Raw genomic sequence first — 461,373 nt, 5'->3', positions numbered from 1 at the left:
AATTTCGGGGCTATTTTTTTCGTTGTCGCTGTCACCCATTGGGCATTTGTACCATACGATACGATATATGATTGAGCAGTAAGGAGGGGAGACGTTGGCTGTTATTAATGTCAACTCAGAGGATGTAAGGACACTGGCCCGGCTTATGCGAGCAGAGGCCGAAGGAGAAGGGGAGCAGGGAATGCTCATGGTCGGCAATGTCGGTGTTAATCGGATTTTGGCCAATTGTCTGGATTTTCAGGGAATTCGCCTCATGAATGACATGGTGTTTCAAAGTCCCGGCGGATTTGAAGCTACCCAAAAGGGGTACTTTTACCAAAGAGCCCGTGACCGTGACATTCGTCTTGCCCGGCGTGTCATTAATGGGGAAAAGATTCGCCCGGCTTCGAATGCATTGTGGTTTTTCAGACCTTCCGGGGACTGTCCGGATACCTGGTATAACCAGACTAACACCGGCCGTTACAAGGCCCATTGCTTCTTTAGTCCAACTGCACAGGATTGCCCTGCCGTCTATTAACGCGTAACAACATGAGTGTGGATGATTTAAAACCATTTTAGGAGGAATTAAAATGATTTCACAGCAAGCTTACCGTCCTGTCTCTTATCCTGCTGGCGGCGGGTTTCCCGAATGGCCTAGGTTGGCCCCAATGGGAACCATGCAGCCCATGAGCGGCTTTCCCCCTCAAGTCAATAGTGGTAGCGCAATGACACCGACTGGCACAGTGGTACAGACTCAGACTCCACAATATGAGCAATCTTATATTGAAAATATTTTGCGTCTGAATCTGGGCAAAACGGGTACTTTTTATATGACCTATGAAAATAACCGGGAATGGAACGCGAAAATTTTCAAGGGCATTTTGGAAGCGGCGGGTCGTGACCACATTATTATCAGTGATCCTTCTACTGGAAGACGCACCATTCTGTTGATGGTGAATCTGGACTATGCGACTTTTGATGAGCCGCTGTTGTACCAATATCCTGGCGTCATGGGTAATCCGGGCTCGTCCCCGGTTCGCTGATGTCTTCATATATATAGTTTATCCCCCAATCCTCTGCCTTACGGCGGGGGATTTATTTTATTTATATTCTTTCTCAAATATAGTAGCTTCCCTTGTGGTAAGAGGCGGAAAATGGCGATTTTCGGTCATAATGACCGCGTTAGCCGATTTTTCTGACATACCTTGCGGATTGACTGTGTAGTGTATAGCTATATAATTGAATATAAGCTGATGAATGGCTTCGTCATTCATGCGAAAATATGGCTTGTAAAAGCCGGAAGGAGTGAATGTGTTGGGAAGTTGACGCTGCTTATGATGTGTTATCGTTCTGTCTATGATGAAACTATCCGAAGGAGGTGCGCCTGTCTGCCGTAATGACGGCTGACGGGGAGCATATTGAGTGACCCTTTACCGAGTATGTTCAACTTATTTATTGTTTTTGCATTAGTATTATTAAACGGTTTTTTTGTATCTGCAGAATTTGCAATGGTGAAAGTCAGAAGCAGCCGTATTGAAGCATTGGTAGAGGCGGGTAACAAAAAAGCCGTATATGCCGCGAATATGTTACACAATTTGGACGCTTATCTGTCTGCCTGCCAGTTGGGCATTACACTGGCTTCGCTGGGACTGGGGTGGATCGGAGAGCCGGCCATTGCACATTTGATCGAACCTGTATTTACCGCCGCCGGGCTAGGACCGGTATATGTACACGGTACTGCCGTGGTCATTGCATTTATTGTGATTACGATTCTGCATATTGTGCTGGGGGAATTGGCGCCCAAAACGATAGCCATTCGTAAATCTGAAACCATTACGCTGTATTCGGCCATGCTGATGACTTGGTTTTACAAGCTGATGTATCCATTCATATGGGCGTTGAATGGCATGGCGAACAGCCTGCTGCGTTTATTCCGTCTGGAGCCGGTATCTGAATATGACGATTCCGCGCATACGGGGGATGAAATACGCATTCTGATGAAAGAAAGCAATAAGAGCGGACTAATTGATAATACGGAATTGGCGCTTGTTGATAATATATTTGATTTTACCGACACGACCGCCAGGGAAATCATGATTCCGCGTACCGAGATGATCTGTTTGTACAGCAATGAGTCCACAGAGGAAAATCTCGCGATTGCGACGGAAAGCATGAGAACGCGTTATCCAATCTGTGCCGAGGACAAGGACCATATTATCGGCTTTATCCATATTAAGGATCTTCTGCGGGCAAACAAACTGGATACCCGTATGATGATCCGCCCGATTCTTGCCGTTCCTGAATCTACGCAAATTAGCGATTTGCTCAAACGCATGCAGCGTAGCAAGACACAAATTGCGATTCTGATTGATGAATACGGTGGTACCTCGGGTATGGTGACGCTGGAGGATATTATGGAAGAGATCGTTGGTGAAATTCAGGATGAGTTCGATCAGGAGCGTCCGGGTTATGAGCAGATTAATGACGAGGAATTTTCCATTGACGGTATGCTGTTAATTGATGAAGTGAATGATCGCTTTGGACTGAATCTGGATCATGAGGATTATGATACAGTAGGGGGCTGGCTGTACTCGCATGTTGAGGTCATCCCGCCACAGCCGGGTCAGTCTGTAGAATTTGAAGGTTGTCAGTTCGTTGTAGAAGAAATCGAGAACAAGCGGATTTCACGTATTCGGCTGTTGAAGCAGCCAATCCTTATGGAGGAAGCCGGAGTCTCGTAAATCAGGATTCACCAGACAAAAGAGTAGACATTCTATAATTGAATAATCCTTGAAGCGACCCTTGAACGATAAAGGGTCGCTTTTTTTGATTTTAGCTTCTTTACACATAGAACATGAATTGATATGATGTCTGTACAATTGTAAACCTATTATAAATTTATATGGTTGACAATTAAGAAGGTAATTTATCCTGAGAAACTTATCTGTTTACATGCTCATTTAAATTAGGGAGGTACAAAGTATGAAATGGTCCAATGAGGTTACGGATTGGTACTCGCTGGCAGAAAAAGCGATCCACGGCAGCAATTTGACGCTGGTAGAAGGATTGGCGGTGCTGGAAGCGGACAATGAGGAAATCTTACCGATTATGCAAGCTGCATTTCATGTGCGTCATCATTTTTACGGTAAAAAGGTAAAGCTCAACATGATTATGAATGCCAAAAGCGGCCTGTGTCCGGAGGATTGCGGCTATTGTTCACAATCTATCGTATCCACGGCACCTGTCAGCAAATACAGTATGCTGGACAAGGAGTCTCTGCTGGCCGGAGCCCGTGAAGCGTTAGCAAGGAAAGCAGGTACATATTGTATCGTGGCTTCCGGCAAGGGCCCAACGAATCGAGAGCTGGATCAGGTAATTGAGGCGGTACAGGAAATTACCAGTACGATGCCACTTAAAATTTGTGCGTGCCTGGGGATTCTCAAAGGAGATCAGGCACGCCGGTTGGCAGAGGCGGGAGTCCATCGTTACAATCACAATTTAAATACGAGCAAGGCCAACTATCCGTCCATTACAACCACACATACATACGACCAACGTGTCGAAACGGTTAAAATGGCTCAATCTCACGGGATGTCACCCTGCTCTGGCGTGATTATCGGAATGGGGGAAACGAATGAGGAAATTGTCCAAATGGGTTATGCTTTACGAGAACTTGGTGCCGACTCCATTCCGGTTAACTTCCTGAATCCGATCCCCGGAACCTCGCTGGAAGGAACAAAGCGCACATCTCCGATCAGAGCATTAAAGGTACTGGCGCTGTTGCGGTTCATTTGTCCATCCAAGGAAATTCGTGTCGCAGGCGGTCGGGAGCTGAATTTGGGGACACTGCAACCCTTATCCCTGTATGCAGCCAATTCGATTTTCGTAGGAGATTATTTAACGACAGATGGACAAGAAGTCACAGCCGATCATCAAATGATTGAAGATCTGGGGTTTGAAATTGAGATGTGTGCCCTTTCAGCCGTATAATAGGAATTGTACAAACTTGGAAGGGAGAGTTGAACGATGAGTGAAAAGGTATTTGTTAGTCCGGGTAAATATGTGCAAGGGAAAAATGTGATTGATAAAACGGGTGAATATGTCAAGCCATTAGGTCATACTGCTCTGGTTATTGCCGACAAGCTGGTATGGGGTATCGCAGCCGACCGGGTAGTGAAAAGTCTGGAACAAGCGGGGCTTGCTTCGGTAAAGGTGGAGTTTCAAGGAGAAGCGTCCAAAAATGAAGTGAACCGTATTGCTGATCAGGGACGAAGCGGGCATGTCGATATTGTCATTGGTGTAGGCGGCGGCAAGACGCTGGATACCGCCAAGGCGGTTAATGAGGTGCTAGGTTCCTCGGTTGTGATTATTCCAACGACAGCCTCTACGGATGCTCCGACCAGTGCGCTATCTGTCTTGTACACGGATGAGGGTGCATTTGATACGTATTCTTTTTTCAGTAAAAATCCAAGCTTGATCCTGGTCGACACGAAGGTTATTTCCCAAGCACCGCCATTGTTCCTCTCTTCTGGCATTGCGGATGCGATGGCAACATGGATTGAAGCTCGTGCGGTTATCGAGGCTCGGGCTACAACGATGGCTGGTGGCTTGCCAACCTTGGCAGCCGAAGCGATTGCGGCCAAGTGCGAAGAGGTTCTATTCGATTACGGACTGCAAGCTTATGAATCCGTGAAGCGCAAAGTGGTTACACCTGCGCTTGAAGCAGTGGTGGAAGCTAATACGCTGCTGAGTGGCCTGGGATTCGAAAGTGGTGGCTTGGCAGGCGCACATGCGATACACAACGGTTTTACCGTGCTGGAAGGGGATATTCATCATCTGACGCATGGTCAGAAGGTCGCTTTTGGTACCTTGGTACAGCTTGCGTTGGAAAAAAGATCTTTGGCTGAGGTGGAACGGTATATCGATTTTTATCTGAAGCTGGATCTGCCCGTCACACTGGAGGACGTAAAGCTCCAGGAAGCCTCCCGCGAGGATTTGTACCGGGTAGCTCAGGCAGCGACGAAAGAAGGAGAAACCGCTCACAACCTGCCATTTGCAGTAACGGCGGACGATGTGCTGGATGCGATTTTGGCAGCTGACCAGTATTCCCTTGCTTACAAAGCTAAAATTGGGCATAAGAATTAACACCAATACAATATGAAATACACGAAGAGGTCGCTAATAAGCGGCCTTTTTCCATTATTTAACTTGCAGCCTATGTTATGATTTTTACAGTACATAAATGAGCATTTTGCAACAATCCCAAGAGCGATTTCAAATCAGCAATATATAGATCGAAACGGTTTAGTTCGTCTATTATTGTACTTTCAAGCGTTGGGAATCGAATGATGCAAAATGCTGAATTAGGAAATGTCGAAAGTATATCTACGGCTAGCCTAAAACTTGAGAGGAGTAGAGCAATGGCAAAATGGAATGTAGAAGATAATGGGACTCAGTATGAAATTGAGTACAAGCGTAGCCTCGGCGGCGGGAAAATTATTGTGAATGGAAGCGTACAGAAGGTTAAAAGCCAGAATGCTTTTTTGAATTTGGTCGATTTCCCCATCAGATTGACGAATAAAGCTGTAAATGTTGTCGTCATTGGCAACAAAGCGGATCTGGCCGTGGATGGCGTATATCTGGGTTCCAATCAGCCTTACGTGCCTGTGGCTAAAGTTCCCGGCTGGAGTTGGGCTTTTGTAGTGGTGAGCTTGGTCATAGGCTGGCTGTTTGCAGGTATCTTTGGTTTGTGTTTTGGGATATTGGGCAGCATGTTTTATGTAAAATCTTCATTATCCATGCACCAATCCACGAATAGAAGAATCGTAAGCTGCCTTATTGTCTTTTTAATCATCAGCGTGGTACAAATTATTTTTGGAATTACAGTAAATCAGTGGCTTCGTAATTTGTAAAATATCTGTGACATAACCCGTGAATGAAGAAAAAAGGCTCCTCCGCATGAAAGCGGCGAGAGCCTTTTTTGTCATTTAGATCGCCCAATTTCCTTTGCGGAAGATGGGCTCCTCAGTACCGTCCTCGGTGACGCCGTTAATGTCCATTTCACCTGAGCCGATCATAAAATCGACGTGCGTCAGACTGGAATTCAGGCCGTTGGCAGCCAACTGCTCCTGAGTCATGTCCTTGCCGCCTTTGAGGTTAAATGCATAGGCATTACCGATGGCCAGATGATTGGAGGCATTTTCATCAAACAATGTATTATAGAACAAAATGTTTTTATCCGAAATCGGGGACTGGTGAGGCACAAGAGCGACTTCACCCAAGTAGTGGGAGCCTTCATCCATTTCAACGAGATGCTGAAGAGTCTCCAAGCCTGTTTCAGCCTGCACATCTACAATGCGCCCGTTTTCAAAGGTCAATGTAAAGTTGTCGATAATATTTCCGCTGTAGCTGAGCGGCTTGGTGCTGCTTACTTTGCCGTTCACTCCGGTTTTGAGCGGGGCAGTAAACACTTCCTCGGTAGGCATATTGGCTACGAAAGAATGTCCCTGCTGATTGACGCTTTCGGCTGCAACCCACAGGTGTTCTTTTGCCAATTCGATGGTCAGATCGGTGCCTGGAGCCAGATAATGCAGCTTTTTATAACGTTTGCCATTCAAAATGTCTGATTTGCTGGAGAGTGTCTTCAAATGCTCTTTCCATGCTTCTACCGGGTTGTCGAGATCCACACGTACGGTGTTGAAAATGGCCTCCCACAGCTTATCCATTTGTTCAGAAGCTGGCAGATTCGGGAATACTTTGGCAGCCCACTCTTCAGAAGGGTAAGCAATCAGAGCCCAACTGAATTTGTCGGCCATTTGAAGTTCACGGTATTGGAGTAATTCATGTGAACGCACACGCTGAGCCGCAGTAATGCGACTGGACGGGATACCTTGAAGCAAATCCGGATTTTCTGCTAAGATATGCAGTACTGCTGCGCCGTTCTCGACCTCTTCGGTCATTTCGGCCGCATACCATTTGGGAGGAATATTAAAAGTCTCATCAGGAGCCAGTTCATACTGTAGGCGAGTAATGGTTTCGTCGCTCCATTTTACCTTAACCAGCTTGGCTCCGACGGTATACGCGGATTTGACAATTAGCCGCACAAGTTCAGCGGACAGGATGGGAGCATGAATGATGAGTGTTTGCCCGGGCTGGACATTAGCCCCCACCCGAACGGCTAAATCGGCATATTTTTGCAATTTTTGTTGAAAATCTGACATGTAACTTTCCTCCATTTCACGAAAAGGCCCTTTACAGGGCTTGGGGTTGCCTGCGCAGTTTTCTTGCAAATTCCACACACGGCTTATATATTGTACAATGTAACGAAGAGGTTCACAAATTAGTTTTGGTACATTTTGGCGAAAATGAAAGGGCGGATAGATATATGACTGATCAAAATGCATCTCAGGATGTAAAGGAAGTACATATTCAACAGGCACAAATGACTAGAGATGAGAATGGTGCATACTTGGGTCAGGTCGTGTTTGGAGTAGATGGACAGACTTCTGTATACGAAATTACGTTCCATAGCAAAAGGGGCAAGGAGTGGGATTACAGTCTTCATTTTGCAGGCGAGCCACGCGTAGAGGAAGAGATGCTGCGTATGGATGCCTGGATTGAAGAGAATGATGATTTGTTTGATTATTTGCTTGATGCGGCATGGAGTAAATTACCCGAGTAATGTAAACATGGTCTATTTTCGTGACAAGCGGATTATATTTAGCAGTGTCCGCATAATGCATAATCTGCCGACATGGGGGAAGCCTATAGGTCGATAATGACAGAAAATTCCATGTGAATGGGGAGGATGACAGTTTGGCAAATCATCTGTTCACCGAAGGAATGACGGCAAATGAAGAGGCTGCTCCCGATCTTCTGAGCTTACGGACGCTGTTTGTAAATGTGTGTTTTATCGGGGAGCCGGGAAGTCGATCCTGGGTACTGGTGGATACGGGGATGGCGGGGTTTACAGACTCGATTATTCGCTTGGCTGAGGAACGGTTCGCTGGCCCTCCCGTTGCTATTGTGCTCACTCATGGGCATTTTGATCATGTGGGATCGGTCATTGAGCTGGTTCAGCATTGGGGTACCCCTGTGTATGCGCACCCGCTGGAGCTTCCTTACTTGACAGGGATGAAGGATTACCAACAACCTGATCCCAGTGTGGGTGGAGGTCTGCTGTCGAGCGTTTCCTTTTTATATCCCAATGATGCCATTGATCTGGATGATCGCATCACCCGTCTGCCAGAGGATGGCAGTGTGCCCGGTGCGCCTGGTTGGAAGTGGCTGCATACACCTGGACATACGCCGGGTCATATATCGCTTTTTCATGAACGCAGACGGTTGCTGGTAGCCGGAGATGCTTTTATTACCGTAAAACAGGAATCGGCGCTGGCGGTTATTTTACAGGAAAAAGAAATACACGGTCCGCCTGCATATTTTACGACAGATTGGCAGGCTGCGCAGCGGTCAGTAGAACTGCTGTCCGGTTTAAAGCCGGAGATCGCCGTTACGGGACACGGTCACTACATGCAGGGAAATGAGCTGACGAGCCAGTTGGAACGACTTGTGGAGGATTTTGAGCACACGGCTGTACCCAATCAGGGGCGCTATGTGTAGCGATCTGGAAAGGACGATGCCTTACGGGGTATCGTTTTTTTGTGTTGGCATGGAATTTTTTTGCTCAGCATGGTATAGTCAAGCCAAAAGCTAAACGCTTTCATTTATCATCGTCATTCATCAAGGAGGATTTTTGATGACACATCAGCATGCTGCAATTGGTGACCTTTATTATGGAATACCAGCGATTCGCCTTAAATTCGGGCGTTATGAAGCGGTAGCCCTGCCGGGAAACGGCGCAAATCTGATTTCTTTTCGTGACAATGAGACGGGATATTCTTTTCTTCGTGAGCCGGAAGCTGACAGCATAGAGGCTTTTAAACAAAGTCCGTCAGTCTATGGGATTCCTTTCCTGTATCCTCCGAATCGGTATGAGGATGGCAAATTCCTGTGGAATGGAGTTACATATGAACTGCCCATCAATGAAACGGCCACCCACAACCATTTGCACGGTTTTTTACACACCGTCCGGTGGGAGGTTGAGGACTACGGATCTGGAGAACAGGGCAGCTATGTAGTAATGAATCAGCATGTGAGGGAAGGACATCCCATGTTCCGCTATTTGCCGTTCACCTTTACCATCAAGCTGACGTACAGCCTGGACGAATTTGGACTGCATCAGCGTTATGTGATCCACAACGAGGGTGATCAGCCGATTCCAAACCTGTTTGCCTTTCACACGGCTATTCGGGTTCCGTTCGTACCGGATAGTTCGCCGGAAGACTACAAAATTAAGGTTACTATCGGTGAGCGTAGGGAGCTGACAGAGCGGTTGTTAGCCACAGGACAGTTCCAGCCATTGTCGCCGGAAGAGGAACTGCTGAAGACAACGGGAGTAAGTCCTTATTTTGCCTCCATGGATAATCATTACACGGCAGCTCCGCAAAATGGACGCAACTATATGGAGCTGACACACAGTAAGACAGGCGCTACTCTCGTATACGATGTAGGCACGGCCTATAAGCATTGGATGATCTGGAATAACAAAGCGAACAAGGAATTCATCTGTCCTGAGCCGCAAATGAACATGATCAATGCACCGAATCGTCCGGACTTGCCTGCAGAGGAGATCGGGTTGATTGCACTTGCTCCAGGCCATATTTTTGAAGCAACCAGCCGTTTATATTGTGTCATACCTGCACAATCGAAATCCTAGTCTTAGTCTATATTTTATCGGAATAAGCCTGTATCGTGTCCAACGGTGCGGGCTTTATTTTGTTGATAGGAGAGGTGGAGAAGACAAGTATTACAGGCAGAAGCCTAATGAGGTGAGGAAGGGAACATATGAAAAACAGGTTGCAGGATGGCAAGCCGCTATAGTATGATACGAAACAGGAGATGATCAGATGAATCAGGAAATGGTGCCTTTTCAAGCCGTCAAACGCAAGCAAATCGCCGATGAAGTGGCTGAACAGCTGCAACGAAAAATAGCTACTAATGAATGGGATGTGGGTACAAAAATTCCGACAGAGCCTGAGCTGATGAAGCTTTTTGGAGTAGGGCGTTCCACGGTGCGTGAAGCGGTCAGCGTTCTCGTACATGCCGGTCTATTAGAGAAAAAACAAGGACACGGAACCTTTGTCTGCCAACCGACGACTTCCCAGGAGCCTCTGGATTACCGACTGAGTCGCGCTGAAATAATTGAAGTCTATGAGGTGCGGAGTGTGTTGGAGCTGGAAATTGCCAGACTGGCTGCTTTACGACGTAAGGATGAAGATTTACGCTTGATGCGCGAGGCACTGGACCGTCGTGCCGTGACATTGGCCGCTGGAGATTTGAACGGGTATCTGGATGCGGATATCACTTTTCACTTGGCTGTTGCAGGGGCTACACGTAATAAAGTGCTTACAGATGTGTATCGCAGCTTTGTAGAGGCGATTCGGAAGGCGCTGAAAAATCTCGTAACCGACCCGGCGATGCAAAATCCTTTTACACTTCAGCATGAGAAAATATATGAAGCGATCCGGGATCAGGATGCCAAAGCTGCCGAGCTGTACAGTATTCAGCATTTGGATGGCACCAAGCTGGAGCTGCAAAAGCACATGGGAAATTCATAATTTTTTTTAATCTTAAACATCAGATGATCATATGAATAAAATGATTCGTAAATCTTTTATATCGAGCATCTCCTAAAATAAAACCAAAGGTGGGTTCTGTATGCGCAAAATATGGGTGTTGGACACAACGTTAAGAGATGGAGAACAAGCACCAGGAGTAAGCCTGACCAGCACAGAAAAGGTGGAAATTGCCCTTCAACTGCAAAAATTGGGCGTAGATCGGATTGAAACTGGTTTTCCGGCTACCTCGCCAGGTGAGATATTCAGCATGCAGGAGATTGCCAAACAGGTTACTAATTCAACCTTGGTTGGTTTTGCTCGGTCGAAAGAGCAGGATATAGATGCGGTTAGAGATGCGCTGAGGGGAGCGGAGGACGCTTGTCTTCATCTTTTTCTGGCTACCTCACCCATTCACCGCCAGCACAAGCTGCGAATGGACAAGACGAAGGTACTGGAGACCGCAGCCGCAGCTATTCGTTATGGGCGCAAGTATTTTGACAAGGTAGAATTTTCGGCAGAGGATGCCAGCCGTACCGAGCTGGACTTTATTTGCGAGGTCGTGGATATGGCGATCCGCGCTGGAGCAACAGTCGTCAATCTGCCGGACACAGTGGGTTATGCTTCGCCGGATCAGTTCGGTGAAATGTTCAGAATCGTAAAAGCCCAAGTGCCCGGCATCGAAAAAATACAGCTCAGCACCCACTGTCATGATGATCTCGGCATGGCAACAGCTAACACACTCGCGGCCATCCGTAATGGTGTAGACCAATTTGAAGGCACAATCAATGGCATCGGGGAACGTGCCGGAAATACACCAGTGGAGGAGGTCGCGTTGGCTCTTGATACCAGAACCGAGCTTTATGATGCGCAAACCAGTCTGGTTCTGGAGGAATTGTATGCTACCAGTCGCTTGGTGAGCAAACGCACAGGGATGCCAGTACCGGGGAACAAGGCTATAGTTGGAGCCAATGCTTTTGCCCACGAGTCCGGTATACACCAGGACGGGATGCTAAAGGAGCGTACAACGTATGAGATCGTGCTCCCCGAGCGCATCGGCTTGAAGACAAGTAAGCTTGTACTTGGCAAGCATTCGGGTCGGCATGCGTTCAAGGAAAAGCTGGCGGACATGGGGTTTGATGCTTTGACAGAGGAGCAGCTTCAGGAGGCGTTCCGAAAATTCAAAGCCTTGACGGACAAGAAAAAACAGGTGCTGGATGAAGATCTGCTCGTCCTGATGGATGAGAGTCGCAGTGCCTTGCCTCAAATTTACACGCTGGATTCCATCCAGGTATCCTATGGCAATCAGTCGGTTCCGGTAGCGTCTATTCGACTGATTAAACAGGATGGAACAGCTATTGATGAAGTGGCGATGGGAAACGGCTCCATCGATGCAATTTTTCATGCTATAGACAAGGCCAGTAGTGAAGAAGTGGAATTGGAGGATTATTCGATCCAATCTGTAACGTACGGTAAGGATGCACTGGGTGAAGTGCATGCTGTTCTGAGACAAGGAGAGTACACCGCCCGCGGAAGAGGCGCGAGTACAGATATTTTGGAAGCCAGCGCCAAAGCTTACATCGACGCGCTGAATAAACTACTCGGCAGAAAAGAAGTTCGCACTAAAGGCAATATCACCATTAGCTGAACCGACCTCCCCGGTTTGTAGCTGACGATACATTCCTCCTCCGGCCTAATCGTAAAAAAGCGCTTGCAATATATATGATAACCTTTGAAATTTAATGTATAATAGGCAAGGAAGTCACCATATTTTGTCTGAATTACATAGGCCAAGAGGAGGAAATGAATTGAACTACCGCATCGAAAAAGATACGTTGGGTGAAATCAAAGTACCGGCAGATCGTCTGTGGGGAGCGCAAACACAGCGCAGCAAGGAAAATTTCCCTATTGGCTCGGAGAAAATGCCATTAGAGGTTATTCAGGCTTTCGCCGTGCTCAAGAAGAGTGCAGCGATCAGCAATTATAAGTTGGGCAAGCTGTCACAGGAGAAGCAGGACGCCATTATTTATGCGGCGGACGAAATTCTTGCTGGACGGGTCGATGACCATTTCCCATTGGTCGTATGGCAGACAGGAAGCGGTACGCAATCCAATATGAATGTGAACGAAGTGATTGCTCATCTCGGAAGTCAATGGCTGCAAGAGCAGGGACAGGATGCAAAGCTGCATCCCAATGACGATGTGAACATGTCGCAAAGCTCGAATGATACATTTCCGACGGCGCTTCATGTAGCGGGTGTCATTGCAGTGGAGGATCACTTGCTGCCTGCTATTGATAAGCTGAAAGAAACCTTCCAGCAGAAGTCAGAGCAATTTAAGGATATTATTAAAATTGGACGTACCCACTTACAGGATGCCACGCCGCTTACACTGGGTCAGGAAATCAGCGGCTGGTATGCCATGCTGGATAAAAGCAAGCGAATCATCATCGACACGGTGCAATATATGAAGGAGCTTGCGATTGGCGGTACAGCCGTGGGTACGGGTATTAACGCTCATCCGGAGTTCGGTGACCGAACCTCTGCGGAAATTTCCAACTTCACTGATAAAACGTTCACGTCCGCACCAAACAAATTCCATGCGCTGACGAGTCATGATGAAGTGGTTGCCGTACACGGAGCCGTTAAAGCGCTTGCTGCTGATTTGATGAAAATCGCCAATGATGTTCGCTGGCTGGCAAGTGGCCCGCGTAGCGGCTTGGGTGAAATCACGATTCCTGCTAACGAGCCGGGCAGCTCGATCATGCCGGGTAAGGTCAACCCGACCCAGAGCGAGGCACTTACAATGGTCGTTACGCAGGTCATGGGTAATGATGCAGCTATCGGCTTTGCTGCGAGCCAGGGCAATTTTGAGTTGAACGTGTTCAAGCCGGTCATTATTTATAATTTCCTGCAATCCGTGAATCTGCTAGCGGATTCAATTGTAGCCTTTAATGACAACTGTGCGGTTGGCATTGAGCCGGATCTCACTAAAATTGAGCATAATTTGAACAATTCGCTGATGCTGGTGACAGCATTAAATCCGTATATCGGATATGAAAATGCGGCTAAAATCGCCAAACTTGCGCATGCGGAAGGGCTGTCTCTCAAAGAAGCGGCTCTGCGTAGTGGATTGTTGACCGAGGAACAGTTCGATCAGTATGTCGTACCAGCGAATATGATTCAGCCCAAAGCATAAAGCGCGACACTTTTCGTAGTTTAAGCCTATAGAAAAAACCAGCTGATAATTTAAAACAAAGTTTGACAAAGATCTGTTAATGTAAAATTAAGGAAAAAAGGAGGAGGAATTTAAATGGACTATCATCCCATTAATCTAAACGAAAAGTTGTCGAAATTTACTGAGCATTGGTCTCCCAAAGTCATTGGTGAAATGAATGACTATCAGTTTAAGCTAGTCAAGATTCAAGGGGATTTTGTATGGCATAAACATAACGAGACTGATGAGGTATGTATAGTACTTGACGGGGAGATGGCCATTGAATTTCGTGATGGAGAGGTCAAACTATCAAAAGGAGAAATGTATGTGATACCAAAAGGTGTGGAGCATAAGACCTATGCTGAAAAGGAATCCCATATAATGCTGGTGGAACCAAGAGGTGTTGTCAATACTGGTGAAACAGAAGGCGAATTGACTGCTGAAAACGATGTATGGATTTAAACCGATAAGTTAGTAGTTTTCGAAAAGATTTGGGACCCCGCAAAATTGATCTTTAAGAAAAGGCACAATTTGTGGTGCAACACAGGTAGAAAGAATCAATCTTTTGATCAAAATTTATTCAAAAGCAACACCAGCTCATGAAGTGCTATTCTAGCACAGACCGTGAGCTGTTTTTTTTAATTTTTTTTATCTAAGATTAGTATTCTGTGTGATTTGAGGGTATATAGATAAAAGGCGAAAAAATGAACATCTATTTTCAAGATAGGAGAAGCCGTCGTATGGAACAGACAACTGTTATTAATTTTATTGTGCTTTTGCTGTCTGGCTTGCTACTGGTTGGCGTACTGACTACCAAATTTTCCAGTCGTTTCGGCATGCCTGCGCTCGTATTGTTTATTGCCGTCGGCATGGTGCTCAGTCAGTTTATTTATTTTGATAATGCGTTTATTACGCAGTTGGTGGGCATTCTCGCGCTCATCGTTATTTTGTTTGAAGGCGGGATGCAAACGAAATTTGCAGATGTTAAGCCTGTCATTCGGCCTGCGATGTCACTATCGACGCTTGGCGTCATTATTACAACTGTGGTCATTGGCGTTTGCGCCAAGTTTATTTTAGGCGTGAGTTGGATGGAATCCATGCTGTTCGGAGCTATTGTAGGATCGACGGATGCGGCAGCAGTGTTTTCCGTTTTAGGTGGTAAAAATATCAAGAAACGAATTACGTCCACGCTGGAAGCGGAATCTGGAAGTAATGATCCGATGGCCGTTTTTCTCACGGTAACGTTGATTGAGCTGATACATCATCCTGAGCAATCCATTTGGGTACATATTTTGCTTTTTTTATGGGAAATGGGTTTTGGTCTGGTCGTTGGTTTTGTGCTCGGACGCATAGCTGTATTTGCCATTAATAAAATGAATTTTGATTCATCCGGTCTGTATCCTGTGATGGCGCTGGCATTTGCGGTCTTAACGTATGCGGCCGCATCCTTACTGGAGGCAAGCGGCTTGCTGGCGGTATATGTCATGGCCATCGTGCTGGGTAATTCGGACCTGACCTACAAGCGGTCTATTATTCATTTTAACAACGGCTTCGCCTGGATGGTGCAGATCATGATGTTCGTCCTGCTCGGACTGTTGGTTTTTCCCGATCAGCTGCTCGGCATTGTGTGGCAAAGCTTGGCGCTTTCCTTCATCCTGATGCTCGTAGCCCGTCCGATTGGCGTGTTCCTGAGCCTGCTTTTTTCCAGGTACTCTATACGCGAAAAGACACTGTTATCCTGGGCAGGATTAAGGGGAGCGGTACCGATTGTACTGGCTACCTATCCACTGCTGGATGAAATGGATGTGGGGCCGCTGTTTTTCAATGTCGTATTCTTCGTCGTGCTTACCTCGGCCATTATACAAGGTACGACCATTTCGTGGCTGGCGGTGAAACTCGGCTTAATGGACCCTAACGAAACGTCATCACCCTCGCTTTTGGAATTGGTATCTCTAGGGAAAACCACCTCGGAGATCAATCACATTCAGGTGCAGGAGGGGATGTCTATTGTGGACAAAGCGATTCAGGATATGCAGCTTCCCGATGACATTTTGTTCACCGCTATTATTCGAGAGGAGCAGATTATAGCTCCGAGAGGCACGACGGTGATTAAGCCGGGGGATACCTTGTATGTGCTTAGTCCGAAGCTCAAGCGCCAGCAAATGAAAGAACTGTTCATGCTGCTTGAACCGGAGGCCGCACCGTAAAAGGGATTGCAACGGCAACTAAACGGGTTCCGAGCAAGCGTGAAATTTAACGTAATTTTCCAAGCAGTCCTTCACATTAATGTGGAGGGCTGTTTTATTGTGTTCTTTTTCGGTATGATGAATCTGTTAAAAAATTGACACTATCATTCTACAAAATTAGTTTATGATATTGTCGTTAGATGTCGCTGCCGATATGTTACCCTCTGAGGATCAGAATCAGCAGCATGGCTGTCCTGAACAACAAACCCTATCAGCCTCATAGAGAACGGGGTTATATTCAAGACAGAAGTCAGCATACAGGAGAGATGACGAATGAAACCGGAAGTCTTGCCACAGCGTGCAACAGCCCGCAGGCAGAATAACAAAAAAAAGAAACGAAAAGGAAAATTCGGTCGCTTTATGGCGCGGCTTTTTATTGTACTACTGCTAGCAGGAGTCGGGGGCGGTGCGTGGCTGTTTTTAACGCCATCTGGCAAGGACTTGCGCTACTTGGCGGCGGATACGCTGATCACAACACAACATCGTCACTGGGCAAAATATTTTATTGGTGAGGCGGAGGCGCAGAAGCGAGTGGCCGAATATTCGGCCCGTTTCGAGCAGATGGGCGAGGAGAAGGACAGACATACGATCAAGCTGCCTGATCTGACACCGACCAAGGTGCAGCAAACGCCGCTGGTTGAGGTAGAAGAGGTATCCGGTCGTAATTATCACGGCTATGTGATGACGGTGCATGACCCAACTAAAATCAGACTCGGTATTCCTGCCAAGGTAGGCAAAGGAGAAAGAGTATCCAGTATGGTAGAGCGTCTGGGAGCTGTTGCAGGCGTAAATGGCGGCGGCTTTGCCGATCCCAACTGGAATGGGAATGGATTTAAGCCGATCGGCGTTGTTATTTCACAGGGTCAGCTCTACTACAATGATATGGGAAAAAACGCTTCTGCCCAAATCGTAGGGATTGATAAGCAAGGCAAAATGGTGGCCGGGCATTATTCGCTGTCCGAGCTGTCCAAAATGAATGTGCAAGAAGCGGTTACCTTCCAGCCACGCTTGATCGTGAATGGTAAAGGTCTCATTCGCAATGCAAGCGAAGGATGGGGAATTGCTCCCCGTACGGCAATGGGGCAAAGAGCAGACGGCGCGATTATTTTTGTGACCATCGACGGTCGTCAGCCGGGTTACAGCATCGGTGCCAATTTGTATGATATGCAAAACATTTTACTTAAACACGGAGCGGTTATCGGTGCTAATCTGGATGGTGGGTCATCGACCGTGCTCGTCAAGGATCATGCCATTGTAAATAAACCTTCTTCTGAATACGGCGAGCGGTATTTACCGACAGCATTCCTCGTATTTGAGCATCCAGAGAACATAAGTATCCCTAACATTTGGGAAGGTATGAATCCTGGAGACATTGACGCAGCCAAGAAAAGATAGAGTGGGAATATAAAAAGCGCGTACCGCGGAAGTGAAAAATGACTTCCCGGTACGCGCTTTTTTTGATTCTATTAAGCGTCATTCTCTGCTTCGAGAAATACGGAGATCAGAATACGTGCGTTGTTTTCTCCAATGTTTTTGGCATAATGCGGAATGGCTGCTCTCCAGCTAAAGGAATCTCCTGCTTCGAGGGTAGCCGAATCCTCGCCTTGCTCCACATATACCGTGCCTTCCATAACAAAATGAATCTCATCGCCCGCATGAGCATGCTCTTCTTCCGTGGATGAGCCTGGCGGCATGTCCACCAGCATCATTTTGACGTTACCCTGGCCCCCCAAATGGTCAACCTGAAGCTTATTTTTGCCATAGACCGTTTTGCGTCGTTCGTCCTTGCGAATCACCTGCATCCGTTCCTCTTCTTTGAGCAGCAGAAAAGCGAGGGGCACCTTAAGTGCATTAGCGATGCTGTCCAATGTAGCAATGGAAGGGGATGTTTTATTGTTTTCGACTTGACTCATAAAACCTTGAGATAATCCGGTTCGTTCGCATATTTGCTGGATGGATAAATTTTTACGTTTACGCGCGGCGCGTATGTTGCATCCTATACCCATGGAGTGTTCCTCCTTCAAGGAAATATAATGTATACTAATTTATTATTTATTATACCAAATATTTTGTTGACAGACTATAGTTTCTTATGATAAATTCACATTACAAAATAATTATTCCTATTACTAATAATTTGAGTTTGACTCATACTTATATAAGTTACAGTTTAGTGCAAGATCATTTTATTTTTTTAACCAAATTATTAGTAATATAAAATAATTATTAATATGTGCTCATACGGGTACGAAAAAAATATTCAGAATGGAGAGATAAATATGAGTTCAGCAAGCAGAAACATTTCTACAATTATGCGGGTGGCGTTGGGTATCTTGTTTTTGGCGCACGGAATTGCTAAATTTCAAATGGGGCTGGGTAATGTAGCTGGCTGGTTTTCCAGTATTGGTGTTCCGGGATTTTTAGGTTATGCCGTTGCAGTAATTGAGTTAGTCGGAGGAATTGCTTTAATTCTTGGATTGCTTACCCGTTATGTATCTGGACTTTTTGTAATTGTATTAATCGGTGCGATTTTCACAGCAAAATTGTCCGGCGGTCTGATGGGTAATGGTCAGGGAGCAGGTTATGAGCTGGATATTTCCTTTATTCTGGTAGCTCTGCATTTGGTATTTGCGCCGCCGACTCGTTTGTCTCTGGATTCTTTGTTCAGCCGTCGTACTTCAACAGAACAGTAATTTATAATTAACGTAGTCCTCCAATCCATGTAGAAAGAGGGAAATCTCATGACAGCACATATCCATGACAACACCAGAATCGGGCAGGTTTCATTAAAGGTTAGTAACATGGAGCGCTCTATTCAATTTTATACCGAGGTCGTTGGTTTTCAACTGCTGCGTCAAACGGCGGATACCGCTGAATTGACAGTCGATGGAAAGCAACCGCTGCTAACCCTTAAGTTTATTGAAAATGCAGTTATTCTCCCGCGCCAATCCGCAGCCGGATTGTATCACTTTGCTATTCTTGTACCGAACCGCGTTGCTCTGGGCCTGTCTCTACGTAATCTGCTTGTTCATGAGATTGAAATCGGACAGGGGGACCATGATGTAAGTGAAGCTCTGTATATCCATGATCCGGATAATAACGGGATTGAGATCTATGCGGATCGTCCTCGTGATCAGTGGAAGAAAGATGCAAATGGGTATTACATTATGGGTACAGATCCTGTGGATGCAGAAGGCTTGGTCGCAATTTCCGAAAATTCACCTTGGCAGGGGCTGCCCGAAGGAACGGTAATTGGACACGTTCACTTCCATGTGTCTAATTTGCTCAAGGCACAGCAATTTTATTGCGATGTGCTCGGTTTTGATATTACATGCCGCTATGGCTCGTCTGCTTTGTTCGTATCCGCAGGTGGTTACCATCACCACATGGGCTTGAATATATGGGCAGGGGAAGGAGCGCTCCCAGCTCCCGAGCATGCTGCAGGCCTGGATTATTTTGAACTGATTGTGCCGAATCAAAAGGAACTGGAGGCCGTTGTCGTCCGTTTGACTGCGGCAGGATATGGAGTGGAGGAACGCGATGGTGCCAAATACGTAGCTGATCCGTTCCGCATTCATATCAAACTGGTTACCGACGGCCAAACCGTTTAACATATCAGGAAAGTAAAATAAGAGGGTATTCCCGTAAGCCACATAGGCTGGGAATACCCTCTTATTCGTGAACTAAAACAAGCTCCAATCCAAATCCCGCGACATGGTCTCCAGCAAGTGTACACCCGCTGTACTGTTGCCCATGCGGTTTAGAGAAGGTCCGACCAGTCCAATGCCATATCGTCCGGGCACCATCGTCATAATGCTGCCAGACACGCCACTCTTGGCGGGCAGCCCGACCTGAATGGCAAATTCTCCGGATGCGTCATACATGCCGCATGTGGTCATAAAGGTTTTGGCAATCTGCACATAACGGCGGGGAATCAGTGGTACACCCGTGACCGGATCACGTCCATTATAGGCTAATACGAGCCCCATACGCGCCAAATCCGTACAGTTCAATTTTACAGCGCAATGCCTGAAGTAAACCTCTAGCACATCCTCAACATGTCCGCGCAGAATTCCCTTTTCCATCAAGAAATAGGCAAGGGAACGGTTCAAATGGCCTGTTGCAGATTCCGAATCGTAGACATCCTGATCATATTCCAGCTTGTCATTACGGGTAAGCAGACGGAAAAATTGCAGGACACGGGCGAACTTCTCTTCAGGACTGTTTCCGCGAATCAAAGAGGACACGGCGATGGCTCCGGCATTAATAAGCGGGTTAAACGGGATGCCCGGCTCGACCAGCTCCAGCTTCAGCATGGAATTAAAACGGTCTCCGGTAGGCTCCATACCGACCTTGGAGAAGACAACATCCTCACCATTATCCATCAAGGCCAAAATAAGCGTGAATACCTTCGAGATGCTTTGCATCGTAAAGCTTATTTCGGTATCTCCGGCTACCACGGTCTCGCCGGTTCCGTTCATCACAACAACACCCAGCGCGTCGGCAGGGGCTTTGGACAATTCGGGAATATACGCTGCCACCTTGCCATGGATATACTGATGACGGCTTTGTTCCACCCATTCCGGCAGTTTGGTCTGTATTCTCTGCCACTCCGATGTCATTTCTTTTCCTCCAGTCGAGTAACCATCCTGTGGTATTGTTATTGTGGAGCAAGATGTGATAGCTATACGCCTATTCTAAAGATATTTCTGGTCGAAAGACAAGATATTATTGACACAGTGAAAGGAGGCAGTTGACTTGTCATCTAACAATGTACACCTGCTGTTCTCTCAGTCCGCTGCTGGCTCGATGAAGGTAGGCCTTTCGGGAGCAGGATTGCGTTATGAGAGTGAAGTACTGTCTTTTAATGACCTATTTTCCATAGGGCCGTTGTGGAAGCTGGAAACACCAGAAGGACAAGAGAACCGTCACAACTGGTTGGCTGAACGGATCGTGGATTATGAATTTTTCCATTACGCAAATTGGGAGCACCGCATTGAACAGATGACGGCTACTCTTACTGCAATTTCTGATGATAAGTCGATCACGATCTGGTGCGGCTCTAATGCTCACGAGCAGATCGGATTACGTTTTGCATTATACCTTTTGCGGAACAGAACTGCTCCTATCGGGGTCGTAAATGTAACAGATTCCATGGAACGGGAACCGAGTGATCCTCTATTCATGGAAAGTAAGTTTCCTCTATCCATGAACGTGGTGTATTCGAAAGAAATTGCACGGTTCATAACGCAAAATAAAGATAAAATTCATGCTTTAAGCATGGAAGATCGACAGCGACATGAACAAGATTGGCTGGAGCTTAGTGAACAGGAAAGTGTGCTGAGATTATGGGAAAATGACCATATCGATCATGTGCCAGAAGATTACTTTGATCAGGCTTTGCTGGATTTGATCGGTCAACTGAGGGTAGAGGATAATCGGCAATATGTACACGCGGGAAAAATAATAGGTGAGGCTTTAACACAATGGCCACAGCTGAGAAGCGACACCTTTTTAGAGTATCGGATTCAATATTTAATTGCTCATGACAGACTTGAATTTCTGGAAATGCCGGAAATATCGGGAATGCAATATCGCTATGCTGTGAAACTAAAGGCGTAAAATGAAGGGAAAAGTATACTATTCTGTAATCTGATGTCATTTATTCATCTCCAGATAAATTCCCATTTTAATGTAAAGTTGTGATTATAGTTTATCCATAAACGACTTCTACGTTCCATACATACTCTTTTTTTGGTATAAGCTTATACAAAATCTTCTAATTTTTCGCTGCATTCCCTATCAGGTAGCTTCGAAAAAGATGCTTGTAGAGCAAACCTTAAATCGTATGAACGTTAATGGGAGAAGGAGATGAGGCAGAGCATGTTAAACAGTACGTTAGCGGATTACCCGCGGGATACAACGATTCATCAGTTGTTTGAGGGGGAGGCTGAGCGCACACCGGAGCAAGTGGCCGTTGTATTGGGAGACAAGCACTTGACGTATGCTGATCTGAACAAACAGGCTAATCAGCTTGCCCGGGTTCTGCGGAACAAAGGCGTAAATAAAGGCGACCCCGTCGGGATTATGGCCGAATGCTCATTGGAAATGATCGTCGGTATTTTCGGGATTTTAAAAGCCGGGGGAGCCTATGTGCCGATTGACCCGGAATACCCCAAGGAACGTATACGCTATATGCTGAAAGATTCTGGCGCAAAGCTCCTGCTAACCCAGTTACCAATTGAGCAACAAGTGGAGCTCAACGTTCCTGTACTGGATTTGTCGGACAAGCGAAATAACAGGGAAGAAACAGGGAATCTCACCTCCATTCATGGCTCAGATGCACTAGCCTGCATTATGTATACGTCAGGCTCTACGGGCGAACCGAAGGGAAACCTGACGATGCACTACAATATTACACGTGTTGTCAAAGAGACAAATTACATCCGATTCGCGGCAAAAGATCGAATCTTGCAATTGGCCAGTTTTTCGTTCGATGGTTCTACATTTGGCATTTACGGGGCACTGCTCAACGGAGCCACCCTCGTTTTGACCCCACAAGCCCAAATCATGAATGCACGTGAGCTATCGAGTGTACTGCGCACACAACAGATTACAAAATGCTTCATCACGACAGCACTTTTTAATGCATTGGTGGATATTGATCCGGATTGCTTTGCCACACTTGAAACCTTGCTATTCGGTGGTGAAAAGGTGTCGGTCAGCCATGTGCGCAAAGCATTTGCCCGTCTGGGCTCTGGCCGTTTAATTCATGTCTACGGACCGACAGAGAGTACGGTATTTGCAACGTTTTACCGGATTGATCATTTGGATGAAGCTGCAAATACCGTACCGATCGGTAAACCCATCAGCAATACGTCGGTTTACATCATGGATCATGACCAGCATCCTTTGCCACAAGGAGTTGCAGGTGAACTGTACATCGCCGGCGATGGATTAGTGAAAGGTTATTTGAACCGTCCAGAGCTGACAGAGGAAAGGTTTATTCCGTTTCCAGGGGTACCGGGGGGCAGGTTGTACCGAACCGGAGATTGGGTAAAAGAGCAAGCGGACGGAAACATTGAATATATCGGCCGGATTGACGATCAAGTGAAAATACGGGGCTACCGAATTGAGCCAGGGGAAATTGAGGCACAGCTATTGAAAATAAAGGATATACAAGCAGCCGTTGTTATCGTGCGTGAAGCTGGGAACGGACAGAAGCAGCTGGGAGCGTACTTTAGGGCAAGCCAAAGGCTGACGACAGATGAAATTAAAAACACGCTTTCTGCAAAGCTGCCGAATTACATGATTCCCTCTTTTTTTATGCAATTAGAGCAGATGCCACTGACACGGAATGGAAAGCTGGATCGCAAGATACTGTTGTCCTTTGAAGACAATGGACATACCGTGGCAGCAGCATACGTATCCCCTGAGTCAGGGCTGGAAGCCAGGCTGATGGAAATCTGGCAGGATGTATTAGGGATTCAGCAGTTCAGTGTTGTAGACAGCTTCTTCGACCTTGGCGGACATTCTATTCATGCGCTTACGTTAATGTCACGGATGGAGGTGGCTGGATATCATACCACTTTGACAGATATTTACCACTATAAGACGATCCGTGCGCTCGCTGCTTATCTTCAATCGGCTCAAGATAGTGAAAGAGCCTTGAAGCAGCAGGGCACCATAGAAACCAAGCAAGAGTTGATTTCCTGGCTGCACCAAGAAACAGATGGTGTGTATGAGCTGGTGAAGTATCAAGTGCGGGATTTTCTTCACGAAGTGAGAGATACTCGAGTACTTTACTTCAACTCTGTGGACGACGTTAATCCTGTCATGCGGATCATGAACGGGAAAGTCGCTAAAGAACTGCAGCCGCATTATATTGTACCACTGCATCAAAAAGTAAAAATGGATAATCAATACCAGGTCATCGATGAAGAGGAGTTTGTCCAGCGTCTGGGCTTGAAAACTATGGACACGGATCAGGCGGCGAGGTTACGCGAGCAACTGGAAGACGATTATTTAAAAAGAGATCAGTGGGTTAAAACGGGGCAAGTGGCACAAGAATATCCGCTAAGTGGAATTCAACAAATGCAAATTTCATTTCATACACCGCCGAGTATTGGCCTATTTAGGCTGGACGAGTATGTGAATTATGATTTCTTGAATCAGGCTTATGCTCAATTTGTACAAAGTCAAGGATTACTGAGAAGCATTCCTGTGCAAAGAGATGAATGGACGTATTGGAGGGAATACGTACTTCCCGACGCCGATTTGCCAACACTCACCATCCTCGACGTAACGGACTGCAATCCATATGGCCCCTTTATGGAAATGATAAACGATTACATGACAAATACCCGATACACGGGAGAGCGTACTTTGTTTCAGATGTTTGTGCTAAAACGAAATCTGCGCGAGCATGTTGTTATAACGCTTTACCATCATGCGATATGCGATCGGGTGACCTCTGAAGTGGCAGAACGACAGGTGCTTGCTTCCTATAGAAATCTGCTTCAAAACCAATCCCTTCCTACGGATAAAGTGAAGCCCTATATGGATTATGTAGAACAAATCCAAAGCGGACCCAGCGGAATCACTGAACAGGCATTGATATCCGACTTTCATCTGGAAGCGTTCCAGCAAAGCAAGCAGGACCTGTTACAAACTCCGAAGCTAAGAACGAGCACAGAAGCCTATCTGTTTAGCGTGAGCATCCCGGCTGAAAACCCATCCTTGGAATTTGCGCTCTCTGTCTTTACAAGGGGCTTGCAAATCTATTTAGGTATGGACCAGTTGCCATTGTTATTTTTATATGATGGAAGAAGGTACGATGAGGCGACGTATTATAACACGGTCGGTGAGTTTATTGATTTTGTGCCTATGCTGATGGATATGAAGCAGAACCCGGATGAAATGCTGCTGTCTGTCAGAAGCAGGCTAGATTTATTAAAACGCCACACGATTAATTTTATGAACCTGCTTACAGGACCTGCCTACAAAAACAGGTGGGAACGCGCCAGAACACTTGTACAGTTTGGGAAGCAGTATGAGCAGCTAGATGTATTCATGTTTAACTATTTGGCCAATAGCGCAAAGGAAGGGTTGAAGTGTAGCCAATTTTACGATGATACTGTCATAAAGCAACCGAATCCGCTGCCGATCTATTCGCTGTTCAACAGCATCGCTTCCTCCTACACAGACGGTCTTATTTTTTCAATGCGGTGCAGTTACGAGATTGGGGTTGAGGAAGTCAGGGCTGCTTTTTATCAGGCTGCCAGTATAGCATCTCAGAAAGGGGAGGTTCAATAAGTGATCCAACCTTACTTGCCTTTATTTTCCCATCGCAGAGGGGATGCCGGACAGACTGAAGACAAAGATCAAGTCCTTTACCATATTCGTTTGGAAACAAGACAGGTCAAAACGATCATGGAGTTTGTACAGCAGCATCAGTTGGGTATGCCTTCTTTTATCGCAGCCATATGGTCTGTGCTTTTATCCCATTACGCCAATCAATATACAGTACCTGTTTTATATTCCATGTTATCAGACAGAGAGGGGACACAACGTCGTCAGGACTATCCGCTTTTTATCCATATTCAGAAGGAAGATCATCTTCTCTCCTTGATGCAAAGAATAAAGGCAAAATGGGATAAGCGAGATAGCAGCATGAAGTGGAGTGAGGATCTTTCGCAGCACATGAAAGTGGATTCCCCATCAGAAAAAGATGAGGATTTTTTCAATGTGGGCATCGTAGAGACTTGTGGTGATCTCTCGCATTCAAGTTCGAGCACAAAAGCATTAGCTTCTCTATGCGGTATAAATCAGCCTGAGATTGCGCTCTGCTACCGTCATGGTTCGGAAAGATTAGAGTGCGCAATACACTATGATAGCAGGCATTTTGGTAAAAAGCAGATCGCTAATCTCGCAGGCCACTTTCAGATACTGCTGGCTAATGCACTCCATCTTCCGGAGAAAGCGGTACTCCTTCACCCCATACTGACAACGAAAGAATACGAGCAGATACAACAATGGAATGATACGGAACAAGCATATCCTTTGGATAAAACCGTGGTTCAATTGATTGAGGAGCAGGCTGCCAGAACTCCCGATGCAATCGCATTGGAGTTTGAAGGGCAGAAGCTGACCTATTCGCAGTTAAATCAGCGGGCTAATCAAATCGGCCGCGTGATTCTAGAGTCGGTTTCCACAGGAGAGGATGGCGCTTTACAACCCGGCACGCTGATTGCCATCTTTATGGACAGAAGCGCAGATGTAATCCCGGCAATGCTAGGAGTTATGAAGGCAGGGGCCGCTTATCTTCCGGTCGATCCCCAATATCCTGGAGAACGGGTTCGATTTATTTTAGAAGATGCTCAGGCCAAAATGATTATCACGCACAGCCAACTGGTAAATAAGCTAAATCCATCTATGAATCAAATGAATATGAAAGCGCATTCGCTTATTTGTGTAGATGAATGCCTGGTGCAGCAGTATGATCATCCCGACGAGAATTTGAATATTCAGGTTAAACAGAACGACCTGGCCTATGTCATCTACACATCCGGCTCCACTGGAAATCCGAAGGGGACGCTTATTGAGCACGCCGGACTGGTTACGTTAATCCCTTACCTTGTTGAAAAGTTTCGTATTACCCCTGACTCCAGAGTTATGCAATTCGCTTCCATCAGTTTCGACGCTTCGGTCTACGAATGGATCGGAACGTTAACAGTAGGCGGGACACTTGTTGTGCTGTCGAATGAAGAACTGCCTCCTTATGCGGATATTTCAGATGTACTCGAAGAGAAAAATATCCACATTGCCATGCTGACGCCGTCTGTGCTGCGAACCATGAAACCAAGAGAACTGTCTGAACTGCATACAATCGTATCCGCGGGAGAACCCTGTACGCCTGATATTGTAAATTATTGGGGAAGAGGACGACTGTTTGTGAACGCTTACGGACCGACCGAAGTGACGATTTTATGTTCCACCTCGGTATGCAAACCAGAGGCAGAAATCACGATTGGCAAACCCGCCTATAACAAACGATTGTTTGTATTCAATCCATTTGGTAATTCTGTGCCGGTCGGTGTTCCCGGTGAATTATGGGTGGGTGGCGTAGGGCTTGCCAGAGGATACCTGAATCGTGAGGAGCTGACCCAGGAGCGTTTCGTTCACAAAGAGATGATCATCGGACAGCGAGAGCGGTTATATCGAACCGGAGACGTCGTGAAATGGACGCCAGATGGTGAACTGGTATTTATCGGCCGTAGTGATGAACAGATTAAAATCAGAGGCTACCGTATCGAACTGGGTGAAATAGAGCATCAGCTTCGCCAGCACCCTGACATCCGTCAATGTGTCGTTCGAGCCTGGAAGGATGAGTCCTTCCATAAACTGGTGGCTTACTATACTGCCTTAAAAAGGCTGACTGAGGCTGAATTGGCCCAGTATGCAGGCTCTATTTTACCTGCTTATATGGTTCCTGCTTATTTTTGTCAGTTGGATTCAATCCCCGTAAATACAAACGGGAAAGTTGATCGTCAAGCTCTTCCCGATCCGACCACATTATTTGTCTCTGCTGACAATGCTGCGGAAGCAGGGGAGGGCAGTTTCGAAAAGCGACTGCTTTGCATTTGGCGACAAATTTTAAAAAGAGGCGATATCGGTGTAAACGATCATTTTTACGCGGCCGGGGGAGATTCAATCCTGGCCATTCAGGTCGTCTCTATGGCCAGAGATCACGGTATGATGCTGACCCCAAGACAAGTTGCAGAGCATCCAACTATCAAGGAATTAGCTGCTGTGGTTACTTGGACAGAACGTGAGAAGAAGGAAGATAGTATGGTTGATTTGACAGGCGAATTTGGTCTGACGCCGATCCAGCACTGGTTTTTCGAGCAGCAGTTCAAAGAACCGCATTATTTCAATCAATCCCAGCTGTTTCTACTCCGTGATTGTGATCCCGTAAAGCTGGAAACGGCCATCCAACAATTGATCAGACTTCATCCAGAGCTTTCAATGGAGATTGTAGCTGGCAAGCATGGATATACGCAGCGCTACCGAACGGGTACCACCATTCAACTTGCCAGTCACACCATTCAGCAAATCGCTGATCCCGAATCTGAAATTTCAAGCATATGTGATGCATGGAACAGACAACTGAATTACGCGACAGGCCAGATGGTTTATGCAGGCGTAATCCAGGGTCACCCTGACGGTCAAGTCCGCTTATTTATAACGATTCATCATTTGGTTATTGATGGCGTGTCCTGGAGAATATTGGTTCAGGAATTGGATCAATTGTATCAAGGTACCGAGTTGTCTCCTGTTTCAAATCCGTACAAAAAGTGGCAGTCCGTAATGATGAATTATGCCAAAAATGAAGTTACTTTAAGTCATATAGATTACTGGAAAAAAGTGCAGCTCCAAAATGCAGCATTTGTGCTGCCGGTAGACCATTACGCGGATTATAAAATGAGCAGTGAGTCTTCGGAATTGGTTACAATGCTTACTACCAACGATACGCAGCTACTCTTGTACCATTGCTCCCAGGCATATCATACCGAGATCAACGACCTGCTGCTTACGGCCTGGTCGCTGGCGCTCTCCGTTTGGTCCGGACAGGAGACGGTTGTGTTTCGGCTGGAGGGGCATGGACGTGAACACTCTGTATCCGATATGGATCTGACAAGAACCATCGGTTGGTTCACCTCGATGTTTCCGGTATGCATCCGGGTTACGGACACTCACTCCTTGGGAGTTACGATCAAATCCGTTAAAGAGCAGTTACGTTCTATTCCTCATCGCGGCATGTCATACGGTGCTTTGAGATACTGCCATCCGAACGAAGAAGTCCGTTCCGAGCTAACAACTTCCGAGCCTCAGGCTCTATTCAATTATTTGGGTCAATTCGATCAGACAAATACGAGCGGGCTAGACCAGTGGTTAAGTTTTACACGTGACGCAGCACAGGACCATAGCTCACCGCTTAATCATGGAACAAGCCTGTTGGAACTTAACTGTTCCATCGTTCATGGACAACTGCATTTGTTCATGAAATATAGCAAACGCCACTATGAAGAAACGACCATTACTCAGTTGATAAATACTTTCATATCACGTTTGCTTTCTATCATCGAGCATTGCAGCCAAGCTAATTACGAAGAGTTTACACCAAGTGATTTTCAATCGGTGTCACTGGAGCAGCATTCGCTGGATCAGATCGTAAAGACCTATTCTAAGCAATATGGTCTCAATAAAATGATGCATTTAAGTCCGTTGCAGGAAGGTCTGCTATTCCATTATTTAGATCATCCATCTTCCGATCAATACTTCGTACAGGTTAGCTGGAAATATCACGGCAGGCTGGAGGTAAATCGTTACCAGGAAGCATGGAGCCACGTCATTGCTGAAAATGATTGCTTGCGGACATGTTACGTTTGGGATGAATTGGACAAGCCCATACAATGTGTCCTTCGAAAAGTAGAATTGGATTGGACTTTTTTGGATTTTAGAACAGAGTCTCCAGATCGGCAACAGAAGTATATCGAACAATGGGCAACGTCGGATCGTAATCGGCGTTTCGATCTGCATCAGCCTGCGTACCGTATAACACTGATTCAGACTACCCCAGAGGAATGGACAATGATCTGGAGTTACCACCATATTTTGCTGGACGGTTGGAGCCTGCCGCTGCTGCTGAATCGGGTTCATGAAATCTATGCTTGCAGCTTAAAAGGCATGGTGCCGCAGCATAGCCTGTCCCGCTCTTTTGAGACTTACATTCGTTGGCTGAACAATAAAGATCGAACAGAAGCTGAGTCATTCTGGAAAGATTATTTGTCCGACCTAACGGAGCCGACCCTCCTGCCGATGGGGAAGAGAGGCATGCTTTCTGATGTGCATCAACCGATTGAGAAGCAACAGATTGAGACCATTCATATCGATTCAAGCATGACCAAGCGCATGGCGGCATTTGTACAACAAGCGCAAATTTCACTAAACACCTTGGTGCAGTTCGCTTGGGGGAAAGTGCTGCAAGTCTATCATGATGCAGATGTAACCGTATTCGGCATGATCGTGTCCGGTAGAGGATCCGATCTGTCAAAAGCGGACCACATCACGGGCCTGTTGATCAATACGCTTCCTCTGGTTATGCATTGGAATGTGGAACAGACCATTACCGAATATGTTAAGGAGCTTCACCAAACGATTCAAAAGCTGAACGATTACTGCTATGTGAGCCTGCACGAACTGAAGGGCTGGAGTGCCATCCAAGGACATACATTTTTTCACAGCATCGTGGCCTTCGAGAATTATATGAACGACTACCGTCAGCCTGAACATGGGTTGGAGATGTCAGCTATGAAGGAACGAGAGAAAACCAATTACCCGATGACTATCACCATTGCCAATGACGGGGAACAGATCACTCTCAAGTTGATTTACGATGCAGATCGCTTGAAGCAAGCAACGGTTTGTCGCCTAGCTGAGCATCTGCTAAATACATTGCAATATGCACTGCAATATCCGGATCGCGCGGTTGGAGACGTTTGTTTAATAGATAAGAACGAATATGATCGAGTCGTCTACGATTGGAACAATACGTATACAGAGTACCCTAGGGAGAGTTCCATTGTTGACTTGTTCCATGAACAAGCGAAGCTACGGCCTTCACAGCCCGCTGTAATTGAGCACAACCAGGTAATGTCTTACCACGCCCTCAACCAAATGTCCCAGTACATGGCCAATAAGCTAACGGATGATACCGACAGTCATGGGAAGTTTATCGGGGTTTACTTGCCGCGCTCTCTCGAATTCATTGTCTCCATCCTGGCGATCATGAAAGCGGGATGTGCCTATGTTCCCATAGATCTCGATTTTCCGGCAGAAAGAACGCGCGAATTGATCAAGGATGCCAGACTGGACACCATCATCACCTCACAGAAAGGGGCAGAAAGTATCTCGGAAGCCTGTAAGGGAATCCGTTTAAAACTGATTTATACGGAGCATATTGACCAGTCTGGAGTTGTACCACAAGAAGAGAAGGAGAACATGAATGCTCCAAGCGACCTTGCTTACCTGATGTATACATCAGGCTCGACGGGAAAACCCAAAGGCGTGATGGTAGAACATCGCAATGTCGTCCGCTTGGTCAAAAACACCAGCTACTTCCCGTTTTCCTCTGACATCAGGTTGCTCTATACGGGTTCGCCTGTTTTTGACGCTTCTACGTTTGAAATTTGGGGAACATTGCTGAATGGAGGCCATCTGTATGTAGTTTCAAAAGATGATCTTCTAAATATCTATATGCTGGAGCATCGAATGAAGGAGTGGAAAATTAATACACTATGGCTAAGTTCCGCATTGTGCAATCAATGGATTGAAGAAAATGAAAAGATGTTTGCTGGGCTCAAATGGCTGGCTGTAGGTGGGGAAGCTTTATCGGTTAAACATATAAACCGTATCCGGCTTGCCTATCCAGAGCTTTCGATTCTCAATGTATATGGTCCAACGGAGAACACCACGTTTTCGACGAGCTACCGGATCGAAGAGCCTTTTGAGCAGGATATACCCATTGGCAGGCCCATTAGTAATTCAACTTGTTATATTCTGGACAAACGGGGCTGTGTCCAGCCTGTCGGAGCAGTCGGGGAATTATATGTGGGAGGAGACGGGGTTGCAAGGGGATATTGGCTGCAAAACCAGCTGACACAGCAAGCGTTTACTCCAAATCCATATACTTCTGCCAAAGATCGCGAAAGAGGAGTAAATCCAGTTCTCTACCGCACAGGAGATCGGGCGAGATGGTTGCCGGACGGTAATATCGAATATATTGGACGGGTTGACGATCAGGTGAAGCTTCGCGGCTATCGAATCGAACCCGGAGAAGTCGAGTTCCGTCTTGGCGGCTACCCTGTCGTAAAAGATTGTCTGGTCGTTGCCCGCGAGATTTACGGGGATATGCGGCTGATCGCTTACTATACAGCGGAAGAGGAAGAGCGGGAGGAACAGCTTCATACTTTTATGGCTGACGGTCTTCCATCTTATATGCTACCCTCTCGTTACGTTTGGCTGAAGACGTTCCCATTAACGGTCAACGGGAAAATCGATCGTAAAAAGCTTCCTTTGCCAGAAATCCATAGGGGCGATAAAAAATCAAATTCTGGACCAAAAACTGAATTGGAACAAATAATAGAAGAGATTTGGGGCAGGGTTCTGAAGCTTGATTACATCCGCAAGGATGAAGACTTTCACGCGTTGGGAGGACATTCGCTTTCTGCGCTGCGTATAGCGAGTCTACTGCAAAAAAATGGCTATCCGGTTACAGTCAACCGGATATTTCGCGAGCAGACCATCGAACGCTTGGCCCTTTCATTGAGCAGGGGAGTGACGGATACAGCCACTGTTCTTAGTCCGAATATGGATATCCCAACTATTCAGTCTACAACAAAAGTATACCCGGATGATGGATTTCCGCTGTCTGCCGTACAAAAACGTTTTTTTCAAAGAGATCTGGCGAATCGCAACATGTTTAATGTGCCTTACCTGGCTCTGCTCAAGAAATATATTCCCAGAGAATTGCTGAATGCTTCGCTGGAGGTACTATTGAACAAACATGCGGCCCTACGGCTGTCATTTGCTCAACTGGATCATGATGAATGGTACCAGTATGAGCAAAAAATGAGTGTGGAACAGGTTGTTTCTTACGTGCAGCTGCAAGCGATCCCAGGGTCACATGATACCTACATTTCGGAATACTGCGCGAAGGTTCAGCATGAATTTGATATCGAGGAGGGCCCTTTATGGAAGGTCGTGCTGTTTGATCACTATTGCGAAGAGAGACGGCAGGTGATATTGCTCCTGTTCCATCATTTAATTTTTGACGGCATATCCATAAACATTTTTTTAGAGGATTTGAAGCATCTTCTCTTGCCGGGAATGGGGAGTGATTTGGCGTTACATGGTGAGGAGGAAAGCAGTTATCGGGATTGGTGCATGGCGTTGACACAATATGCGGCGAAAGACGTTTCTTCTAAAGCATCAATCTACTGGAGAAAGGTTGTAGAAGGTGGTGAGTCTTTTCAGGTCGACAGGGATTCGGAGATCCAGCCTCTCCACCGCCACATGACAACAATAACGCAAGATTTGCTTGAAGGAGAGGAACATATTAGTCTTTTAAAAGAATTGGCTGTGAAGCAGCATACTACACCGCTTAGCATGATACTAACAGCATTGTCACAGGCTTGCTACCAATTGAAAAAGCAATCCGATTTGCTGCTGCATGTGATGTCTTATCAACGCGAGTCTTTTTTATCGGGGGTTGTGATTGATCGTACGATTGGTTTTTTTGCCGGAGCTTATCCCATTCTAATCCAGATTCCCGAAGAGGAGTCGTCAAAGAATTGGGAAATACTTCCTGAACATGTCAAACACACGTTGCAGCATATTCCATCTGAAGGACTGGATTACTTTATTTTACGATATATGATACAGGATACTTATCCCAATATGGAGCCACTAAAAGACGAAACACACATGCTTTTCCATTACCAATCAGAGGAAATAAATGGGCTAGCCGACGATTTTTATGAGCCTTTGGCTATTCCCTTCGGAAATACCAATGCGGCCGACAATCCCTCCGCCTACTGGTTAAATATGACGGCAAGCTTAAAACACGACAGATTAAGTTTAACCTGCTATTACAGTTCACTGCACTATGAAGACCAGACCATCGCCGAGCTTGTACGTTTAATTTCCGGGCATCTTTGTCGCAGCATCAATGTTCATCCGTACACTACGATAGTAGAGGGGAGCTTCCGGTTATGAAAATATACGAATTTTGTCCTTTTTTTAATGAAAATCGGATTGCAGATATTAAAATAAGAGAAAATGACCGCTGGATTGACGAGCTGCATGTGGTCGAAGCTAACAAGACTTTCAGTTATTTAGATAAGCCACGCAACTTCAATTCAAATTATCTTGGCCCGAAGGTGATTCATCATCCATTTCATGCTGATGATCTGTTTCGTGAACCGGTGAAGCATCAATTGTATTTTGATGTGACTACCTGTGGTGCGGATCACTTTGACCGTTGGTATTGGCGTCTGCTCAGCTACAACAGCGCATTTCATAACGAAGCTTGCCAAAGAAACCAAAGTGCCTCTATTTTGCGGGATAAGGTTGAGGACGATGATATAATCATTTTGGCTGATTTCGATGAGATCATTGATAGCCGGATGGCCGATCGTTTGGTTTCAGAAGTGAAGAAGCATGAGATTATTACGATAAAAATGCACTACTCTGTATTCTTTCTGAACCTTTTTTGCCAATCTAATCACGGTGCTCCTCATTGGAGCTATCGCGTGTTCGCGATGACGGGTCGTTACTTCAAAAGTATGCCTTTCTCATCGGACTATCTCAGGAAGAAGGGGATTGCCGAAGCGTTGTATCATGACATCTATTGCTTGGAAGAACCAGCCGGATTCCATCATTCATGGCTTGAATATCGGAAAACCGCGCTTCCCAAGTTGCAGGCATTCGCCGCCAATGTAGAGGATAAAAGTATATTGAATGCAGATTATATTGATCAATGCTTAAACGATAAAAAACTGTACTATATCGATACCGAACTTTATGTTGACAACTCAAAATCGTTTTTGAGCAGTCTTCAAGAAGTTGAAACGAATGATCTTTGGTATGAATAAAGAAGGCTTTACTTAGCTTGTCGAGAAACCCAGTCTATACAAGACCAGGGTTTCTCTTTTTGTTTTTTGAGACATAGGATTGCTGTTGACGAAGCTGGAATTATATATTACTGTATTGATATTAACATTTTGTTTTTATCATTGAGTTAAAATAAAAGAATGCTACATAGGCTGTTTTCGCTGCTTGATTTAGAAAGCAACTATTACCTAAATATGAACAGGTAGGTGACGCAAGTGACAAATACATCGAAGCACAATCATAACGGTTTGACGGAGGAACAATTTTTGGCTGCATATGATGCCAATCAGTATGAGCGTCCATCAGTAACGGTGGATATGCTGCTTTTTACCGTGATGGATCAACTCCAGCACAATTACCGCAAGCTGCCGGAGAAGACACTCCAGCTACTTCTGATCCAGAGGGGAGAGCATCCGTTTCTGGGTCAATGGGCGTTGCCAGGCGGCTTTGTAGGGATGGATGAAAGCCTGGAGGAGGCTGCACGACGTGAGCTTAAGACTGAAACGAATGTAGACCGGATTTATATGGAGCAGCTATATACATGGGGAGATGTAGCACGTGATCCACGCACGCGGGTCATCAGCTGCGCTTACATGGCATTGGTAGACCACGATTCATTGGAGGTACAAGCTGGAGATGATGCTGCGGATGCCCAATGGTTTGAGCTGGACTACAGTGTGGCTCAGGAGACACGGACGAATCAGCCGGAAGGTTACAGATGGGAACAAAACATTGACATTACATTGAAGCATGGGGACATTCACCTGTCAGCCAAAGTAAAAGTGACTGAAATTCTCAAGGGAAAGACCATTGAGGTCAAGCGAGAAGTGCTGGAATCACAGGGGATTGCTTTTGACCATGCCCAAATTATTGTGTACGGCATCGAGCGTTTGCGCAGCAAAATAGAATATACAGATATTGCTTTTCACCTGATGCCATCCCTGTTTACATTGAGTGAGCTTCAACAGGTATATGAAATAATTCTGGGTAAGGAACTGTTGGCTGCAGCCTTCCGACGCAAAATAGCTGAACTTGTGGAAGAGACGAATGAATATAGAAAGGCGGCCGGACATCGTCCGTCCAAGTTATACCGCTTCAAGCCACGGTCGCGTTTTATGTAGCATGAAGTAATATGAAATGAGGAATTAACGTGGAAAAGTTTACATTTTTTTATCGCAGTCAGTCGCCATTTTCGCAATGGTATCCCTCTGTGTTTACCGTAAATGAATTGGAATTCAACTGCGCGGAGCAATTTATGATGTTTAAAAAAGCACAGCTTTTTGGGGATGAAGAGGCGGGCAGTAAAATTATGCAAGCCCCTACCCCTCGGGAGCAAAAAGCACGCGGCCGTAGTGTGCGCGGATTTGATCAATCCTTGTGGGAGGCGAATTGCCGACAATTTGTGTATGACGGTAACTACGCCAAATTTACACAAAATCCGAATTTACTTAAGCATCTGCTCAAAACGAAAGGAACTACACTGGTTGAGGCCAGTCCGACGGACACGATTTGGGGGGTAGGATTGGCTGAAAATGATGCCCGCATACGGAACCGCAAATCATGGCGAGGCACGAATTGGCTTGGGGAAATACTGACGAAACTACGTGAGGATGTACAGAAAAAGGAGGAATATCCATCATGAAACATACCATGAACACCCGGAGCAACCGGGATACTCGATCACATATGGCGCAGGAAACGTTATCTATTTTGGAGAATGGATATTATACGAATACCAAACAGGCACAAGTGAATATTGCACAAGAGGTAAGCAACGCCATCACAGGTTCGAAGCTATATGCACCGTCTCAGCTTGTGGTTGTAAAACAGGAGGCGGAGGAAAAGATTCTTCTATTAAAAGGAGTATCAGAGTCTTCTCAGCTGGCGCAACAGATGATTAATGAGAAGATGGAAGTTACGGGAGAAAGCACATTGGAAGCGGCTTACAGGCTTCAGGTGACGGAGAAGATGGATCACGTGGCGTGTCTGAATTTTGCATCAGCCAAAAATCCGGGTGGCGGATTTCTCGGAGGCAGTCAGGCACAGGAGGAAAGCCTGGCTCGTTCGTCTGCATTGTATCCTTGTATTTCACAAATGGAAGAGATGTATCAGCACAATCGGAAGCTGCGAAGCTGTTTTTATTCGGATTATATGATTTATTCGCCTGATGTCCCGATATTTCGGGATGATCAGGGAATGCTGCTGGAGAAGCCGTACCTAGTCGCTTTTCTGACCGCACCTGCTGTTAATGCTGGAGTCGTGCGAGAACGGGAGCCAGAGCTGGTAAATCGGATTGGCGAAGTGATGCTGGAGCGAATCCGTTACATACTCAGTTTGGCTGCGCAAAACGGGGTAGAGCGCCTTGTGCTGGGAGCCTATGGCTGTGGGGTATTCCGCAATAAGCCGGAAGAGGTTGCCGTCTGGTTCAAGCAAGTGCTTGTAGATGAAGGATATGGATTGTTGTTTGATCGAATTGTTTTTGCGGTACTGGATCACACAGCAGGGCAGCGTACCTTGAACGCCTTTAAACACGGTCTTTCCTAAAGCTGGGGGACGTGTTTCAAAAACCATATACAGTGATAAGTTATGAAAAAGGAGAGTGCTGAATGAATCCAAATCCAAACATCACCTGGCATGCGTCAGACGTTGACAAGCAAGCGCGCCAGCTTCTGAATGGGCATAAAAGCCCGGTACTTTGGTTTACGGGGCTGTCTGGCTCGGGAAAATCAACGGTATCCTCCACACTGGAAAAAGCATTATTTGCACGAGGCATACACACGTTTATTTTGGATGGGGATAATGTTCGGCATGGTTTAAATCGCAATCTGGGTTTCCTGCCCGCTGATCGCAAAGAAAACATCCGTCGTATTGCTGAAGTAGCGAAGCTGATGTCACATGCAGGAGTGCTGACGATTTGTGCTACGATCTCTCCTTATCGTGAGGATCGTGAAATGGTGAAGGACATTTTACAGCAGGAAGGCTGTTATGAAATCTATATCCAGTGCAGTCTGGAGGAATGCGAGCGACGTGATCCCAAAGGAATGTACAAGAAGGCGAGAGCCGGAGAAATACGTCATTTTACTGGTATTGATGCGCCTTATGAGGCACCTTTGGAGCCTGAGCTCATCGTACCCACTGAAGGCCGGGAGATTGGCCAGTCGGTTCAGGATATACTGGATTTTCTCGATAGGGAATCATTGTTGCTCTAATCTTCGTCAAACCTTTTTCAAATCTTCCTGAAATCTTCATTATCAAAAATGGAATTCATGTTTAAATAGAATAGACCTCTCGATCTTGAAGCCGTCTGAAATTTCCCCCTAGTTTTTTCAGATGTTCGGCGCCAGAGGCGGGAGGTTTTTTGTTTACAGCACATAGCCAACCAATTCATTCAAGAGGTGATTTTAATGATGAATAAACAACCAACCAACCTGACTACCAGCTGGGGCGCTCCTGTCGGTGATAATCAAAATTCTATAACGGCTGGATCACGCGGACCTATATTGATTCAGGATGTGCATCTGCTGGAAAAGCTTGCGCATTTTAACCGGGAACGTGTGCCGGAGCGTGTGGTTCATGCCAAGGGCGCAGGAGCGCACGGCTATTTTGAAGTCACTAAGGATTTATCTGCCTATACAAAAGCAAGCTTTTTATCTGAGGTAGGCAAGCGCACACCGATGTTTATCCGTTTTTCTACGGTTGCCGGTGAGCAAGGCTCGTCTGATACGGTACGCGACCCGCGTGGTTTTGCGGTGAAGTTTTATACCGAGGAAGGCAACTACGATCTCGTAGGTAACAACACACCCGTATTTTTCATCCGGGATGCTATCAAATTTCCGGACTTTATTCATACGCAAAAACGTCACCCCCAAACTCATCTGAAAAACCCTAATGCCGTTTGGGATTTCTGGTCCTTATCTCCTGAATCGCTGCATCAAGTAAGTATTCTGATGTCCGATCGCGGCATTCCCGCTACACTCAGACATATGCATGGATTCGGTAGCCACACGTTCAAGTGGGTCAACGCCGAAGGGCAGGCGGTATGGGTGAAATATCATTTTAAAACAGAGCAAGGCGTTCAAAATCTCGATGTAGAACTGGCTGCCAAAATTGCCGGTGAACACCCGGATTATCATACCGAAGATCTGTTTAATGCCATTGACAAGGGTGATTTCCCTGCATGGAGGCTTCATGTGCAAATTATGCCTGTGGAGGATGCGGACACATACCGCTTTGATCCATTTGATGTGACGAAAGTATGGTCGCAAAAGGATTACCCGCTGATCGAGCTGGGACGCATGGTATTAAATCGCAATCCTGAGAACTATTTTGCAGAAGTAGAGCAAGCAACGTTCTCTCCGGGTTCGTTCGTTCCAGGTATTGAAGCATCTCCGGATAAAATGCTGCAAGGACGCCTGTTTGCCTACGGAGACGCACATCGCTACCGCGTAGGTGCAAATCACAATTCATTACCGATCAATCGACCACATGCGGAAGTACACAACTATCAACGTGATGGTGCATTGCGTAGTGACGACAATGGTGGCAGATCGGTCTATTATGAGCCTAATAGCCTCGGTGGGCCGAAAGAGTCTCCAGCGCACAACATCGCTCCTTTTGAAGTGAGTGGAGAAGCACAAAGTGTGGGTTATGATCATCATGATCACTATACTCAACCGGGCGATCTGTACCGCTTACTCAGCGAAGAAGAACGGGCGCGTCTGGTACAAAACATCGTGGGTGCGATGAAGCCGGTGGAAAGTGATGAAATCAAGCTGCGTCAGATTGGACATTTCTACAAGGCTGATCCTGAGTACGGACGCCGTGTAGCCGAAGGTTTGGGCTTGACCGTTCCTCAAGGCGAGTAGAGGTGTCCGCAACTCCCACACACAAATAACCTTAATTAATTAAAAAGGATGTCCCAACGCCATCATATAGATGGTTGATGGGACATCCTTTGCTTTTGAGTACGATGAAAAGCGGGTGTTTGTGGTGGACGCTCCGCGAACGGAACGTTGCTCCAAACGCTGTTGTCTCCAGATTTATTGAATTACACTCAGCGGTGTAAATCTGGAGACAAAGGCGACCGCTGCCGCTTTTCCGCAATCGTTCCATCCTCTCCGCTGCTTTTAGTGTGGCCAGTTTATAAGCCGAAGGACAAGAATCAAAAATCAGAAAAGTCGCAAGCCTTCAATAATCACGAGGTTTTGTGACTTATTTAGGTGTGTTTTGTGTTTGAAAATATAATTGATGCAAGCAGCATAAAGCCAGCGGAGAGGACGGAATCGTTCTGTAGAAGCGCCAGCGATCGTAAGAATGATCCGTTCTCGTAGCGGTCATAGATCCACGAATGTACACATCCTCCAGCACTATAAATTGCTATATCTTCTGCAACCGAGGCAAATAGATCACAAGAAACAGCGACCGCCCTAAAGCAAATACGATGAACGAGAGCCAAAGCCCATGATTCCCATAGTGGGGAACGCACCAAAACAGCGCAATCAAAAAGAAGACCAGTGAAATGAGCATTGAATTACGGATTGGGTACGTCACCGTCATGCCTGTAAATACACCGTAGAAGACCAGACCCAGTCCAGCGGCCAGTGGAAAGGCGACTAGCCAAGCGTTATATGGATCCGTAAGGCTGATCACGGTAGCGTTATCGGTAAACAGACGGATAAGCGGCTCCTTCAGTGCAAAATACAGCCCACCCGTCAGCACGCTGGTTACAATCGTCCAGAACCAGGATAAATGAATAACTCTTTGCAGCATTTTTGGATCCCTTGCACCTCGGGCTTGACCCGTCATGATACTGCTGGCGTTGGCAAAACCGTCAAAAAAGTAAGCCATAAGGTAGTGGATTTGCAGCAAAATAGCGTTTGCTGCCAGTTGATCGGTTCCAAAACTCGCGCTGTTCGATGTAAACAGATTAAACATCGTCAGCAGACAGGCTGTCCGAATCATAAGGTCAAGGTTCGTTGCCATGACGCTTTTCAGCTCCGCAGCTCCAAACCATCCCCGCCAATCCCTCGGTCCACTGCGCTTCCATTCCCTCCAGACCGACGAACGAAGCACTAGCACAAAACCAAGCACACATGCGAGGACCTCAGCAATCAGAGTAGCGCCAGCCACACCAGCTACATCCCATTGCATGATTTGTGTGAATACAATAGCCAGCACCATATTGATAACATTCATGGAAATTTGCAAAAACAATGTAGCCTTTACGCGAGACAATCCCATTAGCCAGCCGAGCAGTACATAGTTCACCAGCGTGAGGGGAGCTCCCCAAATACGAATGTTAAAATAAATCGATGCCTGCGCCGCCACATCCTCAGCAGGATGGATAAGCTGGAGGGAGGCTAGCAGGATCGGCTTTTGCAGCAGAATGAACAACGCACCGATCACCAAAGCAATCCCCATCGGACGCATGAGGGCGGCTATACCCTGGTCGTTATTTTTAGCCCCGGCCGCCTGTGCCGTAAAAGCCGATGTGCTGACTCGCAGAAAGCCGAACAGCCAATATAAAGTATTAAAAATAAGAGTGCCTACTGCCACACCGCCCAAATAGGCAGAGTGGCTCAAATGACCGATTACCGCTGTATCCACCGCACCGAGTAGCGGGGTTGTAATCGTCGAGATAATTAAAGGAATGGCTAAAGCAAGATAGGCTCGGTGGGAAGGCAACATGTTGAAAAAACCTCCAGTAGCGATTGTGTATAGGAATGGCGATCTGAGTGAAATAAAGCTTCCTTGGAAAAATGCTCAAGGACACTGCCATCTTTCATAACCATGATCCGATCACTCATAAAGTGAACGGCTGCCAGGTCATGGGAAATAAATAGATATGCCAATCCCAGTTTATCCTGCAAATCCTTTAGCAGATTTAAAACGGTGGCCTGTGTGGTCACATCCAGACTGGCCGTCGGCTCATCCAGCACGATAAAATCCGGCTCGGTGCTGATGGCACGCGCAATGGTTACGCGTTGCTTTTCCCCGCCGCTGAGCTGATGGGGATACTTATCCAGATAGCTGGAGGGAAGCTTCACCATACCGAGCAAGTGCTCGGCAATGTCCCTACGTCCCGAAGGCATACCCGTCATATAGGAGGGAACATAGCCTTTGAGCTGATCCAGCGGTTCCATCAACGATTGCAGGATGGTCAGTCTGGAGTTCAAAGCCGCAGCGGGATGCTGAAACACGGCGCCAAGTCTGCTACGAATACGCTTTAATTCACTTCGCTTTAATCCCCGGACTGCACGCCCATCTAGCACCAGCTCGCCTTGATCCAACGGGTCCAGCGTCAAAATACAGCGAGCGAGCGTACTTTTTCCGCTGCCGCTTTCCCCGACGACACCCAGACATTCTCCGGTGGAAATCGACAGAGAGATATCTTGCAGCACAGTTTTGCCCCCTGCGTAAGCCTTCGTCAAACCAGAAACAGTGACAACAGGCTTGGAAATGCCAAGCCGCTGAGGAGGTAATGCTTCATTATCCAAGTGATCCGCTCCTATCTGGTGTGGTCTGTTCTTCGGTGCTGTAGGGCAAACGTGCGGGAGCGCCTGGAGACAATGGCGGAATGGCCGCCAGCAACCGACGTGTATACGGATGCGAAGGATGATCCAGCACGGCTTGCGTCTCTCCAGTCTCCACCAGTGAACCTGTACGCATCACCGCGATTCGGTCTGCATACTTGCGGACATGCCGTAGATCGTGAGTGATCCACAATACGGAAATCCCTGTTTCCATCCGTATCCGGTTGATGAGTTGGAGCACCCGGTGGGCTGTCAGTGTATCGAGCGCGGTTGTTGGCTCGTCGGCAATGAGCAGCTTTGGTTCCAGCAGCAGTGCAGCAGCAATAGCGGCTCGTTGCAACTGTCCGCCGCTGAGCTGGAACGGATAACTGCGATACACACGCTCCGCAGGAAGCTGTACCCGCTCCAGCACCTCCATACAGCGTTGTTTGCGCGCTTTACGATCCTGTCTGCCATGGGCACGTATCAGCTCGTCCAACTGGCTTCCAATACGAAGGAAGGGGGTGAATGCCCCGTGATAGTCTTGAAAAATATAAGAGATTTCATTGCCTAGCAAGGAACGCATTTGTTTGGCCGATAGGGCAAGTAAATTATTCTCCTTCCACGCAATGATCCCTTTGGCTGTAACGGAAGAGGGAAGAAGACCGCCGATGGCATACGCGGTCATGCTTTTTCCGCTACCACTTTCTCCGGCGAGAGCAAACCATTCCCCCGGACGAACGGTAAGCTCCAGCCGGTTTACGATCGTTTTTGCTTTGGTCTGAATCATTAGGTCTTTAATAGACAGCATAACTGGTTCACACCTCCGTCCGGGTTTTGACATCATATTGGTCACGAAGCTTGTCTCCCAGGACATTCGCCAGGAGTACCGTAAGTGAGACAGCAACCCCGGGAACTAGCATCAGGTGGGGAGCTATTTGAAAATATGCTCGCCCTTCATTCAGCATTGCGCCCCATTCGGGAATCGGTGGCTGTGGACCCAAGCCCAAAAAGGACAGAGAGGCAATCATCAAAATGATTTTGCCAATATCCAGCGTAGCCAGTACCAGTACATTCCCGATCGCGTGGGGCAGAATATGTCGCATGACAATTCGCAGGGAGGATGTACCCGCCAGTATGGATAATGAAATGTAATCCTTTTGCTTCTCAGCCAGAACGATACTGCGAACGAGCCGTGCATAACTAACCCATTTTACTGCGGTCACAGCGAAAATAAGATTCAATAAGCCCGGCCCGAGCAGGCCGCTCAGTACAATGGCAAAGATATAATCAGGTAATGTCATACAAGCATCAACCACCCGCTTGAACACGCGATCAATCCAGCCTCCAACAAACCCGGAGAGTAGTCCGAGTGGAACCCCAACAACCAGTGAAACGGTCAATATTAATAAACTGGTTCCGACAGTCGTCCGAAGTCCTGACATCACCCTTGACAGCATATCTCTGCCTAAATGGTCAGTTCCCAGCCAATGCATAGCACTGATCGGTTGGAGTCGATTCCCCATCTGGACACGGTACGGATCTTGCGGGGCAAGAAGGGGAAGCACTACAATTGCTGCAAGAATGAACAGGATGGAGAGCGTTACGCTCCACGGTTTGGACAGTCGCATCTTGATGAGCTGCCTGTTTTCGGCATGTATGGATTTTATCATGATAATCGTTTCTCCTTCAAAGCAATTTCAGGATTAACCCAACGGTAGGACAGTTCTACCAAAATATTGATGCATACGATAAACACAGCCATAAATAGCGTATAGCCCTGAATAATCGGGTAATCCCTCGCAGCAATGGCATCGACAATCCATTTGCCCAGCCCCGGATAGGCAAACAGCACCTCAATCACCACAGTACCTCCCATTAGGCTGCCTATGCTCTCACTGAACACCGTAATGAGTGGCACAAGACTGTGACGGAACATATGCCTGAAAAAGATGCGCACCGGACCGATTCCACGTGCTTGTGCCGCCTTAATAAAGTCCTGTCCCGAGCTTTCGATCAGACTAGCACGAATCATCCGTACATAGACAGCAGACATTGCCAACCCCAAGGTAAGGGAAGGGAGCACCAGATGAAAAACGGTTCCCTCTCCCATGGACGGTAAAATTCGCAGTTTAACCGCAAACCACTCCATAAACAAGAGACCCATCCAGAAGCTGGGGATCGAGGAGCCGATTAAGGCAAATACGCGACTGACGCTGTCAAACCAGCGATTTCGATACAACGCTGACAGGGTTCCCAATGGAAGAGCAATCAGCAGCATGATGAACAGGGAGGCTCCGGTAAGGAGGAGTGTATAAGGCAGCTTTTCCATGAACTCTGTGAATACCGGACGATGGGTTAAATAAGACTGTCCAAAATCAAACTGAAGTAATTGAATCAGCCACTTGCCATATTGCACAGGTAACGGTTGATCCAGTCCCAGTTGACTGCGCATATCCGCAATTTGCTGATTGGACACCGCGACATCATCTACCCGGAGAATGCTCCGGACGGGATCGCCCGGAACAAGCTTGAGCAGACAGAAGCTGACAAAGGAGAGAATAAGAAAGAACAATACAAGTTCGAAAAGCTTTTTGCCAATGGATTTGAGCATCTTAGTTCACATCCAGATCCTGAGTCAGCAGATAGTATTCACTTTGACTTGTCACCCAGTTATGTACGTAATTTCGATAGGCCACTACGTTATTCGGATGAACAAGGAAGGATTGCAGGTTTTCTTGATCAATTAGTATAACGGCTTCCAGCGCTAGCTTGTTACGTTGTTCCTCGTTCACTGTCATGTTCAGCTTCGTGATCAGAGCTTCCATTTCCGGTAAATGCACACGTCCATAATTCAACGCGCCCTCAGGCATGTAAGTCGCATTCAGGAAGTAACTTGCATCGCCACGCGGGGCTGTAATACTGCTATAAGTCGCCAAATCCCAATCCTGATTAGCCGCAAGGTATTCGTCGATATTATCAACCTGGCGGATATCAATCGTTATGCCCAGCTCCTTGGCGTTAGCCTGAATCAGCTGTGAAATGAGTGGGAGTTCTGCTCTCGACTGGTAAGTCAGTAATGTAAGATGAAGCGACTTGCCCTCGGGCGTTGTAACTTTACCATCCTGCACTTTGTATCCAGCCTGCTTGAAGCCTTCTCGCGCAGCAGTCAAATCAAACTTTTTCTTAGTATACTTTGGTGAAAAAGGAAAGTCAGACAAGAATGGACCTTGAGCAGGGGTTCCTTGACTGGACATAATACCGCTGGCAATCTCATCCCGATTAATCAGGCTATCGAATGCTTTACGCACCGCCGTTTTTTTCAGATCGTTGTTATTCATATTGTAAATGAGCTGATGCGTCCGCAGGCTGGGAAGAGAGTCAACCTTAACGGTGGGATCGGCTTTCAGCAAATCAAGACTTTCAATCGGCGGGCGGTACACAATATCGGCATCCTTGGCTTGAAAGGCAAGCTGACGTGCATTGGCGTCTTCGTTAAACATGAATTTGGCATGCTTCAGCTTCACTTCGCCATTCCAGTATTGCTCATTACGATCCAGATTCAGTTCACTTCCGGCGCGGAAGCTGGCGGCCTTGAACGGGCCTGTCCCTGATGGAAGATCACCTGTAGAAGTGGTATCTATCACCGCCGTATTCGGATGAACCAGCTCAGATACAAATTCCGGAAAAGGCTTGTTTGTCGTGATGTTTAAAATCTGACCATCTGCTTGAATATCACGGATATGCAGCGCATTTTTAACCGATGGATTGAGTTTTTGTGCTCTTTCCAGAGAGTCTTTGACAGCAGCGGCATCGACAGCTTTACCGCTATGGAAGGTCACGCCTGAACGGATGTTGAAGGTCCAGTGTTGTCCGTCCTTACTGTCCCATTTCTCTGCAAGCCAAGCCTCCAGCTTGAGATCCTTGCTCACCTTGACAAGCGTTTCACTCACTCCCGCACGAACGGCTGTGTAATTCACATCCGTATGAGGATCTACAGAAGGGCTTTGCACATTGAACAATAGGGTAACACTTTTATCTACTGGTGCATTTGCAACAGATGAAGAGAGTGAAGCTGATGGTGCTGAAGAGCACGCTGCCATCATCCCTGCCAGTACTGACAGTATGAAGAGTTTAAAATACTGATTCTTAAACAACAGATATTCCTCCTTGATCGTAATCGTAATTTTTACACTTTAGCTCATGAAGCATATCGTAACCAAATGAGGAAGGTTTGTAAATATGTAATTATATAAATATGTATATAGGATTATAAAGAAAAAGCTGCTTGACCATGGAGATAGGTCAGCAGCCTTTTCACTTTTAGGATATTTTTGAACATAGATAGCTATAAAATTATCTATTAATGCATGGGAGCTTGAGCAGCCCCTTTTTCTACATGAACTCTGCGAATGAAGAACGCAAGAATTAATCCAATTACACTGACGATCATGGCAAAGAAGAAAGAATTCTGTGATCCAAACGCCATAGCATTCGCCAATTCTTCTACAGATTTCGGCATGCTGGATTGACTCAAATAGCTTTCCATGCCCTTGGAGAGAATGCTGACCGCCACGGCTGTACCGATTGCACCGGCAACTTGCTGGAGCGTACTCATAATGGCTGTACCATCCGGGTACAGATCCATCGGCAACTGATTCAGACCGTTCGTCTGAGCAGGCATCATGATCATGGAAATGCCGATCATCAGGCAGCTATGCAGCACAATAATGAGTACGATAGCTGATGTCGTCGTAATGCCGGATAGGAAAAACAAGACAGCGGCAACGATCACAAGTCCCGGAATAACGAGCCATTTTGGACCGAATTTATCGAACAGGGAACCCATGATGGGTGACAACAGACCATTGATAATTCCGCCGGGCAGAAGCACCAATCCTGCGGACAGCGCGGACAGGGCCAGCCCTTTTTGCAAAAAGAGTGGGAGAATCAGCATTGTAGAAAGGATCGTCATCATACACAGGAAGACCATCACAACTCCGATAACAAACATCGGATATTTAAAGACGCGCAAATTCAACATAGGCTGCTTCATTTTTAACTGGCGTACAGAGAACAGAATCAAAGATACCAATCCGATGATCAGAGGGAGCAAAACAACCGGGCTAGCCCAGCCTTCGCCGCCTTCTCCGGATTTACTGAAACCGAACACAACACCACCGAAGCCAATGGAAGATAACAGGATAGATGGAATGTCAATTTTCGGCTTTGTAATCTCCGAAACATTTTGCATAAACAGGATACCGCAAATCAGCGAAAGAATCAGAAACGGAAGGGAAATCCAGAAAATCCAGTGCCAGGACAGATTTTGCAGCACCAGACCCGCAATCGTAGGTCCCACCGCAGGAGCAAACATAATAACCAATCCGATGATCCCCATAGCTGCGCCTCTCTTTTCAGCCGGGAAGATGATCAAGATGGTGTTAAACATCAACGGTAATAACAGCGCCGTACCGACGGCTTGAAGAATGCGTGCGATCAATAGCACTGAAAAGGTTGGTGCTAACGCAGCAACGAGACAGCCTGCAATAGAGAACAGCAGTGATGTGACGAAAAGCTGTCTTGTCGTAAAGGTTTGAAGCAGCAAACCCGATACAGGTACCAAAATACCGAGTGTCAGCAGAAAGGCCGTGGTCAGCCATTGGGCTGTTGCTGTTGTAATGTGCAAAATCTGCATCAAATCATTCAGCGCAATGTTCAACGCCGTTTCACTGAACATTCCGATAAAGCCGCTAAGCAGCAGGGCAATCATAATAGGCAGCACCTTGAACGTCTTGGGATCAGACGGAGGGCTTGTTTGACTCATTGTACTCATGTTGTTTTTGTTCCTCCAATAAAATTGATGGGTATTGAATTATAGTGATCGGTCTATATATAATAAACGTGAAGTTATTTTTTTGTCAAAAAAATTTAAATATTATAAGGATGCTGTATATGGCTGCTAAACCCGAATCATATGAAAATATTGTACAAACCGCTTCTAAGCTCTTTTTTCATCAGGGCTACCATGCTACCGGACTCAATCAGATTCTTGCGGAGAGTGGCTCACCGAAGGGCTCGCTTTATTATTATTTTCCGCGTGGCAAAGAGGAATTGGCTTTGGAGTGCATCAGAAGAGGGAATGAGTTTATTAAGAAAAAGTTGAAAGAAACGCTATCAGGGAAAGAGGACCCTGTGCTCGCCATACAGGATTTCATCCGCAATGCAGCTGAGGAAGCGGACCAAACGAACTTTAATGGCTTTATGCCTATGGGATTTTGGGCTGCTGCGGAAACTTCCTGCATCAGCGAATCTTTGCGGCGTGCCTGCGTGAATACGTTTACAGATTGGCAACATATCTATATGGAACGTCTTCAGACAGCGGGATGGACAGAGGAAAAGGCACATAGTCTGGCGGTACTTATTATTTCAATGCTGGAAGGTGCCTTAATTCTAGCTCTTACTCAGCAGAGCAGCGCACCTATTTATAATGTAGCGGATTACATTCCACAGCTGATCAAATAAAAAAGGATATGGAATTGCTTCCTGGCTGACCAGCTTTGAGAGCCGATTATCTTGTTCGTGAGAAATCGGCTCTTTTTTTATACGCAAGTGCCACGAATTAACTCAGATTACCAGCACCAAATGATGAAAAGTATGGTAAAATGGAATGAATTTGATTTTGCAGTAAAGGAAGGGTGAAAGCAAGTGGCAAAGGCGAAGGTGGCCAAACGGCCTACCCGGGATGAATTTGTGCTGGAGGAAATTGGGAACCAGCTTGCAGAAGCGCAGCAAGAGCAATCCGAAGTTGTGTTGACCGTATGGGGGCGCCAGGAGACAACCCGCGGGCAGATCGTTAAAATGGACCCGAGAACGGGCAGGGTGCATGTAGAGAGTAATGGTGAAACGGACAAAGTTCCTTTTATGGATATCATGAGTGTGAATTACCCAAGAGATTAAGCAGGGTTTATATACCATTTTACATAATAGGAAGCAATGAAATTGTCTGAAGCGATATATTATTGGCGCTGCTTCTTTGTTTGTTAACGTGAGCAAAAACACGGCCGTTCCGGGGTTATGTAACCTCGAAAAAGCCGTGTTTTTTGTGCTATAGAATCCTTATGTCAACAGAGTCTTTTCTTTGACTTCCCTATGTAGCTTTTACCGGAGTAGCACCATTATCGCGCGCTTCGGCTTTCTTCAGTACCTTACGGTCAAAAATGAAAGGCCCGAATGGCAGCAATGAGGCAATCAGGGCCACAAGCCCTTGCAGTACCGAAAGCTTTCGCAAAATCAGCATGACCACAATCGCAACTACATAAATCACGAACAGTATACCATGGATCATACCGACCCATCTTACCATTTGCGGCATCCCGGCTGCGTATTTAAGCGGCATAGCGATACATACGAGCAACAGATATGAAATCGCTTCAATATTACCAATGACGCCAAATGTCTTAAAAACATTTTTGAACATGAATAAACCTCCCTTGTTACTATTACTTAAAATTTAATATAGCCTATAAAATGATTTTGTTAAACGGTAGAAAGTTACGATTTATTGAATATTTACAGCTTTTTCTTCGTTTTTAAGGAAAAGGACTTGATCAAATGTGCAAGCTGTTCGACAGGGATGTGAGCGAAGGACGGATTGAGCGTGTACACTTCGGCTTCAAAAGAACAGGCCGGGAGGCAGGCACTGGAATAAAAACATGACTCGATCCATAGAATGAAACTATGATTCAGAACATAAAATAGCATTAGAATTTATAGATCAGATGATATAAAATCAAGTCATAAGGAACGGTCGTACTCAAAAGTACCTCCACATTCCTAAAAGTGAAAAAAATCACATATGAGAATGCTTTGATGAAAACTTGAACATGAAATCTGCAAACTCGCAAGGAGGAAGAACAATGAACCACTATCCTGCTATTTTTGAACCTCTGACAATACGTCGTATGACGTTAAAAAACCGGATTGTTATGCCGCCGATGGGCACTAACTTTGCGGCTATGGATGGAAGCTTCGTTCAGGATCATATTGACTATTACGTGCAACGGGCCAAAGGTGGTACCGGCCTGATAACCGTAGAAAATGTTTGTCTGGATTTCCCAATGGGTACGAACGGAACGACCCAGTTGCGTATGGATAATGATCAGTTTATTCCCGGATTGTTTAGATTAACAGAAGCCCTGCACTCTTATGGAGCTTGCGTCTCTGTCCAAATTAACCACGCAGGTGCTTCCGCTTATGCTGGGAGATTGAATGGAGTTCAGCCTGTATCTTCTTCAAATATTCCTTCTAAAAAGGGTGGAGCGATTCCAAGACCTTTGCAAAAAGAAGAAATTTACGCCATTGTACGCAAATACGGAGAGGCAGCGGGAAGAGCGCAACGGGCCGGCTTTGACTGCGTGGAAATACATGCGGGTCATTCCTACTTGCTGAGTCAGTTCCTGTCCCCTATGTATAATAAACGTACGGATGAATTTGGTGGCAGCGCAGAAAACCGCACACGCTTTGCCAGATTGGTGATTGATGAAATTCGTTCGGTGGTTGGCCCATTCTTCCCGATCTGCTTACGCTTTAGTGCGGAAGAGTTCACAGAAGGCGGCAACACACTGGAAGATACCTTGGTATTGCTGGAGTATTTGAATGATGAGGTAGATATTCTGAACGTGTCTGCTGCTCTGAATGATTCCATCCAGTTCCAGATTGATGGAATGAACCTGCCGGATGGCTGGCGCTCTTATATGGCCAAAGCGGTAAAAGACAAATTCGGTAAGGTCACCATGACCTCAGGTAATATTCGGAGTCCGCAAGCTGCGCAGGATATTTTGGAGAGAGGCGACGCTGATCTTCTGGCTATGGGAAGAGGACTGATCGCAGAACCGAACTGGGTACTTAAAGTGCAGAATGGCCATGAAGAATTGCTTAGAAAATGTATTTCTTGCAACATCGGCTGTGCCGATCACCGTATTTCCAAGAGCAAACCAATTTGCTGTACGGTAAATCCTGACCTGTTCAGAGAAGCTGAATACCGGAAACAACACGTTAAGAATAACGTTCAAGTTGTTGTGATTGGTGGGGGTACCGCAGGGCTAGAAGCGGCATGTACAGCGGCAGAAGTAGGCTGCAAAGTAACCCTTTTTGAAGAAAAACCAGAATTGGGTGGCTTGGCTCGTGATATTGCACGATTGCCGGACAAAACGCGTATTAATGATTTCCCCGATTATCTGATTCAACGCACCAAACAACTGACCAATCTGGATATTATCACAGGAACCCAAGCGGATCTGCCGATGATTACGGCTTTAAATCCCGATATTATTGTAAATGCAACAGGTGCCAAACCACTGCTTCCGCCGATTGCGGGATTGCATGATCAATTGGGTAAACCGGGTGCCAAAGTATTCTCTATCTTTGATCTTTTGCACAATATGGAGAACTTCCAAGAGTTTGAAGGCAAACGTATTGCTGTAGTAGGTGGCGGAGCCGTGGGATTGGACGTTGTCGAATATTACGCAGAACGTGGTGCTCAAGAAGTTTCCATTATTGAAATGATGCCGTTACTGGGCAAAGACCTGGATATGATTACTCGTATTTCCATGATGAAAATGGTTGAGGAACGGGAAGTGAACGTTCATACGGAAACTGCTTTGACAGAAGTATGCAGCGACCGTTTCAAAGTAAAACACGGAGAACAGGAGTTTGAGATTCCTTTTGATCTCGGTTTCGTATGCTTGGGAATGCGCTCATTCAGTCCGCTTATGGACAGCTTGCTCGAATACGGTAAGGAACATCAAGTGGAAGTCGTGAATATCGGGGACAGTAAACAAGCTCGTCGTATTATTGATGGTACCCGCGAAGGCCGGAATATTCTGCATATCATCCAACGGGTGGATGAATTCAAAAATGAGTTTTCTTATTCTTACTAAGTATTGACCTCCTTTGCTACTGACTTGGGCTTGAAATAAGCCTATCAGCGTAGCAGAGGGGGATTTTCTTTTTTTAGTGGCATTATCAGGGAAAGATTAGTAAACTATAAGGGCAAAATCATACATACTATAACCCTATTGCTTCAAGAGCCTATTGTCCCACAGGAGGTGTAACGAAATGATTAACATGTTTAGCGAAATACCGGATGCCTATACATGGAATACAGTAGAAGAAGTCCATAAAGGCTGGTCCAAAGATAAAAAATACGATATCAAAACAAAAGATAACAGGGAGCTACTACTTCGAGTGTCGGATGTATCCCAATATGAAAAGAAAAAATGGGAGTATGAATCTGTTAAAAAACTGGACTATCTAAAGGGCATTTTAATGTCCCGACCGCTTGATTTCGGGATTTGCAATCATGGCGAGTCTGTATATTCCTTATTTACCTGGATTGAGGGAGAAGATGCAGAGAAGATTATTCCCGCCTTAAATGCTAACGATCAGTATCAATTCGGTGTCCAGGCAGGTGAAATCCATTCACTGGGCCATTCCATTTGGTCAGGAAGAGGTTGACGATATGGTGCATCGCGCTGAGGTGGTGTTGGATGCCTATGATGAATTTCAAACGTACATACCCAAATGGTACTTTTCCAGCTACCCCCAATGACTTAAAGAAGCTATTGATATAAAATCCCTTATCCATAAGACAGATTGAAGAACATTACGGCCTGACTGAATAAAGTTATGCGTTGACTAATAAAGATTACAGGTTCTTTGTAAAAGCTAAGACCGCCGCTCTTAGAGTGACGGTCTGTTTTTAATTCTATTATTGCTTTTTGATCTTGTACGTGAATTCCCAAACCGCCTGATTACCCGAATAGCGTCCGCGGTTTTCGGTTACGATGACTCTTAGTCTGACAGTAGAACCTTTGGCGGAAATGGTGGAGACTTTTACATTTTTGCTGGCTTCGCCTTCGTCAGGGATTTTATCCGGCTCATCGGCATAAGCGTACAGCTTAATGCTGCCGCTCGGGCTGACCTTAACCTTCACGCTGCTGCCTTCATCAACTGATTTGCCCCCTACCTCGGCTGCAATGGCCCAATCGTTGCCTACATGGTCATTCGATACCAAGGTTGCTTGCTGGAACGTAACTACATAAGTTGATGCTGAAGCTGCGAGCGCGTACGTTCCGTTGAATAACAGGGATACCACTACCAATAGAATAGCCGATGCTTTCGTCCATACTCTATTCAATCTCCTGTTCCAAACTATTTTTCAGGAGCTTCCTCGTCTGTTTCTTCACTTTCACAATTCAACTGCCACTCAATTCCGAATTTGTCTTTAAGACTGCCATAGCATTTACTCCAAAATGTTTCTTGAAGTTCCATGCCTACTTCTCCACCTTCTTTCAGTTTATCAAATAGTGATTTAATTTTATCAATGTCCTTATTGACGAAGGAGAGGCTTATATTGTTCCCGACAACAAAAGGCATGCCAGGAAAAACATCAGAAAACATAACATTACTCCCATCGATATCAAGGCGTGTATGCATGACTAAATCTTTTGCTTCTTCTGGCAGCTGATATTCAGGGTTAGGCGGCGTTTGACCAAAGGTCATGATTTCTGGTTTATCCGTTTCAAATACTTCTGCGTAAAATTCCGCTGCTTCACGGCAGTTCCCATTAAAATTAAGGTAAACATCAATGGACATACGAATCACTCCTTCGGGTTAATTAGTTGAACAGACTGTGGTTTCAACATTTATTATTTACCTGTACATAAACAAAAATACTAACTTCGATAATAAGGAACAACATCTAAAATATACGAAAAGTATCCGAATGGAATTGGTATCTATCATGGATAATGCGTTTCGTGAGATCGGCGGTATCTATCCATCGATTTTCGATATATGACGTATCTGACCTGGGTAGATATTGCTACGAATAAATTATTCATTGTATATCCGTTCGAAGGACAGTGCATCGGCATAGAGGGAAGAATCACGCTGACCCAAAAAAAAGGGTACTTAGAAAACACGTTGCCCTTAAAAGGTAGCCTGTTTTGTTCTGCTTTACGTTCAAATGTTGAGCAAACTTATGCAAGAAACGGCAGATATGTTTATTGGATGATCAAAAACAGGACATATGTATTTTGTGATACAAAAGTAACAAATTCGAAGAAAGGGTTGACAAGTAGCAAGGAGAAATTTACAATTTTATATTAGTGATAATGATTATCAATATCACTAATTTTAAGTAAAGCTACAATGACTATATACTAAAGGGGTTTTAAAGAATGAATAGCAAGATGAACAAGAGGTTTTACATGTTTTTATGTGTATTTACTGTTTGGATCTTGGTTCTTTCGGGCTGCGGCAACGTTGGAGGTACCTCCGAGTCCTCTACCAAGCAGTCTGCGACCGACACGAAAAAGGAGGCAAGCACGGACTCTGGTACCCGTACCGTATCCACAGTCATGGGAGATGTTGAGGTACCTGCCAATCCTCAACGTGTGGTGGTCAACTGGTATATTGGGGACGTATTTACAGTGGGCCTGACACCGGCTGCGGTATCAGGCTGGTCGCAAAAAACCATGCCTTTTTTCGATAAGCTAAATGGAGTTCCAAATATTGAAAAGTGGGAATCCGAGGAAATCATGAAGTATGATCCTGACTTGATCATTACATATGACACAAAGGATTATGACAAGCTGTCCAAAATTGCGCCCGTCTTGGTGATGCCTGAAAATAAAATGACAGCACTTGAACGGGGCAAATTTTTGGGACAGGCCACAGGTCATGAGGCAGAAGCTGACAAGGCGATTGCTACCTTTGAAAGCAAGCTCAATGACGCTAAGGAAAAATTAAAATCCGACATTTTCAAAGACAAAACCTTTAGTATATTCGAGGATTGGGGTAGCGACTCCTACGGAGTATATTATGAAACAGGCTCACGCGGCGGAACGTTGCTGTATGACTATATCGGACTTCACAAACCGAAAAAACTCGAAAAGTTAGTAAAAGATTCAGGAGAGAGCAGAGGATCTTTATCCTATGAAGTGGCTGCTGAATATTTTGGCGACTATGTCCTCTGGTTCAAGCAGGAAGGCAAGGAATCTCAGTTTGCAAAAACGAAAATATGGAGCAGTATCCCGGCCGTAAAAAATGGGAATATCATCGAGATTCCAGCGGATTATGCAGGCCTGTTTTACTACTCTGACGTTTTGAGCATGACGGGGCAATTGGACTATATCACAAACAGATTGCTGGAAAAGACGAAGTAAGCAGAGCATAATTGACCCATTAAGGATGTAATGTATGTCTACTCACAAAGAGCAAAACAAAAAAGGAACACTTCATTTTATAGGATACATGATCTTAGGTCTGATCCTACTGCTGCTGGTAACCGCAGCTTCTATTACCTTTGGAGCCGCGGAAATGAGCCTGAAATTAGCATGGGGCGCTGTGTTTCAGTTTGATCCTGGTATTACAGAGCATCAGATTATTCACACTCTGCGTTTCCCGCGTACGGTGGCTGACATCATTGTAGGGTGCAGTCTGGCGGTTTGCGGGGCCATTATGCAGGGAACTACCCGTAACCCGCTGGCAGACTCTGGGCTCATTGGTATTAGCTCAGGATCGACATTTGCTATCGCGTTATGTATGGCCTTTTTACCCGGTCGCACCTATGCAGAAACGATGCTGTATTCCTGTCTGGGTGCGGCAGTGACTACTGGAATTACGTATTATATTGCATCTATAGGTAAACGGGGGATGACCCCTCAGCGTCTGGTGTTAGCTGGAATGTCCATCTCCATGCTTTTTGGTGCGTTTAGTTCTTTTATTGCTATTAAATATAAGATCGGCCAAGCACTTGATTATTGGACGGCAGGTGGTACAGCCAGCGCCCAGTGGAACGAATTGGCTATCATTGCGCCCTTATTCATATTGGGTGTGATCTGTGCCATTATTCTTTCTCCCTCCATCACGATCTTAAGCTTCGGAGAGGATGTAGCATCAGGCTTGGGTATTCATGCCAATAGAATCAAAGGCTTTTCGACCTTAATTGTCTTGGTGCTCACAGGGCTTTCTGTCATTGTGGTGGGTCCCATTGGTTTTGTGGGTCTGATTGTACCGCACATCATGCGTCATCTGATCGGAACGGATTATCGGTATATCATTCCGGCTTCAGCACTGTACGGTGGAGTTTTTTTAGTAGCAGCGGATTTGCTGGGAAGACTTATTAACCGCCCCCATGAAACACCGCTGGGTATTATCTTTGCATTGGTGGGTGTACCTTATTTTCTCTACCTTGTGCGTAAGCAAAGGAGGGAGTTTAGTTGAACCAGCCTCGCAATGCAACTGCCAGAAGTATAGGGATTATTGTATTGTTAGTTGTGCTGACGATCCTGGTGGCGGTACTCAGTATGAATGTGGGCAAGATGAATCTGTCCCCTATGGAAGTATTCAAGGTTATCATTGGTGAAGGGACTCGCAAGCAGAATCTGATTGTATTTGATTTTCGCCTGCCGCGTATCGTTCTAGGTATATTGGTCGGCATTGGTATGGCTATTTCGGGTTGTATTATGCAAAGCTTACTTAAAAACGACATGGCCAGTCCTGGTACGCTGGGAATCAGTTCCGGCTCTGGCTTGTTCGTACTTTTGTATGTTACTGTATTCGCCAGTGAGGGATTGTTTTCGCCCATCGTCCTGCCGGGACTGGCCTTTGCAGGGGGCATTGTAGCCGCGATTCTTATTTTCTTGTTCGCCTATAGGCGGAGGAAAGAAATTTCACCAACCGGCTTGATTTTAACAGGCGTTGCTATGGGCAGTGGTTACTCCGCATTGTCATTAATGATTACACTGAAGCTGGACGAGAAGCAATATGATTTTGCTTTGCGCTGGCAGGCTGGAAGCCTGTGGGGAGATGACTGGAGCTACATTATGGTACTGCTTCCTTGGGTGCTCATCATTAGTTTTTACGTCTTTTATAAGTCGTACACTCTTAATGCGTTGAACTTGGGGAACCAGACAGCATCGGGACTCGGTGTAGCGATCAAAGGGGAATTTATTGGTCTTACTATTGCTGCGGTGGCACTCGCCTCTGGTAGCGTAGCCCTTGGCGGGAACTTCTTTTTTGTAGGGATGGTTAGTCCACATCTGGCGCGCAAGCTGGTAGGGCCTAATCATAAGCTATTGCTGCCTACCACGGCATTAATAGGGGCGCTGGTCATTCTGATCGCGGATACGATCACCCGCACGATCAGTTTTGGAGCAGATATCCCGACAGGCATCATTATCACGATCCTGGTGACGCCTTATTTCCTTTATTTGTTGTCGAAGGCCAGCTGATCCATATATAACCCAAAGGGCGTTAACCGATATGAGCTGTGAGCTTGCTTCGAGTTAACGCCTTTTTAATTTGAATGATAGAATAGTGAAATATCGGGAATACATATGCTGCTAAGATGACATATTTATTTGAGCATTTTGCAACAATCCCAAGAGCGATTTCAAATCAGCAATATAGAGATCGAAAAGGTTTAGCTCGTCTATCTATTGTACTTCCAAGCGTTGGGAATCGAATGATGCAACATGCTGATATTATTAACGCCGGTTTTGCTAGAACTTTTTTGATTCACAGAGATATATTTTAAAAACAAGCAGGCATTATATCCGAAGTAATGGTATGATGGCTTAGTTAAATCTGAACGACTACTATTGGAGTGATCACATGGGTGCAAAAAGTAAGGGCGGCGGAACCGGCAGAGGTACAGGTAGTAAGGGCTGGACACGTTGGAACAAAACAGCGAAGCCCACAAGGGTCAAAAACGCTTCTACAGGTGCGCCGGGAAGTAAAGCCGCAGGCAGCGCAAAAGGCGGCAGTACCAAACCAAGTGGTAATAAAAGCGGCGGCAGAAGTAAGTAAGCCGGGCAAGTATATCGTAGTTCAAAAAGGTGAACACCTGATTTGGCAAAAGCAATCAGGTGTTTTTAATTCGAAGTAAGCAGGTGAATAGTGCGAATTAATAAGTACATAAGCGAAACGGGGTTCTGCTCACGCAGGGAAACGAATAGATTGATTGCAGCCGGGCGAATCACGATTAATGGCACGGTTTGCGAAGCTGGAGCGAATGTAGAGCCGCAGGATTCCGTACTGATTGATGGGGAAACGATTCCGGTTAATAATAGCGAGCCTGTATATTTGGCCCTGAATAAGCCCATCGGCATTGTGTGTACGGCGGCGGAACAGGTTGCTGGCAATATTATTAGTTATGTAAACTTCCCTTCACGGATTTTTGCCATTGGCAGGCTGGATAAGGCATCGGAGGGGTTGATTTTACTAACGAATGACGGAGATATCGTTAATAAAATGATGCGTTCTGAGCATGGTCATGAGAAAGAATATGTGGTGACCGTGGACAAACCTGTTACAAGCGAGTTTACGCAGGCTATGTCCCGCGGTGTTGAAATATTAAACGTCATCACTAAACCATGTGACGTTTACCAGCAAGGTGAATATGAGTTTCGCATTATTTTGACCCAGGGCCTGAATCTGCAAATCCGCAGAATGTGCAAGGCTTTGGGGTTCAGGGTGCTGAAGCTGGAGCGTATCCGGATCATGAATATTTCCTTGAACGAGCTGGAACGGGGAGAATGGAGACATCTGGATGGGGAGGAGCTAAAGGTGCTTCTTTCTACGTTGAGATAACAATCAATGCTGTGGAAGGAATATCAGGAGAAGTTTGCGTTTCAATTTATTGGTGAGGCTATGCAACTCCCTGAAAATTTTGACCGATTATTTACAAAGGGACTAAAGCCGCTGATTGGAATGAGGAACCGCCCAAACTTGAGGTACTACTTGAGATACTCGTAGAGCAACCCAAACACATTCAGGGTTCTTTGCAAAATCGCCTGGATCAATCCAGAAAAGCCTACAAAATCACATGTGAGTGGTTTTGTAGGCTCTTCTTATTTCAAAATTCAACACGGTCTGTCTCATTTGTATTTGTAAGGTACGGCACATATGTTTTCCCATTTTCCCAATAAACAAAAAGAGGAGTTTTGCAGCTTACTGCAGTTGAACAGAACATTCTTCCTAATTGTCTACATGACGTCATATTGTACTTGGCGATGATGTAGAACATAGTACAGAATAAGAGAAACGATCGCAATACCAGCAGCAGACATATACATTAAACTGTAGCTTGAGTAAGAAGCGATGATCCCCATAACATAGGTGCCCACGCCATACCCAAGATCAAATAGCAAAAAGAATGTACCGTTTGCAACCCCTGTGCGATCAGATGGAGATAGCTTTAGTATAGTAGCTTGTAGGCAAGAAAACAGCGCTCCATATCCTATACCGGAGAAAACACTTGCAATCATGACCCAAGAGCCCGTATGGGCCTGACTTAACAGAAATAATCCAAGTGCAAAGAAGATCATGCCCGGATAAAATAAAATATGCTCATTATACCTCTTACGAATGGAGAGTCCAACTTGACCTATCTGTTTACAGCCAAGGATGACGCTAAACAGGAGAAAGTTCAAAGTTCTATTACAGACATTTGATTAAAATACGGATTTTGTGCATATGTCTAAGAAAAACCGCGTAGTACCGCGGGTTTATCGATCCATGTTATTTACAGCATTACGCATCTCTTCGTCTGTTAAGTGAGTATAAATCATTGTTGTTTGAATAGATGAATGTCCTAATTGATTCTTTAATCTTGGTACATCGTTATTTTCGAGATGATATCGAGTTGCAAAGGAGTGTCTAAGCGAATGCACTGTTAAAGAGGGTTTTCCAAACCCAGTCGCATATTTTTCAATCAGCTTTTCAATTGAGCGTTGTGTTAAACGCCGGCTTTTTCCTTTACGGCCTACAGGAGCTGCAATGAATAAATAGTTTTCGTGTTTTTCTGGTATATATCTTGATTCTCTGACCTGCAAATAACTTTCCAGATCCATTAAAGCTTGTTTGCTAAAGTACACGTATTGTTCTTTATCACCTTTGCGTATCACTCGGACTAAAGCTTTATTCATATCTAGGTCATCCATATTAATGCCTGCAACCTCGGATAATCTAAGCCCAGAACCCAATATCAACGAAACAATCGCAGTGTCACGTTCACGGTTAAATTGATGAAACGTAAAGATCCGTTTATTGTCTTTATGCTTTTCGCCAAAATCATAGGCTACAAATTGTCTGAACAATTCAAAATCATCATCTCTAAGGATCTTTCCTTCAATACGGTTTGCAATGGTTTCTTGGCTTTCTTTTACGGCATTCAAATCCATTTTGGCCATAACATTTCGTTGAATATAAGGCTTCAGGTCACTGGTTTCAGCCTTGTTCTGAAGGTAATCAAACAAAGATTTTAGCGAGGATAATTTACGATTAATCGTAAGCTTCTTGTTTCCAAGCTGATAATCCAGGAATGACAAAAAGTTTTCCGCTTCACGAATGGTTAATCGCTCCAGTGTTTCTAAGTGTATTTCTTTCCGAATTGATGAAGTTATATTCTCAGCGATAAGCCAATCAAAAAAGATAATGTAATCATGGCAATAATTAAGAAGTGTCGTTGGAGATAATTTGCGTTTTTTGCTATCTATATATTCTGTAACATACCAAGGTAAATCAGACAGTTTCTCATCAATTCGTTGCATGTAGTGAATTTTCATCTGTTTATCCATATATGTACGAACCTCCGTGAATCCAATATATCTCATTATTATTTATTCGTCAAATTATTATTTTACGTAATTATTATATCCAATTTCGTAGGATAACAGGAATATGTTCTTACAATAAAAACATTTCTCAATCAGGTAGAATAGATCATCTCAGTGCTTACAGAAAGAACATCGTCAACAATGACATATACGCGCTCTTAGATCAGTGGAAGCAACAAAAAGGAGATCCTCTTCTCTTTGGTTACGATTAACTCTGTTTGGACTAAAACTTAAGTATGCCTTGATGCCAGCCAAATAAAATTCCTGGAGTGCTAATTTCTCTGACTCACTTAGTCTGTTCCATTTAAGATTGGCTACCTTTGCTGATTTTTTATATCGTACTGTTTGGTTGCAATGAATTTGCCAACAATATTTTGCTCTATCCATTCAAGTCGTTGAAGTCCAATGGCCACCTGAAAATTTCTTTTCCGTTCACAACTGCCTTTTTTGGTCTATCCACAGCTGGATATTCATTTCTGATGTCTCATATTTCACGGATTTCTCCTGCTGCAGCCACTGAACGTCAGCTCCCAACTGGGTTCCAATAAACCGGAGCGGTACGTAAATACTGTTGCCTATTGATTTAGGTGCTGTAGCCAGCACGATTTCTGTGCCATTGATCTTAACCGAAGGATCGCCAGCCCGCAGAACGATCTCCTTCTGGTCAGCACCCTCTGCTTCCACATGATTCCATCCGAAGGTTAATGGAGAAGCCAGCAATAGAATTGTAACTACATAAGGTCTCCAATTTTCACGCATCATCTATCCCGCCTTTCGATTATTATTTACCGGAGTGCTCCGGATTAGTTCACACATCCATCCCGATTTCACGCAGCCACGCGGATACAGCTTCTTCTGCGTTTGAGACTTCAGTGCGCTCTATATCAAAGCCATCAAGAACAGTTGCCCCAGGAACAAGCGCTCTTATGGCTGAAACAGTCTGCCCCGGCCCATACCCCGCATGCGTGCAAAAGGGGATGATGGTTTTGCCCGAAAAATCATATTCCGATAAGAAAGAAACAATTGGCGCAGGGAGGCTCATTCCCCAGATGGGATGTCCCAGGTACACGACATCGTAGTCATCCATATTTTCCACTTTGGTTTTTAGCGGCGGCTTGTACCCTGCCGTTCTTTCTTCTGTCGCCTGCTTCACCGTTGCTTCATAATCTTCTGGATAAGGCGTTACTGTCTCAATCCGGAAAAGATCGCCGTCCACTGCTGCCTGCACCATACCAGCAATCACTTCTGTAGTTCCAGCTGTACTTGAATCACCGACTCTCAGACTTGCCGAGGATACCGCATCTGCATCTTCAGTTGAGGAGATAGTTCCTACTTTAGTGAAATAAACTACGAGAGCTTTACCGTGTCCACTGTCAGCCTGTCCCTCAGCAAACTTGCTTTCTGTTGGAACAGGGAGTGGCTTTGGCTGGATGCAATATTCGGCAGTTCTTCGGCGCTGTTGTCAGTACATGCTGCAAGCAGTGTCATCGATAACGCAAGAACCAAAAGTAAGGAAATCGTTCTGCATTTTGTCAAATCGGTCGCTTCCTTCACTGTTTTCTCTTTGGGAAATTATCCTTGCGATTTTACAAATGAACGGCCCCGGCTTAGCGATAGAACTGCGATAGCGGCAGCAATTACTACCGAAATGGCACTGATCCAAGGGATATTCAATATTGAAAAGCTTCCAATTGCTATACCGCCTATTCCCGCTCCTGCAGCAAAGCCCAGCTGTACGAACGAGCTGTTTAAACTTAGAACAATACTGGAAGCCTCAGGAGCAAGCAATACGAGATTGAAATTCTGGGTTGGGCCGAACGTCCAGACGGCGATTTCCCAAACCATAAGGAACACTATGGTTGCGATTATCCATCCAGAGAAGGCGGATTGCAGCACCAAGGCAAGAGCCTGTACCGCCATCGAACAGAAAAGCGTACGAATAATGCCAATGCGATCCGCCAGGAAGCCGCCTAATCTGGATCCCATTAAGCTTCCTATCCCTAAGGTTAGCAGGATGACACTCATCTTACTTTCCATCGTTGGCATCACTGCAGCGAGAAAAGGTGTAATATAGGTATCTACCACTGAAAAGCCAACAAATACAAAGAAAGTCACACCCAGTGTGATGGCAATCCGCGGCTGCTTCAGGAAAGAGAGCCTCCGCGATAACGGCACAGAAGCTTCTCCTTCCATCGCCGGAATAAATTTTGCCACTAAAAAGACCGCCACCAGGCATAATAAGCCTATGCCCCAGAATATGGTCTTCCAATCAAAGGAGGCTGCGATGATACGGCGATTGGAACTCCAAACACAAGTGAGGAGCTGAATCCCATAGCCACATTGGACATCGCAGAGCCCTGTTGTCCGGGAGAAGCCAGCTTTGAGGCCAGCGAATACGCTGTAACTACGAAAATTCCGGTCCCGAGTCCAAGGACAACACGAGATGCTATCAATAAAAAAAAACCTGAAAGAGAAAGGGTTGAAGCGATTCCGAGCAAGATGATTATAAGCGCCATTAATAATTGCTTGCGCTGGTTCATCTTCGCTGTAGCTATCATTACGATAGGTGTTCCTATTGCATTCCCGAGCGCGAATACAGTGATCAGCTGACCTGCAGTCGATACGGATACTCCGGCTGATGACGCTATTTTATCAAGAATGGTCTGCTTTCCTCTTCATTCAGCGACCATGGAGCGATTCCGCGTTCGGGTACCCCATAACTCATACAGCCAAGGCATAATCTTGAAACTTCCAAGCCGGTACGTCCAAGTTTGACATAGTCCATTATTCAACGCACTCCTTTTTTGTTAGTGGTCGGTACCTTTTACCGGTTACCGAAAGTCATAGTTCACAAATACAAATCGTTACCTATAATTCTGCTTTTCCAACCTAGCGAATTTTATCATGCTTCTCCACGTTAACTATAATTAAACATTAATACGCTATTGAACATTTGTTTATAATTATAAGTGAAAACAGGATACATGCAATTGTTAAAAGGATGAGATATGTTCATTAGTAAACCAATTATTTTAAAGTGTTAATTATTTTTCTGAAAATTTTGGTGTTCTTTACAATGTCTAATCGGACATACCTGTGGATTTTAGGTTCATGTATGAAACTCTTTGATTTTAATTTGACATCATATCTTATCCAATCATAAGTTAATTATTAGGAACAGGTAGTTTATATTTAAGATTATCTTATAGATGGAGTCAGATGTAATATCTCAATTGTGCTAATTTATTGCCTATTTCTCTTAAGCACGTTGCATTTGATCGTTAATGTCCCATACTGGCACTTGTCTGCCCTATTTTTGCATTTTGCTTGAAGTCCACATTATTCAGACCTAATGCTTCAAATCGGCATAGTACTATGTTCATGTCCTTTGCAACAAAGGGCTCAAGTTCTTTTCCTCAATTCGGGATAAGAACTTGAGCCCTTACAACATAAAAGCCGCTAAATTTATAAATCAGTACAAATTAAGCTCGCTTGCGATCTTGTCTCGAAGTATTTATTAAGGTCTAATTAATACTTTGAGTGCTTCACGGTTGTTCATGGCGCGATAACCCTCCGGAACACCGTCCAGATCAACCGTTACGTCAAATACACGGCCAGGTTTAACTGCTCCGTCAAGAATGTCCGGTAATAATTCTTCCATATATGCACGTGTTGGCGCAGGACCTCCCGTAAGCGTAATATTACGCCCGAAAAGACTTTCAAAACCAACGGCAGCTTCATCATACTGCGGAACCCCAACACGACTGATAACTCCGCCGGCCCGGACAATGCCAACACTCATATCATAAGCAGGCTTTAGCCCGACACATTCAAGAACGACATGTGTTCCTTCACCATTTGTCAGGTCTCGGACTTTCGTTACGCCTTCTTCTCCGCGTTCAGAAATAACATCTGTGGCGCCGAATTCAATACCTAGATCTGTCCGCTCTTTATGACGGCCCATAAGAATGATTTTCTTCGCGCCGAGTTTCTTTGCTGACAGAATAGCAAGAAGGCCAACAGCTCCATCACCAATAACTGTTACAGTCGTATTCTCATTCACGCGACCCATTACCGCCGCATGATAACCAGTGCCGTAGACGTCAGATAATGTTAACAGGGATGGCAATAAAGGGGAGTCTTCATCAATTTCGTCAGGCAACTTGAACATGCTTCCTTGTGCTTGAGGAACTCGAACAAATTCCGCTTGGCAGCCAGTCATAAAGCCCCCATGCTCACAAGAAGTCATCAATCCTTCTTGACAAAACGGACATGTGTTATCTCCATAAGCAAAAGGAACGACGACCAAATCGCCTTTCTTGAAACCAGAAACGTCTGAACCCATTTCTTCAATTTTTCCAATCACTTCATGCCCCATTGCTTCACCTTCGCCATGCTCATGAGGATGCATGCTGCGATAAGGATGCAGATCGCTTCCGCAAACGCAGGCAGCGACCACCTTCAAAATGACATCCGTTTGTTCTTGCAATCTCGGAACGGGCAATTCTTCTACGCGCACATCACCTGCAGCGTACATAATATTTGCTTTCATACCAATTCTCCACCTTTTATTAAAAAATTGCTTTACAGCGATCTTTTCTATTTCGTAATAGCTTGTTTATTTAGTGCGCCCGCCAAGGTATTCACCAGTTATCGTGAGTTGAGATAATGCCCCATTTATTCTGTTTAATTCCTCTGCAGAAAGGACGACTTCCGCTGCACCCGCGTTCTCGACCAAGCGTTCCGGTTTTCGGGTCCCTGGAATCGGCACAAGGTACGGCTTTTGAGCAAGCATCCATGCTAGCGAGATTTGTGCTGCGGTTGCTTCCTTTTCCTTCGCAAAGCGATTAATCAAATCGATCAGAGCTTGATTTGCATCCATGTTCTCTGGTTTAAACTGCGGTAAGAAACTTCTATAGTCGAGCCCTTTCTCTTCGCTGCTTTCAAAACGAGAGTTCTTATCATATTTTCCGGACAAATAACCGTTTGCCAATGGGCTAAAAGCAACAAAGCCAATTCCCAGTTCTTCTACCGTCGGGAAAGTATCCTCTTCCTTCTGGCGGCTCATCATGGAATATCTGCTTTGAACAGCGGTTACCGGGCATACAGCATGGGCTTTTCTAATTTCATCGGAATTCGCCTCCGACATTCCCCAATGTGTAATTTTTCCTTCCTTAATGAGCTCATCCATTATACCTGAAACTTCCTCCACAGGTACTTTTTTATCAACACGATGCTGGTAGTACAGATCAATATGATCTGTTCTCAACCGTCTGAGGGAACCTTCCACTGCTTTGCGGATGGTAGCTGGTCTGCTGTCCGTTAAGAGTGCACCACTCTGGCCATGTTCAAAGTGAACTCCAAACTTGGTGGCAATCAATACTTCATTCTGAACCTCTTTTAATGCTTCACCCACCAGTTCCTCATTTTCATAGGGACCATACACTTCTGCGGTATCGAAAAATGTGATACCGAGATCCAAAGCTTGGTGAATCAGTTTGATCATTTCGGTTTTATCAGCTGCCGGACCGTAAGCGTGACTCATACCCATGCAGCCGAGGCCGATGGCTGAAACCTCCAAGTCTTTACCAAGAATTCTTTTTTTCATGCCAAGTTCCTCCTCTCTTCCTGAAACAGCCTTCTTTCGGTTATGAAACCTTATACTTATTCCAAACCTTTTTTTCCGTAATCGGTTAAAAACTCTACAGTTTGCGGATCATAGTGGGAGAAAAATGCACTTTCTCCTGTATCCAGTACAGCTATTTTTTCCATATCCTCTGCCGTCAGTTTAAAATCAAATACGTTGAAGTTTTCTTCCATTCTATTTTTATTCACCGTTTTTGGAATCACCACCACGCCTCTCTGAATCAAGAAACGTAAAGCAACTTGGGCAATAGATTTGTTATATTGATCGCCCACTTCCTGTAAGGTTGCGTTGGAAAACAAATCGTTTTTTCCTTCTGCAAATGGACCCCAGGATTCGATCTGCGTGTTATATTTCTGCATAATTTCATGTGCTTTTACCTGCTGGTTGAAGACATGTGTTTCCACTTGGTTGACAGCCGGAACCACTTCACTAAACTGAACAAGGTCGATATATCTGTCCGGGTAGAAGTTGCTTACCCCGATCGCTTTGATTTTACCTACCTTATAGAGTTCTTCCATTGCACGATACGTACCATAATAATCATTAAATGGCTGATGGATGAGAAGTAAATCCAGATAATCCAGTTGAAGTTTTCTCAGTGATTCCTCAATAGAGGCTTTGGCTTTTTCATATCCTGCATTGGAAATCCAAACTTTAGTAGTGATGAATAACTCTTCTCTGGCTACTCCACTTTTCTTGATGGCACGACCTACAGCTTCTTCATTTTGGTAAGCCTGTGCAGTATCGATGGAACGATAGCCTGTATTTATAGCATCAAGTACGCATCTTTCGCATTCATCTTGATCGGAAATTTGGTAAACGCCATAGCCTAAAATAGGCATCTTTACTCCGTTATTTAAAGTTACATATTCCATTTCAATTCCTCCTCATTTTTAACTGCAGCAGATCTCCAATATTGGAAAGATGCCACCTCTATTCATCAAAAGTCAAAATTAATGGATTTCATTCCATTAATATTCCACTGATAAAAATTATATCCTAATTCATAAAATATGAAATTGTCAAAAATACATAATTTGTATAATAATGAACAAACTCAGATGAATATTCTATTATTCATCCCTTACTCAAAAAACAAACAGTCCGTTGTTAGGGACATTTGCAGTCAAAACTGCGTTTGAGAAAAATGGAAAAATTAATACCGAATTCAAGCACTCTTTAAATGATTAGGGATTCAATGGTTAATTAAGATTGATTTGTTTTGTATAGTAATCATCATCGACCGCTTCAAACCATTCGGTTTCTCCTGGAGTCATGGCCAGATGTACAAACCAACTGTCTTTAGTCGCACCATGCCAATGTTTCACGTTAGGTGGAATATTGACCACATCACCCGTTTTGAGTAATCGGGCAAGTTTGCCTTCTTCCTGATACCAGCCTTTGCCGCCGGTAACTAACAGAACTTGCCCAACCTGATGAGCGTGCCAGTTATTGCGGGCCCCTGGAGCAAAGGTAACATTTCCGATCGCCGTATTAAGAGGCGCCGGATCTGTAAACACCATTTGCAGGTAGGCGTCACCCATAAAGTTTGCTTGTACCTTTTCTCCTAACGGAAAAATGGTACTGTTGCTAAGTTGTCTATTTTCCATCATCGATTCCTTCTTTCTGTTCAAAGAGTCTAGAACCTTTTATTCTCCCACAGGAAAATCAGTAGAAGCTGCCAGTTCAGTCTGCGTCTCGTAGTCGGCAACGCGGGCTTTAAGGGTCGAAATGGTATTTGTCAGCGCTTGAGAGCCGAGTACCATTCGCATCGGCGCTGGTTCTTGTTCGACACTCTCTATGATTCGGGACGCCATACGTACAGGGTCACCTGGAGCTAGTCCATTAGAAGCGTCCAGCATTTTCAAAAAGCCATGCGCCGGATTACCGTCGTACTCTGACATTAGATTCGCTACCTGTGCACTGCCATAGCGGAACTCGGTACGAGCACCGCCCGGCTCCACCAATGTAATACCGATGTTAAAAGGTGCGACCTCCTGAGCGACCGACTCACAAAATCCCTCCATGCCAAACTTGGTGGCATGGTACTAGGAGGATATCTGAATAATGCGGCCACCACCCTGCTTTCGCAGATGCGGCAGAGATGACCGGATAAGCTGGATAGATCCTGTTAGATTCGTAGCGATGATGTGACCAACCTCGGCGTCAGAGAGTTCCTCGGCGGCCCCAAAAAGGCCATAGCCAGCGTTGCTTACAATAACGTCGATCCGTCCAAATTGCTCAAAAGAGCCGTCAACCAGCTTATGAATAGCGGGAACATCAGTTACATCCAGAATTTCGCAAATGAAGGTAACTGGATACTTCTCAAGGAGCTCGGCGACTTTGTTTTTGTTACGTACTGTGCCGATAACCTTGTCCCCCTTCTCAAGTAGCTGTTTGGTCATCTCATAACCAAAGCCACTACTGACACCTGTAATAAGCCATGTACGATTACTCATCATAAATTCCTCCAAAAAGTATATTGGTTTAATGTGCAGGAGCGCGTTGTTCGCGTATTCGCGTATAAGAATAATTAGATCGCTTTTTTATTCCGATTTGGCCGCGGCTTCATTCACACACCGGAGAGCATTCAGGCTGCGCGGATAACCTATGAAAGGCAGGCATTGAGAGATAACCTTAATCAGAAACAACTTATCATTTCCAAGCCTCATATTGGCGGAAGCATGGCTGGTCAACTGAGGTTCACATCCACCCTGGGCCAAAAGAAAACAGAAGGTAATCATCTCTCTTTGTTTGTAGTCGAGCCCTTTTCGGGTATAGTAATCCCCAAAGCAGTTATCTGCCAGCCAGTGATTGATGTGCCGGCTCTCTTCCGGTCCTGATTTCCAAAAATCCCGCATGCTTTCTCCAAAAATGTTCACCTGCGCTTGAATCCCTGCTTCCAAACGGGTATCCGTGGTTGTAGTTGCCTGGCTCGGTAAAGGTAGTTCAACACCTCGTGAAGTCAATACTTCATTCACTGCATGCAGAAAAGGAAATACCCTTCCAATGCCAAGATAAGGTACGGACTGATAGACAATTTCCTTTGCTTCCACAGGCGTAACGCCAAAATTCAGTGCTGCTGGAAGCATTGCTTTAAACTCGTCAATTCCTTGACATCCAATTAAAACGGACAAAATCGCCATCATACGTGTCCGATCATCCAAATCGTCCTGATTCACTACTTCATCAAACGCAAAGTTATCGAATAATTCAATAAACTCCGGATCTGTTTCCAAAAACTTAGATTCATAGCCTGGAAACATTCTTTCATGATACTTTTGTGCTGCTTCCGTAATTCTCATGGTTTACTCCTCCTATTGCATCTAATAAAAAGCTGGTTTATCGCGTGCTGTATTTGGTTTGCTAACCCCCCAACTGCGACGAATCCCCCACTCTTTTGATTCCGCTAATTTAACAACCAAGGCAGCAATACTTTTCCGAGAAATCTCCGTACCTTTCAAAGGTTCCCCCTTTTCGGTTAACTCGTAGTCAACTTCATTTTTGTTGGTGAACCAGGTACATCTTAATATCGTATAATCAAGATCGGATTCTTCAATCAATCTTGCTGATTTCCGCCAAGCATCCATGCCGCTACCCACCATCCGCTTATTCCATTCTCCAAATTTTCCAGGCACTTCATCATAAATTCCTAGAATATTGATAAATATTCCTCTTTTAACCTTCAAGGCGTTCATCGCCTCGATCATGTTCTGAGTTTTCTGAACAATATCAGAGCCACCCAAGTTAGCATATACAACATCTTGATCCTGACGGTAATGATTATGCAAAAGGAGCACTTTTAAAAATGGTTAAATAACACCATAAGTGCTAAAGAGTATCTAAGTAGATGTATTCCTTCATCAAAATAAACGATTACAATGTTGACATATCGATGACAAACCGATAACGCACATCACTGCTGAGGACACGTTCATATGCCTCGTCAACTTGGTCAGCCCGAATGACCTCGATCATAGGAGCGATACTGTGCTCAGCCGAAAAGTCGAGCATCTCTTGTGTTTCTCTGATACCGCCAACGTTGGATGCCGTAATACTCCGACGCCCAGCAAATAAGGAGAAAACATTATATTGATCTGGCTTGTTTGGCAGACCAAGATTTACTAGTGCCCCGTCCACATTAAGGATGGATAGAAAGGCATCAACGTCGATATTTGCAGACACTGTGTTTAAAATCAGATCAAATTGACCAGCCAACTCAGTGAACGTGGTGGGATCAGTGGTTACATAGTAGTGATTCGCGCCAAACGCAAGAGCTTCATCTTTTTTGTTCATACTTTGGCTCAGGACAGTTACTTCAGCACCCATCGTATGGGCAAACTGAACAGCCAGATGACCAAGTCCCCCCATTCCCAAAATAGCTACCTTCTTACCTGGTCCGGCGTTCCAGTGTTTCAGAGGCGAGTATGTCGTAATACCTGCACACAACAGCGGGCTTGCTACATCCAGTTCCAAGCCGTCCGGAATACGTACAACAAACTTATCCTTTACAACGATTTTCTGGCTATATCCACCGTATGTTAGGTCCCCGTCGTAACCAATTGAGTTAAATACGACGACCACACCTTTCCGACAAAACTGCTCTTCACCTCTACGGCAGAAGTCACATTCACCGCATGAGTCAACAAAGCAGCCTACGCCGACACGATCACCAACAGCGAATGTTGTCACATCCCTGCCTACAGCGGTAACAACACCTGCAATTTCATGCCCTGGAACCATCGGAAAAACTCCGCTGCCAAAATCATTATGAGCATTGTGAATATCAGAATGGCAGATACCGCAATATTTAATGTCGATTAAGACATCATCTGGCCGCAAATCTCTCCGTTCTATGGTAGTTTGTTCAAATGGTGCTTTCGCACTTGGAACACTTAGCACTTGAGTAGTTATGTTTTTATGATGGTTACACATGTTATACAACATCCCTTTCCTATAGAGTGAATGATTCGGATACGATTTTAGTCTCATCCTATTTGAAAATTAATATGCACAATTACTTTATTGTGCATATGTCTATTATTATAATCTTCTTAAAATTATTTCCTATTGTTAATTTGAAGCGATTTGTACATTAATGAATAGAAATATAAAAAACGTTCATTATCTATTGCGTTTTCCGGATATTAGCCTCTAGTTAAGTCGGTTTGACTCCATTTCGTTTATACATTGTGTTGATAAAATAATAAACATCTGTTTATAATTAAAAAAAAGTTCAGAAAATAAATCGTTATCCGTTGTTATGAGCGTGTTAATTTACGAACCCTTATTATATTTAGATAATAAAAGAAAGTTCGGTGAGCCAAATGTCTAAAGTCGATAGAAGAATCCTTAAAACACAGGAAGCATTAAAAACAGCAGTAATTGAACTAATGACTGAGAAAAATTTTGATGATATTACCATTCAAGATCTCTCAGATCAAGCAAATGTCAGCCGCGGAACGATTTATCTTCACTACATGGATAAATACGATTTGCTGGATAAACTAATTGAAACTCATATTAATGAACTCCGGGAAAGATGTGAAGCAGCTGCCGATTTGGATTTTGTTACAGGGTCCGTGATTTGGACAGAATATTTTGAGCGTAATTACGCATTTTTCTCCATGATGCTGGCAAGTAAAGGAGCACCTTTTTTCCGCAATCGATTCTTGAAATTTCTTATTGAAGAGTTTCAGGATGAAGTGGATAATACTAAGGGAATAAACGAAGGGTTAAATAAAGATCTTGTTGTTTATTTTTTGGCTTCTTCGTATGTTGGAGTAGTCGAATGGTGGTTTACGAACGACCGACCTGTAACCCATCTAGAATTAGCAGAACAGTTGGGAGCTTTGTTGGAAAGAGTTTGTGAGTAGGGATTAAACTTATAACTTCAATTTTTATAATGAAAAGCCACCTTTACTAGGTGGCTTCAGATTGCAGACAAACCTCCTTTGTTCCGAACGGAACTCCGGGGTTTGTCTTGTTATTTGGGCTATGAAATGCTGTAAAATGGAAAATCCTTGCTTTGAACCACCTGGGCGCCATAGCCAGGTGGCTAGTTTTTTGAGATTCATGCAAGCGAAAACGAGCATCGCCTGCATGGTCACCTTCTCTAGCCCTCGCAAGGTGGCCCACCGCATGCCATGCTTTTCTTTCATATCTGCAAACATCCCTAACAGTTCGGCTTGGAATTTCTCCATCTCATCGTTAAACATCCGGTTTTCCGTCGGGTTCACGTTAATATTGATGGATAAGGAATCATCGGTGAAAATAAGCTTGGTCCGACGCTCAAAAGGATATTTCATTGAGGCAAAGGACTCCGGCATTTCTACAAAAGACGAAGGAATACGAAGGCTTACGTTCTCGGGAATGACCTCCGTTTCGGTAAATACCAATTCTTCATGAGCAATTGTCCAGTTACACTATAATTAGATGATTATCTAATCATATGTGAATACAAGTTCTTGTCCTTCGACATCTTCACATGTCAGGTCCCGTTAAAACAAAAAAGCTGAGAATATCGCTGCTTTTCATGCGTATACTTCATTGTCCTGCGGCAGATCCCAAAATAGACGTTATCATGATTTATGACAAAGTCTTATGAGAGGATAACTTATATGTCCCTCCTTCTCCAGATGAGTTGTTTGCCGTTGGACTTCATACTCAATCTTACACGGCTCGCAGAATCTACGAAACGCAGATGTTTCCGTCGAGACCCTGTCGCCTATCTGAAACAGGTAGAAAATAAATTTGTTAGTTGATTAGACATCTGTAGAAAAAAAGCCGGAGCCCTCCCTAAGGAAGATCCCAGCCTTGAGTTACCAGTTGTGCAAATCTGCACCGTTGCTTTCAATAATCTGTTTGTACCAATAAAAGCTGTCTTTTGGATAACGATTTAGTGTTCCTTTGCCCTCATCATCTTTGTCCACATAAATAAAACCGTATCGTTTGGACATTTCGGAAGTCCCGGATGAAATAATATCCAGAGCAGACCAAGGCGTATATCCAATTAGCTCCACACCATCGATAATAGCTTCTTTCATTTGCTTGATGTGCTCTTTCAAGTAGCTTATGCGGTACGCATCATGAATCTTGTGATCATCTTCCAGAATATCCTCGGCACCCAACCCATTCTCTACAATAAACAATGGCTTCTGATAACGATCATAGATCGTATTTAAAGAATATCTAAGCCCTACAGGGTCAATCTGCCATCCCCAATCAGAAGCTATCAGATAAGGATTTTTTAATCCTCTGGTCAGATTCCCCTCTGTTTGCTGCAAGCTCTTCAATCTTTCCTTATCATTCGTAGTAATCGATGATACATAATAGCTCAAGCTGATGAAATCCACGATATTATTTCTTAGAATCGCATCATCTTCTTCGCCTTTAATAATCTCAATACTGTTCTCCAGGAAATAACGGTTCATATATGAAGGATAATAACCTCTAACCATCACATCCATATAGAAGAAGTTTCCATATTGGTCATCCAAGGTAGCCTGCATAATATCGTCGGGATGACAGGTGGCAGGATATGTCGTCAGACGGGCAATCATACAGCCAATCTTGCTCTCCGGAGCAATGTCATGACATAACTTTACCGCCAGAGCACTCGCTACAAATTGATGGTGAACGGCCTGATAGATATCCTGTAAGTAATTCTCCGTTCGATCCTCCACGATTCCGGTGGATTTAAAGGTAGCAAATCTGCCCGCATTAATCTCATTAAATGTTATCCAGTAGCGAACCCGATGTTTGTAACGGTTAAAAAGAACAGCAGCAAAGTTGGTGAACATCTCAATGACTTTACGATCCTTCCAGCCTCCATACTGATTGACAATATGAAGCGGAAGCTCAAAATGGGAGAGTGTAACCAGCGGCTCTATATGATGCTTCTCCAGCTCATCGAACACCCGGTCATAGAACTCTAGCCCTTTCAGATTCGGCTCTTGTTCATCTCCGTTAGGGAAGATCCGACTCCAAGCAATGGAGAAGCGGAACACTTTAAAGCCCATTTCCGCACATAAAGCAATATCTTCTGCATACCGATGATAGAAATCTACACCGTCTCTTTTAGGATAACCTTTCGTACTGTCAGCATTAAGCGCCTGTTCTATCAATTCCGAAGTGATATTGCTGTGCTTTGACAAATCTACACGGTCGGAGTGAGGATCATAAAATGATATATCGGATACAGACATGCCTTTATGATCCTCACCAAAACCACCCTCGGCCTGACAAGCTGCAATTGCCCCTCCCCACAAAAAATTCACCGGAAATCCTTGATGCCCTGAATTATACTGTGACATTGTCAGCCCCCTGAGTAATCGCGTTTTGTTCGTCTTCAATTGATTTTTTGTCGATAATTCTGAAGAAAGGATAGTAAATGATCACCTGCAATGCAATACACATTAATTGAAGTACAACTAACCTAATACCGCCATTGACAAATGAATTCAAGATAATCGGCGTTCCAGCCGGGAAATGAGTCCCGTTCGCTATTGGGAAAATACCTAAGTTCATCGACCAGTAAGCAAAGCTTGATACGATAATTGGTCCAAACACAAACGGTATGAACATGAATGGGTTGAGTACCAGCGGAATCCCGAAAATTATAGGTTCATTAATACTAAAGATGGATGCCGGAAAAGCAAGCCGCCCCAGAGTCTTGTATCTTTTGCTTTTCGCAAAGAAGGCCAGTAAAATGGCTAATCCAAGCGTAGCACCTGATCCGCCGATGACTACAAACGAGTTGTAAAAACCTCCGCTAAGAATATTGGTATGTGCTTCTCCTCTACTGATCGCATCAAGGTTGGCCAATCCCAACGGCAACCATACACTGTAAAATATCGGGCTGACAACCATAAATCCATGAATCCCGAAAAACCACAATAGCTGAACAACAAATACAAAGATCACAAGCGACCAGTAACCTCCGCCAATATTCTGCAGTGGTGCCTGTATGGAAGTGTAAATCATCTGATGTAAACTCCCAAAATCCGTTAAGGAAGACAGATAGCTGATCATTGTAAAAACAATAACTATTATCGTACCTGGAATGAGGTTGGCGAACGTTTTGGCTACAGTCGGTGGTACCCCTTTAGGCATTTTAATAATCAAGTTTCTATTGATAATCATGACATATAATTTACCTACAACAAGTCCTACTATAATTGCTACAAATAAGCCTTGTGCTCCCAAATAATTGAAGGTGAACGCATTGACCTCATCTACTTTAGTAATCGGTGTCAAAATGAAAAAGGACATCAACCCGATGAGACCTGCACCTGCATTATCCGCCTTGGGATTCAAATTACTGACCAACCGATAAGCGATAAAAAACACTGCATAAATGGACAAAAGCGTGATTAATACACTGCCAGGGATTTGAAAAACCTGTTTCAGACCTGTACGTTGAATAAAGTTTTGGTAACTATCAATATTAAGATTAGCAAATAACGTAGCAAACGAGCCCAGCATCAAAACGGGCATGACAGAGGTTAATGCTTCGGATATTGAAGAAAGATATTTATTTTTACTTATTTTACTTGCTGTTGAAATGACCTTCTTTTTTATCACTTCTACGTTTAAGCCCACAGAGTAAGCCTCCTTATTTAAATATTACTCAAGGCCGTATTTAACACTTTTTCTCCATCCATCATGCCGTAATCCATCATATTAATGGTCAGTACCGGCATCGGAAGAATTGCTCTTAACTCATCCTCCATATGCCCGATTTGTGGTCCTAATAGGACGATATCCACATCACCAAATTTCTCTACCTCACTTTCAGCCGTTGCATCAATGAGAACCTCTATGCCTTGGGAGATCGCTGACTCCTTCATCTTTTCAACCAGCATACTTGTAGACATACCCGACGAACATACCAGCAATATTTTTTTCAACATTAGCTCACCGATCCTTTCAATTGTTGTTCCAATGCTTTACGCTCCTTAATCTCTTCAATCAGTTCGACAATTAATTCTCTGACTGTCAGAGCATTCATCAAATGATCCTGAGCGTGAATCAAAAGAATCGTAATTTCCGTTTTCTCTCCCCGGCCCTCCGCCTGAATCAACTGAGTTTGGACCTTATGCGCCTTGGTCAGACTTTCCTTCGCTTGCTTGATCAGATCACTTGCTTCGTCCAGCTTTCCTTGTCTGGCGGTTCTCACTGCTTTTAAGCTAAGGCTTCTCGCCTCTCCACTGCTGGCAATAATTTGCATAATGGTTTGTTCGTAATCCATATTGATTCTCCGCTCCTATAATAGATTCTCTATTTCTTTTATAAATTGGTTGTAGCTGTTGACCGCGAGCAGTCTGCTGCGGCTGTCGTCTCTCTCCATCAGGGTCAGCAGAAGCTTGCTTATTTCTTTATGAAGAAATAACTGGCCTGCACGCAAGTTGATAATAAAAATGAGCTGCACCGGTTTTCCTGTATACACAGTTGGTTTCTTTAATAATGTAATGCTGATGCAGTCTTTCAGAGCACTCATTCTCATGGGATGCGGACCGGCAACGCCATTTTTATAGATGGTCGTAAATTTAGCTTCTCGTAGCAGGACCTGTTCCGGAAAATCCTCCAGCGCATACCCTTTGCGCACAACTTCGCGGCAGCGCTCTTTCAGCAGTTCGGTGTAATCCTCAGGTCCGCTCAGGTGAAAGAGCTCCTCATGAAATAATTCCTTGAAATCCATAAGCTTATAAGAGGGCCGGAAGTGATCCATTTGCAAGGAGATCGACTCCCTGATCCGCTGCACTTCCTGGTCATCCAGCAGCTTCTTGATGTGTATAACCGGCTTATCCTGTATTTCGATCCCGAGCGGTACGGTAGTTAGGATTAAATCTACCGGCCTTGTGCTGATCTCTTCAAGCTCGGAGATGGAGGCGGTAATAACCGAGGCTTTAGGAAATACGGCTTCCAATTTAAGTCGAATCAGATGGGCGCTTCCCGCTCCGGTGGAACAAATGACGGCAATCCGCTTGAATTGCTCCAGATTATGCTGCCTCTTCCGTTCCAGATGTGTCGCAAAATGGAGCGCTACATAACCGGCTTCATCCCGGGACATTTTAAACCCATACTGCTCTTCTATAATCTCGGCAAAGCGGAAAGAAATCACGAACACGTTGGCATACTCGCTGTAGACATCCTCCACTAACGGATTATCGAGCTGAAGATTGTAATAGAGACGATTGAGCAGAGGAAACATATGCAGCAGGAGCGATTCCCGCAATTCCTCATCCTGATTAAAGCTGGTTAGGAATTCCTTATCCAGACGCTGCAATATCGCGCTTATTCCTTCACGCAATTGTGATTTCATTTCTGTAGTGATATTCTCGACAATTGTTTTCCCTGAAATATGAAGCGCCAGGTAATCAACCTCATCGGGAGGCAGCGAGATTTGGTAATGCTCTTCGACCCATTCAGCAATCCTCCATGCAATGTCATAGTATAATGGCTCCGGTGTCTTTAACATCGCTTGGCCACTTACAATGAAATTGCTTTTGGATATCCGGTACAGAAGGATGAATAAATGCGTGACAATGTTGTCTAAAAAGACATCCGAGATCTTGAGCTCCTTCTCTTTGAGCACCTGCAGCAGATAAGCCTTCAGCTTCCCGGCATCCAGCTCGCGCCGGAAGGTATTGAAATCCTTGCTATGCTCAACAACCTGACTGTTCTGTAAAATGTAGTGGGAGAAGGCCTGGCGGATATTTTTCTCGTCACCTTCAATCTTCACCCCATAGTGGGAGCGGCGCTGTAATTTGAGCTGGAACGCTTTAAATTGCAACTCCACTTCCTTCATATCAGAAATCAGAGTCGAGCGGCTGATCCCTAGTTCATCCGCTAGCTCATCTATAGGCCGGAACGTATCGCTTTGCAGCAAATAGTAAATGAGATGTTGCTGTCTGGCAGCTATATTATCCGAACCTACAATATCCCGTTTCAAAGATAAATGTTCCATATAGGCCAAAAATCGTGATTCATCTTCGGTTTCAAGCAGATATCCTTGATTACGGATCATCCGGATACAGAAGCCTTGCTTCTCCCCCGCTTTCTCCAAAGAGCGAACAACTCCCCTTACGGTTCTTTCGGACAACTCAACTTCAGCAACTAATTCACTCATTTTTACAGGAAGCTTCTTGGTGAATAAAATATTTAGAATTGTGTATTCTCGCATGCGATCCCTCATTTTTGATACTAGTATCGGTCAAGCAACTCAGCTGGTTATGAATACATGATACTTGGAAGCGCTATCTAAAGAACAGGTTATATTTTGCTATTTGAAACGGCAAAAAGAAACAGGTGCCCACTGATGATCTCCCCTTCTATATAGTTAAAATAATTTTAATTGTGATATTATCACTTCATCGGGAACGTCTGGAATACAGGTGAGCTCGGATGAAATTAAATCGGCAGTACAATTAACCTGTGAGAAATTTAACCCAGGTAAAACCAAACGAACAGATACGGAATCGCTATCCCCAGAAGATGTAGCAAAGGCGGCTGTTTCCACTTTTAGTTGATAGGGTATTTTTTGTTTTATAGAAAACTCAAAATCGACAATAGTTGCTGATTCACAATCTTTTTGCTCTAAAATAGTTGGAACTACTCTCAAAAAAAGTTATATTAGGATATATATATTATCTTTAGTATGAGAAAAAAAGGAGGAATATCCTAGATGGATGTACGAAGCTGTTTGCAACAAGGATGGAAGGCGGGCTTATGTATGTTGTTGTTGTGGGTATGGATGATGGGTGCTGTAACAGTTGGTCAAGCCGAAGCCCAAGCGGTGTTCCCGGGAGCCGTGGGATACGGGACTGACACTCCAGCAGGCCGGGGCGGAAAGGTAATCAAGGTGACCAATCTGAACAATGACGGCCCAGGCTCATTTCGTGCGGCATTAGAAACCAAGGGACCGCGGATTATTGTATTTGAAGTCGGTGGTGTCATAAATCTAGAAAAGGAGCGTCTTGAGCTGAGAGAGCCCTACGTGACCATCGCAGGTCAGACAGCCCCCTCCCCTGGCATTACATTCATCCGGGGAGGTTTGCAGATCAGAACGCATGATGTGTTAATGCAGCATGTCCGGTTTCGGATGGGCAACGGTGACAGCACTAAAGGTGCAGGATTTGAACCAGATGTATCCACTTACGGAGCCTCCGCTTATAACATTGTCATTGACCATTGCTCCTTTTCTTGGGGAGTGGATGAGAACATGTCCTTCTCAGGCCCTCGTACCAGTGGAACCAAGGCGACTACTCACCGTGTAACACTCAGCAATAGTATTATCGCCGAGGGCCTGTATAATTCCGTTCATGAGAAGGGTCCTCATTCCATGGGTACGCTCGTTCATGATTACGTGCAGGACGTGGCAGTCATCGGAAACCTTTATGCCCATAACATGGAACGTAATCCGTGGTTCAAAGCATTCTCGACGGGCGTAATTGTTAACAATGCCATTTATAATCCGGGAAAATGGGCTATTCGGCTCGGATTTGTGGAGAATGAATGGGCGGATACGGGGATCAAACCGGAAGGCCCTAGAGTCAGTATCGTCGGTAATTACATGCGGCATGGAGTAGATACGATTAAAGGGCTAGGAATTGTCGGAACGAACAGTAAAAGCGGCTGGGCTTATCTCAAAGATAATCTTGCTTATGACCGTAATGGCAAGTCAGTCCCACTGACTTTTGGCGGAATTAAGGAACTTGACAATCCACCTGTTTGGGTTGAAGGACTTGAAGCACTAGCAGCCTCGGCAGTAGTAAAGGAGGTCACTGAGCATGCAGGAGCAAGACCGGAGGACCGGGATGCTACAGATCAACGAATTATCTCCGATTTTCTGACTGGTCGAGGAAAGATAATTGATAGTCAGGAAGACGTAGGGGGATACCCGGATGTTCCAGCTACCTACCGTGCTTTAAATGTACCTGACAACAGCATTGATGAATGGTTGTATCAATTTTCAGTTGAGTTGGAGTAGTCCTTAATGCTGCTATTTTAAGACATTTCGTAAAAGTAATTAAGACATAACTCTGATGTCAATCGATTTATCACCCAGTTCTAGTTTAGTGTTGACAATCCACTCTTTCGGCAATAACGACTTGCATGACTACACTTTTAAATAAAAAAAGCACACGGATGCTATACCTACATCCGTGTGCTTCTCTGAAAATTTCATTTTCGTTTAGTTCAGTTGATCATATTATGGCTGAATCAAAAAAATAGTATGTTTTTATTCCCACAGTTTTATGTTTATAAGCACTATGGCCTGTACTACTTCTTTCTGCCCATAAACGATTTTGGTCTTGTTCTTTCACGCCTTTTCAACTTTATCTACTATTCCCGTGCTACCCTTCCTTTAAGCAGTATTTACAAATATCATCTTGGCCGTCGTGATCTTCCAAGCCTCGATACATACTTTTATTCATTCACTTATTTTAGATATATTAGAAGATTATTTCCTAATGTCTCTAAAACTTTCCATCAAGCATCCCAACTCCAAAAGCCTATTAAATCGTGTGATCGCCCTGCTGCTACCGACAGTCCGCAAAGTTGAAAATGTCCCCTAGTAGGTCCTCCAATCCTCCTTATTTATTTCTTCTAATACAGCAAGAAGATCTTCATCGGTGTAATCAGATATAACGAGACATAGAGTGTTTAGAGCCAGCGATAACAGTACTTGAATATTGCTGTCTGGTTCTTCTCCTGACAAACTAGAGTCTGCTTGTTCCACATCCGAATCTTTGGCAAAACCTGACTTAATCGCGCCCTCAATAAAACGTGGTTGAATTTCCTCCCAGTATGCAGCACCCTTTGGTGTCGCTATTAATTCTCCAATCGTAGATAGTTCGGTCAGCTTTCCAGAAAATAATTTCACGCCATTTACGACTGTAGTTTGTTTGAGTACTTCGTCACGCGCATTTTTGCCTATTACGATATCATACTTTCCACTTTCGACATGCCATCCGTTTAATTGGATATTCCAATATGCAAAAGAACGTTTATCCAGAACAAAGGTAGTGGTTTTAGTCTCCCCTGGGTTTAAGCTTATTTTGGCAAACCCCTTAAGCTCTTTCACCGGGCGGATGATGACCCCCTTGTGAGGCGCAACATATAGCTGTACAACTTCCTTGCCTTCAACTTTACCTGTGTTGGTCACGTCCACACTAACAGTAAGTGTCTCCGTTTCGGAATCCAGTGTAGTATGACTCAGCTTAAGATTGGAGTACTCAAATGTGGTATAGGACAATCCGTAACCGAACGGGAACAGCACATCGCACTTTTTGGTCTCATAATAACGGTATCCAACAAACACACCTTCACGATATTCTACATTATCATTTTCACCGAAATAGAACAGAAAGGACGGATTATCTTCCAGCTTCTTAGGAAACGTCTCTGCTAATCTACCTGAAGGATTGACTTTACCATATAAGATATTAACTGTAGCGGCACCTACAGCATCGCCGCCAAGATAGGTTTCCACGATTCCCTTCACTTGATCTGCCCATGGCATTTCTACAGGTGATCCGTTTTGAAGAACTACAATGGTATTGGGATTAACCGCCGCAACCGCTTCGATGAGCTCATTTTGACAAGTCGGCATTCTCATATGATTACGATCATAGCCTTCTGATTCAAAGGATTCTGGGAGGCCTGCAAACACAACTGCTATGTCAGCACTTTTCGCCGCTTCAACAGCTTCCGCTTGAAGGACTTCGTTTGTCCGTTCCTGATTATCTTCATAACCTTGGGCATAGGTGACCTCTGTTATTTCTGTAACAGCATCAAGTGCCGATATGATTTTGTATGAATTGATATGTGAAGAACCTCCCCCTTGATAGCGAGGGAATTTAGAAAATTTCCCAATAAATGCAACCTTGCTTTCTTTGGAAATAGGTAGTACACCTTCATTTTTCAACAGTACAATAGACTGCTCCGCTGCTTTTTGAGCTCGGGCAAGACTTGTTTCCAAGTCGCGTTCTTGCTTCACTTTCCCCTCTTTAGCACGGTACGTGACCTCAATAATACGCTCACAGAGATTATCAAGCTGCTTTTCATCGAGATCGCCAGACTTGACTGCTTCTACTAGCTTATAATCATTTTTGGAGTCTGCGGGCATCGTAAGTGCAGTTCCTCCCTTGGCTGCTTCAATCCGGTTGTGAACAGCCCCCCAATCCGAAACAACAAAACCATTAAATTCCCATTCCTTATATAGCATATCCTCAATATACTTGGTATGCTCTGCAGCAAAAGTACCGTTAATTTTGTTGAATGAAGTCATGACGGTCCAAGGCTGAGACTTTTTAATGGCGATTTCAAAATTAGTTAGGTATAACTCTCGTAGAGTGCGTTCATCAACGTTCGAGGACGAGGTCACACGTCTGTGTTCCTGTGAATTAGCGAAAAAGTGTTTTACGCTCGTTCCTACTCCCTTACTTTGAACGCCGTTTATATAAGCTGCTCCCATCTCTCCGGCCAGTAGCGGGTCCTCTGACATGTATTCAAAATTCCTACCGCAAAGCGGAGACCTTTTGGTATTAAGCGAAGGACCGAGAATAATGTCAACGTCTTCTGCCAGACACTCATCTGCAAGTCCTTCCCCTACCTCTTCAGCTAATGTAGTGTCAAAACTTGAAGCGAGAAGGGAACCTGTTGGAAAGCAAATTGCGGGTTTAGAGTTAAATAGATTCGTATCCTCACTCTTTATAGGCTCGATCCTTAAACCATGAGGACCGTCGGCTAATTGAAGTTTCGGTACGCCGAGACGGTCAACTCCTTTCGTGAACCAATTGTCCAAGCCCGAAGTAAGTGCCGCTTTTTCCTCAAGCGTCATTCGGGATACGATCTCTTTTATTTTTTTCTTTTCCAAGATAAATCCTCCTCTTACAAATCATACGTTGCGAGCCTATCTCCCTTATTCACATCCATCAGCTCCGCTGTTGATGCGAACAGTATGCGGAGTACAGCCTTCAGCAGTGATCGTTACGGTGATTGTACCTTTTGCGGTCGGACGCACAACTGCTAATACCTTGCCGTCAAAAGTTGTATGCTCATCATCGAAAAAATCTTCCTCAGAAGCTGGGTTTGCGCTGCCCAATCCCTGAAGCAAGCCTGGTCCGTTAACCTTGACCTTAACCTTGCGATCGGCGGTGTTATACAGGTTCCCATAGTCGTCTACAAGGCTGATCATCACGAAAGCCAGATCGCTGTCGGAAGCTGTAATTTCCGTTCGGTCAGCGTCTGCTTCCAACATGACGCCACCACTTGCCGAATGAAGCGTCATCCGCCCAATTTCTTGTCCACCAATGTAGGCTACCGCTGTAACGTCTCCCGGCTCATAGACGGTATCAAATTCTGCTTTGAAGCGGTTCGCTTCACCTGTAACAGCTTTCCCTACCGATTTGCCATTGACCAGCAGTTCGACTTCTTCGGCATCGGCATACACTTCCACTTTGATCGGTTTACCCTCGTATCCGTTCCACGACCAGCTAGAAATGGAATCACTCCAGCCCCAACTCGACAGAGTAGCCTTTTTGAAATAATGCTGAGGTCTCTGAACTGCGATGTATGGGGCCTTACGAAGACCAAACACGATTTCGCGGTAATACGATACCGATCTCCGATTACCGATAATATCAATGTCACCGACCCAAGCTGTAATCCAAGGATACGTGCTTTGAATATAGTGTGTAACTTCTTCCATATCATACTGAACTCTTCCGACGCCGGCTTCACCCAAGTAATCCCATCCCGCCCAGGCAAAGTCGCCGATCAGATGGTTATTCTTCTTTATAAGATTCCAGCTCTTATCAATCCTGTTTGAAAAAGTTTCACTTCCAACGATAATACGATTAGGGAATAAATCCTTATCCATTAGATATCTTGCATCTCCATAATTGTAGCCTGCAATATCCACGCTGGCGAAAGCCTCGGCTGTTTTCGTTGTACATAATTCACTGGCTACGATATTCGCCATAAGATCACCTAAATCATTCATCATCGTGTTAATGCCACCAGCTTCGTCGGCTTCGGGTTCCATTAATTCCTTCTGCTGAGCCAAATCGCTCATTACAGCAAGCATAAAATTCACAGAATTCGTTACAAATCGCGTAGAGTCCAAGGATCGAATTTTCTCCGACAGCTTACGGCCCCATATCGAACCGATCGGGCTACCGATCTCCGGAATTTCGTTACCAATCGAATACATGATGACGCTTGGGTGATTATAGTCCTTATTAACCATGGCTTCGATGTCTTTTTCCCACCAAACAGGGAAATGCAATGCGTAATCGTTCTCGGATTTGGAACTGGTCCACATATCGAAGCTCTCGTCCATAACCAGCATACCAAGACGGTCACATGCATAAAGAAGGGATTTACTCATGGGATGATGCGAACTGCGCAGTGCATTAAAGCCTGCTTTTTTCAGAATTTCGACCCGTCTCTCTTCCGCCCTGTCGATCGTCACTGCACCGATTACACCGTTATCATGATGGATGCAAGCTCCGCGCAGCTTGATGGTATCTCCGTTGATGCATAGCCCTCGCTCAGAATCCAGTGTAAGCGAACGAATCCCGAAGGACGTCGTCTCTTCATCCAACAACTCATCTCCGGCTGTTACTGTTGTTCTGCACATATACAAATTCGGTTGATCCACGCTCCAGAGCTTTGCATCCCTCACAAGCATACGCTGATGGAGTGTGGCCGATTCTCCTGCAAAAGTCGTAATTGGCGACCGATCGGACGCAACTACAGTGCCATTCGCATCGACAATTTCGCTTAATATATGCGTAGTTACGGTGTGTAAACCTTCATTTTCAATTACGGTTGCTACGCTTACTACAGCACGATCATCATGGATATCAGGTGTATCAATTTTCACACCGTCAAAGGCAATGTGAACCAGATTACCAACAATCAGCTTGGTATTGCGATAGATGCCGGCACCCGAGTACCAGCGGGAATCTTTATGTGTCGTGGCAATAACCTTGATTTCATTCTCTGTCCCGTACTTGAGGAAACGGTCGGCCTTTACATAAAAATGGCTATAACCAAACGGTTGCTGGCAAGCAAAGTCCCCGTTAATGTACACCATCGCTTGGTTGTATACGCCTTCAAATTCAATCGCAACCCGTTTGCTACGATACTCGGAGGGAACGAAAAAACGTTTCTTGTATTCGTATTCCCCGTCAGGATAACAAGCAATATTGCTACTACCGTCTTTCAATCTTTCATTTCCCCACATGGCATCATGTGGAAGCGTAACCAATTTTGTGGATGATTGGTCTTTGGCAAGCTCGGAAAAATAAGTCGTTCTCGGTCCAACCGTCCAGTCGGCATTAAATGATGTTCTAATCATAAAGTGTGTCACCATCTTTTCTTAAAAATTTTTAATTGTATGTCCTTTATGAAATAATAGTATCACCGAACCGCATAAGTACCTGGAACGTGCACGTATTGACGTTCGTCGTACTGAATAAGCCTAAGGTTCATATGAATACTTTGGTTCGTTGTATCATCGGTAAAACTATCAATTCTAAGCCCATTTTATTGGATCTGCCACTATATCCTCTACCATTTCACCGACTTCCGATTAGCACTTTGCCGACCATTCTATTAAAAAAACGGGCACGCAATTGCATGCCCGAATAAGATACAATATAAATGTTATTTACGTGCCTTTGCCCATTCGTTGAGTTGTCTTTGCTTCTCTGCGATGACTTTGTCCATTCCCGCCGATTTCAACTTTGCAATAAACTCCGGCAGAACTCTATCAGGTTCAACGCTCCCTGTTTCAAGTGGAACAGCATATTGGGAGATAACATTCCCCACAGATGCAAACTCGGTCTTAACAGGAGTAGAGTCGAAGGAGAAACCAAGCGCTTTGGATTTATATGCCGACTTGTTAAATTCTTTGATTTTTTCCCATGAGTCAGGGTCTTGCCCATTAAAAACATAAGATAAAAATTGGTTACCGAACAACCATCCTGTATTTAAATAATAACCTGAATTTTGACTGTTTACACCTTTGGGAAAATCAATGACCTTTTCGGATTTGACTACATAATGTCTTCCCTCAATTCCCCAAATCAACAAGTTTGCAATCTCTTTATCTGTGTACATTAGATTAAGGAATTCCATTGCTTTCTCAGGAGTTTTCGAGTTAACCGGGATTCCCCACATTACATTGGTTATCGTTGATGTTGTGGATACTGGATGTGAGAATGCTACGACTTCCATAGGAACGCTGCTGGTTTGCGTTTCACCTTCATATGTTTGAGGTTGGACACGGAGCAAGTATGCAAAAGCCTGTTTTGATCTGATTAAATCATATTTGGGCGTTCTATTAGTTGCGGCATCCTTAAGGATTAATCCTTCTTCATACCATTTTCTAACCATTTGAAGCTGACTGGCATATTCTTCTGTTTCGTAAAGATTAACCAGCTTCAAATTATTATCATAACCAGGCAAAACACCAATTTGGTCAGCAAGAGAGTCATACGTCTGATAGGTTGCGAGTATAGAAGCACCTATAGCTCCCGGAACCAATGGAGCAATATCCGGTTCACCAGCTTTAACCGTTTTTAATACACTCTCTATATCCTGTATAGTCCGAATTCCTGCACCATCAATTTTATACTTATCAACTAAGTCCTTTCGCATCGCAATACCATAAGTGGTGACCATGTCACGTAAGGTAGGAACGCCATAAATAGAGCCCTTAACTTTTGTAGCATCCAAATAGATTGGATCCAACACTTGGGTAATTCCTTTTCCCTGTTTTGTCAGAAGTTCATCTAGAGGAATAAGTTGACCTTTTGATACTAATGAACTGTAGTTGTAAATTGTGGGAATTAAATCAAGCTTTTCATTACTGGAAAACATCAAATTCGTTTGCTGCTGCCAATCCCCAAAGCCGATCGGCAATAGTTTAACCGTAACATTAATTTTCTTCTGGGCGATTTTGTTGATGGCATCTTGAACGAGAGAGATATCCTTCGGTGCAGCACCGAAAATTGGAAATGCGACAGTTAACTCCACTGTTCCATCTGCCTTAGTATCGGCTGATTTTGCCTTTTCAACATCATTACCGCTACAAGCGGATAATATCAGCATTAAGACAAGAAGAGCACTTACTAAGCTCATTCTTTTTTTCATTGTTATCCCCCACAATGTTTTTTTCCACTTCATGAAAGCGCCATCTTAACATGCGGTATTCAATGTAGGTATGTACAGTTTACATTGGTTTTATTCTTAATTTTTTGTCATATTTTTACTCATGTGGACACCTAGAATGAATCCGATTTTGTTCTCGTATTCTTTCTAGGTGTCCACTTTTTAGTCTAGCATCACTTACACATCATAACTAACTAAAAGTTTTTATCACTCCACTGTTTTGTTTACTGTTACCTTTGATGAAAACACCTTTCTTTTTATAATCATTTTCTCACCAACAATACAAAAGTCACCTTTTAATCGAATATCCTGAGATGAAGCTCCAATAAACACTTCTATCTTCCCGGGTTCCACGATCTGATCCATGTTTAAATCATGGAAGGCCAGTTGTTTCATATTTACCTTAAAAGTAACTTCTTTTGTTTCTTGAACATCCAGGCTAACACGAGTAAACCCGACAAGTTGCTTAACAGGCCTTACAACACTGCTGACAGAATCCCTCATATACACCTGTACAACTTCATCACCACTAAATGTTCCTACATTTTTCACCTTAAATCTCAGGCTCAATTCTCCATCGGACTGAACCGTACTGTCCAGACTCAAATCACTATATTCAAACTGTGTGTAGCTTAATCCATGACCAAATGGGTATAGCGGTGTGTTTTTGCTGTGATCAATAAATTCAGCCCAGTCATCTATTTCGACATAGAACGGCAATCTGCTGTTATACATCGGAATTTGACTTGTTTCTTTTACAATAGTTACGGGCAACTTTCCGCTAGGATTGCTTTTTCCTGTCAGAATGTTGATGATTGCTTCTGCCCCGGACTGTGAAGGAAGCCATGAATACAATACTGCTTTACTTTGTTCGCTTATAGAAGGGGTTGCTAATGGTCTGCCATCAATAATAATGGATATAACCGGTTTATTTAGCTTGAATACTTCTTTCATCATTTCCAACTGTGGTTTCTCAAGATGAATATTGCTATTATCTTTATTTTCTCCACAGGTCGCCTCAGGATCAATCATACTTTCTTTTCCACCTAATACAGCAATCACAATATCCGCCTGTAGGACAGCTTCTTTAACTTTATTTATCCCACCATCAATAGGTTGGAGAATATTACACCCTTGTGCATGTAGTACATTATCTTTTCCAAACTCTTCTTCCAAAAAGTCTTTAACGGATTTACAATTCGGATAGAATATTTGCGTGAATTCTTCCGTCGTTTCATACACTTTATTGGATGGAGTATGCTCTCTTCGACCTTGCTTTATTAAATTCATGATAATTTCTTTTTGTTCCGGTGTGGGTTGATCTTCAAATTCGATTCCCAACGGTTTGAACGCATCTTTATGTTCAGTAATGGCGCCAGCATAAGCTATTTTTAAATAGTGATCTTCTTCGGATTTATCGAAATCACTACTTTGGGTACTTGCAGAACCCACCGACGAATATCCTCCGAAAAAGTTTGTTTTGTTGTCTGAAGACGGGCCAATAACTGCGATTTTCAATTCCTTTTTTAATGGCAAAATATGATCTTCATTTTTGACCATTACAATGGATTTCTTCGCTATTTCTTGAGATAAAGCCTCATTCTCTACCTTGTTAATCTCTTCAAAGAAGTCTCCAACTGCATAAGGATTTTCGAAAAGGCCTAGCTTAAATTTGGTTTCAAGAACCCTTCTTACGGAACGATCAACATAAGACTCTTCAATTTCTCCTGAGTTCACCGCTTCAACTAAGTGCTTATAACAATAGTTATTAGGCTGTTCCACGTCCATTCCAGCCTGAAGCGCCAGAATAGCTGTATCTTTCGGGCTTTGTGCCACCCGATACCGTGAATTAGCATGACTGATACTGCCATAATCCGCAACAACTAGTCCATTAAATCCTAATTTATCTCTGAGGACGTCTGTCAGCAACCATTTTGACGTAGACACTGCTTGGTCATTCAAGATGCCATAACTATTCATGACACCCATCAGATTGGATTCATGTATTGCCGCTTCAAACGGGAAACAATACGTGTCCAGCAGTCTTCTTTCTGCGATTTGCTGTTCTCCACCGTTCCTGCCACCTTCGGCATTTCCATAACCGACAAAGTGTTTGGCTGCAGACATCACTTCATTGTCTCCTTGGATGCCGCTAACAAAGCCCACCCCCATTTGAGCAACTAGATAAGGATCTTCTCCATAGGTTTCGCCGATTCTTCCCCACCTTGGATCTCTACCCAAGTCAAAAAGAGGAGAGTGTACGGCCCTAAAACCATAGGACAGCAGCTGCCTTTTTACGACCTCACCCATTTTCCGAGCCAATTCAGGCTCCCAAGTTGAAGCCAGATTAAGAGATTGCGGAAAAGTCGTCGCTCCCGGTATCTGGGCTCCTGCTATCCCCTCATTATGAATGAGCACTGGAATGCCTAATCTTGTTTCTTCCATAAGATATTTTTGTATGCTTCTTAGTTTATTAATATCTTTCTTATTATCGCCAGTTAAGGAGACGTTAAGACAGCTTAGAGTGCCGATTCCGTCCTTCATACTTTCTTTCAGCTTAGCCAGACTGTCCTCTCCATCTTCTACAGTTGCACAAAATAACTGGGCTACTTTTTCCTCTAATGTCATCCTTTCAAGTAAGTTGGTGACCCTGTCATGAATCGACTTACTTGCATCTTTATAGATCATTTAAAAGCCTCCTACTATATTCTAACATTCGATTGATGTACATTCGTTAATTCAGCAACACCATAATTACTCTATTGGACTCCGTCTTTTGGATAAATCATCTAATATTCGCGTATATTGCTTCTCCAAGGAATAAAAGCAAAGCAAAACGGCCATAATTATATACAATACAAGCGGAACATAGATACCCATAACTATAATTATAGAATTTGCTGACTCCGTTTGCACAGCTGCTCCTTCTTGAAAATGTCCCCAGGCTAGAAGCCAGCCGATAAGCGCAGTTCCAAGGGCCGTACCTACCTTATTGCCCAGAGAATTAATACTATTGGTTAATCCAACGATCCGTTGACCATGCTTCCATTCTCCATATTCAATCGTACTGGTTATAAGCGGCATCATGACGACCATCAAGGGAATCATGGCGAACGATTGCAACGCAGATCCAATGACACCAATCGTAATGCTGTGTGGATCAATGATACGAACTACGCTACCTACAATACCTACAATTAATCCGACGACAGCTGTATTCCGTTGACCCCAACGTTTAATAATAGGGACGGAAATGGCAAACACAAAAAGATTTAGGAGAAGCGTTATTGCACCCAGGATTCCCACTAAATTCACATTACCCCAGATGTATTTGGCATAGTACATACCAGATGAGCTAGCCATGCCAAATGAGATATTAGTGAAGAATCCTACCAAAAAAGTGACCAGCCAATATTTGTTTGAAAAAAGTAATTTTGCACCTGTCAGTAGAGAAAGGGTCTTCTTGATCTCCCCTTCTTCCTTTAATTGTTCCGTGTTATATTTTTCCCTCGTAGATTTATAGGCAATAAAAATTCCGACAGATGAAATTAATGCTATTACCGAAGCTAAAAAGATCCATTCTTTTTGCCCTCCACCTAACATATTAACTACAGGAATAAAGGCAATTGTGACAACACCACCCGAAACAAATGAGGCGACGGCCCGAAATAAGCCCATTATAGAGCGATCCTCATTGCTTCTCGTTGTTAATGCCATTAAACTTGCATAAGGGATTGAAGTCGGAGTAATCACACAAATATAGAATAATAGATTCGTTATAACGATGTATGCTATTTTCCCGCCGTCGCTTATATTAGGTACAATGAACACCAGTACAGTCAATACGAACATCGGAATGGTCATCCATAATAGCCAAGGACGTGCTTGACCATGCTTGGAGCGAGTTCTGTCCACGATGTAACCCATACCGATATCGGCTGCGGAGTCAATGACCTTGGTTAATAACAGTATTGTCCCGATAAGACCTGCCGAAACACCTACAACTTCCGTGTAAAAGAACATCAATAATGACATCAACATCGTCACAGCATTTAATGAAAATTGTCCTAAAGCATCTCCAATCAACTGTCTGGTTGTTAGCTCTCGTTCCATTTGTTATTCAGCCTTTCTGCTTAGATGCCTGGTTTATTGTAAAAGCCTTGAGATCAAGAGAGTTCAAAATCGGCTTGTTTCACGTCACGGGAATTCGATCCGATATAAACCTTGAAATCCCCTGGTTCAGCTGCAAGCTCCTTGTCCACGTTCCAATACGCCAAATCTGCTTCAGTAATATGGAAGTGAATTTCTTGTGTTTCCCCTGCTGCTAAGGTCACCTTCTTAAACCCCTTGAGTTCTTTTACAGGACGAACCACGCTACCGTATACATCCTGAATGTACATCTGGACGATTTCCTCACCTGATACCGCTCCAGTATTTGTGACCTTAACACTGGCGACAATCGTCTCCAAAGTAGTCATCTGCTTTTGGGATAAGCGAATCTCAGAATACTCAAATGTTGTATAGCTTAGACCATAGCCAAAAGGGTAAAGAGGTTCATTGGAACCATCAATATATCTTGAAAAAAACTTGTCACTTTTATTTTTTTCTGTGACAGGTCTTCCTGTACTAAAATGGTTGTAGTACATCGGGACTTGCCCTAAATGAGTTGGAAAGCTCATCGTCAATTTGCCGGATGGATTGTATTTCCCAAAGAGTACATCGGCGATTGCATGCCCGGCTTGAGAACCCAGGAACCAAGTTTCGACAATGGCATCCATATGACGCTCGAACCAATCCAGCACAAGGGGACGCCCGTTAGTCAACACAAGTACGGTGGGCTTACCTATCCGCACAATAGCCTCTGCCAGCTCTTGCTGCACCTTCGGCAATGATATGTCCATGCGAGACGCGGCTTCACCGGACATTTCACTACTCTCGCCAAGTGCAAGGATAACGATGTCTGCTTGTTCTGCGGCTGTAATGGCCCGCTCCAATCCTCCATCCATCGCTTCTTCTACATAGCATCCTGCTTCAATCAGCAGATTAGACCCGGAGATTCCTTGTTGTTCGATTCCTTGACGAAGTGTAACAGTCTCTTCTGTGTAGCGTGAATACTGCCACGGTCCAAGCAGGTCTGAAGTATCACCGAAAGGACCAATTATGGCTACCTTCTGATCTGTGCTTGCAATCGGGAGAACATCGTTATTTTTTAACAATACGATGGATTGCTCTGCCAAACGCCGACTTTCTTCCAAATGCTTCGCACTAAAGTGATATTCCTGTTCCTTCTCTGGACGAATGTAGCCAAACGGGTTATCCATAATTCCAATCTTATACTTCAAGGTCAGGATACGTCGTACCGCCTCATTCAATTGTTCTTCTAAAACGACATTCTGTTCAATTAAATCCGCCAACTGGTCATAAGAACGAGTTACCATCTCAATATCCAATGAAGCATCAAGAGCTTTCTTCGCCGCTTCTTTACTGTCCTTAGCGTTACCATGTGCGACAATCTCGTCAATGGCACCATAGTCGGAAAGTAATACGCCTTCAAAACCAAGCTCTTTGCGAAGCAGATCATTAAGGAGGTAGCGGTTTCCAGCTACGGGAACGCCTTGATAAATATTAAAGGAATTCATCACTGATCCGGCTCCGGCTTCTATCCCTGCTTGGAACGGAGGTAAATAGACGTTACGCAAGGTTCCTTCCGAAATGTCTACCGTATTGTAATCCCGTCCTGCCTCAGCAGCTCCGTAAGCGATGAAATGCTTTAAACAAGCGATAATTGTGTCTGGATCAGATAAATCGTTCCCTTGATAGCCTTCAACTTGTGCTTGTGCAATCAATTTCCCCAGGTAAGGGTCCTCCCCTGCGCCTTCTACGACCCGACCCCATCGTGGGTCTCTCGTAACGTCCACCATAGGACCGTGATTGTAGTTAATACCACTGGCACTAGCTTCTTTGGCACTGATGGCACAGGCTCCTCTTATAGCTTCCATATTCCAACTGCAAGACCAGGCAAGTGGCACTGGAAAGATAGTCTGAAACCCGTGTATTACATCAAAGTTAAAAAACAATGGTATCCCATTCGGGGATTGCTCTACGGCGATTTTTTGCAGATCAAACGCACGACTGCTTCCCAGAGCTCCAAGCACAGAGCCAACTCGACCATCTGTAATCAATTTTTCCGGTGGATCGGATTCAATCTCAGACCCCAAGGAAATATTGGAGGCCATACATTGGCTCATCTGACCGATTTTTTCAGTGACAGACATTTTGCCAAGAAGCTCCTCTACAGCCTGACGTATCTCGGCATCATTCCGTTGCTTCACACCCTGCTTACGATAAGTAGCCAACTCGGCAATTAGATCGTCCGCAAGGGAGGGACCCGGTCCTTTAGCTCCTTTTATGGAGAATGCCTCCTGATAGGGAAGTTTGATTTTGCCGTAGAACTCCTGATCTTCGAAGGTAAGTTCAAATTCAATGGGTTCATCAGGTACAAGAGGGGAAGTACCATTAGCTGTTAGAACGTTTTCTTTGACTGTAATTGTATTAATTTCAATCGGCAGTGGAACAGGCTCCACTACTACAGATAATTTATAGGTCGGCTGCTTCTCAATAATAAACTGCATTTTCAATTTTGCTTCTGGTGTTTTGAGTAAAAAATGCCAAGTACCAATCATGTCAATCATCCTTTTTTTACGAATTAGCTTTTAATCAAGCCGAGTGTTGTACCTTAACGAAATACACAGCTTTGTGTAAGCGTTATCAAAATATACATAAATTAAACGGAACATCTCGCCACATCTCACTAAAACACAATTCAGGTTTGCCAGAGAATTATAAATATTCCCCTTCCACCTCTAGCCATGTAAATCATAATATAATCTTATTTTAGTAGTATGGAGTTGTTGCCTCTACTGTTTCGCCGACTTTGGAGTTGCACATTACCGACCACATCTTCTCCTTTGCCAATTATAAAACCGGTCCAATTATCTTGACCGGTTTTATACATCAGCTATAGACTTTTTCGCTCATTTCAGCTAGTTGTTTTGCTCAGCACAAAGATGAAGTTTTAAGCTTTCTTTAATTTTCACACATTATTGGCTATTCATTTAATGGCTTGGCTTATTCCGAGGTTTGATGATACAAATGACGAAATTCATTGGGATTTAAATTCGTATGTTTTTTGAACATTCGCGAGAAATGGGAAAAATTAGAGTAACCGATATGGGATGCAACGACGCTTATAGGCATATCGGTCTTTGTGAGAAGCTTTTGAGCAAGACTCATCCGTTCTTGAAACATATATTCCGATACGGACATTCCAGTTTCCTTTTTAAAAACTCGGGTCAAATAATCAGGATTTAGAAAAACATGATTGGCAATCTCTTCACGGGAGAGATCCTCTGAGATATGAAGCTTGATGAATTGAATTACTTTTTGCACCACGCTCTGGCTCTGCTCAAGAGAACGTACATATTCCTTTGCCATATTTACTATATGTTTCAACCATTCAAGCAAATTGGTCACGGAGCGGGATGCATTTGTAGCTAACTCCTGAGAGTGGGAATCTACAAAAAGTTGATGCGCTTGGATTCCTTTTGAATGAAGGACAAAATGCAACATCTGTTGAAAATCCAAATATAATCGATTCAAAAGATCAGCATTTAAACTTTCCTTCTCGAATCCGTTTATATACTGCAATGCTTCAATCAGCACTTCATCAAACGCGCCCTCCATTAACATAACCGACCACAGATCTATATTGGCAGACTTATAAATGGAGGGATGGGCTTGAGGGCTTGAGAGCAAGAAAACTTTATTGTTGTATGCAACATTGTTTTTTTCCATTTCATTGAGTTTATTTACCATTTCTAACATCTCATGACCATAAACTTTATCTCCAACATAACAGGAAATATCACAATAAAAATATTGCCTGCATTCCTCAATATAATGCTGGCCTGCTTCTTCCACATCCAATAAATGATTTGGCTTGGCTTCCGCTGATAATATGGCAAGCATCCTTCTGTTATTCAACTCAATGATCAAACCATCATGGCTAGGTCCAAGCAGGATTTCTTCCGCAGAATTTCTGAGTCCATACTCCAGTATTTTTTCCTCTCGCTGACTTAAAGGCTTGTGCCATCTTTGAATGCTTATAAGAATCGGTATAAGAAGCTTCTCTTCAATATAAGGAATATTTCGATCTGTCGCAGCGCTTCTTACGGATTTCGAATTTGATGGAACTGTTTGATTCAGTATATCCTGCCAGAAACGTTCGATTAGCATCGGTTGATGCTGAAACCAAACTCGTCCGAACTGGCTGTATTGAGCAATTTCTGACTCCTTATTGATCTTACTTTTCGCTTTTTCTATCACTTTTTCAAGCTCCTCAAAAGGCACTGGCTTTAGAATATAATCTAGACTTCCTAACTGAAGGGCTTGCTTAGCGTATTTAAAATCGGCATGACAAGTCAGGAAAATCGTTTCTGTTTTCGGATATCGTTCTCTTACCCACTCTGTCAACTCAAGTCCTGATGCCTGTGGCATTTCAATATCACAGAGCATAATATCAATGTGCTCTCTCTCAAACAGTTCCTTTGCTTGTTTGACGGTATAAGCAGTGAAGACAGCTGTAATTCCTAATTTATCCCAATCAATGCCTGAACGAATTCCTTCTACTGCATGGATTTCATCATCCACAATTAATATTTGATACATAAGTCACTTGACCCACTTTCTAACCTTCCTCCTCATAAGGAAGCTTGATTTCCACTACTGCTCCGTTCGGGTATCCGTTATAACACGATATTGAAGCTTCCTCACCGTATAAAAGTAACAATCTCTTCTTAACATTCCAGATCCCGATATGTTCTCCTTTCTCGTCTATCACTCGATTTCCCGAGCGAATCTCAGCTAATACATCATTTGAAAATCCTTTCCCTGTATCGCGAATAATGATTTCGACATAAGGACTTAAACCCGTTTCCTTTAAGTCCAGACTTACAGATAAATGCAAAGGTTCCTCTAATGTAACACTATGTTTAATCGAATTTTCAAGAAAGGTTTGAATCAACAACGGAGGGATCTGTAAACTTTTCAAAAAGTCTGGACAATCTATTCTACATGTCAACTGATCAGGAAATCGCATTTCCTGAATCCGAATGTAATTTATCACATGCTGTAATTCTTCCTGCAAAGTAACAAAGGAAAGGTTGCTGCGAAACATGAAACGGAAATAATTAACTAAACACAAAGTCATTTCTTGAATAAGCTCATAATTCCTCACTTGTGCCAGGTTAAACAATATGTTTAATGAATTCATAAAAAAATGAGGATTAACCTGAAGTTGAAGGTGCTGCAGCTCCGCCTTCTGCTTGCTCAATTGTTCTTCATAGACATTGATTTTCAATTCCTCTATTTGCGATATCATTTTATCAAAGGTTTGATTTACCATGACAAACTCATCTGCAGCATTGTAGTCATCTATTCTAACATTAACATGCCCTTTATTAATTTTGTTCATGACTGAAACCAAACGTTTAAGTGGCACTAATAATTCACGATGCAGAAATAATAAACTAAGTGGTAATAAAGCTATGGATGCAAATGATATCCATTCTATCAATTGAGTTATCTTTGGCAAGTTTTGCAGAATCTGCTCATTTGGAATAATGGCGACCAGACTAAATTTACCCACCTGAGAAGGTTTACCCACAACCAACCAATTATTCTTGCTTCCGGTTAAATAATATTGTTGAAATCCTCTTGAAAGGTCAACCTGATTATTCTGAAGGAAATTGGCATTAACCAAAGGGTTCCCTTGAGAATCAACGAGCAGTGCATGACCATCAGCTCCTAAATTAATCAAATTCATAGGACCTAGGAGGGTCTGCGCATTTACCCAAGTTCCTATATAGAGGTTACCTGATTTTATGGTACGAAGAATATAGTTCGTGTTCCCAATTTTTTTAACATACCAATCATGAGATGCCTGCTCAGATGAATTTGCAAGCTGATTTAAATGCTGAACGAGATTTTTTTCAACCTGCATTCTTTCTGAGTAGGCAACAGAAGACTGGAAGACATCAAGCAAATCTTGGCGATCATGATTAAATACAAAAAAAGCATCAATTGATTTATTAAAAAGAATATTGTTTGATAAATACAATGAAACATTGTATTTCGCAAGCTGATACTCATCTTCAGAGTTAGGCATACCCATGGACTGAATATCATAATTGGTTGTAGCCAGACCGAGTATATTTTTCTCCACAACTTCCAATCGAGTGTCAATCTCCCCCATATACAAAGAAATCAAGTTTTTATTGGAAATTGCCACTTGGTTATGCACAACATTTATACTGTAATGATGGTTGTATATAAGCAGTGCTAGAAGTGGTACTGTAACGACAAATAATCCTACAACCAGCTTTAAACGAATAGAGTTCCAAGAAATATGTGGGAATCGTACGCCCATATGAAGTCCTCCTGTAATGTGAAAAACGCCAGTCAATTCTATTTATTATAGTTATTATTTTTTTTATATGACGGAATGTCAAGCCAAGTGCGACAGTTCTTCTGAAAAAGATTCGTGAGCAGTCTTCCATCCCAAACATTTTCGTGGTCTGTGGTTGATGTACAATCCGTCACATAAAAAAAACCAGAGGCACATCGCTTGCTGCGATGTGCCTCTGCTGAAGCCTTACAACCGACATAAATCCACTCAAGTGTGAAACATGCGACATCTATTTTATTTTGTTGCTATCTCGAATCAGAGCGTAAGACCGCCGTCGGCCACTATGATGGACCCCGTCATATAACTTGAGCCATCCGAGGCCATGAAAGCAACCAGTTCAGCCAGTTCTTCAGGCTCTGCATAACGCCCAATCCGCATATTCGGGAATTCTTCTGGTACATAACCGCTTTCTTGCAGTGATTGAGGAACAGCCGCTGTTAAGGTTGTAGCCACTCCCCCAGGACAGATGGCATTTATGCGAATTCCTTTTCTCACATACTCGATTGCAGCTGCTTTTGTTAAACCTGCAACTCCGTGCTTGCTTGCAGTGTAGGCAGCCAAACTGTGCTCGGCACGTATTGCAGTCGTAGATGCGGTATTGATGATATGACCGTAGCCTTGTTTCTCCATCACTTGCAGGGCATACTTCATTCCAAAGAATATCCCTTTCAGATTAACACCAATCACCCGCGAAAATTCTTCTTCTGAGATTTCATGAAAGGGTTGGAATTTTTGCAAAATACCAGCATTGTTAAATGCCACATCAATTTTTCCATAAGTTTCAATTGCTTTCTGTATATAGTTCTGAACATCCTCACTTCGGGATACGTCAGCTTGAACAAAAACGGCCTCCCCACCATTTTTACGAACAAGCTCCAGCGTTTCTTCTCCTGTAGCAGTATTGAAGTCAACCAGCACCAGCTTGGCCTTTCTTGATGCCATCAGCACTGCGCTTGCCCGGCCAATTCCGCTTCCTGCACCTGTGATGGTGATGACTTTACCCTCAAGCGTAGCATCGTTTTTTCTGGAAGAAGGAGCAGCGTGGGTTTGTGGAGTTTCTTCTGCTACAAACACAATTGGAGCCAAATCATTCTTAATTGCTTCTAGTGTAGAAAGGGGAATGTTCACTTGAGGAAGGGCCACCAGCTGATCCAAAGTGAAATTGGAAGCCATCTTAAATGTTGGTTCTTTTACAAATTCAGGCAAATGTTTTTGCAGTACAGCAAACGCTTCCTCATGGTTTAATAAATTACCAATTTTAATATTTTCATTGTATGCCATTGGGCTCATCCTCCAGTAAAGTTAATATGTTTTTTTAAATGATATTATAGCTATCATCATGATAGTAATGATATCATTTTGAGAATGTGGGTGCAACTATACCCAAAGTTATGGCCACGCAGAACACTTCCATATTGAAGAGATACTTAGATTGGAAAAGCTTCGTATCTTGCTGCAGGTCCAACTTTGCTTCGTGAGCCAGGTAAAAGTTAATCTGTGTGCTTCGCTATGTTTAACAAGCATGTTCATTGACAAGCAAGAGGCATCTTTGCTAGCATAATTGAAGCTGAATCCTGTAAGGAGGTCTTCCTCATTCAACCTAGTCAAAGACTTGAACATGAGCGCAGCAATCTGAGATTAACGCGACGCAGAAATATTATTGAAGCAGCCCAGATCGTTTTTACCAATAAAGGGTTTGAACAAGCTACGATGCAGGAAATCGCCAAGGAGGCGAGTTTGGGCGTAGCTACCATCTTCCGTTATTTCCCTAAAAAGGAGCAATTGATTGTGTCCGTAGCTTCCAGGATTGTCCAATCCGAATTTGAGGTGTTATCGGAAATTGTTAGGGGCAAAGGCAACTGTTACGACAAGCTGGACAGAATTTTCGGTGTGCTCATCTTTTTTCAGAACACAGAGCATCAACGAAACTCTAAACTTATTGAAGCATTTGAATGTTACGTTGCGATGTCAAAAGAACCTCTGGAAGATATAGAAATCTATCAGGCACAATACAACAAACTGATCGCGCTTTTCAGCGAGCTTGCCTTACTTGGAGAGCAAGACGGCTCCGTAAGGACGGACCATATGACTACCGATACCATCATTACCATGATGAACGTTTTTGGAAATTTTTCCAAGAAAATGGCTATGCTGAATGGCATTGCGGCATTTCATACCCAGGTAGAAGAGGCAAAACAGTTCAAGATCCTGAAGAAATTGTTCCTGGACCAATTAAGAGCGTAAACATCGCCTTTGGGCTTTAGATTGGCTTCAGGATATCGCGGATTCCCAGATTATGAGGACCGATGTGAGCACATATTGAACAGGACAAGTGTACTTTCTCCTTTTGAGTTCATTTTTGTGCGACCGAGCTGCTGATCGGCCTCATTTGTCTGATGGTGTATTGATCGCTCCAGGTCCTTCCCAACTCATGCGAAAAAGGCCAGCCAGTATTCATACTAGCTAACCTCATGAAGTAAAATTAAATTTTTTCCTCACGCCTATTAAGAGAGCATAGTAGTTCCGCCATCAACGCCAATGGTTTGTCCTGTAACAAACTGTGCATCGTCAGATACCAAGAACATGACTACAGGAGCAATATCTTTTTTGGGATCACCTAATCGTTTAATCGGTTGAGGTGCCACTGCTGCGGCATATTCATCAGGGAAAGCCTCTTTCCACATCTTGGATGCCTCAGTTAAATGCACCTGGACAGATCACATTACACGTTATTCCAAATGCCCCTAGTTCAGTGGCACATACACGTGTCAATCCACGAATAGCTTCTTTTTGAGAACCATAAGCAGCAAAAGTCTCCATACCTTTAACGCCGGTTGCACTCGCAGTATTTACGATCCTGCCATATTTTTGTTTCTTCATGTAGGGACTATGTATTTTGTACAGAAGAAAGTGCCTAGCGCCCCAGTAGTCCAACACAATTTCATTAGTTCAACAGTAGTATCTTCAACCAATGTCGGTAATGCACTTTTATCTGTTGCTTGAGCGTTATTGATTAATATATCAATTGTCCCATACTTTGAGACGGTTTCTTCAACCATAGACTTAACGCTTTTTTCATCCGCTACATTCGTTTTGATAAAAGTTACATCATAAAAAGCTATAGTGAAAAAATGATAGTCAAAGAATGGATAGTAAATGCTTTGCTGAATTTGATGAAGAACGCTTCGGATCAAGAAATAACGATTACCCAGATCACAATAAAAGCAGGTTTCTCCAGAACGACATATTATAGATAGCTTTATAATAAGGATGACATATTGGAAAGCTATACGGAATATTCGACAGAGGAATTTGCCTCGCTATTAAGACTGCACAAGAAGACTGATAGTAAGCAGTATTTCAACGTTTGTAAACATTTATTACAATAAATACTATGCAGATGCTATTTTTAATATCTTGATCAATTGGTTGCAAAGCGGTGCAATAGAATCCAGCCATGAGATGGGAGAAATATTGGAGAGGGTATTAAACAATAATGCAATCGAACCAACCATTTCTTCATTCGGTGTCTACTCAAACCTTCCACGTGTTCATATGGTCATGCTGGGAGCTGACAAATCTCTCCAGCATGACTTTGCAGTAGCATCTTTGCTTTGTGCTACCAATGCTTTTACTCCAATTTCCATTGCTCCTTTTCTCGCCTAAATCGCCCGTGCAATTTCGTTTGCCTCGGCTACGGCATTCAGCGCTCTGCGAGCTTGAACCGCATCTCCGATAACATGACATGGAATGTGATGCTCTCTGCAAAACGCATTTATATTCTCAAAATTTCGTGATTTGGCACCAATAGCAACCACAACCGAATCACATGGATATTCTTGAAGCTGTCCCTTGCTTTCAATTACAACTGCGTTGTCCTTAATTTCCACACATTTGGCATCCGTTAAGGTTTTCACTCCAGAAGCATAAAGATTTTCCATGACGCATATCGAACGCAGCTGCCCCAAATCCTTGGCTACTTGATCCATCATTTCTACCACTGTTATTTCGGAGGCTTGATCGTGTAAATATTCAGCCACCTCTAAGCCCACCAGGCCGCCCCCGACAACGACAACCTTGCCGGAAATCGTCAGCTTGCCAGCAAGAACATCATGAGAGTTTGTTACCAATGGCAAGTGGCTGCCGGGAACTTTCAATTCCATCGGAGTAGAACCAACGGCAATGATCACTTCGTCGGGCTGAAGCTCCGCAATAAGAGAAGCGGTAACAGGCGTTCCAAGCTTCACATCTACACCTTCTCTGATGGCCTGCTCCCCCATAGCCAAAGCTGCTGTCTTCATCTCTTCTTTTCTCGGTGCTTCGCCGGCAAGTGCAAACTGTCCGCCTAACGCGTCAGAAGCTTCGCATACTATCGGATGATGGCCTCTGCGCTTCAAAATTATAGCTGCCTCAAGACCTGCTATCCCGCCGCCCGCAACCAAAACTTTTTTGGGGTACTCGGTAGTCGTTAACTTGTATTCGATTTCTCTGCCCAGTGCCGGATTTCTCAAGCAAGTGATAAATGGTATTTCCGTTGAGACAAATCCGTCATAGCAACCTTGATTGCATCCGACACACCGGACAATACCCTCTGCTTTTCCCGCTTGTGCCTTATTGCAGAATTCAGGATCGGCAAGCTGAGCACGCCCAATTACAACCATATCCGCCTTATCACTTGAAAGAATCTCATCCGCCTGAGCAGGATCATTAATTCGGCCTACAGCTACAGTAATCATGCCAGTATCCTTCCTGATTCTGGCCGCATTATCGACGTTGAAGCCTCTGGGCAGATCGATGGGAGGAACCTCGTAAATAATGCCCGAAGAGGAAAAGTTGCCTCTGGATACATCCAATATGTCTACTCCGGCTTGCTTGGCCAGCTTGCAAAATTGGATAACCTCTTCAATGGTCAGGCCGTCTTCCAAATAATCGTCATGCGCGTCAATTCGCATGAACAGCGGCATGTCAGCGGGCATATTCTGACGAATAGCCTCAATGCATTCAATCAGGAACCTTGCCCGATGATCCAAATCCCCACCGTATTCATCCGTTCTCCGATTAAAATGGGAGCTGAGAAAGGAATGAGGAGTGTAATTATGACCAGCGTGAAATTCGATGGTGTCGAAGCCAGCTTCTACTGCCCTTTTGGAAGCTTCTCCAAATGCTTTGACCACTTCTTGAATAGTCTCTAGGCTTGCTCCGGGGATGGTGTGCTCTGTTCCCGGCACCAGTATGGGACTTGGAATGATGATCATTTGCTCAGGATCGCTTCCGACAGCCAGGCCTCCGAGCCAGAGTTGAGCTCCTGCCTTCCCCCCCCCCGCTTCGTGAATCGCATCCGTAAGTTTCTTCAAACCAGGAATGTATTTGTCCTCCGAAATCGCAAGATATTTCTTCGGGGAAGCAAGCTTGTAGACAGAGCATACTTCTGTAATATTTAAACCGCAGCCACCTTCAACCCTTGCTACATGATAATCAATCAACTGCTGCGTTACAAAACGGTCCTCGCTTGCCATCTTTGTTCCCATTGCCGGAAACATAACCCGATTCTTTAGTTCCAACCCTTTAATTTTGATAGGACTAAAAAGAGTGTCGTATACCATATAAATTCTCCTCCTCGATACTACTAAAACCTTTAGTTTGTGATGTTTTTCACAACTTTGTTTATAAACATACCAACTTGTAATTCACAATTTAAATATAAGCTGAACAGATAATTAAATCAATGCGTTTAGAACATTTTGTTTGAATTTTTTTCATAAAAAATAGACTATCCCAGCATAGTCTATTGGTCTCACGCTTCCTGCACTCCTTAAGTTGATATCAGAGTCCTGATCAGCAGCTTGAGATATGTCATTCTATCCTTTCTTTCGACTAATAGCGTTCCTCCCAAGTCCTCATTGCCATCATACTCAGTCGGATAATTAATAGAAGCGGTAAAAATTAAGTATTTATAATTCAAGTATGTTTCATCACCCAGAATAAGCTGGCGAATTAGCTCTTTCAACCGTTTCTCTATTTCCGCAGATATGTCGATAATTTTTCTTGAGACCTCGTCGATGTCGGCACGCTTTTTTGAATCTCTCAAAATTACCATATTTCCTGGGAATCTCAACGAATATTCCATGATTTCATTGGCCGTCAACACCAACATTTCTTCTACCTTATAATTCTTGTTGTTCAATATAGCTAAAACGGTCAAGGTGTTCTCAATGTAAAACTCCTTGACCAACCTCAGCATTTCTTCTTTTGACCGAAAATAATAGTTAATCGCACTGACGTTTACATTAGCTTCCTTAGCTATAGTCCTAATGGGTATATCGCAGGTTTTGTTAATTCCCATTAGGTATAGAGCCCGATCGAGAATCCGTTCTTCTATGCTCTTAAGCTTTCTCATTTGCCACCTCTGTAAATTGTTAATCTTTAACGTATTATATCAAATCAGCTAATATTAACAATGGAACAACAAAATTAAAGCGAAGTATTAATGATGCTATCCAAAAACATTTCCTCTCCGTTTCAAACAAAAAAGCTGCTGATTGATCAGCAGTTTAAGATATTCATTTTTTGCAGCATCTTCTTCTCTACAATTCATATTTGAAGTAAGCTTTCAGCATGAAGCTGTGTGCAAATGTCGCTAGATTTTCGAATGCTACATCTTTTAAACCGAATTCAGTCGCCTTTTCTTCTCTCACGGTCCAATAGCGGTCGACAGTTAAATTAACGTAAATATATTTTAAGTAAACTTTGGGAGATTCATGAGATAAGTAGAGTAAGATTATCCTCATATGAAGGTTGTTCAAAGTATGTAAAAGTTCTTTCATTTTCTGGTGTTTTTGGAGTAGCAAAGGACTACCTTTAACTGCATCTAACCCAGATGTTCGATATTGCGGTGACGGCGATATCGTCATCACCGCACTGCTCCCCGGCTGAGGCAAAGAATGCAGTCCGCGAAGATCCGACGATTATTTCGCGGAATAGCCGCCGTCGATTGGCAGTTCCACGCCTGTAATGTAGGAAAACTCGTCCGACGCCAAGAATAGGACGCCGTTGGCGATATCCTCCGGCTTACCCAAACGTGGAAGCGGCGTCTGCGATAGGAACCATTGATTCATATTCTCGTCCTTGAACAAATCGACCATCATCGGCTTTTCAATATATCCGGGATGGATGGAGTTTTTAGTATACTCGTCAACATTTTGTATTGCAAATCCGTTCCGTGTATCTTTGCAAATGATATTAATTCACTATAATAGAAAAAGTATCTACTAGACATCGTAGTTAAGAGCTGTATCGAAGCGGAATCAACCTGTAAAACGTGTTCAATATGAATGTAAATAGTTGTTATACCTTTATCATTTGTCTTTGTAGTAATAGATCGTACGCCCCATCAGCTAGAGTTTATTTCAAATTAACTTTAAAGAACTCAAGACCAGCAGCCATAACCTCTTCTCTCTTATGGAAATTATAATTGCGGATGTTTGAACTGGGCATGCACGGGCAGATTCTTACGCCTTTCAACACTGCAAAGCAATAGCTCTTACTCACTTTTAATGAGATTGCTCCGTGGTCGTCTTTTGAGTTCCACTAATTTTCCAATGATACGAAAACACCCGATACGGTTGTGAACCGATCGGGTGTTATGTGTCTTGGTAGAAAAATGCTACTCAACGAGTTCTGTCGTGAGATAATTTTAATTTGAATGATAACGGTAACTAAAGTCTAAACAGTCTCATTTCCCCAAATGCTTACTAGATCATTGATTTGAAGCGATACGACCCTTAGGTCTCCGTCAATGGTATAGAGCTCTAGCCCTCTACTTTCCGAATCAGGGAAAATCATGTCTGAAATGATTGTTTTTCCATGATTTCCGAAGACCTCGACACTTGACCAATCCACATAAATGCTCAACTGTATCCGTTCATGCTCTGGCTTCATAGGGGCCTTGTGTATCGCTGTGAAATCGGAATGAAAATCAATGGCGCTCGACTTCGTCCGATCGACGGACAACTCCCCATTCGAGATATTATATCCGATGATCGTCTCCTGATTGGAAGACTTCCGCACTTTGAACCCGAATTCCACGGCCGTACTGATTTCAAATTCTGCAATAATTTCTGCCTTTGCAGCAGAAATATCAGACAACACGTTCATACCTGGCTTAATCGTCAAGTCTTGCAGAGACAAAATCGGTTCTCTTAGCTGACTTAATTCACTTATGGGTGCTTGGATTAAGTGAAGTCCTTCCGGACAAGTCCTAAGCTGTAGCTCACGGGGAATTGACATCTTGCCACGCCATTCCTCTGAAGGTAGCGTGGTAGCATAACGCCAATTGTTCATCCAGCCGACCCAAATCTTTCGTCCGTCCTCGTTTGGAATGCCATTCCAGGTCACGGCCGCGTAAAAGTCTGATCCGTAGTCTACCCATTTAATAGCATCGAAAGTTTCCAGCGCTTCATCCAGAGTAAATGTCTTACCGTCAAAGTTGCCAATGAAATACATCATGCCAGAACCCCCTGCCGGTGGTTCCGGATCGTCTGGATTCACACCATTTCTATCCCCCACACTTAGCATTAGTATCCACTTCGTGGTATTCTCATCCCCATCTACTCGGATTCGAAATACATCAGGACATTCAAATATCCCTCGGTGTATACACGGAATGTCGGAACCGAACTCGCTTGCAAACGACCATTCTTTGAGGTTTGGAGATGTGTAAAATTCTACACGTTCTCTTACGGCAAGAACCATGATCCACATTGACGATTCATCATGCCAAAACACCTTCGGGTCACGAAAGTCTAGCGTTTCCGTTGGGAATAAAACCGGGTTACCTTCATATTTTATCCAGGTTCGACCTTTGTCCTTGCTGTAAGCAATGCTTTGCACCTGCGGCTTGCCGGGCTGAGCCTTGTTGCCCTCATTCGTATAAATGGCAATCAAGCCTGATCCTTCCTCGTCGAAAAATCCGCTGGTATTGTTCTTATCCACCACCGCACTTCCCGAGAAGATCGCTCCGTCCTCTCCAGGCGGAATTGCCGGTGGGAGTTCTTCCCAATTCACCAGATCCTTGCTTACCGCATGTCCCCAATGCATGCGACCAAAGTCAGGACGCGTATCATGGGGCGTATGCTGGTAGAACAGGTGGTACTCTCCCTCATAGTAAACCAAGCCGTTGGGATCGTTCATCCAATTTTTCTCCGGTGAATAATGAAATTGAGGCCTGTATGTCTCCTTATAATTACTGTTTCGTGATCCTTTTCTGCTGCTACTGTCGTCCGTTAGGTGCATGTCTTTAATGGTATCCACTCTCCTATTGATTGTTGATAAGGTGTTAACAGCCCCAACCACCTTTTATATGTTTCAGCCTTGATCTTTAAGATATCTGTCATAGCCTTTCTGTTTGATTTCCAGCCATTTGTCCAGTCCCAGTCTGGAAAGCTCGGCTTTATAATCCGCCCATTCTTCTTCCACTTTGCCTGTTTTGATCCATTCCGCCCGTTTGCGGTTAACGTAGGCAAATAAGTCTGTTTCCAAGGTAGAGATCTGCTTCTGATCCTCCAGCGAGAAGAAGACTTTCGGGAAATTGTGGTCAGCCTTCATATAAGGAACAAGTCTTTCTTTCATGAGCTTGAGCCGCCCTACTGCATCATCGGGCTTGGTCGTTACTTTTCCGTAATACTCGTCAAGAATTGCCAATGGACCACCGATATTCGTTTTTTGCCGCAGCTCGACAGGAGCCGTTCCCTTAAGCGGAAGATGCTTCAGCATATGACTCGCTTCATCGTATTCAAAAATGTTCTGCTGAGTTTTGTCGCCGTAGGTGCCCCAGTTGTCCTGTACGGACTGGATAGGATCATACAGTTGGTCAATCCATTTTGCCGTAAGCTCAAGATTTTTGTTGTCACTGGTAATCACCATTCTCCCCCGGTCAAAGCCGAGATTGTTCGTGCGGGTCACATTGACTTTACCGCTTGGCCCCGCGAGCGGATTCATCAATTCATATTTATCGTTGTCTCCTGAAATATTCGCCTTATCCCATTGAAAGTAGAGACCGTATTTTTCATTCTGGCCTTTGGCCAGATACGTATTGTAATCCTGCTCGAATGACTCTTCGTCGATCAGGTTCAGCTTATACAGCTCATTAAGATATTTGATCCCCTCTTTATAACCGTCCTGATCGGCAGTGAAGACCACTTTCCCCTCATTGGTCACTACAGTATGATCACCATTGTCCCCAAGACCGAATGATCCGAACAGAAAATTCAGGTCCTCATTGCCGTTATTGAGTATAAAAGACAGCGGGATTTCATCCGCTTGGCCATTTCCGTTAGGGTCGCCATTTTTAAATGCGAGCAGCACATTTTTTAAATCCTCAGTAGTTTTCGGCATTTTAAGACCCAGTTTTTTCAGCCACTCCACATTGATCCATGGCATGTCGTTTACAGAATGAATGCTCTCCTTCCCGGCCCCCAGCTCCTCAATCCAGGGAAAAGCATAAATATGCCCGTCCTGTGCGGTTATCATGGATTTGTACTCAGGTGCTTCCTTCAATACCTTTTGCAGATTTGGCATATATTTTTGAATCAAATCCTCCAGAGGGATAATGGTTTCATCCTGTCCGAGGTTCAACAAATCATAGTCGGAATATCCGGCATCCAGTATGGCATCTGGAAGATCTCCACTGGCAACAGCCAGGTTTCTTTTTTCAATGAAGGAATCAGAGGTGAAGTTGGTAAAATCGATATGCACACCTGTTTTTTCTTCCAGCCTTTTATAAATCAGCTTTTCATTTGGATCGGAAGGTGCCAGTGGCGAGCTTTGAGTCATAAAATGCAAGGTAACTTTCTCTTTAAGCGGCAGAGTGACATTTTCCAGCTTGTAATCTTCGGATGCCGCAGAATTATTGCCTGAACCGCCACATCCGGCAAGCAGTGAAGTGGAAAGTACCAGCACAGACAAGGTTAGTAATGTTTTGTTCATCTCTATTCCCCCGGTTTGTTATTTGATCGAACCTACCATGACACCTTTTTCAAAATACTTCTGGAAGAATGGATACATGACAATCAAAGGCAAACTTGATATGACAATGGCAGAGTATTTAATCATTTCGGACAATTTCTTAAGCTCCGCTTGCGCCAGCGCATCGGCAATCATACCGGGCTGAACCTGATTCTGTATCAAAATGGAGCGCAACACCAGTTGAAGCGGAAACAGCTTCGGATCATCCAGATAAATCATGGCGTCGAAATAAGAATTCCATTGTCCGACAAAAGCGTATAAAGCTAGAACAAAAATAATAGGCTTCGACAACGGCAGGACGATTTTAAAGAAAATACTGAGCTCGGAAGCTCCGTCTATGCTCGCCGCCTGAAACAGCTCTTTGGGAAGCCCTTGGAAATAAGTCTTTGCCAGAATAATATTGAATACGCTGATCGAGCCGGGCAGAATAATGGCCCACACCGTATTTAACATGCCTAAATCCTTAATCACCAGATAGGTTGGAATCAGACCGCCACCGAAAAACATCGTTATCAGGAAAAAGATCATAATGGACCGTTTCCCTGCCAGCCCTTCAATCGCAAGCGGGTAAGCCGCGAAGACGGAAAACAATACGGTTGCGAACGCAAAGGCTGCTGAATAAAAAATGGCATTAAAAAAACCGCGGATCATGGCACCGTTGCTTAGGATTTTGGCATATCCCGTGAGTGTCCAGTCGGATGATGTAATGGCAAACCCTTTGCTAATCAGGGTATTGGGAGTCAAAAAGGACGAAAGCACCACATAAACCAGCGGTAACAGAATAGCGAGAACAAACAAACCAAGCAGAATATAATTGATGATGATCAGAATCCGGTCCTTCCCGGTGTAATGAATATCCATAAATACCTCCTTCTTTAATACAGCCCTTCCCCTTCGTTCAGCTTCTTGACGACGGTATTTACGAAAATCAGCAGGACCACATTAATCACGGAATTGAATAACCCGATTGCCGTAGAATAAGCATAATCGCCAGATTGCAACCCCACCTTGTATACATAAGTCGCGATGATTTCCGAGGTTGGCGTGTTCAGAGCCGTCTGCATCAGGTAAGCCTTTTCATAGCCGATCGACATGATGCCTCCTGCAGCGAGAATGAATAGGACGGCCATGACGGGTTTGAGAGCTGGCAGATCAATGTGGAAGATTCTCTTCATCAAAGAAGCGCCATCAATTGTTGCAGCGTCATGTAGCTGCGGGTCCACGTTAGCTAAGGTGGCCACATAAATGATAGAGGACCAGCCCGCTGTTTGCCATATACCGGACAATATATATACCGTTCGGAAATAGGCGGGATCAGTCATAAAAGAAATCGGCTTGCCGGTGAAGGTTGTTACCAAAGCGTTCACTATTCCAGTCGGCGATAGAAAAACAAACAGCATACCGGCAACAACAACAACCGAGATGAAGTTAGGTGCGTAAACAATAAGCTGAATATTCTTCTTGAGCTTCGCTCCTCTGATCAGATTTAGCATTAAGGCCAGAATGATGGGTACTGGGAAACCGAGAATAAGACCGTAAGCGCTTAATTTAAGCGTATTCATTAAAATGTCATAAAAATTTGGTGATGAAAGAAACCGCTGAAAATGTTCAAATCCAACCCATTCGCTGCCCATGATGCCTTTTCTTGGACTGAAATTTTTAAACGCAATGATCGAGCCGTACATGGGAACATACTTGAAAATGACGGTAAGAACTATGGACGGAAGCAGAAACAAATACAATATATAATTTCGAACCATGTAACTTAGCCAATGGTTTCTTTTTTTTGTTTCTGAAGCCTTAACTCCCCTTTTTTGAGCGATCGAGTTTGCCAATCTTTTCCCCCCTACTGTTCACGGCTTGTTATTAAAGACAGTTCTAAGCCATGTTACGTCATCTCTCTGACATAATTACGCAAGATGTTTTGCAAATGCCTTACTGGTAATTCACCCACCTCCAACATGACTAGAAATTTACACTTCCCCAAGATGAATGGGTTTACATTTTACATTTGAACATTTTTTCTATTACAATTTAACAGGTGCACATTGAATAAGTCAATACATTTCGGCAACTAAATTCATTAAAAACACATGATTCAAGAGGAATATAATATTTTTAGCACCAATTCCCTTAAAAATGCATCAAATAAACATACAAATGTAAACTTATTTTGTTCATTTGAATAATTTCATTGTTAAAAGCATGAAAATACTATATATTTAGAAATATGAAGAATCTTAATTCGGGAGAATAAGGTGGAACAATATGACGAGAAAGTCAAAGGTTACTATTCAAGACATCGCTGATGCCCTGGGAATTTCCAGAAACACTGCATCCAAGGCGCTTAATGGAGTAGAGAATATTCCTGCCGTAACGAGGGACAAGGTGATCAAAAAAGCAGTGGAGCTTAAATACAAACAATTTTCTTATATGGAAACAGCCTCTGAAAAACAGGGCAATATCGCACTTTTGACCTGTAATCTTCCCAATAGCTCACACTTTGGATCGCAGCTGATCAGCGGGCTGGAGAAGGAAATCAGCAACCAGGGCTATACTTTATCCATTTATTTTGTCCGTGAGAACGATATCAATACGATGACCCTACCCGGTAATTTCGAGCCTTCGAATGTGGCTGGCATCTTCTGCATCGAAATGTTCAGCAAGGAATACAGCAAGCTGATCACGGATCTTGGCATCCCAACCATTTTTATTGATTGTGCTGCAGATATGGTGTATCCGGAATTGAAGGCAGATCTGGTATTGATGGAAAATGAGCACAGCACATACTGTGTTACCCGGAAATTAATAGATCATGGCTACGAAAGCTTCGGTTTTGTAGGCGATTACAATCACTGCAAAAGCTTCAATGAACGCTGGACGGGATTCAATAAGGCCCTGGCAGAAGCCGGAATCACCTTGGACCCTGCCCATAGCATTGTAGCGCCGGACCGCAATTTCTTTATAGAGGAGAACTGGATGGAGCAGCAATTGGATGCCCTGAGGGAGTGCCCCTCCGTCTTTATTTGCGCCAATGATTTTATTGCCATCAGCGTGATAAAATCTTTGAAAAACAAGGGGATTAAAGTCCCGGAAGATGTTGCTGTCTGCGGGTTCGATGATGCTTCAGAATCCCGGGTAGTCGAGCCCCATCTGACTACCGTACATATTTACAGTAGTCAGATGGGTATTATTTCAGCCGAAATGTTATTATCCAGAATCAAAGATAATACCATGCCGTACCGAGTAACCCATGTTGCAACGGATATCGTATACCGGGACTCGACGCCTGTTTTAAACTAAATCTGCCAAGAGGTGAATCAAAGTGAAAAATGTCGGAACAGTTCTATGTGTGGGCGAGCTGCTCATTGATTTTTTCTGTACGGATATTGATGTCAATCTTGCCAAGGGTCAGCATTTCTCCAAGCAGGCCGGCGGTGCTCCGGCAAATGTGAGCGCAGCCGTAGCCAAGCTCGGAGGAAAAGCGTCATTCTTGGGAAAAGTCGGAGCCGATCCGTTCGGCATGTACCTGAAGCAAACTCTGGATGAGCAGCACGTGGATACATCCATGCTCCTTTTTGATCCGGCAACGCCGACTACACTGGCCTTTGTTTCCCTTGCCGCTAACGGCGAACGGGATTTCGTGTTCAACCGTGGAGCTGACCGTCAGTTGTCTCTGCAGGACATTGATAGGGAATGGACCCGACAGGCTGCCATTCTGCATTTTGGCTCGGCAACGGCCTTGCTCGCCGATCCTTTCCGGGAAGCGTATTTATCTTTATTGGACGAGGCGAAGGCCAATGGGCAATTCACCTCCTTTGATCCCAATTACCGGGGGGACCTCTGGAAAGACAGGCTGGAGGAATTTATCGCACTGTCCAGAAGAGGAATACACAATGCGGATTTGGTAAAGGTAAGCGAAGAGGAATTAAACATCATTACAGGGCTGGCTGACCGCAATGCTTCATTGGATCTTTTGCATGGGTTCGGAGCCAAGACGGTGGCAGTTACCTTGGGGAAAGAAGGAACCCTCATCTCAAGCGGTGTCTCCCGTTCGCTAATCGGCAGTATTGCTGTCAAATCAATCGACTCTACCGGTGCCGGCGATGCCTTCGTCGGAGCTATGCTGTATCAAATCAGTCAGCTGAGTCAGCCTAAGGCATTTACCACCAACCGGAAGCAGCAGCAGGAATTTGTAACACTTGCCAATCAAGTCGGCGCCATCGTGTGCACCAAAGTTGGAGCGATTGCAGCCTTGCCGTCGATGGAAGAAGTTAAGCGTTTCGTAGAGCAGGGTGAATCAAGGATTGAAGCGTAAGAACAGCAAAAGGTGTCCGACGATCCTAAGGTCGCTGGACACCTTTTTATGTAGAGATCCATTGCTGTTGTACAACGTTCAAACGGAAGGAATAACGGGAATTATTAAGTAAGAGTCGTATTCCTCCCCAGTATATATGGTGTGCGTTCCCTGATTAATATAGGGGCCACTTGACATTTCAGGAAATTCGGGGCGCTTTAAAAGTTCGACTCCGGTGATAAGCAATTCTAGTTGTTCCCCGGCATGCCATTTCATCCCCATTGGCCAGAACCCAATTTCTACAGGAATAATCTCTCTGGGTTTAAGTTTTTCTTGCGTTTTAAAGCTTTGTACTGGCTTTTCCAGTGTTGATTTCGTTGCATCAAGTTGGCGAAGAGATACTCTCATCCGCCCGCTAGCACCGGCATAATAACTGTCGTTAACCATTTTGATTGGGAGTTCCTTACTACTTGCATCTAGCTTCCTTACAAAAGCGAACACATCCATATCATTAGAATCTTCTGTGGATACCCATAAATGCAGCTTCATGTACCCAACAATTTCTATATCCTGTTCAAAGAATACCTTAAACGATACTCCTTTCTCATCAGGAGTATATTTTATTTTGGACTTTTTCCCTGCAATATCTTGGCTTAACGTACCGGAACTAGCATCCAAGTATAGTTTCATTAATTGTTGTCGTTCTAGTGGGAAGTCCTCCTCCACCCGATTCAAAATATCTTGGTGACCTGGATTGAGCACAGCTAAACGGACCTTGGGGGTGTTGTTCCAGCCATTCTGCTCACCCTTGAGATAATAATCAAAGAATTTTCTTAGATCTTCGACATGTTGTGGATTGTAGTAATCGGGCCATTCGAAAGTGTTATGAATCCGAAGCCACTTTTCCTTAGATGATATTCGTTGCCAGCCCTCGAAGGTACCATAAGTGTGTAGAAGGTTCGTATAGCTAGCAACAATATAGGCAGGCACCTCTATGTTTTCCAAGGTTGGTGCTTTATCTTCCCAGTATTCACTCATTAGCGGATATTTCCGCATCATGGCAGGGATATCTTCATAACTTGTATTTCCGGTAAAGGAGCTAAAAATCGTTTCAGTAAAAGAGAAGTCGGGTACCCCGCCTTTGAAGCAGGTCTCCCTAAATATATCACAAGCGCCTTCCCAGGGGGCAATAGCCGAAAGATGAGGCGGACAGTAAGAAGCAACATTCCATTGTGAAATGGCTAGCCACGAATTTCCCGTTAATCCTACCTTACCATTGCTCCACTCACGTTCTGCAACCCACTCGATTAAATCGTATTCATCCTCAGCCTCCTGTTTGCCCCAAGCATGAATGTTCCCTTCTGAGTTAAATACGCCACGTGGATCAGGATGAACGATGGCATATCCATGGTTTACCCAATATCCCGGATTAGGACCTTCAAATTTATTAAGACCATCTTCCTCTTCGGGAGCAACATCCATACGCCCCGGAAATAAATCGAGGGATAAGACACTGCCTCTCTTCCCATAAGGGCTCCATACGACAAGCGTCGGTACATTCTTTTCATCTACAGGACGAAATATATCAGTATAAATAGTCGTACCATCCCTTAATTTCACCGCAACATCACGTTCACAGAGAATATCGCATGGAATAGGCTGTCCATCTGTACGATGCACGGTTCCTTTCTTTATAATACTAGCGCTTGGTTCAAACCCGGGATATTCTGACTGTGAAACTGGTTTTGATTGCCGATATATAATTTCGACATTACTATTCTCTTTGTAAAACATTTCATAAACCTCCATTTATACGTGTGATTTCTTTTAGCATTACTAATTTTAATCTTAAAAATAGATGTATAAATTGAATGTGGTTTTGTAGAATTACTAATCATGAGCTCCTTTTCCACTGTCAATATATATCGTATAAGGCGATGATTAATCTGTCGACCTTTTATTTACATTTTCAAGATAAGTATGATCTTCTAGACAAGCTCGGGAATCGCATAATAGATGAGTTTTCCAGTTGTATTGTTGATCAATCAGTGTTTTGAACAGGGAATGAATAATTCGTTTCGAATATAGAAATGGTTTACCGCTATATTATTTGTTTCATAGCTTTTAGAAAAATTAAGGCAACCGTCCCCTACAGAATTCTGAGGAACGATTGCTAATTAATAGATTCTTTTTAGTTTTGTCTAGGTGACAATGGTATGACCATGTCGTCTGGTTTTATAGTTAAGATAGTGTAATTTCATTAACTTCTGTTTCTAAATTTCACCTTTGAATTTAAATATATAAACATCAAACTTCAAACTTAGTTATCTTAGATATTGTTTCATAGTATCCTTCTAATACATCATTTATAATATCTTTTACACTCTTAATCTCGGTTATTAATGGTACTATTTGTCCGACCATAATAGCGCCCTTCTCTTTAACATCACCTTCGATCATTGCCCTTTTTAAAGAATTCTCGGAAACTTCTTTTAGTTTTTCTGCTGCCTCTTTTTTGCTGTAATTGTTTTCAATTTGAGTCATTTCCTCTGAAAGCTTGTTCTTCAATTGTCTGCATGGCTCATCAGTAGAATATCCTGTTATCACTGTCTCCATATCACCAGCTTTTAACATGGCATCTTTTACATTTGCATGTACTACTGTTTCATCTGCGCACATAAATATGGTTCCCATTTCAATACCATCAGCACCAAGGGCAATAGCAGCTGCCATTCCTCTTCCATCTGCAATTCCACCAGACGCTACAACAGGTATAGATAAGCAGTCTGCTGCTTGTGGAACAAGAACCGTTGTTGCTTCATAGGTAGTATGTCCGCCACCTTCCCAACCTTTTACAATAACTGCATCTGCACCAGCTTTCTCCGCAGTAATTGCATCTTGAATTGTACTTGCTTTTACGATTACTTTTATTCCTAATTCATGCCATATAGAAAAGTATTTTTGGGATAACTCTAGATCAAGGTCCAATAGTGTATCAGCATAAATCACTGGCGGTTTTTCCTCTGATGCAACTTTTGTTACATGATCTAATAATTCAGAAGTCATAATTACATTGATACCAAAGGGTTTACTCGTCATATTTCTTGTAGCAATAATCTGTTCCTTTATAAAATCTAAAGGAGCAAATCCCACTCCTAATACACCAAGACCTCCACTTTCAGAAACCGCTGCAACTAATGGTGCTGTTGAAACCCAAGCCATAGGTCCTTGGATAATTGGTTTTTCAATCCCCAAAACTTCACATAACCGATTGTTAGACATAAAAAATTCTCCTTTTTCATACTTATGTTTTCTTTTATGGGGTTAGAATGTCGATAGTACCTTGTAATTAGAATTGATACATACAAAAAAACTCAATGTCAGTCGCTAAATAAGGTATCAGTCTTGCCCCAACACTCCAACCGTTTTATGATTTTAAACAAATATTTGTTTATATTAAGATTATAATAAAGAAAAAAGATCCAGAATATCAGTAAGTTTCCCCCTAACTGTTGCTTAAACAACAGTTTTGATAGCTTGTGTTGTTTTTTAAAAAAATCAAATTAATACTATGTAAAGTTATGAATTGGAGAGTGACATATATTGAATGAGATAACGGATTTACGTGTTGTGAAAACACTTGAAAATATAAAACATGGGTTTGCTAAATGCATTAGTCAAAAAACCTTTTCATCTATTTCCATAAAAGATATTACTACAGCGGCAAGAATTAATCGTTCTACATTCTACAAATATTATGAGAATAAATACCAGCTAAGAGAATCACTAGTCAAATCAACATTAGAAGAACTTTCAAATAATATCAATCTAGCATCTTTTAATTTTGAGAAGAATAGAATGAATGAATCTTTGGATGCTTTAAGAAAACAACTCCAATTTATGTATGATAATAAAGATTGGTACCTTATATTGTGGAATAAAAATGGCTCTACACAAAACATAGTGCTTGAAAAAACATAGAAATTATGCTGGAAAAATAGAAAAACATCTGAACATTCCGTAAGATGGTTGTGCGACCAATCCAACTTCGAGGAATGACAGATGCACAATCAGTATACCGATCTTTTGCTTGACTTGCCAGAGGTGAAAACAGAAAAAGTCTTGGAAGTGGGTGAGCAAACGCTTCATGTGGAGGTCTCTCCAGTTGCTCATAAGCAAGCTTGTCCACAATGCCGATCACTTGATTTTGTGATTCGGAAAGGGAGCAATCCAGCGCGTACCATTCGCCATGGTGAGGCTTTTGGTAAATCCATTTATGTACGGGTTCCTGCGATCCGACTGTTTTGTAAGCAGTGTCAGTGTGGATTCGTCTGGCAATACACCTTCGTCGATTCGGGGAAACGTTACAGCCACGCCTTTGAAAAGCAAGCGATTCGTACGGCAACCGCAGCTACGGTTAAGCACAGTGCCGATCTGCATGCCATGCCCGCCAGTACGCTCCAAACGAAGTACCAACACTGGTTAGCGTTGGCAAGCGAACGCCTTCAGGAACGCGTGTGGCAAGACGCTGCTTGTACTTCCAAGCTTGTGCTGGGTGTAGACGATTTTGCCATCCGAAAAGGCCATACCTACAACACGGGCATTCATAACTTGAGGGGCGAAGCGTTACTAGATATTCTTCCTGGCCGAAAATTGGAGGAACTTCGAGCCTATGCGAAGCAGCATTCATTCTTTTTGGAGCTTCGTCCCATTGCGGTGGTGATGGATCTGGCTCCGTATTACCATACCTGGATTCAGGAATGCTTTCCGAAGGCGATTCGTATTGCGGATCGCTTTCATGTTCATCGGTATGTGATCGAGGCGCTTCAAGCCGTCCGAAAAACGACCCAAACGACGCTTTCTTCTCGAGCGAAAGCGAATTTGAAAGCCAAGCATCGGTTGCTAAACCCCAAAGAGGAGTCCTTGTCCGTTGAAAGGCATAAAGAACTGAAAGAGATTTTAGATTACTCGTCCTTGCTTGGGCAAGCCCATGCCTGGAAAGAATCGTTCAATGAATGGTACGACTGTTCGCCGGATGTCAACACCGCGAATCGTTGGCTTGAGACCTGGTTTGTTCAAGGGGAGCAAATGCAGCATCCGGCTATTGACGCCTGCGTAAAGACCATTCGAAACTGGCGGACAGAGGTCGTCAACTACCACCGTTGCCGATGGACGAATGCAGCGGTTGAGGGCAGAAACAACCGAATGAAGGCTTTTCAACGGCGGCATTATTTCACTCGCAACAGAAAACGTTACGTACAAGGACTTCTTGTTGAATGTAACCAATCTCGCTATGGTTAGTGTAAGTCAAGCACTAACTTTAGTGTAGAGCCATAAAAATATTGAGTTATATATCTTTGAAGATATGGCACACACATTTGAAAGGAGAACCAGGGAATGTCTTCGTAAAAATAGCAATGGAACAGAAATTACGAAGAAGGAACTTTCAGAAAAGCAGGAGTTATTAACTCGCTTGTTTGCATCATCTGCAATGACAACGGTTAAATGGTGGTTTGAATATTCGCCCAATATGACTCCAAAGGATGTAGCAAATATTATTATGGATAATATCAAATTTGGAATGCATCATACTTTTTTTCAAGTTCCATGAACTGTTAATAATCGTTAGCCGAACTTCCTCGCTTTCTACATAACAAAAATTGACATTTTACATGAAAATAAGTAGTATAATTAGAAACATTTATACTGTAAAAGAGGCTTTTCTCATTCCCATCTATTCAAATTCCTGATCCTACCTAATTTAAGGAGTGAAAATGCTATGTGCGCACGAACGCTAAAAGCGACTACAAGGAATGTAATCGGTAACTATTGCAAATGGATCGCAGTTGGTATGATTTTAACTTTCACGGGATGCCCGCTTGCATCCGCCGCTCCTTCACCCTCATCCTCAAGTAAAGCTAGTGAACCCGCCTCCTCCCTAGTTACATTTCAATTGCAAGAGGCTACGATTGCTCAAATGCAGGAAGCGATGAAGTCAGGCGCACTGTCAAGTGTCGAGCTCACCGCCCTGTACCTTAACCGTGTATATGCCTATGATTCTAGTGGCATTCGGCTGAATTCCATCCCTGTTCTGAACCCCGATGTACTAAAAGAAGCCACTCAGGCTGATCAACTAAGGGCACAGGGTATTAAAACCGGGCCTCTGCAAGGCATCCCCTACACGGTTAAAGACAGCTACAAGGTTAAGGGACTCACTGTCGCTTCTGGATCTCCGGCTTTCAAAAACCTGATGGCAAAGGACGATGCCTTTACAGTAGAGAAGATACGCAAATCCGGTGGGGTGCTCATTGGTAAAACCAACATGCCGCCAATGGCAGCAGGGGGAATGCAAAGAGGCATTTATGGCCGTGCTGAAAGTCCGTACAATCCAGATTATTTGGCTGCAGCCTGGTACTCTGGCTCCTCTAACGGATCTGGCGTATCAACAGCCGCCAACCTCGCTGCCTTCGGTATGGGGGAAGAAACGGTATCCTCTGGAAGATCACCAGCATCTAACAATGGTTTAATTGCCTATACGCCATCGCGGGGCCTAATCTCCATTCGAGGGAATTGGCCGCTCTTCCCTATACGGGATGTCGTTGTCCCACATACGAGGACTGTTGAGGACATGCTCCGCTTGCTTGACGTGATCGTTGTAGAGGATAAGATCACCAAGGGCGATTTCTGGCGAGAACAGAAAGCCGTTCGGCTCCCTTCTGTCAACAGTGTCCGTCCCAAATCCTATTTAGAGCTGCGAGACATTCAAGCTTTGAAAGGCAAACGCATTGGCGTTCCGAAAATCTATATCGGTAAGGACCATGAAACCTCAACTCCGATCAAATTCAGACCTTCGATACAGGCATTATGGGAAAAAGCTGTAAAGGATTTCACTGCTCTTGGAGCAGAGGTTGTGGAAGTTGACTTCCCCTTGCAGGCGAACAGCGAGAAGGACCGGGCAACAGCGAAAACACCTGAAGAACGTGGTTTGATGCCGGCAAAGTGGGTTGAAAAGGAATTCGGGCTGCTTAATCCTTATGCAGCTGAGGAATTCCTTAAAAGTGTGGGCGATCCGAATTTCCCGTCATGGGCTAATATCGACCCTGCAACCGTCTTCCCGAATCCGCCCGGTTCGGTAGATGCCAAACGTGGCAGAGACCTTGGCCACTATGACGTATTCATTGAAACCATAAAGAAAGGCGTCACCCCTTACGAACAAATTCCTCAGTTTCATGAAGGGCTACGGGGGCTTGAAAATGTACGAAAGATTGATTTTGAAAATTGGATGAAGCAAAACAACCTTGATTTTATTGCATTCCCGGCAAATTCGAATATCGGCAAAGCTGACTCCGATGTGAATGAAACGTCCTATGAGGAGGCTTGGGAGAATGGCAACTATTTCTCCAATACGAACTTCATTCTACGCGAGTACGGGATCCCAAGTGTGTCTGTGAGTATGGGTGCTATGAAGGATACCGGTATGCCCGTTAATCTGACGATGGCAGGTGCCGCATACAGCGATAATGACCTGCTTCGTTACGCTTATTCCTATGAGCAGGCGACCAAAAACCGTCCTATTGCAGCACGCACGCCAGCGCTTGAGGATGAAACCTTTTCCTATAATCCGCAAACTGCTCTCCCACCCTCTAAACGCAAGGAAACAGGAGCCCCTGCACTTAAGTTGAGTGCTTCGATCAAGGACGATGTTCTCTTTTTGGAAGGTTCAGTCACAGATCAAAGCGATATTGCGCAGCTTAAAGTTTATGTCAATGGCATTCGTGTTGTTATTACAGAAGATAAATCCAATTGGTCAGCAACGCTTCCAACTACTAAATACAAACAGGGTGGTGCCTCCCAAGCCGATACGCTGCATATTCTCGTGCTGGCCAAGGATATTTACGGAAATACCTCTGCTCAAGTCAAGTCTGTCACTTTATCCCAATGACAAAGGACATCATAGAACTCACTATAATTGTGGGTTCCCTGACCGTGAGGTTCTCATTAGGGAAGCTATCGCTGCAGCTGGTCTGAGCGACGGGATAGTTGAGCTTGGCGGGCTGGAGGTCGGTCAGATGAAGCTGTAACTTCCAGCTCTTTAAATTCTAATGCAACTTGGCATGCTGTAGCCTTGCTGTCTTGTTCATCGAACTATCGTTTCTCGATAGCTCAATCACTATTTGGATATTTTTAATCAAAAAGAATATTCATGTATTAGTGACTAACTTCATACAGCCTTGCATTTACCGCAAATATCGTAGGAAATACGCTTCTCTCTCAAGAAAAGGGGCGTAACGACAGATTAACGATTAACGGCCGCATCCAATCTCATAATCAGGGAAATAAAGGAGTGACCCAATGTATCATGCAGTTCCTTGGACATACGGCTGCGTTCCTCCATTAATGTCATCTTTTCGACCTGCGCAGCGTAGTGAGTCAGCAGCTTATTTTGATGTTCAACCTCGACCGCCAAAGCGTTTTTCTGATGATAGGCATTCGCTACGAAGCTTACCCATATCCCGATAAAACAAAATAACAGGTTGTCCATCCCCATACTCAAGCTCTGTTTCATGGCGTATCCTTCGTAGGCTTGGAAGATGAGCGGCATCAAAGACACCACGGGAATAATCCAAAATGTCTGCCTGGTCAATAAATAACCCATCATAAGACTGGGAAGCAAGTAATCGGCTTGGACATGAGTTCGGGATGGATAACCAAATTCACATAATATGACCCGCCGAGTAAAATCTCAGCAATACAAAACCACGTTTTGTTCATCTGCCATTGCGGAAACCAAAAAAACATAGGAACAAGAAAGGCTGCCGACAGCCAGATGACCTCCCATTGAACTTGGCCCAAATCTCTAGGTACAGTCAAGATTTGAAAGACCAGTAACAGATAATGATAAGAACATTTTCCACACCCAGCATACGAAATTTAATGAGCTGTCTCCCGCCACAAGAAAATTTTAAGACATTTTGAAACGAAAATATAGGCCTGTTTTGTACGGGAAAATAGGCTTCCAATCCTTCCTATGCAGCTTTGTTGATGGCTCTCCTTATTAAATCAATAGTCCGACTGAGTTTATTAATGATGACATAGCATTGGCTACTGGCCAAGGAAACTGATTAATTCATAGACTTTACTATCATCTAACTCCGAACGCCATCAAAGTTTTGCCTGGATTATATTTTTTCTTGGCTGAAACTCGCGAGGAAGCGCATGAATTACATAAGTCAGCACATGCGCATTTGAGTATGGAGCGCAGACATGCACTGCTCAAGTCAGTGCTTAGCCTTGATTTAAGCAGCTTTGCTTTGGATCATCGCGTAACTGCCGATATGCTTCCCGATCCGAATCAGCCAGTCCGCAGCCGGACACATGCTGAGCTTTTGCGCCAGTATATTATAAACCATCAGCCTACAGTGGAAGATGTGTTGGCAAGGCCCGAGGTCGTCGGATCTGCTCATTGGGTTTCCGTTGGAACGGTTGAGGACGTATTGAACGATATTATTGAGCGGTTTGAGGCTGGGGCTATTGACCGATTTATAGCTCTTCCGGGCGGTTCAGAAGCGAATATGCAGGTTCGACTCTGAGGGCACATTTGGGTATTTAACACCTGATACTGTCGAGGGACAAGAACTTGTACCTATTGCCGTAAAGGACAAGAGATTTAGATCGGATCAGCTATGTATAAATCATTGTGTTGTTTTGAGAATAATATTATTATGCTTCAATGAACAACATAGAATCGCAGCAAGGGAAACCGTCGAATAGTAATTAAAGAGTCCATCAAAGGATCAAACCCAGAATACATTCCATAACCGTTAATCTTCCTTTCATAACTCCTAAAGGCTCCTGATTATTGTTACACATTAAATAATGTGTTTTTTCGATCATCAAATAAATAAGTTCTTAAAGTACACCCCCAAAATTAAAATCATTTGATTTTTTTGGGGTGCTTTGTGTCATAATTGCTTTCGACGTGGTGGTCTGCGTCATTGAACTAACACCTCCATTACTGCAATAGATTTACTGCCAATTACCCAACTAAGATGGGTAGATAAAAGGACGAACAGGGTAACCGCCCTTTTATCCATGACAGGTTGCATTTAATGCCGTCCATTATGACAGAGGCTATTACTTGACGTATTCAGCCATTACAATATTTCGATATACCCTTCTGTTCCATGCACGCGAATTCGTTGCCCATCTTTTATCAGTTTGGTAGCATTCTCCACTCCGACAACTGCTGGTAAGCCATATTCACGTGCGATAACGGCTCCATGGGTCATCAGTCCACCAACTTCGGTGACTAGGCCTTTTATGGATACAAACAATGTTGTCCAGCTAGGGTCAGTAAAGGAGGTGACTAAGATATCTCCATCTTCCAGATCAGCATCTTCCATGTTTAAGATGACACGTGCTCGTCCCTCTATAACTCCGGAAGAAACAGGTAGACCTACAATAGCTTCGACTGGGAGATTTTCTCGTTTGTACTCACCTGTAATGATTTCACCATCTGACGTGATAACACGTGGTGGAGTTAGTTTTTCATAAAACTTGTATTCGTCTTTTCGTTTGCTGATGATCTGGTAATCCAGTTTATTTGTGCGTACGACTTCGCGAAGTTCTTCAAAAGTGAGATAGTATATATCTTCTTTTTCATGAATAATGTCCGCTTGTACGAGTTGTCCAGCTTCTTTCAGTAAAGCCTGCTTATAAACAAAGTAGCGATTAATCATGCCGTATTTTGGATATTCCCGATAACCGCTGAAATTCCGGATTAAGTCGATCATTCGTTTGGTTTCTTTGGTTTTTTGTTCACCATCCGGTAATTGCTTCAATCGATCTAATAATTCTTGTTCTTTTTTCATGGCTTCCTGTCGCCCTTGCTCAAATTTCCGATGGCTGGCATTAGGCTCAAAGTTTTTGATATTACTGAGAATCATGGGGACCAGTGTAGTTAGCTTTTCACTCCAGCGGGTTTTAGTAAGATCGATTTCTCCGCTGCATCGCATTCCGTATTTATTGAGATAAGCATAGATAGCGTCTTGAGTTTCCTGTCCACCATCAAACTTAACCAGTTCATCCAAAAAGTTACCATCTTTTACATGTTGTAAATAATCAATCACTTCTGGATAAGGACGAATCACATCTGCGACATCCAATAGCGCCAGACCCATTTCCGAAGTAATATTGTTTGGTACAGATTGAGAAAGCGTGTCTGCTACGTTTTTTTCACCTAACCACATGTTCATCTTTTCATTGATCCATGTTGAAGCATCCATAGCAGCCATAGTCACACCCAAACTCTGAGGGTCAAATAAAATCTTCTTTAATTGCTGGATATCCTCTAGAATAAAATCAAATAAATCTGATCCTGATTTCGTTTGGATGTTTTGTTTTAACTCTGCTATCGATGTTTGACTACTCTTAATCAAATCAGAAACGATTGTCGTATTGTTTTCGGTTTGTGCTTGAAAACCCGCAGACGGCAACCCTTTATTGCTTTTACTGGTACTCAGTTCTTTTTTGTTATGTGGTAACGTCTTTATAAAATCTCCTCGCTCTATTATGGTCATGAGTGCGTCTTTTATGAGCGGATCGGATTTCCCCAAGGAATCTATTACCATTTTTCTGCTGACAGGCGAAGCCAGATTTTGTGTAACATCAACAAACAACCTCCCGCCAGCTTTTCGCATGGGTGCTGGGGTCGTTAACAGGTAAAAAGACAATCCTAGTGGTTTCATGGGATCCGTCATCATTTGTTGGTGACCGACAGATACGTAAACGTGATTTTCTTGATCTTTCGCTTCAGGGATCGGGTATAAAGTCGTGATTGGACGACTCTGGACAATATAAAAAGTATCATCAACCAAACACCATTCGATATCTTGTAGGCAACCAAAATAAGCTTCGATCTGTCTTCCGATGCGTGCCAGTTGTAAAATTTGTTGTTCAGTAAGTGTTTGAGTCTTTTGCTGATCAGGATCGATCTGTTGTGTCTCTGTTCCGCCCTCTTTCCGTCCATAGATAGCCAATTTTTTGGTTGCTATCCTCTTATCGACGATTTCCCCTTCCTGTACTTTATAACAATCGGCAGATACCAAGCCAGAGACCAGTGCTTCTCCAAGTCCAAAACTGGCATCGATTGATAGCAGCTTCCGGTTGGATGTAATCGGATCAGCGGTAAATAAAATTCCTGAAGCCTGTGAGAAAACCATCCTTTGAACGATAACGGATAAATAAACTTGACTGTGGTCAAATCCATTTTGCATACGGTAGATAACCGCGCGATCCGTAAATAGGGAAGCCCAACATTTGCTGATATGCTGCAAGATTGCTTCTTTGCCGATGATATTTAAATAGGTGTCTTGTTGACCAGCAAAAGAGGCATGTGGCAAATCTTCAGCAGTCGCACTTGAACGCACTGCATAAGCATGTTCCTCGCCAAACTGGGAGAGATAGTGAGTAACTGCTTTCACAACATCGGAAGAAATTTCCACTTTCATAATGATTTGTCGAATCTTCCTACTGATTTCACCAATTTGATCTCGATCTTCTACTTTTAGTATTGTTAGTCGATCCAACAAAGCATGATATGTTTCGTTTTGTTCAATGGCTTTTTGATAACCCACTGTTGTAATACAAAAACCTTCTGGTACTTGTACTCCTTCAATTTTTGATAACTCCCCTAAATTTAACCCTTTTCCGCCAACGAGAAAAAGCTGCGTTTTTTCCATTTCTTGAAAACCGAGAACCAAAGAACTCATTCAGCATTTCTCCTAACCATTAAATTGAGAAAAATCATTTGACAAGAGTTTACCGGCATGGTAAAGTTGAAATATAAGATGTATTAATTATGTCTATGAAAATTATAAAAGTCGTAATCCGATTATATCATCGTGTCTGTTTTATATGCAATATAAAAGAACCTGATAAAACTATCCAGGTTCTTTTTTGGTTTCCTGCTATCATTAGTCACATCAAAAACCATGGTTCGAGCCGAACTCAGTCACTGCATAGTTCCCTAGCGGTCCTATGCAACCTAAGGAAATCCTGAAGTTGCGTCGGGTTCTTATTGAGCTAACCTGCCCGTTAGTTCAGCGAACGAAGCGCGGCTACCTCACTGAATTTTTCTCCTACAGTTCTTCATTTATTGGAACTTTTCAAACTCATCCTGAGCACCTACGATTTCTTATATCTCCATTTTCACTTCATAAAAATCCGTCGGGAATGAGATAATGTTCTTATCACCCGACAACTCTTGGACTTCGGGAAACAAGCAGGATATCGGCCTACTGGATGCTCCTGCTTGGTCACGAGTCCGCTGCTCTTTCGCGAGTTTCTTATAACATTATAAAGACACTAAAAAAGTGTCCCCTTACGGAGGCACCACAACTAAGCCCGAAATACTCGGATCTTTGTTTTTCCGATGGCATAATAAATTTATTGAACCATCCTTAGCAGTCTTATAGTCATTAATCCTATTTCCAATGCTTCTAGTAAATATCATATTATTGTTATAGCATAACAGCGACGTTAACTTTAATGGTTTTCTAAAACCTTAGAGTACAAGATTCTGGCTAACCTGATAATACGAAAAGCCGCCATCGTGGCGACTTCTATGCGATATACCAGATAAAGAAATCTCCATCGATGGTTACAGTGCTTTCAGCTCCTTTTACTGTCAAAACCTGCGAGTACATAAAATCGGGTTTGGATGCGAAGTAACGTTTACATTCTTCCAAGGGTATCGCTCGGATTGGCGGCTTAGAAATTTAATTTTTTACATATTCCTCAACATGCTTTTGAATCAGTTTTTATTCAGTAGTTGGATTATAAAGTACGAACATCGCTATCCTCTGAGATGCGAATGAAATGCTATAGTTAGCGTCGTCCATTTGCACTGACTTATTATAGAATTCAATACGTTACTGAAGCTTATCTAGCAATTCATTCATAATGCGTTGTCTGCCTAAAGGTGTCCAGCTCATCACGAACCAATTGGGAATACGCTGTACTTTTTCATGCCTCACCGCCGGAATCTGTGGCCACACGGACGTTCTCGTCAACTCGTGATAGAGTTTTTCGCTGCCAGCAAGAACATGATGTTGATGGATAAAAAGATGCTCTGTCTCCAATACAGGCATAGATTTCGGTTGCAGCTCCATTCGCCACAGTTCTGCAGGAGCCTGGTTGCCTGGGCGCAGGCCGAGTTCCCCGTATACCAGCTCATTCAGCGGGTGGTTTACCCTCCCCTGAATTCCAATCGTCCGGTGGCTGACTTGCATAATAGTGATGCGCTCCTGGCCCAAAACACGGCGCAGCGTCTGTCCTGTTGTCTCAATCTGCACATCCAGACGTGTCAGCATCTCAGAGGCCTCCCGTTCCCGGTTGACCAACTCAACAATTTTCTCGAAGTTACGTTTCCAGTCCCATACAGAGAAATCCAGAAATACTGGTGCAGCCGTTTGTTTGAACTGCTCCCTGAACTCTGTGTGGTAATGGTCGGCAATGATCATATCTGGATTGGACTGCTCCAATTCCAGCAGCTGGCTATGCAATCGTTCTGCATACTGTTCATTGCTCTGACCTGGATACTGGAAGAGATCCACCACACAGACAGGCTCTATTCCAACCGATTTCAGATGGTCGTCGAATCCCAGCGAGGAAGCTACAGCAACCTTTAATCTGCCCCGCTTCATATATAATGTTGGTGACACTCCCACCATGCGCTGAAACATGCGACTGAAATAAAATTCACTACGAAAACCGACCGCAGCCGCCACTTCCTTCACCCGACTGTTCTTCACATTAAGCATCTGCTTCGCCCGGGTCATACGCACATTGCTCAGATACTCGACTGGGGGCAATCCTGTTTCGTTTCGGAACAAACGTGAAAAAGCAACCCGCGGCATACCACCTGCTGCTTTAGCCAGCTGTTCAATGCTTACTTTGTCCGTATAGTGCTGCTCCATATAAAGGATGCTCCGTTCAACCCGTTCATCCATTAAAGTAGCAAGCTGTTCCGGTTCATTCTGCACGATATCTTGGATCAATTCCTCCAACTGAATCCTCTGCCCCAAGGAATCCCGGCTTCGTTCCTGCCTGCTGTGTTGATACAGCTGAACGATCTGCTGAAGGATCTGTTGAGGGTGATGCACTGCAATATACCCTGGCGAGAGTGCACCGGATAATGATAAGGAAGGTATGGCATCATATCTTCCTTTGGTCTTCGTAAGCCTGATTGGTTCAAACCAAATTCCATAATATTCATACGTACTGCCTTGTTCAGGGAATTCCACGATCATGCCTGGTACGAGCAAGTATAACTGAAGGGGACGAACCTTCTGTAGTGTACCATCAAGCACAATAACACCTTCGCCCTCTGTAATGAAGCATAATATGAATACAGAAACCCGAACATGTTTGGCTTTTCGGGTCATTGGAAACTTCCTTTTACGTACTGAAGATAAAAGATAGATTAGATTGGCTTCGTTCACATAGGACGGCATTAAAAGATGCACCAGCCTTTCTTACATTCTGAATCCTTTTCTTCATTATATAGCTCTGCGCCGTAACAGCAAATAGATCATATAAGGTGCTCCGATGAAAGCAGTAATTAATCCGGCTGGAATCTCATACGGAGCGAACAATTTTCGTCCTGCGAGATCTGCAAGCATTACGATCAGCCCGCCCAGCAACGCTGCTACCGGCAAGCGGATCAAACTACGGCTGCCTACCATATGCTTCGCCATGTGTGGTGCCATTAATCCAACAAATCCAATGGTTCCTGCCATCGACACCGCAGATCCGGCCAGTCCTACACTTATTAGAATGAATAGAACTCGCATCATTTCCACCCGAAGACCCAACCCTGCGGCCGACTGCACATCCAGCAGAAACATATCCAGAACTCTGCACATCCATATTAATAGAAGTAACAGAATGAGTAACCAGGGTAACAAAGGCCAGAAGTGTTCCCACGTTCGTCCATATAGACTGCCTGCCATCCACACAGAGGCCTGGGAGACCCGAAATATTTTGCCCACGGTCAGCAAATAAGTGATTAACGCACCCGCCATCGCGGATATGCCTACACCAATTAGCAGCATGCGAACAGTAGAACTCGCCTCTCCTTTTCTCCATGACAATCCGTAGATTACAGCGGCAGCAAGAAAGGCTCCAGTGAAGGCGATCCAAGGCATATCACGCATCGGAAAAGAAGGAACCAGTACCATGATGGCAACTACCGCCGCTGCTGCACCCGAATTCAGTCCGATAACTCCCGGTGAAGCGAGCGGGTTCCTCGTAATCACCTGCAAGATCGTTCCCGCCATTGCGAGACTGCACCCAACCAGGAAACCAGTGAGCACCCGGGGGAGTCTTAACTGATGAATAGTGAAGTGATATTCCTGATCTCCCCTACCCATCAAGCTCCGCAATACTTCTCCCGAAGGGATAGAACGATCTCCTAAAATAACATTAAGAACAAGTGTTCCTGCATTCAACAGAATCAGAATCAGAATGATTGCGATTGCGCGTCGCTTTATAATAGAAGAAATCACATCGATCTTTCCTTTCTTTGGGCTAGATAAATGAGGAAAGGAGCACCGAAGAAGGCTGTGACCACTCCAACGGGAATTTCCTGCCCAGGCAGTACAAATCGCGCCCCAATATCAGCCGTGAGCAGCAACAACGCCCCCAGAACAGCGGAGTAAGGCATTACCCAACGATAGTTACTGCCCGTTATCAGCCTTGCAATGTGTGGAACGGCCAACCCAACAAATCCAATCGGTCCTGCAAGTGCCACTGCACTTCCAGCCAGCAGAACAATGGCGATAATACAGATCATTCTGATCATCATCATCTGCTGCCCCAATCCTTGGGCAACTTCATCTCCCAGACCCAAAATGTTCAACTGGCTGCTTAGTGCAAACGCACAGATCATTCCAATGATCAGATAAGGCAGTACCTGAATGAATAGATCCAGACCCCTGCCTGTCAACGAACCTGCCAACCAAAATCGCATCGTATCCAGGGATTGCTCATTCAGTATGAGAATACCCTGGGTCAATGAAGCAAAAAGTAAATTCAACGTAGCTCCCGCCAGTACCAGCTTTACTGAAGTTAAGGGTTGTCTGCCCGTGGAACTGAGAAGGAATACCAGTATTCCTGCAACCGCTGCTCCCAACAGAGCAGACCATGCAAATAATTGCAGGGATGTGGTTCCCAGCCAAAAGGAAGCAAGTACCGCGGTAAGTGCTGCGCCATAATTGATACCGAACAGTTCAGGTCCTGCCAGGGCGTTGCGGCTGATCGCCTGCATTAAACATCCAGCTACAGCCAGTGAGCTGCCAACCCCTGCAGCGATAATTGCTCTTGGCAGCCTAACGGTTCGAATGATTAGGTGTTCACGGGAACCATCGAACGAATAGAATGCATCAACGACAGCACGCAATGGAATCTGTACGATGCCGAACATGATGCTGAATAGAAACGTGAGAAGTGTTAACAAGATTATAGTCGCTAAACCAGTGAATTTAATACCGGTGTTCGTGTTCATTGTTCGGCCTCCACCCTGCTTGTTGCTTGATTATGTAGTTATAAAAAAACGGATACGTAAATTTTTTCCCTCTATTATAATAGGAGATGAGTATAATGAGAGACGAGCAGTATGCAGAAAAATTGGATCGTCACATTCGACGACCCAATTCTACGGTTAACCTATGACCATGTTAAAGCATGAGCGAAGGGATAACGTGCTGCTTCAGAAATTCATTTTTAAGAAGTGTCTCAGAACGCTTAGCTCTTAATTGGCCACAAACGTATTCAAGTCATCGACTACTTTGTTCACGGCTTGAATACCCAGTCCGCTCATCCAGTACTCCCAGTCAACAGGGTGCACAGCTTGATTCTGAACCCCTTTCAATGTTGCCCACAGCGGACTTTTCTCCAGCTTGGCGAAGGCATCAGGCTCACGGTTGAACCAGAAGATGACGTCACCATCAAGATCGGCAATCTGTTCTTCAGTGATATCTTTGGAGAAGCCTGCATCCTGCTGTACTGCGGGACGAACAATTCCGACGTCTTCCATAATTGTACCTGCAAAGGTTTCTTTCAGATAGACCTGAATTTTGTCTTCACGTGGACGGAACAACGATACTTCCTTGACATCCTTGCCCGCAAGTGCGGACTTCAATTCCTTAATGCGATGCTGATATGTATCCAACAGTTTCTTACCGTCCTCCAGCTTGTTTACAGCATCGGCATGAAGCTGCAGATTTTCCTTCCACGTTACACCCAATGTCTCAACAAACACGGTAGGGGCGATTTGTTTTAACTGGTCATGGATGGCATCATGTGTATCTTTATTACCAATGATCAAATCTGGCTTCAGTGCATCAATGGCTTCCAGGTTCGGTTCATTCACAGATCCGATGTTCTCGATGCCATCAGTACCTTTTAGATATACCGGGTAAGGATCTCCTGCCGTCAAGATTGAAGGTGCGCCTACAGGCTTGATGCCCATTTCCAGCAGATTATCCAGAGCTCCAATGTCCAGTACAACAATTCGACTGGCTTTCGCAGGGACCTGAACATCCCCATAAGCATCCTTAATCGTACGTGTATCACCAGTATTGGCTACTGTTTCTTCCTGTTTGGTGTCCGTCGGTGCCGTTTCCGCCGCAGTACCCGAACCGAAATTTCCGCAGCCCGCGAGTAGCAGCATAAGTACAGCCAGCATAACCGAATGGACCCACGGTTTAATCCCCATTTCCTGTCTCTCTGCTTGCATTGCAATTCAACCCCTTGATTCTATTTAATAACCCAATTAATAATGATTATCATTATTAAAACAATATCTCATAATTCCAGTTTCTGTCCATGCAATATTCTTTTGATCTCATATACTATTTTTTAAATTCATCCTTATTCAATCCATATTTATACATAAACGTATGTACTAATGGATTCGGAATCTGATGAATGCGCAATTCATCATCTGGAAACAAACGGCGCTTCGTCAATTGCTCTACCCCGATCTTTGGATCAAACAAGGAATACAGCTCGTACCGTTCGTTATATTCAAGGAATCGCAGCTGATAGTCACCAATGATCCCGCGAACCCTGTTCCAGAAGTGATGTTCTGTGACCTGATAATGCTCTTGCATCATGTATAAAATCTTGTACTTCTACCGGTTTATCCGTCTCAAGGAATGAATTGCGGTTCAAACGACGGTGATATTCCAGTACTTCAACAAGGATTGGACAAGAATCCGGATCCGCAAGTGACTTTTTCATAAACCGGATGTCATCGTGAAAATCCTTGAGGGCAATGCGTGAGGGCTTGCCTTTCCTGTGAATGAGCAGCATATTTTGTGCATGCGACTCCAGTGCAATACCTTGAGCGAACAACCAGTGAATCAGCGGTTGTACAGAGGTCTGTAGCAGATCAGACAGCCATTCATCAGTTCCATACTTTTTCACCCAAGGATCAATCACCACCGGGTGTCCATCATGGTCCAGCGTAACCAGCGCATTGAAAGGAATCGCCGACTCGTCAGGTTCAAGCAGAGGATACATACTTTTCCTCTAGATACAGGAAAACACACCATGCGAGAGATGTTTTAAAACACCGGGTATATGGCTAATAAAGATAACCAACCGAAGCTACTTTATAAAGGTTACGAGCATGGCACTTTCGCTTATACGAGTTTTGAGTTCTAAGTGTTACGTAACAGTAAAGCCATCAAGAATTTATTGATGGCTTTTGTTATAACTCACCTACAGCATGTCTTCAAACTCAAGCAAGCCACACCACGATGATGCGATTCTAAAAGGGTTCCTAGCGACAAGTCTACTCTTCTGAACTATCTGGAGCTTCCTGAGATTCCGTTATAAATAAATCGATATTTTCAAATAGCTTTATAACCTTGAATATCGCTTTTCATCACATTTATGAAATAGTAATTTTTCGTTCCCTCTTTTACAACTTCAATCATGTTTGCATCTTTCAAAACCTTTACATGGTGAGATACAACTGGACGAGATAAGTTGGTTTTTTGTAAGTTCGCCAGGTTTTAAGTTCACCTGATAACTTCATCTGCCCATATATTTAATCTGATCTCCACGTAAAGCGGTATGCCAGCCTGTATCAATTAGAACAAGCCCTTTGGGATGTTCAATCAAATAGCAAGAAACTGGAAGTGTGATTTGGTGTTTTTTTAAGCGGAAAATGCCTGTGGCTGCGAGAGGGTTCCATGGTTTCTGCCTGAATGGAACCGCGATATCAACCTGTACTTGTCCGCAATGTAATATGTGAACCTTAATCGAATCGGACATCTTGCGTCTCTCCTTTAAGGCAATAGAGATGGATTGACGTGTTTCACTCCCAATGCTGTTAGGCTTTCGTACAATCGCTAAATTTTTCTACCATGCGTTTAGAGCCTTCTGATTTGTGTATATTGTTCCTTAAGGTTTTTGTCCCTCTACTGCTCCTTTCGAACTCATCTCCAAATGAAGTGTTTTTTATTGCGTATGCTGTACTATTCCTCTTACCTGACGTTATGTGGTGATATTTATGTCAATAACTCATGATGTAGGAACATTTGTTCATTTTTTACGTGACAAAAATTTACCTACATTGAAAAATAAAAAGCCTGCTATTAAGGGCTTTTGGTGTTAAAGATATGTAGGGGATTTTGAGTCATTCGACCTTAATCCCCATATTCCCCCATCTAATTATTAATATTACTTTTATCCCAAAGTGACTTAATATAACCGTTAGCTCCTTTTCAGTACTGTGCAGCCGGCTTTGCTAATATAATCTAAAGACATAATATCACGATGGCTTCTTTATTTTCAGGAAAGGAAGATAAGTATATGCCGATACGTCCGCCAATATTGCAGAGAGGTGATACCGTTGGAATCGTTACCTTGGGTAGCCCGCTGGATGCAAATATAATTAATGCACGGATCGAATCTTTGAGAGGAATGGAGTTCAATGTCGTATTGGGTCAATATGTATATACGCAAAACGGGTTTCTAGCCGGCACAGACGAGCAGCGGGCATCCGATTTGATGATGATGTTTCAAAACAAGCAGGTTAAAATGATACTTCCCACCAGAGGCGGTACAGGAGTGGCAGGAATTCTTCCATATCTTGATTATAATGTGATCCGGAATAATCCAAAAATTGTTACAGGCTACAGTGACATAACGGTAATGTTAAACGTACTGCATCAATATGTGGATTTAATAACATTCCATAGTCTGCTGCTTATTGACTTCAAATCCGAAACGCCCGCCTATAATTTCGACCAGTTTTTTTCCGCTACAACCTTATATTCATTAACCCGGCCGATCCTGAATCCTCCGGGAATTCCGCTGATAAGCCGGGTTCCGGGCAACGTTACGGGTCCGCTTGTGGGCGGTAATCTGACATCGTTTGTCGATACGTTGGGTACGCCTTTCGAAATCGATACACGGGGTAAAATTCTGGTTCTTGAAGAAACACATGAACCTACCAATACCGTCTACAGGTACTTGAATGATTTGAAGCTGGCCGGAAAATTTCGTGACTGCATCGGCATTATTATGGGGGAATGCACAGGTTGTCAGGCGGCATACGGCACATCCTATGAGGATTTAATAAAAGAATTCGTTATACCTCTTGGTAAGCCCCTGATAACGAACCTTGCAACAGGTCATGGTCTTTATAAAGCGGCTTTGCCGATTGGCGCAACGGTTAATCTCAATACAGTCAATAATTCAATAACTGTGGTTGGACCCACCGTCAGTGTATAACCATCGATTCATAGGGGCAGACGAACTGCTTCACAATACGTTAATATTGCCAATATTAGCAACTGTACTAACGAGATAACAGCAAAAGAAATAGTCTATTAACGGCGTTAAAATTGTATTTGAATTCGGGAGACCAATCATTCGAAAAGGTCTTCAATCAAACCCGCAGATACATTCTTTTACCCGTTTTTACATAAACCTCTGAATTGAGCTTTACCTGTTTGTTTGCCGTTCATTTGCAATCAAGCAATGCACTGCAGCCCCCGATTTTCCGACGTCATCCCGCCTTCCGGCAAACTTGCAATCTCCGGGGAAAACAGCATGATCCCCTGAAGAAAGGCTTCTTTATCTTAATAGAACCACTAAGGGGCTAACCATCGCTTCTTGCCATCCCATTTCAATCGCTCAGTGGATGAAAAAGGTAATTGACAAGAAGGTAATCCGTGTTAAATGTAGGGATAGCGAAGTTGTTTGTTCCCCTTTGCCAACATGGCAAGGGATATGGCGGACTCTGCTTCAATTCGTGAAAGAACGCAGCCCAGGAACAAAACTAGGGCTGGTGGTACCTGTTAGACCGGTAGCTCTAGTTCGACCGCCGCTTCGGTCCAACTAGAGAAATGGGAGTCACTAACGTATATTCTCTGTGTCATCTGAATCACCAACTTACGTTGCTTACAAGTCTCTTTGTACATTTTTTTCGTATTCCTTAACACGTCATTAGAACGTAGGCTATTCATTTCGATTCCTGATTTTCTGTGTGGATCACTTTTTCGTTATTGGTTATCGCCAAACCAAATGTTTTCAGTTCCTGTCCGTGTGTCTGTCCAAACGGTAACAAGACGGCCTGTTTGAGGGACAATGGCATTACCAATGTAGTCTCCGATTAGGGGAAGGCCTGCGACGCTAAACGAAGTCGTCGTGATACGGATATTTGTAAACGTTATTCCACCGTCCCTCGATGTAGCAAGAAAAACGTCAATATCAGGCGGATTTAATCGATTGGTATAATAGGAAACGAACACCGCTCCATCCGTTGGGGAGACGGTGATGGCCGGGAAAAAGCTCTGGGACCCTACCGGACTGTTTGTAATAGGCGTCGGCGCACCCCAATCTACGCCAAAGTTTGTGGAAGTTGTTATAAATATATCGGAATAACCTTGCCGAAAGTCTTGCCACACTGCATAAACATTTCCTTGGGACGTTGGTGCGTTTGAAATGTCCGCTGACAAGGAGGGATACGTTAAGCACCTGAATTGGTATCCCGGTAGTGGCGAAGGTGGAACAACCACCGGAGCAACCATGGTTTCCGTCTTGAATGTTGTTCCTCCGTCTAGTGATGTACGCGTATTAAATTCGGAATTGCCTGGAGGTTGGGTAATCCAACCTACGATAAGAATTCCATCTAATGTGATTGCGATTCCCGGAAATTCTTCAAACTCGGTAATTGAAGATATGAGGCTTGGGCTAGAGTAAGTGTTTCCCCCATCTAGGGAACGATTGAAGAATATTGTATTTCCCGGTATAAATTGCGTGTTGTAATCGTGAGTATAACCCGTGTAAATATTTCCGAAAAACGGGCTGGACCCTGCCTTATCGGCGATAACAACCACCTGATCGTCATTGACAAACTGTCCAAATCCCTGGTTCACAATAACTGGCGGTCCGAACGAAGTTGCATTGTCGTTAGAGGCATAGGACACAATCGTTCCACTGAGACCGTCCGAATCAAAGGCGTGAGCTGCCACTACGAACGAATTGGGGAAAAAATAATCAATATGAGGCGCCTCTATGCCAGCAAACCCGGTCGGTAAAGGGAGTAACGTCGTGCTCCATGTTGCGCCTGCATCAATTGACTTGTATAAGCCAATATTCGGCGGTCCTGCACTGAGATCTACAGCCACCGCCACCATAACGGAGGGATTTAGCCAGTTTACCGCGATGGTTGGCTCAAACTGTGCGCTAGTACTTGGCGAGATTTGGACGTTTACCATAGTTACTCTCCCCTTCTATATTAATGAAACTGCGGTTACTTTAATTTATGGGTTAAGTTGGGCAATTTGAGTGAGTTCTTCTTGCAGCACTTTTTGATGAGGAATTACGTTTCCGGATGAATCCGTTCCGAATACAGTGATGACAGTATCTGTTGGAACAGTGCCTGTAACAAGAAATTGAACTTCGTAAGAAGTATTACCTGCGATGTTGAAACTAAGAATTTGATTAGTATTCGCATTGATCGTCAGGGAATTGGAATAAACCAGTGATTTACTCACCAAGCTATTCCATACGTAGATGTGATAAACAACGTTAGATGAAAAACTAAGATTATCATTACTAATGTTGATTACAAGGTTCGATGCAGGGGTCGTTCCCGTATTTGTAATTATTCCAGTTGTTAAAGCCATGAAATCACTACCTTTCAATCCGTTTTTATTACCATATGAACTCCGGGTCCAAGTGTGTGGACAATGTTACAGGGCTTTCTACCTTTTTTATCTGTTAAGGTTTCCATTGATGCTACGAGCAATCCATTTACAAAAGCTATATTGAGCAGATACACTACTCTAATTGAGTCTTGAACTTTAGCCGAGTCATACAACCAAAATCTGTACCTGTACAATTGAATAGAAGGCTGGAAATGTTGCTTGCTCAAGTATACTTTTCCACTTCTGGTCTGGATGAAATAGGGAATATAGTTAATGAACTGAAAGTTTTGTCACACTCCTGGGCGAAGCGCTGGCGGACCGGTTCGGCCGTCAGAAGTTCATCTGGTTCTCGATTCTGCACACCTCCCCATCCTCCCTTCTGCTGCTTTATGTCGGACCAGTCGGCTCGGTAGTCGTGTGTGGCAATCGGATTAATGAAGGGATAGCAATTTTATGATACACTAGTGTTAATTTCGACTTGGATTAGAATCTCCTGAGAAGTGGTAAGAAAGGCGGAATTCGTCAATGACATATACATTTATAATTGAACCGAAGACATATACAGCATTTCACAACGAGGATGTGCTAATTGAGCAGTGCAGGACATGGGGCCTTCTATCGGAGAAGGCGACCAAGATCAAGACTTTTTATTATAAAGGCAACGACCTGAACGTCCCCTGCACCATAGTGGGGTGTGTTGATTACATGACTACGGTTATTGAGTTCGACAACGGCCAGAAGCACTGCATTCATCCCTCCTATCTGAAAGAGATGCAGGCTTCCAGCTTCGGGGTACGCAATACCAGCGCTGCCGGAACAGACAAGAGCGACGATTCAGTATTCCTATCCACGGCAGCTGCGACGAATACAAGCGAAGCTGGCACTGCCTCCCCTGCAGATGCTGGTTCCATGGACAAGGCGGGAATGGATACATATTCGGCAGCTATGGATGGAGAAGCACCCGAATTGGACCAGCAAGTTGCGAGTGAAACCGACGGCGTGGACCCGTTCTTGGGCGCAAACGCAGGTGACATGGAAGACAGTATGGATGACGGCATAGAGACTGGTGCCGAGCGTTCTGGTTCCGGTTTCAAGGGTGACCCAGATGGTCTGGTGGAAGAATATGTCGGCCCTAGCAGCAAGCCGCTTCTGGAAGCCGCACCTCCAGCCAAAACCACCCGGGCCAAGGCGGCCAAGCTGGAGCTGCCGGAAGGCAAGGTGAAAATGACTGCTGTTGTGAAAGAGTTCACGACAGTACCGAACCATTTTGCAGATAGTGATGACGAAGTGATTATCTATGAAGCGGTATCCATCTTGGAACCGGATGTGCTGGTGGTAGGCGAGGCCTGGTCAAGCCACAGCACCACAATGAAGAAGCAGGAGCTGGAAATAGGCGACACCCTCACTTTCGAGGCTAAAATGATCAAGAAAAAACTTGCCAAGCACCCAGTCGCTATTAAGATTAACAACCCTTCGAAGATCCAGAAAAATGCTTGATCAAGTTCCTGCCATCTGAACATGGCTATGAAGATAGGAAAAGTCAGCACCTTAAGGGTCAATGCCAAAGTGGACTCAGTAGGCGTACTAAAGGATGAACGGCTATTCACAGCCTGAAGCCGATAATTTTCTGATTACGGAATAACATGAGAAAACCTCCAGCCGGTAAAGGGTTTGGAGGTTTTGACGTGTATCCACAGTTGGTATGGAACATGACACCGAATTTATCGGTTAACATGCCTTGGACCGGCTCCAGAAGGTCTTCTGCTGAGGCCCTATAATTAAATATATGTATTTTTATTTAATCATCCAAACGCGTACCAACAAAGCGATGAACATCAAGTCATCCGTGCTCTATCACTTATACCAAAGTTTAAATTTTTCCTCTGCTCGTTTTTGAACTCTCTGTTTAACGTGTTACAAAAAAACACTGATCTGAATGAGCTTTCCATCAGATCAGTGCATAAAAAAATACGAATGATATTCAAGAAATCCAGAAAGTATTATTTATCAGGTCCGAATACAAGATTTGCGGATTGCTTGGCCATCTCAATAACGTTCATAACCTTCTCGCTATGCTCAAGCATGACTGCGACTTTTTCCAAATCATGTTCTTTGATGATACGGTCAAATTCAACGAATTCGTCATACATGCGATGCGGATGCTCTTTCAGATCTACCCGAATTGACTTTTCCTTATTGAGGACATAATCAAAGCATTCGATGACATTCGCTGAACTTGCCATGTGTATATATCCTTTATTGCCTTGAATGTTCACTGCATTGGGGGCTGTACTGTCCTTGGAACCTATGCAGACACACTTAAAATCACCGTAATCCAGCAGCAACATACCTGAAGTATCAATACCACGTTCCATATTTGCCCAATACTCCACCTTCTCAGGGCTCCCGAAGAAACCAACAACCAAATGAATATTATATAAATTAATATCCATCAAGGCTCCACCAGACATTTCCGGGTTAAAGGCAGGTAGGATTTCTCCCGCTTTGAAAGCTGCATATCGTGATGAATATTGGGAATAATTACATTCCACTATTTTGATCTCACCCAACTTAGGCAGATACTCCTTCATGGACAAATAGTTTTTTAGATATTGAGTTGTAATGGCTTCCACTAATACCAGTTCTTTTTGTTGAGCAATCTCTTTAAGCTCTATGAATTCTTGTAAATTGGAAGTGAACGGCTTCTCACAAATGACATGCTTTCCGCTCATTAATGCTTCTTTGGCATATGAATAATGAAGATGATTTGGCAGCCCGATGTAGATTGTATCTACATCATCATTCTCAAACATTTTGTTGTAATCCGAATAGATCTGGGAAATCCCATACTTTTTCTGCAGAGACAGCAATTTTTCCTGGTCACTAGGTCTTGAGCTGATTGCCTGTAAGGTAATTGTAGGGATTTCCTGAATAAAGCTTAATAAATCTCCCACAATCATTCCTGCTCCAACGATTCCCAATTTCATTTTAGCTGCACTCCTCTATGCCTTTTTCAAGTATTTCCATAGCAGTTATTGTTTCTTCGTCTTTAATCACTTTTTCTTTGCCATGTACGATTGCTTGATAGATATCGTCATACACTCGAGCATAATCGCCCTTTTCAGAGACCACTTTTTCTTCATGATACTTGCCTTCATCATCCAGGTACGTTAGAATTCCATAATGCTGAGGTAAATCAATACCAAAATCGGCGTGCCCCTTGGGAAGGTAAAATAATTTTAGGTGTTCCTCCTGGCGGTCCTCGGTTTGTTTCACGAAAACACCCTTTTTACCATATACAACAAAACTTGGCCGCGCTTTTAAGCGGAAAAAGCTCGATTTGATGGATACTTTGAGTGAAGGATAATAAAAGTCTAGATCAAAGTAATCATTCATTCTCCCGGAGCCCAGCAATTGACGAACATCGTAATGAATCGTGTCAGGCTTCCCGAAATAGGATAGCACTTGGTCAATGGTGTGAACTCCATGCCCATATAAATAACTGTTATATTTGGAAAAATGGGAGGTGGCGTTCGGGATCTCCGGTCGATAATAATCGTAATGCATTTCCATCTCCAGCAGATCTCCAAGTTTTCCTGATTCAATCACTTTCTTTGTAGTGAGGAAATCCGAATCATATCGTCTGTTCTGATAGCATTGGATGACCAAATTTTTCTCTTTGGCGTATTGGAAGATGGACACCGCTTCATCTTTTGTTAACATGAAAGGTTTCTCAACAAGCACATTCTTTCCGTGGTCGAGCGCCATTTTCGCATAAGAATAATGGGACTCTGTATGTGTACAGACAACAATCAACTGAATCTCCTTATCATTCATTAAGGCTGCAATATCATCTGTGTAAAGAACGCCAGGCGTTTTCTCCCACTCCGCTTTATCTGGATTACGGGCGTATATCGTCTTTACTTTCAAGTGATCTCGGTTCAATGAAAAAGGAAGATGATAACGGTTGGTGCTTTTGCCATTCCCAATGTATCCGATGGTCAACATATTCATTCCCCCTCAGGCTCTTTTTCATTTATTATAGAAGAAGAAAGTCGTGCGTAAAGGATTTGCCGCCATAACGGTACATTCGACCAATGATTTGTATCAATGACGGTTTATTTTTAAACAAAATGTTTATTTGATGTTCTTGATCCACGTTATTTCAATTAAGCTGGGGTGAACCTGTTGAAAATACTGACGCAATTATCAGACATGCATAACTTTACACCAAATGAAAAAAGCATCGCTTCCTATATTTTGACTCATAAGGAACGTATCCTTCACTTAACTGTTCAAGAACTTGCGAAAGTTACGTATACCTCGCATTCCGCGATTAACCGTTTAACTCATAAACTTGGACTATCTGGCTTCAAGGAGTTCATTATCAAACTTGCTCTGGAATTCCAGCAAAACACCCAGAACATTTCCAATGTGGACCCCAATTACCCTTTCAGTTTGGGTGAGTCTTCACTTCAGGTGGCAAAAGAGATTGCGGAATTAATGAAGGAAACCATTGAAAAAAACTTTGCATTTATGGATGATGACTTGCTGTCACAAACAGCTCAGTTGCTGGATCGAGCAGAAAGAATTTTCATCTATGCCTTAGGCGATTCACAAATCCGAGCGAAAAGTTTTCAGAATAAATTGTTTAAAATCAACAAATATGTAGTCATTGCCACCGAGCTATCCGAATGGGCTCACCATACCATCAATCTTACACCACGAGATTGCGCCATTTTCTTAACCTACCATGGAAAGTCGCCGAGTTATATAAAAGTTGCTCAACATTTCAGACGCGAGAACATCCCTTTTATAACGATCACAGCGACCAATCAAAGTGAATTGGCAAATCTCAGTACGATCTGTATACAGGTTCCTAATGACGAAGTGAAACTTGCCAAGATTGGTACATTTTCTTCGCAAATCGCCTTTGACTACGTGTTAAACGTTATATACTCCTGTATCTATAAAATCGACTACTTGAAAAACATGCAAACCGCAACAGAATCGTTTAAAAAGTTCTATGCCAATGACATGATGAATGATGTATAGAATGAATTGAATCCTCTCCTTCGTCTTCATAGATAAAGAAGTGGCTAAAAGGAGGCTGACGTAACCATTAGAACGGATCCTAAGACTGCAGAGGTTTTCACGCGAAGGCTACTACAAATGGCATAAAAAGATATCTGCTAACGATGTAATTTTGAATGAGCGATGATCACCAGTGTTTTCATGCAAAAACCGAGAACCTTAAAACAAGAAAGCCGCCAATGTGGCGACTGTGTGTATCAATGGTTAAATCCATTGTCAATATAATGCCCGTACTAGCGTTACGTTTAGGGCGTGTATTCAAACCTAAGCAAGCCAGATCATAATCGAAGCCAACGTCAAAAAAGCCTTGAAGGTACATGTCAATTTATCAAAGCGATTAGCATTTCGTAGCCCATGACGGAGTCGTGACGCTGTCCCGCCGTCAACTCTAAGCGCAGCGGATTACCTAAAGCATCCACAACGGCGTGAATTTTAGTGATCAGTCCGCCTCGGGACCTTCCTATAGCCTGAAAATACGGCCCCCTTTTGCTCCGGCTCCGTGCTGATGGACACGAACAATGGTCGCATCAATCCTTACACTTTCGAAGTCGGGTAACAAATTTGTTAGAATACACTCTTATTGAATTCTAAAATTTAACTAATATTTGCTCAGACCTCTTTATTTCTAAGGAATTTGAACGCTTAGATGCCACTATGATAACTCTTTGGGCCTTCTCCATATCGTGACAGAACATACCATCCCTTCTTGTCCCTTGTCTTCTTAGCTTAAGGCCGAGTGACATTAGTGGTTAAATATAATTTCCGGCATTCAAATTTTTTACGAAAGACGAAAATGTAACTTCCTATAAACCGCTTAAGCCATTTGCAGCCCTCTCCCCATTTTCTTGGCCAAGGATGCAAATATGGATAACTTTTTGACGTATCGGATATCTCCCCGTAAGTAACCTGCACCTTTATCCAGTAGAATGAGCAGGCCATCGGTACTTGAAGTGTTTTGCTATCTCTTCTTTAAACCTCTTTGTCTGCGATCGAACGGTAATGATCCGTTATCACTACCAATCGGCTCCCTTCTATATAAAAATCGTCTCCCGCTCTCCACGTATGGCTCTTTTTGTTCTGTCTCCGCTGGTATACATAATTGAAAGGAGATGTAGCATACGTTTTGAATCCCTTTTTTCTGCATTGCCTCAAAAAGGTTACATCCTCCCCGATTGAGCGGTCGGTGAAACGAACCTTTTTTAATACTTCCTTTTTAAATAGAATGGTACCACCTTGTACAAATTCTACATGTTTATTCGCTTCTTTAGGTGATCTGATCAAAAGCTTCTTGGAAGCACTCAAATAAACAAGACAAGAATGCTTGCCCACAATATCACTCTTGGTGCGCTTCAGCTCTTTAACCTGCTCTTTCAAGTAAAACGGCGAGTAGTAGTCATCATCATCAAATTTAGCGACCAACGAGAGTCGGGCCCTCGTCATTCCAGCATTTAAACATTGCCCTAATGATATGTTTTCAGGAACTTGATATACGGTAACATGGGCAGAGCCCCTAACGCGGTTTCGGTATAACTGCAGGTTCATGCTGTCATTATTCAGAATGATAATAAGCTCTTTACTTTTATAACGCTGTCTTCTGTAATTTTGCAGAATGTTGTCAAAAAATTGCGGACGATTGGTACATGCAATAATGGAAACACCATTTCTGATCTCTTTTTTATTCAAGGGTCGCCCTCTTTTCTACTTGTTTGTCTTTCATCATATGAACAAGAATAGAATAGGGTGTAGGCTAATAGAGAAGTATAAAAAAACGACACCTATACAATTCTCTCCTTTGGTACCATCTAAAATCTGTTTATACTGCTTTTGATGAATAAGACTACTCTTACTATTCGTTGTATCGTTATTTGTTTACATTTCCTTCTTATGCTTCCGTTTCAGCTTCAGATTAGCTACAACCATATAAAAGAGTAGGTACCACAAAAAGTGTTAGAATGGTTGAAAAGATCAGGCCGAATATAATAGTCGCTGCCCAACAGTTTGAATAGAATTTCTCCCATCGTAGCAATGGGGGATCATCCCGACAATCGCAGTTCGAGGTAAGCAAAATCGGACGGAAACGGGCAGAGCTGCTGCTAAGTTCGCAACAGTATAGATGGCTTCTTACGGTATGCTGAGAGACCTTAAGAGGAATATTGAAAGGATATCATTTGAAAATATAAATATTATTGTTATTATAGATATAGAGATTCAGTGAAAACTGCGGTCTCTAACGATGCGTAAAGGAGTGATGATGAATGCTACACATATTAATGGTTAACTTTCCGGCAGAAGGACATGTGAACCCTACGATAGGGATTACGCAGGCCTTTGCAGCACGGGGAGATCAGGTACATTACATTACAACTGAGAAATACAAGGACAGACTCGAAGCAGTTGGAGCAACGGTTCACCTGCACCCCGATCTGATCAGGACTGCTTCCATCAACACTGCATCTCCGGCCGGATTGAACGCATTTTTGAACATTCATATTCAGACTTCGCTGGACATATTGGCAATTACTCAGAAGTTATCCGAAAATATTGATTTTGACTTTGTATTCTATGATAGATTCGGAGCTGGTGAGTTAGTTAGAGATTATTTGAATATCCCAGGTATTGCTTCATCACCATCCTTTTTAATTTCAAATAATCGGATGGCTAGCAATCTCTTTAGCTCTGAAGCAAAAGTGCCATTTCAGCTTGATGAACATGCCACGGCTTCACTGCATCTCATGAAAGAAAGATTCGGGGTTGCTCCTGAGGATATGGTTCAGTTTATGAACAATTCAGGGGAGCTGAATGTGGTATATACCAGCCGATATTTCCAACCGGACGGTGACCGTTTTGGTGAGGAGAACCTTTTTATCGGTCCGAGCTTCCCTGAGCGCAAAGGGGAACATTCTTTTCCTTTGGATGTATTACAAAATAACAAGGTTCTGTATATTTCGATGGGAACAGTTTTGGATCATGTTGAAGACTTTTTTAACACCTGTATTGAAGCTTTTTCCGATTTTGAAGGCATGGTTGTGATTGCAGCTGGTGAGAAGGCTGACTTTACGAAAATCAATCCGGCCCCTGAGCACTTTATTATTTCTCCTTATGTTCCCCAATTGGAGGTATTACGTCATGCAGATGTATTTATTACTCATGGTGGAATGAACAGCGTGAATGAAGGGATTCACTTCAATGTTCCCTTGGTCGTACTGCCCCAGGACAAGGATCAGCCGATGGTCGCGCAGCGGTTAACGGAACTTCAAGCTGGCTATCGAATAACCAAAGAGCATATCAATGCACATTCGTTAAGAGAGGCTGTACATGAAGTGATATCGAACGCAGCGTATAAAAAAGGAATACAAAAAATAAATGATAGCTTCCAGCAATCCGGCGGGACAGAAAAAGCCCTCGCAAAAATTGATGCTTATCTTGAAAAAGAACTCGCGTAAATCGCGGGCTTTCATACAAAAAAAGAGAAACCCTACGTCATGGAAATGACCGGGTTTCTCGACAAGCTGAGTTCCAAACTATTACTTTGAAATTGTTTTTACAGAAGCAGTTATTTTGTAATCGTGATTTGTTTGGATACAGCGTTATAGTTCACCTGATAGCCCGAAAGCTCACTAATGACTCGTAATGGAACCAGCGTGTGCCCGTTAATAATAACCGGAGCTGTGATGTTCGTCGAGTAATTCCGAGAATTGTTTAACTCGTACACTGCAAGGGTCGAATTCTTGACTTGAAGCACCACTTGTTTGCCATCGGTAAGGCGATTCATGATAATCTTTTTGGTCGCTTTATCATAGTTCACTTGGTAGCCCACACGTTCACCGATAAAGCGCAGCGGGACCATCGTTACCCCATTTATCACTCGTGGTGCCTGAGCCATCGTCGTAGTACGCCCATCGACATAAGCTGATGTAGATCCTGGTGTCAGGGTGAATGAAGTTGAATATGAGGAAAACGCATTGTTAGAGTATGAAGACGCTGTGCCAGAAGTCGATGTAGCTGAGCTTGTCCCGGTCGATGAGCTACTGGTACCAATCGCTCTATTGCGAATAGCTTCCAGCCGATCCAGAAGGTCGCTTTTACGTGTCCCGCTCGGCAGATCACTGATTGCGTCTCTGGCAGACCGCCAGTCGGAGGCGTTCAAACTGTTTTCCGCAATTCGCATCAAATCTCTTGCTTTCTCATAGTTGGATGAACTAGATGAAGACGAGGAATAGCTATAACTATCTGCACGTTCTGAGATCTTTACACCGCTAGATTCCCTTCCACTGCTATTTACGCTTGTGACCTTAATCTCATACCAGCGTCCTTCACGTAAATCCGTAATTTTGTAGGATTCAGAGGATGTAGTGCCCCTATAATCACCATCAACATATATTTTCACTTTTTCGGCCTGACTCGGCATATCGTAAGTAATTTTGATCCAGGTATCACTCTTGCTATCTACTTCAAGATTGGATACTTCCGACGAATTGGAGGACGTGCTGTTCGTTGTGGCAGTCAGCCTCACACCGGAGGACAATGCACCTGTGCTTCGCTTGGACCTGATCATAAACGTGTATGTCTGGCTTGCCGACAGATTGTTGAATGTATAGGATGTTCCTGTTGAATCGGTTACCAGTTGTCCGTCCTTATACAGACTGACCGTACTAATTCCGCTGGGCCTCGTCCAGGAAACAGTAACGCTATAGTTATTAACTGATGTCACTGAAGCTCCTGTTACTTCTGGCACTGTATCGACGGTGAGCGCTGTTGTCGTAACCGGAATATTGACCCCTCCAGATATGTTGCCGGATTTGTCCACTGTCTTAACTGTTACCTTATAGTTTGTCGAAGCAATCAATCCACTGAACGTATAGGACGTCCCTGTAGTTCGCTGCACCTCTTTGTCATTTAAATAGATAATGGCTTGGTTCAGGTCAGCATCCTTCGGCAATATATAATTCACAGTAAAAGCGTTGTAACCCACATTCGTCGCTGTCAGCCCGCTTACCTCTCCTGGTGGTGTCTTATCTACAGGAGCATCAACGGAAGCTGTTTTAGTCTGTACTGTAGTACCTTGAGATTCATTACCACTCTTACCCACCGTCTTCACTCGGAAGGTATATGTCGTATTCGGCTGTAAGCCGCTCAGCGTATAAGAGTTACTTAGGATGTTATCTACATACACGTCGGTGCTGACACCGATCACCTTTACATGGTCAAAATTGATGTCCGACGGGTTGGTCCAAGACAAATTCACCCTTGTTGTATCTAACGGAACCGCTGTCAGATTGCTCACCTCTGCTGGTGCAATACTCAGAGCAGCGGATTGGCTCGCCACCGCATCCGTCCCTCCCCAGATACCATATCCCGTATTTAAAATCAGTGTAGCCGTTGCGAACGGAGCCATCCATTGGCGCAAGCGCTTCTTATTCATGATCTATGCTCTCCTTGATAACAATATGTATTTGTCTAACCAGTAAGCAAGCTTACAAAAATCCACTGCTGCAATACATAATTGGCAATATTTGGCATGAGCAGTAGGTGCCCATTTAATAGTTATCGGAATATTTATAGGAAATGTTTAGACTGATCGACTCCATTGAGTTGTACTTCCGTTCCCAGACTATCAGTACAAGCTCTTGCCCCAATAGAAGAACAAGGACTTGCATACATAAAAAACCGCGCCCAGCGCGGATACCAAAGATAATCGTATGATTTATGCTTGATTTCAGAATATCCGATCTAGCGGGCGCACCCTACCGTACTGGCGTACATCGTCCGGCGTTATAGCGAACAGCATATTAAGCAGCTCGATCTGAAAGCTTCCTGGTCCTTCCGTGCCTTTTCGTTCCGCTGCCATTTCAGCAGCAACACCATATACAGCAAGCGCTGCCATACCAGCAGTAAGCCTGTCGTTTTCGACAGCAGTGAAAGCGCCCAGTACCGAAGTTAATAGGCAACCAGCCCCGGTAACTTTGGTAAGCAGGCTATGGCCATTTTCAATGATCCACCCTATACGGCCGTCGGTAATGACGTCTTCTTTGCCGGTGATTGCAACAATGGTATTCAGTTGATGGGCTGCTTTGACTGCAAGTTGTGAAATATTCAAATCACCTGTTTCTCCAGCATCGACACCTTTAATCTGCATGTCTTCGCCAATGATTTGTGCAACTTCAGCAGCGTTACCACGAACAATATCCACCTTGACCCGATCCAGAATACGGAGGGAGGAGGCTGTGCGGAATGGAGTCGCTCCCGCACCCACGGGATCTAACAGCACGGGTACCCCATGTTCATTAGCCGATAAACCAGCCACAATCATAGACTCTACGAGTTCTTCATTTAACGTACCGATGTTAAGTACAAGCGCCCCTGCAATTCGGGCCATATCTGCGACTTCCTCTTTGGCGTATGCCATAACTGGTGAAGCGCCGAGCGCGAGCAGTCCGTTCGCCGTGAAATTGGTGACGACCACATTGGTTATATTGTGAATGAGCGGATTCGTATCCCGCATATTTTGTAGCAACAAAGCCATATTATCTAACACAAAAAACAACCTTCTTTCTTCAGGAACCTGTGAAAGGCTGTTGGCTTATACATATGTATACACTTATATCCCTACGCTGGCATTATCCAACAGGTTCACACGGTCTACGACGGCTTAGTCGTACTCTCAGCTTGCTTCCACAGGCTCCCGTTATATTTTTTTCTAATGTTACGGGTTCGTCGTACAAAAATCAACAGGTAATTGCCATAAAGACATGGATCGCAATATGTAGAAAACGTTTGGAGGTTTACTTTTTGGACAAATCTATCGCCTCCTCCCCGTCTGCTGTTGTAGCCGCTGATGGATCGGGTGACTACCTTTCTCTAATTGAAGCCTTAGCATCCAATGAAACAAATATTTTTGTGAAAAACGGTATTTACAATGTTTCTTCTACTGTGCTGATTCAAAATCATGCTACAAAAATACAGGGTGAATCCGTTGAACATACGATACTCCGTCAAACCGATCCTTCAAAGGACTTAATTACAATTAACGCCAATGATGTTTCAATTACCCGTTTAACCCTAGATTCATTAACTCACTCTGCTCAAGCAGCTCTTGTTATTGCATCCTCTAACCGTACCCGCATTGAAGGAAATAAAATTTTAGGTACTGCAAGTATTTTTGCCGTATACTTTGCGGGTCCAAAGGTGGCAGCAGGCGCAGAAACGATTGCAGCAGTAGAAGAAAATCATCTCGATAATGAAAATGTGTTTGAAAATAACACCGTATATTCTGATTTTATAGGGGATGGCATATCCTTTTCTCTTCAGAAAAATGGTAAAGTGCGCTATAACAATGTATTTGGCTCCTCGATCTCTTTTTATATGTGCCGTGATTCCGAAGTATTGGGCAATCTCATTAAGGATTCTCCTCTCTCCGGTATCTCTTACTCATTGCCCGCTTATAACAATCGCATTGAAAGGAACATCATCCTTCGTTCGATCAATTCAGGTATTCGTGTTTCCCGCAATTTAGAGCACCCTATTTCATTAAGCAGTCGATACCATGGATTAGAGATTGTTTATAATATTATCTTGGACACTCGCTTTTTTGGCATTGAACTGGATCAGCTCTCTGGCGGTATTAACGTGATGTTCAACACGATTGATCATCCTGATTTCTCGGGCATCCAGGTTTTGCGATGTTCTAAAATCAATATTTCCAGTAATAACATTTCTAATTTTGGAGCATGGAAAGGGCGTGGTAAAATTCGTGATTGGACGAGTGATTCGAACGGTATTTATCTGGAAACGGATGTTCAACAATCCAGCATTCATTTAAATGAAATCATATCCAATGGAAATGGGGATTTTGGCATTCGGGTTACGAAGGAAACTTCTCAAAATCGTGTTTATTTCAATCAAAATTTAGGCACTTATGTTCAGTATTCCTTATGTATAGAGGGCAATAATTTTTTGAAATAATATTGCCCTAAGAAAAATTTTATGCTTATACCGTTGTATCTGTCCACTCATTCATGCCACCGATCATATTAACCGCATGAAAACCTTTTTCGCCAAGTAATTCACATGCCAGCCCGCTGCGGTTTCCGCTTCTGCATACCATAATCTTTTCTTACTTCGGATCAAGCTCGTGTTGTCTTTCCAGCAATTGACCGAAAATGACCTCCTTAACGGCTTTTTACTAGAAGCTGAATCGCTTCCTTAACAAGTTTATCTGTATCTCCACCAGCTTCTTGCTCTTCCAATATACAACGTTGCAGATTCTCTGCTACGATTTGGGCAATCGCTTTATCTGATGCGTTGCGTACGGCAGATAACTGGCTTACTACGTCCTTGCAGGACTGTCCTTCATCCATTAAACGAAGTACCCCACGCACCTGACCCTCAATTCTTCTCAGGCGCGTTTTCAGTTCATCACTATAATTGTAATCCATAAGGTATAGACTCCTTTTTGATTTAATCATATACATGTATAGGTATATTATAAACCAAAAAAATAATTAGGACACCCTAAATGAATAGATTTACCTTGCCCTGCGAAGCATCCCCCAGGTAGGCAGCTACTCCGGCATATTCCAAACCGTCCATCATCTCTTCCTGTTGAAGCCCTAGCAGATCCATGGTCATGGTGCAGGCCACCAGCTTGATTCCCTGCTCTTGTGCCAGCTCAATAAGCTGCGGAAGGGAAAGCGCATTATGCTTTTTCATGACATGCTTGATCATCTGCGGGCCGAGTCCTGCAAAATTCATTTTGGACAATGCAAGCTTTTGGGGTCCACGCGGCATCATCCAGCCAAAGGCTTTTTCGAGTAGCCCCTTATTTGTGCGTACGAGTTCCTCCTTACGCAGCGTGTTTAGCCCCCAAAACGTAAAGAAGATGGTCACTTCATGGTCGTAAGCTGCCGCACCATTCGCGATAATAAATGCAGCGATAGCCTTATCCAGCTCCCCGCTAAATAATACGATGGTTGTTTTTTGCTGAGTATATTCCTGATTCATCCTGTAAGCTCCTTTTTCACTACAACTTTCTTATTTAAACTCCTAATATGGAACTCCAAATTTTAATGGCAGTAAGAAGGATCAATACCACTAAACTGTATCGCAAAATAACTGGATTGATTTTCGCACTCCATTTGGATCCCAGAGATGCGCCGATCAAACTCCCCAATATCGTAAAAGCAGTTACGATAATCGGAATATGGCCCGTTGATATTTTACCAATCACACCGCCAATGGCGGAAATGAACACAATAGCGAGTGAGGATGCAATGGTCGTTCGGGTAGGAATCTTGAGCACGGTTAACATAATGGGAATAAAATGAATGCCCCTCCTGCACCTACGACGCCTGATATGATACCGACCAAAAAGGCAGACCCCACCGCAATCCATTTGTTAAACGTAATTTCGCTTGTGGATTGTTCGAGTTTCCCTTTATTTGGTATAAACATCAGCACGACGGCGATCATCGCCAGCATCCCGTAAATGATATTGATCACTTGTTCGTCCAGAAAATGAGATACCATTCCGCCGATCAGACCCAGGAGCACCATAATTCCATACAGAAGAATATCCATCATGCACCCACTTTAGTTGTCATGTATGGCACAGCGGTTAGGTCCTATTTCCATGTCTCGCTGTTCTTCTTCCGTTGGTGCTTTTTTTCCCATGTTGGTCTGCCGAATTTCTTGATAGGCATTAGGGTGTTCTGGTAAGTTAGCAGTCACTCTATTTCTAAATTCAGTCTCACTTTGCAGGCTTAAACCCGGATTCGTCTGGTAAATGTCTGCTAATCGTGCCGAAACTTTACCCCCTTTACCCAGCTTCGTGATGCTGCCAAAATGCGCAGGAAGTACGATCAATCTTCCGGCAAATCCTTGTAACGGGTATAAAGTGTGGTGTGCAGGTCGCCAACCCAATCCTCCACTTTCACCGCCAAATCTGGACGGCCAATGGATTGAATGAACAAAATGTCTCCGGTCAGCAGATATTGCTGATCCACAATTAGGGATGTGCTGCCGATGGTGTGACCAGGAGAGTAAATCGGCTGGATGTTAATCGTTGTGTTACCAACCGTAATGGCATGACCATCTTCCAGCTTGGCATAATCAAAGGTCAGCTCTTCAGCGTCTTTGGATGGCAGCCAATAGGTTGCCCCTACGCTCTCCGCCAGCTTTTCATCCCTCCTTGAAGGTAAAATAGTTGGGCCCGCCCAGCTGCAACCAACTGTTCCGCGACAAATATAGAAGACCCTTCCTTGGCGCAGATGACTAACACGGGTTCATTATCGGGAATTTGCTCCAGTACATGGCCAACGCCATCCAGCAAATCGAAATACGGAAGGTTGATAATCTCAATCTGTTCGCCTTCCACCTTCCAATTGTTAAAATCACTCTCGTTGCGGACATCTACAATAAAGAGACGTTCTTGATTCAAAATAATTTTGGTCAATTCCTGCGCTGTCATGGCGTTGATTTTTGTTGTGGTATTCATAAGGATTCGCTCCCCTCAGTCGCACCTGTCCAGGCGGATATGCCTAAAGGTACATTTTTGACGTTTTGGGCGCCTTTGGCTGCTAATTGCTGGCAGGCCAGGTCACTACGGACTCCGGTGCGGCAAATCACTACGATTTCTTCATCTACATTTAGCTCATCGAGTCTGCTTTCCAGCTCTCCGAGAGGAATAGATTTTGAGCCGGGGATGCGTTTGAAAGCAAATTCTGCGGGCTCACGGACATCGAGCAACGTTATTTTCTCGTTTGCGGATAGTTTCGTCTGTAATTCTTCATGGCTTATCGTCCATGGAAAGGTCTGTTCTTCCTTCGTTTCATCGGGATTGGATTTACGTAAATAATGCTGCATCACATCTCCCGATTGAAGAGTGCCTAAATATTGATGTCCGGTGTTTTGGGCCCAGCTCTGTAAATCGGCTAGTGAACCTTTGTCCGTGGCTTGAATTTCGATAACCTGCCCGGCATTGAGTTCATTCATGGCTTTTTTCGTTTTGACAATGGGCATGGGACAAGCAAGTCCTATGCAATCCAGAATTTGATCTGCTTGGATGTTAGTTGATGACATTGTACATACCTCCGCTTATTTTTTGAGGGGAATGTAATCTAAAATTTTCATTATACATATACCCCTATGGGTATAAAAATAACGAATCGCACTCTCTTTGTCAACCTATTTGGCAGTTGGCGTTCACAGTTGCACGAATGAGTCCCCTTGATATAGCCTCATCATAGATATTATTGACATTTTTTCAATGCGAGTATGGTATCCGTTATACCTGTTTCAAAAGGTGTCTTGGGTATAGCCCCTACAACACGCTCGTATTTGCTACCATCCAGCACTACAGGTGTTTGGGTCAGATATAGCATCTCTACGATTTCACGAATCACCGGATTAAATAATCCGATCAGACGAAGTGCGGTTTTTCGCAGCGGAAAGACAGGTTTAATTTTACCACTCGCTTTTTGTGCAATCTGAACAAGCTTTTTGCCGGAAATCACACCCGCTCCCGGTATGTTCCAATTTTGACCGTAAGCTTCTTCCAGGCTGGCTAATTCCACGATCATCACTGCTGCATCGGGCAGATACACATATTCGCGTGGGACATTTAAGCCTCCTATGAAAATAGCCGGTTTTCCAGCAGCCACAGCCTCTATAGTCAATCCTAAATAAGAGGATTTGTTGGCGGTAGGTCCGTAATAATCAGGCAATCTTGCAATCATAGGCCGTGCATGATCCCAGCGGGAACTGAATATAAGATTTTCAAATTCCAGCTTGACTTTTCCCTTGCGGGTATGAGGGTTTTTGGGATGTTCCTCATTCACTAAAGGGGTCAATGCCTTGCCGTACGGATAAATTCCGTCTATGATGACTATTTTCTTCCCTAAACGGTTGACTGCCTCCATGACGGATTCCCCCAAAGGAAGCTGGCGTGCCTCCATTTCGTGGTATGGAACAGCCGCACATTGGAAAATGACATCTGCATCCTTAACCGCAGCACTAACCTGATGCGGATCGAATACATCGCCTTTATAAACAGACAGATGCTTTGGCTGACCTAATGATGCTTGTAATTGCTGGAGCCTGTCGGAAGAACGTCCGAAGGCGATGGTTTCAATGCCTCTGTTGAGAAGTTCATGTAGAATTGCCAACCCAGTTCCTCCGGTTGCACCTAATACGATTGCTTTTTTCATTGTGAACACTCCTTAAATAGAATAATTATTTAGTGATTGATCAATTACATAACATTAAAATAAACGAGGTTAATCGTTTATTTTCATCAGCTCCGGCAAATCCAGCGACATTGAGATATTACAAAGCATGCCTCTAGCCAGAAAAAGCATCGTTCTTTCCAATGCCTGTTCAATACCTGCCTGGCGGAAGGCATCATATACCGCCGCATGAATTTCACGAAATCCCTGCTGCATCACGTTCACAACCACGTCCTCGTGGATTGTCTGCGCCTGCATTTGCAAAAGAATCTCATTGCGGTATTCCACCATAATTTGCGAATATGCTGCAATAAGCTCCTGCTCTAGCCGTTCAGACGAAACCGAATGAATAACTCGGTGAAAAGAGTCGATGATGCGTGCAAATGAAACCTTCAGCGCTTCAATCAGCAAAGCTTCCTTGGTAGCGAAAAAACGGAAAACATACGGCTGAGAAATGTTGGCCCGTTCAGCCACTTTGGCTGTTGTCGCACGATAGTAGCCCATCTCTGCAAATACTTCAATGGCGGCGGATATGATTTCCTTTTGGCGATTTATTGATGTTGACGTAGCTTTGGTCATGAAATCTCCATCCTTTTGTTCAACACAGATTCAGATTAGTGATTGATCAATTACTAAATCCAATATAAATGACACTACACGAAAATGCAATAGCAATCGCTCAGAAAAAATAAGTCGCCTCCGGGATGGCTACGGAAGCGACTCTTTTATTGTGTCTCAGATTATGGAGTCATGGAGTTAAAATACAATCTGACATAGTTGACCTTTTGTGTTTTTGTCTGATAGGAAAATACTAAATACTGATCAAGCCCGGAAGTATTTTTGATGGTATAACTGACTTCTGCTGTATCCGGTACGTCTTTGGAGGTGTCGTTCCTTTCGGTCGGCTTACCCAGTTCCTTAATGACTTCGTTGATAACCAGCTTTTTATAAGATGGATCGGATGATGTAATCTCTGTAACTTTATCGCTTCCATCCAGTACGATATCCGTATGATGCTTGGCGTAGCTCCGCAGATGACCGGTAGAGCCTGACTCGGATTTTCCCCACAGCTCGAACAAAAGATCGCTGCCCGTTCCCAAACCAAGACCCTTGGGCAAATTCGGAAGTGTCCCCTGCTTGGCTGCGCTGAGTATGCTTGCTGGATAACCGTGTGTGTTATTAGATGGCGCTGCACTGCTGGCAGGTGACTGACGGGCCGAGGTTGAGCCTTGCTCAGACACCTTTCCGGTATCCTGGGAACCTGCTGGACTCGGACTTTGCTGGTCTGTGTCCGAACCTTGCTTGTTCGCATCTGCACTCTTACTATTGTTGCCCGTTTGCTGAACCGTAGAATCGGTAGATGGTGCAACCGCGCCTTCCGTAATTGGAGCAGTTGATTTTGCTTCTCCGCTATTGCCGCATCCGGTGATGACAACGAAACTGATAGCCATCAAAGCAGTAGCCGTTATTAGCTTATAGGGTAGCTTTTTTGATTCATGTGGTTGATGTGAATGTTTTATCATGAGATCACTCTTTCCTTGTTTCAATGAGGTACAAACCAAGTGTAACCTAACCACATTTCCAGAATACCTCTACTTGTTTCCAACTTGTAAACAAGGACATTGAAGATCATCCAACATACACTATTTACGATAGTACGATCCTAACTGTTGTTGAGAAAAAGGATAGGGAGAATTGCTGTTTTTCAACCACATATTCCCTTTTATGATGAAGATATATACAGCAAAAGCAAAGTAGATTGTCCCCCAGATCCAGTCTGTTAGGGCCGGTGCATTGTACTCCACAATATCATGAATGTACCAGATTCCGACCGGAACATGCACGAGCACTGCCGTCAATAAACCAGGATTATATAAGGTTTTTGCTTTTATATTCACAACAATGCCATGCCAGACTACCTGGAAGAAGCCCATAAAAACAGGTGCGAGTCCAAGCCATACCACGCGTGGAAATAATATCGGGAGTAAATAAAACACATAGGCAATCAACACATTAATAATCATGGCTGATTGGGTGTTTAAGGGGTAGCGATCCGGGGTTTCACTTTTAAACATGACGTTGTTAAATAGACCGGCAAAATATCCAGGCCAGCGATACTCCTCAAATTGATGAAAAAGGATGGCTACAAAGCTTAACCATAAAATTCCCGTTATATCCGAAAAGATGGCCCTGTTCATAAGTAAACCAATACATACGATCACACCAATGATAGCCCCTGCGTCCTGCCAGTATTTTCTCAGAAAATTCATAGTATTCACTCCAGTCATTTATGATTTCAGCATTTTGCATCATTCGATTCCCAACGCTTAAAATTAGAATATATAGACAAACTAGACCGTTTTGATCTATATATTGCTAATTTGAAATCGCTCTTGGGATTGTTGCAAAATGCTCATTTATCAAAATATCTATCAAACAACAGGTTTAATTGTTCCTCGATTGAAGGCATTTCCACAGCCGCTCCGGATTCAAGAATCGGGCTCATCAATGCGGGAAGAAAAATAGCCCCAAATATTTGCAGCATCATTGCTAACAATCGCTCTGGCCGTTGCTCACCTGTCAGCTCCTTGATCGTACTTTGCACTTTGGGGAATCCCATCATGTTTAAAAACCTTCCGTATTCCTGTTGGGATGTGAAGGGCGTGCTGCCCATGACAATGACTCGTGAGAGCAGCTCCGGGTATTGCCGAATGACCTGTAAATAATCAAACAAAAATTGTTTCAGTCGATCTTGGGGTGGGATTGCTGTATCGTCCAAAATAGAAAAAGTGTGCTGAAAGCCAGTCAATATCACTTCAATGGCTTCACTGAGCAGATTTTCCTTAGAGCCAAAATAGTAATTAACCAGAGAAATATTGGTGGTCGACAGGTCGGCAATTTTCCTGATTGTAACGGCCTCGAAACCTTCCTTTTTAATGAATTCAAGCGCAGCGTGTAATATTTTTTCTTTGGTTTGCTGTTTTTTGTCTACGTGATTCATACTTCTCCTCCTCTTACCTGGTCCAATCAGAGCGGATTGAATAGACCAGAATTCTATAAATCAAACATAATTTAAAACAATGTTTAAATTTATGTTTGAACTCAGTTTAGCACTTTATATTTCGCAATACAAGCACAGTTTGATATTTAGCATATACAAAAACCCGCAAACGAATAAGATCGCTTGCGGGTTGCTTTAATCGAGATTGAGAAAAGGTTTAAATCGCCCAATTTCCTTTGCGGAACACAGCCTCTGTACTTCCGTCCTGCAGCTCGCCGTCAATATCCAGCTCAGCCGAGCCGATCATAAAGTCAACATGGGTCAGGCTGACATTGGCACCGTTCTGGAGCAGCTCTTCCCGGTTCATTTGTGTTCCTTTTTCGAGGTTAAACGGATACGCACTGCCGAGCGCCAAGTGACAGGAGGCATTTTCATCAATCCCTGTATTGTAAAAGATGCGATTGAGATTGGAAATCGGCGAATCGTGCGGCACCAGCGCGACTTCACCCAAATAGCTGGCCCCTTCATCCGTAGCCAGCAAATGAGTCAGATGTTGCTCGCCGGATTCCGCTGTATATTTGGTAACTTTGCCATCCTTAAAGGTAAATGTGATGCGATCCACCAGCTGTCCGTTCAAATTTAACGGCATCGTGCTGGTGACATAACCATTTACACCTGTACGTTTAGGCATTGTGAATACTTCTTCTGTCGGCATATTCGCCACAAAGTAGTCTCCACGCTCGTTTTCAGCACCACCGCTGCGCCAAATATGTCCGTCGGCCAGTTCGATTTTTAAATCTGTTCCGGGCGCGCGGTAGTGCAGGCTTTTATACTTTTTATGATTCAGCTTGTCTTGCAGCTGTTCGAGGTTTTTCAGATGATTCTGCCAATTCTGAACGGGATCGGAGCCATCCACACGGTTCATTTGGAAAATCGTTTCCCACATGACACGAATACGGTCCTCTTCCGCCACATCAGCAAACACTTTATCCGCCCAAGCCTTCGTGGGTGCTTTGATCAGACACCAGCTGATTTTATGATTTCGGGTATATTGGGAAAAGCCTTCTCTCGCCGTTACCGCCGCCTTCGTTGCACGCGATACTTTTTGCGGATCAATGCCTTGATACAGATCCGGGTTCGGCACCTTGATTGTTAGCGTGGCTCCACCCTCCTCGGCGAGTTTTTCCAGCATTTCTGCCTTCCAGGCCGGGTAGTAATCAAAGCTGGCTTCGTCACCATGCTCAAAACGGCTGCGCGTAATCTGATCGTCCTCGAACTCCACCTGCACATATTTGGCTCCTGCTTCATAGGCTTTGTTAACAATCAGCCGCGTAAATTCCACGGTTTCCAGTGGTGCAGTGACCAAAAACACCTGTCCGGGCTGGATGTTGACACCTACTTTTACGACCAGTTCTGCATATTGCTCCAGCAATGCTTCAAATGAACTCATTTCCCCACGCTCCTGTTCCGCATTTCATGATATTTACAATCTACAATTACAGTACAGACTGCTTCTCCAGTTCACGCAGCTCCACTCTTCTTATTTTACCCGAACTGGTTTTGGGAAGCTCCTGAATAAACTCTATTTTTCTTGGATACTTGTAAGGTGCTGTCGATGCTTTCACATGATGTTGCAGTTCCTTCACCAACTCAGGTGATCCTTCTACTCCGGCTTTGAGTACAACGTAGGCTTTTACAATATGTCCCCGGATTTCGTCAGGACTGGCTACGGCAGCACACTCCTGTACAGAGTCATGCTTCATGAGCGCTTCCTCCACTTCGAAGGGACCGATGGTATAACCGGAGCTAATAATGATATCGTCACCGCGTCCTTCAAACCAGAAGTATCCATCCTCGTCCTTGCGCGCCCGGTCTCCTGTAACAAAATAGTCTCCATGGACACTGACACCTTTGCGCTCTGGATCAAGGTAATACGTATGGAATAATGCCGGCAGATCAGCACGCACTGCAATATCGCCCACTTGACCCGGAGCCAGTGGAACACCGTCCTCGTCTACGATCTCAACCAGTCCCGGCGCAATAGATTTCCCCATTGAACCTGTGCGCAATGGCGCGTCCTTCAAATTACCGATAATCAAAGTGCTTTCCGTCTGGCCATAACCGTCACGAATCTTAATGTTGAACTGCTCCTGAAACTTGTTAATGACCTCCTGATTAAGAGGCTCTCCCGCAGAAACTGCGCTACGCAATTGGGACAGATCATATTGATCCAGACCATCCGTCTTCGCCATAATCCGGTATTCCGTTGGGGTACAGCATAACACTTGAATCCGGTATTGCTGTAAGAACTGCAAATAGCGACCCGGACGAAAAGAACCATTATATACGAATCCGGTGGCTCCATTTCCCAATACGGATAGAAACGGACTCCAAATCCATTTTTGCCATCCTGGCGCAGCTGTAGCCCATACCGTATCCGAGGCCTGGATATCCAGCCAAGGGGATGTAATCCGAAGATGGGCATATCCCCAGCCGTGGCTATGTACGACACCTTTAGGATTTCCCGTGGTACCGGAGGTATAGGCCAGAATTGCCATGTCATCCCGGTGCGTTTTCACAGCTTCAAAGGTATCTTCCTGTCCTGCCATCAGCTCATTCAGCGCCAGCCAGCCGGGTTCAGCTACCGTGTCGTCGCTGGAAACCGCGATACGGTAATCCAGGGAAGGCAAATCCCCGTCTACTTTGTTCACCTCACCTATTACTCCGGTCCAGGCAATCACCCCGCGCGCTTCCGAATGGCGAAGTCGATAGGCAATATCCTTGGCCCGAAGCATTTCGGAAGAAGGAATAACGGCAAGTCCCAGCTTTAAGCATGCCAGGTAAATCACATACGCAATAATTCGACGTGGTACTACGACCAGAACCCTGTCTCCTTTGTTAAATCCCAGTCCTGCGAGTCCTCCAGCGAGTCGATTAGCTTTTTTCAGCAGCTCCCCATAGGGGATTTCCTCGTAGTCTCCTGTTTCGCTTAACCACTTGAGTGCTGTTTTGCTAGCGTCATGATGCTCCATTTCCGAAGTCATATTGTAATATTCAGGCGCAAGCCATTGCTGTTGATTTGTCAAATTGTACATTCCCCTTTATACATAAGATGAGAGCCACGATCTAATCTTATTATAACACGTCTTAGTACCAGGTTCTAATACCAGACTCATTTTTTTGAAAAAAATAAAGTCCATAGAAGCGAACGACAAAAAGAAAGAGCCAGGTTTCAGACTCTTTCTCTCTGCTGCTATAAAGCTTTTAAAACTGGAGTTCCACTTCCGAAGATGCAGCTTCCTGTCCGTTCACAAGCAGTGTAATACGGTGTGCGCCTGGATAATGGCGGCGGGTCGTCAGGTCTGCGAAACGGTGTGTTCGCGTACCTGTAAGACGGGTTCCTCCGGGTACGTTTTTGTCGGAAAGCAAAAATAATTTACGCGAGACTTGTCCTCTTGCCTTCACAAAGTCGATGCCGTATTCGATGCGAACTCGCACTGGTTCACCTTCCCTAAGTTGAAGCGCATAGCTTAGCTCACAGCTATCACCGAGCTTTAACACAGCCGGATCGGCGGTAAAAGACGCTTCCGTAACTAACGGGGATCCGTTCGTTTCTTCGGCATAACCAAACAGCGCCATCGCCTCGGGGCTGGACTTGCGAATCAGGGTGCGGCAGCCGTGGCGTACAATCCAGTCGGTGTCGGGATGCGTACCTTTCCATCGTTGAGCTGTTGCAATGACTGCTTCGGGATGGTCCTTAGCGATGTCGTTCAGGTTGTTGGCTACACTTTTACGTACATACAGTGAGGGATCGGCTTTCAACAGTTCCAGCAAGGCCAATACAGGAGCGGGATCGCGCTTAAATATGGGCAACGCCTGCCCCCACGGCAGCCGTGGACGACAGCCTTCGCTGGAAAGACGGCGGACGTGCTCGCTCGGATGAACCGCCCAGACCGTCATCTGGCGCATCATCCGTTCCGGTTCGCGCAGCAGGAAGGGTCTCACGGCAAACTCCGCAGATGACTTCTGTGTGAAACGCTCCAGCGCTTCCATAGAGAGCGTCCAATGCTCCTCTCCCTGCCCATACACCTCCACAAAGTCAGGAAAAAATAAGTACGGGAAACCACTGCAATGCTCGTCTATAGCAAAAAGGACAGCCAAGGCTTCTTCATAACGACTGGGCAAGAACGTCCCCAATGTTAGTGAAATTCGCCGCATCCGTGCTTTTAGCTCCAGCTCATTCCACGATTCGTCCATGACCTGATGGATAAATCCCTGGGTATCAAACGAGCTATACGCCGTTTGTACTCTTTCACCGAAAAGGCGAAGAAAATCCTCTGTGTATATATTTTTTAAAGGTTCAGCCATCTTGTATCTCCTTTTGTATCCGAATGTAAACGATAGATTCATACCTTCGTCTATGATAACCATAAACAGCGCTCCAACACCAGCACCAAAATGATCTGTCTCGACGTGGAGAAGCCAGACATACTAAAAATGCCAGGCCCCGTGATGAGGACCTGACATTTTGTATGCGTGGCTTATAAATTGCGGGGAAGCACTCCCAGGGTGAAAAGTTTCTCATTCAGTTCTTTGGTGATCTTATTCAATGAGAGTCACTTCGTTCCGAGACAGAGGCAAACCAGAGCTGCTTTTGATCCGGAGTCAGCGCAATAACGGTTTCTGGAACGCCCACTGCTTCAGCCTCTGGAGGTACGGTTACAGGTAAAGGTTGCTTGCCCGGACCCGGGCCGTTTCCATTCGGGGGTGGGTCCGGTAAAAATCCCCCTTTGCGCAGCTCGTTCACGCTATCCTTGACCGCTTGTACGATTTGCGCAATATCTTCCTCCGTATGGGCAGTGGACAAGAAACAGTTTCGTCCCTCCCAGATATAGATGCCTTTTTCCAGCATGTGATAAAAGAACAATTCCAGATCGCCTTTGAGCACAAAGCGGAACAGGGAGCCAAAGTGAACGACCTTCATAGGTACGTGTTCGTCCGTGAAATAGCTGTTTAGCTCCGCTGCTAACGCCGAGGTGCGGCTGTTCAGGCGATTTTGCAGCTGCTCGCCGTTGCTCTCCAAATGATCCAGCACCGCTAAGGATGCAGCCATTGCCAGCGGATGATGGCAGAAGGTTCCCGCGACAAAGGTTCGCTGTTGCTCATGTTGTGGATAGGAATCGTCCCCGAAGCTCCACGTACCTCCGTCGATCCCGTTCATAAAGGCGGCTTTCCCGGCTACGATGCCGATCGGCATCCCTCCGCCAATGATTTTACCGTATGTCACAAGGTCGGCTTGCACACCAAACCAGGCTTGTGCCCCTCCCGGCTGAATCCGGAAGCCTGTAATTACCTCATCAAAAATGAAGGCAGTACCTGACTGCTCCGTCATCTGGCGAATGTCCTGCAAAAAGGCTTGAGGCTGAAAATCTGGCCGGCGGCTTTGCACCGGCTCCACGACAACCGCTGCCAGCTCATGCACATGGGTGCGGATGTAATCCAGGGATTCGTCCGCTCCATAATGAAGCACGACGATATCGTCCACCATATGCTGCAGGATACCTGGAGCGAGAGGTGTCGAATGCTCCTTGTTGTCACTCGCGCTCCCCAGCGCCAGCACCCCGTCAAATGTACCGTGATACGAGCCAGCAAAAATGACGACTTTAGCCCGTCCCGTGGCAGCACGTGCCAAACGGAGCGCGACCATGACAGCCTCCGTGCCGGAATTGTACAGCGCAATCCGTTCCACGCCGGTCATCTTGCAAATTTTCTCGGCGACCTGTCCAGCCATGTTGGACATCGGGCCGACACACATGCCGTTCTTCAGCTCTTCCTCCATTTTTTCACGAATAAAGGCTGGATTGTGTCCGAACAGATTCACGCCAAAGCCCATCGTCAAATCGACATATTCATTACCATCCAGATCCCAAATTTTAGACCCGTCTGCATGCTGAGATACGATTTGATACACCATTTCCTTCAAAACAGGCCGGAAACCAGCCACATTACGGTTATTGGCGTAAACGGAGCGATACTGCTGGGTGTACTGTTTAGTGCTACGCGTACGGGCCGTGTAGCGTTCAATCAGCTCTTGCAGATGTTGTTCCTGACGGAGCGAAAGCAATTCACGTGCTTTGACATCCAGCTTTTTATAAGGCACAAACGGCTTGGCTTCATTGCATGTCTTCTTGGGAATAGCCTGTACTGATGGAGCGGGTGCTAATGTGGCCGCGACTTCCTGCTTGGATTCGGTACGGATAATCTCCGTGCCTCCTCTACTTGCTGATGGCAAAACGCCGGATTCCGGGCTAAATGGCTCGGAAGCTATTACGGATGCAGATGGCTGATGCCGGAGAACATCAAGCTGCTGTGACATCAGATGTAGCTGTTGCTCCAAAATTCGCTCTACACCCGCAGGAGCTGTAGCGATTGGGAAACTTTGAGCCCGTGTTTGCCCAGCCGTATCTATACCATAAACGGATGCGGCAGCCGGAACGCCGGATTCATGAGACAGTTGGGTTAACGGGGAAGCTGCATGAACAGCCTGATTCAGAGTTGTTTCCGAATGATTTTCCACAGACTGAATCGGGGCTTCAGCAGAAGTGGAAATGCTCACCCGTTCGGCTACGTAGCTGGCTAACAGCTCCAGCGTGGTCAACGATTCGAAAAATTCGTTCATCGGAACGTCCAGTCCGAAGGTATCCTTGATGCTATGGCGAACCTGGGACAAATTAATGGAATCCAGCCCAAGCTCCAGAAAATGTGTTTGTGGCTCCAGTTCCTCCAGACTGAGCTGGGACACGTTACCGATCATTTTCGCTAACTTTTGAAGGATAGATGATTTGTACTGATCGGTAGCCGATGCTGACACCGAATACTCGTTCCCCATAATTCCAGTCTCCCTTACTGTTGAGTTTTCATGAATGGGTGCCTTCTGTTCCGTTCGAACCTGTTCGGGCACGTTAATCCAGCATCTTTTCCGTTCGAATGGATACGTAGGCAGAGAAACCTTTTTGTAGTGCTTACCTGCATATAGGGCACTCCAATTGATCTGCGCTCCTTGCACATACTTGGCAGCCAGTTGCTCCAGTGATTGCAACGTGTCCAAGCTTCCAGTGACCGTCTCTGCGCCACCTGTGCTATCCGCTTTCCCGGTGTATACACCTTCGACGGCTCTGCCTTGTTCGTGCAACTGAAGCACCTTTGCTTTCAGCGCATCCGCTCCTGCGGCAGTCACCGCAATCCGGTGATTCAGGTGGCTTCTGCCAGTGTTAGCCGTATAGCATACATCCTTCATCACGAGTTCTTCCGGCCGTCTGAACCGTTCTGCGTACCGCCCGACTAGCTCGCGCAAAGCGGATTCACTCCGCGCTGACAGGGTCAGCAGCAGCGGTGATGATCCATTGTTGCTGGCAATGGAGGATTTATCCGATTCCGTCTTTGCTATATATTCCTCCAGCACCACATGGCAGTTTGTCCCGCTGAATCCAAAGGAACTCAGCCCGCTTCTTCTCGGGAAGCCGTCCGTCTTCCATTCCCTCAGCTTCGTATTGGCATATACCGGAGATTCCTCGAAATGGATCTTCTGGTTTGGCGTGCGAAAATGAACGAGCGGCGCAATCTGTTGATGCTTCATGGACAGTACGGATTTGATCAAGCCCGCAATTCCGGCGGCTTCGTATAAATGGCCAATATTCGTTTTGACTGTGCTGATCGCCACAAATTGCTTGCGCTGTGTACGCTTGCGGAAAGCCTTGGTAATGCCGTCAATCTCGACCGGATCACCCAGCTTGGTCCCGGTGCCATGCGCTTCGATATAGCTCACCGTTTCGGGATCAATCTGTGCATCACGCCACGCCTGCGAAATCACTTCCGCTTGAGCCAGCGCATTCGGCGCTGAAATACCAATCGTACTGCCATCCTGATTGATTGCACTTCCCTTGATCACGGCTAAAATGTTGTCGCCATCTTGCTCCGCTTTGCGCAGAGACTTCAGGAAAACGGCTCCAACTCCTTCTCCCCAGCCCGTTCCGTCCGACTGGTCATCGAAGGCTCGTGCCCGATCATCGGAGGATTCCATGCCTATACCCGCTTTCAGCGGCAGCAAAATCGTCTTCACTCCACCTGCCAGTGCCATATCGCAGTCTCCATTGAGGATGGACTTGCAGGCCAGATGCACCGCCACGAGTGAGGAAGAGCATGCTGTATCAATCGTTAGCGCCGGGCCTTTTAGATCGAGCAAATATGCAATCCGACTGGAAATAATGGACGATAAATTACCAATGGCAAAGTTCGGCAGCGCGCCCGGTTCCACCTCGGACAACAAACGCTCATATTCGAAGCTGGTTTTGGAGAAGCCAACATACACGCCAACCTTTTGGCCTGCCAGCTGCTTGCCACCATACCCCGCATCCTCAATCGTGCTCCAGGCGGTTTGTAGAAATAACCGTTGATTCGGGTCCATTAGCGAGGCTTCCCGTGGTGTCAGCTTAAAGAAGGAGTAATCGAACTTGTCTACTTCGTCCAAATAGCCACCTTCTGCGATTTGCATATTCCGTCCTTCCGTATTCAGACGGGAAATGAAAGCTTCGGCATCTTTTCTTCTTTCATCGTTGTACGGACCGATATTGTCTGCCCCTGATGACACATTCGCCCAAAACTGCTCTAGTGTATCCGCTTGAGGAAACTTGCCGGACATGCCGATGATGGCGATATCCCGGTCATTCGCTTCCTCCTTGGCCTCGGGCTGTGTTGTTGCAGTCGCGTCGCTGCTTAGGCTTTGACTGGAGATATACGAAGCCAGCTTGGCGATGGTCGGATAGGAAAAGAAGTCCGTCACCTCAATATGAATCCCTAATTGGTCCTCCAACTGGTCCACAATTTGAACGAGCTGCAAGGAAGTCACTCCGATATCAAAGTAGCTGTCATCCGTTCCAATCGACTTTACATTTAAAATATCCTGGCAGATTCCAATCAGCTTTTGTTCTATTTCGCCTTGAGGCAGGACTATACGCTCAGCTGCTTGCGCGATTTGAGTAGCCTCGGCCAGTGATGTCAATATTTCATCAAATTCACCCTGTTCATAATTCTGGGCTAATATGAAGCGCTGAACCTTCCCGCTGGTTGTTTTAGGGATACGTCGAATCGGAACTACATCCTGAATATGCCAGCCTCCCCGGTAATTCAGATGGCTTTTCAGCTTTTGAACTAGCGGCACAAAATGCTCTATCTTTTTCGTGTGCATCACAAAAACAACAATACGATCCTGCCTGGTTTGCGCATCATGGACACCACACACCGCTACTTTTCCGAGATCCACGCCATCCAGCTCCTCGGCAGTTCTCTCGATGTCATGAGGATAAACGTTCTGTCCGTTCACGAAAATGATATCCTTGGCTCTACCAGTAATAACCAGGCGGCCATTTCTCATAAACCCTAAATCTCCGGTGATGAGCCAGCCATCCTCTGTTTTAACCTTCGCGGTAGCCTCGGGATTGTTGTAGTATCCAGCTGTCACATTTTTGCCGCGGATCTGTGTGTGTCCAATCACACCATCTTCCAACGCCCGATTTTGTTCATCGCAAATGCGGACAGAGGTACTGGCCATCGGATACCCTAAATCCACAAAAGTAAGACACCGCTTGTCGGACTTGTCTACTTCTTCAATGGGTTCACCTACGTGTAACTGCTGCCGATTCAAATAAAGCGGAATAAAGGTATCTTTGTCCAGAGGGGGAGTGGAAACACCCACGCTCGCCTCTGCCAATCCATAGACAGGAAACATCGCATTTTTATTCAAGCCGTGAACACTCATCGCATCCATAAACACATGGCAAAGCTCTACAGATATCGGCTCAGCCCCATTTAAAATCATACGTACACTTGACAAATCCCAGTTATCCGCTGTTTCAGGTTTGTACTGATCGAGAAAAAATTTATATCCGAAATTGGGAGAGCATATTTGAGTCACCTTATGCTCCGATACTTTTTTTAGCCATAAAGACGGGCGTCGGATAAAAAGTGCCGTCGGCATAATCAGCTGCTTGGCATTAGCGACCACACAGGTTAAATGAAAGGCGATCAATCCCAGATCATGCGTAAGCGGCATCCAACCCAAATAAGCATCCTTGGAGCTCATGCCCGTTTGATTTGCGACATCCCGAATATTGTAAACCAGATTTTCATGTGTCAGCATGACCCCTTTAGGATCACCTGTAGAGCCTGAGGAAAATTGGATAAAAGCCAAATCCTCCGGTTTGGATACATGAACTACACCTTTATTCAGACCGGAATAGTCGAATGTATGGCTTGAAAAAGTTGCTTTTTTAACAGGCTCAAAGGAATCCAGCAGTTCGTGCTGATGCGCGTACTTTTCCAGTTGTTCCAAAACCTTATCATCTGCAACCATATAAGGGCGGGAGAGCGTATTCCAGATTTTAAACAGTTTCATTTTATGTTCATCATTATTCCCGATACTTACAGGAACCGGAACGATTCCACCGAGCAGGCAGCCCCAAAATACATTCACAAAGGTATGATTGTCGTCGATCTGCATGATCAGCTCATCGCCAGGTTGTATCCCTTTTTCCTGTAATGCATGAAGCACCTGCGATGCTTGCTCCAGAAGTTTACTGTAGGACACATATTCCTCTTGCTTATCACCGGAAATAAAGGTGATCCCGTTCTCATCCCGGCTTGCACGGTCTTGAATGATTTCAATTAAAGTTTGAAACTGCTCCATCCTGATCCCTCCTTAATTGCTCTAGCATTACTTTCTGCTCTCCTTCGGAGACCCGTTTGGTTTGCAACACCAGGCGAATACACCCCAGTATTTCCTGTCTTTGCTCAGAAGCAGGTGGTGGACTGCTGCCTGATTCTGAGTTTCGCAATAATTCTTCCAGTCTCCGAACAGGTAAAATAACACCCTTTAGATACTCATCTTCATTCCAATTGGCATTGGGGGTAGACACCGCCAGTGACAGGGAACGGGCAACCCAATCACGGATCGAGAAACGGCGTTCCAGTTCAACGCGATCCAAGTCTCTGTCCAGAGACAGCACTTCGATGGTAGTGTTTATTTCCTTCGCTAAATTTTTCAACACCGTTCGCGGACCTAACTCGATGTTCTGCTTCACGCCATGATTCGCCATATACTGCATGGTTTGTATCCATCGAACCGGATGAGTCATTTGCAAAATCAATCCTTGACGGATGCTGTCTACATCAGGGTATGGCTGAGCGGTCACATTGGAGATCACGGGCCACTGCGGTTCATGGAAAGTGTATTTTTGCAGCTCGATGGTCAGCCTGTCCGCAGCATGCTGCATAAGCAGACTATGAAAAGGACCGCTGACCTGCAAGCGAGTAATTTGGGCCCCCCGCTGTTCTAACTTGCCAGCTACCACAGCTACCGACGTATGATGACCAGAGACGACATACTGATTGGGCGAATTGTAACAGGCAATGACAGCAGGCTGATCGACTGTGGAGTGCAGACGACAGAATTCTTCCACGACGTTCAATTCAGCTCCGCGAATGGCAATCATGCTGCCCAGACCGGCCTCTGCGGCTGCTTCCATGAAGCGTCCCCGCTCTTGTACCAGTCGTAAAGCGTCGCCAAAGGATAGAACACCGCTACTTACCAGAGCTGAATATTCACCCAGGCTATGACCTGCTGAAAATTTCGGAATAATCCCGATTTCGTGCATATAACGTCGGAATGCAATGACGCTGATTGTAAGAAGTGCGGGCTGAGTATAGAATGTCTTGGATAATTGGGTGATCGGACCTGCCATGCATAAAGCTTTCAGATCATATCCCAAAATATCAGCAGCCTCTTCAAACAAGTGATCCGCTTCTGTAAAATCGCTATGCCATGCGGCTCCCATTCCTGCATACTGAGATCCTTGTCCTGGAAAAACTAAAGCCATTCGATTCAAATTCATACCAAACCCCTTTCCTCCCCACAAAGATGTGGCAAAACAAAAATGTTTTTACGATTCAGGTGTTAATGTATATATGTATGGAGATATGAAAATATGGAGATGGATACAGCAAACCATAACAAAGCAAAGTTGTAAGGTTGACAAAAAAAGCAATAAGCGACAATTTAAGATTTAATTTGGTGATTGAATTGCCAATCGTGGTATTATTGGAAATAAATTCAGGTGTGTGTGAAAAGCTTGGAAGTGTGAAAAGCTCGGAGTGGACTAAAGACTTAGGTTGGGACCTAAGAATCTAGTATCATAGATGAATGTGTCGAAAAAATACCGAAAACAACGCAATTTCATTCCAAAAGCAAGTATTAATTGTGAAATATTTTAATTATATAATAAATATGGACTCGAAAAAAGTCAATATTTTTTCAAATTCCTTTAATGGAAAAAAATAAATAAACAGAGATTAATATGGTTTTATAAACACAAAAGTAAATTAAAGTATGAATTTATAATGTGTAAGTATATTATACATACAAACAATACCCTCTTTTGTATGAAAATCAGGCATTGTTTGTAATTTTTTGATGAATTTTCGTAAAAATTTCTGTGTCGTAAGTGCAAGAAACAGATGACGTGTTATATCTGGTGCTTGACAAACCAATTTGTAATGCGTTGCAGTCGTTCCACACGAAGCTGCGGATGCCCTTTTCGTGAAAGCTCATGGCTTGAGCCTGGAAAACGAACAAATTGCGTGGATTTACCCAATCGCCGTAGTGCTGTAAATAGCTGCTCTCCCTGCTCAATGGGACAACGAAGATCCTGCTCCCCGTGCAAAATAAGCAGTGGTGTATTTATTTGCTTAACATATGCCAGTGGAGATTGTCTCCATAAGACCTCGAAATCGTCCCAAGGATTGCCGCCGACCTCGTCTTCTGTAAATGAGTAGCCAATGTCGCTCACGCCATACATGGATAGCCAGTTGGATATGGAGCGCTGGGTCACGGCTGCACGGAAACGGTCTGTGTGACCGACAATCCAGTTAGTCATAAAGCCTCCGTAGCTCCCCCCCGTAACACCTAGTCGTTCTGGATGAATGAATGGAAACTGTCGAATGGCCTCATCGACCGCACTCAGCAAGTCCGTGTAATCTCGTCCGCCGTACTCGCCAAGAACGACATTGGTAAAAGACTGGCCATACCCTCTGCTTCCCCCCGGATTTGTGTAAATGACCGCATATCCCTGCGCTGCTAGCAACTGAAACTCATGAAAAAAAGAGTGGGAATACATCGCATGGGGACCGCCATGGATTTCCAAAATGGCGGGATAGGTAACTCCCTTCGCAAAACCGACTGGCTTCATCACCCATCCCTGGACCCTCCGACCATCCTCGACCTCAGTCCAGAAGCTCTCAGGCACACTTAACCTGATCTCTTCCAGCAGCAAGTCATTCACCTGCGTCAGTCGTTCCTCTGTCCCGGAAGAGATCGCAATTCGAAACAAATCGCCTGGCAATGTCACGTGAGTTGAAGCTGCAATGATATGCTGCTCATCCGGGGTGAGCGTGAACTGATAAATTTCTCTGTCTCCCTGCGTCAAAACTGTAAAGCTTCCATCAAGTGCAAACTGATATACATGCACATTTCCTTCACGGGTTACAAGCGTATACAGGGATTGACCGTCCATACTAAAACGTGGTGGCCCTACATGAAGGTGTGAGCGCATATCGCTCATACCCGCGTTACCGAGGTGTGCGTCCAGCGTTTCACTAATGCATACTGCCGAGCCACCACTCGAAGGGAGGATGTATAATCGGGTCTGGGTCGCGCCTTTAGCATGTCGATCATGTCCGTAAAAGGCAATCGTTGAACCATCGGGAGAGTATTCAGCACTCTCGATTTGCAGCTCGGAGCAGGTTAGCTTCCGCGGTGCTTCCGCATTTCCTTTTGAAATAGCAGGAGCTATCGTAAACAAATCATTTTGCTTGCGTAAATCCGTATCCTCTTCTGAATGCTCCGCTATTCTGGCCACGAATAAAATAAGTTTGCCATCCGGCGACCAGACAGGTTCCGCGACGTCATACGCGCCGAACGTCAGTTGGACGGTGTCCCCTGAATTTACATCAGTCACATATAAGTGATTACGTGTATCATCCCATAGCCCGTAGCCATCTGACTTGGCTTTTGTTCGGTTAACGACCTGTCCTTTCGGCTGCACTGATGTCGGGGATGACAGACTCTCTGTGGTTTTTGCGACAAAGGATATGTAGGATCCGTCCGGTGACCAAGCCAATGAATGAACGCCTTTCTCTGCCCATGTAAGCTGCCGAGCCTCTCCTCCGCTAGCTGGAATGATCCATACCTGACGCTTACCTTCCAGCGTACGGAGAAAAGCAAGCTGTGATCCGTCAGGTGACCAGACAGGTGATTCGTCTTTCGGCCCATATGTGAAGGGCAACGGCTCGGAGTTTTCTGATGGCAAAAGCCAAATGTCAGAATTATAGTCTATCCGATCTTCATTAATATACTGCTCTACGTAAGCGACTGCACCGTTACCTGGATGGACAGCAGGATCGCTGACCCACCGAAGTTGATATAAATCCTCTGCTGTTATATGGCGTTTAGCTATACTGGATTGCGGGTCGCTCAAAACAATTCCTCCTCCAATCATCAGATCTCTATAAGATTCGAAATATATTAATCCGATGAAATTTGTAAGTTTTAAATGGTATTAAAATCACGTTACTCTTTCTACTTGTCTCTGTCAATTTACTTTTTCATGTATTTCCAATACAAAAACCCTATCTCTCTGGTCGCCACAGACCTGAAAGCCTCCTAAATCGGAGGCTTTTTATGAGATAAGGTGATTGAACAGTCACATCTATAGTTGAAAAATAGGAGATATGGGTGGCGCATCATTTTTTACAGGGATAATCGACCTGCTTCCGTCATCCAGATTCGGCCCATGCTGCCAAATCGTGCTCGGAATTTCCTGCCGCAGCACCGGTATGATATTCTCGCTAAACCGATGTAGCTGTTCGAGCTGCTCCTGCTCACCCAGCCCGTCCACGCTGATGCTGAGTACCTGGTGACCAAACGCGGTATGATAGTTCCGTATTTTTTCAAGAACGCTCTCCGCAGAGCCGATCAGAACAGGACCGTTACGAATATTATCCTCCAGACTCGTGAAGGGCGACTGATTGTGCTGAGCTGCCGCTGTCGAGTGGTAGGCATCATAATAAGGACGATACCGTCGAATCGCTTCCTCATCCGTATCTGCCAGATACAGACTCCCTGCTCCGGCACCAATCACAGCCTGAGACGGATCATGCCCGTAATAAGCCAGCCGTTCCCGGTAATGATCAATGAGCGCTTTATACTTGGCCTGCGGGTGGAAAGAATTCGAGGAAAATATCGGCTCCCCGTATTGCGCAGCCAGCTCGGTCGATCGTGTACTGGAAGCACTGCCATGCCAGATGGGAATCTGCTGCTGATACGGCCGTGGCTGTGTCGTGACTTGATGCAACCGTGGACGATAGCTTCCTTCCCACGTCACCTCTTCTTCGCTCCACAGTCGTTTGAGCAGACGATAGCGCTCAGCAAGCGAGTCCCACTGTTCTTCCTCTGTAATTCCAAATAACGGATAATGGCGCGGATCATTGCCTTTCCCAATAATAATCTCTAATCTTCCACCCGATAAATGATCCAACGTCCCATAGTCTTCTGCCACGCGCACCGGGTCCAGCACGCTAAGCACCGTCACCATAGTCAGCAGACGAATCCGTTCGGTTCTCGCCGCAATAGCGGTCAGCACGAGCGGGGGTGAGGATGACAGAAAAGGCGCACCGTGCCGCTCCCCCACACCGTATGCATCAAAACCAAGCTCCTCTGCGAGAACAGCCTGATTGATTACATTTTGGAATTTTTGCTGCGAGCTCCAGGTTTCCCCGGTAATCGCATTAGGCAGATTAGCCATCAGACTGAATAACACAAACTTCATTTCAAGAAAGCCCCTTTCGGAGAATGAGTCGGCTTCGTCCTTTCCCAGGTATCGGCCCTAATTGCGGTTAGCGGTCTCGGCTTCGTTTTTTTCACGAATATACGTTTCAAATAATTCGGGATTCACAACTTTACGCAGCACATGCATCGTTCCATCTCCTGTTCCATGGTCAAACGCATGAATACGCTCATATCCCCAACGCTCATACATAGACAGCAGATAGGGATGCTTTTCGGCTGTTGCCAGCGTAACGGCAGGAGCTCCCACCTGATCACGGATTATAGTCTGCTCTACCCAGTTCAGCAGCTTGCGACCGTAACCTTTGCCCTGAGCAGCCGGATTGACGGCAAACCACATGACAAATGGTAGATCCGTTATAAAATTAAGAGCTCTATTTTTGAGATGACTAACTGTAGCCTGAATTACACCATCGACTTCCAGCACGTAGCAGTCATTATTTTTAATGTTTTCCTGAATGATAGGAATATCTGCCTGAGCGGCAGGCCATTTAAGCTCCAACTGCCGAATTGTTTCGTACGCCTCATAAGTCACGTACTGCAATCTCTCCGCATCTTCCCGTTGTGCCAAACGATAGATTTCGCTCATGTTAACCCGCCTCTCCTTTATAAAAATTATTAATCCTATCTACTTAATCAGGAATAAAAGATAAAATAACTGTAGCATGCTCACAATCCAGCGACAAATTAATTTTTTCTATAAGCATATTTAAAATAACGATAACCTAGCGAAAGTGACCCCGAATTGCAAAATCCTCCTCCGTCAAATCCATGTTAACGCACATACCGGTTCGGCTGCCGTCGGCTGCGGCAAAAATCAATTGGGAAGGCATGAAGTATGAAGAATCTCCGGCGGCGTATACCCCAGGTATAGAGGTTCTTCCTGATTCATCCGTCTTGATCCCGCCCGACTCCAGCTTTTCACAGCCCAAACGTTCTCCAAACGGTGTACTTTGCACAAATTTGGGAGCGATGAAACCACCAGCCCTCGAGACTTGAGTTCCATCCGTAAAGCGAACATGCTCAAGCTGTCCATTGTGGCCGATGAAAGCCGCAACAGGCTGCTCCATCACAACAATTCCCTTTGATTGAAGCCATTTTTTTTGCTCGTCTGACAGGGTATCGTGGCCGTTCGTGCAGACGACCACATCCTTGCTCCAATTAAGGAGTAATTTGGCCGTATGATAGATGCCCGGAGATTCGGACACAACGACAAGCGGTTGATCCCGTAGCTCCCAGCCGTCGCAATAGGGGCAATTAAACAAGCTTTTTCCGTATAGTGGATAAAAGCCTTCGATCTCGGGAAATATCTCCTTTACGCCCGTCGCCAAAATCAGTTTTCGCGTTTGAACACGAAGGCCTGACGAATCAAGCACCTCAAATCCGGATTCAGTTTTTTCAATCGAAACAACCTCGGTTTGCAGATGATCGACAGACGGATAGCGCAGTACTTCCTTATAAGCAACGCGACGGAACTCGGCCGGCGTTACGCCGTCTCTTGTAATAAAGCCGTGCGATGTATGCGTAACGGCATTTCTGGGCTGGTTGTTGTCGATCAAAGCCACACTTCGTCTTGCCCGGCCAAGCACAAGGGCTGCATTCAATCCGGCGGGTCCTCCGCCAATAATAGCACAATCGTAAATCATGATGCTCATCTCCTTTAAATAGATATTAAAGACTTATTATATCTATAATATCCTCGAATTCGCTAATGTGTCAAGCTGCACCTGATCATAAAAAACGAAAAAAAAGCCCGAAAACCGGGCTTTTCTAATTCCTCGTCTCATACCATGCCAGCCATATCCTTAGCATTCAGACGAAATGTGCATGTTGCTTTATTCCGCAGGGGCTGTAAAGCTGCGTTGGGCAAATTCACTGTCCAGCATATAAAAAGCGTTGCTATCTCTTTCAATACGCTTGAGCTTCTGGATCACATTGTCGAACAGAGCTTCCTCTTCGACTTGTTCATCAATAAACCATTTCAGGAAATGGATCGTCGCATGCTCACGTCCGTCCAGAGCCAAGTCAGCCAAATGATAAAATTTCTGCGTATTTTGCTGCTCATGCTTGTAGCCGTGCTCAAATACGTCCAACATGGAATCGTAGCTATTTTTAGGCTCCGGTAATGCTGCCAAAGTAGCTCGCCCTCTGCGGTCATTAATATATTTGTATAGCTTCATCGCATGAAAACGTTCCTCTTCAGCTTGTACCAGGAAAAAGTTTGCGAACCCATCCAGACTTTCGCCAGAGCAATAAGCAGCCATCGCCAGATATACGTGAGCGGAGTAAAACTCAAAATTCATTTGCTCATTTAGAGCCTGTGCCAAATTGTCTTTCATGTATCAGGTCACCTCGGTCATGTATGTAATGATGTAGCGATCTTAGTGTACCACGAAACCAATCATAAAAACGAGCGCAATGTGAGTTTTAAACACCCTCGCATTGCGCCCGCATCATCCAAGATTATTTTACATTCAAGGCTCCAGCCCCCATACACGCTGGTCGTTCACATACAGAGGCGTTTTGTTCCAATCTGCATAAGACGTCTTGGTCGCATCATAGGAAAAATCATCACTTTCGTTATAATTGCTCCAGTCCGTCTTGTTCAAGCGAACCTGAATATCCCCCGTGTTGGCTCCTGCTGCCAGACTTCCCGCACCAGCTCCAAAGGAGATTTCCAGATAGTAATCTGCGCCCGTAACCGCCTTATCCAGTTTCACAAAGCGTCCCTGAACGTTGCCGCTGCCGAGCTGTGCATAGTCACAATGGAATTCCTGCGGTTTATCGCCATCCACTGTAAAGTAATACCGCAGCTTGACAGTCTTTAGATCAACAGCCTCTTTCCCCTTGTTTACAACACGGAAAAGCGGACGAATCTGATTATCTCCCGGGTTCGTGTCGCCCACGCGGTATTGGGCAATTACATCTCCCGTTGCCGGAATCGGCGCTGCTGTCGGCTTGGCGCTGACCTCGGCAGAATCCGGGCTGGTTCCTAAAGAATTAGTTGCACTTGCTACATAATAATAAGTGGTTTCATTCACCACTCCTGTATCCTTGTAAGTGCTATCCGTTACCGTTGCTACCGTGGTATAAGGTCCCCCACTGGTTGTGGAGCGCTTGACGGTATAGCTGTCGGCCCCCGTCGCTTTGCTCCAGCTCAGTGTAACCTGAGCATCCCCGGCACTTGCTTTCACATTTGCCGGAGCTTTGGGAGCTGTCGGCTCAGTTGTTCCACTATTGTTGATGAGACGGTCATATTCGGCATAAGCTGTCGCCATATCGACTTGGGACCAAAAACGGTGATACGTAAATTCCGGAGCGCCTTTATCCCATTTTTTCGTTTGATTATTCCATGAAGTTGTGTATTTGTCCTTGAGATAAGACCACTGAGGATCTTTGGTGATGTTAGGCCGGATATCGGTGTAGCTGGAATACGTACCATTACCACCCTTGGACGGATCAGAGGCGGTAGCGTCTGCGCCAGGAATGGTGTTGCCTTGCCCCGTTTTACCACTCCATCCGTTCGGGATATACGCTTCTTTCGTAAAATAACGATAATAATCCTCACGTGCTTCCTTCGTGGTAATGCCCACGCCGTCGTTGTAACCCCATGCAGCATCGAGCAAAGCTTTGGACAGATCCTTGGCTTCCTTGCCTAATGCGGTGTAATCTCCTTTTTCGGCCTTCGTTCCGGCAGCAAAAAAAGTAAGCGCTTTAACATAACTGCCCAGCACTCCCGCATCTTGCCCTGGATTCTTCGTTACTACATGCAGATTGGCATTCCCCTTATGATTGGCAAATCCGGTCCAGGTTTCTGGCTTCCCGCTCCATTCCAGATTACCTGGCACCCAGAACTCGCCTTTAGCTGCTGTAGTGGCAACCTTCGGATTTTTACCACCCAGAATGCGCTTGCCTTGAGCGTCCAAATAGTATCCCTGCGCGTCTGTCACAGGACGTTCGTTGGCAAATGCATAGCTCTTGGACCATGCTACCCAGTTTTCCGTCACTTGCTTAGCCATTTTAAACTGCTCGGAAGAAGTATCACCCTTCTTGGCTAAAATGTAGTACAGCTCGGCAACCCGCTCGACAGGCCAAGCCTGCATTCCGAACCAATTGTTGGACGGTGGATCTTGGTATACAGGAGCGCCTGTATAAGCCATTCCATAGAAGGTGCTTGTGCCAGACGGATACGCCTTGTAGGCACCATCCCAGCTATTCGTTGCTCCACCTGCAATGGCTCCCTCATCGGATTGCAGCCACGTATAAAATTCCAGTTGGCGCTTCAGCGAGGTAGCCCAATCCTGTCCCGCCGTTGGTGAATTTGGTATTAATCCGCCATCCTGATCGGATAACGCGTAAGCAGCAACGACATTTTGGTAGCCCTGATGCGCGTGGCTGGCGCCAATCCGCCAAGCCCAGTTGCCGCTTTGACCCAGTCCGCCACCCCATGCCGTATACCATGCCATCAGATAGTGGCTGGCATCCTTGCCGGAACCAGCGGTCGGAGTCCCATTGGAAGCGCTTCCTATTTTTTGGAAGTATTTATCGTACATACCGTAACGTAAGTAGTCTCCCATCTTTTTCGCTTTATCCAAATATACCGAGTTGTCATATCCCAGTTCTTTCGCCCAGTACATGGCTTGAACCGCCCGTGCGTCCGCATCGGTGGCATTCGTGTAGCGCCATTGCTGTGCAGGAGCATTATTTTCCTTGGTAAACAGGCTCATAAAGCCTTCATTTGCTTTACCAAATTTTTGATTATCCTGCGATGGATGCGGGACGGCTTCCCAAACCGATTCCTGCTCCCCGCGTTGGAAGGTGTTCACATAGGCCGCTGTATGAGACGGATTCAGCAGATTGCCAAAACCGTACCAATTATCCACGTCCAGCAGCCAATGCATCAGATAGGTCTGATTATTGCCATAGGTTGCTTTCAGCTCTGCATCCAGCGGGTCCTTGCCACCACTATACTGACCACTCAGACGGCTTGGATATTGATCCGGCTGCGGATACTCTGCTGCATAGGTGGCTGGGCTGTTGGGGTTGTAGTTACTCATAGTAGGCTGTTCTTCCTTGCCATCTCCTTCATTAACAGGAATGATGTATTTCTCCATGTTGTCCCAAGCGGATTCCAGCTTCCCCCAATCCCCGGTATAATGACCATACAGCACTTCCAGCCACATCCAGTAGCTATAGGCTTCCGAGGTCGTTAAGTGTCCGTAGTCCGGGGCCTCGCTCATCAGGGTTTCAACCGAATGGTAAGGTATACCTTCCTTGGAAAAATATCCACTGGCCGGGTCCTTCAGTTGTTTGTACAATTGAAGAAAGCGTGTGGATTCCGGTGTTGCGGCTGAAGCACGGTCGGGTTCGGCTTGAAATATGCCCAAAGTTAGCGGAAGCACCAAAATGGCTGACATGACCATAGAGACAGATTTCCTGAACACGGATTTTCTGCTGATCACTTTTGCATTCATCCTCTCCATTATCAATTTTGGCTTTACACAAGATTTTATTTTGAAAAACAACAGCACAAAAAGACAGCACCATCACCTCACTTTCCCATAAAAAAGGTGGAGGACACGCTGTCCAATAGCTCCAAATGCTTCACATTGGCCCTGGAAAAAATATACCACACCCGCCGCGAAATGAGAGTCGAAAAAATCAATATGTTTAGAGTTTAATAATGAAAATTGACGAAATTGCATGAAATCGCTACGATTTCACAAGGAGGCGTTACAAAATGAAAATTTTACTGGTACTTGGTTGTACGATGATGTTTTTAGCCGTAGCCCTGGGAGCGTTCGGGGCACATGCTTTGAAAAAAAGACTTTCCGCAGACATGATGAGTATATTCCAGACGGGCATCCAATATCATATTGCCCACGGCTTGGGCCTGGTTCTGCTCGGAGCAGTTGCAGGAAATCTGGTCCATTCTTCTCTGGTCGTAACCGCAGGCTGGATTATGCTTATCGGTATTCTCCTGTTCTCCGGCAGTCTGTATGCTCTTAGCTTGTCCGGCGTGAAAAAGCTCGGAGCGATTACCCCGATTGGCGGGGTGGCTTTTTTGGTGAGCTGGGTGCTTGTGATTGTGGCGGTTGTACAAGATTAAACATAGCTAAAGAAAAGAGACTTGGAAAAGTAGACGCTTCCAAGTCTCCTGAGCAATTCCCGAATATGAAAGAATATTATTATTTCGTCTGTACTCCTTGCACCTTCTGAGCCGCTAAGCGATGACCCTCGATGTAACGTCTGGATTCAGCCATCTGGTGTTCCTGCGCGGCTTCCATAATGATGTGAACCCCCGGCTTGTACTGTTCCAGCAGTTCCATGTATAGGCCGTAATTCATGTCACCAAAACCCGGCGGCACGGTCTCGATCTCACCTGTCGATGACAAACGCCGGTCTTTGGCATGTGCCGCGATAATTCGAGGTCCTAGTAATTGGAACGCTTCGCGGATAACCTCATCCTGCCGTGCCAGATTTTCCGTTTTCAGCAAATTGCCCGGATCAATCACTACACCGATCTGGGATGACGGTACTTCCTCCAGCAAGGTAGCCAGTTCTACCGCCGTTCCGACCAAATGATCGTTAGCGGCCTCCAATCCTACGAATACGCCCCATTTTCCCGCCTCATCGGCTAATTCACGCACGACTTCCTTTACAACCTTCCAGTCTCGTTCCGTATATGCGCTGCCATCTTCATTACGTCCGACTTCGGCAGCCACCATCGGTGCCCCTAACAGGCTCGCATATCGGATCAGCTCTTTAAAGCGTTCTACATTTTCACGCAGCAGCTCCTCATCCTGTTCAAAAAAATGCAAATAGCATCCAAGAACCGATATGGATACTCCGTGCTTGCGGAATTCCTCCGCGATAGACAGCGCCAATCCCGGGCTGAACTTGCCCGGTTTGTTAAAGTCCACATCACTGATCGCTCTCCACGGAGCCAGTTGAACATGAGTAAAGCCCGCTGCGCCTACCTTTGCAGCCAACTCGCGATAAGGCAACTTGCCAAACAAATGCGCCAATACGCCTACTGTCACTGAAATCACCTCTTCTTTTTAATGTTGCGTCCTGCTTGTCACAGCACTGCTTTCCAAAGTCTCATTAATGATTTGCGTAATCCCTTCCACCTCATCATGAATAAAAAAGTGCCCCCCGTCAAAGGTGAAAATTTGAAAATTCTGATTCGTATGCTGCTCCCACGCTTCCGCATCCTGCAAGGTCATCGTGTTATCGGCCAGCCCTGTCAAGGCAGTGACCGAACAATTCAAAGGTACCGTTCGGGGCGTATACTTATACGTCTCAACGGCTTTGAAGTCCGCTCTTAGCACCGGGATAAAATAGTCGTACAATTCGCGATTGTCAAAAATGGCCTCCGAAAGCTGACCATATCGCTGCAAATGCGTTCTGAACTGCTCTGCGGGCAGATCATGGGCCCACGGGAAATCTCTCGGGACATGCGGTGCCCGTCCCCCAGATACGAACAGATGAGCTGGCTTGCCATAACCACCAGCCACCAGCTTGTAATACAGCTCGAATGCGATCATCGTTCCCATGCTGTGACCGTATATAGCATAAGGATCGCCGGGGGCTATCTCTTGACTGATCTTGAGCAGTAAATCCTCGCTCATTTCCTCGATGCTGTCTTTTAACGGCTCTCCGGAACGAATACCTCTGCCCGCCAGCTCCAGCGGGACAAGCTTAATCTGCGGAAGCAGCAGCTTTTTCCATTTGAAGCTGACCGATGCCGATCCACCTGCATATGGAATGAAAAACAATGTGATGGGTGCCATCCTTGCAACCTCCTGCCATGTTGAGTCTTAACTCTTTCATTTTAGCATAAAAAGGTATATTTACCCATTTCAAATATTTTGCAAATTCAAGAAACAAGGTCGGGGAAATCAAGCATCTTTTGCATCAGGCAGGAAACCGCTTCTTTTAGGAAGAACAGCTTCATGTTTGAATATAATAATGTGTTTGGTTTTATTTCTTTAAATTCGAGAGGAGTTCTACGCCATGAAGTACGGTTTCTTCGATGATGCTAAACAAGAATATGTCATACACACCCCTCAAACCCCATATCCCTGGATCAATTATTTAGGCAACGAACGATTTTTTGGACTGATCTCCAATACAGGCGGCGGCTATGCATTTTACCGGGATGCGCGCTTACGTCGCCTAACACGATACCGATACAACAATATTCCTGTCGATAACGGCGGCCGCTATTTTTATATTCATGATGACGGGGATTACTGGACACCGGGCTGGATGCCAGTCAAACGGGAGCTGGATCGGTATGAGTGCCGACATGGGCTTGGCTATACTTCAATTATGGGTGAACGTAACGGTATCCGGGCGACGCAGTTGGCTTTTGTACCGCTGTCCTTTGATGGCGAGGTACATCAGGTCAAGCTTCAGAATACTTCTGCTCAGACTAAAAAGATCAAGCTCTTTTCTTTTGTGGAATTTTGTCTGTGGAACGCCTATGACGATATGACCAATTTTCAACGCAACCTGAACACGGGCGAGGTCGAAATACAGGACTCCGTCATCTATCACAAAACGGAATATCGTGAGCGTCGCAACCACTATGCATTCTTCTCTGTCAATCGCCCGCTGGCAGGATTCGATACAGACCGTGAAGCTTTTCTGGGACTATACAACGGGCTGGATCAGCCGCAAACCGTCACCGCCGGGCAAGCCTCGAACTCTGTGGCCAGCGGGTGGTCGCCTGTAGGGTCGCATTGCATCGAAGTAACCTTGGAGCCAGGTGAAGATACGAGTCTTAACTTTGTACTTGGTTATGTGGAAAATCCGGAGAATGAAAAATGGGAATCTCCCGGTGTGATTAATAAAAAGCAGGCTCATGCCATGATTGCTCAATTCGCGGATGAAGCCGATGTTGAACGAGCCTTGAGTGAGCTGCGGGCCTATTGGAACACTCTGCTCTCCAAGTACACCATTCAGAGCCACGACGATAAGCTGAACCGGATGGTGAATATATGGAACCCGTATCAATGTATGGTTACGTTCAATATGTCGCGTTCCGCTTCGTATTTCGAATCCGGCATCGGGCGTGGAATGGGTTTCCGGGATTCGAATCAGGATTTGCTTGGTTTTGTCCACCAAATACCGGAGCGGGCGCGGGAACGGATTATCGACATCGCCTCCACACAATTTGATAACGGCGGGGCTTATCATCAGTACCAGCCTTTAACCAAAAAAGGAAACCACGAGGTCGGTGGCGGTTTCAACGATGATCCGCTGTGGCTAATTGTCGGCACCGCTGCGTATATCAAAGAAACGGGAGACTTCGCCATATTGGACGAACAGGTGCCTTTCGACGGAAATGCAGAGCACACCGCTACCCTTTTTGAGCATTTGAAGCGATCCTTTTATCATGTGGTTAACAATCTCGGCCCGCACGGTCTTCCACTGATTGGCCGGGCAGATTGGAACGACTGTTTGAATCTGAACTGTTTTTCCGCCACACCAGATGAGTCCTATCAGACCACACAAAATTTGGAGGGCCGCACAGCGGAATCGGTATTCATCGCCGGACTCTTCGTATATACAGGACCAGATTTTATCGAGCTGTGCAAGCGCAGAGGATTAGATGAGGAAGCAGCTACGGCCCAAGCCCATGTGGATCGGATGCGGACAGCCACGCTAGAGCATGGCTTCGATGGCGAATGGTTTCTGCGTGCCTACGACCACTATGGGAACAAAGTCGGCAGCAAGGATTGTGAGGAAGGCCAAATTTTCATTGAGCCGCAGGGTTTTTGCGTGATGGCCAGGATCGGAGTTGAGGAAGGTCAGGCTCAAAAAGCTCTCGACTCTACACGGGATCGGCTGGAAACCCCCTATGGCATTGTGCTACAAAATCCGCCTTATTCCCGCTATTACATCAATCTGGGTGAAATATCCTCTTATCCTCCAGGGTACAAGGAAAATGCGGGCATCTTCTGTCACAATAACCCGTGGATTATGATGGCGGAGGCCGTGATTGGCCGTGGAGATCGTGCATTTGAACTGTATAGCAAAATTGCTCCAGCCTATCTGGAGGACATCAGCGACATCCACCGCACCGAGCCTTATGTATATGCGCAAATGATTGCGGGTAAGGATGCCGTTCGTGAAGGCGAAGCCAAAAATTCCTGGTTGACCGGCACAGCGGCGTGGAACTTTGTAGCCATTACCCAGTCTATTCTTGGTATTCAGCCGGAATGGGATGGTCTGCGTATTGATCCGTGTATCCCTGCCGCTTGGGACGAATTTACAATCACTCGCGTCTTCCGTGGCGATACCTACGTGATCCAAATCACGAATCCACAACATATATCCAAGGGTGTAGCAACAGTCACACTAGATGGTACTATCCTCACGGACAATGTTCTGCCAGTTGCAGGAGATGGTGCAATCCATCAGGTTAAAGTGTTACTGGGCTGACAAGTACATTAACCCCTAAATCGACCCCTAAAAAATTAGCTTCAACTTCGTCACATAGTATCTTATAATACGAGAATGGCTAAAGATACATTAAGTGTGGTGACATCATGAATAAGACAACACGACTTACTCAAACAACCGATTATAAATTAAAGGAAGCTCGCTGGGTACGGAGAATGTTTTTATTATACTGGATGATTATAGCCGTACATTTTATTGCGCAGCTTGGTTGTTATTTATTTCTCGAATACCACGCTTCGTCTTATGAATTTTACGTTGGAGTTCTCATTGTTCCGACACTGATTATGTGTGGTTCCAATCTGCTTGCAGAGCTGGTTCATTATAAATACAACAGATATTCATTTGTGATCCTATTTGTGGCAAGCACGGTCATCTGCTGGACCATCATTCGTTTAAACTACGATATTGGGATTATCCCGGCGTTGTGCTTGTTGCCTATTTTCTCATCCATCCTGTTCTTCAATCGTCGCCTAATATGGTTTTCCTTTGTCTTGCAAGTTGGAGTCTTTTTACTTTTGCTGGCAGTGGATGGTTCTTTCCGTACCTACTTGTCGGTCTTTGATATTGTAGCGATTCTGATCTTTTTGATTATGTCCACTTTTATTGCCATTATTATTCAGGCAAGCGGCCGTGACCTGCTGTTGGATTTGTATAAAACACAGCGTGCTCACCAGGAATTAATGATTAGTAATGCGATTATAAGCAAAATGTCGATGACCGACGGGTTAACCAAGCTCTATAATCATTTGTCCTTTCAGAACTTCTATGAAAAAGCACTCGAATATGCTGAACAAGGCGCCATTATCCATCTCGCATTACTTGATATTGATAATTTCAAGAAAATTAACGACAATTACGGGCACCAGTTCGGAGATAAAATTTTGGAGAGCATTTCGCTAATCATTACAGAACAGATTACAGCTAATGATATTGCGGCCCGCTATGGTGGTGAGGAATTCGCCATCCTGATGTTCGAGCATACTTTTGAAGAAGCTTATCAAATCGCCGAAAACATCCGACATGCAGTGGAAAAGATGATCTTTCATGAAAAAAAGCAGAACATTTCCGTGACCGTAAGCATTGGACTGAAAAGCTATACAGAAGAAATGAACAAAGATTCGTTCTTTCAGGAAGCGGACGACTACCTATATCAAGCCAAGCGTTCTGGCAAGAATAAGATAGTTTCGCTCAATCATATCGCTTAATTCGACAGAGAATACTTCGCAGGATGAATTCTCCGGCACTCGCTTGCCGGGGATTTCTTTTTTAAGAGACAATCCATTTGACAAGAATATGAGTTGAAACTATAATAGTTACAAGTTATAACGTAATTTACTTACATAAAATAAGTTAAAGGAGATGTTTTTCATATGTCAACACTTGTTATTGTAACCCACCCTAATCTTGCGGAGTCCCGCGTTAACAAAAGATGGGTCCAGGAGCTCAAACAGCAATCGGGTGTAACCGTTCATAACCTGTATGAAGTATACCCGGATGAGAAAATCAATGTAGCTCAAGAGCAGGAACTGCTGGAGCAGCATGACCGTATTGTACTGCAATTTCCTTTTTACTGGTATAGCACCCCTTCCCTGCTGAAAAAATGGCAAGATGTGGTTCTGACTTACGGTTGGGCTTATGGAAGCGAAGGTGGCAAATTGGAGGGCAAAGAGTTACTGATTGCTCTGTCTGCCGCTAGTGTAGAGGAAAACTATCAACATGACGGACGGAACAGATACACAATCGAAGAACTGTTGAGACCTCTCGAAGCTACAAGCCACTTGATTGGTGTCAAATTGCTCCCTTATTTCGTACAATATGGTGCTGGGGTTCTGACCGACGAGCAGCTTGAGCAATCCGCACAAAAATACGCGCAAGCCGTTACTTCTTAATTGAATTGCAAGAATCCCCTTGGTTGGAGCTGCCACCTGCTGTGAAGCAGAGCGTGGCAGTCTACCGACTAAGGGGATTTTTTGATTTTGATTTTTCAAATCAGGAATGATAAAGAACTGCGTTCTTTTGCTGGTTTGCAGGAATGGGTTAATTAGCTGAATAAACGATTTCGGACGAGTGTACCCGGATTGCAGCCGTATTTTTTACGGAACGCCTCTGCAAAGTAGCTTGGATTGGAATAGCCCACCGCAAAAGAAACTTCCGTAACACTATTTCCTCCGACTTGCAGCAAATGAAGTGCCTGCTCCAGCCGTTGTTCGCGCAGATCTCCAAAGACGGTTGTTCCGTACATTTCCTTGTAGCCCATTTTTAATTTGTAATCGTTCATGCCGATCATACGTGAAAGCTGCAAGAGAGACGGCGGCTCCGCCATGTGCTCCAGCATAATTTGACGCGCCCTCTTAATTTTGGAGATTTCATCCCGGTTCAAGGAGACGGATGGATCATGCCCATTCTCGAAAAAGGTGCGTAAAGCCAGCATCCACAAATCCAATACGGCACATTCCATTTCTATATTGCGCATCGAGCCGGATTGAATTCCCTGCATTAGCTGAGTCCATTTGGAGACGGCAACTGGACTCATACGAGCCTGAAAAGCGCGAAATGAATGGGGTCCGAGTAAATCCGCAAAATCAACACTCCTTCTTCCGTCCGCCTCTTCCATAAAATAATGAAACGTCGATACCGGAATCCCGATGCCCAGCATCGTAAATTGCTCATTCGCCGTAAATTCAAAGCGAGCTTCGCCCGGCTTCAGGAGCTGTAACGAAAAATGCCCCGGCACAATTTCATGCCGTACTCCCGACGCCTGAACCTCCCGTCCGCCGCGGAAACAGCAGGTAAGCTCCACCATAGGCACAGAAGCCACAAAATCAATCGTTCGGCTTTGATGAAAGGTATAATCGGAAACCACAAGCTCCATATCCAGACGCGGGGAGCAACGGCAAATAGTACCCTTCCCTACGGTTTGTATAAGTTCCAACGGAGCTTTATCGCCTGTAACGTCAAAATTCAGCTCCAATTTTTCAAGAAACAGATTAAAATTATGATGAAAAGTAGCTTCCTGCACAGCGTTTCACTCCAGTATTGTTCATTGATAATTATTCTCATCATACCGGATTAATGGTGATTTGACAAAGAACCTCCTGCCGCTAGAAAATAGCAGCGATGGAGGTTCCCGTCAATCTGTTAAAATATGAAGATTTACAAAGTAACCAGTGTGCTGGACACCTGAACCATGCTCTCTTTAATGATGTTGCAGCCTTCACGCAGGTTTTCCAAGCTGATCGTTAGCGCAGGCATAATTTTAATCACCGTATCGTTACGTCCGGCCCGCTCAATAATGAGGCCCCTGCTAAAGCAAAGAGCAGCTACTTCTTTGGCAAAGGCTTCTCCCAGAGGAGACACATCAATTCCCCAGATCAGTCCCAAGCCGCGAATGTCAATGAGAGGGTCAATCGTTTGAATATGTTCATACAAAAATTGCTGAACAAAAGCTTCTTTCTCTTTTACCTGTGCTTCCAGCCCTACCGTATCCCTGAACTCCAGCGCAGCCTTGGCGGCTACAAAAGCAAGCTGGTTCCCCCGGAAGGTACCATTGTGCTCGCCAGGGCTCCAAATATCCAACTCCGGCTTGAGCAGTAGCAGTGACATCGGCAAACCATAACCACTGATCGACTTAGACAAAACGACCATATCAGGAACGATACCCGCGCGCTCAAACGAGAAGAACGAACCGACCCGACCGCAGCCGACCTGAATATCGTCAACAATCAGCAAAATATCATGATCATCGCACAGTTGCCGCAAATCACGCAGCCATTCAGTATCGGCAATGTTAATACCACCTTCAGCCTGTACCGTTTCCAGAATGATAGCCGCTGGCTTTTCCACCCCGGAATGGGTATCTGTTAAAAGCTGCTCCATATACAAAATGGTATCCAAGCCGTTAAACGTACTGTTAAAGGGGATGAAGGTAACGTTATTCAGGGATACACCAGCACTCTCTCTCATGGAGTTGTTACTGGTAACGGACAAACTTCCTAGAGACATGCCGTGAAATGCGCCCATAAAAGCAAAAATCCCATTTCTTTTTTTGACTTTGCGTGCAAGCTTCAGCGCTGCCTCTACCGCATTGGTTCCCGTTGGTCCGCAAAATTGCAGCTTATAATTCAAGCCCTTGGGCTGGAGAATACGCTCGGAGAAAGACTCAATAAACTCCTGTTTCGCCGTTGTGTACATATCCAGACCGTGCATGATCCGATCAGAGGTTAAGTAATCCAAAATCCGATTTTTCATAAAATCGTTGTTATGTCCGTAGTTCAAGGCCCCTGCTCCGGCAAAAAAGTCGATATATCCCTCTCCTGCCTCCGTATACAGCACATCGTTTTTCGCTTTGTTGAAAACAACCGGAAAGTTTCTGCAATAGGATCTTACATTGGACTCCAGTGCTTCGAATGTGTTCATTGATTTCTCGTCCTCCCGCTGACCTGATTTGGAAAAAATACAAGCATGGAAAGCAAAAAAAGTGTAAATATGTAAGCTAAAAAGAGAAGACAGTCCGAATCTCAATGGGGTAGCCACACCAAAAAATCATGAGTACGATCACAGGAACGATTAGAGTACAGAAAATAAATGCAAAATAGTCTATGGAGTGTAAATTAAATTCCAGAAGATTAAATGGTGGGGGGTTCTAAGGGGCCTATCAGTGGATGTCACTCCTATGTAATAAAATACCATAATTTTTTTTAAAGTCAATGCATGCTTCTGATGTGTTTTGTTAAATTTTTGTAATCGAGTGTTGAGGACTTGTTGCATTTTGTTAATTCTCCACGAAAAATGTCGGAATAGAGCTGAAAATCTTATAAATAGAGCATTTCCATATCAAAAAAGTATAAATCCGTTCTGCCCGGCTATTGGTTTGCCCGATCCCCCTGATCTTTTGACAGACTGTCCAAAGGGGGTTACTCTATCAAAAGAACTTGCCAAAAACTTTTTGAATGCATTGAACCTATCCTAACCATTTGACTCGAATTTGATAGAAAGATAAGGAAATATCATTATGTCTAATGTTTTGATTATTGAAGATGACAATATGCTGGGAGATACCCTTTCCTTGTATTTGACTGGAGAAGGCTACAACGTTACCCGGGTGGAACAGGCGGCTGAGGGAATTGCCCGGCTGGGTATGGTGCAGCCTGATATTATTTTGCTAGATCTACTGCTTCCAGATTTGGATGGTGTCAATCCCTGCCCACTGGTACGCAAGCATACGGATGTGCCAATCATCGTGATTTCTTCAGAAAACAATATCTCAGAGCGCATCCGTACACTTACGTTGGGAGCAGACGATTATATTTGCAAGCCTTTCAGTATGCAGGAGCTAAAGGCGCGAATCGAGGCTCTTTTCCGTCGTATTGAAATCACACGGTTACAGGCAAGAGGCCTTGCGCCTGAAGCCGAGCCTGAAACAGACATTGTTTTGGATCTGGCGCGAAGAATGATTACCGTTGATGGGCAGATTGTGGAGACGACATTTTCGGAATTTGAGCTTATGAAGCTTTTTTATTTGAACCGGGGAATTGTATTCAGCCGATATGCCTTGATTCAAGCTCTTCGTGGCACAGACTCCTTTATTAATGAGAGGGCTGTAGACGTACATATCAACCATTTGCGCAGGAAAATCGAAAAAGACCCTAAAAAGCCGAAATTAATCAGGACCATCTGGGGAATTGGTTATAAATTTGTGCAATAGCACGATCAGCTCCAGGGAACCGATGACTTGATTTGGTTAATCTCCTTTTGAACCAAGCTCAATTGCTCTCGCCAGTCTGGATACATCTTCCCTGGTGAGGTTTCATGGCTACGTTTCAATCCCTTTTCCAGCTCTATGACTTTTGCCAGCAGCCCGGACGCAAACAGGTTTCCTGCCCCTCCCTTAAGCGAGTGGATTAATCGGAGAGCGGCAGATAACTGTCCGTTGTCCATTTTCCTCGTCAATCTTTTATCGAGATGCTGGTATTCCTGAATCCATTTGTAAAGGGCAAATTGAAAAATATATACCTTTCCATCCATGCCGGCTATCGCCTGTTCCGCGTGAACACCATGTAATTCTTGCAGCCATGCTAAATGAATCCAGCTGTTTAACACTCTTACAGCATTCAGTTCATGGACAGGCTTGAGCAGCACAGCATTAATGCCTGAACGAAGGCAAACCTCCTGTTCATGCTGCGCAGCATCGGCCGTAAAGGCGATAATTGGAAGTCTGTTAAAAGCTTTCTTGCTGCGAATATGTCTGGCCGTCTCAAAGCCATCCATCTCTGGCATATGCAGATCAAGCATTACCATATCCCAGGAACGCAGTTCCAGTGACTCTAACAGTTCTCTTCCATTTGCAACCATGGTTACTTCAAAACCGCGCTCTGCCAGGAACTCGGTAATTACCACCTGGTTAATCTCATTGTCCTCCGCTATGAGAATTTGATACTTCTGTGTTGTAATCTCTCTTTCATAACGAGGGCTCATTATCGTATATGTATCCAGAGTATTAACATCTACAGACACTGTCTTTTCCTTTTCCAGCCTCCAGCGAATAACCTCCAATACAGCGTTTCGAGTCACGGGCTTGGACAAAAAGGCATCCACCCTGCTATCCTCGTCCCCAACTGCTATCCCTTCCATCTGGAACACTGTTGTAAGTCCAATGACCTGAGTCATCTGTCTATTTAGCAATTGAAGCCATTGTCTCCGTGTATCCAGCTCTCTAAAGCCATTCATCCCCATGTCGACCATAACCAAATCAAAATATTCGCCATTTTGAAAAGCTTCCACACATTCCTGAAAGGATGAAATGGTGTATGTTTCTAATCCTATGCTTTGTAGTAATTCGTTCAGACTAAATCTCAACAGCTCATGCCGCACAACAATTAAGGCTTTGCCGCTTATTTGTTTTTCTATCTGTGCGCCTTCCGGATGTAGATCCCCGATATTCAGTTCGACATTAAAGTAAAACCGACTGTATTCTCCCAATCGGCTTTCAACCTCTACATTCCCGCCCATGGCTTCAGCCAAATGCTTGCTAATGGCCAAACCCAGCCCGGAGCCCCCATATCGGCGGCTGGTTGATGTATTCGCTTGGGTAAAAGGGACAAACAGCTTGTTCACACCCACCTCGGAAATACCTATACCCGTATCCTCCACCATAAAGGACAACACTACCCGTCCGTTCTGCTGGCTTAGCATTTTCACCTCTAACAATACATGTCCCTGATCCGTAAATTTGACGGCATTAGTCAGAAGGTTTAAAAGCACCTGTTCCATCCGCAATGGATCACCTTTAACACTTTTGGGTAATTTGGGGTCCGTTATAAAAATGATCTCTATTTCTTTGTGTTCCAGCAAAGTACCCACCGTATCTGCAAGATGCCTAAGCATTTTTTCCAGCTCAAACTCCTGTCTTTCCAATTCCAAACTGCCTGCTTCCATCTTGGAAAAGTCCAGTACGTTATTGAGCATGGACGAGAGGGTACCCGAGGAGGCGAGCAGCTTGTCAAGGTAGTCTTTTTGGACAGCAGTCAGTTCCGTCTTGTTCAACAGCTTGGACAGACCGATGATCCCATTCAGCGGCGTGCGAATTTCGTGGCTCATATGAGCCAAAAAAACGCTTTTGGCATGGTTAGCCTCGTCTACCTCCTTTCTTTTCTGCTCGGAAGCTTTATACTCCGTAATATCCATTACGTGACCGATGACATGCTTGGTGATCCCGTCCTCCCTGACCGGATGTAAGGTAATTAAAGCCGAGTATTCCCAAAACTCCAGCTCAAATACCGTCCGGTCACCGAACCATGCCTGTTTGTAGTACTCGCTAAGCTGCTCCAGCGTTTCAGAGGAAAGCTCGAAAATATCCCCGAGTCGCTTAACATGCTCCCTTCGATTATAGCTGACTTGCAGATCCATACCCATGCGCTCCAGCAAGCCTCCTTCGAGCAGCCTATAATAAAATTCGTCGCCGCTTTTCTCCAGCCTGAAGGTAAAACCGGGTTGAACCCGAAGCACATTTAGGAGATCACGGTTTTGGCCCAGTAAACGTTGTTCATATGTATGTTTAATGATCCAAACGCGTACAAACAAAGCGATGAACATCAGACCAATCCCTAGCTCCAGCACACAAGTCATCAGATCTCTATCACTTATGCCAAAATATAAGAATAGAATTCCTGTCACTCCATAAAAAACACGCGTGATCGTCTGCCGAATGAGCTGAGAAATCAGATTGCGGCGCGCAAATGTAATAGGCGGCTGAAAAGTCAAAACAATTAATAATATCACGATAACATAAAGCACCAAGTCTCGAACCAAGTGTTCTCCCTCCTGTAATCTCCCTACTTTGTAAGCTATATTGGAAATATAAAAAAACTCAGGACAGATTCCTTATGCCATAAGGCTTAAAGAACTGTCCCGAGCATTCATTGTACTATAGATTCCATAGGGTTCAAGTTCGTTTTAATACTTGAAACGACCAATCATAGACCTCAACTCAGCAGCCATTGTTGATAGCAGCTGAGCAGAGGCTGATATTTCCTCCATGGAAGCCAGCTGCTCTTCTGAGGAAGCGGCAACTTCCTCAGAAGTAGCAGCATTACCGGTTGCAATCGTCGCCAGCTCGTTGGCTGTCGCTGCAATCTCTTGTACACTCGCTGATATCTGTTGTGCAATCGCAGCAACCTCCTCCACCTGAGGTGTGGTCTCCCGAATGCCTTCCATCGCGTCTCCCAGCTTGACAATGGTTTCTTTAGAAATCTGCAGCCCATTCTGAACCTCAGTCGTAACACGGTTCATCGTCTGAACCGTGGTTTCCGTTTCATGCTGAATTTCGGCAATCAATGTGGCAATCTGTGTTGCAGATGCCTGCGATTGCTCTGCCAGCTTGCGCACCTCATCTGCAACGATGGCAAAGCCCTTGCCATGATCACCTGCTCTAGCCGCCTCAATCGCTGCATTCAAGGCCAGTAGGTTCGTCTGATTGGATAGTTCACCAATAACCTTGGTAATTTCACCGATTTCCTGTGAGCGGGCTTGCAAGGCTTGAATCATTCGGTTAGATTGCTCTACCGAATGGTGAATCGAATTCATTTGTTCGCCTGTTTGCTCAACGGATTTCCGTCCTTCCTCTGCTTGTAAAGAGGATCGTCTGGCCAAATCGGCTACCGAGATTGAGCGTTCCGCAATTTGTGTGACTCCCTGTGCAATTTCATCAAGGGCTACTGAGTTATTTTCCAGGCCTGTAGTCTGCTTCTCTGCTCCACTGGCAATTTCCTGAACAGCCTGTGATACCTGCTCACTTGCAGCACTGGTTTGTTCTGCGCTTACCGTTAGCTCGTTCGAGGATCTAGCGACATGATCTGCACTTTCCCCTACGTTCTGAATGACAGATCGCAAGTTATCCTGCATGTTTCGGAAAGCCAGTCCCAATTGACCAATCTCATCCTCGCTCTTCACTTGAATGTCCTGCGTCAGATCCCCTGCGCTCACATTAACCGCTTGTTCCTTCAATTTTAAAATAGGTTTGATGATGGAACGAATCAGGAAATAGACAATGATTATACCCACCACAAGACACCCGACGACCGTAAGCAAGGTGCTGATCAAAATCGGCTGTGCTGCTTCATCCACTTCAGATAAATACAGCGTTCCGCCTATCTTCCAGCCTGTCAGCTTGTTGGTCGCATAGTTCATATATTTGGACTGACCTTCATACTGATACTCGTATTCACCAGCGTCGCTCTCATACATGCGTGATTCAATATCTGCTATTTTGGTGCCTGGTGCCTTCGTCGGATGAACAATGTAAGTGCGCTCGCTGTCCAGCAATATGGCATAACCTTCACGACCTACTTTAATATTGTTCAGTGTCTCCTTAATACCGCTAACTTTCAGATCGATGCCAATAACACCCGAACCATCCGTCGTGGCTCTGGACACCGTAACCGTCATTTGCTTGGAGGATGCGGAGAGATAGGGCGCACTAATCGCTGTTTTTGCTTGTTCCTTTATGGACTGCTCATACCAGGATCTGACTCGGGGATCATAATTATCCGGTAATTCCTTCTGTGGATAGGTTGTAAATTTACCACCTTTCGTTCCATAATAAATGGATTCTGTTTCAGGATGAAGTGCAATATATTGCTTAAAGAATTCTTCCAAATTCGCCGCTTGTTCCTCCGTCTCCACCAGGTTGCCTTTTAGCCTTTCAGCGAAATATTCTGCATCATGCACCTTGGGTGAAATGGCGCTATCAATAATAAAATTAGTGCGGGTGATGACCTGCTCGGCGCTATCTTCAATCTGGTTTAGAATCTCCTGTCTGGCGCTCACAAATGATAGAGCCCCAACAATCATAGATGGTATGATCAAAAAAGCAATAAAAGCGACCATCAGCTTCGTTTTAAAATTATTGCTGAGCATCCTTCCCACGTGCCATGGTTTTCCTGCAAACTTCTTCATTAGTCAACATCTCCAATTCATCATCTGGATTGCTTGCATATTGTGAACCGCTTCGCTTTGCCAATGATTATTCACTCGACAAATTCACTTTCTCTTTTCCGTTCTTCATCATCTCCCTCTAAAACACTTCGACACAAAAAAGATATAAACACGACAACGAATAGGTATATGTACTTATTTTTGAATGAAGCAAGGCTCCTTGGAACCGATTCCTTAATATAATATACCTAAAAACTATTAAAAAAAATGCACTGAACATGTTAAGGAAATGTTAGTTTTAACTCACTATACCTACCTCTAAACATGAAATAATCCCCTTGAGGTTGGCATACATAAGGTCATTTTTCGAAAATCACCATATGCTTGTTACCCCAAGGGGATCAAATTTGTTTTTTATTTTAGGTTAATCAATTCAGTAAAGCCTTAAGATCATCGAGACGGGTGACAGGTGCCTGGCAGGCGAAATGCTCGCACACATACACAGCCGGTTTGCCATCGACGAGCGTGTAATCACGGATATAATGGACGATGTCTGCGATTGCGGACTGCCCTTCATCCTTCAAAATAACAACTGTATTCGGCCTGAATCCGGCTTGAACCGCTCGAATAAACTGGTCGGTCTGCGGATCATCCCTATGCCCCACAATAACAATTTCCTTCGTCGTTCCCGACGCATACAATAGCGAGCTAAGCAGCGCCGAGTAACCCGTTGGGTATTGAACAACCAAGCCACCAAAAACCTTGAATTGCTTGGCTGAATAGTCCTCCAACCGAGATTCCCCCGTCAACCGTGCCAGTCGCACCCAATTATGGGCCGCAATGCTGTTACCGGATGGAATCGCTCCATCATATACCTCTTTGGGCTTGGCGATCAATTGCTCACCATCTGATCCGTAAAAGAACAGTCCGCCCCGTTCCTCATCCCAGAACAAGTCGATCATATCCTGATTAAGCGTTAACGCCCGTTGCAGATATTGTACATCAAAGCTCGCCTGGTACAGCTCAATCAAGCCCCACACATAAAAAGCATAGTCATCTACATAGCCGGGATAAGCTGCATCCCTGTCCCGATAACGCGCCAACAGCCGTCCGTCGTCCCGTCTCAGATGGTTCCACAAGAACGTCTCTGCCCTCTGTGCCAGTTCGGTATATTTAGCCTCTCCAAATGCCTGTCCCGCCTTCGCTAAAGCAGCGATCATCAACCCGTTCCACGAGGTCAAAATCTTGTCATCCTTGTGAGGATGAACCCGTTGCTCTCTGGCAGTAAACAGCTTAGCTCGCAGCTCACTGGCCCGTTGCTCCAATTCCTGTTCGGTCAAGTCATGCTTGATCCCGTAGGCTTCCAGATTTATATCAATCAGGTTCGGAATGTTATGTCCTTCGAAATTGCCGTAAGGTGTAATCCCGTACAAATCGTTAAAAAAGGCGGCATCCTTAGCGCCCAGTATAGCCCTTACCTCAGACTCGTCCCAAACATAGAATTTGCCCTCTTCTCCTTCGGAATCCGCATCCTCCGCTGAATAAAAGGCTCCTCCAACATCTGTCATGTCCCTTGCGATATATGTAAAGATTTGTTCCGCAATCCGTCGATACAGCTCCTTGCCAGTGACTTGCCAAGCCTCCGTATAAGCAATGGCCAGCAGAGCGTTATCATATAGCATTTTTTCAAAATGAGGCACCAGCCACTTCTCATCCACCGCATAGCGTGAAAATCCCATGCCCACATGGTCGTAAATTCCACCCCGATACATCGCATCCAGCGTCTTCTCTGCCATTTCCAGTGCCTGCTGATTTCCAGTGTGCTGTGCATATCGCAGCAAAAAAGACAAGTTATGCGGAGAAGGAAACTTGGGAGTTTCCCCAAAGCCGCCATAGTCCTTATCAAAGGCATAGCTGAATTGATGAAAGGCTTTGTTCAGACTATGCTCGTCCAGTTCGCCCCGATAACTGGCAAGCTTGTCGTGGCGTTCATGCTCGGTAAGCACCTGTTCGCCCAGTTCCACCAATTCGTCAGGTTGTTCCTTCCAACGGGCAGCCACCTTGTCCAACAGCTCCATTAGACCCACACGGCCAAATTTCTGCTCTTTGGGCAAATACGTTCCCGCAAAAAAAGGCTTGTGATCCGGCGTCATCAAAATCGTAAGCGGCCAGCCCCCATGCCCCGTCATCGTTTGACAGATGGACATATAAATATGATCCACATCCGGACGTTCCTCCCGATCCACCTTAATGGATACGTAGTCCCGGTTTAACAAATCCGCAACCTCTTCATCCTCGAACGACTCTCTCTCCATAACATGACACCAATGACAAGTGGAATAGCCGACAGATAAGAAAATAGGTTTATTTTCTCGTCTCGCTGTATCAAACGCTTCTTCACTCCACGCATACCAGTTCACTGGATTATGAGCGTGTTGGAGCAAATAAGGCGATTTCTCAGCGATTAATCTATTGGGCTTGCTGTTCGTTGTCATGGGGCATCACCTCTTTTCGGTTGGATTTGGGTAAAGATATGCTTAGTGTTAGTTTACCCAAATGAGTCGCAATCATCAATTTCGGATTACCTTAACAGTTCTCCTCATATCTTTTATCTTTAGTTTCAGCGCATACTCAATCTCTGAGTTAGCTCACGAGCTTCAAACTATATAATCACTCACTTTGCAAAACCAAACCATGTGAACAGAATCAGGTCCCCAGTAGTTCTTTTACTGCCTTATAGGGCTCTCCAAAGATCGTAATATCTTTAAAATCATTTTGTTGGAGTAATTCAATGAAAGCTCGCTCAATAGCGATTTTTGTTTTATAAATTCTGATATCTTCATTCGTTTAACCACTTGCTCCTTATGTGTAAGTTTTCGAACACTTCATATATAACATGTAAGATATCTTACAGATTATGCGATACTAATTATTTTTTATGTAGTAACTATACTCTATAGTAAGCACATACCCAAATTGAAGGAGGAAAATATATGTTTAAGCAATATGTAAATAACGAACAATTTAATCTCCAAATTAATCGTTTTATCAATGATTATTATCAAGAAGATGATCGCACAGAAGCAGATTTGGAAAAAATGATTCCGAAATTAAACGATACCCATAGCTGGTATGAAGCTTGGCTGGATTCAGCAAAGAAACGCGAAGATAGCAAGGACTATGACTTAGCCTCAGTCTACTATCAAGCAGCAGAATTTTATCTTGCACCCACAGATCCCAATAAAGAAAAAATGTATCAAAAATATACAGAAACCTTCTATAAAGGCTTTCATGATTTTGAGTATGAATCCTACAAGATTCCTTATGAAGACTCCTATCTTCCTGCTGTCAAATTAATGACACCTGGAGCTACGAAAACATTACTTGTCTTTGGTGGGTATGATTCTTACATGGAAGAGATGCTTAAAATGATGAAATTTATGAAGGGAATTCATTACAATATTATTGTATTTGATGGTCCAGGCCAAGGAACTGCATTAAAAAACGGTCTAAAATTCATTCATAACTGGGAAAAGCCCATATCAACGGTGATTGATTATTTCAAATTAGATCGTGTAAGCCTCGTAGGCGCTTCTTGGGGAGGATATTTGGCAATGCGGGCAGCAGCTTTCGAAAAGAGAATCGATAAAGTAGTTGCTTTTAACATTTTCTATTGTGGTTTAGATGCCTTAAAAATGGGTATGCCAGAAGAAACGTATCAGAGTATGATGCAGCTAGTCGATCATAATGAAGTAGATCAAGTGGATTCTTTACTTGAAAAGATGATGACTCACAATATTGATTTACATTGGAAGATTACCAAAGGGATGGAAAACACCGGTGAATCAACTCCTTTTGGTCTCATTAAAAATTTCGAAAAACACACGATGCAAGGCATTGGAGCATTCATTAATCAAGATGTTCTTTTATTAGCTGGAGAAGATGATCAATATGTACCTATTAGCCGACTACCACAAATTCAACAAGAATTAATAAATGCGGCTTCCATTACAACCAAAGTATTTACTAAAGAAACGGGGGGTGAGCAACACTGCCAAGCAGGTCACAGGGAGTTAGCATTTAATGAAATGAAGAAGTTCCTATAACACAGAGAGATAAATACCCAATCACAATTTCTCACATAAAAAATTCAGAGTATGGTTAATGCGGATATTTCATAAATATTTAAAGGAATTATGTATAACGTATGGTTTCCCCAAAAGGGGGAACCGTCTTTTTAGCGTAAGTATTGCCCTAAACATGCCTAGTCTTAATTTACCCAATGGAGAGATATCAATTTGTTACTTCTCCTTGTACCTTTTATATATTTATCTATGGTTTTTCTCTTTTAATTTCATTTACAATCACTTTCTATATAAACCGCAATTAAGATTATAACCTGACAAGCAGGCGATCTATCGTTTCCATCAGATGCTTCTAGAAGAATGACCGCACCGAAGGAATGGCCAATCAAATGCGCACCATTAGTAGCTTCCCCCAATAACTTTTTCAGTATATTCAAATACAGATTGAGAAGATTTTCCTCTCGTTTAAAAGGGGAACGTCCTAATCCTGGAAGATCCAGGATCTATACAGGTTGACCAGTTTTTTCATAAAGCTCTTGTCCGAAAGGAAACAAACCCTCTCCATCACTCAACAAACCATGTAATAAAATAAACGGTTTCCCTTCTCCTTGTAATTGATAAATGGTAGTGCTATCGATTAATGTTCGTTCAAATATATGATTAATGTTGGTCATTTTGATACATCATGCGATAATCCAGATCCGCTACTACGGCTGGGAAAAATTTCATTACACTCGTCTCCTTAAACCAATCTTCTCCCATAATTTTTTTGATGAAATATTTGAAAACTTTCGATTTGTAATAAAGTTCAGTCCATCAGAAGGAATTTGTGTAATTTTACTTACTCCACTATTCATAAGTGCTGTCGCATCAAAGATATGTATGAAGAAGGTGATTACGACAAAGAAGAATACTTGGACAGACTAAATAAAAGAAAAGCAGATATCAATAAGCTAGAAGCGGAAATTGACGATTATCAATTATTACTTCGAAAACAATCCGATCTTACTAATGACCAAAAAGCCAAAAAGTTTGAGGATGTAATATCTATACTTGATAGCACTTCTGTTGAAATAGAAACCAAAAATGGTCTGCTAAAAGAAATCATTGAGAAGGTTATATATATTAAGAATAACAATTGTCAAACTGACGATGCTTCATTAAGCTAACTGGCAGATTAGTTACATATATGTCAGAATTTTGCATAGAAGTGTAGTCCACCATCCAATACTAATTGTATGGAAAAGAGTCTAGATAAACAGTATACTAGCTATAATTGTTTTTTGTTGAGGTGAATATCAAATGGATGAAATCGATGAATCAAAACAAATTGTATTACAAATCGGCGGTGTCTTGAAAAAGTACAGAAAAGAAAAAAACATGAGCTTAGACGACTTAGCGGAATTAACGGGTGTAAGCAAACTTACTCTGGGGAATATCGAACGTGGCGATACAAATCCAACCTTGGCGATTATATGGAAAATTTCAAAAGGCATATCTTTACCGCTATTGGCTTTGTTGAAATCAGAAGACCCTGTTAGTTTGTATCGAGCAGGCGAAGGACTGCGGTTTTCTAATGATCAAAAAAATTGGATCATTGAACCAGTCTTTAAAAACGCAAGCAACGATATTGAAATGTGTCGGGCTTACTTACAGCCGAATAGCTCGTATCACCCTGAAGGTCATCATGTGAATACAACTGAAATTGCGACAGTAATGACTGGTTCCATTGAAATTCAAGTCAATGGAGAGATTTACACATTGAATCAATATGATACGATCAGTTTTCGTGCAGATTTTCCTCACTCTTATACCAATCATACGAATAGCGAAACAGTGCTCCATATATCCTTAAAGTATGGTTTCTAAAAGTCGAAAATTCCACTTATTAAATACAACTCCGAATTCCATGACGGGAATTCAGAGTTGTATTTTTGTTTTTAGATGAGTTCAGGTGTGTTATAAAATACTTCTTGTTAAAAATAATATACTATACTATACTTTTATTGTTCGCGCGGATGTTATTTCATAGTTTTTCAATCAGCAGGAAACAAATTTTACGTATGAATTCAGTAAGGAGAAATGAAGAATGTCGAACAAACAACATAAAAAAGCCGTACCATCCTCTATAGGACTGATAATTCTCGGCATTATTGTTATTGCAGCTAATTTACGTGCTCCTCTAACCTCAGTCGGTCCTTTAGTGAGTCTCATAAGGGATGACGTTCGTATTTCAAATACATTAGCAGGCCTGATAACAACGGTACCTTTGCTCGCCTTTGCTTTATTATCGCCTCTAGTACCAAAATTAGGACGAAGGTATGGGGTTGAACGTATCATTTTGATTGCCCTAATCTTTCTGACTGTTGGCATTGTAATACGTTCTTTATCTGGCGCAGCTAATCTGTATATTGGGACAGCAATTCTTGGATTCGCAATTGCCGTATGTAATGTATTATTGCCAAGTTTAATCAAAAGGGATTTCCCAAATAAAATTGGCTCCATGACAGGTGTTTACTCAATTTCAATGAGTTTATTTGGAGCAATCGCATCGGGAATCAGTGTACCGCTAGCCGTGAACGCAGGTCTAAAATGGCAGGGAGCATTAGGAATATGGGGGATTCTAAGCTTTGTATCGATTCTCTGTTGGTTACCCCAATTAAGAAATCAAACGAAGCAAACAACCACGACGAGTCAACAGATGGCCAGCAACGATGTGAATGTTTGGCGATCCCCTCTTGCCTGGCAAGTAACCTTGTTTATGGGTATACAGTCCATGGTTTTCTATGTGTTGATCGCATGGTTGCCTGAAATTTTAAAGCAGCAAGGAATTGACTCAAACCAATCAGGATGGTACCTCTCGATAATGCAGTTAGCTCTGCTTCCATTTACCTTTATTGTCCCCGTTATTGCTGGGCGCATGTCTAGCCAACGTTTGTTAGTGGTCATCACAATCATTTTGCTTTTGACGGGAACGCTCGGACTTTTATACGGAAGCTCCAATATCATTCTGTTGTGGATTATAATACTCGGAATTGGTGGAGGCTGCGCCTTTAGTTTGTCCATGATGTTTTTCGGTTTACGTACTGAAAATGCGCATCAAGCAGCGGAACTGTCTGGCATGGCGCAATCGATCGGATATCTTCTTGCCGCAATCGGTCCTGCCCTTATAGGATTTCTGCATGATGCGACAAATAGTTGGAATCTGCCACTTTTCATTCTCCTTGGCGCTTCGGTCTTACTCTTTTTAGTCGGTATAGGAGCAGCAAGAAACCGTTTTGTAGGTAGCCGAAATAGTTACGAGCTGCCACGGAAAGGACGATAAATATGTTTGACAAAATTATTGTGGCAATTGATAAAGCTGAAATAACGAACAAACTCCTCGATGCAACTGTTGAAATAGCCCGAAACAAACAAACTCAAGTTACCTTGGTTAATGTCAGCCAGGGATATGTATCGAATGGCATGACATATTTACCAGAGAATTTCTTGGAAGAAATATTGAACGAAATGGAGAAAGCGAGTTTGGAACAGTTGCAACAAGCCAAATCCAAATTAGAATCTGCGGGGATTAACCCGGAAACACTTCATCTTAAGGGAGATCCTGCACATGAAATATTAAATTATGCAAGAGATTCCGAGCAGCAACTCATTATTATTGGAAGCCGTGGGCTAAGTGGCATAAAAGAAATGATGCTTGGAAGTGTCAGCCACAAGGTTTCACAGCTATCAAGTTGCCCAGTCCTCATTGTGCATTAACTCCTTCGGGAACTGCAGAGATGATGCATTGTTATACTAACGGAGAACTTTAGTTCAATAAAACAGCGACAGTCTAGGACTTTATTTACTCGTCCACGGCTGCCGCTGTTTTTATAGCTGGGGCCAGTCTAGTACTTTATTTTTTTTCTACAACAATGGCGATGTTCCGCAAGTAGAAGCCTTGTTTAAGTAGGTGTATTTTGGGGACATGACACCAATGACAAGTTGATTAAAGCCACACTACGAATACCCAACAGATAAGAAAATAGGTTTATTTTCTCGTCTCGCTGTATCAAACGCTTCTTCACTCCACGCATACCAGTTCACTGGATTATGAGCGTGTTGGAGCAAATAAGGCGATTTCTCAGCGATTAATCTATTGGGCTTGCTGTTCGTTGTCATGGGGCATCACCTCTTTTCGGTTGGATTTGGGTAAAGATATGCTTGGTCAATCTCTGAGTTAGCTCACGAGCTTCAAACTATATAATCACTCACTATATAATCACTCACTTTGCAAAACCAAACCATGTGAACAGAATCAGGTCCCCAGTAGTTCTTTACTGCCTTATAGGGCTCTCATGGAAGTATGTATCCGAATTCGCCGGGTTCAGAGAAGCATTAACCACTTGTTTTTTATTTTCAACTTCTATTTGAATATCATCTTGAAAATGACCCAGTCCTTCGTTTTCAAAGGCATCTGAGATTGAACATGTGTACAGTTGGCTGAATGGGAAGAATCAAGGTCAAAAATGGATGGAGGAGATGGCCCTATCGCCTTTAAATTCTTCGAGTTCTCGATACCCTTTAAAAATACCCAAAAGAAAAAAGGGCTTAAGTACATGCCCTTTTAAAGTTTCCAAATCAGGTACCGCAAAAGGTTCGATAAGGAAGGGTGGATACCTCAGGCAGTGTTGAGTAATCAGCCTGTTCGGGAGAGTACGCGTAAGGATTCGCAAGAACTCCAAGAAGCCGCTCCATCACACTGTAGTCTTCTTGTTTAACCGCCGCTTCCAGTGCTTCTTCTACCCGGTGGTTGCGTGGGATTAACGCAGGATTACTGCTGCGCATCAGTTGTTGCGAAGAGGCTTTCGTTTCCTGCTGTCTACCCAGTCTTGCCTGCCACTGTTCATGCCACTGGGCAAATTCCTCAGTGCCATACAGGACTGCATCTTCAAGCTTGTCCAAAGTTAAGGCACGGAAGGTATTGGTGTAGTCCGCACGATACTTTTGCATGATACTGAGAAGGCCTTCAATAATAGATAGATCCTGCAACTCTTCATTAAAAATACCCAGCTTCGCCCTCATTCCCATGAGCCAATTACGGTGATACATCTCGGTAAAATCTGCAATTGCATCCTCGGCCAGTTTTATAGCCTGCGCCTCGTTGTCATGCAGCAGCGGCAGGAGGGTCTCAGCAAATCTCGCCAGATTCCAAGCGGCAATACTGGGCTGATTGCCATAGGCATAACGGCCCTGAACGTCAATGGAACTGAATACCGTCTCAGGATCATAGGTATCCAGGAAGGCGCAAGGACCATAATCAATCGTTTCTCCGCTGAGGGCCATATTGTCGGTGTTCATCACCCCGTGAATAAAGCCGACGAGCTGCCATTTGGCAATCAGCCCTGCCTGACGTTTGATCACTTCTTGTAGCAAGAAAAGATAACGGTTCTCATCACCGTAAGCCTCCGGATAATGTCTTTGCAATGTGTAATCTGCCAGGGCCCGGAGATCCTGGGTATTGCCCAATGCTGCGACGTATTGAAAGGTTCCGACGCGCAGATGACTGGCCGCCACACGAGTCAGAACGGCACCCGGCTGCTCGGTTTCCCGGATTAATGACTCACCGGTTGTAACCACCGCCAAGCTGCGGGTGGTAGCAATGCCAAGCGCATGCATAGCTTCACTGATGATATATTCGCGCAGCATCGGCCCAAGTCCCGCCCGGCCATCGCCCCTGCGGGAGTATGGAGTTCTGCCTGAACCCTTAAGCTGAATATCCACCCGCTCGCCCAGGGGAGTAATCTGTTCGCCAAGCAGCACTGCCCGGCCGTCTCCTAACATGTTAAAATGCCCGAATTGATGTCCTGCATAAGCTTGAGCAAGAGGTACTGCACCTTCGGAAACCTCGTTGCCTGCAAGAACCGCAGCGCTATCATTGCTTCGCAGCGCTGCGCCGTTCAACCCAAGAGATTTTGCCAATGGGTCATTAAGAATGACCCGTTTCGGTAAGCGTACAGGAGTTGGCTTGAGCCTTGTATACAATGTTTCCGGCAGATGAATATAACTGTTGTCGAAGTTCCACCCTGTATCTTCTATTTCTTTTTTCTCCGTCATAATATCTCCTTTTACTTTTATCGTATCTTAGTTGTCCTTCTAGTGTATACTTCTGCCCATTTATTATCGCCTATCCATTCTGGGTTTATAAATAACCCATTCCGAATTTCCCAGTAATTGAATAATTCCATTTAATAGGGCTTCATATTCCAAGTCTTCTGCATTTGCTGGCTTAATTGCCTCCACAAGATCTGCCCCCGTTGATCCGGGTGTAACTATATCAACACCGGATTCAATCATTCCTCTGCGGCATAGGTCTACATTTGAACCATCCTTTTTATACAAACGAATAACATGTACAATTGGAACCTGATTCGTTCTGCAAGACCTCCAAGATTGTCTTCACCCGAGGAATTACTTCATGGGTTCCTTTTATTTCGGCGATGGCACCGGGCAAGCTAAAGTCATTTTGAGTATCAATTGTTATAACAGCACACCTTGTGAAGTTTGGGTTTGTATACTTATCCATCACTGGTCCACCTTCAATTGGAATAAACACCCATATTCCCACATTGGTAATTTTAGTGAAGTGTATATAATTGATCTCGCCCCCTTCTTACATTCGAAAGGCATAACGTTCTTATAGTGCAGACTCGCCAGACTTAGCCTTGCAAGTTTGTCTGCCTGCCACTTACTTCTTATAGATTTACCTCAAACCTATTCTTGTTCTTATTCCAAAAAGCTAACGCTCTAATGAACTTATCCATTTCTTGTAAAGGTTGATTTGTATTTCTTATTAATTCATGAATCTTAGGTAAAGTTTTATTAAATGCTTCTCCAATAGTACATGAATTGGAATCACTGAACTTGACATAGTAATTAGGATCGTAACTGGTTAAAAATATATTCCTGCATTTGATCTAAAAAAAGAATGATGTTAGCATCTTTGCCATTTTTCAAAACCCAATGAATAGACATCATGGAGTTAGCAGCATATAGTTCAGCTAAATACTCCAATGCGATCGAACTTGAAGACATCTGTTGCTTTAAATAAGCTAAGCAAGTCCTAAACAAAATTTGTTCAAATTCCTTACGTAGATCAGCTGTTACCTCATGAACGGCCAATAATGTTGAAATCTCGAGCTTATTTTTAATCATTTTATCGGTTACAAGTTCTATGGCATTGGCCACTTTGCCATCTTCCATTGAAACAAAACGCTGTTCAATCTCAATTTTAAAATCAGAAGCATACTGTTTAACTATTTTTTCTAGCAAGTCGTACTTATCCAAAAAATGACTATAAAAAGTAGAACGTCCGATAAGAGATTGATCACAAATTTTTTTGATCGTAATATCTTTAAAATCATTTTGTTGGAGTAATTCAATGAGAGCTCGTTCAATAGCGATTTTTGTTTTGTAAATTCTGATATCTTCATTCATTTAACCACTTGCTCCTTTTGTGTAAGTTTTCGAACACTTCATGTATAACATGTAAGATATCCTACAGATGATACGATATTAATTATGTTTTAAGTAGTAACTATGCTCTATAGTAAGCACATACCCCAATCGAAGGAGGAAAATATATGTTTAAGCAATATGTAAATAACGAACAATTTAATCTTCAAATCAATCGTTTTATCAATGATTATTACCAAGAAGATGATCGAGCCGGAGCTGATTTAGAAATAATCATTCCGAAATTAATCGATACCCACAGCTGGTATGAAGCCTGGCTGGATTTTGCAAAGAAACGTGAAGATAGCAAGGACTATGATTTAGCCTCAGTCTACTATCAAGCTGCAGAATTTTATCTTGCACCCATAGATCCCAATAAAGAAAAAATGTATCACAAATATAGAGAAACCTTCTATAAAGGCTTTCATGATTTTGATTATGAATCCTACAAAATTCCTTATGAGGACTCCTATCTCCCTGCTGTCAAATTAATGACACCTGGAGCTAAAAAAACATTACTTGTCTTTGGTGGTTATGACTCTTACATGGAAGAGTTGCTTAAAATGATGAAATTCATGAAAGGAATTGATTACAATATTATTGTATTCGATGGTCCAGGCCAAGGAACTGCATTAAAAAACGGTCTAAAATTCATTCATAACTGGGAAAAGCCCATATCAACGGTGATTGATTATTTCAAATTAGATCGTGTAAGCCTCATAGGTGCTTCTTGGGGAGGGTATCTGGCTATGCGTGCTGCAGCTTTCGAAAAGAGAATCGATAAAGTAGTTGCCTTTAACATCTTCTATTGTGGTTTAGATGCCTTAAAAATGGGTATGCCAGAAGAAACGTATCAGAGTATGATGCAGCTAGTCGATCATAATGAAGTAGATCAAGTGAATTCTTTACTTGAAAAGATGATGACTCACAATATTGATTTACATTGGAAGATTACCAAAGGGATGGAAAACACCGGTGAATCAACTCCTTTTGGTCTCATTAAAAATTTCGAAAAACACACGATGCAAGGCATTGGAGCATTCATTAATCAAGATGTTCTCTTATTAGCTGGAGAAGATGATCAATATGTACCTATTAGCCGACTACCACAAATTCAACAAGAATTAATAAATGCGGCTTCCATTACAACCAAAGTATTTACTAAAGAAACGGGGGGTGAGCAACACTGCCAAGCAGGTCACAGGGAGTTAGCATTTAATGAAATAAAAAATTCCTATAACAACTGTAAATATATATTTTTCATACGCAACATACCCATCAAAATCGTAGTTCCATAGCTTCAATCGTTGTTATCCAATCGGCAAGTAAAAACCGACTCCAACTATGGGGTCGGTTTAATCATGCGGCTCAAATTGCTTTAGATACGCTAAGTGTTCTATGGACAGTTCATTCTTTTTATTTTCTAGTTTCTGGCTCTCATTAATGCCCGATCCTTTTCTTTTAATCGCGGACATGCGTAACAGTAACCAAATTCACGATCCAAGCAATAAGCCAGGCAACAAGCTGTTTTCACTAGCATTTTTTGATCAGGGATATTTGGGTGTTCAATGAAGAACGCACTAGCATCGACATCGTGTGTGAGCAATTTGAAAAAAGAAATGATCCTGATGAATGTGACGGTTGACAGCGCGAACCTGGCTGTTGAGTAGTGAGCGCAAAGCGAGCGCCACCTCCACATTCTGCAACGGCTTCGTCAAAGGGCCAGCTCAGAAATTTGCCTCTTGCCTTCCGGACCTGAACAACGCACAAAGAAAAAGCCATCTCTCCACTGCAACAGTGGAAGGATGCTTTGAATTAGCGGTGCGCTTACTTACCCAAAGAAAGAATTGCAAGCAATCAAAATAATGATAACTCCGCTTAAGACCGTGCTGAACTGACCTAATGTGAAAGAACCGATGCGAATCGCCGACAATTTTTGTCCCAGGATCAGACCTAGCCAGACCGTGATATAACTGCCAATTGCCGCAGTCAGAGAGATCGCGAGCGGTGACAGTCCTATCAGACCTGCACCGATCCCATTGGTAACGGCATTAGCGGCAAGTGCAACCCCCAGCACCGCTGCCTCAAGGTATCCAATAGATCCTGATTTGTCTTTATCCACGGTTTCGGGATTTTGCAGAATTCCTTTGAGTGATCCGCCTGACACAGCCTCCCCAGCTTCTTCACTGTCCTGACTGGATTCCTGCTTCTTACGCGGTACAGCCAGCAGAATGATGCGGGCACCGACAATGAACAGCAATAACGCTCCAATCAGGACGGGGAATATGCCCGGAAGAACCTTAGCCAGCCACTGACCGGATATGATCCCTGTCATGCTAAGGATGAAACAGATGACCGCAATGATTAAATTTGATAAATAGTTAATACGGATCCCCCGAATCCCATAAGATATTCCAACACCCAAATTATCCAGACTGGATGATATGGCAAAGCCAAAAATTAAAAGCCAAGCAACCATCGGGTTCTCACTCCTTGTTGTCAATTTACAGTCATACTATTGAGCATATTGCAAAAAGGTGCTCATCATTTCTAAAAATGTTGAGATCCCCTCAACATTTGATCAACACCAACACAAGGTGAGGTGAACTGCAAATGTCCGATGAGAAGAGAAATGTCACACTGGGCGAGACACTGGTCTCCTTGCTGAAGGAACGTTCTTTGTCTATGCGCAAGCTAAGCGCCGCTACCGGCATTGACACGGCCACGATATCGCGGATCGTTAACGGGAAGCAAAGAGCCAAGCCTGAACATCTGGAAGCTTTTGCCCTTCATCTTGATGTTCCTTCCGCTCCACTCTTCCAAGCTGCTGGTTATGGTGCCCCCGCCCCCCCTACTCATCAGAACCAGCCGAACGATATCTACTCCTCCATCAACAGCATTAAAGAAATTCTTCAAGCCTCCAACCTCATTGACCACCAGTTTAATGCCGAGCTGGTTCAGAAAGAACTGAGCAAATACGAACCCTATGTCCTAACCGAAGAAGGGGCGCGGATTATCCACAATGACTTTCACGGTAAAGTAAAAAGTGTCAACGGCGCGGGACCGTTCATTGAGGAGCTCAAGAGAATGTATCAGCTCTACAGTAGCGATAACATCACCCTGGAGGAGCGCTCGATCCTCGGCAGCGGCTTATTGTACTTCGTCTCCGCCACAGATATCATCCCCGATTATGTATTTCCACTAGGTTATCTGGATGATGCGATTGCCGTGCAAATCGTACTGGATCGCCTCCAGGATATGAGGAACAACAAGCCCCAGCCGTGACCTTTGATTGCTAGAATGTTTGATAGTGCAAGAGCTTATGTTGTCATGGCTCGGCAAAAAGAAGCTGTCTCCCTGTGCAGAAAGAACTCTGCACAGGGGACAGCCTCTTTTTCTTTGTGTTCCTCTTTGTAGCCGACTAGCACAAATTCAACAAGAATTAATCAATGCGACTTCCATTACAACCACAGTATTTACCAAAGAAACGGGCGGTGAACAACACTGTCAAGCAGGTCTTTTGCTACCTCCAATGTAAACGAACAAGTGGTTGTAAAAGTTACACCATTTACGCAAATAGTTTTTTCATTGAAACCTCCGTATCTTTTTACGGTCTCAGTACGTTTACAAGGAGAAATGAACTGAAAACAGGAAAGTAGGGGTATAAAAAAATGGTTTAGGAATCGAATGATGCAAAATGCTGTATGTATAAATTTCATTTTACGGAGGCTCGATATTATGGAAATTTCAAAGGGAGTAGAAATGCTTCATCTAGATTTTCATGGGAATATTATTCACCCCATTCTTTTATGGGATCGAGAAATGGCTGTTTTAATAGACACAGGATTCCCAGGGCAAATTGAAGATTTACGCGTGGCCATGGAAAAGGTAGGCGTGTCGTTAGACAAACTAAAAGCTGTGATTTTGACACATCAGGATGTGGATCACATAGGCAGTCTTCCCGAGATTTTGCAGGAGTGTGGCCATAATATTAAAGTATATGCACACGAACTGGATAAGCCGTATATTCAGGGGGAGATACCTCTTTTAAAAGATAGTCACCTTGAGAATCCCCCGAAGGGCAAAGTGGACGATACCTTAATAGATGGTCAGGAACTGCCGTTTTGCGGCAGGATTTGCGTCATCCATACTCCTGGGCATACTCCTGGTCATATCAGCCTTTATTTAAGGCAAAGTAAGACTCTCATTGCCGGGGATTCGATGTACAGTGTAAACGGGATTCTCGGGGGAATTCATGTCCCGACCACACCGGATATGAATGTAGCTCGTCTCTCATTGAAAAAGTATTTAGATCTCGACATTGCATCCGTGGTTTGTTATCACGGGGGGTTAAGTAATGTAAATGTTAATGATCAGATATTAGAACTTAGCCAGGAATTATAAAGTTCAGGTTTCAAGCGTTGGTTATCCAATCAGCAAGTAAAAACCGACTCCAATTATGGTGTCGGTTTAGTTCATTCGTTTTACCCGTTACTCAATGGAGAAGTCTATAATAACGTTTATAACTGTTGATCCATTCTTCTTTTGAAAAGTCTTTAAAATCATGTGGCTCGCATTGCTTTAGATATTCTAATACTTCTATGGACATTTCACTCTTTATATCTTCTAGATATTCCATTCTACTCTTAACTCCTGCTCCACACAGAAGTTGGACATCAATGTAAGAACTAGCGTCGTAGATTTTTTTTGCTTTCCAAATTAATAAAGTGTCATTAACGATTCCTTACGAGAACAACATAATGCAAAGTGTTTTTAAGTATTCATTGCCCTGAGCATATTCATTTGCTATTTCTTCCTGTAAGAGAATTCGAATACTGCTCCTATACTTTATTTCTGGATCTAATCCATATCGTTCTAGAATCGCATCTTCTTTATTTAAATCATCCACTCGCTTTTATGATTTTATTCACGCAAACATCCCACCAATGACAGGTACGTGTGGGTCAATAACTACCTATATCCAATAGATAGGAACTCCCTCTTTGGCTTTTTCAAAAGCTTCTTCGGACCATAGGAACCATTTCAGCGGATTATACGCATGTTGCAGCAAATACGGCGACTTTTCCTTGGCTAATTTATTGGGTACTTTTGAGTTGTCATTGTCATGGGGCAATACCTAATTTCGGTTGGATGTGAGTAAAGTTATGCTTGTGTTAGTTTACCCAAATGGGTGGGAAAATCGAAAAGGTATGAAAAAGTAATTCTCAAAAGAATTGATATGATGGGCTAAATTACTAGTTCAAATCAAATTAGCTTTATTTAGTACAAGATAATTTGATTTCTATGGTATAGATTCCCCTTTATATTCAAATACCTAATCTTTTTTGTTTCATCCCCATCCTGAAAAGTGAGTACCTTAGATTCACTTACCTGAAATTTAGAATACACAGCTACTTTTGTTTGTTTTATATCTGACTGAATATAATCTAACACTTTGTCACTGCGTATTATTAATTCGACGACAGGTCTATTAATTACTCCGTTTTTATCAGGCTCTACCCAGGGCGACGTCAATTTCAGCACTGAAAATTTGAATTTTTCAGTCGGATCTGAAAATTCTTTAATAACTCCATCTATGCACATGGGGTGAGTTACCTCATTTCTTTTTATATAAGTGTAGCATTTTTGTAAATCATCTGACTCATAATAGAATTTATTCCATTTAACTTCTTGCTTACCGTACTGTAAGACTAATAGTTCTCTCAGCTCTTCATTAGATTCTGCTAATGACCGTAGTCTCATAATTTTCTGCATAGTAGACAAATAAGAATCCAACTTACCTTGATTAATATAAGTTTTAGACGGTTTATTGGCACCAGCACATTGCCCATCGTTTTTCGTCTGTTCTTTATTCAAGTTAATTAAGTCTTTCAGTGCTTCATCAATAACGTTTAATCGAAAACTATATCTATTATCTTCAATAGCTTTTATGATGTTATCGTCAGAATCCTGAGCGATAACTTTTATTTGTCCTATCGTATTATATCTGCATTCTACATAATGTTTTTTTTCATTTGAAGTGAGACGAAAGTATGGATTTACAACAACAGTTTTATCTGCAAGTTTCTTCTTGTGGGCATCCACAAATGTCACAGGAACACGGCATATAGCAACTTCGCAGAATAATGAACCATTCATTTTAATATTAGCGTCATTTATATTGAGAATTTTCTCCTCCTGAGCATAATATGCTTTTGGCATTTTTGTTCCCAATTGAAGCCCTCCTTCTTAACCATAAATCGATGTCTTGCGTTTTCTTGGAAAAACAAGTTTGGGTATACCTGCTTCCTTACATATTGCTGAAAAGAGATATATTATTTGAGCTCTAGTCTCATCAAACCATTTCGCTACCTCATAATTATGAAAAACATAATACTGTTTCCCTTTATTCTCTCCACCTATACTAATCTGTCCCAATTGAATTGCTAAATGGTATCTTGAACGTATGGCTCTAAGCATATCAACTATGCTGTCCATTTTTTCTCTCCAGTCGGTATTTGATAGATATGATTTACCCAAACATTGAAATAAGATATTCCCATTTCTATCTTTTAAGCAACCAACGTTTATTGCTGTTATCGTATCTTCAATAGCCCTATCAAAAGCTTCAATAGAACCTTCTTGTACAAATTCATCTTGAAAAGCAGGTCTATCAAAACATTGGGAAAAAAATCTTATTATTCTTTTGTCTTCACCAGTTTCAGCAGTTGGCAAATGAGTATAACATTCAATATCTAACAGTGCAGCTTTTTCGGAAATTGCTCGCCATTCTTTTATTATTTCAACAGTGTATCTCATTTCATCACTATCTATTAATTTAGCATCAACTTGGCACAACCAAATTCCATTTTCAACAGACTTCCGTTCTTCAGAAGTCATATTAGGGTCATATCTTGGTCCACCAATTTCTGCTGCAGTGATGTGAGCAGCTACCCCAATATTGATTGATTTGTTAATATCTGTATGAGGAGCGAATGTTGATTTTCTACAATTAGGATTTGAACAGCGAGCACCTGCTCTTTTAGATAATATTTCTTTCGTTTTTGAAGTAAATTCATCTCTCACTCTAAACCGATCCCCTTAACCATATAGTTCACAAACCACGGTAATAATGAATTAATGGTGGATATTCATCTTCGTCCGGAGTCATGTGTCTAACAATAAAGTTTTCATCATCTATAAAGTATTCTTTGTTTTTTGTTTGTTCAGGGTCGAAATATTCTTTATCAACTATAACCAACTGTCTATCTTTAAGTTCAGTAGCAAATAATTTATATATAAAATGATAAAAACCCTCAAAAATCTCCTTGTTCTCACGTTCGCTTATATTTTTCATAGGTGTATCTAACATTAAAAACGAAGGAATTTCTATTTCCTTTTTTGCTGCAAGTCGATGAACTGCTAAAGCGAAGCAACATTTGAAAATAGTTTTCTTTCCCCCGCTGCTCAAATTGGAAAAATTCATTACAAATAGATCATCATATCCTATTCTTGCAACATGCGGAATAAAATCAGTTGTATTAATTTCTATTAAATCATCTTGATGGATACCTGGAAAACCTACTTGTTGAAGGTTATCCAAGAAAAACTCTTTGAGTTCCTCTAAGTTTGTCGCATCTTTTTCCGCCTTAGCTCTCGCTTCCTTAAGTTCTCTTTTTAATCTTTCTTCCTCTACATTAAGTTCATCTACTTCTTTATATAGCTGTTCAACCTTTGCTGGTAATGGTAACAGTTTAGCAACGGATTGTATTTTTTCTTCTATAGCACCTACTGCTCGCTCAAGCTTTCTAGCAAGTGCTAAAAATGCTGAATCATATTCGTTTTCAAGTTCAACTAAGTCCTGGTCGATTCTCGATTTTTCCTTTGAAGTGCGCCTTTGCTCAATTTCCATAGCACTTTTTTGTCGTTCAAGTCGTATTAAAGATTCCTGAAGCTCAAGTTGCCGAGTTTTTAAATCAATTTGGAGCAATTCAGTTTCTTCATATTTTTTTTCTTCATTCACTTCTTGGGTACAAAGTTTACAATGGCTAGTTGGTATTTCTCTATCTAACTCTTGTCCGCACTCTGGACATGTGCAGAAAGAAACCCCTTTTAATGAATTCCTTGCAATAGAAGATCGATTCACTTTCATTGAAGTAATATTATATTCATTCTGTAATCTTTTTCTTGTTCGTATTTGTTCCTCAACATCCAGAATAGTACTAGAGAGTTCATGCAAACTTCTCGATAAGGTTATTGCCTTGTTCTTATACTCATCTATTAGATGAACATTATTTTTAGTTACAATGGATTTAATTTCAAGCAAATTAAGCTTTTTCTGTTCTAACTCTATATTTAGCTGTTCTAATTCGGCTAACATCTCGGCCTTTTCTCCGATGTTACTTTCTTTTAGAAAAATATTAATCTGATTAGCAGCCTCATTTTTAGATGACTTGTTTCTTCTTGTTTCATAAAGTTCTCCTTCTAAAAATGCCACATTTTCTTGATGAAACCCGAGTACTAATCTCATTATATCGCGACTTTTATATCGTTTATAATCATGCTCTTCTCTACCTAAATAAAAAAATGAACTATCAATTTCATCTTGACTAAGATAACAGTACCACATAATATCTCTGAAACTTAAACGAATTAACTCAGTGTCCTCTCTTAACTTACTTTTACGTACCTTTGGTGGTTGAATACCACATAAATAAAAAATTAGATCAGATAAATTGTAAACCAAGCTATTCGGAAATAGTGGAAGTGCATCTTTTTTTTGTGATATAGGTACAAGTATGTTCCAGCTTTCTTCTGAATCTGAATCAATCCATGTGACATTTACTTGATTTGAACCTTTATCCCTGTGAAACAATACTTGTCTAAAATTATTAATCATTACTTCTAACTCTGCCCCATTAAATTCTTGTTGTAAAGCGGGTGTCTCAATAAGCTCATTGCCTAAACAAAAGTCAATAAGCTGTAAAATAGTTGATTTACCTGCTCCCATCTTGCCATAAAAATATGTGATTCCCTTAGCAAAAGGAATATTAATTACAGCTTTACGACAATTTAATGAGAGATTTAGTAACTGTATCTTCACAATTAAAACTCCTCAAAAGTTGATGGCTGCTTCAGTTACAGCAATATTCATTAATTCATTCAATTTAGATGCAGATAATTTTACTATATTTGTTTTTATTAATTTACTTTGCCGAATCATCTCGCCAAATATATCTTGCCCTGATAGTTCCAAAACAATTTTTGTTCCCTTATCAGTCATACTGAATTCAATTTTTTTACCATTTAGTTTCCACTTAATCAAACATTTAGATTCCAATATTACAAGTAATCGACGAAAAGTAGAACTCCACGGACTATATCTAAACAAAATCATTTTAGTCTCAATATTATTTTTCTCCGCTTCCGATAATTGAATTGTTTTATTATTGGGAAGATGAGCCAGTGCACGTTCCAGCGCCGCAGGATATCTTAGTAAAAAGTCTAATTTTGAAAGTGTAGATATTTCCAAAAGGGCTGTTGATTTTTTTCCAATTAGTATGTGAATTAAAATCATTAATCTCACTAAATGTAAATCTTCTTGCTCATCAATAGATATCACATATTCAATTAATGATTTACTCACGATTCTTCCATCCTCCGATCGGCTCTTTACTGAACGCAATCTTACATTCGTTTGTTAGTACACCAACTAATCCTTTAAGTATCTCATACGGAGAATGAAAAACATCTTCTTTGCGGTTTTTCGAAATGTCATCAAGTCGATCTTCAATACTTTGTAACATATTAGTACCATAAGGAGCATCAGTCTTCCTGCACCTTGACTTAGCTTCAACAGATTGATTTGTTACTATTTTCCGGATTTGATGATACTCATTTAAATATTTCACTTTATTTTCTGCCCTATGGCTATTTTCAATAAAATAATCTTCAGCAGAAGCTCTCAAATCATCCATAATATCAATATCTTCAACGTCTACAAGGCCACAAGCTAATTTATATCTCATTAGCTGACTGGATTCAGAAGGAGTAATACCTTCCATCGAGCCACGGGTACTAAGAAATACATTACCCTTTACATTATCCTCAACAAGTAATGCTACAGTATGCTTAGTAATCCTTTTAGTATTTATTTCTTCTGCATTCACAATTGTATTTCCACCAATTAATGAAGAATAGTCCTTTACTGCATTTTCAACACGCTTCGAAGAAGCACCATAAATTTTTTCACAAAGAAGGCGATGAATCAATCTCAGTCTTTCAATAGCAAGACCTTCACAAGCTTTTGATTTTCCTATATGATCATTTATCACTTTAGCATCTATATCATCCATTCCCGGACCAGTTTGAACTTCAGTAATTGCTAAAGTACTTAATACTTCAACCATTGACGCTTCAGATTTAAGAATTAAAGATTGAACATGTTTGTTTAAATCTCGGGGAGTAAAGTTCTCACTTTTCCCCTTCTTCACTTGATTCAATAAATTAACAAGACTTTTTCCTGAATCATCATTACGAAAAGGACAATTTGACACAATAATAAACTTTGAAAACCTTTTCGGAAACTTCTTTAACAGCCTTACAAATCTAGTAAGGCTGTTAATAACAGCACTATCACCAATTTCAAAAGCGCCATCTGTTATTTGCCTTGTTTTTATTTGAATTCCATGATAAGTACCATCTTCTTTAACAGCCAAAATGTCTTCATGATGTTCGCAAAATAGTTCTTTATATGGTAAGTTTCCATTATACATTTGAAATGCAACTAGAGCAGTATATGTGTGCTGATACCTAAATCTCTTCTGAGTCTCATCACCAGGATCAGTCTCTGACAAAACTTCGTGCGGAAAACTTTCATGAAAAGAGATTGAATCAATACTTTCACTCAAAAAGCTTCCCTCCTTTTGACTAACCCATTTGCCAAATAGATCTTTTTAAATTAACCACATGCATTATTCTATATATTATATTATTTCCTTTTATTTTACTTTATTTCGATTAATAGGTAGGTTGATTGTAACTTGCACTTAATTAGTATATATCTTCATTAGGGGTTAATTTAATGACGATATTATCATCGTAAAAATGATAAAGAAACTCCTTTTTGATATTTGGCTAATGAGATTAAAACTTTAAGGTGTTACTGAGTTACTCCTCTTAAGCAACAACCCAAGCTTTGGTAGATTTACTGCAAACTATTTTGATTCAAAAAATATAACGCCTTCTCTCCCTTCGTGATAGTAGGAAATATAAGTTCCGTTAATACCTTCTGTAGAATCTTTCATGATAGCCCAGAGTGGTTGAACAACCACTTTGTCAGCCAGTAACATTAATCCAATACTTGCAGATGTCACCTTTACAAGTAACGGTATTTCACCTAGAGAAAGAAGTTTAGTATTAAATTGTTTTGCGAACTGTGAAGCACTCTATTTGAATCCACTTGATGAAACCATAATAGCTACACAATTATCTAAATCCTGTAATGAACGTACCTTTAGCAATAGTTGTTTTATGGTATTTATATTTATTTCATATTATTTTATATTTTTTGACTCTATTATAGCTGTCTTTAATTTCTGTAAGTAACTGGTTATCTAATGTTTTTATGATCCTATCAAAAATTCCACTTTTCAACTCTTGTTTCATCAAGGTATTAGAAAAGTCTTCGACATTCACATATTTCTTTGCTATATCAAATATTTTTTCAAACAATTCACCTGTTTTCTTGATATCTGCCCCTCGGTTATCTAGTTCAATTGTTATTTTTTTAGACTTATTAAAATTTCCCCGTTCATACTCCATTAAAATTAATCTGGGATTATATGTGTACTCAAGGTCAAAGTCAACTTCAAGTTTTTCTAAGAAATCCATGTATTTCTCTTCATTGAAATAATATTTCTTATCTTTAATTTTTATAATCTGCTGATTATTATAAAAATCCTCTTGAAAATAGCCTGGCAGGTAAAAGTTGATATATTTATCAGACTTGTAGTTAAATCTATTTATATAATTGAGAATGTATTCTCTACTTAGTTGTTGGCGATAATCAGCAATAAGTAATCCAAAAGTTATTGGTATATCAGTGTTTTCTCTTTTTTTAATCTCATGTACTAATCTACCGTATTCACCTAATGGCCACATATTACTCATCTCCAGTTTTATTTTAATCAAATAATAATTTTAGGTATATTCTACCACATAAAAAGAGACTTTTGGAGCATTTACCTGAAATCTCTAATGACTATTTTTATTTAAAAACAAACTAAAAATCACTAACTCTAATCCAATTCCTTTCATAGACATAAGCAATTCATTATTTGTTAGGCAATGTGTCTTGTATAGACCGAGCTTTTGATTGGAATTTCTCGACCTTTTCAGCATAGATGGGATTTACCCGATCCCTTAGTCACATTTTTATGTAAATTACTAGATTTTGAAGTGTGTTTTCTGACGTGACCTTAATTAAGTTTTTAAAATCGGCCTTTGAATCGAGATTTGATCTTAAAACCTTTATTCTACCAGATTATCAATTTACTTATGACTATTTCTCTTTGCCCTAGATTTGAAGCAAGCTGTATACAATTTGCATACTTCCCTACTACGCAAAAAACTCACTCCGCATAGTTGAGGAGTAAGCTTAGTAAAGTATTAATCATATTTAATGTACACGTTACTTTTACATTCAACGCACGCTCTAATAATACAACGATATCATTTTTAAGAACTGTAATTACAGGTAATAAATTAGTCAAACCTCTCGTTTCTTCCTCGGTTAAATTGTTAACATCAAATGAATCAAACATTTGTAAGGTTTCTTTAATATTTTTCACTTCCCACGGACTTTCCTATTGCCAGCATATTATTCACTTAATATGTCTCAACCATTAGAAACTACATTCGATTTCACTCCGCCTAGACCAAGTGTGCATAATGTTGTGTAAAATGATTCGTAAAATTAGAAAGGAGTAAATATTAACCGACTGTCTTTCATTTCTTTACAGCTATTAGCTAATAAAATTATTTCTTCAATATGTTTGATTGCATTCACATTGGACAACTGATCTTTTAAACGGTGAAGCTCGGATAATAAATTTTCCATGTCTCGACTCGAAAAAACATCATAACTACTTGTAGAAAGTTCTCCTAAAAAATCGAAATTAAGTTCATCCTGTTGTAAATATTCGTCATTGTGAGTTTCGAATACCTTAGCAAGTTGTTCACCACTAGCTGATTCTAATATGATTTTAAACATTTGATTACCCTCCAAAGTCTAATCCGCCAGGAAATGTATTAACAAGATTACCTTTTTTATCAGAAATAATAGTTATAACATTTGTGGGAGTTCCACCTCTATTAACAGGTAGATTGCCTACCTGATAGCCAACATCAACCTGACGAACATAATTACCTGACGTTTCTGAAACTAAAACAGGTGATTTAACAACATCCTTTGACTGCAACAGCTTTTTAATTTCATCAGGAGAAATAGAAAATTGTGATTTGTTTGATCTATCAACTCCACCATGCTTACTTAAGGCATAATTTAAACCAGAACCTTTCACATTAGCAACACCATTACGCACATTAATTCTCGACTGGACAAGACCTGCAGGTGCAGCCTTATCCATCTTTTTTTGTGGTTTATCAGGTGCTGAGGGTACGGGTTCTGATACAATCTTACCCGAATTTTTAAAATGTTCCTTTGGAATTCTAAACGATCCAGAAGGTAGCTTTAAATTCCTGTTTAACTTAACACCGTGAGAGCTTCTAATGCCTTGAAAATTGTAAGCTATACCACCGATAACAATAAAAGCCGCTTGCCATTTAGGTATGGGCTTTCCTGTCCACAGATTATAACCTTCCATAGCAGCTTTTGTCTGCTCCTGAATATAATCCACTTCTTCGGGTTCAGGAGTTTCTTGGATTTCTCCATTTTTTACAGCTTCTTTATAAGCTTCGGTAGCTTTGGCGGTTTCCTGAGTAATGTAACCTCTTTCGTCGGTGAAATACCATGTATTCCCAAGTGTTATTTTTCCGTACTGGCTATAATCATAAGCTGGCTTATCCTGCGCTGCTCCCTTAGTATTCATCATCCCTATGGAAGCCGCAAGTACAGGAAAACTACCAGCAACTCCGATCATATTTCCCTGTTCAGCGTCTGCTAATCTAAATTTATCCGCATGATGACGAAGTTCTTTCGCAATGGAGTCTGTAAGTGTAACAAAGTCATCCATATTCTTTTGTGAAATGTGAAAGCTGTAGTAGAATTGCTCCTTCGTTATGCCATCCCAAAATCGTTCCATAAACGAAACTTGCCGTAATAACTGACCATTCATTGTAATAGCCGTTTGCTGCGCAAGCTCAAATTGCTTAGATACGGATATAAGTTGTTCAGGTGTCACTTTAATTGTTGTCATAATTTACCTCGGATTAGGTTCGTTAAGACATAATAACATTATTCAAATTTATGGAAAACCTTCTCTGCTCCTAATTGTTATAAGAATAAGACGACTTAATCCCTATGACCTATGACTTATATTTATCAAATACAGTTTCTTCTTAATTATAAAAAGTACCTCTTTAGCTCCTCATCTTCTGCTGAATATTCGTGAAAAATCTATCTTATTTCAGTCAATTCATAATCAAGGTAATCTCCCGTAAATATATTGAGTCTCAAAATCATTACTTCAAACAATAAATGGATACGCTCACGTCTGCGTCCCTTCTCCCTCTCATCTAAATAAAAAACCTCCCGAATAAATAGCGAAATAATCGCTAAAAATAAATAGCGATTATTTCGCTGGGATATTCTTGGTTTGGAGGTGAGTAAGATGTACCAAAGAATCCGAGATTTGCGTGAAGATAGAGATTTGACTCAAACTCAAATAGCTGAATATTTGAATTGTAGTCAGCGAATATATAGCAATTACGAACGCGGTGACGTTGACATTCCCACGAGGATTCTAATCAAACTAGCTGATTTCCATAACACAAGCATAGACTACTTGTTAAACAGAACGAAGCAAAAAAAGCCTTATCCGGCAGAATAGCCCTTTTAGCAATGAAAAAGGTAACTCCACATGAAGGAGCTACCTTTCAAAAATTTTTCTAGTTTATTCATTCTTCTGTATTGTGCCTATATTAAGTCTTCTTTCCCGTCAAATACTTCAATCATCATTAGTGCTCCCATTTTATAACCCTCAATATAAGCTGAAGCGGACAATAAGGAAATTAAAACATCATGTAAATCCGAAAGTTCTTCAATTAATTTGTAATCCTGTTCTGGCAATTTTGTTTTGAGGACTTCCTCAGCATCGGCTATTCTCTGAGAGACCAGTTCGAACTCAGTGTCTTTCGATTTAATTCGTTCACTTGGGTTACATTTTCCGTAATAAAAGTTCTCCAAGATACTCATGATCTACTCCTTCTTGATATGTATTATTAATCCTCTGACTAATTTTAGCGAAATATTCGCTAAAAATCAATAGCGATTATTTCGCTAAGATATTCTTGTTTAGAGGTGAACAAGATGTATCAACGGATTCGAGATTTGCGCGAAGATAAAGATTTAACTCAAACTCAAATGGCCGAGTATCTGAATTGTAGCCAGCGGATATACAGCAACTATGAACGCGGTGATATAGACATTCCAACGGAGATTTTAATTAGACTGGCCAATTTCCACCAAACAAGCACAGACTATTTACTAAATAGAACAAACCAAAAAAAGCCCTACCCCTCAGGATAGAGTTCTAAAATCATCATGACATCTCACATATGAGCATTTTCCGCTACAAAATTATCTGATCCTATTGTTCGGTCGGCATCTTCCGTTCAAGCAATAATTTCATCTTGATATCCAATGGGTAAGGGAACCTCCATAAATGGGGCTCCCTTTTTTTAATAAAATAACATAAATATTTAAAATAGCTCATTTATTAAGCAATTTTTTTGTTACCCAAGTTATAGCTGCATTATTGACATCTTCACCCTGGCCTCCGTGAGGAGCTTTAGAGTTAGACATAAAAATATTTTCTACTCCAGCATGGTTAAGAGCATCTCTAAGTCTCCAACTTTGTTGAATAGATACTAAACTGTCACGTCCTCCATGTGCAATAAACATTGGTGGATCATCTGAAGATACATAATTTATAGGACTTGCCAATTCTGCCAACTTTACTTTTTCCCAATAAGGAGAATCGGTTTGTTTTTTATCCCGAATATCTCTCAGGACTGCCACACCTTGTCCTTCTTTATCAAATCCAAGAAGTTTGGCTTCAGCTGCTCGTGGAGAGTCATGTGTTTCGGCTGCCTCCTCAGGTGATTGCAGGGTTGGGTCCATCTCAGGCCCCATGGTAAACATATCTGTTGGACCGTAAAAATCAACTGTAGCCATTACTTTGCTTGAATACTCAAGATTGCCCCCAACATCACCTTCAAGCTCTTTTATATCACTAGTAACAGCGAGTTCCGTAGCCAGATGTCCACCTGCAGAATTTCCTGCTACTGCAATTTTTTCTGGATCAATACCGTATTCCTTGACATGTGCACGCAGATATCTGATACTGCCCTTAACATCATAAATTGGAGCCGGGAAAATAGCTTCGCTACTTAGCCGATAATCTATGGAAACGAAAGTAATTTTATCCTCTAATACTTTTTTGAAGACTTGGTATGCTGAATCTGTAGCCACTTGATCTGTAGCTCTACCTGTCATTTGTACTGGTCGATTCGGTAGTGCTGCTGTTTCCTTTTTTGCATCTTTAGGAGCATCATCGCCCTGATAGTCCCCTATAAGCCATCCTCCTCCATGAACATACACCAAGACAGGAGTTGCTTCGGTTACACCCTCCGGCTTGAAGATGTTCATTTTTAACTCTCTTTTCTTTCCATCGTCATTAGTTACGGTTGCATACACCACATCTTTATAGGTAGGAGCCATACTAATAACATCTGTAGGAGGACTTTCAGCTGCTACGAAACTTTCCTTTTGTGTGGCAAAAGCCAATGTTGCTAAAAGTGCGAAGGATACCATTCTTAGTTTTTTATTCATACTCTCTCTCCTTGAATAGATTCTCATTTTTTTTCATTCTCGCATTCTATCAGGTTATCTAAAGTTCTTATTAGGAAACTTTGATACAATGCTATTTCATCCTCGCTAAATCCCTTGTAAAAAATCTCTCCGACTTCATCAATAATCTTTTTGTTCAATTCCACTAGATTTTCATTTCTATTCACTACTTTAACTATTGTTTTCCGTTTGTCTGTTTGGCAAGGCATAAAACTGATATGTCCTGCTTTTTCCAACTTAGTTAATATACTCGTTAAAGTTGATTTTTGAAGATTGGTAATCCTTGAGATTTCATGTATAGGTATTTCGTCTTTTGTCCAAAGATAAAACAAAATCCTTGCTTGTGTTGCTGTTAAAGTATCAACCTCAGATTCCCTGTGTTTTCTTGAAACTATTCTAGCCAGCAATGCATCTATTGATGCTGATAAAAAAACAGATCTTCCTTTTATAATTCCCATTTGCACCTCCATTTTCTCAAAAATAGTACCATATCGTACTAAAATTATAGTACGATATGGTACTATTTTCAACATTTATTTTTGAATGTTTGCATTCATTATCTCTTGCGACCTGTAGCTCACCCCAATTAATAGTAGTAAGTACGGCTGGCAAAGGGAGGTCGGCAGTCGATGGAGCCTTAAGGGAGCTTGAGTAAATTCTTCCGCTCCAGCAACAATTTCATCTGAATATCCAATTGGTAGGGCATCGAAATGGGGTCCGTCACAGCAAACTCAGAGTAGTCGGTAATGTAAACCTGATTTTGCTTCGCCGCAGACATTTCCTGCCACCAGCTCATACTGCATAGACGCTCATAACGCTCGGGATCAACTACCGTCACGAACAGATGATTCCCTGCGTAGGATGGTATTTGCTCCTCGGTAATAAGTCGGTAAGCCTGTCGATCAATCAATTCCTTCTGAATGATATCCGGTGCCTGTAACCCAAGCCCGTCATACAGATTATAAGCTCCCCTGCACCAGTAATTACCGAATACATAGATCGAGTCGTCTCGAATTTCCATCGTCGCAAATGTATCCGTGCTCTGAACAATACCGTTTAATTTGGACCTTAGGCGCTGTACCTTACGATTGTATGATCGAATAACCCGTTCCGCTTCGGGACCTTTGCCGAAAGTCTCTGCCAGCTTGCGAAGCAATTCGAACGGCTTATGATCATTTTGCGAAAAAATCTGAGTGGGCGCAATCGTCGACAATGCGTCGTATTCCTCCTGACTCCCGACCAGAATAAACTCCGGCTGCAAATAAGCAATTTCCTGCGGGTCCAGCGGCACGCTGTTAACCTTGTGAATATCCGCACTCAATTTCCGTAGGTAATGATCATTCGATAAATTTTTAGCAACCGCAGCCGGACGTATACCAAGCGCGAGCAAATGACCCAGACAGCTCATCGCACAAATATTGATCGGCTTCTTTCTATGGTTCAGAATGAACTGTCCCGGGGAGACGCCCTCCATCTGCTTAAACCGCCGATTGAAATAGAACTCGTCCCCGTAGCCGACCAGCGCCGCCACCTCCTTCATGCGCTCTCCGCGCAGCAGCATACGCTTGGCATGCTCCATCCTCAAGGTTGTCATGTAACCGGACAGATTTGTTCCCGTCAGCTGCCTAAACCAGTGGGTGAACCTCCGCTTGCTGATCCGCGCCTGGGCCGCAAGCTCATCCACGGTAATCTCTTCGGCATAGCGTCTCTGCAACTGGGCAATAATCTCCAATACATTCGCTTTGGTATTGTGGCTTGCGGTATCCTGCTCAAGAGCGCTTGTTTCTTCTGCAATCATCCCCATCAGTTTTTGGAATTGAATGTGTACCACAATCTGTTCCTTCGTGGCCTGCGCATGGCGGCGTTTTTCGATGGCTTTTATTTTTTGCAGTATGGATCTGTAATCTGGTACGCTCTGCTCCCGTGTTTCCATAAGGGGTTCAAGCGAGCTTCCCGTAGGGCCATGCGGAGAAAAAGCAATCAGCCACAATGACAATACTGTATCGTCGTTTGCTGTGATTTTCACCGTGTATCCCGAATTTATGGCATATGGAACTCCATAGTGCAATGGGTGCTCACTGCCATTGCAGTCGAGTGTCCCTTCCCCTTCTTCAACAACGACTAGCAAACCCGTATCTATATTTTGAAGCGGAATTCTATCCCTACCGGAAAATGTTCTGTGAACTAGTCCATGAAGCTCGAAATAGGTACTGGGAATAGAATAATCGGCTCTGATGTGATTTAGATCCAAAACTTAACGCTCCTTATTTGAGAATGATTATCATTTGGATTCATCATACCTAATACACCTATGAATTTCAATGACTGCTTCTGTTCTTAACAGCCTGATCCTACAAAAAAAACGTCCCATTCTTCCATTGATTACAGCCCTGTCCGGTATTACACTTGGTTTATTGATAATGATTATCAATGACTGCATTTACATACAGGGGGATTGCAATGTTTCGCAACACAGGCAAGTCGACAACCTTTTTCATCTTATGCCTACTTATTTTAGTCACAACAGCTTGCAGCAGTCCGTCTGCACCGTCAGAGAAGAAAAGCGCTACAGCAGGCCAAACGGAGGAAACAGGAACCCATATCGTAACCGACGCTTACGGCAAACAGGTAGAAATTCCGAAATCGCCCAAGCGGATCGTTTACACGGATAATACGGTTGGTGACCTGCTGCTGTTCGGCATCAAGCCTGTCGGTTTGGTTCAGGGGGGTCTGCAATATTCCGTGTATAAGGATGAAGTGAAGGATATCGCAGATATCAGTTGGCCACCCAACATGGAAAAGCTCATTGAGCTGAAGCCGGATCTAATCATCACCTCTACCACGGACGAGAAGTATAACGCGACGTTATCCAAGATCGCTCCCGTCATCCTGACGAATGAATGGGACCCGATGCCCGTCCGTATTAAGCGGATTGGCGACTGGTTCGGCTATGAAAAGCAAGCTGAAGATTTCCTCACCCGTCATAACGCGGATATTGTCAAGATGTGGAAAGCGATGCAGCTGGATGGAACGATCAAGAAAGGCGAAACGGCTTCCGTGTACCAGTATATGGTCGGCCAGAAAAGACTGAGCGTCTACACCACCAGCTATCTGACGACTTTTGTCTACCACAAGGAAGGCTTCCAGCCTACTCCTGCCATTCAGAAAATGATCGAAAACCCGGATGATTACGGCTATGCCAATATTTCTGCCGAGCTGCTTCCCAAGATTTCCGGTGACCGAATCTTTATTGTGTACTTTGATGATGCCGAGCTGGCGGAAGTCAAAAATATGATTAAAGGACCTATTTGGAGCAGTCTGCCCGCAATCAAAGCCGATAAAGTGTATTTCATCCATGGCGGACTAGGCATTACAACAGACCCGCTTGCAAGGGAAGAGCTGATTAAAGAGCTTCCCGTCATTTTAAAGAAGTAATTTTATAACGATCCGATTCAGTTTGGAGGCTAACGATGACAGAATCTCTTGAATTATTTGATGTAACCATTATTGGCGGCGGACCCGCCGGACTATATACTGCTTTTTACAGCGGAATGCGAGAACTGAAAACGAAGATTATAGAAGCTCAGCCAGAGCTGGGCGGACGGGTTCTGACCTATCCGGAGAAAATGATATGGGATGTCGGGGCCATGCCGCCCATTCGCGGCGAGCAACTCATTGCGCAGCTCATCGGACAGGCACGTACGTTTGATCCTGTGATTGTGCTTGGTCAGCGTGTGACGGGCTTTGATCCACAGGTGAATGGCACCATCCTCCTCACGACTCAGAGCGGTGAACAACATCTGACCAGAACGGTCATTCTCGCCATCGGCTATGGCGCTCGCCAAACGGTCAAGCTGGAGCTGGATGGTGCCGACCGCTACGAAGTAACCAACCTGTACTACACTGTGCAGGAGCTGGAACATTTCCGCGGACAACGGGTACTGATTTCGGGCGGGGGCGATTCTGCGGTGGATTGGGCCAATGAGCTGGAGCCAATAGCCGAGAGCGTGACCATCGTGCACCGACGAGATAGCTTCGGCGGTTTGGAACGAAGTGTCACGACGATGAAAAATTCCTCCGTTCGGGTCTGCACGCCTTATACGGTTGAAGCGCTCCATAGCAGCAACGGGACCAGCATTGACAGCGTAACCCTGTCTCATACGGAGACCAATGAGCGTGAGCAGCTAGAGGTCGACGCTGTGATCGTCAATCATGGGATGAAATGCGATTACGGTTCGATACGGGAATGGGGCCTGGACCTTGGTGAATGGAACTTGCAGGTTGGAGAGGGAATGACGACGAACATCCCTGGGGTCTTCGCCGCAGGAGACTTTGTAGCTTACGACAACAAGGTTGAACTGATCGCAGGCACCTTCACCAGTGGCATTCTGGCCCTGAACAGTGCCAAGCTGTATATGGACCCGGAAGCGCCTATTATGGCGTATGTATCCTCCCACAATGAGCGATTTAAAGAGAAGAACCGCGCTTTGGGAGTCATTGAGGAAGAAGCGTAAAACAACCAGGCCCGACATTCGAAAATAAAGTCTTAATCACTACTACTATCAATTGTATTTTGGTTTACTTATCAGCTATTTGATAGAATTCATTAACTCGAAGAAGTATTTTGGTTCATGAGTCTGATAAAGATTGAACCATGAATGTAATGTTTCTGGTGCAAATACATCTAGCACCTTCAATACATGCATCGCAAATTCCAACGGAGCTATTCCTGATGCAGTAACTAAATTCCCATCAGTTACTGCTGGCTCCATTTCATAATATTTGTCTCCAATATAATTAGGACAAATCATTTTCATATATTCCAGATTGTTGCTTGTATGCCTTCTTGAGTCTAGCAATCCCATCTTTGCAAGTCCCACTGTTGCACCACAAATCGCCGCAACAACAGTACCTTCTTTTAAAGATTTAGAAACTTTTTTCAATATAGGTTCGTGAATTGCTTCTATCCAAGTATTACCGCCTGGAAGAACTAAAACATCAGTACTTTCCAAAATACACTCATCAATAGAAATACTAGGTAGTATTTTCAATCCTCCCATTGTAGTAACAGGATTTTTATCAACGCCTACTGCAACCACCTCTAAAGGCGCTAATTCTTTTTTAAAATACCTTCCCGAGTTTAGTTCAGCAATTAAATAACCTACCTCCCAGTCTGACATCGTATCAAATACATAAAGATATACTTTTTTTGTATGCATAATACACACTCCTTTTGTAATTAATTAATCGATATACCCTATTATAAAAAAACTTTACTGACATCTTCCGTCAGTAAAGTTTTTAAACTTGAAAATAATTAATTAACTCATCATGTAAAAACAAATCACTTGATGGGCATATAGATACCATTAAGTGATCTGTTTTATGATGTTGGGCTATTTCACTATCGTACCCATTAATTTAGCATTGGGGAAGGAGATGTTTTAGTACCCAATGCGATTATTGTTCCAACACCTTTTCAAACTCGCCGAACCAATTACTCCAACCATACTTAGCACCTGCGAGTGCTTGATCATTTGAGATTCCGGTTTGTTCGAGATGAAGGTTAACCTTTCCGTCCCCTAAATCCTGTAGCTTCCAGGTAACCGTGTGCTTCTCTCCGCTTTCCCAAGTATAGGACAACCGGTTTGGTGCGTCCACGATAAGCACTTCGCCGTCAATAATTCCATTCCACCATTCGGTCGGCTGCGTGCGAAACTGAAAACGGTGTCCAACGAAGGGCTTAAAATCATTTTCCATGACCCACTTGGCAAGCTTGCTTGAATCGGTTAAGGCGGACCAAACTTTCTTGATCGATGTCGTGAACTGAAAATCCAAGGATAATGTTAAACTCATTCTGCTTCCTCCTCTAATAGTTGGTTCAAGCGCAACATATTCGTACTCCAGAACTTGCTGTAGACAGCCACTCAATCTTGAATTTCTCTGAGTGGAGAGGCGTTTAGCCTGAATCTCGTTTCTATGCCTCTGCTAACAGACGAATCAGTCGGCGCCTAGTTGGATCTGCAATCGCGTCAAACACATCCCGCAACTGGTTGTTCTCGCTCACAACACACTCTCCTAAATATTATTACCAAGGGACAGCCGTTAATTCACACTTCCTTTAAAGGATGTGGCCCTTCGTACGTAGCGCCCACGAGTCGAGAACTCCTTAAATACTCCCCGTCCAAATGGCCCTTGTTGTAGCGGCCAAGGTTGGTGATATAGGCTTCAATCACGCTCATTGGCTCCCGACCTCCCTGCGTCTCTATCCCTGGTCAAAGCTCAACCATCTTTGTTGCGACATTGTTGCAGAACTCGCTGTCATGTTCCACAAAAAGTATCGTTGGCGAATACTCCAGTAGCAGTTCTTCAATTTGCATACGGGAAATGACATCGATGAAATTCAGCGGCTCATCCCAGATATGCAGATGAACCTGCTCGCTCAGGCTTTTGGCAATCAGTACCTTCTTCTTCTGGCCGCCGCTATAAGCGGATAGATCCTTCTCGAATTGCACTCTGGAGAAATCAAGCTTTCTCAGAATAGATTTGAAAAGGCTCTCGTCAATCCCGTTGTCCCGGGCGTAATCTGTCAGACTGCCCTGCAAATGCGAGGTATCTTGGGACACGTAGGATATTTTTAGCTGACTGTCCCTTGTGAAGCTGCCAGTGTAGTCTATATCCACGCCGCAGATGAGTTTGAGGATACTTGATTTTCCGGAGCCATTTTTACCCGAAAGCGCGATTCGCTCCCCCTGTTCAATCGTAAAACTCACGTCTGCACAAACCTGCTTTTCTCCATAAAATATAGTGACCTGTTCAAGCTCAGCAAGCACATTTTTATGATAAGCAAGCTGTGAGATTTCCAGGGTGTCCGAGCTTTCTATATTTTTCAGCAGTTTGGACTTTTCGGTAATCGCCGATTGCTGTCTTTGCTCAATGGATTTAGAACGTTTCATCATCTTGGCAGCCTTATGGCCAATATAGCCTTTATCTACCTTGGAGCCGGAATTTCTGGTTCCGTTTTTGGTTTTTTCCACTTCGTGAGACCAGTTCCCCGTACGCTTGGAAGAATCCGATAGGCGCTTAATGTCTTTTCTAAGCTTCTCGTTCTGTGCAAATTCAAAGTTATCCTGTCTCTTCTTATTCTCCCACCAGCTGGAAAAATCACCTTTTTGAATCTCAATGTTGGTTTTGTTGATGGACAGGATGTGATCCACACAGTTATCCAGAAAGGATCTGTCGTGAGATACCAGAATATATCCGCTTTTGGTATTCAGATAATTACTGACCCATTTTCTAGCATTCATGTCCAGATGATTCGTAGGCTCATCGATCAACAGAAAACTGTTTTCCTTAATAAACAAGGCGGCCAGGAGCACTTTCGTCTGCTCACCGTTTGACAAAGAAGCAAATGGACGATATAGAACGTCTTCATCAACCTTCAGCAACGAGAGCTCACGCATGAATTGCCAGTGAACATAGTCCGGAAAGATTTCGTTGATTACATCCAGCGTATGATCATTCTTGTTTGGCACAGGATACGGAAAGTATTCAAAATTGACATTAGCAGAGATAGCTCCACTGTATTCATGTTTGCCGAGCAGTAACTGAAGAAATGTGGTCTTCCCTCTTCCGTTCCTTCCCGTAAACCCCAGCTTCCAATCGGTGTCGATCTGAAAATTCACGTTTTCGAATATGTTATCGTAGCTGCCCTCATAGGCAAACGTCAGGTTGGTAACATTAATTAATGACATCAAGTTGTCCTCCTGTATAAAAAAAATAAAAGCCGCAAGAAAGTTAATTTCTCGCAGCTCAAATAGATACAGAAAAACCAGCCTCCCAATGGAAGGCAGATGATTAAGGACCTAATGTTTGAGTGAAAAGAAAATGTAACTTTCTTGCTTATAAAGCATAAAACATGCGAAACCAATCGCACTAAATGTTTTATTAGTTTATAGATCAGCAAGAAAATCCTACATTATTCTTCTCAACCCCAATCATTAAAGTAAATGTATATTATCATACCGTTTTATTAAACACAACTCCTCAACATGATACCATGTGGACTTTTTTGAGTGTCTACTTGAAGGGGATATTACCAAAGGACGGTTTTTATATCACTTATACATTTGTACAAAATAGTGAAGGTGCCTTTTTCATCGCACTTATTTTATTCCTTCCATAAATCCCCTGAAGTTTTCAGCGATTTCCTTTGACCTGGTATGGTGCAAATAATGTCCTCCTTCAAATGTCATCACTTTTCCATGTACAGAATTTTTGACTTGCTCTTCATGCAGTGGTAACCATCCTTTAATATCTGTATTATTCGCTTGTAAAAAGAATATAACGGGAAGATTTTTTGGGAATGTTAAATTTTCAGCTGCTTTAAAATTAGAAGAAATATGCTCCATTTCATTCAAGGTCGTGGCATTATTGCCGTTTTTATTCGAAATCATTCTCATTTGTTCTTTGGTTTGATCATCAAATGATAATGAAGCATATGGATCACCACTTAGATTCTTGATCATTCTTAAGAGACCTGATTTTTTAAGAAATTCAAACGTTTTTATTGGGAATTTAACATCCATCCCACCTTGTGTTGGAACACTGCTATCGATTCCGACAAATGCACTCACTTCGTTTGGATATTTGTTCACATAATCCAGTCCGTAAATGCCCGCAATGGAATGGCCCATTAGCGTGTAACGGTCAATATTAAGCTGCTGTAAAGCTTCATGAATTTCACTTACAATATTCTCAGTGCTTCGCTCTTTTTCGGTTTCATCACTTAATCCATAACCGAAAGGCTCAATCACGACAACTTTGTAAAATGGAGATAGTTCATCTACTAGCAGCTTAAAATCAAGAGCTGGTGCTGCTGTTCCATAACCAGGCAGGAGCACGACTGTTTCTTCGCCCTCTCCTTGAATGGTAACATTCATATGTTTCCCATCTACAGGTACTAACTGGCCATAGGGTTCTATTTTTCCTTGCTCCGATTTGTTCGAGATCATATTAACGATAAAAACAATGGCTAGAAAAAGCACTATGGCTATTGCTATAACTCCTATGGATTTAAGTATAATGGTAAGTATTTTTTTCATCATTTATGCACGAGGGGTTTGAGCGACCTTTGAAGCTCGTTATCTACCTGTACTCGTGCCTACCCTCCTTTTTATGGCCTCTCTGTGTTCCACTCTCATCTTCTCCTGACCTCATCTGTTTATTCGGCTACTTTAATATGTGCTGTTAAGGATAGCTTATACGACGAAGATGTACTCCCTATGACGACAATATGAACGGAGTATGAACAAGCAAAAAATGCTGCGACGTCACATGCAAGGAAGCTTACACATGATGCCGTAGCATGGAGAATGCAGTTTAGACCATCCGAATGGTGCCATATGAATCTAACTAATCTGTCGGCGCTATGATTGGCAAGGTGACAATGACGGTCGTTCCTCGGCCGGGCTCGCTTTCCACTCGGATGTCGCCTTGATGAAGCGATACGATCTGTTTAACGATGGCAAGTCCCATACCGCTACCGCCATACTTGCGACTGTGGGAACGATCGGCCTTAAAAAACCGTTCGAATATACGCTTCTGGTCCTCGGGGGAAATACCAATGCCCGTATCGGATATTCGGACTGTCACATTTTTGATATCTTGTTTGATGCTGACGTTAATAATGCCGCCATCCATGGAAAATTTGATGCTATTGCCAATGATGTTCGTCCATACCTGGTTTAATAGATCGTGATCAGCCATTAATTGAACGGCTTTCAAATTGAGGTCGAAACGGATGTTGCGAGCCGACCATTGCGGCTGGATCGCCACGATGACTCGTCTGATCTGTTCATCAAGGCTGAAGGTGATGAGCCGCAGTTGCCGGGACTGTGATTCAAGCAAACTTAGCTTGAGCAGGCTATCGCTCATCTTGGACATTCGACCTGCTTCAGCGATGATAATATCGAGATAACGGCTTCGCTCGTGATCTGCAATATCCACTTGTTTGAGCGCCAAAGCATAACCGGATATCGAGGTGAGCGGCGACTGAACTTCGTGCGACACGTTCGATACAAATTCCTTACGCATCTGTTCAAGTTGCTGCAGATCGTGCATCATTTCTTCGAAGCTGCGAGCCAAGGTACCTAGCTCACCCTTTTGCTTAATATTCAGCTTTACGTTGAAATCTCCCGCTGCTATTCGCTTGGTCGCTGTTGTCAGCTTTTTGATCGGCCTGATCAGGAATATGGCGGCAACCAGGATCAATAAGCTTCCTGCGATCAACGAATAGGTCAAAAAAGTAAGTAACCATTTTACGGCAAAAGTGGAGGAAGGAGACGTGAGCGGCTCCACAAACATCGCTTTCGTTCCCATTTCCGTTTTTAATGGCAGTCCCAAGAGGTTCGTTGCAACAGTACTCGGATTGACTTGAACAACTTCTCCACCCAATACCTTCTTTACTTGATCCATCGTCACAGTCGCAGGATTTTGTCCGTTAAGCGTTCCGTAAGACTGGAACTGACCCGTTTCATCGAAAATTCGAATATGATAGGAATCGAGTTGTTTCATTCCACTTACGAACAAGTTCGCTTCACGTAACGGAATGGTTTCGTAAACCCGGACGATGTCCTGACCAAAGTTAAGTAAGGTGGTTTGCAAATTTTCGTTCAATTTTTCCTCAAACACCCAAAATGTAATTAAAAAAGCAATGATTATGCCCACGATGACGGAGACCAGAAATGTTAGGACAACACGTATATATAAGGATCTGATCATTCGTAAACCTCAAGCCGGTAGCCAAGCCCGCGCACTGTTTCGATCCGAAAATCGGTTGTAGTGGCGAAACGTTCTCGCAGGCGTTTAATATGTACGTCTATCGTTCGATCATCTCCAGCGTAATCAATCCCCCAGATTTGATCAATCAACTGCTCACGCGTATAGACTTGTCCGGGTGTTCCAGCGAGCTTATACAGCAATTCGAACTCCTTGAGCGGCAACGTGAGCGACTCCGTCCCTCTCATCACCTTATAGGTCTGCCGATCAAGGATGACGTTGCCGAACTGAATCGTCTGTGTGGAGCCAATCCGGTATCGTTTCAATAATGCCCTGACACGAGCCGTCAACTCCAACGGATCGAATGGTTTCGTCAAATAATCGTCCGTTCCAAGTTCGAACCCTTTCACTTTCTCCCATGTTTCGCCTCTCGCAGTCAGCATAAGTAACGGAAGATCAGGATTGGCTCTTCTGAGTTCCTTGCATAACGTCCAACCATCCATAATCGGCATCATAATATCGAGCACGACGAGATCGACATGCGTTGAGGCGTAGACGGTCAGTGCTTGCTTGCCGTCCGCGGCTTCGGCTGTTTCGAATCCGTCGTTGCGTAGAAATAAACAGACGAGTTCGCGAATGTTCGCATCATCGTCAGCAACCAGTATAGTAGGCATCCGTTCCCTCTTTCCCTGTTTTCCATCCCATATTGAAGTAACCATTATACTATAAATAAAATTGAATTCCCCCTATTCTTCCTATAATCTTACAGTGTTATTCCTCCTGGTATCCGCGGGCCTCAGGCGGCAAAGTGACAGCAAAAAACACCCTGATGAAGGAAAGAAAACAGTTCCTCCCCGATCAGGGTGTTTTTAATGTGTACTGTTAGGGCCATGCCCCGTTCCTGGATCACCAGCCGATGGCCGCTCCATCGCAGCGGGGGTCCGTGCCGCCGATCCGAAAGCCGCTGTCATCAATCAAAATGGCATGCGCGTGCCCCATGGCTCCGGAAAAATCCTCAACCGGTCCAGGTTCTCAAAATATAGGATCCTATATATCTCACTTATGGCGAATGGAAAATAGAGCTGATTTAAATCGTTCTTCGAATCACGCTTTTGGTTGCTGCCGCCTCAAAAATCGTCTCAATCAGTACCAGCACACGATGCACTTCTTCGCTTTTGATCGCAAGCTCCGCTTTTCCTTCGATGGCAGAGACAAAATTTTCATAAAAGCTTTCTGCTACCGCAGGTATTTTTTCAATTGGAAAATTCAGGGTGGATTCCTCTGACGGTGGCGCCATCGTTTTCGTCAATCCTTGGCCTGCTTGAATCGGTTTTGGTTCCACATGAGCAACATCCGGATTTCGGGTGACGATCTCTCCGCTCAAGTCCCAATCCCGGATCACTGCGGTACCCTCGGTTCCTTTAATATACCAACGCGGCAGCTTTACATAATTGGTCGTACCCACTTCAATGACCGCTGTCAGGCCGTCCTTGAACTCAATAAAGCTGGTAAAGCCGTCATCCACTTCAGTTCCCAAAATATAGCTTAACTTAGCAGCTACGCTTTCTATTTGGCTGTCCGTAATCTGAAGCAGCTGGTCCAACAGATGCACTCCCCAATCCAGTAGCATTCCTCCACCGTACGCCTTCAGTTGCCGCCAGTCACCCGGAATGCCGTTAGCCCCCTGAACCCGCGATTCCACTTGGAAAAGCTCGCCCACGGTCTTCTTGCCGATCATATCTTTGATAATTCGGAAGTCTTCATCCCATCGGCGGTTCTGATGTACCGTAAATACGCGGTTTTCTTTCTTCGCCACCTCGACAATATCCAAGAAATCCGTGCTCGTTATCGTAACCGGCTTTTCGCAAATGACATGTTTTCCGGCTTGCAGTGCCTGGATCGCTATTTCTTTATGAACGTCATTAGGCGTTGCTATCAAAACAATATCCACGGCCTGATCGGCCAGAACGGCCTCCAGACTTTCGTAGGTTTTATAGCCGCCAGCGGCAGCCAGTTCCATTCGGTAATCGACAATATCATATACACCGCCAATGGCAAGCTGCTGAATAGGTTCGATTAATTGAACATGGTAGCTTCCCATGCCTCCATAACCGATAATGACTACATTATATATCCGATTGCCCATTTTCATTTTCCTTTCACTCCTGATTTAAGCCCACCACATATCAAGCGGTTGCTCACGGGTCAAAATCGATTGCAGATTGGTTACTACACGATTAAACCCTTCTTCGACGGACATCAAAGGATCTTCGTGTTTGAGGCTTATTACATATTATACACATAAATCCGCAAAACGCTGATTATGTCGGACCATTTCTACAACCAATAATCCCAATTCATAATGTCATCGTAACTCTCCTTGCGGACTTGTTCAATGCATTTTACTTCCAGACCTGACTTTAAGAATTGACGAGCTTTTCTTTACTGACAAAATAATGATACAGCGCCCCGTACAGGTTGGCGTCGTTGCGGAATTGGCAGGCTACCACCTTGGGATTTGCGATATGCAAAGGATTGGCCTCTTTCACGTCGGCGATCGCCCGCTGAATCCGTTCAATCAGAACGGGCTGCGCGCTGATTCCGCCCCCGATCGCGATAACTTCGGGGTCCAAAATGTACTGCAGATTTAATATTTGAATGGCCAGGTACAGGCAGTATTCATCAAAAATCGCATTGGCCTCTGCGTCCCCTTGCATAATATATTCAAATATCACTTCTCCGTCAGAGGAATCGACTTTCTTGATTTCGGCAATACGGCGGATCATGTTGACCGCAGAGCAATCCAGTCCAAAGTACTGTCCCGTCTTAGTTTCGGGATTGAATTGATGCATGATATAGCTGACTTCTCCGGCGGAGAGATTGACCCCGCGGTGAAGCTTACCGTCAATGATAATACCGCCGCCGATCCCGCTTCCGAGAATTAACACCACGGAATCTTTGGCGTTTTTTACGCTTCCAAGCCAGAGTTCGGCCAGAGCCGCGCTCTTTCCGTCATTTTCGACGAAAGCGTCTATTCCGTATCTTCGTTCGATTTCCTGTTTTAAATTGACCTCGTGCAGAAAAGGCAGAGAACCGCCATGGTAGATGACGCCCCGATCCGCATCGACCGTTCCAGGGCAGCTAAGGGCGATTCCCTTAACCGCAGACAAATCATGCCCATCTATAATGGAACACAATTTATCCATAAATCCTGCTAAATGTACTCTAGGTGTTGATTGTCTGCCTTTAGTCACGATCGTTCCAGCTGAATCCATCAGCGCATATTTTATAAAGGTGCCTCCTATATCGATTGCAAGATACATAAGCATTCTCCTATCCTGTTGTTGTTACAAGAGATGGGACCTCTCCCTCCGGGGAGCAACTCCATCTCTTATACCAGTATTTTTACACTTGAGCTCTTCTAGCCTCCAATTCGGCCACAATTTCATCATGAGGCTTATCCCACCTGTAGATAAAGACCATGATCAGAATCGACAATACACTGAAGACAATCGGCAGCCAAATGTAGTTAAGCGTAATCATCTGCAATGCAGAATCGGTTTGCTTTTGTTTGGCGCCATTCCGGAGCCAAGCTTGATCCCGATACCGGCAGCCGAGACAAGAATACCTTGGGCGCGGATACCCGATTTCCATTCGCCGTAATCAACCGTATCTGCCATAAGGGCAAACAGCAATCCGCCTGGGAGTCCCAAACCGATACCGCCGACGATCGTTCCCAAGATGATCATGGCGACATTGTGTCCACCCACATAGATAATGAGCTGCCCGATAATATTGATGCCAATACCTGTGATAATCAGCGATTTTTTACTGAACCGTTTGGACAAGAAAGGAACCGCCAGCATTCCGAGCACCGTTACCATCGACAGCGTGTTTACCAAGGAAACGATTTCAGGTTTCTCTAAGGTGTATGTCATGTAATAAATGCCTGCGGAGAGCTTCATGATATACATCAGGAAAAAGACGATACCGAGCAGAGAAACGGCCATCCACGGACGATTTCCTTTGATCGCTTTCAGACTTTCCTTCACAGAAAGGCTTTGGTCCTGTCCGGCGATGTTCTGCACACGCTCTCTGGTGTTCAGGAATGTGACGATGAACAGGATCAATCCCACAATAGCGAAGAGCGTCATCGTATAGAAGAAGCCTTTTTGCTGATTCCCAGCACCCAAGTAGGCGACCAGAGGCAGCAGCGTGAGGTTAACGATCAAGCCGCCAACCTGTCCACCAATCATACGGAACGTATTGGCCACGGTTCTCTCCTGGACATCGCTCGACATGCTTGGCAACATCGTCGTCAGTGGATTATTGACAGCCGCATACAGCACGTTCGCCGCGATGTAAAAAATGTAAGCGTATGCAAGTTTGCCGGAAGCGCTTAATTCTGGCCCCATAAAGAGCAGTATGGAAACGATTGCAAAAGGAAAGCTGGACCAGAGAATCCAGGGTCTTGATTTCCCCCATTTTGTATTGGTCCTGTCAATCAGTACCCCGAAGATCGGGCTGTCGATCATGTCGACGAATCTGGCGATCAGCATCAGCGTACCGACCGCAGCCGCCCCGAGTCCATACACGTCCGTAAAGTAAAAGGTCAAGTAGGTCGTAATAACTGTGTAAATCAAGTTGGAACCCGCATCCCCTAAACCGTAACTTACTTTCTCCAACAAAGACAATTTCTGATTTGAGCTTACAGCCTGCTTACCCTTCTTCAGGTCTGCTTCTACCACTGCCATTTTACATCCCCCCTAAAAGCGTTTTCAAATCTTCTTAACATTAGAGCTTGATTAAAACCTTGCCCCAACTCGGAAAGCGTTTTATTTGTTTACAGTTTAAATATATTTGTTCATGATTTATGGTATTATTTAAGGAGAAGTTGTAATTTTATATTTTTTTTATGGAGAGGAACACCATGAACCCATCTCAAAGAGACCTAGAAACCCTCTGCAAGCTCGTCTATAACGCGACCCATATTCCGATCTTCTTTATAAAAAAAGGCTGGGAAAGATCCCAGACCTTCAGCAATAATTATTCTTCTCTGATGGTCCGGGAGACGCTGCCTCAGACATTGATTGACCACTTATTCTCCCTGAATTTGAGCAAGCCGGTACAGATGGTTTATATCAATAACCGTGAGGACATTATTGCCATGCTCCCCCATCCAGAGCATGAGAATGAACGGATCATTCTGTGGCCGCATGCCGAAAAATATGTCTCGACAAACACTTTGATTGAGCCATTCGAACAGCAGGATGCTTTTGATACGAACCAGCTGTTTAATACCGCGATCCTGCTGCATCATCTGTTCTACAACGAAACCTTGTCCTTAAATAAGGTCAAACAGGATAACGAGAACCTGAATCCTTCCCTAATCTCTGAATTGATTGAACTCAAAATTATCGAGCAGCGGGAGAACAGCGATTACCACAGCTCCTTTCTGGCCGAGAGGAAGATCTGGGAGCATCTTAAAACCGGAAATATTGAAAAAATGCTGTATTACATGAAGCTGCATTCCCAGGAAGGCAGCTACGGAACCTTGTCCAAAAAAGACTCCTTGCGGAACAAGAAAAATCTTCTGATTACAGCAGTGACCCTGGCGACCCGAGCGGCCATCGAGGGCGGACTCTACCCGGAAATCGCCTATAACCTGAGCGATGCCTATATCCAGCATATCGAAGAGCTAAAGAAGATCGATTCCATCACCAAGATGCTGGAAGAGATTTTGCCCGATTTTGCCGAACGGGTCACCAAAGCCAACCGCTCCAGCTTCTCGAAGACGATCCTGCTATGTCAGGACTATATCTTCAACCACCTGCATGAACACTTGACGCTGGAATCCTTGGCCAAGCAGCTGCGGATCAGCCCCTCCTATCTGTCCAACAAGTTTAAGGAAGAGACGGGGGAGACCCTAAAAGCCTATATCCAGCGCCAAAAAATCGAAGAGGCCAAGAATCTCATCGTCTACTCTGACCTATCGATTAGCGAAATCTATTCCCTGCTCAACTTTCACGATCAAAGCTATTTCACTAAGGTATTCAAAAAAATCACGGGCCTGACTCCCAAGCAGTATAAGAATAATTTGATTATTCAGCAGAGTTGAATAAAAGAGAACGAAACCGCACAAAAGCTGACAACCGATATTACACCCGTTCTTCATACAGAATTCCGGTTTTAATCGACCGTATCTTACATTGACACAAAGTTCCCTACTTTAGCTTATGATTTAAAGCATTATAATCTGATCTCAATAACACAAGAACGTATTTCGCCAAAATATAAGATCATTTATACATTGTTATCTGCTGTGTTTTTCATTTTTCAGACGTATAGACCTTTTTGTTCCCTTAAGTCCTCCGCATACTTTGTAATTTATCGGATTCCACTTTATTTGGACTGAAGTTGATTCAAGTACTCCAGATACATCTCTTTAAAAGTAGCATCTTTTTCCAAATCGATGAGCACTTCCAGCCTTTTAATCAGGCTTTTTTCATACCACTGGATTAATTTTTCCATCGTATTCAACTCCGATGCTAAAGGGTTTTGTTCACATATTTTCAATCAGCCATTTTAATAAAAATGATTTTTCATCCACTATGTTCAGGTTTATTCATTACCAGGCTGTGGTGAACTTTCGTCTATAATTATATAAAGAAATACACCGTTTATATATTGCATTCCTTTTTATTTTAATAGGGTGTAAACTCATTATGCAGCAATGGCAGAGCAAACCGTTATCACATTTATCTTGAATAATTGCCTGATTCTCTTACGGCTATTTTTATAATAAATACTGATGGCTTATAATGAACATGATCAACGAATAAGGAGGTACTTCATGTCTCAGGTAATAAGTAGGCAGCAAAATGAACTTGCCGGGCTGATTCAGCGTCACTGCCTTGGGGAGGGAGTTCAGAAGACGGCGATCCCTTCTTTATTTTTTATCCGCTATTCCAACACGACTGAACCAGACTACGGAGTCTACAAGCCGAGCTTCTGTTTTATAACTAAAGGTTCGAAAGAAATATTTCTGGCACAGGAACGTTTTACATATAACCCTGCTAATTACCTGATTGCATCCATGAATCTGCCGGTGGTTGGCCAGGTGATTAAAGCTTCGCCTGATGACCCTTACTTAAGTTTTAAGCTTGAATTTACACAGAACCAGATTTTAGAGATTTTAAACGACTTGGAAATTCAGCCAATGCCTAAGGAAAATTTGAAGCGGGCTTTATTTGTCGGCCAGATGGAGTCGGATCTGATGGATGCAATCCTTAGATTAGCCCGTCTGCTGGACAATCCGAAGCATATACCGTTTTTAGCTCCTATGTTTATCAGAGAAATACTATATCGGCTCCTACAGGGCCAATATGGGGTTACACTGGGACAGATTGCAATGGAGGGAAGCAGCTCGTACCGAATCAGGGAGGCTATTGAACAAATTATTCATCATTATGATAAGTCTTTGCGGGTCGAGGAGCTTGCCGAATTAGCCAGTATGAGCGTTTCCTCATTTCACCGGAACTTTAAAGAAGTAACCGCTATGAGCCCTCTTCAATTTCAAAAACAACTGCGTTTGCAAGAGGCCCGCCGTCTCCTATTATCTGAGTCAGCAGATGCCGCTGATGTCGCTTTTCGAGTGGGATATGAAAGCGCGTCTCAATTTAGCCGTGAATATTCTCGAATGTTTGGTTCTCCTCCTAGGGCAGACATCAAATATCTTAAGGAAAAATATTATAGATACTGAACGCTTAATTCTCTTTGTTGAGGCTTCAAAATGTCGAGAAACCCACGTCTCAAAAAGACGGGGATTCTCGACATTTTGAGAAAAAGTATACTTCTTCTCTTCTTCAGGTGAAGCGTATTGAATGCACTTCGTGTTATAGAGATGAAGCTACTAATCCTCAAATCTTCTGTTTCCAAGCGCTTTGACCATTTCTGGATCATTATGCGAGAAGAAGCTGCTTTGTTTTGTATCTAACGTTGCCATCTTCTCCATATCTTCCTGACTTAATTCAAAGTCAAAGATATTGAAGTTTTCAATAATTCTTTCTTTGTGAACCGATTTTGGAATTACCACAACTTCTCTTTGCGTCAACCAGCGTAAAATGACCTGCGCAACAGATTTGTTGTACTTTTGAGCCAGTGATGTTAAAACGTCATTCTGAAACATATTGTTTCTTCCTTCGGCAAAGGGTCCCCAGGACTCAATCTGAACATTGTACTCTTGCATAAGTTCAGCACTATGGATTTGCTGACAGAAAGGATGCGTTTCGACCTGGTTTACTGCAGGCGTGACTTCATTATGGACAATCAAGTCAACCAGACGGTCCATCTGGAAGTTACTCACGCCAATGGCTTTGATTTTTCCCTCACGATACAATTCCTCCATAGCACGCCAGGAACCATACACATCTCCGAATGGTTGTATCGATCAGACGGTAGCCTGCCATAATAGCATCGTAAACGGATTGTTCACACTCATTCGCATCTTTAATTTGATAAACACCAAAACCAAGTATTGGCATTTCAACACCATTGTTCAGAATTACTTTGTTCATATGAAATCCTCCTGTCGTTGAGTACTCAGAGGCCTGTTCTTCTTTCCAATTCCTCTGGATATCGGTCACCCATCAGTATGATTTTTGATGCAACAGAATCGATTTTCATCAAATCTTCCGAGGTAAGTTCTATATTAGCCGCTCCCAAGTTTTCTTCCAGGCGGCTTAATTTACGTGTACCCGGAATCGGAACAATCCACGGTTTTTGAGAGAGCAGCCAGGCCAGTGCAATTTGGGCAGGTGTCGCATTTTTCTGCTCCGCTACTTCTTTTAGCAGATCTACGAGTGCCTGGTTGGCCTCAAGCGCCTCCGGCGTAAAGCGCGGAAGAGTATTGCGAAAATCTCCCTTCGAAAAGGAGGTACTGGCATCGAAGCTCCCCGTTAAGTATCCCTTACCTAGAGGACTGAACGGAACAAAACCTATACCCAGCTCCTCCAGAGTTGGCAAAAGCTCTTCTTCAGGACGTCTCCACCACAGAGAGTATTCGCTCTGCACTGCAGTGAGCGGCTGAACTGCATGTGCCCGGCGGATCGTCTTCACACCAGCCTCGGATAGACCCCAGTGCTTAACTTTTCCTTCCCGGATCAGATCCTGCACTGCTCCTGCTACTTCCTCGATTGGCACATCGGGATCAACACGATGTTGATAGTAGAGATCAATCACGTCGGTATTGAGACGTTTTAAGGATTCCTCGGCAACCTTCTTAATATGCTCAGGCCGGCTGTTCATCCCTGCCTGTTTGCCATCCTGAATGTTAAAGCCAAACTTGGTTGCAATGACTATCTGATTCCGAACAGGAAGTAGTGCTTCCCCGACAAGCTCCTCATTGGTATATGGTCCGTATACTTCAGCGGTATCAAAAAAAGTAACACCACGTTCAACGGCATCTCGAATAACGGAGATCATTTCCTGCTTATCCAGAGCAGGTCCATAGCCATAGCTCATTCCCATACAGCCGAGACCGATTGCGGATACGTTCAGACCGCTTTTCCCAAGTATTCGTTTTTGCATTATTCCTCTTCCTTTCCAATGAACGAATTGACCAACTTAGTTTCAAGCCAATGCCATATATCGGTTAATTTGATAGGGTGTAAACCAATTATGCAGTAACTGTACTGTAGATCGTTATATCATTTGTCTTAAATGATTGCCTAATTCTCTTAAAACTTCAGGAATCAGGGAAATTCACGCTATTATTAGCGGTTATATTCTTCATTTGATACGGGTTCCAACCGTTCGATGTCCCCCTTTTGGACATTCGTACTTATGCAATATGTAGGGGGGGGCGAATGGTGGTTTACTAACGGAAAGCCTTTCCCCCATCATATCTTGGCGGAACAGTTGGGGCTATTGTTAGATCGAAATGTTTAATCAATTTCTGATAATCGATTCATTTTTATTTATACAAAATAAATAAATAATGTAGATGCCCTATTCCTGGATCATTGTGTCCTCATACGTACAAGGAAGCAATCGGACACGCGATCCGTCAGCAAAACTCATATAAAAATGGGGTGCTCTAAACACTCCAACACGAATTCATCGGTATATATCCCGCTTCATTTGAACGGTTAGTTTACGTATGTTCAGCTTTTCTGTCTTCTTTGGTAATCAGAGAACTGTAGGCTGGAATCACGACCGTTCCTTTCTTCGCCTTCATATCCTTCGAGGTGGAGAAGACCACTTTCCACTTGCCCTTATCCCAATCTTTGATCTGCAGGGTAACCGGCTCTCCGGACAGGTTATGATATACATACAATGTTTCTTTGCCTGAAGTGCGTTTAAATGCAGTTACGCTGGCAGAACCTGATTGGATCGGTTCCAAACTGTCGCTGCGGAGGGCTTCATGTTCTTCCCTCAGACGGATGAGCGAGCGGTAGCTTTCCAGCAGGGAATCATTGTCCCTTAGCTGCGCTTCGACCGATATTTCGCCTGTGTTGTATTGGGATTCCTCCCACGTCGTTTGACCGGGGCCATCTCCTTTGTACCAGCGCATAGGCTCCCGTAGATACTCATCGGGCTTCTCTCCCTTCATACCGATTTCTTCCCCGTAATAAAGGAACGGCTGCCCTGGCAACGTCAAAAGAATCGAAGCGGCCAGCTTGGCTTTTCGCACATCCCCGCCCAGCTCACTCATGACACGGGTCTGGTCATGGTTGCTCAGGAATGGAGCATCGAGTGCCGCCTTATTGTACGCTTTATACAATTTCAGTGTTTTCTCAGCGAATGTCGCAATACCCTGATCCTGACCATTTTTTATAGAGTTCAAAATCGTTCCGCCCATGTCAAAATTAAACAGGGAGTGAAGTGGTCCGTAGTAAGGAGCTATTGTCTCCGGTTTGTCCCATACCTCCCCCGCTAGATATACATTTGGATTTACCTTCTCCATCTCGGAACGGAACTCATTCCACCAGGTGATGTTTTTTTCGGCACCCTCCTTCGTCTGTCCTTTAAAAATGTGCATCGCCGCGTCAAGCCGGAACCCGTCTGCACCTTGCTGTAGCCAATACTTCCCGACCTTGATCATTTCTTTGCGAACTTCGGGATTGTCGAAGTTCAAATCCGGCATTCCCGACCAGAACGTGCCGTAGAAATACCCTTCACCATTCGGATTCTTATGCCATACCTGTTGTCCCCACGAGCCTTTTTCATCCAGATCTGTGTTCTTATCCGCCCATACGTAATAGTCGTGGTATTTGCTTTGCGGGTTGACGCTGCCCTCTTTGAACCAAGGGTGCTCACTGCTCGAATGATTAATAACAAGGTCCATAATCACCTTGATGCCCTTTCGGTCCGCTTCTTTCATCAAGGTGCGGAAATCATTCAGATTCCCATATTGCGGATCGACCTGATAATAGTCGGTTACATCGTATTTATGGTAGCTTGGAGACGGATTTAGGGGCATGAGCCAGAGGCCGTTGATCTGCAGATCCTTGCCCGAACGGGGGTTGCCGTCGTTTAAGTAATCAAGCTTTTGTGTAATTCCTTTCAAATCACCGTGTCCGTCTCCATTCGAATCATAAAAAGAATTAATATAAATTTCATAAAACACGCCGCTTCCAGTAGAAACCGGAGACTTATGTCCGTTCATTTCCTGCTCGGCCATTGCACCTGAAGCAAACATCGTGAGCATAGGCACCGTTAACATGGCGGTGGACAATCTTCTTAAGCGTTTGTTACGTGTCAAAACATATCAACTCCTTTGATTGTTATGGATGCGTCTTCATTATAAAGATAAAAAATCCAAGAAAGGGGGTATATTATTATCTATTTTGGTGGAAAATATCGCTCTTCTTGTTTTATCTCTGTATTCAACTGCAAATGATGAGGTGGCATTTCGGAGCCATACAAGGAGATATCCTTCACAGAATGCTACTTTTAGACTACTTATCGTCATAATCAGAATCACTATAGAGTGCTATGAGAAGACTGAGTTGGCGATAAAGCATAAAAAACACCCCCACAGCATTCGGAACAGTAAGCGGTGCCTTCCACTGCATGAATGATGTGCAGAAAAGAAATATCCACTTTCTGCCCTTCAACCGATACCTCCGTTGGCACCCGAATCCGACTCGACCAGTTCAGTTTTCACCAGCAACGTGAGTATTTTCGATAGTTATGTGGGAGATAGACCCTGATTGACGGCAATCAATTAAAGATAGGTTCCTCGTCGCTTGTAATCAGCAGTTCGATCATTTGCTTCTTACTACTAAAAGTAGCTTATTCTAGTCTGTATTTATTTCCCGGACTGGAAACAGCAGAAGAGACCCACATCACGTAGATCTCTTCTGAGTTTCTTGCTAATGATGTTCAATATGACACGGGATTCCCGGTCTATCAATCTGTATTGTAATATGCTTGATCTCGTATCGTTCTTTCAACAACCTCTGTGCCCGCTCCAGCACAACACTGCTGTACTTTGGATCTTGAATGAGGATATGGCAACTCAGCAACGGAACATCTGATGATAACGCCCATACATGAAGGTCGTGCACTTCTACAACATACTCAAGATCAAGCAGGGATTGCTTAATTTGATCTGTGTTCATATTCAGTGGCGTACCTTCCATCAGAATATGAATAGAATCCCGAGTTACCCGATAAGCACTGATAATCACCAGAACCGCCACCAAAATACTGGCGATCGGATCAGCCAAATTCCAGCCGAAGAACATAATCAGCAATGCCGCCACAATCGCACCTACAGAACCTAACAAATCCCCTATTACATGTAGAAAGGCACTGCGAATATTGAGATTTTCAGATGTATCTCCCCTCGTAAGGATAAAGGCAGCAGCTATATTGACGAGCAAGCCAAGCACTGCGATGATCAGCATTCCTGAAGTCATGATTCCAGGCGGGTCAGAAAGCCGTTTGAAAGCTTCCCAGAAAATATAAATCGATATCAGGGCAAGCGCTAAGCCATTTATAAAAGCGGCCAGTACTTCAAATCGTTTGTATCCAAACGTCTTTGACATACTCGCTTGCCGTTGTCCCCAGGTCATCGCCAAATAACTTAACCCCAATGCACCTGCATCACTCAACATATGCCCCGCATCAGATAATAGTGCCAGGCTGTTCGTCAGTAATCCACCAATAAATTCAATGATCATATAACCAGCAATTAAAAAGAATGATAACTTTAGAGCATTTTTGTTCGCTCCATGTCCATGAGAATGCCCGTGGCTATGGGAATGCCCCTGCCCGTGAGCATGTGAATGCTCACTGCCTTTAGAATGATTATGTTGATGATGTTGGTTGCAGTCATGTTCGCATGCCGTATTATGGTCGTGTGTGTGACTTTTCTTACTCATCTACCTGCCCTCTCCTCTATAAAATTCTGATGATTCACAATCGAATTAATATATGAGCACTTATTCATATATTATAAATAATACAAATGTAATCTGCAAGAATAATATGAAATGTGAATAGTTGTATTTTTTGATTTCCATGTCTCGTTTTATTATTGAACTCACGGGCTTGTCTTTGTTAAAGCGCCGCTTGAGTCAAGCTCTGTTGATTCGGTTTTTAATTAGTGTGACGGCTACGATCAATAGTAGAGGAAGAACGTATGCCAGATTATTGAATAAGGTCCAAACCACGTATCCGTCTTCGTTAAAGGACGCTTGATCGTGGTACATGGTAACCGAGAGAAGTAAGCAGATACATGCTATGGGAAAGGTTAAAATACAGTAATTTTTCACTTTAAAAAATCGCGAAAATAAATTTGTCAATATAAATATCATGATGATTGTTTGCTGATAGTAGTCCTCACTGGACGCGAGGAATTCAAAAAAAATTCCCGGACATATCAATATTGTTGGAGTTCCATTTACCATTACGATAATCTTTCCATCCAGCAGAGCAGCCACAGCGGTATCTGGCCGTTCGGTGTAGCGCACCTGAGGAAAAGGAGGATACTAAAAAAGCTTGAGGACAAGTCCTCAAGCTTCATGGAACAAAATATGCGCTTAATTCCTAATTCACTTGTCTGTCTCCCAATTCATTATGTTTTTGATCATAGGCTAACTCCTCCTTTTTATGAAGGGTCTGATCGACATACACCAAATATTACATTATATTCTATATTTTGATTGTACATAAATGACTATCAATTATGGAGTATAGGCGCCTGTCCATATCCCAAATTTGCATAATCTTCGCTTGCAAAGAGGCAAACACGGTTATTATTCAAATATCAAACCGAATTTTACAAAGCTTTTATACAATCCATCTTCCTCAACGTTGTCAGTAATATCATCTGCAATTTCCATCAAACCCGGCTTTGCATTACCCATAGCAATGCCTAGGGCGCAATATTCGAGCATCTCAGCATCGTTCATCCCATCTCCAATGGCAATCGTCTGTTCCTGGGACAGGCCCAAATGATTCAGCAAATCAGCAATGGCGATTGCCTTGTGAATACCAGGAATCATCATTTCCCCACTGTCCTTACCAAAGATCGGAACAGTGCACTGGATGACCTCAAATTTCCCCTGGAATTCTTCCTTGATGCGTTCAAAGGGTACATCACTTTCCAGAAAGCAAACCTTATTGACATCGTCTTTATACAAATCAGTCTCTCCATATGTCAAACCCGCGATAAATGGGTGGGGGGAACACTCCATTTTTTCTCTGGCCACAGGGTCGTTCTCAACATCTCCATAGATCCGCCTCTCCAGATGAGGTCTTAATTTCTGGCTAGCATAGAGCGCCGAATTGGACTCCAGATAAAAATCAATTCCATGTGTATTAAAGAAATCCACCATTTGCCGAACATCCTCAGGCGTGACTTTTTTATGATAAAGAATCTCATCTCCGGATTCTACATATCCCCCTCCTGCTCCAATGAGACCATCAAATCCGATATTCCAAATAGCGTCGTAGATTTCAGCTTTCGAACGACCTGTACACAGATAAAGCAGATGACCATTCTCGCGTGCTATTTTGCAGGCTTTTTGTGCCGATTCAGGCACTATACCGTCATCACCGACAAGTGTCCCATCAATGTCGATAAATACAATTTTTTGAGTATTTCTATCCATTAGTATGCTGTCTCCCTTGTTTAAACGAATGATGTTTTATGAGATGATTGTCGTTATGTTCTACAATTACACTGTAATTTGTGTAACGCATTACATGTCAAATCTTTTTTTGATCTCCGAACAGGATCATCATTATGTTCTTTGGTACTTTAAACCTGGCTGCTCGACAACTTCTAGTAAATGAAGCTCTTTCCTGAGACTCGGAGAAGAAACTTATATCGTTAAAACAAAAAAAGCCGCCAAAATGGCGACTTCTTTTATGCCTAAAACCTGCTATCCTCATTGGGAATCGTTAAGTTTAAATATTTAAAATTGACCCTGCAACCTGATCCCATCGGTGACTGGGCCAGTGCACCTGCTATAAACTGATCAGAAATTTCCATTCCAAAGTAGCGGACTAATTTCCAATCCTCACCATCGGTCGAATAGTAAAAAGAAATAATGCTCCCAATTTTCGTGATTCTTAAATGTGGGTTATCAACCACAACGCGCTCAGAATTACAATCATCGGAGGAGCCATTCTTTGTTACAACAGACACAATCGTAGCATAATCACCGTTAAATTCATAACATAGTTTAGCCCAATTGTTCTCGTCCGCCATCAACATTAAGCACCCTGAATCATAAAGATGACGCATGTCTACCTGAAGCTGTGTCGTAAGCTGAAATGACGTATCAACCTGGAGATGTAGGAAAGGAGCCGAATGGGCTACATGCTTTCCTCCAGGATCCTTGAAAAAATCAACTTTAGCCGGTGCATCAATGATCAATCCATCTTCTTTGGTGTATTCCCAGTGCTCGGGTTCATTCATCCACTTCAAATTTTCTCTTATCTCAGGTTGAAACAAATTATAACTCATATGAATACATTCCCCCATTTGAATTAATCTGTATAAATATAATGTCATTATACTTACATCCATTTCGCTTATAAATATAATATAAGTGCTGGCTCATATAATAATAAGGAAATGAAGGGACGATTTATTAGTTCGTAATAACTTAATTATACAGATTGGACTCGCTGCTATTGATAAAAGCCGAGATTGTATAAATACTTGTTGCTGCACTCGCTGTATTTGGGCTTAGAATGCCGCACAGAATCATTTCTGTAAGAAATACGATGAATACTGACTCGCATGTTTTCAATAACCATGTGCGTTCTTTCATAACAGTTAACATAGAGCTCTCTCCTTTACGCTAGATGATGGCCAGCTTTGGTATTCCAAAGCTTCACTTCCTGGGGTTCTAACATGTGATCATATGACATACCCTCCTTTTACAGAACGGATGTTTATAAAATGTAAGCGATTGCATTAATAAACAACACTTGTGCGATTTCAACACAGTATCGACGCGACTCCGTACAGCCTGAGTATTACTATGACTGTCGTTATGTTTTACATTTTTAGATTGCATAAATGCATAGGCTTCTTCTATATTATGAGTATCTATGATTCTCAGCATAGATTATGCTGTCCAGCACAATACGTGTTCCATTCATCGGAACGATGTACAAATGTCCAAATAAAATCCCTCCATCGGAAGGCAACCCCAATATCTCACAGTACCAATTTGATTTAAAATGGGATTCATGCAATTCCCTCCTTTTCGATAAACTCGTCTTTGGTTGCGCTTATGATAGCCAATATTGTGGAATTTGCAAAAGTTTGTTTTCGAACATCGTAACTAAAAATAGCCCCGGCAAAATTATCCTGCCGGAGGCTATCATCTATTTTATAACATCATATCATGACTAATCATTCTGGGTATTGAGGTTTGGTCACGTTATTGGGAACAGATTCGTCATAAACGTCCTGGCCGGGATAATCCCGAACTTCCTCCTCATGCAACTCATGATTTTCATAATCAAAACGATGCGCGGTTCTCTGATCTACTCGCCACGGCGAGCTTTTTCCAAGAGATTCAGACGTCAGAGCTGAACCGTAAGGACCTTCAGGGAACTCTTCGAGAACCAGATCATTTCGCTGAGACTCCACCGTAGATACATCGGTATACTCTTGCCTTTCTTCCTGCAAAAATTTATCCTTCATCGTTGCCCCTCCCTATCCGCTTTGAGATGATCAAAGCAGGCTTATTTTGAGCGAAAACGAATTCATGTATGCATGATGTTTGAAAAGCACTGCGTTTCAGGCTCTGATTCAGGTTTGGTTCTGTTGCAATAATTTTCTACTTTAGAGGTTCCGAATTGATATAAATAATGCAAAAACAATAAGGCCTATGATACAGATCATTGTATCCCGCTTGGACCATACCAGCAAGACGGAACGTGCTCCAAGCAGGGAATGCTCTCTAACTTTCCGCATTTCCATCGCGATCGTCATGTCCTCCGCACGCTGAAACAGCGACATCAGCAAGGGAATCACCATCGGTCCAAGATCCCGCACCCGCACCGTGTTCGGTCGTAGCGCAGCTTTGCCGCGTGCCCGGACAATCAGCGAGAATCGCTGCCATTCATTCCAGATCATCGGGATGAACCGAAAGATTAACGATACGGCAAGTGCAAACGAGGTAACGGGAAGCCTCAATTTTTTGCCAACACCAAGCACCCAATTCAATCCTTCCACCATGCGTCCATAAGGCGTAGTCAGCGAAAACCAGAGACTGGCCAAGGTGACAATTAACAAACGATACACATTCAGCAATGTAGCCTCCGCCTGCATCAGGGAGAAACCGAACTGGAGACCGCCCCTTTCTGTTGAAAGGGTTGTTCCTGACAAAGCCGTAGATATGAGAAAAAACAACAATAGCGGCTTCATTAACTTCACGCAGCCAGCCAGAGCTTGTCGAGGCAGAGCAGCTAGTGCCAGCGCTACCGGCACCAATGTGAGTGACAGTCCCAGCCAGCGATGTTGAAGCATCGACGCAGTCACGAGCAAAATATACAAAATCCATTTAAGACGCGGGTCCATGGCACCGTACAATCCGATGCTTGAAACTGCCTGGCTGTCCGCTGATGCCAGATTAGTAATTTCTGCGGCTTCATTACCTTGAGCCAGTGCAGAAGTTGCCGATTCATTGGTGTGCACCTTTTCCCGTTCAATCTTTTCTGCTGCACGCAGCTCATCATCCGGCTTGAGCTCCTGCACCACATCCCATCCATGTAACCTGGAAAAAACGATATGCTCAGCCATCTCCTCCGGCGTCAATGCGGTAAAAGGCAGCTCAATACCTGCCACAGCGAATTGCTGTGCCAGTCGCATGGAAGGTGGCAGCCCAAGCCCAGCCTGCTCCAGCAGGTCTGGCCGTGAATGGATTTCTTTGGGTGTCAGATCAGCAATCAAACACCCTTCCCGAAGCAAAAGAACCCGATCCGCACGCGGCAAAAACGTATCCAAGTCGTGCGTAGCCACAACGGCTCCCCCACCTGCATGCCGATGCTGATCCAGCGCTTTGAGCAGAAGCACTACACTTTGCGCTTCCAATCCGGCGCTGGGTTCATCCAGAAGCAGCCAATACGGCTCGACAGCGGTTCCCAATGCAAGGCCAAGTCTTCTCCGTTCTCCTCCGCTTAGTGCAAATGGCGATCTGTCCAGAGTGAACCGCCGCTCCGACTCTTTGCCTGCTGGCGGATCCCACTGTTCAAGGGTACTGGAAATTTGGCGTTTCTTTTGCTCCTCGGTAATTCGATATGGACGCAGAGAATACGCGAATTCACGCTGAACGTTGCGGGCAAACAGTTGTTGCTCCGGGAATTGAAATACCAGCCCCATCCGCAAAAGAATAGACTGCGGCACTTTTCCGTTTTGCCAGAAGGGCTCATCATCCAGCAGAATACTCCCTGCATTTGGTGGTTTTAGGCCAGCTATCGTTTGCAGCAGCGTAGTTTTTCCCGACCCTGTGCAACCCACCAGCAGAGTGATTTCCCCACTGTTCATTGTAACGGACACATCTTGAAGCAGTGCACGTTTATGGGGTTCCGGCGCTGCTACACTTAAATGATTCAATTCGATATGCAACAGGCTACCTCCTTAACCAGCTGCTCAGGTCGCAGTGGGGTGGCATGACGGAGCATGCCTTGCTGCTTCAGCAGGAGCGCCGTTTGCACAGTGAAAGGTGGATCAAGCCCAAGTCGCTCACAAGGTGATCGCTGCTCATCTTCTTTGGCAGCGGTCACCTCCTTTTCACGTCCATAAAAGAAGAACGAAGGCACTCCGTCATACACACAACGTCCTCGTTCCATAGCCATGATTCGATCACACAAGGTGGCTTCTTCCAGATGATGCGTAATCCAGATTACCGCCGTCCCCTCGCGGACAACGGCATGCACAATGGCTTCCATTCGTTCTCTCGCTCCGGGATCCAGCATGGCTGTTGGTTCGTCCAGAATGAGTACGTCCGGTTTGGCAGCCAGCGCTACCGCAATGTTGAGCAATTGTTTTTGCCCTCCAGAAAGCTGTGAGATTGCCGCTCCCGGCGGGAAGTCAAGCCCTACGGTATGTAATGCGTGTTCTCTACGCCGTAATTGTTCGTCTACGGTTCCAAGCAATGGCGATAAGGCGAAATGAAATTCCTCTTCAATGGTGTCACCGAGCACCTGCGCATCAGGCTGCTGCAGGACTCCACGAACGACAAGTGCTGAAGAAGCCTGCCTTGCTCCACCGGATAACGGAGTGAACCCAATCAACAGCCCGACCAGCGTACTTTTGCCACTTCCATTGGCTCCTACAACACTGATCCATTCTCCTGCATGCAGTTTCAGGGAAACTCCATCAACCGCCTTACGAACACGTCCAGACTCTGATTCATAATGAACACGAGCATTCTCCAGCGTGATTAATGGCATAACGTCTTGCATCGCAAATTGGTCCTTTCCCTTTTGATTCATTTGTGGTACGATCCAAATCGTTAACCTAATTATATTTATTTGGTTAACAATAAGACTACCAAAATCGAAAGGAATGTTCAAACATGAAATTATCTTTGCGAGGTATTGTATTTAGCGCACTCATGGCAGCCATACTTGTCCTTTTCGGTTACATAAGCATTCCGATCGGTTTCTCACCTGTCCCGATTACATTGCAAACTCTTGCCGTGATGCTGGCTGGAGGATTGCTGGGCCCATTGTACGGTTTTCTAAGTATTGCCCTGGTCGTTATTTTGACTGCACTTGGCTTCCCTCTTCTGCATGGAACCGGAGGGCTGGCCGTTCTTCTGGGTCCTACAGGAGGATACGTCATGATGTGGCCCATATCCGCTCTCCTGATTGGATGGCTGCTCGCTCGAATCAAACTGAAAGGCTTCTTCGGTTACTTCCTGGCATTTATCGCATTTGAGCTGTTCGGTTCAATGCTGATCTATGTTTCAGGTGTGCCCTGGCTTGCCTATGCCTATAAAATGTCATTCTCCGAAGCCATGATTCAGGGTTTCTATCCTTACATTATCGGGGATCTGGTCAAAGTCTTGTTCGCTGCTATTATCATTGCACCAGTGCGAACGGTTTTCCCTCCACAACGACTGACAGGCCACATGAATTCGTCGGTTGTACAAGCAGATTCCTAAGGGCTTTCAACCTGATCCCGCGTCTTGGTCAGCATACGAACGGCGTCTTTGCTTGCGCAGTATGGGCCGGATCCGCTTCCGCTTAGGTCTGCTCATTGGTGGATGTGCTAAAGACCAAGCAACAAGTGTTTGGTCTTTAGCACATCCATGATTCTTTTTTTAGTTAATCCTTCTAATGGGCTATGAATACATGTTCTTGTCCTTTTCCGCTAATGATATAATTTTTTATCAATCGCCCACGATCACATGTATATTTTCATCATAATCTTTTTCTGATCCTCAAGCCCAGGCAGTCTGCGCACAAATTCCTTTTATCCTTTCACGGCGGAACCTACTGTCATCGCCCGCTCCACTTGTTCGCTCAAGAATAGATAGACAAGTACCATCGGCAGGGAAGCTATAGTCATAACAGCCCCCATGGCCCCCCAATCCGTGCTGTAGGAGCCCTGAAACAAAAGCAAGCCTAGCGGCAAGGTCTTCATGTTCTCATCAGAAATCAGAATATAGGCCAAAGTGAACTCATTCCAGTTGTTCAAGAACTGAAAAATGGCTACAGTCGCAATTGCAGGCAAGGCAAGCGGCAAAATGATCTTCAGGAACAGGCTATAAATACTAGCTCCATCTATGCATGCCGCCTCTTCGATTTCCTTAGGGATTCCTACAAGAAAACCAAAGAAAACCATTGACGAGAAAGGTAGTCCAATTGCGATATAGGGAAGAATAAGAGCTCCATACGTATTCGTAAGGTGAAAATCGCGAACCAGAATGGCCAGTGGTATCATGATAACCTGCAGCGGCATAAACATTCCTATGATCATATAAGTCCGTACGGCAGAACGAAACCTCCACCTCATACGAGCAACTGCAAAGGCAAACATCAGAGCCAGCAAAAGGATGAACAGAGTCGAGATCATCGATACGACAAGACTGTTCAGAAAGTAACGGGGAACATTAAATTGCGTCCAGGCATTGATATAATTTTCGTAGCGAAAATGCATTGGTAGTCCGAATGGGTTGGTGACGAAAATCTCATCATTGTTCTTCAATGAGTAGGAAACCATCCAGAACAACGGATAGACGGAAACAATCAGATACAGCCACAGCGGTATCTGCAGGACAGCTTGTCTGAACTTGCCCAAAGCGGTTTTACTCATTTCGTTCTCCTTTTCAATACACGCCTTATCAGGCGGTTTGTCCGCGGTTGAACACCTTATTGATAACTACAGTTGCCAGCAGCGAGATCAGCACAAGCAACACGGATACCGCACATGCATAGCCATAGTTGCTCTCCATAAAGGCATAGCGGTAAATCATGAAAGTCAATGTATAGTTTGTAGTACCAGGTCCTCCGTTTGTCATAATTAGCATCTGTACAAAGGCCCCTATTCCGGAGGTAATCGCAATAATAAAGCAGAATTTGTACGTTTCCCTCATCAAAGGAAGGGTGACATGGAGGTGCGCCCTCCATTTACTGCAACCGTCAATCGTCGCGGCTTCAAAGTAGTCCTCAGGTACTGATTTTACCCCTGCATATAGCAGGGAGAATTGATACCCCATAAACTGCCAGGCGTTAACGAAGGCGATGGCAATGATCGATGCTGTCGGAGAGCTCAGCCAATTTTGCTGATACGGGATATTCAAGAGATCGAACAGCCGGTTGATCAGACCGTGGGTCGGGTCGTAGATTGCGATCCACAGCTGGCATACCACGGTTACAGATAGAACCACCGGGATAAAATAAGCCGTTTTCAGTATTTTCCGCCCGCGCGTACGCGGGTCCGCACAGATCAGCGCCAATAGAGTTCCCAATCCGATCTGAAAGACCGCCAGCACAATTGCAAAGATCAATCCGTTCTTAAGCGAATTGGCAAGTAGAGGATCGGAGAACAGCTCCCGGTAATTACTCAATCCCGAAAAGGTCGGCGTACTAAGGCCATCCCAATCATAAAAGCTACGAAGAACGGTCTGCAGAACCGGATAAATCAGGATCACACTGTACAGGATCAAAGCAGGGAGCAGAAACAGTGCCAGCGCCGGTTTGTTCCCCAAATATTTATTCATGTCTTGCTTCCACCCCTTATCTTCGGAACAGCCCCCTAGCGACTTATGCCGCCAAGGGTTGCTTGTCCCTGGATTATCAGTTTTCTTTCTCCAATGTACTGTTCAAATTGTTCACAAAATCCTCTGCCGAGAAGTCGTTCACTAACAGATTCTGGGTATTGTCATTGATTACGTTCTGAATTTTAGTATTACTCAGAAGCTGAGCATATTTCTGGGCGTTTGGCAGCAACTCTTTGGCGACCCGCTGCATCATTGCTGGAACATTGGAGGCGATTTGCTTATCGACCTTAGGCGAAATGATGGGACTTCCGAGTTGGGTATATCTGTACTCGGCTGATTTTGTTGCAAGGAATGCTGCTACCTTTACGGCCGTTTCCTTACTCTTGCTACTCGGCGATACTGCATAACCCTGCGGCGCCCCCGCGCCATCGATGAAGTATTTGGACTTCTCGTAGGTTTCTTCATCCTTTGCAGGCCAATACATCCAGTCAACCTGGTCGCCCAGCTTTTCCTGTGAGCTGTAAATTTCCCATTGTCCGTTCACGAACATGGCAGCTTTGCCCTGATAGAACAGGGACGATGCCTGGTCATAATTGGTATTCGTGGCGTTCGCGTCGAACAATCCGGCTTCCTGCAATTGCTTCATCTGTTGTGCCGCTGTTACGTACGCTTCCGGCAAGGCTTTTACACCTTCCTGATCAAGTGCTCCGAATCCTTGTGGCTGCTCTCTTGTGACCAACCCATTATAAAAAGCGGTCGTAATCCACTTCTCCTTGGCAAAGATCGACATGGGCACATAACCAGCAGCTTCCAACTTTTTCGATGCTTCGGCCATCTGCTCTATCGTCTTAATTGGCGTTTTGATTCCGACCTTCTCGAAAATCGACTTATTGTAATAGAGAAGCTGGAATTCAATGCCGGTATCCGGATAAGCATACACATGATTGTCTGGAGCTACTAAACGCGATTCAACACCTGGGTTAAGATTCTCCTTGAATCGGGCCGTTGTGTCATAGTTGTCCAGCACCTCGACATTTTTCGATTTCGCCAAAGTTTGCAGGGTCGGCCAATCCGTGAAATAGATATCCGGCATGTTTCCCGTCGCCGCATAAGTCTTCAGCTTCTGGTATCCGTCCTGAACAGCAGAATCCAGTTCAATCTCGACGTTTGGCATTTCCTTTTTGAGTTCTTCCACTGCATAATCGAACGGCTTTGCGGTATCGTCATCGAAATGCTGCGCATATACCTTCAATTTGATCGTTCCGTCTCCCGCCTTCGCCTCAGAGGAGTTTGAGTTATCCCCGCCACAAGCGGCCAATCCAACGGACATGGTAAGCACTAGCAATGCTGCACTCCAACGTTTGTAAGTTTTTTTCATTTGTTTATATCCCCCTCATGTGTTTCTTGTTGATTGCGCTTTCATTCGCATGGCTAAAGTATACTCCTGCCTCTTTTCTTCTTTAAGGAATAAAACGGGCCTTATCAGTAAAAAACGGGACAAAAGAGCGATCGGCCCTCCCATAAGGAGAACCGATTGTCTGTAAATTGGATTGTCCTGCCTCGTGGGGCAGCTACCTTTTTTTGAGTTGTTCATATTCAGTCGGCGTCATGCCAAAGCGTTTTTTGAAACACTTGCTGAAATAATTGGGGTCGCTGTATCCGACACTTTCAGCGATTTCCGACAGCTTCCTATTTCCGTTCAGCAAGAGTTCCTTGGCCTTCTTCATCCGTATGTGTGTGATATGATCCACTATGGAGAAGCCGGACTCTTTGCGGAAGATGCGCCGCAAATAGCTGGGATCGACGAATACCCCGCCCGAAACCTGCTCAGCGGACAGTTCTGTGCCTGCATAATGTTCCTCGATATAGGCGATCGCCGCAGCAAAGAGATTGGAAGCCTTCGTAGGGCGCATATCCTCCATCAACTGGATCAGCCTGCGGTAGAGGGTGAGCATCCACCCTTCAGCAGCCTCCCAGGAATCTAACTCCCGCAGTCGGTCGTAAGGAGATTTGTCTCCTCCGTTCTCCCATAATCGATCATAAGAAATGCCGCGTTCACTTGCAAAGGAAAGTGCAAGAGATACAATCCCCATAAGCATGGCATCGGCGTACTCATCTCCCCACTTGCATACGCTTAGCTGACGGATTGCCTTGCGGACCTCCTCTAACGTTTCACTGTCTTTCATACGGAGGTCAAGCACGACCGCATCGCGCAGGTGGCCCAAATCAGGCATACATGCTCTACTATGCAACGCTTCACCACTATGATCCCTCCACTCTCCGGTTTCGCTTTCCCGCGGAAGCTCCGGTAATTTCGGCTTGATACGATCCAGCATCAAGATCATTTCTTCTGCATTGAACGGCTTCAGCAAATAATCCTGCACTCCGGTTCGAACCGCCTTCTGTAGATATTCAAATTCGTTATGTCCGGAAATGAATACAATAACGATGCGTTCGAACTTGACTTTCAACCTCTCGGCTAACTCTATTCCGTCAATGAAGGGCATATTGATATCAACGAGGGCGAGATGAGGCTGGTGCCGCTCGGCTTCCTGAAGCGCTTCCCGCCCATTCCTTGCCTCACAGCAAACCCGAAATCCGTGACTTTTCCAGTCTATCTTAATTCGCAGAAAGTCCCGGAACAGCGGCTCATCATCGACAATCATCACTTTATACATCTTTGTGCTCACTCCCCTTTTGGCAGCGTCGGCAGCGAAAGGTCAACAATGGTTCCTTCTCCGGGAACACTCTGCACCGATATCCCATACTCCTCACCGAAGTACAGACTCAGTCGCTGCTGAACGCTGTAGGTGCCAATTGACCGTATTCCTTCTTCCGGTAAATGTCTGGACATAATGGTCTGAACCTGGATTTCGTCCATCCCCACACCGTTATCCTCCACTCGAACGACCACTTTATCGCCCTGTTTAAAGGCATAAATGCGGATAAAACCTTTGGTTTCTTTCTTCTTAAGACCATGGTAAATCGAATTCTCGACAAGCGGCTGGAGCGAGAGCTTCGGAATCGGTGTACCCGCAAGTTCTGGTGGAATATCCACCTCATAGCGAAACACATCGGGATAACGGATTTGCAGAATCGTCAGGTAATCATCAGTAATCTGAGCTTCCTTCTCTAGAATAATGAGCTCCCGTCCCTTATTCAGCACCATACGATAAAAATCTGCCAGCGCCTTTGTAGTATCTCTAGCCTCATCATTACGGTCCAACTCATTGAGCGCGTAAATGGTATCCAAAGTGTTGTACAGAAAATGCGGTTTAATTTGGGCGCTCATCAGTGCAAGCTCATATTCACGCTTACGGTTCTGTTCCTGCCTCACCTCATCCAGTAGCTCCCGGACCCGTCTTACCATAAAGTTAAACGCTTCAGCAATGGTACCGATTTCATCCTCAGTGCGGACTGTCGCAACCGGTTGCAAATCACCGGTTACTACTTTTCGCATTGCCTTAGTCAGTTGTTCGAGAGGACTAACAACCATTCTGGACAGAAAGCTGGCGCCCAGCCAGGAAAAAACAAGGCATAATACGCCGATTAAAAGCGACAGCCTAACATTTTGCCGGACATCAGCCGTAAGCAGGCTGAGAGATACAATATTGACCAGCTTCCAATCCATCCGGTCATAATCAATGACCGTTACCAGATTGCCCTCATCCTCAAAAGAGCACGTTTCTTGGGACATATCAGGCGTGCAACGTTGAATGGCCTCAGCCAGATGTGGATTCACCGGATTCATCAGCCTCTCATTGTCTTTTGCCACGACCACGCGAGTTCCGTTATTCAAAAAATAATAGGATTTGGGCACATCCGGATCACTGGAACGAAAAAAAGCGGACAGACCTTCTTCCTTCACTAGCAGAAAAAGCGTTCCATACGGTTCGCCGGTGTCTATATTAATGACCGTCTTCCCCAGCGTCAAAACCGGGAGGTTCGGATCTGGTGTTAGGAAATCTCTCCTCTCCATATCAAACCAGAGTGCCTGTCCATAACTTTTGGATTCCCTTACCTGCTTAATCATGCTATAAGCTTTGCTCTCATCCCCACTCTGGGTGTAAGAGGCGAAAATTGTCCCTTTATTATCAATGAATACAGCGGCATCCACCTCACGAAAGATTGACAAGTCAATGGATAGGCGGCTCTGCATCAGGTTTCCAAACTGAATACGCTCCATGGCAGTATCAGGTTTGGCACCGTATGAATCATACATCCGGTTAATATTCGTAACCATAATATTGGCCGCCGTTTCCACACTGCTGAATATGTAATCGGTCCGAGACAGGATAAGCTGAGACTCGTCCACCACGTTGCTGGTGGTTCGGTCTATCAAAGAACGACTGAAGAGTTGGTTAGATAACAGTCCAAGAATGAGGAGAGAAACAATGATTAGCGGAAGAAATACCGTAATAACCTTGCTTTTGAATCGAAGCCGACCAAACCATTTTCGAGCTAGTGACAGAATATTCAATTTGAAACCCCTCCGTCATCAAGAGAATATTCATCATGTTAACACAACTAATCTGCACAGTAGTAGATTAAAAGTAAATTCAACAGCCATCTTGAAAGTATAAAGGGGATGTGTTAGGATGAAGTTGATTTTTAGTAAAATTATTAACTAAAAAGGTGTGAGCTCTTTGGCAACAATAAAAGACATTGCCCACGAAGCGGGAGTGTCTGCCGCAACAGTTTCAAGGGTTTTAAATAACGATCAGTCTCTGGCTGTGAGCCCGGACACCAGAAACAGAATTTTTTCGATTGCCAAACAGCTTGGATATAAACCTTCCCGGCTGAGACAATTAAAACAGAACACGGAACGTGCTGGAAAGACGGTCTCCCTCCTGTTGTGGTGTTCCATTGAAGAAGAACGGGACGATCCGTATTACACCTCGATCCGTCGTGGAATCGAGCTGCGCTGTGAAGAGCTTGGCCTGACGTTGGGACAGACTCTGCGGGGCCGCTCTTCCATCTCCACCTTGCAGAAGACAGACGGTCTGATTGTTGTGGGCGGCGTCGATCCAGAAGAGGTGATCAAGCTGCATCCCGACAAGAACTCCATTGTCCTTGTGGACCAGTATCATGAACAGCTGGAGTACGATTCTGTACGCCTCCACTTCCGTCAAGCTGTTGATCAGGCACTCGGACATCTAATCGAGCTTGGCCACCAACAAATCGGGTTTATCGGCGGCAAAAGCGACGGAGAGCGACGTGCGCATTATTTTGAACGGTTCATGCGGGAACAGGGATTGTACAATCCTCAATTCGTCCGTGTAGGCGCATGGAGTACCGCGGATGGATATCTGATGATGAACAATCTCCTTACCGAACAGGAAAGACCGACGGCTTGCTTCGTTGCAAGCGACCCGCTGGCCATTGGAGCCCTTCGCGCCCTGCATGGACATGGAATACGGGTGCCCGAGGATATGGCTGTCGTCGGCTTCGACGACATTGAGATGGCGGCCTTCGTACAGCCTCCGCTCACCACCGTACGTGTCTACCCCGAAGAGATGGGAAAGGCTGCCGTTCAACTGCTCTCTGAACGATTTGAGGGACGTGAACCACCTTCGCACAGCGTAATCGGGACTAGGCTTGTCATACGGGAGAGCTCGTGCAGAAACGGCTAAAATCAGCAAGTGAAATTCTCAATGTTTTTGATAAAATCCTTACGTGAAAACAAATTAATATGATGAACCCTCAAGGAGTGAATACCATGAACATTCATGTAGACGAGACGCTTGGTTTGTTCCATCTGCAGTCCAAGGATTGCAGCTATATTATCCAGCTTGTAGAAGGATATCCCGCACATGTTTATTGGGGAGCCCGACTTCATCATGACAAAAGTCTGGCAAGTATACTGGAGCTTAGGGAGCGGTGCTCCTTTTCTCCCAATCCTGTTCCTTCCAATCGTACAATTTCCCTGGATACGCTTCCCCAGGAATATCCTCAGTATGGAACAAGCGACTTTCGTCAGCCTGCTTACCAGGCTGCACTTGCGGACGGAACCCGGATTACGGAGCTAAAATATAGTGGTTACCGTATTGTAGCGGGTAAACCACAGCTCGAAGGACTTCCTGCCGTCTATACCGAATCGGATGATGAAGCGGCAACCCTCTTTCTAACCCTTGAGGACAAATACTCGGGTCTTAAGACTACACTGCTCTATACCGTATTTGCGAATCACAGCGCTATTGCCCGGTCTACTCTTTTTGAGCATAAGGGAAGCGCTGTCATGAATATTGAGCATGCAATGAGCGCCTCTGTCGATTTCGCCGATTCCAACTACCAGGCTCTCTACCTGTCCGGAGCGTGGGTGCGGGAAAGACATATCCAGCGCCGCGACCTCGGACCCGGTGCCATTCGGTTAGAGAGCCGTCGGGGCTCCAGCAGCCATCAGATGAATCCCTTTCTGGCACTGCTTCGTCCTGATGCAACTGAAGATCACGGAGATGTATACGGCTTCAGTCTGGTCTACAGCAGCAACTTCGTTGCACAGGCAGAAGTAGAGCAATTCAACCAGACCCGTGTAAGTATCGGAATCAATCCCTTTGACTTCTCCTGGCGACTTGAACCGGGTCAGTCATTCCAGACCCCTGAAGCCGTTCTGGTCTTTTCCGAAGAAGGTCTTGGAGGCATGTCGCGCACCTATCATCGTCTCTACCGCACTCGTCTGTGCCGGGGGGCTTACCGTGACAAAGAGCGCCCTATTCTCGTAAACAATTGGGAAGCTACTTATTTCAACTTCGACGCCGATAAAATCGAAGCGATTGCTAAGGAAGCCGGGCCCCTCGGTATTGAGCTCTTTGTTCTGGATGACGGTTGGTTTGGCAAACGCGACAACGACGATAGTTCGCTTGGAGACTGGTTTGAGGATCACCGTAAGCTGCCTGGCGGTCTTGCCGACCTAGCCAAAAGGGTTAATGAACAAGGTTTACAGTTTGGCTTGTGGGTAGAGCCGGAAATGGTGTCTCCTGATAGTGAATTGTACCGCAAGCATCCCGACTGGTGCCTGCATGCTGAGGGTCGGCGGCGGACGGAAGGCCGATCCCAGTTAGTGCTTGATCTCTCCCGCAAGGAAGTATGCGATTATTTATACGATACGCTCAGCTCCGTTTTTTCGATCGCTCCGATTACTTATGTCAAGTGGGACATGAACCGTAATATGACGGAGATTGCTTCGGCTACAGCTTCTAGCGAACGGCAAAAGGAAACCGCACACCGTTATATGCTTGGACTTTACGATCTGCTGGAACGCCTGACCTCCCGGTTCCCTGACATCTTGTTCGAAAGCTGCTCTGGAGGAGGTGGACGGTTTGATCCCGGAATGCTCTACTATATGCCGCAAACATGGACCAGCGACGATACCGATGCGATTGAAAGATTGGCTATCCAGTACGGAACAAGCATCGTGTATCCAGCCAGCACCATGGGAGCACACGTATCGAGCGTACCGAACCACCAGGTGGGACGAATGACCTCCCTCGCCATACGCGGTGACGTGGCAATGAGTGGCAACTTTGGCTACGAGCTTGACCTTACTGCATTTACGAAGGAAGAAAAAGAGCTCGCTGCCAAACAAATCGCCCAGTATAAGGAAATTCGCTCCCTTGTACAGCAGGGGAATATGTATCGGCTTCTTAGCCCGTTTGAAGGCCGAGGCGATACGGCCTGGATGTTCGTTAGCGAGGACCAGTCGGAAGCGTTTGTTGCTTATTTCCGCGTACTGGCTGAGCCCAATGGGCCAATCCTGCGATTAACTTTAAAAGGACTTGATCCAGAGAAAAAGTATAAGATCGAAACCGGTGCAGCAGATACGGGTAATACCTTGGCGGAAGACGGTGGTTCCCCCTTCCGCGAAGCGTTCGGCGGCGAAATCTTTGGAGGTGACCGCTTAATGAAAATTGGGCTTGTTGTCTCGGATCTGACAGGAGATTTTGTCAGCTCTACCTTCCGCCTTAAAGCTATCCCCCGCGGATAATGGATGTATCCAGTGACGATAATAGGACGATAAAAAAATTAAAACAAGGCAGGCCGATTTTCCGGTCTGCCTTGTTTAATCATTAATCCGATAATTTAGGTATCTTCACTTTCGTTTGCTTCAAACCCTGTCTGCCACAGTGCGTGGAACCATCTCATCACTTGCCAACTTCTCGATGTATTTCGGAACGACCATTGGCTCTTTCACTTCGGGGGATTCTGTATGCGAGCAACTCCCTCCACCTTGACGTTCACCACGACCGCAGATAATCCTGTCATAGTATTTATATCCTCCATAACATTTTTCTGTAACTCTCGGGCCACCTCATGAATGGAGCATCCGTAATCGACGACTACTCTGAGATCAATAATCGTTTCATCCGGGCATACTGTCACTGAAATTCCTTTTTTGAAATTTTTTCTATTCGAACGTTTGATTGCTTCTTTTGAAATCCCTCCGTAGATTGCTGATATTCCGGGAGTTTTCAATGCCGCCAAACCAGTAATTTGGGATACAACATCATCTGATATTTGAATGTGACCATGCTGCTTGTTTTCAGTCATACAATGTTCTCCTTTGGTACCATCATTCAAGCATAATTATGACCTATCTATCTTTTGTATCAACTACAAAGACAATGAGCTATCGTTATTTGTATGCATTTCCTTCTTATGCTTCCGTTTCAGCTTCAGTTTAGCTACGACCATATAAAGAGTCGGAACTACAAACAATGTTAAAATGGTTGAAAAGATCAGTCCGAATATAATGGTCGTTGCCAACGGTTTGAACAAGATCTCCCCTATTGTGGCAATGGGGATCATGCCGACAATCGCAGTTAGCGAAGTAAGCAAGATCGGACGGAAACGGGCAGAGCATGCCATTAGAATCGCGTCTGTTAAATCGACTCCTTCACGCCTCGCATCTTCAATAAACTCTATCAATACGATACCGTTACGTACAACGATACCGGCAAGTGAAATGATACCCATAATACTCATAAATCCAATTGGCATACCTGAAATAAAGCTTCCAAGGATTCCCCCTGCCGCTGCCAGATAAACAGTGGTCATAATAATCAGTGGTGTGGAGACCGAATAAAACTGCATTGTGATTAAGAGGAGAATAAGAAAAATAACAATAACAGCTAATTTGCCCAAATCCTTAAATATATCGGACTGCGCGGATGTTTCCCCTCCCATCTCCCAAGTATAGCCTGGTTCAAATTGTGTATTTGTAAGTTTGCTACGGATGTCCTGGGTAAGCTCCGTAGCCGTACGTCCATTTGCATTGGCTGAAATCGTTACCGTCCGTTCCAAATCATAACGGTGGATTTGCTGAATGGAAAAGTCCGGTTTCATCGTGACTAACTGGGATAAGGGAATTTGCCCTTTTGCCGCATTGGTCACACTTAATTGTTGGAACAATACCTCAGGATCATTGTTTGGTTTGTCCATGTATACATTTATATCCAGCAATTCCTTACCCGTATCAAAATCCGTTACATTCACCCCGTCACCCATTAATAGCAAAGTACGCGTTAAATTGGAATAGCTAACCCGATATTTATCCAAGGCTTGTTGATTGACTTGGAAATTCAGATTATAGCTTTGCATACCCATATTATCGGTCACATCTACAGCTCCGCTGGTCCCCGCAACGATTTCTTTTACTTTAGCTGTCATGTTTTGCAGTTTTCCGATGTCTTCTCCCTTAATACGGATAGACACCGCGCTGCCGACCGGGATACCTAATTGAGGAACCCGAATGCTTATCAATGCAGATGGATATTTAGCTTGTAGCGTATGGCTCCAATTATCCACTGTTTTTTTGAGATCAAATAGCCCCTCTTTTCCAACGACAGCAAGTTGGCCGTTTACCGCTCCCCCGGAGCCGTGACCACCTGCAACATCACTATACATTTGAGGCGCTCCTCCACCTGCCGTTGCCGACAACCTCTCTGTTTCCGGCTGTTTTTTGACCCAATTCCCAATCTCGTTTACAATCTGATTGGTTGCCTGCAATGACGTTCCTTCTGGCATCGTTACGCTGATCGTGGCATCCGCTTGATCGGATTCCGGAAATAATTCAATGGGAACAATAACAAGCAGTCCGTAGGCTGCTGTACCAATCATAAGACCTATAATTGCTGTGAAAAGCGGACGTCGCAATATTCTCGGCATCCAGTTTTTAGAGTACACATTGGAGAGAGACTGTATTTGAGTACCAAGAAGCCCCGGAGGCTTGGTCGTTTTGCTACGTTCTTTACCCTTACGGCGGCTATCGTACCATTGACGGAAAATAGGAATGATCGTTAGCGACATAATCATGGAGGCCAACATCGTTAACGAAATAACGATAGGTATCGGCTTAATAAAGTCTCCAATATTGCCCGGCAGAAATAAGAGCGGGGCAAATGCTGCAATCGTAGCCAGCGTGGCTGTAATGATCGATAAGGAGACTTCTTTCGTTCCTTTAATTGCCGCCTGAGTAGCATCTTCTCCAAATTCAGAGCGTCGGCGTTCAATGTTATCATTGACCACAACGGCATCATCCACCAATATCCCTAGTACGATAATTAATCCGATAACTGATATTTGATTCAGCGTTGTCCCTGTCATCGGCAAGACAATAAAGCTGATAGCAATAGAAACAGGAATAGCCAAGGCAACAAACGCAGAAGTCAGCAAATTTAATCCTAAGGTACAAATAACAATGACCGATATAATAGCGATGATCATCTCTTTGGTGAGATTACCAAACATTTCACTTACTCGATCATTTTGCGCAAAGAGCTTTTCAAAATGTACATCCTTAGGCAAGCTACTTGCAAGTTCATTGATTTTGGCTGTTGCCGCTTTGGATACCGTTGGCACGTCTGTGCCTGTATCTCCGCTCACACTGATCGAAATAGCAGGCTTGGTATTCACATACGTATAACTAGCCGCTTTTTTAAAAACAAGCGAGGCTGTACCTACATCCTTCAAAGATATCGGAAACCCATCTTCGTTGCTTGAAATCTGAACGTTATTTAGGACAGATGGATCAGTTGAGGCATTTACCGTCATCTGATAAGTACGCTGATTGAAATCTAAGCTTCCTGTAGGAACTCTATCATTCTCATCTTTGATTGCTTGAACAACCTGTTCCCAGGAAATATTATATTGCTGCATTTTTTGTGTGTTTAAACTGATACGTATTTCTTGATCTGGTATTCCTTGAATATTAACTTGTGAAATACCTGAAACCGTTTTTAATTGATCCTTCCATTTGTTCATCAATTCATTTAACGAGTATAAATTCTCAACTTTATCAGAAGTAATCGCATATGAACCAATGAAAGAGCTTGTCATGCTATCATTTATAATGGGCTGCTTGGCATCTGCTGGAAGCTCAGACTGTGAATCCTGCACCTTTGTACGAAGATCAGCCCACACTTTTGTCGGGTCCGCATCATTTAAAGCTTCTATACTTATACTGGATTGGCCTTTAGAGGAAGTGGAAGAAATCGTTTTGACACCTTGCACTTCTTTAATTTTCTGTTCCAATATCTTAGTAATGGTTTGCTCAATTCTTTCAGGCGAGGCGCCCGGATAGACGGTTGTAACACTGGCTGACATGGGAATAACATCAGGCTGCTCCTGTTTAGGTAACGATGTAAAATTGTAGAGCCCTAGCACAATACACATACCAAAGAAAATAAGTGTAATTTTCTGTTTTTTAACGATGTATTTAATCATTTGGACGATTCCTCCGATTTCCCAAGTACATCATTCCCGAGTAAATCGCCATTAAATAAAGTTCCTGCTCCTTGCGTAACGATTTGATCGCCTGCTTGTAGTCCAGAGACAACTTCGAACTGATTGTTAGTCACTTTTCCAACTTTAATCGCTGTTTTAACGGCCTTGCCATTTACAACTTTAAAGACATAAGGATCATCGCCGGTGCTAATTACAGCCTCTACGGGCACTAAAAGTGCTTCATTTTGATTCACACTTTTCGATGCGCTGATGACTTGACCGGGCTTCCAATTCAGTTCAGGATTGGGAATGGTAACTTCCACATTGATGCTTCCCGTTTTGGAATTAGTCGATGGATAGATCTGAGTGACAGTTCCTGTTCTAATTTCATTATAGAGAGATATATTTACTTTTTGATCTTTCTTCCACGATAAGATTTCACTGTCCGGTACGGGCAGGAGCACTTTTAAAGTACTAATATTTCCGACAATAAACGCTTCACTCCCGCTGGAGCCCAGTTGACCATCAGATACCTTTTTCTCAATCACAACACCAGCTATGGGGGATGTTAAAGTGGCTTTCTTAAGAGCTAAAGCCGTTTGTTCATAAGCAGCTACCGCATCCTCGTAGGAAGCCTGTGCCTGGGCTTTACTGGCCTGCCCTTGTTGCTGAGTAGCCATTGCCGACTCCAGCCCAGCCCTCGCCTGATCTACGCCAGCCGACGCTTGTACACGCTGTTCCTGGGAAGCCCCTGCAAGCAAAAGGGACAATTGCTCTTGCGCATCACTTAAATTTTTTTGTGCGTTCGTTACTTCCAACTGCGCATTTTCATTTTCCGTTAATGATACTGCACCTGCCTGGAATAGACTTTGGGTCCGGGCGGCATCTGCCTTTTTCTTGTTGTACATATTGGTTGCCGCAGTAACCGCATTTTGAGACTGTGCAATTTCCTGTTTTTTGGCTCCATTGTTCAATTCCTGCAATTTGGATTGGGCTGAATTAATCTGGGATTGTGCATTATGAATGCTTGCCTGTGCCGATTGAACAGAAGCGTCCGCTTGGCTGACACCGGCTTTGGCCTTTTCCAAAGTTGCCTTGGCCTGTGCAAGCTGCAGCTGATAAGTGGTTGTGTCCAATTTCGCGAGGACTGCCCCTTTCTGTACCTGATCTCCCACTTCAACCGTCGTATTTAAAATACGTCCATTCGCTTCAAGGGAAACTGCGGTTTGATTGCTGGCCTGCAATGTTCCCGCCAGATTAAATTCATTAGTTAAAGGCTTCATCGCTACTTTTTGAATGTGTACCGGTTGACCGGATTTTACAGCGGTATCCTCCGAAGCACTTGAGCAACCGGAAACCACCATAGCGAAAGTTATTCCCGTGACTAGCATTTTGATTCGTGTCCTATTCAACAATTTCATCCTCCTCGACTTCCTCTAAGCAGTTTCAGCAATCCATAATATTAAACTGCATTTATTCTCTTTTAAGAGTACAACGGTTTATAAACAAAAAAATCGTACATAAGGGCAAGCACCTCATGTACGATAGGGCAAATTCAAAATGAATATATGTTTTTATTACCAATTTTAAAGATGCAGAATGCCTCGTTCCAGAGACACGGCTACCGCTTCAGATCGGGAATCTACACCGAGTTTATTGTAAATGTTTGTTAAATGCGCTTTCACGGTCCGCTCCGAAATCCCCATGTCGAACGCAATTTCTTTGCTCCTAAGCCCCCGTGCAACGGACTGTAATATAATCCTTTCTTTCTCGGTCAAGATAGAAGTATCTTCATGCTGCTCGCTCTTGACCTCTCTCTCACTTGTTTTAGCAAAAACTCTTGCTGTAATTTCCGGCTGAAGAAGTGTCTCTCCCCTTAATGCTGATTCAATAGTCCGAAATAGATTCTCTCGACTGGTATCCTTTAATAAATATCCTTTCGCTCCCAAGGACAGTCCCTGTATCATTAAATCATCCTCGTTATAGGTAGTCAGGATAATAACCGGTGTTTCATTTTGTCGCTCTTTTAAAGCTTTCATCGTTTCCAAGCCGCTCATTTGGGGCATATATAGATCCATTAGTATGACATCCGGCTGAAGTTCCTCAATCAGGGTAAGAGCTGTTGCCCCTTCTTCCGCTTCACCAACCACTTCGTAGCTGTCATTTGTCTCTAGAACAAGCTTTAGCCCTTCTCTAACCACCCAATGATCATCAACAATTAATATTTTAAATTTCATGATACGTCTCCTTTAGTAAGGGGGGCCTCTACTTTTATAGACGTCCCTTCTCTCACTGTGCTGTTGATATTTATTGTTCCGCCCAGCAGACGCACACGCTCATGAATGCCTATTAATCCATAGTGTCCTGCTTGTCTGGCAATGATATCTGGGTTAAATCCTTTCCCATCATCACGGACCTCTATAGAAATTATACCTTGACTATCCAAAATATTGATCCATACGTTCTTGGCATGCGAATGCTTGGCTATGTTCGTTAGACATTCACTTATGATGTGCAGCCCATGTTCAATCAACAGCCTGGATACTGAGGATTTGATCTTGATGTCCAGCGCTGTTCGGATTCCGGTAGCCATCGTAAAGCGCTGCGCTTCTTCCCGGACTGCATCAGCAAAGTCGACTTCCGAGGCCGATTTTGAACGCAGGTTGTCTATAGCCCGGCGTGAGTCAGCCAACGCTTTGCGTGCCTGGGACATGGACTGCTGAACGATCTCATGTGCTCTCTGTGAGCTGCCTTTTGTCAGATGGGCATCTATGGCTTCCAACTGCATAATAAGCCCAGCAAGACCTTGAGCCAGTGTATCATGCAAATCCCGTGCCATACGTTGCCGTTCATTGGCTAGCGTAAGCTCTTCCACTTTTTGATGTGCAAGCTCCAGCTCAGCAAGAAAGTTTTGGGTACGAATCCGAGCATTAACCTGCCTGTAGAAAAGATTAGCGTAGGCAGCTACGATAATGGTTAGCAGAATGAGCATTGAAATAAATAACACGGAGCTATCGCTATCGTAGCTCCATATAAAGTAAGAACAAAAAAGAAGATAGAAACTAAAAAACACCAATACAACTTTTTTCGCTTGATAATAAACACCTAGGCTTTGACCGAGTAATACCGGGATTAATCCAACCAGCACAATTGAAAAGCTTTTAGGCAGAAGAAAAGCGCTTGAAAAGATGAGGGCTCCTTGAATAATAAAATAAAACCATGAACAGTAGTGTAGAACTTTACGAACATGCCAGTACAAAAGTACATGCACAATCAGGGCCAAGGAGAACAAAAAACTCTGAAACGGCAGTAGTGTATATTTATTCTGAAAAATAAGCCCTTCACTATGAATCAAAATGACCCATATTATAATAGGAACTCTGGATGTACTAATTCGATCACTTTCTCCATCGTTTATTTTTAAGTCTACATTTTGTCCTTGTTCCTTGGATTCGTTGCCCATAATCCACCTCTTTATTCCTTTGGTCCAACTAAAATAACTGAAATGAAAAGTCATACAACTAACTTATATGCTTACAAAAAAACATTATATTTATATTTTATCACTTTGTAGCTTAGTTAAAAGTAAGTCAGACTTTCTCAAGCTATTTTACAAAATAATGGAGTTAACCCTTCATATCATAAAAAGAAAATTCGCATCATTAACATCCTGCTAATTTACTTTGATTTCTCATATTTATCTTAAATCGAATACCAAATAAAAAAATCGTACTTAAGGGTATAAATCTCATGTACGATAGGGCAAATTATTTTTTTGTAACTTTGCAAAGTGCTCGGAGAATCTTTATTTTATCTTTAGTCATATTCGTTCAAGCATTCAAAAAATCCCCTTCCCGAAAAGCCGGGCGAATCCGAATGTGGGGAACGCCTAGGCTTATCAGCAAGGGGAACTTTGTCTATATTCGTATAAAGGCTATACTTTTAAATCACCATCATAGGTAGCAATCATTTTATATAGTTCCGGGCGGCGGTCACGGAAAATGCCCCATTCAATCCGCCCCACTTCCAGCTCATCCAGATCAAATTCGGCAGTAAGCACTTCCTGATCCGTACGACCAGCTTCTGCAATTTTGTTACCCTGTGGCCCAGCAATAAAGGATGAACCGTAGAATGTGATACTGGAGTCCTCATCTGTCTCCATTCCAATGCGATTAGAAGCAACAACTGGCATCAGATTGGAAGCAGCATGACCGAGCATGCAAGTCTGCCAGTGATCCTTGGAGTCAATGGAAGAATCCTGCGGTTCCGAACCAATCGCTGTCGGATAGAACAAAATTTCTGCACCCATCAGCGCCATACAACGGGCAGCTTCAGGATACCACTGATCCCAACATACGCCTATTCCAATTTTGGCATATCGTGTATTCCACACTTTAAAACCGGTATCGCCCGGATTAAAATAAAACTTTTCCTCATACCCGGGACCGTCCGGGATGTGGCTCTTGCGGTATTTACCCAGCACTTCACCGTCCGCATCAATCACAGCAAGGCTGTTGTAGCGGGCGTAGTTTTTTTTCTCATAAAAGCTGATTGGCAGCACAACCTGCAATTCCTTGGCAATCTTCTTAAAATGGTTAACCGCCTTGTTATGCTCCAGTTCGGTTGCATATGCAAAATAATCGGACTTTTCCTTCTGGCAGAAGTACGGAGTCTCGAACAATTCCTGAAGTAAAATAATCTGCGCGCCTTGCGCAGCCGCTTCACGTACCAGCTTCTCAGCTTTGCTTATATTTTCATCAATGTTGGTAGAGCAGCTCATTTGGGTTGCTGCCACTTTTACTTTTCTCACGTCAGTCCTCCTCTTGGATTTATATAGATCAATTATTTACAGCGGGCATCTGCTGGGTAGTGCAGTGTACGTTACCGCCTTCACGGATGACCGCCATGCCGTCCACGGTACGAATGGTACGTTCAGGAAATACATTTGCCAGCACCTGCTCGGCTGCGCGGTCGCTTTCAGTAGCAGTGCCGCCAAACACGGGCAAAATAATGCCGCCGTTCACAAAATAGAAGTTGATATAGCTCAGCGTCAACCGACTGTCGTCAAAATCCACGCGCGGAGGTTGCCCGATTTGGATCACTTCCAGCTTGCGGCCTTTTGCATCCGTTGCCTGCTCCAGAATGCGCAGATTTTCCTGCGTGATTTGGTAATTTTCATCCATAGGATCATCGCATACTTGCATAATGACCTTGCCAGGAGCAGCAAAGCAAGCAATATTGTCCACATGCCCATCCGTTTCGTCGCCACTAAGTCCACGTTTCAGCCAGATAATCTTCTCAACGCCTGTATATTCGCACACATACCGTTCGATTTCTTCCCTGCTTAATTCCGGGTTGCGGTTCGGATTCAGCAAACACTCTTCTGTTGTAATTAATGTGCCTTCGCCGTCTACGTGCAGCGAGCCGCCTTCCATCACAAGCGGTGCATCAAGCCTCGGTAATCCAAGCTTGTCCAAAATTTGCGGCGCTACCTGATCATCCAGGTCCCACGGAGCGTATTTGCCGCCCCAGGCATTAAACTTCCAGTTCACACCTGCCAACTGTCCATGCTCATTCGTTAGAAAAGTAGGACCGTTGTCGCGCAGCCACGCATCACTATGCTCTATTGGAAGCAGCTCCACCCGTTCCCCGAGCTCAAGTGCCTGGACGCTCTCCAGATCATCTGGATTTACGACCACGGTAACTGGTTCAAACTCAGCCATGGCACGTACAATTCCAGCGTAGCCCATGCATACATCTGCATGCATATCCGGGTAAACCATGGAAGACTGTACAGGCCAGGAAATATACGTACGTTCATGCGGCGCCCATTCAGGCGGCATTTTATACTGTGAATCCTTAATTTGCATGTGTTGAAGCTCTCTTTCTTCATCATAATGTTGAGTCTTTTCTGTAGCTGGAAAACGTTGTCTACATAAACAAGACGGACGGACTCCGTTCCTATCATACAATAATATGATCTTTGTCTCAATCAGATCGAAAAAGTTTTGAATGAATCCCATTCAAGCTAAAATGGATTACATTGAAAATGTGATCGTTTTAATCGTGTCGCCATCAAAATCCTTAACCGTGAATTGCACTCCCTCCAATAGCCCATAGGATGGAGGATAGTTTTCCTTCGGCAACGCTATCGAACCGGGGTTCAGCACAAAGACGCCCTTTTCCACATCCGCTACCGGAATATGGGTATGTCCCTGGATGAACACATCCCCCTTTTCCAGTGGTGGTAAGTTCCCAATGCTGAAGCCATGTCCGTGCGTGACATAGATGCGCCGACCTTCATGGTACAATAAAGCATAATCGCCCATCATCGGGAACTCCAGCAGCATCTGATCCACTTCTGCATCGCAGTTACCGCGTACAGCCACTGCAATATGAGACTTGTACTGATTCAGCACAGCGGCCACTTCCGCCGGATTGTACCCTTCCGGTAGCCGATTACGCGGTCCATGGTACATATAGTCTCCAAGCAGGACAAGACGGTCTGCTTTTTCCTCCCTGAACTTTTCCAGTGCCAGCTGCAACCAGTGCAGCGAGCCGTGAATATCCGATACAAACATAAGCTTCATAATGGTTCATTCCTTTCTGGATATGCTTCTCACCGTATCATAGCCTTTCTGACAATCGCTCGTCAGTAATAAAATTATCAGCTAAGTGCCTGATCGTGATGCAAACAAAACTAAGCGACCGCTTCCCTGTACAATAGCAGGAAGCGGTCGCTGTATAAAATCCTTTTTCGTTGAATTGCTGCCTTGATCAAGCAAGCAGCATCTTATTTCCGTCGCAAGCTTGCACCATTGGTCGAAATAATATCTTTGTACCAATGGAACGATTTCTTCCGATATCTTTCAAGTGTGCCGCTTCCATCATCATGACGATCTACATAAATGTATCCATAACGTTTTTTAAGCTGAGCTGTCGATGCACTAACAACGTCGATGCAACCCCAAGACGTATAGCCCATAATTTCTACTCCGTCGTCAATAGCTTCGCCAACTTGAACCAGATGATCATTCAGATAGTTGATCCGATAGTCATCTTCAACGGTTTTTTCGCCTTTTTCATTGGTGATAAGCTCGTCAACGGCGCCCAAACCATTTTCAACTATGAATAGTGGTTTTTGGAAGCGGTCATAGAATGTGTTCAGTACATAACGCAAGCCTTGCGGATCAATTTGCCAGCCCCACTCGCTTGCCTCAAGATGCGGATTGCTGACACCACCGAGGATGTTGCCTTCACCTTTCGCTTTCTTGGCTTCGTCAGCCGTTTCACAAGTGCTCATGTAATAGCTGAACGAGATAAAATCAACGGTATGCTTCAAATCTTCGGCATCTCCTGGTTCAAAATGAATAGAGATTCCGTTTTCTCTAAAGAAACGTTTCATGTAACCTGGGTATTGACCTCTGGCATGAATATCTGCAAAGGCCATATTTCTGTGATCAAACTCCATCGCAGCGATCACATCGTCTGGATTAGGTGTCAGCGGATAAGTAGGCATACTCAGCACCATACATCCGATTTTGAAATCAGGATTGATCTGGTGACCGATTTTTACCGCTCTTGCACTCGCAACAAGCTCATGGTGAATGGCTTGATAAAGATCTTGCTTAGTAAGCTGATCTTTTGGTGTGCTAATCCCGCCACTCATGAATGGAGCTTCAAGAATGGAGTTGATTTCATTAAATGTCAACCAGTATTTTACTTTATTTTTGTAACGGTTAAATACCGTTGTAGCATAGCGCTCATAAAAATCAACAAGCTTGCGGTTTACCCAACCATCGTATTCTCTGGACAAATGTAGCGGTGTTTCATAATGAGATAATGTAACGAGCGGTTCAATTCCATATTTATGAAGTTCATCAAACAAATTATCATAAAATTGCAGTCCTTTTTCGTTAGGCTCCAGCTCGTCCCCTTTAGGAAAAATACGCGACCATGCGATAGAGGTCCGGAACACCTTGAAACCCATTTCTGCAAAAAGTTTAATATCTTCTTTATAATGGTGATAAAAATCAATACCAATCAACTTCATATTATCTTCTGTTGGCACATCCGTAATGGGTCCCCAACCACCACGAGGGGTTACATCCTGAATAGACCAGCCTTTTCCATCTTCTTGATAAGCGCCTTCCAGCTGATTAGCAGCAACTGCGCCGCCCCACAGGAAATCTTTTGGAAATTGTATACTCATTGTTCTCTCCGCCTTTACTTATGTTTTTTCATTAACCAGGGGAGGACCTTGTCCCCTTATGCTAATGTGTTATAAAGTGTTTCTATCTTAGATTCTAAGTTTTGTAACGCGTTTCATGTCAAGTGTTTTTTTAAACAGGGTTTCTGGATAGATCCGACTTTTTCTCTTCCCCGTGAGCACGTCTGGCAAAGTTGACAAATTGGAATTTGTCCAGCCGATGCCTTGACTCGGTGTACTGGAACAAGGTGGTATCTTCCAGATAGACATAATTACGCACTACTACCACGTGAATATAGTCGTTGAGATCCATCAACTTATGATCCTCTTCACTTGCATCTTCTACGGATACTACTTTTTTAGCATAACTGATTTGAAGATGAAGCTCATTCTCCAGATATTCATAAATGGATCCGCTACTAATCTCCTTGGTAAGCACAGGCACAATGTCTGATCGAAAATAATCTTTATCCAGAATAACGGATTCGTCTTCAATCTCACGCGCACGAATCACTTCCCAGACAAGATGCCTATGCTTGTCGAGCTCAAGATGACCGGCTATCTCGTCTGAAGCCGGAATCAGGCGATTCTCATGCACAATCGTACGTGATTTACGCCCGATTCGTTCGGACATCTCTTTGAAGCTGACCAATCCGCCAACTGGAAAATCCATACGCCCGATATCCAGTACAAAGGAGCCTTTAGCTTTTATTTTATGGATATACCCATTTTGCGCAAGCAAGTGAAGTGCCTTACGTACGGTCTCACGGGAAGTATTATATTCCCTGGCCAGCTCATTTTCAGAGGGCATCTTCGTGCCTGAGGCTAATTCACCTGCCCGGATTTGTTCCAAATAATCCTGATAAATTTGCAGAAAAATATTCGTTGTCAATTATCATCACCACGTTTATTGTAGCATTCTTTCACTTCAATTTGGCGACCTGTGTGCTTTTTAAGTTTGTGGTTTATTCTTGTCTACAGATAAAGGCTTTAAGTGAATTTTCATAGAGATATATTGCAAAGTGTTCGCCTCACCTGGCAGTTCTTCAACGGACTCAATCATTTCCTGACCATCCGGAACAATTACTGGTGTAATAACCGGGTATCCGGATTCCTGGATTAGATCACGGTCGAATTCCATCAGCAATTGTCCCTGTTCAACTGTTTGGCCTGTCTTCACATGCATAGTGAAACCTTCGCCCTTCAGTGACACGGTATTAACGCCCACATGCACCAGAATCTGTACACCTGACGCATGTTCCAGAATCAGGGCATGCTTGCTCTTCATCATAATATGGATGACCTTTCCGCTGAAAGGGGCAAAAATTTTACCCTCCTCCGGTTGCACCGCAATTCCCTGTCCCATCTGACGATCGGCAAAAGCCGGATCAGGAACCTGTTCCAGAGGCACAATACGTCCCCGAACCGGAGTCATGACTTCAAGTACATCGAGCGCGGAAGTCTTATGGTCAGTTCCTTTTGTCTCGGCAGGTATGTTAGCTGGACTGTTCTGATTTGTGAATGAAGAAGTTGAATGATTAGCATTTGGCAACTCTTCCTTAGTAAGATCTGATTGTTGCTGGCGCTTATTTAATAATTTTCCATACGCTAAAGTTAAGCTGAACGGCAGAATTAACACGATCGCCATTCCAATGAAGAACACGCCCCAGTTCATAGGGAAAATAGACAGGAAGCCTGGAATACCCCCAACACCGATTGAAGAAGCCATAACATGATTCACCGTTAGCAAGACACCCGCAATACCTGAACCAATCATTCCGAACACAAATGGATATTTATAACGGATGTTTACCCCAAAGATCGCCGGTTCCGTGACACCCAGAAAAGCAGACACGGATGAAGTAAAGGCCAGCCCTTTGCCCTTCTGATCCTTTAATACCAGCATCATAGCCAATGCACCAGCACCTTGAGCAATGTTGGAAAGCGCCAGCATTGGCCATAGAAATGTCCCGCCCTGTGTTCCAATTAATTGTACGTCTACGGCCAAGAAAGTATGGTGCATTCCCGTAATGACGAGCAGCGCGTAAAGACCTCCATAAATCAGCCCTCCCAGCGCAGGAGCCAGAGAGAAAACGTATACAAGACCGCCCGTAATCGCATTGCCGATCATAAAAGTAACCGGTCCGATAACCGTAAATGCAAGAAATCCCGTAATTAATAATGTAATCGGCGCGACCAATAACAGCTTAAATGAATCAGCTATTCTGTTGTTCAAGAATTTTTCAATTTGTGCCAACACGTAAGCGGATACAAGAACCGGCAGAACCTGTCCTTGATAGCCAATCTTGTTCACTTCCCAGCCAAACAGATTCCATACCGGAACCGTTCCCTTAGTCACTGCATCTGCATAATTGTAAGCACTCAGCAGGTCTGGATGAACCAGAATCAGACCAAGTACAATCCCGAGTAATGGGCTGCCACCAAATCGGATAACTGCCGACCATCCGATCAAGGCGGGCAAGAACGTAAAAGCTGTGCTGGCGATGGTATTAATAATAGCAGCAAAATCAGTCCATTGAGGATAGACCTGAACCAGAGACATTCCCTCGAAGAAAATTCCCTGACCCGTCAGAATATTGTTAATTCCAAGCAGCAGGCCTGCGGTCACAATCGCGGGCAAGATAGGAATAAAAATATCTGCCAGTGTCTTGATGGCACGCTGAATCGGATTCTGTTTCTTGCTGGCCGCATTTTTAACATCATCTTTGGAAGCCCGGTTGCCGCCTGTAATTGCAATCATTTCGTCATACACCTTATCAACCAGACCTGGCCCAATGACGACCTGATACTGTCCTTGTGAAGAAAATTGGCCTTTGACCAAATCATTTTGATCCAATGCATTTTTATCGACCAGTTTGTCATCATAGAGGGCAAACCTCAGACGGGTTACACAATGGGTAGCAGCCTCAATATTATCTTTGCCGCCAACGGCTTCTATAATTCGTTCCACCTGTGCTCTTTCAATCGGCATTTAACTCACTCCCTTAATTTTAATGAAGTAGCAGCCCCGGTCGCCATGACAGTAAGGAACCCGGGGCTATTGGTTGTTGCCACACTATAAACTGCGTCTAACGAAGTAGCCACATATAGGAAGCATATGGGGACAATGTGATAGACTGCTTTAATTCCGGCACTTGCTCGGTATTGCCAATTAACAGTTCAGCAGAAACCAATGCCTGATCTTTTAGTTGTAAGTAGCATGAATCAGGTATATGGAATTTGGCCTCCTGCCCGCTAAAATTAGAGATGACGATCATAGTCTCCTTTTCATTGCTGCGTTGGTAGGCATATATCTGAGGATGGGCCTCGTCCAGTCGCTGATAATTCCCATCAGTAATGACTTGCACCGTCTTGCGCAGTCTGATCAGCTTTTGGTAATGATGGTAGATGGAGTTCGGATCCTTTAACTGGGCCTGCACATTAATTTGTGGATAACGCTCATCTACCTTGATCCAAGGAGTACCTGAAGTGAACCCCGCATTTGGACTATCATCCCATTGCATCGGCGTCCTCGAATTATCACGGGATCGCTCCCGGATCATATTTAATGCTTCTTCAGCACTCTTACCCTGTTCTTGCAGAATACGATACATATTTAGAGATTCTACATCTCGAAATTCTTCGATATCTGACCATTTCGGATTGGCCATACCAATTTCTTCGCCTTGGAATATATAGGGCGTTCCTTGAAGTCCGTGTAGTGTGGTCGCCAGTAGCTTAGCGCTTTCGGCATGGTATACGCCATCATCTAGAAAACGGGAGATCGCTCGTGGCTGATCATGGTTGTTAAAGAATAATGCACTCCAGCCGCCACCCTGTTGGATGCCAATCTGCCATTCCGAGAATAGGCTTTTCAGCATTTCAAAATCATAGGGCATCAGTTCCCACTTTTGACCCTTCGGATAATCTACTTTCAAATGATGAAAATTGAAGGTCATAGACAATTCTTTTTTCTCTGGATTGGAGTAACGGATGCAGTGCTCCAGTGACGTAGAGGACATCTCACCCACCGTCACGTTATTATACTTTTGAAATACTTTTTCATATAGCTCGTGAATGTAGTCATGTACGCGTGGACCGTCCGTATAGTACTTGCGTCCGTCGCCTGGAGCCGTGCTGCGATCATCATTCAGGAATCGCTGATCTTTGGAAATTAAATTAATCACATCCAGCCGAAATCCGCTGACTCCCTTTTCAGCCCAAAACTCCAGTAGATTTACGACTTCCTGACGTACTTTCGGATTTTCCCAGTTTAGATCTGCCTGAGTCTTGTCAAACAGGGTTAGAAAATATTGATCTGTTGTTAGATCATACTGCCAAGCGGGTCCACCGAATTTAGACTTCCAGTTGTTAGGGGGCCCGCCATCGGGTGCAGGATCACGCCAAATGTAATAGTCCCTGTATGCATTATCCCTTGATTGTCGTGCCTCCTGAAACCAGACATGTTCTGTCGAAGAATGATTTACTACAATATCTATCATCAGACGCATTCCACGCGCTTGGATCTCCTGACTCAATTCCTCAAAGTCCTTCATAGTCCCAAAATCGGGGTTGATCCTGCAATAATCGGCTACATCATACCCGTTATCACGCTGCGGGGAGACATAAACCGGCTGTAACCAGATAATATCAACACCCAGTTCATATAAATAATCCAGCTTTTGTGTTAATCCTCGTATATCACCTGTTCCATTACCCGTTGTATCACTAAAGCTTTTGGGATAAACCTGATAGACCACCGATTTGCGCCACCAGTCCGTATCTTGATGAATCAAAGCTTTGTTTATCGCTTGCATCATACTCGTTCCTTTCTCCCTAAATTAAACATTATAACGCTTTCATCTTTCTTGTATATACAAGAATATATCATGTATATACAAGTTGTCAACAGATTTAAAATCGCATTCTGATTTGTAATGAGGACGATATTTTTCAATAACTTGTTGTCGGATAACAAAAAAACAAAGGTTGATCATCATAAACCTGAAGATCAACCTTTGTCTGAGAGTTTGAATTTTTTTGAAATTACTCGGCTGTTATTGTCTCTCCCTGCACAGGAGCAATGCGATTCTTCCAATTGATGTTGATCGAACGAGACTTGAATAAATCTGCACCGTCTGACACCTGAAAATGAAGATGGGCTTCGCTGGAATTGCCTGAATTACCAAGTAGCCCGATTTCATCGCCACTCTTCACCTTATCCCCTACCTTCACTTTAACAGAACCTTTCTTCATATGAGCTAGCACGCTATATTCCCCGCCATGGTCAATCACAACTTCATTCCCGGCAGGCACCTTCTCGTTCATCACGCCGACAGGTTCGTTATCAGGAATGTTATTTACAACCGAGACCACGGTTCCGCTTGTCGGCGCAAGAATCGGTTGGCCGAAAGCATAATAGCTTGTATTTTTCAGCGGATCACCTTTATAGGAATAGCCATCTTTTTTCTGTATAAGGTCATAGGCATATCGCTGGCTTTCATATTCATAGTGGTAATTCACAAGCGCATTGGTTCCACCCCAGGTAACAAACCATTCCCCCTTCAATGGCCAATCGTATTTGATTTTGGTCAGGCGATTGTCTGTTTCCGGCGAAGGGGAAAGTTTCTTGGCCTGAAGCCCCAATATAGTTCCCTTCTCATCAAAAACAGTGATCAGGCCTATTTTCCCTGAGTCGCTTATCCATGAACGTTGTTCGCTGCCATTGAGTTTCATGACTGACGCCTGCTTAAATGAATCAACACCTTTTAGAGAATCAGGAGCCATTTTTACAAAATCGGCTTCGCTCAGTTGTTGTTTAAACTCATCGCTGAATTGGTCATAAACCTCCGCATACTTGCCCTCAAGCAGTTTTTCCGGTACCTCCTCTGGCTTCACCGTTTGGTCCTTTGTATTTGTTGTTTCATTCGGTATATCTTTGGCCACTTCCGAGTTCCCCCCTCCTCCTCCGCATGCCGTTATAAAAGCAGCAAACGCACTTGCCACCAGTACCATTTTGCCATAGTGGAAGATTTCTATCCTGTTCTTTCTAGTTGCCTTCTTCACTGCTGCACCCCCGTTTTTGTGTATATTATTATTTTATCTAACCCATTCTAACAAGACGGTCTTAGATCCCGTGTAACATCACTTTAACTAAGCCTTAACTCTTTTTCAGATCTGCAGAGCACAATTAAGCTTCCGTTAAGACAACGCTTCGTTCATCCCTGAGGAATCATGATATTATGGAAGGAATAAAGATAGAGAAGAAAGGAATGAAAGCATGAACAATGCGGCAATTTTACTTGTCGACGACGAGCAATCCATTCTTGAACTCATGCTGACCGTCCTATATAAGGAAGGCTACACGAATGTCGATACAGTGATGACAGGTGAAGCGGCCATTACTGCCTGTGAAGGAAAAATCTACGATTTGATCATATTAGATGTCATGTTGCCAGGACGCAGTGGAATCGAAATATGTCCGTTTCTCCGTCAAACGACGGATGCTCCCATCTTATTTTTAACCGCTCGGGAATCTGATTTTGATAAGCTGACTGGGTTCGCTGTTGGCGGCGATGATTACATTACCAAACCGTTTAATCCGTTAGAGGTTGTCGCACGCATACGTTCACAACTACGGCGTTACTTGACCGTTAATAATACAACCAAAGAATCTGGATCTGCACAGCCCTCCAGCAAAATGAACGCCATTTATGACTATGGACATTTTCAGATCGATGAAACAGCCGGTGAGCTTCGTGTTGAGCAAACAGTCGTAGCCTGTCCTGCGCTAGTCTTCCAATTATTGCTTTTCTTATGCAAAAACCCCAATCGAATTTTCAGCAAAAGCGAGCTATATGAAGCCGTCTGGGGAGAAGAAGCATTAAGCGATGACAATACCGTCATGGTACATATTCATCGCATCCGGGAACGAATTGAACCTGATCCTGCCAATCCAAGCTTTATCGTAAATGTTAGAGGACTTGGCTATAAGCTCGTACAAGCGAAAATAGGGAGTTCCCAACGATTATGAATATTAAACGCAAGCTAATGATGCGATTCGTGCTACAGTTGGCTACCGCTGAAGCTTTTGCGTTCCTGATTGCTGCTGTTACGTTCTTTTGGGCGTATCAACGCTTAGTCGATATCCGCCTCTCCAATGATTTTGCCTCTACTGGATTAGAACAGCTTGTAGCGTCCTCCGAAATAGGCAAGGACGGCATACACTTTGATCCACTTTTGCTAGAGCAGGTCAAGAAAAACGGCGGCTGGCTGCAAAGTCTTGACGAAAACGGGCAGGTGAATCAGTCCTACAATACACCGCAAGATGTACCGAAGAAATATGCACCCGGCGAGTTCGTCTCTTATTGGACAGGTACCCGCTCCTTCCCCTATGGGCTTTCTCTTTGGGTTCAGGAGAAAGATGGTCGAACTTTCACACTGCTATATGGTCAGCCTAATCCTATGGGAACCCTATTAAAAACAGTAAGCAGTCAGGGAACATTGTCTTCGAATGGAAAGCTGATATTGCCCCATGAAGTCACTGCCCGTCTCAAGCAGCTTGGTGGCTACATACAGTTACTGGATGCAACCGGGTCGGAGCTTGCTTCCTACAATCGTCCAACATCTGCACCGACAGCCTATACTCTTCAGGAGCTTTCCCTTCGCACCATGTACAGTGAAAGATACGGCTTCCACCTTTCCTCCGAATATATGGAAGAAACGGGTCGTACATGGGTCATTAGTCTTCCAAATGCTGGCGGTGTTGCTACAGGCAATAGCTGGCTTCCTCCTGAGGAAGAAAGAACGATACTAAAGTCCATAGTCGCCATGTTCTCAGCTATTTTTCTCTTATTCCTGCTTCTCTCACTGTGGCAGGCGCATCGCTTCGGAGTCCCGTTACTTCATATGCTCTCCTGGCTCGATGCACTCGGTAAATCCGTATATCAAGAGCCTGTTGATCATAGAGGCATTCAACGCAGCCGGTTGGGTTCAGGCAAATGGAAGCGACGTTACCTCATTTTTGCGGATGTGATGGATTCTATTGATAAGCTCTCAGGTACGCTGCAAAGAGATCAGGTACTGCGTCAGCAAACCGATAGTCTCAGAGAGGAATGGATTGCCGGGATCACCCATGATCTGAAAACACCGCTCGTTTCCATCAAAGGTTACGCTCACTTACTGGCTGAGCCGCAATATGATTGGACCGCAGAAGAAGTTCGTAAATTTTCGGGTACAATGCTGGAAAAATCCGCGCACATGGATATGTTGATTAATGATCTTGCCATGAGTTATCGCTTAAAAAGCGGTGCCCGTCCCCCGGAATCTGAGGAAATTGAGTTGAATAGCTGGCTACGGGAAACGTTAGAGCGGGTGGGTACCGACCCTTTTTATAAGGAAGAAGCCATTTTGTTCCGGCCTGCTCCTGTCGACATCTTCGTTAAGCTATATACGCCTTGGCTAGAAAGGGTCATTAACAATTTGACTGCCAATGCTCTGCTTCATAATCCGCCTGAAACGACACTTACCGTCTCGGTTATATCCAGCGAAGGTGGTAAAGGGTTCACGATTGAATTTGCTGATAACGGGAGAGGAATGGATGAAAATACGGTAAGCCGATTATTTGAGCGTTATTACCGGGGAACCAATACCTCTACTACGCCGAATGGGACAGGTCTTGGTATGGCTGTATCCAAAGGGCTGATTGAAGCCATGGGAGGGCAAATTACGGTCGACACGGCTTTAGGGAAAGGCACGGTCATTCGCCTTATTTGGCATGACGTTATGGCTAACAGTGAAAGTTGACTGGGCAGGAAATGAAGAACTATTTATGATGTACACGTATAAAGGCCGCCCTCGATCGATTTGAGGACGGCTCTTTTCATGGATACGATTTTATCGTTTCTATGGGGATCGAATATTTTGGAATGATCCATACATATCTATATATTAATAAGGAATTAGGTGAGATTAAGTATTAATGGATTTTCAGTTAGCACCTTGCATATTCTTCTTAGTCCCTCTTCCAGCGTGGACCTCGGACAAGCCAGATTCAGACGAATGTATCCCTCAGCGTTGGCAACAAACATCTTCCCGTCTTCCAACAAAACTCCGGCATGATTGGCAAAAAACAAAGGTAAATTCTCTTCTTTTGGTACATAGGCGCTGATATCAACCCATGCCAGATAAGTCGCCTCTGGAATATGGAATATAGCTTCTGGCAAGTAACGGTTCAAATATTGCTTGGTAAATATAAAATTCTCGTCCAAATAATTTTTTAATTGCCGCAGCCACTCATCTCCATGCAGGTATGCAGCTTGTGTTGCGACAATACTAAGCGGATTTTTAAAGCCGTAATGACGCGCTTTCCAGGTTCCCCTGAGCGTTTCATTGGGAATGATGACATTCGAAAACATCAGCCCGGCCATATTAAAGGTTTTACTAGGAGCCATACAAGTGATAATCCGATCTGAGTCCGGGAAAAGTTTGGCCATCGGGGTGTGAACTTGCCCGTTCCTCAACAAATCGCAGTGTATTTCATCCGATATAATCCAGACCTCATTTTCAAGACAAATCTTCCCTACTCTCTGTAACTCTTCCTTGGTCCATACACGGCCAGATGGATTATGCGGATTACAGAAAATGCATACAGACACCTTTTCATCTCTAGCTTTCGCTTCCAGGTCTTCATAATTAATCGTATAATGCCCCTCTTGATTGATTAGTTCTGAACACACCAGTTCCAAGCCGTTATAATCCGCCGCAGCCTTGAAGAAGGCATAGGATGGGGTAAGGATCAGTACTTTTTCATCCGACTTGCAAATGTATTCAGCCAGCTCATAGAGAGCAGGAATGATCCCTGGTGAAGTAACCAGCTGCTCCTCTGAAAAAGTCCAGTTATAATACCGCTGCGTCCAGCCGACCACAGCAAGGTAATAGTTAGGATCAAACACCTGGCTATAGCCAAAAATTCGTTTATCCAGCCGTTCCTTGATGGCTTCAATAATCTCAGGAGGTGTGGCAAACTCCATGTCAGCGATCCACATGCGAATAAATTCATCATCCTTATAAGGAAAGACCATATCACCCTCCGCCTTAAAAATATACTCCCGGAAGCCGTCAGTGTTCATGGCGTTGGTTCCTCTACGGTCAATAACCTCATCAAAATCATACTTCACGCTTTTTGTTCCCCTTCCTGTTTCCGTCCCTGCTTCTCATGAATGGATTCATTATGGCATACAGCTCTCCATTGACTCAAACACAATAAAATCTATTCATATGAAACAAATCATCATTTTTGTTTCGTCAGAATACTAAAATTGCTTATGAAATGGTATAATTATTATGAATATAGCGAAACGTATACAAAATCATCATTTGTAATATTCTCAGGAAACATATTGGGAGAGTGAACAATGCATACTATCAATCAAGAAGTGGGTAAAAAAATCAGAAGCTTCCGCAAAATTAAGGGATTGACCGTTCAACAACTGGCAGACATGATTTACAAAAGTAAAGCTACGTTATCCAAATATGAGAGTGGCGATATTACCATTGACCTCGTCATCTTGTACAGCATTGCAAAAGCGTTAAACGTTCAGGTAGAGCAGCTTCTCTATATCGAACCGAGACAGCCCTCCACGTTGATTAACACACTTCCCTCCACTTTTTTCAAGAATTCCACCCGGTTTTATTCTTATTTTTATGATGGACGAATTAATAAGCTGGTAAGATGTGTAGTGGACATGCTGGCGCAGCCGGATGACAATCGTTATAAGACGATGTTATATATGAATGTTAAAAATTTTGAACATTATCAGGAATGCGAAAATACATATTGGGGGCATACGGAGCACTATGACACACTGACCACCCTTATGCTCAAAAATCAGGCTACCCCTCTCGAAAATCTGACCATCAATATTCTGGCTTCTTTCCTGGAATCTGAGCAGAAGTGGGGTCTCATGTCCGGCGTTTCCTTCCGTCCCTTTATGCCGATTGCTTTAAAAATGCTTTTTTCGAGAACACCCATACCAGAAACTCCCGAGCTAATTCATGAGCTTAAAATTTCCAAAGATGATGTGCGAACCATGAAAATATACAATATGCTCGCTGTGACCTGATTGCAAAATCCTGAAATATAAAAAAAGGCTATCCCAAAGGCCACAAAAATGGCGAACGGGACAGCCTCCTTTAGGTGAGCTGATAGTTGTTATGAAATCTAGTTGTAGTCCAAATGAGCAAATTGCTTCTCTGATTTTTCATCATAAGAATGTTCCTTTACATAGGTGGATCTATATGAAGATCGGCATCCGGCATTGTAGTTACCCAGCGTGTAAAGGTAACCTCAAAGCCGACACGAGTTGGCGAACATAAAAAAGGACCAGCTTGTTTTGCAGATTTATAAGGAAAAGGCGCCACACGCACTGTGCGCCAGCCGTGGGCTTCTGTCCGGGCACGGATAATCACTGCATCGTTCATCCGCGAAGCGCGCAAGGTCACTTCCTCACCGACCCAATCCGGCACAGCGGACAATGACCAATCTGAATAACCGTTAGTTACCACGACAGCCAATTGGGGAATATTGTCATTGATTTCAATCCCCGCTTTAATCCACTGCTCAGGTCCTTGATACAGCATAATTCCAGCCTGGTCATAGAGTTCATTAAAGGATGCAAGCTGAAATGTGACCTCTATGGCCTCAGAATCTTCCCAATTTGCCAATAAAGCATGTCCGCTGCTGCGATCAAATCCGTATAATGTGTTTTTCCAGTAGTCACTTCCCTCTTTGGCTGTCACCTTGAGGGTGTCGCCATCTTGACAAGTTGACAATGGAGCATTGGTCCATGTTCCCGTTTCCCATAATAATGTTTTTTTCATAATAGATATCATCCTCTCCGGAATTATAGATGTATATCATCTCTCTATTTTCTTTTTTCTACCAATTGCAAATTGTATGTCAGACTTTCAAGAGTCACCGAAATCAACCCGTTCATGTATTCATCATACGTATCGTTTTTCACAAAAATCTCAGGCATATGCTCTGCTGGTATATCCTTAAGACAGCCAGTATAAATATCGTTCAATACAGCAGGCTTGGATAATTCTCCGGTCAAAGCGATAGCTACAGGATCAATAACAGCAATAATGGAAGTGATCGTCTTTATAGCCAGTGGAACGAATCCCTGAGCACTTTTTATCTGCTTGAGCTGTTCTTCTCTTGTCATATCAAAGGGTAAAAAGGAAACTTCGCCTGCAAATTTAGTATTTCCTTTTAATAAGTGTCCATCGACAATAAAGCCGGCTCCCGGAAAGTTATCCTTGGGAAAAGCAACAATGGCAAAGGTTTTGTCCTCATCATAATTTTGCATTTTATAAAATCCATAGACTGTTAAATGCATATCATTTTCAATGGTGATTTCCAGTCCGTATTTATTGTGAAGCTGCGGACCCAGAGGAATTCCTATGAGCGGATCGATATCACACACACCGATAACCCCTTGATGTACAACCCCGGGAATACCAATGCCAACCGCTTTGACATTTCCATAGATGTTAATGAGTTCTCCAATTTGGTTCTCTATGACCTCATAATCAATATAAGGCACAATCGAGGTCTTCTCTACAATGATTTCGCCCAGCAAATTGGCAACCGCATAAGTAAGAGAATCCACTCCGCCTTCCGTTTTCACATATAAACAGAGAATATAGGAATAATCGGCGTTATATTTATACCGCCTTGCCGGGCGTCCACCGTTGGATTCCTCCAGCTCTGTCTCTAACACTTCCCCCGTTTGAAGAAGCTCTTTCAGAATATTACCGCAGGTAGCCACACTGAGTCCTGTTATGCTCGCTATGGACGATTTGGTGGCATATTCAAGAGACTTCAATGTATTTTTGACTAACTCCACATTAATTTGTTTGACTCGGATTGCATTATTGGAGACTGGCAGTATTTGAATCCTCTCCTTTTCCGGCACTTATTAAAAGCATTACAATAAGCTGTAATATAACGCTCTGTCTGTAAAAAGTCAATTCGTAGCCTTCCATGGATTGGGAGTAGCAACGGGTTCAAGAATATTCCCCACTCCGTACTCACGTAAATTCAGCGATTCCAGATAATATAACGTAAATCATCATGCTATACTATTTATATTGAGCAGATTCCAGTGTGGCATCTCTGGGATAAAATCAAGTGAAAAAGGGGGAACTTTAGTGGAAACTATGGAATTTATAGCATTGATCGCGCTGATCATCTCCGTCATACTTTTGATCAAAGTCTATAGCTTGCAAGCTCGGCTTAATGACTTGAAATCCGATGTAGAGCGTCTTGAGAATCGTTCTGGAATGTCGGGAATATCGCTGTCAGGCACAACCGCTACCGCGCCACCACATGTGCTAAACACAGCAGTTTCGGAGGATATCAATGAAAGGCTGCTCCTGCTGATTAGAGAAGGCAAAAAGATTCAGGCGATAAAAGAGCTAAGAGTAGCTAGAGACCTCTCTTTAAAGGAAGCAAAGGACTATGTAGATGACCTGGAACGGCTCTAAGTGAGAGTAGAATGATTCCGCCGAGGTATATTTGCAACAAATGCGATGCGAATATTGGATGGACAGAATGTAAACTACAAAATCCTGAGTTATGATCATCAGGATGTAAAAATAGATGGTATGAACGTAGTCGGGAAAATTGGAACCCAACTGGAATTAAGTCCGCAGGATTTAGCTCAGCTCATGGATACCCAGTTTACGAATCTGACTCAGAAAGCATAAAACCCTCCAAGAGTTCATAAAATCTTTATGCGGATTTTCTCTTATTCTAAGATTGATGAAGCTTCAACTTGGAGAGGAAGATCAAATGATGCATAATGATTGCTCGAAAAATGCCAGAGTGCCCCAGCCCATCAGAAGTGACGGTGCTGGAGGCATCGACAAGGGTCCCCGGGATGTGATGAGGGATTTGCAAAATCCCGACATGCTGGTTCCACCCGTAACAGATAATGGACTCATTCCGAACATGAGGTTTTCTTTTTCAGATGCCCATATGCAGTTGAATCACGGTGGATGGTCAAGAGAAGTTACCGCAAGGGAGCTCCCCATTGCCACAACCCTTGCCGGCGTGAACATGAGTTTGACACCGGGCGGCGTACGCGAACTTCATTGGCACCAGCAGGCGGAATGGTCTTATATGCTGTTGGGGAGTGCCCGTATTACAGCCGTCGACCAAAATGGTCGGAATTTTATTGCTGATGTGGGTCCTGGTGATCTCTGGTATTTCCCACCCGGCATTCCACACTCTATACAAGGTCTTGAGGAAGGCTGCGAATTTTTGCTGGTTTTTGATGACGGCAGCTTTTCTGATCTGAACACGTTATCCATCTCCGATTGGTTTGCACATACTCCAAAAGATGTACTGTCTGCCAATTTCGGCGTTCCTGAAGCTGATTTTTCGCCCATTCCTCAAGAACAAGTATACATTTATCAGGATGCCGTTCCCGGCTCTCTTCAAAGCCAAGCGGTTTCCTCTCCCTATGGTACGATACCTCAATCCTTTAAGCATGAATTACTCGCTCAGCCCCCCATCAAAACGCCGGGTGGAAGCGTACGAATCGTCGATTCTTCCAATTTTCCGATATCCCAAACGATCGCAGCTGCTCTGGTTGAGATTGAGCCTGGAGCCATGCGGGAAATGCACTGGCATCCCAATAATGACGAATGGCAATACTATCTTACCGGGCAAGGCCGAATGACTGTTTTTGGCGGAAATGGCGCGGCGCGTACATTTGATTTCAGAGCCGGGGATGTTGGATATGTGCCTTTTGCTTACGGTCATTACATCCAAAATACAGGCTCGAGCACGCTATGGTTTCTTGAAATGTTTAAAAGTGACCGTTTCGCTGATGTTTCCCTGAACCAATGGATGGCTCTTACCCCCACAGAGCTCATTCAGAGCAATTTAAATGTTGGTGCCGATGTGACCTCTAAATTGCGGAAGGTAAAATGGCCTGTCGTCAAGTATCCCGGTTATTCTTTTTATCCAAAGGATGAACTCTGAAGAATCCGGTGAACGTGCATCTTGTCTGTGCTCTCAGAAAAAAAGCATATCCTCATGCATTTCTTACTGCTATCTGATGTGAATATAATCCCTGTACCGTTATTCGTTATCCATAGCTATTTAGCATACAAAGATATAGGCTCCGACTTTAGCCGGCAGCCTATATCTTTGTAGCATTATGACTGGGGCTGACTAATCCCTCCCCTAATCATATACTGTATAAAATCAAACTCATCCCGTGTTTATCTACTTTACAATTCCGTTACGAATGGCAAATACAACCGCTTGCGTGCGGTCTTCGACCGCGCATTTTTGAAGAATTCGATGAACATGTGTCTTAACCGTGCTCTCACCGATATAAAGCCTGGCGGCGATCTCTTCGTTACGTAATCCGTAAGCCATCTGTTGCAAAACTTCCAGTTCCCTATCTGTAAAAGGTTCAGGCGGCATAGTAACTGATATCTGATCTGGTGCCCGAACCGCATCTACAAGTTCATCAGGTGCCGCGTCCTTTAGTAAATACCCGATTGCTCCCGCACGGATGCCATCATACACATAATCCTCCTGATCGAATATGGTCAGAATGACAACCTTGCAATCCGGTATAGCGTCTATGATGTCACGGGTTGCTTCAATTCCTCCCCCTAGATGGAGCATTGAATACATTGAAATTCCTCATTCCTAATCAGTTTCTAATCTAAGCTTAAATGTTCTATGTTTTTTCACATGTAATTCTCACTATCGTTTCATGTTCTTTATGTACATTGTTCAGGAGGGACAAGTATCTAAATAGGTTCCCCAGAACATGAGGAGGATTATGAATGAAAAAAGAGGAACAGGATCAGAACATGAAAATCGAAAGTCTCTCCATTTCCACGGAGGAGACGACGAACATATCCATAATCCGGAAAATGCTAAACAAGGTGCCGGAGGTCACCATTTTCTTTTGGATTATTAAGATTATGACGACGACCGTGGGAGAAACCGCTGCCGACTTTCTTAACTTTAATTTGCATTGGGGCTTGACTCGTACAACTGTGGTCATGGTTGTTCTCTTACTCGTCACACTTCTATTTCAGTTTAGGTCGCGCAAATATATACCTGGAATCTACTGGCTCGTGGTGACTCTCATCAGTGTTGTGGGCACGCTTGTCTCAGATAACCTTGTGGACCACATAGGGATCTCGCTGCAAGTTACCACGACTGTCTTTGCCCTTGCTCTCCTGGTGACTTTTACACTTTGGTATGGGAGCGAGAAAACATTATCCATTCATTCTATTTACACGACCAAGCGTGAAATATTCTACTGGGCAACGATATTCTTTACCTTTGCCTTGGGTACAGCAGCTGGTGATCTTATATCAGAAGGCCTTGACTTAGGTTACTGGAGGTCAGCGCTTATGTTTGCTTCACTGATTGGTATCGTAACGATTGCCCGCTATCGGTTTAAATTCAATGCCGTGTGGTCCTTCTGGATGGCGTACATTGTGACCCGGCCTCTCGGCGCCTCTCTTGGGGATTATCTGTCACAATCTCACACCGATGGCGGACTCGGCCTGGGTACGGCCGGAACCAGCGTGATTTTTCTCGTAACTATTTTAACCTTGGTGATCTACCTGACGAAATCCGGAATAGATCAAACCCAACCATCATCATAATCAGCTAAAAAGCATAGAAGAAAACGTACCCGGGACATAGCCGGAATAATCCCGGGTAGATTGCATCTTGACTCTAATGCTATATTTTCACAATGAAAATATAGTAAAAATATTGAAATTAATAACCAAATGCCTTATAATTACAACAAATAATATCTCCTAACAATTATAATCCGCAAGTCTCAGCCAGATTTATGTTCAGGTTTTTCTTTTTCTCACATCGCTAAATTTATACTATTTTTGCGTTATTATTCCATTATCAGGAGAGTGGCTGTAATTATGTTTAAAAATGAGATTTTAACAGGCTCACTACAGGAGCGCAAACAGATCGTAATCGACGATGTAGCAGCATTGGGCTACCCTTACAGTGAGTATGATCAGGGCCGAAAGGTCGGTGGTTATGCGGCTATGGCGCAATTTTCCAAAGGAGATATCAGCACTGGACTTGCCTACGTCAACATTCATTTGGATCGGAATAAAGACATGTTCTGGGGAATTAACGTAATGGAAGCTTATATGAAGTATAAAGAGTATTACACACCCGCATTAAAGGATAAAGTAAAAGCAAAAATGCTCAGTTTTAACATTTTGAATGCCGATGGGACGGCTCTGTCGGGAAATACAGAAAATCAACGGCTCATGTATGCGGCAGTCGGGGTTGTCGGAGCGGAAGAATGGCCAGATTATCCGGTGAATTATGCTACCATCGCCAGAAGTTATCTGCTGTCCGAACTTTCCACAATTACAAAACAGGGGTACTTTGAATACGACTCCCCAACATATTTTATCCATCATGTAGGACCGCTATTGTTCATTACCGAACACTTGACAGATGCGACATTGCGGAATATGGCCAAACTGACGTTGGAGTGGTATTTTGCCAGTATTGTAGGGGAGTGGCTGCATGGGTACTGGGTGACCAGTCAGGCCAGAACATATAATGCGCAGCAAGAGCCGGGATATACACTTGATGAGAGTGCAGTGCTACTGTGGATGTTGTTTGGAGACAGTCGTAAGCCGATATATCTCGGCAATGAAACCAATCTGAAATTTACCACGATTCCATTTACGGTTGCGAACTACGAGTTACCAGACATTTTCAAGAGTATAGCGACAGCCCGTTCTACAACTTACACACATAAGGAACGGATGCCTAGAAACAGTAACAAACCGTATAAGACAAGCTACATCACCCCGGATTACGCCGTATTCAGTCAAAAGGACAATCGGCTCGCACAAAACCAGCTTCATCGTTGGGGCATCAAATGGGTGGGAGATACATACAGTGACGAACCAAATACGTTCTTCATGAAGCAACACTTCAGTGAGTCGATTAACTTGAATCCGTCCAACTCGGAATATTGGATTGGCGGAACGAATATGGAGGAAGTGCTTCAGGACGACGGTGCACTCATTGCGGTATACAATATCACAAATTCAAATACATGGATCGACGGCCCTGTTTCATATAACGGAATCAAAGCAACGATCGAACAGGACCCATTCAATAGGAACGGCTGGATATTCTTCCATACAGGTAAAATGCTGATGGCTGTCAGGACGGCACAACCTTACGATTGGCCTTATGACACGGAATCGTGGAAATACGGAGGTTATCAGAGAGCGTTGCGGAGTGACGGGGCAAAAAATGCGGTCATCGTTGAAACAGCACCTCTTATGGACTACGCAGGCGGTTCTTGCATTAGAGAGCTTGACTGCTTTGCTGAGGCTGTGCTGACGAAAACCGTAGTGGATTTCAGCGGTGTTAACGATACCAATCCCCGGGTCTATTACAAAGGATTAACAGGTAAAGAGATGGAAATCGTATATGCCACCTCACGTAAAATTCAGGGTGCAGAAGTCAATTATGCTAATTGGCCTCTGCTGGATGATCCGTGGATGCATCAGAATTATAATGGAAATAAACTCGATTTGGTTCATGATAGAGAGAGGCGGACCTATGATTTCAATAACTGGAAGGTAACATCTTGAGACAATCATGCCAACTTTCAGTTCTTCGTCAGACAGCGAGATATGCTGAATCGTTTTTCCTATAACATGGCTGATCAACTGGGCAACTTCACCATATGTCAACGAATGAGGCCCAGTGATCACATGAGCTGTGTTATGAGGCTTATCGTCAATCAGGGCTCTTACCCCCACTTCTGCAATGTCATCTGCGCTGACGAAACCCACTCTCCCATCCCCTGTCGCACTATAAATCGTACCGATGTTTTTGATGGTGCTTACATGCTGACCTTCGGTAAAGTTCTGCATAAAATAGGATGGCTGTAATACTGTTCACTCAGGAGCTAAATTGCTGAGGGCTTGATGCACTGGCCCGAATACCGGGTCATCCGCAGGAACAGATGCGCTGCCCAGAAGCACGAACCTTTTCACGCCTTCATGAATGGCTTTTTCAATAAAAGGAATCATGACCTTGGCAGGATTTATGTCCATTACAGGCACAACCAAATAAACTTTATCTACATTTCTCCTTATCGAAAACGAATTTTTCAGACTAAACAGTCTAGAATATTCAAAAAAATTTTGACTAATCAGTCTAAAATGATTAAAAAATAAACGCTATAAAGCGTTCATAAAAATCAATCCAAAATCGACAGCGTCGTACGCACGACATCTTTAAGCACCTCAGGGCTTGCGGCTGTCTTGGCGGTAAATGTCAACGATAGCCGGGCATGATTTAGAAATCTGGCGATTGACAATAGCTCAGACTCCGTAGAATGAAGCTCTCCCTCTTTTTGAGCGCGGACCAAGGCGTTGTAGAAAGCAAGCTCAAGCCTTTCTGTATTCGCAGATATAAAAACTTTGATTTCATGATGATGCGGAACCTGTTCAATAGCACTGTTCATAATAAAGCATTCCTTGGATAGCTTGGGATCCGTCAAAACCCTGACAGATTCATTAAAAATCATCGTTATGGCTTCCTTAATGCTCCCTGGTTGACTTAGAAGATGAACTACGGCTTCGGTTTTGTCACCTATATAGAGCTGAATAGCCGAAAAGAACAAATCATATTTCGTTCCGTAGGTGCCTATGATCATATTTTTATCAGACTAATCAGTCAAGAAAAAATATTTTTTTATCCAAACATAGGCCCGTTGCCCAATTACACAGAAATAGCTGTATTTACGCAAAAAACACCGTATCGGAATACGATGTTTATGTTACTTATAAGTGAGGATTTTGCAAAATCCTGAAGTAATTATTCCTCAGAGTCTACGTTGTGGTAAACCTGCTGAACATCCTCCAAATCTTCTAATGCATCAATCAATTTGTCAAATTGAAGCTGTGCATCTTCTGGAAGTGTAATATCATTTTGGGCAAGCATGGTAAGTTCGGCCACTGTAAATTCTGTAACTCCCGCCTGCTTGAAAGCTTCCTGTACAGCATGGAATTGGTCAGGCTCTGCGTATACGATAACTGCTTCATCTTCTTCGATGATGTCACGTACCTCTACATCTGCCTCCATCAACAGCTCCAACACTTCATCTGCGGTTTTACCTACCAGACCAATAACCGCCGTTGAATCAAACATATAGGCTACAGATCCGCTTACACCCAGACTGCCGCCATTTTTAGTAAAAGCAGAGCGCACATCAGATGCCGTACGGTTTACGTTATTGGTGAGTGCATCTACAATGACCATGGAACCATTCGGTCCGAAGCCTTCATAGCGAAGCTCAACATAGTTTTCATCCCCAGCACCTTTTGCTTTTTCAATAGCCCGGTCAATGATGGCTTTCGGTACATTGTACGTTTTTGCACGTTCTAGTACGACTCTTAAAACCCGATTGGATTCAGGATCAGGCTCGCCCTGTTTGGCTGCTACATAGATTTCTACGCCAAATTTAGCATATATACGACTCGTATTAGCATCCTTGGATGCCTTTTTTTCTTTAATATTGTTCCACTTACGTCCCATAATATCCCGCTCTCTTTCTATATGAATATACACAACGGTATTCATTATATCCTTGAGCATTTTGCATAAATCCCAAGAGCGATTTTAGATCAGCAATATATAGATCGAAACGGTTTAGTTCGTCTATATATTGTACTTTCAAGCGTTGGGAATCGAATTATGCAAAATGCTGCCTTGTATATTATATCTCCTAAAGGACGCTTGAACAAGTTCAAAGGATTTAGTGATAAAAATATCTCCTTTTCTCATGAGATTCTAATTTTCATCTAAAGGTGCTCCCATGTTCAAGAGTTATGATCATATTACTTTCAACTTTTGAATCATATAAGAAAAGGAGTAATCTCTAATATGTTATCTAACCTGGACTATCAGATTTTCCACTTCATTAATGAACAAGCGAATAGCTTTTCTGTTTTGAATGGGCTGATGCGTTTTTTCGCCGAAGATGCCCAATATGTATTCGCCTTGGGCTTGCTCCTGTACTGGTTTTCAAGAAATAAACTCAACCGGAAAATGATCATATCGGCTGTGGTATCCGTATGTCTAGGCATGGGGATCAGCTTTATTATCGGACATCTTGTGTACCGGGATCGTCCCTTCGTCGCCCACGCCGTCATTCAGCTAATCAAGCACCCGGCCAATGCCTCCTTCCCGAGCGACCATGCCATTGGAGCTTTTGCGCTGGCGGCCACGTTTTGGCTGTACGGTAAGAGGTTTAGATTGTTGTGGCTCGCCGCAGCTTTACTTATCGGTTTTTCCCGTATCTGGGCTGGCGTTCATTACCCGTCAGATATTGCGGCTGGTGCACTGATTGGCACCTTGTGTGCAGTTAGTACCCAATATCTGCTCCTGCGTTTCAAACGTCCTCAGCAACTGGCAGACTCGTGCCTGAAACTGTACGAAAAAATAGAATATAAAATTTGGAACAAAACGACAAAACCTCAATCTGAGGATGCTTGAGTGTGATTAAGCCCATAAACCATCGATATGGTTTATGGGCTTCTTTAATTTATCCAATATGTTCAGACCCTGTACGCCCGAAAACAAAGCGTTACAGCTGCCCCTATATGTTCAATACTGCTTACTCTGATGTCACCGTTATATCGCTTGACCAGCTGCTTGGCTATCGCAAGGCCCAAACCTGTCCCGCCCTGCTCGCGGCTTCTGGCCTTATCCACCCGATAAAATCGGTCGAATAAATATGGCAAGTCCTCCGCCGGAATTCCGATTCCGTAATCGGTAATATGAATATAAACCTCATTTCGTTCCAGCGTCCCCGTTACAAGGATTTCTTTCGAAGAGCCAGAATATTTAACGGCGTTATCCAGCACGATCAGTAACAGTTGTTCCAGATGCTGAGGCGTGATGTGAATCTGCACCTTTTCGAGGGGAGTCAGTTCCTCTCGGAATATCATATCAGGATGCAGCATGGCAAAATTGGTGAGCGTATACTGAACGGTCTGACGGATATCTATTGCAGGCACATTCTGTTCAGAAGTTCCCGATTCGGCCCGCGTCAACTCCAGAAGATCGTTTACAATCCCTTTCAAACGTTCAAGCTCCTGAACGGACACACTGAGCGACTCATCCAATATAGCCGGATCGTGTTTGCCCCAACGGTTTAATAAGGAGATATGGCCTTCAATAATCGAAATGGGTGTACGTAATTCATGGGAGGCATCCTCAACAAACTGCTTTTGCTGTAGGAAAGAACGCTCCAACTGATCAATCAGCCCATTAAACACTCTTCCCAGATTTGACAGCTCGTCATTGTTATCGGATACTTGGACACGTTCCTCATGCAGCCCTTTTTTCCGTATTCTTGTCATCGTATCCGTCATGGACTGAATCGGCCGAATTAACTGGCGTGAAAGAAAAATTCCTCCTAGGGCGCTTAAAACAATAGCACCTATACCGCCCACAATCATGACACCTTTTATTTTGTCACTCACCTTCTCTAAATTTTCCATATTATTGATAATTTCAATTGTTCCCGTAAAACCACCTGAATTCAGCGGACTTCGCATGATCAAAACCTGATCCTCCAGATGCCAAGCAGTCATAATACGGGTGCTTTGCGCCGTTTGCGGCGGAAACCAATCCTCAGGCATCTCGTCGCTGACGCTCAATAGCGGGGTTCCTTGCTCGTTCAAAATACGAATCATTTGATGCGGATCATTCATATCCTCAATAAATCGTCGACTGTTCACGATTTCCTGTGCGGACATTTGTTTTACCTGAAAAAAACTTTGGATTTCATTCATACTCTTGCGGATGCTCACTTCTCCCTCACTGACCATCCATTGGTTAATCGTAAAGTATTGGACACCGTTGTACAAAACAAACAAAATACATAGCAGCAACGAAGACCACACCGCCATTTTCCAACGAATGGGCAGCCGGGAGAATATGGATTTTAACGTTGTCATTTTCGGATCACATACCCCAATCCGCGTAGTGTCTGAATAAAGCTCGGTTCCCCAGGCTCGTCGATTTTGCTTCGCAGGTAACGAATATACACATCTACGACATTCGTTTCCACCTCTGAATCATAGCCCCATATGAGTTCCATTAGCCTCTCCCGGGTCATGACGCGCCCAATATTCTGCATTAATATGGACAGCAGATCAAATTCACGCTTCGTCAATTCAATAATCTGCTGGTCTTTGGTCAAAATGCGGGCCTCGCTGTCCAGTACCAGTCCATTGTAGATAATTTGATTGGTATCTTCCACAGAGCCACTGCGTCGCAGCAAAGAACGCATCCGTGCCAGCAACTCTTCAATAGCAAAAGGCTTAGGGATATAATCATCTGCCCCGCTGTCCAGCCCCATCACTTTGTCCATCACACCGTCTCTGGCGGTCAGCATAATGATTGGAGTTTGTTTCGTTTTGCGAATCCGTCGGCATACTTCGATTCCGTTGAGGCCTGGGAGCATTAAATCCAGCAGGATGATATCCCATTCCTCGCTTAATGCAGACTCCAGCCCCTTCCGCCCTTCATAATTAACAGTTACCTCGTAAGATTCATGCTTTAGTTCCAGTTCAATGAAACGGGCCAAATTTTTCTCATCCTCGATCAGCAGTATCTTCTTCATAGCTATCCTTTCTATGCTCGGGGCGACTTCTCCTAGTATGCTTGTTTTAGAAACCAGTTTACTCTATGTACATTAAAAAATAATGATCTTTTCACTTTATTTTTCTCATGATATTTTAATGTGTCCTGAGTAAGTTTAATCATGAATCTATGAACACAGCTCTGTGCTCATCCGCCCCCTTTATGAATTACCTGATGAAAAACGGTGTCTCTCTGTTCCCAACCTGAACCACGATATGCACGACGGCACGATCCGGGAAGCAGATCAATGGCTGCAAGCCCATTTATCTGCTTATGCCCGCTGGGCACCGCAGCATAACAGTCTTTTAATCGTAACATGGGACGAAGATGACATGAGCAGTAACAACAAAATCCCGACTATGATTATAGGTCCTCATTTGAAAAACGGCCCTTACAACGGGAAAAGCACTCATTTCTCCGTGCTGCGCATGATCGAACAATTATATGGATTGGAGCTGCTCGGCAAGAGCAGAACGGCACCGCCGCTTAATATATGGACAACAGGCTCATAAATGTCTAATATGATGGTGGAGTATGACTTGAAGGGGATAGATCATTTGGAGGTACTATACAAAAAGCTGAGCAATAATCATGAAATAACGATATACGACACCACAGAGCTGTATGGTGAAAAGGGATTATTCCGGGTGATGCAGTTTTCAAATGCAGCCGTACAAGGCGCGGTGGATTTGAATCATCCGCAACGCATTCTGTTCGAATATCCGAGAGCCATCATCCATCTGATGGAGCTGAACGATCCGTCATTTGAAGACGTGTTTGTGATTGGGCATGGCATAGGTACGATTGCGGGTCATTTTACAGATAAACGCTTTAAGATTGCCGAGCTGGATGCACAAGTCGTGGAGTTCAGTCGAACATTCTTTGGATACGATAAGGACAATGTGACCGTTGGTGATGGACGTCGCATGTTGGAGAAGGAAGCGCCGGATGCATATGATTATATTATTTTGGACGCCTTCACAGATCAGGGAACGCCGCCGCATTTAATATCCCTGGAATTTTTCAGGATGGCCAAAGAAAAGCTAGATTCCGAAGGCTCCATGATTATGAATGTAATGGGCAAAAGTGAGCACGATCATCTGATGAATGCCATTCATACAACGTTGCGTGAGGTATTCGCTTATGTCACAGCTTTCTCCCTCCCCTCGGAAGGAGCTGCCGACATTCAAAATATTATTGTGATAGGCCGGGACAAGCCAATCCGGTTTCAGGCACGCCATATGGCAGGCTTTAATGAGATTGCACTTGGAGAAGGTCACATTCTACAGGACACAGATACGTAATGCTTGTACAGTAATTGTTGGTAAAGATACGCCCAAACGATTGTAGTCCGGGCGTATTGGATTGTAGAACCGGATATGGTACAGGCTTGTAAATTAATAAGCTGTGTGGCTATTGTTGAATAAGTTCCAATATCCGTCGCTCTACATCTTGGATATGAATCGTCTCTTTGCTGCTGGATCTTCGCTCCACTAACTCTATTTTCCCGTGTTCAGCATCTTTGCCAACAACAATGCGCACGGGAATACCCACTAAAGTCCAATCTCAATCCCACGATGGAGCTTCAATTTCCCTTTGTCACAGTGAGGACATGGGTCCCCTTCCACGAGGGGGTTCCAGTCGCCTTTGACACGGCATCTGAACTTGCTATTTCGAATTTTTCACTACCTAAAATATGTTTAACTTTTACTTCGTTGACCTCATGATCTCCCCTGACGACTACAGCAATGGGTTGATCGTCAGCCATATAAATCAATGTTTTGATCATATCTTGTGGCTGTATTTGCAGCGATTCAACCAGTTGATCTATCGTGCGCAGACCTGGAGTATGAAACTTTTCCATTTTGTCTGTATTGAGAGAAGGGTTGGTGTCTGATTTTTCCATTCTCCGTGGCTCAGCTTTTTCAAGATTAGCAGCATAGTCACAGCAGGTACAAGCGGCTATCGTATCCTCTCCAATGTCAGCCAGCGCCATAAATTCATGTGTTCCGCCTTTGCCGCCAATAGCACCCGCATCTGCTTCAACTGCGCGAAAGTTCAGACCACAACGGGTAAAAATACGATGATAGGCCTTAAACATGGTCCGATAAGCTTGATCCAGCCCTTCCCAGCTCGCATCAAACGAATAGGCATCCTTCATCAAAAATTCTCTGCTGCGGAGCAAGCCAAATCGTGGACGTCGTTCATCCCGAAACTTGGTTTGAATTTGATACAGCATTACAGGTAATTTTCCATATGAATTCACCTCATTCCGTACTAATGACGTAATGACCTCTTCATGGGTAGGACCCAAAGCAAACTCCCGATCATGTCGGTCTTGAATACGCATCAGCTCTGGACCGTACACCTCGTATCTCCCTGACTCTTGCCACAGCTCAGCAGGCTGCAATGCAGGCATTAACAACTCCCCAGCCCCTGCACGGTCCATTTCATCCCGTACGATTTGCTCCACTTTTCGGAGAACACGTCTGCCGAGTGGCATGTAGGTATACATTCCAGCTGCAAGTTGCCGGATAAACCCTGCACGCAGCATAAGCTGATGGCTGACCACTTCGGCTTCTGCGGGCGATTCACGTAATGTTGTCAGTAATAATCGACTTTGGCGCATGTGTGACTGCCTCCTTGTATGAACGATAAAATATACGCAAAAAAGACACATCCGTCAGGGACGAATGTGTCTGGTACCACCCTTAATTTGACCATATCCATAGCATGGAACAGCCCTTCATCAGATAACGGCGTCTAGCCGGTAACGCTCTAAAATACACTCCGCTACAGCTCGCAAGGCAGGGAAACGTTCATTCGCGGCGGAGAAACCTTTCAGCCCATGGATTTCTTCTCTGTACGGCGATTGTTGAACCTTTGATCCTTGGTCTACACTATTCCTGTATATTACAATTTTCATTACCTTACACGAAACGGAAACCGTGGTCAAGGAGATAATTATCTATCTGGAATTCATCCAGAGACATGAACGATATTTTGATTTCAAAATAATTAAACTTCGTTGTTTTCCATATTGCATAAGGAATGGCCAAATTTTAGGACGTATACGCCTGCGAAAACCCAAAACAAAGCGGACAAACCGAGGCGAAATGTCCCAAATACGAATCGCTTCCTGCTTTACTCCTTTGGGCAACTCATTGGAGAAAAGAAAGCGGTTAAGCGATCGTGTAATAACTCCTGTTATCGCTTCAATCGTGCTGACATCCATCACAATGATCGTATCAGAGCGCTGGAGCCGCTCCGTAAAATAATAATCATGATAATTCCCTTCGATGATCCATTCTTCCTTTTCGAGCACTTCGCCCAGCTGTTTGAAAAATTGTTTATCCGTGCTCCGCTTCCACTCGGGTCCCCAATACAAATCATCCAGAGAGATGTACGGCAAATGAGTCCACTTGGATAGACGTTTGGCAAAAAAGGTTTTGCCGCTCCCCGGCGAACCGATCACGATAATACGTTTGGCGTGCTGCACAGCAAAAATTTCGTCATTCACCCTCCGATGTAAGGGCAGCATTGCATAAATCAGTCGATAAAGCGAACCTACCACGAAAGAACCTCCCTTTAAAAACATATACAGGAGGAACAGCGGCAAAAAAACGATAGCGTATTTTACACTGTTCATCAAGCGACCTGCTCCTTTTACAATTTCAGCAACAAAAAGTAGGTTAGATTCTCTTCTTTATTTATGTATCTTTCTCCTTAAAATACATACCCTTAAAAAACACAAAATTTTGCGGATGCATGCCGTACAGCTCCTTGAACATGGAATGAAGATTATTTAGAGAAATGGTCTCTGAAACCGTCCGATCCGTTTGAATGGTCAAGGCCACACAGCTGATTCCGAATTGACACACTTGCTCCATAGGGTATCCTTGGATAATTCCATATATCATTCCGGCAATAAATGCATCATCTGCGCCCGTGACATCCATAACTTCCGGAACTGGGTGCATAAAAATTTGTCCATGAGATCCATCCTGCGAGGCAAACAAAACACTGTCTGCTCCCCGAATAAGAATTACATTTTGAACCCCGAGTTGATGAAAAATCCGGGTTGCATCCAGCATTTGCTGATCATCCTTAAGTTCTATTCCCAAATAGGATTCAGCTTCTACCTGGTTACATACCAGCCAACCCACCCCATTCAAATTTCGAGGAAGCCTTCTCATTTTGGAGGCGGACACTGAAGAAACGACGAGCGGAATCCGATGTTCATGGCATAGCCGTATGGTGGATGCAATTACGTTCATAGAGAAATTCGTGTCCAACAGCACAAGTCGGGACGAGGCGATCAAAGGAGTATTTTCAAAGATTACTGAAGGACGGATCTGATCATAAATCTCCATTTCTGCTGTCGCTACAATCAGCTCCCCACGTTCGTCCAGCAAAGCAGTGTAAACCCCGGTTGACGGTTCACCTTTGACTTGCAGAGGAACCACTTTCATATAATGTCTAGACTGCTCGACTATAAATTCACCTTCCGCATCATCCCCAACTGCGGTTAACAGGCTGACCTGTTGGCTTAGCCTCCCCAAATTTTCGGCAACATTGCGAGCCACCCCACCGCAAGATTGCTGCCTGGTGCTGCTCGGGTTGGAGGTGTGAAGCTGAAATGTACCTTTAAGCATAATTTTACGGTCAAGATTGGCCCCCCCGATACATAGTATTTTTTGTCTAGAAGGCCAAGGCTCGTCCAGTTCATTTTTGTGAATCTGTTTTAATTTCATCATTTGACTCCTTTCGCAAGTCTATTGGCATTGGATGTTTTAAATTTGTACAGAAATAGGCACTATATAAAATTAACATGTTCCAAATGTCAAATTCTCAAGAATAATGTCGATTGCATTAAAAAATCACCTATTCGTAAAAATACCAGCCATTTTACGAATAGGTGATTTGATTAAAAATACAGCCTAAATCCTTCGTTACGATATGCTATTTCAAAATAAATAGAGCAGCTCCATGAGGAGGTACCTCTGCGGACAGCTCTTGCTCTAAAGTGCCCAGATTCACACGATTCCATAAGTCTCTGCCACTTGTCTGTCCTTCAATGTCCAGGTCTTGCAGCGATACACAGACCCGCGAAGCTTCGTCTCCAGCATTAAACAAAGCCGCATATACATGACCTTCCACGTTATGTGAAGTCCAGACGATATGTTCATCCTTTCTGTACACCTGCCGGGCATCCAAACCGTTGCGGTGAGCATCCAGCACCTCTTCATTGGTCAGCAGAGAAAGCGTCCACGCATCGTTATCCCGCAGTTCTCCCCCAAACATTAGAGGGGATCGGAAAATACTCCACAAGGTCATCATCGTCAGTTGTTCATCCTTCGTAAAGCGTGTCCAGCGGTCATGGCTACCGGAATCTACAGAATCGACCGAGCGAATACCCAAATGACCCAGTGGCAGCATGTCGCAATCCGGCCAATGGCCCGGGCCCACGTGCTCTGCCCACTTCTCGCAGCGCTCAAACATGCCGTGCAGCAAAGGCCATACATCCCAGAAATCGTCGGTCATGCGCCACATATTGGCGTTGGCGATTAATTCGGATGCATGCTCCAGCGGTGCCGGACCTGGCGACAGACTCAAAACCATCGGACGTCCGCATTGGGCGATGGCCTGCCTAATCAGTTCAATTTCCGCCAAATGAGTATCATAGAGTCGTGAAGCTGCGATGTCATCCACCTTTACAAAATCAACACCCCATTCCGCATAGAGGTCAAACAGCGAATTATAATATTCCTGTGCGCCTTCCTTGGTAGCATCTACCCCATACATATCTGTATTCCAGGGACAAATGGAGTTGGGATGTGCAATCTGTCTCGCAGTTGCCTGGGTTCCCAAAATCGGCGTATCCTGATGTACCGCCTGTCTCGGAATGCCTCTCATAATATGTATACCGAATTTCAAGCCCAGACTGTGTACATATTCCGCAAGAGCCTGGAAGCCACGTCCATCCGCTGCGGAAGGAAAACGATTTACCGCTGGAATGAGACGTGAAAATGAATCCATTTCCAGCGGAACAAATGAGCGATATTGTGAAGAAACAGCTCCCGGCTCATACCACTGAATATCTACCACGACATATTCCCAACCGTATTCCTTCAAGTGCTCTGCCATATACTGCGCATTTCCCCGTACTTCTTCCTCACGCACCGCTGCGCCGTAGCAATCCCAGCTATTCCACCCCATAGGTGATGTATGCGCTACCAAATGATGCTTCATTCCAATTCATCCTTTCATCATAAGAATACTCATCCTGCTGCCAAAATCCACCTCGTCACTACGGTATTATTATAATGTAAACCCTTACTTTTGTCGCTCGTCACCTGCCTCTTTATTTTCCAGTCCCCCTTTTCATACAAATTAGTTGACTAACTTAAAGAATGTGGTACATTTAAAATTGGTTGTAAAAAAACTTTGACTTGAATCAGAGGGTGATTTTACGTGTGCGAGCATGCTTACAGAATTTTGTTGTTTTACAAATATGTCAATATTGAAGATCCTGCCACCTTTACAGCAGAGCATCTGGCTTACTGCAAGGAGCTGGGCGTCAAGGGAAGAATTTTGATTGCTCAGGAAGGAATTAACGGAACACTGTCTGGTACGGTAGAGCAAACCGAGCAATACATCCGTGATTTGCGCGCCAATCCGAAATTCCACGATATGGTTATTAAAATAGATGAGTCTGACGGTCATGCGTTCAAGAAAATATTTGTACGCCATCGTCAGGAGTTGGTTACGCTACGTCATGAGGATGAGCTGGACCCTAACGAAATCAGTGGCAAGCGTTTGTCACCGAAGGAGTTTTATGAGCAGCTTCAAGGTGAAGATGTGGTTGTGCTGGACGGACGTAACGACTATGAATATGACATCGGTCATTTCCGTGGCGCCATTCGTCCGGAAGTCGAATCTTTCCGTGAGTTTCCACAGTGGATTCGCGACAATATGAGTCAGTTCAAGGACAAGAAAATACTGACGTATTGTACTGGCGGAATCCGGTGCGAAAAGCTGTCCGGTCTTCTGATCAAAGAAGGCTTTGATGATGTGGGCCAGCTGGATGGCGGCATTGTAACCTACAGCAAGGACCCGGAGGTCCAAGGTCGTTTGTTTGACGGTAAATGTTATGTGTTTGATGAACGCATCTCGATCCCGATCAACCATACCGACGAGGACGTTATTGTCGGCACGTGCTTCCATTGTGAATCACCAAACGATCACTATATCAACTGTCCGGTGTGCAATCTCCAGCATATCGTATGTCCGGACTGTGAAGAGCAGCATCAACATTATTGCTCTGATGAGTGCCGGACCAAAGCGGAAACCGTTGCTTCTGCATAAATCAGCAAGATAATTGCTTTTATTGTAAAAAAGGGATGTTCCTATTAGCCTTTCAACATGGCTGTGGACATCCCTTTTGTTGTACACCTCGGTGCATTACATAGAATAACTACCACAAGCTTCATAGTATTTGCCTATGACCTTGATCGTATTTTCATCTTGGACGGGCTCAAAAGCTGCGCCTTATAATGAAAAATGTCATTACAAGAAAGGATTGGTGGATTTCATGATTCAAATCGTACTTTCAACCCTTCTATCCGTTATCGTTCCACTGTCCATTCCGGTGATCGCCGGGTTTTTACTCGGCAAATTCATGAAGCTGGAAACGAAACCGCTCTCGACTTTATACTTATATTTTTTAAGTCCCGCGATGATTCTGGACACGCTGCTCAAGGCACAGCTTTCTTTGCATGATGTGGCGCAAACTGCCGCCTTTTCGATCTTGAATCTGCTGCTGTTATGGGGAATTGCGCAGATTGCAGGGAAAATGTTTAAGCTAAGCGCCCCTGAAACGGCCGGACTCACCTTAATCTCCACGCTGACCAATAGCGCAAATTATGGCCTGCCCCTTATTTTACTTGCCTTTGGGCAGCTTGGATTGGATAAAGCCTCTGTATATGTTGTCATCCAGATAATTCTGGTCAATACCCTTGGAGTTTACTTTGCAGCCCGCTCTGAGTTTTCCGTTCAAAGCGCCGTTAAGTCAGTATTCTCGCTGCCTGCGATCTATGCAGCTTTACTCGCCCTGGGGCTTCGAATGCTAGATTGGCATCTGCCCTCAGGCATACAAGCGGGCGTTTCGATGATTGCTGCCGCCTATTCACCAGTCGTGCTGGCAATCCTTGGAACCCAGATGGCTTATGTAAAAATATTCAAGCTGGAGCCGTCTATTAAAAAAGCCAGCTACGCAGGACTCATCATCCGGCTTCTGCTCTCTCCGCTTGCGGCCTGTCTTGCCATGCTGATACTGGGGATATCAGGCCTTTTGTTCTCCGTGCTCTTTATTCTGGCTTCCATGCCTGTTGCCGTGAATGCTGTCATCTTGGCAGAAAAATTCAATGCATCGCCCAAACTCGTGTCCACCTGTATCCTGTGGAGCACTTTAGCCTCATTCCTGATTTTGCCTATCCTCATTATGATCGTAGCATGATAACTAGAAAAAAAGACTCTCTAGGGTGTAGTAAATCCAGTATGCAGCCTGCTGTCGACTTAGGCTGCATACAATTGATTAGCGTATTCGTGGAAAACTGATCCAGCCCAGCAGATTTAATCTTGATTTTTTTCCCTTTTCCCGGATTTGTCCCATAAATTCTCCAAGAAATCGTTCCCACTTTAAACCTATTTCTTTTTTCGCGCTATCGTTTTCAAGCACGCATCTTACACTCTGGTTTAAGGCAGATTCCAAGTGCGATAAGGCTTCGCGTAAATGATTATCTATACTTTGTTCGTTCATTTATCCGTTCTCCTCAATTTTGGGTATTGTCAAGCAATGAGATTTCTTGGTCAAGCTGCTTTTTCATTCTTTCAAATTGGGCTTCGGCAACGATATCTTCCACTTCTTGCCGGGCTAATTCAATGAAAGATTTGCTCCGATTGATCAAGTTGGCTCCACCTTGCATACCAGCTTCGGCAAGAGGGCGGAAAGTAGTTTTAGCAATAGGAAGCAAAGCAGAAGCGGCAAAAGCGAGCGCAGTGCCAATTACAATTTTATCCATGTTATTTTGCAGCATTGTGATCCTCCTGGTAATTAAGTATTACTGCGGCCGTTAAGCCGCAGCATAGGTTTGGTTTGCAGGCAAAGCGCTGATTGCTTGCTTTTTTGAAATTAGAGCCAAAATCGGTTTGGACAAAAGAGATACCGATCCGGCTACGCCAAGGATGGGAATCCAATATTTCAGCGGCAGACTGGCGGTATGGAAAAATCCGGCCAATGGCGGGATATACAGTGCTCCTAGCAAAGCCAGCCAAGAAACGCAGAGAGCCCCGATCAAAAAGCGATCTTTCGTCCAATCGCGCACTGTTTCTTCAGAGCCTTCCTGTCGCCACGAAAAGGTTTGGATCAACTGCCCTGCGACCAATGTTGCAAAAGCAACGCTCTGAGCGATAGGCATTGGCGTACCGACTGCAAGGCTTGCAGCAAATAAGCCGAGCGATCCCAATCCCAGCAAAACCCCTCTTGTAATCACTTTCTGGTACAGGTCTTTATCGATGAAATCGGTTCGTTTCTGCTGCTTCGTTTTCTGCCCTGGATTTACAGCTAGAACCATTGCTGGCAAAGCATCGGTCAACAAATTCATCAGCAGAATTTGAATAGGAACCAGAGGGATCGGCAATCCAACCATCACGGCAACGCTGGTGACGATAATCTCGGCCAGATTTCCGGTTAACAGACAGCCGAGTGCCTTACGAATATTGCCGATAATGGTTCGGCCTTCTTTGACCCCCTCTAGAATCGTGCCAAAATGATCTTCCGTTAGCACCATATCCGCAGTTTCCTTCGTTACTTCCGTTCCTGTTCTTCCCATTGCGATACCAACGTTGGCTTGTTTGATAGCAGGCGTATCGTTGACACCATCGCCAGTCATGGCAACGATTTGTCCTCCTTTTTGCAGCGCTGTTACAATGCGAAGCTTATGCTCAGGCGTGACCCGGGCAAAAATGGATACCTGGTCCACAATTTGGCTCAACTCTTCGTCTGATAAACGGTCAAGCTCATGCCCAGTTACAACACTCTGCGCATCACTGTAAATTCCGAGTTGCTTCGCGATGGCAATGGCGGTAATCGGGTGGTCACCAGTAATCATCACAGGTTTTAGCCCAAGTGCAAAAGCTTCCTGAATATTTTGTTCTACTTCAGGTTTGGGAGGATCCATCATGCCGGTCATGCCGACATAAATTAATTCACGTTCGTCATCAATGGACTCGTTATCGATACTCTCATCCAAAGGTCGATACGCGAAAGCAAGCACACGCAACGCTGCCGCTGAAAACTTTTCATTTTGCTGTATAATGTGCTGCTTCTGTTCTTCAGATAGAGGCAATATTTCTCCGTTCTTTTGATATCGATTGCAATGGCGGAGAATCGTCTCAACAGCCCCTTTGGAAAAGAGATAGCATTCCTGTTCCGCCTGAACATCCTTGCAAACCACGCTCATTTTCGCGGTTTTAGAATCAAATGGAATTTCATGCCCGCGATGCCAATGGGTCATATCGTTAAGCCACAGTCCGTTTTTGGCTGCAAGGGTCAAAAGCGCGCCCTCAGTCGGATCCCCTTTGGTCATCCACTGTCCTTCCTGCTGCTCAAGCTTGCTGTTGTTGCATAGCAAGCAGATTTGCAGCAAGCGAGTCAAATCAGGATGGGCTGAAGGGTTTTCGTAACTTCCTACATTTTTGAGCCCTGCCGCTGCAGCGGCAGCCTCTGGAGCAAGCTCCTCCAATGCTCCCGTCGGTTCGTAACCATCGCCTGTTACAGTCCACGCGCGATCCGCGGTAGAGAGCGCTTTTACCGTCATTTCATTTTTAGTTAACGTGCCTGTCTTGTCTGTGCAAATAACCGTAGTCCTTCCTAATGTTTCCAGTGAGGAGAGCTTTCGGATCAGCGCGTTTTTCTTCGCCATACGGAAGATGCCTGCGCTGAGGGCAATAGTGATGGTAACCGGAAGCCCTTCAGGGATGGCAGAAGCCGCCAGTGTGATCGAAGTCGAAATCATTTGTGGAAAAGGGATGCCACGGAGCATACCAATTGCGAATACGATCCCTCCAACGATAAGAGCGCCTTTCACAAATTTTTTGCTAATTGACGTTACTTTTTCCTGTAAAGGGGTTACTTCTTTTTCCTGCTGCTTCAAAAGCGACATTAAATGCCCCATCTCGGTACTCATCCCGGTTTGTACAACAATACCAATTCCCTTGCCTCCGCACACGTCGGTTCCCATGAAGAGCATGTTGGTTCTCTCAGATAAAGCACAATCCTCTGGCAAAGAGGACTCATTCTTTTCGACGGGAAGAGATTCCCCGGTGAGGGTCGACTCGTTGGCTCGCATGTTCCATGAGTTAATTAACCGGATATCCGCTGGAACGCGGTCCCCTGCTTCCAGGGAAACGATATCGCCGGGCACCAATTCCACAGCATTTAGCTCTACGTGCTGGCCTTGTCTGATGGCCTTACATACTGGGGGTTGAAATTGATTCAGCTTGTCCACAACTTTTTCCGCTTTGCGTTCCTGAATCGTTCCAATAGCAGCATTCGCGAGCAGGATTGCCCCCATTGCGAGTCCATCGAATACTCCCCCCGTAAGAAAGGCCAATGCACTTGTACCAAGGAGGATCAGCGTTGTGAATTCCTTGAATTGGCCTAAATATGAAATGAGCCAAGGAGTAGGTTTTTTACTCTCAAGCCGATTTGAACCATATTGGTTTCTTATAGAAAGAACCTGATCAGAGGTCAACCCGCTTTGCAGGTTGGTTTGTAACTTCGCGATGATTTGTTCGTTAGGTAGTTGATACCAGGCAAAAGCTTCGGAGGCGACCGCAGCCTCGTTCTTATACGCCATTTCCGGTGGAGATGGCAAGGCTTCACTCCTGTTTTTCGTTCTGGATATAAACACAAGCGATAAAGCATCTCCGATCAAATTGATCACTGGAGCACTGATCATGCCTAATGTAGCAAAAACGGACCCTATAATATTCCATTTTTTAGCAATTGAAGCATGCTCGTTTACGATTTGCTCTGTTTTCTCGGCGTACATAGCACTTTCCTGTATATGTTGCAGCTCATGAATGGAAATCGTCTGGATTCCTGCTTTTTTATAAAACTCATTGAGCGGATTTTGCTCCAGACCGGTGACAAATAAAACCTCTTCGCCATGCTGCTTGAGCTCAGCAATCCGTTCAATCACTTCGCCTTGTTCAAAAGATGACCAGCTTGTATCCATTCGGTATTGGGAAAGCTCGTCAGTACTGATATGAAGGCTGTTATGCAACAGACCAAGCCGCCAGCCTTTTTCGCTGAGTGAAAAGGCGGCAGAGCCATATTCATTGACCGGTGATAGCCGATGTCTGGCAATTAACCCAAGACATTCGCCTTTGGCATCCCCCTGGCTTCCGACCAAAAGAACGTCGTATTCTTTTCTGGCAAGCCTCTTTGATTTAAGCTCATAGAAACTGCAATCAATACCGTGTTCCTCCATGTATTTGTAGCTGCCAATGATAACCTGTCTATCATTGACTTTTCCTTTTATACCCTGTGGCTCTTCTTTCACATGAAAAGCTGTGCGGATCGTCCGGCAAGTCCGTTTCGCCTTGCTGAACACCTCTTCTTTCCAAGGATGTTCTGTTTTCTCCATTAATGAAGCTGCCAAACAAATCGCTTTATCCGCATCTTGCTCCTTCTCCACCATGCATTGAATTTCTTCAATCTCTGTACGGTTAAACAGGAGTGATGCATCTTCGAATAAAATCGTTTTCGTTCGAGCGAGTTGGGATAATGATCCTTTTTCCGGAATCACGTATTTTCTTTCTCCTGAAACAAGCTCGGCCTGTTTCCAGGCATGCTCAGCAGGTACGGTCATCACCCGCGGATTTGCTGCCAGAAGCACAGCGATTGCACGAAGCGGATTCCGGGTAACGGCCCACGTCATTCCGGCTGCAATAAAACCTAATCTGCCTGCTTTATCGCTATATGTTTGAATTTCCGGTGACAAAGAAACCTCTTGCTGTCCATTTAATGCAGAGCAGTTTCGCTTCCAGTTCACATATTGCAAAATGCTGAGTCCGGCAAGCACTACAAGATTTTCGCGCATAAGCGCGAGAGCGAGAGCGCTTGTACCTAAAATGAGATCCGAGTTTATTTTTTTCTTTTCCGAATAGGTCTGAATTCCTCTTTTGAGAAAAGGGTAGCCGGTTACGACAGATACGAGCGCCGATAAAAAGAACGGCGCCGGGCTTCTTGCCAGGGCTGAACGTCCGAAAAAGACCTGCTTGATTCCCAGCACGGCTAAACCGCTCATGGAAATAGCCAATGCAATGGGGATTTTTCCTCTTGGCTCGCCCGTATTGGTCTTAGGTGTCGTAGGGATCATCGGCAGATCACAAGGAATATCCAATTCAATCTGGGTAGCGGCAGCTTCCCGCTCCGCTTCCTTCGACCCGGTAGCCTCGTTTTGGATATCCGGGCGGGCTGTTAGATTGGCCGAACAAATCCGATCTTCTGTTTCACGGAGTATATGGAAAATGTGCTGCTCAGAAACAAGCTTTACATCGTAAAGAAGCAGCACTCTGCCCGTCACAGTACAAGGTTCCGCTCTGGAAATTCCACTACAAGCGGACAGACTTTTGGATAAAAGCTCTGCGCCAGCTTTGCTTCCCTGCAAACCGTAAATTTCCATCCGTATCCTGCCAGGAAGGACATGAAGAAACCTGTTTTTGTTTCGCAGCAATACCATATTTAACCCCTCTTCCATATCAAAAGCCAAAATCAACTTTACTTATGGTTAACAATAGTTAGCAAAATATGCATTTTATTTTCTAAATGTAATCTAGTATAAAATTCTTATTTAAAGGAATTATTTTACTAACAACTTTTTAAGGAGAGTGTATTGTGGTTAAATCACCGCTCGGTATTATTTTCGCTGCTGCGGCCGTAGCACTTGCTGTGTCCCCCGAAGCCCGAAAAGCCGCACGCAAACTTGCCGTTAAAGGAGCTGGAATTGTGCTTGAGCTCGCGGATCAAGTCAAAGACAGCACTAGAGACCTACAGTCCGCAGAAGCAGTACAAATTGAAGAAAAGAATACAAATGTAAAATAATTAAAAAAACGCATAATGGGGAACTAATATTCGGGAGTAACAAAAAATCAAATAAAGGAGTGATCAGCATGCTTCAAGGCGGTTCATTATGGGGAGGTCTTATCTCCGGAGGTATAACCCAACTGCAGAATACCATTAGCTTGACGAAAGGACAAATGGATAACAAAGATTATATGGTTCATACGTCGGGGAATTTGACAGGAGCACTCGGCGTCATGGCCGGTATTGAGTATGGGGCTATCCTTGGAACTTCGTTGCTGCCAGGAGTAGGGACAGTCCTTGGTTCCGTTGTTGGTGGGTTGTTAGGGAACAGTATGGGCCAAACAGTTGGAATGCAAGCAGGCAATGTGCTTCTTAACAATCGTTTGGTCAGCAACATGACACAGTACGCATCGAAAGTAACCGAGTCCATAACGAGCCCGGTCGTGGATGCAATGCAGACGACAGCATCTCACGAATAAATAACAAAATATCCATATAACTCGCTAACTTCGTTTAGCGAGTTTTCCCCATTTTAAAAACGAGAGGAACCTAACAATTATGACTAAAAACGAACATGAGAATATTCCCGACACGATCACGATTCGCCTTAGCGCCACATGGCAATTGTTCCAAAAAATACGGTATTTATTATTTAGAAAAAAAGAATAAGCAGATGGAGGCATACGCTGTGAACTATATTAATCGTGAAATAAGCTGGCTTCGATTTAACAGACGTGTTCTTGAGGAAGCGCAAGACGAAAGCACTCCTCTGCTGGAGCGAACAAAGTTCATATCGATTGTTTCCACCAATCTGGATGAGTTTGTCAGTGTCAGGGTCGCAGGACTCATGGATAAAATTAGAGCGGGCAATCAAGAGATCGATTTCACTGGCTTTACCCCGCAACAGTTACAAAATAAAGTAATCGCCATGATTGAGCAATTAGTAGCAGATCAGTATGCAACCCATGCACGGATTATTCAACTGCTAAAGGCAGAGCGCCTTGTTTTTACTGCTTATTGCGAGCTTAATCCTGCTCAGCAGAAAGAAATGGAAACCTATTATCTTGAAAAAGTATTTCCCGTGCTAACTCCTCTAGCTATCGATAAAAGCCGCCCTTTTCCTCTGATTCGTTCGAAAAGTGTATATATGGCCGTCGGTTTGAAGCCGCCTTCCGATGCATCGGGCAAGGACTGTTATATTGCCTTGGTTGAAATTCCGTCCAATCTGCCTCGCTATATTAAAGTTCCGTCTCTATCAGATCATGATGATTGGCAGTTTATTTTGCTCGAAGATTTGATTAAGCAGCATATTCACACTTTGTTTACTACGTATACGCCTGTTACTTTCCATACATTCCGTTTAACTCGAAATGCAGACCTTGATCTAAACGAGGAAGAGGCTGAAGATATCCTTGATGAAGTGGAGAAAGTATTGCGCGCAAGAAAATGGGGCACTCCGATTCGTTTGGAAATAGAAAAGGGATTTGATCCATTTGCACTGGAATTACTAGAAAAAGAACTGGAAATTGAAAGCCAGTTTTTAATTACGAATGATGGACCTATTGACTTAAGCTACTTCATGTCATTCGCCAATTCGATCGAGGGTTATGAGCATCTCAAGCATTCGAGATTTGATCCTCTTTATCCGCGAGAGTTTACGAAGACAGACGATTTTTTTTCAGTGCTGCGGAAAAGAGATGTTCTCTTATTTCATCCGTATGAATCGTTTGACGTTGTTAACGATTTTGTCGAACATTCTGCTGCCGATCCATCCGTTATGGCTATTAAAATGACCTTGTATCGCGTAAACGGTAATTCACGTATTATCCGATCTTTGAATCGAGCTGCCGAAGCAGGAAAGCAGGTCACTGTAGTCGTCGAATTGAAAGCACGGTTCGATGAAGCCCGAAATATCGAATGGGCAAAAGAATTAGAAAAAGCAGGTTGCCATGTCGTTTACGGCCTGCCCGGGTTAAAAATTCATGCCAAAATGATTTTGGTTGTACGTAAGGAAGCGGATTCTCTTAGACGTTACATTCATGTTGCCACCGGAAATTACAATGAAGTATCGGCGCAAATATTTACAGATATCGGACTGTTCTCTTCCTATCCGGAGATCGGCGAAGATGTCTCCAGCTTATTCAACAAAATTACGGGATTTTCCGCCCCGAGCCAGTGGCATTACCTCAGTGTAGCTCCGGCGCATTTGAAACAACGGTTGTTGGGCTGCATTCAGCGCGAAGTGGAAAATGCCTTGAGCGGCAAACCTGCAAGGATTATAGCCAAAATGAACTCGCTATCGAATAAACAGTTGGTCGACGAACTATATTCCGCTTCCCAGGCAGGCGTTCGAATTGATCTGATCGTTCGTGGCATCTGCTGCTTGCGTCCAGGAATTCCCGGACTGAGCGACAATATTACCGTTCGCAGTATTGTCGGCCGATTTTTGGAGCATTCCCGAATTTTTTATTTTGAGAATGCCGGCACGCCCCAATTGTGGCTATCCAGTGCGGACTGGATGACCAGAAATATGGACAAGCGGATTGAATTAATGTGCCCGCTATTGAATGAAGAACATCAATCTGTCGTCATCCAATATTTATTGCTGTTGCTGAACGATAATATTAAAGCCCGACAGCTGCTTCCCGATGGACAATATGTTATGGCGCACAATGAACAGCCCCCCTGCCGTAGCCAGTCAGAGGCCAAAAATCTGGTAGTAAGGAAAAACAACTCTTTTCCTATTCAAAACGACTGCATAACCCCGTTGGCAGCCTCTGCATACCCAAACGAGTCAGACCTGATTCACTGACTGTTATCATCTCCTGTTTGGTATTGCTTAATAAGATTGTTCAATTTATCCAAAAGATGTGGCGCCATATCCAAAATCTTGTCGTATACAGTAGGAGAGTTATCCAGGTAGATTGTTTGAACGCCCATTTTGCCGATTATTAAAATTGCGAGAGGTGTTACGGACACACCTCCGCCCATACCTCCGCCGAATGACGGCGTCACCCTTGCGGCTTGCTGATTGCGCCTTTCCCAATCGCTTCCACCTGCCGCAAAGCCATAGCTCACTTTACAAACCGGTATGATAATGGTGCCGTCAGACACCGTAACCGGTTCTCCAAGGGTCGTATTGACGTTCATCATGTCCTCTAAGTGATCTTTCGCCGTTTTTACAAAAGATTGTAATGGATGCTCTGACATTCATTCACCTCTCTACAATGGTTCTCTTATGTCATTGTAGTCAGGAATGAAAAAGAATAAACTGCATTGACTCTCTACACCATAGAGAGCCATGCACGATCCTGTCTCCACTCCACCTGCACCGGTGTTTCAAAAAAATCGCTAAGCGTTTCACTGCTCAGAATATCAGTCGTTTTGCCTTTGGCAAAAACGGTACCCCGGTGAATCAGAATGGTATGCGTGTACATGGGTAGAATTTCTTCTATATGATGTGTAACATACAGCAAATTCGGCGCACCCGGCGACTCGGACAACTGACGGATACTAGTTAGTAAAGCTTCCCTGGAAAAGAAGTCCAGTCCGTTACACGCCTCGTCCAAAATCAGCAGCTTGGGCGAGGCCATCAGCGCACGGGCAATAAGCACTTTTTGCTTTTCCCCCTGTGAGCACCCCTGATACAATCGGTCCACGAGGTGAGCACAGCCCAGTTGGGTCATGAGTTGTACGGCCTGCTCATAATCTGTATCCGTTGTTTGATCATAAAGTCCAATGGAGGCAAATTTGCCGCTAATGACAACATCCTGCGTGCGCTGACTGCCATTGATTCTTTCCTGTAAAGAGGAACTGACCCAACCGATGGATTTGCGCAGTTCCCTCAGATCCACATCCCCGAAGGTATGACCCAGCACACCGACACTGCCTGTAGTTGGCCATATGTAACCATTAATTATGTTAAGCATCGTTGTTTTGCCTGATCCATTCAATCCGAGTACAGCCCAATGCTCTCCTTCGGCTACTTGCCAGTTAATTTGATCCAGTATGGTGCGATTGTCCCTTTTCCAGCTTACATTGTTAAGTTCAATGACAGAATTCATGTTTATCCTCCTATTGATCATATCATCTGATGTTTATGAGCATAGTAAAAAATCACTTTTACTACGTTAATCCTCACTTTCGTATTAGAATAGCACAGGGTTGCAGGTTGTTCAATTCTAAATTCACTGTATAAAATTTTTAATCGTAACAGAAACGAAACCATGACTAATAGCCCACTTTCTGCTCCCCCATACATACGGGAGCAAAAAGCGGGCTGTTTCGTTGTTTTATGATTTGGATTTTGAAGCGATAAAGACCGATTTATGAGGCAGTTTATTCGCTATTTCTCTAGGAAGGCCCAGATTCGTTGCTAATACATCAACAGGGTTCCCAGCCAGCCACTCACTCAAATCAATGGCTTCGTAATGACCGCTGTTAAAGCCAATCAAAATGCGGCATACCTCCGAACCTATATTTTTAATATAATGTCCGGCTCCCATGGGTACATACCCCACATCTCCGGCTTCAAACTGCTCTGTCACTGCATTCCCTTCAGCGAGAAATACAGTCATTTCTGCATTACCATCCAAATAATATTGCCATTCATCCGCATTGGGATGCCAGTGCATTTCTCGCAATCCGCCCGGCTCCAGCTCAATCACAGATCCTGCCATAGTCGAAGAAATCGGAAAATCTTCTACCGTAACCGTCCGCTGTGTCCCTCCGCCCGGTGCCAATCTGGGCTGTTTGGCCATTAAAGGATACCGATGTTTAGTGATCAGATCGGAAGAAACGCGAGGATATGCATTATGAGAATCGTTAGAAGGTACAGGTCCTTTTACAAAATAGGCTTCCTTATCTGGCAAAAGAGCCAGTTCGTCGGCTGCAAGTCCCAGATTCTGCATGACAACCTCCGCAGGAGTCTGAGCGATGAAATCCGTTATGCTGAACGTGTGGTCCTCCGAAAAATCTCCATTATCAAAAATCAGTATAAAATGACACTCACCAGGACCAAGACCTTGAATTGAATGACCATAACCACGAGGAAAATACCAGACATCACCGGGATTGAAAATATCGACATATGAAGAACCGTCCGGATGGATAACCGTTGTCCGACAGGAGCCGCTAATCACATAGGCCCATTCAGCCGCATTAGCATGCCAGTGAAGCTCACGCATTCCACCCGGCTCCAAACGCATAGAAACCCCTGCTATTCCTTCCGATACAGGAAAATCATGGACCGAAGCCCCACGTGTGATACCTCCCGGTCCGGTTCTGGGTTCCTTTTTCTCCAAAGCATACTTAAATGATTTCATAGCCGATTCCTCCTCCAAATCATTTTATATGTCTATATTTACTTATTATAACATATCTATTATATACCTTTAATGTTAATGAAATCAAATTCATTCATTCTTTATCAACAGGATGTTTGATTCGATCCTTATATTCATCAAAATATATACTTCCATTAGAACTGATTACAGCATAATTGATGTTTTCAATCGAAAGCCCCTTCTTTTTTATCTGGGAATGTAGCCACTCTGTTGTAATGTCATTGTCCTTCAAATTAGCTTCAATAATGCTCCCATCCATAATCAATTCAATAGGAAAAATATGCTCGGAACGATCGTCCAAATGCAAATCTTTTCTGGTTACAGGTTTACTTTCCCACTTGGGTAATACGGAAATGGCTCCATTCATTTCGAGTACGGCATAGTGAACGTCTTGAATATTAAAAATATTTTTACTTCTTAGCTCCTGATTCAGTGTATCCAGTGTAATCTTAAGCTTTCTCATATTGCTCTCCAAAATTTTTCCTTCCTGAATCAACACGGTTGGTTTTCCCGAAAGCCAGTCCCTCAGTTTCCGGTTCTTCATGGCAAAAAACATCAGCAAGTAAGAAATTCCGGTAAATACAAGCAGGGATGTTAGTAAAATCCTTATACTTATTGTGTTATTAAAGGCAAGATTCGCGGTAATGGCCCCCAATGTAATGGCAGCCACAAAATCATGGTAGGTCATTTGCGCAATAGTCGATTTGCCCAATATACGTGCTATAAGCATCATTAGGGTAAATGCGGATATTGACCTTAACAGGGTTTCCCATAGTTCCATATATCAAGACCTCAGTTCTCATTGTTTTAATATAGCTTTTCCAATTCCACTTTTCTCATTACATTCATTTTCGATCAGCAATAAAACAGGAAAATCGAGTATGTAAAAAGGATGAATCGACAAGGCATTCATCCTTTTATTTCTCCATTCAGAGCTACAGTCACCGGAGTAATTCCTCGCTCATGAACTTTTTGCTTTTTTAGAGTCTATTTTTTTAGCCTTATCCTCATTCTTATTTCTATCTTTATCCTTATTTTTATCTTTGCTTGGAACTGTAGCCTTTCTCTTTTCATTGGCCAGTCGCCAATAGCTTAAAACTTTGCGGTACATCGACTTATCCTTTAATTGATTAAAAATATACGGATCAGGCTTCGTATTCACTTCAATAATCCATGGGGTAAAGGTGCGCTCCAGTCCAATGTCCACTCCAATTTGACGGAAATTCGGATATGTTTTTTGCAGTTGTGTGGCAATGGTAATGCCCAGGGCATTCAGCTTCTTTATCAGCTCAGCCTGCTTGCTTTGAGATAAATGGGTCTTTAGCAGCTCCGCCAGTGCCATCGGCTTACCGCCGCTATGATAATTGGTTACAATTTTACGAGGATGACCTAGCCGGCCAATAATTCCGGTAGATTCCCATGGACCTTTTGCATTGCGCTGCACCATGACCCGGATATCAAAATAACGCTTCTGATGGCGTAGTAAATGGATTCCCTTTTGAATGAGATAGCTTTTCTTCCCCGTTTTTTTCGACAGGCTGGCATGTAGTGCCTCTACATTTTTGAACTCCAAACGCTTTTCCTCATGTTGATAGGCAAAACGCTGACCTTCCTGCTCTACTCTCATTACACCTTTACCGAATGTACCTCGGTCGGGTTTTACATAGACCATACCGTACTTCTCCAGCATTGACTTCAAATTGGCTTTGGTATATTTCCGGGTATCCGGCACAAACGGCTTGATGCCACGATGCGGGAGCAGCAATTTGGTCTTATGCCACTTGCTGCGCAAAGCCTGTGCTTGTGAAGATTTCACTTGCTCCTCTCCTCTCTAATCTCAGGGTAGAACGCTCCTGTTAAAAAAAGATCAATCCATCGTATGCACCAACTCCCCATCCGAAAGCTACATCAGCCCTGTGCTGCTTAGAAATAGACGACTGGCCTTGCCCGGTCGGGTTCGCCTGACCAGGCATACGATATTGTAAGACGCCAGACGCGTACATTTGCATATATAGGGAGTGAATAGCATGTCAGCGCAATCAGATGGGCCACGGAAGGGTTCCCTTACAATCGATGTTCTGATTCCTGCAATAGATAAAGATATTGCCACATTACCGCTGGTGATAGACAGTCTGCGCCGTCACGTACAGCACCGAATTGGAACGATTTATATCGTTTCACCGCAAAGCACTGGAATTCGTCGACTGTGTGCCAGCAAAAGCTGTACATTTGTAGACGAAAAGACGGTGCTGCCCATAACAAAAAAACATATTCGTTACGGTACAGCGCGCTGGGACCGCTCAGGCTGGCTATATCAGCAATTGCTCAAAATGAACGGTGATAAAATTAGTAAAGCTCCTTTCTTTCTCGTCATTGATGCGGATACGATTTTGATTCGTCCACATGTGTTTCGGAAGGACGGCAAAACGATATTTTACTATCGGAGCTGGAGCCAGCCTGAGTATTTCCGCACCTACCGCAAGCTGATGGGCGTGAAGGCTCCCTCGCCGAAGTCCTTTGTTACTCACTATATGCTGTTTGAAAAAGCGCAGCTCACCCGCCTCAAGCAGGTTATTGAGGCCCGTCATGGAAAACCTTGGTATAACGCGATTATCCAAAGTATAGACCGGAAAAAGCAGTTTGGTTTTTCCGAATATGAGACGTATGCCAACGATCTGTACAGCAAGCAGCCCTCTCGGATGATTTTGCGCAAGTCACTTAATAAAGCGCTTCATAGTCGGGCTTCTTCCCTCTCGCAAAAACAATTGGATGCCTTCGCTAAAAGCCATCGTTCTTTATCCTTTCATCAACGTAAGGTATATCAGATCGTTAAAAAGCAACAAAATTCCGCAAAATGATTCGTTTCACAATGAATCTGTATCAAAGGAGGAAGTGCCTGTGCACATCGTATTGTTATGCGGTGGTGCTGGAAAACGGCTGTGGCCATTGTCCAACGATATCCGCTCGAAGCTGTTTCTCCGACTGCTGCCTGCCCCTGACGGGCAACAGGAATCTATGCTTAGTCGGGTGGTTCGACAGCTTACTATAGCCGGACTGGATTCCTCTGCCCTGCTGCTGGCTCATCGGAGCCAGGTAAATTTAGCATTTCGCCATACGGAAGGTCGTCTGCCCGTTCTAGGCGAACCGGCCAAACGGGGAACCTTCACCGCAGCTGCACTGGCAGCTGCTCATTTTCACGCCAGAGGCGTGGGACTGGACGAAATTGTTTGTATCGCTCCAGCGGATATGTTTGCGGGGGAGGATTTCTTCCACAGTGTATCGGCACTCTCCAGTCTGTTGCTGGATAGTGGAGCCGATCTTGCCATGCTTGGGACAAGGCCTACTCATCCCTCCGACCAATACGGCTATATCGTTCCAGATCAGGGAGGGATAAGGAAAGGGAACATCTCCTATGCGTCAGTTGCCCGCTTCACAGAAAAGCCGGATCGCCTGGGGGCGCAACAGCTTATCAGCCAAGGTGCGCTCTGGAACTGCGGCATTTACGCTTTTAAGCTGCGGTATATGCTGGCCTGCATGGAGCGTAGTGATTTGCCGCTGAACGACAAGGCATTATGCGCGATGTATGACTGCCTCCCTGTTCGCAGCTTTGACGAGGAGATTGCGGAGCGTGCCGAGCGTGCCGTCGTTCTCCCCTACGAGGGTGAATGGCGCGATATCGGCAGCTGGCAGGCATTATCAGAGCAGCTTGGCAACCGAGTGATTGGACGCGGACAGATCAGCGGTCCCGCTCATGGTACGCATATCGTCAATGAGCTGCCCTATCCACTTCATGTCATTGGCGTGGAGGATATTATTGCTGCTGCCAGCCCCGACGGCATCCTCATTGCCGCCAAGAGTCATGCCCACGCGATCAAGGAGAAGCTGGGGACTCTTCCGCTACGCCCTATGCATGGTGAAACCGCTTGGGGCAGCTACCGGGTGCTGGACGAATTTGATCATCGGAGTTTGAACGATATTCTTGCCATACGCTTGACAGTTCTGCCAGATCATCGCTTAAACGGCCATTGTCATGGCAGTGGGCTGAAAGTTTGGACGATCGTTTCTGGCCGGGGTGAGGTCATGCTGAACGGAGAACGCTTTACGGCGGCAAGCGGTTCAGTCTTTCGTATTCCGGTTGATATGTATCACACGATCCGTGCCGATCTGGATAAACCATTGGAGCTGATCGAGGTTCGTCTGGGGGAAAGCTTGGTCACCGCCTTCTATAAATCCGAATCCTGACGCATAGATATGTCACATAAGCCCCAAAAATCAATTTATGCCAGGATTTTGCAAACTCCTCATGTACGAGAATGGCAAATAAAAAAATCGCTTTTGAGTATGGGAAAGGAGAATCCCTTGCTTCAGAAGCGATTTTTATTTTGTAATACATTTTCATTAATACACGCCCTAGGTAACAGCTCTAACCTTGGCAGATAAATATACCTCGTTGGCCTTGATCATCCCGGCTTCTCTTAAAAAATGCCGCACGATCTCCAACTGATACTTGATACGTACATTCTTGGGCAAACTCCAGCCTGTTTCTACGGTGACCGCGCGTGCGCCCAGGATACGGGCTGCCGCCGTACGGGAGGAACCTGGAAGCTCATGCAGCCGAAGGTTAAAATGTCGGTCTTTATTCTTGATGGAACGGTTCATTCGTTTTATAGTTCGACGCACCGCAGGGACTGCCGGATTGTCCTTATTGGAAATTAGCGTTTGACCCAGCACCTTGGCATCCTTTTGTGACAATCCGTTGGCTTCATGCAGGTCAAGATACCACTCGGGTTGATGCCTTTGTGTTAATTGGAATACCGCAGCGGAAAGTGGATTGGATGCCGCCTGCTTTTTTGTGCGTGGAAAGGTTCGGTTGAGATCAGGTACGCCCCTGATTCGTTTGCGGTAAGCCGCCTGGTTCACGATCGGTACGATAATCAGCTTGCCTTGGCTAATTTGCAGCTTCTGCTGCTTCAACAGCTCCACCAGCTTCTCAGCCGCGCGGATGCTTGCGATTTCCTTGCCGTGGATGCCCGCGACCACCATCACATGCGGACCGCCCTGTTCCCCAGTGGCTATATAATAAGGAGTCGCCCAAGAATAACCCTTTCCAAGCATAAGCTTTGTTACCTTCATTCCCTTCACCTCCGTCTAGGCTCAGGCTTTCGATGCCCTTTTCCCCTCTGCCTGTCGGCGGATAATTTCACGGTATAGATTCTCATATTTATCGGTCATCTGTTTGTTGGTAAATCTTTGCGTCACATACAGGCGAAGCTTGGCTGGTGGTGGGTAGTTTTTTTGCTGCACCTTTCGCGCCATTTGCTCAATCGACTTGCAAATAAGCTGTGGAAAGCCTGAGAGCACCTCGGGAACCGAGCCATTTTTCAGAGCCAGTACGGGTGTTCCAGAAGCCATCGCCTCCACCATCACAAGTCCGAATGGCTCTTCCCACAAGGTCGGAAACAACAGACATTCCGCGTATTTGAGCAATTCCTGCTTTTGTTTGCCTCCCACGGCTCCCACATAGCGGATATTGGGATTACGCTGAATTCGTTTCTGAATCTCCTGACGAAAAAATACCGGAGCTTTGATAGGGCCGGCAATGAGCAGTCTTTTTCCTGTTCGTTCTGCAACCTGAATAGCTTGCAATACGCCTTTATTACGTATAATCCTGCCCATGAACAGCAAATAGCCGCGCTTCTCGCTGCTGAACTCGTATTCATGTGTGTTGATACCATTATAGACATAAAATCCTTTGCCCCCGCCCATAAGCTGGCGTGCCCGTTTACTGACAAATACCGGGTTTTTACCGTGTCTCTTCACGGGAAGATGAACTGTGCATACCGATGGACAAGGCAGTTGCCTGCGTCCCAGAGCAGAGCGAAAGGTATGATCGTGAATGATTTGTGTGCCAGTAGGCATGTGCTGAAGGACGTACTGATGGATCTGCTCGTGCTTTAATCCCTTGGGATAAGCAATCAGCCTTGCACTGCTCCTGCTGCCGCGGGCGGCAAACAAAGATACATGATGTCCTCGTCTTACCAGTTCCTCCGTTAATTCATACACGACCTTTTCCGTTCCACCCTTGATGGAGGGTACCGGCTGTGCATTGGGATAGTTGGAGATGATCTGAACAATGGTTAGAGGTCGGCCTTTGGGCATTTTAATCTGCTTTGAAGCCATATGAATTCCCCTTCCTGAACAGAAATACGGTGTGATCTTCACGGTATGAACGGGAACCTTAGCTTACTCCCGTACAAGTTATAAACTGTAGTATATATGTATGTATATTTTTCGTGATTGCTTGTGCGAATCATCTTTAGGTCATTTTTTGTCATAGGTACCCAGTGATAAGGAGGAACTGCATATTTTGTCAATCCAAAATTAAGGTGAAAATTCTCATCGTTTTCTAATAATAGGGGGAAAAGCATTGAGGTTACAGGACTGTAACCTTGAGTGGTAAATTCAGGATATTTTATTTGTGTTATTGTCATCTCAAGACATCACAGCAAGATACAAAATACGAAATAATGGAGGAATGTTATATGACACACACTTCAAAAAAACTATGGATGGGCATTTGCTTTACGATGACTTTGGCATTCGGCGCCGGGAGTTTCGTTGTTGGACCTGACACCACACATGCCGCTTCTGTGAGCAAAGCTGATCAGATTATTTCCACTGGTTCACAGTTTATGGGTGTACGCTATCAGCATGGAGCACCAGCAGGGAACACAAGCTCTTTTGATTGCTCTTCATTTACTCAATATGTTTTTGGACAAAACGCTATCAATCTGCCGCGCTCTTCCAGACAGCAATCGACCGTCGGCACTTTTGTACCACGTAGTCAGCTGCAAAAAGGCGATCTGGTCTTTTTCTATGCGCCAATTCACCATGTAGCGATTTATATGGGGGACGGCAAAATTTTACACACATTCGGTAAAGGCGGCGTAACGATTACGGACCTTAATTCAGGCTGGTGGAATTCCCATTACACTACAGCACGTCGTGTCCTCTAGGACAAATGTAGATGCATTCTCAATCATCTGTAATCCCTTACAAAATATCAACAAATAAGGGCTGTTCCGCGAGTAGATATGTCTACTGGATGGACAGCCCTTCCTGTTATATTCGAGGCAGTGTGACGGTCACCTCCGTTCCTTCTCCTTCCACGCTTTCCATACCTATTGTCCCCTGATGGATGTCTGTAATAGCCTTGGCAATCGGCAGCCCAAGCCCGGTTCCTCCGGTTTTACGATGTCGAGAGCTGTCTACCCGATAAAATCGTTCAAAGACTCGCTTGACCTCGCCCACTGGTATCCCGATTCCATAATCCTTGACCCGGATGTACACATCCTTTTCATCTGTAGACAGCAATATTTCGATTGGAGCCGAGCTATACTTTAAAGCATTATCAAGCAAGATAACTAGTAGCTGGTTGATTTTTGCAAGGTTGGCATCAAGCCAGATTTCTTTTTCATCTGTAAAAATAGTTATTTGACGATCATGTACAGGCTTGAAATGCGCTATTACCTGTTGACAGCAACCGATCAGCTCTATCCGTTCATACGGCTCGGGTTCTTTTTGCTGTGAGGAAGCCAAAGTCAGTAATTGCTGTGTCATCGTTCGCATGCGCTGAGTTTCTTCATAGATGGATTCAATGGATTCCTTATAGATGCCCTCGTCACGCGTGCCCCACCGCCGCAGCATGTTAGCATAGCCCTCAATGATCATTAATGTCGTATTCAGCTCATGCGAAGCATCTGAGACGAATTGTTGCTGGCTTTGAAAGCTCTCTTCCAATCTGTCCATCATTCGATTAAAGGTCGCGGTCATTTGAGACAATTCATCTTGATTGTGAGTGCGAGCCGGGATTTTTTTGAATTTAAGGCTTCTTTCAATTTCCTGCATTGTCTGTATACTGCTCGAAATCGGTAGCAATATCGCATTCGCTAAAATCGTGCTGCCTACCAGACTAAGCAGCATAGCGCCTGTAGTTGAGGTGACCAAAATCGTATCTAAAATATCGAGATTATTTTCAAGCGCATCCCATTTTTCTACGATCTCCAGCGTTCCCTCCTGATTGCCTTCCGGTGAAAGCACTGGGAGATGAATTACTAAAATTTTATGACCCTGTACATCTGTCAGCTGTGAGCTTTGAGAAGGGTTAAAACGTATATCGCCCAGCTTAAAGCGGGACTGACGACTTACTTCATACAGAAGACGGGATTGCTGGTCAAAAACCCTCAGGATTGTGTCTCCTGAAAGCTCATCTTTCAACTCGGGTCCCCATGCATTTTTCAGAATCATCGCGGAACCGGTTTCGGCAATGATTTCAGTCCACTTATTTTGCAGCACTTCTCTTTCATTGCGAGTGGCGATTTTGACAAATAACAGATGAACGGTGACGTCCACAAACAGGAGAATGGTCATCACCAGAACCGAGCTGAGCAGAGTAATTTTGGTCCGCAGCTTCAATGGTCTTCCTCCCTGATGCAATACCCTACGCCACGCACGGTTTTAATCAGCTTTTTTTTGTAGCCATGGTCGATTTTTTTACGAACATATTGGATATACACATCGACTACATTCGTATCGCCGACAAAATCAAACCCCCATACGTCCTGAATCATTTGATCTCGCTGCAATACTTGATTTTTGTGCTCCATGAGGTAATGAAGCAGATCAAATTCTTTGGGCGTCAGTTCGATTCGCTTTCCTTCTCGCACCACAGAACGTGTCTTGGGTTCCAGCATCAAGCTATCGACCTGAAGATACGGCGGCTTGTCCTCTTCTTGTGAAGAGGTAGCTTTGGACTCCAATTGATGTCTCATACTGGCCCGCATCCGTGCTAATAATTCCTCGATTTCAAAAGGCTTCGTAATGTAATCATTTGCACCTTCATCCAGACCAGAAACCTTATCCGTAGTTGCGTTACGTGCAGTGACCATAATTACGGGCGTATGCTTGTCCACTTTTCGAATCTGCTTTAGCACCTCGACCCCGTTGATTTCCGGCAGCATCACATCCAAAATGATGATATTCCATGTGTGTGCCAAAGCTTTTTCTAATCCTTCTTTACCCGTTTGAGCAATTTCAACTGCATATCCTTCGTGGGATAACTCCAATTGGAGTAATCTGGATATTTTCTCTTCATCATCAATGACCAGTACCGATTTTTTCACCGCAAAACCACCTGATTTCTATAGAAAAACAAATTGAGTTATGGAGAAGACATGCATTTTTTTATTTGATTTTAAGCTCTTATCCGTGCAGTCGCTCTATAAAATAACTTTGTAATTCAATTTTTTGATGTTAAGGAGAAATTTATTCATGTTAATTAATGTAGACTATGTTTTATTTCACTGGGTCAATGAACTGGCTAATATACGCTGATAAAACCAAATACAGGCCGCCATCCAGCAGCCACTCATAAAATAGCCACCCACAACGTCGCTCGGATAGTGCACGCCCAAATAAATGCGGCTTGTCCCTATCGCTATAATCAGCAGGCTACTGAGCACAATCAGAAGGATACGGCCTGGCCTGGAAGGAACATGTTTCCACACTAAAAACGTCAACGCCGCATACATACTAAAAGCGGTCATGGAATGTCCGCTCGGAAAGCTGTATCCATTCGCTTCAATAATACGGTTAATTTCGGGTCTCGCACGCTGAAATAGCCATTTTAAAACCGTATTCAGCAGCGCTGATCCCAGCACAGCAATCGCCAAAAATAGCAGTTCTCTGCGATGTCCCAATACTCTGTGCAGCACAAACATGGCGATTAAAATAATAATCACAACCGGAATTCCGCTGCCGATCATAGTGAAAAATTTCATTAGACGGGTCATGGAAGGCGACTCCAACTGTTGAATATTCGCAATAATTTTCTGGTCAAAATGCTGTACTTGATGGTCGCTAACCCATAATGCGATTAAACCGAAACCGAGCGCACATACTACACATGTAAGCAGGGCTAAGGAGATGGGTAGCTTTGTTGGTGTTTGTTTCATGTCTTGTTGGTCCTCCATGAGGTTCGTTTCGTGTCTTTACTTTACCCACATTTCTTTTATAATTTCACTAAAAGAATTAGCTTTTAGCGTAAAGCATGCTCAGCTTTTTGGCAAAAGAATGCGGAGTCAGCCTGTGATATGAAATCAACTCTCCGTTACAGATCACATGGAACACACCGTAAGGTGTCGGAGACAATTCCATCAACTGTGAACGATCGTGTATATGCATGATTTTGGGCTGTATGCCTACCTTCTCTGCCGCTTCAATTACGTTTTGCGTGGCAATCTCCAAATAGGGGCATTGATGAGTTCGCAAGATGGTCAAGCCTTCACTAAAGCGCACCAGCCGCTGTACCCAGTTATTTGGAAAATAAAGATCAGAGTGGTCCCTATTAAGCTTGTATACATACAACTGAAAAGAATAAGGTGCGTCTTCCACATGCTGAAATCCATTTTTCAGAAAAATGTCGGGACCGGGCGCCCACGATGTATCCATGTTGGTAACCACAGCGACTCCCTTTTTACCCAACGTGACGGCATCCTCGATACAACGTCGAATGAGCTGCGAGCCTAGCCCCAAACCCGTTATGCCAATCCATACACAATGAATCACAAAATATCCGTCCGCATGAACGGCTCTCCATGCCTGTTCACCCGGCGCATACTCGATAAATCCTGCTGGCTTATTGGATTTTTGCAAACTCCTTCATAATGACTAAAATAACGCAAGCGAATTGTCCACATAAGCATAGAAAAAAGGATGCCTCTCAAGCCTTATAACGGCTCGAATGGCACCCTGTTATTTTAGGTTGGCGTAACTTCTCCAAGCTTAACCTTATCCTCTGCTTCCTCCGTTGGATAGCGTCTACGGAACCATAGCGACTGGAGCAGCAAAAAGGTACCACTTACCGTCCAGTATAACGGCATGGCAGCAGGCGCATTAAAAGAAAAAACAGCCACCATAATGGGCGAAAGATATCCCATGATCGCAAACTGCTTGCGCTGGTCAGCCGTCATTTGAAGCTGGGATAGCTTGGCCTGTGCCAAGTAAACGACTGCGACGAAGATTGCCAAAATCCAGTCCGGCTGCCCGAGTCGGAACCATAGGAACGAATGAGACGCCAATTCCGGGGTAAGCCGGATGGCTGTGTACATACCGCTCAATATGGGTAGCTGAATGAGAATAGGCAGACAGCCGATATTCAGCGGATTAAATTGATGCTCTTTGTAAAGTGACATCATCTCCTGCTGCATACTCTGCTGGCTGGCAGCATCCTTCTTATTTTCGTACTTCTTCTTAATTCGGTCTAAGTCGGGCTGCATAGCGCTCATTTTGCGCTTCATCCCCTGTTGAGCACGTGTTTGGCGCATCATAAGAGGTAGTAACGCCAGACGGACGATTAACGTCAATGACATGATCGCCAGTCCAAAGCTTCCGCCAAACCATTGCGCTAGTTGCTGAATGAGCCAGGATAACGGGAACACCACATAATGATTAAAAAATCCAGGTGTCTGTGCATTAATCTCCGCAGCATTCGCGCCGCAGCCGGAAAGTAGCATAACCACCGCCAGCGCTACCATAATTCCGAATATCCGTTCTTTTTTACCCCAAAAGGTGAATCCCTTGAATCGTTTCATATGTTCCTCCTCGTTGATTGGCTGTGCCATCGTTCAACGAGAGGGAACAATCTGACGCGTCTTCATCCGGCGCTTCCTTCCGCCGGATATGACGTGCCAGCCGGACAGGCATGTCCTGCCCACGGGCAGTTAACGGCATCAGCGGAGAAGCATGCGACCGTACGGCCCCGCCTTCTATCCAGCATTCGGGCACATTGCCGTACAAATGAGCGAGATATGCGTAGGTTACCGTACACAGCAAGCCGATCGTAAATAAATAGGGGAGCAGGTCCTGAAGCTCAAACAAGGGATTCACCTCCTTCGGTTCGTTGCTCCGATTATAGCACGAAACCAGACAAGCGACTAATCTTTAAATAGAGATACAGGCTGGAAAAACCCTTAACGGATAGCAAGCATACGGTTCAGGGCCAGCACAGCATCCTGTCTAACCTGATCGTTAACACGAATCACACCCACAGGCTCTCCACGGTCAATCTGCTCCATCGCCCATAGCAGATGTGGAAGATCAATCCGGTTCATCGTCAGGCAGGGACACATATCGGGATTTAGCGATTCAATTTGCTGTTCGGGGTACTGCTGCCGGATACGCTGCACGAGATTCATTTCCGTGCCAACGGCCCATTTTGTCCCCGGCTCTGCCGCATGGATCGTGTCGATGATGAATTTCGTGGAGCCCGCGCAATCTGCAAGCTGAACAACCTCATAGGAGCATTCGGGGTGAACAATGACCCGGATGCTCTCGTCGCGCTCACGGATAAGATGGATATTCTCAACTGTAAATTTTTCATGAACAGAGCAATGCCCTTTCCATAAAATAATTTTTACGGCTGCCGGGTCACGGTCCGTTTCCAGTTGATCGGTCATTGGATTCCACACTGCCATTTCATTCAGCGGAATTCCAAGATCGTAAGCTGTGTTGCGGCCCAGGTGCTGATCCGGCAAAAACAAAATGCGTTCCTTCTGCTTCAGCGCCCAGTCCAGCACTTGCTTGGCATTCGAAGAGGTCACCGTAGCCCCGCCATGTCTTCCCACAAAAGCTTTAATTTCTGCCGTGGAATTCACATAGGTCAGTGGGATGATCGTGTCGCCCACCATCTCCTGCAAATGCTTCCAGGCCCGCTCTGTCTGCTCCATATTCGCCATATCTGCCATCGAGCAGCCTGCGCGAATATCCGGCAGCACGACCGTTTGCCGATCCGTAGTCAGCATATCCGCTGTTTCTGCCATAAAATGTACTCCACAAAACACAATAAATTCTGCTTCCTGATTTTGTGCCGCCATTTGGGCAAGCTGAAGGGAATCCCCTATTATATCTGCAAACTGAATAACCTCATCCTTCTGATAGTGATGGCCTGGAATAAGCAGCTTTTGTCCCCATTTTTGCTTCAATTGGGCGACACGCTGCTCCATATCAGCAACCGTCAGTGTCTTGTAGTACTCTGGCATGAGTCCACGATTTCCTTGTAAAACGTCAAGCATAGACATTTGAATCCCTCCATTATCTCTGCGGCTTGTCTGCCCGTCTTCCCAGTAACAGACAAGCGCTGTGTGTACATATATGTTTACAAGTGTCTTGACACTTATATTTACACATGCCTACAATAATCTCAAGGCTTTTTGGATGGAATTATTTTTAGCAGGGGGAGATTCGCCATGATTTATCTGGACTACGCCGCTTCTACACCGATGTGTGACGAAGCTTTGAATATGTATAACACATTAAATAAGGAAATGTTCGGAAATGCCAGCAGCCTTCATGATGCAGGCGGTCATGCGGCTTATGCACTGGATTTTAGCAGACAACGGATCGCAGACTTGATTGGAGGCCAAAAGGAAGGAGTTTATTTTACAACAGGGGGAACGGAGTCTAACATGCTGGCTGTACAGTCCATCCTGAACGGACTGACACAGCATAAAAAGCACTGGATCATGAGCGCCCTGGAGCACCATTCGATGTACAATCTGGCTGCTTTGCTGGAGCGGCAGGGCTATGAGCTGACCATTGTACAGCCGGACAAGGAAGGTCGAATCACCCGTGATAATCTCTTACCTTATCTCAGAGAAGACACCGGGCTTGTATCCGTACAGCACGCCAACTCGGAAACCGGGCTTATTCAGGATCTTGCGACCTTGTCTCCCCTGCTGCGAGATCGTGGTATTTTCCTGCACAGCGACGCAGTACAAACCTTTGGGAACATTCCCATTGATGTAGCAGCCTTGGGGGTGGACGCTATCTCTATATCAAGCCATAAAGTGTATGGTCCCAAGGGTGTGGGGGCGGTATATCTCAGGCCGGGAACGCCGTGGCGCCCTGTGTATCCTGAAACACTGCATGAAAACGGGTTTCGCCCCGGAACGGTCAACGTTCCCGGCATTGCGGCGTTTGTTGCGGCAGCGGAAATGATGACAAAACAAATGGAGCTACATCAGGAACGATACGCTAGGTTAAGACAGTATTTTTTCACCAAAATTCAGGAAAGATCAATTCCATTGCGTTTGGCCGCACCAGAAAACAATAAGATTGAGAGACTCAGTCATATACTGGGATGTTTTTTTCACGGTTATGAGGGACAATATGTTATGCTGGAATGTAACCGTAGCGGTGTCTGTATATCCACCGGAAGCGCCTGTTCCGCCGGACATCATGAGCCTTCTCCTGCCTTGCAAGCGCTTGGAGCATCCGGTCGTGAAGCATTGCAATTTATCCGTATTTCCTTCGGAAAAACGACAACCACCGGGGATCTGGATGTGTTGGTGGATATTTTAACAGACCTGACAAGTAGACAAGAAAGGAGCTTATCCCGTTGATTGAACCTTTAAAACGGATGGGCACGGAACGCCGCGAACAGCTACTGCTGTGGCTTAAGAGCGAGTCCCCGCTGACCGGGAGCGAGCTGGCACGCAGGGCTTCCGTCTCCAGACAAGTAATCGTACAGGATATTTCCCTGTTAAAAGCTAGCCAAGAGCCTATTCTTGCGACAAGCCAAGGATATATTTATATGGAACCTGCGGGCCAGGAAGCTCCCCCGGCCTCACGTATTATCGTGTGCAAGCACCGACCTGAACAGACAGAAGAGGAACTAAAGCTGATCGTCGACTATGGCGTAAGTGTACAGGATGTTATTGTAGAGCATCCCGTATACGGTGATCTGACTGCTCCGATTCGGGTCGGAACCCGCAAGGAAGTGGACGATTTTATCCGCAAAATCAGCTCCACCCAAGCGACCTATCTGTCCCAGCTGACCGGAGGTATTCACCTTCATACCTTGCATGCCCCTGATGAAGCTAAAATTAATGAAGCCTGTGCCGCATTGGAGAATGCCGGTTTTCTAATGACGGACTAGCTTGCAGTGTTATAGCAGATACTATGTAACCCCTGTCTCGCATGTGGAGCGCACTCTGCGCTCCTGTGGGGGCGGCTTTAGCCCTAAAATTATGCTCATTAAAAAGTAAAAATCCCGGCCCCCTCATAAAAGGGAATCGGGAACGGATTACGTCAGCTTAATTTCGAGCAGTTCGTATTTGATGACAGCCATGGGTGCATTCACATGAACGATACTGCCTACTTCTTTACCCAAAAGTTCCTTTCCTAGAGGGCTTTCGTAGGAAATTTTATTATCCAGCACGTCCGCCTCAGCAGGACTTACAATTTTGTACTCCATCTTCTCAGAAAATTCGATGTCATTCAGAATGACTGTCGATCCGATACTAACGGTTCTAAGATCCAAACTGCTCTCATCCACGACCCGAGCTTTGGTCAGCATCTTCTCCAATATGAGAATCCGGGTTTCCATAAATGCTTGGTCGTCCTTCGCTGAGTGATACTCACTATTTTCTTTCAAATCGCCGTAGCTGATAGCCAGCTTAAGCCGTTCGGCGAGTTCCTTGCGTTTTACGGTCTTTAGTTCCTTAAGCTCATCCTCCAGCTTGGTCAATCCCTCTTTAGTCAACAAAACTTCTTCATTCGACATATTTTATCTACAACTCCTATTTCAGCATTTTGCATCATTCGATTACCAACGCATTTGGCTTTCTTTATTGTAGTTTACTCTATATTGAGCCAACATGCGAAAAGAAATTACAGGGTGATAGGAGTCGGGTTCAACCAGACAGGGTTATTCTTACAGTAACCAACGCTCTCTGGTTCGCATATCATATGAATATAACGGCATTTTGAATGAGCACGTGCAGTTCCGTTGTCCTTGTCCCGCAATGGCAAGGACAACATATGGCGGGAGGAAGATTCAATGACTTCCTTAGGAAAGAATGGAAACCAAAATCGCAATCAAAAATCCAAATCATCCCCTAACCCCAACGGACAAAAGAAAAATGGGTTAAATAGTAACTCGGCTATCTTCTCCGCCCTGCATGGAAAAAATGTGGAGGTCATCGTAGCAGCCCTGTTATTAACAGGAAAGCTACATGTCGATTCCGTTACTTTATACAGACAAGCAACGCTGCTTGTGGGATTAACGGGAAAATACAAAACATTAGCAGCAGACCCTTCCAACGTTGATAACATGGTGAAATTTTTAAATGATAACGGGAATATGACGCTGGATCAAGTGATACAAGCCTTTCAAAAGAAAATGCAAAAGTAATATGCCGATTACGAAAGGGGTTTTTTGTGGTGAGTGAGCTTGCGCCAAGTGAGTTTGATGGAGAGCATTTTGCAGAGTTTGTTATTATTACAATTCTGATTGTTTTATTCTTCTTTGGCTCCACCAATATAGAGAATCTCTCGGCTCAACCAACCCAATCTTAAATGGGCAGGTCCCCGTTTCCGGGGGCTTTTTTGTAATCAATATGAGAAGCGATGGTCAGACATAAGAGCAACAGCATGAATAAATAAAAAAGAGCATCTATTGACTCTGTAAAGTCCATAGATGCTCTTACGATTTAACGGTCCTTCACTTCGACGATTATCGTTTTGCCAAAAGTTTCTCCTGAGGCATTGACCAGCTCGGCCCGATACTCATAAGTGCCCGATTTGCGGCCTTGGATATCTGTGACTGCACTTTGAGCCTGCGGCGTTTGGTTCGGCAGCTCTTGCGTGTCGATCAGCTCGCCATTTTCATATAAATTGTATTGGGTCGCATTCGTGCCCCACCACATGTTCACAGCAACGGTGTAATTGCCGTCACCATCCCAGTTGTTGTGAGACAGCACCGGAATGCCGGGCGAAGCATCGGTCACTTCGACGGTTAACGGATCACTAACCGTTTTACCGGAAGCGTTGATCAGCTCGGCGTTGTACGTATAAGTGCCATTTGCCTTGCCCGTTACCGGGATGACTGCTTTCTGTGCCCCGGGGGAGGCGGATTTCAACGGTTGAGTCCCGATCAGCTCGCCGTTTTCATACAGCTTGAGTTCATCACCGTTCGTACCCCACCATAGATTCATAGTGATATTATAATCGCCGTCCTTCAATCCGGTATTCTGCCCGTTATCATGGGACAATACAGGTTTGCCCGGCACTTCGCCTGCAGCAGCTTTCCGGACTGTAACGGTTACTGGATTGGATACGACGGTTTTACCGTCCAGGGTTACGCTGGCCGTAATTTCGGCGCTCCCCTCTTTTTCTGCCTTAATTTGTCCATACGTATCGAGGGTAACAGACTCATGACTGCTGGCATACTGAACGGAAGCATGACTTAAATCCGCTTTGCTGCCATCTGTGAGCGTACCACTGAGATGTGTTACTGCTGTATCCCCAACATTAAGGGTTGTTTGATCCAGCGAAAGCTTCACTTCTTGCAATGCCGCCCCTGCCTGAGCTGTAAAATCAGCAAGACCACGAGGCTTTAACTGGTAATTCCCTTTGAAAATCGCTGAAATTCCCTTAATCCTCACTTGCTGTCCTTCTTGATATGGAAAAGAGGTCCGTGTTACGCCTGTACGTGCATCCACACGCACATGGTGGCTTACTTCGCCGGACACCGCATCAAATTCAAACGAACCGATGGGAGTCGCGTCTGCTACATTACGAATGATGGCCTGTGGAAGCTCGACCAACTGCCCTTGGTTAGCATCGCTTAGTTCGGTGATCTGTAGAGCTTCCGGAAGCTGTCCTTCTCCTGTTTTTTCAATAGCCACCGGATCGGTCAGCTCCAGCTCGCTGTTATACAGCGCCAAGGTTGCCGTAATCTTCACCTGATCGCCTTGGTGAAAACCGCTTTGGTTTTGATATACATAAATACCGCCGCTTTCATCCTGCATATAAAAGGCTTGACCGCCATATGCACCCGGCTCGGTCGTCACCGTACCTGCCAGTGTAACCACTTTGCCAGCCGGGAGGCTCCGTGCTTCTGCAACACGGATACGAGCCGGAACAGTATTCCCTTCCTCGGGCAACGGCTGGGCCGGAACATCTGCCAGCACGACCGATTGGGTCAACAGGTTGCTGCCGTTTTGTCTCAGCCTAAGACTGGCCGAACCGCTGGTTCCCGGCTTAATCCGTACGGTGAGGTCTTTGTAGGCATGTCCCTTGCTGTCGGACTCCAGACTGAATGCTCCGCTATAGCCGTACGAGGTCGGCCAGGTGCCATCCTGGTTTTGAATCTGGGCAACCTGATTGCCGCCCGCTACATAAATGCCTGTGCTGAATCCACTAATCGTGGTATTCGGAGCCAGTTGGTCCGCAGTAATTCGAATTTGAAAAGGCTCTGCATTCGGCAGCTGATCCTGACGAACGATGCTGTACGCAGGCTGCGCACTGGCAGTAGGTCCGCCATAGGCTCCGGCTTTAAAAGTTTGCTGATCCCACCATTTGTAACCTGCTGCAGGAGCAGACCAAGGCTCGGCTTGTGGCTCCGTCGAAGCCTGCGGCTCCTCAAAAGGCAGCAGTGCTGTCGGCTGATCAAGCTGCAAGCTTTTCACATCCGTCAGGCTGGTGTAGTTCTCCTTCTTGGATAACCAATCGACGATATTAACCAGCAACACGGCATCATCCTGCTCCTTAAAGCCGTCATACGTCGTCTTCTTGGTTCCTGTCTCTTCGCGCAGATATTTTGGCGTCGCATCTTCAACAGGAGATGAGTCCCCCAGAAAGGCAGCTTTACCGAGTCCTACTTTGGATACGGCTGCATAGGGTCCTTCTGGTATGCCGCCTCCGTTATAGACGCCCTGATCTACCGCGTTGCCCCAAGCCTGATTGGTTTTAGGGAGATATACGATCCCCTTGGCTTTCGCCGGGTCGATAATCGCCAGTGTTGATCCTGCATGCATTGCGACATTGCTCACCCCAGCTGTAATGCCGAACGCCTGCGCTGGCTCGACAATCTGATTGGCGGTAATATCGCCTAATGCATTGTAGCGAAAACGCACACCAAACTGGCTACCCAGCCAATCCGAGCTGACTACGCCCTGCATCGCCGCCGAGCTTCTTTCTTCCGCGTTCATTCCCTTGGCAGGATCTTCCCATGCTCCGCGACGGTAACCATTAATACTCTCTGATCCGTCCCAACGGTTCTTGTTGCGGTCCGCATTATAATGATCTCCAATGAAGAAAATGCTGTTGCCTGCTTTGACATACTGCTCCATCACAGCCTGTTCGCTTTGTTTGAAAGGTATATTCGGCTCTGCCGTCACAAATACATCATAATCCTTCAGATCATTGTAAGTAATGGGCGTAGATTTGCGAAGCTCATGCACATCATAGCCGTTGCTTGCAAGGGCTTGGCCAAAGTCTGAAAATCCGCCATCAATCACCCAGTCTGCCGCACCGGCTGTCTGTCCGTGTGTATTATCGAACAACACTTTTTTGCCAGCGTTTTCATTAACCACCTTGGCGGCGATAAAAGGGGCCGGATCAGCCGGACCTTCTGCCGATGCCGGTTGTATGCTGCTCACAGCACCAGCGTACAACGACAAAGTGAACACCATTGCAGTTGCGTATTTGAAGCTGCGGGATGCAAAAAGACGAATGATTCCCAATTCTTATTCCTCCTGTTTGTTAGTTTGCGTCCCCGGTTGATGGGGAACCAAGTATAAATTTTAGCATTCATTTATGTTCGGACATGCAAAGTTTTGTAAATTAGTTTCCATCTCTATATGGAAACTAGCTCTTGGATTCATGCAAAATGCTTTGATTGTTTACGAATAATGAACAGGAAGAAAATTCCAATAAAAAAGATATACAGTATGCAGCAATGTGAGCACCGCAAACAGGATTTTGCCTGTGGCTCTACCTCTCCTTTCCCCCGTAATCAGCTTTGCACCATTCACGATCAATACCCATACAGCAATGAGCGCTGAAATCATTGGGAGCGTACAAATCCCCCAGACATACCAGGCTGGATAGCCATATACAATCTGACTATTTCCATAAATAAACTGTACGCCGAGAAAAATCGTATTCAGTAACGCGATGAATGCAAGGGTTGAAGAAATGTGGGTTTTATCTTTGCGGATAGATCTTATTGCATACCTTACGACCCAAATCAGCAGGGTTGTGATGAAAAACAAGGAGGCAGCAGCATAGTTGACAAGCAGCGTCCAGGTACGGTGCCAAAGTGCCGTCTGCTTCATGGTCTTGCTATCCGGAGCGACCATCATCCATGTACCGTTTTGCGGATACAGCAAAATTTTAAGCTGCCCTCCCTTTTCCACAAACAGCCCATCGCCTGCTGCTTGAAAAACTTTGTTCGTTGCTTCATTTTCATTCGGGTACACACCGTTAACAATTAGCGTATGATCATCTTGAATCTGAACGGTGTATTTAATGCTTCCCAGCATCCGAATCCATTTCCCCCACCCATGAACGGGGTTCACATTCACCTGATATACGCCCTCGATCTCTGGCGGAAGCTTCACTTGGGTAGCAGAAGGAGCCAGTGACTGTGAATCGGCCTGCGGCTCTGCGGGCAGCATTTGGGCTATCGCATTTATGACTTCTCCATGAAGCAGAGTGTCCGTGTCAGCCGTATTGATGGTCACAAAAATACCAATCTTTTGAGACGGAATCAGTACCATTTCGGAAATAAAATCATCAATTTCCCCGGTAGCCCACAGCATGGGTACTCCTGTCTCCAGTTGGCCACGGAAAAATCCGTAGCCCACACCATCCAGGCGTGGATCTGCTGCAAATTGCTGTGTATGCATGGCTTTTACCGTTTGGGGCTGGAGTACCGCCCTCCCCTCATATCTGCCTTCGTTTAAATGAGTGATTAGATAATGTGAAAATTCGTTGGGTGTGATGCTCAACGCTCCTGCTCCCGGCAGATTAATATACGAAAAAGGCTGTTTCAAATACGCTCCATGTTTCCACCGATACGATTGAGCCAGTGCCGGATTATTCAGCGGCAAATCTAGTGTCGCGCCAGGCATATCCATCGGCTGGAACAGATGTGTACGGAGGTAATCATTCAGTCCCTGACCGCTTACTTGCTCCACAATATTACCGACCAGACCGTAGGCGACATTACTGTAATCAAACTGAACTCCGGGCTCGCGAATGGGCGGCTGATTTTGAAAATAAGTGCTGAGATACTGCTCTGTAGGCAATGAGCCTGCCTTGGTCGAGCTGTTAATGCCGTACAGCGCTTCGTCCAATCCCGAGGTATGTGTCAAAAGCTGATGCAGATTAAAAGGCTGATTCTGGTATTGAGAAGCTTTATAGCTGTAGAGATAGCTGTTCACGTCTTCATTCAGATCAAGCTTGTTTCGCTCGACCATCTGCATAGCGGCGCTTGCACTATAAGATTTGGTTAGAGAGCCGACACGAACAATGGTCTTTGCCGGGTCGAAGGCTGTTTTTCTCTCCAGGTCTGCATATCCATACCCTTTGCTAAAAAGTATTTGATCTCCCTGGGTCACGACGACGGCAGCCCCCGGAATATGCCATTTGTCCAATTTTGTGTTCATGATGTGATCCACTGCTTTTTCCAATGAATTCGGCGTTATGTTGCCTGCTGCCCCTGCCGGAGCAATGAGCAGATTCCAGAGAAACAACGATGCAATGAATGCGGATAGGCAACAAATGCCTCTATTCTTCATGTGAAGTACCATCCTTACGTATGAAGTTGGCTTCTTGATTGAACGGTGCGGTGATTGCATAGCGGAGCAGATGTTTTCACTCGGATTCGGAGCCATCAGCATGGCGCTATGGAATCATCGCACTTCCCATAGAGAGAGTGCAGATGATAGAGCGAATCCTGAGCGAATCACGTAAGCAGCAGGCTTCTTACATGTTCGATCAGGATTCATGGGTTACAGATTAAAAATTAGTGAACTCCAGTCAAATCATCGACCGTAGTTTTTCAAGAATTATGATGTGCCAGATCTTGTGCCATGTCTTTGTCCATGTTCCGGATTATGTTTTGTATTGCGGCACGGATACTTTTTACATTTTCCTCGATAAATCCGGGTTCCAGCAGTTCATAATGATTGCCAATCAAGCTATGCTCTTCATAGCTTCCTTGTGTAGCGTCTTTCCATAAAAGTCGATTGTCTCCTGTACCCTTGACCGTTTCCGATCCAACGGCGACAAAGCCGTGAATATTCGCCTGAACGCTCTCTGTATTCACAAGCTGGTTGCCATACACCGCGTAAGCGATCATTTTACGCTGGTATGTTTCATTCAACAGCTCACGGTAGGATTCGGGAACCTGTTCCAGCATGGCATGAATTTCGTGCTCTGTTTCTTCGACTGTGAAGGGCAGGGCTTCCTTCCTTTTGACCGAATCGAGCATCAAAATGTCGGATACAGCATGACCTTGACGCTCCAGTGTGTCGGCAACCTTATGCGCCAGGTTACCGCCTATGGAATAACCAAGCAGCACATACGGACCTTGCGCTTGCGTGCTGACGATCAAATCAACATACCGTGCCAGCATTTCCTGCTCATCCGCTGCATCATCTACGAACTCCAATCCATACACGACTGCATCCTGATCCAGTTGTTTCGCAAGCTCCGCGAACGACAGCCCGTATCCAAGCATGGGCGGAAAGCAGAAGATGGAGACAGGACCGTGTTCATTCAATCGAATGATTGGACTATCTGCCTTAGATTGCAAATCCGATTTCAATAATGCGAGCGCCTGCTCTTCGATGGTCGGGAACTCCAGAACACTGCGGATTGGAAGCTCGATGTCTGTGGCAAGGTGGACTTTGCGTACAAGCTCCAGCACTTTCAAGGAATGTCCCCCCAACGTGAAAAAGTCATCGTGGATACCCACTTGCGGGATTTCGAGCACTTCCTGCCAAATGGCTGCCAGCAACTGCTCCACATCGGTTCGCGGTGCGACATATTCTATGCCCGTGTGCAGCGCTTTGTCCGGCACAGGTAAAGCTTTGCGGTCGATTTTGCCGTTTGTCGTCAGCGGTAACCGATCCAGCTGTACGAATGCGGATGGAATCATATAGTTCGGCAGACTGGCCGACATCACAGCTCGAATCTCACGGATGGTCAGCTGTTCATCGGAAGTGAAGTAAGCACATAATTGCTGCTGGCCTGTTTCATCTGCACGGGCCATGACGACCGCTTCTCGTACCGACTCCACCTTCAACAACTGCGATTCGACCTCGCCCAGCTCGATCCGGTACCCCCGGATTTTCACCTGATGGTCGATCCGGCCCAAATATTCGATGTTGCCGTCCGGCATCCATCTCGCCAAATCGCCCGTGCGGTACATCCGCTCATCGCCTGCTTCGCCACCGGCAAACGGATCAGCAACGAATTTCTCTGCCGTCAGTTCTGGACGGTTCAGATAGCCTCGCGCTACGCCTACACCGCCGATGCACAGCTCCCCTGCTACCCCAATCGGCTGCATTTGCTCCGTCCCTTCCTTCACGATGTACAGACGGATGTTCTGAATCGGTTTTCCGATTGGAATAACGGCATATTCCTCCGTCGGCTCGCAATCGAAATACGATACGTCCACCGTGGCTTCCGTCGGTCCGTACAGGTTGATCAGCTTCGCTCCAGCGATTCCTGACACGAGCCGTTGGAAACGTGCCACATGCTGCGGAGGCAACGCTTCCCCACTGGCAAATACATGACGCAGCGTTCCCAGCTTCGCTTGCATTACTTCCTGCGGCTGCTGCTCCACATACTCCAGGAATGCATGCAGCATCGCAGGCACAAAGTGCATCGTGCTTACGCTATCGCGGGCAATCGTTTCGACGATGTCCTCCGGATTCTTTTCCCCGCCAACCGACAACAGACTCACCTTCGAGCCAACCATCGACCACCAGAACAGTTCCCACACCGACACGTCGAAGGTGAAGGCGGTCTTTTGCAGGATCGTATCCTCCGCACTCAAGCCGTAACGGTCATGCATCCACAAAATCCGGTTCAGCACGGAATGGTGTTCGACCATAACGCCCTTCGGTTTTCCAGTGGAGCCGGAGGTGTAGATGACATAGGCTACATGGTGCGGACCAGCCAGCGGTGCCAAATTCGAGCCGTCTTCTTGGTAAATTTCTTCGCTGTCCAGCACCAGCACCTTGCCGTCGAAGCTCAGCGACGCTTGCTCGGCCAAATGCGATTGCGTCAGCACCAGCTTCGCTCCCGAGTCCTCCAGCATGAAACGGATCCGGTCCGTCGGATATTCCGGGTCAATTGGTACATATGCGCCGCCTGCCTTGAGGATCGCATAGATGCCCACGATCATTTCCAGCGAGCGCTGTACTAAAATGCCTACCGGCTGATCCGGTTCAACGCCTTCCGCACGCAGGGTACGTGCAAGACGGTTGGCCGTCTCATTGAGTTCTCGATAGGTCAATGATTGATGACCCAAAGCTACAGCAATATGATCCGGCGTGCGCTCTGCCTGCTCCTCAAACAGTTTTTGGATCGTGTGATTGCTTGGATATGCAGAGGCAGTGTCATTAAACTCTCCTGTAATTTGTTGTTTTTCCGCCGCTGTAACCAGTTCCAGCTCTTCTACGCAAACATTCGGGTTAAGCAAAACTTGCTCCAACAGGTTCACAAAATGTCCATGCAGACGCTCAATGTCTGTTTGATCAAAGCTTAACGCGTTATACATAAAACGAATCTTTATGCATTCTCCCGGCATAACGACGAGGTTCAGTTCGTAGTTGGTCTGCTCTGCAGCCACCACGTTGGAAATCGGGAATGGTTCCTGCCCGTCAATTCCCAGTTCCTCGACCTGCTCCTCCACCGGATAATTTTCAAACACCATAATATGGTTAATTAAATCCTGCTTCTGGTCGGTCAATGCCTGAATTTCAAACAGTGGATACGTATCATATGCATGAGAAGCCAGCGCCTGCTCTTGCATTTTCTTCATAACTTCTGCAAAAGATTCCCCTGCCTCGCAGCGGATGCGAACGGGAATAGTATTAATGAACAAGCCGATAATATCCTCGACCCCGATAATATCCGATGGACGACCTGAGACAACACTGCCAAATACGACATCACTGTGGTTGTTATATTTTTGCAGCACAATCCCCCATGCGGTTTGTAATAACGTATTCATGGTCACCTGATACCGCTTAGCCGTCTCCTCCACCCGGAGGGTCAGCTCACGCTCCAAATCCGTCGCCCAATCGCTGGCCTTGTAGCCTTCACTCTTTCGACCGGATTTTATAGCTGGTAGTGCTGTTTGCTGCTCATACCCGGATAAATAGCTGCTCCAGTAGTCGGCTGCCGCCTTGCCATCCTGTGCTTCCAGCCATTCAATAAAGCTGCTGTACGGCACTGCCGGTGCCAGCTCTGGCACTCTGCCCTCCTGAAGTGCTGCATAGCTTTCAAACACTTCTTTATTTATAAGGGACAGACACCAGCCGTCCATGACGATATGATGGAAGCTCCATACAAAATGATAGCTGTCTTCTCCGGTACGTAAAATCGCTACACGCAGCAGGACATCTCGACGCAGATCAAAGCCCCGTGCTCTATCCTCCAACTCGAAGTTTTTCACCCAGGTATCTCTTGTACCCACATCCAGCTTGTGTAAATCCTCATATTGAAAGCCGCAATCCCGACTTCGATACACCACCTGCAACGGCTCCGTATCCCGGCCAAAATAAAAATGTGTACGCAGCGCCTCATGTCGCCGAACCAGAATATTCAGGCTTTCTGCAAAAGCCCGAATGTCCATCCGACCTCGCATATCATAAGAAACCTGCTCAAAATACGCGTCATTCGCGGCTGCTTGACTATCCAGTTGGCTGTGAAACAGCATTCCTTTTTGCATCGGGGTCAGTGCATATACATTGTCAACCTCACCCGCAGCACCCATTTCAGATAACAGGCTGTCCAAGCCCTCCACACTCATTCCTTTATAGGAAATATCACTTGGGGTCAGCTCCGGCTGTTCTTTATGAATGCAATGCGTCAAAATTTCACGCAGGCTCGATTCCAGTAATTTCGCCAACCGCTCTATCGTCTCTGGTCGATAGCTGGTACGGCTATAGCTAATCGTCAGACCCAGCTGACCTCCCGAAATGATGCCGCCAAAATCCAGCGTATACGTCCGAGCCATGGTCGGGCTTAGTGGCATGCCCCCACTGTAAGGGGATGACTCCAGATCATTTCCTTTCATATCCTGATCGAATTGTCCCAAATAGTTAAAGCTTATTTCTGGATCTGCCTCAAATAAGGCTGGAGATGTTACCTGCTCCTGGTGATCAGCTACATATTTCAGTACACCGTAGCCAATCCCTTTTTTCGGGATGCCGCGCAGTCCTTCCTTCACATGCTTAATCCGTTGCGAAAGAGTAATTTCTTGCGGCATATTAAGCAAAACAGGATATTGGCTTGTAAACCACCCAATTGTTCGGGTAATGTCTACCTCAGGTAAAATAGCTTCGCGTCCATGCCCCTCCAGATTTATCAGGAAACGCTCATTTCCGCTCCACGCTTGCAATGCCATCCCTACCGCTGTCAGCAGCAGATCGTTAACCTCCGTGTGGTAGGCACGATTGGCCTGTTTGAGCAGTTGCTCTGTCTCCGCACTAGTCCATACAGCGGTAACCGACTCACTGTCACCAATCAACGGATTTTTGTGCTCATGATGCCCGTAATCCTGCGGCAAGGGAGCCAGCTCGGCTTGTGCAAGCTCCTCCCAGTACGAGCGCTCACGTTCCATGGCTGGGCTATTGGCATAAGCGTACAGCTGCTGGGCCCACGTTTGGAACGAATCCGTTTTATGAGGTAACTGAATCACCGGTTCCCCCTTGGAGGCCTGATCATAAGCAGTTGCCAAATCCTCGAATAAAATGCGCCAGGATACCCCGTCCACCACCAAATGGTGAATCGCGACCAGCAGATGATCTCCATCCGGGCAACGGAACAGCCCCAGCCTCATGAGCGGCCCTTCGCTTAGGGAAATGCTGGATTGAATTTCATTGCAATTGGCTTCAACCATCTTCGCCAAATCGCCCTCGTTTACTTTGCTGTCCCTATAATCAAAGATTTCCAGATGGTATGGTTCGCCTTCCTCTATACCACGATTCCATGCCGTATACCCATTCTCCGACGAACGAAAAACCATACGCAATGCATCATGGTGCGCTGTAATCTGATGGAGCGCCTGCCGAAGTGCCTGTTCATCGTAGCCTTCTTGTCGATAGAGCATGACAGATTGGTTAAAATAGTGCGGCTCTGCCGTTGGCTGTTCAAAAAACCAGCGCTGAATCGGTGTAAGCAAAACAGATCCCGTAACCTCTCCCTGCTCTGCTATTCGGTTAACAGGCTGAATAAATTTGCTTAGTCCCGCAATCGTCGGGTATTTGAACAAGTCCTTCATCTCCAGCTTGTATCCAGCCTGAAACAATCGGGACGACACTTGAATGGCCTTGATGGAGTCGCCACCCAGATGGAAAAAGTTATCCTGTATGCCCACTCGCTGAATCCCAAGAATTGCCCCCCAGGCGGTAGCCAGTGCTTGCTGAACATCCGTCTCGGGTGCTACATAATCCATGCCTGTATCGACGTTTTGCTCCGGTGCAGGCAGAGCCCTGCGGTCTACTTTACCATTCAGCGTCAAAGGCAGTCTGGAAAGTTGCACAAAATAGGAAGGCACCATATAGCCAGGCAGATCCTGCGACAAAACGTTACGTAAGTCACTGGCGCTCAATTCGCTGTCTGTTACAAAATAAGCACACAACTGTTTTTGCCCGTTATCATCCTGCCGTACGGTAACAATCGATTCCTTCACTCCTGCAATCGTGGACAAACGGGTTTCTATTTCACCCAGCTCAATGCGGTAGCCGCGAATTTTGACCTGCTCATCCATTCTTCCCTTGTACTCCAACACGCCATCTGCACGCCAACGCACTAAATCCCCTGTACGATAGCAGTGCTCCCCGGGCCGGAACGGACTTTCTATAAACTTTTCCGCCGTGAGCTCCGGCCGATTCAGATATCCACGTCCCACACCGTCACCACCGACGATCAGTTCCCCCCAGGCTCCGATCGGCTGCAGCTTCAACGAACGATTGACCACATACGCGGTCGAATGATCAATCGGACGCCCAATGGGAATAGCTTGGGTTTGCGGTTCTGTAATGTCATAGATGGTGGAAAAGGTGGCGTTTTCCGTCGGCCCATAAATATTGGCCAAACGAAGCTGCGGGTGCTCCTTCAGCACACGATTGACGTGTGGTATGGATAACACATCACCACCCACAAGCAATTCCTTCAGGGAGGAAAACACTCCAATAGCTTGCTGTGAATGCTGATTGAATAAAGCCGTGGTCATGAACATGGTGTTAATACGATACTTGTCAATCGCCTGTTTGAGCTTGGCGGCGTCCAAAATAGTGTCATGACTTACCACATACAGTTGACCTCCGTTCAGCAGCGTTCCCCAGATTTCAAACGTGGAGGCATCGAACACCACGGCACCCATTTGCAGCATACGCGTATTTTCGTCAAGCGTGGCATAGCTTTTGTTTTTCACCAAACGCACGACATTACGGTGATCGATCATCACGCCCTTCGGCTTGCCTGTCGTACCAGAGGTGTAGATCACATACGCAAGATCCGAGGAAGATCCCTCCATTGGAACAGCAGCAGATTCATCCACATGAGCGTAAAGTTCAGATTCGCTACTCCATCGTTGTTCATCACTCAAATCTATGATCGGAATACCTGGTTCAAAAGGAACCTGCTCACGTCGCTGTGAAAGTAACAGCCGAGTACTGGAATCCTCCAGTAAATAACGGATACGCTCCTCAGGATATTCGGGATCAATGGGAACGTAAGCCCCTCCGGCCTTCAAAATCGCCAGCATACCCACGATCATTTCAATGGAGCGCTCCGCCATAATCCCTACTCGCTGTATCTCTGGCTCGGAGCCGCGCCGTATCCCATGAGAAGCGAGTATACGTGCCAGACGGTCGGAGCGTTCTTTCAGTTCGTGGTAGGTGAGCTGTGTGTCCGCAAAGGTGACAGCCAGCCGATCCGGTGATTGTGCGGCCTGTTCCTCGAACAGCACATGCAGCACTTGATCACGTGGATACGGATAGTCTGCTACTGTATCGTTGAATTGCATTACAATCTGCTCTTTTTCTTGGTACGAAACCATTTCAATAGCCGAAAGAGCGATATCCGGCTGTTCTATCACCGCATGGATAAGCTGCTGCAAATGTACAGCCAGTCGTTCGATGGTTTCCCGTTTGTACAGCCGGGTTCCGTATTGAAGACCGAAGACAATTTGCTCCCCATCCTCCATCGCGAACAGACTCAAATCAAATTTCGCGGTATTTTGTTCACTCGGATAGGGTGCCAATTGCAAACCTTCCAGTTGCTGATCCTTTTGCTCCAAATTTTGTAGAGCAAACATGGTATCAAATAACGGATTACGGCTTAAATCTCGATCCACGTCCAGCTTGTCCACCAGCTCTTCAAACGGATAATCCTGATGTTCAAAAGCTTTCAATGCGTTTTCCTTGACCTCTAATACATAATCGCGGAAGGTCTTACCACCTTCCGGATAATTGCGAATTGCCAGCGTATTCACAAACATCCCGATCAGGCTACCAAGATCAGCATGGGGCCGCCCCGCAATCGGCGAACCGACAATAATATCCTCCTGCCCGCTGTAGTGGCTAAGCAAAGACGTATAAGCTGCCAATAGCACCATATATAATGTCGATTCCGTCTGTACCGCAATGCTTTTTAAACCTTCGCTCTGCCGTTGATCGAGCGTAAATTCCAGCAAATCTCCTTCAAAGCTTCTCGTCGCCGGACGTGGATAATCGGTTGGTATATCCAGCACAGGCAGCTCTCCTGCGAAGGTATTCAGCCAGTAGCTTTCCTGCTGCCGATAGCGTTCACTTTGCTGCTGCTCCTGTTGCCAAGCAGCGTAGTCCTTATACTGAATGCGCAATGGTGGCAGTGTGTCACCTGTATATAAATGGATGAAGTCCTGAATCATCACATTTATAGAGGTACCGTCCGAAATGATGTGATGCATATCCAGTAGTAAAATATGATGCTCTGGATCTGTTTCAATCAAACCGACTCGGAAAAGCGGAGCCTGTCCAAGATCGAACGGCTGGACAAAGTCGCGTACTAGTTCGTCCGTCTCCTTTGGGTCAGCTCCATGGGCATGAATCAACTCCATACGAAAAGAAACTTCGTCATGTACTCGCTGGACAGGTTCACCGTTCATGGTCTCAAAGCTGGTACGCAATATTTCATGGCGGTCAATAAGCTGGCGGAACGCATTGTCCAGTGCATTATGATCAAATGAACCTGTCAGTGTCAGAGCGCCAGGAATGTTATAGCTAATTCCCGCTCCATCAAGCTGATTGAGGATATACATCCGTTTTTGTGCCGAGGACACCGCATAAAATGGCTTATTCTCCGTAACAGGTATGGATTCATAGGCGGTTTGCTCCAGCGCTTCAATCACCTGCGCAAGCTGTTCAATCGTCGGGTGCTGAAACAGGTCCTTTAGCTGCACATTTTTATGCAATTCCTTATGAATAAGTGATATAACATGTGTCGCTCGCAGGGAGTGCCCTCCTGCTTCAAAAAAGTTATCCTTAATCCCAATGCGCTCAAGCTCCAGCACATCTTTCCAGATACTCGCCAGTTGTACTTGTAATTGATTTTGAGGAGCTACATATTCTGCGCCTGAGCTTATACTTCCCTCCGGCTGCGGCAACGCCCGGCGATCCACCTTGCCGTTCGGTGTCAGTGGCAATTGCTCCAGCTGTACAAAATATGACGGCACCATGTAGCCCGGTAATTCTTGGCTCAAAGCGCTGCGCAACTCACTTGCTGTTACTTCCTCATGGGTCACCACATAAGCGCAGAGCTGCTTTTGCCCCTGCTCATCCTCATGTGCAATAACGACGGATTCTTGCACCGCCTCCAGCTTCAACAGCTGCGCTTCCACCTCGCCCAGCTCGATCCGGTAGCCCCGAATTTTCACCTGGGCGTCGATCCGTCCCTTGTATTCCAGCGCCCCGTCCGCCTTCCAGCGTACCAGGTCGCCTGTGCGATAGCAGCGTTCTCCGCTGCGGAACGGACTGTCGATGAACTTTTCAGCCGTCAGGTCCGGACGGTTGCGGTAGCCACGTGCTACCCCGTCACCGCCGACGATCAGCTCACCCCACGCCCCGACAGGCTGGAGCTGCATCGAGCGATCCACGACATACGCCGTTGAGTTAGTGATTGGGCGGCCAATTGGCACCGATTCGGATTGCACACCGGCGATCGCATGCATGGTGGAGAAGGTCGTATTTTCGGTTGGGCCATAGATGTTACTGATCCGCAGGGAAGGATGAGCCTCCAGCACCCGGTTCATATGCGGAACGGACATCACATCCCCGCCGACCAGCAGCTCCCGTATCCCCTCGAACAGCGCCAGATCCTGCTGGGACAACTGGTTAAAGAGCGGTGTGGTCAGAAACATCGTGGTAATGCCGTGGCTGCGGACCGCTTCCTTGAGCTTCGGCGCGTCCAGAATGACATCCTGACTCACCAGCACCAGCTGTCCACCGTTCAATAGCGCACCCCAAATTTCAAAGGTGGACGCGTCAAAGACAACGGCCCCGGTCTGCAAAATACGCGTATCGGCATTCAATTGCGCGTAGTTTGTATTTTTCACTAGACGGACGACATTGCGGTGTTCCACCATAACCCCTTTCGGCTGGCCAGTTGTTCCAGAGGTGTACATGATATAGGCCAAGCGATCAGCAGCGGTTGCCTCCACTTGTTCTGATTGCGTAACTTCTGGTTGTATAATTTCTGGTTGTGTGGTTGTAGTAGAAGCAAGCTCAGGACTAGCGGAAATGGAGTAGAGCGGGTTTAAGCAATCTACATATCCGATGCCAGTTACGTCAGCATACGTCTCGTTGTCGTTCCGCAAAACCGGATCGAAACGATCAGCATCATCCGTTCCATAAATTGCGGAATCGCTCAGGTCGAGCACAGTTCCCTTAAAATCAACGGGCCGATGCTCCATTCGCTGTACGAGCAGTATGTTAGCACCAGAATCCTCCAGCAAATAGCGTACGCGCTCATTCGGGTATTCGGAGTCAATCGGGACATATGCTCCGCCTGCCTTGAGAATTGCAAGCATACCGACGATCATCTCAATCGAGCGTTCAGCCACAATGCCGACAGTCTGCTCGGTGCAGATCCCTTGCTTACGTAATGTATGAGCTAGACGGTTGGCCTTTTCATTCAATTCTCCATAGGTTAGGCTATCTTTTCCGAACACTACCGCCACCTGCTGTGGGACCTGCTTCACCTGTTTCTGGAACAATTCATGAATGGACGCATGACGTGGATAATCCACAGCTGTATCGTTGAAGGTATGAAGCAGCTGCTCCACTTCTTGCTCTGACAGCAGTTGTGCTGCGGAAATCTCCAGTTCTGGCTGATGCAGAACAACGCTGTACAAGCGCAACAGTTGCTCAACAAAGCGTTCAATCGTCGCCTCGTTATAACGGTCGCTACTGTACTTCACGTTCAGAGAAACCGCTGCATTTTCCCACTGAAATTGCAAATCAAGCTCAGATTGTACATAATTCAAAAAATCAGGAATATGAATATTTTGCATAGACGCCGTGGTGTAAATCAGAGGCTTTTCATCCTCGTTACGTGGAATTTCAAGCCCCTCGGTATAGTTCCAAAAAGGTATATTTTGGTGCTCAATCGCTTCGCTGACAGAGGTTTTGATTTGAGACAGCAAGGCTTTGAAGGTCGTTGTGGAATCCAGTGTGTTTTTCAGTATAAGCAGATGATTGATCGGCTTTGTAGCACCGTTGCCAGACTTGGCTACCGGAATGCCCAGCAGCACACGTTCCTCACCTGTGTACTTATGTAACAGACTTTCTACTCCAGCAAGCAGAACCATAAACACTGCCCATGGAGCGCCACCTGTTATAGACAATATTCGCCCGGAAATTTCAGATGGAAAAGTGAGCGTGTACGTAAGGGAATTTAAATTCGTTACAATTGCATCCTTGGACATGTTGTTGGTGTATGGAAGGCAGATGATATGATCCTCGGATTCCAGCTTATGACTCCAGTAATTTTTTTCCTTCTCAAATAAGGCTTTCAATGACATCCCTCCTGCTTTATGGGGTCTGTACCCCGGTTGGAATGGTGCGTTGTTACGTAGATGAGCGTTGTGTCGGAAAAATAATACTTTGCAGGCAAGGGCAGGCGGACAAATCGCCGCCCTCTGCACATGCAAAGTGAAATCATTGCATTTTAGAAAATGATTTAGAAAACAAAGTCGATGGAATCCGGTGAGAAGCCTTCCGGCTGCTCGCCCGAGTTCACCTGAATTTCGCTTAACAGCAGATCCGGGTTTGCCCCAACCTGTGACAGAATCGCTATCAAATCTTCCGTTAATCGTTCAATCGCCTCTGCCCCAAACAGCTTCGTGCAATATTCAAAGGAACCCTTGATCACCCCGTCTTCATCGCTCATGGACAAGGTCAAATCAAATTTGGAGATACGATGCTCCCGAACATACGGACTGAAGGACAGGGTCTCAAGCTTCGCTTCCTGCGACTCCGTATTTTCCAGTGCAAACATGGTGTCAAACAATGGGTTACGGCTTGTATCCCGTGCTACATCCAGCTTTTCCACTAACTCTTCCAGTGGATAATCCTGATGCTCGAAGGCTTGCAGCGTACGATCTCTGGCTTCCAGCAAGTAGTTGTGGAACGTTTGGTTGCCCTTCGGCTGATGCCGGATGGCTAGCGTATTGACGAACATTCCGATCAGTGGCTCCAACTCAGGCAACAAGCGGCCTGCTACCGGAGTACCGATGATCAAATCGTCCTGACCGCTGTATTTGGACAGCAGAACGGTGTAGGCGCTCAATAGCACCATGTACAACGTACTTCCGGTCTGTGCCGCCATTCGGTGCAGTTGTTCGGATACATTCGGGTCAACTGTAAATTCATACAGCACACCCTCGAAGCTGCGAACAGCAGGTCTTGGATAAGCAATCGGCAAATCCAGTACCGGCAATTCTCCGGCTAAATGCTCCAGCCAGAAGTGTTCCCGGCGTTGATATGACTCACGCTGCATTTCCTGCTGCTGCCACACGGCATAGTCCTTGTACTGAATCGGCAGCGGCTCCAATTCCTGCTCCTCGTACAGCTGTACCAGTTCCTGCACGATATTGTTAGACGATACACCGTCTGAAATAATATGGTGCATGTCGTACATCAGGAAATGGCGCTCTGGTCCGGTTTGAATGATCCGGACACGCAGCAGTGGTGCCTGCCGAAGATCAAAGCTGCGTACAAAGGATTCGATATACGCTTCGGCTTCAGATTCACTAACCTGCAGGCGCTCTACTGCAAACTCAACCTGATCGTAAACCCGCTGAACAACCTCGCCTTCCACCATTTCAAAGGAAGTCCGCAACGTTTCATGGCGGGCTATTAACTGACGGAATGCTTCCTCCAGTCGATCTGCCTGAAGCGGTCCTTCCACCGTTAGCACATCCGGCATGTTGTAGCTGACATCCCCACCTTCCAGATGGCTCAAAATGTACAGACGTTTTTGAGCCGAGGAAACCGGGTAGTAGGCCTGTTTCGCCGCCGCAGGGATCACCGTATAGGTGTCTGTGCCGTGCGTAGCTATGAGCTGGGCTTGCTGCTCAATCGTAATGTGCTGGAACACCTCACGCAGTGTAATCCGGCTGTCCAGTTCCTGATGGATTTTGGTCACCAGCGTTGTTGCTCGCAGGGAGTGTCCACCCATGTCGAAGAATGAGTCGGTGACTCCAACGCTGGACAGCTTCAACACATCCTGCCAAATTTGAGCAAGCTTGGCTTCGAGCGGCGTCCGCGGCGCAACGTATTCCATGCCACCTTCGAGGCGCGTTTCCGGCGCTGGCAACGCCTTGCGGTCAATTTTTCCGCTTGGGGTCAGCTGGAAACGATCCAGTTGTACAACATATATCGGGATCATGTAATCCGGCAGCTTCGGCTGCAGCGCATTGCGCAGCTCCGGCAGACTCAGCGGTGCTGTGGCTACGATGTAGGCACACAGGTCCTTATGTCCGTCTTCGCTTTCCCATGCCGTGACCACGGCTTTCTGAATGCCGTCTACGGTCAGCAGCTGTGCTTCCACCTCGCCCAGCTCGATCCGGTACCCCCGGATTTTCACCTGGTGGTCGATCCGGCCTAAATACTCGATGCTTCCATCTGGCAGCCATCGGGCCAGGTCGCCCGTCCGATACATCCGGTGGATGTGGGCATCTGGAGCTTGTTCAGCTTCCACTGAAGCTGAGGCAAACGGATTCGGTATGAACTTCTCTGCCGTCAGTTCCGGCAGGTTCAGGTATCCTCTTCCTACACCTGCACCTCCAATATAGAGCTCACCTGCGATACCGATCGGCACCAGTTGCTGCTGGCTGTTCAGGATGTACACAGACTGGTTCGCTATCGGCGTTCCGATGGATACGGTGTGTTCACCTTTTTCCAGCAGCACGTTCAGGGCTTCTACATCTTCAATCGTATAAGCTGTTGCATCTACCGTCGTTTCGGTCGGACCATACACATTAGTAATTACCGGGCGGTACCCGGACCACTTGTGCAGGAACACATTGACCAGTTGTACAGATAATGCTTCACCGCCGATCAGGTAATGCTTCACTTCTGGCGCTTCCGTCACACTGACGCTTTCGTTCAAAATATGCAGATGCGCAGGTGTGCCGTCCGACAGATCAATTCGGTGCGTTCGGTAGTAGGCGATCAAATGCTCCCCGCTCAGGCTGACGTCACGGGATACCACATGCAAGGTGTGGCCTAATAACAAGCTGGCAAAGATTTGCTTCACCGAAGCGTCAAATACAAATGCCGACAGCCATGCGACATGAAGCGGCTGTTCATAACGGCTGTATACTCGCTCAAATAAAGCATCTACCAGATTGCTGACACTGCCCTGCTCGATCATGACACCTTTCGGCTGACCGGTTGTGCCTGACGTGTAAATCATATAGGCCAGGTTATGCGGGCGGGCCACAGGGATCAGGTTGCTCGCATCCTGTGCTCCCAGTTGAGCTTGAACGTTCTCATCGTCAAGAACTACTGCTCGAACTGTGGATGGCAAGCTGAGTGAGAGATTGGCGACTCTGCTTGTAATCACGACCTTTGCCCCGCTGTCTTGGAGCATGTAGTCGATACGTTCCTGCGGATACATGGTATCCATCGGCACATACGCGCCTCCGGCCTTAAGTACTCCTAGAATGCTCACCAGGATATCGGCAGAACGTTCCAGTAACACGCCTACCGGTTGATCTGCATCGATTCCTTCCGCTCGTAACACACGGGCCAATCGGTTCGCACGCTCGTTCAGCTCGGCGTAGGTCAGCGTCGTGCCCCCAGACACGACCGCTACCCGATCAGGGCTGCGCTTCGCTTGCTCTTCAAATCGTTCGCTGAGCGAGCGACCTTGTTCTGTTTCACGCACGCTATGCGCGTTCGGGTCATTGAACACCTTCAGAATCCGCTCGGTTTCTTCCGCTGTAATCAGCTCCAGCTCGCCCAACTTCGCATCCGGGTTCGCTGCCACGGCTTCGGCCAAACGAATGAAGTGACGTGTCATCCGTTCTACGGTTTCCCGTTGATACAACGCGGTTGCATACTGCAATCCAAACTGGATGCCTACCCCTTCCTCCCTGGCTTCCAGCATCAAATCAAACTTGACTGGCGTTTGTTCCAAGCCGTATGGACGGAAGCTTAGGTCTGCCAGCTGCAATTCGCTTTCCTCAGTGGTTTGCAGCGTAAACATCGTATCGAACAGCGGATGGCGGCTCATATCCCGCTTCACGTTCAGCTTTTCCACCAGTTCCTCAAATGGATAGTCCTGATGTTCGTATGCTTGCAGGGCACGATCTTTCACTTCTTCCACGTAGCTGCGGAAGGTATGCTCTGCCGTCGGATAGTTTCGCAATGCCAACGTACCAACGAACATCCCAAGGATCGACTCCAGATCTGCATGCGGTCGTCCTGCAATCGGCGTGCCGACTACCATGTCCTCTTGGCCGCTGTATTGGTGCAAGAGTGCGGTGTACGCAGCCAGCAGCACCATGTACAATGTAGAGCCTGTGTGCGCCGCCAGTTCTTTCAGGCGTTCGCTAACTTCATGCTCCAGTCCGAACACGACCGTATCCCCTGCCGTACTGCGTACCGCCGGACGGGCAAAGTCCGTAGGTACATCCAGTACAGGCAACTCACCCCGGAAGGTGTCGAGCCAGTACGCTTCCTGACGCTGCATCCACTCCTGATGGGCTTCGCTTTGCTGCCATACCGCATAATCCTTGTACTGAATCCGCAATGGCGATAGCTCTTCACCCTCATACAAGCGGACAAATTCATCAGTCAGTACGCCCATGGACACACCATCCGAGACGATATGGTGCATATCGAGCATAAGCAAATGCTGTTGTTCTTGTTCCACTCCTTGTACGCCCAGGTCCACCAAGCCTACCCGCAGCAGCGGCGCTGCTTGCAGAACGAACGGACGGACAAAGCGCCGTACCAGTTCTTGCGTTTCCTTGCTGACCATCATGTCCGTATCCGTAGTCGCACCCTCTGCCTGTACCTTTGCATATTCCACCTCGAACGGCACGATCTCCTCAATCCATTGCATCGGCTCACTGTCCACTAGTTCAAAGCGGGTACGCAAGGTTGCATGGCGGGCGATCAGTTGCCGGAACGCGTCTTCTACTCGTTTCACATCGAGCGGACCACTCACTTGCAGCACCGACGGCATGTTGTAGTTCACATCATTCGGGTCGAACTGATGCAGCACATACAGTCGTTTTTGCGCCGAGGATAACGGGTAGAAGCCACGGGCTTCTGTCACCGGAATGGACGCATAGTTCACTTGATCCAGCTGTTCCAAAACGGCTGCCAGTTGTTCAATCGTTGGTGCTTCAAAAATACTGCGCAATGGAAGCGGCTTATTCAGCTCCTTGTGAATCTTCGAGGCCAGGGTTGTCGCCCGCAGTGAATGTCCGCCAATCTCAAAGAAGTTTTCCTTCACTCCAACCTGTGCCAATCCAAGTACATCTTGCCAAATTTGGGCCAACTTCACTTCCACCCATGTCCGCGGTGCAACATAATCCGCTCCGCTTTGCAGACTGACCTCTGGTGCCGGTAGTGCTTTGCGGTCGATTTTACCGTTTGGTGTCAGCGGCACCTGCTCCAAGTGGATGAAATATGACGGCATCATGTAGCCTGGCAGCTCCTGGCTTAAAGCGCTGCGTAGCTCACTTGCCACAACTTCCTCATCGGTGACCACATAAGCGCAGAGCTGCTTCTGCCCTTGCTCATCTTCTCGTGCGATGACCACAGCTTCTCGCACCGCCTCCAGCTTCAGCAGCTGGGTTTCTACCTCGCCCAGCTCGATCCGGTAGCCGCGAATTTTCACCTGTGCGTCGATCCGTCCCTTATATTCCAGGGTCCCGTCCACATTCAAGCGTACTAGGTCGCCTGTGCGATAGCAGCGTTCTCCGCTGCGGAACGGGCTGTCGATGAACTTTTCGGCCGTCAGATCCGGACGGTTGAGGTATCCACGTGCCACCCCGTCACCGCCCACGATCAGTTCTCCCCATACCCCGATAGGCTGGAGCCGCATCGAACGGTCCACGACATACGCCGTCGAGTTATGGATCGGTCTGCCAATTGGTACCGATCCTGATTGCACGCCAGTAATCGTATGTGTTGTGGAGAAGGTCGTATTTTCGGTCGGGCCGTAGCCGTTAATAATCTGCAGGTTCGGATGGGCTATCATTACCCGGTTAATATGCGGTACAGACAGCACATCACCACCGACCAACAGCTCCCGTACCCCCTCAAACAGATCAAGATCCTGCTGGGACAGCTGGTTAAAGAGCGGCGCGGTCAGCCACATCGTGGTAATGCCATGATTGCGAACAGCTTCCTTAAGCTTAGGCCCGTCCAAAATGACATCCTGACTTACCAGCACCAGCTGTCCACCATTCAATAGCGCACCCCAAATTTCAAAGGTGGATGCGTCGAAGACAATAGCCCCTGTCTGCAAAATGCGCGTGTCGGCATCCAACTGCGCATAGTTAGTATTTTTCACCAAACGTACAACATTACGGTGTTCTACCATGACGCCCTTTGGCTGGCCCGTCGTACCCGACGTATAAATCACATACGCAAGGTCGTTCGGACCAGACAACGGCTCTAGATGGGAGCCATCCTCGTGGTACACACCCTGTGCCCCATCCAACACCAGCACGTTGCCATTAAAAGCAGCTTTGTCCAGCAGATGGCTTTGCGTCAACAACAGCTCTGCCCCCGAGTCATTCAGCATGTAGCGGATACGCTCCTCTGGATACGTCGGATCGATCGGAACATATGCACCCCCGGCTTTCAAAATGCCTAAGATACCCACGATCAAGTCTACCGAACGCTCGGTCATCAGTCCCACCAGGCGATCCTTCGTCACGCCTTGATTGCGCAGAGTACGAGCCAGACGAGTCGCGCGTTCATTCAGCTCGCGATAGGTCAACTGCTCTCCTTCGAAGAACAACGCTGCCTGCTCCGGTGTCTGCGCTGCTTGTGTTTCGAACAAGCCATGGATCGTTTGCTCCCTTGGATACTTGACGGCTGTATCTCCCCATACGCCCAGAATTTGCTCGCGCTCCTGCTCACTTAAAACATCCAACTCATGCACTTGAATGTCTGGCTTCGCTGTCACTTGCTCCAGCAGCTGCACCAGATGGCTCTGAGTCCGTTCAACGGCTTCACGATCATAGAGCTTCGCATTGTATTCAAATCGGATTTTCATCGCTTCCAGCGGAATGACGAGCAAATTGAAATCATAGTTGGTTTGTTCAATCATACCTGCGTTGCTAATTTCAAAATCCGATTCTGCACCTTCGCCAAGTTGCTCGACCTGCTCCTCCACCGGATAGTTTTCGAACACGATAATGTGGTTGATCAAGTCTTGCTTTTGCTCGCTTAAGGCTTGAATTTCATATAGCGGATACGTTTCATAAGCTTGAGAAGCCAGCGCCTGCTTCTGATTCGCTCTGATCATGTCGGCAAATGTATCCTCAGCTCCACTACGGATACGTACTGGAATGGTGTTAATGAACAAGCCCACCATATTTTCAATACCCGAAATATCAGCCGGACGACCCGACACTACACCGCCAAAAACAGCGTCATCACTACCGTTGTACTTTTGAAGCAGCAAGCCCCATGCCGTTTGCAGTAATGTATTCGTGGTCACGTGGTGCTCCTTGGCAACCATTTCAATGCGGCCTGTCAAATCCTTGCCCAGATCGCACAGCACATGCTCAAATTGTGCACCTTCCGCTTTCACGCCTACTTTTCCGGTCGGAATCGAAGTTTGCTGATCATAGTCGAGCAAATAATCCTTCCAGTATGAAGATGCAGCCTCTACATCCTGTGCTTCAAGCCACTCAATATATTGACTGTACGGAGTAACTGGGGCAAGCTTCGGTTCTCTATGCTCGACGGCTGCAAAATAAGCCTCAAACACCTCATCCGTTACCAACGCCACACACCAGCCATCCATCAAGATGTGATGAGAGCTCCACACAAAATAATAATCCTCATCACCTGTTCGTAAAATCGCCACGCGCATCAATGCATCCTGGGACAAATCGAATCCGGCTGCCTTGTCTTTGCGAATAAATTCCTTCACGTACGCGTCACGCTCCTGCTTAGCCAAATGACGCAGATCCTCATATTTGAAACCAATATCCTTGCGGCGGAAAATGACCTGCACCGGCTCATCCTGCCAACCACTGTAGAAATTAGCTCTAAAAATCTCATGCCGCTGCGCCAAATGATTCAAGCTATCTTGGAAAATATCCGCTTGGAAGCGTCCGCGCAAATCAAATGTCGTTTGTTCAAAATAAGCACCTGACTTTGCATCCATCAGATTATGGAACAGCATACCTTTTTGCATCGGCGTTAACGCATATACATTTTCCAGTTTGCCAATGTCACGAGTCCGCTCTACCAATTGATCCAGCTCAGCCATGGTTACATTTTTAAGCATTACATCGCTTGGAGTCAGCTCCTGTTGTTTGCGGCCTGCGCAATGCGCAATGATTTCCCGCAAGCTGGTTCTGAACTCCTCGGCTAGCTGCTCCATCGTTTCTCGGCGATATTCCTGATTGCTGTAGCTGATCGTCAATTGCAGTTCGCCTTCCGAAATCATTCCATTAATGTCTAGCGTGTGCGATCTGGCTGCATGTGCGCCAAGCTCTTCACCGCTGGAGTAAGGAGATACGTCAATGGATTGATTTTGCATATCTTGATCAAATTGTCCCAAATAGTTAAAGCTGATTTCAGGCTCGGTTACAAAACGCTCTTGCTCACGTGCGGCGGACAGGTATCTCAAAATACCGTAGCCGATACCCTTTTGCGGAATGCGACGCAGCCCTTCCTTCACATGTTTGATGCACTGTGAAAGGTCTTGTCCCACGCTCATATCCAGCACAACCGGGAATTGAGTCGTGAACCAGCCGACGGTGCGAGTAATATCCAGCTCTGGCAAAATGGACTCCCGTCCATGACCTTCCAGGTTGACGAGCACTCGTCCAATGCCAGCCCAGCGATGAATCGTCATTCCTAATGCTGTAAGCAGCAAATCATTCATATCCGTGTTGTAGGCACGATGCGCCTGTTTTAACAGCTGCTCCGTTTCCTGAGCTGTCCACGTGGCAGTAACGATATCGCTGTCTCTATTTAAGGAATAGGACTGTGGCTGGTCTTTTGGAAGCGGCTCATACATTCCCTGTTCAATTTCTTGCCAGAATGTGAGTTCCGCTGCAATTTCCGGACCGTTCGCATATTGAGATTGTCCATCAGCCCAGGTGCGGAACGAATCCGTTTTGTACGGAAGACGAATCGCTTGTCCGTTCAATGCCTGCTCATAGGCTGTTGTAATATCCTCGAACAAAATGCGCCAGGATACGGTGTCCACCACTAAGTGATGAATCGCAATCAGCAAATGGTCTCCATCTGGGCAATGGAACAGCCCCAGCTTCACCAGCGGTCCTTCACTCAAATCAATTCCAGCTTGAATTTCATTCGCTTTGGCCTCAATGGCCGCAGACACCTCAGTCTCATTGCGGAAGTCCGTCTGCTCCAGCGTGTACAGCTTACCCTCACCAATCGCACGGCTCCATGCTTCGTATCCGTGATCGGTAGGACGGAAAATGGTACGCAGCGCGTCGTGATGGCTAACAATTTGCTCCATCGCTGTACGCAATGCCGTTTCATCAAAACCGTCCTTGCTATGCAGCATGATGGACTGGTTATGGTGATGAGCATCCGTCAGGTTTTGCTCAAAGAACCATTGTTGAACTGGTGTCAGCTTCACAGCGCCCACCACTTCGCTCTGATCTGCCAATCTTGTCACAGATTGGACTTTCAGCGCCAATGCAGACACCGTTGGATTGCTGAACAGGTCTTTCATGTTCAGTCGATAGCCTGCTTGCAGCAATCGGGACGATACCTGCAGGGCCTTGATCGAATCGCCGCCCAGCTCGAAGAAGTTATCCTGCGTGCCTACCGCTTCCACGCCGAGCACCCCTGCCCATACCGAAGCCAGTACCTGCTCGACCGTTGTACGCGGTGCCACATAGGCTGCACCTGTATGGATGCTGCCTTCCGGATCCGGCAACGCCTTACGGTCGATTTTGCCGTTGCTCGTCAGCGGGATCGTCTCCAGTCGCATCAAGCGTGCTGGCACCATGTGTGTCGGCAGTCCTGCTTCCAGCTCAGCCTGTACCTCCTCGATCCGCAGCTCCGCTTCTCCCGTGATATAGCCGCACAAATACTTGTGCCCACGCTCATCTGTCCGGTCGATCACGACCGCTTGACGCACACCCGGCACCCGCTGGATCACGGTTTCGATCTCGCCCAGCTCAATCCGGTAGCCCCGGATTTTGACCTGATAGTCCATCCGGCCGATAAAGTCCACGTTCCCGTCCGGCATCCACCGTGCCAGGTCACCTGTGCGATACAATCGTTCACCCGGCACGTACGGATTCGCCACGAATTTCTCGGCCGTCAGGTCGGCACGGTTCAGGTACCCGCGTGCTACCCCGGCTCCGCCAATGCATAGCTCGCCCAGTACGCCGATAGGTACCGGATTCAATTGGCTGTCCACGATATAAAAACGTGCATTCAGCCACGCCTGACCAATCGGCACACTGCCGCTGCTTGGCAGCTTCGATAGCTCTTCGTCATAGAAGCTGGAGTCAATCGCTGCTTCCGTTACGCCGTAGCTGTTAATGATGCGAATATCTGCACCAAATCGTTCTTGTAGCACCCGGTAATCTGTCACGCTACAGCTATCCGAGCTGGTGATCAGCAGCTCCAGACTGCTCATGTCCAGTCCGTGTTCATGCACATGCTGCATGAATGGTACGATCAAGGCCGGTGTCGATTCGAACACCGTAACCTGATAGTCACGAATCCAGCTGTATAGACGGCTCGGATCAATCCGGTCGTCTTTCGGGCAGATGACCATTGTTCCGCCGTTATAGAGCGCCCGTGCGATATCCCCGACGAATACGTCAAAGGAGAAGCTTGCCAGTTGCAGCAATCGTACCGGGAATTGGTTCAGACGGTAATCCCGCCGATACGCCGCAGCCGTATTCACCAAGCTCCGATGCTCAATCATGACTCCCTTCGGACGTCCCGTTGTTCCGGAGGTGTAGATCACATACGCCAGATCCTGCGGCTCGTTGATATGCTCGATATCCGCAGTATCCCCGGTGTACAGCGACTCATCGTCCAACGCCAGTACGGTATGCAGACGCAGTCCTGTTGCTGGTTCGGATGTTGCTTTGTTTTCCTCCAGCCATCCCTGCGCACGCTCCTGCAAGCCTGTTTGAGTCAAGAGTACCGTCGCACCGCTGTCCTCCAGCATGAAACGAATACGTTCTGACGGATAATCGGCATCCAGCGGCACATACGCGCCTCCTGCCTTCCATACCGCCAGTACGCCGACCAGCATATCCACCGAACGTTCGCTCAAGATGCCGACAATCGACTCGCGTTCAATGCCTTCATTTCGCAATCTACGAGCCAACTGGTTCGCACGCTCGTTCAGTTTGCGGTACGTAAGCTGTTGCTCCTCGTACACAACCGCCACGTGATCCGGTACAAGCTGCGCCTGTTCCTCCACAAAGGTATGGAACAGGGCTCCTGCTTCAACGGCAGCAACATCCGATACCCCCACATCTCCAAAACCGTAGATGATTTGTGCTTTTTCCTCGACGGTTACCATATCCAAAGCTGCCAGTGGCTGCTGTGGATGAAGTGTAATGGCACGAACAAGTTCGGTAAAATGCTTGGCCAATCGCGCGATGGTTTCAGGCTTGTACAGCGCCGTGCTGTATTCCAGACTGCACAGGATACCTTCCGGCTGCTCCACTGCATCCAGAGTCAAATCAAATTTGGCAGTATTATTTTCCGTCGGATACGGCTTTAAGGTCAGACCTTCCAGCTCCAACTCCTGCTGCTCAAATGTTTTCAACTCAAACATCGTGTCAAACAGCGCATTTCGGCTCGTATCCCGTGTCAAATTCAGCTTTTCAACCAGCTCTTCAAAAGGATAGTCTTGATGCTCATAGGCACTGAGCGCATGCTCTTTGACCTCTCGCAGATGATCAAGGAACGTTTTCTCGCCAGATGGATAATTGCGGATCGCCAGCGTGTTAAGGAATACGCCTATCAGGCCCCCCAACTCCGCATGTGGTCTTCCCGCAATCGGCGTTCCGACGATAATGTCCTCCTGCCCCGAATATTTATGCAAGAGCGTGCTATACGCTGCAAGCAACACCATGTACAAGGTTGATCCGGTTTGAGCGGCCAGCTGCTTCAACTGCTCGCTGTCCTCCATGCTGATGGCAAAATCCAATCGAGTTCCTTCCAGACGCTGTACGGCTGGTCTTGCAAAATCTGTTGGCATATCCAGCGCCGGAATTTCACCAGCCATGGTTTTCAGCCAATAGCTTTCTTGCTCATGAAGACGTTCACTTTGCATATCTGCATGCTGCCAAACGGCATAGTCCTTGTACTGGATGCGAAGCGGCAGCAGCTCCTTGCCTGCATACAATTGAGAAAGCTCCTGCACGATAATTCCCTCAGTAACGCCATCCGAAATAATATGGTGCATGTCATAGAGCATAACGTGACGTTGCGGTCCGTTTTCTACCAACTGAACCCGCAGCAACGGTGCTTGCGCGAGATCAAATGCACGTACAAAGTCCAGTGCATACTGCTGTGTCTCTTCTTCGCTTGCACGCACATGCTCGACGTTGAATTCGACATTTGGTTCAATACGTTGAACAACCTCGCCATCCACCATATCGAATCTGGTTCGCAGGGTTTCATGACGGGCAATCAGCTGACGGAAGGCTTGCTCCAGTCGCGTTTTATCCAGGGAACCTTCAATAATCAAAGCTTCCGGCATGTTGTAGCTAACCTCTCCACCTTCCAGATGACTCAAAACATACATCCGTTTTTGCGCCGAGGAAACTGGATAATATGCGCGCTCCTCCACAACAGGTATGGATACATACGTGTGCTGTGTCTGATGTTCACCCATCACCTGTACCAGTTGCTCAATCGTCGGATATTGGAAAATATCTCGCAGCGCCAGCTTGTGATGCAGCTCCTGATGAATTTTCGCCACCAGTGTTGTAGCACGCAGAGAATGTCCTCCCACTTCAAAGAAGTTATCCTTAATGCCTATCTGCGAATGATTCAGCACACTTTGCCAGATACGTACCAGTTGCTCTTCCAGCAATGTCCGCGGTGCAGCGTACTCCGTACCTCCCAAGCGTGCTTCCGGCGCAGGCAACGCTTTGCGGTCGATTTTTCCGTTAGGTGTCAGCGGGAAATGATCCAGTTGTACGACATACGTCGGGATCATATAGCCCGGCAGCTTTGGCTGCAGCGCATTGCGTAGCTCCGGCAAGCTCAATGCCTCTGAGGCTACGAGATACGCACACAGGTCCTTGTTGCCATCTTCGTTTTCCCAGGCGGTGACCATCGCTTTTTCAATACCATCCACGGTCAGCAGCTGCGCTTCCACCTCGCCCAGTTCAATCCGGTAGCCCCGGATTTTGACTTGATAGTCCATCCGGCCGATAAAGTCCACATTTCCGTCCGGCATCCACCGCGCCAAATCGCCTGTGCGGTACAATCGTTCACCCGGCACATACGGATTCGCGACGAATTTCTCGGCCGTCAGATCCGCACGGTTCAGGTACCCACGCGCTACCCCAGCTCCGCCAATGCATAGCTCGCCCAGTACGCCGATAGGTACTGGATTCAATTGGCTGTCCACGATATAAAAACGTGCATTCAGCCACGCCTGACCAATCGGCACACTGCCGCTGCTTGGCAGCTTCGATAGCTCTTCGTCGTAGAAGCTGGAGTCAATCGCCGCTTCCGTTACGCCATAGCTGTTAATAATCCGAGTAGCTGCGCCAAACCGCTCTTGCAGCACTCGGTAATCCGCCACATTGCAGCTATCCGAGCTGGTGATGAGTAGCTCCAGACTGCTCATGTCCAGTCCCTGTTCATGCACATGCTGCATGAACGGTACGATCAGAGCTGGTGTCGATTCAAACACCGTAATCTGATAATCGTGAATCCAGTCATACAGACGGCTGAGATCAATCCGGTCGTCTTTCGGACAAATCACCATCGTTCCGCCGTTATAGAGCGCCCGTGCGATATCCCCGACGAATACGTCGAAGGAGAAGCTCGCCAGCTGCAGCAGCCGTACCGGGAACTGGTTCAGACGGTAATCCCGGCGATACGCCGCAGCCGTATTCACCAAGCTGCGATGCTCGATCATGACTCCCTTCGGACGTCCCGTTGTTCCGGAGGTGTAGATCACATACGCCAGATCCTGCGGTTCATTGATAGGTTCGATATCCGTGGTGTCTCCGGTGTACAGCGACTCATCATCCAACGCCAGCATTGTCTGCAAGCACAGTCCAGTTGCTGGTTCGGATGTTGCTTTACTGTCAGATGGCGAGTCTAATGTTAAACTCAGGTCTCCATGGAGGGTATCTGATTCCACCGTCTCAGCGCTAACCGCCGTTTCCAGTTGGCCCTCAGACTTCCCTCCGGCCAAGGCCCCTCGGCTTTCCTCCAGCCATACCTGCGCACGCTCCTGCAAGCCTGTTTGGGTCAACAGTACCGTCGCACCGCTGTCCTCCAGCATGAAACGAATACGTTCTGACGGATAGTCTGCATCCAGCGGCACATATGCGCCTCCAGCCTTCCACACCGCCAGTACGCCGACCAGCATGTCTACCGAACGTTCGCTCAAGATGCCGACAATCGACTCGCGTCCAATGCCTTCATTTCTCAATCTACGAGCCAATTGGTTCGCACGCTCGTTCAGTTTGCGGTACGTAAGTTGTTGCTCCTCGTACACAACCGCCACGTGATCCGGTACAAGCTGCGCCTGTTCTTCCACAAAGGTATGGAACAGGGCTCCTGCTTCAACAGCAGCAACCTCCGATACCCCCACATCTCCAAAACCGTAGATGATTTGTGCTTTTTCCTCCACGGTTACCATATCCAAAGCTGCCAGTGGCTGCTGCGGATCAAGTGTAATCGCACGAACGAGCTCGGTAAAATGCTTGGCCAATCGTGCGATGGTTTCAGGCTTATACAGCGCCGTGCTGTATTCCAGACTGCACAGAATACCTTCCGGCTGCTCCACTGCATCCAGAGTCAAATCAAATTTGGCAGTATTATTTTCCATCGGATACGAATTTAGAGTAAGACCTTCCAACTGCAACTCCTGCTGCTCCAATGTTTTCAACTCAAACATCGTGTCAAACAGCGCATTTCGACTTGTATCCCGCGTTAAATTCAGCTTCTCAACCAGCTCTTCAAAAGGATAGTCTTGATGCTCATAAGCACTGAGCGCATGCTCTTTGACCTCTTGCAGATAATCAAGATATGATTTGTCGCCAGACGGATAATTACGGATCGCCAACGTGTTGATGAATACACCTACCAGGCTCTCCAGTTCCGCATGCGGTCTTCCGGCAATCGGCGTTCCAACCACGATGTCCTCTTGGCCCGTGTATTTATGCAAGAGCGCGGTGTACGCCGCCAGCAGCACCATATACAGTGTTGCGCCTGTTTGTGCGGCCAGCTCTTTCAGACGTTCGCTAACTTCACGCTCCAGTCCGAATTCGATCGTATTTCCTGCTGTACTCTGCATCGCCGGACGGGCAAAGTCGGTTGCCAGATCCAGCACAGGCAGTTCGCCTCGGAAGGTGTCGAGCCAGTACGCTTCCTGACGCTGCATCCACTCCTGATGGGCTTCGCTTTGCTGCCATACCGCATAATCCTTGTACTGAATCCGCAATGGCGACAGCTCTTCACCGTCATACAAGCGAACAAATTCATCGGTCAGTACCTCCATGGACACACCATCCGAAACGATATGATGCATGTCGAGCATGAGCAAATGCTGCGGTTCTTGCTCCACTCCTTGTACGCCAAGGTCCACCAAGCCTACCCGCAGCAGCGGCGCAGCTTCCAGATCGAACGGACGGACAAAGCGTCGCACCCGCTCTCTCGTTTCCTTGCTGACCATCGTGTCTGTATCCGTAGTAGTCGTATCCTCTGCCTGAATCTTTGCATATTCCACCTCGAACGGCACTGTGTCCTCAATCCATTGCATCGGCTCACTGTACATCAGCTCAAAGCGGGTACGCAAGGTCGCATGGCGGGCGATCAGTTGACGGAACACATCTTCTACTCGTTTCACGTCCAGCGGGCCACTCACTTGCAGCACCGACGGCATGTTGTAATTCACATCATTCGGGCCGAACTGATGCAGCACATACAGTCGTTTTTGCGCCGAGGATAACGGGTAGAAATCACGGGCTTCCGTCACCGGAATGGACGCATACGCCACTTGATCCAGACTTTCCAGAACTGCTGCCAGTTGTTCAATCGTTGGTGCTTCAAAAATACTCCGCAATGGAAGCGGCTTGTTCAGCTCCTTGTGAATCTTCGAGGCCAGTGTCGTCGCACGCAGCGAATGTCCGCCAATCTCAAAGAAGTTTTCCTTCACGCCGACCTGCGCCAAGCCCAGCACATCCTGCCAAATTTGCGCCAGCTTCACTTCCACCCACGTCCGCGGTGCAACATAATCCGCTTCGTTTTGCAGGCTGCCTTCCGGTGCTGGCAGTGCCTTGCGGTCGATTTTGCCGTTCGGACTCAGTGGCATCTGCTCCAGTTGTACAAAGTACGATGGCACCATATAGCTTGGCAGCCCCCGGCCCAGCTCACTTCTCAGCTCGCTGGCTCCGAGCTCTTGACCCGCGACGTAGTACGCTACCATTTGTTTTTGGCCTGTTTCGTCCGCACGAGCCATGACTACGGCTTCGCGTACCGACTCCACCTTCAACAACTGCGATTCGACCTCACCCAGCTCGATCCGGTACCCCCGGATTTTCACCTGATGGTCGATCCGGCCCAAGTACTCGATGTTGCCGTCCGGCATCCATCTCGCCAAATCGCCCGTGCGGTACATCCGCTCATAGCCTGCTTCGCCATCCGCAAACGGATCGGCAACGAATTTCTCTGCCGTCAGCTCTGGACGGTTCAGATAGCCGCGTGCTACGCCTACACCGCCGATGCACAGTTCCCCTGCAACCCCGATCGGCTGCAATTGCTCCGTGCCTTCCTTCACGATGTACAGACGGATGTTCTGAATCGGTTTTCCGATTGGAATGACGGTATATTCCTCCGTCGGCTCGCAATCAAAGTACGATACGTCCACCGTCGCTTCGGTTGGGCCATACAGGTTGATCAGCTTCGCTCCAGCGATACCTGACACGAGTCGTTGGAACCGCGCCACATGCTGCGGCGGCAACGCTTCCCCGCTGGCAAATACATGGCGTAGTGTTCCCAGCTTCGCTTGCATCACTTCCTGCGGCTGCTGCTCCACATACTCCAGGAATGCATGCAGCATCGCAGGCACAAAGTGCATCGTGCTTACGCTATCGCGGGCAATCGTGTCTACGATGTCCTCCGGATTCTTTTCCCCGCCAACCGACAGCAGACTCACCTTCGAGCCAACCATCGACCACCAGAACAGCTCCCACACCGACACGTCGAATGTGAAGGCAGTCTTTTGCAGGATCGTATCCTCTGCACTCAAGCCGTAACGGTCATGCATCCACAAAATCCGGTTCAGCACGGAATGGTGCTCAACCATAACGCCCTTCGGTTTTCCAGTCGAGCCGGAGGTGTAGATGACATAGGCTACATGACGCGGACCAGCCAGTGGCTCCAGATTCGAGCCGTCTTCGTGGTACATGTCCTTGCCACCCTGCACCGGACGATCCAGCACCAGCACCTTGCCGTCGAAGCTCAGCGACGCTTGCTCGGCCAAATGCGATTGCGTCAATACCAGCTTCGCTCCCGAGTCTTCCAGCATAAAGCGAATACGGTCCGCCGGATATTCCGGATCAATCGGCACGTAGGCTCCACCTGCCTTGAGGATCGCATAGATGCCTACGATCATTTCCAGCGAGCGCTGTACTAAAATGCCTACCGGCTGATCCGGTTCAACGCCTTCCGCACGCAGGGTGCGTGCGAGACGGTTGGCCCGCTCGTTCAGTTCACCGTAGGTCAACGTCTCTGCTCCAAACAGCACCGCCACCTGATCCGGTGTTCGTGCCGCCTGTTCCTCGAACAGCGCACTTAACGTCTGACCCTGCGGATAAGCTGCCGCCGTAGCTCCCCAAACCTGAACAATCTGCGCTTGTTCTTCCGGTGTTACCAATTCCAGCTCATTCACACGGATATGCGGATTGTTCACGATTTGCTCAATCACATGCAATACATGTCCTTGCATACGCTCCACGGTAGCCCGATCGTACACATTAGCGTTATATCTGAACATGATGCTGAAGACTTCATCAGGCATCACAATCAAGTCCAGATCATAATTCGTTTGCTCGACAACCTCTACATTCGTAATTTCAAAAGCGGACGGACGAACTTCGCCAAGCTGCTCCACCTGCTGCTCTACCGGATAGTTTTCAAACACCATAATGTGGTTAATCAGATTTTGCTTCTGCTCCGTCAGCGCCTGAATCTCATACAGCGGGAAACTGTCGTATACTCCTGAGGCCAGTGCCTGCTCCTGCGTTTTCCGCATAACCTCCACAAAAGTGGCATTCCGTTCACTTTGAATCCGAACTGGTATCGTATTAATGAACAAACCGATCATATTCTCTACACCAGCAATATCTGTCGGGCGTCCAGATACGACACTACCGAAAATAACATCCTCATTGTTGTTATATTTCTGCAAAATAAGGCCCCACACGCTTTGCATCAGCGTATTAATCGTCACCTGCTGCTGCTTCGCAATCCGGTACATGGCTTCGCTCCACGTTTGATCCAGCTCCACCGTTATTTTTTCAGAAATATATTCGCTGGTTTCACTAGCTGTAGTGGATAGAGCATTTTCCCTGCTGTCCACGGCTTGATCTTTTGATGAAGCATCCGAGCCAGGTAGCAAAGTCTGCTGTTCAAAGCCCGCCAAATAGCTGCTCCAATAATCTTTTGCCGCACGTTCATCCTGACGCTCCAGCCATTCGATATATTGGCCATATGGGGTGATATTAGCAAGCTTCGGCTGCTTCTGCTCCACCAGCGCAAAGTACGTACCGAACACTTCACCTGTAACTAGCGACAAGCACCAGCCGTCCATGACAATGTGATGGAAGCTCCACACCAAATGATACGTTTCTTCATTTGTCTGCAACACCTGTACGCGCATGAGCGCATCGGTACCGAGATTAAAGCCCCGGGCCTGGTCCTCCTGCTTGAACGCATGGATATACGCCTTTTGCTCCGCTTCCTGCATTCCACGTAAATCCTTGAAGGAAAGGTCGCTATCTTTGTGACGGAACACGATCTGTAATGGCTCCTCACTGTGCCCTGTCTCAAACATATGGAAATTCGTCCGCAGCGCCTCATGACGCTGTGTCAGTAGATCAAGACTCTTCCGGAAAACAGCAACATCAAAGCTGCCTTTTTGATCAAACGACGCTTGCTGGAAGTATGCGCCTGATTCCGGCTCCATCAAGCTATGGAAAAGCATCCCCTTCTGCATAGGCGAGAGAGCATAAACATTTTCCAGTTCACCCACAGCAGCCATTTGCTCCGTCAATTGTTCCAGCTGCTCCAACGTCAAGCCCTTGAACAATACATCGCTTGGTGTTAGCTCACTCCGCTCTTTGGAGGCACAATGAACGATCACTTCCTGCAAGCTCTCCTGCAGCAATTGTGCAAATTTTTCCACGTTATGTTGATGATATACCTTGCTGTCATAGCGAATTTCCAACGTGAGCACGCCTGCTGTAATCATCCCGTTCACATTCAGTGGATGCTCCAGAGCGGTATTGTCACTCATCGGCTCTCCACCTGTATGTGAAGACAGAGTGATATCACCATTTTCCAAATCCTGATCAAATTGCCCCAAATAGTTAAAGCTAATTTCAGGCTGCAAGGTCAAGGAAGGATTGGCAGCATGCTGAGACATATATTTCAAAATACCGTAGCTAATGCCCTTATGTGGCACATGACGCAGATCTTCCTTCACCCGTTTGATTCGCTGACCAACTTCTGCCTTACCGTCAACATCGAGCAGCAGCGGATATTGGCTCGTAAACCAGCCCACTGTACGTGTGATGTCGATATCTGGAATAATGGCTTCCCGGCCATGTCCTTCCAGGTTGACCAGCACACGCTCCTGACCGCTCCAGTTGTATAACGCTGTACCCAGTGCGGTTAACAGCAGATCATTGACCTCTGTGTTATACGCACGGTGTGCTTCCTGAAGCAGTAGTCGTGTTTCCTGCTCGCTCCAAGCCACGGTCACCGTCTCACTGTCTCTTATCAGAGAATGCTGTCCTTCCGTGCTCTCTTGATCCTTAGGCAACGATGCGAATTCCATTTGGGCGAGATGCTGCCAATATTCGCGTTCGTTTTCGATGGCCGGACTATTCGCATATTGAGACAAGCGCTCTGCCCAAGCGGAGAAAGAGTCCGTTTTATATGGCAGACGAATCGCTTCTCCCCGAACCGCCTGCTCATATCCGGTGGCAAAATCCTCAAACACAATCCGCCATGAAATGCCGTCTACGACCAAATGGTGGATCGCAATCAGTAAATGATCTCCGTCCGTGCAATGGAACAGCCCCAGCTTGACCAGTGGTCCCTCGTCCAGACGAATGGAACTTTGAATAGCATTCGCTTTCTCTTCAATGGCCTTCACCACGTCCGCAGCGTCTTCGTTGCCCGTCAAATCAACAACGTCCAGACTATAGAACTTGCCTTCGTTCAAGCCACGATTCCTCGCTTCATAGCCCTGTTCGGTCTGACGGAAGACCATGCGCAGCGCATCATGATGCTCGGTCACCTTGGTCACCGTTTGATGCAATGCGGCTTCATCGAAGCCTTGCTCTCTATACAGCATCACCGACTGATTGAAATAATGCGGCTCTGCTAAAAATTGTCCAAAGAACCATTGCTGAATCGGGGTCAGCTTGACCGCTCCCGAAACCGCACGCTGATCGGCTGTACGGCTGACCTTGTGGACATGACCACTCAGCAGCGATACGGAAGGATATTGGAACAGATCCTTCATTTCCAGCTTGTAGCCAGCTTGCAGCAAACGGGAGGATACCTGGATCGCTTTGATCGAATCTCCACCCAGATCAAAGAAATTATCCAAAATCCCGACTCTCTTTGCCCCTAATACGGCCTGCCAAATGGAAACCAAAGTCTGCTCCAGCGCTGTACGCGGCTCTATATAATCCGCTCCGCTTTGCAGGCTGCCTTCCGGTGCCGGCAGTGCCTTGCGGTCGATCTTACCGTTCGGTGTCAATGGCATCTGCTCCAGCTGGATGAAATACGAAGGCACCATGTAATTTGGAAGCTCCTCGCCCAGTAAGCTGCGCAGCTCTCCTGCGTTCACGTCCCGTTCGGCAACATAGTACGCCACCAGTTGGTTTTGCCCCTGCTCGTCCGCCTGGGCCAGTACGATGACCTCTTGCACATCTTCCACTTTCAGAATTTGTGCCTCGACCTCGCCCAGTTCAATCCGGTAGCCCCGGATTTTGACCTGATGGTCGATCCGGCCCAAATATTCGATGTTGCCATCCGGCATCCATCTCGCCAAGTCACCCGTGCGATACATCCGTTCATAGCCTGCTTCGCCAGCCGCAAATGGATTCGGTACAAATTTCTCAGCCGTCAGCTCTGGACGATCCAGATAACCACGGGCCAGACCCGGACCGGACACGCACAGCTCACCCGCTACGCCTACCGGAGCCAAATGTCCATGCACATCCACCATGTATACCCGGTGATTCGGCACAGGGCGTCCGATGGAAATCAGTTGGCCTGCTCTCTCATCCTCGGATACCGGCCAGATCGACGTCGCTACCGAGTTTTCGGTTGGACCGTAGCCGTTGTAGTACGCCACCTGGTCCTTCCACTTGTATACCAGCTCTGTTGATGATGCTGAACCAGCAGTGAACAGAATACGCAGGTTTGGCATCCGTTCCGGCTCCAGATACACCGCATAGGTCGGCGGTAAGGCTGCCACGGTAATTTGATGATCCGCCATATATTGCTCAAACCGCTCATAGTTCAAAATCGTCTCTGACGTTGGCACATACAACGTAGCTCCGCAGAACAGCGCCTGGAAGATTTCCCAGCAGGCCGCATCAAACGAATAGCTGGCGAACAACAACGCATGATCCGACGTGCTGATCCGAAGTGTCTGATCAAAATACGTTTTCAGATTGCACAGCCCGTGATGCTCCAGCATAACGCCCTTCGGCTGCCCCGTCGTACCCGACGTATAAATCACATACGCCAGATCGTTTGGACCGGACAACGGCTCCAGATTGGAACCATCCTCGTGATACACCGTTTGATCTCCATCCAGCACCAGCACGTTGCCGTCAAAAGCTGCTTTGTCCACCAGATGGCTTTGCGTCAACAACAGCTCTGCCCCTGAGTCATCCAGCATGTAGCGGATACGCTCCTCTGGATACGTCGGATCAATTGGCACATATGCGCCCCCGGCTTTCAAAATCCCGAAGATGCCCACAATCATGTCTACCGAACGCTCAGTCATCAGACCCACTAGACGATCCTTCGTCACGCCTTGACTGCGCAAGGTACGAGCCAGACGATTCGCGCGTTCATTCAGCTCGCGATAGGTCAACTGCTCTCCTTCAAAGAACAACGCTGCCTGCTCCGGTGTCTGTGCTGTTTGTGTCTCGAACAAGCCATGGATCGTCTGCTCGCTTGGATACTCGGCGGCAGTATCTCCCCATACGCCCAGAATTTGCTCGTACTCCAGCTCGCTTAACATATCCAGCTCTTGCACCCGAATGTCTGGCTTCGCTGTCACTTGCTCCAGCAGCTGCACCAGATGACCTCGAATTTGTTCTACACTTTCACGTTCAAATGCCAGTGCATTATAACCAAAGCTCATGTGAATAGTGTTCCCCGGCAGCACCACCAGGTTAAAGTCATAGTTGGTCTGCTCGACAGACTCAACGCCTGTGATGCTGAAGCTGGACCCATCACCGTTACCTAATTGCTCAATTTGTTCGTCTACCGGATAGTTCTCAAAAATAAGAATATGATTAATCAAATCCTGCTTAAGCTCCGACAACCCCTGAATTTCATACAACGGGTACGTATCATAGGCATGGGAAGCAATCGATTGCTCCTGGGTTTGCTTCATCACGTCTGAGAATAAGCTATCCACATGACTGCTGATGCGTACAGGAATCGTATTGATAAACAAACCAATGATGTGCTCCACATTTGGAATTTCTGCCGGACGTCCAGATACCACGCTGCCAAACACCACATCATCTGTGCCATTATATTTTTGCAGCAAAATACCCCAAACGGTCTGCATCAACGTATTGATGGTTACCTGATAACGATTGGCTATTCGCTGAATGCTTGCCGTTAGATCTGCGCCCAAGTCAAAATCCAGACGCTTCGCCTGATATCCCGTTTTACCCTGGATTTTAGCCTGTGGCAAGCGGGACTGTTCCTCATACCCTTCCAGAACCTTGCTCCAGTAACCTGATGCGGCCTGACGATCCTGCTGCTCCAGCCATTCGATATATTGACTGTACGGCGTTACAGGTGCCAGCTCAGGCTGCTTATGGGCCAGTATCGCAAAATAGCTCGCAAATACTTCATTTGTCACCAGCGACAGGCACCAGCCGTCCATCACGATATGATGGAAACTCCATACAAAACGGTACGAATCCTCACCTGTGCGCAAAACAGCGACACGCATCAAAGCATCTTGCGCCAGATCAAAGCCCCTCTGCTTGTCTTTACGCGTAAATTCAAGGATGTACTCGTTTTGCTTCTCTTCCTCCACATCGCGCAGGTCCTCTACATATAGTTCACTGCGCTTATTGCGGTACACGACCTGAAGCGGTTCATCCTTCCAGCCACTGTAGAAGTTCGTGCGCAATGCCGTATGCCGCTGTACCAATACATCCAGGCTTGCCGCAAAAGCAGCGATATTAAAATGTCCTTGCAGATCAAAGGATGCCTGCTCAAAATAAGCTCCCGATTGCGAATCCATAAGATTGTAAAAGAGCATACCCTTCTGCATAGGCGTCAGTGCGTATACATTTTCCAGCACACCTGTACGTGAAGCCTGTTCCGCAATTTGTTCCAGCTCTCCAGTCGTCAGACCTTTGAAGGACACATCACTCGGAGTCAACTCCGGCTGTTCCTGAGCGACGCAATGCGTAATCACCTCTTGCAAAGCGGCTTGCACCAGTCCCGCCACATGCTCCAGCGTTTCTTTGCGATACTGCTTACGACTGTAAGCGATCGTCAATCGCAACATGCCTTCCGAGATCATCGCGTTCAAATCCAGCGTGTACAGTAACGGTGAATGTGTATCATCTGTCTCACCTGCACCGTGGGACGACAACGTGATTCCGCTGTTTTGCAGATCCTGATCGACCTGACCCAAATAGTTAAAGCTGATTTCCGGTTCTGCTGCAATTGCACGCGCTTCATCCGATGCGGACGCATGGGACAAGTAGCGCCACGTTCCATACGTCAGCCCTTTATGCGGAATCCGGCGCAGGCCTTCCTTCGTGTCTTTAATCCGCTCTGCCAGCGTCAGATTTGCACCCGTGTCCAGCAGCACCGGATACAAGCTCGTAAACCAGCCTACCGTACGTGTAATATCCACCTCTGGCAGGATCGCTTCCCGACCATGTCCCTCCAGATTCACCAGCACATGTCCTGCGCCTGTCCAGTTATGCATCGCCAATCCTAACGCGGTCAGCAGCAAATCATTGACCTCGGTGTTGTAGGCGCGATGTGCCTGCTTCAACAGCTGCTGGGTTTCAGCTTCGGTCCACTCCACCGTCAGCACTTCGCTGTCTGCATTCAAGGAGCCCTCATAGGCAAAATCCTTAGGCAGCGGCGCAGCATCAGCTTTGGCCTGCTCCAACTGCTGCCAGTAGACTTCATCCGATGCAGCTTCAGGACGGTTGGCGTAAGACGACAACTCCCGTGCCCATGTTTGGAAGGAATCCGTTTTATATGGCAAACGTACAGACTCACCCTTCAGCGCTTGCTCGTAGCCTGTAGAGAAATCTTCAAACAGAATCCGCCACGACACCCCGTCCATCACCAAATGGTGAATGGCTATGAGCAAATGATCGCCCTCTACTGTGCGGAACAATCCCAGTTGCACGAGAGGTCCTTCGGACAGATAAATGCTGCTTTGAATTTCAGTTGCCTTCGCTTCCAGCGCTTCCGCATAGGTTGCCTGTTCACGGTAATCCACCGTTTCCAGCGTATACAATGCGCCTTCATCTACACCGCGTGTCCAAGCCGTGTAACCGGATGAAACCTGACGGAAAACCGTACGCAACGCATCATGGTGCTTCACGATATGATCCATTGCCCGGCGAACCGCCGTCTCATCAAAGCCCTCGGCGCTATAGAGCATGACCGCCTGATTAAAGTACTGCGGACGCTCGCGCTCCTGTGCAAAGAACCAGTGCTGGATCGGAAGCAAAGCGGTTTCCCCACTCACTTCTCCTTGATCTGCAATACGGCTCACCTCTTGCATATGCGGTGCCAGTGTTGCGACTGTTGGATACTGGAACAAATACTTCATGTCCAGCTTGTAGCCTGCCTGGAACGAACGGGATGCGATTTGAATTGCCTTGATTGAATCGCCGCCCAGATCAAAGAAATTGTCCAAAATACCGACAGTTTGCACGCCCAGTACTGACTGCCAGACTGCCACGAGTGCCCGTTCCGGTGCGGTGCGCGGCTCTTCATAATCCGCCCCGCTTTGCAGACTACCTTCCGGTGCTGGCAGTGCCTTGCGGTCGATTTTGCCGTTCGGACTCAGCGGCATCTGCTCCAGCTGTACAAAGTACGATGGCACCATATAGCTTGGCAGCTCCCGGCCCAGCTCACTTCTCAGCTCGCTGGCTCCGAGCTCTTGCCCGGCAACGTAGTACGCCACCATTTGTTTTTGGCCTGTTTCATCTGCACGGGCCATGACGACCGCTTCGCGTACCGATTCCACCTTCAGCAGCTGCGATTCGACCTCGCCCAGCTCGATCCGGTACCCCCGGATTTTCACCTGATGGTCAATCCGGCCCAAATATTCGATGTTGCCGTCCGGCATCCATCTCGCCAAATCGCCCGTACGGTACATCCGCTCATAGCCTGCTTCGCCCACGGCAAACGGATCCTTCACAAATTTCTCTGCCGTCAGCTCCGGACGGTTCAGATAGCCTCGTGCTACGCCTACACCGCCGATGCACAGCTCCCCTGCAACCCCAATCGGCTGCAATTGCTCCGTGCCTTCCTTCACGATGTACAGACGGATGTTCTGAATCGGTTTTCCGATTGGAATAACGGCATATTCCTCCGTCGGCTCGCAATCAAAGTACGATACGTCCACCGTCGCTTCGGTTGGGCCATACAGGTTGATCAGCTTCGCTCCAGCGATTCCTGACACGAGCCGTTGGAACCGCGCCACATGTTGTGGCGGCAACGCTTCTCCGCTGGCAAATACATGGCGCAGCGTTCCCAGCTTCGCTTGCATTACTTCCTGCGGCTGCTGCTCCACATACTCCAGGAATGCATGCAGCATCGCAGGCACAAAGTGCATCGTGCTTACGCTATCACGGGCAATCGTGTCTACGATGTCCTCCGGATTCTTTTCCCCGCCAACCGACAACAGACTCACCTTCGAGCCGACCATCGACCACCAGAACAGTTCCCACACCGACACGTCGAACGTAAAGGCTGTTTTTTGCAGGATCGTACCCTCCGCACTCAAGCCGTAACGGTCATGCATCCACAAAATCCGGTTCAGCACGGAATGGTGTTCAACCATAACGCCCTTCGGTTTTCCAGTCGAGCCGGAGGTGTAGATGACATAGGCTACATGGTGCGGACCAGCTAGCGGCTCCAGATTCGAGCCGTCTTCGTGGTACATGTCCTTGCCACCCAGCACCGGACGATCCAGCACCAGCACCTTGCCGTCGAAGCTCAGCGACGCTTGCGCGGCCAAATGCGATTGCGTCAGCACCAGCTTCGCTCCCGAGTCCTCCAGCATAAAGCGAATGCGGTCCGCCGGATATTCCGGGTCAATTGGTACATATGCGCCGCCTGCCTTGAGGATCGCATAGATGCCCACGATCATTTCCAGCGAGCGGTGTACCAGAATGCCCACCGGCTGATCCGGTTCAACGCCTTCCGCACGTAGGGTGCGTGCGAGACGATTGGCTCGTTCGTTCAGTTCACCGTAGGTCAACGTCTCTGCTCCAAACAGCACCGCCACCTGATCCGGTGTTCGTGCCGCCTGTTCCTCGAACAGCGCACTTAACGTCTGACCCTGCGGATAAGCTGCCGCCGTAGCTCCCCAAACCTGAACAATCTGCGCTTGTTCTTCCGGTGTTACCAATTCCAGCTCATTCACACGGATATGCGGATTGTTCACGATTTGCCCGATGACATGGTCGATATGACCTTGGATACGCTCCATAGCAAACCGGTTATACACAAGAGCATTGTATTCAAACAGGATGGAGATATCCTCGTCAGGCACGACAATCAGGTTAAAATCGTAGTTGGTTTGCTCTGCAAGTGCCACATTGGCAATAGAGAAGCCAGTCTGATCGCCTGTCTCGCTGGAACTGCCCACCTGCTTCATTTGCTGCCCGATCGGATAGTTTTCAAAGATCATAATATGATTAATCAGGTCTTGCTTTTGTTCAGTCAGCGCCTGCATGTCATACAACGGGAAGGTGTCATACGCACTGGAGGCCAAAGCCTGCTCCTGTGTCCGTTGCAATATTTCAGCAAACGTAGCATTCTGCTCACTGCTAATGCGAACCGGAATCGTATTGATGAACAGACCGATCATGTCCTCCACACCCGGAATGTCTGCCGGACGTCCAGATACAACACTACCAAACACGACATCCTGATTATTATTGTATTTTTGTAAAATAACGCCCCAAACGCTTTGCAGCAATGTATTAATCGTTACCTGCTGCTGCTTGGCAATGCGGTTTAACTCCGCGCTCCGTTCTTTACCTAGTACAAATGACAGCTTTTCCGAAACATAACCGGAATTTGAAGCCGTACCGCTTCCTTCTTTATCTTCAACCCGTGCCATTAGGGAAACCTGTGCATGCTCGCCAGGCAGCAAGGTCTGCTGCTCGAAGCCAGCCAAATAGTCGCTCCAATAGCGGGTCGCTTCCTGCGTATCCTGCCGTTCCAGCCATTCAATATACTCACTATACGGCTTGACAGGTGCGAGCTCTGGCTGTTTGTGCTTCAGCAGGGCAAAATATGCACCAAACACTTCGTCCGTCACCAGTGACAGGCACCAGCCGTCCATCACCATATGATGGAAGCTCCATACAAAGCGGTATGAGCTATCCCCCGTGCGGAAGACAGTTACGCGCATAAGCGCGTCCTTGCCTAAATCAAAGTTTTGCTCTTTATCCAGGGCCACAAATTCAGCTACAGCGTCTTCACGACCTCTGACATCCTCATAGCGGAAGCCCGGATTTTTATAACGATAGACGACCTGTAACGGTTGACCATACCAGCCGCTGTAGAAATTCGTCCGGAATATAGCATGTCGGCTAACCAGCAGCTTCAGGCTTTCCTCGAATACGGTCGGCTCAAAATGGCCCTCAAGATCAAAGGTCGCCTGTTCAAAATACACTCCTGATTCTGCGTTCATCAGACTATGGAACAGCATACCCTTCTGCATCGGCGTTAACGGATACACATTCTCCAATTCCCCAACCGTCTGTGTCTGCTCAACAATCGTGTCTAATTGCTCCAGCGTCAGACCCTTTAACAGTACATCGCTTGGAGTCAATTCTGACCGCTCCCGTATGACACAATGCTCGATCATTTCAAGCAAGTTGGCTTTCAGCAGGTCAGCCAGCATTTGGATGGTGTCCTTGCGGAAGGCCTTGCCGTTATACCGAATATCCAGCTCCAGTATGCCGTTCGTGACGATCCCGCCCACATCGAGCGCGTATTTCATCTTCGTCTGGTCACTAACAGCCAAACCAATTGGGTAAAGAGACATCCGAATATCGCTGTTTTGCAAATCCTGATCAAACTGTCCGAGATAGTTAAAGCTCACTTGCGGCTCGGCGTAGCCTCCATCTGTTTGACCCGTAGGCAAAGCGTCTTCTTGATGACCATTTGCCTGGCCAGCTTCACTCAGATGTCTCCAAATACCATAGCCAATTCCTTTATTCGGAATCTGACGCAGGCTCTCTTTGACCTGTTTGATGCGTCCCGACAAATCATGATCACGACCGATGTCCAGCAATACCGGATATTGACTCGTAAACCAGCCTACAGTACGTGAAATGTCCGTATCCGGCAAAATGTCCTCACGTCCGTGCCCCTCCAAATTGATCAGGCTGCGTTCATGACCCGTCCATGTGTACAGCATCATGCCCAATGCAGCCAGAAGCAGATCGTTCACTTCCGTGTTATATGCGCGGTGCGCCTGCTTCAATAGCCGTTCTGTCTCTTCTTCCGTAAGCTTGATGACCACTGTATCCGTGTCAGCCAAGGTAAATTGACCAGCCTGCGCTTGATCCTCAGGCAACCGTGCTTGATCCACCAAAGCGGATGTATTCAATTGCTCCCAGTAGGCGCGTTCACTTTCCATTGCCGGGCTATTCGCATAAGTGGACAGTCGTTCAGACCAGGAATGGAAGGAATCCGTTTTGTCTGGCAATTGAAGCACTTCTTGATGGACGGCTTGTTCATAGGCTGTAGCCAAATCCTCAAACAAAATGCGCCACGATACCCCGTCCACCACCAAATGGTGAATCGCCATCAGCAAATGATCCCCATCTGCACAGTGGAACAAACCAGCTTTAAACAGCAGCCCTTCATGCAGTTGAATACTGCTTTGAATTTCACTGGCTTTCGCCTCAATCGCTGCGCTGAGCACGGCTTCATCCGTCAAATCCCTAAAGTCCAGCACGTCCAGGTGGTACAGCTCGCCTTCCTGCAATCCGCGGTTCCATGCTTCATAGCCTTGCTCTGTCTTGCTGAACACCATCCGTAGTGCATCGTGGTGCTCCGCCAGCTTGATGAGCGCCTGACGCAGAGCGGATTCGTCAAAGCCCTGCTCCCGGTGCAGCATAACCGCCTGATTAAAGTGATGCGCGTCCACCTGCTCCTGTTCCGCAAACCAGTATTGAATCGGCGTCAGCACCACTTTCCCTGTGACTTCGCCTTGCTCGGCCGTTCTCTTGCCCGCTAAACGCAGATGCGGAGCCAGCTCCTTCACGCTTGGATATCTGAACAAGTCCTTCATGTTCAGCTTATAGCCTGCCTGGAACGCACGGGATACGATTTGAATCGCCTTGATCGAATCGCCGCCCAGATCAAAGAAATTGTCCAAAATACCGACGGTTTGCACGCCCAGGACGGACTGCCAGACTGCTACAAGTACCCGTTCCGGCGCGGTGCGCGGCTCTACATAATCCGCTCCGCTTTGCAGGCTGCCTTCTGGTGCCGGCAGTGCCTTGCGGTCGATTTTACCGTTCGGTGTCAGTGGCATCTGCTCCAACTGAATGAAGTATGAAGGCACCATATAGCTTGGCAGCTCCCGCCCCAGTTCACTTCTCAGCTCGCTGGATTCGAGTTCTTGCTCCGCAATATAGTATGCCACCAGTTGGTATTGGCCTGTTTCGTCCGCACGAGCCATGACTATGGCTTCTCGTACCGACTCCACCTTCAGCAATTGCGATTCGACCTCGCCCAGCTCAATCCGGTACCCCCGGATTTTCACCTGATGGTCAATCCGGCCCAAGTATTCGATGTTGCCGTCCGGCATCCATCTCGCCAAATCGCCCGTGCGGTACATCCGATCATAGCCTGCTTTCCCGTCTGTAAACGGATTAATCACAAATTTCTCGGCCGTCAGTTCTTCACGATTCCAATACCCACGCGCCAAGCCTTCTCCTGCAATACATAACTCGCCCGGCACACCGATTGGCTGCAATCCATCATTCGCATTCAGGATATACATTTCCGTATTCGCGATAGGACGTCCAATATTAATTTGATTGGCATGAGTCAGTTCCTGTACTGTCGACCACACCGTCGTTTCTGTAGGACCGTACATGTTATAAATGCGAAGACCGTTTATTTCTTGCAGTGCTGCCAGCAGCTTGGACGGAAGTGCTTCACCCCCGACCATTATTTCCTTCACACTTTGCAGCGCATGGGAGCCTGCTTCATGACCCAGCAGCATTTGCACCCGGGATGGTGTCATTTGCAACATATCAACATGATGATGAACGATCAACTCACCCAGCGCCTGAGGATCAACCTGATGCTGGCTGTCGCCAAGCACCACCGTCATTCCACCCAACAGTGGCAGGATGGTTTCCAATACGAAAATATCGAATGAAATTGTCGTGAGTGACAAAATGGTTTTGCCTGCTTCAAAGTCGATTATTTCGCGCATCCCTGTAATAAAGTTGAGTACCGAGCCATGCTGGAGCATAACTCCTTTCGGATTTCCAGTCGATCCAGAGGTATAAATGACGTAAGCCAAATGCTCTGGGCGGGCAATCGTCTCCAGATTGCCGCTCTCTCCCTGATACAATTCTGTATCCTCAAGGAAGATTGTATTGGCGTTGCAATGGTGCTCTTCCACTAGATCACGACTGGTCAGAAGCACTGTGGCCTTACTGTCTTCCAGCATGTATTCAATACGAGATGACGGAAATTCGGGATCAATCGGCACATAAGCACCGCCTGCTTTTAGAACAGCAAGGAGCCCTGCGATCATTTCCACTGAGCGCTCCACCATCAGGCCAACCAGCTTGTCGGGTCCTACTCCCTGCGCTTGAAGCATTCGTGCCAAGGAGTTGGCCCGTTCATTCAGCTCCCGATAAGTCAGACTCTGATTTTCAAACACCAATGCCACTTGATCCGGCGTACGCTCCACCTGCTCCTCAAACAGCTCATGGATTGTCTGATTGTGTGGATATACCGCAGCGGTGTCATTAAACGCTTCTGTAATCTGTTGTTTTTCCACCGCTGTGACTAATTCCAGCTCTTCAACGCGAACGTTCGGATGGAGTGAAATTTGCTCCAGCAGACGGACAAAATGTCCATGCAGACGCTCAATGCCTATTTGATCAAAGCAGAGTGCGTTATACATAAAACGAATCTTCATACCTTCTCCCGGCATAACGGCTACGTTCAGATCATAGTTGGTTTCCTCTGTAGTCACTACGTTCGAAATCGTAAATTTATCGTGACCACCACTTCCCAACTGCTCTACCTGCTGCTCTACCGGATAATTTTCAAATATCATAATATGGTTGATCAAATCCTGCTTCTGTCCGGTCAGCGCCTGAATCTCATACAACGGAAATGCGTCGTAGCTATTAGAGGCCAGCGCCTGCCGCTGTGTTCGTTTCATCAGTTCGACAAAGGCCTCACCCTTTTCAGACAGAATGCGCACTGGAATCGTATTTATGAACAACCCAATCATGCGCTCCACACCCATGATATCGGCTGGACGACCGGATACAACACTACCGAATACAACATCCGGACTGTTGTTGTATTTTTGCAGCAGCACGCCCCATACCGTCTGAATCAATGTATTGATGGTCACCTGATTTTGCTTCGCCACCCGTTTGATCTGAGCGACCAGTTCCGGCTGGAATTCGCATTCCAGTTCTCCGCCGACATATTCCCCGGCTTGTGCGGATTTAGGCTGTGTTTTTTGCTGCGGAAGCATAATTTGCTGCTCATAGTCTGCCAGATACCCGCTCCAGTATTGCAGGGCCGCTTCACGATCCTGACGCTCCAGCCATTCAATAAAACGACTGAATGGCGTGACCTGCTCAAGCACCGGCTCCTGACCCGCACGAAATGCCTGATAGCTGCCAAATACCTCCTGTATCATAAAGGACAAGCACCAGCCATCCATCAAAATGTGATGGAAGCTCCAAACAAAGTGGTACGTTTCATCCCCCGTTTGCAAAATGGAAATACGATTGAGTGCATCCTCTGCCAGACGGAATCCTTTGGCTTTATCTGCAAGCACAAAAGCCTCAACCCGAGCTTCACGCTCCTCTTTTTCCAGTCCGCGCAAGTCTTCGTAGTACAATGCTCCGCTGCGGTTGCGGAAGACAACCTGTACAGGCTCATCCTTCCATAAATTGATAAAGTTCGTCCGTAGGGCCTCATGACGTTGTACAAGCAGATCCAGGCTTTTGCCGAAGGTGACCACATCAAAACGTCCGTTCAGCTCAAAGGTGGCCTGCTCAAAATAAGCCGCCGAATCCTCGTCCATCATGCTGAAGAAGAGCATCCCCTTTTGCATTGGCGTTAAGGCATACACATTTTCCAGTTCACCCATATCTCGCGTATCTTCCACCAGTTGCTCCAGCTCGTCCAGCATTACGTTATCTAGCAGGACATCACTTGGTGTCAATACCGTTCTTTCCTGGGCGACGCAATGGCTGATCACCTCACGCAAGCCCGAAGCCAGCAGCTCTCCAAGCCGGGCAATCGTCTCATGACGGAATTGCGTTGTGCCGTAGCGAATAGTAAAGATCAGCTCGCCGTCCTCGATCACTCCATTGATATCGAGCGCAAAATCCATAGCCGCGTTTGTGCTGACAGGCACACCCATAGAATAAGAGGAAGGCTCCAGATCGTTGCCTTTATAATCCTGATCAAACTGGCCCAGATAGTTAAAGTTGATTTCTGGGGTCAACTGGAGCTGTACGCCTGCTCGCGCGAAAGCCTCCGTATTTGACAGGTATCGCAAAATACCATAGCCAATGCCTTTTTGCGGAATATGGTGCAGCCCTTCCTTCACCTGTTTGATCAAACGGGCGATATTTCCACCTTGTCCCATGCTTCCATCCAGTACAACCGGGAATTGGCTCGTAAACCAGCCAACCGTGCGCGTAATATCCACATCAGATAAAATGGATTCCCGTCCATGACCCTCCAGGTTGACCAGCACGCGTTCAGAACCGGACCAGTCATATACGGCTTTACCGAGTGCAGCCAGCAACAGGTCATTCATTTCCGTGCTATACGCGCGGTGAGCCTGCTTGAGCAACAAATCGGTTTCCCGCTTCGTCCAGCGGACGGTGACAACCTCACTGTCTCCAAGCAAGGCATGATCGTTGTCATAATCCTTTGGCAACGGCTTCGCCAGACTTGCTTCTGCTTGTTCAATATGCTGCCAGTAAGCAAGCTCCCGCTCCATCGTCGCACTGTTCGCATAGGCTGACTGGTGCTCGGCCCATGTCTGGAACGAATCTGTTTTAAGCGGCAATCGAATAGCTTTGCCCGTTTTACCTGCAACAGCCTGCTCATAAGCGGCTGCCAAATCCTCCAGCAGAATGCGCCACGATACACCGTCCACAACCAAATGGTGAATGACGATTAACAAATGATCGCCCTGAGCGCATTGGAACAAACCAAGCTTCACAAGCGGTCCCTCGCTCAAATGAATGCCAGCTTGAATTTCATTCGCCTTGGCTTCCACAGCTGTGGATTCGTCTTCAATCCCACTGAAATCTACAATTTCCAGTGTATATAGCTCGCCTTCCTCCACACTGCGGTTCCAGGCTACGTAACCATGCTCCGTCTCGCGGAATACAGTACGCAATGCGTCATGATGCTGGACCATGCGTTCCATTGTATGGCGCAGCGCATCTACGTCAAAGCGCCCAGCTCGATACAGCATCATCGCCTGGTTGCTGTGGTGCAGGTCAACCGGCTGCTGCTCAAAGAACCACCGTTGAATTGGTGTCAACTCTACCTCACCGACTACCTCTTCCTGACTGGCGATTTTGCCATCTGTGCGAAGCAAAGGACTAAGGGACGCTACCGTCGGATTGCTGAACAGGTCTTTCATGTCCAGTCGATAGCCTGCTTGCAGCAATCGGGACGATACCTGCAAGGCCTTGATCGAATCGCCGCCCAGCTCGAAGAAGTTATCCTGCGTGCCTACCGTTTCCACGCCCAGTACCCCGGCCCATACCGAAGCCAATACTTGCTCTACCGTTGTACGCGGTGCCACATAGGCTGCACCTGTATGGATGCTGCCTTCCGGCTCTGGCAAGGCCTTGCGGTCGATTTTGCCGTTGCTCGTCAGCGGTATCGTCTCCAGACGCATCAAGCGTGCTGGCACCATGTGCGCTGGCAGCCCTGCTTCCAGCTGGGCCTGTACCTCCTCGATCCGCAGCTCCGCTTCTCCTGTGATATAGCCGCACAAATACTTGTGCCCACGCTCGTCTGTCCGGTCGATCACGACCGCTTGACGCACACCCGGCACCCGCTGGATCGCCGTTTCGATCTCGCCCAGCTCGATCCGGTAGCCCCGGATTTTGACTTGATAGTCCATCCGGCCGATAAAGTCCACATTCCCGTCCGGCATCCACCGCGCCAGGTCTCCGGTGCGATACAATCGTTCACCCGGCACGTACGGATTCGCCACGAATTTCTCGGCCGTCAGGTCGGCACGGTTCAGGTATCCACGTGCTACCCCGGCCCCGCCAATGCATAGCTCGCCCAGTACGCCGACAGGCACCGGATTCAGCTGACTGTCCACGATATAAAAGCGGGCGTTCAGCCACGCCTGACCAATCGGCACACTGCCGCTGCTCGGCAGCTTCGATAGCTCTTCGTCATAGAAGCTGGAGTCAATCGCCGCTTCCGTTACGCCGTAGCTGTTAATAATCCGAGTATCTGCGCCAAATCGTTCTTGCAGCACCCGGTAATCCGTCACGCTGCAGCTATCCGAGCTGGTGATTAGCAGTTCCAGACTGCTCATGTCCAGTCCCTGTTCATACACATGCTGCATGAACGGTACGATCAGGGCTGGTGTCGATTCGAACACCGTAACCTGATAATTGCGAATCCAGCTATACAGACGGCTTGGATCAATCCGGTCATCTTTCGGGCAAATGACCATTGTTCCGCCGTTATAGAGCGCCCGTGCGATATCCCCGACGAATACGTCGAAGGAGAAGCTCGCCAATTGCAGCAGCCGTACCGGGAACTGGTTCAGACGGTAATCCCGGCGATACGCCGCAGCCGTATTCACCAAGCTGCGATGCTCGATCATGACTCCCTTCGGACGTCCCGTTGTACCGGAGGTGTAGATCACATACGCCAGGTCCTGCGGCTCGTTGATATGCTCGATATCCGCGATATCCCCGGTGTACAGCGACTCATCGTCCAACGCCAGTACGGTCTGCAAACGCAGTCCTGTTGCTGGTTCGGACGTTGCTTTGTTTTCATCCAGCCATACCTGCGCACGCTCCTGCAAGCCTGTTTGGGTCAACAGTACCGTAGCACCGCTGTCCTCCAGCATGAAACGAATACGTTCTGACGGATAGTCTGCATCCAGTGGCACATATGCGCCTCCAGCCTTCCACACCGCCAGTACGCCGACCAGCATGTCTACCGAGCGTTCGCTCAAGATGCCGACAATCGACTCGCGTCCAATGCCTTCATTTCGCAGTCTGCGAGCCAGCTGGTTCGCACGCTCGTTCAGCTCGCGGTACGTAAGCTGATTCTCCTCGTACACAACCGCCACGTGATCCGGCACAAACTGCGCCTGTTCTTCCACATAGGCGTGGAACAACCATTCGACTTCCTTCGCATCACTCCACGCATACACGCCAACTGAACCAAAACCGTCGATGATCTTCGCTTTTTCCTCAGCAGTCACCAGCTGAAGCTCATCTACCAGCGCATTCGGTCTGTTAATCGCTTCCTCTACGATATGCAGCAAATGCTCGCGGATTTGCTCCATAGCTGCGCGTTCAAACACCAGCGCGTTGTATTCCAAATGAACACCGATTTCATCACCCGGCACAATGGTAATGTTGAAATCATAGTTCGTTTGCTCCGACACGGAAGCATTCGCAATGGTAAAGCCGTTCGTTTCATGGCTACCCATTTGCTCCATGCTCTGTTCCACCGGATAGTTTTCAAACACCATAATATGGTTTACCAAATCCTGCTTCTGCTCTGTCAGGGCCTGAATTTCATACAACGGATAGGTTTCATAGGCACGGGAAGCAAGCGCCTGCTCCTGTGTCTGCTTCATCAGCCCAGCGAACGTAACATCTTCCCCGCTGTGAATCCGTACAGGAACCGTATTAATGAACAAACCGATCATTTTATCGATGCCCGGAATATCCGCTGATCTACCGGATACAACACTACCAAATACAACATCCCGACTATTGTTATATCGTTGCAGCACAACACCCCATGCCGCTTGCAGCAGCGTATTGACCGTCACCTGCTGCTGCTTGACCAGCTTGTTCATCCGCTCCGTCACTTCACGGCTCAGTGTAAACGAAAGCTTGTCAGCCTCATATCCCTTGGCGCGACCGTCCAGCTGCTTCGCTTGCGGCAACACCGTCTGTTGTTCAAAGCCGGCAAAATAGTCACTCCAGAACCGTTCTGCTTCCGCGTTGTCCTGCCGTTCCAGCCATTCAATATATTCGCTATATGGCGTTACCGGGGCAAGCTCTGGCTTTCGGTTTTCGAGCAATGCAAAATACGTATTGAAGGCTTCCCCGACAACCAGGAACAAGCACCAGCCGTCCATCAAAATATGGTGGAAGCTCCACACAAAGCGGTAAGACTCCTCGCCCGTACGTAATATAGAAACTCTCATCAGCTCGCCTGAGCTGAAATGAAACCCTTCCGCTTTGTCTCGCTCAGCAAAATCAGCAATGTACGCGTCCAGTTCTCCTTGCTCCATCGAACGCACGTCTTCAAAACGGAATCCGGCAGCTTTATGACGATACACCACCTGTAAAGGCTGCTCATTCCAGCCGCTATAAAAATTCGTTCTGAAAATTTGATGGCGATTCACCAGCAGATTCAGGCTTTCGGAAAAAGCATCCACTTGAAAGCTGCCCTGCAGATCAAATGTTGCCTGCTCAAAATACGCCCCGGATTGCGGCTCCATCAAGCCGTGGAACAGGATTCCCTTTTGCATCGGCGTTAGCGAATAAACATTTTCCAGCTCTCCCGCAGCAGCGGTTTGCTCTACAATGTGCTCCAGTTCTCCAGCCGTTAGTCCTTGGAAGGACAGATCGCTTGGTGTCAGCTCTGGCAGCTCTTTGTCCACGCAATGAGCTAATACCTGGCGCAAGCATTCCTGAAGCAAATCAGCTAGCCTTTTGATTGATTTTTTCATGAACGTTTTGCTGCTGTAGCTGATCGTCAGCTCCAGCGCACCATCCGTGATCATGCAGTTGATATCAAGGGAATACCGCTTGGTCAACGTGTCACTAATGGAAGCCCCGAGGGAATAAGGAGACATACGGAATGCATTATTTTTCAAATCCTGATCGAATTGTCCGAGATAGTTAAAGCTAATTTCCGGCTCAACAACAAAAGCTGATTCCCCTTCTTCAGTAGCAGAAAGATATCTCAAAATACCGTATCCAATTCCTTTATGCGGCAAACGGCGCAGCCCTTCCTTGACGTCCTTGACACGTCGTCCCACATTCCGATCCTCGCCCATATCCAGAATAACTGGGAATTGGCTGGTAAACCAACCGACCGTACGTGTAATATCCACGTCTGGCAATATAGCTTCCCGTCCGTGACCCTCCAGATTCACAAGCACCTGACTGATGCCTGCCCACTCGTGAACCGCGGTTCCCAGAGCCGTCAGCAATAGATCATTCGCTTCCGTATTATAGGCACGATGTGCCTGCTTCAAAAATTGCTCTGTTTCTTCGACTGTCCACGCTACCGTGAGTGTGCGGTCATCACGGAGATGAGGCTTGGCCTCGGATTTGCGAGTGTAATCCCTGGGCAAAGCTGCTTGAGTAGCCCCAGCTTGCTCCAGCTCTTGCCAGTACGCACGTTCCTTCTGCAATGCTGTGCTGTTCGCATAAGCTGACAGCTGATCAGCCCACAAGCGGAAGGAATCCGTCTTATTTGGCAAACGGACAGACTCGCCCTGTAAAGCCTGCTCATATCCAGTTGCCAAATCCTCCAGCAAAATACGCCAAGACACACCATCCACCACAAAATGGTGGATCGCCACTAGCAAATGATCTCCATCAGGGCAACGGAACAGACCCAGCTTTACCAGAGGGCCTTCATCCAGGCGGATGCTGCCTTGAATTTCGCTGGCTTTTGCTTCCAGCTCATGTGCAAAATCAGGTTCGTTCGTAAAATCAACCACTTCGAGGATGAAGAGCTCACCTTCTTGTACGCCACGGTTCCATGCTTCGTACTCGCCATCTGCATTCTGGCGGAATACGATACGCAGGGCATCATGATGCTCAACCATGCGTTGCAGTGCCTGACGAAGCGCCGTTTCGTCCATACGATCCTCACGGTGCAGCATCAACGCCTGATTATAGTGTTCTGGCTTGGCTGGCTGCTGCTCAATAAACCAATGCTGAATCGGCGTCAACGCTACCGCACCCGTGACTTCCCCTTGGTCTGAGACGCGGCTCACCTGCTGCACCCGTCCATTCAGCTCAGCAATGGTCGGATATTGGAACAGTTCTCTCATTTCCAGTTTATAGCCGTTTTGCAGTAATCTTGAAGACACCTGAATGGCCTTGATCGAGTCGCCTCCCAGATGGAAAAAGTTATCCAGTACACCGATATGCTCGATGCCTAGTACAGATTGCCATACCGATACCAACGTCCGTTCCACATCGGTTCGCGCTGCTACATAATCCTCGCCAGAATCCACACTTCCCTCCGGCTGTGGCAACGCCCGGCGATCCACCTTGCCGTTGGGTGTCAGTGGCAATTGCTCCAGCTGCACAAAATACGACGGCACCATGTAGCCCGGCAGTTCCTGGCTCAAAGCGCTGCGCAACTCACTTGCCGTTACATCCTCATGGGTCACCACATAAGCGCAGAGCTGCTTTTGCCCCTGCTCATCCTCACGTGCAATCACCACCGCTTCTCGCACCGCTTCCAGCTTCAACAGCTGTGCTTCCACCTCGCCCAGCTCGATCCGATAGCCCCGGACTTTCACCTGGGCGTCGATCCGCCCCTTGTATTCCAGCGTCCCGTCCGCATTCCAGCGCACCAGGTCGCCTGTGCGATAGCAGCGTTCTCCGCTGCGGTATGGGCTGTGGATGAACTTTTCTGCCGTCAGGTCCGGGCGATTCCGGTATCCACGTGCCACCCCATCGCCGCCGACGATCAGCTCTCCCCATGCCCCGACAGGCTGGAGCCGCATCGAACGGTCTACGACATACGCCGTGGAGTTGTGAATCGGACGACCAATCGGTACGGATTCTGATTGCACGCTGGTAATGGCATGCGTCGTGGAGAAGGTTGTATTTTCCGTCGGGCCATAGCCGTTTACAATCCGCAGGGAAGGATGAGCCTCCAGCACCCGGTTAATATGCGGGACGGACAGCACATCACCGCCGACCAGCAGCTCCCGTACCCCCTCAAACAGTTCCAGGTCCTGCTGGGACAGCTGGTTAAAGAGCGGCGCTGTCAGCCACATCGTGGTAATGCCATGGCTGCGAACAGCTTCCTTGAGCTTCGGCGCGTCCAAAATGACATCCTGACTCACCAGCACCAGCTGTCCACCATTCAATAGCGCACCCCAAATTTCGAAGGTGGACGCGTCGAAGACAACAGCCCCGGTCTGCAAAATGCGCGTATCAGTATCCAGTTGCGCATAGTTTGTATTTTTCACCAGACGTACGACATTGCGGTGCTCTACCATAACCCCTTTGGGTTGCCCAGTAGTTCCCGAAGTGTACATCAAATAGGCGAGTCGATCCCCGAATTTACCCGTTTGTGAAATCTCATTTTTCAGATTTGTATAATGGGTATAATTCGCATGATTAACCTCGTTTTGCTCCGATTGTACAGTATTTAAGCCTTGGTCAGCCTCTGCTCCGTATACAGTAGCATCGCTCAGATCCAGCACAATCCCGCTGTAGTCTTCTGGCTGCTGCTCCGCATGCTGCACCAGCAGCAGCTTCGCACCTGAATCCTCCAGCAGGTAGCGTACACGCTCTGCCGGATAATCCGGGTCAATTGGCACATATGCGCCGCCCGCCTTAAGGATTGCCAGCATGCCGACGATCATATCTGTGGAACGCTCAGCGACGATGCCTACCGTTCGCTCAACAGTAACACCGTAACCGCGCAGCGTGTGAGCCAGTCGGTTGGCCTGTTCATTCAGCTGCCCATAGGTTAGACGACGGTTTCCAAACACAACGGCAGTCTGATCCTGCATATGCTCTGCCTGTTGCTCGAACAGTTCATGAATCCCTGCATCATGTGGATATGGCACTGCTGTAGCATTGAATACATCCACAATTTGCGTCCGCTCCTCGTCACTAATCAGTGACAGCTCCTGTATACACTTCTGCGGACCCTTCACCATATGCTCAGCCACACTCAGGAATTGTCGGATAATTCGGGCAATCTCCTGTTCGCTGAACAGATCGGTACGATAATCCAAATGCATTATAAACTTATCGTCATCCAGCATTTCTACCATATGAATATCAAAGTCATTCACCGTATCTCCACAGAAATCGGTATCCACCTGCTGAACGGCTTCATCAAAACGGGAAAAGCTCAGCGTACGATACTGAATTGAAACACCAAAGAGGCGCTGAATATCCAGACTGCTTTGCTGTTCACGCAAATCCTGAATAATTTTGTTGTACGGGTAACGCTGATGCCGCAAAATGGACGACTGCTCCTTGCCCACACCTTGCAGGAAGGTCAGCAGCTCGGATTCCGGCTCAACCAGCAGACGCGTAGCCACGGTGCTGACGAACATGCCAACTGTATCCTTCTCCTTCTTCGACGTACGGTTAGCGTACAGGGTACCTACGGTTAAATCCTGTTCCCCTGTCACTTTATGTAAATAAATATACAGGGCGGCCAGGAAGAACGTAAAAATACTGATTTTATGCTCCTCGCAAAAAACCGTGACACCACGATACAATTCAGGCTCCAGTGTATAGCTCTCCCGGCGTGCAGCTGTGCTCAGCGTTAGCGGATTGTATGATTTCAAACCTGTCGTCTCTGGCAAATCGGCAAACTTTTCCGTCCAATATGCCTTGTCCTTCTGGTAACGGTCAGATTGCTCATAGCTTTGCTCCACCTGAATGAAATCCAGATATGGATTCGCTTTGGTCGGTGTAGCCTGACCTGTACCATGGACAATATCCATGTAATGCGTCGTAATTTCATTAATAGCCTGATTCATGGATACACCATCTGAAATAATATGGTGCATTGTGAAATTGTACCAGGTTTCTTCTGCCCCCAGCTGCAAAATTACCAATTGGTAGAGCTGTGAATCCAGCAATAAAAAGGGCTGGGAATTAAGACGGTTTACCAGTTGCTCGGCTTCCTCCAGGCTAACCTGGAGCGTTTCTATGCTTTGTTCAGCAAATGGCTCTACATATTGATACGGAATACCATCCTGAGCAGTGATTTTAATGCGAAAGGAATCATTTTGTGCAATCACCTGATTCATCGCCTGCTGCAATGCATCTATGCGAACAGTTCCCTTGATTTTAACAGTTGTAATAAGCGTGGACGTGTTGCGATTGGGATACAAAAGCTCCGTATACCAAATACGTTGCTGTGGCTGGCTTAATGCAAACAATTGAATATCGTGCTGAGTCATATGTTTCTCTCCTCGCAAAATAGATATTGTTAAAAAGTACCCTCGCATATTTATGCGGTTTGTTCCTCGGGATGCTTTCGAAACTGAAGCTCATACAGCTTCGCGTAATGACCGTCCTTGGCAAGGAGCTGGTCATGGGTACCCTGTTCCTTCAGCTCGCCATCGGCAAGAACACAGATTGTATCCGCCCGCTCAATCGTAGACAATCGGTGGGCAATGACTAATGTCGTACGATCCTTCATCAGCTCATTTAAGCCCTGCTGGACTTCATATTCCGATTCTGAATCCAGCGCCGAGGTCGCTTCATCCAGCAGCAAAATCGGTGCATTTTTGAGCAAAGCGCGGGCAATCGCGAGCCGCTGTCTTTGACCACCGGACAAATTGGCTCCGCGTTCACCGACAATGGTGTCGTAGCCCTCTGGCAGCTCGGCTATAAAGCCGCTCGCATAGGCTGTTTTGGCCGCAGCCTCAACTTCCTCATCCGTGGCATCCGGTGAGCCAAAGCGGATATTATCCGCTACTGTACCGTGGAACAACGTAGCCTCCTGTGGTACATAGGCCATCAAATCCCTGACCTCATCTAACCGAAGCTCTCCTGCCGAGCGACCACGGACCCGCAGCACACCCTCATCCGGTGGATAAAAGCCTAGCAATAGCTTCATGACTGTGCTTTTTCCACCACCACTTGGGCCGACGAGCGCGGTGACCTGCCCTTCCGGCACGATCAGGTTCAGCCTTCGCAGCGTTGGACGGTCCGGTTGATAACCGAAGGTGATGTCATGCAGCTCCAGCGCAGCCGAAACTTGTTCCATGGCGTGGCCTGAGCTCGCAGTTTCGACATCACTATGAGATCCCTCAGGCTCACGAGCTGATAAAGCTGCCGCCTCCGGACCGATCAGCCCAGCCTGCGGTCCCTCCTGTTTCAACGCTGGAAAATGCTCCTCTTCCTTCGACTCATCCAGAATTTCGCGGATACGTGCCAAGCCAGCCAAGGAGTTTTGCAATAGCGATACAGCCGCCCCCAGCTGCAAGAACACCGCGGAAATGCCGCCTTGCAGTTGCACAATCTGTCCCAGGACTCCCAGCTCCATCTGCTTCTGTGAAACCAGAATCAGTCCGGTGACAAGCACACCACCCAGCGTAATAAATTCAATTACAAAATTATACATATCCTGCAAGCCCATATGACGTCCCTGCTGGATGCTAATGCTGTTTATGTCCTCGCTTGTATCGTTACAAAGTCCGCCTACCTTGGTCCGCAATCCAAACAGCTTCACTGTCTGCAAACCAGAAAGCAGATCACTCAATCGTTCTGTGAATCCGCTCATCCGTCCCTGTAATTCCTCACTCGTCTGTCGCATCTTCTTCGCGAAATGAGAATTTACCCAAGCTGAAGCCAGTCCAAGTAAAACCGCCATAACCCCAAACCGCCAATCCAGCGCCAGCATAATGACCAGCGAACCAAAGAAAAGCGAAACTTCAAGTATAATCGAGCGAATATGAACGGTGTAAGCCTGCTCCAACGTCTTTACATCGTTCGTCATGCGGGATACAAGATCACCAGAATGGCGTTTTTCGACCTTTTCATAGGATAGCTTGACGATATGCCCGAATAGTCTCACCCTTACATTGGCAATCGCCAGTTTCACACACCGCTTGTACATGTAGCTGCACAGCGGAGCAATAAGACTTAGTGCCAAAAATGTACCGCTGACCAAATAAATCGCTTGGTAAAGCCCCTCCACTTTCCCATCAACCGCAAAATTCAGCAAATAATGCACCACAAAGGAAAGTAAAATCGTGACGCTCGCATTGGTCAGACTGTTGCCAATCAACCCGATAAAATACCATTTTCGGTGCGGCTTCATCAGGGACATCAACTGCTTAAACTCATAAAACCCCTGCTTGAAGGTCACGTTTCTCACTCCTTTCCTCTGTTATCGGATTGCCGTTTTCCATCGTATGCGGTTCTTCTTCGAAATTTTGCAAATACAGCTTTCGATATTCACCGTTGCGACCCAGTAATTCCTCATGCGTGCCCGATTCCACCACGCTCCCCTGATCAAGCACAATAATCCGGTTCGCCTGACGCACGGTTGACAGTCGATGAGCAATCACCAATACCGTCCGATTATGCATTGCCGCATTCATCGCGATCTGTACCTGAGCCTCCGACTGGCTATCGAGCGCTGAAGTTGGCTCATCCAGTAGAAGCAGCGGAGCATTTTTCAACAATGCTCTTGCGATGGAAATACGCTGCTTTTGTCCACCAGACAATCCGCCTCCCCGCTCGCTCAAAAGGGTTTCATAGCCCTCGGGAAGCTGAACAATAAAATCATGTGCATGCGCCGCTTTCGCCGCCTCGACAATTTCTTCACGGGTCGCCTCCAGACGTCCATATCCGATATTTTCTGCAATCGTGGCCGGAAAAAGCGACGGCTCCTGAGATACCATCGAAATATGGCTGCGCAGGCTTGTTAAATTCCAATCTGTCAAACTCTTTCCAAATAGTTGAACAGTTCCAGCATGCTCACCCGGTTCATTAAATCCGCAAAGCAGCTTAAAAATCGTGCTTTTGCCGCCACCGCTGCCGCCGACAATCGCTACCGTTTCTCCTTGTCCTACCTGGAAGCTGATATCCCTGAGCACGGTGTTCCCTTCATCGTAGCCAAAGGTCAAATGGTCAAGCCTGACCACAGCAGCGTCATCGTCGCCTTCTGCTCTGTCTGGCTCGCTTTTACTAGCATTACTGGCTTGGTCGGCTTTCCTGTCTGCATCGTCCTCAAAATGCAGGCCCTCACCCCCTCGATTCTCATCGACTGAGGTGATTTCACCACCTTGACGTTCATCCCGCCAATCCAATACCTCAAACAAATGCTTGGCCGCTCCCCCCGCTTCCTTCATTTGCGTGATGATCATCGGCAGCATGGAAACAGGCTGCAATATGAACGAAATCAGATATAAAAATAGAACGATGCCTCCAGCATTCAGCTCTCCTTGTTGAATCAGGTATCCTCCGTACGCAATCACCAAAATAATTGGTGTTGCCAGCATCATCACACCTACCGGAGTAATAGACGCATAGCGCTTTTCCAGCCCCAAGCCGCGTCTGACGACCTCCTCCATCATCACCATATACTTCTTCAACAGCACAGCCTGCATATTGAATGCCTTGACGATAGGAATTCCTCCAATTGCATCCTGTCCGACCGCGTTCAAATGAGCCATTTTCTCCTGAAGCTGCTCGGAATATTTTTCAATCGGCCTGCTCATCAGTGTTGTTATGATCATACCTACAGGCAAAAGCGCAAGACTGGCCAAGACCAGCTTCCAGCTTGTCATTAAAAGCAACACTAGTGATGCCGTAAACACAAGCGGTAAATAAAACAGATTGGCAAACTGCTCAATAAAAAAATTCTGTAGCATCGCCGTATTGTTCGTAAGCCGGGATACCAAATCTCCAGTAAACTTCCTCTCCACTCTGGAAACTGGTAAATCGCAAAACTTATGTACGAGGTCGCCTCTCAAATCGCGCAGTGCGCTAACGCTAAATCGCGCCGAAGCGTACCTCATCACAAACTTACAGGGCATTCCAACTAGCGTCATACCAACAACTAAATAGATCATGTTCTGGGTGGAGGAGAAGGTCCCCGCAACCATTTGCTCGATGGCCTTACCCAAAATAATGTCTATGGCTGCCAAACATAAGGAGGCGATCACCGTTATGAAAACCCATAGATTGTACGGTCTTACATAACGCGCGAGTCTTCGAAAAGCAGAATTTGATCGAAACAAGGACATCCCTCTTTTTCGTTGCTCACACTTTCGCAGTGCGAACTTTTTTAGTGAGGATTTTGCAAAATCCTGAAGTTGCAATGGACATGGTGAGATAAACTCTGGCTCTGGATGTATGAGTATTTACATGGAATGAAATCATTCTTGAATTATGCTGGGCATTGCATCATGGTGGTGGGTTGATTGTCGAGTGGTTGCCGAGATGTTAATCATGTTTGTGTATCGTGGTGTATCATGATGTGTGGGACTTTTAACTCTGCCTGAATCGTGGTTGTAGGGTATTGGTGCTGTAAGATGTATGAGCTGCAGCAGCGTGGTTCAGGGCTGAAGATGCGGACAAAATATTCACGACTGTGCTTATAACTTCTTGCTCTTGTTCATGAATGAAAAAGTGATTTCCTTCGAACATTCGCACATCAATGGGCGATGTGGTGTGCTGCTGCCAGGCATGAAGTGAATCAGTGCTCACCTCATGATCCTTCATGCCGCCCAAAATAGTCATCGGACAGGCCAAGGGGCCTCCCTGCTGATAAACATACGTTTCGCACACCTTAAAATCCGCGCGCAGACGAGGCATAATAATTTGCATTAAATCTGCATTTTGCAGTACTTCTTCGGGTGTTCCCTGCATCAAACGAAGCTCTTCGGTGAAAGGTTGATCTGCTAAATCATGGAGTTGTTTTTTTGAATACGGACGATGTGGTGCGGATTTACCGGATACGATGATATGGACAGGCAGTTTTCCGGTTTTGCTATACAATTGCCGTGCTGTTTCAAAAGCAATCAATGCTCCCATACTGTGTCCAAAGAAAGCAAACGGCTTATGTACGTATGGAGCCATAGCAGGAAGCAGCGAGTGCACGATGTCCTGAATGGTATCCATTGGGGCTTCTGTGGAACGGCTTTCACGTCCTGGAAGCTGTACAGGCAACACAGTAATATCAGGCGCAAGTCTAGACTTCCAGGAACTGAATATGGAAGCACCGCCACCAGCATAAGGGAAGCAAAATAGCTGGAGCTTCTCAGCCGGATGAACCGCGGTTCTCGCAAACCAAGATTGTGACCGAGTCGTCATATGAATTCCTCCATCCTCTACACAGTTCAGAATTTTACATTAAATCCTTATATCTCTTTTTTTCTTCCAACACTTTCTAACTATTTTTAAATATACAAACTTTAAAACCGCTTGACATGGGACAAAAGATCTAAATTGATAGAGTTCATAAAAATAAAACAAAATCCATATTATGCTATCTATTCCCAGTCTTTAAAAGCAACAATTTCACTTTATGCATTAATTTCCTGCTGATCATGATCTATTAATTGGATTCAAAACGAGTTTTCAGATTTTCATGAATTTTGTAAAATCAAATTATTATGATTTGCAATAAAGCTAGAAAGCTTTGTACTACAACAATTTTACCTTTACATGCCATTAACATAAATGTAACAAATTCGTCCTGATATCATCCGACAATTTCCGCCTTTTTCCGCAACAGCCTTCGACCTCCTATTTTATGGAATCAAATTTCATCAAGCTCAGATCAACCAAAATTAATAACTCTTTAATTTTTTAATAGATCATGCCATTTTGTAGTTCTATAGAACCAATTTTCGCAGATTTTTTTTCGACTCTCTGTCAAAAAATTTTAGTTCAGATTGAATTTTTCTCCCCTAGAGCTAAGAATTTTCTTTTCAAACCTTTATAGAAACGTTTTTATCTTCCTTCAAAAGTGTCAATTTTCAGGAATTTATATCTTTGGTTCTGGCCCTTCTGCAATCGACAAACGAACCTGAAACACCAAACAGCAAGTCTCTATGTGGTAAGAGACTTGCTGTTTTCAAGCTTATTATGACTTGGTCTTTGATGTAGCTGTGAAGACTTAAGAGGATGCGGCTGCAGCGAGCGTACCGGAAGCGTCTGTTGTGTGGTGAATACTACGCACGAAGCGAATCGTTTTTGTTTCCGAGTGCATCACGACCGAATGGGTTTCCGCTCTATGACCAGGGAGAGAACGAACCCCCTGCAACCACTCGCCAGGTGTCACACCCGTAGCCACAAACATCACGCCTTGGCGTCCGACCATATCATCCATTGACAATAAAGCCCCCGGATCAGCAATGCCCATACGTTTGCACCGTTCGATCTCTTCTTCACCATGAGGCAACAGACGACCTTGAATCTCTCCACCCATGCATTTCAGCGCCGCAGCAGCCAACACACCTTCAGGCGCTCCACCGGAGCCGATATGCAGATCAACACCGCTATCCAGGCATGTTTCAATTGCACCCATTACGTCTCCATGCCCAAGCAGCTTGATCCGAACGCCGCTCTCCCGCAGAAGCTTGATAATTCCGGCGTGACGTGTACGATCCAGAATGGACACGGTAAGTTCGGACAAGGATTTACCCAGTATCCGTGCGGCCTTTGACAGGGTAGCCGGAATCGGATCATCCAGCGATAGCTTTCCAGCCAGTGCCGGGCCTACGGCCATTTTTTGCATATACATATCCGGAGCATGGAGCAGACCTCCGCGGGGGGCAGCAGCAATGACCGATAGGGCGTTGTTCAATCCGTTCGCCACCGTTTCGGTTCCCTCCAGCGGGTCGACGGCGATGTCTATGGCCGGCCCTCTGCGATTGCCTACTCTTTCCCCGATATACAGCATGGGAGCCTCATCCATTTCTCCTTCGCCAATGACGACCGTACCGTCCATAGATACCGCGTTAAAATGAGTCCGGATGGCTACCGTAGCCGCCTCGTCCGCGCTGTTCTTATCTCCACGTCCTGTCCATTGCGCTGATTGCAGCGCTGCCGCCTCTGTAACCCGAACGAATTCCAATGCCAGTTGACTCTCCATACCTTCCCTCCACCTCTCCTATATATAATTGTTATCCTATGGAAAATCATTATTTTTAAAGCAGCTATGCTGCCTTTTTTATCTATTTATCTATAACACTCCTGTATCCTACAGCAACTATTATCTATTGAGCAGCTACGCTTCTATAACATCCTGATAATCAAACCCGCTGTTTCTTCAATCGCTTTATCGGTGACATCAATGATCGGGCAACCTAATTTCGTAAACAGGGATTGCGCATACGCAATCTCTTCCTCCACCCGCTTCGATGTAGCATATTGCACATTGTTAGGCAGTCCCATCACCTTGAGTCGCTCACTACGTATTTTTAGCAGCAACTCCGGCTGGATCGTTAACCCAAACACCCGACCATGCTGTACATCCTGCAACTGTGCAGGCGGTGTCAGCTCCGGTACAACGGGAATGTTGACTGTTTTATAACCTTTATGCGCCAGAAACATCGACAAAGGAGTTTTGGAAATACGAGATACGCCTAGCAGTACAATATCTGCTTTGAGAATGGCGCTCACATCTTTGCCATCATCATATTGAACCGCAAAATCCATGGCTTCCACACGACGAAAATAATTATCGTCCATCCGATGCAGCAAGCCGGGTTTTTCCTTGGGATCATCATGGAACGTGTCAGCAAACGCCTGCATCATCGGGCCCATGATATCGACAGCCCGCACATTCAGCCGGACAGCCTCCTCTTTCATCGCTTCTCTCAATTCCGGCTGTACCAGCGTATAGGCTACAAAACCTTTACGCTCAGCCACCTCTTCCATCACCCGGCTCAGTTCGTCTTCATCTCTTACATTCATAAATCTCTTGATCTCTGTGTCCGGTAGCTCAAATTGGCGCATGGTCGCCTGAACGACGGCTTCCGCCGTCTCGCCAATCGAGTCTGAACAGATCGCTATAAAATGACTGCGCGCCTGAACCATTCGATTCCTCCCATTAATCCTCTGCTACCATATCGAGCAACATTTTGATAATATTTGTTTTCGTAATGCGTCCCACGACTTTCCAGTGTTCCCCTGGTTTGTCGGAGTTGGAAGGGACGACGACAGGCAGACTGTCGATTTGACGGGCAATGATTTTGCGCGCTGCCTCCAATACAGTGTCTTCCGGGGAAACGGTGACGACATTTGCCTGACGAGTCATGACGAGACTGACAGGGATGGTCGCCGCATTCGGATTGCCTAACGTAACCTTGAGCAGATCCTTGCGGGAAGCTACTCCTGCCAGATTCCCCTCCTCATCGGTAACGATCAGGTTACTCACGTTCTCCAGAAAAAGAGCAACCACAGCTTCCTGAATCGTTGTTGTTTCACGTACGATGACTGGAACCCCGTGAAGATCGCCGACCTTCATTTGCATGAGCCGGAATTTTTCCTCCCGGTTCGGCGTGCCCCGTTTTCCGACAAAATAACCAACCTTGGGCTTCGCATCTATATAATTCAGAATGCCCAGCTTGGATAGGTCAGTCCGAATGGTCGCCTTGCTGAGATTGAGCATTTCCGCAATCTGATCACCGGTAATCGGGGCATGCTTTTGTACGATGTTTAAAATTTCCACTTGTCTTGCCGTAAGGTCGATGATGAACGCCCCTCCTTTTTTTTCCTTGCTATCTGATATTGAATATAATACGTCATATATAATTATAAATCAACCTATAAAAGCATATAAAACATCACATATATAAAATTAAAGCGGTTATTGATGGTTTTTTATCGTTTAAAGCACTTATACCACACCAAAAAAGCGGATACTTCACACCCTGCTCTTTCGAGTAAGACGAAGTATCCGCTCCTTTATTCGTATCTTAAAGCATCGATCGGACGCAGCTTGGACGCCTTCCGCGCCGGGTACACTCCAAACAGTACACCAACCCCCATGCAGCACAGAAAAGAGTACAGCACCGGTTCCATCGTATACACAATCGGCATATGGACAAATTTCTCCAGCAGCTTCGCGCCCCCAAGACCCGCCATAACGCCAACCAGTCCGCCCATCAGACTAAGAAAAACAGCCTCGGCCAGAAATTGCAGCATAATGTCACTGCGCTGCGCACCAATCGCCTTGCGAATCCCGATCTCCCTCGTCCGTTCCGTGACGGACACCAGCATAATATTCATGATGCCAATGCCCCCAACACCGAGCGCAATCGCAGCAACGCCGAGCAACAGCATATTCATAACCTTGTCTACACCTGAGACCGTTTTTAGGATCTCCGTCTGGGTCATGATCTGAAAATCATCGCCCTCTGATGGCTTCAGCTCATGCCGGGCACGCAGCACCTGTCGGATTTCAGCACTCGCCTGGTCAATCTTCTCCTCCGTTGTTGCAGAAGCATTCACCTGCTGAATGCTCATATTCCCCAGCCGTTCCATCCCTGTTGTAATCGGCACATATACCTGCTGCCCGCTGTTACTCATATTGGAATTGGAATTCGTCAGTACCCCGACCACCTTAAAAGGAAGCTGCTTGATCATGATCGTTTCCCCCACCGCCTTGGAGGCATCCGGACCAAAAATATTACGGGCTGCATCGCTCCCTAGCACCACGACATTCAGTCTCTTTTCCACTTCATAGTGGGTAAAAGACCTGCCCTGAGCGAGTGACAGCTTTCTCACATGGATGAAAGCCAGCGAAGTCCCCTCAATCTGCCCGCTGACCTTATTGCGGCTCCACGTAATATCCGCATTGGTCATGGCACTTGGAGCTACCTCGGCTACGGCTTTTTGCTGCTCTAGCGCAGCGATATCCTCCAGAGATATTCCTTTCGTCTGATTGAACGACATGGAGCTGGACCCATCATATGGGGCATAAGGATAAATCATGAGCAAATTATTCCCCATACTGTTAATCTGCGACGTAATCGTGGCCGTAGAGCCTTTACCAATGGCAACAATCGCGATTACAGCAGCCACTCCAATAATAATACCCAGCATGGTCAGCAAGGATCGCAGCATATTGGTTCGCAAACTGTTGAGCGATACCCGGATAATTTCCCGAAATTTCATGCCTTCACTTCCTCTGCCGCCATTCTTCGGTTCCCAACAGGCTGATCCTCTTCAATCCGTCCATCGCGAAAATGAATCAGACGCTTGGCGTATTCCGCAATTTCCTGATCATGCGTAACGAGCACAACCGTTTTACCCTGATCGTTCAGGCGTTGGAAAATCTCCATAATTTCAACGCTCGTTTTGGAGTCCAATGCGCCTGTCGGCTCATCCGCCAAGAGAATCACCGGATTGTTCACAAGTGCGCGCGCTATGGATACCCGTTGCTGCTGACCGCCTGACAGCTCATTCGGCTTGTTGTTCATCCGATCGCCCAGCCCCACACTGGTCAGCGCCTCAATGGCCCGCAAGCGCCGCTCCTTGGCTGGTACGCCTGCATAAATCATCGGCAGCTCTATGTTCTCCAAAGTTGTGGCCCGCGGAAGCAAATGAAATTTTTGAAATACAAATCCGATTTTCTGATTACGGATAATAGCCAGCTCATCCTCACGAGCTTCCAGTATGGAATAACCGTCCAAATAAAATTGTCCCGAGGTAGGCAGATCCAGACAGCCGATGACATTCATCATCGTGGACTTGCCTGATCCCGACGGGCCCATGATTGCCACAAAATCACCGTCAGCAATGTTGAGTTGCACATCACGCAGGGCATGAATTTCCTGATCCCCAACCTGGTACACCTTTTTCATATCCTCAATTTGAATGACATGTCTCATCCCCGTTTAAAAGCCTCCTTGCATGCCACCCATATTGGAAGGGTCTGGCGGTGCTTCAGGAGCAGGCATAACAATCGTATCGCCCTCCTTCACACCTGACTTGAGTTCAACCCGATCTGGCGTGTAAAATCCGAGCTCTACGGGCTTGAACGTGCGCGCCCCTGGATTTGCCGGATTGGAAGCAAGATAGACGCCGTCCTGTCCGCCTTCGGATCTCAGCGCAATCGCTGGCACAAACAGCACATTTTTGTGTACTCCCAAAATAACAGACACATTCATAATCATACCGGTTTTCAGCTTGCCTTTCGGGTCATGAACGGACAGCTCCATCAGATAGGTCGTCATGCCTTCATCTGTGGATGCTTCCGGTGAGACGAATTGCACCTTGCCCGGGAACGACTCACCCGGGTAAGCATTGGTGGATAACACTGCTGAAAGTCCTTTTTTCACCTTTACAATATCGTTCTGACTGATTTTTGCGCTAATCTTGAGATTGTTGGAGTCCGAGTTATTCATGACGATAAAAGGTGCCGTTGGACTGGTTCCGACATCCCCATTCACCTTTAAAATGACTCCATCCCACGGTGCCGTGACCTGAAGCTTGTTCAGGTCATTTTTTTTCTGCTCCAGCTCGGTGGCCAGCCTTCTAACCTCAATCCGTACGGATTGGATATTGGAGGCATCGGCTGGAACCTCCGTTTTGCGAAGCTCAGCCATAGCCGATCGATAGCCGATTTCAGCCTCTGCGATAGCATGACGCTTTTGCGACATGATTTTGCGGAATTGTAAATCCAGACCGTCATAATCTGTCTGCGCCTTATCCAGCGCTTGCTCTGCCTGCTCCATTTCACTGTTGGACACCGCTCCGGCATCAAGTAAAAACTTTTGATCTTCATATGCCTTTCGCGCCTGCTCCAACTGCTTTTTGGAAGCCTTCTTCTGACTTTCCGCTTCTTCCAGCTCAAATGATTCCTGCGCTGTATCGACAGCCATTTTAGCCCGAAGCACGTTCGTCTTCTGAATTTCAATATCCTCCACCTTCGGCCCCTTCTCCAACTCAGCCAGCTTGGATTTGGATATTTCCAAATTATCGGATGCGCTCTGGATTTGCATCTTAATTTCAGAACTGTCCAGAAGAGCCAGGACTTGTCCTTTTTTCACCTTGTCTCCGGCCTTCACGTTTACCGCCGCCAGCTTATTTTCGCCTGCACTTGTGAAATTCAGCTTTACTTCCTTGGAAGCCTGCACGGTACCAGACGTATCCAGCTTCTCGCTCACATCCCCGCGTTCCACTTTAAGCGTCTCGTCCTGAACCAATGGTACAGCCTGCTCTTTGGGAAGCTTCAAATATACTGCTGTTCCACCCCCGCCTATTACCAGCAGCACAACCATGGTCCAGATCCACTTTTTTCTCCGTTTTCTTCGTAACTTTAATAAGGCGTCGTTTAAAACCGTTTCTGCCAACTTCGTTTCCTCCCTATGTGCTCCATGGCTTGCTCAACGTGTATTCATTCTGGCTCAGCTCAATCGCCAGCTCTTCCATTTGCCGTTCAATCTGGTTCACCTTCAACTGGCTATTTTTCAGCTCCAGCTCGATAATTAAGCCTCTGGCCCACTTTTTGCGGGACAGCTCCAGCCCCTCTTTTGCCGTGCGCAGACTTTCTTCCAGCTGAACGTATTTTTTTTGGTTTTCCTTGACCGTGGCATATAAATTGCGGAGCGATTCGGCAAAATCCTTTTCTCCCTTGTCCAGCTCCTCCTTGGCTGTATCCACGTCCATTTTGGCTAGATCGTAAGCACCTGCACCGCTGTTAAAATCGAAATATCTCACATTGAGTTCCGAAGTCTTGATGCTATCCTCCAGCTTCCACAAGTTCGGATTCATATCCATCAGCTGTTGTATATGTATTTCGATATCCAGCTTCTTCGGTTCCTTGTACACTGGTCGATCCACCATTTCATAGGCTGTTCCATTAGGCTGGCCCATCAGAAAATTCAGAGCGTCACGCGATTTTTGCAGCGCAATTTTCCCCTGCTCGATCGTCTGCTCCGCCTGGCTTCTGGCCTGTGTACTCTCGTTTTTCGCATACTCAGACAGCTTGCCGCGCGCAAATTTGGCGAGTGCAATCTTTTCCTCCGCTTGAGCAATTTCAAGCGCTTCCAGATCATTTTTCACCTGATTCTCTGCCACGAATACGCTTTGGTAGCTTTTCATCACATTAAAATAAATCTGATCCTTGGCGAACTGCGCCTGCTTTTTGCTGGCTAGATAGGATAACGTCGAAGAGTTATAATTTCTCCAGGATGACTCATCACCAACATATTCACCATCTATAAAATCGACGAATGCATTGCCCAGATCCTTTTCCGCATTTTTCAGTTCCATTCTTCGACGCTCCACGTCCCGCTCGGCAGTACGCGTGTTGTAGCTATTCGTTTGTGCCCATTCCGCTGCCTGCTTGAGCGTTAATGGAGGTAAAGCCTGACCCGTTATGGAGGCGGTCTTCGATGTAACCGCAGCAGACGAGGTTCCTGATATACTTGCTGACGTATTTCCTGTTGTGCTTCCTGCTGCACTGTCAGCCTGAACGGTGGAAATCAAGCCTGACGACATCGTCAATACGAGCAGCGTCGCAGCCGCTTTATACTTCATAGGTGAATCTCTCCCCTTTCGGTGTAATCTTTCGAATTATTTCCATAGATTTCGACATAAATTTCCACAGTCTATCCGCCACCTAATTGTACTTTCAGGTGAATGGTGGTACAAGGTGTTAAACCAATACATTTTTGTAACCTTTATTTCAACATTGTCAATACAAGCTGTTCTCTTGCAAATCAGATATAAAACGAATCTGTTTTTACCTGAAATTTACCTAAATTTCAGCTAATTTTAAGGAAACCAACAGTATCTATTAAGGTTAGGAGCATATACTAGAGAAAGAATAACAGCCGCTCACTGGGAGGGTTAATAGATGATAAAAGAATCTCGCATGACAACTACGAACGAACCGTCTGATTTGTGGATGACCCGATTTTTACGTGAATCCGAACAGCAAAAGAAGCAACTGATCCGGGAAGCCCGGAAAAATAACGATTTACCGCTTATAAACAGTATTTCTTTCCACCTTGCCCAACGGAATCAGCAACATCTGATCAGCTAGGGATGATTTTAATAGAGATGTATCTCACTTCTAACCTAAAAAGCCGATCAACGTCGCTTGCATGCGTACGTGATCGGCATTTTTAGGTTGTTTCTATCTATTCGTCTTCTATCATTGCTTGAGAATCATGCAAGTATTTTTCCAGTGAAATTCGTCCGTTCTCCATAAACTGTATACCTTCCGCTTCCAAAAGCAGCCTTTGTAAAGAAGCTCCTTCATCGTCCTGTAGCGCGATTTCCCCCAATCGATTTACAACCCTGTGCCAGGGCAAGCGATGCTTGCTGCTAAGCGTATGCAAAATACGCACCACCTGACGCGCCCCTCTCGGACTCCCTGCTTCCGCTGCAATTTGTCCGTAGGTCATGATTTTTCCCTCAGGGATGAGCTGGATTATTTTTAATACACGAGCTGTAAAAGGCTGCATGTTATCGTCGGATCTCCTTTCCCCTAGCCGTAAACTGTGGTCTTCACGTCTCAATACAATGCTGACACCAGACAACAAAACCATTCCGGCTCTCGTGCTGTTTTTCTATCATTATAGCACCCACAGTCTTCAGTTGGCGAAGGCTAGAATCCGCTTAGACCCTGCCTTTTTAAATCCTTTGCTACTAGACGTGCCAGTTCCTTTGCTCCCGCATAATTCGGATGCAGCGTGTCACCGTTCATATACAGGGCAAGTGTGGCTTGTGGGCCAATGGAAGTAAAATAAGCTGAGCTAAGGACGTTCAGATCGACCAAAGGCGTTTGTTCCTCTTGAGCCAGCGCTAAAATAGAGCCTCTATACCATCTATTTTCAGCGGTGTGTACATGATTCGCGTTAAAATCAGTGGCTCGCCCCTGCGGTGTTGAAAGGATTACGATTGCCCCTTTGGCCTTGACCTGCCGGATCATATCCCGCATCCAGTCCTTAAACTCCGCTTCGCTTTCGTTATGCTTCGGGTTGGTGTCATTAATGCCCAACTGGAGAATGAAATAATCCCCTGGCTTAATGTATTTGATGATAGCCTCTAGCTGACCGTCCTGATGGAAGCCCCTTGCAATTTGCCCCCCTGAGGCCATGTTACGGATCTGGAATGTATTGGTGTTTACGAATTGCGGCAATAGCTGACCCCATCCGGCCTGCACGCTGCTATCCAGTGGATAGTAATTGCAGACAGTAGAATCGCCGCCGATGTAAATCGTCCGATTCGTAACGGGGTTATTAGACAATCGCCTGATTTCCAATGCACTTATTGCAAAAGAGGTTCCCTCTTTACCTTCTGTAATCAGCAAATTCAATTGTCCGTCCGTCACGGGAATTTGAAAACGGTCCTTTGCTCCGTCCCCCGTCATATTGATGACCTGATACACTCCCTCGGCGGCAACGCTCGCTCGGGTCGTATTCCCTAACGTGACCGACACCTCATATACCCCTGGGGCAAGATCCACATCAAATGTATTCTCGCTTTTCGTACCGGTAGTCAGAAACCGTACCGCATCACTAGCGACGCCAGTACCCGTTGCTCCCACATTACGTACGTTCTCGGGTGTACGAAATCCGTAACCGCGCGTCGCATCGTATCGCAGGGATGCACTCACCCCGGTATAGCCTGATTCCACTGGACCCGCGCCAAAATCAAATTTGTAATCACCAGCCGCTCCATACGCAGGTGTTGTCCCATTCAAGCCCGGCGTACTACATAATAAAGCGACCAAAAGCATACTGGTCATTCCTTTCATCCACTTCATATCATCATTCCTCCTTCAAAATGTAGAATACCCTAAGGACGTTTCGATTTTTTTGTAAGCGCATACAATAATTTCGTTCCTTTACCTCATGGATACAGGTTTGTACCCATTTGATTCCTATGCAGGCGAAGGCCTGCTTATTCATCTGATCACTCCCTTTCAAATCAATCGCACTCTTAAACATTATAGAATAAATGGGTATATTATGTAAATATCCCAATGTGAATAAGCCCCGCACATATTCACCTGCAGGGCCTTCGTACAAAAGGAACCTTTTTGAAATTCAATTCATTTATATCCTTACATCAATCTCCAACCAAAATACCGTCGAAGCTCTCTGGACCTACCCGTATCGTACCCAGCAGGTTTGAAGAAACAAAGGCGGTGTACACCAGCTGTGGCGTAATCGGCGGGTTAAAGTCATCAGCCGAGAACGCGATGACCTGAGGAGCCGTTATACTCAGGCTAAACGTAGACGTTGCCGAGTAAACAAGTGGATCGGTTGGCAAGGTACCTCTTACAATAGTGATCGTAATTCCTACTAAAGCCAGTGGCAGTTGAACCGACAGAGTACCTTTAAGCAGAACCCGCGGCGTGCCTGTAATTCCCAGTGTGTTTAATCCGATCTGCCCAAACAATTGCGGCGTATTCAAAACGGTGATCGGAATGGCAATAGAGTTTGCAAATGAGGCATTTTGAGATGTTCTTCCATCTATAAATGTTCCCATGTTTTTTCCCCCTTTCTCTACCAGATACTCATAGTCTATGAAAAGATGACTTATATGCTTGGACTAAATAACTTGCTAAACACACAACTTTCTCTTTATAGGCGAATGTACAGCCCTTTCCCTGGCCCCATGAATACACTAAACCAACAATGGGAAAAGGAGCGATGTAATGTCTACGTTTAAAGCCACTTTAAGGGGGAGTCATGAAGTACCTCCTGTCAGAACAAATGCCACGGGAAATGCGGAGTTTCATTACCATAAGGAACGTCGGCAATTAAAATTCGAGCTTATCCTGCGCAACATTTCGCGAGTAACCAGAGCGGATATTCATCTGGGACGCAAGGGTGAAAATGGTCCGGTCGTAGCTGTCCTGTTCGGCCCTTCCAAATTCGGAATCACGGTCAAAAGAGGCGTTGTCAGCGGTGTGCTGCGTGCATGTGACCTCGTCGGTCCACTCAGAGGCAGAACCATTTATGACTTAGTTTGCCAGCTCAGAGAAGGCAATGCTTATGTTAATGTTCATACCGTCCGGCATCCAGATGGAGCCATTCGCGGACAGATCAGACGTTGCAAGTAACCACCGTATGAAGAAAATTAAATATGAAAAAGAACTTTCATAGCCACCTTGAAGTGCTTACATGCACCTTTCATGTGGATTGAAAGTTCTTTTTTCTATTCCCCATCAATTCTTAATAAAAGTTAAGAAGTTCATAAGCGTTTCTTAAGTCCTTGCCTTCCGGGTTGTTAAGAACTTTATTTTTTAATAGAGAGACAGTTCACACCCCAAAGGAAATGAAGCTTATGAAGCCCCTTATAAGCCCGACATCCAAAGAAAGAATTCCCGAGTTGCAGTTGGTTAGAGCCATGGCGATTCTAGCCGTCATCATGGTACATGCCACCTCTTACATTACCGAACTGCACGATGGCAGTATTTCGGTTAGAAGCAGCCGCAGACAGACGGATTTTGAAACTCGCTTCCCTCTCTATCATTCTCGCTAGTCCATATACAAACGAACCAGCCATAGATCGTATCTCTGGCCGGTTCGTTCCTGACTTTTATGGAATTAAGGATTGTATCCCTTTATTTTTGGGAATCGAACAATGCTTCCCCGTTGGATTCGATAATCTTTTGGTACCAGTAGAAGCTGTTCTTTTTTCTTCTTTCCAGCGTACCTGAACCATCGTTGTTTTTGTCCACATAGATGAAGCCGTATCTTTTTTTCATCTCTCCTGTTCCCGCGCTGACAATGTCGATTGGGCCCCACCAGGTATAGCCAAGCACTTCGCAGCCATCTTCAATAGCTTCATGGAGCTGGATCAGATGTTTGTTCAGATAGTCTACTCGCTCGGGATCATGAATTGAACCGTCTTCCAGAATTTCATCATGACTGCCGTAGCCGTTCTCTACAACAAATAGAGGCTTCTGGTAACGGTCATACATTTCATTACACACATAGCGAAAGCCTTTCGGGTCAATCGGCCATCCCCATGGCGTTTTTTCCAAATAGGGATTGTCGAGTCCCATAATTCCCCCTGTATTGCCCAGGATGGGCATACCTGCTTTATGCGTCGTACTTCGATAATAGCTAAAGCCCAAATAATCAGCCGTATGCTCTCGCAGTAATTGTTCATCTCCGGGCTCCATTTGAATCACGATGTTATGCTCTTTCCAGATCCGTTTGGCATAGCTTGGATAATAGCCTCTAAGGAGTACATCGGAATAAAATAAAGATCTTCTTCTCAGCTCATAGGCGTCAAACACATCGTCCGGATTGCAGGTATTCGGATAGATCGGACTCAGGGATAACATAGCGCCCATCATCGCACCCGGGATAATTTCATGACACAGTTTAGTAGCCAGAGCGCTGGCAACAAAAACATGGTGACTGGCCTGATAAATCGTCGGAAGCTTGTGCTCATCGTCTTGGACAACAATGCCTCCTGCCGCCAAAGGAATCGTGTGAAAATGGTTGATCTCGTTGAAGTTCATCCAATATTTCACTTTGTTTTTATAACGTTTGAAGACAACTTCCGCATACTTTACGTAGAATCCAATCAGCTCGCGGCTTTTCCAGCCTTCGTATTTGCGAATCAGATTCAGGGGCAGCTCAAAGTGAGAAATAGTGATGACCGGCTCAATTCCATACTTCAATAGTTCATCAAACAGATCATCGTAAAATTGCAGCCCTTTTTCATTCGGCTCGGCATCATCCCCATTCGGGAAAATTCGGGACCATGCAATGGAAGTCCGAAAGCATTTCATGCCCATCTCCGCAAACAGGGCGATATCTTCTTTGTAACGATGGTAAAAATCAATCGCTTCATGGCTGGCATAATACTTGTTCTCATCAATCGTATCATCAAACGTTCCGCCTACAATTCCTCCCCGGAATGCATCACTGATCGCTGGTCCTTTACCGTCCTCGTTCCATGCCCCTTCGGCCTGATTCGCCGCTATAGCACCACCCCACAGAAAATTCTCAGGAAAACTTTTGGCTATTTGTTCTGTCATGACTTATTTCCTCCTTTATTTAATGTATTGTGAGCAAAACACTTTGCAAATCTACAGATTTTTGCTGTGTTTGGGTGACCTTTTGGTAAGCAGTACTGTTGGTAACAATAATCGGAGTGGTCAGGTCATAACCGGCTGCCTGGATTTTCGGAATATCAAATTCAAGCAGTAAATCACCCCGTTCAATCCGTTGCCCTTGCTCCACATGCTTTGTGAAATAATTGCCTTTCAGCTTAACCGTATCGAGTCCCACATGAATTAACAAGTCCAGATGGTTGTCGGAGGTGATGGCTACCGCATGGCCGGTTCGGAATACGAGCGAGACAACCCCGGACACTGGTGAATATACCTTTCCTTCACTCGGTAGAATGGCTATTCCTTGACCCATCGCTTCTGTAGAGAATGCCGGATCAGGTACTTCACTTAACGGAACAATTACGCCATTTATAGGAGCATAGACACTCTCGATGACTACGGTTTGTCCAGATTCAGTCTGTAAGGCAGGCTCGGATTTTTCTGATTCCGTTTTTCCTGTCTCCGCAACCGTTGCCCCGTTACCTTCATTGAAGCCCAGAATATAAGTTAATACAGTAGTAACCACGAATGAAATGGTGATGCTGATTAAATAAAAAGCAATGGTATTTGTAAAGAACGCCGGAATAGTCGTTATGGCCGGGAACACATAAGCAAGCACGGTCGTCTGGAAATGCCCAGCAATGGCTCCTCCGATCGTTCCCCCGATGACGGCGGCAATCATCGGTCTTTTCAGCTTCACGGACAACCCATAAACGATAGGCTCTGTAATACCAGCGAACAGTGAAGGGAAAATAGATGACAGCGCGTAAGCTTTCAGCTTTTTGTCCTTGGCTTTCAGAAAGACCCCAAGAGCGACACCGGATTGGGCGAAGGTCGCGGAAGCCATCATGGGTCGGATCGTATCAAACCCTTTGAGGGAAAGATTGTTGATCATCGCAGGGGCAATCCCCCAGTGTAAACCAAACATCACCAGGAAGGTCCAGCCGCCACCCAGAATGGCCCCGGTCAACAGGCCGCTTTGCGTACTCAAAAATTCAATACCATCCGCAATACCTTTACCGGTGTACACTCCCAGCGGACCGATCACAATGGCGGTAAGCGGAACCATAATTAATAAGGAAACGAGCGGGACCATAAATAATTCAATGCTTTTCGGAACTACCCGCTTCAGAAATCGTTCCAGGTATGAATACAGCCAAATGGCTAAAATCGCTGGAATAATGGATGTCGTATAACTCATCAGGACAACGGGAATATGGATAAAGGAAGCAATATCCCCCGTGTTTTCCATCAGCTTGGTGAAGTTAGGCTCCAGCAAAGCGGCCATAATTGCGGCAGATACGATAGGCTGGGTCTTGAACGTTCTAGAAGCTGAAAACGCTAACATCAGTGGCAGGAAGAAAAACACGCCGTTACCTGCGGCAGCAAGGATAGCATAGGTACTGGAGGCACTGTCCAGCCACTCTAACTGTGTAAGAATAACCAGGATAGCTTTCAGCATCCCTGCCCCAGCCAAAGCAGGTACAATCGGCTGGAAGATAGAGCTCATGACGGTAAAAGCACGACTGATGAAATTACCTTCTTTTGAATGATCCTCTTTCTCATTGTTGCCGCTCTTTACCTGAAGGTTGTAATTTCCCGCAATCGCATCATAGACCTCGCTAACATGATTGCCGACGACCACCTGATATTGGCCCCCGCTCTCTATCACGGAAATGACCCCGTCGGAATTTTCCAAAGCCTGTTTGTTGGCCTTTTGCTTGTCCTTGAGTGTGAATCTCAGACGGGTCATACAATGGTACAGATCACGGATATTTTCCTCTCCGCCTACATTTGTTACAATGAATTTCGCTAATTCATCATGTTTGCTCATAACGCCTGCCTCCAATGCTCTCTGGTTGATATAAAAAAAACCTGAGTAATCACCGATACCAAAATGCAATTTAGTATCGAAATCACTCAGGTAATGCCCACGAATGGTAACACCCTGTTAGTTTTCAGTTCTGTTGACCAATCTGGAAATGTGAATCATAAGATACATCATTTCATCATTGGTTAATTTCTGCTCAAACTGCTTATTCACATACACCCCTATTTTTTGTACACATCTGTGCTCTTCTGGAAATTTGATTTTCAGGTCTTCGAACAAATTCATGTACTGCGGGTCTGCCGATTCATGGGCAAAAAGCCGCTGGGCAAAAAATTTAAGATGAGTTACAAATCGGTTGTAATTCCATGAATCTTCATCAATCTCGACATTGAAGTGGTATTTTACAATATCCATAATATCCTTGATGACTTTTGACGTTTTTAGCGTCAGGTCAAGCTTCTGGTTATCCAGGCGAGCGTTGACGAAATGCAGAGCAATAAACCCGGCTTCATTCTCATCGAACGTGATGTTGATCCTGTTACGGATCATCTCCAGCGCATGTTTTCCGATAGCGAATTCTTCGCGATAAAACCGCTTGATTTCCCATAGAAACCGATTTTCAATCGGGGTTCCCCGATCATGCCGCTCAATAGCAAATGAAATATGGTCAATCAAGGCCAGATAAATATAATCACTAATTTCTCCGGCCAATCTCGGTCTGGCATACTCCACGATTTCATCCGCGATTTCAATACATTCCATCTTCACATCTTTCAGCAAATCCGCCAGCTTCGCGGATAGATCCTGAGTTTTGACTACAAACAGCTTCGTGATTTTCCGCTCATCGATGGTATCCCCCGGTTTCAGGTTGAATGCGATTCCATTTCCTGTTGCAATGACCTCTTGGGCGTCCTCTTCCTCTGCTAATACTACATTGTTGTTAAGCGCTTTCTTCAAAATCATGCGACCACCTGCTTTTATTTACTGGAAGGCCATTTTTTAAAGAGACTCTGTTAAAAAATGTGCATACACTAAAAAACCTGAACAGAATACCGCTTAATAGACGTTATCGCCCATTTACCGGAACTCCATTCAGGTTATGCCTAAAATAGTAACACCCTGAAAATTATGAGATTCACTTTTGTAATCGTTTTCTTGGCTTCATTATAATAGAGTTTCTTTTTTTCTGTCAACCCTTTATTAAAAAAAGCCTTTCATTCGTTTACTGCAGCTTCGGAGTCCCTGCACGGTTCACAATCCAGATGCCCGCCAGTACTAAAAAAATGCCAAGCAAGGTAGCCGCTTTGAGTTCCTCGTGAAGAAAGATCCAGCCGGACACAACACCGATGATAGGAACCAGCAACAGCGTAACAGAAGCTTTACTTGCTTCCATTCTGGTGAGAATATGGGTCCACAGCAGGAATGCCAGAGCCGACGCCACAATACCGGAAAATAAAATATAAAAGATCGACGCAGCGCTAAAATGCGGCTCCCATCGCTCAAACAACAGGGAATACAATAGCAGTCCGAGTGCACCGAACGCCATCTGCCAGGTCGTAAACTGGGTTTTATCGCAATGCTGGAGCTTAAGCTTGATAATCAGGTTGGAAAGTGCCCAAGCAATCGCTGAACTCACCCCAAGCAGCATAGCCCACAAATTGCCGCCCAAATGAATGTCCATAGCAAATAACAGGCCCATCATCCCTGTAGCAATCCCAATCGTCCTGCGTGTATTGAGCCGCTCACCCGGAATAAGAAAATGGGCCATCATGGATAAAAACAGCGGCATGCTGTACGTAAGCACGGAAGTTAAGCCAGCATTAATATAGTTCAGGGATATCTGAATAGCAATATTAAAATAGGTAGTCTGGAGAATTCCGCAGATGATATACCATTTCATCGTGTGCCTGTCAGGATTGGGGACCCGTTTCCAAATGAGAATTCCGAACAGGAGCAGCGTGCCGGTGAGAAACCGAAAAGCGGCAAATTGTACAGGTTCAAAGGCTCCGTTTCCCAATTTCATAATGACAAAATTAAAGCCCCAGATCAGGCATAAGAGCAGGCTCGAGCCTTTCATGCATCATACGCCTCCGTTTAGAGCACTTCTCCGCCCGATTCAATCACTTTTTTATACCAGTCAAAGCTTTTTTTCTTGTAGCGGTTCAGTGTTCCGTTGCCCAGATCATCCTGATCGACGTAGACAAAGCCGTATCTCTTGGATGCCTGTGAAGTTGAAGCACTGATCATGTCGATTGGGCCCCAGGCGGTATAGCCAAACAGATCTACTCCATCCTCAATCGCTTCCCTCATTTGCTCGATATGTTTTTTCAGATAATCGATACGGTAATCATCGTTAATCGTACCGTCAGGACTCATTTGATCTGTCGCGCCCACGCCGTTTTCCGAGATGAACAGTGGCTTCTGGTAGCGGTCATACAGGTTGTTCAGCGCATAACGTAATCCTTTAGGATCAATTTGCCAGCCCCATTCGGACTGCTCCAGATAAGGATTTTTCACGCCGCCAATTAGATTTCCGCTTGCTTTGGCATGCTGGTCGGCAGTGGCGCTGGCATTGTTGGACATATAGTAGCTCAGGGATACGAAGTCCACGAGATTATCGCGCAGGATTTCATCATCGCCGGGTTCTTTATGCAGGACAACGCCTTTTTCCTTGAACATGCGTGCGGTATAGGACGGATAATACCCCCTGGCTTGTACATCACTAAAAAAGAAGGATACTCGTTCTTCCTTTTGGCATTCAAGCACATCATCCGGATTGCAGGTATTCGGATAAAGCAACAGATAGCTGATCATGCACCCAATCTGGGAGTTTGGTATAATCTCATGACAGGCTTTGACTGCCAGCGCGCTGGCTATAAACTGGTGATGGGCAGATTGATACTTGTCCTGCTCCAGATTCGGGTGATTTTCTTCAATGATCCCGGCGCTAACAAACGGATGATGTTTGACACAGTTCATTTCGTTAAACGTAATCCAGTATTTCACTTTATTCTTGTAACGGGTAAATACAGTCTCGGCAAAACGGACGAAAAATTCAATCAGTTTCCGGTTTTTCCAGCCACCATATTCGGTGACAAGATACAAAGGCATATCGTAATGGGTAAGCGAGATGACAGGTTCAATTCCTTTGGCCAGCAGGGCATCAAAAACCTTGTCATAGAATTGCAGCCCTTTCTCATTGGGTTCTGTCTCGTCGCCATTCGGGAAAATACGTGTCCAGGAAATGGAAGTGCGGAAGCATTTAAAACCCATCTCGGCCAGCAGATTAATATCTTCTTCATAACGGTGGTAGAAATCATTTCCCCGACGTTTGGGATAATTTTTGGTGCTGTTTGGGTCCAATGCTTCATTGACTTGGGCATGGGTCATCATATGCCACTGATCCAGCCAATGCTTTTTGTCGAGTGTTGGATCAAAGGTAAATACATCAGAAATCGAGAGCCCCCTTCCATCTACGTTGTAAGCCCCTTCAATCTGCATGGCAGCGGCTGCCCCGCCCCATAGAAAGTCCTTGGGAAAACCTTTTGCCTGTTCCATGTTGCATTCCTCCAAGTAGGTTATAATTTGTGAAGAAGTATGCGGAACCCATGTCCCTCAAATGCATTCCGGATTGCTGCATACGCTTTATGCTTTCATGCTACAATCTGGGATGCATTCCAGGTCAAGAACTAAATTTTTGGAGTTGAAAGTCATGCATAATATAAAAAGAATTGCTGAAATTGCGGGGGTATCGACAAGTACCGTGTCTCGGGTGCTTAATCATCATCCTTATGTCAGTGAAGCTACGCGCACCAGGGTGATGGAAGTCATTCGGGAACTGGATTATATTCCGAATATTAATGCGGTGCAGTTGAAAGTAGGCCGTACCAAGGTTATCGGGATCATGACCCCAACGATTAATAATTATTACATGCAAATCATCAAGGGAGTATCCAATGCGGGTAAAGAGCAGGATTATCAAGTTCTCATCTACCAGACGGAGGAAAAGCGGGATTTGGAGAGCGCGGCGTTAGAGCTATTGAGGCAGAAAAAAGTGGACGGACTCGTCATTTTACGGCGTATGCTGGACTGGTCTGCTGTGAGGCGTTATACCCAATATGGGCCGATTGTGACCTGTGAGCCATTAAAAAATAAAGAGATTTCATCCATTTATCTCGATCATTATGAAGGATTTCGGATTGGATTAGAGCATTTGGCCGAGCTGGGATTTGAAAAAATCGCCTGCACCGTAGGCAGAAAAAACAGCGTAAACAGCCAAAGAAGACTCCAGGCCTATTATGACCTGCTCGCGGCAAGGAAGCTGCCAGTGAATGAGGAATGGTTGCTCAGCGGTATCCATACGGTACAGGACGGAATGCGGGCGTTCGCCAAGCTGGAGTCATTAAGAGAACGTCCCCATGCCATCATGACAACCAATGATTTTGTGGCATGCGGTATTATCTCAGCCGCCCGCAGTAAGGGCTGGAATGTTCCAGAGGATTTGGCAGTGGTCGGCTTTGAAGCCGACGAAAGTCAGGTAGCCGACGCCATGGGACTGACCAATATTACGAACCCGTTGCAGCGAATCGGACAGGAAATGTTCCGTACATTATATCAGCAATTGAACGGGCAGCCTTTGGAGCCAGCCTCCCTTGCTTTTGAATTGAAGGTTCGCCAGTCTACCTGCTAACTCACCCTATTAACTAGCCTATTAACAACGTATAAACGATTCCGGGTCCGTGTACACCGATGGTCAGATCATTTTCAATATCCGACGAGCGGCTGGGTCCGGTAATAAAATGAATCCCTGCGGGCAGTTGCTCACGTCCTACTTCGTCAAAGCGGCCTAAAATCTCGCCCAGCCGCGTCCGCAGACGCTCCAGTGGAAGGAGAATGATCAGCACGGTTGGCAGCAGACTGACCGCGCGGCCCTTCTCCGGTGAGGACAGCACCGCCACCGATCCGGTGTAGGCAGCGGCTTCGTGGGCAATCACGATGCCGATATCCGCCTCGGCGGCGCGGGCCTTCCAGTCCTCGACTGGATCGGTGTTCCACACCGATAGACGGACTTCCGGCAGCGCCGCTTCCAGCTGGAGCGCATCCAGGTCCGGCTCATTCTGCCGGACGATATAGGCCGCTCCCAGATCACGCGCCTTGCGCGCGATCCAGTCTGCCGTCTGCTCCAGATCAGGCAGACGCACGACATGCCCACCAACACTTGTAAAGTTGGCGGTGAACTCTTCGATGCGCTGCTCCGCGCTCCATTCGAATTCGTGCCAGAATGCAGGTGCGCCGCGAAATGGCTGTACAGGTGGCTCCGTCTGTCGCGGACGCTTGAGCCGTGCCGCTATGTCATCCATAAAGCGTACCTGCTTGGCATAGGATTCTGTTTCCATTTGATGGAGCCACGCTTCATGAGCCGCCTTTGCTTGCGAAGAAGGTTTACTCTGTTCACTCATGCTGTCTGCCTCCTTTACTTCTATCTTCCAAAATCGTCTCCATTCGGCTACGAACGTCAGGCTGCATCACGTTACGTTCCTGCTCCAGCTCACGTTCCAGTGTGTTCCATTGCTGACGGAAGGACTTTTTCGCCAGAGAGGGGGCCACACGGTACGTATTCCAGCCCTTTAGGGGACCAAGCTTAAGCGTAATTTCTCCCTTACGGACGACCACCTTCTGGGCAATCTGCCCCAGCCGAATCGCTGCTGCGAATCGTTTCGAGCTGGAAACAACGGTCGCAAACCCTTTCATTCCTGCTGCTTCCAGCTTATCTCCTTGTCCGGCCTCCACCTTGCGTCTGCGTAAATAAACCAGCATGTCGTGCAACGGTATTTTGACCGGACAGGCTTCATAACACGCACCACACAGGCTGGATGCACTTGCAATGTCGTTCCACTCATCGATGTTGCCGTGCAAGGCAGGCGTAAGTACCGCGCCAATAGGGCCACTATAGGTCCCACCATACGCATGTCCGCCAATCTGACGATAAACCGGGCAGGCATTCAGGCAAGCTCCGCAGCGAATGCAGTTCAGAAGCTCTTGAAACTCGGGATCGCCCAACTGAAGCGAACGTCCGTTATCTACGATGATGATGTGCATTTCCTCCGGTCCATCGGCATCCTGACTGCGCCGCGGGCCTGAAATACCGGACATATACATCGTCAGCTTCTGACCGGTAGCGGAGCGTGGCAGCAATGTAGCCATTACCTCCAGATCCGTCCATGATGGAATAATCCGTTCCATACCCATCAGCGTAATTTGCGTTTTGGGCAAAGTGGATACCATCCGCGCATTGCCTTCATTTTCGAACAGTACCATGGAACCCGTCTCTGCGATGGCAAAATTACAGCCAGTCATTCCGATATCTGCCTCCAGAAACTTTTCACGCAATTTTTTACGGACAAAACCAGCCAAAATCGTCGTATCCGCAGACAGTTCCTCCCCCGCTTCTTTGGACAGCAGTTCGGCAATCTGATAGCGGTTTTTGTGAATCGCCGGAATGACGATATGAGATGGAGCCTCGCCTGCAAGCTGAATAATATACTCACCAAGATCGCTTTCAATCGTCTCGATATCGACGCCCTCCAGCGCCTGATTCAAGTGCAGTTCCTCCGACACCATCGACTTGGATTTAACAACAGACCGGGCCTGATTGTGGGCAGCAATATCCAGCGTAATCCGTACAGCATCTGCGGCTGTATCGGCAAAATGAATATGCACCCCGTTGGCCCGGGCATTGTTCACAAACAGGTTCAGATAATAGTCCAGATGGGCAATGGTATGCAGCCGAATTTGACGGCCCCGCTCACGCCATTCCTCCCAATTTCCGTGCTGCTCTGAAGCCGCCAGCTTGCCGTTGCGCAAACGCTCCGTCGTGAAACGGACCGCATTCCGCAGAAAATCGTCGTTTAGGGCCAGCTCGGCGCGTTTTTTGACCTTTTGGCTCATCGAATGTGAATGTACAGCGGTCATGCGTGCTTCACCCCTTCATACAGCAGCTCGGCCAGATGCATAACCCGCACCGGCTCTTCCCGATACCGGAGATTTCCCGCAATGTTCATCAGGCAGGCCATATCCAGTCCAACCAGCACCTCGGCCTCCGTCTCCCTGATATGATCCACCTTTTCCGTCACCATGGCTCCCGAAATATCCGACATTTTTACCGCAAAAGTACCACCAAAGCCACAGCAATCCTCTGCAAAAGGAAGCGGCACCAGCTGCAAGCCCTTTACGCTGCCAAGTAGCTGCATCGGCTCCTCCTTCACGCCCAACAAACGGGTACCGTGGCAAGACGGATGGTAGGTTACCGTATGCGGAAAAGACGCGCCCACATCGGTCACGCCAAGCACCTGTACCATAAATTGCGTAAATTCATATGTCTTTTGCTCCAATCGCCGCGCTGAGTCCAGCCATTCCGGCTCATCCTTGAACAACTCCGGGTAATGATGAATCATATAAGTGCAGGAACCGGAGGGCGATACGACAAAGTCGCTGTCGTCAAACGCTTTCAAAATCGTTTTCGCCGCTGCCCTCGTTTCATCCCAGTAGCCGCTGTTATAGGACGGCTGGCCACAGCATGTCTGCACCTTTGGAAAATTTAGCTCGACACCATATCTGGCAAGCAAGCGTGCCATCGCTTCCCCCACCTTGGGATAAATCGCATCACTCAGGCAGGTAATAAATAAAGATACCTTCATACGAGACACCCCTTCCGTCCATGGAATAGCTATTACTTTATAACTGAAAAGTTCCCTTTAGTGCCACTGCGCAGTCGGATGGTGCTTCCCATCGCAATCGCTTCTCTTGTACAGCACCATTCCGCCTACTCCGTTTTTATATGAATTTTTCGAGTTCAGCTTATATGAAAAGTAAACGCTTTCTAATTATCTTAAATGTTGTACCTTTTCCTGTTGAGCTCTTAGTTAGTCTGACGTCACTATGTTTGAACCGTTACCTACTCACTACAAAAAAATCCACTTATGGAGGATACTAGCGAAGCGGTTCATTTGAACCTGGAGAAGCGTCAGCGTTCGCCTAAAAGCTTTCCAAAGGAAAGCTCTCATCATAAGCATAAGCTTGCAGTGGGATTCTCACCTATACATGTTTTACATCATCAAAGAATCCCACTGCAACAGCGATCGTAAGATCAAATGAAACGCGGAGCGCCCTCCCCCTCAGCACTTTTAAAATTCTATTCTCATTTCGGAAACTACCCGCTTTATACAACCGTAACCGAAATCGACAGTTCTGCTAATTGACTGCGAATCGGATTCGGCAAACGCGAGTCGGTAATAATCTCGGACACCTGCGACAGCTTCACGACATGCGTGAATGCCTGCTGCCCAAATTTGCTTGCATCTGCCAGTAAAATCACACGATCTGCAATGCTGACCATTTTCTGCTTTAAACGGGCTTGCAGCTCATTCGATTCACTAATGCCCCGATCCAGATGGACCCCCTGGCTGGAGAAAAACAATTTATCCACATAATACGATTCCAACGAGCGCTCCGCCAGCGGACCAGCGAATGACAATGAGCGCTGTAGCAACTGTCCTCCGGTGGAAATGACCTCGATTTTTTCCTTACCCGCCAGCTCTGTTGCTACACGGATCGAATTCGTCAATATCGTCAACGGAATATCCGGCAGAATCGACGCCATATACCAAGCCGTTGTACTAGCATCCAGCAAAATACGATCATGCGGCTGAATCTGCTTTACCGCTTCCTCGGCAATCCGGCGCTTTTCCTCTGCGTTCATAATTTCCCGTACCGCATAGGGCGTTTCGGGCTGCTCGTTTTTGACGCTGACTGCTCCACCATGTGAACGGCGTAGCCGTCCCGCCTGCTCCAAACGGTCCAGATCGCGGCGGATCGTTTCCTCCGTTACTTTGCACAGCTCACTCAACTCCGACACACGGATGCTTCCTTTTTCATTGACGAGCTGTACGATCATCTCATATCTTTCTGCAACCAGCATGGCAATCTCACTCCACATCTTTAATGTACAAAAAGTCCCGCCACACGCCGGAATCGTCCGTAGGCATCCTCCCACGCTTCCGACTCGGCAGGTTCATATACCTCTACGGAAATAGAATCCGCGATGACCCGGCGTGCTTCCCATATATCGGCGAACTTTCCCTGTGCCATCCATTGTACCGCAAGATTGCCGATTGCGCTTGCTTCTGCGGGTCCAGCCCACACGGGTTTTTGAATCGAATTAGCCGTCCATTGGCACAACAGCCGATTTTGAATTCCCCCACCGACCATATGCAGCCCGTTAAACCGTTGTCCTGACACCCGTTCCGTAAGCTCCAAAACGTAACGGTACTTCAACGCCAGACTTTCCAAAATACAGCGTGTGACCTCCCCCGGTGTCTCCGGCAAAGGCTGCCCGGTATTACGGCAATATTGGCGTATGCGTGTTCTCATATCTCCGGCATGCAGAAACAGTTCATCGTCCGGGTCGATCCATGAAGCAAACGCCGGAGCCTGCTCCGCCATGTGTACCAGCTCGGGGAAAGAATAGGAAGTTCCTTGACGCTCCCACTCTCTGCGTGCCTCCTGTAAAATCCACAAGCCCATAATATTTTTAAGCAACCTGTAGGTTCGGCCCACCCCGCCTTCGTTCGTAAAATTAAATCGAAGCGTATCCTCGTTGATCACAGGCTGCGGGGTTTCCGTTCCCATCAGAGACCACGTTCCGCAGCTTAAATACGCAAATGATCGTTCCAGCGCAGGCACCGCAGCTACAGCCGATCCTGTATCATGTTCCGCTACCGCAATAACAGGAATCGCTCCGATGCCCAGATCAGTCATGACCGAGGAACGGATCGTACCTGCGGCACTTCCCGGCTCCAGTACCTTTCCAAACCAGGAATGGGGAATATCGATACTAGACAATAACTCATGATCCCATGCCTGCTGCAACGGATTATATAACTGCGTGCTAGTCGCATTGGAAAACTCATTGTGCATTTCACCCGTTAGAAAATACCGCAGCAAATCAGGGATCATCAAGAAATGCTTTGCCTGCTCCAACAGCGGCGATTTTGCTTTTCGCATAGCAGCCAACTGAAACATCGTATTAAAGGTCAAAAACTGAATCCCTGTGCGCTGAAAAATAAACTCCTTGCCCAGCTGACCCTGTACTTCCTCCATCACCCCGTGGGTATGCCAATCCCGATAATGATAAGGGTTACCCAGCAATTCTCCGGCTTCTCCAATCAGTCCAAAATCGACCGACCAGGAATCAATCGCCAGACTGGACGGGTTCACTCCCATGTGCTTAGCTTTGAGCAGTCCTTGCTGAACCTCGTGATACAGACGCAAAATATCCCAGTGCAGACGCTCCCCGACCTTGACCGGATCATTCGAAAAGCGATGGATTTCCTCCACCTCTATACGTGAATCCGTCAATCGACCGAGCAGAACCCTGCCGCTGCTTGCCCCCAGATCATATGCGAGGATGCTCACCAGCTTGCACCACCCTTGCCTCTTTGCAAAATCTGCGTGCCATAATCAGACGCTAAATAGGCTTTCATCGGATCAGCGGGTAGCCCTTGCTCCTCACGTATTGCCTTGAGCAATGGTGCAACGTCGAACTCAAACGCTTTGCGCACAGCATCCTCCGCACCCAGCACATCCTGACGGCTCGCCGCTTCCTCCACCTCTGCATGATTGATCAGCAGCGCCTTCGCATATTGTGTCTGCACATTCAGCACTGATCGAATCATCGCCGGGATTTTTTGTTCAATATTGTGCGACTGGTCGATCAAATAAGCGATTTTGTCCACCGTATGTCGGATATCCGTATCCACATCCTGAGCTGCATTTAAAATTTGATAAAAAATCAAGAACAGCTCATACGGATTCGCGGAGCCCACGATGAGATCATCATCCGCATATTTGTAGCTATTAAAATGAAAGCCGCCCAGTCGCTTCTCATCAATTAAAAACGCGACAATATGCTCCACGTTAGCTCCTGGCAGATGATGCCCTGTATCCACAAGCACCTGTGCCTGCGGTCCCAACTTGGTCGCGTAATTGTACGCCATGCCCCAGTCGGCAATATCCGTATGATAAAAGGCTGGCTCGAACGCCTTGTATTCAATCAGCATGCGCATATCAGGTGTAAGCGCCTTATACATTTCGCTGAGTGCTTCCAGCATCCAATTTTTCCGCTTGCGGATGTCTCCCTGACCCGGATAGTTTGTTCCGTCTGCAAACCACAGGCTAAAATCGTTGGAACCTGTTTCCTTCGCAATGTCCACACATTCCAGCAAGTGGTTTGTTGCCTTGCGGCGGATTGCCGGGTCTACATTGGTGACGCTGCCGAGCATGTAATCTTCATCCTGAAACAGATTCGGATTAACCGCCCCAAGCCGCAGTCCGAGGCTTTCGGCATGACTGCGGAGCTTGCCGTAATTATCCACCTTATCCCACGGGATATGAATGGCGACCGATGGACACAATCCGGTTACTGCATGAACCTGTGCGGCATCCTCCAGCTTTTCGAACGGATCACGCGGCACGCCTGTTTTTTGAAAAACTTTAAACCGTGTACCTGAGTCGCCATAGCCCCATGATGGGGTTTCTATGCTAAGCGCTTTCAGCTTTGACTTTACTTGTTCCAGGTCAATGCCCCTTTGTTGCTGCTGTTCCTCGAATAAAGCGTACGCTTTGTCACTCATCGTGGTTCCTCCTTGGAAAAAGAAGTGAGTTATGGAGGTGGGGAGTCGCTTCGCGTGCGGATTGTTCTTCCGATCGCTGTTATCCCCGGATTTTTTTATTTTATAGAACATATAAAGGTAAAAATCCGGGGATAAAGGCGAACGCTACGCTTCTTCAGAACAATTCCGCCCGCTCCGCTGCTGTCTACCCATAAAGTCACTTCTCTTTTTATGTTTTGGGTGTGCATTTTCGGAAAAACACAAAATGCGAAACGTAAATAAGTTATTATTACTTATTTACGTTTTTAATACTCTCCCATTTTCTAGCGTGTAAAGGCAGCGGGTACGCCGCCGTCGATAGTGAGCATGCAGCCTGTCGTTTTTTCCGCCTTGGATGAGGCGAAAAAGGCAATGCCCTCGGCGATATCCTGCGGGTAAATGTTTACCAGTAGCGTCGTCCGCTTGCGATAGTGTTCTTCCAGTTGGTCTGGCTCGATGCCGTAGGCGGCGGCGCGTTCGTTGCGCCAGTTGGAGTTCCAGATGGCGGAGCCTTGCAGAATCGCGTCCGGCAAGATCGTGTTTACCCGAATGCCGTATTCGCCGCCTTCTGCGGCAATACAACGGGCGAGATGCGCTTCCAGCGCCTTGACCGAGCTGTAGGCCGTTACATTTTTACCTGCATAGACGGAGTTTTTCGAGCCGACGAACACCATGCTGCCGCCAAGTGTCTGCTCCTTCATCAGCTTGAACGCTTCCCGTGCTACCAAAAAATAACCTGTGCCCAGCACGTTTATGTTCAAATTCCATTCCTTTAATGATGTTTCGTCGAATGGACTGGAGGTGGCCAGCCCCGCATTGTTGACGATGATATCCACACCACCGTAGGTTAGCGCGGTTTCCGCATAGGCATCCTGAATCTGGTCCTCCTGCGTCACATCCATTTTAACTGCAATAGCGCGGTTTTCTCCGTAGTGGTCATTCAGCTCGGAGGCCACCTTTTGCGCGCCTTCCAGATTCAGGTCGGCCAGCACGACATGTGCTCCTTCATCCACCAAACGGCGTGCGGTTGCACTGCCGATTCCGCCTGCACCGCCTGTAATGAGCGCGATTTTGCGTGAAAATTCCGCTTCTGCCGGAGCGAGTGACAGCTTATACAACTCCAAGGGCCAGTATTCCACGTTATACGATTCGTTTTCACTGAGCGAAACAAACTGTCCTAACGCCGTCGCACCCCGCATCACCGCGATAGCACGATGATACAAAGCGCCACTCACCTGTGCGTTGCTCCAGCTTTTGCCTGTGTTAATCATGCCGATGCCCGGGATTAAAATCACACGTGGCGCGGCCTCAAACATAACGTCTCCTTCATGCCGATTGCGTTCAAAATAGGCTTGGTATTGCTCCTTATAGGCTGCGATACCCTCTACGAGCTTTATTTTTAAACTCTCGACATCCTCCACGTCCGGTGTCCAGTCTACAAAAAACGGCACCACCTTGGTATGAACCAAATGATCCGGGCACGCTGCCCCGACCTGTGACAATACAGCAGAATCCTGACCATTTACAAACTCCAGCACGTCCTCTGCATCATCAAAGGTAAGGATCATCTGCTTCTCATCACTGACCGCTCCCCGAACGGATGGCATGACGCTAGACGCAATACTGCGGCGTTCCTCAGGAGTAAGCGCTTTATATTTTACGCCTCCAAACGACTGTTTTTCCTCTTGACGAGCTTTAATATAGCTTTCTGCTTCTTGAATGATTTCGATGGTTTTCGCATAGGCTGCCTCGGAAGTTTCTCCCCATGTAACCAGACCGTGCTTTTCCATCAATACCAATTCTGCTTGCGGATGATCGAGTACAGCTTGAGCAATCATCTTGGACAGCTTAAAACCAGGACGAATATAAGGTACCCATACAAAACGGTCACCGAAAATCTCTTTCGCAATTTCCTTGCCGTTATGCGCACAGCACAAGCTGATAATTGCGTCCGGGTGGGTATGATCCACATGTCTAAAAGGTAAAAAAGCGTGCAATAGTGTCTCAATCGAAGCACGCGGATGCTTGGCATCTATCATACAATTCGCCAGATACGCGACCATATCCTCGTCAGACATATCTTCCCTTTCGAACAAGGGACGGATATCCTCCATACGAAGCCCTGTAAAGTTATGCGCTTTCATCGTAGCAAGATCGGAACCGCTGCCCTTGACGTACATTACTTCTACTTCACGCCCGCGAAAATCCTGTATCGTCGTTTTGGCCGAAGTATTGCCGCCTCCCCAGTTACACACGCTCCTGTCTGTGCCGATAAGGTTAGAACGATATACGAGCTGTTCCAGCGTGTTTTTTTGCTCAGATGCTTGTGAAGAATTCCACAGACTTTGTACCATAGGAAAAAGACCTCCAAGTTCAGTTTTAGTTTTGAACTACTTTATTACAGTGGTTATTCTTGGTTTATGGAGACTATAACACTTTTGTTTTCATTTGAAAATAAGAAATACAAAAATAATCAAAAATAAATTTTAATTTTGAATAACCTGTAAAACGGATACATTGATCTGTAAAACGATAATTGACACGCGGAAAAGAAAGCGCTTTATTAAATGTGAGTATGGAAGGCAATCCGGAGCCGCCTCATTCAACTTACAACAAAGCACAGCCTCTTCAAGGAAGCTGAATTACTGATTTTATCCTCTAATCTTGCCGTATTGGCAACATAGGGGTCTACGGAGGGATGAGTATGGTTACAAAGGCAGGCATTTGGAAACAGCGTCTCGGTTACGGAGTTGCCGATTTTGCGTGTAACTTGATTTGGCAAATGATCGCTCTCTATTTAATGTTTTTCTATACGGATGTCATGGGGCTACAGGTACTTGCGGTCAGTACGTTGCTGTTAAGTTACACGCATTGTAGATGGTGTGGCGGATGCCATTATGGGGATTATTATCGACAAAACCCGTACACGCTGGGGAAAATCACGGCCTTATTTTCTGTTTGGAGCTATTCCGTTCGGTATCTTGGGTATCCTTACCTTTTACGTGCCGGATATCGGCCCTGTCGGTAAACTGATTTACGCCTATATCACCTATATGGGCTTATCCCTGGCGTATACGATGGTCAATATCCCGATGGCTTCCATTTTGCCGAGTCTGACTCGGGATGGACAGGAGCGCACCGTGCTGGCGACGACCCGTATTATCTTTTCTTTCATTGGAGCTACGGCGGTTAGTGTATTGACGATGCCGCTGGTCCGTATGCTAGGTAACAGATCACAGGCGCACGGATTCTTTTGGACGATGGTCATTTTCTCGGTTGTGGGTATGATGTTGTTTTTTGTAACCTTCAAAAATGTAGAAGAAAAAGTAAAGCTCCGGCAGGAAAAAGTGACGGTTGCCCAAACCTTTTCTGCGCTTAAAGGGAATACGCCCTGGTACATCTTCGCAGCCAACATTATCTTTATGTTCGGAGGCATGTTTTTTCATCAAGGCAGTCTGATTTATTATTTCACGTATTATGTGAACCGCCCGGATCTGCTCGGCCTGGTCGCAGGAATTGTTTCCCTTATTCCGATCATCGGTACCTTTGTCACCCCAATGCTTGCCCGGCGTATGTACAAACGTAATTTGTTCCAGATTGCAAGCGCAGTTACTGTTACAGGTATGCTGATCATGCTTATTTCCGGCACCAACATCTTCGGTTTAATCGTCGGTGCTATCATTTCTGCCCTAGGGAACGGCGTTCGGGCAGCAATTTACTTCTCCATGCAAGCCGACTCGGTTGATTACGGGGAATGGAATCCGGCATTAGCGCAGCGGGCTTTATTTCTTCACTGAATGGTTTTATCGGAAAGGTAGCTATGGCTCTGGCAGGTGCTGTTTCCGGTGTATTTTTAACGTGGGGGAATTATGCTCCCAATCAAACACAAAGCGCTTCCGGCCTGTTCGCCATTCAACTGAATTATCTCATCATTCCGCTGATTTTAACGGTCATTTCGATGATTATTATGTACTTTTATCGTCTGGATCACATTTTCCCGCAAATCCGTAACGACATTCAGGAACGAAATCGAGCGCAGGATGCGTCTGAAGGCGAGAACACTTCGAATGTTCATGGAAATAAAGATATCCTTCCTCAATCGGTTTAATTATCCTAAAGGAGGCATTCACATGTCAGAAACATCTCCTATTCAGCAAGCTGACAAAATAAAAATTGCACGTAATGAAGCTTTTATTAACCAGGCGGTTCAAGCACAACCGCATTTGAATACGTCCACTACCCCGCCACAGCAAATGGTCGAGATTGTCCATAATGCAGACGCGATGCATGGCTGGAAAACACATCCGATGCAATCCGTTTCCACGCTGTCGCAGCAGCATTACGGCAAAGGAGATGAATTTATTCTCGACTTTGGCACGCATCAGGTCGGATATCTCTCCTTCTCTGTTCGTCCAGTCGGCAGTCCGCCGGATGCGCCACTTCATCTCAAGCTAACCTTTGGTGAAATGCCCGTCGAAGTCGCGGAGCCCTTTGGCTTTGGAGCGTCTGAATGAACAGCACCTCCCGCCGCATACCGACGAATGGTGGTCTTTTATCGACTGGCATGAGCAGTTGGATAAGCAAGCCCCTTCTCAAGCCATACTTATTTACACGTTAAAACGGGCCATTCGATTGGCTAAACAGGTTGATCCTGACAAGCTTCCGTTCCTGAACCAGCGGTTAGAGGACGTTACGACCGCAACACTGGCCCAACTATGGGATGAAATGCAAGGCTTCTTCGTCAGCGGTCCCAACCGCCAAATTTCGTGGGCCGGACAAATCTGGATGGCTTTGGCCGAGGTGCTGGATGCAGAGCAAAACGCAGCTCTCATGCAACGCTTGCTATCCGAGCAACCGGATATCGGCCTGACGACACCGTATATGCATCACTATTTGGTCGAAGCTTTGCTGATCACAGGTGACCGGGACGGAGCCGTAAAACATCTCAAGTCCTACTGGGGAGGTATGCTACGGGATGGAGCGGACACGTTCTGGGAATTGTACGATCCCCATAATAAAGCCTTTTCTCCCTACGGCAGTTATTTAATCAACAGCTACTGTCACGCGTGGAGCTGCACCCCAACCTATTTGATTCGTAAGTATACGCTTTAAAATGCAATAAGGCCGTGCCGGGATCGGGTTTTAAGAACCTTTTCCAGCACAGGCTTTTGGTAGGTAAATCACTTGATTTCCCTCGTCTGGTAGGATCAGGGCATATCAAGTCGTTTTTTAACGACTGCTGGTACACCTGCAGCCAAGGTAAATTCGGGTATATCATCTTTAACAAAGGCCCCACCACCAATTATAGACCAACAACCGATGTGACGTTTCTCCCGTACCGAGGCTCCAATGCCGATATAGGCTCCCTCATCTAGGATTACATTTCCTGCCAGATTCACACCGGGGGCTATGGTTACATAATCACCAATATCCGCATCATGACTGACGTTAACACCCCGGTTGATAATTACATGATGTCCGATCTTAATATTGTCCGACAGGACAGCCCCCTCAAAGATCATGCTTCCCTCACCAATGGTGTTTCTTCGAGACAAACGAACACGTGGATGTATTAGCGGGGCTGCGATACGAAATCCCGATTGAATTGTATGATAAGCGAATCGCTTCTTTAATGCCGGGTCACCCACCCCCGCACATATCAGCTCTACCTCATTTTTTAACGCTTCAATGTCAGTTAACGTCCCCAGTACAGGAACGCCATTTACGATCTGCCCTTTCGTCTCTGGCCGTTCGTCTAAAAAACCTACCACTTGAATTCCCAGCTCTTCACATAACCAGTTGACTTCCCTGGCATGTCCGCCCGATCCCCAAATAACGATTTTTCTCATCTGGTTGTCTCTCTTCCCAAGCTCCCTAGAACGTTCACAATTCTTCGAACGATAATCTCGTCCAACTCCTCCCACAAGGGCAGGCTGACAATATGTTTGGTAATATGCTCGGTAACATGAAGAGTAGACCGGGGATAACTTTGGAACTGCTTCTGTTGATGGCACGCCGGAGAAAAGTAGGATCTGGCTTCTATTGAATTAGCGGCTAATAACTCAACGACTTCTTGATTGCTGTGAGAATCTGGACAAAGAATAGGTATAAATTGATGAACAACCGATCCTTGCGTTTTTTGTATAGACCATCCTCGTTCTAATAAGTCTGCTTGGATCAGTTCTTGAAGATAACATTCGTAGATAGTCCTTCTATTCTCCCGTACAGCTTTGAAATGGTCGAGAGTGGCTAAAGCGATAGCAGCGGTATACTCAGATATCTTACTGTTAAGACCTTGGGTGACAGATTCCCTGCTGCTGGAGAAACCGAAATTCCCCGCCTGACGAATTCGCTTGATGAGATCTTGGTCCATACTATATACTAATCCACCCTCTCCAATACCGAAAGATTTGGTGGCATGAAAGCTGAACACTACGGCTCCTCCGAAGCCTTTGCCAAAATGTACGGTTTCCTCCAAAGTTATAGTTCCAAAACTGGCAGCAGCATCGATGACTACCGGAATTCCTTGCTCCTGCAGCTTATTGTATACGGATAAATCAATAGCTGTACCGAAAGTGGCATATGGAACGATTACCGCAATCTCATCTCCCAGCAGCTTGACTGCCTGCTCTAACTGCTCCCTATTCATTTGCCAATTCTCCAGTTCAATGTCAAGAAAGTAAGGTTCTAGCCCGCACCACTCGGCAGCAAGTGGGGTAGCAGCAAAAGTAAAACTTGGCATAACTGCATATTTTCCCTGTGGTCGCTTGCTTTGAGCGATCGCCAAAATCAACCCGATGGTAGCGTTATGAACGGTCACAGCCGAACCGATTCCATCAAACATTTGCGCAATGACCCGCTCTTCAAACAGGTTATTTAAGGGACCATAATTGGAATAAATCCGGGTCTCTTCTATTTTCTCAAAATTGGCAATAAATCGTTCCTTTTTTACTAAATTAGGTCGTAAGAAGGGAATGTCGAACATGAGCCAGCCTCCTTCGCATATGGGATGAGCAAGCTAGGATTCCAATGTTTTTAATATCATTTCAATTCGCTCGATATCTGCATCAAATTGTGGACGACCCTTTATACGTTCATGATAAGAATGAAGTGCAGTTTTAAACAAATCGTTAGTATCAAGAAATCCATCATCTCTTGAGGCAATCATAATATCTAACCATTCCGTAAACGCATTTTGACCAAGTGTTTGATTATTTTGATTGGGATGTATTCGGAAATAGCTTAACGCTTCAGGAATATAAACTGCTTTTCCTTTGGATAGTAAGTTCAACCAAGACGCTAAATCATTAAGAAGAGAATACTGTTTTCCTTTATATACTCCAAACTGTTCGATAAGATCTGTTTTTTTAAATAACACTGTCGTAGGTTCACCAATCACATTTAAACAACGAGTTAATGCAACGTTTGCCAACATTCTTCCGTCCATTATCCTTGTTTCCTCGTGCAACCTTTCCGTTGCATAGAGCGGTGGGAGAATAGCCCCTGATTCATTAATGGTTTGCCGATACGAGGTAACCAGTGTGATGCTTTCGAAATTCTCAAAAAAATAGATCATCCTTGCTATTTTTTCTTTATGAAACATGTCGTCATCCATCAAGTAATTGATATATTCACCTGACGCCAAATCGAAACATTTATGCCAATTTCCGAGAAAAAGATTTTTATCATTTTTATAATATTTAATTTGGGGAAAAGAATCTAAATAAGAATCAAGCATTTCTTGTACTTCATTCGTTGTACTGTCATCACAGATAATGATTTCGATGTTCGGGTAAGTTTGTTCCAATACACTATCGATGGCGATTTTTAGTGTATGCGGCCGGTTATATGCAGGTATAACTACACTTACTAATGGGCTTTCCACGCTTACTCCACCTTTCTTTTATGCTTATTCAGACGGTTTACTCGTTGGTGTCATATGGGCTGATCTGTTCCTCACATCCCCGAACACATACACATACATATATATTACTGGGAAATAAAATGATGCCAGGAAAATGGATGCTTCAATAATAACAACAACTCACGTCTGAACTCGGAACCTCCCTCTCGTTGGTGTTCGAAACTGGTAAAGGGGAATGATCATGCCACTGAATTTCACTCCGCTACTGACAACTCATTTATTTGTATCGAAGAAGGTTTTAAAGGATCATGTAAAAGAATTGATAGATAGATTGGAAGAAAATCACATTACAATAAACTTGTATGAGGCTGATCAACCACTTATAGACAATAGCCTCCAAAAACCTCGGGTTTATGTCTCGCTCGGAGAAGAGTGGGGAGAATTTTCAGCACTAAAAGCGTTGCCTGGTCACGAAAAAAAACGCTGGTTGCACTTCCAATCACCAGACGAAATTCAACCTATGCATTTATTTTTCTGCTGGCTCAAGGCAACAGATCCTCTTCCGGAGAATAGAACGATTCCTCCAACACATTTTTCTTCAAACACACCTTTAATATCCGTGTTTACTGCCAGCTACAGGTCAAAAGAAAAAATTCAACGACCTTATCAATCTTTATTGAAGCAGACCTACAAGAACTGGGAATGGGTAATCGTGGATGATTCCGGTGATGAAGATGAGACATACAAGGAGTATTTACTCCCTTTAGAGGATCACCGTGTGCGGAGATATCGCCAGGATTCCCGTAATGGCTATATAGGGGCCATCAAAAGGTTTGCAGCAGGTCTATGTACAGGGGAAATTTTAGTAGAAGTCGATCATGATGATGAGCTAACTCCTGACTGCCTGGAGAAAATCGTCAAAGCATTTCAACAAAATCCTGACTGTGGCTTTGTTTATGGGGATTGTGCTGAAGTGTATGCAGAGAGCAATCATGCACATTGGTATGGCTGGGATTGTGGCTTTGGTTACAGTGTTCATTATCGAGTCTGGCTGCATGAAATGAACAGATGGCAAAATGCACAAAAACATACGACCATTAATGGCAAAACCATTCGTCATTTGGTCGGTTTACCCAATCATCCCCGTGCGTGGACGAGGGACTGTTATCATCTGATCGGAGGCCATCGCAATGAACTACTGGTAGCAGATGATTACGATATGCTGGTCCGGACGTTTCTTTGTACTAAATTTGTAAACATCCCTGATTTGATATATATCCAATATCGTAACGAAAATGGAAATAACACTACATTCCTCAGAAATAAGCAGATTCAGGTTCTTGTAGGGGAACTAAATAGATGCTATTTTCAAAGGATTCAAATGAGATTGAAAGAGCTCGATTTGCCTGAGCAATTGCCTTATCGTCGTATATGGGAGGCTTCTACGGATGATCCTGCCCGGAAATCTGCTCATGTTATTCAAGAAGATAATTCAAGATTCTCGATATTGTTCCCTATCCCCCATTCCTGCCCTAAAATAGAGCATACCCAATTAATTAAGACGCTCCAAAAGGGCATTGAAAACAACTTTAGGGAGATCCAAATCGTGGTTGTAGGTCGAATTCCATCAGAAATTGAAACCTATGCCTCCAAAGCTCCCAAGGGAGCCATACGATGGTGGCCTATGGAGCCAAATGATTCATTAGAAACTTGTATTCAATATGCAAAATTTGTTGCGTCCTGTAAAGAGAAAGTGGTTGTGTTGCCCTAAATTACAACAAGGCTGATTAGAATATTAGCCAACAATTATTTTCCAATACCTTTGTCGAAGTCTCTTGGAATTTATTTCCACAGGACTTCGACAAAGGTTTTTTTCGTTAGAGCAGAACTTCTTAATAGCAATACGGTGATTCCTTCACCGACAAATTCGTAAGCATTAACTTAAGACAAAAAAAGACCCAAAAGTTATAATAACTTTTGAGTCATCTAAATATACCTTGACCTTAAGCTTACAGAATGCCTTGCGGTCCTTGGTCACCTTGTGGTCCTTGAACACCTTGAGCTCCTTGGTCGCCTTGAGGTCCTTGAACACCCTGAGGTCCTTGAACACCCTGAGGTCCTTGAACACCCTGAGGTCCTTGATCGCCTTGTACGCCTTGAGGTCCTTGGTCACCTTGGTCGCCTTGAACACCCTGTGGTCCTTGGTCACCTTGTACGCCTTGAACACCCTGTGGTCCTTGGTCACCTTGTACGCCTTGAACTCCTTGAGGTCCTTGATCACCTTGTACGCCTTGAACACCCTGTGGTCCTTGGTCACCTTGGTCGCCTTGTACGCCCTGAGGTCCTTGGTCACCTTGGGCTCCCTGAACACCTTGAGGTCCTTGGTCACCTTGTACACCTTGAGGTCCTTGGTCACCTTGGTCACCTTGAACTCCCTGAGGTCCTTGGTCACCTTGGGCTCCCTGAACTCCCTGTGGTCCTTGGTCACCTTGAACACCTTGAGGTCCTTGGTCGCCTTGGACTCCCTGAACACCTTGAGGTCCTTGGTCGCCTTGGACTCCCTGAACACCTTGAGGTCCTTGGTCACCTTGGTCGCCTTGCGGTCCTTGGTCACCTTGCACTCCTTGAACACCCTGTGGTCCTTGGTCGCCTTGGGCTCCTTGAACACCCTGTGGTCCTTGGTCACCTTGCGGTCCTTGAACACCTTGAACTCCCTGTGGTCCTTGGTCACCTTGAACTCCTTGAGGGCCTTGATCACCTTGAACTCCTTGAGGTCCTTGATCACCTTGTACGCCTTGAACACCCTGTGGTCCTTGGTCACCTTAGACTCCTTGAACTCCTTGAGGGCCTTGGTCACCTTGTACGCCTTGAACACCCTGTGGTCCTTGGTCGCCTTGGGCTCCTTGAACGCCTTGTGGTCCTTGGTCACCTTGAGATCCTTGAACACCCTGTGGTCCTTGGTCACCTTGAACACCCTGTGGTCCTTGGTCACCTTGGTCGCCTTGAACGCCCTGAGGTCCTTGGCCACCTTGGGCTCCCTGAACACCTTGAGGTCCTTGGTCACCTTGGACTCCTTGAACTCCTTGAGGTCCTTGGTCACCTTGTACGCCTTGAACTCCTTGAGGTCCTTGGTCACCTTGCGGTCCTTGAACTCCTTGAGATCCTTGGTCACCTTGTACTCCTTGAACGCCCTGAGGTCCTTGGTCACCTTGGGCTCCCTGAACTCCCTGAGGTCCTTGGTCGCCTTGGGCTCCCTGAACTCCCTGAGGTCCTTGGTCGCCTTGGGCTCCCTGAACTCCTTGAGGTCCTTGATCACCTTGGACTCCTTGAACACCTTGAGGTCCTTGGTCACCTTGTACGCCTTGAACACCCTGTGGTCCTTGGTCACCTTGGACTCCTTGAACTCCTTGAGGTCCTTGGTCGCCTTGGGATCCCTGAACACCTTGAGGTCCTTGGTCGCCTTGGGCTCCTTGAACACCCTGAGGTCCTTGGTCACCTTGAACACCTTGAGGTCCTTGGTCACCTTGGTCGCCTTGAACACCTTGAGGTCCTTGGTCACCTTGGGCTCCCTGAACTCCTTGAGGTCCTTGATCACCTTGGGCTCCCTGAACTCCTTGAGGTCCTTGATCACCTTGGGCTCCCTGAACACCTTGAGGTCCTTGGTCGCCTTGGGCTCCTTGAACACCTTGAGGTCCTTGGTCGCCTTGGACTCCCTGAACTCCCTGAGGTCCTTGGTCACCTTGTACTCCTTGAACACCCTGTGGTCCTTGGTCACCTTGCGGTCCTTGAACTCCTTGCGGTCCTTGAACACCTTGAACACCTTGAGGTCCTTGGTCGCCTTGGGCTCCCTGAACACCTTGAGGTCCTTGGTCACCTTGTACGCCTTGAACTCCTTGAGGTCCTTGGTCACCTTGTACTCCTTGAACTCCTTGAGGTCCTTGGTCACCTTGCGGTCCTTGAACTCCTTGAGGTCCTTGGTCGCCTTGGGATCCCTGAACACCTTGAGGTCCTTGGTCACCTTGGTCACCTTGAACTCCCTGAGGTCCTTGGTCACCTTGTACTCCTTGAACTCCTTGTGGTCCTTGGTCACCTTGGGATCCCTGAACACCTTGAGGTCCTTGGTCACCTTGGTCACCTTGAACTCCCTGAGGTCCTTGGTCACCTTGTACTCCTTGAACACCCTGTGGTCCTTGATCGCCTTGTACACCTTGAACACCCTGAGGTCCTTGGTCTCCTTGCGCACCTTGAGGTCCCTGGTCGCCTTGAACTCCTTGAACTCCCTGAGGTCCTTGGTCGCCTTGGTCACCTTGAGGTCCCTGGTCGCCTTGAACTCCTTGAACTCCCTGAGGTCCTTGGTCGCCTTGGGCTCCCTGAACTCCCTGAACTCCTTGAGGTCCTTGGTCACCTTGAACTCCTTGAGGTCCTTGGTCACCTTGAGGTCCTTGGTCGCCTTGGACTCCCTGAACTCCCTGTGGTCCTTGGTCGCCTTGTGCTCCTTGAACTCCCTGTGGTCCTTGGTCACCTTGGACTCCTTGAACTCCTTGAGGTCCTTGGTCACCTTGAACACCTTGAGGTCCTTGGTCGCCTTGGGCTCCTTGAACTCCCTGTGGTCCTTGGTCGCCTTGTACACCTTGAACACCCTGAGGTCCTTGGTCTCCTTGCGCACCTTGAGGTCCCTGGTCGCCTTGAACTCCTTGAACTCCCTGAGGTCCTTGGTCGCCTTGGGCTCCCTGAACTCCCTGAACTCCCTGAGGTCCTTGGTCACCTTGAACTCCTTGAGGTCCTTGGTCGCCTTGAGGTCCTTGGTCACCTTGGTCACCTTGAGGTCCCTGGTCGCCTTGAACTCCTTGAACTCCCTGAGGTCCTTGGTCGCCTTGGGCTCCCTGAACTCCCTGAACTCCTTGAGGTCCTTGGTCACCTTGAACACCTTGAGGTCCTTGGTCACCTTGAACACCTTGAGGTCCTTGGTCGCCTTGAGGTCCTTGGTCACCTTGAGGTCCTTGGTCGCCTTGGACTCCCTGAACTCCCTGTGGTCCTTGGTCACCTTGCGGTCCTTGAACTCCCTGTGGTCCTTGGTCACCTTGGACTCCTTGAACTCCTTGAGGTCCTTGGTCGCCTTGGACTCCCTGAACTCCCTGTGGTCCTTGGTCACCTTGAGATCCTTGAACACCCTGTGGTCCTTGGTCACCTTGGTCGCCTTGAACGCCCTGAGGTCCTTGGCCACCTTGGGCTCCCTGAACACCTTGAGGTCCTTGGTCACCTTGGACTCCTTGAACACCTTGAGGTCCTTGGTCGCCTTGGGCTCCTTGAACTCCCTGTGGTCCTTGGTCGCCTTGTGCTCCTTGAACACCCTGAGGTCCTTGGCCACCTTGGGCTCCCTGAACACCTTGAGGTCCTTGGTCACCTTGGACTCCTTGAACTCCTTGAGGTCCTTGGTCACCTTGTACGCCTTGAACTCCTTGAGGTCCTTGGTCACCTTGCGGTCCTTGAACTCCCTGTGGTCCTTGGTCGCCTTGGGCTCCTTGAACTCCCTGTGGTCCCTGGTCGCCTTGGGCTCCCTGAACACCTTGAGGTCCTTGAACACCCTGAGGTCCTTGGTCACCTTGGTCGCCTTGGGCTCCCTGAACTCCTTGAGGTCCTTGGATTCCTCGATCGGTTCCTAAAAGTTCGTCAGATACTAACCGATGGGCAGGTACTAATTGCCCCAATGCATCTTTACCCCAAACAGAAATTTGAGTTTCATTCTCTGCTGGTCCGCTAGTGGTAAAAACGAATTCAAATGCGTCTACATTTGCAAAGAAATTCCTCGTTATAACCGCATTTGGTCCCACTACCACTAATTGTTGTACATATAATGTTCTGCTACCGTTTAAAATAAAACCCTCGATCAAAACGATAGAAGAATTTACAGAATCTCGGTTATCTATTTTTACTGTGACCAGTTGGGTGGGTCTGACTCCTAGAACAGGATCGTTTGCAATAGGTCCAGTAGATAATACTACCATTGGATACTCCCTCCTTTCTAGTAAAATCAAGCTTTTTTGTGAACAATGAGATCTTTCTCAAGATCCTGTTCCCTCTATTTTATGTCTCAACCATTTGTTACGATTGTGGTTCTATCTCTGTACATATGTTGTGTTTCAAGAATCTAGTTGCTCATCCGCAACAATGCGCTGAGCATCAATGATTTCACCACTCCCGTTTCTTCCCCAAACTGAAATATCAGTACTTTCTTCTGCAGGACCGCTTGTGGTAAAAACAAATTCATATGCGTCGAAGTTCGCTACATAATTTTTCGTAGTAACTGCATTGGGAGCTAACACTATTTCTTCTAGCACATACAATGTTCGTAAACTGTTTAAAAAGTATCCCTGAATTAAAATATTTGAAGAATTGACTAAATCCTGGTTAATTATTTTTACGGTAACCTGTTGGATCGGCCTGGCCCCACTAACAGGACTATTCTCAATAGGTCCAGTTGATAATACTGCCATTAAGTTGATGTCCCCCCTTTACCATTTATTAACTACAAATCCATATAAACATATAAAAAATACTATATATATTGAACTCGAAAAATTTATAGTAGTTGGATTCGATCCTAAACATGGGATTATTTAGATTTAAATCCACTATATTATTTTACAGTTCAATCTATATAGAACAGAATAGGGATTACTGTAGCTACATCTATCATATTAATAATTTGTTACACATGACTGTTTGTTTGCCTATTAAAATTAAAATAGATATTTACTCATTCAATCCATTCAATCAAGCCTTATTAAATTCTGAGGATATTAAAGGTAGTGACCGAGCTTTAGGTAACTTATTAAAGCTGATTCATCAATACCATTCCCAACCATAAAAAGGAAAAAAGGCACCCCAGAAAAAAAGGCGCCTTTATCCTTGTAGATCAATTTCAAATAAACTCCATTCTCTTGCAATCACGTTTACACAGAAACAGTGAAGTTATAATAGTTTTTTTACAAATGCCACTTGCACCAACAGTTCATGCTACAACACTCTAGCAGATTTATTTTTTAATTTCTCAAATTGTTCCAACCTTTGCTTCTCATCCCATAAATAATGAAATCCCCATCTATTTGCTGTATCCCCTTCTCGCAGTCCTTGTTTTAAAGCCGAGAAACGTGAATTTAGATAGTCAAATCCCAAGTATTTATAGTGTAATAATAAAATATCATTATTGGATGGCTTTATGACGTCCCCTGTAGGTGAAGCAGTATGCCTGCCAGGACTGAAATTTATTTCTTGAATCGCATTTGGATTAAATATTTGAGGCTTATCGTACGTTTGACTTCTTACACCATTCCTTACCGTTTCATGTAATGGCTGATGGCTACTCGGAAAAAAATCAGAAACCATCTCATAACCATCAGGGACAATCAATGTTATCCCTTTAGAGGTGCATTCTTGCAGATATGTTCTAAGGTTAGGGTGATAGAAATGTTCATCTGCGTCACACACAATAACCCAGTCTGCCTTGCCTCTGCTTCCTTTCCAAAATTGATTGAATTTATCTTGTGCTGATTTCACGAGAGAATTACCTTCTATTTCGAATCTATCTATAACAACTTTGGGATTTTCCTTTAACATGGATACAGAATTATCAGTTGAGGCATTATCGAAAATATAGTATTGATCCGCTATATTATCATAGTGCTTAAAAAAAAACGGGAGCATTTTTTCTTCATTCCAGCATAAAGCATATACATGTATTATCACGTGCTCTTCCCCTTTCACACTCAAAGCTTATGGATCGACTTGCTTGATAATATATGCAATTTATATTTGTAGGGTTCAAGTCGTGGAAGACGAGCTTTTCGTTAAGCGAGTATGTGAGAGATGATAATTAGCATTAAAATTAAATGCCGTCCCCAATTGGGGTAGCGTGCAATCCCGATAATGCTGCTCAATGTATTGCAAAATATCAATAATTGTTTTCACATAGGCTGCCTCGGATGTTTCTCCCCACGTAACCAGACCATGCTTTTCCATCAATACCAATTCTGCTTGCGGATGATCGAGTACACCTTGGGCAATCATCACCTCCCACCGCATACCGACGAATGGTGGTCTTTTATCGACTGGCATGAGCAGTTGGATAAGCAACCCCTTCTCAAGCCATACTTATTTACACGTTAAAACGGGCTATTCGATTGGCTAAACAGGTTGATCCTGACAAGCTTCCGTTCCTGAACCAGCGGTTGGAGGACGTTACGACCGCAACACTGGCCCAACTATGGGATGAAATGCAAGGCTTCTTCGTCAGCGGTCCCAACCGCCAAATTTCGTGGGCCGGACAAACCCGGGACGGAGCCGTAAAACATCTCAAGTCCTACTGGGGAGGTATGCTACGGGATGGAGCGGACACGTTCTGGGAATTGTACGATCCCCATAATAAAGCCTTTTCTCCCTACGGCAGTTATTTAATCAACAGCTACTGTCACGCGTGGAGCTGCACCCCAACCTATTTGATTCGTAAGTATACGCTTTAAAATGCAATAAGACCGTGCCAGAATCGGGTTGTGAGAACCTTTTTCGGCACGGCCTTACTATTTGATTAACTACTCGTCTGTTCGCATCACTTGGGCAAGCAGCTCATACGACCGCAGGCGCGCTTGATGATCATATATATGAGAAGTTGTAATCAGCTCATTGGCTCTCGTCTGATTCATTATAAAATCAAGCTTTTGCTTGACCGTATCAGGGCTACCGATTGCAGAATACCCCAACATATTGCCGCGAACCGCCTCCCTCTCCTGCTCACTCCAGAGCTTCTCCATGTCATCAACTGGTGGCTTTAGTTTCCCGCTCTGCCCGCGTATCACATTGAGAAATTGTTGTTCTTGTGAAGTGAAAAGCCACTGTGCTTCCTCATCAGAATCTGCAACAACCACATTGACGCCGACCATCACATACGGCTTATCCAGTGCCTTCGATGGACGGAAATTGCGATGATACAGCTCCAGAGCGTGTAGCAAATGAGCCGGGGCAAAGTGACTGGCAAACGCGAACGGCAACCCGAGCTGACCTGCCAGCTGTGCGCTGAATCCGCTTGATCCCAGCAGCCAGATCGGTATATCCAGCCCTTCTCCCGGAACCGCCCGTACACCCGGAACTCCCCCTTTTAGCGCTGAATTGAAATAGGAACGCAGCTCATTTAATTGCTCCGGGAAATCTTCACCAGTGCTGTGCAGCCCTCGCCGTAGCGCCCTCATGGCAGGCTGATCTGTGCCTGGAGCCCTACCCAGTCCCAGATCAATCCGTCCCGGATACAGTGACTCTAACGTTCCGAACTGCTCTGCAATCATGAGCGGAGCATGATTGGCCAGCATGATGCCGCCTGAGCCTACCCGAATCTTGTTGGTATGCGCAGCTACGTGCCCGATAACCAGTGAAGTAGCCGCGCTGGCCACCGCCTGCATGTTATGATGCTCCGCCAGCCAGTACCGATGATACCCCCATTGCTCGGCATGCTGGGCAAGAGCAACGGTATCGCGGAAGGAATCGGCAGGAGTGCCGCCTTCAATGACGGGTGCAAGGTCTAGTATAGATAGTGCAACGTTCCGAATAGTCATTTTTCAATGAACCTCCCTGTATTTGTATCGCTGGTGAAATGCTATATCACTGATGAAGTAAACGCCTGTCCCATTTCCTTCACCATCACATATAATCAGTAAAATAGCTGCACTGTCAGAGTATCGTTTTACGATTCCCCTCACCGCTTTAATTATTTGATATATCAATTGATATGTCAAATATAATAATGTGTCCCGTTATGAATTGCAAATGAATTAAATTTTTAATTTTTTTGAGAAATAGTTTACTTTTACGAAAAGCTCCTCTATCATTTACTTATATGGATAATCATTATCCACATTAGACTGATTACAGATTTTGAATGTATAGAGGTGATGCTAATGCATATGAAAACAGGCGTCGAACAATCTGTCTACGCCCTCCTGCTACTCGCGATGCTGCCAGACAAAGCGGTTTTGCCAGGAGAGGCCATCAGCCAACAATTAGGTGCTTCGCCCACTTATTTTCATAAGCTGTTGCGAAAATTGGTCAGCTCTGATTTGATTACTTCTGTTCCCGGGGTCAAAGGCGGGTTTAAATTAAAGAAAAAACCTGAGGATATTCGGGTATTTGATATTTATCTTGCGATCGAAGGACAACAGACACTCTATTCTTCCAGCGGTATTTACAACGATATGCTTGAATTAAAGGAAGAAGATCAGTGTTGCCTGCTGACAAATTTGATGGAAGAGGCGGAAACGTCCTGGAAGGCAGTTCTGAAAAGGGAAACCATCTCATCATTATCCGCTGACTTTTATAAAGCGGGTTATGCTGCCAAAATTACTTCTTTGGAGAACTGGATTCAGGAAAAAAGGGTTTTGTAAAGAATTTGAAATCGCAGAAAGGATCATGAACATGAACGATTATTTAGTAAAAGCTCTTGCCTACAATAACCAGGTCCGGGCTTACGCCGTCAGAACGACGGGGACGGTAAGTGAAGCACAACGGCGTCATCATACCTGGCCCACGGCATCGGCTGCATTGGGACGCTCCATGACGGTCGGCGTCATGTTCGGGGCCATGCTTAAAGATGAGGATAAACTCACGATCAGGATTAATGGTGGCGGCCCCATTGGCACTATTCTTGTCGATACCAATGCCAAAGGGGAAGTTAGAGGTTATGTAAAAAATCCGCAAACCCATTTCGACCTTAATCATATAGGGAAATTAGACGTCGCCAGAGCAGTTGGAACAGATGGAGCGCTGATTGTATCCAAGGATATCGGATTAAAGCAGCCTTTTGTCGGACAAGTCCCTCTTATATCAGGTGAGCTGGGTGAGGACTTCACCTCATATCTGGTCCAATCCGAACAAATTCCTTCTTCTGTTGGAGCCGGGGTGATTGTCAATCCTGACAACTCCATTCAGGCGGCTGGCGGATTTATTATTCAGCTAATGCCGGGTACGCAGGAAGAGGTAATCAGTTTTATTGAGAGACGCCTTGAGGCCATTCCGAGTATTTCCTCTATGGTCATGCAAGGACTGACGCCGGAGCAGATACTTGGACAGATTTTGGGAGAAGACAATATTAAAGTATTGGAAACCATGCCTGTGCAATTCCATTGCCCCTGCTCTGAGGAACGAGTTTCTAATGCCATTATCAGCTTAGGTAGTGAGGAAATCGCAGATATGATCCATACCGATGGACAGGCCGAAGCACATTGCCATTTTTGCAACGAGCATTACCATCTGACCAAAAAAGATCTTGAAGGCATGCTAGAAACGGCTACTTCATAATTGCAACAAGTCTATCCTGCAACATCGGTGCCTTGCTTCGCAGTGCTGGTACTAACCAAGGAAGAGACTAATCCTTGCTAAGCAAAATCTCCTAAATAAGAGCTGTCCCCAAGGTAGTTTTAGCTACTAAGGGACAGCTCTTTTCCTTTTATTCGAACCTTGTTGTCAATCTCAAACTTCATTCACCCGCCCCTGACACTCGCGGTACTGACTGGGCGTATAGCCTGAGTATTCCTTAAATTTCCGATAAAAAAAGCCCTGGCTTTCGTATCCCACCTCGTACGCTATTTCGCTGATGCTGTGGTTCGTATGGCGAAGTAGCGTCTCCGCGTGCAGCATCCGTTGGGTTTGGACAAGCTCCCGAAAGGTTTTGCCTGTCTGCTCTTTAAGCAAATCCCCCAGATAATTAGCGTTAAAACTAAACGCCGCCCCCAATTGGGGTAGCGTGCAATCCCGATAATGCTGCTCAATGTATTGCAAAATATCAATAATGCTCGCTTTACCCGGCTTATGATCCAGCTCAAAATTCATATCCAGCTGATACACCCGCATCAGCTCGGTAAGCAGCAAAGGCACATAATGACTTAGCATCTGCTGGGAATGAAATAAAATATAACGGTTGTGTCGTCTGTCCCGGGATACCGCGTTAGCCAGAAAATCAGCCACAATACCCGTATTACTGAACCGTCCAAAAAAAAGTGGTTGAGAACGCTTCCATTTTCATAATCAAATTAACCAAAATATCATTTTCCCCAAGCGCGTAAATGCTGTGCGGAACATTCGTATCCAAAATACATATCTGCCCCTGCTCCAGCCTAATTTCCCTGCCGTCAATAACCTGTCTGCATTGCCCGGAATACATATAATTCATTTCAATAAAATCATGATTGTGTAAGGGCATGTCCGCAAAACGATGGTGCTTACTCATATAAATGGAACCGCTATCAAAAAAATATTTGCCCTGCATTCGAAGAATCTCATGTCCTATTTCGCTTTCGGTAATATGAAACCCTAGGGGTTCTAAATCGTTCACATTTTTCCCGGTGCGAATCTGTATTTCCTCTACAGCATCCAGGCTTCTGAGAAATTCATCCAATTGCTGTTGGTTCATCGTTTTCCCTCCTGCTCTCTCCCAGATGTCATGCGATGAGATTGACAATAAAACAAAAAAAGCCCCTCTGCGTCAATGCGTTGTATGTAAAAAAATGCTCCTAAAAAGGAGCTTGTGCGGACTGTACGTACTCAGGATCAGGGTATCCAAATGGATCTGACAGGTAAACAAGCAGGACGTGGCGCTTATGTCGGCGCTTACGCAGACTGCTTGCATAAAGCTCGAAAAACAAAGGTGCTGGACAACGCCTTACAAGTTCACATCACCGATGAAACCTATTCTTCACTGGAGCAGCATCCAGTGTGGCAGGATGGATCATATCCACTATGCTGCAACGAGGGTGACGCACGCGTATAAGGATGGTAAAATCTTTATCCACACTATACCGGACACCTGACGCGCGTGCAATGTCTACTTTTCCAGCCGGGCATTCAAAAGCTGATCGTATCCGAACTGCTGGCGCGTAAGCTCCTCCTTGCGCTGTTTTTCCACAGCTTTTCCCCCCAATTCCCACGCTTCCTCCGGCTTCACTACAAATACACCATCGTCATCACCCAAAATGAGATCACCTGGATGTACGCTGACCCCAAATAGGCTAATCGAGGTATTCACCTCTCCCTCCAGTTCTAGTGTACGTGTAGTCAAGGCGCTAATTCCTTTGGAAAAGACGGGAAATTGCAGCTGGTTCAAGATACCGACATCTGTGACACAACCGGAAACAATCACACCAGCAAGTTGTTTTTTCATCGCTACATAGGCTCTGAATTCTCCCCAACAGGCTCTGGCATCGTCACCGGACATATCGACGACAAGGACATCACCCGCTTGTGCCAATTCCAGTGCATGACGCACAGCGGTGGAGTCCAGATGGGGAAGCCTGACCGTAACTGCATTCCCCAACAAACGAATGGGACGGAACAACGGCTGTGCTCCCTGCATACATCCAAAATCCGTGAAATGCCCAAGGGTAGAAGCACTAACATGCTGATAAAGCTCCAGCAGGTCCGTCGTTACCCCCTGAACCCGAGGTTGAATCCGAAACATACAAACCAGCTCCTTTCGTGATCTAACCAAAACTCACACTATACATCTAGGAATCAAAGCAGGCGGAATGGCGCTTAGGCAAAATTTTCAGCTCACTATAGCCCAAACATCGTAGCTCATACTTAGCTCGTACAATGTATCTTCGGACAGGTAGGGCAATAGCTGCCCTTTTCCTTCATCTGATAAAAATAGCAGCAGGTTTTGCGAACACGTACAGCTTTCACAGCCGCAGTGGGCGCAGCGGTTACCGATGCCGTTACAGGTGCAATCTTGACTTCCAGCATCTTGTTATATACCGACATGGCATACAGAGCCGGGGACACGATCAAAAAACCGTACCGCTTCGCCAAAACAGAGGCCGTTACCCTGCGTGCAGAAAAATCATGCAGCCCTGCCAGCCGATCCAGATACATGGCGCATTGAGTTGCATCCAGCAAATCGACCGCAGGTAGATCATACCGTCCGTTTGGAGCTTGTTCACCACGGCTGCTTATTCGCAATTTTTCCGTCAGATACGACCATTCGTCAGGCTCAAACGAAGATCCTTTGGCGTACAGCACCCATTTTCCTCCCCTTTCCATGAGGAATAAACATCGGTGTTCCGTACAAGGGATCAGGAATGACTTGGCAGCGCAGTTGGAATACCTTTTCCACCGTCTCTGCGGTCATGATTTCTTCCGGCTTTCCCTGCGCATAAATACGTTTATCGTATACCGCAACCATATGGTGCGCATAGCGACAAGCCAGATTCAGATCATGCAGCACCATGACAATGGTCCGCCCTTCTCGTTCATTCAAATCAAACAGCAGGTCCAAAATCTCAATTTGATGCGTCATGTCCAAATAGGTCGTCGGCTCATCCAGCAGGATCATATCCGTCCCCTGCGCCAAAGTCATGGAAATCCACGCACGCTGGCGCTGCCCGCCAGATAAGGAATCTACCGGACGATCCGCAAAAGCCTCCAATTGCGTCGCTTGCAGCGCGTTTTGTACCTGTGCTTCATCCTCTGCCGACCACTGCTTCAGCCAGCTCTGATATGGATATCTGCCCTGCTTGACCAACTGATACACTGTCAGTCCTTCCGGCGCTGACGGTCCCTGCGGCAAAATGGATAGCCTTTTGGCAATTTGCTTGGAGGGTAACTGGGCAATGGCCTGTCCATCCAGCAGCACAGCTCCCGCCGCAGGCTTCAATAGCCGCGCCATGGCACGCAAAATCGTCGATTTTCCACACCCATTGCTGCCTACTAGTACCGTTATCTTTCCCTCCGGAATTTGCAGGTCCAGCTCTTGAATAACCGGATCTGTCCCGTAGTTAATCATCAGGTCCTTTACCTCTAAACCCATGCAGCTTCCCTCCCCTTTTATAAACTGCGAACTTAAGATCTTCTATATTCCATTAAAAAAAGAAAAACACCCATAAGTGTTCAAAAAAATTCCAGCTCGGCTTTAATGCCGATTTCGGCGCTGGAGCAGCAAATACAGGAAAAACGGTGCGCCCACCCCTGCTGTAAAAATGCCTGCGGGAATATCAATCGGATAAAAAGCCGTACGGGCCAGCAAGTCGGCGAGATACACCAGCAATCCCCCTACCAGTGCTGACACCAGCGTCAGGCTACCCATAGAGCGGCCTACCAATCTGCGCGCAATATGCGGCGCGATTAAACCCACAAAACCAATCGCTCCCGCAACTGCTACTGCAGTTCCAGCAAGAATCACACTGAGCAGCAGCAACATCACACGATGCCGCTGCACCTCCACTCCCAAGCCGGTAGCCACATCATCCCCCAACTCCTGTGTGTTGAGGCTGCGTGAAAAATAGAGAACCAAAGGTGTGCAGATCACAACAGCGATCAGCATGGTATATACGTTATTCCACGATGCTCCATACACGCTGCCCGTCAGCCAAATATAAGCCTTGCCGGCTGTAAAGGACGAGCTCATGACCAGCATCAGCGTCGTAATCGAGCTCATAGCAGAAGCCAAACCTATCCCCACCAGCACCAGTCGGATTGGTGTCACACCATCCTTCCAGGCCAATATATACACAAGCAGCGATACGACCAGCGCTCCAGCGACAGCCGCCACAGGTAGCCATTGAATGCTCAAAACAGCTCCCCCATAAGCAATGAACGTAACTGCCGCTACGGATGCTCCGCCTGTAATCCCGAGAATGTCCGGGGATGCCAGCGGATTACGGATAATGCCCTGAAGCACCGCTCCCGCAATGCCCAGAGCCGCACCAACCAGCACTCCCGTAAGCGCTCGCGGAAACCGCAGCCTGTACAGAATAAAATCATAATCGCCTGAGCCACGCCCCCATATCGCTCGAAGCACTTCCCAAGGGTGCACATACGTATCTCCCCAGCCTACACTAATCACGCCAATGATCAGTAGCGCCAAAGCCAGTCCACACATCATCCATAGTGCTTTCTTTTCCAGTTGGATATGAAACCTGCCGCTCCTGCTGCGCAGCGTCACATAATGCTTCGCATTCATGCCGTCTCTGCCAGTCCCATGCTTCAAATTCACGCGCTTCATTTCCACGCCACCCCTTTACGGGCAATGTAGACGAAAAAGGGAACCCCTATCAAAGCTGTAATGACGCCAATCGGAATTTCCTGCGGCGAAATCAGTACTCTGGCTGCGGTATCCGCCGACACCAATAGCAAAGCACCCAGTACCGCCGAAAAAGGGGTAATCCAGCGGTAATCCGCACCAACCAAAGCACGCGCCACATGCGGAATGATCAGACCGACAAAGCCAATCGCCCCCGCAATAGCAACAGAGCATCCAGCCAGCACCACAATAATCAGGCCCATCGCGCATTTTACCCATAAGATATTTTGCCCCAAGCCCTTCGCTACATCTTCCCCGGTCACGAGCAGATTCACCGCTCTCCCCATAAACATCGCCGAGATCCCAGCCGCTAGCATAAAAGGAAATAAAGGCTGTAGCATCTCCAGCGAACGTCCGCTGACAGAGCCTGCCATCCAGAACAACACATTTTGCATTCCCGTTTCATTCATCACCAAAATAATTTGGATCATCGACATAAACAAAGCGTGAATGGCAGAGCCGGACAATACAATCTTGACTGGCGTCAAACCATCCCTGCCTAATGATCCGATGACGTACACCAGAATAGCCGCCAGTCCTGCGCCGATCAAGGCAAAACTCATCAGAGACATCATGGACTCGACCGAAAACGCGACCGCTGCGATAGAGACGAAGAACAAAGCACCCGCATTGATACCGAACGTACTGGGTGAAGCCAACGGGTTGCGGGTAAGTGCCTGCATGAAGGCTCCTGCCATCGCCAAGCTCGCGCCTACAACAGCAGCAATGACCGTGCGCGGCAAACGTTCGGTATGTATCAGCACATGCTCTACATTTTGAGCATCATAATGAAATAAGGAAGAAATCATAAAATTTGGATTAATTAGCGTTCTACCCATCAGTAGGCCAAGAAATAAAGCTCCTGTCAACAAAATCAGGCATACACCAAGTCCAGTCCATTTTCTTAAATTTGTCGTTAGCATCGTTGCATAGCCTCACTCTTCCAACAGCCTGGTACAACATAAAAGAAGGATGAGAGATATAACCCCTCACCCCTCTGCTATATTTCCGTTGTTCTTATTGTCATGTAGGTTTATGATTTCAGATCATACATTTTATAAAGATCATCCAGCATCCGATTCGCGCTCAGATAACCTCCAGCCAAATTCCAGTTCACTTCGTCGACCTTAAAAATGCTATTTTTCTTGTATGCATCAAGGTTTTTCCATAGAGGATGACGGGTCCAGGCTTCAACATTTTTTTCAATCGCAGCCGGATCCTTACCGGAGTTAAATACGAACAATGTCTCTGCATTCATATCGGGTATGCTTTCCTTGCTGTTGACTTTAACTCCCCACTGATCCCCTTCTTGTGCAGGAGGGCGGGTAAAGCCTAACTCCTTCAGAATTTTCCCGGCATAGCCCATATAATAAATACGTGCATGGTCCGCGCGGAAATTAACAATGGAGGCCTTGATCGGCAGACGGTCACCCATTTTCGTCCTGAAATTCGCTACACGCTGATCCCAATCCGCCAGTAATTGTGTTCCTTTATCCTCCTGATTCAACACTTGTCCGATCAGTTTTACGGTTTCCTTCCACTCATATACTTCATTGACGGCCACGGTAGGGGCAATTTCCGATAATTGCTGGTACGTCGCCTCGTTACGGAATCGGGTTGCAATGATGACATCCGGTTTCAGGTTATAAATCTCCTCCAGGCTCGGCTGTGTTTCCAACCCGACCGTGGGAATCCCTGCGAGATCCTTTTTTAAATAGTCATACACGGGCTCCGTTCCATGGGACTCCACAATCCCCACAGGCTTTATACCATAGGCGATCATAACATCGTTGGCTCCGTTATACAGCGTTACGACCCGCTTGGGTGTCCCCTTAATCTCGGTTTTACCCAACACATGCTCAATGGTACGCACCGAATCGGTTGAAGCCGCTCCCTGCGTGTCCGTCGTTCCTTTATCCGTTCCAGTCGCTCCACCGGAATCCGCACTCTTACCCGCGCCTCCAGTGCCACAGCCTGATAAAAGCAGCAATACAACTATGAGTGCAATCCATATACTCCCCTTGCCTGATGCTTGCATTTCTCTATTCCCCCTATTTAGATCGCCAATAATGATATTGATTCTCATTATTAATTATAGGGAGGGGGGCCATGATGAACATGGACGTTAGCGTCCTTTATTTGGACGAATCAGACAATAACAACGTGATCGTTTTGTCCAATAACAGGTCGTGGGACAACGAAGTATAGCATGTATACAGGTGTCGGCTATCACACATATGGTGTACGGCTCCGCTTTGCACCGCCTTTAGCTTCTGCCATTCAGGAGAGCGCCACAGTGCCAGACATTCCTGCTGAATCGTTTGTTCTTCACAGGCATTTCCATAATGGCGGAAACACGTCAGTATGATGCGATCCGCATCATATTCAGCCAGATCGTCCACCGTCACCTCACGGTAATGGGCAATATCCTCCACTCCCGCAGGCATAGCCAGCTTTAAATCCCCGTATAGCACCGTTCCCACATTCCGCTGTCCATACACACACATTTTCTGGTTCCCCACTCCGACGATTAGCACCGTCTCCCCGCCGATCTTTTGCCTGAGCTTTCGAGAAATGGTCGCAGCCTTCGTTTCATACCGTTCCAGCCATTCCACCGCTTCCGCATCCTTGCCGACAATACGGGCAATCGACTGAAAATGAGTGCGCCAGTTTTGAAAAAAGGGCACGGTGACGGTGGGCGCAATCTGCTCGTACATTTTTTCCTTTTTCGACTTCTCAAAATCTCTAAACTCACAGGTTAAAATCAGATCAGGCCGGGCTGACATCAGCTTCTCCAGGTCGGGCTGAACCTCACCCACCGAAATGGTATTGCGGAAGCCCTCGGTGACAGGATAAGCCTTGTTGATGACCGCCGCATACGGCTCAATGCCCAATGCCACCAAATGTCCGGTTAACAGATGCTTGAGCGAAGCGATTTTATCCGAATAACGGATTGTATTCACGTAGGCTGAGGGGGAGCGTCCTGTGGCAGCTTTAAATTTGCGGCTAAAATAGAATTCATCGCTAAAACCGGCACCGTGAGCAATAGAACGAAAGGAATCACGGGTAAGCACCAGCGCCTGCTTCGCATGATTGATACGAATGTCCGTCAAATATTCCATCGGGCTTTTGCCAATCAATTTTTTGAACATACGTGAATAATAATCAGCGCTCATCCCTGCCAGCTCCGCCAGCTTGTCCCGCGTAATATCAGAGGCATAGTGCTGCTCCATATAATGATGGGTCAGCGTCACCGCCTGCTGCACATCGGGCTTCTGATCACGGCTCGTATGCTGAAACAAGGACATCAGCATTTCCTGAAATACAATGTTGGCCTTCATTTGGTCCCACACGCTATTACAATGATGCTTCCTCTTGATCTCCTCGACCATATCCATCACAAAACGAAAGTGGGAAATGATCCATTCATGCGGTCCAATCGCTGGTGCGGGTATGTAACGGTCCGGCTCCCCGGACGGCTGTAATGCAAGAAAACGGATGATGTAATAATCCGCTGGAGCGCCGGACAACATATGGAGCTTCATGGCTGCGCCGGGAGCGAGCATAAAGCCCTTTTGACGGTAAAGAGGATACGTCATTCCATCAATGACTATATCCCCTTCGCCTTCATTGAATAATAACAAGGTATGAAAAGACGTTTCTTGCCGGGAGGAAGAGCGACCAGAGCACACATGCTGAATATCTTGCAGTTTATAAAGAAATGAAGTAAAGGATTGATCCTGCGTATTCATGGCTCCCAGCCTTTCTATATATCGATAATTATTCTCGATTCTATGAGAACTCTTTTCATTATATATAGACTGGGTCGGATTTTGCAAAATGGAATTGCGCTCAAGCTTATAAATGATGAAACGGGTTCTGTATACGGCTTTGACCAGATGGCATGCTGCCGGGTACGCCAGACTGCTCCAGCAAAGGCTTAACCAGTAGCTTGAGTGGCCAGTCCGGCTTTTCAAATAAAATATGCTCGATTTCCTGACGAACGGCAGCCTTGAAAGGCACGCGATGAATCGCTTCTTCCAATTGATGCCTTAATACAGACCATAAAGTGAACTCGTCTATACCATAAACATCGGAAAGAGTATCTATAATGGCGTACAGATTGACTTGAATGCCAAGGGTTTGCAGGTAGAACAGTAATTTCTTCGGTGTTTCATTATATAGGCTGTTGGAATAGCCTGGCCGGATTTGGTATTCAGGATCGGCTATTCCCTGCTCTGTCAGCCAGGGCAGATGCAGACGTACCGAGTCATGGTCACGTAGCAAAATGTGCTCGATCTTTCCATTTTTCCAAACCAGCACACAGTTTTGTCCATGGATTTCAGGCATAAGCCCGATCCGATACAAGCGCAGCATGATTTCAAAAAATGCCGAGCACACTTCACCGAACAGTTGTTTTACCGATTTTGCCGTGTCTGGAAGTCCGCGCTCAGCCGCCCATTCCTGGAAAAAATGGTGCTGACTTGCGGCCAACGCAGACATGGGAATCAGGCGAACAGCAGGATCATGGATCAATTCGTGCGGATAAATCCGCGCCATCGCTGCCAAGTGCCGGGGTGGATCATCATACAGGCTGCCATTTTCCGGCATATAGGCCCACCAGGAGCCTTCATCGCATAAAAATAAGCGTTCCTGAAGCTGTGGGTCACGCGTCTTGGCTTGCTGCAACATGGCTTGTCCGCGATCTCCGTTAATCAGCTTTACCGCAGGGAGATAGCGGGATGCCCCCAATGAAAACACGCCCAGCGGCAGCTTGACATAATTCTGCCCGCCATCCTTGGGAGACAGGGAGCGCACAGACGAGGTTGCCTGAAAAGCTCCGGCCTTCACTTCCAGTGGAATCCATACTTTGTCCACCTGCTCGGTATGTAAATGCTGGGGTAGCATATACGTGAGCTGCCACGGATGAACGGGGATTGCAATATAATCCGCAGCTAATCCGCGTTCCTGCATCTCCTGCTCTACTAGCTGACGCTCGGAGCTGGACAGAAGAAGGTCGTCCGGCTGCTGCCCATCGTATGGACGCTGTGTGTCCGATTTGACTGCATCTGCTACTGTTTCTGTGTCCGTAAAATGAGGCCCTTGTGCGATTCCCACTCCGGTCATCACCGCATCCTTTCGGAGCGCCACCCAGTTCAGCGTGATGTCTTGCCCAAATTCAGCGATATATTTGCGATAGTCCTCCTCGTTCAAGCCCGTTTTGGCCTTGGATGCGGGGTGAAACGGACGATCACGCAGCGAAGAATACTGTTCCAATCGTTGAAAAGCCTCTGAGGGCGATTTCTCCAGTATATTTTCATCCGTCAGTCCGCTATCCAGCGACCATGTAGTCTGTTCAATGGATTGCTCTAGTAGCTGGATAAACCGTCCCACTCCCTCCTGTTGACGGTATTCTTCATCCAGGCATCCCTCAATCACACGCTGCATCAGCGTTACGGGGTGAAGCAATTCTGCACTAAACCCGCCACCCTCTGACCACCGCCGAATTTCATACACACCACTCGACTGTAGATAGCGATAGGGTTGAACCACTGCAGCTTGTACGGGAAAAATGAGACTGTGCTGCTGTTCCCGATCCACCCACCAGCGGTAAAGGCTTATATAACGACCGTTTGGAGAGGTTTCCCCTTTTGGATCCGCAATAGCTTCAGGATCGGCAAAAGAAAATAGCTCGCCTAATTCAGGATGGACGGTAGTATAGTAGCTTTGCCATTGCGAAATAGACAGCAGTTCAATATCGGCATGCTCCCAAAATCCTTCCGCCAGCAATGTATTGATGAGATCCTGCATGACATGGTTTTCAGCCTGCTTTTTCTTCTGCAAAAGCGTTGTTTCTTCGGATGAAAGCACCGGGGTCGTGCTTGTTGTGTATTTCATATGGATTCATTCCTCCTTAATGTTAGTGCTGCTTTGACTGATTTCGACCCTGATCATCGGCTTTATTTTAGAAATCCAGGGGCTGGGGACGATGGGAAGCACCATCCGTCTGCGTAGTGGCGCTATAGGTAACTCTCATTTCAGTTTATATAGTAAAAATGTGGATGTGGATGGCTGAGAAAATCATGATGGGAAATCGTCCAGCCATAGGCTCCCGCAATATGAAACAGCAGAACATCCCCAATTCGCAAATGCTCCACATACACTTCATGGGCCAGCACATCCTTGGGGGTACAAAGCTCACCCGCGATGGTCACTGCTGTTTGTCGCCGCTCTGTGCGCGGAAAAGGATAACGCCAATCGTCAACAGCAACCACCTCAAACGGCTGATTATGCTGCCATGACACTGGCAATCGAAAGTGATGGGTTCCCCCACGAATAATGGCGTAATGCTGGTCATGATTCGTTTTGAGGTCGATCACTTCTGCCGCATAATACCCGCAGTGCGCCACCATATAGCGCCCGGACTCAAAAATGAGCTGGATGTCGGGAATGCGGTATTCCTCCCACACTTGATGCAATTCTTCCATGAAATCATCCCATTCGAACCTGCGCTCCAGATCGGTATACGAAATGCCGAAGCCGCCGCCCGCGTTCAGATAGCGGATGGATAGATCATGCTCCTGAATCCAGCCCTGCACACACTGCAAATACGTAGCGACCATGCGGGCATGCAGCCGGGCATCCAGATTATTGGACAGAGAGTGCATATGGAAGCCCTCCAATTGTACATACGGCAGGCTTTGGGCCAGTCGGATCGCTTCCGGCACCTGAATTTCGTCGATACCAAACTGAGTGGGCCGACCAGACATCGTGATGCTCGCCTCCGGCAAGGTACGCCGCAAATTAATACGCAGCAAAATAGATACACGCTGTTGTCTGCGTTCGGCAATCCAGCCGATACGCTGCAACTCATGCAAACTCTCGGCGTGAATCAGCATCACTTTCCGCTCTAGCGCTTCCTCAATTTCGGAGTCCTTTTTCCCCGGACCTCCAAAAATAATCGGCACGTCGGCTGACACTTCGCGAATGGTCCGAATCTCTCCAATAGATGCAGCTTCAAAGCCCTTTACGGTGGGAAGCAGGCTGGCGATCAATTGAGGATCGGGATTAGCTTTGACCGCGTAAAACAAACTGCAATCGTCGGGCAAGCTGCTCACACAACGTTGTGCCCGTTCTCTCAGTGCGCCCAAGTCATATATATATGCGCATATCGGCTGCTGCTCTCGCTCCCGTGTTTGCTGGATAAGCTTTTCCACATACGGAGCGATCTGTCCTCCAGATAATGCTGTAACAAGCTGCCTCATGTTCTTCCTCCTTTATGTTGAGAGCTACTGTAGGTCAGACCTTCTTTTTTGCAAGGCGCGAAAAGCAATTCCCCGCTCATCACCCAGTACGAAGGCATGAACCCCTTGTTCTACCCATGCGCCGTATTCCCTGTCCCTGCGTGGAATGGCACAGTACGGAATACCTGCTTGCTGTGAAGCTTCAAAGACGCGCTGTAGCCCTTCCTGCACAATCGTTGCATCGGTCTGCCACGGCACTCCGTACGATTGGGACAAATCCGCTGCTCCCTCCAGCACCATGCCCATACCCGGTACAGACAAAATATCCGCGATGCGTTCCACACCCAATCCGCTCTCAATCATCGGCACCAGCATAATCTGTTCATTGGCCTGCTTCATGTAGTCCACCAGACTTCCTTTGCCAAATGCGGCAGGTCTGCCGCTGTTCAGGCTTCGCTTGCCCTCCGGGCTGTATTTAGCAGCCTGAACCAGCATCTCCATCTGCTCCCTGCTCTCCACATGCGGAACAACGATCCCCTGCGCTCCGCTATCCAGTACGCGCAGTATTTCCTTCGCATCGACTTCAGGCACACGCACCAAGGGCGTGATTTGTGCGGCTTCCGCAGCACGGATCATATGCTCCACCGTCTCGGGATTGACCATGACATGCTCCATATCAATGATCACAAAATCATATCCGGCATGTCCGATCATTTCGACCGTAAGCGCCGCCGGAATGGAAGCGATGAGGCCAACGACCTCCTGTCCTGTCCGCAGCTTCTCCTGAAGCCGATTTACAGTCAACATGTCGGCTCCCGGTGCACATACAGCGGGTTCATTCCCGGCTTGAAATGAAGGTCCTCATCCCCAAGCAGACGTCTTTTCATCAATTCTTCAATCTGTACGGTCGGGGCAAACAAATCAAACAGACGGAATCGCTTCTTATGCTGAGGATGCTGGCGCTGATAATCATGAATGACCTGTGCGGACATTTCCCAAAAACGCTGCTCGGCCAGTTGATAATGTTCGGCCAGGAACATCGCCAGCTCGGCGGCTGCAATAAAGAAAAAAGCATCGTAAGAAAAGTCGCGTACATCGTCCGGGTTACTCGTTTTAATAAACGAGTTGCGGTTAATTCGGGCATGAGTTGGCGGCTCAGGATGAAGATCGGGGCATTTCTCCGGCTCTGTCAGATGGTTCACAGAAAACCGGACACCATCATGAAAATCCTTAAGCGCCACCCGTGTCGGTTGCCCGTTCCGGTGGATCAAAATGATATTCTGGCCGTGGGATTCCATACCAATCCCATGCGCATACAGCATATGAATAATCGGCGATATCGTGGCCTCCAGCACACGCCGTGTCCATTCCTCTACGCCGAATTGCTGTATCCACGAATCAATGAAGGGCACTCCATTTTTTTGCACATAACATAGTCCGTTAAAAGGAATCGCATCCTCATCCGGCTGCAAATACCCGTGAATGCTTTCCCGCCAAACCGTCCCCAGTGAGCCGTAGGTTTTCGCCTGACGGTATTCGGGAAGCTGCTCATAGTCATACGTGATACCCAAAACCTCACGCAAAACAAAGAATCCCTGTTGCGCAGCGTATTCATCGTGTTCCAGCAACCCATGCAGCCAGTCCGTGATGAGCGCTCCGTTCAGCACGGTATGCCCAGCCATGATCCGGCTGGTGGAGGTGTTCATAATGCTGAGCGACAGCTTCACATACGAGCGCTCCGGTGTGGTCCGGTTGGACAATGTGCGGATCGACTGCTGCGCCTGATACACATCGCTCGCTTCACCGAGCCATACGATCCGCTGATCCGTCAGTTCTTGATGAAACCGGGGCAAAATGACCTGCTGCCATTGCCACGGGTGGACAGGCATGAAGCGAAAGGCCTCCGGTTGCTGACCGTAGCTGGTTAACAAGGCTTGGAAGCGTGCGACTTCGCTTTCTCCCAGCTCCTGGCGAATAAATGCTTCATACTCAATCGCCTGCGACTGCCCTGCCCGGCTATGGCTTTTGGCAATAGCCAGCCAAACAGGACGGAGCGGCTGCTTGAACTCGGGACCATACAGTTCAT

General features: G+C 45.7%; 334 protein-coding genes, 24 pseudogenes and 1 riboswitch (1 of these 359 running past the window's edge). Of the genes and pseudogenes, 112 read left to right on the top strand and 246 right to left on the bottom strand.

Going from position 1 to position 461,373, the window contains the following annotated elements; translation table 11 throughout:
* Nucleotides 1–94 precede the first annotated feature (94 nt).
* The 6 genes from ABIA61_RS04780 to ABIA61_RS04755 all read left to right on the top strand — a co-directional run bounded on the left by ABIA61_RS04780 (nt 95) and on the right by ABIA61_RS04755 (nt 5,891).
* A complete protein-coding gene (locus ABIA61_RS04780; RefSeq protein WP_044647384.1) occupies nt 95–517 on the top strand; it encodes a cell wall hydrolase in 423 nt (140 codons plus the stop codon).
* Nucleotides 518–569: 52 nt separating this feature from the next.
* The gene (gene gerQ / locus ABIA61_RS04775; protein ID WP_283656111.1) at nt 570–1,022 is read left to right on the top strand and encodes a spore coat protein GerQ; all 453 of its coding nucleotides are present in this window, start codon (nt 570–572) and stop codon (nt 1,020–1,022) included.
* A 396-nt stretch (nt 1,023–1,418) separates the two neighbouring features.
* Nucleotides 1,419–2,720 carry a hemolysin family protein gene (locus tag ABIA61_RS04770; protein ID WP_283656273.1) on the top strand — a complete coding sequence of 434 codons (1,302 nt, stop codon included), beginning with the start codon at nt 1,419–1,421 and terminating at the stop codon, nt 2,718–2,720.
* Between the two features lie 241 nt (nt 2,721–2,961).
* Nucleotides 2,962–3,969 carry a biotin synthase BioB gene (gene bioB, locus ABIA61_RS04765; protein ID WP_404580383.1) on the top strand — a complete coding sequence of 336 codons (1,008 nt, stop codon included), beginning with the start codon at nt 2,962–2,964 and terminating at the stop codon, nt 3,967–3,969.
* Nucleotides 3,970–4,005: 36 nt separating this feature from the next.
* Entirely contained in the window at nt 4,006–5,124 is a 1,119-nt protein-coding gene (locus ABIA61_RS04760; RefSeq protein ID WP_283656109.1) for a glycerol dehydrogenase, read from the top strand.
* 275 nt (nt 5,125–5,399) lie between these two features.
* Nucleotides 5,400–5,891 carry a hypothetical protein gene (locus ABIA61_RS04755; protein WP_283656108.1) on the top strand — a complete coding sequence of 164 codons (492 nt, stop codon included), beginning with the start codon at nt 5,400–5,402 and terminating at the stop codon, nt 5,889–5,891.
* A gap of 75 nt (nt 5,892–5,966) precedes the next feature.
* Here the strand turns inward: ABIA61_RS04755 and ABIA61_RS04750 are convergent, their stop codons facing one another.
* Nucleotides 5,967–7,199: an aminopeptidase gene (locus ABIA61_RS04750; RefSeq protein WP_283656107.1), complete on the bottom strand. Its 1,233-nt coding sequence runs from the start codon at nt 7,197–7,199 to the stop codon at nt 5,967–5,969.
* A 164-nt stretch (nt 7,200–7,363) separates the two neighbouring features.
* Between ABIA61_RS04750 and ABIA61_RS04745 the strand changes: the two genes are divergently transcribed.
* The 9 genes from ABIA61_RS04745 to ABIA61_RS04705 all read left to right on the top strand — a co-directional run bounded on the left by ABIA61_RS04745 (nt 7,364) and on the right by ABIA61_RS04705 (nt 17,508).
* On the top strand, nt 7,364–7,660 hold the full coding sequence (locus ABIA61_RS04745) for a hypothetical protein (RefSeq protein WP_283656106.1): 297 nt from the start codon (nt 7,364–7,366) through the stop codon (nt 7,658–7,660).
* 134 nt (nt 7,661–7,794) lie between these two features.
* Nucleotides 7,795–8,598: an MBL fold metallo-hydrolase gene (locus ABIA61_RS04740; protein WP_404520148.1), complete on the top strand. Its 804-nt coding sequence runs from the start codon at nt 7,795–7,797 to the stop codon at nt 8,596–8,598.
* Nucleotides 8,599–8,734: 136 nt separating this feature from the next.
* A complete protein-coding gene (locus ABIA61_RS04735) occupies nt 8,735–9,754 on the top strand; it encodes an aldose 1-epimerase (protein ID WP_283656104.1) in 1,020 nt (339 codons plus the stop codon).
* Nucleotides 9,755–9,944: 190 nt separating this feature from the next.
* Nucleotides 9,945–10,655, top strand: coding sequence for a FadR/GntR family transcriptional regulator (locus ABIA61_RS04730; protein WP_404520147.1), 711 nt, complete (start codon nt 9,945–9,947; stop codon nt 10,653–10,655).
* Nucleotides 10,656–10,755: 100 nt separating this feature from the next.
* Nucleotides 10,756–12,300 carry a 2-isopropylmalate synthase gene (locus ABIA61_RS04725; RefSeq protein ID WP_404520146.1) on the top strand — a complete coding sequence of 515 codons (1,545 nt, stop codon included), beginning with the start codon at nt 10,756–10,758 and terminating at the stop codon, nt 12,298–12,300.
* A gap of 160 nt (nt 12,301–12,460) precedes the next feature.
* Nucleotides 12,461–13,849 carry a class II fumarate hydratase gene (fumC, locus tag ABIA61_RS04720; protein ID WP_404580382.1) on the top strand — a complete coding sequence of 463 codons (1,389 nt, stop codon included), beginning with the start codon at nt 12,461–12,463 and terminating at the stop codon, nt 13,847–13,849.
* 114 nt (nt 13,850–13,963) lie between these two features.
* A complete protein-coding gene (locus tag ABIA61_RS04715) occupies nt 13,964–14,329 on the top strand; it encodes a cupin domain-containing protein (RefSeq protein ID WP_404580381.1) in 366 nt (121 codons plus the stop codon).
* A 278-nt stretch (nt 14,330–14,607) separates the two neighbouring features.
* On the top strand, nt 14,608–16,074 hold the full coding sequence (locus ABIA61_RS04710; protein ID WP_283656100.1) for a potassium/proton antiporter: 1,467 nt from the start codon (nt 14,608–14,610) through the stop codon (nt 16,072–16,074).
* Nucleotides 16,075–16,386: 312 nt separating this feature from the next.
* A complete protein-coding gene (locus ABIA61_RS04705; protein ID WP_404580380.1) occupies nt 16,387–17,508 on the top strand; it encodes a phosphodiester glycosidase family protein in 1,122 nt (373 codons plus the stop codon).
* Nucleotides 17,509–17,579: 71 nt separating this feature from the next.
* Here ABIA61_RS04705 and ABIA61_RS04700 read toward each other — a convergent pair whose 3' ends face one another.
* The gene (locus ABIA61_RS04700; RefSeq protein ID WP_134914680.1) at nt 17,580–18,119 is read right to left on the bottom strand and encodes a helix-turn-helix domain-containing protein; all 540 of its coding nucleotides are present in this window, start codon (nt 18,117–18,119) and stop codon (nt 17,580–17,582) included.
* Between the two features lie 273 nt (nt 18,120–18,392).
* On the opposite strand from ABIA61_RS04700, the gene ABIA61_RS04695 reads away from it, so the two are divergent.
* Both ABIA61_RS04695 and ABIA61_RS04690 read left to right on the top strand, forming a co-directional pair.
* Nucleotides 18,393–18,806: a DoxX family protein gene (locus tag ABIA61_RS04695; protein ID WP_404580379.1), complete on the top strand. Its 414-nt coding sequence runs from the start codon at nt 18,393–18,395 to the stop codon at nt 18,804–18,806.
* A 48-nt stretch (nt 18,807–18,854) separates the two neighbouring features.
* On the top strand, nt 18,855–19,724 hold the full coding sequence (locus ABIA61_RS04690; protein WP_404580377.1) for a VOC family protein: 870 nt from the start codon (nt 18,855–18,857) through the stop codon (nt 19,722–19,724).
* A gap of 72 nt (nt 19,725–19,796) precedes the next feature.
* Here ABIA61_RS04690 and glsA read toward each other — a convergent pair whose 3' ends face one another.
* A complete protein-coding gene (gene glsA / locus ABIA61_RS04685; protein WP_283656097.1) occupies nt 19,797–20,735 on the bottom strand; it encodes a glutaminase A in 939 nt (312 codons plus the stop codon).
* Nucleotides 20,736–20,871: 136 nt separating this feature from the next.
* Between glsA and ABIA61_RS04680 the strand changes: the two genes are divergently transcribed.
* The 9 genes from ABIA61_RS04680 to katA all read left to right on the top strand — a co-directional run bounded on the left by ABIA61_RS04680 (nt 20,872) and on the right by katA (nt 39,713).
* Nucleotides 20,872–21,735, top strand: a complete 864-nt coding sequence (locus ABIA61_RS04680) for a DUF1835 domain-containing protein (protein WP_404580375.1) — start codon at nt 20,872–20,874, stop codon at nt 21,733–21,735.
* 261 nt (nt 21,736–21,996) lie between these two features.
* On the top strand, nt 21,997–25,428 hold the full coding sequence (locus tag ABIA61_RS04675; protein WP_404580373.1) for a non-ribosomal peptide synthetase: 3,432 nt from the start codon (nt 21,997–21,999) through the stop codon (nt 25,426–25,428).
* Nucleotides 25,429–33,951 (top strand): amino acid adenylation domain-containing protein, encoded by an 8,523-nt coding sequence (locus tag ABIA61_RS04670; protein ID WP_404580372.1) that lies wholly within the window; start codon nt 25,429–25,431, stop codon nt 33,949–33,951.
* The gene (locus ABIA61_RS04665; RefSeq protein WP_404580370.1) at nt 33,948–34,829 is read left to right on the top strand and encodes a glycosyltransferase family 17 protein; all 882 of its coding nucleotides are present in this window, start codon (nt 33,948–33,950) and stop codon (nt 34,827–34,829) included. The genes ABIA61_RS04670 and ABIA61_RS04665 overlap by 4 nt, the downstream gene beginning before the upstream one ends.
* A 234-nt stretch (nt 34,830–35,063) precedes the next feature.
* Entirely contained in the window at nt 35,064–35,969 is a 906-nt protein-coding gene (locus ABIA61_RS04660) for an NUDIX hydrolase (RefSeq protein ID WP_404580369.1), read from the top strand.
* A 29-nt stretch (nt 35,970–35,998) separates the two neighbouring features.
* A complete protein-coding gene (locus ABIA61_RS04655) occupies nt 35,999–36,490 on the top strand; it encodes a riboflavin biosynthesis intermediates N-glycosidase (RefSeq protein WP_404580368.1) in 492 nt (163 codons plus the stop codon).
* Complete coding sequence (locus tag ABIA61_RS04650) at nt 36,487–37,392, top strand: TIGR02452 family protein (protein ID WP_404580366.1); 906 nt, start codon at nt 36,487–36,489, stop codon at nt 37,390–37,392. Before ABIA61_RS04655 ends, ABIA61_RS04650 begins: the two co-directional genes overlap by 4 nt.
* Before the next feature lie 62 nt (nt 37,393–37,454).
* Nucleotides 37,455–38,057, top strand: a complete 603-nt coding sequence (cysC, locus tag ABIA61_RS04645; protein ID WP_404580365.1) for an adenylyl-sulfate kinase — start codon at nt 37,455–37,457, stop codon at nt 38,055–38,057.
* A 198-nt stretch (nt 38,058–38,255) separates the two neighbouring features.
* Nucleotides 38,256–39,713 carry a catalase KatA gene (gene katA, locus ABIA61_RS04640; RefSeq protein ID WP_044647621.1) on the top strand — a complete coding sequence of 486 codons (1,458 nt, stop codon included), beginning with the start codon at nt 38,256–38,258 and terminating at the stop codon, nt 39,711–39,713.
* 511 nt (nt 39,714–40,224) lie between these two features.
* On the opposite strand, the gene ABIA61_RS04635 is transcribed toward katA, so the two are convergent.
* The 7 genes from ABIA61_RS04635 to ABIA61_RS04605 all read right to left on the bottom strand — a co-directional run bounded on the left by ABIA61_RS04635 (nt 40,225) and on the right by ABIA61_RS04605 (nt 48,186).
* The gene (locus ABIA61_RS04635; protein WP_404580363.1) at nt 40,225–41,535 is read right to left on the bottom strand and encodes an MATE family efflux transporter; all 1,311 of its coding nucleotides are present in this window, start codon (nt 41,533–41,535) and stop codon (nt 40,225–40,227) included.
* Nucleotides 41,502–42,344, bottom strand: coding sequence for an ABC transporter ATP-binding protein (locus ABIA61_RS04630; protein WP_283657949.1), 843 nt, complete (start codon nt 42,342–42,344; stop codon nt 41,502–41,504). The genes ABIA61_RS04635 and ABIA61_RS04630 overlap by 34 nt, the downstream gene beginning before the upstream one ends.
* On the bottom strand, nt 42,337–43,170 hold the full coding sequence (locus tag ABIA61_RS04625; protein ID WP_404580361.1) for an ABC transporter ATP-binding protein: 834 nt from the start codon (nt 43,168–43,170) through the stop codon (nt 42,337–42,339). The genes ABIA61_RS04630 and ABIA61_RS04625 overlap by 8 nt, the downstream gene beginning before the upstream one ends.
* Nucleotides 43,171–43,177: 7 nt before the next feature.
* Entirely contained in the window at nt 43,178–44,032 is an 855-nt protein-coding gene (nikC, locus tag ABIA61_RS04620; RefSeq protein ID WP_404580359.1) for a nickel transporter permease, read from the bottom strand.
* Nucleotides 44,029–44,973, bottom strand: coding sequence for a nickel ABC transporter permease (gene nikB, locus ABIA61_RS04615; protein WP_283656084.1), 945 nt, complete (start codon nt 44,971–44,973; stop codon nt 44,029–44,031). The genes nikC and nikB overlap by 4 nt, the downstream gene beginning before the upstream one ends.
* 1 nt (nt 44,974) lies before the next feature.
* Nucleotides 44,975–46,516, bottom strand: coding sequence for a nickel ABC transporter substrate-binding protein (gene nikA, locus ABIA61_RS04610; RefSeq protein WP_404580358.1), 1,542 nt, complete (start codon nt 46,514–46,516; stop codon nt 44,975–44,977).
* Nucleotides 46,517–46,722: 206 nt separating this feature from the next.
* Nucleotides 46,723–48,186, bottom strand: a complete 1,464-nt coding sequence (locus ABIA61_RS04605; RefSeq protein WP_404580413.1) for a DHA2 family efflux MFS transporter permease subunit — start codon at nt 48,184–48,186, stop codon at nt 46,723–46,725.
* 128 nt (nt 48,187–48,314) lie between these two features.
* Between ABIA61_RS04605 and ABIA61_RS04600 the strand changes: the two genes are divergently transcribed.
* Both ABIA61_RS04600 and ABIA61_RS04595 read left to right on the top strand, forming a co-directional pair.
* Nucleotides 48,315–48,884, top strand: coding sequence for a TetR/AcrR family transcriptional regulator (locus ABIA61_RS04600; RefSeq protein WP_283656082.1), 570 nt, complete (start codon nt 48,315–48,317; stop codon nt 48,882–48,884).
* 183 nt (nt 48,885–49,067) lie between these two features.
* Complete coding sequence (locus ABIA61_RS04595; RefSeq protein ID WP_014281611.1) at nt 49,068–49,319, top strand: YolD-like family protein; 252 nt, start codon at nt 49,068–49,070, stop codon at nt 49,317–49,319.
* Between the two features lie 190 nt (nt 49,320–49,509).
* Here ABIA61_RS04595 and ABIA61_RS04590 read toward each other — a convergent pair whose 3' ends face one another.
* Nucleotides 49,510–49,839, bottom strand: a complete 330-nt coding sequence (locus ABIA61_RS04590) for a DUF3817 domain-containing protein (RefSeq protein ID WP_404580357.1) — start codon at nt 49,837–49,839, stop codon at nt 49,510–49,512.
* 439 nt (nt 49,840–50,278) lie between these two features.
* Here ABIA61_RS04590 and ABIA61_RS04585 point away from each other — a divergent pair, with 439 nt between their 5' ends.
* Both ABIA61_RS04585 and ABIA61_RS04580 read left to right on the top strand, forming a co-directional pair.
* Nucleotides 50,279–52,300, top strand: coding sequence for an NAD(P)/FAD-dependent oxidoreductase (locus ABIA61_RS04585; RefSeq protein ID WP_283656079.1), 2,022 nt, complete (start codon nt 50,279–50,281; stop codon nt 52,298–52,300).
* Between the two features lie 178 nt (nt 52,301–52,478).
* On the top strand, nt 52,479–52,877 hold the full coding sequence (locus ABIA61_RS04580) for a phosphotransferase (RefSeq protein ID WP_404580356.1): 399 nt from the start codon (nt 52,479–52,481) through the stop codon (nt 52,875–52,877).
* A gap of 253 nt (nt 52,878–53,130) precedes the next feature.
* On the opposite strand, the gene ABIA61_RS04575 is transcribed toward ABIA61_RS04580, so the two are convergent.
* Together ABIA61_RS04575 and ABIA61_RS04570 are read right to left on the bottom strand one after the other, a co-directional pair.
* Nucleotides 53,131–53,559: a hypothetical protein gene (locus ABIA61_RS04575; protein WP_404580355.1), complete on the bottom strand. Its 429-nt coding sequence runs from the start codon at nt 53,557–53,559 to the stop codon at nt 53,131–53,133.
* Nucleotides 53,560–53,573: 14 nt separating this feature from the next.
* Nucleotides 53,574–54,017 carry a VOC family protein gene (locus tag ABIA61_RS04570; RefSeq protein WP_044647599.1) on the bottom strand — a complete coding sequence of 148 codons (444 nt, stop codon included), beginning with the start codon at nt 54,015–54,017 and terminating at the stop codon, nt 53,574–53,576.
* Nucleotides 54,018–54,200: 183 nt separating this feature from the next.
* Between ABIA61_RS04570 and ABIA61_RS04565 the strand changes: the two are divergent.
* The 6 genes and pseudogenes from ABIA61_RS04565 to ABIA61_RS04540 form a co-directional block, all read left to right on the top strand.
* Nucleotides 54,201–54,533: pseudogene (locus ABIA61_RS04565) on the top strand (hypothetical protein); the annotation flags it as partial.
* Between the two features lie 71 nt (nt 54,534–54,604).
* On the top strand, nt 54,605–55,591 hold the full coding sequence (locus ABIA61_RS04560) for an ABC transporter substrate-binding protein (protein ID WP_404580354.1): 987 nt from the start codon (nt 54,605–54,607) through the stop codon (nt 55,589–55,591).
* Nucleotides 55,592–55,625: 34 nt separating this feature from the next.
* Nucleotides 55,626–56,651: a FecCD family ABC transporter permease gene (locus ABIA61_RS04555; RefSeq protein WP_283656073.1), complete on the top strand. Its 1,026-nt coding sequence runs from the start codon at nt 55,626–55,628 to the stop codon at nt 56,649–56,651.
* A complete protein-coding gene (locus tag ABIA61_RS04550; RefSeq protein ID WP_404580353.1) occupies nt 56,648–57,661 on the top strand; it encodes a FecCD family ABC transporter permease in 1,014 nt (337 codons plus the stop codon). Before ABIA61_RS04555 ends, ABIA61_RS04550 begins: the two co-directional genes overlap by 4 nt.
* A 382-nt stretch (nt 57,662–58,043) precedes the next feature.
* Nucleotides 58,044–58,238 carry a DUF3934 family protein gene (locus ABIA61_RS04545; protein ID WP_044647596.1) on the top strand — a complete coding sequence of 65 codons (195 nt, stop codon included), beginning with the start codon at nt 58,044–58,046 and terminating at the stop codon, nt 58,236–58,238.
* Nucleotides 58,239–58,328: 90 nt separating this feature from the next.
* Nucleotides 58,329–59,021, top strand: coding sequence for a pseudouridine synthase (locus ABIA61_RS04540; protein WP_404580352.1), 693 nt, complete (start codon nt 58,329–58,331; stop codon nt 59,019–59,021).
* Nucleotides 59,022–59,416: 395 nt separating this feature from the next.
* Here ABIA61_RS04540 and ABIA61_RS04535 read toward each other — a convergent pair whose 3' ends face one another.
* The 16 genes and pseudogenes from ABIA61_RS04535 to ABIA61_RS04460 form a co-directional block, all read right to left on the bottom strand.
* Nucleotides 59,417–59,863: an MFS transporter gene (locus ABIA61_RS04535; RefSeq protein ID WP_404520136.1), complete on the bottom strand. Its 447-nt coding sequence runs from the start codon at nt 59,861–59,863 to the stop codon at nt 59,417–59,419.
* A gap of 75 nt (nt 59,864–59,938) precedes the next feature.
* Nucleotides 59,939–61,009 carry a tyrosine recombinase XerS gene (xerS, locus tag ABIA61_RS04530; protein WP_283656070.1) on the bottom strand — a complete coding sequence of 357 codons (1,071 nt, stop codon included), beginning with the start codon at nt 61,007–61,009 and terminating at the stop codon, nt 59,939–59,941.
* A gap of 471 nt (nt 61,010–61,480) precedes the next feature.
* Complete coding sequence (locus ABIA61_RS04525) at nt 61,481–61,807, bottom strand: copper amine oxidase N-terminal domain-containing protein (protein WP_404580351.1); 327 nt, start codon at nt 61,805–61,807, stop codon at nt 61,481–61,483.
* 49 nt (nt 61,808–61,856) lie between these two features.
* Nucleotides 61,857–62,330: a flavodoxin gene (locus ABIA61_RS04520; protein WP_404580412.1), complete on the bottom strand. Its 474-nt coding sequence runs from the start codon at nt 62,328–62,330 to the stop codon at nt 61,857–61,859.
* Nucleotides 62,331–62,395: 65 nt separating this feature from the next.
* Nucleotides 62,396–62,584 (bottom strand): hypothetical protein, encoded by a 189-nt coding sequence (locus ABIA61_RS04515; protein ID WP_283656067.1) that lies wholly within the window; start codon nt 62,582–62,584, stop codon nt 62,396–62,398.
* A 36-nt stretch (nt 62,585–62,620) separates the two neighbouring features.
* Nucleotides 62,621–63,277: an MFS transporter gene (locus ABIA61_RS04510; protein WP_404580350.1), complete on the bottom strand. Its 657-nt coding sequence runs from the start codon at nt 63,275–63,277 to the stop codon at nt 62,621–62,623.
* A 14-nt stretch (nt 63,278–63,291) separates the two neighbouring features.
* On the bottom strand, nt 63,292–63,651 hold the full coding sequence (locus tag ABIA61_RS04505) for an MFS transporter (RefSeq protein ID WP_404580411.1): 360 nt from the start codon (nt 63,649–63,651) through the stop codon (nt 63,292–63,294).
* A gap of 44 nt (nt 63,652–63,695) precedes the next feature.
* Nucleotides 63,696–63,833: pseudogene (locus ABIA61_RS04500) on the bottom strand (aldo/keto reductase); the annotation flags it as partial.
* A gap of 732 nt (nt 63,834–64,565) precedes the next feature.
* The gene (locus ABIA61_RS04495; RefSeq protein WP_283656066.1) at nt 64,566–65,600 is read right to left on the bottom strand and encodes a zinc-binding dehydrogenase; all 1,035 of its coding nucleotides are present in this window, start codon (nt 65,598–65,600) and stop codon (nt 64,566–64,568) included.
* Between the two features lie 66 nt (nt 65,601–65,666).
* The gene (locus tag ABIA61_RS04490) at nt 65,667–66,656 is read right to left on the bottom strand and encodes an aldo/keto reductase (protein ID WP_283656065.1); all 990 of its coding nucleotides are present in this window, start codon (nt 66,654–66,656) and stop codon (nt 65,667–65,669) included.
* A 56-nt stretch (nt 66,657–66,712) separates the two neighbouring features.
* Entirely contained in the window at nt 66,713–67,570 is an 858-nt protein-coding gene (locus tag ABIA61_RS04485) for an aldo/keto reductase (protein WP_283656064.1), read from the bottom strand.
* Nucleotides 67,571–67,897: 327 nt separating this feature from the next.
* Nucleotides 67,898–68,305, bottom strand: coding sequence for a cupin domain-containing protein (locus ABIA61_RS04480; RefSeq protein WP_404520235.1), 408 nt, complete (start codon nt 68,303–68,305; stop codon nt 67,898–67,900).
* 39 nt (nt 68,306–68,344) lie between these two features.
* Nucleotides 68,345–69,154 (bottom strand): annotated as a pseudogene (locus ABIA61_RS04475) (SDR family oxidoreductase).
* An 87-nt stretch (nt 69,155–69,241) separates the two neighbouring features.
* Complete coding sequence (locus ABIA61_RS04470) at nt 69,242–70,000, bottom strand: carboxymuconolactone decarboxylase family protein (RefSeq protein WP_283656061.1); 759 nt, start codon at nt 69,998–70,000, stop codon at nt 69,242–69,244.
* Between the two features lie 21 nt (nt 70,001–70,021).
* On the bottom strand, nt 70,022–70,486 hold the full coding sequence (locus tag ABIA61_RS04465) for an NAD(P)H-binding protein (protein ID WP_283656060.1): 465 nt from the start codon (nt 70,484–70,486) through the stop codon (nt 70,022–70,024).
* Nucleotides 70,487–70,571: 85 nt separating this feature from the next.
* Nucleotides 70,572–71,630, bottom strand: coding sequence for an NAD(P)-dependent alcohol dehydrogenase (locus ABIA61_RS04460; RefSeq protein ID WP_283656059.1), 1,059 nt, complete (start codon nt 71,628–71,630; stop codon nt 70,572–70,574).
* Nucleotides 71,631–72,022: 392 nt separating this feature from the next.
* Between ABIA61_RS04460 and ABIA61_RS04455 the strand changes: the two genes are divergently transcribed.
* On the top strand, nt 72,023–72,571 hold the full coding sequence (locus ABIA61_RS04455) for a TetR/AcrR family transcriptional regulator (protein WP_404520123.1): 549 nt from the start codon (nt 72,023–72,025) through the stop codon (nt 72,569–72,571).
* A gap of 24 nt (nt 72,572–72,595) precedes the next feature.
* On the opposite strand, the pseudogene ABIA61_RS04450 reads toward ABIA61_RS04455, so the two are convergent.
* The 7 genes and pseudogenes from ABIA61_RS04450 to ABIA61_RS04420 all read right to left on the bottom strand — a co-directional run.
* Nucleotides 72,596–72,868, bottom strand: a pseudogene (locus tag ABIA61_RS04450) (transposase); the annotation flags it as partial.
* Nucleotides 72,869–73,516: 648 nt separating this feature from the next.
* Nucleotides 73,517–75,010: a glycoside hydrolase family 1 protein gene (locus ABIA61_RS04445; protein WP_283656055.1), complete on the bottom strand. Its 1,494-nt coding sequence runs from the start codon at nt 75,008–75,010 to the stop codon at nt 73,517–73,519.
* Entirely contained in the window at nt 74,997–76,298 is a 1,302-nt protein-coding gene (locus ABIA61_RS04440; RefSeq protein WP_283656054.1) for a PTS sugar transporter subunit IIC, read from the bottom strand. Before ABIA61_RS04440 ends, ABIA61_RS04445 begins: the two co-directional genes overlap by 14 nt.
* Nucleotides 76,299–76,315: 17 nt before the next feature.
* Entirely contained in the window at nt 76,316–76,606 is a 291-nt protein-coding gene (locus ABIA61_RS04435) for a PTS sugar transporter subunit IIB (RefSeq protein ID WP_283656267.1), read from the bottom strand.
* A 2-nt stretch (nt 76,607–76,608) separates the two neighbouring features.
* Entirely contained in the window at nt 76,609–76,947 is a 339-nt protein-coding gene (locus tag ABIA61_RS04430; protein ID WP_283656053.1) for a PTS lactose/cellobiose transporter subunit IIA, read from the bottom strand.
* 15 nt (nt 76,948–76,962) lie between these two features.
* Nucleotides 76,963–78,828 carry a BglG family transcription antiterminator gene (locus ABIA61_RS04425; RefSeq protein WP_404520121.1) on the bottom strand — a complete coding sequence of 622 codons (1,866 nt, stop codon included), beginning with the start codon at nt 78,826–78,828 and terminating at the stop codon, nt 76,963–76,965.
* Between the two features lie 210 nt (nt 78,829–79,038).
* Complete coding sequence (locus ABIA61_RS04420) at nt 79,039–79,320, bottom strand: hypothetical protein (protein WP_404580349.1); 282 nt, start codon at nt 79,318–79,320, stop codon at nt 79,039–79,041.
* Between the two features lie 63 nt (nt 79,321–79,383).
* Here ABIA61_RS04420 and ABIA61_RS04415 point away from each other — a divergent pair, with 63 nt between their 5' ends.
* Complete coding sequence (locus ABIA61_RS04415) at nt 79,384–80,688, top strand: pectate lyase family protein (protein ID WP_283656051.1); 1,305 nt, start codon at nt 79,384–79,386, stop codon at nt 80,686–80,688.
* A gap of 585 nt (nt 80,689–81,273) precedes the next feature.
* On the opposite strand, the gene ABIA61_RS04410 is transcribed toward ABIA61_RS04415, so the two are convergent.
* The 9 genes and pseudogenes from ABIA61_RS04410 to ABIA61_RS04370 all read right to left on the bottom strand — a co-directional run.
* Nucleotides 81,274–83,580 carry a glycoside hydrolase family 3 C-terminal domain-containing protein gene (locus ABIA61_RS04410; RefSeq protein WP_283656050.1) on the bottom strand — a complete coding sequence of 769 codons (2,307 nt, stop codon included), beginning with the start codon at nt 83,578–83,580 and terminating at the stop codon, nt 81,274–81,276.
* A 45-nt stretch (nt 83,581–83,625) separates the two neighbouring features.
* Nucleotides 83,626–86,070 (bottom strand): glycoside hydrolase family 2 protein, encoded by a 2,445-nt coding sequence (locus ABIA61_RS04405; protein WP_283656049.1) that lies wholly within the window; start codon nt 86,068–86,070, stop codon nt 83,626–83,628.
* A 308-nt stretch (nt 86,071–86,378) separates the two neighbouring features.
* Nucleotides 86,379–87,902, bottom strand: a complete 1,524-nt coding sequence (locus ABIA61_RS04400; RefSeq protein WP_283656048.1) for an ABC transporter substrate-binding protein — start codon at nt 87,900–87,902, stop codon at nt 86,379–86,381.
* Nucleotides 87,903–88,094: 192 nt separating this feature from the next.
* Entirely contained in the window at nt 88,095–90,575 is a 2,481-nt protein-coding gene (locus ABIA61_RS04395) for a glycoside hydrolase family 3 N-terminal domain-containing protein (protein WP_283656047.1), read from the bottom strand.
* Nucleotides 90,576–90,641: 66 nt separating this feature from the next.
* A complete protein-coding gene (locus ABIA61_RS04390) occupies nt 90,642–92,000 on the bottom strand; it encodes an MFS transporter (RefSeq protein ID WP_283656046.1) in 1,359 nt (452 codons plus the stop codon).
* A gap of 53 nt (nt 92,001–92,053) precedes the next feature.
* Nucleotides 92,054–94,570 carry a glycoside hydrolase family 3 N-terminal domain-containing protein gene (locus tag ABIA61_RS04385; RefSeq protein ID WP_283656045.1) on the bottom strand — a complete coding sequence of 839 codons (2,517 nt, stop codon included), beginning with the start codon at nt 94,568–94,570 and terminating at the stop codon, nt 92,054–92,056.
* Between the two features lie 445 nt (nt 94,571–95,015).
* On the bottom strand, nt 95,016–96,596 hold the full coding sequence (locus ABIA61_RS04380) for a response regulator (RefSeq protein ID WP_404580348.1): 1,581 nt from the start codon (nt 96,594–96,596) through the stop codon (nt 95,016–95,018).
* Nucleotides 96,597–96,633: 37 nt separating this feature from the next.
* A complete protein-coding gene (locus ABIA61_RS04375) occupies nt 96,634–98,373 on the bottom strand; it encodes a sensor histidine kinase (RefSeq protein ID WP_283656042.1) in 1,740 nt (579 codons plus the stop codon).
* 294 nt (nt 98,374–98,667) lie between these two features.
* A pseudogene (locus ABIA61_RS04370) lies at nt 98,668–99,411 on the bottom strand (SDR family NAD(P)-dependent oxidoreductase); the annotation flags it as partial.
* A gap of 546 nt (nt 99,412–99,957) precedes the next feature.
* On the opposite strand from ABIA61_RS04370, the gene ABIA61_RS04365 reads away from it, so the two are divergent.
* On the top strand, nt 99,958–100,656 hold the full coding sequence (locus tag ABIA61_RS04365; RefSeq protein WP_349362259.1) for a TetR/AcrR family transcriptional regulator: 699 nt from the start codon (nt 99,958–99,960) through the stop codon (nt 100,654–100,656).
* 260 nt (nt 100,657–100,916) lie between these two features.
* Here the strand turns inward: ABIA61_RS04365 and ABIA61_RS04360 are convergent, their stop codons facing one another.
* Nucleotides 100,917–101,096 carry an SDR family oxidoreductase gene (locus ABIA61_RS04360; RefSeq protein WP_404529658.1) on the bottom strand — a complete coding sequence of 60 codons (180 nt, stop codon included), beginning with the start codon at nt 101,094–101,096 and terminating at the stop codon, nt 100,917–100,919.
* Nucleotides 101,097–101,106: 10 nt separating this feature from the next.
* Nucleotides 101,107–101,471 (bottom strand): annotated as a pseudogene (locus ABIA61_RS04355) (SDR family NAD(P)-dependent oxidoreductase).
* A gap of 358 nt (nt 101,472–101,829) precedes the next feature.
* Between ABIA61_RS04355 and ABIA61_RS04350 the strand changes: the two are divergent.
* Nucleotides 101,830–102,078: a hypothetical protein gene (locus ABIA61_RS04350; protein ID WP_283657929.1), complete on the top strand. Its 249-nt coding sequence runs from the start codon at nt 101,830–101,832 to the stop codon at nt 102,076–102,078.
* On the opposite strand, the gene baiCD is transcribed toward ABIA61_RS04350, so the two are convergent.
* From baiCD to ABIA61_RS04315, 7 genes and pseudogenes are all read right to left on the bottom strand, one after another.
* Complete coding sequence (gene baiCD / locus ABIA61_RS04345; RefSeq protein WP_404580079.1) at nt 102,075–104,015, bottom strand: bile acid Fe-S flavoenzyme BaiCD; 1,941 nt, start codon at nt 104,013–104,015, stop codon at nt 102,075–102,077. The genes ABIA61_RS04350 and baiCD overlap by 4 nt on opposite strands.
* Before the next feature lie 209 nt (nt 104,016–104,224).
* Nucleotides 104,225–104,809 carry a TetR/AcrR family transcriptional regulator gene (locus ABIA61_RS04340; protein ID WP_283656037.1) on the bottom strand — a complete coding sequence of 195 codons (585 nt, stop codon included), beginning with the start codon at nt 104,807–104,809 and terminating at the stop codon, nt 104,225–104,227.
* A gap of 568 nt (nt 104,810–105,377) precedes the next feature.
* A pseudogene (locus tag ABIA61_RS04335) lies at nt 105,378–105,590 on the bottom strand (SDR family NAD(P)-dependent oxidoreductase); the annotation flags it as partial.
* A gap of 544 nt (nt 105,591–106,134) precedes the next feature.
* Complete coding sequence (locus tag ABIA61_RS04330; protein ID WP_283656263.1) at nt 106,135–107,703, bottom strand: glycoside hydrolase family 32 protein; 1,569 nt, start codon at nt 107,701–107,703, stop codon at nt 106,135–106,137.
* A 72-nt stretch (nt 107,704–107,775) separates the two neighbouring features.
* Nucleotides 107,776–109,395: an ABC transporter substrate-binding protein gene (locus ABIA61_RS04325; protein WP_283656036.1), complete on the bottom strand. Its 1,620-nt coding sequence runs from the start codon at nt 109,393–109,395 to the stop codon at nt 107,776–107,778.
* Between the two features lie 18 nt (nt 109,396–109,413).
* Nucleotides 109,414–110,295 carry a carbohydrate ABC transporter permease gene (locus ABIA61_RS04320; RefSeq protein ID WP_283656035.1) on the bottom strand — a complete coding sequence of 294 codons (882 nt, stop codon included), beginning with the start codon at nt 110,293–110,295 and terminating at the stop codon, nt 109,414–109,416.
* Between the two features lie 14 nt (nt 110,296–110,309).
* Entirely contained in the window at nt 110,310–111,194 is an 885-nt protein-coding gene (locus tag ABIA61_RS04315) for an ABC transporter permease (protein ID WP_283656034.1), read from the bottom strand.
* Nucleotides 111,195–111,702: 508 nt separating this feature from the next.
* Between ABIA61_RS04315 and ABIA61_RS04310 the strand changes: the two genes are divergently transcribed.
* Together ABIA61_RS04310 and ABIA61_RS04305 are read left to right on the top strand one after the other, a co-directional pair.
* Nucleotides 111,703–112,737, top strand: coding sequence for a LacI family DNA-binding transcriptional regulator (locus ABIA61_RS04310; RefSeq protein WP_283656033.1), 1,035 nt, complete (start codon nt 111,703–111,705; stop codon nt 112,735–112,737).
* 22 nt (nt 112,738–112,759) lie between these two features.
* Nucleotides 112,760–113,752, top strand: a complete 993-nt coding sequence (locus tag ABIA61_RS04305) for a carbohydrate kinase family protein (protein ID WP_283656032.1) — start codon at nt 112,760–112,762, stop codon at nt 113,750–113,752.
* 78 nt (nt 113,753–113,830) lie between these two features.
* Here ABIA61_RS04305 and ABIA61_RS04300 read toward each other — a convergent pair whose 3' ends face one another.
* On the bottom strand, nt 113,831–115,525 hold the full coding sequence (locus ABIA61_RS04300) for a CocE/NonD family hydrolase (RefSeq protein WP_404580347.1): 1,695 nt from the start codon (nt 115,523–115,525) through the stop codon (nt 113,831–113,833).
* 513 nt (nt 115,526–116,038) lie between these two features.
* The gene (locus tag ABIA61_RS04295; RefSeq protein WP_404580346.1) at nt 116,039–117,013 is read right to left on the bottom strand and encodes a nitronate monooxygenase; all 975 of its coding nucleotides are present in this window, start codon (nt 117,011–117,013) and stop codon (nt 116,039–116,041) included.
* 321 nt (nt 117,014–117,334) lie between these two features.
* On the opposite strand from ABIA61_RS04295, the gene ABIA61_RS04290 reads away from it, so the two are divergent.
* The 4 genes from ABIA61_RS04290 (at nt 117,335) to ABIA61_RS04275 (ending at nt 121,673) form a co-directional block, all read left to right on the top strand.
* Nucleotides 117,335–117,712 carry a TetR family transcriptional regulator gene (locus ABIA61_RS04290; protein ID WP_404580345.1) on the top strand — a complete coding sequence of 126 codons (378 nt, stop codon included), beginning with the start codon at nt 117,335–117,337 and terminating at the stop codon, nt 117,710–117,712.
* An 81-nt stretch (nt 117,713–117,793) separates the two neighbouring features.
* Entirely contained in the window at nt 117,794–119,032 is a 1,239-nt protein-coding gene (locus tag ABIA61_RS04285) for an ISL3 family transposase (protein WP_404580344.1), read from the top strand.
* Between the two features lie 64 nt (nt 119,033–119,096).
* Nucleotides 119,097–119,342, top strand: coding sequence for a hypothetical protein (locus ABIA61_RS04280; protein ID WP_404580343.1), 246 nt, complete (start codon nt 119,097–119,099; stop codon nt 119,340–119,342).
* 168 nt (nt 119,343–119,510) lie between these two features.
* Nucleotides 119,511–121,673 (top strand): amidase, encoded by a 2,163-nt coding sequence (locus ABIA61_RS04275; RefSeq protein ID WP_404520115.1) that lies wholly within the window; start codon nt 119,511–119,513, stop codon nt 121,671–121,673.
* Between the two features lie 354 nt (nt 121,674–122,027).
* On the opposite strand, the gene ABIA61_RS04270 is transcribed toward ABIA61_RS04275, so the two are convergent.
* Nucleotides 122,028–122,390: a histidine kinase gene (locus tag ABIA61_RS04270; RefSeq protein ID WP_404580342.1), complete on the bottom strand. Its 363-nt coding sequence runs from the start codon at nt 122,388–122,390 to the stop codon at nt 122,028–122,030.
* Between the two features lie 532 nt (nt 122,391–122,922).
* Between ABIA61_RS04270 and ABIA61_RS04265 the strand changes: the two genes are divergently transcribed.
* Nucleotides 122,923–123,321 (top strand): hypothetical protein, encoded by a 399-nt coding sequence (locus ABIA61_RS04265; protein WP_404580080.1) that lies wholly within the window; start codon nt 122,923–122,925, stop codon nt 123,319–123,321.
* A 564-nt stretch (nt 123,322–123,885) separates the two neighbouring features.
* Here ABIA61_RS04265 and ppsA read toward each other — a convergent pair.
* From ppsA to ABIA61_RS04220, 9 genes and pseudogenes are all read right to left on the bottom strand, one after another.
* Nucleotides 123,886–126,501 (bottom strand): phosphoenolpyruvate synthase, encoded by a 2,616-nt coding sequence (ppsA, locus tag ABIA61_RS04260; RefSeq protein ID WP_404580341.1) that lies wholly within the window; start codon nt 126,499–126,501, stop codon nt 123,886–123,888.
* Nucleotides 126,502–127,662: 1,161 nt separating this feature from the next.
* Complete coding sequence (locus tag ABIA61_RS04255) at nt 127,663–129,177, bottom strand: helix-turn-helix domain-containing protein (RefSeq protein ID WP_283656026.1); 1,515 nt, start codon at nt 129,175–129,177, stop codon at nt 127,663–127,665.
* 114 nt (nt 129,178–129,291) lie between these two features.
* Nucleotides 129,292–130,299, bottom strand: coding sequence for a FecCD family ABC transporter permease (locus tag ABIA61_RS04250; RefSeq protein WP_283656025.1), 1,008 nt, complete (start codon nt 130,297–130,299; stop codon nt 129,292–129,294).
* Nucleotides 130,296–131,297 carry a FecCD family ABC transporter permease gene (locus ABIA61_RS04245; RefSeq protein WP_283656024.1) on the bottom strand — a complete coding sequence of 334 codons (1,002 nt, stop codon included), beginning with the start codon at nt 131,295–131,297 and terminating at the stop codon, nt 130,296–130,298. Before ABIA61_RS04245 ends, ABIA61_RS04250 begins: the two co-directional genes overlap by 4 nt.
* Nucleotides 131,298–131,543: 246 nt before the next feature.
* Nucleotides 131,544–132,530 carry an ABC transporter substrate-binding protein gene (locus ABIA61_RS04240; protein WP_283656023.1) on the bottom strand — a complete coding sequence of 329 codons (987 nt, stop codon included), beginning with the start codon at nt 132,528–132,530 and terminating at the stop codon, nt 131,544–131,546.
* 115 nt (nt 132,531–132,645) lie between these two features.
* Nucleotides 132,646–132,906 (bottom strand): ferric iron reductase, encoded by a 261-nt coding sequence (locus ABIA61_RS04235; RefSeq protein WP_283656262.1) that lies wholly within the window; start codon nt 132,904–132,906, stop codon nt 132,646–132,648.
* Nucleotides 132,842–133,318: an IucA/IucC family C-terminal-domain containing protein gene (locus ABIA61_RS04230; protein WP_283656022.1), complete on the bottom strand. Its 477-nt coding sequence runs from the start codon at nt 133,316–133,318 to the stop codon at nt 132,842–132,844. The genes ABIA61_RS04235 and ABIA61_RS04230 overlap by 65 nt, the downstream gene beginning before the upstream one ends.
* A gap of 332 nt (nt 133,319–133,650) precedes the next feature.
* Nucleotides 133,651–133,812 carry an ArsR/SmtB family transcription factor gene (locus tag ABIA61_RS04225; protein ID WP_283656261.1) on the bottom strand — a complete coding sequence of 54 codons (162 nt, stop codon included), beginning with the start codon at nt 133,810–133,812 and terminating at the stop codon, nt 133,651–133,653.
* Nucleotides 133,813–133,849: 37 nt separating this feature from the next.
* Nucleotides 133,850–134,077 (bottom strand): annotated as a pseudogene (locus ABIA61_RS04220) (MBL fold metallo-hydrolase); the annotation flags it as partial.
* A gap of 540 nt (nt 134,078–134,617) precedes the next feature.
* On the opposite strand from ABIA61_RS04220, the gene ABIA61_RS04215 reads away from it, so the two are divergent.
* Nucleotides 134,618–135,541, top strand: a complete 924-nt coding sequence (locus tag ABIA61_RS04215; RefSeq protein WP_283657924.1) for a S66 peptidase family protein — start codon at nt 134,618–134,620, stop codon at nt 135,539–135,541.
* Between the two features lie 773 nt (nt 135,542–136,314).
* On the opposite strand, the gene ABIA61_RS04210 is transcribed toward ABIA61_RS04215, so the two are convergent.
* Together ABIA61_RS04210 and ABIA61_RS04205 are read right to left on the bottom strand one after the other, a co-directional pair.
* The gene (locus tag ABIA61_RS04210) at nt 136,315–137,532 is read right to left on the bottom strand and encodes a sialidase family protein (protein WP_404580340.1); all 1,218 of its coding nucleotides are present in this window, start codon (nt 137,530–137,532) and stop codon (nt 136,315–136,317) included.
* A 45-nt stretch (nt 137,533–137,577) separates the two neighbouring features.
* A complete protein-coding gene (locus ABIA61_RS04205; RefSeq protein ID WP_283656019.1) occupies nt 137,578–137,943 on the bottom strand; it encodes a hypothetical protein in 366 nt (121 codons plus the stop codon).
* A gap of 546 nt (nt 137,944–138,489) precedes the next feature.
* On the opposite strand from ABIA61_RS04205, the gene ABIA61_RS04200 reads away from it, so the two are divergent.
* A complete protein-coding gene (locus ABIA61_RS04200) occupies nt 138,490–139,461 on the top strand; it encodes a hypothetical protein (RefSeq protein WP_283656018.1) in 972 nt (323 codons plus the stop codon).
* A 503-nt stretch (nt 139,462–139,964) separates the two neighbouring features.
* Here ABIA61_RS04200 and ABIA61_RS04195 read toward each other — a convergent pair.
* Both ABIA61_RS04195 and ABIA61_RS04190 read right to left on the bottom strand, forming a co-directional pair.
* Entirely contained in the window at nt 139,965–140,951 is a 987-nt protein-coding gene (locus ABIA61_RS04195; protein WP_283656017.1) for a Gfo/Idh/MocA family protein, read from the bottom strand.
* A gap of 1 nt (nt 140,952) precedes the next feature.
* Nucleotides 140,953–141,972 (bottom strand): Gfo/Idh/MocA family oxidoreductase, encoded by a 1,020-nt coding sequence (locus ABIA61_RS04190; RefSeq protein ID WP_404520106.1) that lies wholly within the window; start codon nt 141,970–141,972, stop codon nt 140,953–140,955.
* Between the two features lie 180 nt (nt 141,973–142,152).
* Here ABIA61_RS04190 and ABIA61_RS04185 point away from each other — a divergent pair, with 180 nt between their 5' ends.
* The gene (locus ABIA61_RS04185; RefSeq protein WP_283656015.1) at nt 142,153–143,019 is read left to right on the top strand and encodes a MurR/RpiR family transcriptional regulator; all 867 of its coding nucleotides are present in this window, start codon (nt 142,153–142,155) and stop codon (nt 143,017–143,019) included.
* A 395-nt stretch (nt 143,020–143,414) separates the two neighbouring features.
* Here the strand turns inward: ABIA61_RS04185 and ABIA61_RS04180 are convergent.
* The 3 genes and pseudogenes from ABIA61_RS04180 to ABIA61_RS04170 form a co-directional block, all read right to left on the bottom strand.
* Nucleotides 143,415–143,608, bottom strand: a pseudogene (locus tag ABIA61_RS04180) (transposase); the annotation flags it as partial.
* A 419-nt stretch (nt 143,609–144,027) separates the two neighbouring features.
* Nucleotides 144,028–144,741 carry a glycosyltransferase family 2 protein gene (locus ABIA61_RS04175; protein ID WP_404580339.1) on the bottom strand — a complete coding sequence of 238 codons (714 nt, stop codon included), beginning with the start codon at nt 144,739–144,741 and terminating at the stop codon, nt 144,028–144,030.
* Nucleotides 144,742–144,927: 186 nt separating this feature from the next.
* A pseudogene (locus ABIA61_RS04170) lies at nt 144,928–145,156 on the bottom strand (efflux RND transporter permease subunit); the annotation flags it as partial.
* 157 nt (nt 145,157–145,313) lie between these two features.
* Here ABIA61_RS04170 and ABIA61_RS04165 point away from each other — a divergent pair.
* Complete coding sequence (locus ABIA61_RS04165) at nt 145,314–146,501, top strand: macrolide family glycosyltransferase (RefSeq protein WP_283656013.1); 1,188 nt, start codon at nt 145,314–145,316, stop codon at nt 146,499–146,501.
* Between the two features lie 110 nt (nt 146,502–146,611).
* Here the strand turns inward: ABIA61_RS04165 and ABIA61_RS04160 are convergent, their stop codons facing one another.
* Nucleotides 146,612–148,480, bottom strand: coding sequence for a fibronectin type III domain-containing protein (locus ABIA61_RS04160; RefSeq protein WP_283656012.1), 1,869 nt, complete (start codon nt 148,478–148,480; stop codon nt 146,612–146,614).
* A gap of 294 nt (nt 148,481–148,774) precedes the next feature.
* The gene (gene thiM / locus ABIA61_RS04155; protein ID WP_404580338.1) at nt 148,775–149,581 is read right to left on the bottom strand and encodes a hydroxyethylthiazole kinase; all 807 of its coding nucleotides are present in this window, start codon (nt 149,579–149,581) and stop codon (nt 148,775–148,777) included.
* Nucleotides 149,582–149,644: 63 nt separating this feature from the next.
* A riboswitch (TPP riboswitch) is annotated at nt 149,645–149,754 on the bottom strand.
* A gap of 93 nt (nt 149,755–149,847) precedes the next feature.
* Here thiM and ABIA61_RS04150 point away from each other — a divergent pair.
* Complete coding sequence (locus ABIA61_RS04150; protein ID WP_283656011.1) at nt 149,848–151,020, top strand: right-handed parallel beta-helix repeat-containing protein; 1,173 nt, start codon at nt 149,848–149,850, stop codon at nt 151,018–151,020.
* Between the two features lie 25 nt (nt 151,021–151,045).
* Here ABIA61_RS04150 and ABIA61_RS04145 read toward each other — a convergent pair whose 3' ends face one another.
* From ABIA61_RS04145 to ABIA61_RS04040, 22 genes and pseudogenes are all read right to left on the bottom strand, one after another.
* Nucleotides 151,046–151,162, bottom strand: coding sequence for a rhodanese-like domain-containing protein (locus tag ABIA61_RS04145; RefSeq protein WP_404529661.1), 117 nt, complete (start codon nt 151,160–151,162; stop codon nt 151,046–151,048).
* 64 nt (nt 151,163–151,226) lie between these two features.
* Nucleotides 151,227–151,493, bottom strand: coding sequence for a metal-sensitive transcriptional regulator (locus ABIA61_RS04140; RefSeq protein WP_044645886.1), 267 nt, complete (start codon nt 151,491–151,493; stop codon nt 151,227–151,229).
* A 76-nt stretch (nt 151,494–151,569) separates the two neighbouring features.
* Nucleotides 151,570–152,058, bottom strand: a complete 489-nt coding sequence (locus ABIA61_RS04135) for a DsrE/DsrF/DrsH-like family protein (RefSeq protein WP_404580337.1) — start codon at nt 152,056–152,058, stop codon at nt 151,570–151,572.
* Nucleotides 152,059–152,092: 34 nt separating this feature from the next.
* Nucleotides 152,093–152,583 (bottom strand): annotated as a pseudogene (locus tag ABIA61_RS04130) (sulfite exporter TauE/SafE family protein).
* Nucleotides 152,584–152,646: 63 nt separating this feature from the next.
* A pseudogene (locus tag ABIA61_RS04125) lies at nt 152,647–153,550 on the bottom strand (rhodanese-like domain-containing protein).
* Nucleotides 153,547–154,134, bottom strand: coding sequence for a sulfurtransferase TusA family protein (locus ABIA61_RS04120; RefSeq protein ID WP_283656009.1), 588 nt, complete (start codon nt 154,132–154,134; stop codon nt 153,547–153,549). Before ABIA61_RS04120 ends, ABIA61_RS04125 begins: the two are co-directional and overlap by 4 nt.
* Before the next feature lie 170 nt (nt 154,135–154,304).
* Nucleotides 154,305–155,261 carry an SDR family NAD(P)-dependent oxidoreductase gene (locus tag ABIA61_RS04115; RefSeq protein ID WP_404580336.1) on the bottom strand — a complete coding sequence of 319 codons (957 nt, stop codon included), beginning with the start codon at nt 155,259–155,261 and terminating at the stop codon, nt 154,305–154,307.
* 69 nt (nt 155,262–155,330) lie between these two features.
* On the bottom strand, nt 155,331–155,858 hold the full coding sequence (locus ABIA61_RS04110; RefSeq protein WP_044645890.1) for a TetR/AcrR family transcriptional regulator: 528 nt from the start codon (nt 155,856–155,858) through the stop codon (nt 155,331–155,333).
* Nucleotides 155,859–156,019: 161 nt separating this feature from the next.
* Entirely contained in the window at nt 156,020–156,802 is a 783-nt protein-coding gene (locus tag ABIA61_RS04105) for a DUF4309 domain-containing protein (protein ID WP_283656007.1), read from the bottom strand.
* Between the two features lie 120 nt (nt 156,803–156,922).
* Nucleotides 156,923–157,549 carry an HXXEE domain-containing protein gene (locus ABIA61_RS04100; RefSeq protein ID WP_283656006.1) on the bottom strand — a complete coding sequence of 209 codons (627 nt, stop codon included), beginning with the start codon at nt 157,547–157,549 and terminating at the stop codon, nt 156,923–156,925.
* Between the two features lie 143 nt (nt 157,550–157,692).
* Nucleotides 157,693–158,280 carry a TetR/AcrR family transcriptional regulator gene (locus ABIA61_RS04095; RefSeq protein ID WP_283656005.1) on the bottom strand — a complete coding sequence of 196 codons (588 nt, stop codon included), beginning with the start codon at nt 158,278–158,280 and terminating at the stop codon, nt 157,693–157,695.
* A gap of 217 nt (nt 158,281–158,497) precedes the next feature.
* Nucleotides 158,498–159,730 (bottom strand): aminopeptidase, encoded by a 1,233-nt coding sequence (locus ABIA61_RS04090; RefSeq protein ID WP_283656004.1) that lies wholly within the window; start codon nt 159,728–159,730, stop codon nt 158,498–158,500.
* A 46-nt stretch (nt 159,731–159,776) separates the two neighbouring features.
* Complete coding sequence (locus ABIA61_RS04085; RefSeq protein ID WP_404580335.1) at nt 159,777–161,366, bottom strand: acetate--CoA ligase; 1,590 nt, start codon at nt 161,364–161,366, stop codon at nt 159,777–159,779.
* A gap of 178 nt (nt 161,367–161,544) precedes the next feature.
* On the bottom strand, nt 161,545–162,648 hold the full coding sequence (locus tag ABIA61_RS04080; RefSeq protein ID WP_283656002.1) for a DNA alkylation repair protein: 1,104 nt from the start codon (nt 162,646–162,648) through the stop codon (nt 161,545–161,547).
* Between the two features lie 238 nt (nt 162,649–162,886).
* Nucleotides 162,887–169,021, bottom strand: a complete 6,135-nt coding sequence (locus tag ABIA61_RS04075) for an aminotransferase class III-fold pyridoxal phosphate-dependent enzyme (protein ID WP_404580334.1) — start codon at nt 169,019–169,021, stop codon at nt 162,887–162,889.
* Nucleotides 168,996–170,219 (bottom strand): ACP S-malonyltransferase, encoded by a 1,224-nt coding sequence (gene fabD / locus ABIA61_RS04070; protein WP_404580410.1) that lies wholly within the window; start codon nt 170,217–170,219, stop codon nt 168,996–168,998. Before fabD ends, ABIA61_RS04075 begins: the two co-directional genes overlap by 26 nt.
* A gap of 636 nt (nt 170,220–170,855) precedes the next feature.
* A complete protein-coding gene (locus tag ABIA61_RS04065) occupies nt 170,856–172,886 on the bottom strand; it encodes a S9 family peptidase (protein ID WP_404580333.1) in 2,031 nt (676 codons plus the stop codon).
* 210 nt (nt 172,887–173,096) lie between these two features.
* Complete coding sequence (locus ABIA61_RS04060) at nt 173,097–174,215, bottom strand: LLM class flavin-dependent oxidoreductase (RefSeq protein ID WP_404580332.1); 1,119 nt, start codon at nt 174,213–174,215, stop codon at nt 173,097–173,099.
* Nucleotides 174,216–174,272: 57 nt separating this feature from the next.
* Nucleotides 174,273–174,821 carry a GNAT family N-acetyltransferase gene (locus ABIA61_RS04055; protein ID WP_283655998.1) on the bottom strand — a complete coding sequence of 183 codons (549 nt, stop codon included), beginning with the start codon at nt 174,819–174,821 and terminating at the stop codon, nt 174,273–174,275.
* A gap of 136 nt (nt 174,822–174,957) precedes the next feature.
* Complete coding sequence (locus ABIA61_RS04050) at nt 174,958–175,878, bottom strand: NAD(P)/FAD-dependent oxidoreductase (protein WP_404580331.1); 921 nt, start codon at nt 175,876–175,878, stop codon at nt 174,958–174,960.
* Between the two features lie 189 nt (nt 175,879–176,067).
* Complete coding sequence (locus ABIA61_RS04045; RefSeq protein WP_283655997.1) at nt 176,068–176,571, bottom strand: ferritin; 504 nt, start codon at nt 176,569–176,571, stop codon at nt 176,068–176,070.
* A gap of 135 nt (nt 176,572–176,706) precedes the next feature.
* Nucleotides 176,707–179,655 (bottom strand): glycoside hydrolase family 48 protein, encoded by a 2,949-nt coding sequence (locus tag ABIA61_RS04040; RefSeq protein ID WP_283656259.1) that lies wholly within the window; start codon nt 179,653–179,655, stop codon nt 176,707–176,709.
* Between the two features lie 317 nt (nt 179,656–179,972).
* On the opposite strand from ABIA61_RS04040, the gene ABIA61_RS04035 reads away from it, so the two are divergent.
* On the top strand, nt 179,973–180,341 hold the full coding sequence (locus ABIA61_RS04035) for a DUF423 domain-containing protein (RefSeq protein WP_283655996.1): 369 nt from the start codon (nt 179,973–179,975) through the stop codon (nt 180,339–180,341).
* Nucleotides 180,342–180,420: 79 nt separating this feature from the next.
* Here the strand turns inward: ABIA61_RS04035 and ABIA61_RS04030 are convergent, their stop codons facing one another.
* On the bottom strand, nt 180,421–181,275 hold the full coding sequence (locus ABIA61_RS04030; RefSeq protein ID WP_404580330.1) for a sugar phosphate isomerase/epimerase family protein: 855 nt from the start codon (nt 181,273–181,275) through the stop codon (nt 180,421–180,423).
* An 18-nt stretch (nt 181,276–181,293) separates the two neighbouring features.
* The gene (locus tag ABIA61_RS04025; protein WP_283655994.1) at nt 181,294–182,028 is read right to left on the bottom strand and encodes a thioesterase II family protein; all 735 of its coding nucleotides are present in this window, start codon (nt 182,026–182,028) and stop codon (nt 181,294–181,296) included.
* 223 nt (nt 182,029–182,251) lie between these two features.
* Here ABIA61_RS04025 and ABIA61_RS04020 point away from each other — a divergent pair, with 223 nt between their 5' ends.
* From ABIA61_RS04020 to ABIA61_RS04010, 3 genes are all read left to right on the top strand, one after another.
* Nucleotides 182,252–184,687, top strand: a complete 2,436-nt coding sequence (locus ABIA61_RS04020) for a glycoside hydrolase family 94 protein (protein ID WP_404580329.1) — start codon at nt 182,252–182,254, stop codon at nt 184,685–184,687.
* Nucleotides 184,688–184,794: 107 nt separating this feature from the next.
* The gene (locus tag ABIA61_RS04015) at nt 184,795–185,913 is read left to right on the top strand and encodes a GGDEF domain-containing protein (RefSeq protein WP_404520092.1); all 1,119 of its coding nucleotides are present in this window, start codon (nt 184,795–184,797) and stop codon (nt 185,911–185,913) included.
* Between the two features lie 165 nt (nt 185,914–186,078).
* Nucleotides 186,079–186,597: an NAD(P)H-dependent oxidoreductase gene (locus tag ABIA61_RS04010; RefSeq protein WP_283655991.1), complete on the top strand. Its 519-nt coding sequence runs from the start codon at nt 186,079–186,081 to the stop codon at nt 186,595–186,597.
* A gap of 152 nt (nt 186,598–186,749) precedes the next feature.
* Here the strand turns inward: ABIA61_RS04010 and ABIA61_RS04005 are convergent, their stop codons facing one another.
* Nucleotides 186,750–187,727, bottom strand: coding sequence for a helix-turn-helix transcriptional regulator (locus ABIA61_RS04005; RefSeq protein ID WP_283655990.1), 978 nt, complete (start codon nt 187,725–187,727; stop codon nt 186,750–186,752).
* A gap of 134 nt (nt 187,728–187,861) precedes the next feature.
* A complete protein-coding gene (ectB, locus tag ABIA61_RS04000; RefSeq protein ID WP_404520090.1) occupies nt 187,862–189,124 on the bottom strand; it encodes a diaminobutyrate--2-oxoglutarate transaminase in 1,263 nt (420 codons plus the stop codon).
* A 595-nt stretch (nt 189,125–189,719) separates the two neighbouring features.
* Here ectB and ABIA61_RS03995 point away from each other — a divergent pair.
* On the top strand, nt 189,720–190,412 hold the full coding sequence (locus tag ABIA61_RS03995; protein WP_283655988.1) for a response regulator transcription factor: 693 nt from the start codon (nt 189,720–189,722) through the stop codon (nt 190,410–190,412).
* A gap of 5 nt (nt 190,413–190,417) precedes the next feature.
* Here ABIA61_RS03995 and ABIA61_RS03990 read toward each other — a convergent pair whose 3' ends face one another.
* The 3 genes from ABIA61_RS03990 to ABIA61_RS03980 form a co-directional block, all read right to left on the bottom strand.
* Nucleotides 190,418–193,015, bottom strand: coding sequence for a hybrid sensor histidine kinase/response regulator (locus tag ABIA61_RS03990; RefSeq protein WP_404520086.1), 2,598 nt, complete (start codon nt 193,013–193,015; stop codon nt 190,418–190,420).
* Between the two features lie 144 nt (nt 193,016–193,159).
* The gene (locus tag ABIA61_RS03985; RefSeq protein ID WP_404520084.1) at nt 193,160–195,160 is read right to left on the bottom strand and encodes a methyl-accepting chemotaxis protein; all 2,001 of its coding nucleotides are present in this window, start codon (nt 195,158–195,160) and stop codon (nt 193,160–193,162) included.
* 407 nt (nt 195,161–195,567) lie between these two features.
* Nucleotides 195,568–197,634 (bottom strand): thioredoxin domain-containing protein, encoded by a 2,067-nt coding sequence (locus ABIA61_RS03980; RefSeq protein ID WP_404580328.1) that lies wholly within the window; start codon nt 197,632–197,634, stop codon nt 195,568–195,570.
* A gap of 498 nt (nt 197,635–198,132) precedes the next feature.
* Here ABIA61_RS03980 and ABIA61_RS03975 point away from each other — a divergent pair, with 498 nt between their 5' ends.
* Nucleotides 198,133–199,245 carry an alpha/beta fold hydrolase gene (locus ABIA61_RS03975; RefSeq protein WP_404580327.1) on the top strand — a complete coding sequence of 371 codons (1,113 nt, stop codon included), beginning with the start codon at nt 198,133–198,135 and terminating at the stop codon, nt 199,243–199,245.
* Nucleotides 199,246–199,571: 326 nt separating this feature from the next.
* On the opposite strand, the pseudogene ABIA61_RS03970 reads toward ABIA61_RS03975, so the two are convergent.
* Nucleotides 199,572–200,087 (bottom strand): annotated as a pseudogene (locus ABIA61_RS03970) (alpha/beta fold hydrolase); the annotation flags it as partial.
* Between the two features lie 15 nt (nt 200,088–200,102).
* Between ABIA61_RS03970 and ABIA61_RS03965 the strand changes: the two are divergent.
* From ABIA61_RS03965 to ABIA61_RS03950, 4 genes are all read left to right on the top strand, one after another.
* Complete coding sequence (locus ABIA61_RS03965; RefSeq protein ID WP_283655982.1) at nt 200,103–200,393, top strand: hypothetical protein; 291 nt, start codon at nt 200,103–200,105, stop codon at nt 200,391–200,393.
* Nucleotides 200,394–200,526: 133 nt separating this feature from the next.
* Nucleotides 200,527–201,093 carry a helix-turn-helix domain-containing protein gene (locus ABIA61_RS03960; protein WP_134914818.1) on the top strand — a complete coding sequence of 189 codons (567 nt, stop codon included), beginning with the start codon at nt 200,527–200,529 and terminating at the stop codon, nt 201,091–201,093.
* A 220-nt stretch (nt 201,094–201,313) separates the two neighbouring features.
* Nucleotides 201,314–202,549, top strand: a complete 1,236-nt coding sequence (locus tag ABIA61_RS03955; RefSeq protein WP_283657914.1) for a CynX/NimT family MFS transporter — start codon at nt 201,314–201,316, stop codon at nt 202,547–202,549.
* Between the two features lie 2 nt (nt 202,550–202,551).
* Nucleotides 202,552–202,983 carry a universal stress protein gene (locus tag ABIA61_RS03950; protein WP_404580326.1) on the top strand — a complete coding sequence of 144 codons (432 nt, stop codon included), beginning with the start codon at nt 202,552–202,554 and terminating at the stop codon, nt 202,981–202,983.
* Between the two features lie 240 nt (nt 202,984–203,223).
* On the opposite strand, the gene ABIA61_RS03945 is transcribed toward ABIA61_RS03950, so the two are convergent.
* From ABIA61_RS03945 to ABIA61_RS03935, 3 genes are all read right to left on the bottom strand, one after another.
* Entirely contained in the window at nt 203,224–203,385 is a 162-nt protein-coding gene (locus tag ABIA61_RS03945; RefSeq protein WP_082067336.1) for a DUF255 domain-containing protein, read from the bottom strand.
* Nucleotides 203,386–203,844: 459 nt separating this feature from the next.
* Nucleotides 203,845–205,320 carry a protein adenylyltransferase SelO gene (locus ABIA61_RS03940; protein WP_404580325.1) on the bottom strand — a complete coding sequence of 492 codons (1,476 nt, stop codon included), beginning with the start codon at nt 205,318–205,320 and terminating at the stop codon, nt 203,845–203,847.
* A gap of 819 nt (nt 205,321–206,139) precedes the next feature.
* Nucleotides 206,140–206,700, bottom strand: a complete 561-nt coding sequence (locus ABIA61_RS03935; protein WP_283655978.1) for a TetR/AcrR family transcriptional regulator — start codon at nt 206,698–206,700, stop codon at nt 206,140–206,142.
* 146 nt (nt 206,701–206,846) lie between these two features.
* Between ABIA61_RS03935 and ABIA61_RS03930 the strand changes: the two genes are divergently transcribed.
* On the top strand, nt 206,847–208,016 hold the full coding sequence (locus ABIA61_RS03930) for an alpha/beta fold hydrolase (RefSeq protein ID WP_283657912.1): 1,170 nt from the start codon (nt 206,847–206,849) through the stop codon (nt 208,014–208,016).
* 533 nt (nt 208,017–208,549) lie between these two features.
* Here ABIA61_RS03930 and ytaF read toward each other — a convergent pair.
* The gene (gene ytaF / locus ABIA61_RS03925; protein WP_283655977.1) at nt 208,550–209,197 is read right to left on the bottom strand and encodes a sporulation membrane protein YtaF; all 648 of its coding nucleotides are present in this window, start codon (nt 209,195–209,197) and stop codon (nt 208,550–208,552) included.
* Between the two features lie 134 nt (nt 209,198–209,331).
* Here ytaF and ABIA61_RS03920 point away from each other — a divergent pair, with 134 nt between their 5' ends.
* Together ABIA61_RS03920 and ABIA61_RS03915 are read left to right on the top strand one after the other, a co-directional pair.
* On the top strand, nt 209,332–210,003 hold the full coding sequence (locus ABIA61_RS03920; RefSeq protein WP_283655976.1) for a DUF1232 domain-containing protein: 672 nt from the start codon (nt 209,332–209,334) through the stop codon (nt 210,001–210,003).
* A 453-nt stretch (nt 210,004–210,456) separates the two neighbouring features.
* Nucleotides 210,457–211,122, top strand: coding sequence for an MBL fold metallo-hydrolase (locus ABIA61_RS03915; RefSeq protein WP_283655975.1), 666 nt, complete (start codon nt 210,457–210,459; stop codon nt 211,120–211,122).
* Between the two features lie 583 nt (nt 211,123–211,705).
* Here the strand turns inward: ABIA61_RS03915 and ABIA61_RS03910 are convergent.
* The 10 genes and pseudogenes from ABIA61_RS03910 to ABIA61_RS03865 all read right to left on the bottom strand — a co-directional run.
* Nucleotides 211,706–211,852, bottom strand: a pseudogene (locus tag ABIA61_RS03910) (DUF255 domain-containing protein); the annotation flags it as partial.
* Nucleotides 211,853–211,998: 146 nt separating this feature from the next.
* Nucleotides 211,999–212,952 (bottom strand): hypothetical protein, encoded by a 954-nt coding sequence (locus ABIA61_RS03905; RefSeq protein ID WP_404580324.1) that lies wholly within the window; start codon nt 212,950–212,952, stop codon nt 211,999–212,001.
* Nucleotides 212,953–212,967: 15 nt separating this feature from the next.
* A complete protein-coding gene (locus ABIA61_RS03900) occupies nt 212,968–213,804 on the bottom strand; it encodes an HNH endonuclease (RefSeq protein WP_404580323.1) in 837 nt (278 codons plus the stop codon).
* Nucleotides 213,805–213,832: 28 nt separating this feature from the next.
* Nucleotides 213,833–215,821 carry an AAA family ATPase gene (locus tag ABIA61_RS03895; protein ID WP_404580322.1) on the bottom strand — a complete coding sequence of 663 codons (1,989 nt, stop codon included), beginning with the start codon at nt 215,819–215,821 and terminating at the stop codon, nt 213,833–213,835.
* A gap of 12 nt (nt 215,822–215,833) precedes the next feature.
* Nucleotides 215,834–216,364 carry a hypothetical protein gene (locus ABIA61_RS03890; protein ID WP_404580321.1) on the bottom strand — a complete coding sequence of 177 codons (531 nt, stop codon included), beginning with the start codon at nt 216,362–216,364 and terminating at the stop codon, nt 215,834–215,836.
* Entirely contained in the window at nt 216,357–217,628 is a 1,272-nt protein-coding gene (locus ABIA61_RS03885; RefSeq protein WP_404580320.1) for a dsDNA nuclease domain-containing protein, read from the bottom strand. The genes ABIA61_RS03890 and ABIA61_RS03885 overlap by 8 nt, the downstream gene beginning before the upstream one ends.
* 640 nt (nt 217,629–218,268) lie before the next feature.
* Nucleotides 218,269–218,880, bottom strand: coding sequence for a hypothetical protein (locus ABIA61_RS03880; RefSeq protein ID WP_404580319.1), 612 nt, complete (start codon nt 218,878–218,880; stop codon nt 218,269–218,271).
* Nucleotides 218,881–219,350: 470 nt separating this feature from the next.
* On the bottom strand, nt 219,351–219,569 hold the full coding sequence (locus ABIA61_RS03875; RefSeq protein WP_404580318.1) for a hypothetical protein: 219 nt from the start codon (nt 219,567–219,569) through the stop codon (nt 219,351–219,353).
* 125 nt (nt 219,570–219,694) lie between these two features.
* On the bottom strand, nt 219,695–219,991 hold the full coding sequence (locus tag ABIA61_RS03870; protein ID WP_404580317.1) for a hypothetical protein: 297 nt from the start codon (nt 219,989–219,991) through the stop codon (nt 219,695–219,697).
* Between the two features lie 4 nt (nt 219,992–219,995).
* On the bottom strand, nt 219,996–221,156 hold the full coding sequence (locus ABIA61_RS03865) for a WXG100 family type VII secretion target (protein WP_404580316.1): 1,161 nt from the start codon (nt 221,154–221,156) through the stop codon (nt 219,996–219,998).
* A gap of 414 nt (nt 221,157–221,570) precedes the next feature.
* Between ABIA61_RS03865 and ABIA61_RS03860 the strand changes: the two genes are divergently transcribed.
* The gene (locus ABIA61_RS03860) at nt 221,571–221,789 is read left to right on the top strand and encodes a helix-turn-helix domain-containing protein (RefSeq protein WP_149095020.1); all 219 of its coding nucleotides are present in this window, start codon (nt 221,571–221,573) and stop codon (nt 221,787–221,789) included.
* 86 nt (nt 221,790–221,875) lie between these two features.
* Here the strand turns inward: ABIA61_RS03860 and ABIA61_RS03855 are convergent, their stop codons facing one another.
* Complete coding sequence (locus ABIA61_RS03855) at nt 221,876–222,154, bottom strand: DUF6809 family protein (RefSeq protein ID WP_404580315.1); 279 nt, start codon at nt 222,152–222,154, stop codon at nt 221,876–221,878.
* Between the two features lie 114 nt (nt 222,155–222,268).
* Between ABIA61_RS03855 and ABIA61_RS03850 the strand changes: the two genes are divergently transcribed.
* Complete coding sequence (locus tag ABIA61_RS03850) at nt 222,269–222,487, top strand: helix-turn-helix domain-containing protein (protein ID WP_025718959.1); 219 nt, start codon at nt 222,269–222,271, stop codon at nt 222,485–222,487.
* Between the two features lie 183 nt (nt 222,488–222,670).
* Here the strand turns inward: ABIA61_RS03850 and ABIA61_RS03845 are convergent, their stop codons facing one another.
* The 3 genes from ABIA61_RS03845 to ABIA61_RS03835 all read right to left on the bottom strand — a co-directional run bounded on the left by ABIA61_RS03845 (nt 222,671) and on the right by ABIA61_RS03835 (nt 226,061).
* A complete protein-coding gene (locus tag ABIA61_RS03845; protein ID WP_404580314.1) occupies nt 222,671–223,792 on the bottom strand; it encodes an alpha/beta hydrolase fold domain-containing protein in 1,122 nt (373 codons plus the stop codon).
* Between the two features lie 23 nt (nt 223,793–223,815).
* Nucleotides 223,816–224,268: a MarR family winged helix-turn-helix transcriptional regulator gene (locus tag ABIA61_RS03840; RefSeq protein WP_013310254.1), complete on the bottom strand. Its 453-nt coding sequence runs from the start codon at nt 224,266–224,268 to the stop codon at nt 223,816–223,818.
* Between the two features lie 179 nt (nt 224,269–224,447).
* Nucleotides 224,448–226,061 (bottom strand): helix-turn-helix domain-containing protein, encoded by a 1,614-nt coding sequence (locus ABIA61_RS03835; RefSeq protein WP_404580313.1) that lies wholly within the window; start codon nt 226,059–226,061, stop codon nt 224,448–224,450.
* 209 nt (nt 226,062–226,270) lie between these two features.
* Here ABIA61_RS03835 and ABIA61_RS03830 point away from each other — a divergent pair, with 209 nt between their 5' ends.
* Together ABIA61_RS03830 and ABIA61_RS03825 are read left to right on the top strand one after the other, a co-directional pair.
* Nucleotides 226,271–227,245 (top strand): ABC transporter substrate-binding protein, encoded by a 975-nt coding sequence (locus ABIA61_RS03830; RefSeq protein WP_404521860.1) that lies wholly within the window; start codon nt 226,271–226,273, stop codon nt 227,243–227,245.
* A 35-nt stretch (nt 227,246–227,280) separates the two neighbouring features.
* Complete coding sequence (locus tag ABIA61_RS03825; protein ID WP_283655968.1) at nt 227,281–228,324, top strand: NAD(P)/FAD-dependent oxidoreductase; 1,044 nt, start codon at nt 227,281–227,283, stop codon at nt 228,322–228,324.
* Between the two features lie 75 nt (nt 228,325–228,399).
* Here ABIA61_RS03825 and ABIA61_RS03820 read toward each other — a convergent pair whose 3' ends face one another.
* The 11 genes and pseudogenes from ABIA61_RS03820 to ABIA61_RS03770 form a co-directional block, all read right to left on the bottom strand.
* Nucleotides 228,400–229,029, bottom strand: coding sequence for a type 1 glutamine amidotransferase family protein (locus ABIA61_RS03820; RefSeq protein WP_283655967.1), 630 nt, complete (start codon nt 229,027–229,029; stop codon nt 228,400–228,402).
* A 241-nt stretch (nt 229,030–229,270) separates the two neighbouring features.
* Nucleotides 229,271–229,666, bottom strand: coding sequence for an SRPBCC family protein (locus ABIA61_RS03815; protein WP_283655966.1), 396 nt, complete (start codon nt 229,664–229,666; stop codon nt 229,271–229,273).
* Nucleotides 229,663–229,877: pseudogene (locus ABIA61_RS03810) on the bottom strand (hypothetical protein). The gene ABIA61_RS03815 and the pseudogene ABIA61_RS03810 overlap by 4 nt, the downstream one beginning before the upstream one ends.
* A gap of 208 nt (nt 229,878–230,085) precedes the next feature.
* Nucleotides 230,086–231,564 carry an Lsa family ABC-F type ribosomal protection protein gene (locus ABIA61_RS03805; RefSeq protein WP_404580312.1) on the bottom strand — a complete coding sequence of 493 codons (1,479 nt, stop codon included), beginning with the start codon at nt 231,562–231,564 and terminating at the stop codon, nt 230,086–230,088.
* A 411-nt stretch (nt 231,565–231,975) separates the two neighbouring features.
* A complete protein-coding gene (locus ABIA61_RS03800) occupies nt 231,976–232,917 on the bottom strand; it encodes an alpha/beta hydrolase (RefSeq protein WP_283655965.1) in 942 nt (313 codons plus the stop codon).
* A gap of 307 nt (nt 232,918–233,224) precedes the next feature.
* The gene (locus ABIA61_RS03795; protein WP_283655964.1) at nt 233,225–234,592 is read right to left on the bottom strand and encodes a sensor histidine kinase; all 1,368 of its coding nucleotides are present in this window, start codon (nt 234,590–234,592) and stop codon (nt 233,225–233,227) included.
* A complete protein-coding gene (locus tag ABIA61_RS03790) occupies nt 234,589–235,263 on the bottom strand; it encodes a response regulator transcription factor (RefSeq protein ID WP_404518991.1) in 675 nt (224 codons plus the stop codon). Before ABIA61_RS03790 ends, ABIA61_RS03795 begins: the two co-directional genes overlap by 4 nt.
* Nucleotides 235,264–235,676: 413 nt before the next feature.
* Nucleotides 235,677–236,741, bottom strand: a complete 1,065-nt coding sequence (locus ABIA61_RS03785; RefSeq protein ID WP_283655962.1) for a Gfo/Idh/MocA family protein — start codon at nt 236,739–236,741, stop codon at nt 235,677–235,679.
* A gap of 18 nt (nt 236,742–236,759) precedes the next feature.
* A pseudogene (locus tag ABIA61_RS03780) lies at nt 236,760–236,926 on the bottom strand (sugar phosphate isomerase/epimerase); the annotation flags it as partial.
* An 83-nt stretch (nt 236,927–237,009) separates the two neighbouring features.
* A complete protein-coding gene (locus ABIA61_RS03775) occupies nt 237,010–237,912 on the bottom strand; it encodes an ROK family protein (protein WP_404518992.1) in 903 nt (300 codons plus the stop codon).
* 216 nt (nt 237,913–238,128) lie between these two features.
* Nucleotides 238,129–239,343 (bottom strand): glycoside-pentoside-hexuronide (GPH):cation symporter, encoded by a 1,215-nt coding sequence (locus ABIA61_RS03770; RefSeq protein ID WP_404580311.1) that lies wholly within the window; start codon nt 239,341–239,343, stop codon nt 238,129–238,131.
* 176 nt (nt 239,344–239,519) lie between these two features.
* Here ABIA61_RS03770 and ABIA61_RS03765 point away from each other — a divergent pair, with 176 nt between their 5' ends.
* Nucleotides 239,520–240,707, top strand: coding sequence for a helix-turn-helix domain-containing protein (locus ABIA61_RS03765; protein ID WP_404518995.1), 1,188 nt, complete (start codon nt 239,520–239,522; stop codon nt 240,705–240,707).
* A 284-nt stretch (nt 240,708–240,991) separates the two neighbouring features.
* Here the strand turns inward: ABIA61_RS03765 and ABIA61_RS03760 are convergent, their stop codons facing one another.
* Nucleotides 240,992–241,120 (bottom strand): hypothetical protein, encoded by a 129-nt coding sequence (locus ABIA61_RS03760; RefSeq protein WP_283655958.1) that lies wholly within the window; start codon nt 241,118–241,120, stop codon nt 240,992–240,994.
* A 322-nt stretch (nt 241,121–241,442) separates the two neighbouring features.
* Between ABIA61_RS03760 and ABIA61_RS03755 the strand changes: the two genes are divergently transcribed.
* Complete coding sequence (locus tag ABIA61_RS03755) at nt 241,443–242,351, top strand: AraC family transcriptional regulator (protein ID WP_404518997.1); 909 nt, start codon at nt 241,443–241,445, stop codon at nt 242,349–242,351.
* Nucleotides 242,352–242,501: 150 nt separating this feature from the next.
* Here ABIA61_RS03755 and ABIA61_RS03750 read toward each other — a convergent pair.
* From ABIA61_RS03750 to ABIA61_RS03735, 4 genes and pseudogenes are all read right to left on the bottom strand, one after another.
* A pseudogene (locus ABIA61_RS03750) lies at nt 242,502–243,165 on the bottom strand (aldo/keto reductase).
* Nucleotides 243,166–243,190: 25 nt separating this feature from the next.
* Nucleotides 243,191–244,177: an aldo/keto reductase gene (locus ABIA61_RS03745; RefSeq protein ID WP_404580310.1), complete on the bottom strand. Its 987-nt coding sequence runs from the start codon at nt 244,175–244,177 to the stop codon at nt 243,191–243,193.
* Between the two features lie 565 nt (nt 244,178–244,742).
* Entirely contained in the window at nt 244,743–246,353 is a 1,611-nt protein-coding gene (locus ABIA61_RS03740) for an alpha-amylase family glycosyl hydrolase (RefSeq protein ID WP_404580309.1), read from the bottom strand.
* 613 nt (nt 246,354–246,966) lie between these two features.
* On the bottom strand, nt 246,967–247,980 hold the full coding sequence (locus ABIA61_RS03735; RefSeq protein ID WP_404519001.1) for a cation diffusion facilitator family transporter: 1,014 nt from the start codon (nt 247,978–247,980) through the stop codon (nt 246,967–246,969).
* A gap of 139 nt (nt 247,981–248,119) precedes the next feature.
* Between ABIA61_RS03735 and ABIA61_RS03730 the strand changes: the two genes are divergently transcribed.
* Nucleotides 248,120–248,299: a hypothetical protein gene (locus tag ABIA61_RS03730; RefSeq protein ID WP_404529608.1), complete on the top strand. Its 180-nt coding sequence runs from the start codon at nt 248,120–248,122 to the stop codon at nt 248,297–248,299.
* A gap of 119 nt (nt 248,300–248,418) precedes the next feature.
* Here the strand turns inward: ABIA61_RS03730 and ABIA61_RS03725 are convergent.
* From ABIA61_RS03725 to ABIA61_RS03695, 7 genes and pseudogenes are all read right to left on the bottom strand, one after another.
* Nucleotides 248,419–248,589 (bottom strand): annotated as a pseudogene (locus ABIA61_RS03725) (spore germination protein); the annotation flags it as partial.
* Nucleotides 248,590–248,856: 267 nt separating this feature from the next.
* On the bottom strand, nt 248,857–249,714 hold the full coding sequence (locus tag ABIA61_RS03720) for a Cof-type HAD-IIB family hydrolase (RefSeq protein ID WP_404580308.1): 858 nt from the start codon (nt 249,712–249,714) through the stop codon (nt 248,857–248,859).
* A gap of 263 nt (nt 249,715–249,977) precedes the next feature.
* Nucleotides 249,978–250,574, bottom strand: coding sequence for a DUF1349 domain-containing protein (locus ABIA61_RS03715; RefSeq protein ID WP_404519003.1), 597 nt, complete (start codon nt 250,572–250,574; stop codon nt 249,978–249,980).
* Nucleotides 250,575–250,716: 142 nt separating this feature from the next.
* Nucleotides 250,717–250,896 carry a hypothetical protein gene (locus ABIA61_RS03710; protein WP_404529607.1) on the bottom strand — a complete coding sequence of 60 codons (180 nt, stop codon included), beginning with the start codon at nt 250,894–250,896 and terminating at the stop codon, nt 250,717–250,719.
* A 578-nt stretch (nt 250,897–251,474) separates the two neighbouring features.
* Nucleotides 251,475–251,768 carry a hypothetical protein gene (locus tag ABIA61_RS03705; RefSeq protein ID WP_404519004.1) on the bottom strand — a complete coding sequence of 98 codons (294 nt, stop codon included), beginning with the start codon at nt 251,766–251,768 and terminating at the stop codon, nt 251,475–251,477.
* A gap of 141 nt (nt 251,769–251,909) precedes the next feature.
* Entirely contained in the window at nt 251,910–253,694 is a 1,785-nt protein-coding gene (locus ABIA61_RS03700) for an ATP-binding cassette domain-containing protein (RefSeq protein WP_404580307.1), read from the bottom strand.
* A complete protein-coding gene (locus tag ABIA61_RS03695) occupies nt 253,679–254,563 on the bottom strand; it encodes an ATP-binding cassette domain-containing protein (protein WP_404519006.1) in 885 nt (294 codons plus the stop codon). Before ABIA61_RS03695 ends, ABIA61_RS03700 begins: the two co-directional genes overlap by 16 nt.
* 83 nt (nt 254,564–254,646) lie before the next feature.
* Between ABIA61_RS03695 and ABIA61_RS03690 the strand changes: the two genes are divergently transcribed.
* Nucleotides 254,647–255,237 (top strand): biotin transporter BioY, encoded by a 591-nt coding sequence (locus ABIA61_RS03690; RefSeq protein ID WP_404519007.1) that lies wholly within the window; start codon nt 254,647–254,649, stop codon nt 255,235–255,237.
* Between the two features lie 311 nt (nt 255,238–255,548).
* On the opposite strand, the gene ABIA61_RS03685 is transcribed toward ABIA61_RS03690, so the two are convergent.
* The 5 genes from ABIA61_RS03685 to ABIA61_RS03665 all read right to left on the bottom strand — a co-directional run bounded on the left by ABIA61_RS03685 (nt 255,549) and on the right by ABIA61_RS03665 (nt 261,778).
* Nucleotides 255,549–256,391, bottom strand: a complete 843-nt coding sequence (locus ABIA61_RS03685; RefSeq protein ID WP_404580306.1) for a carbohydrate ABC transporter permease — start codon at nt 256,389–256,391, stop codon at nt 255,549–255,551.
* Nucleotides 256,392–256,419: 28 nt separating this feature from the next.
* Nucleotides 256,420–257,298 (bottom strand): carbohydrate ABC transporter permease, encoded by an 879-nt coding sequence (locus ABIA61_RS03680; RefSeq protein ID WP_404519009.1) that lies wholly within the window; start codon nt 257,296–257,298, stop codon nt 256,420–256,422.
* Between the two features lie 76 nt (nt 257,299–257,374).
* Entirely contained in the window at nt 257,375–258,676 is a 1,302-nt protein-coding gene (locus ABIA61_RS03675; RefSeq protein WP_404580305.1) for an ABC transporter substrate-binding protein, read from the bottom strand.
* Between the two features lie 193 nt (nt 258,677–258,869).
* Complete coding sequence (locus ABIA61_RS03670; RefSeq protein ID WP_404580304.1) at nt 258,870–259,976, bottom strand: response regulator transcription factor; 1,107 nt, start codon at nt 259,974–259,976, stop codon at nt 258,870–258,872.
* 8 nt (nt 259,977–259,984) lie between these two features.
* The gene (locus ABIA61_RS03665; RefSeq protein ID WP_283655934.1) at nt 259,985–261,778 is read right to left on the bottom strand and encodes a sensor histidine kinase; all 1,794 of its coding nucleotides are present in this window, start codon (nt 261,776–261,778) and stop codon (nt 259,985–259,987) included.
* Nucleotides 261,779–261,944: 166 nt separating this feature from the next.
* Here ABIA61_RS03665 and ABIA61_RS03660 point away from each other — a divergent pair, with 166 nt between their 5' ends.
* Nucleotides 261,945–262,931, top strand: a complete 987-nt coding sequence (locus ABIA61_RS03660) for a LacI family DNA-binding transcriptional regulator (RefSeq protein WP_404580303.1) — start codon at nt 261,945–261,947, stop codon at nt 262,929–262,931.
* Nucleotides 262,932–263,017: 86 nt separating this feature from the next.
* Nucleotides 263,018–265,282 carry an alpha-galactosidase gene (locus tag ABIA61_RS03655; protein ID WP_404580302.1) on the top strand — a complete coding sequence of 755 codons (2,265 nt, stop codon included), beginning with the start codon at nt 263,018–263,020 and terminating at the stop codon, nt 265,280–265,282.
* A gap of 203 nt (nt 265,283–265,485) precedes the next feature.
* On the opposite strand, the gene ABIA61_RS03650 is transcribed toward ABIA61_RS03655, so the two are convergent.
* The 13 genes from ABIA61_RS03650 to ABIA61_RS03590 form a co-directional block, all read right to left on the bottom strand.
* Entirely contained in the window at nt 265,486–265,845 is a 360-nt protein-coding gene (locus ABIA61_RS03650; RefSeq protein ID WP_404519015.1) for an Asp23/Gls24 family envelope stress response protein, read from the bottom strand.
* Between the two features lie 63 nt (nt 265,846–265,908).
* On the bottom strand, nt 265,909–269,019 hold the full coding sequence (locus tag ABIA61_RS03645) for an efflux RND transporter permease subunit (RefSeq protein ID WP_404519017.1): 3,111 nt from the start codon (nt 269,017–269,019) through the stop codon (nt 265,909–265,911).
* The gene (locus ABIA61_RS03640) at nt 269,016–270,440 is read right to left on the bottom strand and encodes an efflux RND transporter periplasmic adaptor subunit (protein ID WP_404519018.1); all 1,425 of its coding nucleotides are present in this window, start codon (nt 270,438–270,440) and stop codon (nt 269,016–269,018) included. Before ABIA61_RS03640 ends, ABIA61_RS03645 begins: the two co-directional genes overlap by 4 nt.
* A 165-nt stretch (nt 270,441–270,605) precedes the next feature.
* Entirely contained in the window at nt 270,606–271,256 is a 651-nt protein-coding gene (locus tag ABIA61_RS03635; protein WP_283655930.1) for a response regulator, read from the bottom strand.
* Nucleotides 271,253–272,482 (bottom strand): sensor histidine kinase, encoded by a 1,230-nt coding sequence (locus ABIA61_RS03630; RefSeq protein WP_404519019.1) that lies wholly within the window; start codon nt 272,480–272,482, stop codon nt 271,253–271,255. Before ABIA61_RS03630 ends, ABIA61_RS03635 begins: the two co-directional genes overlap by 4 nt.
* A gap of 471 nt (nt 272,483–272,953) precedes the next feature.
* Nucleotides 272,954–273,829, bottom strand: coding sequence for an N-carbamoylputrescine amidase (gene aguB / locus ABIA61_RS03625; protein WP_283655928.1), 876 nt, complete (start codon nt 273,827–273,829; stop codon nt 272,954–272,956).
* A gap of 28 nt (nt 273,830–273,857) precedes the next feature.
* Entirely contained in the window at nt 273,858–274,889 is a 1,032-nt protein-coding gene (locus tag ABIA61_RS03620; protein WP_404519020.1) for an agmatine deiminase family protein, read from the bottom strand.
* A gap of 168 nt (nt 274,890–275,057) precedes the next feature.
* Complete coding sequence (gene yfcE, locus ABIA61_RS03615; protein ID WP_044645980.1) at nt 275,058–275,609, bottom strand: phosphodiesterase; 552 nt, start codon at nt 275,607–275,609, stop codon at nt 275,058–275,060.
* A gap of 203 nt (nt 275,610–275,812) precedes the next feature.
* Nucleotides 275,813–277,231, bottom strand: a complete 1,419-nt coding sequence (locus tag ABIA61_RS03610; RefSeq protein ID WP_404519022.1) for a glycoside hydrolase family 1 protein — start codon at nt 277,229–277,231, stop codon at nt 275,813–275,815.
* Between the two features lie 130 nt (nt 277,232–277,361).
* The gene (treR, locus tag ABIA61_RS03605; protein WP_404519023.1) at nt 277,362–278,120 is read right to left on the bottom strand and encodes a trehalose operon repressor; all 759 of its coding nucleotides are present in this window, start codon (nt 278,118–278,120) and stop codon (nt 277,362–277,364) included.
* A gap of 60 nt (nt 278,121–278,180) precedes the next feature.
* Nucleotides 278,181–280,220 carry a PTS system trehalose-specific EIIBC component gene (gene treP, locus ABIA61_RS03600; RefSeq protein ID WP_404580301.1) on the bottom strand — a complete coding sequence of 680 codons (2,040 nt, stop codon included), beginning with the start codon at nt 280,218–280,220 and terminating at the stop codon, nt 278,181–278,183.
* A 97-nt stretch (nt 280,221–280,317) separates the two neighbouring features.
* On the bottom strand, nt 280,318–282,045 hold the full coding sequence (treC, locus tag ABIA61_RS03595) for an alpha,alpha-phosphotrehalase (protein ID WP_404580409.1): 1,728 nt from the start codon (nt 282,043–282,045) through the stop codon (nt 280,318–280,320).
* Nucleotides 282,046–282,274: 229 nt separating this feature from the next.
* Nucleotides 282,275–283,294 (bottom strand): peptidoglycan DD-metalloendopeptidase family protein, encoded by a 1,020-nt coding sequence (locus tag ABIA61_RS03590; protein WP_404580300.1) that lies wholly within the window; start codon nt 283,292–283,294, stop codon nt 282,275–282,277.
* Between the two features lie 214 nt (nt 283,295–283,508).
* Between ABIA61_RS03590 and ABIA61_RS03585 the strand changes: the two genes are divergently transcribed.
* Nucleotides 283,509–284,261: a response regulator transcription factor gene (locus ABIA61_RS03585; RefSeq protein WP_283655921.1), complete on the top strand. Its 753-nt coding sequence runs from the start codon at nt 283,509–283,511 to the stop codon at nt 284,259–284,261.
* The gene (locus ABIA61_RS03580; protein ID WP_283655920.1) at nt 284,258–286,033 is read left to right on the top strand and encodes a sensor histidine kinase; all 1,776 of its coding nucleotides are present in this window, start codon (nt 284,258–284,260) and stop codon (nt 286,031–286,033) included. The genes ABIA61_RS03585 and ABIA61_RS03580 overlap by 4 nt, the downstream gene beginning before the upstream one ends.
* A gap of 155 nt (nt 286,034–286,188) precedes the next feature.
* Here the strand turns inward: ABIA61_RS03580 and ABIA61_RS03575 are convergent, their stop codons facing one another.
* Nucleotides 286,189–287,406: a MalY/PatB family protein gene (locus ABIA61_RS03575; RefSeq protein ID WP_404580299.1), complete on the bottom strand. Its 1,218-nt coding sequence runs from the start codon at nt 287,404–287,406 to the stop codon at nt 286,189–286,191.
* A gap of 237 nt (nt 287,407–287,643) precedes the next feature.
* Here ABIA61_RS03575 and ABIA61_RS03570 point away from each other — a divergent pair, with 237 nt between their 5' ends.
* A complete protein-coding gene (locus ABIA61_RS03570) occupies nt 287,644–288,351 on the top strand; it encodes a helix-turn-helix domain-containing protein (protein ID WP_283655918.1) in 708 nt (235 codons plus the stop codon).
* Nucleotides 288,352–288,508: 157 nt separating this feature from the next.
* Here ABIA61_RS03570 and ABIA61_RS03565 read toward each other — a convergent pair whose 3' ends face one another.
* Both ABIA61_RS03565 and ABIA61_RS03560 read right to left on the bottom strand, forming a co-directional pair.
* Nucleotides 288,509–289,108 (bottom strand): DUF1349 domain-containing protein, encoded by a 600-nt coding sequence (locus tag ABIA61_RS03565; RefSeq protein ID WP_200893409.1) that lies wholly within the window; start codon nt 289,106–289,108, stop codon nt 288,509–288,511.
* A gap of 44 nt (nt 289,109–289,152) precedes the next feature.
* On the bottom strand, nt 289,153–290,061 hold the full coding sequence (locus ABIA61_RS03560; RefSeq protein ID WP_404519297.1) for an ROK family protein: 909 nt from the start codon (nt 290,059–290,061) through the stop codon (nt 289,153–289,155).
* Nucleotides 290,062–290,452: 391 nt separating this feature from the next.
* On the opposite strand from ABIA61_RS03560, the gene ABIA61_RS03555 reads away from it, so the two are divergent.
* From ABIA61_RS03555 to ABIA61_RS03545, 3 genes and pseudogenes are all read left to right on the top strand, one after another.
* Entirely contained in the window at nt 290,453–290,779 is a 327-nt protein-coding gene (locus tag ABIA61_RS03555; protein WP_404519298.1) for a ribosomal protein L7/L12, read from the top strand.
* Between the two features lie 45 nt (nt 290,780–290,824).
* Nucleotides 290,825–290,920, top strand: a pseudogene (locus ABIA61_RS03550) (Cys-tRNA(Pro) deacylase); the annotation flags it as partial.
* Nucleotides 290,921–291,089: 169 nt separating this feature from the next.
* Nucleotides 291,090–292,283, top strand: a complete 1,194-nt coding sequence (locus ABIA61_RS03545; RefSeq protein WP_404580408.1) for an oxalate decarboxylase family bicupin — start codon at nt 291,090–291,092, stop codon at nt 292,281–292,283.
* A gap of 246 nt (nt 292,284–292,529) precedes the next feature.
* On the opposite strand, the pseudogene ABIA61_RS03540 reads toward ABIA61_RS03545, so the two are convergent.
* A pseudogene (locus ABIA61_RS03540) lies at nt 292,530–292,922 on the bottom strand (response regulator transcription factor); the annotation flags it as partial.
* Between the two features lie 182 nt (nt 292,923–293,104).
* On the opposite strand from ABIA61_RS03540, the gene ABIA61_RS03535 reads away from it, so the two are divergent.
* Together ABIA61_RS03535 and ABIA61_RS03530 are read left to right on the top strand one after the other, a co-directional pair.
* Complete coding sequence (locus ABIA61_RS03535) at nt 293,105–293,941, top strand: COG4705 family protein (RefSeq protein WP_404580298.1); 837 nt, start codon at nt 293,105–293,107, stop codon at nt 293,939–293,941.
* 279 nt (nt 293,942–294,220) lie between these two features.
* Nucleotides 294,221–295,933, top strand: coding sequence for a hypothetical protein (locus ABIA61_RS03530; RefSeq protein WP_404580297.1), 1,713 nt, complete (start codon nt 294,221–294,223; stop codon nt 295,931–295,933).
* A 309-nt stretch (nt 295,934–296,242) separates the two neighbouring features.
* Here ABIA61_RS03530 and ABIA61_RS03525 read toward each other — a convergent pair whose 3' ends face one another.
* From ABIA61_RS03525 to ABIA61_RS03515, 3 genes are all read right to left on the bottom strand, one after another.
* On the bottom strand, nt 296,243–296,401 hold the full coding sequence (locus ABIA61_RS03525) for a hypothetical protein (protein WP_404580296.1): 159 nt from the start codon (nt 296,399–296,401) through the stop codon (nt 296,243–296,245).
* A 146-nt stretch (nt 296,402–296,547) separates the two neighbouring features.
* Nucleotides 296,548–297,006, bottom strand: coding sequence for a TetR/AcrR family transcriptional regulator (locus ABIA61_RS03520; RefSeq protein ID WP_404580295.1), 459 nt, complete (start codon nt 297,004–297,006; stop codon nt 296,548–296,550).
* Between the two features lie 161 nt (nt 297,007–297,167).
* The gene (locus ABIA61_RS03515) at nt 297,168–297,887 is read right to left on the bottom strand and encodes a YebC/PmpR family DNA-binding transcriptional regulator (protein WP_137063841.1); all 720 of its coding nucleotides are present in this window, start codon (nt 297,885–297,887) and stop codon (nt 297,168–297,170) included.
* 348 nt (nt 297,888–298,235) lie between these two features.
* Between ABIA61_RS03515 and ABIA61_RS03510 the strand changes: the two genes are divergently transcribed.
* Nucleotides 298,236–298,847, top strand: coding sequence for an undecaprenyl-diphosphatase (locus ABIA61_RS03510; RefSeq protein WP_404519031.1), 612 nt, complete (start codon nt 298,236–298,238; stop codon nt 298,845–298,847).
* A 62-nt stretch (nt 298,848–298,909) separates the two neighbouring features.
* On the opposite strand, the gene ABIA61_RS03505 is transcribed toward ABIA61_RS03510, so the two are convergent.
* Nucleotides 298,910–300,316 carry a HAMP domain-containing sensor histidine kinase gene (locus tag ABIA61_RS03505; protein ID WP_404580294.1) on the bottom strand — a complete coding sequence of 469 codons (1,407 nt, stop codon included), beginning with the start codon at nt 300,314–300,316 and terminating at the stop codon, nt 298,910–298,912.
* Complete coding sequence (locus ABIA61_RS03500) at nt 300,313–300,984, bottom strand: response regulator transcription factor (protein WP_404519032.1); 672 nt, start codon at nt 300,982–300,984, stop codon at nt 300,313–300,315. Before ABIA61_RS03500 ends, ABIA61_RS03505 begins: the two co-directional genes overlap by 4 nt.
* Nucleotides 300,985–301,147: 163 nt before the next feature.
* Here ABIA61_RS03500 and ABIA61_RS03495 point away from each other — a divergent pair, with 163 nt between their 5' ends.
* Together ABIA61_RS03495 and ABIA61_RS03490 are read left to right on the top strand one after the other, a co-directional pair.
* Nucleotides 301,148–301,516 (top strand): alkaline phosphatase family protein, encoded by a 369-nt coding sequence (locus tag ABIA61_RS03495; protein ID WP_283655907.1) that lies wholly within the window; start codon nt 301,148–301,150, stop codon nt 301,514–301,516.
* A 27-nt stretch (nt 301,517–301,543) separates the two neighbouring features.
* The gene (locus ABIA61_RS03490; protein ID WP_404519300.1) at nt 301,544–302,308 is read left to right on the top strand and encodes a spermidine synthase; all 765 of its coding nucleotides are present in this window, start codon (nt 301,544–301,546) and stop codon (nt 302,306–302,308) included.
* A 109-nt stretch (nt 302,309–302,417) separates the two neighbouring features.
* Here ABIA61_RS03490 and ABIA61_RS03485 read toward each other — a convergent pair whose 3' ends face one another.
* From ABIA61_RS03485 to ABIA61_RS03465, 5 genes and pseudogenes are all read right to left on the bottom strand, one after another.
* On the bottom strand, nt 302,418–302,546 hold the full coding sequence (locus ABIA61_RS03485; protein WP_283655906.1) for a hypothetical protein: 129 nt from the start codon (nt 302,544–302,546) through the stop codon (nt 302,418–302,420).
* Between the two features lie 88 nt (nt 302,547–302,634).
* Nucleotides 302,635–303,633 (bottom strand): annotated as a pseudogene (gene proS, locus ABIA61_RS03480) (proline--tRNA ligase); the annotation flags it as partial.
* Between the two features lie 339 nt (nt 303,634–303,972).
* The gene (locus tag ABIA61_RS03475; RefSeq protein ID WP_283655905.1) at nt 303,973–304,653 is read right to left on the bottom strand and encodes a P-loop NTPase family protein; all 681 of its coding nucleotides are present in this window, start codon (nt 304,651–304,653) and stop codon (nt 303,973–303,975) included.
* Nucleotides 304,654–304,714: 61 nt separating this feature from the next.
* Nucleotides 304,715–305,758, bottom strand: coding sequence for a carbohydrate kinase family protein (locus ABIA61_RS03470; protein WP_404519036.1), 1,044 nt, complete (start codon nt 305,756–305,758; stop codon nt 304,715–304,717).
* A gap of 208 nt (nt 305,759–305,966) precedes the next feature.
* The gene (locus ABIA61_RS03465; RefSeq protein ID WP_404519037.1) at nt 305,967–307,256 is read right to left on the bottom strand and encodes a glycoside hydrolase family 27 protein; all 1,290 of its coding nucleotides are present in this window, start codon (nt 307,254–307,256) and stop codon (nt 305,967–305,969) included.
* Between the two features lie 222 nt (nt 307,257–307,478).
* On the opposite strand from ABIA61_RS03465, the gene trhO reads away from it, so the two are divergent.
* Together trhO and ABIA61_RS03455 are read left to right on the top strand one after the other, a co-directional pair.
* Nucleotides 307,479–308,372: an oxygen-dependent tRNA uridine(34) hydroxylase TrhO gene (trhO, locus tag ABIA61_RS03460; protein ID WP_404519038.1), complete on the top strand. Its 894-nt coding sequence runs from the start codon at nt 307,479–307,481 to the stop codon at nt 308,370–308,372.
* Between the two features lie 226 nt (nt 308,373–308,598).
* A complete protein-coding gene (locus tag ABIA61_RS03455) occupies nt 308,599–309,522 on the top strand; it encodes an AEC family transporter (RefSeq protein WP_283655901.1) in 924 nt (307 codons plus the stop codon).
* Nucleotides 309,523–309,600: 78 nt separating this feature from the next.
* Here ABIA61_RS03455 and ABIA61_RS03450 read toward each other — a convergent pair whose 3' ends face one another.
* Genes ABIA61_RS03450 through ABIA61_RS03440 form a run of 3 tightly spaced genes read right to left on the bottom strand, consistent with a single transcriptional unit; the run spans nt 309,601 to nt 314,758 of the window.
* Complete coding sequence (locus ABIA61_RS03450; RefSeq protein ID WP_044646003.1) at nt 309,601–309,825, bottom strand: hypothetical protein; 225 nt, start codon at nt 309,823–309,825, stop codon at nt 309,601–309,603.
* A 13-nt stretch (nt 309,826–309,838) separates the two neighbouring features.
* Complete coding sequence (locus tag ABIA61_RS03445; protein ID WP_404580293.1) at nt 309,839–310,102, bottom strand: DUF5132 domain-containing protein; 264 nt, start codon at nt 310,100–310,102, stop codon at nt 309,839–309,841.
* Between the two features lie 36 nt (nt 310,103–310,138).
* The gene (locus ABIA61_RS03440; RefSeq protein WP_483874938.1) at nt 310,139–314,758 is read right to left on the bottom strand and encodes a cation-translocating P-type ATPase; all 4,620 of its coding nucleotides are present in this window, start codon (nt 314,756–314,758) and stop codon (nt 310,139–310,141) included.
* 212 nt (nt 314,759–314,970) lie between these two features.
* On the opposite strand from ABIA61_RS03440, the gene ABIA61_RS03435 reads away from it, so the two are divergent.
* The 3 genes from ABIA61_RS03435 to ppk1 all read left to right on the top strand — a co-directional run bounded on the left by ABIA61_RS03435 (nt 314,971) and on the right by ppk1 (nt 317,971).
* The gene (locus ABIA61_RS03435) at nt 314,971–315,177 is read left to right on the top strand and encodes a hypothetical protein (RefSeq protein WP_404580291.1); all 207 of its coding nucleotides are present in this window, start codon (nt 314,971–314,973) and stop codon (nt 315,175–315,177) included.
* 68 nt (nt 315,178–315,245) lie between these two features.
* A complete protein-coding gene (locus tag ABIA61_RS03430) occupies nt 315,246–315,638 on the top strand; it encodes a hypothetical protein (protein WP_283655898.1) in 393 nt (130 codons plus the stop codon).
* A gap of 194 nt (nt 315,639–315,832) precedes the next feature.
* Entirely contained in the window at nt 315,833–317,971 is a 2,139-nt protein-coding gene (gene ppk1 / locus ABIA61_RS03425) for a polyphosphate kinase 1 (protein WP_404580290.1), read from the top strand.
* Here ppk1 and ytfJ read toward each other — a convergent pair.
* The 5 genes from ytfJ to ABIA61_RS03400 all read right to left on the bottom strand — a co-directional run bounded on the left by ytfJ (nt 317,965) and on the right by ABIA61_RS03400 (nt 322,320).
* Nucleotides 317,965–318,369 carry a GerW family sporulation protein gene (ytfJ, locus tag ABIA61_RS03420; RefSeq protein ID WP_283655896.1) on the bottom strand — a complete coding sequence of 135 codons (405 nt, stop codon included), beginning with the start codon at nt 318,367–318,369 and terminating at the stop codon, nt 317,965–317,967. The two genes, ppk1 and ytfJ, sit on opposite strands and share 7 nt — an antisense overlap.
* Before the next feature lie 74 nt (nt 318,370–318,443).
* Entirely contained in the window at nt 318,444–319,223 is a 780-nt protein-coding gene (locus ABIA61_RS03415) for an ABC transporter ATP-binding protein (RefSeq protein ID WP_283655895.1), read from the bottom strand.
* Nucleotides 319,224–319,451: 228 nt separating this feature from the next.
* Nucleotides 319,452–320,483, bottom strand: a complete 1,032-nt coding sequence (locus tag ABIA61_RS03410; RefSeq protein WP_283655894.1) for a cupin domain-containing protein — start codon at nt 320,481–320,483, stop codon at nt 319,452–319,454.
* Nucleotides 320,484–320,577: 94 nt separating this feature from the next.
* Nucleotides 320,578–321,285 carry a DUF421 domain-containing protein gene (locus tag ABIA61_RS03405; RefSeq protein ID WP_283657884.1) on the bottom strand — a complete coding sequence of 236 codons (708 nt, stop codon included), beginning with the start codon at nt 321,283–321,285 and terminating at the stop codon, nt 320,578–320,580.
* A 180-nt stretch (nt 321,286–321,465) separates the two neighbouring features.
* A complete protein-coding gene (locus ABIA61_RS03400) occupies nt 321,466–322,320 on the bottom strand; it encodes a YheC/YheD family protein (RefSeq protein ID WP_404519043.1) in 855 nt (284 codons plus the stop codon).
* A gap of 211 nt (nt 322,321–322,531) precedes the next feature.
* On the opposite strand from ABIA61_RS03400, the gene ABIA61_RS03395 reads away from it, so the two are divergent.
* Both ABIA61_RS03395 and ABIA61_RS03390 read left to right on the top strand, forming a co-directional pair.
* Nucleotides 322,532–323,362 carry a DUF6492 family protein gene (locus ABIA61_RS03395; protein WP_283657883.1) on the top strand — a complete coding sequence of 277 codons (831 nt, stop codon included), beginning with the start codon at nt 322,532–322,534 and terminating at the stop codon, nt 323,360–323,362.
* 40 nt (nt 323,363–323,402) lie between these two features.
* Entirely contained in the window at nt 323,403–324,746 is a 1,344-nt protein-coding gene (locus ABIA61_RS03390; protein WP_404580289.1) for a sugar phosphate nucleotidyltransferase, read from the top strand.
* Between the two features lie 168 nt (nt 324,747–324,914).
* On the opposite strand, the gene ABIA61_RS03385 is transcribed toward ABIA61_RS03390, so the two are convergent.
* A complete protein-coding gene (locus ABIA61_RS03385) occupies nt 324,915–325,637 on the bottom strand; it encodes a succinylglutamate desuccinylase/aspartoacylase family protein (protein WP_283655891.1) in 723 nt (240 codons plus the stop codon).
* A gap of 21 nt (nt 325,638–325,658) precedes the next feature.
* Complete coding sequence (locus ABIA61_RS03380) at nt 325,659–326,684, bottom strand: glycosyltransferase (protein ID WP_283655890.1); 1,026 nt, start codon at nt 326,682–326,684, stop codon at nt 325,659–325,661.
* 362 nt (nt 326,685–327,046) lie between these two features.
* On the opposite strand from ABIA61_RS03380, the gene ABIA61_RS03375 reads away from it, so the two are divergent.
* Entirely contained in the window at nt 327,047–327,520 is a 474-nt protein-coding gene (locus ABIA61_RS03375) for a C40 family peptidase (RefSeq protein WP_283657881.1), read from the top strand.
* A 106-nt stretch (nt 327,521–327,626) separates the two neighbouring features.
* Here ABIA61_RS03375 and ABIA61_RS03370 read toward each other — a convergent pair whose 3' ends face one another.
* The 7 genes from ABIA61_RS03370 to nadA all read right to left on the bottom strand — a co-directional run bounded on the left by ABIA61_RS03370 (nt 327,627) and on the right by nadA (nt 333,640).
* Entirely contained in the window at nt 327,627–328,979 is a 1,353-nt protein-coding gene (locus ABIA61_RS03370) for a sensor histidine kinase (RefSeq protein WP_404580288.1), read from the bottom strand.
* Complete coding sequence (locus tag ABIA61_RS03365; RefSeq protein ID WP_404580287.1) at nt 328,976–329,686, bottom strand: response regulator transcription factor; 711 nt, start codon at nt 329,684–329,686, stop codon at nt 328,976–328,978. Before ABIA61_RS03365 ends, ABIA61_RS03370 begins: the two co-directional genes overlap by 4 nt.
* A gap of 177 nt (nt 329,687–329,863) precedes the next feature.
* On the bottom strand, nt 329,864–330,517 hold the full coding sequence (locus tag ABIA61_RS03360; protein ID WP_283655887.1) for a phosphatase PAP2 family protein: 654 nt from the start codon (nt 330,515–330,517) through the stop codon (nt 329,864–329,866).
* 76 nt (nt 330,518–330,593) lie between these two features.
* The gene (locus ABIA61_RS03355) at nt 330,594–331,217 is read right to left on the bottom strand and encodes a GNAT family N-acetyltransferase (protein ID WP_404580286.1); all 624 of its coding nucleotides are present in this window, start codon (nt 331,215–331,217) and stop codon (nt 330,594–330,596) included.
* Between the two features lie 104 nt (nt 331,218–331,321).
* Nucleotides 331,322–332,155: a membrane protein insertase YidC gene (gene yidC, locus ABIA61_RS03350; RefSeq protein ID WP_283655885.1), complete on the bottom strand. Its 834-nt coding sequence runs from the start codon at nt 332,153–332,155 to the stop codon at nt 331,322–331,324.
* Nucleotides 332,121–332,450, bottom strand: coding sequence for a hypothetical protein (locus ABIA61_RS03345; protein ID WP_404580285.1), 330 nt, complete (start codon nt 332,448–332,450; stop codon nt 332,121–332,123). The genes yidC and ABIA61_RS03345 overlap by 35 nt, the downstream gene beginning before the upstream one ends.
* Nucleotides 332,451–332,533: 83 nt before the next feature.
* Nucleotides 332,534–333,640, bottom strand: a complete 1,107-nt coding sequence (gene nadA / locus ABIA61_RS03340) for a quinolinate synthase NadA (protein WP_404580284.1) — start codon at nt 333,638–333,640, stop codon at nt 332,534–332,536.
* Nucleotides 333,641–333,808: 168 nt separating this feature from the next.
* Here nadA and ABIA61_RS03335 point away from each other — a divergent pair, with 168 nt between their 5' ends.
* On the top strand, nt 333,809–334,963 hold the full coding sequence (locus ABIA61_RS03335; RefSeq protein WP_404580283.1) for an IscS subfamily cysteine desulfurase: 1,155 nt from the start codon (nt 333,809–333,811) through the stop codon (nt 334,961–334,963).
* Complete coding sequence (locus ABIA61_RS03330; RefSeq protein WP_404580282.1) at nt 334,960–335,499, top strand: transcription repressor NadR; 540 nt, start codon at nt 334,960–334,962, stop codon at nt 335,497–335,499. Before ABIA61_RS03335 ends, ABIA61_RS03330 begins: the two co-directional genes overlap by 4 nt.
* A 147-nt stretch (nt 335,500–335,646) precedes the next feature.
* On the opposite strand, the gene greA is transcribed toward ABIA61_RS03330, so the two are convergent.
* On the bottom strand, nt 335,647–336,126 hold the full coding sequence (gene greA, locus ABIA61_RS03325; RefSeq protein ID WP_137063003.1) for a transcription elongation factor GreA: 480 nt from the start codon (nt 336,124–336,126) through the stop codon (nt 335,647–335,649).
* 276 nt (nt 336,127–336,402) lie between these two features.
* On the opposite strand from greA, the gene ABIA61_RS03320 reads away from it, so the two are divergent.
* Both ABIA61_RS03320 and ABIA61_RS03315 read left to right on the top strand, forming a co-directional pair.
* The gene (locus ABIA61_RS03320; RefSeq protein WP_283655880.1) at nt 336,403–336,756 is read left to right on the top strand and encodes a hypothetical protein; all 354 of its coding nucleotides are present in this window, start codon (nt 336,403–336,405) and stop codon (nt 336,754–336,756) included.
* 29 nt (nt 336,757–336,785) lie between these two features.
* On the top strand, nt 336,786–336,920 hold the full coding sequence (locus tag ABIA61_RS03315; RefSeq protein WP_283655879.1) for a hypothetical protein: 135 nt from the start codon (nt 336,786–336,788) through the stop codon (nt 336,918–336,920).
* Between the two features lie 134 nt (nt 336,921–337,054).
* Here the strand turns inward: ABIA61_RS03315 and ABIA61_RS03310 are convergent, their stop codons facing one another.
* From ABIA61_RS03310 to ABIA61_RS03245, 14 genes are all read right to left on the bottom strand, one after another.
* On the bottom strand, nt 337,055–340,090 hold the full coding sequence (locus ABIA61_RS03310; protein ID WP_283655878.1) for a chitinase N-terminal domain-containing protein: 3,036 nt from the start codon (nt 340,088–340,090) through the stop codon (nt 337,055–337,057).
* A 159-nt stretch (nt 340,091–340,249) separates the two neighbouring features.
* The gene (locus ABIA61_RS03305) at nt 340,250–342,151 is read right to left on the bottom strand and encodes a serine hydrolase domain-containing protein (protein ID WP_283655877.1); all 1,902 of its coding nucleotides are present in this window, start codon (nt 342,149–342,151) and stop codon (nt 340,250–340,252) included.
* A gap of 263 nt (nt 342,152–342,414) precedes the next feature.
* Nucleotides 342,415–353,652, bottom strand: a complete 11,238-nt coding sequence (locus tag ABIA61_RS03300; protein WP_404580281.1) for an amino acid adenylation domain-containing protein — start codon at nt 353,650–353,652, stop codon at nt 342,415–342,417.
* Nucleotides 353,653–353,816: 164 nt separating this feature from the next.
* Entirely contained in the window at nt 353,817–395,921 is a 42,105-nt protein-coding gene (locus ABIA61_RS03295; RefSeq protein WP_404580280.1) for a non-ribosomal peptide synthase/polyketide synthase, read from the bottom strand.
* A gap of 50 nt (nt 395,922–395,971) precedes the next feature.
* Nucleotides 395,972–397,837 carry an ABC transporter ATP-binding protein gene (locus ABIA61_RS03290; protein ID WP_283655874.1) on the bottom strand — a complete coding sequence of 622 codons (1,866 nt, stop codon included), beginning with the start codon at nt 397,835–397,837 and terminating at the stop codon, nt 395,972–395,974.
* Complete coding sequence (locus ABIA61_RS03285; RefSeq protein ID WP_283655873.1) at nt 397,812–399,716, bottom strand: ABC transporter ATP-binding protein; 1,905 nt, start codon at nt 399,714–399,716, stop codon at nt 397,812–397,814. Before ABIA61_RS03285 ends, ABIA61_RS03290 begins: the two co-directional genes overlap by 26 nt.
* Before the next feature lie 250 nt (nt 399,717–399,966).
* Entirely contained in the window at nt 399,967–400,791 is an 825-nt protein-coding gene (locus ABIA61_RS03280; RefSeq protein WP_283655872.1) for a thioesterase II family protein, read from the bottom strand.
* 808 nt (nt 400,792–401,599) lie between these two features.
* A complete protein-coding gene (gene glpX, locus ABIA61_RS03275; RefSeq protein WP_044649521.1) occupies nt 401,600–402,577 on the bottom strand; it encodes a class II fructose-bisphosphatase in 978 nt (325 codons plus the stop codon).
* A 143-nt stretch (nt 402,578–402,720) separates the two neighbouring features.
* Nucleotides 402,721–403,524 carry a pyruvate, water dikinase regulatory protein gene (locus tag ABIA61_RS03270; RefSeq protein WP_283655871.1) on the bottom strand — a complete coding sequence of 268 codons (804 nt, stop codon included), beginning with the start codon at nt 403,522–403,524 and terminating at the stop codon, nt 402,721–402,723.
* 13 nt (nt 403,525–403,537) lie between these two features.
* Nucleotides 403,538–404,158: a helix-turn-helix transcriptional regulator gene (locus ABIA61_RS03265; protein WP_014281403.1), complete on the bottom strand. Its 621-nt coding sequence runs from the start codon at nt 404,156–404,158 to the stop codon at nt 403,538–403,540.
* Nucleotides 404,159–404,394: 236 nt separating this feature from the next.
* Nucleotides 404,395–405,606 carry an ABC transporter permease gene (locus tag ABIA61_RS03260; RefSeq protein WP_283655870.1) on the bottom strand — a complete coding sequence of 404 codons (1,212 nt, stop codon included), beginning with the start codon at nt 405,604–405,606 and terminating at the stop codon, nt 404,395–404,397.
* Complete coding sequence (locus tag ABIA61_RS03255; RefSeq protein ID WP_404580279.1) at nt 405,603–406,322, bottom strand: ABC transporter ATP-binding protein; 720 nt, start codon at nt 406,320–406,322, stop codon at nt 405,603–405,605. The genes ABIA61_RS03260 and ABIA61_RS03255 overlap by 4 nt, the downstream gene beginning before the upstream one ends.
* A 6-nt stretch (nt 406,323–406,328) precedes the next feature.
* Nucleotides 406,329–407,786, bottom strand: coding sequence for an efflux RND transporter periplasmic adaptor subunit (locus ABIA61_RS03250; protein WP_404580278.1), 1,458 nt, complete (start codon nt 407,784–407,786; stop codon nt 406,329–406,331).
* A 13-nt stretch (nt 407,787–407,799) separates the two neighbouring features.
* Nucleotides 407,800–408,975 (bottom strand): TolC family protein, encoded by a 1,176-nt coding sequence (locus ABIA61_RS03245; RefSeq protein ID WP_404519069.1) that lies wholly within the window; start codon nt 408,973–408,975, stop codon nt 407,800–407,802.
* A gap of 319 nt (nt 408,976–409,294) precedes the next feature.
* Here ABIA61_RS03245 and ABIA61_RS03240 point away from each other — a divergent pair, with 319 nt between their 5' ends.
* The gene (locus ABIA61_RS03240; RefSeq protein WP_283655866.1) at nt 409,295–409,483 is read left to right on the top strand and encodes a hypothetical protein; all 189 of its coding nucleotides are present in this window, start codon (nt 409,295–409,297) and stop codon (nt 409,481–409,483) included.
* 97 nt (nt 409,484–409,580) lie between these two features.
* Here ABIA61_RS03240 and ABIA61_RS03235 read toward each other — a convergent pair whose 3' ends face one another.
* The 3 genes from ABIA61_RS03235 to ABIA61_RS03225 form a co-directional block, all read right to left on the bottom strand.
* Nucleotides 409,581–409,907 (bottom strand): MGMT family protein, encoded by a 327-nt coding sequence (locus tag ABIA61_RS03235; RefSeq protein WP_283657868.1) that lies wholly within the window; start codon nt 409,905–409,907, stop codon nt 409,581–409,583.
* Nucleotides 409,908–410,050: 143 nt separating this feature from the next.
* Entirely contained in the window at nt 410,051–411,211 is a 1,161-nt protein-coding gene (locus ABIA61_RS03230) for a rhamnogalacturonan acetylesterase (protein WP_283655865.1), read from the bottom strand.
* 305 nt (nt 411,212–411,516) lie between these two features.
* The gene (locus ABIA61_RS03225; RefSeq protein ID WP_192512965.1) at nt 411,517–411,939 is read right to left on the bottom strand and encodes a hypothetical protein; all 423 of its coding nucleotides are present in this window, start codon (nt 411,937–411,939) and stop codon (nt 411,517–411,519) included.
* Nucleotides 411,940–412,108: 169 nt separating this feature from the next.
* Here ABIA61_RS03225 and ABIA61_RS03220 point away from each other — a divergent pair, with 169 nt between their 5' ends.
* Both ABIA61_RS03220 and ABIA61_RS03215 read left to right on the top strand, forming a co-directional pair.
* Nucleotides 412,109–412,516 (top strand): CHRD domain-containing protein, encoded by a 408-nt coding sequence (locus ABIA61_RS03220; RefSeq protein ID WP_283655864.1) that lies wholly within the window; start codon nt 412,109–412,111, stop codon nt 412,514–412,516.
* A gap of 224 nt (nt 412,517–412,740) precedes the next feature.
* Nucleotides 412,741–412,938, top strand: a complete 198-nt coding sequence (locus tag ABIA61_RS03215) for a hypothetical protein (RefSeq protein ID WP_283655863.1) — start codon at nt 412,741–412,743, stop codon at nt 412,936–412,938.
* Between the two features lie 82 nt (nt 412,939–413,020).
* Here ABIA61_RS03215 and ABIA61_RS03210 read toward each other — a convergent pair whose 3' ends face one another.
* The 5 genes from ABIA61_RS03210 to ABIA61_RS03190 form a co-directional block, all read right to left on the bottom strand.
* Nucleotides 413,021–414,451: a glycoside hydrolase family 1 protein gene (locus tag ABIA61_RS03210; RefSeq protein ID WP_283655862.1), complete on the bottom strand. Its 1,431-nt coding sequence runs from the start codon at nt 414,449–414,451 to the stop codon at nt 413,021–413,023.
* A gap of 19 nt (nt 414,452–414,470) precedes the next feature.
* Nucleotides 414,471–416,360, bottom strand: coding sequence for a beta-glucoside-specific PTS transporter subunit IIABC (locus ABIA61_RS03205; protein WP_283655861.1), 1,890 nt, complete (start codon nt 416,358–416,360; stop codon nt 414,471–414,473).
* Between the two features lie 117 nt (nt 416,361–416,477).
* Complete coding sequence (licT, locus tag ABIA61_RS03200; protein WP_283655860.1) at nt 416,478–417,320, bottom strand: BglG family transcription antiterminator LicT; 843 nt, start codon at nt 417,318–417,320, stop codon at nt 416,478–416,480.
* A 259-nt stretch (nt 417,321–417,579) separates the two neighbouring features.
* Nucleotides 417,580–418,434 carry a DMT family transporter gene (locus ABIA61_RS03195; protein ID WP_283655859.1) on the bottom strand — a complete coding sequence of 285 codons (855 nt, stop codon included), beginning with the start codon at nt 418,432–418,434 and terminating at the stop codon, nt 417,580–417,582.
* Between the two features lie 17 nt (nt 418,435–418,451).
* Complete coding sequence (locus ABIA61_RS03190; protein WP_283655858.1) at nt 418,452–419,915, bottom strand: glycoside hydrolase family 1 protein; 1,464 nt, start codon at nt 419,913–419,915, stop codon at nt 418,452–418,454.
* 154 nt (nt 419,916–420,069) lie between these two features.
* On the opposite strand from ABIA61_RS03190, the gene ABIA61_RS03185 reads away from it, so the two are divergent.
* Nucleotides 420,070–421,047 (top strand): LacI family DNA-binding transcriptional regulator, encoded by a 978-nt coding sequence (locus ABIA61_RS03185; RefSeq protein WP_283655857.1) that lies wholly within the window; start codon nt 420,070–420,072, stop codon nt 421,045–421,047.
* Nucleotides 421,048–421,060: 13 nt separating this feature from the next.
* Here the strand turns inward: ABIA61_RS03185 and ABIA61_RS03180 are convergent, their stop codons facing one another.
* The 7 genes from ABIA61_RS03180 to ABIA61_RS03150 all read right to left on the bottom strand — a co-directional run bounded on the left by ABIA61_RS03180 (nt 421,061) and on the right by ABIA61_RS03150 (nt 430,419).
* Entirely contained in the window at nt 421,061–421,816 is a 756-nt protein-coding gene (locus ABIA61_RS03180) for a LutC/YkgG family protein (protein ID WP_404580277.1), read from the bottom strand.
* The gene (locus ABIA61_RS03175) at nt 421,809–423,329 is read right to left on the bottom strand and encodes a LutB/LldF family L-lactate oxidation iron-sulfur protein (RefSeq protein ID WP_404580276.1); all 1,521 of its coding nucleotides are present in this window, start codon (nt 423,327–423,329) and stop codon (nt 421,809–421,811) included. Before ABIA61_RS03175 ends, ABIA61_RS03180 begins: the two co-directional genes overlap by 8 nt.
* Nucleotides 423,326–424,054, bottom strand: a complete 729-nt coding sequence (locus ABIA61_RS03170; protein ID WP_014281384.1) for a (Fe-S)-binding protein — start codon at nt 424,052–424,054, stop codon at nt 423,326–423,328. The genes ABIA61_RS03175 and ABIA61_RS03170 overlap by 4 nt, the downstream gene beginning before the upstream one ends.
* Nucleotides 424,055–424,575: 521 nt before the next feature.
* Nucleotides 424,576–425,334: a DeoR/GlpR family DNA-binding transcription regulator gene (locus ABIA61_RS03165; RefSeq protein ID WP_283655854.1), complete on the bottom strand. Its 759-nt coding sequence runs from the start codon at nt 425,332–425,334 to the stop codon at nt 424,576–424,578.
* 20 nt (nt 425,335–425,354) lie between these two features.
* The gene (gene rhaB, locus ABIA61_RS03160; RefSeq protein WP_283655853.1) at nt 425,355–426,830 is read right to left on the bottom strand and encodes a rhamnulokinase; all 1,476 of its coding nucleotides are present in this window, start codon (nt 426,828–426,830) and stop codon (nt 425,355–425,357) included.
* Nucleotides 426,827–428,047, bottom strand: a complete 1,221-nt coding sequence (gene rhaI, locus ABIA61_RS03155) for an L-rhamnose isomerase (RefSeq protein WP_283655852.1) — start codon at nt 428,045–428,047, stop codon at nt 426,827–426,829. Before rhaI ends, rhaB begins: the two co-directional genes overlap by 4 nt.
* Nucleotides 428,048–428,349: 302 nt before the next feature.
* Nucleotides 428,350–430,419, bottom strand: a complete 2,070-nt coding sequence (locus ABIA61_RS03150) for a bifunctional aldolase/short-chain dehydrogenase (RefSeq protein ID WP_283655851.1) — start codon at nt 430,417–430,419, stop codon at nt 428,350–428,352.
* Between the two features lie 344 nt (nt 430,420–430,763).
* Between ABIA61_RS03150 and ABIA61_RS03145 the strand changes: the two are divergent.
* The 5 genes and pseudogenes from ABIA61_RS03145 to ABIA61_RS03125 all read left to right on the top strand — a co-directional run.
* A pseudogene (locus tag ABIA61_RS03145) lies at nt 430,764–430,871 on the top strand (hypothetical protein); the annotation flags it as partial.
* 76 nt (nt 430,872–430,947) lie between these two features.
* Nucleotides 430,948–431,862, top strand: coding sequence for a glycoside-pentoside-hexuronide (GPH):cation symporter (locus ABIA61_RS03140; protein WP_404580275.1), 915 nt, complete (start codon nt 430,948–430,950; stop codon nt 431,860–431,862).
* A complete protein-coding gene (locus ABIA61_RS03135) occupies nt 431,820–432,173 on the top strand; it encodes an MFS transporter (RefSeq protein ID WP_283655849.1) in 354 nt (117 codons plus the stop codon). The genes ABIA61_RS03140 and ABIA61_RS03135 overlap by 43 nt, the downstream gene beginning before the upstream one ends.
* A 22-nt stretch (nt 432,174–432,195) precedes the next feature.
* Nucleotides 432,196–432,579, top strand: coding sequence for a hypothetical protein (locus ABIA61_RS03130; protein WP_404580274.1), 384 nt, complete (start codon nt 432,196–432,198; stop codon nt 432,577–432,579).
* The gene (locus tag ABIA61_RS03125; protein ID WP_283655847.1) at nt 432,563–433,177 is read left to right on the top strand and encodes a hypothetical protein; all 615 of its coding nucleotides are present in this window, start codon (nt 432,563–432,565) and stop codon (nt 433,175–433,177) included. The genes ABIA61_RS03130 and ABIA61_RS03125 overlap by 17 nt, the downstream gene beginning before the upstream one ends.
* Nucleotides 433,178–433,272: 95 nt before the next feature.
* On the opposite strand, the gene ABIA61_RS03120 is transcribed toward ABIA61_RS03125, so the two are convergent.
* From ABIA61_RS03120 to ABIA61_RS03110, 3 genes are read right to left on the bottom strand one after another with little or no spacing between them, the layout of a single operon-like run.
* Nucleotides 433,273–433,914 carry an acetyltransferase gene (locus ABIA61_RS03120; RefSeq protein WP_404519075.1) on the bottom strand — a complete coding sequence of 214 codons (642 nt, stop codon included), beginning with the start codon at nt 433,912–433,914 and terminating at the stop codon, nt 433,273–433,275.
* The gene (locus ABIA61_RS03115; RefSeq protein WP_404519077.1) at nt 433,911–435,050 is read right to left on the bottom strand and encodes a DegT/DnrJ/EryC1/StrS family aminotransferase; all 1,140 of its coding nucleotides are present in this window, start codon (nt 435,048–435,050) and stop codon (nt 433,911–433,913) included. Before ABIA61_RS03115 ends, ABIA61_RS03120 begins: the two co-directional genes overlap by 4 nt.
* A gap of 33 nt (nt 435,051–435,083) precedes the next feature.
* On the bottom strand, nt 435,084–435,950 hold the full coding sequence (locus ABIA61_RS03110; protein WP_404519078.1) for a glycosyltransferase family 2 protein: 867 nt from the start codon (nt 435,948–435,950) through the stop codon (nt 435,084–435,086).
* 220 nt (nt 435,951–436,170) lie between these two features.
* Between ABIA61_RS03110 and ABIA61_RS03105 the strand changes: the two genes are divergently transcribed.
* Complete coding sequence (locus ABIA61_RS03105; protein ID WP_404519080.1) at nt 436,171–437,700, top strand: glycosyltransferase; 1,530 nt, start codon at nt 436,171–436,173, stop codon at nt 437,698–437,700.
* A 165-nt stretch (nt 437,701–437,865) separates the two neighbouring features.
* Here the strand turns inward: ABIA61_RS03105 and ABIA61_RS03100 are convergent, their stop codons facing one another.
* The 4 genes and pseudogenes from ABIA61_RS03100 to ABIA61_RS03085 all read right to left on the bottom strand — a co-directional run.
* Nucleotides 437,866–441,531, bottom strand: coding sequence for a hypothetical protein (locus ABIA61_RS03100; RefSeq protein WP_404580273.1), 3,666 nt, complete (start codon nt 441,529–441,531; stop codon nt 437,866–437,868).
* Between the two features lie 538 nt (nt 441,532–442,069).
* Nucleotides 442,070–442,423, bottom strand: a complete 354-nt coding sequence (locus ABIA61_RS03095; protein ID WP_404580272.1) for a hypothetical protein — start codon at nt 442,421–442,423, stop codon at nt 442,070–442,072.
* Between the two features lie 523 nt (nt 442,424–442,946).
* Entirely contained in the window at nt 442,947–443,675 is a 729-nt protein-coding gene (locus tag ABIA61_RS03090) for a glycosyltransferase family 2 protein (protein ID WP_283655840.1), read from the bottom strand.
* A 171-nt stretch (nt 443,676–443,846) separates the two neighbouring features.
* A pseudogene (locus ABIA61_RS03085) lies at nt 443,847–444,014 on the bottom strand (class II aldolase/adducin family protein); the annotation flags it as partial.
* A 95-nt stretch (nt 444,015–444,109) separates the two neighbouring features.
* On the opposite strand from ABIA61_RS03085, the gene ABIA61_RS03080 reads away from it, so the two are divergent.
* The gene (locus ABIA61_RS03080; RefSeq protein ID WP_404580271.1) at nt 444,110–444,448 is read left to right on the top strand and encodes a hypothetical protein; all 339 of its coding nucleotides are present in this window, start codon (nt 444,110–444,112) and stop codon (nt 444,446–444,448) included.
* A gap of 69 nt (nt 444,449–444,517) precedes the next feature.
* Here the strand turns inward: ABIA61_RS03080 and ABIA61_RS03075 are convergent, their stop codons facing one another.
* A complete protein-coding gene (locus ABIA61_RS03075) occupies nt 444,518–445,531 on the bottom strand; it encodes an LLM class flavin-dependent oxidoreductase (protein WP_283655837.1) in 1,014 nt (337 codons plus the stop codon).
* Between the two features lie 342 nt (nt 445,532–445,873).
* Here ABIA61_RS03075 and ABIA61_RS03070 point away from each other — a divergent pair, with 342 nt between their 5' ends.
* Together ABIA61_RS03070 and hslO are read left to right on the top strand one after the other, a co-directional pair.
* A complete protein-coding gene (locus ABIA61_RS03070) occupies nt 445,874–446,356 on the top strand; it encodes an Rrf2 family transcriptional regulator (protein ID WP_283655836.1) in 483 nt (160 codons plus the stop codon).
* Nucleotides 446,357–446,387: 31 nt separating this feature from the next.
* Nucleotides 446,388–447,269 (top strand): Hsp33 family molecular chaperone HslO, encoded by an 882-nt coding sequence (gene hslO / locus ABIA61_RS03065; protein WP_283655835.1) that lies wholly within the window; start codon nt 446,388–446,390, stop codon nt 447,267–447,269.
* A gap of 171 nt (nt 447,270–447,440) precedes the next feature.
* Here the strand turns inward: hslO and ABIA61_RS03060 are convergent, their stop codons facing one another.
* Together ABIA61_RS03060 and ABIA61_RS03055 are read right to left on the bottom strand one after the other, a co-directional pair.
* Nucleotides 447,441–447,935, bottom strand: coding sequence for a helix-turn-helix transcriptional regulator (locus ABIA61_RS03060; RefSeq protein WP_404580270.1), 495 nt, complete (start codon nt 447,933–447,935; stop codon nt 447,441–447,443).
* Nucleotides 447,936–447,945: 10 nt separating this feature from the next.
* A complete protein-coding gene (locus tag ABIA61_RS03055) occupies nt 447,946–448,380 on the bottom strand; it encodes an AraC family ligand binding domain-containing protein (RefSeq protein ID WP_283655833.1) in 435 nt (144 codons plus the stop codon).
* 105 nt (nt 448,381–448,485) lie between these two features.
* On the opposite strand from ABIA61_RS03055, the pseudogene ABIA61_RS03050 reads away from it, so the two are divergent.
* Nucleotides 448,486–448,737 (top strand): annotated as a pseudogene (locus ABIA61_RS03050) (YlxR family protein); the annotation flags it as partial.
* A gap of 54 nt (nt 448,738–448,791) precedes the next feature.
* Here ABIA61_RS03050 and ABIA61_RS03045 read toward each other — a convergent pair.
* The 11 genes from ABIA61_RS03045 to ABIA61_RS02995 form a co-directional block, all read right to left on the bottom strand.
* Complete coding sequence (locus ABIA61_RS03045; RefSeq protein ID WP_283655831.1) at nt 448,792–449,424, bottom strand: RraA family protein; 633 nt, start codon at nt 449,422–449,424, stop codon at nt 448,792–448,794.
* Nucleotides 449,425–449,546: 122 nt separating this feature from the next.
* Entirely contained in the window at nt 449,547–449,984 is a 438-nt protein-coding gene (locus ABIA61_RS03040; RefSeq protein ID WP_283655830.1) for a (2Fe-2S)-binding protein, read from the bottom strand.
* On the bottom strand, nt 449,956–450,771 hold the full coding sequence (locus ABIA61_RS03035; protein WP_283655829.1) for an ABC transporter ATP-binding protein: 816 nt from the start codon (nt 450,769–450,771) through the stop codon (nt 449,956–449,958). The genes ABIA61_RS03040 and ABIA61_RS03035 overlap by 29 nt, the downstream gene beginning before the upstream one ends.
* Before the next feature lie 102 nt (nt 450,772–450,873).
* Nucleotides 450,874–451,965 carry a FecCD family ABC transporter permease gene (locus tag ABIA61_RS03030; RefSeq protein ID WP_283655828.1) on the bottom strand — a complete coding sequence of 364 codons (1,092 nt, stop codon included), beginning with the start codon at nt 451,963–451,965 and terminating at the stop codon, nt 450,874–450,876.
* Nucleotides 451,962–452,966, bottom strand: coding sequence for a FecCD family ABC transporter permease (locus tag ABIA61_RS03025; RefSeq protein WP_283655827.1), 1,005 nt, complete (start codon nt 452,964–452,966; stop codon nt 451,962–451,964). The genes ABIA61_RS03030 and ABIA61_RS03025 overlap by 4 nt, the downstream gene beginning before the upstream one ends.
* Before the next feature lie 110 nt (nt 452,967–453,076).
* Nucleotides 453,077–454,081 (bottom strand): ABC transporter substrate-binding protein, encoded by a 1,005-nt coding sequence (locus ABIA61_RS03020; RefSeq protein WP_283655826.1) that lies wholly within the window; start codon nt 454,079–454,081, stop codon nt 453,077–453,079.
* 97 nt (nt 454,082–454,178) lie between these two features.
* A complete protein-coding gene (locus ABIA61_RS03015; RefSeq protein WP_404580269.1) occupies nt 454,179–455,795 on the bottom strand; it encodes a helix-turn-helix domain-containing protein in 1,617 nt (538 codons plus the stop codon).
* A 106-nt stretch (nt 455,796–455,901) separates the two neighbouring features.
* Nucleotides 455,902–457,941, bottom strand: a complete 2,040-nt coding sequence (locus tag ABIA61_RS03010; protein WP_404580268.1) for an IucA/IucC family protein — start codon at nt 457,939–457,941, stop codon at nt 455,902–455,904.
* A 140-nt stretch (nt 457,942–458,081) separates the two neighbouring features.
* Nucleotides 458,082–459,308: a type III PLP-dependent enzyme gene (locus tag ABIA61_RS03005; protein ID WP_283655823.1), complete on the bottom strand. Its 1,227-nt coding sequence runs from the start codon at nt 459,306–459,308 to the stop codon at nt 458,082–458,084.
* Between the two features lie 24 nt (nt 459,309–459,332).
* Nucleotides 459,333–460,094: an HpcH/HpaI aldolase family protein gene (locus tag ABIA61_RS03000; protein ID WP_283655822.1), complete on the bottom strand. Its 762-nt coding sequence runs from the start codon at nt 460,092–460,094 to the stop codon at nt 459,333–459,335.
* Nucleotides 460,088–461,373 carry the 3' portion of an IucA/IucC family protein gene (locus ABIA61_RS02995; RefSeq protein ID WP_283655821.1) on the bottom strand. Its footprint extends 604 nt past the window's final position, so the window shows 1,286 of its 1,890 coding nt (coding positions 605–1,890); its start codon lies off the right edge, out of view — the gene reads right to left on this strand; its stop codon occupies nt 460,088–460,090. Before ABIA61_RS02995 ends, ABIA61_RS03000 begins: the two co-directional genes overlap by 7 nt.

Origin of the sequence: Paenibacillus sp. RC21 (genome assembly GCF_044907935.1) — a bacterium.
Taxonomy (GTDB): Bacteria; Bacillota; Bacilli; order Paenibacillales; family Paenibacillaceae; genus Paenibacillus; species Paenibacillus terrae_A.
The sequence above is the reverse complement of the archived record's forward strand: the minus strand, read 5'-3'. Positions and strand labels throughout refer to the sequence as shown.

What these genes read in the sequence shown, in the direction of transcription:
- gerQ (WP_283656111.1), top strand. Translation starts at nt 570, where the DNA reads ATGATTTCACAGCAAGCTTACCGTCCTGTCTCTTATCCTGCTGGCGGC.
- ABIA61_RS04770 (WP_283656273.1), top strand. Translation starts at nt 1,419, where the DNA reads ATGTTCAACTTATTTATTGTTTTTGCATTAGTATTATTAAACGGTTTT.
- bioB (WP_404580383.1), top strand. Translation starts at nt 2,962, where the DNA reads ATGAAATGGTCCAATGAGGTTACGGATTGGTACTCGCTGGCAGAAAAA.
- ABIA61_RS04760 (WP_283656109.1), top strand. Translation starts at nt 4,006, where the DNA reads ATGAGTGAAAAGGTATTTGTTAGTCCGGGTAAATATGTGCAAGGGAAA.
- ABIA61_RS04755 (WP_283656108.1), top strand. Translation starts at nt 5,400, where the DNA reads ATGGCAAAATGGAATGTAGAAGATAATGGGACTCAGTATGAAATTGAG.
- ABIA61_RS04750 (WP_283656107.1), bottom strand. Translation starts at nt 7,199, where the DNA reads ATGTCAGATTTTCAACAAAAATTGCAAAAATATGCCGATTTAGCCGTT.
- ABIA61_RS04745 (WP_283656106.1), top strand. Translation starts at nt 7,364, where the DNA reads ATGACTGATCAAAATGCATCTCAGGATGTAAAGGAAGTACATATTCAA.
- ABIA61_RS04735 (WP_283656104.1), top strand. Translation starts at nt 8,735, where the DNA reads ATGACACATCAGCATGCTGCAATTGGTGACCTTTATTATGGAATACCA.
- ABIA61_RS04730 (WP_404520147.1), top strand. Translation starts at nt 9,945, where the DNA reads ATGAATCAGGAAATGGTGCCTTTTCAAGCCGTCAAACGCAAGCAAATC.
- ABIA61_RS04725 (WP_404520146.1), top strand. Translation starts at nt 10,756, where the DNA reads ATGCGCAAAATATGGGTGTTGGACACAACGTTAAGAGATGGAGAACAA.
- ABIA61_RS04715 (WP_404580381.1), top strand. Translation starts at nt 13,964, where the DNA reads ATGGACTATCATCCCATTAATCTAAACGAAAAGTTGTCGAAATTTACT.
- ABIA61_RS04710 (WP_283656100.1), top strand. Translation starts at nt 14,608, where the DNA reads ATGGAACAGACAACTGTTATTAATTTTATTGTGCTTTTGCTGTCTGGC.
- ABIA61_RS04705 (WP_404580380.1), top strand. Translation starts at nt 16,387, where the DNA reads ATGAAACCGGAAGTCTTGCCACAGCGTGCAACAGCCCGCAGGCAGAAT.
- ABIA61_RS04700 (WP_134914680.1), bottom strand. Translation starts at nt 18,119, where the DNA reads ATGGGTATAGGATGCAACATACGCGCCGCGCGTAAACGTAAAAATTTA.
- ABIA61_RS04695 (WP_404580379.1), top strand. Translation starts at nt 18,393, where the DNA reads ATGAGTTCAGCAAGCAGAAACATTTCTACAATTATGCGGGTGGCGTTG.
- ABIA61_RS04690 (WP_404580377.1), top strand. Translation starts at nt 18,855, where the DNA reads ATGACAGCACATATCCATGACAACACCAGAATCGGGCAGGTTTCATTA.
- glsA (WP_283656097.1), bottom strand. Translation starts at nt 20,735, where the DNA reads ATGACATCGGAGTGGCAGAGAATACAGACCAAACTGCCGGAATGGGTG.
- ABIA61_RS04675 (WP_404580373.1), top strand. Translation starts at nt 21,997, where the DNA reads ATGTTAAACAGTACGTTAGCGGATTACCCGCGGGATACAACGATTCAT.
- ABIA61_RS04665 (WP_404580370.1), top strand. Translation starts at nt 33,948, where the DNA reads ATGAAAATATACGAATTTTGTCCTTTTTTTAATGAAAATCGGATTGCA.
- ABIA61_RS04650 (WP_404580366.1), top strand. Translation starts at nt 36,487, where the DNA reads ATGAAACATACCATGAACACCCGGAGCAACCGGGATACTCGATCACAT.
- cysC (WP_404580365.1), top strand. Translation starts at nt 37,455, where the DNA reads ATGAATCCAAATCCAAACATCACCTGGCATGCGTCAGACGTTGACAAG.
- katA (WP_044647621.1), top strand. Translation starts at nt 38,256, where the DNA reads ATGAATAAACAACCAACCAACCTGACTACCAGCTGGGGCGCTCCTGTC.
- ABIA61_RS04635 (WP_404580363.1), bottom strand. Translation starts at nt 41,535, where the DNA reads ATGTTGCCTTCCCACCGAGCCTATCTTGCTTTAGCCATTCCTTTAATT.
- ABIA61_RS04625 (WP_404580361.1), bottom strand. Translation starts at nt 43,170, where the DNA reads ATGCTGTCTATTAAAGACCTAATGATTCAGACCAAAGCAAAAACGATC.
- nikC (WP_404580359.1), bottom strand. Translation starts at nt 44,032, where the DNA reads ATGATAAAATCCATACATGCCGAAAACAGGCAGCTCATCAAGATGCGA.
- nikB (WP_283656084.1), bottom strand. Translation starts at nt 44,973, where the DNA reads ATGCTCAAATCCATTGGCAAAAAGCTTTTCGAACTTGTATTGTTCTTT.
- ABIA61_RS04605 (WP_404580413.1), bottom strand. Translation starts at nt 48,186, where the DNA reads ATGAGTCAAACAAGCCCTCCGTCTGATCCCAAGACGTTCAAGGTGCTG.
- ABIA61_RS04600 (WP_283656082.1), top strand. Translation starts at nt 48,315, where the DNA reads ATGGCTGCTAAACCCGAATCATATGAAAATATTGTACAAACCGCTTCT.
- ABIA61_RS04590 (WP_404580357.1), bottom strand. Translation starts at nt 49,839, where the DNA reads ATGTTCAAAAATGTTTTTAAGACATTTGGCGTCATTGGTAATATTGAA.
- ABIA61_RS04585 (WP_283656079.1), top strand. Translation starts at nt 50,279, where the DNA reads ATGAACCACTATCCTGCTATTTTTGAACCTCTGACAATACGTCGTATG.
- ABIA61_RS04580 (WP_404580356.1), top strand. Translation starts at nt 52,479, where the DNA reads ATGATTAACATGTTTAGCGAAATACCGGATGCCTATACATGGAATACA.
- ABIA61_RS04570 (WP_044647599.1), bottom strand. Translation starts at nt 54,017, where the DNA reads ATGTCCATTGATGTTTACCTTAATTTTAATGGGAACTGCCGTGAAGCA.
- ABIA61_RS04560 (WP_404580354.1), top strand. Translation starts at nt 54,605, where the DNA reads ATGAATAGCAAGATGAACAAGAGGTTTTACATGTTTTTATGTGTATTT.
- ABIA61_RS04555 (WP_283656073.1), top strand. Translation starts at nt 55,626, where the DNA reads ATGTCTACTCACAAAGAGCAAAACAAAAAAGGAACACTTCATTTTATA.
- ABIA61_RS04545 (WP_044647596.1), top strand. Translation starts at nt 58,044, where the DNA reads ATGGGTGCAAAAAGTAAGGGCGGCGGAACCGGCAGAGGTACAGGTAGT.
- xerS (WP_283656070.1), bottom strand. Translation starts at nt 61,009, where the DNA reads ATGGATAAACAGATGAAAATTCACTACATGCAACGAATTGATGAGAAA.
- ABIA61_RS04525 (WP_404580351.1), bottom strand. Translation starts at nt 61,807, where the DNA reads ATGCGTGAAAATTGGAGACCTTATGTAGTTACAATTCTATTGCTGGCT.
- ABIA61_RS04495 (WP_283656066.1), bottom strand. Translation starts at nt 65,600, where the DNA reads ATGAAAGCAAATATTATGTACGCTGCAGGTGATGTGCGCGTAGAAGAA.
- ABIA61_RS04490 (WP_283656065.1), bottom strand. Translation starts at nt 66,656, where the DNA reads ATGAAAAAAAGAATTCTTGGTAAAGACTTGGAGGTTTCAGCCATCGGC.
- ABIA61_RS04485 (WP_283656064.1), bottom strand. Translation starts at nt 67,570, where the DNA reads ATGGAATATGTAACTTTAAATAACGGAGTAAAGATGCCTATTTTAGGC.
- ABIA61_RS04480 (WP_404520235.1), bottom strand. Translation starts at nt 68,305, where the DNA reads ATGGAAAATAGACAACTTAGCAACAGTACCATTTTTCCGTTAGGAGAA.
- ABIA61_RS04470 (WP_283656061.1), bottom strand. Translation starts at nt 70,000, where the DNA reads ATGAGAATTACGGAAGCAGCACAAAAGTATCATGAAAGAATGTTTCCA.
- ABIA61_RS04460 (WP_283656059.1), bottom strand. Translation starts at nt 71,630, where the DNA reads ATGTGTAACCATCATAAAAACATAACTACTCAAGTGCTAAGTGTTCCA.
- ABIA61_RS04455 (WP_404520123.1), top strand. Translation starts at nt 72,023, where the DNA reads ATGTCTAAAGTCGATAGAAGAATCCTTAAAACACAGGAAGCATTAAAA.
- ABIA61_RS04445 (WP_283656055.1), bottom strand. Translation starts at nt 75,010, where the DNA reads ATGTCACAGTATAATTCAGGGCATCAAGGATTTCCGGTGAATTTTTTG.
- ABIA61_RS04430 (WP_283656053.1), bottom strand. Translation starts at nt 76,947, where the DNA reads ATGGATTACGAACAAACCATTATGCAAATTATTGCCAGCAGTGGAGAG.
- ABIA61_RS04425 (WP_404520121.1), bottom strand. Translation starts at nt 78,828, where the DNA reads ATGAGTGAATTAGTTGCTGAAGTTGAGTTGTCCGAAAGAACCGTAAGG.
- ABIA61_RS04415 (WP_283656051.1), top strand. Translation starts at nt 79,384, where the DNA reads ATGGATGTACGAAGCTGTTTGCAACAAGGATGGAAGGCGGGCTTATGT.
- ABIA61_RS04405 (WP_283656049.1), bottom strand. Translation starts at nt 86,070, where the DNA reads ATGATTAGAACATCATTTAATGCCGACTGGACGGTTGGACCGAGAACG.
- ABIA61_RS04400 (WP_283656048.1), bottom strand. Translation starts at nt 87,902, where the DNA reads ATGAAGTGGAAAAAAACATTGTGGGGGATAACAATGAAAAAAAGAATG.
- ABIA61_RS04395 (WP_283656047.1), bottom strand. Translation starts at nt 90,575, where the DNA reads ATGATCTATAAAGATGCAAGTAAGTCGATTCATGACAGGGTCACCAAC.
- ABIA61_RS04390 (WP_283656046.1), bottom strand. Translation starts at nt 92,000, where the DNA reads ATGGAACGAGAGCTAACAACCAGACAGTTGATTGGAGATGCTTTAGGA.
- ABIA61_RS04385 (WP_283656045.1), bottom strand. Translation starts at nt 94,570, where the DNA reads ATGATTGGTACTTGGCATTTTTTACTCAAAACACCAGAAGCAAAATTG.
- ABIA61_RS04375 (WP_283656042.1), bottom strand. Translation starts at nt 98,373, where the DNA reads ATGGGCGTACGATTCCCACATATTTCTTGGAACTCTATTCGTTTAAAG.
- ABIA61_RS04360 (WP_404529658.1), bottom strand. Translation starts at nt 101,096, where the DNA reads ATGTGGAAAGAGGCTTTCCCTGATGAATATGCCGCAGCAGTGGCACCT.
- baiCD (WP_404580079.1), bottom strand. Translation starts at nt 104,015, where the DNA reads ATGGTATACGACACTCTTTTTAGTCCTATCAAAATTAAAGGGTTGGAA.
- ABIA61_RS04340 (WP_283656037.1), bottom strand. Translation starts at nt 104,809, where the DNA reads ATGAGAAAGCTTAAGAGCATAGAAGAACGGATTCTCGATCGGGCTCTA.
- ABIA61_RS04330 (WP_283656263.1), bottom strand. Translation starts at nt 107,703, where the DNA reads ATGCACCTAACGGACGACAGTAGCAGCAGAAAAGGATCACGAAACAGT.
- ABIA61_RS04325 (WP_283656036.1), bottom strand. Translation starts at nt 109,395, where the DNA reads ATGAACAAAACATTACTAACCTTGTCTGTGCTGGTACTTTCCACTTCA.
- ABIA61_RS04320 (WP_283656035.1), bottom strand. Translation starts at nt 110,295, where the DNA reads ATGGATATTCATTACACCGGGAAGGACCGGATTCTGATCATCATCAAT.
- ABIA61_RS04315 (WP_283656034.1), bottom strand. Translation starts at nt 111,194, where the DNA reads ATGGTTCGAAATTATATATTGTATTTGTTTCTGCTTCCGTCCATAGTT.
- ABIA61_RS04310 (WP_283656033.1), top strand. Translation starts at nt 111,703, where the DNA reads ATGACGAGAAAGTCAAAGGTTACTATTCAAGACATCGCTGATGCCCTG.
- ABIA61_RS04300 (WP_404580347.1), bottom strand. Translation starts at nt 115,525, where the DNA reads ATGTTTTACAAAGAGAATAGTAATGTCGAAATTATATATCGGCAATCA.
- ABIA61_RS04295 (WP_404580346.1), bottom strand. Translation starts at nt 117,013, where the DNA reads ATGTCTAACAATCGGTTATGTGAAGTTTTGGGGATTGAAAAACCAATT.
- ABIA61_RS04285 (WP_404580344.1), top strand. Translation starts at nt 117,794, where the DNA reads ATGCACAATCAGTATACCGATCTTTTGCTTGACTTGCCAGAGGTGAAA.
- ABIA61_RS04280 (WP_404580343.1), top strand. Translation starts at nt 119,097, where the DNA reads ATGGCACACACATTTGAAAGGAGAACCAGGGAATGTCTTCGTAAAAAT.
- ABIA61_RS04275 (WP_404520115.1), top strand. Translation starts at nt 119,511, where the DNA reads ATGTGCGCACGAACGCTAAAAGCGACTACAAGGAATGTAATCGGTAAC.
- ABIA61_RS04270 (WP_404580342.1), bottom strand. Translation starts at nt 122,390, where the DNA reads ATGATGGGTTATTTATTGACCAGGCAGACATTTTGGATTATTCCCGTG.
- ppsA (WP_404580341.1), bottom strand. Translation starts at nt 126,501, where the DNA reads ATGAGTTCTTTGGTTCTCGGTTTTCAAGAAATGGAAAAAACGCAGCTT.
- ABIA61_RS04255 (WP_283656026.1), bottom strand. Translation starts at nt 129,177, where the DNA reads ATGACCCGAAAAGCCAAACATGTTCGGGTTTCTGTATTCATATTATGC.
- ABIA61_RS04245 (WP_283656024.1), bottom strand. Translation starts at nt 131,297, where the DNA reads ATGAACACGAACACCGGTATTAAATTCACTGGTTTAGCGACTATAATC.
- ABIA61_RS04240 (WP_283656023.1), bottom strand. Translation starts at nt 132,530, where the DNA reads ATGCAAGCAGAGAGACAGGAAATGGGGATTAAACCGTGGGTCCATTCG.
- ABIA61_RS04235 (WP_283656262.1), bottom strand. Translation starts at nt 132,906, where the DNA reads ATGCAAGAGCATTATCAGGTCACAGAACATCACTTCTGGAACAGGGTT.
- ABIA61_RS04230 (WP_283656022.1), bottom strand. Translation starts at nt 133,318, where the DNA reads ATGTATCCTCTGCTTGAACCTGACGAGTCGGCGATTCCTTTCAATGCG.
- ABIA61_RS04215 (WP_283657924.1), top strand. Translation starts at nt 134,618, where the DNA reads ATGCCGATACGTCCGCCAATATTGCAGAGAGGTGATACCGTTGGAATC.
- ABIA61_RS04210 (WP_404580340.1), bottom strand. Translation starts at nt 137,532, where the DNA reads ATGGTAAACGTCCAAATCTCGCCAAGTACTAGCGCACAGTTTGAGCCA.
- ABIA61_RS04205 (WP_283656019.1), bottom strand. Translation starts at nt 137,943, where the DNA reads ATGGCTTTAACAACTGGAATAATTACAAATACGGGAACGACCCCTGCA.
- ABIA61_RS04200 (WP_283656018.1), top strand. Translation starts at nt 138,490, where the DNA reads ATGACATATACATTTATAATTGAACCGAAGACATATACAGCATTTCAC.
- ABIA61_RS04195 (WP_283656017.1), bottom strand. Translation starts at nt 140,951, where the DNA reads ATGAAATTGGGAATCGTTGGAGCAGGAATGATTGTGGGAGATTTATTA.
- ABIA61_RS04190 (WP_404520106.1), bottom strand. Translation starts at nt 141,972, where the DNA reads ATGTTGACCATCGGATACATTGGGAATGGCAAAAGCACCAACCGTTAT.
- ABIA61_RS04165 (WP_283656013.1), top strand. Translation starts at nt 145,314, where the DNA reads ATGCTACACATATTAATGGTTAACTTTCCGGCAGAAGGACATGTGAAC.
- ABIA61_RS04160 (WP_283656012.1), bottom strand. Translation starts at nt 148,480, where the DNA reads ATGAATAAGAAGCGCTTGCGCCAATGGATGGCTCCGTTCGCAACGGCT.
- thiM (WP_404580338.1), bottom strand. Translation starts at nt 149,581, where the DNA reads ATGGCTTTGTTGCTACAAAATATGCGGGATACGAATCCGCTCATTCAC.
- ABIA61_RS04145 (WP_404529661.1), bottom strand. Translation starts at nt 151,162, where the DNA reads ATGGTATGCAGAAGCGGAAACCGCAGCGGGCTGGCATGTGAATTACTT.
- ABIA61_RS04140 (WP_044645886.1), bottom strand. Translation starts at nt 151,493, where the DNA reads ATGGATTACAATTATAGTGATGAACTGAAAACGCGCCTGAGAAGAATT.
- ABIA61_RS04135 (WP_404580337.1), bottom strand. Translation starts at nt 152,058, where the DNA reads ATGAATCAGGAATATACTCAGCAAAAAACAACCATCGTATTATTTAGC.
- ABIA61_RS04120 (WP_283656009.1), bottom strand. Translation starts at nt 154,134, where the DNA reads ATGTCATCAACTAACATCCAAGCAGATCAAATTCTGGATTGCATAGGA.
- ABIA61_RS04115 (WP_404580336.1), bottom strand. Translation starts at nt 155,261, where the DNA reads ATGAAAAAAGCAATCGTATTAGGTGCAACCGGAGGAACTGGGTTGGCA.
- ABIA61_RS04110 (WP_044645890.1), bottom strand. Translation starts at nt 155,858, where the DNA reads ATGACCAAAGCTACGTCAACATCAATAAATCGCCAAAAGGAAATCATA.
- ABIA61_RS04105 (WP_283656007.1), bottom strand. Translation starts at nt 156,802, where the DNA reads ATGATAAAACATTCACATCAACCACATGAATCAAAAAAGCTACCCTAT.
- ABIA61_RS04100 (WP_283656006.1), bottom strand. Translation starts at nt 157,549, where the DNA reads ATGAATTTTCTGAGAAAATACTGGCAGGACGCAGGGGCTATCATTGGT.
- ABIA61_RS04095 (WP_283656005.1), bottom strand. Translation starts at nt 158,280, where the DNA reads ATGAATCACGTAGACAAAAAACAGCAAACCAAAGAAAAAATATTACAC.
- ABIA61_RS04090 (WP_283656004.1), bottom strand. Translation starts at nt 159,730, where the DNA reads ATGAGTTCATTTGAAGCATTGCTGGAGCAATATGCAGAACTGGTCGTA.
- ABIA61_RS04080 (WP_283656002.1), bottom strand. Translation starts at nt 162,648, where the DNA reads ATGGCTGAACCTTTAAAAAATATATACACAGAGGATTTTCTTCGCCTT.
- ABIA61_RS04075 (WP_404580334.1), bottom strand. Translation starts at nt 169,021, where the DNA reads ATGGAGCAGTTTCAAACTTTAATTGAAATCATTCAAGACCGTGCAAGC.
- ABIA61_RS04065 (WP_404580333.1), bottom strand. Translation starts at nt 172,886, where the DNA reads ATGATTGGAGGAGGAATTGTTTTGAGCGACCCGCAATCCAGTATAGCT.
- ABIA61_RS04060 (WP_404580332.1), bottom strand. Translation starts at nt 174,215, where the DNA reads ATGAAGTTTGTGTTATTCAGTCTGATGGCTAATCTGCCTAATGCGATT.
- ABIA61_RS04055 (WP_283655998.1), bottom strand. Translation starts at nt 174,821, where the DNA reads ATGAGCGAAATCTATCGTTTGGCACAACGGGAAGATGCGGAGAGATTG.
- ABIA61_RS04050 (WP_404580331.1), bottom strand. Translation starts at nt 175,878, where the DNA reads ATGATTTACGATTGTGCTATTATTGGCGGAGGACCCGCCGGATTGAAT.
- ABIA61_RS04045 (WP_283655997.1), bottom strand. Translation starts at nt 176,571, where the DNA reads ATGAAAGACAATTTGGCACAGGCTCTAAATGAGCAAATGAATTTTGAG.
- ABIA61_RS04040 (WP_283656259.1), bottom strand. Translation starts at nt 179,655, where the DNA reads ATGGTCATGTCAGCCATTTTGGTGCTTCCGCTAACTTTGGGCATATTT.
- ABIA61_RS04035 (WP_283655996.1), top strand. Translation starts at nt 179,973, where the DNA reads ATGAAAATTTTACTGGTACTTGGTTGTACGATGATGTTTTTAGCCGTA.
- ABIA61_RS04025 (WP_283655994.1), bottom strand. Translation starts at nt 182,028, where the DNA reads ATGGCACCCATCACATTGTTTTTCATTCCATATGCAGGTGGATCGGCA.
- ABIA61_RS04020 (WP_404580329.1), top strand. Translation starts at nt 182,252, where the DNA reads ATGAAGTACGGTTTCTTCGATGATGCTAAACAAGAATATGTCATACAC.
- ABIA61_RS04015 (WP_404520092.1), top strand. Translation starts at nt 184,795, where the DNA reads ATGAATAAGACAACACGACTTACTCAAACAACCGATTATAAATTAAAG.
- ABIA61_RS04010 (WP_283655991.1), top strand. Translation starts at nt 186,079, where the DNA reads ATGTCAACACTTGTTATTGTAACCCACCCTAATCTTGCGGAGTCCCGC.
- ectB (WP_404520090.1), bottom strand. Translation starts at nt 189,124, where the DNA reads ATGAACACATTCGAAGCACTGGAGTCCAATGTAAGATCCTATTGCAGA.
- ABIA61_RS03995 (WP_283655988.1), top strand. Translation starts at nt 189,720, where the DNA reads ATGTCTAATGTTTTGATTATTGAAGATGACAATATGCTGGGAGATACC.
- ABIA61_RS03985 (WP_404520084.1), bottom strand. Translation starts at nt 195,160, where the DNA reads ATGAAGAAGTTTGCAGGAAAACCATGGCACGTGGGAAGGATGCTCAGC.
- ABIA61_RS03980 (WP_404580328.1), bottom strand. Translation starts at nt 197,634, where the DNA reads ATGACAACGAACAGCAAGCCCAATAGATTAATCGCTGAGAAATCGCCT.
- ABIA61_RS03975 (WP_404580327.1), top strand. Translation starts at nt 198,133, where the DNA reads ATGTTTAAGCAATATGTAAATAACGAACAATTTAATCTCCAAATTAAT.
- ABIA61_RS03965 (WP_283655982.1), top strand. Translation starts at nt 200,103, where the DNA reads ATGTATGAAGAAGGTGATTACGACAAAGAAGAATACTTGGACAGACTA.
- ABIA61_RS03960 (WP_134914818.1), top strand. Translation starts at nt 200,527, where the DNA reads ATGGATGAAATCGATGAATCAAAACAAATTGTATTACAAATCGGCGGT.
- ABIA61_RS03955 (WP_283657914.1), top strand. Translation starts at nt 201,314, where the DNA reads ATGTCGAACAAACAACATAAAAAAGCCGTACCATCCTCTATAGGACTG.
- ABIA61_RS03950 (WP_404580326.1), top strand. Translation starts at nt 202,552, where the DNA reads ATGTTTGACAAAATTATTGTGGCAATTGATAAAGCTGAAATAACGAAC.
- ABIA61_RS03945 (WP_082067336.1), bottom strand. Translation starts at nt 203,385, where the DNA reads ATGACAACGAACAGCAAGCCCAATAGATTAATCGCTGAGAAATCGCCT.
- ABIA61_RS03940 (WP_404580325.1), bottom strand. Translation starts at nt 205,320, where the DNA reads ATGACGGAGAAAAAAGAAATAGAAGATACAGGGTGGAACTTCGACAAC.
- ABIA61_RS03935 (WP_283655978.1), bottom strand. Translation starts at nt 206,700, where the DNA reads ATGAATGAAGATATCAGAATTTACAAAACAAAAATCGCTATTGAACGA.
- ABIA61_RS03930 (WP_283657912.1), top strand. Translation starts at nt 206,847, where the DNA reads ATGTTTAAGCAATATGTAAATAACGAACAATTTAATCTTCAAATCAAT.
- ytaF (WP_283655977.1), bottom strand. Translation starts at nt 209,197, where the DNA reads ATGGTTGCTTGGCTTTTAATTTTTGGCTTTGCCATATCATCCAGTCTG.
- ABIA61_RS03920 (WP_283655976.1), top strand. Translation starts at nt 209,332, where the DNA reads ATGTCCGATGAGAAGAGAAATGTCACACTGGGCGAGACACTGGTCTCC.
- ABIA61_RS03915 (WP_283655975.1), top strand. Translation starts at nt 210,457, where the DNA reads ATGGAAATTTCAAAGGGAGTAGAAATGCTTCATCTAGATTTTCATGGG.
- ABIA61_RS03880 (WP_404580319.1), bottom strand. Translation starts at nt 218,880, where the DNA reads ATGTGGCCATTAGGTGAATACGGTAGATTAGTACATGAGATTAAAAAA.
- ABIA61_RS03870 (WP_404580317.1), bottom strand. Translation starts at nt 219,991, where the DNA reads ATGTTTAAAATCATATTAGAATCAGCTAGTGGTGAACAACTTGCTAAG.
- ABIA61_RS03865 (WP_404580316.1), bottom strand. Translation starts at nt 221,156, where the DNA reads ATGACAACAATTAAAGTGACACCTGAACAACTTATATCCGTATCTAAG.
- ABIA61_RS03860 (WP_149095020.1), top strand. Translation starts at nt 221,571, where the DNA reads ATGTACCAAAGAATCCGAGATTTGCGTGAAGATAGAGATTTGACTCAA.
- ABIA61_RS03855 (WP_404580315.1), bottom strand. Translation starts at nt 222,154, where the DNA reads ATGAGTATCTTGGAGAACTTTTATTACGGAAAATGTAACCCAAGTGAA.
- ABIA61_RS03850 (WP_025718959.1), top strand. Translation starts at nt 222,269, where the DNA reads ATGTATCAACGGATTCGAGATTTGCGCGAAGATAAAGATTTAACTCAA.
- ABIA61_RS03845 (WP_404580314.1), bottom strand. Translation starts at nt 223,792, where the DNA reads ATGAATAAAAAACTAAGAATGGTATCCTTCGCACTTTTAGCAACATTG.
- ABIA61_RS03840 (WP_013310254.1), bottom strand. Translation starts at nt 224,268, where the DNA reads ATGGGAATTATAAAAGGAAGATCTGTTTTTTTATCAGCATCAATAGAT.
- ABIA61_RS03830 (WP_404521860.1), top strand. Translation starts at nt 226,271, where the DNA reads ATGTTTCGCAACACAGGCAAGTCGACAACCTTTTTCATCTTATGCCTA.
- ABIA61_RS03825 (WP_283655968.1), top strand. Translation starts at nt 227,281, where the DNA reads ATGACAGAATCTCTTGAATTATTTGATGTAACCATTATTGGCGGCGGA.
- ABIA61_RS03820 (WP_283655967.1), bottom strand. Translation starts at nt 229,029, where the DNA reads ATGCATACAAAAAAAGTATATCTTTATGTATTTGATACGATGTCAGAC.
- ABIA61_RS03815 (WP_283655966.1), bottom strand. Translation starts at nt 229,666, where the DNA reads ATGAGTTTAACATTATCCTTGGATTTTCAGTTCACGACATCGATCAAG.
- ABIA61_RS03805 (WP_404580312.1), bottom strand. Translation starts at nt 231,564, where the DNA reads ATGTCATTAATTAATGTTACCAACCTGACGTTTGCCTATGAGGGCAGC.
- ABIA61_RS03800 (WP_283655965.1), bottom strand. Translation starts at nt 232,917, where the DNA reads ATGATGAAAAAAATACTTACCATTATACTTAAATCCATAGGAGTTATA.
- ABIA61_RS03795 (WP_283655964.1), bottom strand. Translation starts at nt 234,592, where the DNA reads ATGATCAGATCCTTATATATACGTGTTGTCCTAACATTTCTGGTCTCC.
- ABIA61_RS03790 (WP_404518991.1), bottom strand. Translation starts at nt 235,263, where the DNA reads ATGCCTACTATACTGGTTGCTGACGATGATGCGAACATTCGCGAACTC.
- ABIA61_RS03785 (WP_283655962.1), bottom strand. Translation starts at nt 236,741, where the DNA reads ATGAAAATGGGCAATCGGATATATAATGTAGTCATTATCGGTTATGGA.
- ABIA61_RS03775 (WP_404518992.1), bottom strand. Translation starts at nt 237,912, where the DNA reads ATGTATCTTGCAATCGATATAGGAGGCACCTTTATAAAATATGCGCTG.
- ABIA61_RS03770 (WP_404580311.1), bottom strand. Translation starts at nt 239,343, where the DNA reads ATGGCAGTGGTAGAAGCAGACCTGAAGAAGGGTAAGCAGGCTGTAAGC.
- ABIA61_RS03765 (WP_404518995.1), top strand. Translation starts at nt 239,520, where the DNA reads ATGAACCCATCTCAAAGAGACCTAGAAACCCTCTGCAAGCTCGTCTAT.
- ABIA61_RS03760 (WP_283655958.1), bottom strand. Translation starts at nt 241,120, where the DNA reads ATGGAAAAATTAATCCAGTGGTATGAAAAAAGCCTGATTAAAAGGCTG.
- ABIA61_RS03755 (WP_404518997.1), top strand. Translation starts at nt 241,443, where the DNA reads ATGTCTCAGGTAATAAGTAGGCAGCAAAATGAACTTGCCGGGCTGATT.
- ABIA61_RS03745 (WP_404580310.1), bottom strand. Translation starts at nt 244,177, where the DNA reads ATGCAAAAACGAATACTTGGGAAAAGCGGTCTGAACGTATCCGCAATC.
- ABIA61_RS03735 (WP_404519001.1), bottom strand. Translation starts at nt 247,980, where the DNA reads ATGAGTAAGAAAAGTCACACACACGACCATAATACGGCATGCGAACAT.
- ABIA61_RS03730 (WP_404529608.1), top strand. Translation starts at nt 248,120, where the DNA reads ATGTCTCGTTTTATTATTGAACTCACGGGCTTGTCTTTGTTAAAGCGC.
- ABIA61_RS03720 (WP_404580308.1), bottom strand. Translation starts at nt 249,714, where the DNA reads ATGGATAGAAATACTCAAAAAATTGTATTTATCGACATTGATGGGACA.
- ABIA61_RS03715 (WP_404519003.1), bottom strand. Translation starts at nt 250,574, where the DNA reads ATGAGTTATAATTTGTTTCAACCTGAGATAAGAGAAAATTTGAAGTGG.
- ABIA61_RS03710 (WP_404529607.1), bottom strand. Translation starts at nt 250,896, where the DNA reads ATGTTAACTGTTATGAAAGAACGCACATGGTTATTGAAAACATGCGAG.
- ABIA61_RS03705 (WP_404519004.1), bottom strand. Translation starts at nt 251,768, where the DNA reads ATGAAGGATAAATTTTTGCAGGAAGAAAGGCAAGAGTATACCGATGTA.
- ABIA61_RS03695 (WP_404519006.1), bottom strand. Translation starts at nt 254,563, where the DNA reads ATGAATCAAAAGGGAAAGGACCAATTTGCGATGCAAGACGTTATGCCA.
- ABIA61_RS03690 (WP_404519007.1), top strand. Translation starts at nt 254,647, where the DNA reads ATGAAATTATCTTTGCGAGGTATTGTATTTAGCGCACTCATGGCAGCC.
- ABIA61_RS03685 (WP_404580306.1), bottom strand. Translation starts at nt 256,391, where the DNA reads ATGAGTAAAACCGCTTTGGGCAAGTTCAGACAAGCTGTCCTGCAGATA.
- ABIA61_RS03680 (WP_404519009.1), bottom strand. Translation starts at nt 257,298, where the DNA reads ATGAATAAATATTTGGGGAACAAACCGGCGCTGGCACTGTTTCTGCTC.
- ABIA61_RS03675 (WP_404580305.1), bottom strand. Translation starts at nt 258,676, where the DNA reads ATGAAAAAAACTTACAAACGTTGGAGTGCAGCATTGCTAGTGCTTACC.
- ABIA61_RS03670 (WP_404580304.1), bottom strand. Translation starts at nt 259,976, where the DNA reads ATGTATAAAGTGATGATTGTCGATGATGAGCCGCTGTTCCGGGACTTT.
- ABIA61_RS03655 (WP_404580302.1), top strand. Translation starts at nt 263,018, where the DNA reads ATGAACATTCATGTAGACGAGACGCTTGGTTTGTTCCATCTGCAGTCC.
- ABIA61_RS03650 (WP_404519015.1), bottom strand. Translation starts at nt 265,845, where the DNA reads ATGACTGAAAACAAGCAGCATGGTCACATTCAAATATCAGATGATGTT.
- ABIA61_RS03645 (WP_404519017.1), bottom strand. Translation starts at nt 269,019, where the DNA reads ATGATTAAATACATCGTTAAAAAACAGAAAATTACACTTATTTTCTTT.
- ABIA61_RS03640 (WP_404519018.1), bottom strand. Translation starts at nt 270,440, where the DNA reads ATGAAATTGTTGAATAGGACACGAATCAAAATGCTAGTCACGGGAATA.
- ABIA61_RS03635 (WP_283655930.1), bottom strand. Translation starts at nt 271,256, where the DNA reads ATGAAATTTAAAATATTAATTGTTGATGATCATTGGGTGGTTAGAGAA.
- ABIA61_RS03630 (WP_404519019.1), bottom strand. Translation starts at nt 272,482, where the DNA reads ATGGGCAACGAATCCAAGGAACAAGGACAAAATGTAGACTTAAAAATA.
- ABIA61_RS03620 (WP_404519020.1), bottom strand. Translation starts at nt 274,889, where the DNA reads ATGCAAATTAAGGATTCACAGTATAAAATGCCGCCTGAATGGGCGCCG.
- yfcE (WP_044645980.1), bottom strand. Translation starts at nt 275,609, where the DNA reads ATGAAGCTTATGTTTGTATCGGATATTCACGGCTCGCTGCACTGGTTG.
- ABIA61_RS03610 (WP_404519022.1), bottom strand. Translation starts at nt 277,231, where the DNA reads ATGAGTATACAATTTCCAAAAGATTTCCTGTGGGGCGGCGCAGTTGCT.
- treP (WP_404580301.1), bottom strand. Translation starts at nt 280,220, where the DNA reads ATGCCGATTGAAAGAGCACAGGTGGAACGAATTATAGAAGCCGTTGGC.
- treC (WP_404580409.1), bottom strand. Translation starts at nt 282,045, where the DNA reads ATGCAAGCGATAAACAAAGCTTTGATTCATCAAGATACGGACTGGTGG.
- ABIA61_RS03585 (WP_283655921.1), top strand. Translation starts at nt 283,509, where the DNA reads ATGAACAATGCGGCAATTTTACTTGTCGACGACGAGCAATCCATTCTT.
- ABIA61_RS03580 (WP_283655920.1), top strand. Translation starts at nt 284,258, where the DNA reads ATGAATATTAAACGCAAGCTAATGATGCGATTCGTGCTACAGTTGGCT.
- ABIA61_RS03570 (WP_283655918.1), top strand. Translation starts at nt 287,644, where the DNA reads ATGCATACTATCAATCAAGAAGTGGGTAAAAAAATCAGAAGCTTCCGC.
- ABIA61_RS03565 (WP_200893409.1), bottom strand. Translation starts at nt 289,108, where the DNA reads ATGAAAAAAACATTATTATGGGAAACGGGAACATGGACCAATGCTCCA.
- ABIA61_RS03555 (WP_404519298.1), top strand. Translation starts at nt 290,453, where the DNA reads ATGGAATTTATAGCATTGATCGCGCTGATCATCTCCGTCATACTTTTG.
- ABIA61_RS03545 (WP_404580408.1), top strand. Translation starts at nt 291,090, where the DNA reads ATGCATAATGATTGCTCGAAAAATGCCAGAGTGCCCCAGCCCATCAGA.
- ABIA61_RS03535 (WP_404580298.1), top strand. Translation starts at nt 293,105, where the DNA reads ATGAAAAAAGAGGAACAGGATCAGAACATGAAAATCGAAAGTCTCTCC.
- ABIA61_RS03530 (WP_404580297.1), top strand. Translation starts at nt 294,221, where the DNA reads ATGTTTAAAAATGAGATTTTAACAGGCTCACTACAGGAGCGCAAACAG.
- ABIA61_RS03525 (WP_404580296.1), bottom strand. Translation starts at nt 296,401, where the DNA reads ATGGACATAAATCCTGCCAAGGTCATGATTCCTTTTATTGAAAAAGCC.
- ABIA61_RS03520 (WP_404580295.1), bottom strand. Translation starts at nt 297,006, where the DNA reads ATGATCATAGGCACCTACGGAACGAAATATGATTTGTTCTTTTCGGCT.
- ABIA61_RS03515 (WP_137063841.1), bottom strand. Translation starts at nt 297,887, where the DNA reads ATGGGACGTAAGTGGAACAATATTAAAGAAAAAAAGGCATCCAAGGAT.
- ABIA61_RS03510 (WP_404519031.1), top strand. Translation starts at nt 298,236, where the DNA reads ATGTTATCTAACCTGGACTATCAGATTTTCCACTTCATTAATGAACAA.
- ABIA61_RS03505 (WP_404580294.1), bottom strand. Translation starts at nt 300,316, where the DNA reads ATGACAACGTTAAAATCCATATTCTCCCGGCTGCCCATTCGTTGGAAA.
- ABIA61_RS03500 (WP_404519032.1), bottom strand. Translation starts at nt 300,984, where the DNA reads ATGAAGAAGATACTGCTGATCGAGGATGAGAAAAATTTGGCCCGTTTC.
- ABIA61_RS03475 (WP_283655905.1), bottom strand. Translation starts at nt 304,653, where the DNA reads ATGAACAGTGTAAAATACGCTATCGTTTTTTTGCCGCTGTTCCTCCTG.
- ABIA61_RS03470 (WP_404519036.1), bottom strand. Translation starts at nt 305,758, where the DNA reads ATGAAATTAAAACAGATTCACAAAAATGAACTGGACGAGCCTTGGCCT.
- ABIA61_RS03465 (WP_404519037.1), bottom strand. Translation starts at nt 307,256, where the DNA reads ATGAAGCATCATTTGGTAGCGCATACATCACCTATGGGGTGGAATAGC.
- ABIA61_RS03455 (WP_283655901.1), top strand. Translation starts at nt 308,599, where the DNA reads ATGATTCAAATCGTACTTTCAACCCTTCTATCCGTTATCGTTCCACTG.
- ABIA61_RS03450 (WP_044646003.1), bottom strand. Translation starts at nt 309,825, where the DNA reads ATGAACGAACAAAGTATAGATAATCATTTACGCGAAGCCTTATCGCAC.
- ABIA61_RS03445 (WP_404580293.1), bottom strand. Translation starts at nt 310,102, where the DNA reads ATGCTGCAAAATAACATGGATAAAATTGTAATTGGCACTGCGCTCGCT.
- ABIA61_RS03440 (WP_483874938.1), bottom strand. Translation starts at nt 314,758, where the DNA reads ATGGAAATTTACGGTTTGCAGGGAAGCAAAGCTGGCGCAGAGCTTTTA.
- ABIA61_RS03430 (WP_283655898.1), top strand. Translation starts at nt 315,246, where the DNA reads ATGCTTCAAGGCGGTTCATTATGGGGAGGTCTTATCTCCGGAGGTATA.
- ppk1 (WP_404580290.1), top strand. Translation starts at nt 315,833, where the DNA reads ATGGAGGCATACGCTGTGAACTATATTAATCGTGAAATAAGCTGGCTT.
- ytfJ (WP_283655896.1), bottom strand. Translation starts at nt 318,369, where the DNA reads ATGTCAGAGCATCCATTACAATCTTTTGTAAAAACGGCGAAAGATCAC.
- ABIA61_RS03415 (WP_283655895.1), bottom strand. Translation starts at nt 319,223, where the DNA reads ATGAATTCTGTCATTGAACTTAACAATGTAAGCTGGAAAAGGGACAAT.
- ABIA61_RS03410 (WP_283655894.1), bottom strand. Translation starts at nt 320,483, where the DNA reads ATGAAATCATTTAAGTATGCTTTGGAGAAAAAGGAACCCAGAACCGGA.
- ABIA61_RS03405 (WP_283657884.1), bottom strand. Translation starts at nt 321,285, where the DNA reads ATGGAACTATGGGAAACCCTGTTAAGGTCAATATCCGCATTTACCCTA.
- ABIA61_RS03395 (WP_283657883.1), top strand. Translation starts at nt 322,532, where the DNA reads ATGTCAGCGCAATCAGATGGGCCACGGAAGGGTTCCCTTACAATCGAT.
- ABIA61_RS03385 (WP_283655891.1), bottom strand. Translation starts at nt 325,637, where the DNA reads ATGAAGGTAACAAAGCTTATGCTTGGAAAGGGTTATTCTTGGGCGACT.
- ABIA61_RS03380 (WP_283655890.1), bottom strand. Translation starts at nt 326,684, where the DNA reads ATGGCTTCAAAGCAGATTAAAATGCCCAAAGGCCGACCTCTAACCATT.
- ABIA61_RS03375 (WP_283657881.1), top strand. Translation starts at nt 327,047, where the DNA reads ATGACACACACTTCAAAAAAACTATGGATGGGCATTTGCTTTACGATG.
- ABIA61_RS03360 (WP_283655887.1), bottom strand. Translation starts at nt 330,517, where the DNA reads ATGAAACAAACACCAACAAAGCTACCCATCTCCTTAGCCCTGCTTACA.
- yidC (WP_283655885.1), bottom strand. Translation starts at nt 332,155, where the DNA reads ATGAAACGATTCAAGGGATTCACCTTTTGGGGTAAAAAAGAACGGATA.
- nadA (WP_404580284.1), bottom strand. Translation starts at nt 333,640, where the DNA reads ATGTCTATGCTTGACGTTTTACAAGGAAATCGTGGACTCATGCCAGAG.
- ABIA61_RS03335 (WP_404580283.1), top strand. Translation starts at nt 333,809, where the DNA reads ATGATTTATCTGGACTACGCCGCTTCTACACCGATGTGTGACGAAGCT.
- greA (WP_137063003.1), bottom strand. Translation starts at nt 336,126, where the DNA reads ATGTCGAATGAAGAAGTTTTGTTGACTAAAGAGGGATTGACCAAGCTG.
- ABIA61_RS03320 (WP_283655880.1), top strand. Translation starts at nt 336,403, where the DNA reads ATGACTTCCTTAGGAAAGAATGGAAACCAAAATCGCAATCAAAAATCC.
- ABIA61_RS03305 (WP_283655877.1), bottom strand. Translation starts at nt 342,151, where the DNA reads ATGAAGAATAGAGGCATTTGTTGCCTATCCGCATTCATTGCATCGTTG.
- ABIA61_RS03295 (WP_404580280.1), bottom strand. Translation starts at nt 395,921, where the DNA reads ATGACTCAGCACGATATTCAATTGTTTGCATTAAGCCAGCCACAGCAA.
- ABIA61_RS03280 (WP_283655872.1), bottom strand. Translation starts at nt 400,791, where the DNA reads ATGACGACTCGGTCACAATCTTGGTTTGCGAGAACCGCGGTTCATCCG.
- glpX (WP_044649521.1), bottom strand. Translation starts at nt 402,577, where the DNA reads ATGGAGAGTCAACTGGCATTGGAATTCGTTCGGGTTACAGAGGCGGCA.
- ABIA61_RS03270 (WP_283655871.1), bottom strand. Translation starts at nt 403,524, where the DNA reads ATGGTTCAGGCGCGCAGTCATTTTATAGCGATCTGTTCAGACTCGATT.
- ABIA61_RS03260 (WP_283655870.1), bottom strand. Translation starts at nt 405,606, where the DNA reads ATGAAATTTCGGGAAATTATCCGGGTATCGCTCAACAGTTTGCGAACC.
- ABIA61_RS03255 (WP_404580279.1), bottom strand. Translation starts at nt 406,322, where the DNA reads ATGAGACATGTCATTCAAATTGAGGATATGAAAAAGGTGTACCAGGTT.
- ABIA61_RS03245 (WP_404519069.1), bottom strand. Translation starts at nt 408,975, where the DNA reads ATGAAGTATAAAGCGGCTGCGACGCTGCTCGTATTGACGATGTCGTCA.
- ABIA61_RS03240 (WP_283655866.1), top strand. Translation starts at nt 409,295, where the DNA reads ATGATAAAAGAATCTCGCATGACAACTACGAACGAACCGTCTGATTTG.
- ABIA61_RS03235 (WP_283657868.1), bottom strand. Translation starts at nt 409,907, where the DNA reads ATGCAGCCTTTTACAGCTCGTGTATTAAAAATAATCCAGCTCATCCCT.
- ABIA61_RS03230 (WP_283655865.1), bottom strand. Translation starts at nt 411,211, where the DNA reads ATGAAGTGGATGAAAGGAATGACCAGTATGCTTTTGGTCGCTTTATTA.
- ABIA61_RS03225 (WP_192512965.1), bottom strand. Translation starts at nt 411,939, where the DNA reads ATGGGAACATTTATAGATGGAAGAACATCTCAAAATGCCTCATTTGCA.
- ABIA61_RS03220 (WP_283655864.1), top strand. Translation starts at nt 412,109, where the DNA reads ATGTCTACGTTTAAAGCCACTTTAAGGGGGAGTCATGAAGTACCTCCT.
- ABIA61_RS03215 (WP_283655863.1), top strand. Translation starts at nt 412,741, where the DNA reads ATGAAGCCCCTTATAAGCCCGACATCCAAAGAAAGAATTCCCGAGTTG.
- ABIA61_RS03210 (WP_283655862.1), bottom strand. Translation starts at nt 414,451, where the DNA reads ATGACAGAACAAATAGCCAAAAGTTTTCCTGAGAATTTTCTGTGGGGT.
- ABIA61_RS03205 (WP_283655861.1), bottom strand. Translation starts at nt 416,360, where the DNA reads ATGAGCAAACATGATGAATTAGCGAAATTCATTGTAACAAATGTAGGC.
- licT (WP_283655860.1), bottom strand. Translation starts at nt 417,320, where the DNA reads ATGATTTTGAAGAAAGCGCTTAACAACAATGTAGTATTAGCAGAGGAA.
- ABIA61_RS03195 (WP_283655859.1), bottom strand. Translation starts at nt 418,434, where the DNA reads ATGAAAGGCTCGAGCCTGCTCTTATGCCTGATCTGGGGCTTTAATTTT.
- ABIA61_RS03190 (WP_283655858.1), bottom strand. Translation starts at nt 419,915, where the DNA reads ATGGAACAGGCAAAAGGTTTTCCCAAGGACTTTCTATGGGGCGGGGCA.
- ABIA61_RS03185 (WP_283655857.1), top strand. Translation starts at nt 420,070, where the DNA reads ATGCATAATATAAAAAGAATTGCTGAAATTGCGGGGGTATCGACAAGT.
- ABIA61_RS03180 (WP_404580277.1), bottom strand. Translation starts at nt 421,816, where the DNA reads ATGAGTGAACAGAGTAAACCTTCTTCGCAAGCAAAGGCGGCTCATGAA.
- ABIA61_RS03175 (WP_404580276.1), bottom strand. Translation starts at nt 423,329, where the DNA reads ATGACCGCTGTACATTCACATTCGATGAGCCAAAAGGTCAAAAAACGC.
- ABIA61_RS03170 (WP_014281384.1), bottom strand. Translation starts at nt 424,054, where the DNA reads ATGAAGGTATCTTTATTTATTACCTGCCTGAGTGATGCGATTTATCCC.
- ABIA61_RS03165 (WP_283655854.1), bottom strand. Translation starts at nt 425,334, where the DNA reads ATGCTGGTTGCAGAAAGATATGAGATGATCGTACAGCTCGTCAATGAA.
- rhaI (WP_283655852.1), bottom strand. Translation starts at nt 428,047, where the DNA reads ATGAGTGACAAAGCGTACGCTTTATTCGAGGAACAGCAGCAACAAAGG.
- ABIA61_RS03150 (WP_283655851.1), bottom strand. Translation starts at nt 430,419, where the DNA reads ATGGTACAAAGTCTGTGGAATTCTTCACAAGCATCTGAGCAAAAAAAC.
- ABIA61_RS03135 (WP_283655849.1), top strand. Translation starts at nt 431,820, where the DNA reads ATGGAATCCGGCATTAGCGCAGCGGGCTTTATTTCTTCACTGAATGGT.
- ABIA61_RS03130 (WP_404580274.1), top strand. Translation starts at nt 432,196, where the DNA reads ATGTCAGAAACATCTCCTATTCAGCAAGCTGACAAAATAAAAATTGCA.
- ABIA61_RS03120 (WP_404519075.1), bottom strand. Translation starts at nt 433,914, where the DNA reads ATGAGAAAAATCGTTATTTGGGGATCGGGCGGACATGCCAGGGAAGTC.
- ABIA61_RS03115 (WP_404519077.1), bottom strand. Translation starts at nt 435,050, where the DNA reads ATGTTCGACATTCCCTTCTTACGACCTAATTTAGTAAAAAAGGAACGA.
- ABIA61_RS03105 (WP_404519080.1), top strand. Translation starts at nt 436,171, where the DNA reads ATGCCACTGAATTTCACTCCGCTACTGACAACTCATTTATTTGTATCG.
- ABIA61_RS03095 (WP_404580272.1), bottom strand. Translation starts at nt 442,423, where the DNA reads ATGGCAGTATTATCAACTGGACCTATTGAGAATAGTCCTGTTAGTGGG.
- ABIA61_RS03075 (WP_283655837.1), bottom strand. Translation starts at nt 445,531, where the DNA reads ATGACTATTCGGAACGTTGCACTATCTATACTAGACCTTGCACCCGTC.
- ABIA61_RS03070 (WP_283655836.1), top strand. Translation starts at nt 445,874, where the DNA reads ATGCATATGAAAACAGGCGTCGAACAATCTGTCTACGCCCTCCTGCTA.
- hslO (WP_283655835.1), top strand. Translation starts at nt 446,388, where the DNA reads ATGAACGATTATTTAGTAAAAGCTCTTGCCTACAATAACCAGGTCCGG.
- ABIA61_RS03055 (WP_283655833.1), bottom strand. Translation starts at nt 448,380, where the DNA reads ATGAACCAACAGCAATTGGATGAATTTCTCAGAAGCCTGGATGCTGTA.
- ABIA61_RS03045 (WP_283655831.1), bottom strand. Translation starts at nt 449,424, where the DNA reads ATGTTTCGGATTCAACCTCGGGTTCAGGGGGTAACGACGGACCTGCTG.
- ABIA61_RS03035 (WP_283655829.1), bottom strand. Translation starts at nt 450,771, where the DNA reads ATGGGTTTAGAGGTAAAGGACCTGATGATTAACTACGGGACAGATCCG.
- ABIA61_RS03030 (WP_283655828.1), bottom strand. Translation starts at nt 451,965, where the DNA reads ATGAAGCGCGTGAATTTGAAGCATGGGACTGGCAGAGACGGCATGAAT.
- ABIA61_RS03025 (WP_283655827.1), bottom strand. Translation starts at nt 452,966, where the DNA reads ATGCTAACGACAAATTTAAGAAAATGGACTGGACTTGGTGTATGCCTG.
- ABIA61_RS03020 (WP_283655826.1), bottom strand. Translation starts at nt 454,081, where the DNA reads ATGCAAGCATCAGGCAAGGGGAGTATATGGATTGCACTCATAGTTGTA.
- ABIA61_RS03015 (WP_404580269.1), bottom strand. Translation starts at nt 455,795, where the DNA reads ATGAATACGCAGGATCAATCCTTTACTTCATTTCTTTATAAACTGCAA.
- ABIA61_RS03010 (WP_404580268.1), bottom strand. Translation starts at nt 457,941, where the DNA reads ATGAAATACACAACAAGCACGACCCCGGTGCTTTCATCCGAAGAAACA.
- ABIA61_RS03005 (WP_283655823.1), bottom strand. Translation starts at nt 459,308, where the DNA reads ATGAGGCAGCTTGTTACAGCATTATCTGGAGGACAGATCGCTCCGTAT.
- ABIA61_RS03000 (WP_283655822.1), bottom strand. Translation starts at nt 460,094, where the DNA reads ATGTTGACTGTAAATCGGCTTCAGGAGAAGCTGCGGACAGGACAGGAG.